Below are 461,373 nucleotides of genomic sequence, written 5' to 3'. Positions count from 1 at the left end.
GTTAGAAGAAGTAGAAGTGATCGCAGAAACAAAAGCGCCTGTAGTAGAGACATTTGTAGCACTTGAGGAAATTCAGCAAGAAGATGAAGTAATTGAACAAAACAGTGAATTCATACATGTAGCTGAGGCTGATGAACAGACAAAGAACGATGTTCAAAGCTTTGCGAATGTTTTAATTGCAGAAACAGAAGAAAATAAACAAGTTGTAGAAGAAGCACCGGTCGTAGAAGAGCAATCAGTTGAAGAAGAAGTGCCGGTCGCAGAAGAACAACCCGTTGTAAAAAAAGAAGAACCAAAACGTGAGAAAAAGCGTCATGTACCATTTAATGTTGTTATGTTGAAACAAGATAGAACACGATTAATGGAAAGACATGCAGCTAGAGCAAATGCAATGCAGCCTTCTGCTAATGTACGAGTAGAGAATAAGCCAGTACAACAAGAGGTAGTAGAACCACAAGTGGAAGAGCAACCAATGCAGCAGGTGGTAGTAGAATCACAAGTGGAAGAAAGCCCAGTGCAGCAAGTAGTAGCAGAACCACAAGTGGAAGAAAGCCCAGTGCAGCAAGTAGTAGCAGAACCACAAGTGGAAGAACAACCAATGCAGCAAGTAGTAGCAGAACCACAAGTGGAAGAGCAACCAATGCAGCAGGTGGTAGTAGAATCACAAGTGGAAGAAAGCCCAGTGCAGCAAGTAGTAGCAGAACCACAAGTGGAAGAACAACCAATGCAACAAGTAGTGGTAGAGCAAGTACAAAAGTCAATTTCAAGTACAGAACCAAAAGAGAAAGCATATGTTGTAAATCAAAGAGAGAACGATATGCGAAATGTATTGCACACCCCACCGACATATACTGTTCCGCCATTAGCGTTGTTGTCAATTCCACAGCAATCAGCGCTAGATAATACAGAATGGTTAGATGAGCAAAAAGAATTATTAGATACAACGTTTAATAATTTTCATGTTGGAGCACATGTTATTAATGTATCGCAAGGGCCAGCAGTAACTCGTTTTGAAGTGCAACCAGACCCAGGCGTGAAAGTAAATAAAATTACAAATTTAAGTGATGATATTAAGTTAAGTTTAGCTGCGAAAGATATTCGTATTGAAGCGCCGATTCCAGGGAAGAGTGCAATTGGAATTGAAGTTCCAAATAAAGAAAGTAAGCCAGTATTTCTTCGCGAGATTTTAAGAAGTCCTGTATTCACAAAGAGTGAATCACCGCTTACTGTTGCGCTTGGACTTGATATTTCAGGGGATCCAATTGTAACGGATATTCGAAAAATGCCGCACGGACTCATTGCGGGTGCAACGGGTTCAGGTAAAAGTGTGTGTATTAACGCGATTTTAACGAGTATTTTATATAAAGCGAAACCACATGAAGTGAAGTTAATGTTAATTGATCCGAAGATGGTTGAGCTTGCACCATACAATTCTGTTCCGCATCTTGTAGCACCTGTTATTACGGATGTAAAAGCAGCGACAGCTGCGTTAAAGTGGGCAGTTGATGAGATGGAGCGTCGTTATGAATTGTTTGCGCATGCTGGTGCTCGTGATTTAACTCGCTATAATACAATTGTAAGTGAGCGAGATATTCCAGGTGAGACATTACCTTATATCGTTATCGTTATTGATGAGTTAGCCGATTTAATGATGGTAGCACCAGGTGATGTTGAGGAAGCAATTTGTCGTATTGCGCAAAAAGCACGTGCTTGTGGTATTCATTTATTAGTTGCGACGCAGCGTCCATCTGTAGATGTTATTACAGGGTTAATTAAATCAAATATTCCAACGCGTATTGCGTTTACTGTATCATCTCAAGTTGATTCACGTACGATTATCGATATTGGGGGCGCGGAAAAATTACTTGGCCGTGGTGATATGTTATTTTTAGGGAACGGTACATCTAAGCCAGTTCGTGTACAAGGTGTATATGTATCGGATGATGAGATTGAAAAAACAGTTGATCATGTGAGAAAGCAAATGAAGCCGAATTACTTATTTAAGCAAGAGGATTTATTAGCGAAAACAGAACAGGCTGAGTCGGAAGATGAGCTGTTCTTTGATGCATGTCAATTTGTTGTAGAACAAGGGGGAGCGTCCACATCTTCTGTACAGCGAAAATTCCGTATTGGTTATAATCGCGCAGCACGTCTCATTGAAGAGATGGAATCGCAAGGGATTATTTCTGAAGCGAGAGGAACTAAGCCGAGAGATGTCCTTATTTCTGAGGATGAATTTGCTGCTATGCAGGAAACGAATGTATAGTCCACGGTTTTGCTGTATACTAATAGAAAATGTTGGATAGTAAAGTAGGGAGTAAAGCGACATGAAAGAAATTGAATTAAAATTAAAAGGTGAAATAAATCGACTAACAAATAAAACATTTAAATTTGACGAACGCGTTGGGGAAGGTTGGTTCTCCGCCGTTTACTTTTTAAAAACTAGAGAAATTATTGAAGAATTTCGCCCAAAAAGTGTTGTAACGATGCAATTTTTCCAAAAAGAAAATGCAGTTCTTTGCGGAACAGATGAAGTGATTGCATTGCTGCAAACATTCGCTAAAAATCCTGAGGAACTTGAAATTAACTCTTTAAAAGATGGCGATAAAATTAGTCCATTTGAAACAGTGTTAACAATTCATGGTCCTTATGAGAATTTCGGATTTTTAGAAGGTGTTATTGATGGGATTTTAGCTCGTCGTACATCGGTTGCAACAAACGTATATAATGTTGTCCAAGCTGCACGTAGTGTAGATAAAGAAAAACCAGTTATTTTCATGGGAGATCGTGACGATCATTATACACAACAAGCTGGTGACGGTTATGCAGCATACATCGGAGGTATGAGCGCACAAGCGACGCATGCGATGAATGAATGGTGGGGCAGAAGTGGTATGGGAACAATGCCTCACGCATTAATTCAAATGTTTAATGGTGATGTTGTAGAAGCGGCAAAAGCATATCATAAGAAATTCCCAGAAGATGAATTAGTTGTACTAATTGATTACAATAATGATGTTATTACAGATGCACTTCGTGTAGCGCGTGAGTTTGGATCAACATTAAAAGGTGTGCGTGTAGATACGTCTCGAACAATGATTGATCAATACTTTATTCGCCACCCAGAAGTACTTGGAACATTCGATCCACGTGGTGTAAACCCATCGCTCGTATTTGCACTTCGCAAGGCGCTTGATGAAGAAGGATTCCAGCATGTAGACATCGTTGTAACTGGTGGATTTGATGAAAAACGTATTCGTGAATTTGAAGCTCAAAAGGTACCTGTTGACATATACGGGGTAGGAAGTAGCTTGTTAAAAATGAATATTGGCTTTACTGGTGATAATGTAGAATTAAATGGGAAACCAGAAGCAAAAGCTGGTCGTAAATATCGTCCAAATCCACGCTTAGAGCGTGTTCAATTAGAAAAAAGAGAAGATATGTAAAAGAGAGAAAAACTGATAGGTGATTGACCCTATCAGTTTTTCTGTTATCATAGTATAGCGGCTTCTTTTTTGCTATAATGGACTTGTTATGGACATATAAAGAAGTACGTACGAGTTTATCCTGATAAGTGAAGGGAAAGAATAACTTCACTACATCAAAAATGTATGATGATTACCAAAATAAGAAAAGATTCATATACTGTCTTATAGATAGGCCGTTGTATTAGTTCGAAATGTTGGAGGTTCTTTAAGATGACAGTTTACCATTTTGTAGGAATTAAAGGAACAGGAATGAGTTCATTAGCGCAAATTCTTCATGATATGAAGCATACTGTTCAAGGGTCTGATTATGAAAAGCGTTTCTTTACACAAACAGCGTTGGAAAAGCGTAGTATCTCGATCCTTCCTTTTGATAAGAATAATGTAGAAGAAGGACAAGTGATTATTGCAGGAAATGCATTTCCTGATACGCATGAAGAAATCGTAGCAGCAAAAGAATTAAACATCCCAGTCCATCGTTACCATCACTTCTTAGGTGACCTGATGAGCCAATACACAAGTGTTGCTGTAACTGGTGCACACGGAAAAACATCAACAACAGGTTTGTTAGCCCATGTAATGCAAGGTGCACACCCGACATCTTACCTTATTGGAGATGGAACAGGGCATGGGGTAGAAAATAGTAAGTATTTTGTATTTGAAGCTTGTGAGTATCGTCGTCATTTCTTGTCTTACAATCCAGACTATGCAATTATGACGAATATTGATTTTGATCATCCAGATTATTTTGCAGACATCAATGATGTATTCAGTGCATTCCAAGAGATGGCATTGCAAGTGAAAAAAGGCATTATTGCATGTGGAGATGATGAAGAACTTCAAAAAATTCAAGCGAAAGTACCTGTTATTTTCTATGGATTTGGAGAAGATAATGATTTCCAAGCACGTAACATTCAAAAGAGAACAGATGGCACGATATTCGATGTATTCGTTCGTAATACGTACTATGACACGTTCAAAATTACAGGATACGGCAACCATAGCGTATTAAATGCATTAGCAGTAATCGCGCTTTGTCATTATGAAAACGTTGATGTAGAAGCAGTAAAACATCAATTAACAACTTTTGAAGGCGTAAAACGTCGCTTTAATGAAAAGCCGATGGGAGAGCAAGTAATCATCGATGACTACGCACACCATCCGACAGAAATTAATGCAACGATTGAAGCAGCTCGTCAAAAACATCCAGAGCGTGAAGTTGTCGCTGTATTCCAGCCACATACATTCTCACGTACAGAAAAGTTCTTAGATGAGTTCGCAGAAAGCTTAAGCAAAGCTGACCAAGTATACTTATGTGATATTTTCGGATCAGCACGTGAAAACAAAGGTGAATTAACAATCGAAGATCTGCAAAAGCGTATTGACGGTGCAGAATTAATTACAGATACAACAACGGATGTATTAAAGAAACATAAAAACGGCGTTCTAATTTTCATGGGCGCAGGTGACATCCAAAAATTCGAAGCAGCTTACGTAAAAGAAGTTCAAGTTGCAGAGAAATAATAGAAAAGACGCATAGCTTGGCTGTGCGTCTTTTTTATGTTGTCGTGGTTGTGCTTTAATGTTGAAACGTCGATATATATGGAGTTGTGTTCGATATATTTCAAAAATCGTTGATATATTGGTACGCGTTTTGAAATATAAATGTTAGAATAATAAGAAAACTAAAAAGGGGACTAAAAAACATGTTCACACTCCGAGTAGATGACGAAATCGAACTACAATTACTAGAAAAACATCATAAAGAGGAATTATATCAATTATTAGATCAAAACCGTAATCATTTACGGAAATGGCTCCCTTGGGTAGATGGGACAAAATCTGCTGATGCTTATGATGAAATTTTTCCGATGTGGTTAAAGAAGTTTGCAGAGGGAGACGGTTTTGAAAGTGGTATACGTTACAAAGGAAAGCTCGTTGGGATGGTAGGCATTCATCCAGTGAGCTGGGGGAAGAAAGCCGCGAGTCTTGGGTATTACCTTGCAGAAGATGCTGGAGGAAAAGGCGTTATGACGCGTAGCGTGAAGGCTGTGCTTCAATATGCATTTGAGAATTTAAAATTAAATAAAATGGAAATCCGATGCGGTGTTGAAAATGTGAAAAGTCGCGCTATTCCAGAGCGTTTAGGGTTTAAGTTAGATGGTATTTTACGAGATGAAGAATGGCTATATGATCATTTTCATGATATCGCTGTATATAGTTTACTAGCTTCAGAATGGAAAGAGATTCGATGAACGAGAAGATTCGTATTGTTCCGTATGAAAGTACGTTTCAAGAGGAAGTAGTAGATCTTATCGTTCATATTCAGCAAAAAGAGTATAATGTTCCCATTACGAAAGAAGAGCAACCTGATTTACTTGAAATAGAAACATTCTATCAAAAGGATCACGGAAACTTTTGGGTAGCAATTTATGATGGTAAAGTAGTTGGAACAGTAGCTTTATTAGATATTGAGAATCATCAAGTAGCGCTAAGAAAAATGTTCGTACAAAAAGAGTTTCGCGGAAAAGAATGGGGCGCATCACATATGTTGCTTCAAACAGCAATTTCATGGGCTGAGGATAAAAAATTGAAAGATATTTACTTAGGAACAACAGTAAAATTTTTAGCGGCACATCGTTTTTATGAAAAGAATGGTTTTCAAAGTGTGAGTATAGACGAGTTGCCGAAAAACTTTCCGGTGCTACAGGTAGATAAGAAATTTTATAGGTACATTGTGTAAAAGGTCATTTAGAAATGGCCTTTTTCTATGAACCAAAATGGAAATAGTGGTATAATTTGGATTAGGGGGTGTAGGTATGAACTTTCCAATTCAAAGAAGTAAGTCAGTAGTCATTTTCGTTTGCCTTACGTTAGTTTTTATGTTTATATATCCAATTGTCATGCTTTTCACTAATAAAGCGCATTGGATGTCAGCGTTGATTGGGATGGGTTTATGCTTCATTGTAAATGTACCACTCGTTTGGGAAGTATTTATTAAAAAACATAAAGTAGAAAATGGCGTATTAAAGTACGGTATTTTAAATGATGATATTGTATTAAAAGATGTGAGAATTATACGTCAGGTCGGAAAGTCTCTTGAAATTACGACGAATGCATATAAAGTACATATGGTTGCGATGCCGCAAAATATGGATGAATTCTTGGCGCTTATAGAGAAAGAAAATCCACATGTGAAAATAGAAATGGTAGGAAAGAAATGAAATATGTAAAACCTTTGTTTAGAAATATTATTTGTGCTTGTTGGTTGCACTAGAGTATATATGAAATGGGATCTTCCTTTATATGTTCCGATATCAATCGGTACTATCGCAGTGGCACTTTTATATTATTTTCATTTTCAGCAAACAAAAAGTAAGAACAGTAGCTCGATATAGAGTGAGGATAATAAAAAAACGCTCGGATATAATTCCGAGCATTTTTTATTATTTTAAGTTCTCGGGGTTTAAAGCTTCTAATTCAGGTACAACGAAGCGTCCGTCTTTACGGATTAGTACGTCGTCGAAGTAAATTTCACCGCCGCCGTATTCAGGGCGTTGGATGCATACTAAGTCCCAATGGATGTTTGAATTGTTACCATTCCATGCATCGTCGTAAGCTTGTCCAGGAGTGAAGTGGAAGCTGCCATCGATTTTTTCATCGAATAGGATGTCTCCCATTGGATGTAAGATGTATGGGTTTACGCCGATTGCGAATTCACCAACGTAGCGTGCGCCTTCGTCTGTATCGAAGATTTTATTAATGCGTTCTGAATCGTTTGCAGTTGCTTCAACGATTTGGCCGTTCTCGAACTTAAGTTGTACATTTTCAAATGTATAACCGTTGTAAGGAGATGGTGTGTTGTAAGAAACTGTACCGTTAACAGAGTCACGAACTGGTGCAGAGTATACTTCACCATCTGGAATGTTTAAATGACCTGAGCATTTAATTGCTGGAATGTCTTTAATAGAGAATGTTAAGTCAGTTCCAGGACCAGTTAAACGAACTTTATCTGTTTTATTCATTAATGTAACAAGGCTATCCATCGCCTTATCCATTTTACCGTAGTCTAAGTTACATACTTCAAAGTAGAAGTCTTCGAAAGCTTCTGTACTCATTTTAGCAAGCTGTGCCATAGAAGCATTTGGGTAGCGAAGAACAACCCAGCGTGTTTTTGGAACGCGAATGTCTCTATGAACTTTTTTGCCAACTGTTTGGCCATGAACTTTCATACGCTCACTTGGAACGTCAGCTTGTTCATTAATATTATCGCCAGAGCGAAGACCGATATAAGCGTCCATGTCTTTCATTACGCTTGCTTCATATGCAGCGATTTGTTCGAAATGTTCTTCAGTAGCACCCATTAATAAAGAGCGATCTACTTGATGATCTTTTAAAGAGACGAATGGGAAACCACCAGCTGCATATGCTTCTTTTACAAGTGCAGTTACAAGTTCTTTTTGTAAGCCAAAGTTTTCAATTAATACTTTTTCACCTTTTTGTAAGCGGATAGAGTAGTTAATTAAATTGTATGCTAACTTTTCAATACGTGGATCTTTCATATGTAAAGCCTCCCTACTAATTATGTATCCTCTCCTATTGTAACCTACTTAGTGGAATTTGTTGAATGATTTATGTTACAGTTAACGAATAAGTATGAAAATTCTAATGATGAGATAGGGATTAGAATGAAACGGAAAATGATTGTATAATAGGGGAAAGTATGAAAAAGATAAAGGAAGTGATGAAATGCAAGTTCTTTTATATGTAAGTGCGGCTATTATCGCGGTTGCTTTCGCAGTATTAGTAGTGTATGTATGCAGAACGTTGTTATCGGTTCAGAAGACGTTAGAAAACGTTGCAAGCACGTTAGAAGGTTTAGAAAAACAAATGCAAGGAATTAGCGTAGAGACAGAGCAATTATTACATAAAACGAATGCGTTAGCTGATGATATTCAACAGAAGTCACAGTCATTAAATAAAGTGGTAGCGGGTGTAGATGGGATTGGAACGACAATCCAATCTTTAAATACGAAGCTTCGTAATGTATCAGACTCTGTAACGGACGAAATTGAAAATAACGCTGATAAAGTAGCGCAAGTTGTACAGTGGAGCAGTGCGGCGATTGAAGTATACAATCATTACCGTGCGTCGAGACAAGAGAAGAAGGTTGAAAAAGAAGAGCGTAAATTAGAAAGAATTGAGAAAAACGCTGAAAAGAAAGAGAAGCGCTCTAGATTTCGTATGAGAGGTGAATCGTGATGAATATGACAAAGCTTGAAACAATTGAAGAGCTTGAAGTCTTAGTAGAAAAGAATGAGCCGTATGTTCTTTTTAAACATAGTACGACATGCCCGATTAGTCACGGTGCATACACAGAATTTCAAGCGTATTGCAGTGAAGAAAGAGAAGTGCCAGCGTATTACTTATACGTACAAGATGCAAGAGATGTGTCAAATCGTGTTGCAGAACAATACAGTATTAGACATGAATCACCGCAAGTGCTATACATAAAAGATGGGATGGTAGTATGGAATACATCTCATTGGAATATTAAAAAAGATGCTTTAGAAGAGAATATAAAGTAAAAAGAAGCAAGCTAAAGGTGCTTGCTTCTTTTTTTTGTTTTTGTTGAAATATATTTAATGGTACACTATTAATAGTTCAAACTAAATAACTAGATTGTTGAAAGTAGGTTTTAAGTAATGAAGAAAATGGCATTATCCTTCGCGGTCGTAAGTTTATTACTGGGAGCTTGTAGTAACAATAGTAATACGATTAGTAAGAAGGATGAAGTTATACAAAAAGATACAAAAGAAAAAAGTATGATTCCGAGAACTGCTGTTTCTAAAGATTATTATAGAACTGTTATTCCTTTAAAAGAACAAAAGGTTATTAATACAGCTAATATAAAAACAAATTCTAAATTAGATTTAGCAGAGTATGAAAATGGTTTAATAAATATTGCAACGCAGCAATTTGATACAGAGAGCCACGTACTGCAATTAAATCAGTATATTCCAGAGAAACTAGTTGATGAACTAGTTGCGAAAGTAGAAGCGCCAGTTTTGACGAATATTATAGAACAAGACTATTTCGGAAAACAGAATTCAAATGAATTAAGTTTATCTGGTGTTATGATTGGCTTAGCTATGTCTTCAAGTGTATCGAATGAAGAAGCTATGTCTAAAGGGTCTGAAGTTGCTAAACAACTTATTGAAGCTATTAACAAAAATGATAAATATAACAAATCTCCAATTACGTTTGCTATCTTTAAGCAAGAAAGTACAAGTTCTTTAAAAAATGGTACGTATATTGCTAGTGCTACTGTTCAAAAGAATGATACGAACCTTGGAAATTGGAGTACAATTGATGAAAAGTCGTATTCATATCCTTCTGATGAATTTACACAAGCACATGGAGAAGATAATACAAAAATAACTAACTTTGCTAAGGAAATAAAAGGTTTTTCTACTGGAGATTTTATTCCAGTCAACGCAAAAGTTTCTTATAAGAAAGATCAAATGGATACATTAAATATGAATATTGTTATTAAATATAACGGTAAAACAGAATTAATGGCTCTTACCCAATTGGCTGCGCAAGGTATGTTGGACAAATTGCCTAAAGATGCGAAAGTACAATTACAGATCAAGTCCGAGAGTAAAATTGAGGCCGTTATTATAAAAGAGAAAAACAGTGATAAACCGTTTGTTTCCTTCTTGTAAAAAAGACAGTATGTAAACTGTCTTTTTTTTATTTTAAATGAAAATATACAATGTTTTTTGATGATAATTCATTGCTGTATATCGTGTGACAATCGTATATGTATCAACTATAATAAGTTATCTTAAAAAAGTAATATATAGGAATTTGAAAGATGTGGCTTTTTTATGGCATCACAACAATTAGGTCGTTTACGTTCTGAAATTGATCAACTTAATTTACAAATATTAGAGTTATTAAACGAAAGAGGTCGTCTCGTACAAGAAGTTGGTACTTTAAAAGAAGTATAAGGTGTGAAACGTTTTGATCCTGTACGTGAAAGAAATATGCTGGATTTAATTGTAGAGAATAATAATGGTCCATTTGAAACTTCGACTTTACAACATATTTTCAAACAAATTTTTCAAGTTGGTTTAGAGTTACAAGAAGAGGATCATCGTAAAGCACTACTTGTGTCTTGTAAGAAAAAATAGAAGATACGATTGTTGAAATTAATGCGTGGTGGTGCTTTCAAGCCACATACTTCACCGTATGATTTTCAAGGTCTTGGATTAGCAGGATTACAAATTTTACGCCAAGTAGCAGATAAATATGATTTGGCTGTTATTAGTGAAATTTTAAATCCAAATGATATTGAGATGTCATTAGATTACGTTGATGTTATTCAAATTGGCACTCACAATATGCAAAACTTTGATTTGCTAAGGGCAGCTGGTGCTGTAAATAAACCAGTATTATTAAAACGTGGTCTATCAGCAACGATTGAAGAATTCATTAATGCGGCAGAATATATTATGGCAAAGGGAAATGGGAACATTATTTTATGTGAACGAGGTATTCGCACGTATGAAAGAGTGACGCGTAAGACGCTTGATATTTCCGCTGTACCGATTTTAAAGAAAGGAACACATTTACCTGTTGTTGTCGATGTAACGCATTCTACAGGGCGACGTGACCTTCTCTTATCAACTGCAAAAGCAGCGATGGCAATTGGTGCAGACGCAATTATGGCTGAAGTACATCCAAATCCCGCTGTAGCTTTTTCAGATGAGGCGCAGCAAATGAATATTCCGCAGTTCAATGATTTTATGAATGAATTAAAATCATTTGGAAGTAAATTATAAAAACTTTTAATGAGCTGTTCCAATAAGACGTTTTGGGGCATCTGTATAGAGACTGTCATTGTCGATTTTTGTTGGTAAGTTGATATATTTAAAAAATCGCTGATATAATTAGAGTTGTGGTAGATATATTTGGAAAATCGCTGATATATTTCGAGTTACGGTTCATATATTCGAAAAATCGTCGATATAAATTTCATTTACTATCGTACTGCTTAAAATAAGATTTCTACTTAGGAAACATCTATTTTTTTACAAAAAATGCTCTTTTTTCATAAAAAATACGAAAATACGAGAAAAGAAGCGAATTTTTTCGAAACTTTTGCGGGAAAATATTGTATGAGCCTGCGTTTTTATCGTATCATTAGTAAAAGGAAGAACTCGGGACGATTGGTGGCATCTGCAAATAGAGTTGATGTCTTTTTTTCATTCAAGTAACCGATACATAAAAATAGATAACAAAAATAGAAGGAGTGTGCGATGAGATGAACGTAACAATCTATGATGTAGCGCGCGAAGCGAACGTTTCAATGGCTACCGTATCACGCGTTGTGAACGGTAACCCAAATGTAAAGCCTACAACAAGAAAGAAAGTATTAGAAGCAATTGATCGTTTAGGGTACCGCCCAAATGCGGTAGCACGTGGACTAGCAAGTAAGAAGACAACTACAGTAGGTGTTATTATTCCTGATATCTCAAATACGTTTTATGCAGAACTTGCACGTGGAATTGAAGATATCGCAACAATGTACAAATATAACATCATTTTAAGTAACTCTGACCAAAACAAAGAGAAAGAGTTCCATTTATTAAATACGATGCTTGGAAAGCAAGTGGACGGAATTGTTTTCATGGGTGAAGATATTACAGACATTCACATTGAAGAATTTAAAAAATCTCCAGTACCAATTGTATTAGCAGCGTCATTCGATGAGCAAAATGAAACGCCATCAGTAAATATTGATTATACACAAGCAGCTTACGATGCAATGAAGCACTTTATTGAGCAAGGACATAAGCGTATCGGTTTCGTCTCTGGTCCATTCATTGATAAAGCGGGAAGCGCGAAGAAGTTACAAGGTTATAAAAAAGCTTTAGAAGAAGAAGGTATTTCATATGATGAAAATCTTGTAATCGATGGAGATTACACATATGACTCAGGTATCGAAGCATTCGAAAAGCTTTGGAGCAATGATGAAAAGCCAACAGCAATCTTCGTATCGTCTGATGAAATGGCACTAGGTGTAATCCATGCAGCACAAGACGCTGGATTAAACGTACCAACTGACGTAGAAGTACTTGGTTTTGATAATACACGCCTTGCATTAATGGTTCGTCCGCAACTTTCAACAGTTGTACAACCGATGTATGATATCGGTGCAGTAGCAATGCGTCTATTAACAAAGTATATGAACAAAGAAAAAGTGGAAGATCACACTGTTATCTTACCTCACCGTATCCAATTTAGAGATTCAACGAAGTAAGTATAAAAAAGCTCACAGCGATTGCTGTGAGCTTTTATTCATATTCAGGATAATATTTTTCAATTACTGTATCTACAGTTTCATTTTTCTTAACGTGTAAAAATCTTGCGTACAATTCTTTTCCAGTTTCAAATGGCGTATCGTCTAATTCAAACACATGTAACACTTTTCGGAACGTCCATGTGATTTGCTCATCATACATATTATCGTATGTGTGCTCCGATTGTATAGCTATATTTTCACCTAGTTCATGAGCTTCTTCTAAACTGTTTGCTTTAACAAGAATAATACTTTCTTCAAAAAGTGTATCGTGATTCTCTTCATAATGCTCATCAATTTTCGTAGGATCAGGCTCACCAGCATGAACAGACTCAAACAATAATTTTACAGCGTACACATTATGCTGCATGTTTCACTTTATAAATAATACTTGCGACAAGCGAAGCAGGTATTGTAAATAAGTTACTTTGATAATGGTAATGCACTTGGGATTCTTCATAAGACATGTTGTCATATAGTTCGTTTTGTGAGACATTCATTTTTTTCTGTTTTTCTTTGAGCATTTTAATGTAGTTGTACTGTATTGGGACGAGAATGATGAAATAAGCTAATACGATTAGTGAAATCCAAATCATTATGAACACTCCCTTACAAAGAATATTTGTATATGGTAATTATATTGATTTATATGAAAAATATCCATATTTTCCTAGTGGTCAATTTCTTTTCCAAAATGCAAAAAGTTCTTCAGCGCTTCGTAAATTATGTTCAAGGCATGTTTGGGCAGTGCGTTTTAAAACTTTGTATTAACTGTTCTAATCTAGAAGGATCATATTGTTTCACATGGCCAGTAATAATGGTTTCATCTTTGTCTAAGTCAATTGTAATTTAATCGAATCGCTCTACTTGTTTAAAATATCCTACAATATCATCTTCCAATTGAAATTCTCCATAGTTTATAGCTTATTTAGAAGATTTCTCTATAAATTGTATGATTCCTTGTTATATGTCACATAAGTGCAAATTTACCTATTATAGGGCAATGTCATGTATAATAGAAAGAAAAGGCTTGTGAGGGGGGAGAAGAGATGATCGTTCTTTGGATAATTACGCTTTGTATGACTGCTATTTTTGCATATATGACGTTAAAACAAAATGGCTTAAAGCGATTTGTTCCAGGAAGTATTCTTGCAGGAATTGCCCTTATCACGTATGTAATTTCTATTTTTATTGAAAGTGTATCAGTAGATATGAGCACAAGTTTAATGTTTATTGGTATTACACTATTTGCAGGTAGCATTATGGTACTTATGGTTGCTGGTATTATTTTATTTATTCATATGAATTCGGAAACGTTATAGCATATAGAAAAGGCATGTCCCGAGGGACATGCCTTTTTATCCGTTCAATTATGCTCTATCTTTAGAAGAGTTTTGCTGTTTTAGTAAGTCGCGAATTTCGCCAAGAAGTTCTTCTTCTTTTGTTGGTTCTGGAAGTTCTTCCTCTTTTTCTTCTTCTCTTTTAGATGTTAGTTTGTTGAAAACTTTAACAAACATAAAGATAGCAGCTGCAATAATTAAGAAATCAAAAATAGTTTGGATGAAGTTACCATACATAATAGATGATTTACCGAATGTAATTTTTAAATCTGTAAAGTCAACGCCACCTAATACCATACCAAGTAATGGTGTGATGATATCTTTTACTAAAGAACTAACGATTTTACCGAATGCAGCACCGATTACAACCCCGACAGCTAAATCGATTACATTACCTTTGAATGCGAATTTTTTAAACTCGTTCCACATGTGTTAATCCCATCCTTTCCACGATTCATTATGAAATTTATAATTCCTATCAACATATTCTATAGAAATTTACGAGAGAAATAAAGAGGAAATGGGAATGAAAGTAAATTCTGAAAAATGTATCCGTTTTACATTTTGTTTACATCATCTAGTAAAGATTGTAGCATTTGCTGCGTTTTTAATCCTTCTAATCCATCTACAACAGGCTTTGTATCTCCGTGTACACATTCAATAAAATGATGAACAGCATCTTCAAAACCACGTTGTTTTAACGTTGTATCCCATGATGGGGAACCGCTTTGTGAAACTGAGTTTTCCTGTTCAATTTCAAATGTGTTCATATTTTTTACGCGAATGATTTTCCCTGGCGTTACAAGTTCAATTTGTTCTAAATTTGTACCGGCATGGCGATGCATTGCAGTAGAAAGTAACAGTCCACTTGGAGTTGTATATGTATGATGTCCGTAAAGAAGTTCATTCTTTTCATTGATTTGCATCATATTGTGAACGACGTTAAGGTCATTATTAGCTAACCAGCGAGCTGTATCTACAATGTGTAAATAATCATCTAACATAGTAAAATCGTACGTATATGGCCCGACTTTATTTGTGCGATGCTTTTCAATTCGAATCCATGAAATATCATTAGCCTGTTCTTTGGCAGCGACATACATAGGAACGAATCTGCGATTAAATCCGACCATTAATTTTCGGTTATATTTCTCGCTCAACTCGACTAGTTGCTCAGCTTGTTCCACTGTAGCTGCTAGCGGCTTATCAACATAAACGTCGATCCCTTTTTTCAGAAGTTCAGAAACGATTTCATAATGTGATGCAGTTGAACTATGCACGAAGATTGCATCGCATTCCGAAGCTAACATTTCAATAGAATGAAAGTCTTGAATCCGGTATTGCTGGCAAACTTGTTTTCTTTTTTCTGCGTTAGGTGTAAACGCCCCTACAAAATTCCAATCAGTTTCTTTTGTAAGTGTTGGAAGATAGGCCTTTTGCGCAATACTTCCAAGTCCAATCATCCCAATTTTAGGTTTGTTCATTTTTATTCCCACCCTATTAATATTAATGTAACGGCTTAAATGTAGCATAGGGTGGGGGAGGAAGGCAAAAATTAGCTTTTTACTTACGTCCTTCTAACAAAATCTTCTCTATCTCTTCAAAGTGATGAGCGCGAGCATGCTCTAACGGGGTAACACCATCATGGTCTGGAATATTTACATCTGCACCGTGCTCAATAAGAAGGCGAATGACTTGTTGCTGTGTTTCGTTTCCGTTACTTAGTACGATGGCTTCCATTAAAGCTGTCCATCCGAGGTTATTTACATGATTTACATCAATAGTTGTTCGAGTGAGGAGTTCTTTTATAGCGTCAATATAGCCATGTTCTGAGGCTGGGATAAGAGCTGTTCCGCCGTAACGATTTGTAATCGTAGGATCTGCACCAGCATCAATTGTTAGCTTTAAAATGTCTAAGTAACCTTCCGCACCGGCGTATAGAAAGGGATTGTTTTTCATGTCATCTTGGATGTTTACGTCAGCACCAGCTTCGATAAGCATTTTTGCGGTTTTTACATCATTTTTGTATGTTGCAATCATAAGCGGAGTGCGTCCTTGATTATCCGTCGCATTTATATTTGCGCCTTGTTTTAGTAAAGATATAATAGTATTCGTTTCATTTTTTTCAGTAGCTGCTAGTAGTGCAGTCTCCATGTTTGTCATCTCCTTTTTTACTTCTTGTTCTTGCGAGCATCCTTGTAAAAAAATTACGCAACATATCATACTGAATGTTTTTTTGAACATGGAATTTCAACCTCCTAATTTCAACTGTAAAATAGGAACATTAAATTTTTATAAACTGACGCTAAAATTACTATAAAATCGCTTGAGTATTTGAACATATATTTTTATGCTTATGAATATGAAGGATGGGTAAAGTGAGGATGTAAATGATGTCTATTAAAACAAGGTTTTTATTTTCTTATATTGCTGTAATTCTCGTTTCTATTACGCTCATATTAGTCGCGGGATTTTTAATTGTTTTTTCGATAACAGGTGACTTGGAAGCAGTGAAAAATTTCTATAAAAGTTCTTACATTCAAAAGCCGCTTACACCAGAAGAAGAGAATGCCTATCTTGAATTAAAATTAGCGGCAAAGCAACATCAATCTCAATTATTAGATGAATCGTTCGTTTCATCAATTGAAAAAGAAGGCGTGAAAATAATTGTAAGAAAGGGAGAAAACATTTCTTATGCTACAAAGGGTTTTGAAAGTTCGACTTTAACAGAAGCCCTTCCGAGATTTGAAGCAGCAAATATTAATAGTCGTGGTACAACGGAACTAGGTGATACATTTTATCGATATGTAAAATTTGATTTTTATTTTGCAGAGAAAGAAGAAGGGAGTATATTTGTACTAAAAAAGCAAAGTTCATTTGTAGATCTTACACAAAAATTATTTCCAATCTTATTCGTATCGCTTTTACTATTAGCTATTTTACTTATTGGGTTATTAAGTTATCTCGTTTCAAGAAGTGTAATAAAACCAATTTTTGTATTGAAAGGCGCAACAGAGAAAATTAAAGAAGGAAATTTAGATTTTCAAATGCCAGTTACATCGCACGATGAAATAGGTCAATTAAATCAAGGATTTGAGGAAATGAGGAAGAAGTTAAAAGAATCGATTGAAGTACAAACGCAGTATGAAGAAAATCGAAAAGAACTTATTTCAAACATATCGCATGATTTAAAAACACCGATTACATCTATTATCGGATATGTAGAGGGAATAAAGGACGGGGTAGCAAATACGCCAGAAAAAATGGATAAGTATTTAACGACAATTCACACGAAGGCAAAACATATGGACACACTCATTGATGAACTCTTTTTGTTTTCGAAGCTCGATTTGAATCGAGTTCCATTCCAATTTGAGACAGTTGAATTAAATACGTTTATGCAAGAATTAATAGAAGAGATGCAGATGGATTTAAGTGAAGAAGGTATAGAAGTTAACTTACAATTACATTCATCGCCATTATATGTAACGGCTGATTGCGAAAAGATAAATAGAGTTATATCAAATTTAATTCATAATAGTGTGAAGTACATGGATAAAGAAGAGAAGAAAATTACTGTAACAGTATCGAGTGATAACAATAAAGTTATTGTGAAAGTGATGGACAATGGATCAGGTATAGAATCTGATACGCTACCGTATATCTTTGAACGTTTTTATCGTGCAGAACAATCGCGAAATTCTAGCACAGGTGGAAGTGGACTTGGTTTAGCAATAGCGAAGCAAATTGTTGAAGAACATGGCGGGGAAATTTGGGTGGAAAGCGAGCTTGGTAAAGGCACAAGCATTTTCTTCTCATTGGAAAAAGTAGAGGAATGTGGTGAGTAAATTGAAAAGAATTTTACTAATAGAAGATGAAGTAAGTATTGCAGAATTACAGCGAGATTATTTAGAAATTAATGATTTCCAAGTTGATGTAGAGCATTCAGGAGAAACAGGTTTACAAATAGCCCTGCAAGAAGAATATGATTTAATTATTTTAGATATTATGCTCCCGAAAATGAACGGATTCGAAATTTGTAAACAAATACGTGCTGTAAAAGATATTCCGATTCTACTTGTTTCAGCAAAAAAAGAAGATATAGATAAAATTCGCGGACTCGGATTAGGAGCGGATGATTATATAACGAAACCGTTTAGTCCAAGCGAATTAGTTGCAAGAGTAAAAGCACATATTGCCCGTTATGAAAGATTATCAGGAAATGTAAGTAAGCAACGTGATACGTTATATATTCACGGAATTTCTATCGATCAACGAGCGAGGAAAGTTTTTATAAACAATGAAGAAGTGGCATTTACAACGAAGGAATTTGATTTATTAACATTCTTTGTAACACATCCAAACCAAGTATTAAATAAAGAACAGTTATTTGAACGCATTTGGGGATTAGATTCCGCTGGTGATTTAGCCACTGTTGTCGTCCACATTAGAAAGCTACGTGAAAAAATTGAAAGAGATCCTGCCCACCCGCAATATATTGAAACAGTATGGGGAGCTGGTTATCGTTTTAATGTGTAGGGAACCTGCCGAGTAATTGGCAGGTTTTTTGTATGTTATTCGAATGAAAAGGAAGGAATAGGTAATTTATGTTAAAATGTAAAGAGAAACAAAACAGAGGAGAGCATGGGGAGCGTGCTATATGTTGGGGGATATATTAAAAGATAATAAATCAAACAAGGCTTTAAAGATTGGAACTAATATCGTACTTATCTTATTGATTATTGGTGCAATACAAATGTTTTATGATGAAGATTCTACGAATAATCATTTTGGTTGGTTCTTTTTTGCGATCTTTTGGGTAATTAAAAGCATTTCTAGCTCTAAGGTAAGTTTAAAAGATAGAGATAAAAAGTCGGTATTACTTGATGTGGGTTTAGTTGTTATTTCTTGTATTTTTTTAGTTGTTTTTAGTGTGAAATATTTCTTTTGAAAAAAGCTCATAGTCTTATAGAGGCTGTGAGCTTTTTGTCAGTGTTTAGGTTTTCTTAATAATAACGGTACTAACGATTTATAAAATGTTTGAGTAGTAGAAGTAAACTGAGTAGCCTCTTCTAAAAAAGGATAATGGTTGCTGTTTTCAAATGGAATGAAGATAGAATTACGTATCCCATCATGCATCTTGATAGAATACTGAATTGGGCACTGTACATCATATCTTCCGCATATAATAAGTGTCTTTGTTTGGATGGAAGGTAAATACTTTCTTAAATCAAATGAAGGATATTCATTGACGAAAGCATTCATCCGGCTAACGGACATTGTTTTTTTTGATTGGTTTACAAAAATAAGAGTTGTAGTTTTCTGGTTTATACAATGATAATTTTGTTCTCTCAGTAGATAGTTCTTTTCGTTCTTCACTTGTAAGGTGAGGGCTTTTTAAGTTTTCGATGAGCTCTTGCATATAATGAAATTGTGAATGTTCGGGATGATAAATGCAAAATGGTGTTTCGGTATAGTTACTTGCTGCAGCTCCTGCTACGACTAATGATTGTAAGGAATTTGTATATGTAATTGCATATAAAAGTCCAAGCATACCACCTGTTGAATGACCAGCGAAATGCCATGTTGGAAGTTGTAATGCTTCTCGTATTGCTTCTAAGTCGTGGATTGTTTCAATCATGCTTAATTCGTTTTCTGAATGGGCGGTTACAGAGCGACCAGTATCTCGTAAATTAATGAGAAATACACGATGCGTAGCAGTAAAAACATCCGCAAAGTAATCACCAGTTTCATTAAATTGTGAATAGTTATGTGTAATACAAAGCGATTCGCCATCTCCTTTTGTAAAGAGTTCAAATGTACCACGTTTCGTGTGGATCATTTGTCGTTTCCACATAATATCACTACCTTTTCTCATAAAAGTTGGGCCAGGCTGTTATGAAATGAAAATATATCGGCGATTATCAAAATATATCAGCGATTATTAAAATATATCGACTTACCGACAGAAACCGACAATAAATAAAAGGAGGCTATTCAAAAACGAGCCTCCTTTTCGTTTAGTATAAAGATTTTGTCATATTATTCCGAATAATTTCAAGGGATTTTGCTACAGTTAATGCATTTTTTTCTTCAATTTCTGGTTTACGGGGGATAGGTTTATACATGTTGTCTGGATCTTCCCATGTGAGGGGAAGTTCTGTTTCTGCTTGTCCTTTCCAAGCTTCAATCCATTCTGGAGGGAGATAACCTGAGATGTTTTGGATGTTGTTCATTTCGAGCCAAATGAGCGCCCATGCTCTTGGTACGACGCGCCAATGGTCATAGCCGCCACCACCGACAGCGATCCAGCGACCGTCGCAATATTCATTAGCAATTTCACGAGCGAGTTTCGGTATTTCGCGGTAAATATTCATGGTCGCACAAAGGTGTGTAAGTGGGTCGTAGTAATGTGCATCAGCACCATTTTGCGTTAAAATAATATCCGGTTTAAAGTATGCTGCAACTTCTTTTACAACAGTTCGATATGATTCTAAGAACGATTCATCTTCTGTAAAAGCATCGAGTGGAACGTTAAAAGAATAACTATAACCATTACCTTGTCCGCGTTCGTTTACAGCGCCAGTTCCAGGGAATAAATAGCGACCAGTTTCATGTAATGAAATGGTGCATACGTTAGGGTCATCATAAAATGACCACTGTACACCATCACCGTGATGAGCGTCTGTATCAATATATAGGACGCGTAAACCGTATTTCTTCTGAATATACTTCATTGCGATAGAACTGTCGTTATAAATACAAAAGCCAGATGCTTTACCACGGAAGCCATGATGTAAGCCGCCTCCTAAGTTAAGCGCGTGTTTTACTTTTCCGGAAAGAACAGCATCGACAGCTGTTAACGTACCGCCAACGAGCAATGCGCTTGCTTCGTGCATATTTGGGAACATCGGTGTATCTTCTGTTCCGAGTCCATATGTCATCGCAATTGATTTTTCTAAATTTCCTTCTCCAGCACGTTTTACCGCATTTATGTACTCCTCTGTATGAACGTAGGCAATCTCTTCATCTGTAGCCATCCGTGGTGAGATGATTTGAGAGGGAGAGATGAAACCGCCCTTTTGTAATAAATCATACGTAAGTGTGACGCGCAGTTGGTTAAAAGGATGATCAGGGCTAAATGAATAGCCCCGAAAGTCATCCGAATAAATAAACGCGCTACTCATGCTTGCATCCCCATGATGTTCGGCCATAATACGCGGTAGCCTTCTGCTTCAAGTGCATCAATCACTTTTAGAGGATTCATCGTTTGAATGCGGAAAACGAGTACTTTATCATTCTCGTCTTTTGCTGGGTAGACGAGAACGCTCACGATATTTATTTGTAAATCACTAAAAATAGCAACGACTTTTCCAAGAATACCAGGTTCGTTTTTTACTTGAATTTCAATTTGCGAACTTGGTTGATGTGCTCCTGTTAATTTTACTAATGTGTGCAGTACTGTAGATTCAGAAATGATTCCAACTAACTTCCCGGCCTTTGTAACAGGAAGGCAGCCAATTTTATTTTCAAAAAATAAAGTAGCAATTTCCTCAACGAAATCGAGAGGATGGCAAGTCATAACAGGATGTTTCATAATAAGTTCGAGCGGTTGCTGTAGCATATCGAGTGAAACTTGTTCATCTAGAATAGACGGACTTGCATCTCTTACATCCCGATCAGAAATAATGCCTACGACGTGATTATTTTGATCGACAATTGGAATGTGCCGAATTCCTTTCGTGCGAATCGTTCGGATTGCTGTTTCGATTGTATCGTTTGGATGTAGTGTAACTACATTTTGATTCATAATTTCTTCTACAATCATTCCAGTTGCCCCCTTTATTAATACATAAAACGATTGTGAAAACGTAGACGATCAAAAGCTTGAATAGAATCCGTATCAACGCGTTTACCGATGCGGACCATTAAACAGTTGGCGGGATGTGAACAAATTTCAGGATCGTCTGTAGCCATCCATTGTAACCCGCCGGCATTCATCATCTTTTCCATTACTTTTCGGTATTCCCACACATTCAATCCTGTTTGTTTCAAATCCCAGTGCCAATAATATTCAGTCGTCAATATAATGTAATCTTCCATATAATCGTCCATCATAGAAACCTCTAGTAAGTTCTTTCCGACAGAACTCCCGCGGAAGGCTGGGACTACTTCTATTGCCCCAAGCTCAATTAAGTTTTCCATTTTTCCTTCTGACCATCGTTCAAGTGGATCAGGATATAAATATGTAACATATCCAACAATCATTTGGTCATGTCTAGCAATAATGAGTCGAGCTTCTGGTAATTTAGAAATTTCGACAATTGCTTTATATTGCTGTTCAGCAGGACGAAATGCAACTAAATCTGGATGAAATTCATACATTTCAAGATTATGTGTAGAGACAGGACCTTCAATAATTAAAGTGCCTTTCGCTGTTTTTAAGTTTCTAGCATTGTATATTTTTTTATGAATCAATGTATTGCTCACCACCTTGAGGGTTTGTGAATCTATTAATATCGTACTTTATAATATATGCGATGTGAATCGAATTTTGTCATTAAAAATTTGTCTAAAAATCAACAAATATACTGAAAATTTTAAATAATATCATTATAATAGATAATAGAATACATAGGAGGGGGATGTAAAGTATGAAAGTAGAAACGCTTCCTGTCATTAAAGGAGAAAATAATTTGCCGAATTATGATGAGGCATACGCGAATTTTAACTGGGAAGAGGTTAATAAAAACTTTACTTGGAATGAAACAGGCCGAGTAAATATGGCGTATGAGGCAATTGATAAGCATGCGAAATCCGATCGAAAGAATAAAGTAGCTCTTTATTATCAAGATGGATCGCGAAAAGAGAAATATACATTTAAGGAAATGAAGGATTTTTCTAATAAAGCAGGGAATGTCCTGAAAAATTATGGCGATGTAGAAAAAGGCGATCGCGTTTTTATTTTTATGCCACGTTCTCCAGAGTTATATTTCGCACTTTTAGGTGCAGTGAAATTAGGAGCAATTGTTGGACCGTTATTTGAAGCATTTATGGAAGGTGCGGTTCGCGATCGTTTAGAAGATAGTGAAGCGAAGGTGTTAATTACAACGCCTGAGTTATTAGAGCGTGTACCATTAAATGATTTACCTGCTTTAAAAACAGTTTTCCTTGTTGGAGATAATGTAGAAGAAGGCGGTAAAACGGTAGCATTCAATCCTTTATTTGAACAAGCTTCAAAAGAATTACATATTGAATGGTTAGGCCGTGAAGATGGTTTAATTCTTCACTATACGTCTGGTTCTACTGGTAAGCCAAAGGGTGTGCTTCATGCGCAAAATGCAATGGTTCAGCATTATCAAACGGCGAAATGGGTATTAGATTTAAAAGAAGATGACGTATATTGGTGCACAGCTGACCCGGGCTGGGTAACGGGAACTGCTTACGGTATTTTCGCACCGTGGTTAGTTGGAGCGTCAAATGTTATTTTAGGTGGACGCTTTAGTCCAGAAGCTTGGTATGAAGCACTGCAAGATTACGGTGTGACGGTTTGGTACAGCGCACCAACAGCGTTCCGTATGTTAATGGGAGCTGGACAAGACGCAATTAAAAAATACGACTTATCACAAGTTCGTCACGTATTAAGCGTTGGTGAGCCGTTAAATCCAGAAGTAATTCGCTGGGGTATGAATGCATTTGGACTTCGTATTCATGATACGTGGTGGATGACAGAAACAGGTGGACAAGTTATTTGTAACTACCCTTGTATGGAAATTCGCCCAGGCTCAATGGGTAAACCAATTCCAGGTGTGAAAGCAGCGATTGTTGATAATGAAGGAAATGAAGTTCCTCCATACACAATGGGTAACTTAGCAATTGCGAAAGGTTGGCCATCTATGATGCGTGCAATCTGGAATAACCAGCAAAAGTATGAATCTTATTTCATGCCGGGAGATTGGTACGTATCAGGTGACTCTGCCTATATGGATGAAGATGGATACTTCTGGTTCCAAGGACGTATTGACGATGTAATTATGACGTCAGGTGAGCGCGTTGGTCCGTTTGAAGTAGAAAGTAAATTAATCGAGCATGCTGCTGTTGCAGAAGCAGGTGTAATTGGTATTCCTGATCCAGTGCGCGGCGAAATTATTAAAGCATTTATCGCACTTCGAGCAGGATACGAACCATCTGATGAATTAAAAGAAGAAATTCGTCAATTTGTAAAGAAAGGCCTAGCAGCTCATGCAGCGCCAAGGCAAATTGAATTTAGAGATAAATTACCGAAAACGAGAAGTGGTAAAATTATGCGCCGCGTATTAAAAGCGTGGGAGTTAAACTTACCAACAGGTGACTTATCAACGATGGAAGATTAAGAGAGGAAGGTCTGAACGAAAATGTTCAGACCTTTTTTTATGTTATTATTAACTTATATATATAAGTTAAAGGGGGGAGTATGATGAAAACAGAAAAAGAAAAGATGATATTAGGAGAAATGTACATACCGGCTGATCCAGTTTTAGTACAAGAAAGAGAGCAAGCACGTATATTAACGAGAAAATTAAATGATACGCCAGAAGAGCAATTAAAAGAGCGTAGCGAAATCGTAAAAGAATTATTTGGAACGACAGGAGATAATATTCATCTTGAATCTTCTTTTAGATGTGATTACGGTTATAACATTCACGTTGGCGAAAATTTTTACGCGAACTTTGACTGTACAATTTTAGACGTATGCCCGGTAACAATCGGAGTGAACTGTATGTTAGCTCCAGGTGTTCACATTTATACAGCAACACACCCGCTTGATCCAGTAGAGCGCATAAGCGGATCAGAATACGGAAAACCAGTTACAATTGGCGATAACGTATGGGTTGGCGGAAGAGCAATTATTAATCCAGGTGTAACAATTGGAGACAATGCGGTGATCGCATCTGGTGCTGTCGTAACGAGAGATGTACCTAATAATGTAGTAGTTGGCGGGAATCCCGCAAAGATTATAAAAAAACTAAAATAATATTTGAACGAAGTGTCTTCCTCGTCTGTATACATTTGTGAAAGAATAGATGAGGGAGGCTTTTTTATGTCTAATAAATTACTTCTTGCTTTTGCTTTAATTGGAATTATAGTTGTATTTTCTTGTGGTCTTTTCTTACCGATACCAATTGGATATAGAGTATCAATGCTTACAGCTGGAGCTATAATGGGTGTTCTGTTTTCAATAATTATTCCATTTGATAGAAAACATATAGTGCGGAAAAATGGATATAAAATTGATTTTACAAAAACAAAAGTGTATTTTCGCTGGAATGTATTTGATACTATTTCTGTCTGCCTTGCGTTGTATGCATGCATATGTGTGCAAGCGTTAAATATTTTAGTTGCAATGGGATTTACGATTCAAAACCCATATGTGCAATTTTTTACAAATCAATCACAATTGTGGATTTTTATTGCGATTGCATATTTAATTTCCCGTATTTCATTAACGTTAAAAGGAATAAAGGAGATCAAAAATCATGGCGCAGATTGGGATTGAGGAGGAGCTCATGCTTGCGTATCAAAGTGAAGATAAACAAGCGGGAGAAAGACTATATATTTTAATCAAACCAGCGCTATACACATTTTTATATCGATTTAACCGAGATGAACAATTAAGTATCGATCTTGTGCAAGATACGTTTTTGACGCTAGAGCGTAAGAAACATATGTATGAAATTGAAAAAGGTAAAATAAAAACGTATTTATTTCAAATTGGTTATCGTCTTATGATTAATAAATTAAATAGGAGAAAAAGGTGGCGTACGCTTTTGCCATTTTTAGTGCCGATTCCGGAAAAAGAATTTTCTCACGAAGATCGGCTCACAGTAAGAGAAGCAATTTTGAAAGTTCCAGAAGAGCAAAGAGCGGTCCTAATCCTTTCTTATTATCATGATATGCAGCAAAAAGAAATTGCAGAAATATTAAACATTCCGATTGGAACAGTGAAATCGAGACTTCATAATGGAATAAAGAAATTGAAACAATTGCTGGAGGTGGATGAAATTGAGCGAAAATCCCTTTAAGAGTGAATATAAGTTAAAGCAACATTTAGATAGTGATCATGTAGAAATACCAGACTTTCCAAAAACGGTAAGTCGATTCGATCGATTAATCGGGTTTCTTGGTTCCCCGGCGAAAGATCCTGTGGAGGCGACCATTGGAAATGATTTATCGGTTGTGTTTCATGTATCGTTGTTAGTTGGGGTTCCAATGCTTTCTCTTATTACGATACTCTTTATGGCGTTGTAAAGGATTGGAAAGAAGAGAAATTCCACCTCTATTTGACACGCCTATATAAATGATGGTATAAAGAAAAGTATATGAATAATTGAGCGTGGAAAGGGAGAAGTAGTGATCATTTCCCTGTTTTAGAGAGCTGATGGTCGGTGGAAATCAGCACATAGATGATCGCGAATTACGCCCCTAGAGCATCTTTTTTCGATTGAATTGTATTCAAAAGGGAAAAGACGGTGCTAAGCCGTTATGTAAATAAGGTGGTAGGCTTTTTTGCCTGCAACTAGGGTGGTAACGCGATAATCAAAATCGTCCCTTATTTGAAGGGGCGATTTTTTTATGTTTTCAACTTTCACGCCAGTAATGAACTTAAAGGAGAGTATGTAGGATATGGGTATTTTACAAGATCTTGAATTTCGCGGTCTAATTAATCAGCAAACAGATGCTGAGGGCCTTGAGCAATTATTAGAAAAAGAAAGCGTTAAATTATACTGTGGTTTCGATCCGACAGCAGATAGCTTACACATCGGTCATATGTTACCAGTATTAATGTTACGTCGTTTCCAATTAGCTGGTCACCAACCAATCGCACTTGTTGGTGGTGGTACTGGTATGATCGGTGACCCAAGTGGTAAAAAAGCAGAGCGTACATTAAATACGAAAGATACAGTTGCTTACTACACAGAAAGCATTAAAAACCAACTTTCAAACTTCTTAGAGTTCGAAAACGTGGACAACCCAGCAACGATGGCTAATAACTATGATTGGCTTGGTAACTTAGATGTTATTTCATTCTTACGTGATATCGGTAAAAACTTCGGTTTAAACTATATGTTAGCAAAAGATACAGTAGCATCTCGTTTAGATACTGGTATTTCATTCACTGAGTTTAGTTACATGATTTTACAATCATACGACTTCTTAAACTTATACCAAAACCATAATTGCCGCTTGCAAATCGGTGGTAGTGACCAATGGGGTAACATTACAGCTGGTCTGGAATTAATCCGTAAATCAGAAGAAGATGCGAAAGCATTCGGTTTAACAATTCCACTAGTTACGAAATCTGACGGTACGAAGTTTGGTAAAACAGAAGGCGGCGCAATTTGGTTAGACCCAGAGAAAACAACTCCTTACGAGTTCTACCAATTCTGGATTAACACAGATGACCGCGACGTTGTTAAATACTTAAAATACTTCACATTCTTATCTCATGAAGAAATTCTTGAGCTTGAAAAGCAAGTAGCTGAAGCTCCAGAAAAACGTGCAGCACAAAAAGCATTAGGTTCTGAAATGACAAAACTTGTTCACGGCGAAGAAGCATTAGAGCAAGCGATTAAAATTTCAGCTGCATTATTTAGCGGTTCTGTAGCAGAACTAACTGCAAGCGAAATCGAGCAAGGATTCAAAGACGTACCATCTGTAGAACGTACTGCAGAAGATACAGTATTAATCGACTTACTTGTAGAAAGCAAAATCTCTCCATCAAAACGTCAAGCACGTGAAGATGTAACGAACGGCGCAATCTACGTAAACGGTGAGCGTACACAAGCATTAGACTACGTTGTAACAGAAAACGACCGCATCGAAGGTAAATTCACAATCATTCGCCGCGGTAAGAAGAAATATTTCTTAATTCGTTACTAATTAGAAACGAATATAAAACAAATAGTACCTCGGATTGTAGGCTGAAAAGTCTATGATTCGGGGTTTTTATGTAAAAATTTAAATTGCTGGACCTTTTCTTTTAAATAGAATATGAAGAATTAATACGAGCATATAAAGTAAGCTAATGAGCATAACGATAAATGCTGTTGGATAAAATTTTGCTGCATATATAAAGAAATCGATTTGATAAATATCTTGGTAATTTGAAACGGTACCTTTGAAGTAATTCGTAAACTTAGCGCTATATTTCCATTCATCAGGATTATCTATTAAATTACTCCCCTGATACCAACTCATCAGTGCTGAAGTAATAAACAACATAAATGAACTTCCGAGTTGAACCATTTGGTTTATTGTCAAAAAGAATCCACCTCCTATTTTATGGTTATTATAGCGTGCATTCATATGCTTGTAACCATTTTGTTGTAATCTCCTTTTCGAGTTCATACGGAAATCACATGTAAGCGGTATGATAAACGTATAACAAATAGAAAGGAGTGGTAAAACAAAATGTCACTAGAAGCGCTCATTATTTTTTCTTTGCTAAATGCGGGTCAGCTTGCAGAGAATTCGAAGGTGGATGTACATAAAGAGCAGAAAGATGCTTATGTATATGTTCAAAAAGAGGAAAATAAATAATTTTATTTTATATATAAACGAAAAAGCCAATCCATTGGATTGGCTTTTTGTCAGGTTGTTGGAAAAAGAACGTACATTTTTCTCTTTTAAACATTAGCTAAAATTTGATCATAGCACGAAGTAATAAGTGCTTCCAGATCTTTTAAGTCATTAACGTTATCGATAAAAATTCTACTCACTCCCTGTGATTTTGGGGCTTGTTCAACCACAAAATTAGGGCATAGCTGTTTAGTAGCTTCTAAATCGAGTCTTACAACTAAGGATTTTGCATCGCCATCAAGGAAGAGACGTATAAACCATTTTGTGATTACACGATTCATGATACAAAAATAACTAATGGTATCTTTATATTTGAGGTTACTGATATCTCTTTGATGCTCAGTTAAAATCTCTTTAACAATGTTAAATGCGGTTAGTTCATTTTCTGTAGTGAAAACTCTATCTGTTTTGTCTTCTTTGTTAATGTCTTCAATTATTTCGGTAGAAGCAGCTGCAACTAGGCTTGTTTCTATGTTCTCCGATGTTTTTGTTTCTTTTGGTGTTAAACCATCACTGATTATTTCTAATAGTGTTCGATTAATTGCTTTTTTAACGATTGGTCGGAATCGCTCTAAAACGTTATTTGTAATTCTAGTTGAGCTAAAGTCTCTAATTAGAAAACGAAGGAAGTCATCTGAAGGATTTTTAAATAGCTCTTTAATTGTAGAGTTTAAATTGGTCATATAAATAAGCTCTTCAGCATATTTTACGATTTCTTCAGCTTCAAAATTTTCTTTTGTAAAAGTTTCAATCGTTTCAATATCTAAATTAGTTAAATTATCCATGCTGAATGTGAAGAAAGGTTTTTCATCCATCACATTGTCATTTGTTAAATCAGTATAAAACTTGTATTCTACACCATTAGTTAGTACCCCTACTTTGACATCAGGTAAGGCATTGAAATATCTAGATAGTTGCGCATCGTGTTTAAGGAGATTTTCTGTTACAGATTTTGCCTCGATTAAAATAATTGGAACCCCATTTTTAAAAACCGCATAATCGACTTTTTCTCCCTTTTTAGTTCCGAAGTCTGCAACATACTCAGGTCTAACTTCTAAAGGATTAAAAACGTCATAACCTAGTTTTTGAAGAAAAGGAATAATTAATGATTGCTTGGTCATTTCTTCATTAGTTATGTACTCTGTTCGTTCTAAAATTTGGTTAGCTATTTTGTTTATGTCATTTCTGAATTCCATATCAATGTCTCCTCGTTATAAAGTTTAAAAATCTTTAATATTATTGTTATTCCGTGAAAATTCATAATATAACAGAGTTCTTTATGGAAACAGGGAGGTTATTCTTTTTGTTTTAGATGGGAGTATAGGGTATTGGGATTTTTATGTTATGTAGGATATAAAAATAATGGGGGAATTGAAAAAAGCCAATCCACAGGATTGGCTTTTTGTCATTAACGAGAGTAGAACTCTACGATTAATGCTTCGTTGATTTCAGCTGGTAACTCAGCACGCTCAGCGTGACGAGTGTAAGTAGCTTCTAATTTGTCAGCATCGAAAGTTAAGTATTCTGGTACGAAGTTGTTAACTTCGATCGCTTCTTTAACAACAACAAGGCTGTTAGATTTTTCGCGAACGCTGATAGTTTGACCAGGTTTTACACGGTAAGATGGGATATCTACGCGAGCGCCATCAACCATGATGTGACCGTGGTTTACTAATTGGCGAGCTGCACGACGAGTGCGAGCTAAGCCCATACGGTAAACTAAGTTGTCAAGACGAGCTTCAAGAAGGATCATGAAGTTTTCGCCGTGCTTACCAGGCATTTTACCTGCTTGGTCAAATGTGCGACGGAATTGACGCTCAGTCATGCCGTACATGTGACGAAGTTTTTGTTTCTCTTGTAATTGTAAACCGTATTCTGAAAGTTTCTTACGTTGGTTAGGACCGTGAGGACCTGGTGCGTAAGGGCGTTTTTCTAATTCTTTTCCTGTGCCGCTTAGAGAGATTCCAAGACGACGAGACAGTTTCCAAGCTGGACCTGTATAACGAGCCATAGTTGACTCCTCCTTTAAAAATGTTTTTATTTACGTAAAATAAAAACAGACGTAATCGATATTTACGGGCATTTTGTTTTCATGTACCTTCGCTCCAGCAGCAGGGAGTTACGAGATACACCTCCGTAGAGGAACAAAATACAAACGATAAACTCACATTACAAGGCTGCCTTTTTATTTTACACAAACGCTATTATATCTTTTACCCAGAGTTTCGTCAAGCGAGTACGTTTTTGTTTTATGCATATAAATTTTGGAAATTAATATAAGAAGGAATTTAAAACAATATAAAAGAAGAGATAGAAACACAAATAAAACGCTTACATAAAATGTAGTAAAAACGTTCATCAGTTTTTTACTGGTGAATATGCGGTAATAAAAACATAAAGGGGATGTTTTTATGAAAAAGAAGCATATGGAGACAGCGTTAATTCATCACGGTTATACACCTGAGGAACATAAAGGAAGTTTAACACCACCTTTATTTCAAACCTCTACGTTTACATTTGAGACTGCGCAGCAAGGAGAGGCGAGTTTTGCGGGAGTGGATCCATCTTATATTTACTCAAGACTTGGAAATCCGACTGTGAAATTATTTGAAGAACGTATGGCGGTGTTAGAAGGAGGAGAAGAAGCACTTGCCTTCGGATCTGGTATGGCAGCTATTTCAGCAACTTTAATCGGTTTTTTAAAGGCTGGAGATCATATTATTTGTTCAAATGGATTATATGGGTGTACGTACGGTTTTTTAGAAGTGTTAGAAGAAAAATTTATGATTACGCATTCGTTTTGTGAGATGGAGACAGAGGTTGATATTGAAAATAAAATTCGTCCAAATACAAAGCTTATTTTCGTTGAAACACCGATTAATCCAACAATGAAATTAATCGATTTAAAACAAGTTATTCAGGTTGCGAAGCAAAATGGTTTACTTGTCATTGTTGATAATACGTTTTGTTCACCTTATTTACAAAGACCGCTTGAGCTTGGCTGTGACGCTGTTGTGCATAGTGCGACAAAATATATTGGTGGCCATGGTGACGTTGTAGCGGGTGTAACAATTTGTAAAACGAAAGCGTTAGCTGAAAAGATTCGCCCGATGCGAAAAGATATCGGCGGCATTATGGCGCCGTTTGATGCGTGGTTATTATTACGCGGGTTAAAGACGTTAGCGGTAAGAATGGATCGTCATTGTGATAATGCAGAAAAAATTGTATCGTTCTTAAGAAAACATGATGCGGTAGAAGGTGTTTGGTATCCAGAAGGGGAATTAGCATCTCGTCAAATGAAGCGCGGGGGCGGTGTTATTTCTTTTTCAGTAAAAGGCGGAAAAGAAGAGACGCAAGCATTTATTAATGACCTCCACTTTATTACAATTGCGGTGAGTTTAGGAGATACAGAAACGTTAATTCAGCATCCAGCAACGATGACGCACGCTGCGATTCCAGCTGAACTAAGAAAAGAAATGGGCATTTTCGATAATTTAATACGCTTATCGGTTGGTTTAGAATCTTGGGAGGATATCGTTTCTGATTTAGAGCAAGCATTAAAGAAAATATCTACTGTTAATCAATAAAAAAAGAGTGAGCTATCGGTTTTGTACAGGACGTACTAAATCGATAACTCGCTCTTTTCTTTTTACATATGTTTTAGGAGTGTTTCCACAAACTTTTCTAAATAGCGCTGATCTAATTCATCAAAACGATTCTTTTCAGGACTATCAATGTCAAGTACACCAATGACAGCTCCTTCTTTCACAATCGGTACAACGATTTCTGAATTAGAAGCACTATCGCAAGCGATGTGACCTGGGAATTGGTGAACGTCCGCTACAAGCTGCGTTGTTTTCGTTTCAGCTGCTACGCCGCAAACGCCTCGTCCAAATGGAATGCGTACGCAAGCAGGCATTCCTTGGAACGGTCCAAGGACAAGCTGATTTCCTTCTGTTACGTAAAAGCCAACCCAATTAACGCGATCTAAAAATTGGTTTAATAATGCGGACGCATTTGATAAGTTTGCGACTACGTTTGATTCGCCAGTTAATAACGCATCCAGTTGTTTAATTACTGTCTCATATTGCTGCACACGAGATCCTGCATAACTTTCTTTAGTAAACATGGAAACAGCTCCTTTTTTATCGAGATGTGTAAAATATTAGCAAAATACGATGTATTTCACATGACTTTGTCGATAGAAAATTAAAGGAATTTGTCTTAAAAGTCAAGAAATTTAAACTATAGCTGTTCATTGAGAGGAAGTGAGCGCATGAAGCAGACGAAACAAAAAGTAATTGATGCGGCAATATCGTTGTTTAATACGAAAGGTTATGATGGAACGTCGGTGCGAGACATTGCAAAGCGAGCGGATGTGAATGTAGCGAATATTTCATATTATTTTGCTGGGAAGCAAGGTTTATTAGAACAGCTTATTACTGATTTTTTAGAAGGGTATATTCATGTGATTGAAATTTCGTTTGAACAGAGAGAGTATTTGTCGGCTAAAGATGTGATGGTGCAAATGGTGCGTGGGATGTTACGATATCAATTTGAAAATAGAGAACTAACACGTTTCTTCTACCGAGAGCTTTCGCTTGATACGACATTAATTCGTGAAGTAATGACCGTTTATTTTTCTAAAGAAAGATATTATATAGAGCAAATTATTAGACAAGGACAAATGAAACAAGAATTTCAGAAAGTATCATTTACAATGTTTATGACGCAATTAAAAGGTATGATAAATATGCCGTTTTTATATCCACAATATATATCAGAAGTACTGCATTCTTTCCCGTCTGAGACATTTTTCATAGAAATGTATACGAAAGAGATTGAGCAATGGATGGAACAAGCATTATGTAAAGCAAATATGTACCATGAATGGCCAAGAGCTGTTCATATGTGAAGAATCCCCACCTAACGAACTGAGGTGGGGATTTTTATGTTTACTTTTCTTTGCCATAAATTGTTACATAATAGAGCGATAATTGTTAATGCAGCTCCAGCGATTTCAATTTTATCGACTGTATAACCTCGAAAGATAGAACCGATCAGGGCAAGGATAGGAACTAAATTCATAAATAATATGCCGTTAATAGATGAAATATAGCGATTTCCCATATTCCAGCAAAATACAGCGATAACTCCTGCGATAATCGACATATAAAAGAGCTCAAAACGAACGCTCACAACTGTACGCAGTGACGGCATAGTAACTATATTTGTATACGTTAAGAAAGTAACAATAACGATGAGTGAAATGGAGCCAAATAAACAAGTTAATGTCGTATATCGAAGTGGTGACCAAGATTGAAAACGAGCACCCCCGTTTGTATAAATGACCCAGCAAGTAACGCCGCATAGCATCAATATATTTGTCGATAAGTGGCTTGCAGCTCCAAATAATAAGTGAATATTTCCTTTTGAAATGACAAGCATAACACCGAGTAATGCAACGAACATACAAAGGAATGTGTAGTTTTGTGGGCGCTTGTTTTTTGTTATCCATTGTAATGATAAGGCAATTAGTGGCATGAGAGACTGAATCATCGCTGCATGGATTGCTCCAGAAGGCCCGGCAAGTTGTTGTCCGTAGAAAACGAGAAAACCATATCCTGCGAAACCGACTGTCCCGTAAAAGAACAGAGAAAGTGTTCTTTTTTCTAAGTGGAGTGAAGTCTTCCCTTCAGTAATTAATAGCAAAATAAGAAAAATAATAGCTGCTGATCCATAGCGAATCGTTGTGAAGAAGAACGGATCGATAAATTGCAGGGCATTTGCCATTACAGGAAACATAAATCCCCAGGCAGTGACGGCGAGTAAGCATAGAAAGGATCCGAGTAGCATTTGTTTTTTGTTCAAGAGTATCTTTCCCCTTTACATTTCGTTATAGTAAGTTGATGAAATAAGTATAAAGAGTAATTGTTTATAGGAGGAAATATCGATTTCTTATAACGGTTATAACTTTTTGTTAGAGGTGTGTACGATGGATTTGGAGGCAGTACGATCGTTTATCGAAGTGAAGCATACGCGAAGTTTATCAAAGGCAAGTAAGATTTTACATATATCTCAACCAGCGCTTAGTAAGCAAATTCAAAAGTTAGAAGCGGATTTAGAGGTTACTTTACTTAAGCGTTCTGCGCAAGGAGTGGAGTTAACGGAGGCAGGAGAGTTATTTATAAAAAGAATGCTACCGATTTTGGAACAAATAAATGAAGCAAAAACAGAAATGAGGGGGTATCAAGAGAACCGAAAGTTTTCAATTGGTATACTACCGAGTTTAGCAGAACATTATATATTAGAATGTAAAGATGTATTAGGTGATGAGTTCGAAGTAGAGTGGCAAATCGGACATACGGAAGTATTAAGAGATTTATTTAAAGCGCGGGAGATTGACGCGATGTTCATCGATTCAGTAGTAGAAGGTGCTACGTATATAAAAGAAGTGCAACAAGAGAAAATTGTTTGTGTCATTTCAAATAATCATCCGTATAAAGAGAAGAAAGTCATTCAAATAGAAGAGCTGCAAAATGAAAAATTAATTGTATATCCAGAAATATGCGATGTAAGGAAAATGATTATGAACATGTTTCATGAGATAGGTGTAAAACCAACTATAGCTGTGGAAACATCTTACGCAGAACCGATGCTTGCAATGGTAAAAGCTGGCCTTGGCATCACTTTACTTCCAGAAAGGGCAGTAGAGCAGTCTGTAAGGCAGGGAAATGTACATGGAATTTCTGTTGAACCACCACTCATGCGGAAAATTTATTTCGTATCTCATACGAAAGATTGTTTGTTATTACAATCATTTGAGGATAGGTAGTGAGGTAGGCGGAATATTGAGAAAGATTACAATCGCATTGAAAGAAACATGAAATTTTAAAAAAAACTAGGTCAAAAACAAGCCATTACATGGTATGATTAGTACATTGTTAGTTGTTAAATATAGGGGAATTCCCTTTTTATACATAATGCCTTCCATTTCATAAACGGAACGGACAAAAAAAGAGATATAACTAGGAGGCTTTTTTGCATGGATTCTATCCTGACGATCGTTATCATTGTAGTAAGCTCTATTCTAGTGCTGCTCATGATAGAGCTTGTGATAAGAAATCGTTCATATAAAGATATTGAAGCACTGGAGCAGTGGAAACAAGAGATAAAAGATAAACCTGTGGCAGATGAACTAAAACGGGTAAAAGATTTAAACATGACGGGTCAAACAGAAGAACTGTTTGGTAAATGGCGTGAAGAATGGGATGAAATTGTATCAACAACCCTTCCGAAAGCTGACAAAGATTTAGCGCAAGCGCGAAAATTCGCCTCGCAATTCTCCTTCCGAAAAGCAAAGCATGCGATGAACGAATCCATAAGTGGTTTAGATGACGCTGATAATCGTATTACAGGTGTTTTAAATGAATTACAGCAATTGTTAGAAAGCCATGAGAAAAATAGCTCGGAAATTGAAGGGTTACGTGATACATATCGTAGTATGAAAAAGAGTGTTCTTGCTCATAGACATATGTATGGAGCAGCAGAGCAGAAAATCGAAGAGATGCTAGACGCTGAATCTAATAAATTTAAAAGCTTTGAAGAAGCAACAGATAATGGTGACTACTTAAAAGCGAGAGAAATTGTTATTAGTTTAGAAGAAGGTTTAGCAAGTTTAGAAATCATTATTCACCAAATTCCAGATTTATTAGTAGAGTGTCAAGCGACGCTACCAGTTCAACTGGAAGATTTATTACAGGGTCATAATGATATGGTAAGACAAGGTTATGTATTAGAGTATTTGGAAATCCCTAAAGAAGTTCGTGATATGACGACACAACTAAACACATGTTTAATGGATATACAGGAGCTTCATATAACAGAAGCGGCTGAAAAAGTGGAAGACTTAAAAACTCGTTTAGATGGTTTCTATGATCAACTTGAGCAAGAGGTGCATGCGAGACATTATGTGGAGCAAAAAACACTTTCTGTTTATGAAGACTTAGAAGAAATACGTATCGAAACGATTGAAACGAAAACAGAAACACAACTTGTGAAACAAAGCTATCAATTGCAAGATAAGGATATTGAATCTCAAAAAGTAATTGAAAAGCAAATGCACATTTTAACGAAACGTTTTGAAATGCTACAATTACGCGTTGCTGAACAAGATATTGCCTTCTCTATTATTCGTGAGGAACTAGAAGAGGTTTATGAGCAATGTGAAACGTTAAAAGTACTTCATGCAGAATATAAAGAAATGCTGCAAACGATGCGTAAAGAAGAATTTGAAGCGCGTGAGAAGTTACAAGAAATGCGAAATACTATTTTCGAAACGAAACGCTTTATGCAAAAGTCGAATTTACCAGGTCTTCCAGAGAGTATTATGGAAGATTTAAAAAGAGGGCAAATGGCAATGCAAGCTGTATATGAACAATTAGAAGTGAAGCCGTTAAATATGAACGCTGTAAATAGCAGTTTAGAAGAAGCATACACAACTGTGAACGGTGTAGCTGAAATGACAGAAGAATTAATTGGACAAGCGTATTTAGTTGAAAAATTAATTCAATACGGTAACCGTTACCGCAGTCATGATGAAAGCCTTGCAGAAAGCTTAAATTATGCGGAGAAATTATTCCGTGAATATCAATACGATGCAGCTTTAGAACAAGCCGCTTCTGTACTAGAGCAACTTGAACCTGGTGTTGTTCAAAAAATAGCTGAATATGTAGACAATGAACAAACCCTTTCATAAAAGGGTTTGTTTTTTTGTGTAATTTTGCAGGCGATGTTGCTATAATGAATAGCGGAATACAGTAAGGTTATTCGTTTCAAAATAAAGTGAAACTGTAATCAGTGGGGGTATCTCACTAATTATTATTATTCACTAATCGGGATAAAACGGAACCTTTGCGTAGTCTTAGCGTAATGACACGTATTTATGATATGATTATATGATGTGATAGCGCTGAAAGGGGAAGAACGATGATCTATTTTGATAATAGTGCGACGACGAAGCCATATCCAGAAGCTCTTCAATCGTACGTGACGGTTGCTGGGAAATATTTTGGTAATCCTTCTTCTATTCATTCGCTTGGAGGAGAGGCAGAGCGTCTATTAACACAATCAAGAACGATTGCAGCGCAGCTTCTTCACGTTAAACCTTCTGAAATTATTTTCACATCAGGTGGAACGGAAGGGAACAACCTTGCGATTAAAGGGATAGCGATGAGGAATCGTTCGCGCGGCAAACATATCATTACAACAAATATTGAACACGCGTCTGTGTTTGAGGCATATAAGCAATTAGAAGAACTCGGATTTGATGTAACATATTTACCGGTTAACGAGCATGGTGTTGTATCGGTAGAGGATGTAAAACGAGCACTTCGTGAAGATACGATTCTTGTATCAATTATTCATGTGAACAACGAAACTGGAGCAATTCAGCCCGTTGCTGAAATTGGAACGTTATTATCGAATCATCCGAAAATAAGATTCCATGTAGATCATGTACAAGGGATAGGAAAAGTACCGCTTGATTTATATGCTTCTCATATTGATCTTTGCTCAATATCTGGACATAAATTCCACAGTGTAAAAGGAACGGGTCTTCTTTATATACGTGATGGTGTAAGATTAGATCCGATTTTATCAGGTGGTCAACAAGAGCTTAAGTATCGCTCTGGTACAGAGAATTTACCTGGCATTGTAGCGATGGTGAAAGCTCTTCGCATGACAATGGAACAAGTGAAAGAAAAGGTAGCTCATTTGCAAAGTTTACAAGCAGAGCTTGTCAGCTTCTTTAAAGAGATGGAAGATGTGACAATTAATACATCGCTTGCATATGCAGCACCGCACATTTTAAATGTATCATTTGTTGGTTTAAAACCAGAAGTAGTCGTTCATGCTTTAGAAGAGCACGGTGTATATGTATCGACGAAGTCTGCTTGTTCTTCAAAAGCAAATGAAGTGAGCAGAGTGTTAGTGTCAATGGGAGTGCCGCATGCAGCAGCTGCAAGTGCTATTCGTATTAGTTTGGCACCAGACAACACGATGGAAGAAGTAAAACAATTTGAAGGTATTGTAAAAGAGACGATGCCAAAATTATATGAAGTGATGAGGTAAAGAAATATGATGACATATGAATATATTTTAGTGCGTTACGGAGAAATGACGACAAAAGGTAAAAACCGTTCTAAATTTGTAAGCACATTAAAAGATAACGTGAAGTTCAAACTGAAAAAGTTCCCAAATATTAAAATTGATGCAACGCATGACCGTATGTACATCCAGTTAAATGGTGAAGATCATGAAGCAATCTCTGAAAGATTGAAAGACGTATTTGGTATTCATAAGTTTAACTTAGCGATGAAAGTACCATCAGAATTAGAAGACATTAAAAAAGGTGCATTAGCAGCGTTCTTACAAGTAAAAGATGATGTGAAAACATTTAAAATTACAGTGCACCGTTCTGATAAGCGCTTCCCAATGAAGACGATGGAGTTACTTCCAGAAATCGGTGGGCACATTTTAGAAAATACAGAGGATATCACAGTAGACGTCCATAATCCAGATGTGAATGTACGTGTAGAAATTCGCAGTGGTTACAGCTATATTATGTGTGGTGAGCACATGGGAGCTGGCGGTTTACCAGTTGGCGTTGGCGGAAAAGTAATGGTACTTCTTTCTGGTGGTATTGATAGCCCAGTAGCAGCGTACTTAACGATGAAACGCGGCGTATCTGTGGAAGCAGTTCACTTCCATAGCCCACCTTTCACAAGTGAGCGTGCAAAACAAAAAGTAATCGATTTAGCACAAGAGTTAACGAAATACTGTAAACGTGTAACGCTTCACCTTATTCCGTTTACAGAAGTGCAAAAAACGATTAATAAAGAAATCCCATCTAGCTATTCAATGACGGTTATGCGCCGTATGATGATGCGTATTACAGAGCAGATTGCTGAGGAGCGTAATGCACTTGCAATCACAACTGGTGAAAGTCTTGGACAAGTAGCAAGCCAAACATTAGATAGTATGCATACGATTAACGAAGTAACAAACTACCCAGTTATTCGTCCGCTTATTACGATGGATAAATTAGAAATTATTAAAATTGCTGAAGAAATCGGCACGTATGATATTTCAATTCGTCCATACGAAGATTGCTGTACAGTATTCACACCAGCTAGCCCGGCGACGAAGCCGAAGCGTGAAAAAGCAAATCGATTTGAAGCGAAATACGATTTCACACCGTTAATCGAACAAGCTGTAGCGAACAAAGAAACAATGGTATTACAAACAGTTGAAGTAGTGGCGGAAGAAGAAAAATTCGAAGAACTTTTCTAAAACCATAAATTACCATATCTAAAATGTGTATGAAGTCATGTTATTTATCACACTCTATACTCACAAGGAGGTGATATAACATGGCACGTAGCACAAATAAATTAGCGGTTCCTGGTGCTGAATCAGCATTAGACCAAATGAAATACGAAATCGCTCAAGAGTTTGGTGTTCAACTTGGAGCGGATGCAACATCTCGCGCTAACGGTTCTGTTGGTGGCGAAATTACAAAACGTCTAGTTTCACTAGCTGAGCAACAATTAGGCGGTTTCCAAAAATAATCCCATATACGATGGCTTAGAAAGAGCGGGTTTTCCCGCTCTTTCTTTTTGTTGTTCAAATTAGTATAAATTCATTTCGACAAAAGCATAAAAAAATTGTCAAAAGAAGAGGGTTCAAAATTTACTGAAAATTCTTTATTATATAAGGGAGGCATAAAGAAAAAGGAGGATGTTTATGAAGAGAGAGGAATTGTTGGCACCACCATCTTATAATTTAGTTTCAGAAATAGAGAAATATACAGACGATAAAGAGAAGCTTGCTTTAATTTGGCAAGATGATAAAGGGAATAGACGAGAAGTTACATATTTTGAATTAATGCAAGGTGCAAATAAAATTGGAAACGCTTTTATAAAAAGTGGCTTACAAAAAGGGGACAAGCTCCTTATTATGATGCCGCGCTTAATTGAAGCTTACATGACGTATATTGCTGCGATTAAAGCAGGATTTGTCGTAATTCCGAGTTCGGAAATGTTGCGTAAAAAAGATATCGAATATCGAATTGGACATGGCGAAGTAAAAGCGATAGTAAGCTATGAGCCGTACATTGGACAGTTTGATGATATAGAAGCAATGGAATCTCTTCAAAAATTCGTCCTGAGCGAGCAGTCAGTAGACGGATGGATCAACTTAAAAACAGCATTAGAAACAGAAAGTGACATGTTAGAAATGGCGAAAACAGATAAAGAAGATATGGTCTTTTTATCTTACACGTCAGGGACGACAGGAAACCCGAAAGGTGTCGTTCATACGCACGCGTGGGCATACGCTCATTTACGTACAAGCGCCCCAAATTGGCTCGGAATTGAAGAGAATGATGTTGTATGGGCAACGGCTAGTCCAGGGTGGCAAAAGTGGATTTGGAGCCCGTTTTTAGCAACTCTCGGTTCAGGGGCAACAGGATTTGTATACAACGGTAAGTTTGAACCGAAAACGTATTTAAATTTATTAGGCGATAATAAGGTGAATGTGCTTTGTTGTACACCGACTGAGTATAGATTAATGGCAAAGGTAGAAGATTTAAGCGAGTACAATTTAGAGGCGTTACATAGCGCTGTATCCGCAGGTGAGCCGTTAAATAGAGAAGTCATTGGAACATTCCAAAAGCACTTTGATATTACAGTAAGAGACGGCTATGGGCAAACGGAAAATACACTACTTGTTGGTGTAATGAAAGGGATGGATATTAGACCAGGATCAATGGGGAAACCAACGCCAGGTAACCACGTCGATATCGTAAATGAGGAAGGTATTCCAGTTAAAGTAGGCGAGGTTGGTGATATTGCAGTTCACATTGAAACGCCGGCACTCTTTAAACAATATTATAAAGACGATGAGCGTACAGCGATGCAATTCCGCGGTGATTATTATATTACAGGTGATAAAGCGAAGAAAGATGAAGACGGCTACTTCTGGTTTGAAGGGCGCGGTGATGATATCATTATTAGCTCTGGTTATACAATCGGGCCGTTTGAAGTAGAGGATGCGCTTGTAAAACATCCTTACGTAAGAGAATGTGCGGTTGTCGCAAGTCCTGATGAAATTCGCGGAAGTGTCGTGAAGGCATTTATCGTATTAAGAGAGAATATAGAAAAGAACGAAGAAATATTAATTCCAACACTCCAACAACACGTCAAAGAACTCACTGCACCATATAAATACCCTCGCAAAATTGAATTTGTAGATGAACTACCAAAAACGATTTCTGGAAAAATTCGCCGTATTGAACTTAGAAAAAAAGAGATGGAGATTCCGTCAAAATAATTTTGAAAACAGTGAAGTAAATAGTTGAATGAAATGCAAAACAATGATAATATAAAAACGAACACAAGTTCGATTTTATAAATTTAAAAAAGAGGTGTCCGTATGATTTTAGGTATTAATCCGTACTTAGTTTTAGATGGTAGTGGGCAAGAAGCTGTACAGTTTTATAAAGAGGCTTTAGATGCAAAAGTAGAAGTCATGCAAACTTTTGGTGACATGCCTGAAAATCCAGAATACCCGATTCCAGCTGAAGCGAAAGAGCGCGTTTTACACGCTACTTTAAAAGTTGGTAATACGGATCTTATGATTTCTGATACATTCCCAGGTCAAGGGCATGCAATCGGATCTCAAGTAACAATCGCAATTCAAATTAGTAATGCAGAAAAAGCAAAAGAAGTATTCGATAAGTTACAAGAAGGTGGAGAAGTTATCATGCCACTTCAAGAAACATTCTGGAGCCCAGCATACGGACAAGTAAAAGATAAATTTAATATTGAATGGCAAGTTACAACGTCTACTACTGAACAAAAGTAATTTTTAGAAAAGCACCATGTTTTGAAATGGTGCTTTTTTTTATACAATAAAAAATAAAGGAGATGGGATATATGGGAGAAATTTGGTATGGCGGTACCATTTACACAATGAGAGAAGAAAATGAAAAAGTGGACGCTGTTTACATTGAAAACGGTACGATCGTTGATTTTGGAAGTAAAGAAGAGTTAGAAAACCAATATGCCGCGGTTACATTGCACGATTTAAAAGGCAAAACAATGATCCCAGGTCTCGTTGATAGCCATATGCATCTTATTGGGCATGGAGAGAGATTACTCCGTCTAGATTTATCAAATTGTACATCTTATGGTGAAGTGCTTACTCTTGTTCAGAAGCGAGTTAAAGAAGCTCCAAAGGGCTCTTGGATTATTGGAGAAGGATGGAATGAAAATAACTTTACAGATACGAAAGATGTTCACGCGCGTGATTTAGATGAAATTTCGAAAGAACACCCCATTTTATTAAAGCGAGTTTGTCGTCACGTTACATGGGTGAATTCATACATATTGCAAGAAGCGAACATAACAGAAGCGACGCAAAATCCAAAAGGCGGGAAAATCGGTAGGGATTCATCAAATAAGTTAACAGGACTTTTATATGAACAAGGACAAGAATTAATTAAACATGTTCAGCCTGAAATTGATGAAGCGTATTTACAAAGAGCTTTGCAAATAGCGATTAAAGATTGCTGGAAATACGGACTTGTTGGCGGGCATACGGAAGATTTAAATTACTATGGTGGTTTTAGAAAAACGCATAATGCGTTTTCTCACGTTATAAAAAAAATGCCATTTAAAGCACATTTGCTCGTTCACCATGAAGTAGCACATGAACGAAAAGAATATGAAAATGAACATTATATTGAATTTGGTGCAATGAAAATTTTTTCTGACGGCTCTTTTGGAGGAAGAACAGCATTATTAAGTGAACCGTATGAAGATGCAAAGGAAACGGATGGGGTTGCAATTTTCTCGCGTGAAGAACTTGCAGAATTAGTGAAGAAAGCACGAGACTTACATATGCCAGTTGCGATTCATACTATCGGTGACTTGTCGCTTGAATATGTTATTGATGCACTCGAATTATATCCACCAGCAGAAGGGTTACGTGACCGTATTATTCATTGTCAGCTTGCTCGTGAAGAGTTGATAGAAAGAATGAAAAACTTGCAAGCCATTATCGATATACAGCCAGTCTTTCTTTCATCAGATTTTCCATCAGTCATTGAAAAACTGGGAGAACACCGTCTTCGTTATGCGTATGCTTGGAAGACATTACTGGAAGCAGGACTACATTGTAATGGTGGCTCAGATGCTCCTATTGAACAAGTAAATCCGTTTCTAGGCATATATAGCGCTGTTACACGTAGAAGTTTTATTGACGGTGTATGCTATATGCCTGAGGAAAGATTAACGGTATATGAGGCTGTTTCTTTATTTACAACAGGGAGTGCCTATGCAATCGGAAAAGAAGCGAAACGAGGGCAAATTACAAAAGGATATGAAGCAGACTTTACAATATTAGACCACAATATTTTTGAAATTGAGGCAGAAGAAATAAAAGAAGTACAAGCAGAAATGACCGTAATAGATGGCCGAGTTGTCTATAGAAAAGATGTGTAAAAATATATCAGCGATTTTCGGAATATATCGACCGTAACTCGAAATATATCAGCGATTATTAAAATATATCGACTTACCGACAAAAACTGACAAGAATAACGGCCGGATAGTAAGAGATTATTGTTCGCGTCAATCGGGGTAAATAAATAACCGCAGAATTATGGAATTCCATAATTCTGCGGTTATTTTAATCCTATAAAAACGTTCTCTGTACTTTTTCCCAGAACGAATTATTTTTTAATTTAACTGTTTTAATTTGTTTATCGCTTAAGCGTACAACAGCTTTTTCCACTTGTTTAATGCTAAGCGCTTCGTTATCCATGCCGATAACAGGATAATCGTTACCGTCTGGTCTTAGTTTTAAAGTTAATGTACGTTCGTGATTTAAAATGAACGGTGAACCGAGCGTACGGTAAGTGTTGTTGTTTAAAGATGCTAGTTCGCTTACTTGGAAACATGGAATAAGTGGGTCAACAACTGCACCATGCAATGATTTATTGTAAGCTGTACTTCCTGTTGGGGTAGAAACTACTAAACCGTCCCCTCTAAATGTTTCGAAATATAAATCATCAACGTGAACATCTACAACGAATGTTTTAATAATGCTAGAACGTAATGAGAACTCATTTAAACAATAGAAAGATGTACCATGATCTACATCTACCTGAATTGTTGGATATTTTCGCACTTCAATTTCATTTTTTGTAATTTCTTGAAGGGCTGTATCAATGTGATCAATGTGAAAATCGCAGTAGAACGAAGTTTCATCTTTCGTAGAAATCCCTGCGTATAAGCAATCTTCTCTAAAACCAGTTTTACGAACGGCTTGTAAGAAGGTTGCATCATCTCCAACACTGACGATAGCGTTTGCATTTTTTGGATGATCTAATATGGTAAATCCATTCTCTTCTAAAATACGATAGATTGGTTTCATTTTTTCAACGAGCGTTGCTTTGTCATCACCATAAAAGAAAAATAAATTGCGACGATCTGCCATTATGTATCCCTCCACTGCAGTTAAATTTTCTGTTTTTCGTGCTACATATCATTAGAGTCCGTTCCCTGATGATATGTTCAAATAATATATTTCGATACAAATTGTCAAAATACCTTTTTATTTTTAGAAAAATTTTTATATTCAATCTTATGGAACTCTGTTTAATGATGAATAAAGTTGTCGATAATGGGTACGGAGTGAAAGGATGATACGTATGAAGTGGCTCGTAATTGGAATAATAATTCTTCTCCTTTTTATTTTGCTTATACTATTGTCGAAAATATCGCTTAAGGTGACATTTTTATATTCAGAAATGGAAAAGCAATGTTTATTTCAAGTGAAAATATGGATGATTCGATATACATTTGATGTATTGGAAAGAATTGAAAAACAGCAGAAAAAAACAGGACAGAAAATCGAAAAAGCTGAAGAGGACGGCGGACTAGATAATAAAATTATGGCGCAACTTGACAGTATTGGGGAACTGATAAAAAGGCTTCAAAAAGTTCATACTATCGTTAAAGATTTTCTCAAACGAGTGAAAATCAATGGTTGGAAATGGCATACGCAAATTGGAGCAGGCGACGCAGCTAGTACTGGAATTGTCACTGGATATGCATGGGGGACAAAAGGAATGACTGCTGGAGTTGTCGGACAATATATGCATATTGTCGATGTACCAGAATTTGAAATTACTCCTGTTTTTCAAGGGAAAGGATTTGCATCGAGATGCGAGTTAACAGCATCTTTTCGTATATTTCGTACTATAAAAACAGCGGTGAAATTGCTCATATTTATGAGGCAGCAAAAATCTGGTATGACAGAAAAATCTGTTCAAGCATAGGGGGGATATAGAATGGACCATCCAATTCAAGGTTTAATGACAACCGCAATGCAGCATTTAAAACAAATGACTGATGTAAATACAATTGTTGGTGACCCAATTAAAGCGGCAGATGGAAGTGTAATTCTTACTGTTTCGAAAGTAAGTTTCGGATTTGCTGCTGGTGGAAGTGAATTTGGTAGGGTAGAACATTCAGGCCGTCATCCATTTGGCGGAGGAAGTGGAGGAGGAGTTTCTATTAATCCTGTTGCCTTTCTTGTTATAAATGGAGATGGTGTGAAAGTATTACATTTAGATAAGCAAACGCATGTCATCGATAAAATAATTGAATTAGCGCCACAAGCTGTTGATAAAGTGAAAGAAATGATGGATAAACGAAAAGAAGATGATCCTGAATTTCAAATTTAACGAATAAAGAAGCTAATCAATAGGTTAGCTTCTTTTATTTTTTTGTAAATAAAGCGATTTTATTTGCATTATCGATAGGGACAAACTATCATTTACATTGTACATATTTTGTTTAAATAAGGGAGGATTTTCAAGTGGCAAACGTAACTTTTAAAGGTAATCCAATGACTTTAGTTGGAACAGAAGTTAAAGTTGGCGATCAAGCGCCAAACTTCCAAGTATTAGCAAACGACTTATCTCCAGTAAGTTTAGAAACATACAAAGGCGAAGTAAAATTAATTAGTGTTGTACCTTCAATCGACACAGGTGTGTGTGATGCACAAACACGTCGTTTTAACCAAGATGCAGCAGGTATTGAAAACGCAAAAGTATTAACAATTAGCGCTGATTTACCATTCGCTCAAAAACGCTGGTGTGCAGCAAACGGTTTAGAAAATGTTGTAACACTTTCTGACCACCGTGACCTTTCATTCGGTGAAGCTTACGGCTTAGTAATGAAAGAACTTCGTTTACTTGCTCGTGCAGTATTCGTAGTAGATAGCAACGACAAAGTAGTTTACGTAGAATACGTAGGCGAAGGTACAAGCCATCCAAACTATGAAGCAGCATTAGAAGCAGCTAAATCTGCAAAGTAATGTGAAGGAAATGACCTCTTATAAAGAGGTCGTTTTTTCTCATATATCGCTGCGTAACGGTGCCGATATATGAGAAAAAACGTTATATCATATATAACTTGAGAGGGAGCTCTTTACAGGAGGTCGCTTTTTCTTTTTGGAAAAAATCACTTTGTGGTATGATATAAGTTATGTGTAAAAGAGAGAAGGAGGAATGTACGTGAGTCAGACAGTGGAAACATTATTTTCTATTTTTGATTCTTCTGCGGTAGTTTTACGTAAAGAATTAGATGTGACATATTTAGAGGCGCTTGTAGAAACAGGTGATAACTTGTTTGAGGGAGCGATTTTACAAGAGGAATTATCCGAATCAGCAATTGAAAGGCTGAATCGTGAATATAGTACGTTTAATGAAGAAACATATAAAGGTGAAGAAATTCGTAAAGCATTTCAGTTAGCCATCTTAAAAGGAATGAAAGAAGGCGTACAAGCGAATCATGAAATGACGCCTGATGCAGTTGGGATGTTCATGAGTTACTTATTCCATAAATTTATGCAAGGTCAAAACGAAATTACAGTTTTAGATCCTGCAATTGGAACAGGAAATTTAATGACTACAGTGTTTAATAGCGCCAAAGAAGGACTAACAATGAGTGGATTTGGTGTAGAAGTGGATGAAGTGCTAATTAAACTTGCTTTAGTAAATGCAAATTTACAGAAGCATGCAATCGAATTCTTCCATCAAGATGGACTAGCACCACTTTATATCGATCCAGTTGATGCAGTCATTTCAGACTTACCGATTGGTTACTATCCAAACGAAATCGGTGCCAGTGAATATAAATTAAAAGCAGATGAAGGAATGTCGTATGCTCATCACTTATTTATTGAACAAAGTGTGAAACATACGAAAGAGGGCGGGTACTTATTCTTCTTAGTACCAAACTTCATTTTTGAAAGTGACCAGGCACCAAAATTACATGCATTTATTAAAGAAACATGCTTTATTCAAGGGTTATTACAGCTACCTGTTTCCATGTTTAAAAACGAGAAAAATGCAAAAAGTATATTTGTTCTCCAAAAGAAAGGCTCTAATGTAACAATGCCAAAACAGGCGTTATTAGTGGAGTTGCCTAAATTCTCTAACATGAAGGCGATGGAGAACATTATGGATCAATTAAATACTTGGTTTGCAACACATAAATAAAGCTGGGTATATGTAACAGAGTTAGTGATTTATGTAGTACAGTTTTATATAATATGTCATATTTTTAAATATATACTAGATTTAACTGAATTTTTTTGAAATCTGTAATATATATTTTTTCTTGGTGTTACAATTTTTTCACTTGAAATATATGTCGGACGATGTTTAAATTAAAATCGTGAGTATAAAATTTGCTAATGATGAAACGTTTTCATATTTAGTAAATTTGATTAGATAAAATCGAGCGGTTTGTGGAAACATCCACACAACTACCAAGAGAAAAAGGGGCGAAAGACTAGATGTCAAAAATCATCGCGATTAACGCAGGAAGCTCTTCCTTAAAATTCCAATTATTTGAAATGCCAAGTGAAACAGTATTAACAAAAGGTTTAGTAGAACGTATCGGTTTAGAAGATAGTATCTTCACTATTACTGTAGATGGCGAAAAACAAAAAGAAATTACAAACATTCCAGATCACGCAGTAGCAGTTAATATGCTTCTTAAAAAATTAACTGAAAACGGAATCGTTAAATCTCTAGATGAGATTGGCGGTATCGGTCACCGTGTTGTTCACGGCGGCGAAAAATTTGCTGACTCTGTTTTAATTACTGATGAAGTATTAGCTGATATCGAAGAATTAAGCGATTTAGCACCACTTCATAACCCAGCAAACGTTGTTGGTATTAAAGCATTCCAAGAAGTATTACCAAACGTACCAGCAGTAGCAGTATTCGATACAGCATTCCACCAAACAATGCCAGAATCTGCATTCCTATACAGCTTACCATATGAGTACTATGAAAAATTCGGCATCCGTAAATACGGTTTCCACGGAACTTCTCATAAATATGTAACTGAGCGTGCGGCTGAATTATTAGGTCGTCCAATTGAAAGCTTAAGCTTACTTTCTTGTCACTTAGGTAACGGTGCAAGTATCGCAGCAGTAGAAGGCGGTAAATCTATCGATACTTCTATGGGCTTCACTCCACTTGCTGGTGTAACAATGGGTACACGTTCTGGTAACCTTGACCCTGCGTTAATTCCATACATCATGGAAAAAACAGGCCAAACAGTAGAAGAAGTAGTTAACGTATTAAACAAGAAGAGTGGTATGTTAGGTCTTACTGGTTACTCTAGTGACCTACGTGACATCATTGCGAAAGAAGAAGAAGGCGACCACCGTGCGAAAGTAGCACTTGATGTATTCGTAAGCCGTATCCACAAATACATCGGTTCTTACACAGCTCGTATGAAAGGTGTAGACGCAATCATCTTTACAGCTGGTGTAGGTGAGAACAGTGCGATTATTCGTGAGCGCGTATTAGAAGGCCTTGAGTACATGGGCGTATACTTCGATGTAAAACGTAATAACGTATTCGGTGAAGAAGCATTCATTAGCTTCCCACACTCTCCAGTAAAAATTATCGTAATTCCAACTGACGAAGAAGTTATGATTGCTCGTGACGTACTACGTCTTGGAGATATTGGTTAATATATGAAAAGAAAGACGAGATCCTACAGGATTTCGTCTTTTTTCTTTTGGATGTATTTTAAAACACCATCCGGATATAATATTTTTTCTTTCTGAATGAATGCCGTAATAGGAATCCATTTCGCATACGCTACTGTTTGCTCATCTTGTATATTTAATATTTTCATTTCATATAGTGATGTGTCTAATAAACGCAAAGAATATAGTTGAATGATTTCATGACCAATGCCCCCATCTAGATGAAAGACATTTTCTAAACAACCTAAATAATTGATGATTTCTATCTCCGTATGAAGCTCTTCTGTAAACTCCCGAATAACAGTATGTGCTAATTTTTCACCAAGTTCAATGGAACCGCCAAGAGGACGATAATATGTTTCGCCTTCTGTATGATATTCTTGTACGAGAAGGCGATCTTGATGTACAGCAAGACCGAAAGCTTTTGCACGTGGATACATATAGAATCACTCCTTATTTGTTTCGTATAAGGACGATTATAATGTATGGTGTGATAAAAGTATCGTGTATTTAAGTGTGTGGTCTAACTGTAATTCCATCAAATAAGTCTTTCCAAAATGCTTCATTGTATTGGTATACATCCATAATAGGACATTTCATAACGCAAGTACGTTGTAATCCCCAATCTTCTTGGGTGATAGTTGGTATATCGGCAGGAATTAGTAATAGGACAGAGAATGTATGTGTAACGATTTGAGATAAAATTTGTTCTAGGGAACATGCTTCTTCATATGTTCCTCCAGTTCGAATAAACAATATGGATTCTGCCATTTCAATTGTAGTTAGAAAACGATTAATTCGATGTTCATAGTTTAACTTAATTTCTGTATAAGAAGGCCAATAATTTGGTGTGTTTACATCTGTTTTAAAGTCATGACAGGTGTCAATTTCATAAAGGTTGTCCCTTAATCTTAATTTGGCATCATCATCCCAAAATGATATGAAGGATAGATTTTCGAAATTTAAAAAACGGTCAAATCGATTTTGTAATAATAAATTTACTTTCGTTAATGAAGGACTTAGCATAAAATCAATAACACCAAAAAATGGTGATAATTCTAATTGATATAATGCCCAAGCAGGCCAACAGTTTTGTCCTAAGCTGAATACTGCGTTATAGTTTTGTTTTAGATTGGATAGATTCATGTGAAGTATCTCATCCTTTTTGCTATTATTTTATGTCACTCATAAAGGGTATGTGAAAAGAGATATACAAGCATATTTGTAAAGAATAAGCAGAAATATGTTACAATAGAAAAAAATCGAACGAGGTGGTTGTTACGATGCGATCGAAGCGAGAACAAGCCATTTTAGACAATATAAAAGAATGGGAAGCGCAATTAGTTGAGCAAGAAGCGACCGATTTTCAAAAAGTGTTTGATAAATGGTTACATACTACAGTTGCGAAATTACCTGAGAAAAAGCGAAAAGAATTCTTCACGAAAGCAGATGGATGGCTCTTTCATTTGCATGCATTTATTCAAAGTTCACAAGCACAGTTAGACGCACGTAATCGGATTTTAGGAACATCGAGATTATTTGATGAATCGATTGAACAGCTTGAAGATTTGAAAGCATTATCTATTGATCAGTTAACATACATAGCAGAGCAGCAAACAGCACGTCATCGTCTATATTCATTTGTGCAAGGCGGGGCGACAGGTGCTGGAGGTTTATTATTATTAACGGCGGATTTTCCGGTTATGATCGCGTTAAATGTGAAGGCGGTCCAACTTATTGCAACATCATTTGGACATGATGTGAACAAGCCATATGAAATGATGCTTGCGTTAAAGGTGTTTCACGCTTCATTACTACCAGGAAGACTTCAGCAATACGCATGGTACAATTTATTGCAAGAGCTGGAACAAGAAGATTCGTTCTTTTATGAAGGAGACGAAGCAGTGTTACAAACAGCTTCTACTGAAGTTGTGTTAAAACAAATTTTGAAGACATTTTCGATTTATGCTCTTCGTCGTAAATTATTCCAAGGTATTCCGGTAATTGGAATGGCAATTGGATCTACAGTGAATTATCGTTTAACAAGAAACGTTACTGAATTTGCAAATAGATTTTATCAAGTGCGCCATATAGTCGAGAAAGAAAAAAGAGCATAAAAAAAAGCGAGAGGCCGAAGCCTTTCGCTTTTTTAATTTGTTGCATGTTTTTTGGACATTGGAACAGATACTGGCTGTTTTTCTGCTGTTTTTTCTGTTTTTGGATAATAAATTAAATCCAATGTTTTTGCCTGTACGGCAATCGAAAGAATAGTAAAAGCAATTTCTGTCCAATTTAAATAATATAATGAAAGCGCAAGAACAATCGCGTCAAAGACGAAGAAAATTTGCCCAATTGTAAAACGAGTTCGTTTACTTAATACAATTGTTAAAATATCGTCTCCACCGGTTGCACCGCCAAATCGCAATATAAAACCGAGTCCAATACCAGCTAACGCACCGCCAACTACTGCAGCTATAAATAAGTTATTTGATAAATCTACCGTAAATGGAGAATAATTTTCCATAAAGGAATAAAATACTCCGAATGAAATTGAACCTAAGAATGAGTAGCCAACCATTTTTCTACCTAAAAATGAAGCACACAGTAAAATAATTGGGATATCCATTAATACAGTTGAAATAGATGGTGAAATATCATAAAAGTTTTGAATGAATAGTGCAATTCCTACAAAGCCACCTTCTGTTAAGTGGTTTTGGAAGTGAATGTGATATAGCGCTGCTGCTAAAATAAATGAACCGATTAAAACCATAAAAATTTCTTTAATAATTTGCCGACTTTGGATGTTCCTCATCGTTATTCCTTCTTTCCGTAGTTAGTAGTCCTTTTTGTGTTGTAAACTAACTACGAGCTCACATGTAGCTTTCAGTTAGTTTACGAAAAAACTAACTACGCTATATGTCGCTGAAGAAATAACGAATAATCCTCTCGTCCATCAATTCTCCCTACCTTCGTTTTAGTTTAAGTCTTAAAACGACTAAACAAAACGTGGAGTAGGATTCGTCATTTAGCAATCCTGCTCTTCTTTGTTTTGTTTAGTTAGTAACAATTAAGTCCTAAACAAAACGCTATGTGTAAGAAGAGTCTTTTTTTTGCCAAATTATCCTTCGGGCAATCATAATTTCCCCACTCTCGTATTTTTTTCGCTAGACTAAAGTATCTGAGCTGAAAAATACGCTACGTGTATGATTCGTCAATACGATGCCACATGCTCCTTCGAGCGATCATGATATCAAAATCCCTTCCTTCAAGATTTATACTATTATATCATACTTTTAAAAAATGTATGCGGATGGAAACCGACAATAAACGGAGGGAATCTACAAAAAATGTTATGTTTAAATATTTTTGTAGAAAAGCCTAAGTTATTTCGGAGGATTGGACAGTTTGTAACGGTTTGTCCAATAAGTAAGAAAAAAAGGGTTTTATTCAGTTGTATTCTTTTCATCACTTTTATCTTTAAAAAACGCATCCCAACTAATCACACTTAAAAAAGTTAAAGCGATAATAACGAAAGCACGCATAAGCTTTAGACCTCCTTTTGTACATAGTATATGAATCATTCGATTCGGAATGTGTCATTTTTTTACAAGTCTTAACTATTATGAGGTTATATTAATATAGATAGATGAAGGGGAGAGTGAAGATATGTTAAAAGATATGTTCAAAAGAAAAGAATTAATATGCGTTTCATGTCAGAAAAAAATTCAATATGAAGAAGAGCTTGTTGCTTTTGTAAAGTTGCCGAAAGAAAGAAGTATATTAGTTGGTCCATTCGATGTATGTTTGGCGAAAACAGCACAAGAAATATATTGTAAATCTTGTTACGACAAAAAAGCATGACCCAAAGTAATTGAGGGGCATGCTTTTTTCATTGGTGTGCTTTTCCCTCAGATACATTTTGAGTGAGTCGATACCAAAGCCAAAGGTCATTAATGATGGAAGCAAGATCGGCAATTTCTGAATTTAGTTTACAGGAAACTTCGAAGTCTTCTTCGTTATTTAAATAATGTTGTTTTGTATTAATATAGTGCTCAAGTTCTTTTATACGATCAGGAATTTTCCCGCGAACTTGTTCCCATTTTAGTAAAATAGCATGTTGCATTTTTTCGGGGATTTCTTCCCAGTCTTCTTGTAAATGCGGAATTTCAATTCCTAGATGTTCGTCGTATAAGAAATACTTTTCCATAAGTTCACCCCCGTTTTCCTGCTTATATTGTACAGAAAAACAGAAAGAAGTTCGACGAAATTGTTTGAAAAAATTTAAAAATGACTCTTGATACATTTTGTGAAAGGTGGTAAAGTTTGAATTATTATAAAAGAAAATGAATATTTATTCTTTAGGGGGATGCAAAATGGAGAAGAAAAAAGTTGTATTAGCATATTCCGGAGGTCTTGATACTTCCGTTGCAATTAAATGGTTACAAGAGAAGAATTATGATATTATCGCGCTTTGTTTAGACTTAGGGGAAGGAAAAGACTTAGGGTTTGTGAAAGAAAAGGCACTTTCAGTAGGTGCAATTAAATCATATATGGTGGATGTCCAAGAAGAATTTGCGAATGAATATGCATTGATGGCGATGCAAGCACACACATTATACGAAGGGAAATACCCTCTTGTCTCTGCATTATCTCGTCCGCTTATTGCGAAGAAATTAGTAGAAATCGCAGAACAAGAAGGTGCAACTGCAGTTGCACACGGATGTACAGGGAAAGGAAATGACCAAGTTCGTTTTGAAGTTTCTATCCAAGCATTAAATCCTTACTTAGAAGTGATTGCGCCTGTACGTGAATGGAAATGGTCACGTGAAGAAGAAATTGCATATGCAAAAGAAAACGATGTACCAATTCCGATTAATTTAGATAGCCCGTTTTCAATCGATCAAAACTTATGGGGACGCAGCAACGAATGTGGAATTTTAGAAGATCCATGGGCAGCGCCGCCAGAAGATGCATATGAGATGACATTGGCATTAGAAGATACACCGAATAAACCAGAGTTTGTAGAAATCGGATTTGAAGCAGGAGTACCGACTACTTTAAATGGCACTGCATATTCACTTGCAGAATTAATTAAAACGTTAAATGCGCTTGCTGGAAAACACGGCGTTGGACGTATTGATCACGTAGAAAATCGTCTTGTCGGTATTAAATCTCGTGAAGTATACGAATGCCCAGCAGCAATGACGTTAATCACTGCGCATAAAGAGTTGGAAGATTTAACACACGTAAAAGAAGTAGCACATTTTAAACCAGTGATTGAACAGAAAATAACAGAACTTATTTATAATGGTTTATGGTTCTCGCCTTTAAAACAAGCGCTTCATGCATTTTTACAAGAAACGCAAAAGAATGTAACAGGTACAGTGCGTGTGAAATTATTTAAAGGTCATGCGATTGTAGAAGGACGTAAATCTGAATACTCTTTATACGATGAAAAATTAGCAACATATACTGCTCAAGATGAATTTAATCATGATGCAGCAGTTGGATTCATTTCATTATTCGGTTTACCGACGAAAGTATACAGCCAAGTGAATCAAAAGAAGGTGGAAGCGTGAGCAAACTTTGGGGCGGACGTTTTACAGAAGAAGCGGAAGCATGGGTTGAAGAGTTCGGAGCATCCATCTCCTTCGATCAACAATTAGTAAATCAAGATATAAAAGGAAGTATTGCGCACGTCACGATGCTAGCAAAGCAAGGCATCGTTACGAAAGAAGAGGCAGAGAAAATAAAGATAGGTCTTCAATATTTATTAGAAGAAGCGAAACAAAATAAATTGCATTTTTCGGTTGAAGCTGAAGATATTCATTTAAATATTGAAAAGATGTTAATTGAAAAAATCGGTGAAGTAGGAGGGAAACTTCATACAGGCCGAAGTCGTAACGATCAAGTGGCGACAGATATGCATTTGTATTTAAAAGAAAAGGTAGAACATATTATAAAAGCTACAAAACAATTGCAAACTGTTCTTGTACATCAAGCAGAAAATAACATTGAGACAATTATGCCTGGCTATACGCATTTACAGCGTGCCCAGCCGATTTCATTTGCTCATCATATTCTTGCTTACTTTTGGATGTTAGAGCGTGATGTGAATCGTTATGAAGATTCATTAAAGCGTATTAATATCTCCCCATTAGGAGCAGGAGCGCTAGCTGGGACGACATTCCCGATCGACCGAGAATATAGTGCGGAACTTCTTAGGTTTAATGGAATCTATGAAAATAGTTTAGATGCAGTAAGTGATCGTGATTTCATACTGGAGTTTTTAAGTAACTCATCTATGCTTATGATGCACTTATCACGCTTTTGTGAAGAACTTATTTTATGGAGTAGCCAAGAGTTTCAATTTATTGAAATGAGCGATCAATACGCGACAGGAAGCAGCATTATGCCGCAAAAGAAAAATCCGGATATGGCGGAACTAATCCGTGGTAAAACAGGCAGAGTATACGGTAATTTATTCAGTTTACTTACAGTAATGAAAGGATTACCACTCGCTTACAATAAAGACTTACAAGAAGATAAAGAAGGAATGTTTGATACAGTCAAAACAGTAGAAGGATGTCTTCATATTATGGCGGGCATGCTTGAAACGATGACTGTAAACAAAGAAAAAATGGGGCAAGCTGTGACGCAAGATTTCTCCAACGCAACAGAAATTGCCGACTACTTAGCAAACAAAGGACTACCATTCCGCCAAGCTCATGAAATTGTTGGGAAGTTAGTGCTACATTGCACACAAAAAGGAATTTATTTATTAGATGTCCCGCTTGAAACATATCAAGAAATGAGCTCTTTATTTGAAGAAGATTTGTATGAAGTTCTTTCACCATATGCGGCTGTAAAGCGTCGTAATAGTGCTGGTGGGACAGGGTTTGAACAAATCAAAAACGCTTTGGAGAAGGCGAAGGGGTTAACGAAAGAAGTTATTAGGAATTGAGTTGGAAAGTACGCTAGTCTGTTAAAGTCTAGCGTACTTTCTTTTTATCGGCATTAAAGTTATGATATAGTCAAAGATTACAATTAAAGGTCAGGGGAATCTATGAAAAAAATAATATTTATAGTCGTACTATTAATCAGCTTACTTGCAAATGCTAAAGTATTTCTCTTGGACAAATATTTGTCTGTTGGTGAAAAAGAGAAGCAAGAGGAAGCGATTATCGCAACGATGTGGCATTTGCAAGAGAAAGGATATAAAGAAAGTGATATTTTATATATAAAACCGGCCTTTTATAGCAAAATGGATTCGTATGGAATGAATGTGCAGTTTAAAGATGAACCAAATGAATCATATACATATAGAGTTTTAAAAGATGCGAAAACAAATAAACTAACTGTACACCAAGATAGCAATGAGCCAGGTGGTATGGGCGGGAAGCATCAAGAGCTTAAATAAAGAAAGAAAACGACTGATGGCATTCGCCTGCAGTCGTTTTTCTTTTAATCATACTTATGTCGATCTTCCGTAATTCGAATATACTCAATATCCATCAAATCACGAAGCAATGCACCATTACTTAGTTCAACGCCATGTTTCTCTTTAAAATGAGTGCGAATCGTATCTAGCATTTCAATTTCTTTTCCGTTCACGTCTAAAATAATGCGTTCAGAATCATCCATATAGCATCCTCCTTTTTTACACATATATATTTTGTCCGTCTATTTCTAAAAAATGTATGTTAACGTAATGTTAGGAAATAAGAAAGGGATGAAAAATGAGACGTATTTATTTTATAGGGCTAATTTTGTACACGCTAATTGTATTGCATGTTGCATTCCCAAACGTATTTTCATTTGGAAATGTAGAAACAGTACATGTTGCGATATTTATCTTTTCTCTATTTGTAGTAGATTGCTTTATTTCTATATGGCTTTCGAAAAGAAAAGATATACAAGGTAAAAAAGAAATGGAACGGAAAAAGAGAAAACGTTCATTTTGGATGATGACGTACTGTTTGTCTTTAGTGCTTACTGCTGCTTTTTTTAGTGAGCATATTCCATTAGAAAGATTAAATATTGGATTTGGAGCGTTCGTATTCGCATACTATTTTTTTATGCACTTTCTTCCTTATATGAAAGAAAAGCGAGGAGAAGAGGAAGACCCACTTGTAGAAGAAGCGAGAGAACAAGAGCATAAGAGAATAGAAGGGGATATAAAGAAACTTGGAGAACAAAAATGGTATTTAAAATCAAAAATCATAGATGTTCTTTGTTTCATTACGCCGCCAATTGGCTATTTGTACGTCTTCTTACTTCGTAAAAAAATGACAGAAGATGCAAAGCAAACGTATTTAACAGTTGCGACAATCATGATGGCATTATGGTCTTTGAAGTTTCTGCCGCCTTATGTATTGGCAATTACCGTTGTTGTCGTAGCATGTCTTGTGTTTATAGTGAAGTTGATAAAATGAAAAACACCAAGCCTATGTGGACTTGGTGTTTTATCTGTAAATTAAAGATCACCTTGCTCCTCATCACCACGAACAACAAGGACATCGCATTTCGCATAGCGAATAATATGTTCAGAGACGCTACCGATTAGGAAGCGTTCAACAGCATTTAAACCAGTCGCACCACACATAATTAAATCTACTTTATGGTTTGGAGCGATTTCTTTTGAAATTTTAGATTTAGGATTACCAAATTCTAATACAGTTTCAATTTTTTCAAGACCAGCTTCAAGCGCAGTTTTTTTGTAGTCTTCTAATAAGTCTTCTGCAAATAGATTTGCACGTTCAGCAATTGCACGGCTATAAGCCTCTACTGCTGAGTACGCTTTTACATCAACGATATGAGCGATTGTTAATGTTGCATTGTTGCGCTTTGCGACTTGAATTGCTTTTTTAAAGGCTTTTTCTGCTTCTTTAGAACCATCCACCGCGATTAAAATATTTGTATATGTATTATTCATAGTAAATTCCTCCCAATCTGTTTTATAACTGTTTACAACTTAATTATAAAACAAATTTTGGTAACGTGCTTGCCAGAAACGTTACAGAATTTTGAAAACTCTGTTTCAATTCATTTTAGTTGTAATTGGAGCGAGAACTTGTTACATATGAAGTATAGCAATTTAAAAGGGGGCAGTTTTGTGAGACATGCGCTCATTACAGCCGGTACGAAAGGTTTAGGAAAGCAAGTAACAGAAAAGTTATTGGCTAAAGGCTATTCAGTAACAGTAACGTACCATAGCGATATCACCGCTATGGAAACGATGAAAGAAACATATAAAGATGTGGAAGAGCGTCTACAATTCGTGCAAGCAGATGTCACGAAGAAGGAAGATTTACATAAAATAGTAGAAGAAGCGATGAGCCGTTTTGGCAAAATTGACTTTTTAATTAATAATGCTGGTCCATATGTATTTGAACGAAAAAAGTTAGTTGATTATGAAGAAGATGAATGGAATGAAATGATTCAGGGAAATTTAACAGCGGTATTTCATTTATTAAAACTTGTCGTTCCGGTCATGAGAAAACAGAACTTTGGCCGTATTATTAATTACGGATTTCAAGGGGCGGATAGTGCACCGGGATGGATTTATCGTTCAGCTTTTGCAGCGGCGAAAGTAGGACTTGTTTCATTAACGAAAACAGTTGCTTATGAAGAAGCGGAGTATGGTATTACTGCGAACATGGTATGTCCTGGTGATATTATTGGCGATATGAAAGAGGCGACTATTCAAGAAGCACGTCAGCTAAAAGAGCATAACACACCGATTGGTAGATCTGGAACAGGTGAAGATATTGCAAGAACCATTTCGTTTTTATGTGAGGAAGATTCCGATATGATTACCGGTACAATTATTGAAGTGACTGGTGCAGTGGATGTTATTCATAGACATCGATAGAATAAAATAAGATGAAGTTTCAAATAATTGGACAGTTTATCCATTGTGCTGAGAGGTGCGGATAATACTGTCTTTTAATATAAAATTAAATCTATCGGAAAACTTGTATTATTTTTTGTCAAATATTGAGATATTATGTTAAAATATAAGAGCGTAGAAAGCGCTTTAAAAAATGATTCAGGGGTCATTTCATAACTCAAGGGGGAACTAATCATGCGTATCGGTATTCCAACAGAAATTAAAAACAATGAAAACCGTGTGGCAATGACGCCAGCGGGAGCAGTACATTTAGTACAAAATGGTCATGAAGTTTTTGTTCAAAAAGGAGCAGGTTTAGGATCTGGTTTTACGGATGAAGAATACGTACAAGCTGGTGCGAAACTTGTAGAAACTGCTGAAGAAGCATGGAATCAAGATATGGTTATGAAGGTAAAAGAGCCAGTAGCAAGTGAATACGGCTATTTCCGTGAAGGTTTAATTTTATTCACATACTTACACTTAGCTCCAGAACCAGAATTAACGAAAGCATTAATCGATAACAAAGTTGCATCAATTGCATACGAAACAGTACAATTAGACAATCGTTCTTTACCATTACTTGCACCTATGAGTGAAGTAGCTGGTCGTATGTCTGCACAAATCGGTGCACAATTCCTTGAGAAAAACAAAGGCGGTAAAGGTATTTTACTTGCAGGCGTTCCAGGGGTAAAACGCGGCAAAGTAACAATCATCGGCGGTGGTCAAGCTGGTACAAATGCAGCTAAGATTGCAGTAGGTTTAGGTGCAGATGTAACAATCATTGACTTAAGTGCAGAACGTCTTCGTCAATTAGATGATATTTTCGGTAACCAAGTAAAAACATTAATGTCTAATCCATACAACATTGCAGAAGCTGTTAAAGAATCTGACCTTGTTATTGGAGCAGTATTAATTCCAGGTGCAAAAGCGCCAAAACTTGTAACTGAAGAAATGATTCAATCAATGGAACCAGGTTCTGTCGTTGTAGATATTGCGATTGACCAAGGTGGTATTTTCGAAACAACTGATCGTATTACAACTCATGACAACCCAACTTACGAAAAACATGGCGTTGTTCATTATGCAGTTGCTAATATGCCAGGTGCGGTTCCACGTACGTCAACTCTTGCATTAACAAACGTAACAGTACCATATGCAGTACAAATTGCTAACAAAGGCTATAAAGATGCTTGCCTAGGCAACTCTGCATTATTAAAAGGTATTAACACATTAGATGGATATGTAACATTCGAAGCAGTTGCAGAAGCTCACGGCTTACAATACGCTGATGCGAAAGAGTTACTTGAAAAAGCTCCTGCTTTATCATAATAGAAATACATTTGAGACCTTCCTTTTCATAAGGAGGGTCTTTTTTATATGGGGAAATAACATGTGAATAATTGTTATTTATTGGTGTAAATCGATTTTTATTATGATAATTTAGAATTATATAATAAAAGAGGGGATTCAATGGGGAGTAAAAAAAGGAAGCAAAAGCAAGCTAAAAGACAAAAGTACATAAAGAAAAAACAGGAACAGAACATACCTTTTTCACAAAAAGTAGTCATTATGATAGAAAAAACATTCCGGTATATTTGTATGGCTCTGTATGTAATTTTGTGTATGTATTCATTTGGAGTGTTTTACAGTTTTGGGATAACTCCCAATATTATTGAGAGCATTCTAGAATTTATACTTGTTGTAATAGAATTAGCCTTATTCGTTATACTCTTTGCTACAGTATGGCCTAGTCATGAAAGTAAAAAAGATAGAAAAAGAAGCAAAAGATCTTCATACACTTCAAGCTCATCAAGTGGATTCGGTCACTACAGTAGTAGTGATTGTAGTAGCTCAAGTGATGGTGGAGATTAAGTTAATTTTTCAGAAGAACGACTAACGAAAGGATGGGATGAAATATGGAAACTGTGAACTTAATAGAATTAACAAAAGACATTCAAGATCAACATAAAAACTTCGTCGTTTCAAATATAAACAGTCATTGTTTACGAATCGCTGTATTTACTGGTGAATATGATTGGCACTATCATTCTAATTCGGATGAATTATTTATTGTGCTAGAGGGAGAATTACTTATTGATTTTGAAGATGGAGAAACAGCGGTTTTAAAGCCAAATGATTCTATTTTAATTCCAGCATGTACGATTCATAGAATGAGAGCAGTAAAGAGAACGGTAAATCTTTGTTTTGAACATATAGAGGCTGATACGATTAAAGTGGAGCAATTATGAAAAAATTATCTGTAGCCGATTATAGAAAAGTTCTTCCGGTTTTAGAAGGTAATACAAGAACGACGACGTTTGCTTATGCAGTATGTGATCAAATGATAGATGGTGAGGTTTTTATAAACGGGCAATTAACAGCAGGATTAATTATTACAGCTAATGGTATCTATTATTTATTTGGTGATATGGATGATCAAAATTATAACGAAGAGTTATTTTCATATTTAAAAACGGCTATTGAAAAAACAGAGAAGAGATTTACACTGTTCACTTCGAGTGAAGAGTGGGAAATGATGATAGAAGAGCGTTTTAGTAATGTACTTCGGAACATCCCGCGAATGAAATTTCAAAGCGTAACCTTTGAAGAGAGTCAACGAGATTTTAACAAAAATACATATGAAGTGAAGCGTATTGATAGAAGAGATATAGAGCGCAGCAGTGAATTTAAAGAGGAGTACTACAAAGAGTATTGGGGATCAAAAGAAACGTTTTTGAACAGTGGTTTTGGATTTTGTATAGAACAAGATGGGATAATTGTAGCTGAATGTGTCTCAATATTTAGCGGGAATGGTTTTGCTGAAATAGATATTGCAACACATGAAGCACATCAAGGGAAAGGATTAGCTCAAGCTGTTGCAACAAGGTTCATTGAACATTGCATGCAAAATGACATTATACCGAGCTGGGATTGTTATGTAGACAATATTCCTTCGCGAAAATTAGCTAGTAAATTAAGTTTTTATCATCCAATAGAATATAGTTTGTTTGTACGTAAGAAAACGGGGGAATAAAAATGAATGTAGAATTAACAAGATTTAAAGTTAAGCCTGGTAAGAGTCATCGAGTAGATGAATGGATGCAGCTTCTTAATGACAATTTGAAAGAAGTGCTTTTGACATTAAACGACGAAAAAATGTACGTTGAGACAATTTTCCGGGAAATAAGAGATGGAGAAGAGTACTTATATTGGTATTCTGTGCAAGGAGAAGGTGGTATTTTTGTCGAAAATTCGCATCATGAAATTGATAAAAAGCACTTAGCATTTTGGTATGAATGTATCGATGAAGAAGCACCGTCTATTGATATGAAAACAGAAGTTGTTATGATTCAAGATGTTGTGAAGGAAGCGATGAAATAATAGAATAGTATTTCAGAGAAGCGCATCAAAATGGATGTGCTTTTTATTATGAAACAATTTATAAAAGCTGCATTTGGATGTCTTTAAGTGAAAATAAAGAGGGATACTGAGAAGATTTTAGGATAAACTATAAAGTGAAACTTTAATCAGTGTGGGGTTCATCCCCCATCTAACTTCTTGCTTCCGCTGAATTTTGATGTGGGGTCTTACTGCCCGTTAATGCGGGATAAAGAAATAAAAAACACAAAACCAAAAGACTTACCAATATACGGTATAGTCGTAACAGGAAAAACAGAGGATTTACAAAGTTTACAAGGGTCACCGTATATTAAGGCTGCTGTAAGAGGTGTAACAGTTGAGAAATATTGATTACAAGTAATTAATGTGAATAATCAGAAAAATTGTGTTATAATATGGGAAAAGGAGGTTTATATGAGGCAAATACATGGAGCAATTTATATTTACATAACAATGTTTTTCGTGGCGATATCCTATGGGTTGGGGCACGTGTATTCGCATCCTATACTAACTTTTTTAAGTGGAGCATGTATGGCGTTTGCGCTTCTTGTCCACCTTTTCTCAGTTTGGATCGTGAAATTTCAATTAAATATTAGTGAAATAGAAGAAGGCACTTTTTGAGTGGCCTTCTTTTTTAATAATATTTTGGAAGCTCTTGTAGCAATTTTTCAATTTCGAATTCGGTTTCTTCACATATAGAAAGTGTGCGTAGTCTGAAAAATAAGCTACGTAAGAAAGATTTTGTATTTCCATATAAAAACTCGTACGATTCAATAGGTAGTGCTTGTTTTTGGACCAGTAATTGAGCTACTAAGTCACGAAGGGCTAATATGAGTATTTCTTCTTTTAGGCCATTTTGCAGCATTGCGACAATCGGATAAACGAGACGCTCGTCTTCTTCATATTTGTAGTAAATAGAATGGACACAAACTTTGTTTAACAAAGTTTTTAATATCTCTTCGTAATGTAAAGTTTCTAGTTTAGGACTATGAACAAGCGCCTCAAATGTATCGGAAGCATGTGCGATACTATGTGCCCAGCCGTGGTCTTGCACATATCCGCGGAAATCATGTTCATTGTTCATATATAGAATTAATTGATCTTTTACAGTTAAAATATCATTCTGTGATAAGAAATTATGAGTTGTATCTGCATCTATAATGAGCGCAATTAATAAGGTCGTAAATGCACGAGTAAATACAGCATCTTCATCATCTGAATGAATCTTATACAATAAATATTTTTCACCGATGCTTTCTAATAATAGTTTCTGTAATTGTGTGTGTGAAAGGTAGCGATTTTTGATGAGATGATAAAAAGTAGAGTAGATGAGTTTGTCCCTTAAGTAGCTATCAGTAACACCGATATGTTCAAGCATACTGGAACTTAAAGAATCAATATGAAGTGTGTTATCTATGATGTAATTATTATTACGAATTTCTTCTAACTGTTGTTGTAACATATAAACCTCCTATTTTAGAAAATTCTGTATTTTTATAATATAATAAGAGGAAGAAATAGACAATAAATAAGTGCATTTGAATGGAGGGGGCATTATGAAGAGAGCATTATTCTTTTTTATTAGTATTTTCTTTTTAGGAAGCTGTTCCATTTCGTATGTTAATTTTTCTAGCGAGAGCAAAAGTTGGACTGGACAATATAAAGGGCATATTAAGGATGACAGTGAAGATGGAATGTTTACGTTTCAATATAAGGGTGGGGATGGAAAGACAGAATTTAAAAACTTAGAGATTGCTATTAATGGAGCCTTTAGTACAATGACACAAACGTCAGAAGTTCATAAAGGAGCAAGGGTTGAAATAAAATCTTCTTGTGTAAGTTGTGCACCTCTATCTAAAGATGAACCGATAGAAGTTGTAATTAAATGGGATGATAAGTATGAGGAGAAGATGGTGTTAAATTTGAAATAGCCTAAAGTAAGGAGTTAAAAATGAATAGGCATGTGAAAATTGTTATGTTTTTAAGTGTATTTCTAGTCATATTATCAGCTTGTACTACAAAACAAGTAGAGCAGGTAACGGTAAAAGAAGTCCCTAAAGAAGGGTATATCATATTAAGAAATGACACGGTATTTTTTGCCGATGATAAAACGTTTGAAACAAAAGTAGAGTTGCAAAATTATATAGAACAACAAATGAATAAAGAGCATCCATCACATATAGTCTTGAGCTTTAAGGACAAAGACGCATATAAACAGTTAAAAACAGGGGATAAAATAAAAGTATGGTTTTCTCAAATACTTGAAAGCTATCCAGCAAGAATGATTGTAGAGAAATTTGAAATAGTAGAGGAATAAAAAAAGGCAGCATTCACGCTGCCTTTTTATTATTTTACAAATTGTAATTCTTTCGGGAATTTCGTTAAAATTTCTGATCCGTCTTTTGTAATGTAAATATCATCTTCAATACGAACGCCACCTACGTTTGGTACGTAAATACCAGGTTCGATTGTGAAGACCATACCTTCTTTTAATGGAGACTCGTTACCAGCTTTTACATCTGGATATTCGTGTACGCTAATTCCAAGTCCATGACCAAGTCGGTGCGGGAAGAAGTCTCCGTAACCTGCATCTGCGATAACAGAACGAGCAGCGTTATCGATTGCGCCAAGTGTAACACCTGGTTTACATGCTTCAACTGCTTGTAGTTGTCCAGCAAGTACAGTGTTGTAAATGCGAGTTTGCTCTTCAGAAATCTCACCGAATGCTACTGTACGTGTAATATCAGAGCAATAACCTTCAATGATTACACCTAAATCAAATAGTACGAAATCACCGCGCTTCATTTTGTTTGCGCCAGGAATACCGTGTGGAAGAGCAGAGTTTGCACCCGCTAATACCATCGTATCAAATGACATCTTATGTATGCCTTTTGTTTTTAATTCGTGTTCAATAATTGCTAATACTTCTAGCTCGCTACGGTTTTCTTTAATTGCATTTACACCAACTTCAACAGCGTAGTCCGCCATTTTAGCTGCTTCGCGTAAAATAGAAAGTTCTTTTTCATCTTTAATTAAACGAAGTTCGCGAACTTTCTCCTCAGCTGATTTGAAAGCTGCATTTGGGAATAATTTCGTTAATTCTTCGTAGCGCTCTACGTTTAAATGTTCTTTTTCAATTGCAACTGCATTTGCATTGATGCCGCGGTCTTTAATTGCTTTTGCAATCATATCCCATGGTCTGTCAGTATCAGTAAATCCGATAATTTCATGTGCCCAGCCAGCGTTACGTGCTTGACCTTCTTCCATTTTAGGACAAATTAAAATAGGTTCTTTTTCTTGGAATACAAACATACCAAGTAATCTTTCATGCGGTTCACAGTGGAAGTTCGTCATGTAGAAGACGTTCGGTGTAGAAGTTAAGAACGCAGCTTCTACGTTTTTTTCTTTTAGCCATTGCATTAAATTTTCTAATCTAGCATTCATCGATTGGCACCCCCGAGATATTTAATTACAAATATAACTTTAACTCGGAAGAAAGCGTTATGACAAGTAAATAGATGTTAGAAAAGACAGGGAATTGAAAAATCATGTAGAATAAAAAGTGAGAATGTGAATAGGGGAGGAATGTAATAATGAAAGTATCTTATCATGGGCATTCAGTTGTGAAAATTGAGGCGAATGGAAAAGTTATTTTAATTGACCCGTTTTTAACAGGTAATCCGAAAACAGATTTAAAAGCTGAAGATGTAAAAGTGGATGCAATCCTTTTATCGCATGGACACGGTGATCATGTTGGAGATACAGTAGAACTTGCGAAGAAAAATAATGCAGTTGTTGTAGCGCCATTTGAACTAGCAACATTTTTAAGTTGGCAAGGTGTAAATACACATCCGATGCATATTGGTGGTTCACATGAATTTGACTTCGGAAAAGTGAAGTTTACACAAGCATTCCACGGCTCTAGTTATATTGATGAAGCAAATAAGACGATTACATATACAGGTATGCCAGCAGGTATTTTATTTACAGCAGAAGAGAAAACAGTGTACCACGCAGGAGATACTGCACTATTCTCTGATATGAAGTTAATTGGGGAATTAAATAAAGTTGATCTAGCATTTTTACCAATTGGTGATAATTTCACAATGGGACCAGAAGATGCTGTACTAGCGGCAAAATGGATTAATGCGAAAACTGTTGTACCGATGCATTACAATACGTTCCCAGTTATTGAACAAGATCCATATCAATTTGTAGAAAAGCTACAAAATTGTACAGGGAAAGTATTAGAAGTTGGAGAAAGTATTACACTATAGAAAAGAAACCCTTCATTTGAAAAGAAAAGTGAAGGGTTTTTACGTGTGTAGAACAGCTTTTAATGCTTGTATTTGTTTTGGTGATTCTTTTCTTTTGGTACGTGGTTGTTCAGGTGTTTCATTCAATTCCATTGCAACTTTTTTCGCATCTACGAAAGCTAAAAATACAGCACCTACAACCTCTAAAAATTTTTTCATCATGTGTACGCTCCTTTGTTTTATTTCTTGTCTTCATTGTATAGGGAATCAAGTGGGCGAACTATCGAATGAGATGACAATAGCATTACATTGTTGTAATAGAATGACTGGTGGAATGTAAGAGTCATTTTGTTATAAAAAAAATAGTACAGGTATGCAAAGAGAGAGTGTAACAGTTTTGAAAATATAGTATACTGAAAGTACAACACATGAAGAATTTAGGGAAAAGAAAGTATGGTGAAACCATTTGGCTACCAAGCATAACCAAATTTTAGAACATATTAATAGCCTGCCAGTAGGCCATAAAATTTCTGTAAGACAAATTGCGAAAGATTTGAGTGTAAGTGAAGGGACAGCTTACCGTGCAATTAAAGATGCAGAAAATAAAGGGTATGTTAGTACAATTGAACGTGTCGGAACAATTCGAATTGAACAAAAGAAGAAAGAAAATATCGAAAAACTGACATATGCAGAAGTCGTTAACATTGTCGACGGTCAAGTACTTGGGGGCAGAGAAGGACTACATAAAACATTAAATAAATTCGTAATCGGAGCTATGAAATTAGAAGCGATGATGCGCTATACAGAAGCTGGGAATTTACTCATTATTGGTAACCGTACGAATGCACATCAATTAGCGCTAGAAACTGGAGCCGCTGTATTAATTACGGGTGGATTTGATACGGAAGATCATGTGAAGAAATTAGCAGACGAATTAAAGTTGCCGATTATTTCAAGTAGCTACGATACATTTACGGTCGCAACGTTAATTAATCGTGCAATTTATGATCAACTGATTAAGAAAGAAATTGTACTTGTTGAGGATATTTTAACACCAATTGAAGAAACGTTATATTTAAAGCCACATGATACAGTACAGCAATGGCATGCATATAATGAAGAGACAATGCACGGAAGATATCCAATTGTCGATGAAAATAAAAAAGTGCTAGGAATCGTAACTTCAAAAGACATGATCGGTGTAGCGAAAGAAACACCAATTGATAAAGTAATGACAAAACACCCAATTACAGTGAATGGTAAAATGTCTGTCGCAGCTGCGGCACGTATGATGGTGTGGGAAGGAATTGAATTACTTCCTGTCGTTGAGGAAGGAAATAAACTGCAAGGTATTATTAGCCGTCAAGATGTACTTCAGGCACTGCAAATGATTCAACGTCAGCCACAAGTTGGAGAAACAATTGATGATATTGTAACGAATCAATTTATGACGCCAAAAGAAGCGAAGAATGAGCATCTATATCAATTTTCGGTGACGCCGCAAATGACGAACTCAATCGGAACGTTATCGTACGGTGTATTTGCAACAATTGTGACAGAAGCGACAAATCGCGTTATTCGTGCGCAAAAGAAAAGCGATTTAATTGTTGAAAACTTAACAATTTATTTCGTAAAGCCGGTTCAAATTGATAATGTTGTATCCGTTCATCCGAAAGTATTAGAAATTGGGCGTAAATTTGGTAAGGTTGATGTAGAGGTGCATCATGAAGGTAATGTCGTTGGAAAAGCATTACTTATGGTTCAGTTAATTGATAAATAAAAAGATGGAACAAATCGTTTTGATTTGTTCCATTTTTTTTTGTTGTTTTAAATTTGAAAGGCATGATTTTAGATGAGAGTTTTAGTGAAATATGTATGGGGTGGAGTGGAAAAGTAACGCAAGAAAAGACAGAATAGTAATTCAATTTGGTTGTATATTGTGTTATGATTATATTGTAAGAAAATGGATTTATGGAAGGTGGTATACATTATGTCGTCAGCCGTACTCTTTTTTGGTAGTATCGCACTATTTTACTTTCTTGTAATGATACCGATCCAATATTTATATTTACAAGGTTTACATGAAAAAAAGGAAAAGACAGGATTATCTCAGCGAGAGCTATATGAAAAAATGTCTTTTGGAGAAGAACAATTACATTTTCACGTACAAGGTAACCCATTTAATATACCATCTGCGTTTGTCGCATATATGATTTTAAAAGTTAGAGGACGTAAAAAAGCATCACAATTTTGATGCTTTTTTACGTTGTTTCATAGACTTCTGCTTCTTTAACTGCTAATGGTAAGAAATGTTTGTATTGGCGAAATCCATTAAATACACTTGCACTACCAAATAGAACGAATAAGATACCAACGATAATACGAGCGGTTGAAAGTTCTAAAAAGAATTGGTTTATCCCGAAGAATAAGACGAATGAACCGAGTGCCATTGCGGATTTTCCAGAGAGCCAACCTTTCTCCATTGGGCGGTTTGTACGAAAGTATTTTGTTTTGTAGAAGAGATACAACATAAATGAGACGATAATACAGAAGACTAATACTGGCATAATGAACACTCCCATCGTTTTATGAAAAAAATAGTGGAGAAAAAAGAAATATCTAAACTTTCTAACTTTTATTATAAAGCAATTGTTCGCATGTATGAAATACTTTCCGTTATAATGAGAGATAAAGTGAAGAAGTTGATTAAAAAGGAGATTATACATATGCATGAGCAAATTTTAGGAGCAATTAAAGAGTTTGATACAATTATTATTCATCGCCACGTGCGTCCGGATCCAGATGCATTAGGTTCACAGGGTGGCCTTGGTACAATTCTAAAAGAATCGTTTCCAGAGAAAAATATTTATACGGTTGGGTACAATGAACCGTCGTTAGCATACTTACGAGTAATGGATGATATTGAAGATAGTATATACGAAAATGCGCTTGTTATTGTTTGTGATACTGCGAATCAAGAACGTGTTGACGATCAACGCTATACAAAAGGGAAGATGTTAATTAAAATTGATCATCACCCAAATGAAGATCCATATGGAGATATTACGTGGGTAGATACGACAGCGAGTTCGACAAGTGAAATGATTTATGAGTTTTATAACTATGGAAAAGATAAAGGATTAAAAATAACAAAAGAAGCAGCCCGCCTTATTTTAGCAGGAATTGTTGGAGATACAGGTCGTTTCTTATTCCCAAATACGACAGCAAAAACACTTCGTTACGTAAGTGAGCTTGTTGACATGGGTGTGAAATTCACAGATTTATACAATGAAATGTATAAGACAAAAGAAAAAATTGCTCGTTTAAACGGTTATATTTTACAAAACTTTACGGTGGTAGAAGAAGGAGCAGCTTACATTAAATTAACGAAAGAAGTATTAGAAGAATTTGATGTACTTCCTTCTGAAGCATCTGGTGTTGTTGGAGCGCTTGGCAATATTGATGGATTAAAGGCGTGGGTTCTATTTTTAGAGGAAGACGACGTAATTCGTGTTCGTCTTCGTTCAAAAGGACCAGTTATAAACAAATTGGCAATGCAATATAACGGCGGAGGACATCCGATGGCTTCTGGTGCCAAGGCATCTTCTTGGGAAGAAGCGGATCGTCTTTTTGCTGATTTACGTGAGATTTGTAAATAAGGGACTATATGTTAGAACGAAAAGAAGGAGCGGCGCTAAAGCCCTCCTTCTTTATTTTTCCTTTTCTATAGTAATGCTAATTTCAAGCACTGTATCAAAAGATATTGTATCGACTTTAAAACGGTATAGTCGATCGTAATGTTTGTACGTTTTGTTTTCGATTACCTTTTTGAGTAGGTCTTTATTTTTTGCGATACTTTGAATGTTTTTCGTTAAAAGATGCTGGAGATCATTATGGATAGATGTAGTCATATTTTCGAGTGTAAGATTGTCTAAATCGTATTTTTCTCGATTGATAAGTTTTATTTTAATCTCTTGAATGGTTAAGAGCCGTTTATTTTCAGTGTTCAATTTTTCTTGATCTTCGAGAAGGACGTGGAGCTTTGCTTCTTGTTTTTCTATAATTTCTCTTTGTTCTGCTATTTTACTAGCTTGTTCTTCTTGAAAAACACCGTATATGTACAAAAAAATAAACCAGCTCAACACGCCTCCAACAGCAGCACCAGCTAATACTAAGTACCATCTTTTTGCTGTATTGGCACTTGGTACTCTCATACATGTTCCTGCGTTAGCCATTTAATAATAATGAGACCTGTTTGCATACCACCAGTTGCGAAAAAAATAAGGAGAATTTGTTTTACGATATCTTTCATATCTCCGCCAAAGAAACTTCTTTCAAAGCTATAAAAGGTATCGAATGTTCCACCAATTGCTGCAACGAGTGCCCAAATTCTTAAATTTTGGGCGAATTGATTAATGTAAGTTAGAGCTGGTTTTCCGATAAGAAACGCACCAAATCCACCAATTAATGAACCGCCAAGTATAACCCCAAAGGCAATAAAATAACTAATAATAAGCAGAGAGAAAAAAGTATGTTCTCTTACATCCATCGTCATTCCCCTTTCTTCTTCATATATATGGACAAAGTATAAGAAGTATGTTTTGATTTCCGCTTTCCTCATCACCTATAATAAAAGTAGTCAAATAGGTAAAGAGAGGGTACAACAGTGAAGTTTGTGCATTTACAATGTCAAACCGTTTTTAGTTTATTAAAAAGTGCTTGTAAAATTGATGAGCTTGTAGTCAGGGCGAAAGAACTTGGTTTTTCATCGCTGGCTATTACGGATGAAAATGTTATGTATGGCGTTATTCCGTTTTATAAAGCATGTAAGAAACATGGTATACAGCCTGTTATTGGATTAACCGCTTCTATTTTTAGTGAAGAAGAAGAAAGGTCTTATCCACTTGTATTACTTGCTGAGAATGAAATAGGCTACCAAAATTTATTAAAGATTTCTAGCAGTATTATGACAAAATCCAAAGAAGGTATTCCTAAGAAGTGGCTTGCGCATTATGCGAAAGGATTAATTGCTATTTCACCAGGTAAAGATGGCGAAATTGAGCAATTATTACTAGAAGACAATGTGAGTCAGGCTGAAGAAGTAGCTCGCACATATCAAAATATGTTCGGCCATTTTTATATGAGTTTGCAGCATCATGCGATTCAAGATGAGTTGCTTTTACAAGAGAAACTACCTGAATTTATTAGTAGGGTTAATATTCCAGTCGTTGCAACAAACGATGTGCGCTATATCAATCAAAGTGACGCACTTGTTCACGAATGTTTACTATCTGTTGAAAGTGGAACGAAAATGACTGATCCAGATAGGCCGAGGCTGAAAACAGATCAATATTATTTAAAGTCATCGGATGAAATGGAAGCACTATTTTCCCATGCGCCGGAAGCAATCCAAAATACAATGAAAATTGCAGAGCGTTGCCAAGTAGAAATACCGTTCCATGTAAATCAACTTCCGAAGTTTCCTGTTTCGTCTAATGAAACGAGTGATATATACTTGCGTCGTGTTTGTGAAGAAGGTTTGCGGAAACGATATGGTGCGCCGAAAGAAGTGCATATAAAGCGTTTAAATCATGAATTAAATGTTATTTCTCGTATGGGATTTAGTGATTATTTCCTCATCGTATGGGATTTTATGAAGTATGCACATGAAAATCATATTTTAACAGGACCAGGTCGTGGATCGGCAGCTGGTTCACTCGTCTCATACGTATTAGAAATTACAGATATTGATCCGATTGAATACGATCTATTATTTGAAAGGTTTTTAAATCCTGAACGTGTGACGCTTCCCGATATTGATATTGATTTTCCAGACGTAAGACGTGATGAGATGATTCGCTATGTGAAAGAGAAATACGGTCAGCTCCGTGTTGCGCAAATTGTAACGTTTGGTACGCTTGCAGCAAAAGCGGCAATTAGAGACATTGCCCGCGTAATGGGGCTTCCGCCGCGAGATATTGATATATTTTCAAAACTTATCCCATCAAAGCTTGGTATAACGTTAAAAGATGCATATGAAGAATCACAATCACTTCGTGAGTTTATACAAGGGAATCTTCTGCATGAGCGTGTGTTTGAAATCGCAAAACGTGTAGAAGGTTTACCACGTCATACGTCTATTCATGCGGCTGGCGTTATTATGAGTCAAGAACCGCTAACAGGCAGTGTAGCAATTCAAGAAGGACATAACGATGTTTATGTTACGCAATATCCAGCCGATGCGCTAGAAGAACTTGGGTTGCTTAAGATGGACTTTTTAGGATTACGTAATTTAACGTTACTTGAAAATATTGTAAAATTTATCGCGAACAAAACAGGGAAAGAAATCGATATAAGAAACTTACCTCTTCAAGATGAAAAGACGTTCCAATTATTAGGGAGAGGGGATACAACAGGTGTATTCCAGCTTGAGTCAGGTGGTATGCGAAATGTACTTCGCGGGTTAAAACCGAATGAGTTTGAAGATATCGTAGCTGTTAACTCATTATACAGACCGGGACCGATGGAACAGATACCGACTTTTATTGAATCGAAACATGGAAAAAGAAAAATTGAATATTTACATCCGGATTTAAAGCCAATTTTAGAAAGAACATACGGCGTCATTGTATACCAAGAACAAATTATGCAAATTGCATCGAAGTTAGCAGGGTTTTCGCTTGGTGAAGCAGATTTACTGCGCCGTGCAGTGAGTAAAAAGAATCGTGATATTTTAGATCAGGAACGTAAGCATTTTGTCCAAGGTTGTTTGCAAAATGGTTACGATGAGACGTCTGCTGAGAAAATTTACGATTTAATTGTAAGATTTGCGAATTACGGTTTTAACCGAAGTCACGCTGTAGCTTACAGTATGATCGGATATCAACTTGCCTACTTAAAAGCGAACTATACGCTGGAATTTATGACGGCACTATTATCAAGTGCAATTGGAAATGAAGATAAAATTGTACAGTATATACGAGAAACGAAGCGGAAAGGTTTTCACGTTTTGCCGCCGTCTCTTCAAAAAAGTGGTTACAACTTCCAAATAGAGGGGAATGCGATACGTTACAGTTTACTTTCGATTCGAAATATTGGAATGGCTACAGTGACGGCATTATTAGAAGAACGAGAGAAAAAAATGTTCGAAGATTTGTTTGAATTTTGTCTCCGTTTGCCGTCAAAGTTTGTAACGGAGCGCAATTTAGAAGCTTTCGTCTGGTCGGGATGTTTTGATGATTTTGGTGTTTCGAGAACGAATTTATGGAAAAGTATTAAAGGGGCATTAGAGTACGCGAATCTCGCACGTGATTTAGGAGATGCTGTTCCAAAATCAAAATACGTACAAGGAGAAGAGCTATCTTTTATTGAACAACTAAATAAAGAGAAAGAAGCACTTGGCTTTTATTTATCAAGTTATCCGACAGCGCAGTATGTAAAGTTAGCAAAAGAATTAGAAATTCCATCTCTCGCTCAGGCGATGCGACACAAGAAAAAAGTACAAAGAGCTATTGTGTATATAACAAGTGTGAGAGTGATTCGTACGAAAAAGTTTCAAAAGATGGCATTTATTACATTCTGTGATCAAAATGATGAAATGGAAGCAGTCCTCTTCCCGGAAACGTATATACATTTCTCGGACAAGTTACAAGAAGGAGCAATTGTTTTAGTTGACGGTACGATTGAGCTAAGAAATCATAAGCTGCAATGGATTGTAAATGGGCTATATCCGCTAGAGGAAATGGATGTTTATGAAGAAAAGAAAGACGCATCTGTTTACGTGAAATTGCCGTCTCAGTATGAGAAAAAGCTTTTAAATCAGGTTACGAAAATATTGTTCGACTATTCAGGTTTTGCGAAAGTACTAATTTATTATGAAAAGGAACATAAAATGGTACAATTATCTCGGAGTTTATCGATTCATCCAAGTGAAGAATGTTTAGGAGCACTTCGTGAAATTGTCGGGGAAGAAAATGTAGTTGTGAAAATATAATGGACAATTTCCCTACACTTCGATTATTATAGTAGTAGTGTTCGTGGTCAGACCACTTGGAGAAATTGATATCAGCAAGAATAATTTGAGGAGAGTGGATAGTTTGTCAACACTTCGTGAAGAAGCACTTCACATGCATAAAGTGCATCAAGGAAAATTAGAAACTGTATCAAAAGTAAAAGTAGAAAATGCAAAAGATTTAAGTCTTGCATATTCTCCAGGGGTTGCAGAACCTTGTAAAGAAATTTATGACGATAAAAGTAAGGTATATGAATATACGATGAAGGGAAATATGGTAGCAGTTGTGACAGACGGAACGGCTGTACTTGGTCTTGGTAACATTGGACCTGAAGCATCTCTTCCAGTAATGGAAGGTAAAGCTGTATTATTCAAGAGCTTTGCTGGTGTAGATGCATTCCCGATTGCCTTAAATACAAACGATGTAGATAAAATTGTTGAAACTGTAAAATTAATGGAGCCAACTTTTGGCGGCGTTAACTTAGAAGATATCGCAGCACCAAACTGCTTCATTATTGAAGAGCGTTTGAAAAAAGAAACAAATATTCCTATCTTCCATGATGATCAACACGGAACAGCTATCGTAACAGTAGCAGGTCTTGTAAATGCACTGAAATTAGTTGGAAAGAAAATGTCTGACATTAAAGTTGTCGCAAATGGCGCAGGTGCAGCAGGTATTGCAATTATTAAACTTTTATATCGCTATGGTGTACGCGACATTATTATGTGTGACCGTAAAGGGGCAATCTATGATGGTCGTCCTACAGGTATGAATCCGGTGAAGGATGAAGTTGCAAAATATACAAATAAGAATCGTATAGAAGGTTCTTTAGCTGATGTTGTACAAGGTGCGGACGTATTTATTGGTGTATCTGCAGAAGGTGCATTAACAGAAGAGATGGTTCGTACAATGAATGACAATGCGATTATTTTTGCAATGGCAAATCCAGTTCCAGAAATTATGCCAGAATTGGCAAAAGCAGCGGGCGCAGCTGTTGTTGGAACAGGTCGTTCTGACTTCCCGAACCAAGTAAATAATGTACTGGCGTTCCCTGGTATTTTCCGCGGTGCACTTGACGTACATGCGACACAAATTAACGAAGAAATGAAGATGGCAGCTGTACAGGCTATTGCTGAGCTTGTAGCAGAAGATGAGTTGAATGCAGACTATATCATTCCAGCGCCATTTGACGCGCGTGTAGCGCCTCAGGTAGCGGCTTACGTTGCAAAAGCAGCAATGGAGACAGGAGTAGCTCGCCGTCAAGTAGATCCAAATGAGATCGCTGAAAAAACAAAACAATTAGCGCTGATTGGTAAAGAATAAGCGAGGAATTTCCATTGACATCATCAAATACAAAAGTATATCTCGAAATTGTAAAAAAAATCCGTTCCATTATGGAAGAGGATGGATTGGTAGCGGGGGATCGTTTGCCGTCTGAGCGCGAGTTAAGTTCACGTTTAAACGTAGGACGTTCCTCTGTAAGAGAAGCATTGCGTGCTTTAGAACTGGTAGGATTGATTGAAACGAGACGTGGTGAAGGGACGTTTATTCGAAACTTTTATGATAACGGTCTTGTACAATTAATTGCTCCGTTCTTACTGCAAGATGAGAAAACAATTCGTGATTTATTACAAACAAAACGATTGCTTGAGAAAGATATGATTCGAATTGTATGTAATTTACCGAAAGAAACGTTTTCTAAAGTACTAAGTAGATTACACCAAGTACTTGAAGAAAATGAAAGCTCAATCCCAACGCTTCATCAAACGTTCTTTAAAACACTTATTGAACAAGTCGATAATTATTTACTATATCGCATTTGGATGATCGTAAATGATTACGTAGCAACTCTTTCTTGTAAAGTTTCAAGAGATTCTATCGATATGTATAGAAAGCTTTATGCTACTTTGGAAGAAAAACAAGAAAATGATGCACTAAAAATTTACGATGAATTAGTAGAGAATATACAGTTTCACTCGTAATGTATAAAATTTGTCGAAATGACCATGACACGTTATGACAAACATTCTACCGCGTAGCGGTTAAAGTTAAACGTAAAGAGTGAGGTTATTAGACAGATTGAGAAGATAAGGCTAACATCAAACTTTGGTGTTAGCCCCATTTTCTTCTTACGCTAACCTTAGCTCTCAACGAAGGGGGTCAAATTGTGCTAAGAGATTTATTCGTGAAAAAGAAAAAGTACGCTGCAATACCTTCAGAACAAGTACGAAAAGATGTGCCAGATGGCGTTATGACAAAATGTCCGGAATGTAAAAAAATCATGTATACGAAAGAACTTCTAAAAAATTTAAAAGTATGTGTGAATTGTGGATATCATCATCCTATGAATGCATGGGAACGTCTTGATAGTATATTGGACGAAGGGTCATTCCGTGAGTATGACAAAGAAATGGTTTCATTAAATCCACTCGAGTTTCCAGGTTATGAAGAGAAACTAGAGAGCGATCGTAAGAAGACTGAATTGAACGAAGCGGTTGTAACTGGTGAAGGAACAATTGATGACATGCTTATTGTTGTTGCAGTAATGGATTCTCGTTTTCGAATGGGGAGCATGGGCTCTGTAGTAGGAGAAAAAATCGCCCGTGCGGTTGAAAAGGCGTACGACTTACAAGTTCCATTTATTATCTTTACTGCTTCGGGTGGTGCCCGTATGCAAGAAGGGATATTAAGTTTAATGCAAATGGCAAAAACAAGCGTAGCTTTGAAAAAGCATAGTAATGCAGGAGGGTTATTTATTTCTGTTATGACTCACCCAACGACGGGCGGGGTTTCAGCGAGTTTCGCTTCACTTGGTGATTATAATCTTGCAGAACCAGGTGCACTTATCGGATTTGCTGGTAGACGTGTAATTGAACAAACGGTGCGTGAGAAACTACCGGAAGATTTCCAAACGGCAGAATTCTTACTAGATCATGGTCAATTAGATGCGGTGGTGCATCGTGATGATATGAGAGAATCGCTTCGCAAGATTTTAGAAGTTCATCAAGGAGGGGAATTGGCTGTATGGCAGAGCTAGAATTTGAAAAACCAGTTGTTGAGCTAAGAAATAAGATTCGTGAACTGAAAGACTATACGAAAAACAGCCAGATGGACTTCAGTGAGGAGATTCATATTTTGGAAGAAAAGCTAGAAAATTTAGAGGAAGATATATACGGCAATCTAAAAGTATGGGACCGTGTTCAAATTGCTCGTCATGCAGAACGACCGACAACGCTCGATTATATTGAGCACTTATTTACTGATTTTTTCGAATGTCATGGAGATCGTCTATTTGGCGATGATGCAGCGATTGTCGGCGGCATTGCGAAATATAAAGGGATGCCTGTAACTGTAATTGGGCATCAGCGCGGAAAAGATACGAAAGAAAATATTCGCCGTAACTTTGGAATGCCTCATCCAGAAGGATATCGAAAAGCACTGCGTCTCATGAAACAAGCGGAAAAGTTTAATCGTCCTATTATTTGTTTCATCGATACGAAGGGAGCTTATCCTGGTAAAGCAGCTGAAGAACGTGGACAAAGTGAAGCTATTGCCCGCAACCTATTTGAGATGGCAGGTTTAACGGTACCAGTTATTTGTATCGTTATCGGTGAAGGCGGTAGTGGTGGTGCGCTAGGTCTTGGAGTAGGAGATTACATTCATATGCTAGAAAATTCCACTTATTCTGTTATTACACCAGAGGGTGCAGCGGCAATTCTTTGGAAAGATGCAGGAAAAGCAAAGGAAGCTGCAGAAGCAATGAAAATTACAGCAGCAGATTTGAAAGAATTAGGTGTAATTGATGAAATTATTCCAGAGGCAAAAGGTGGAGCTCACCGTAATCTTTTAAAACAGTCAGAAAATATAGACTTAATGATTAGAAAAACTTTTGAACAATTAAACGGAATTTCGAAAGATGAATTAATCGAAAAACGTTATGAAAAATATATGAAAATTGGGCAAGTTTCGTTTTCAAACGCTTCCATTGGGATAAAATAAGAAAAGCGTGCGTTCCTCTTCGCGAATGCACGTTTTTATTATGAAAAGACACATCTTCTCCATTGTGTTTTTATATTTTTTCGTGTTATTTTATTATAAGGCAAATAATCTTTATGAGGTGAGTACAAATGAAACGTATTGGTGTATTAACAAGTGGTGGAGATTCACCTGGTATGAATGCTGCCATTCGTGCAGTTGTTCGTAAAGCGATTTTCCATGATATTGAAGTATATGGTATTTACCATGGATACGCTGGATTAATTTCTGGTCACATTGAAAAATTAGAACTTGGTTCTGTTGGCGATATTATCCACCGCGGTGGTACGAAATTATATACAGCAAGATGTCCTGAGTTTAAAGACCCAGAAGTACGACTAAAAGGTATCGAGCAATTAAAGAAACATGGTATCGAAGGACTTGTTGTTATTGGTGGAGATGGTTCTTACCAAGGCGCTAAAAAATTAACTGAACAAGGATTCCCATGTGTTGGTGTACCAGGTACAATCGACAATGATATCCCTGGAACAGACTTCACAATTGGTTTCGATACAGCTTTAAACACTGTTATTGATGCAATTGATAAAATCCGTGACACAGCTACATCTCATGAACGTACATATGTTATCGAAGTAATGGGACGTCACGCTGGTGATATCGCATTATGGGCTGGTTTAGCTGATGGTGCAGAAACAATCTTAATTCCAGAAGAAGAGTATGACATGGATGATGTTATCGCTCGTCTGAAGCGCGGTAGTGAACGTGGTAAAAAACACAGTATTATCGTTGTAGCTGAAGGTGTTGGAAGTGCAATTGACATCGGTAAGCACATTGAAGAAGCAACAAACTTTGATACTCGTGTAACTGTATTAGGTCACGTACAACGTGGCGGATCACCAAGTGCACAAGACCGTGTATTAGCAAGTCGTCTTGGCGCAAGAGCAGTTGAATTATTAATTGCTGGTAGAGGTGGACGTTGTGTAGGTATTCAAGATAACAAACTTGTTGATCATGATATTATCGAAGCGTTAGCTCAAAAGCATACAATCGATAAAGATATGTATCAATTATCTAAAGAATTATCCATCTAATCGGCGTAATGTCAGATATTTGGGAACGGTTTCATAATTTTCGGAGGTGCAATATGCGTAAAACTAAAATTGTATGTACTATAGGTCCTGCTAGTGAAAGTATTGAAAAATTAGAGCAATTAATCGCAGCAGGTATGAACGTTGCTCGTTTAAACTTCTCTCATGGTAGCCATGAAGAGCACGGAGCTCGTATTAAAAACATTCGTGAAGCTTCAAAGAAAACTGGTAAAACAGTTGGTATCTTACTTGATACAAAAGGTCCAGAAATCCGTACTCACGACTTCGTAGACGGACAAGCTGAGCTTGTAACAGGTGCAGAAGTAGTTCTTTCTACTGAGCAAGTATTAGGTACTGCAGAGAAGTTCTCTGTATCTTATGCTGGTCTTTATGACGATGTAGACCCAGGTTCTCGCATTCTAATCGATGACGGTCTTATCGAACTAGAAGTAATCGAAAAAGCTGATGGAAACATCCGTACAAAAGTTCTTAACAGCGGAACTGTAAAAAATAAAAAAGGTGTTAACGTACCAAACGTAAGCATTAAGCTTCCTGGTATCACTGAAAAAGACGTAAAAGATATCATCTTCGGTATCGAGCAAAAAGTTGATTTCATCGCAGCTTCATTCGTACGTAAAGCGTCTGACGTATTAGAAATCCGTGAATTATTAGAAGAGCATGGCGCTCAATACATCCAAATCGTACCGAAAATCGAAAACCAAGAAGGTATCGACAACATCGATTCAATCTTAGAAGTTTCTGACGGTTTAATGGTAGCTCGTGGTGATATGGGTGTAGAAATTCCGCCAGAAGAAGTACCATTAGTACAAAAACGTCTAATCAAAAAATGTAACGTGTTAGGTAAACCAGTTATTACTGCGACACAAATGTTAGACTCTATGCAACGTAACCCACGTCCAACTCGTGCGGAAGCAAGTGACGTAGCTAACGCAATCTTCGATGGTACAGATGCAATCATGCTTTCAGGTGAAACAGCTGCTGGTCAATATCCGGTAGAAGCAGTAACAATGATGGCTAACATTGCAGTACGTGTTGAAAAATCATTACAATACGAAGATATGTTCAAAAAACGTATTAAAGAGTTCACTCCAACAATTACAGATGCAATTAGCCAATCTGTTGCGCATACAGCACTTGCTCTTGATGTAGCTGCAATCGTAGCTCCAACAGAAAGTGGACATACTGCGAAAATGATCTCTAAATACCGTCCAAAATCTCCAATCGTAGCTGTAACATCTGACGAGCAAGTAGGACGTCGTCTTGCACTTGTTTGGGGTGTACAAGCATTTATGGCTGAGAAGCGCGCAGCTTCAACTGACGAAATGTTAGATACAGCAATTCAAACAGGTATGGATGCAGGTCTAATCGGCCTTGGAGATACTGTAGTAATTACTGCTGGTGTTCCAGTTGCTGAAACTGGTACAACAAACTTAATGAAAATCCACGTTGTTGGTGAAGAAGTTGCTAAAGGACAAGGAATCGGTCGTAAAGCTGCAAAAGGTAAAGTAGTTGTAGCAAAAACAGCTGCTGAAGCTGTAGCGAACGTAAACGAAGGTGATATCCTTGTTACAACAAGCACTGATAAAGATATGATTCCTGCAATCGAAAAAGCTGCTGCTTTAGTTGTAGAAGAAGGTGGCTTAACAAGCCATGCTGCTGTTGTAGGCGTATCAATCGGTATTCCTGTTATCGTTGGTGTAAACGGCGTAACAGCAACTTTAAAAAATGGCCAAGAAGTAACAGTTGATGCAGCACGCGGAATTGTTTATAATGGACATGCGGAAGTGCTATAAGTAATACGGAGAGAAGGATCGGAGTCCTTCTCTTTTTTTTACACAAAAACGAGATAGGGTTAGCTTAAAACGCCTAGAATTGCTTTTAAAAGCTGTTTGTTATGGGTTTTAATATGAAAGGGTATTATATTTCATATGATGTATATAGGCGTTGTGAGGGCGTTAAAAGTGAGTTGTGGGAGAGGTGTAGAACTATGAAGTGGTTACTATTCTTGTTTATTTTAATACCGGCGATTGAGATTACGGTCTTAATCGGATCAAGTCATGTAATAGGTTTATGGTCTACGTTCGCTATGATTGTATTTACAGGTGTAGTAGGTGTGTATTTGGCGAAAAGACAAGGATTTAAAGTGCTTGGAGAGATTCAATCTAAGTTGAATAGAGGGGAAATGCCAGGTGAGGCAGTACTAGATGGTATTTTTGTATTTGTAGGAGGTATTCTCTTAGTGCTTCCTGGTTATGTGACAGATGTGCTAGGGTTTATCTGCGTGATCCCTATTACGAGAGCTTTATTGAAGCCGCTTGTTATGAAGTGGATGGAATGGAAGTTTAGAAAGAACTCTACTATTATCATTCAGAAGTAGCGCTTAGATTATAACGATCTAAGTGCTATTTTTTTGTCTTGTAAGAGGGGAGGAACTTTCTGATTGAAGCTTTGCTTTACCGCGTTATTTGTGGGGTGTGGAATTTCTATCTCAAAGCTGGGATGCTCGTAAGTGTTTGATGTGGGGGGGATGAACAAAACGTCCGCTTATTATATTTGCTATATAATTTTCGTTTGAACTCTTGTTGTGCTTCGATTAAACGTGTGATTTTTTAGTGCTATTAATTTGGATGAATAAGATGGTGCGAAATGCAGCCAAATTAAAGTTTTGCTTTTGTATATAAAGGAGCGATTGGTGTAAAGAATTCATATAAAAGGTGGTGATTGTTAGTTGAAGCCTTATTTTATGCCATTTTGTATATTTATTCATTTACATAAAAAGTAATAAATGTAAGTAATAATTATAGATAAAATAGAATAAAAATGTATTTTTAGCTAGAATATGTGTTTTTTTATGCAAAAAAACAAGAGGATTATCCTGTTTCTGGGTAATGCTCTTGTTGCGTGTGAGTAGTGTGAAAAATAGGTAAAAGGAATAATCAGTGGGAATTTCCCACTGATTATAGCTTGATTTTTTGTATGAATTAGAAACTGTTATTTTGAAGGTGAACCTTTAATATATTTCCACAAGTCATGGAAGACATTAGCTTTGTGTAATGTATTAAGTAGTACTAAGGTGACTGGACCGATGATTAATCCTAAAAAGCCAAAAAGTTTAAAGCCGACAAATAGAGCGACGAGTGTTGCTAATGGATCGAGACCGATGTTAGATGAAAGTACTTTCGGTTCCATAATTTGTCTTTGGACAATCACGACGATGTATAAAATGAGAAGACCAATGGCGAATGCGGTATCGCCAGTGAAAAATACGTATATAACCCATGGAACGAAGACTGCGCCTGTTCCTAAATATGGTAGTAAATCTACAACTCCTGTAATAATCGCAATAGTAATGGCGTATGGTACGCGTAATATTAAAAGTCCGATCAGTACAATAACGGTTGTCATAGATACGAGTGTAAGTTGTGCTTTCACAAAACCGAATAAAGCTTTTTTTAAGTCGACAAAAATAGTTTTTCCGTAGCCATGTACACGATTTGGTAGTAATTTTCTTGCTTTTTGAGCAAGACGGTGCCAATCGTAACTAATGAAGAAAGTGGCTAATAAAATGAATACAAGGACAGTTAAAGTTGTTGGCAGTGCACTAATGAAATTCGTTAACCCGCTTATAATGGCGGTTAAAAGTTCTTTCATTTGTGTTGTTGCCTCTGTTCCTAAGTTTTGAATGTTTTGTGTAATTGTATAGCGCTGTGGTTCTCCAAGATGATTAAATTTAGAGATTAAATCATCGTAGAGAGGCATAATATGATTAAGTGCAAATTGCTGAGCGAATGTAACGATATCTGGAAACTTTACTGTAACAAGTTGTAGTAAGTATGTTGTGGCAGATATTGCTTCAGTCACAAGATATGTAACAAGTCCAACGATAGCTCCAAATACGAGAATTAAGCTAACGAGTACTGCTAGTGCGCGAGGAAATTGTAGTTTTTGATTAAGGAAATTGACGACAGGATTAATCAAATAAGCAAATGCAAAAGCGATAATAAAAGGATAGATAAGCCCTGACATGTATAGTAATACATAGAACCCAGCTACCGTTGCTACAATGACAAATATGAGTCGCAATATCATATATAGTAAGTTTCGGTTCAAAGATGTATACCTCCCATTCCAATTTGGATTATCCTAATTCGTTCAACTTATAACGAGTGTGCCCCACTGATTAAAGTTTCACTTTATGTTATAGTGGAATGATGGATTTTTCCTGCTTTTTCAGTATGTGAGTGACTGTGAAAGCTTGGTGTTGATGCTTCTACTATATGGTAAAAACTTCATTTTCTCTTCTTTTTATTTTACCTGTTTCTAATTAGAAAAGAAAGAAGAGACGCCTGTTTTTTAAAATGTATACATGCTTAAATTTTTATGGTGAAAGTCTCAATTTATCATTTTAAAATACATAAAAAATGAAGTGATTCATGTTGAATAGGCATCGATATATCATGTATAACGATAGGTTTAAAGGTATTTTTGTTTGGAAATGAGTTCATTATTTTCAGAAAGGAAGTGCAAACATGATTAGTCAGTCAACGTTATTTTTATTCATACTACTTATTATAGGACTTATTGCTAAAAACCAATCGCTTACTGTAGCAATTGGTGTGTTATTTTTATTGAAGTTTACGTTTTTAGGAGATAAGGTCTTTCCTTATTTACAAACGAAAGGAATTAACCTAGGTGTAACGGTCATTACAATAGCGGTGCTCGTACCGATTGCGACGGGGGAAATAGGTTTTAAACAACTTGGAGAAGCGGCAAAATCTTATTATGCGTGGATTGCTTTAGCTTCAGGTGTAGCGGTCGCTTTGTTAGCGAAAGGCGGCGTACAATTGTTGACAACGGATCCTCACATTACAACTGCGCTTGTTTTTGGGACAATTATAGCGGTTGCGCTATTTAATGGGGTTGCTGTTGGTCCGTTAATTGGGGCTGGAATTGCCTATGCGGTTATGAGTATTATACAAATGTTTAAATAAGGAATTTTATAGTAATATAAAATTTTTGAATTCTTTCTGTTCACAAAAGTCAGATAATTGTTTATAATAGGATTAGAAACTTTGAAAAGTTACATAACAGCAGAGACTTTACACCAGATAAAATAAAAACAACATAAAACAATTTTATAATGATATTGTTTTATGTTGTTTTTATCATAAAACTCTTCGGAATGTATTTTCCTCACTAACTTGTTGTTTTGAGCGTGAGGATTCGGGGAGACATTCACGCTCATGCTTTCCATGTAAACAATGGACAATAAGAGGGGAACATCGCAACAAATTTGCATGATCGTGCATTTTGCTTGCCTAAAGAGTGAACGGGCGTTCATAATTCATAAGGGGAGCAAATAGATATAAGGAGCAAGGTTGGGAGAATTTTCAGGAAAAGGAGAGAATGTCATGACTGTTATTCGAGGTTTAGAAGGGGTAGTAGCAACAACATCATCTGTGAGCTCTATTATTGATGATACATTAACTTATGTTGGGTATAATATTGATGATTTAGCTGAGAATGCTACGTTTGAAGAAGTAGTGTACTTATTATGGCACCGCAAGCTTCCTAATGAAAAAGAACTAGCGGAATTTAATGAAATTGTATCTGAATACTATAAAGTTCCAGGTGAGATTTTAACATATTTGAAACAAGTAGATTTAAAAATTGCACATCCGATGTCTGTTTTACGAACTGCAATTTCCATGCTATCATTATACGATGAGAGCGCTGAAATTATGGATGAAAAGTCTAATTATTTGAAAGCGGTTAAATTACAGGCTCAAGTGGGAACTTTAGTTGCTGCTTACGCGAGAATCCGTAAAGGTTTAGATATTGTTGAGCCAAGAAAAGATTTATCATTAGCTGCAAACTTCTTGTACATGTTAAATGATCGCGAGCCAAATGAAGTTGAAATTGAAGCTTTTGATAAGGCACTTGTACTTCATGCAGATCATGAGTTAAACGCTTCTACATTTACTGCACGTGTTTGCGTAGCTACACTGTCAGATGTATATTCTGGTATTACAGCAGCAATCGGTGCATTAAAAGGTCCTCTTCACGGTGGGGCAAATGAAAATGTAATGAAGATGTTAACTGAAATTGGCGAAGAAGAAAATGTAGAGTCATATATTCATAATGCTCTTCAAAATAAAGTGAAAATCATGGGCTTTGGCCACCGTGTGTATGAGCAAGGTGATCCACGTGCAAAACACTTACGTGAAATGTCTAAGAGATTATGCGTGCTTTTAGGAGAAGACAAATGGTATAATATGTCTATCAAAATTGAAGACATTGTAACAAAAGAAAAAGGTCTTCCACCAAATGTCGATTTCTATTCAGCTTCTGTATACCATTGTTTAGGAATTGACCATGACTTATTTACACCTATTTTTGCAATTAGCCGTATGTCAGGCTGGTTAGCTCATATTCTAGAACAATATGAAAATAACCGTTTAATCCGTCCGCGTGCTGATTATAATGGACCAACGCATCAAGTGTATGTTCCAATCGCACAACGATAAGCGAAAAACACTATTTCGATAGTGAAAATACGCTTTCAAAAGTCTGATTTTTTCGGAAAGATGTAATGATTAGAATATTTTAATTTGACTAACGGTTTGAACTGAGGGGTTATTCCCTCAGTTTCATACATATGAAATTTCAAACATGGGGGTTATCACATTGACGACAGGTGAAAAAATTACTGTAACTAATGGTGTTATGAATGTACCAAACAATCCGATTATTCCATTTATTGAAGGAGATGGAATTGGTCCTGATATTTGGGCAGCTGCATCTCGCGTAATAGAAGCAGCAGTTGAAAAAGCTTATGATGGTGAGAAGAAAATCGTTTGGAAAGAAGTGCTTGCAGGGGAAAAAGCATTCAACCAAACAGGCGAGTGGTTACCAGAAGAAACTTTAAATTTAATTCGCGAATATTTAATCGCAATTAAAGGTCCACTTACAACTCCAGTTGGCGGTGGTATTCGTTCTCTAAACGTAGCACTTCGTCAAGAATTAGATCTATATGTATGTCTACGTCCAGTTCGTTATTTTGAAGGTGTTCCTTCACCTGTAAAACGTCCGGAAGATACTGATATGGTTATTTTCCGTGAAAATACAGAAGACATTTATGCTGGAATTGAATATGCACAAGGATCTCCAGAAGCAGAAAAAGTTCTTACTTTCTTAAAAGAAGCAATGGGTGTTAATAAAATCCGCTTCCCAGAAACATCTGGTATTGGTATTAAACCAATCTCAGAAGAAGGGACAAAGCGTCTTGTTCGTGCTGCAATTCAATATGCAATTAATGAAAAACGCTCTTCTGTTACATTAGTTCATAAAGGAAACATTATGAAATTTACAGAAGGTGCTTTCAAAAACTGGGGTTACGAAGTAGCGGAACAAGAATTCGGCGACAAAGTATTTACTTGGGCTGAATATGATCGCATTGTTGAAAAAGATGGTAAAGATGCAGCAAATAAAGCGATGGCAGACGCTGAAGTGGCTGGAAAAATCATCGTAAAAGATTCTATTGCAGACATCTTCTTACAACAAATTTTAACTCGTCCACGTGAGTTCGATGTTGTTGCAACAATGAACTTAAATGGTGACTATATCTCTGATGCACTTGCTGCACAAGTAGGTGGAATTGGTATTGCACCTGGTGCAAACATTAACTATGTGACTGGACATGCTATCTTTGAAGCTACACACGGTACAGCTCCAAAATATGCAGGTTTAGATAAAGTAAACCCATCTTCAGTTCTTCTTTCAGGTGTATTATTATTAGAACACTTAGGATGGAATGAAGCAGCGAAATTAGTAACAGATTCAGTTGAGAAAACAATTGCATCAAAAGTAGTAACATATGACTTCGCTCGCCTAATGGAAGGCGCAACAGAAGTGAAGTGTTCTGAGTTTGCTAATGAGCTTATTAAAAACATGGATGTAGCGATAATCAAAAACGCATAATTAAAGCGGGGGGTAAATTATGACAATCAAACGCAAGAAAGTTTCAGTCATCGGTGCAGGATTTACAGGAGCAACAACGGCATTCTTATTAGCACAAAAAGAACTTGCAGATGTTGTATTAGTGGACATTCCACAACTGGAAAATCCAACAAAAGGGAAAGCGTTAGATATGTTAGAAGCGAGCCCAGTACAAGGTTTTGATGCTAACATTATTGGAACATCTGATTACGCAGATACTGCTGATTCTGACGTTGTCGTTATTACAGCAGGTATTGCACGTAAGCCTGGTATGAGCCGTGATGACTTAGTAGCAACGAACTCTAAAATTATGAAAAGTATTACGCGCGACATTGCAAAACATTCACCAAATGCAATTATTGTTGTGTTAACAAATCCAGTTGATGCAATGACATATTCTGTATTTAAAGAAGCAGGATTCCCGAAAGAGCGTGTAATTGGCCAATCGGGCGTATTAGATACAGCTCGTTTCCGTACATTCATCGCACAAGAATTAAATCTTTCTGTGAAAGACATTACAGGATTTGTTCTTGGTGGACACGGTGACGACATGGTACCTCTTGTGCGTTATTCTTATGCAGGCGGTATTCCGTTAGAAACGTTAATTCCGAAAGAGCGTTTAGAAGCAATCGTAGAACGTACACGTAAAGGTGGCGGTGAGATTGTAGGCTTATTAGGAAACGGTAGTGCATATTACGCACCAGCAGCTTCTTTAGTTGAAATGACAGAAGCAATCTTAAAAGATCAACGCCGTGTATTACCAGCTATTGCGTACCTTGAAGGTGAGTATGGTTATAGTGACCTTTACTTAGGGGTACCAGTAATTCTAGGTGGTAACGGAATTGAAAAAATTATTGAATTAGAACTTCTTGCAGATGAAAAAGAAGCGTTAGATCGCTCTGTAGAATCTGTACGTAACGTAATGAAAGTTCTTGTTTAATAATTGAATAGTAGTGAAAAAGATTCGGGATTCCGAATCTTTTTCTACTATTTACCGAATTGTTTTTTTGAAATAATATGAAAACGCTATCATTTGTAGTATCCTATAATGAAACTATAGATTTATACTATACATTGCCCTCATCATAGTAAATTTCGGATAAGGTATCGCTTTTAGTAGGATAATAAGGTGAAAAAATCGGAGGGGGTTGTAACATGTTAAAGAAAAAAGTTCAAATTGGTCGTAAAATGGATGAAATTACAGTAGGAGAGAAATTATCTATCACTGAAAAAATTGAGGATAAAGATTTGTTATTGTACTTAGGGTTAACGAATGATGCCAATCCATTATATATTCAGCATGATTACGCATCCCAAACTCCGTATGAAAAGCCGATTGTACCAAGCATTATGCTAACGGGAATGATTACAACGGCAGTTACGAAATATTTACCGGGTCCAGGAAGTCATATTACTAGGAAGGACCTTACGTTCGTGAAGCATGTTCACCATTATGAAACGTTACAAATCCACTTTGAAGTTGTGGCTGTTTCTGAGGAGGAACATACAATTGATATGCTTGTATCTGCTCATGATGAAAAAGGAGAAACTGTTGTAAAAGGTTCATTAACAGTCACGCCGCCTTTTAAATCTGTTTCCATTATGGAAAAAGCATTAGATAATTTTTAAAAGATGAAAATATGAATAGCGCTAGCATACCTTGAATAAGGATGCTAGCGCTATTTTTAGTTGAAAAATCCTTCTTTGAACCCTTCAGCAAATTCTGAGCACCCCGTTTTAATCGTATCCCAGCTCGGTACGTTAAAAGTAAGGAAACATGTTACTACTAAAGTTAAAATAGGTAGTAATAGTCGCATAATAGACCCCTTTTTATATTCGGATTATCGGATTAACAATATTTACTATATTATAATTTGATAATTTAAGTCAATGGAAGGAGTGATTCTTTAAGATGAGGTGGAAAGGAGAAAACGTTATCTTTGAAACGGTAAGAGAAGCTGAAGTGTGGGCAGACGGGGTTGCGAATGAAATGTACGGGAGAGTATTTGATGGATATGAAACACCGGATTATAAAATAGCGTATGCTCTTTCGTTTTTCTTAGCACAAAATCAAGATTTTATAGTTCATACGGAAGTGAGCTTTAAAGAAGAGAGAGTAATCTATAAAGTTTGGCAAAATCCTGTGTAGTTGCAGGTGAATCGTAATTACTTCTATTTTCTCAATTCTACACAAACGATCTCCATGAATAGACAATTATATTGAGAGGGACCTTGTTTTCTAGTATGATGAGAATAACGGGGAAAATACTAGGATGAAGAAGGTTTCAAGTCTATAACTTGGAGGAAAAGAATGAACAATCGTATTTTAGTAGTTGATGATGAGGAATTTATCTTAACTTTAATCGAATTTAATTTACAACAAGCTGGGTTTGAAGTTATAACAGCGATGGATGGAGAAATGGCGCTTCAAAAAGCGACAACAGAACGCCCAGATTTAATTATATTAGATTTAATGCTTCCGAAAATGGATGGTATGGAAGTGTGTAAAGAATTACGATTGCAGCGCGTTATGACGCCGATTTTAATGTTAACGGCAAAAGATGATGAGTTTGATAAGGTGCTAGGCCTTGAACTTGGGGCAGATGATTATATGACGAAGCCATTTAGTCCAAGGGAAGTTGTTGCTCGTGTGAAGGCGATTTTGCGCCGCACGAAATTACAACAAGAAGAACAAGTTGCAGAAGCGCCAGATGAAGATAGCATCACAATTGCAGAACTTAAAATTTTACCGGAGTTTTATGAGGCTTATTTCCAAGGAAGAAAGCTTGAATTAACACCAAAAGAATTTGAACTACTTGTGTATCTTGCGAAAAATAAAAGTCGCGTGTTGACGCGTGATCAATTATTAAGTGCTGTATGGAATTACGATTTTGCTGGTGATACACGAATTGTTGATGTTCATATTAGCCATTTGCGCGATAAAATTGAACAAAATACGAAAAAACCGACGTACATTAAAACGATACGTGGTTTAGGATATAAATTAGAGGAGCCAAAAGGGAATGAATAAATTTCGTTCCAGGCTTCTTTTTACATTTGTTTCTCTTATTGTATTTATTTTAGTTGGACTAGGTTTATTGCTAGAAACTGTGTTTGAAAACTACTATATAGATCATGCTAAAGAGAGAATGGTAAAAGAGACGGAGTATGTTGCGGCGTTAGCAGAAGAGCAAGGTTTTGATAATGTCTTAAAAAATCCATACGTATTTGAAAAGTTAGAAGAAAAAATACCAGCTTCTATCGTATTTGTGGATGAAAAAAAGAAAGTTCAATATAGAAAAGGACAAGAATTGGCATTTAGTCCAGAGACGATTAAAGAACTTACTTCGGAATTGGCAAAACAACGGAGTAAAGTGATTACGAAAGAGACAGATCGAAAGAATGAATTTTATCATGCGGTGTTCGTTCAAGATGTAGAAGGAAAACAAGGATACGTTTTGGTGAAAAGTACAATCGATCCTTTAAAAGACGTACATCAAAAAACGTGGGGATTATTAATTATCGGATTTGTTATTGCTTGTCTCGTAGTTGTATTTTTAGGTATGAAAATTACAGGGCAATATATTAGGCCGATTGAATCGGTTACAAAAGTTGCAATTGAATTGGCAAAGGGTAATTATAAAGCACGTGCATACGAAAGTCATTCGGATGAAACAGGAATGCTGAGTAAAGCGATTAATATTTTAGCTCGTAACTTACAAGAGATGACACTTGAACAAGAAATGCAGCAAGATCGTCTGCATACGTTAATTGAAAATATGGGAAGCGGAATGATTTTAATTGATAGCCGCGGGTATATAAACCTTGTAAACCGCTCTTATAAGGAAACTTTCCACGTAACAGATGAAGAATATTTAGATCGCTTATATTATGAATCGTTTCATCATACAGAAATTATTGAGCTTGTAGAAGAAATCTTTATGACAGAAGTGAAAGTGCGTAAACAAATGTTATTGCCGCTTGGAATTGAGCGGAAGCATTTCGAAGTATATGGAGCGCCGATTATCGGGACAAACCATGAATGGAAAGGGATTGTTCTCGTATTCCATGACATAACAGAGTTAAAGAAATTAGAACAAATGAGAAAAGACTTTTTAGCGAATGTTTCTCATGAATTAAAGACACCGATTACTTCTATTAAAGGTTTTTCAGAAACACTCTTAGACGGAGCGATGGATAATAAAAAATTCTGCGAACATTTCTTGCACATTATTTTAAAAGAAAGTGAGCGCATGCAAGGATTAATTGAAGATTTATTAGATTTGTCAAAGATCGAACAACAAGGATTTAAATTAAATATGGGAACCGTTGACATGAAGGGGCTGCTTGAAGATATTCATATGGTGCTTGATAATAAAGCAGGAGAAAAAGAAATCTCTTTACAAGTGAATGTATTAAAACGTGCTTCTGTTATTGGAGATCCAAGTCGTTTGAAACAAATCTTTATTAATTTAATGAATAACGCGATCGTATATACACCGGCTGGAGGCGTTGTTTCAGTAGAGTTAGCGGAAGATAAGTATAATGCTTATATAAAAGTATCGGATACTGGAATTGGTATTAGTAAAGAGGAAATTCCACGTATTTTTGAACGCTTTTACCGAGTGGATAAAGCGAGAAGTAGAAATACTGGTGGTACAGGCCTTGGATTATCAATTGTAAAGCATTTAGTAGAGGCGCATCACGGTACAATTACAGTGGATAGTGAAGTTGGGGAAGGGACAACATTTACAGTTGTTTTACCAAAATCAGCAACTGAAAAATAGGATGAAGGATGTTTACAATATATTAACAATGGCTTAATTAAATATTAATAAAGCTCTGTTAATATAATACATGAAAACCCCTTCATCCAAGGAGTAATTTTGGACGAGAATAGTTAAGCTGTTCTCGTCACTTCCCTTTATGCCAATATAAGTCTGTTTTATATATGAAAGAAAATAACCGTTATTTTTCTTCTCTCTATTAGTCATGTTAATATAGAGAGAGGAAAGGAACGGTTTTTTTCTGTGAAAAAAATCATTTCAAATTTGTATGGGGAGGTTTCAATTTTGGAAAAAAAGGTCGTATTAGTAGATGGTAATAATATCGCGTATCGTGCTTTCTTTGCACTACCGCTTTTAAATAACGACAAAGGTATACATACGAACGCAATTTACGGTTTTACAATGATGTTAATGAGAATATTAGAGGAAGAAAAGCCAACTCATATGTTAGTGGCGTTTGATGCAGGCAAAACAACCTTCCGTCATAAAACGTATAGTGAGTATAAAGGAGGACGTCAAAAGACTCCACCTGAATTATCAGAGCAGTTCCCGTTTATTCGTGAGATGCTGGATGCGTTCAATGTACCGCGTTATGAATTAGAAAATTATGAAGCGGATGATATTATGGGAACGCTAGCAAAAGAAGCGAGTGAACAAGGAGCAAGTGTAAAAGTTATTTCAGGAGATAAAGATTTACTTCAACTTGTTTCTGATAACACGCTTGTATGTATTCCGCGAAAAGGGATTACGGAAGTAGATGAATATACGAAAGAATCTTTATTTGAAAAATATAGCTTATCACCAAAGCAAATTATCGATATGAAAGGTTTAATGGGAGACCAATCAGATAATATTCCGGGTGTACCAGGAGTTGGTGAAAAAACGGCGATTAAATTGTTAACACAGTTTGGAACGGTTGAAGAAGTGTATGAAAATCTAGATCAAGTAAGCGGGAAGAAATTAAAAGAAAAACTGGAAGAAAATAAAGAACAAGCTCTTATGAGTAAAGATCTTGCGACTATTATTACAGATGCGCCGATTACAGTTCATGTGGATGATATGGCGTATAAAGGATATGAAGCAAGTGATGTGATTCCAATGTTCGAGAGTTTAGGATTTACATCTCTTTTAAATAAATTAGGCGTTACGCCAGAAGAAACAGCTCCAGCTGAATTAGATGATATTACATTTGATATTGTGGAAGAAGTTACAGAAGAAATGCTTCAGCAAGATAGTGCGCTTATCGTAGAAGTGCAAGAAGATAATTATCATAAGGCGGACATTCAAGGCTTTGGTATTCAAAATGAAAATGGTTGCTACTTTATTCAGAAGGATATTGCTCTTGCGTCGGATGCATTTAAAGCATGGCTTGCAAATGGAGAAATGAGAAAGCATACATTTGATGCGAAGCGAGCAATCGTTGCACTGAAATGGAATGGGATAGATATGCAAGGGATTGACTTTGATCTATTAATCGCTGCTTATTTACTTGACCCGGCTGATACAGATAAAGATTTCCGTACTGTAGCGAAAATGAAAGAAACGCATGCTGTGAAATCAGATGAAGAAGTTTACGGAAAAGGTGCGAAGCGTGCTGTTCCAGAGTTAGAAGTAGTAGCGGAGCATGTGGCTCGTAAAGTGCATGTATTATATGATGTAAAGCAAACATTCGTTGAAGAGTTAAAGAAGAATGAGCAATATGAACTGTTTACAGAGTTAGAATTGCCACTTGCGCGTGTATTAGCTGATATGGAAGTAAAAGGTGTAAAAGTTGATACGGAGCGTCTTCGTAATATGGGAGAAGAACTCGCAGGTAGATTAAAGGAAATGGAACAGGAAATTTATAAGCTTGCGGGAACAGAATTTAATATTAATTCACCGAAGCAGCTTGGTGTAATTCTGTTTGAGAACTTAAACTTACCGGTTATTAAAAAGACGAAAACAGGTTATTCTACGTCAGCTGATGTATTAGACAAGCTTATGGATCGCCATGAAATTATTCCAAACATTTTACATTATCGTCAATTAGGGAAGCTAAATTCAACTTATATTGAAGGTTTACTGAAAGTTGTACATGAAGATTCATCTAAAATTCATACTCGCTTTAATCAAGTGTTAACGCAAACAGGTCGATTAAGTTCAACGGATCCGAACTTGCAAAATATCCCGATTCGATTAGAAGAAGGAAGAAAGATTCGTCAGGCATTTGTTCCATCAGAAGAAGGTTGGATTATGTATGCGGCTGATTATTCACAAATCGAACTGCGTGTATTAGCTCATATTGCAAATGATAAAGGGCTAGTTGAAGCATTCCAGCATGACATGGATATTCATACGAAAACAGCTATGGATGTATTTGGCGTTGAAAAAGATGAAGTAACTTCAAATATGAGACGACAAGCGAAAGCTGTTAACTTCGGAATTGTGTATGGTATTAGTGATTATGGTCTTTCACAAAACTTAGGAATTACAAGAAAAGCAGCAGCGGAATTTATTGAAAAGTATTTAGAAAGTTTCCCTGGTGTACAAGAATACATGGAGGACATCGTAAAAGATGCGAAACAAAAAGGATATGTGGCTACATTATTAAATCGTCGTCGTTATATTCCAGAAATTACGAGTCGTAATTTCAATTTACGTAGCTTCGCTGAGCGTACAGCGATGAATACACCAATTCAAGGTACTGCAGCAGATATTATTAAAAAAGCGATGATTATTATGGCAGATCGTTTAGAAGAAGAAGGATTACAAGCGCGTCTTCTTCTGCAAGTACACGATGAATTAATATTTGAAGCACCAAAAGAAGAAATTGAAAAATTAGAGCAGCTTGTACCTGAAGTAATGGAGCATGCGATTGAACTCGCAGTTCCGCTGAAAGTTGATTATTCTTACGGTCCAACTTGGTACGACGCAAAATAAGGAAGTGATGAAATGCCTGAATTACCAGAGGTTGAAAACGTCAGACGGACACTTGAAAATCTTGTAACAGGAAAAACGATTGAAGATGTTATTGTTACTTATCCAAAAATAGTGAAACGACCAGATGATGCAGAAATCTTTAAAGAAATGCTAAAAGGCGAGAAGATTGAAAATATAAAGCGAAGAGGAAAGTTTTTGCTTCTATATGTAACAAATTATGTTATTGTTTCACATTTGCGTATGGAAGGTAAGTTTTTACTACATCAAGAGGATGAGCCAATTGATAAACATACGCACGTCCGTTTCTTATTTACAGATGGAACTGAATTACATTATAAAGATGTGAGAAAGTTTGGTACGATGCATCTCTTTAAGAAAGGTGAAGAGATGAACCAAATGCCTCTTGCTGACTTAGGGCCGGAGCCGTTTGATGCTGAATTGACACCACAGTATTTACAAGAAAGATTGCAAAAGACAAATCGTAAAATAAAAGTTGTGCTATTGGATCAGCGTCTTTTAGTAGGGCTTGGAAATATATATGTGGATGAAGTTTTATTCCGTTCTCAAATTCATCCGGAACGAGAAGCGTCGTCTTTGACAAAAGAAGAAATTGAGCGAATTTATGAGGCTACGGTTACAACGCTAGGAGAAGCAGTGAAGCGTGGCGGAAGTACAATTCGAACGTATATCAACTCACAAGGGCAAATTGGTTCGTTCCAAGAACTCCTAAATGTATACGGAAAAAAAGGAGAACCGTGTGTAACTTGCGGTACGATATTAGAAAAAACAGTTGTTGGCGGAAGAGGAACGCATTACTGCCCAATTTGTCAGCCAAGAATATAGAAAAGAGATAACATCGGATAGGCATTTGTCATATACATACAGCAGAGCTATGTATAAGGGAGGAGCTTACCGATGTACCTTTATTTATCTCTTATTTTATTAGCTTTTACATTAAGCTTAGATAGCTGTAGTGTAGGGCTAACATATGGTTTAAGAAGCGTAAGAATTCCACTAAGATCAATTATAATTATCGGAATGTGTTCAGCGGCTGTTATGCTTGTTTCAATGGGAATTGGACATATGATCGCGAAAGTATTTTCACCTGTTATCGCAACGCGTATCGGTGGGCTTGTTCTTATTGGAATAGGGATTTGGGTATTGTATCAATTTTTTCGAAGTGAAAAAAAAGAAGAACCGAAGCAAGAGGAGAAGGTCTGGAAATTAGAGATTGCCTCGCTAGGGCTAGTGATTCAAATTTTACGGAAACCGACTGTAGCAGATTTTGATAAATCAGGCACCATTTCTGCAGGAGAGGCATTGCTTCTTGGTATCGCTCTTTCTGTAGACTCATTTGGTGCCGGAATTGGTGCATCTTTATTAGGGTATGCACCCGCTATGATGGCGATATTAGTTGCGATTATGAGTTCTTTGTTTTTATTTATTGGAATGAAACTTGGAACGGTTTTATCGAATATGAAGTGGTTACAAAAATTTACATTCCTGCCTGGGGTATTACTCATTATAATTGGAATTTGGAAAATGTAAGTATGGGCGTGGAACATTAGTTTCGCGCCTTTTATTATGAGGAGGCTTATTATGACAGTAGTAATTGGATTAACAGGAGGCATTGCAAGTGGAAAAAGTACAGTATCTCAAATGTTTCGTGAACTGAGCATACCGGTTATTGATGCAGATATTATTGCACGAGAAGTTGTAGAGCAAGGAAAACCAGCATATAACAAAATAGTAGAAGTATTTGGAACGGAAGTGTTACAAGAAGATGGAGAACTAGATCGTCCAAAACTGGGAAGTGTCGTTTTCTATAATGAAGAAAAACGATTGCAGTTAAATAAAATTGTTCATCCTGCAGTGCGTGAGGAAATGAATAGGCAAAAGGAGATGTACATAAAAGAAGATATGCAAGCGGTTGTGTTAGATATTCCTCTCTTATTTGAAAGCAAATTAACAAGTCTTGTTGACCGCGTTTTAGTTGTAGCAGTTAAGCCGCATACGCAATTAGAGCGTTTAATGAAACGAAATAACTTTTCAGAAGAAGAAGCAACAGCTCGTATTCAATCTCAAATGCCGTTAGAAGAAAAAGTGAAAAATGCAGATGAAGTGATAAATAATGATGGCACAATTATGGGAACGAAAACACAATTGCAGGTAATTTTAAAGAAGTGGAACATTATTGACTAAAAAATTGTGAAATTAATGAAAATGCTTAGTGACATATCTCCTTTTTGTGTTATACTATTATTGGGATTGGAGATAAATAGTATAACGCATTCAAGGGGGATAACATATTATGACTCGTGTGGCAATTAATGGATTTGGACGTATTGGGAGAATGGTATTTCGTCAAGCAATAAAAGAAAGCGCATTCGAAATTGTAGCAATCAATGCAAGCTATCCATCTGAAACGTTAGCACACTTAATTAAATATGATACAGTTCATGGCAAGTTTGACGGAACAGTAGAAGCATTTGAAGATCACTTATTAGTTGATGGAAAAATGATTCGCCTTTTAAACAACCGCGATCCAAAGGAATTGCCTTGGACAGATTTAGGTGTTGAAGTTGTAATTGAAGCAACTGGTAAATTTAATTCGAAAGAAAAAGCAATTCTTCACGTTGAAGCTGGAGCGAAAAAAGTTATTTTAACAGCGCCTGGTAAAAATGAAGATGTAACAATTGTAGTTGGTGTGAATGAAGACCAATTAGATATTACAAAACATACTGTTATTTCAAATGCATCTTGTACAACAAACTGTTTAGCGCCTGTTGTGAAGGTGTTAGATGAGCAGTTTGGAATTGAAAACGGTTTAATGACGACAGTTCACGCTTATACAAATGACCAAAAAAATATTGATAACCCACATAAAGATTTAAGAAGAGCACGTGCTTGCGGACAATCAATCATTCCGACAACGACAGGTGCTGCGAAAGCGCTAGCAAAAGTTCTTCCGCACTTAAACGGAAAACTTCATGGTATGGCACTTCGTGTACCAACACCAAACGTGTCTCTTGTTGACTTAGTAGTAGATGTAAAACGCGATGTGACAGTTGAAGCTATTAATGATGCATTCAAAACTGTTGCAAACGGTGCGTTAAAAGGTATTGTAGAATTCAGCGAAGAGCCTTTAGTATCTATCGACTTTAATACAAATACACATTCAGCTATTATCGATGGTTTATCTACAATGGTAATGGGTGATCGTAAAGTGAAAGTACTTGCTTGGTATGATAACGAGTGGGGCTACTCTCGTCGTGTTGTAGATCTTGTAACGTTAGTTGTTGAAGAGTTAGCGAAACAAGAAAATGTGCAACACATTTAAGTGAATAAGGGAGGAGAGGGCAAGGCAATATTTGCCCTCTTTTTTTATTTTTTTCTGAAAAGGAAAAAAATTATATAAGTATATTTTAAAAAGTGGACATACCACGAAACGTTGTGATTACTGCATTTGTGAATCGTTTATTTTTTTTAGGGAAAAGTAAAGAGGAAAATATGACAGAAAATCGAAAAAACTGTTGTTGCAAAATGAAAATAAACAAAGTATACTAACACTCGTAAACTTAAGAGCTGAGGTACGTAGTCACTACTTAAAGGGTTAGGACCTCTCTGGACTAACTTTCCCCCGTGGTAGTGGAGCAAGCCAAATTGCAAATTAGTTTTCAATTCGAACAGTTAGAATAAATTTACAAGGGGGAACTGTAGAATGGATACTATGGATACGATGGGTCGTCACGTGATTGCTGAACTTTGGGATTGCGATTTCGACAAGCTTAATGACATGCCGTATATTGAACAATTATTTGTGGATGCAGCACTAAGAGCTGGTGCTGAAGTGCGTGAGGTTGCTTTCCATAAATTTGCACCACAAGGTGTAAGTGGAGTAGTAATTATCTCAGAATCACATTTAACAATTCATAGCTTTCCGGAGCACGGTTACGCAAGTATTGATGTTTATACTTGTGGGGATCGTATTGATCCAAATGTTGCTGCAGAATATATTGCAGAAGGTTTAAACGCGAAAACGCGTGAGAGCATCGAGCTTCCTCGAGGCACTGGTAGCTTCGAAATTAAGCAGAGAGAAACAAAAGCTCTTTAAAAAAGAACATAATTGATTTAAAATGTAAAGAGGTGTATAATGCACCTCTTTTTTAGTTTATAAAAAAGGAAAAATATAACGTACTCGTTAGTTGAATACATTGGACTCTTGCAAATGAGGTAGTGCCTTATATACCATCTTATTTTTAAGTATGAGATGATAAAGTGATGCGCTGAAACTTAAAGTGGTAAGAGAGTTAGAATGAGTTATATAATATTGTATATATATTTTAGGTGAATTGAGTAGAGAAAAATAAAGAGTATAGTGTAAAGGAGTGAATGAATTGCGTTGTCCATCCTGTTCTCATAATGGTACAAGAGTGTTAGATTCGCGTCCGGTAGACGAGGGGCGCTCTATTCGAAGAAGAAGAGAGTGTGAAAGTTGTTTAAGTCGCTTTACGACCTTTGAAAGGGTAGAAGAGTCACCTCTTATCGTTGTTAAAAAAGAAGGCACACGAGAAGAGTTTAATAAAGAAAAGATTTTACGCGGTTTAATTAAAGCGTGTGAAAAAAGACCAGTATCTTTAAGACAATTAGAAGAAGTAACACAAAGCGTGGAACGTGAACTGCGTAATTTAGGTATATCAGAAGTGAAAAGTGATATGATTGGTGAAATTGTTATGGAAGAACTTCGCGATATTGATGATGTTGCTTATGTACGTTTTGCTTCTGTATATCGTCAATTTAAAGATTTAAATGTATTTATTGAAGAATTAAAAGATATACTGCAAAAAGAAAGAGAGTAGAAGTTGTATTTTATTCTCTTTACATACCGTAAGTAATAGGATAAGAGAGCTAGAAGCGAAAGCTAATAGCTCTTTTTCACTAAGAATTTATATAATGAAGATAGAAGGAATGAAGTAGAGGATAGATTGGATGAGAGAAAGGAAAAGCAAGAATGGAAAAACAGTCATGGATGGAGCTATTGCCGATTGATCGTTATAAAGTAAGTGCGAAAGGGCTACTGCATAATTACGACCGAAAAGTATTGACGATGTTGTATCAGCCGTTAATAGGTAGTAGAGCTTTTAGCTTATACATGACACTATGGGGGGAGCTAGAGCAAGATCGTGTATTTGGAAAAGAGAATACACATCATTCCCTTATGGTGACTATGCAAATGCAACTTCCTGAAATATATGAGGAACGAGTAAAGTTAGAGGCAATTGGGCTTTTGAAGGTATATATTAAGAAAGAAAAAGATATTCGAATGTTCATATATGAGTTGCAACCACCTTTATCTCCGAAGCAGTTTTTTGATGATATTGTTTTAAGTATCTTTTTATACAATCGATTGAGTCGGACAAAATATAATCAAGTAAAGCAATATTTCTTAGAAGAAGAATTTGATTTTGCTTCTTATGAAAATGTTACGCGCTCTTTCAATGATGTGTTTGGTTCGTTTAATCCAGGACAGCTTGAGCATGCGCAAGAAGACCTTCGTATTCCAAAAACGACAACTATGCCAAGTAACGAGAAGGGAGACGCTCCGAAAGTTTGGAATGATTTCTTTGATTTCTCTTTATTTGTAGATGGATTGTCCGCTCTTGTTCCTAAAAAGGCGATTACAGATCAAGTAAGAGACTGCGTTATAACACTTGCTTACGTGTATGGTGTAGATGTGTTATCGATGCAAAATATCGTTCTTGGTGCGGTGACAGAGATGCAAACAATTGATATGGAAAGGCTTAGAAAAGGAGCGCGCGATTGGTATCAATTTGAAAATGGTCAAGCATTACCGGTACTAAGTGAAAGAGTACAGCCTCATGCTGCACGTACGATGAAAGAGAAAGAGCCTTCATCACAAGAGGAGATGTTAATAAAGCAGCTAGAGGAAATCTCGCCAAAACAACTATTGAAAGAGATTTCTGGTGGTGCAGAGGCAACGAAAGCGGACTTGCAAATCGTTGAAGATGTCATGATTAATCAAAAATTGACACCAGGAGTTGTGAATGTACTTATTTATTACGTTATGCTACGCTCAGATATGAAACTTGCGAAAACGTATGTCGAGAAGATTGCTGGGCATTGGGCACGTAAAAAGGTCGGTACAGTAGCGGACGCGATGGCGTTAGCGAAAGAAGAGAACCGTCAATATCAAGAGTGGGCTGAGACGAAGAAAAAAGGCCGTACGGCGAAGAAAACGGTACGAAAAGAAATGGTGCCAGATTGGCTTAAGGAAGAAGAGCCGAAAGAACAAGAGAAAGAAACGGCGAAGAAAGATGTAAGTGTAGAAAAAGATGCAAGTACGCTAGAAGATGAACGAAAACGATTAGAAGAAGTGTTAAAAAAATATAAGCGTGATTAATAGAAGAGAATGAACGCTCTTTGAGGTGAGAAAATGGAGCATATTCAAAATTCATTTACAAAATTAATGGAAAATGAAAACTTTAAAAATAGATATGAAGTATTAAAGGCAGAAGTAATGGCGCATCCGCGTGTGAAAGAATTTATAGACGAACATAAAGGTGAAGTAACGACTTCTATGATTGAGCGCAGTCTTGTGAAGTTATATGAATATATTGGACAAAGTGTAGGTTGCGTAGATTGCCCGGATTTAGGTGCATGTAAAAATATGCTGCAAGGGTATGAGCCAAAGCTTGTTATTCAAGGGAAAATGATTGATATTCAATACGATCGCTGCGTTAGAAAAGTAGCATATGACGAGAGAAAGAAATATGAAAAACTCGTTCAAAGTGTATATATGCCAACGGATATTTTACAGGCAACTATGGAAAACTTAGACCCTTCTGATTTAAATGCACGTATCGATGCAATTGGCGCAGCGAATGAATTTTTAAGTACATATGAACCAGGTAAAAAAGCACAAGGTTTATATTTGTACGGTAAATTTGGTGTAGGAAAAACGTACCTTTTAGGAGCAATTGCGAACGAGCTTGCTCGAAAGAAAATAAGTTCGATGCTCGTATACTTCCCGGAATTTTTACGTGAAATTAAAAGTTCGATTCAAGATAATTCGATTGGCGAAAAGATTGATGCGGTTAAACGCGTACAAGTTTTAATGTTAGATGATATCGGGGCAGAAGCGATGTCGAGCTTTGTGCGTGACGATGTGCTTGGTGCAATCTTGCAATTCCGTATGTTAGAAAACTTACCGACGTTCTTTACGTCTAATTTTGATTTTAAACAATTGGAACATCATTTAACGTATACACAACGTGGTGAGGCTGAAGAAATGAAGGCAGCACGTATTATGGAACGAATTAAATATTTAGCCAAACCAATTCCAATTGGTGGGAAAAACCGTCGTCATAAGTAAAAGAGCAAGCTGAGAAGCTTGCTCTTTTGTATTATAGTGATATTTTCTTTTCAAATATGAGATCGAAATATTCAGGTTGTCCAGAACTGCCAATCGTAGGGGCAACAATCTGTACGAACCTCCAGTCATCTCTAGCATGTTCTTGAATAATTTCTTGGTAGTCTTCAGCTAGTTTGAGCGAGTGAGCCCCCAATGAAATTCGACTCTTACGAATTTATATTCAAACATTCAGATACCTCCCTTTAGTAATAAGTAAAGTATACAATAAAAAAATTCATAGTAGCTTGTATCATTTTTTTCTTCCTCCCTTAATATATATAAAATTAGCAAGCCATATTGAGTGGATTTTCTAACGATAGGAAATGTAATTCTACTAAGAGTGAACTTCACGCGGGACGGACTCTTATAGGATTTGTAACGTATAGATACAGTCCTTTAGAGCAGGGATAAAAGGGGGGACAAAAGTGATTGAAATTTGCTTCGAAGAAAAAAATGATGCTATGCACGTATATAGACAATTGCTGAAAAGAGCGGAAGTATTATATAAGGAAACGAGTGTGTATTTACAGGAACAAAAAGTGGTGATTCACATACCAGTACGTGAATCAAATTATATTGAAAAGATCTTATTGCCGGTAATGGTGTATTTTATTGTGAATGTGAAACAAAATGAGTGGATTTATACGATCTTAAAAGAAAAGTTTTTTTATGAAGAACAAGAAGAGTGTCATCAAATATTGCACATGGCACATGAGATTTTAAAGGGAAGAAGAAAAGGGGTAGCTCAGGATTTAACGCGTAACGCATTTGAGTCATATATTAAGTCTTCTTTAAATAATTGGCTTTGTGATCCGCTCTCATTCTCGTTTTCATCATATATCCGTTTTCGTCTTCGTACATATAGGGAAATGGTGGCTAAACTTGCGGAAGTGGCAATTGATGAATATAAGATGGAGCAAGAATACCAAATGTTCATTGAGACGCTTCGGCAACAAGTAAGTAGCCGTAAATCACGCTTGTCCTGCGTGCATCTTATTTTTGATGAAAGCTTTATCTTTTATGATGATAAAGGAAGACGTTTAAAACAGGAGAAGTTGGTCCAATATATAGATGAGGAATTATTAAAGCAAAATGATGTATATATTGATACGAAAGTAATTGCGCCGCTTCTTTCTATTTCGCCCAAAAAGATTTATTTATATACGAAAGAACAAGACCATAATATGATTATTACTTTGCGAAATGTGTTTCAAGAACGGGTCCAATTACATGGATTACATGATTTTGAGCGCAATGTGAAAAATTTAAAAAATAAAGGTAACGCCCTTGATTTTCTAAGTTTTTGAGCATATAATTACCTACATAAATGAAATATATCGAAATGTCATGATGAGGACATGAGTAGTTTTCTACGATTTTCAGAGAGGGAAGCCTTAGGGTGTGAGCTTCCTAGTACGGGATTATTACTTACCACCTCTAAACTTTAGCAGTGAACGGTTTTTCTAGTAATTGCTAACGGACAACACCGTTATGTTGAACTTGAGCAATTAACAATTATGTTAATTGGAACAAGGGTGGAACCACGAATTCAACACTCGTCCCTTTTTACGGGATGAGTGTTTTTTATTTTGAGAAAAAGAGGAGTGACCAGTGATGGCAGATGTAGTTAAAATTACTTTCCCTGATGGAGCTGTGAAGGAGTTTCCAAAAGGCGTAACAACTGAAGAAATCGCAGCTTCTATTAGCCCAGGCTTAAAGAAAAAAGCTGTAGCTGGAAAATTAAACGATGAGATGATCGATCTTGTTACACCAATCGAAGAAGATGGTGCAGTTTCTATTATTACATTAGATTCTGAAGATGGCTTATATATTTTACGCCATTCAACAGCCCACCTTTTAGCACAAGCGTTAAAACGTTTATATAAAGATGTTAAGCTTGAGCTTGGCATTGGTCCAGTAATTGAAAATGGCTTCTATTACGATATCGATATGGAAGAAGCAATTACAGTTGAAGACTTCAAGAAAATCGAAAAAGAAATGCAAAAAATCGTGAACGAAAACTTAGAAATCGTTCGTCATGAAGTACCACGTGCAGAAGCACTTCGTCGCTTTGAAGAAATTGGTGATGAGTTAAAATTAGATTTAATTAACGATCTTCCAGAGGATGCAGTTATTTCAATCTATGAGCAAGGCGAATTCTTCGACCTTTGCCGTGGTGTTCACCTTCCATCTACAGGGAAAATTAAAGTGTTTAAATTATTAAGCGTTGCAGGTGCTTACTGGCGCGGCGATAGCAATAATAAAATGTTACAACGTATTTACGGTACTGCATTCGTTAAGAAAGCAGAATTAGATGAGCACTTACGTATGCTTGAAGAAGCGAAAGAGCGCGATCACCGTAAATTAGGTAAAGAATTAAAACTATTTACTAATAGCCAAAAAGTAGGACAAGGTTTACCACTTTGGTTACCAAAGGGTGCAACAATTCGTCGTATTATCGAGCGTTACATCGTTGATAAAGAAGCAAGCTTAGGCTATGATCACGTATACACTCCAGTATTAGGAAGTAGAGAGTTATATGAAACTTCTGGTCACTGGAATCACTACCGTGATGGCATGTTCCCATCAATGGAAATGGATAATGAAGAATTAGTTCTTCGTCCAATGAACTGTCCTCACCATATGATGGTTTATAAAAATGATATTCACAGCTACCGTGAATTACCAATCCGTATTGCGGAACTTGGAACAATGCACCGTTATGAAATGTCAGGTGCGTTATCTGGGTTACAACGTGTACGCGGAATGACTTTAAACGATGCGCACATTTTCGTTCGTCCAGATCAAATTAAAGAAGAGTTAAAACGTGTTGTAAACTTAACTCTAGAAGTGTACAAAGATTTCGGTTTAGAGAACTACTCATTCCGTCTATCTTATCGTGATCCAGCAGATACTAAAAAGTATTATGCGGATGATGAGATGTGGGAAAAAGCACAAGGTATGTTAAAAGAAGCTATGGATGAAATGGGTCTTGATTACTATGAAGCTGAAGGTGAAGCAGCATTCTACGGTCCAAAACTTGATGTTCAAGTTCGTACTGCTCTTGGAAAAGACGAAACACTTTCAACTGTACAATTAGACTTCTTACTTCCAGAACGCTTTGAATTAACTTATGTTGGCGAAGACGGTAAGCAACATCGTCCAGTTGTAATTCACCGTGGTGTCGTATCAACTATGGAACGCTTCGTAGCCTTCTTAATTGAAGAATACAAAGGTGCATTCCCAACTTGGTTAGCTCCAGTTCAAGTACAAGTAATTCCAGTTTCTCCGCAAGTACATTTAGACTATGCGAAGAAAGTACAAGACGAATTGCGTCGTGCTGGTATCCGTGTTGAATTAGACACTCGTGAAGAGAAGATCGGTTACAAAATCCGTGAAGCACAAATGCAAAAAATTCCGTACATGCTTGTAGTAGGTGATAATGAAGTAACTGAAAACGGCGTAAACGTACGTAAATATGGTGAACAAAAATCAGAAACAATCGCATTAGATGCTTTTGTTGATATGATTAAAGTAGAAGGAAAACGATAAGAAAAAGCCGCGGTATACCGCGGCTTTTCTTTGTAATATAAAAGAGAAAAACTAGAAAAAATAACCATGTAACACTTATCATAAAAAAGTATTGCAAGTATGTTAGTTGTTTGTTACAATATTTCTTGTTGTTAGTAAAACACATCGCGTCTTCTTGACAGACGTCATGTCCTATGATAAACTCATCAAGGATAATAGAATATTGTTTTGTGGAACAAGTAGAAGCACCCGCTTCTCACCTGATGGACGCATTCGCAGTTAGCAGGTAAATGTATTTCTTACTTAAGATTTTACAAGTGTGGGTGTCGTATGCCCGCACTTTTTTTGTCGGGTTCTATGACTACAAAATATGTTCTGAGAAAACCTTGGAGGTGGCTTACTATTAGCAAGGATATGATGATTAACGAGCAAATTCGTGCACGTGAAGTACGTTTAGTTGGCGCAAATGGCGATCAACTTGGAATCAAGTCTCGTAATGACGCTTTAGACTTAGCTGCAAATCTTAATCTTGATTTAGTATTAGTTGCTCCAAATGCGAAACCGCCAGTATGCCGCATTATGGACTACGGTAAATTCCGCTTTGAGCAACAGAAGAAAGAAAAAGAGCAGCGCAAAAATCAAAAAGTAATTAGCATGAAAGAAGTTCGTTTAAGTCCAACAATTGATGAACACGACTTTAACACAAAACTTCGTAATGCTATCAAGTTTTTAGAGAAAGGCGACAAGGTTAAAGCGTCAATTCGCTTTAAAGGACGTGCCATTACTCATAAAGAAATCGGTCAACGTGTTTTAGATCGCTTCTCAGAAGCTTGTGCTGAAGTTAGTACAGTTGAATCTAAGCCTAAAATGGAAGGACGCAGTATGTTCTTAGTTTTAGCACCGAAAAACGATAAGTAATAGATAGAGGAGGAAATACCTATGCCTAAACAAAAAACTCATCGCGGCGCTGCAAAGCGTTTCAAAAAGACTGGATCAGGTAAACTGAAACGTTCTCACGCTTACACAAGCCATTTATTCGCTAACAAATCTACAAAAGCTAAACGTAAACTACGTAAAGCTGGTGTAGTAAGCGCTGGTGACTTCAAACGCATTCGTCAAATGCTTGACAACTTAAAATAAGTTCGGCTGATATATAGAACAATTAGGAGGTAATATTATGCCAAGAGTAAAAGGTGGTACAGTTACTCGTCAACGTCGTAAAAAAGTAATTAAATTAGCAAAAGGTTACTACGGTTCAAAAAATACATTATTCAAGGTTGCTAACCAACAGGTTATGAAATCTCTAATGTATGCATTCCGTGACCGCCGTCAAAAGAAACGTGACTTCCGTAAATTATGGATTACACGTATCAACGCAGCAGCTCGTATGAATGGTCTTTCTTACAGCCGCTTAATGCACGGTCTTAAAAATGCTGGCATCGAAGTTAACCGCAAGATGCTTGCTGACTTAGCTGTTCATGACGAAAAAGCTTTCGCTGAATTAGCAACAGTTGCAAAAAACAACATTAACTAATTAATTAGTTGAAACCTTAGAAGAATTTTCTTCTAAGGTTTTTTTGTTTGTGTTCAGAGAGAAGTTTGAAGTTCTAAAGATTAACGGATGTGTTGTTATCGATATGACAAAATCAACATAAAAACTATAGTGATATAGAAGAATATACATATGAAGTCAGGAGAATCCTCCTGGCTTTTTTTAATTATGCACGTTTGGAAAGAAGAGTATCTTTCCTAGCCGAAACGACACTGCTATAATGGAAAGATGATATGGAACTTTCATCAGATGAACAATTTAAGAGTGATGACTGAAACGTATTTGCAAATTAAGGACAAGCTATTTTATAAAGAGGTAGATAGCTGACTTATTCATAAGAACTGAAACATAATAATGAACTTTGAGATGAAACAACATTGTTGCGTAAAATGCGATGTTGGAGGAGGACAATAGAATGGACTTACTACAACTATTTAAATTACAAAAAGAATTAGATGACCGTATTGCAAAAGAACATGACTTACAACCGAAAAAATTGTTAAAAGAAAAAATGTTAGCTCTTCTTGTAGAAATTGGTGAACTTGCAAATGAAACACGTTGTTTTAAATATTGGAGCAACAAACCAGCTTCGGAACGTGAAGTAATATTAGAAGAATACGTAGATGGTTTGCATTTTATTTTATCAATCGGAATTGATTTAGGTATTGATAAAAACTTCTTATTCTATAAATGTGCACAAACGAATAAAACACAAGTGGAAATTTTCTTAGACACATATGCGAAAGTAATTCGTTTTACAGATCAACCATCTATTACAAACTATATTGAATTATTTACGAGCTATCTTCGACTTGGACAAGCACTTGAATTTGAGCAAGAAGAGATTGAAAAAGCATATTTAGATAAAAATGAGGTAAATCATCAGCGTCAAACACAAGGATACTAATTTAATTTTTGAATATTTCAATTTAATTATTGTATAATGAATTGACTGAAGAAAAAGGAGGGTGTTGGCAATGACAAAATTAGACGCGACATTGACAATGCTAAAAGAATTAACGGATGCACGTGGTATTGCTGGTAACGAACGTGAACCACGTGAAGTAATGAAGAAATATATCGAGCCGTTTGCGGACGAACTTTCTACTGATAATTTAGGGAGTTTAGTTGCGAAAAAAGTAGGGGAAGAAAACGGTCCGAAAATTATGGTTGCAGGTCATTTAGATGAAGTTGGATTTATGATTACACAAATCGATGACAAAGGTTTCCTTCGCTTCCAAACGGTTGGTGGCTGGTGGTCACAAGTTATGCTTGCACAGCGCGTGACGATTGTAACGCGTAAAGGAGATGTAACAGGTGTAATTGGTTCAAAACCACCGCACATTTTACCTCCAGAAGCTCGTAAAAAGCCAGTTGAAATTAAAGACATGTTCATCGATATCGGTGCTTCTAGCCAAGAAGAAGCGATGGAGTGGGGCGTACGACCAGGAGATCAAGTTGTACCGTACTTTGAATTCCAAGTGATGAAGAATGAAAAAATGTTACTTGCAAAAGCGTGGGATAACCGAATCGGTTGTGCAATTGCAATTGACGTATTAAAACAACTAAAAGATGAAAAGCATCCAAACGTTGTATACGGCGTTGGAACTGTACAAGAAGAAGTTGGTCTTCGTGGTGCAAAAACATCTGCGAATTATATTAAACCAGATATCGCGTTCGCAGTAGATGTTGGTATCGCTGGAGATACACCGGGTGTAACGTCAAAAGAAGCGCAAAGTAAAATGGGCGATGGACCACAAATCATTTTATATGATGCTTCTGTTATTGGACATACAGGTTTACGTGATTTCGTAGTTGATGTTGCTGATGAATTACAAATCCCGTATCAATATGATTCAGTAGCGGGCGGAGGAACGGATGCGGGTGCGATTCACATTGCTGTAAATGGTATTCCTTCTATGGCAATTACAATTGCAACGCGCTATATCCATTCTCATGCGGCAATGTTACATCGTGATGATTATGAAAATGCAGTGAAGTTAATTGTAGAAGTTATTAAACGTCTTGATAAAGAGGCTGTACATAACATTACATTTAATTAATAGAAAAAGCGAAGGAGATTCTCCTTCGCTTTTTTATGTTTTAAAAAGGCCGTTCTAATCCCGCTGCAGTATGAGCGCCTAAAATAATTAAACGAGTTAATTGCATCGCCATAAAATGCGGGGTATATATCATTCCTCTTTTTAACCATGACATAATCATCCCTAGATGGGCACCAGTAACATAACTAATGAGAATATCGCGTGGAACCATTAGTTTTTCATCGTTAGGTTGTGAAATAGAGAGGCTTAATGTTAAATGCGTTTGAATTGCTTTCATCATCTTATACGTATAGTTTCCGGCAGCTTTATCACCAAGCATGACGTTATAGAAGTTAGTGTTTTCTGCAATATGTTCGAACAAGGCTAAAAAACTTGGATGTGGCGAATCAAATGTTAGTTGGAAATCTTCTTTATTTCTATTTCTCGGTTTAATTACTTCAGTTAGCTTTTCTAACATTTCTTCAATGCTTTTGTCTAGTAAGTCATATTTATCGTGGTAATGGCTATAAAATGTAGCGCGGTTTACAGGAGCGCGTTCTGCAATATGTTGAACAGTAACATTTTCAAAACCTTTTTCGCCTACTAAAGCGACAAAAGCATCCTGTATGAGTTGTCTCGTCCGTTTTACACGTGGATCATTTGTATTTTTAATAGACATTTTTATTTCCCCTCGTTTAATTTTCTGTACTTAAACAACATATTGGTATTATATTGTTGTTTAAACGACATTTCATACGTAAATTGTCGGTTGTAGATTCAAAATAATTATTTATAATTATAAACGATAGTCCTTCAGAAATCAGCACCGCTCGCAGGTAGATAAATTTCGATTTACGCTGCAGATGGTGTGATTTTTTTGTTAAAAGGTTAATATAATTAACAATTAAACAATCTAAACAATAAGGACATAAATAGTTTAGAAAAAAATTATATGCGATATAAGGAGAGGAATGCAATGAATCAGTTTCGAAGAATGGTAATTATCAACATTATCACATTAATTGTACTAGTTGGCGGCGGTATTGGCGGTTATTACTATTACAATCAAACGGAAAATTACTTAAAAACAGACAATGCAAAGATTGATGGAAAGGTAATTCCGGTTGCTTCACCAGTAGCAGGTAAACTAACTGACTGGAAAGCTGAAGTAGGAAAAAATTATAATGAGAACGATAAATTAGGTACTGTTACTGTAGCGGCAGCTAATGGAGAACAAACAGTAGATGTAACAATTCCACAAAATGCAACAGTTGTACAATCAAACGCAACAACAAATGCTTTCGTTGGAGCAGGTAGCCCGATTGCTTATGCATTTGATATGAACAATTTATGGGTAACAGCAAACATTGAAGAAACAGATGTTGATGATGTTCAAAAAGGTCAAGATGTAGATGTGTATGTAGATGCATACCCAGATACAACGTTAACAGGAAAAGTAGAACAAGTTGGCTTAACAACAGCGAATACATTCTCTATGTTGCCATCAAGCAACGCAACAGCGAACTATACGAAAGTAACACAAGTAGTACCAGTTAAAATTTCTTTAGATCATAGCAAATCAGTAAATATTGTTCCTGGCATGAATGTGACAGTTCGTATTCATAAGTAAGGGGGAGATGAGATGTCCTCAATTGTAATTGCAGGATATGCACTATTTTGTATAATCGTCTTCTTCCTTGTAAATCGTCTTTTACGAAAGAAAAAAACGAAAATGGGAGAAGAACAAGTCCCAGCCGTAAGTAAAATAGAAGTAAGTAAAGTTGAAACAGAAGAGAAAGAAATTGAACGAAAGCAAGAATCGGAAATTTCTAATGTAGTTGAGTTAGAAACAGGAAAGCAAGAAGAAGTAAAACAAGAAAAAGAAGTGCCGAAAAAACAAATGTCTATGCCTGTAGAGAATGTGAACGTAAAAGCAGTTGTAGCTGTATTAATTCTCGGCATGTTCGTTTCTATTTTAAACCAAACAATCATTAACGTTGCATTACCTCCGTTAATGAATGAATTTAATGTATCAACTTCAACAGCACAATGGTTAATTACAGGCTTCATGCTTGTAAATGGTATTTTAGTACCGATTAGTGCCTTTTTAGTTTCACGATTTACGTATCGTAAATTATTCGTAGCAGCAATGTTATTCTTCACGGTAGGATCTATCATTTGTGCTACTTCAGGAAACTTTACAATGATGATGACAGGTCGCGTAATTCAAGCAGTTGGTGCGGGTATTTTAATGCCGGTTGGTATGAATATCTTTATGACGTTATTCCCGCCTCATAAACGCGGAGCGGCGATGGGATTACTAGGTGTAGCGATGATTTTAGCGCCAGCTATCGGACCAACTGTAACAGGTTGGGTGATTGAAAACTATAGCTGGAACTTAATGTTCTATGCGATGTTTATTATTGGTTTAATTATTACGTTCCTATCTTTAAAATTCTTTACACTAGCTCAGCCAGTGTCTAAAACGAAATTAGATATATTCGGTGTGGTTAGTTCAAGTATTGGACTAGGAAGCTTATTGTACGGATTTAGTGAAGCTGGAAATAATAGTTGGACTAGTGCAGAAGTCATTATTTCACTTGTTATCGGTGTAATTGGTTTAGCGTTATTTATTTGGAGAGAGTTAACAACGGACAATAAAATGCTTGATTTACAAGTATTTAAATATCCAGTATTTACTTTTACTTTAGTAATTAACGCAATCGTTACGATGGCATTATTCGGAGGTATGTTATTGCTTCCAGTATATCTGCAAAACATTCGTGGCTTTACGCCAATTGAATCTGGTTTACTACTTCTTCCAGGATCATTAATTATGGGGATCATGGGACCAGTAGCGGGTAAATTATTCGATAAATATGGCATTCGTCCATTAGCGATAATTGGATTGGCAATTACGACGTATGCGACATATGAATTTACAAAATTATCGATGGATACACCGTATAGCGTTATTATGACGGATTATATTATACGTTCAATTGGTATGTCATTCATTATGATGCCAATTATGACAGCTGGTATGAACGCGCTACCGATGAAATTAATTTCTCACGGTACAGCAACGCAAAATACGTCAAGACAAGTAGCTGGTTCAATCGGAACAGCGATTTTAATCACACTTATGACGCAACAAACAACTGCTCACGTAGCAGATTACGGCAACATGTTAACAACATCAAACCCAATTTTAGTTGATAAATTACACGGCATGGGTCAAAGCTTAGTGGCCTTAGCTGGATCAGCTCAAGCAGGAGACGCGATGAGCACACAACTATTATATGGACAAATTTCAAAGCTATCTGCAATTAACGGTATTAACGATGCCTTCTTAATTGCAACGATACTTGCAGGGATTGCTTGGGTGTTATCGTTCTTCTTACCATCAGGCAATAAACCAAATAGAAAAGCAGGGAATTAATTTCCCTGCTTTTTTGTCTTTTTAAAGAGTGAGATATAAAAAATGATAACCAGTTACGGAGCACAGCCCTGCTAGAAACAAAATTATCCCCATAGAACGAATACTTGACATGTGTCTGCCGCTTATAATAGCTAATAGTCCAGCTAAAGAGAAGAAGTACCAATATAAAGTTCCAGAAATTGGAACGATCCCCTCTAAATCTATTCCAGAACCTATACAAACGATAGGAACAACGATAAGTAATATGCTAATTAAACCAGCTATAATGGTAAGTAATTTACGATGTTTCATGCCAGCAATAATTAAAAAAATGCCGACGATGAATTCGCATAACATTAAAGTAAGAGCTAAAATCATCCAAGTTAATATTCCAAACACTTCTGTATTACCTCCGATTTGTAGGTTGCTAAAAAATATTATATATAGAATGAATCACCTACAGACATGAGCTCCCAGAAGATAACACCTAATATTCCAATGGTAAAAATAATGAATCCCATATTACGTATACTTTTAATTTTGGCTTGTACTCCACTTACCCCTGCTAATAATCCAGTTAAAGAAAATAGGGTCCAGTAAAGAGCAGTTGGAATCGGGAAAATTGTATCGATATGAATCCCTACACTTAAAAGAACAAAAGGTAGTGTGACAAAGGATAGGCTAAGTAGCCCCATTAAACCAACGAGTAATTTCCGATATTTAATCCCCGTTACTATTAAAAAAATACCACCAGCAATCCCGCATAGTAAGAGAAGTGGCGTGAAAAGCATCCAAATAATACTGAACATATGTAAACTCCTTTATGTGAATTAAGTTATATTTTACTACATGAGGTTTATTTTGGATATTATTAATGAGTATATATAAATTGAAGGAAATGGGTAATAACGATACGGATTATCAAAAACGCTAACCGCAGAAGAGTTTGAAGTTATGATAAAAGAGTAAAGAGAGGTATCGCGATGATACCTCTTTTTAACTCAAGAATGCCAACATGTTATTCATAATATGAAATAACATAGCTGGAATAATGGACTTTGTTTTTTTACATAAAATGGCCATTAATAATCCCATAAAGAAAGTAATTACCATTACCCCAAGTGAGTATGTATGAGCGATACCGAAGAAGAAACTTGTTACGATGGCTGCAATCCAAAATGGAAAGCGTTCTGAGAAGAAGCGAAGTATAAAACCACGGAAAATAAGTTCTTCAAAAATGGGTGTGAGTATTGCAAAGCTGAGAAGTAATAATATTTGATATTGCTTAAAGACGTCTAAGCTTAGTGCGGAAGATTGCTGCTTTGTTGCGTCTTGGAACACATAATTTAACAAGATGTAATTGAGTATGATGTTGATAACGAAGAAAAGAAGTAAGTATACGTATGTGCGCCATTCTTTCAGTGTTTTAAAGTTAAAAGATTTTAGTAGTAATTTTTTTGCGGGTTCGAATTTAAAAATGAAGAATAACAATACAGCTAGTTGTAATACGGTACTTGCAGTATTTGCAATAGATTCATACAGGGCAACTTGTTTTTTATCTGTAAGACCTGCTGTATAAATTGTTAATGGCATTGCGAGGAACACAGTAATAAGTCCAGTCCCAAAAAAGGCGAATAAAACAGAGCTAATAAATTGTCCCCATGACATCGAGTGTTTTTGTTCATTAGAAAGCTGTGTAGCGGGTTGCATTTGTAAAATCACCTCTTTTATATTTGTATATTTAATTATAAAGTAAAATGTTTTTGAATGTAATATTTAAATATTACATATAAAGTGAAACTTTAATCATTGGGGAGGTTCATCCCCCACTGATTATCAGCCCTCACCAATCGGGCTTTTACGGGCAGTTGATTCCCCACCTAACTTCCTCGTCTTTGCTGAATTTCGAGGTGGGGGTCTTACTGCCCGTTAATGCGGGATAAAGGTTTATTTTCCATAAAATAATAAAAGAGGTATCACCCTGTAGTGATGCCTCTTTCTCATTGATAACTATGTTCTGTCTTGTTATTCAATTTGGCTTGCTCTATTTGCAATTCACGCTCTACCAATCGATCTAATTGCTGAATAGCTTTAAGTGCTTTTTCATAAGAAATCGTTCTATAATGATGAGCTCCGCCTGGTTCTTCATCTGCTTCGTCTGCCCATTTAATAATGTTTTGAAGAGATGTTCTTTCAATTTCTTGTTCCACTAAGAAAGAATCTGTATGCAGAAGAATTGCGATAGAAATTTCTTTTGCTAGTTTTGGATGTTCTCCTAATCTAATAAGCAATTTATGTGCTCTTTCAGCACCTTTAATTGCATGGATATCATTCTTTTTATATAAGTCATAGTCCCATTCGCCGCCTGTGTACCACGTATGATGTCCGATATCATGAAGGAAACCGGCTTTTGTCGCAGCATCGACTGAGGCGTGATGCTTTTTGGCTAGGTGAAACGCATGGTAAGCGACAGCGATCGCGTGGACCATTCCAGAACGGTTTACGTATTTTTGTGTAATGTGATGTTTAAAAACTTGTTCAAGCGTAATACGGTGCATAAAACATTCACTCCTTTTATCTAATGATGTATACGAAGAAAAATCGATCGGTTTAAATGTATTTTGAACATTGTACTCCATCATAGTTCGTTAGTAAAGTAGAAATGTTTAGGAGAAGAAAAATTTTTTTCGTAAAAAAATCACCTTAGCTTATGCGAAGGTGATTTTCAAATTGCTTATTTTTTTAATCCTTGCTCTAGTGTTTCTAACATTTCGTGCTTTTCATTTTCATCAGCGTTTTTCCAAATGACTTCAAATAAAACGCCAAGACCTGGAAGCATTTTTTCTTCACCGCTTTGAATTGCATCGACAATTGTTTCTTGTAATTGATCTTGTGAATTACCAGATACATTCGCTAATACGGCACCGCGTAAATTAAAACTCATTGCTTTCACCTCTTCTTCAGAATTGAAACTGACGTTAGTTTTTGTTCTTTTTTATGTAAATATGTATGAAAAATAGGCTATAATGATAAGACAAGAAGAGAGGGAAATACATATTATGAAAAACATTGATTCAGTACAAAATCCGCGTGTAAAGCAGTGGAAAAAGCTGCAAACGAAAAAAGAACGCGATAAAAAAGGTTTATTTTTTGTAGAAGGATTTCACTTAGTCGAGGAAGCTCTGAAGGCAGGAATTGTAACAGAACTTATCGTTTCAGATCAGACAGACCTTCCGAAAGATTGGACAGTTAATGATGTGGAAATGTATATCGTGCCTGAGGCGATTGTAAAAATACTTCGTGAAACAGAAACGACGCAAGGTGTATTTGCTGTTTGTGAGAAGCATGAGAAAGAAGTAGCTCTTACTGATGGGAAATTCCTTTTATTAGATGGCCTGCAAGACCCAGGTAATTTAGGAACAATTATTCGTACAGCTGATGCAGCTGGTATTCACGCCGTTGTGCTTGGAGAAGGTTGTGTTGATGTTTACAATAGTAAAGTACTCCGCTCTACACAAGGTTCTATTTTCCACTTGCCAATTGTAAAAGGGAACTTAGAAGAATGGGTAGACAAGTTAAAAGAAAATAACGTTCCTGTATATGGAACAGCTCTTGAAAATGGAGTTCCGTATGGTGAAGTAACTCCGGCCGGAAGTTTTGCATTAATTGTTGGAAATGAAGGAAATGGCGTACGCCAAGAAATTCTTGCAAAAACGGATCAAAACTTGTATATTCCGATTTACGGCGGGGCAGAATCATTAAATGTTGCGGTTGCAGCAGGGATTTTAACGTATTATTTGCAAAGCCCGGTTGCGAACAAATAAAAAACTTCTTATAATAAGTTGAAGTACATTATATTAAAAGTTAAATAACGAAAAACGTTGATAGAGAAGAGTAGCTTACAAAATCGCCATATAGGGAGAGAGTGCCGTAGACTGAAAGCATTCTTATGGTAGACGGAAGTGAATTCACCTCTGGAGTTGACGCCAGGACCATGTATATGTAAAGGCGTTCCGGTCAGAATTGATCGTTATAACTAATGAGTGGGCAGACTTGTTCTGTCAATTTAGGGTGGTACCGCGAATTTACCTCGTCCCTTTTTGGGAGCGAGGTTTTTTTATTTTTAAAATTAGGAGGGTTCCAAAATGGAAGCACGTTTAAAAGAGCTAAAGCAAAAAGCGTTAGAGCTTATTGAAGAAGCGAAAGAGTTAAAGGGCTTAAACGACGTACGCGTAGCGTATTTAGGAAAAAAAGGTCCAATTACAGAAGTATTACGCGGCATGGGAAAATTATCAGCAGAAGAGCGTCCGCGTATGGGAGCATTAGTAAATGAAGTACGTGAAGCGATTCAAACGCGTCTAGAAGACAAAATTGGTAACTTAGAAAAAGCAGTAATTGAAGCGAAATTAGCTACGGAAACAATTGATGTTACATTACCAGGTCGTCCTGTTGAAACAGGTTGTCACCATCCGTTAACAGCTGTTGTTGAACAAATTGAAGATGTATTCATCGGTATGGGTTATGAAGTAGCTGAAGGAACAGAAGTAGAAAAAGACTACTACAACTTCGAAGCACTAAACTTACCGAAAGATCACCCAGCACGTGACATGCAAGATACATTCTACATTACAGAAGAAACGTTACTACGTACACATACATCTTCTGTGCAAGCACGTACGATGGAAAATAATAAAGAAAAAGGCCCAATCAAAATTATCTGTCCTGGTAAAGTGTATCGCCGCGATGATGATGATGCGACGCATTCACATCAGTTCATGCAAATTGAAGGTCTTGTAATTGATAAAAACATTCGTATGAGTGACTTAAAAGGTACACTGCAAGTATTCGTGAAAAAGATGTTCGGTGAAGATCGTGAAATCCGTCTTCGTCCAAGTTTCTTCCCATTCACAGAGCCATCTGTAGAGATGGATATTTCTTGTATGATGTGTCATGGCAAAGGTTGCGGCACTTGTAAAGGAACTGGCTGGATTGAAATTTTAGGCGCAGGTATGGTTCACCCGAACGTACTTGAAATGGCTGGTTATGATTCAAAAGAATATCAAGGTTTCGCATTCGGTATGGGCGCAGAGCGTATCGCAATGTTGAAATACGGCGTAGATGACATTCGTCATTTCTATACAAATGATGTACGTTTCTTACAACAATTCAAACGAGCGTAAGGGAAGGAGAGGATAAATATGTTCGTATCATATCGTTGGTTACAAGAGTATGTAGATATTAAAGATGTAACAGCACAAGAACTAGCAGACAAAATCACGAAAAGTGGTATTGAAGTAGAAGGCGTTGAAGTATTAAATAAAGGTGTAAAAGGTGTTGTAGTTGGTCACGTATTAGAATGTGAAAAACACCCAGAAGCTGATAAATTAAGCAAATGCTTAATCGATATCGGTGAAGAAGAGCCAGTTCAAATTATTTGTGGAGCTGCTAACATTGCAAAAGGTTTAAAAGTACCAGTTGCAAAAGTTGGTGCTGTACTTCCTGGTAACTTCAAAATTAAAAAAGCAAAACTACGTGGTGAAGCTTCACACGGTATGGTTTGTGCTCTTCAAGAGCTTGGCATTGATGGAAAGTTAGTTTCAAAAGAATATGCAGATGGTATCTTCATCTTCCCAAGTGACGCTGAAGTTGGTGCAGATGCACTTGAAATTTTAAACTTACACGATGAAGTACTTGAGCTTGGTTTAACACCAAACCGTGCAGATTGCTTAAACATGTTAGGTGTTGCATATGAAGTGGCTGCTATTTACGGGCGAGAAGTAAAACTTCCAGCTATCGAATTACAAGAAATAGCAGAAAAAACTTCTGATTATATTTCTGTAAGTGTAGAAGCGAAAGAAGAAAACCCATTATACATTGCAAAAATGGTTAAAAACGTAAAGATTGGTCCATCACCAATGTGGATGCAAACTCGCCTTATGGCAGCTGGCATTCGTCCAATTAGCAACGTAGTTGATATTACAAACTACATTTTAATGGAATACGGTCAACCGTTACATGCATTCGATTACGATAAATTAGGTTCAAAAGAAATCGTTGTTCGTCTTGCAAAAGAAGGCGAAAAAATTGAAACGTTAGATGATCAAGAGCGTACATTACAAAGCCACCACCTTGTAATTACAAACGGAACAAAAGCTTTAGCTGTTGCTGGTGTAATGGGCGGAGCGGATTCTGAAGTTACAAATGAGACAGTAAACGTTCTAATTGAGTCTGCATACTTTGCAGGTCAAACAGTGCGTCGTACATCAAAAGACTTAGGTCTTCGTAGTGAATCAAGTGCACGTTTCGAAAAAGGAATCGACCCAACACGTACATTTGAAGCAATTCAACACGCAGCTGCTTTAATGGCGAAATATGCTGGCGGTGAAGCGCTTGAAGGTGTAGTAGAAGCTGACAACTTACAAGTACAAGAGCGTACAGTATCTGTTACTGCTGAAAAAGTAAACCGTGTATTAGGTACAAATATTTCTGCGAGTGAAATGGGTACAATGTTTACAAACTTGAAATTCCCATTCACAGAAGTAGAAGGAACATTCCATGTAAATGTACCAGCACGTCGTCCTGATATTACAATTTCAGAAGACTTAGTAGAAGAAGTGGGCCGTCTATACGGTTATGACCACATTCCAGTTACATTACCTTCTGGAACGATGACTCGTGGTAAATTAACATCAGCACAAACGAAACGTCGTAAAGTACGTCGCTTCTTAGAGGGTGCTGGTTTATATGAAGCAATCACGTATTCATTAACAAGCGCTGACAAAGCGAAACAATACATGGTTGAGCCAAACGAAAAAGCACCTGTAAACCTTGCGCTTCCAATGAGCGAAGAGCGTAGCCAACTTCGTTTAAGCTTAGTGCCACAATTGCTAGAAGCAGTTTCATACAATGTTGCTCGTAAAAACGACAGCGTTGCTTTATACGAAGTAGGTTCTATCTTCTTACCAACAGAAGCAGGAGAACTTCCGAAAGAAGAACAACACCTTGCAGGTGTTATGACAGGTCTTGCCCTTCACCATGCATGGCAAGGTGAGAAGAAAGTAGTAGACTTCTTCGTTATGAAAGGTGTACTAGAAGGACTATTTGACGTACTTGGCGTTTCAAACCAAATCACATATGCACCAGCAAAACGTGAAGGTATGCACCCAGGCCGTACAGCTGACATCGTATTAGATGGCGAAGTAATTGGTTTCATCGGTCAATTGCACCCAGAAGCAGAAAAACAATTAGATGTGAAAAATACATTCGTATTTGAACTATCTCTTGTAAAAGTATTCGGTGCAGACGCTGAAGAAACTTACTACTCAGCAATTCCGCGTTTCCCATCTATGACACGTGACATGGCTGTTGTAGTAACAAAAGAAACAAAAGCTGGTGAAATGAAGCAAGTCATTGCTGAAGCTGGCGGAGAACTTCTGAAAGACGTAACACTATTCGACTTATACGAAGGTGAAAAAATGGAAGAAGGCAAGAAATCACTTGCATTCTCTATGACTTACTTCGATGCAGAACGTACGTTAACAGACGAAGAAGTAACAGAAGCACATAACCGTGTATTAACAACGGTAGAAGAGAAATTTGGTGCGGAGTTACGTAAGTAATTAGAAAATTGCCGGATTCATTCCGGCAATTTTTTTATTGCACAATCGTCGAAAGATGTCGGTAAGTCGATATATTACAAAAATCGCTTATATATTTTCTGGCATCTTGCATCTTTCTCTCGAATGTAGTACATTAATTTTAGTTTAACAAAATGAAAGACGATGATAAGGAAAAGTAGTATATACTATAATCCAAAGCGAGTCAGGGGCGGTGAGAGCCTGATGAGGCGGTATATGTGAAGAACACCTTGGAGTTGCTAACCGAAATTGAATCTTGTATTCAAGAGTAGACTTAGACGGGAATCCGGCCTGTTACAAACCGGGAAGTATGTATTACATACGAGTTAAAGTTGGTCTTTATGACAAATTGGGTGGTACCGCGAAGTTTAACCTTTCGTCCCTTTATGGATGAAAGGTTTTTTTGTATTTAAATATATCAGCAAAGGAGAATTTCACTATGGAAAACACATTAGTAAAAAGTCTGTATAGAGATACAGAAAAGTATGCAGGTCAAACAGTACAAGTATCAGGGTGGATTCGTAACTTACGTGATTCAAAAGCATTTGGTTTCATCGAATTAAACGACGGTAGCTTCTTCAAAAGCGTTCAAATCGTTTTCGATACAGAATTAGAGAACTTTAAAGAAATTGCAAAGCTTCCACTTAGCTCTTCAGTGAAAGTAGAAGGTAAAGTAATTGCAACGCCTGGGGCGAAGCAACCATTTGAAATTAAAGCAGAAAAAATTGATATCGAGGGCTTATCAGATTCTGATTACCCACTTCAAAAGAAGCGTCATACGTTTGAATACTTACGTACAATCGCTCACTTACGTCCAAGAACAAATGCATTCTCTGCAACGTTCCGCGTACGTTCTATCGCAGCATTTGCGATTCATCAGTTCTTCCAAGAGCGTGGATTTGTACATGTTCACACACCAATCATCACTGGTAGTGATACAGAAGGTGCTGGCGAAATGTTCCGCGTAACAACACAAGATTTAAACAACGTACCAAAAGGTGAAGACGGACAAGTTGATGAATCAAAAGACTTCTTCGGTAAAGAAACAAACTTAACAGTAAGTGGACAGCTGAACGCTGAAGCGTATGCATTAGCATTCCGTGATGTATATACATTCGGACCTACATTCCGTGCGGAAAACTCAAACACAACTCGCCACGCTGCTGAGTTCTGGATGGTTGAGCCTGAGATTGCATTCGCTGAGTTAGGCGATGTAATGGATCTTACAGAAGATATGCTGAAATATGCAATGAAATATGTATTAGAGCATGCACCAGAAGAAATGGACTTCTTCAACAGTTTCGTTGATAAAACAGTTCTAGAGCGTATGAACAACGTGATTAACTCTGACTTCGGTCGCATCACATATACAGAAGCAATTAAAGTACTTCAAGAATCAGGTGCTGACTTCAAATACCCAGTAGAATGGGGTATTGACTTACAAACAGAGCATGAAAGATACTTATCAGAAGAGATCTTCAAACGCCCTGTATTCGTAACTGACTACCCGAAAGACATTAAAGCGTTCTACATGCGTATGAATGAAGATGGAAAAACAGTAGCTGCTACTGACCTTCTAGTTCCTGGCATCGGCGAATTAATCGGCGGAAGTCAACGTGAAGAAAGAATGGACGTTTTAGTAGACAGAATTAAAGAATTAGGTATGAACGAAGAGGACTACTGGTGGTACTTAGAACTTAGAAAATACGGCGGTACAAAACACGCTGGATTCGGTCTAGGTTTCGAGCGCTTCCTAATGTACATCACTGGTATGGCTAACATCCGTGACGTAATTCCATTCCCAAGAACTCCAGGTTCTTCTGAGTTCTAAAATGTGAAAAAAGCGAGAGGATTTCCTCTCGCTTTTTATTTTGCATAGTTTATTACCCTGTAGCAAAAAGTAACGCGAAGGGGTGAATATAAATGAGTAAAAAAGTAAAAAAAGATCATTCAAGATCGGGCCTAGGTTCTCCAGAAGTAGAAGGACAAGGAACGACGACACATGAAACAGGTTCTCATAAAGTACCTTCATCTAATAAGAAGCAGAAACGAAGCTAATATAACAAAGGAGAGTCTTAAGGGCTCTCCTTTGTTATGTGTTACATCATATTATCGTTAATTTCTTTTGTAATCTTATTTATGTCTTTGTCTAATCGATCGAAATAGAAAAACCACAGTAAACTTATGAACACGTAATAGATGGCCATAACGCTAAGGCTATCAGATATGTTTTCGAATGTGGATTTAGTAGTGAAGAAAGTGCCCCAAACAGTAGAAATAATGAAGTAAGAAAGTGGAACTACGAGGTGTATGAAAACATATAATAATTTTTTAACTTTCACAGCGTCCATATGAATTCCCTCCTTATGTAAACAATCCTTTTCTTCTAATCATGAATTCAAATTCCTCACAGAAGTGTTGTAGCTTGTTGTGCATCGTGTTTCACGATAAATTTTCGAATCCGAAAATTTAATAGGAATGATCTACCATATCTTTCGATTAAATTTTGGAACTCCTGTTGCTCACTTAATAGTTGGATATTCTCCCTAATTTTGAATTGTCTTTCATGGGATTACCTAGTAAGATGTTTAGAATCATTTATAGAAATAGTAATAGGAATTATCTTCTTTAATTTTAATAATATGTATATTTATGTTGTGACATAATTACAAGGACAATAGTAGGGTGAAACAAAAAACAGGAGTTTGTAGGCTCCTGTTTTTGTCGATACTATTTTAATAAGCGAAACGCCTTCTCTGTATTAGCAAAATGCAGTTTCACAAACTCAGGTAATCGTTCTTTACCAAGCTTTTGAATTAATTTAGCAGCGGCGATATCAACTTGTTTACCAGCACCTTTTGGAAGTGGCATACCAGCTTTTTTACTTAGTTCGTCAAACTGTTTTACGAATGAGTAGCGAGCTAAAATAGAAGCAGCGGCTACTGCTAAATGGACGCTTTCACCTTTCGTAGCGAAATAAACATTTTCACGCTGTACCTGTTTTTGTTTTGCTAAATATTTATAGTATGTATCAGGTTGTGTGAATTGATCGATTAAGACGCCTTCAGGTTTTGTAGGTGCCATTTTAGCTAATAAGTTTGTAATAGCTTTATTGTGTAGTAAAGCTTTTAACTTACCTTGATTGTTTCCTTTATCAAATAGCTCGTTATATTTTTCATTATGAAGGACAAGAGAGCTGTAAGGAACAACGTGTAGAAGTTGTTTCGCAATGGCAGTAATTTGATCGTCATTTAAGTTTTTAGAGTCTTTTACACCAAGTTCTTTTAGCAGTGGGATTTGCTCTGCATCCACATATACAGCAACGACTGTCATCGGTCCAAAGAAATCTCCCGTACCAACTTCATCAGACCCTACAATAGACATTGTACCGATGGAAGCGGGCGGCGCATAACGATGGGAATCGACAGATTTTTTTACAGCTGTTTTCGGTGTTTGAGAGACAGTTTGCCAACGAGAAGCTTCTGCTTCAGCGCGGCCTCCTTGGAACATTACTTTTCCAGATTTATACGCTGTAATTGTGCAAGATGGTACCTTTGCCATGAAGATTCCGCCTTGTGGAATTTTTGGGCTAAGCGAATGTTTATATTGTTGTTTCATGTCTTCAATTACTGTAGAATTTGTTTGAATTACGATAGAATTTGACATAATGGTCGCCCCTTTTTTTATATTGTTATTTTTATCATATCGGATTGTTCTTTCTGTTTCCATATTATGAAGGTTCATGGTATGATAAACTTTAGGATTCTGTACGTGATTGGAGGCCGGTGAGTTGTCACAACAAAAGGGAAAGAAAAGTCGAATTAATGTAGAAATCTATGGTCAGCAATATTCAGTTGTTGGCGATGAAAGTACAAGTCATATCCGCATGGTAGCAGCGATTGTGGATGATAAAATGCGCGAACTCAATGCCAAGAATCCTTCGCTTGACACGAGTAGACTAGCGGTATTGACGGCGGTAAACGTCATACACGATTACATAAAATTAAAAGAAGAACATGAGAAATTGAAAGAAAGTATGACAAAAAAAGGAATGGAATAACATGATTGATATTATTATCATTTTACTGCTTGTTATGGGATTTTTCCTCGGCTTACGCAGAGGGTTTATTCTGCAACTTGTAAAGTTAACAAGCTTTATTATCGCATACCTTGTTGCATACTGGTACTGTAAAGATTTAGCGCCAGCACTTGCGAAATTTATTCCGTATCCATTTGATAAAAACGTATCTGTTCCAGAATGGATTGATGCAAATAATATTGAGACAGTATTTTATCAAGCGCTTGCGTTTATCATATTGTTTATTATCACTAAAATTGCACTTTCATTACTTGGTAATTTGTTAAATATGTTTGCAGAAATACCGGTTTTAAAGCAAGTAAATGCGTTTGCGGGGGCAATCCTCGGATTTTTAGAAGTATATATTATTTTGTTTGTCTTAATTATCATTGGAAATATTCTTCCGATTGAACAAGTACAAACACCATTACAAAAATCATCAATTAGCAAAATAATTGTAGACGATACACCGATTCTATCTGAAAAGGTGAAGGAACTATGGCAGACAGGTAGCAGAGTATAACTTCTCTTTTTTCGGAAAGAGAAGTTTTTTTCTATGAAAGAAAGGCGGGGCAATGATGAAAGTAAATAAAAAACAAGTTATCAAATTATTAGAGACAATCGGGCTTTTTATGGAACTAAAGGGTGCGAATCCATTTAAAATATCTGCATTTCGTAAAGCGGCAGCAGCATTAGAAAGTGACGATCGTAGTCTTTCTGAAATTGAAGATTTCACAAAGATTCCAGGGATCGGAAAAGGAACAGCAGCCGTTATTCAAGAATATATAGAATCGGGAACATCTGAAGTATTGCAAGAACTTGAGAAAGAAGTACCTAGTAGCTTATTGCCGTTATTAAAACTACCAGGACTTGGTGGTAAAAAGGTGGCTAAGTTATATAAAGAACTTGGTGTTGTTGATATGGAATCGCTAAAAGCTGTTTGTGAGGAAAATAAAGTACAGGCTTTAGCAGGTTTCGGTAAGAAGACAGAAGAGAAAATATTAGAAGCAATCGATCAAGTAGGCTCTCGTCCAGAGCGTTTACCAATTGCGATGGTATTGCCTATTGCCGGGGAAATAGAGGAGAAATTGTCGAATGTTGCTGAAGTCATTCGTTTCTCTCGCGCTGGTAGCTTACGCCGTGTTCGTGAGACAGTGAAAGATTTAGATTTTATCATTGCAACGACAGAACCAGCAGCGGTACGTGAGCATTTACTACAATTCGATAATATGATTGAAGTAATCGCGAGTGGAGATACGAAAGTTTCTGTCCGTCTTCAATATGAATATGATATTTCAATTGATTTTCGTTTAGTAAAACCAGAAGAGTTTATTACAACTCTTCACCATTTCACAGGATCAAAGGACCATAACGTAAAAATGCGTCAAATCGCAAAAGATAAAGGCGAGAAAATTAGTGAGTACGGTGTAGAGAACTTGGAAACAGGTGAAGTGAAAACATTTGAGACTGAAGAAGACTTCTTCGCTCATTTCGGTCTGCCATTTATTCCGCCAGAAGTGCGTGAAGATGGAAAAGAAATTGAATTAATTAAAGAGTATCCAAACTTAATTCAGTTTTCCGATATACAAGGTGATTTACATATGCATACAACTTGGAGTGACGGTGCTTTTTCTATTGAAGAAATGGTACAAGCGTGCCGTGCTCGTGGATACAAGTTTATGGCGATTACTGATCACTCGCAATACTTGAAAGTAGCGAATGGTTTAACGAAAGAGCGTCTTCGTGAGCAAGCGAAAGAAATTGAACGTATGAATGAAAAGTATCCAGACATTACAATTTTACGCGGAATTGAAATGGACATTTTACCAGATGCCTCGCTTGATTTTGATGATGAAGTATTAGAAGAATTAGACTATGTCATTGGAGCGATTCACTCTAGCTTCTCACAAGACCGTGAAACGATTATGAAACGTCTGCGTACTGCACTTGAGAATAAACATGTCACAATGATTGCCCATCCGACAGGACGTCTTCTCGGGCGCCGTGAGGGTTATGATGTAGATACAGATTTATTAATTAAACTCGCAAAAGAGACAAATACAGTTTTAGAATTAAATGCGAATCCGAACCGTCTAGATTTAAGCGCGAAATTATTAAAACAAGCACAAGATGCTGGTGTAAAAGTAGCGATTAATACGGATGCTCATACACTTGAAATGTTAGAAGATATGGAAACAGGTGTAGCTGCAGCACGTAAAGGTTGGATTCAAAAAGATAACGTGATTAACACATGGGATATTGAACGTTTATTAGACTATATTAAACGTAATAAGTAACACAAGGGGGACCTGCAACATGTTAGAAAGAACGTTGCGTGTATTAGAATACAATAAAGTAAAAGAACAATTACTTGAACATACAGCCTCTTCACTTGGCCGTGATAAAGTGAAGAATTTAGTGCCGAGCACTGATTTTGAAGAAATTGTGGAAATGCAAGATACAACGGATGAAGCAGCGAAAGTCATTCGTTTAAAAGGTAGTGCACCATTAGGTGGCATTACGGATATTCGCTCAAATGTGAAGCGTGCAAAGATTGGAAGTATGTTAAGCCCCAATGAACTACTTGATATTGCGAATACGATGTATGGTAGTCGTAATATGAAACGTTTTATTGAAGATATGGCTGATAACGGTGTCGAGCTTCCGATTTTAGAAACTCATGTCGCTCAAATTGTATCTTTATATGAGTTAGAAAAGAAAATTACAAATTGCATCGGTGATGGCGGTGAAGTAGTCGATAGCGCGAGTGATAAACTGCGTGGTATTCGTACTCAAATTCGTACTGCAGAAAGCCGTATTCGTGAAAAGTTAGAAAATATGACACGTTCTTCAAACGCGCAAAAGATGCTGTCTGACTCGATTGTAACAATTCGTAATGAACGTTACGTAATCCCAGTAAAACAAGAATACCGCGGCGTATATGGCGGTATTGTTCACGACCAATCTGCTTCTGGACAAACATTATTTATTGAACCACAAGTAATTGTAGAATTAAATAATGCACTACAAGAAGCACGTGTGAAAGAAAAACAAGAAATTGAACGCATCTTATTAATGTTAACAGAAGAAGTGGCAGTAGAAGCCGATATCGTTTTATCAAACGTAGAAGTAGTTGCAAATCTTGATTTCATCTTTGCGAAAGCTTTTTATGCGAAGCGAATTAAAGCAACGAAACCAATCGTAAATAACGAGCGTTATATGGATTTAAGACAAGCTCGTCACCCGCTAATCGATCCAGAAATTATTGTGCCAAATAACATTATGCTAGGTAAAGATTTCACAACAATTGTTATTACAGGACCGAATACAGGTGGTAAAACAGTTACGCTGAAAACGGTTGGTATTTGTGTATTAATGGCGCAATCTGGCCTTCACATTCCAGTAATGGATGAGTCAGAGATTTGTGTATTTAAAAATATCTTTGCTGATATTGGTGATGAGCAGTCGATTGAACAAAGCTTAAGTACGTTCTCCTCACATATGGTGAACATTGTAGATATTTTAGAAAAAGCTGATTTTGAAAGCTTAGTTTTATTTGATGAATTAGGTGCTGGAACAGACCCGCAAGAAGGTGCTGCACTAGCCATTTCGATTTTAGATGAAGTATGTAACCGCGGTGCTCGCGTTGTTGCTACGACGCATTACCCAGAATTAAAAGCGTACGGATATAACCGTGAGCAAGTTATTAATGCGAGTGTTGAGTTCGATGTGAACACATTAAGCCCAACGTATAAATTATTAATCGGTGTACCAGGTCGCAGTAACGCCTTTGAAATTTCGAAGCGCCTTGGATTATCTGATCGCGTTATTGACCAAGCACGTAACCACATTAGTACAGATACAAACAAAATTGAGAATATGATTGCGAAGTTAGAAGAAAGTCAAAAGAATGCAGAGCGTGACTGGAACGAAGCAGAGGCACTTCGCAAACAATCTGAGAAACTTCATCGTGAGTTGCAACGTCAAATTATTGAGTTTAACGATGAGCGTGATGAAAAACTATTAAAAGCGCAAAAAGAAGGGGAAGAAAAAGTCGAAGCTGCGAAGAAAGAAGCAGAAGGGATTATTCAAGAACTTCGTCAATTGCGTAAAGCACAGCTTGTAAATGTGAAAGACCATGAGCTTATTGAAGCGAAGAGCCGTCTAGAAGGAACAGCGCCAGAGCTTGTGAAGAAACAAAAAGTAAACGTGAAAAACACTGCGCCGAAACAACAGTTACGCGCAGGTGATGAAGTAAAAGTATTAACGTTCGGTCAAAAGGGTCAATTACTTGAAAAAGTAAGTGATACAGAGTGGAGCGTACAAATCGGTATTCTGAAGATGAAAGTAAAAGAATCTAACATGGAATACATTAACACACCGAAGCAAACAGAGAAAAAAGCAGTCGCAAGTGTGAAGGGTAGAGATTACCACGTTTCATTGGAACTTGATCTTCGCGGTGAACGTTATGAAGATGCAATGATGCGCGTTGAAAAATATTTAGACGATGCCCAGCTTGCAAGTTATCCTCGTGTATCAATCATTCACGGTAAAGGAACAGGAGCGCTTCGCCAAGGTGTACAAGATTACTTGAAGAAGCATCGCGGCGTGAAGAATTACCGTTACGGTGACATGGGCGAGGGAGGCCTAGGCGTAACAGTTGTCGAATTAAAATAGCAAACAACGAAACAAAGGGGAAACCATTATATGTTTATGGACAAACTTGCAAAAGTATTGTTAGCTTGTTGTGGAATATTTTTGGTGATTGGGGTTATTTATTTAGTTGTTTTTGCGAAGTGAAAAAGCGTCAATCGTGGCATAATGATATTGCCATAGATTGACGTTTTTATTATATATGAAAAGGAATAAAACATGAAAATCAACCAATACATAAGCGAAGCAAAATCATGCTCAAGACGTGAAACAGACCGCCTTATTAAAGCTGGACGCGTGGCTATTAATGGCGAAATATGTACGCACGGTGCACTTGTGAGCGATGGTGATGTTGTAACGATTGATGGACAGGTTATTGCGAAAGAAGAGAAAGAAAAGGTGTATATCGCATTCCATAAACCAGTCGGAATTACTTGTACAGCAGCTGATCATATTGAAGATAATATTATTGATTATATCAATTACCCAGAGCGAATCTTTCCAGTTGGGCGATTAGATAAAGCATCAGAAGGACTTATTTTATTAACGAATGATGGCGCGATTGCCAATCAAATTTTACACGGTGATCACGAACACGAGAAAGAATATGTTGTCACAGTCGATAAACCTTTTACGGACTGGTTTATTGATGAGATGTCCAGCGGTGTAAAGATTAAAGATGGTATGACGAAGCCGTGCAAAGTGACGAGAGTCGATCAATCAACATTTCGTATCGTTTTAACGCAAGGAATGAACAGGCAAATTCGTAGAATGAGTCGTGCTTTCGGATTTACTGTAATAAAGCTAAAGCGAGTGCGCATTATGAATATAGAGCTAAATGAGCTTGGAGTAGGAAAATGGCGGAACATTGCAACTGAGGAATTAGAGATATTAAAAGGGCAGTTATAGGGAGGAAAAATTTTCTCCCTATATTTTTTTGTCAGAAAAAATAAAACTATTGATTTTTTAAAAAATAGCCCATATAATAAAAAACAACAAGTTTCGACAAGATATTTTATAAAAGTAATGATGAGGACATGAGTTGTATTTTACGATTCTCAGAGAGGGGAGCCTTAGGCTGTGAGCTTCCTAATACGAAAAGACAAGCTTACCACCTCTAAACTTCAAGAGTGAACTGCATACATGATGCATTGTAATTCTTGACGGATAAAACCGTTATCAATTTACACGAGCTATAAAATGAGCTTATTTTGCTATAAATTCATTTTATTAGAATAAGGGTGGAACCACGATTTCAACACTCGTCCCTTTGTTAGGGACGGGTGTTTTTTGCGTTCTTTTACGGGGAAGTATGCTTGAAAGAGGATATGTGACGGATTTAAAATCAGAATATTTTGTCAATTAATTATTTTAGGAGGTTAGTAGAAATGAAATCATCTTTAAAGTTTTCAGAGATGTTTGCAATAAGTTTAATGTTATTTGCACTGTTTTTTGGTGCAGGCAATATGATTTTTCCACCAGCGTTAGGGCAAGGTGCTGGAACGGACGTATGGATCGCGCTGTTTGGTTTTATCGTAACAGGGGTTGGACTACCTTTATTAGGAGTAATTGTTATAGCTTTAAAGGGAGATATTAATGAGCTAGCAGGACGTGTACATCCTATATTCGCACTTGTTTTTATCACTGCAATTTATTTATGTTTAGGCGTATTCGTAAGTGTGCCGCGTACAGGAACAGTAGCTTATGAGATGAGTGTTGCACCGTTTTTACCAAGTGAGATAGCTGGTCAGTCATATCCACTTGTTATCTTTACACTTATTTTCTTTGCAGTCACTTTCTATTTAGCTTTAAATCCTTCGAAATTAGTGGGGCGTATTGGTAAAGTACTAACTCCAATATTATTAGCAGTTATTGCAATTATCGTAGGTAAAGCACTTATTACACCAATTGGAGAATTTGGTGCACCGACAGAAGCGTATAGTGCTCCTCTCTTCAAAGGATTTATTGATGGATATTTAACTTTAGATGGACTTGCAGCACTTGTTTTCGGAAATGTTGTAATTCATGCGTTAAAAGAAAAAGGCATTACAAATAAAAATAGTATTGCAAAAGTAACAATCTTTGCAGGATTTATTGCAGCACTTGGTTTACTACTTGTATATTTAGCGCTTGCGTATCTTGGAGCTTCTAGTGTATCGCTTGGAATGGGCGCAAACGGAGGAATTATTTTAACAAATGTCGTGAATCATTTATTTGGTAGCTACGGAACTTTATTACTAGGGATCGCAATTACAGCAGCATGTTTAACAACTTCTGTAGGTATTGTTGCAGCTTGTGGTGATTACTTCTCTTCCTTATTACCAAAGCTTTCTTATCAAAAAGTCGTTTTCATTTTCTGTGTATTAGCATTTATGGTAGCAAACCTTGGGTTAACTCAGTTAAATGCATTAGCATTACCAATCTTAATCGCCATTTATCCAATTGGAATCGTACTTATCGTATTATCACTTGTTGAAAACTACGTTCGTCTTCCATTAGCGATGTATGTGGGCGGGATTGTAGGAGCATTTGCAATAAGTTTCTTTGATGGGTTACACAATGCAAACCTTCAAATTGCAGCGCTAGCACCTATTTTAGATAAGATTCCATTATATAGTGTAGGAATTGGTTGGTTAGTTCCAGGCATAATCGGTATAGGATTTGGTTATATAGTTTCTAAGTTTCAAAAGCAGGAAATTGCTGTAGAAAAATAGGGAAAAGAGGCTTTCTATAATAGAAAGTCTCTTTTTTTGTAGAAAAAGCCACATATAGAGAAATTCAGATATTAAAAATTTTATACGTAATATAGTTGACAAAAAAATTATGAGTAGGCTAAGATTGACTTAGTTGTGGAAATATTGGAAGGGAAGTGAGGGAAAAGGGTTTTCTATAACTAAAGTGTTGTTAGGGGGAAGAGGTGAAAGAAGAGGAGAAGAGATAGTTTATTTTTTTTGATTTATATTGAGAATGATAATCAATAAATAAGTTTTGAAATTTTTTCTCAGTTTCTATGCCTTCATATAAGGAATAGGGTGAGATATTATTTTTAACATTCAATGAGAATGATAATCAATAATACTTATATTACATAAAAGAATGCTAATTAAATAATAGGTAGAAGAGATTATTTTTTTTCTTGTAAATTGAGAATAATTATCATTTTCAAAAAGTGAAGTGAAAGATAACAAAGGAGGAAACAAGAAAAATGAAAAAGGTTTCTGTATTACCCGCTTTTATTATAACGTTCGTATGTATGCTAGCTTTTCTTGTAATGCCATACGGGAATGCTTCAGCAAAACTAGCTGATGGTACTTACGATATTAATTACGTAATTCAAAAAGCGGAAAATGATTCAGCTTCAATGGCAAATGACTATTTTGAAAAGCCAGCAAAATTAATAGTGAAAAACGGTGAGATGAGAGTACAAGTTCCGATGAATCATAGTGCTTGGATTACAGAATTTAAAGCACCAGAGAACGGGAATTTTGTTGATGCGAAAGTTGTTAGTAAAGATGAATCGGCAGATAAAAGAACAGTAGAGTTTAAAGTAGATGATTTATCCAAACCAGCAGCTGTAAAAATTCATGTTGTTGTACCAAATGCAAACTATGACCACCACTACACAATTCGTTTTGCTTTTGATGCAAATGTAAAAGCTGTAGGTGGCGATAACGGCGTAGCTGCTACAACAAAAAATAATGATCAAGCGAAAACAGATACACAAGTAAAAGAAGAGAAAACAAAAGTAGAGAGTAAGGAAACAGCTAAAGAAGCGAACAAAGAAACAAAAAATGAAAATGGAAAAGCTGAAAAAACAGATAACCCAAAAACAGGCGATGAAGCACGTATTGGATTGTTTGCAGCGTTAATTCTTATTTCAGGTGCTTTCTTAATTCGTAAAGTGAAATTGAGTAAATAAATCTTTTGAAGGGTGATGAATATATGTTTAAACAATTTAAAATGATTATTGCCGTATTTGCTGTTTTATTTACATTTATCGCAACACTAGGTTTACAAGATGCAAAGGCTGCTACAAAACTAGCTGATGGAAAATATAATATTGCTTTTACTGTATGGAAAGGCGATAAAGACGAATCGTCTAGAATGAATAGTTATTTTGAAAGCCCAGCAACATTAACAGTTAAAAATGGAAAACAATATGTTTCATTTAAAGTGAAAGATAGTGCTTCTATTAAAAGTTTCCAAGTAGAAAAAGATGGTCAATTTGTAGAAACAACCGTGTTAAGTGAAAACAAAAAAGAGAATACTAGAGTTGTAGAATTTGAAGTTGCTGACTTGTCAAAAAAACTAAATGGCAAGGTGAAAATTAATATTCCAATTATTAATTATAATGCTTCGTATGATATTCGCTTTGTATTTGATGGGAACAGTATTAAATAATTTTCAAAAGGGAGAGTCGTTCCATTGAACAGGTATACAAAAATTATTGTTGCTATGTTTTTAATGATATTTACATTCGTATCAACATTACAACCACTTGCAGTTCAAGCAGCTACCAAGTTGGCTGACGGTGAATATTCAATTGGCTTCAAAGTTTTAAAAGATACATCAGATGAAGAATCGATGATGAATCAATATTCAGTAAGCCCGGGAACTTTAAAAGTGAAGGATGGGAAAAAGAAAGTATCCTTTACATTAACGAATAGTTCATGGATTACGAAGTTTGAAACAGAAAAAGCAGGTAAGCTAGTTGCGACAAATGTAATTAGTGAAGATAAAGAAAAAGACACAAGAGTAGTAGAATTTGATGTAGAAGATGTAGAGAAGGTATTAAATGCAAAAGTAAAAGTAGATATTGATTTTTTAAATTATCATCATGAGTACGACGTTCGTATTGCATTTGATCAAAATAGCATTACACCAATTCATGTAGAAAAACCAAATGAAAAAGAGGACCCAGCTAATAAGCCAGATCCAAATGAAACTACCGATCCAGGTCAGAAGCCCGACCAAAAGCCTGACCCAGATCAACAACCAAATTCTAACACAATTACAGATGGTGCGTACAGCATTCCATTTAAAGTATTAAAAGATCAAACAGATGAAGAATCTAAGATGAATACTTACATGGTAAATCCAGGAGTATTAAAAGTAGAAAACGGTAAGAAAAAAGCAATTGTAACACTAAAAAGTAGCTCATTAATTAAAAATTTCCAAACGGAAAAAGATGGCGCATTTGTTGATGCAAAAGTAGTGAGTGAGGATAAGGAAAAAGATACAAGAGTAGTAGAGTTTGAAGTAAACGATTTATCTAAAAAACTAAATACAAAAGTATTTATCGAAATGGCATCAAGAAATTATAAGCAAACGCATGATGTACAACTTTTATTTGAACAAGATAAACTTGAACAAATTAAAAATGAAGAGAAACAACCAGAAGTAGAAAAACCGGAAGCAGAAAAACCAGAAGTAGAAAAACCAGAAGTAGAAAAACCAGAAGTAGAAAAACCAGAAGTAGAAAAACCAGAAGTAGAAAAACCAGAAGTAGAAAAACCGGAAGCAGAAAAACCAGATGAAAATAAAAAACCAGATGCTGAAACAATTAAAGATGGTGAATACAGCATCAATTTTAAAGCATTAAAAGATCAAACAGACGAAATTTCAATGATGAACACATATACAAAAAGTCCAGGTGTGCTAAAAGTAAAAGATGGTAAGAAGTATGTATCATTTACGTTAACGAACAGTTCTTGGATTACAAAATTTGAATTTGAGAAAAATGGTTCGTTTGTTGATGCGAAAGTAATAAGTGAAGATAAAAAAGCTGATACACGCGTAGTGGAAGTAGAAGTACCAGATTTATCGAAAAAGTTAAATGCAAAAGTAAAAGTAGATATCGATTCAATGAATTATCACCATTTTTACGATATTCAATTTGCATTTGATAAAGGTAGCATTAAGCCGTTAGACAACCAAGGTGGAAATAACAACCAAGGTGGAAACGACAACCAAGGCGGAAACGACAACCAAGGTGGAAATAACAACCAAGGTGGAAACGACAACCAAGGAGGAAACGACAACCAAGGCGGAAATAACAACCAAGGTGGAAACAACAACCAAGATAATAACACAACAATTGATCCAAAAGCTCTTAAAGATGGTGAATACAGCATTGGCTTTAAAGTGTTAAAAGATCAAACAGATGAAATCTCAATGATGAACACATACACAAAAAGCCCAGGTGTATTAAAAGTAAAAGATGGTAAGAAATACGTATCGTTTACATTAACAAATAGTACATGGATTACGAAATTTGAATTTGAGAAGAATGGTTCTTTCGTTAATGCAAAAGTGTTAAGTGAAAATAAAGAACAAAATACAAGAGTAGTAGAAGTAGAAGTAAACGATTTGTCTAAAAAATTAAATGCAAAAGTAAAAGTAGATATTGATTCAATGAATTATCACCATTTCTACGATGTTCAATTTGTATTTGATCAAGACAGTATTAAAGCTTTAGGGAACCAAGGAGGAAACGACAACCAAGGCGGGAATGACAACCAAGGAGGAAACGACAACCAAGGCGGGAATGACAACCAAGGTGGAAACAACAACCAAGGTGGAAATAATAACCCGAAAGTAATAGTTGATCCGACAAATTTAGTAGATGGCCAATATGATATTACATTTAAAGTATTAAAAGATAAAACAGATGAGATTTCAAAGATGAATGACTATGTTGTAAATCCAGCGAAATTAATCGTAAAAGATGGTAAAAAATACATTGAGATGACGCTGAAAAATAGTGCGTGGATTACGAAATTCCAAACGGAAAACAAGGAACTATTCGCTGATGCGAAAGTAGTAAGCGAAGATAAAAATGCAAATACGCGAGTAGTACAGTTTGAAGTAGAAGATCTATTTAAAAAATTAAACGCAAAAGTAAAGGTAGACATCGATGAGATGAACTACCATCATTTCTACGATGTACAAATTCAATTTGATACAAATAATATCGGCGCGTTAGGAACTATTAAAGAGGAACCGAAAAATGAACCGAAAAATCCAGTGACTACACCGAAAGTAGATAATGTAAAAACAGTAGGTACTCCTGATTTTAACCGAAATGCAGATGGTCAGAAGAAAAAAGAAGATACAAAAAATGATTCGAAAAAAGAGAAAAACTCAAAAACTGCAGATACAGCACAACTTGGTTTATACATGGTGTTACTGCTAGGTTCACTTGCTTTACTAGTTCGTAAATATAGAGCAGGTAGATTGTAATTTTTGGAGTCTTGATGCATGTTCGCGTGCATCAAGACTTGTTTCATATTGTATGGAAGGGAGTGGTGATTGAGAGTGAAGAAAATCGTAAGTGTACTAATGGCTATCATTTTGTTAATGAGTATAGCCGGGTGCTCATCACCAAAAAAAGAAACAGCAAAGCAGGTAAAGAGTGAGAGTAAGGAGCGCGTTGTTGCAACAACAGTGGCTGTTACTGAAATTATGGATGCGTTAGAAGTAGATTTAGTCGGCGTTCCAACAAGTTCTAAAACTTTACCGAAGCGATATAAAGGTTTACCTGAAGTTGGGAATCCAATGAGTCCAGATATGGAAAAGGTAAAGTCATTAAAGCCTTCAGAAGTGTTATCTGTGACAACACTTGAATATGAATTAAAGCCAGTTATTGATGGTGTGGGTATGAAAGCAAATTTTTTAGATTTAACGAGTTTAAAAAATATGCAAAGTTCTATTAGCGATTTAGGTAAGAAATATGGACGTGAAAAGCAGGCTGAAGCAGTAGTAACTAAGTTAGATAAAAAGGTTGCTAGCATTCAAAAGGAAGTAAAAGGAAAGAAAGAACCGACAGTGCTTATATTATTAGGTGTGCCGGGCAGTTATTTAGTAGCAACAGAGCATTCTTATATTGGAGATTTAGTGAAACAACTAGGTGGTAAAAATATTGTGCAAGGTGAACAAGTAGAATATTTAGCTTCTAATACAGAGTATTTAAAGAAAGCTGATCCAGATATTATTTTACGAGCAGCTCATGGTATGCCTGATGAAGTTGTAAAAATGTTTGATAAAGAATTTAAAACAAATGACATTTGGAAACACTTTGCTGCGGTTAAAAATAACCGTGTATACGATTTAGAAGAGCGTTTATTTGGAACGACAGGCAATTTAGCAGCAATTGAAGCGTTAGATGAATTGAAAAAAATGATGTATCCGTGATGCATTTTAATATAAAGGAAGAGCAGAATGAATAAAAAAACTTGGAGTTTCCTCATTGTTACTGCATTGCTCATTGTTATGACATCATTGTCAGCGATGAAAGGGAGTTTAGAAGTAGGTATTGTTGAACTTGTGCAAGGGATATTTACAGGTGGGAATGAAGATGTTGAAGTCATTAAAGATTTACGTTTCCCGCGTATTATTATTGCGCTGTTCACTGGAGCGGCTCTTGCTGTTTCAGGGGTGCTTTTTCAAGCTGTTATGAAGAATCCACTCGCTGATGCTGGGGTAATCGGTATATCTTCAGGAGCTAGTTTTATGACACTCGTTATTATTACGTTGTTCCCGCAATTCTTTTTCTGGACACCCGTATTCGCCTTTTTAGGTGGTGCGTTTGCGTGTTATCTCGTTTATTCGTTTTCATGGAAGTCAGGGTTAAGCCCGCTTCGCATTATTTTAATTGGTATTGCCATTAATGCGATGTTTACTGGATTAAATGAATCATTCGTTACGATTTGTGGGTATTTTATTAAGAGTATTAAGCAAACGACGACTTCTAACATAACAATGAAGACGTGGGGCGATGTAGAAATAATGGTGACTTATGGAACGATTGGTCTTATTCTTGCTCTGTTCGTAGGAGCTTGGTGTAACTTATTATCGCTACAAGATAAGACTGCGAAAAACTTAGGCTTGCACGTGACGAGAGTTCGTCTTATTATTTCTGCCATTGCAGTACTCTTAGCGGCAGTATCAACAGCGATTGCAGGTGTTATTGCTTTTGTAGGATTACTAGTTCCGCATATTTCAAGACAATTAGTCGGTTCAGACCATAAAGTATTAATTCCATTTTCTGCTCTTGCAGGCGCGTTATTAATTTTGACGGCGGATACGATTGGAAGGTTAATTGTGCCACCTAACGAAATTCCAGCAGCAACAATTATGGCGGTTATTGGTGGTCCATTCTTAATATTCTTGCTTAGAAAGAGTGATAAAGTTCATGGAAATTAAAAATGTAACCTTTTCATACGATAACGTAACAAATCGTTTAAAGTCTGTTAGTAGTGAAATAGAAATTGGGAAAATTACAACAATCATTGGCCCGAATGGATGCGGGAAATCAACATTACTTAGTGTCATGTCTAGAAATCACGTTCCTAGCAGTGGAGAAGTAATACTTGATGGGAAAGCGATTAGTGAATATAAACCGAAAGAGTTTGCTAGAAAGCTAGCAGTTGTCCATCAACAAAATGAGGCTCCAGCAGATATTACAGTGGAAAAGCTAATAAGCTTTGGGCGTATGCCATATAAAAATATTTTCTCTCCGCAAACAGATGAAGATAGAGAAGCGATAGAGCGCGCACTAGTATGTACGAATTTACAAAGTAAGCGTGATAAGCCAATCTATGCTTTATCTGGTGGAGAGAGGCAGCGAGTTTGGATTGCAATGACATTAGCTCAAAATACACCAATGCTTTTCTTAGATGAACCGACAACATATTTAGATATTTACTATCAGCTAGAAATATTAGAGTTAGTGAAAGAGTTAAATGAAGTGTATGGGCTAACGATTGTAATGGTATTACATGATATTAATCAAGCCATTCGTTATAGCGACCATATTATCGTTATGAAAGATGGAAAGATCATTACGAAAGGTAATCCTAATGATGTAATAACAGAAGAAATGGTTAAAGCAATATATGGTGTAGATGTCATTGTAAAGCAGGATGAAGATACCGGATTGTACATGGTACCTATGGGAATCTAAAGGCTGAGCATAATCCGTTTTGAGGTGATAATTTGAATAGTAAGAAAGGACGGAAAAAGAATTCTTTTTTTCAACGTATACTTACAATTGTGTTTTTAGGAATCTTTTTCTATTCAATGTATGAGTTGGGCGGGATTTTCATGGATTATTATGAAAATCGTAAAGTAATGGCTGAGGCACAACATATTTATAAAAGAAGTCCAATGGAAGAAAAATCAGAAGATGGAGAGGTACGTAAACAGTTTCAGGATCTCCAGAAAATTAATCCAGAGATAGTCGGATGGATTACGATGGATGATACACAAATTAATTATCCAATCGTTCAAGCAAAAGATAATGATTACTATTTATTTCGTAATTATAAAGGTGAAGATATGAGAGCGGGCAGCATTTTTATGGACCATCGTAATGATGTGAAATCTCGAAATCGCAATACGATTTTATATGGTCATCGTATGAAAGACGGTTCTATGTTTGGTAGTTTAAAAAAGATGTTGGACGAAGACTTTTTCATGTCCCATCGTAAATTATATTACGATACATTATTTGAAGGATACGACGTTGAAGTTTTTTCAGTATACACGACAACAACGGACTTTTATTACATTGAAACGGATTTTGAAAATGATGCAGCATATACATCGTTCTTAAAGGAAATTCAAGAAAAATCACTGTACAAAACGGATACGGAATTGACGGCTAATGATGAAATTGTAACACTTTCTACTTGTGACTATGCGCTTGATCCAGAGGCTGGAAGGCTAGTTGTACACGCAAAATTAGTAAAAAGAAATTAAAGAAAAAAGTATAGAATATGAGAAGTGATAGATAACGCTTCTCATATTCTATACTAAAAAAAGAACTGTTTTTACTGTGCTGCAGCCATTGGCATACGTACAACTTTTACATCATAGTAAGCAATTTTATTATCAAGAATATATTCTGGCATCCCGCCTTGATGTGAGTGAGCATCTTTAAATGCGGCGCTCTTTGTCCAACCTTGGAAATCTTCTTTTGCATTCCAGCGAGTGCTAATTGTTACTTCATCATAATCAACTGTATTTTGCGTTAAAAGAACTTCTAGACCTAAAAAGCCTGGCATCGTTTCAACTTTACCTACTTTATTAAAACGCTCAATTAATTTATGTCCATTTCCCTTTGTAATTTTAGCTGTATTTGTAACAATAATCATGTTTATTCCTCCTATAAATGTAGCTATATTTTCAAGAACTCATATACATTAAATGATAATGAAAATCATTATCAATGTCAATGGTAAATGTGAAATATATAATTTTTTCTATTATTTTGGACAGTGAGAGTTCCATTTCAAAACGTAGTAAATATGTGGCGGTTAAGTGTGAGAATGAGCGAGTTGTACTAGCAAAGCAATAATATGGTATAGTGAAACGAGGCTGTTTTTTCAGGCTCGTTTTTTAAATGCTTCCTATAGAGAAAGCATGCAAATGGAAAGGAAGTTATTATATGCGATCAGAAGTAACTATAAAAATAAAACCGAAATTTATAAAAGAAATTAAAAGTGGATATCCACTTATTTTAAAAGATGCAATTCAAAATTTAAACGATGTTCGTGAAGAAGGGACAATCATCAAAGTAGTAGATGAGAAGAACAACTTTGTCGGAAAAGGTTATTATGGAAAACAAAATAAAGGATACGGCTGGATTTTAACGAGAAAAGAGAGTGAACAAATTAATCAATCTTTCTTTGAAAGTAAAATCAAATCTGCCTTACATAAACGAAAACAATTTTATAAATCAAGTGATACGACAGCATTCCGTGTGGTGAATGGTGAAGGTGATGGTCTTGGTGGATTAATTATCGATTACTATGACGGCTACTACGTAGTAAGTTGGTATAGTGAAGGGATTTACACTTTCAGAGATGAGATTATAGCAGCTCTTCAAAAAGTAGCAAACTTTAAAGGCATTTATGAGAAAAAGCGTTTTGATACGAAAGGGAAATACATTGAAGGTGATGATTTCGTAGCAGGAGAGCGCGGTGAGTTCCCGCTTATCGTAAAAGAGAATGGTGTGAACTTCGCTGTATATTTAAATGACGGAGCGATGGTTGGTGTATTTTTAGATCAGCGTAACGTGCGAAAACAAATTCGTGATAAATATGCAAAGGGAAGAACCGTGTTGAATATGTTCTCTTATACAGGTGCTTTCTCTGTATTTGCAGCGCTTGGCGGAGCGAGCAAAACGACGAGTGTGGATCTTGCAAATCGTAGTTTAAGTAAAACGATTGAGCAGTTTAGTGTAAATGAAGTTGATTATGAAGCACAAGATATTATTGTAGAAGATGTCTTTCTGTACTTCAAATATGCAGCGAAGAAAAAGATGAAATTTGATATGGTCGTACTTGATCCTCCAAGCTTTGCACGCTCAAAGAAATATACATTTAGTGCAGCGAAAGATTATAAAAATTTATTAAAAGAAACAATTGCTATTACAGAAAATAACGGGATTATCGTTGCTTCTACAAATTGTAGTGCGTTCGATATGAAAAAGTTTAAAGGCTTTATCGATACGGCATTTAAAGAAATGAATGGCAAATATAAAATATTAGAAGAACATTCTTTACCAGAAGATTTCCGTACCATTGATCAATTTAAAGAAGGAGACTATTTAAAAGTAGTTTTCATCGAGAAAATTAAAGGGTAATAAAGAAAAGGAGCTCGAGTTTACTTGAGCTCCTTTTCTTATTGAACGATATTTTGTACTCTACCGACTTGCCCGTCTTGCAATCGTACTTTAATGCCATGCGGATGGGAAGGGGAGTTTGTTAAAATATCTTTTACAATTCCACGTGTTAATTTGCCGGTGCGTTGATCTTGTTTTAATACAATATCAACTTCAAGGCCGGGTGCGATATTAGAACGTTTTTGTCCGTTCATTTATACACCTGTACGTCTACGTTGGTTGTTTGTTTTCTTCGTTTGTTGGTTTTGTAATTTTTTTGTTTCTTGGCTTTGGTTTTTGGCATTCTGACCATTACCGTTACCTTGCTTTTTCTTTGCAAGTTGTTCGCGCATTAAATCAGCTAAGCTTACTTTTTTGTTTTCTGACATGATAAGTCTCCTTTATATAAAGTTAATTATGAACTATCGTAGTAAATTTCATCATATCATTGTTATGGAAGGAAGGGAAGTTGGTTTGAAAATTCATATTATTCTTCACAGTGTTCATTCGTTACGATACAATTAGCATGTTAATGTTTGTAAAAAGGGGATAGACATATGTCACATCATATTTTATTAGTGGAAGATGATATTTCAATTCAAGAGATGGTGGAAAAGTATTTAATAAAAGAGGGCTTTCAAGTTACAATCGCGTCTGATGGAGAGGAAGGCGTGAACACATATTTAAAAGGTTCATTTGATTTGATTATCCTCGACATTATGATGCCGAAGCTAGATGGATTAGAGGTTGTACGTATTATTCGTGAAAAAAGTGCAGTTCCGATTTTAATGATGTCGGCAAAAGATACAGATGTTGATAAAGCTGTTGGATTAGGACTTGGAGCAGATGATTACATTTGTAAGCCGTTTTCTATGATTGAATTGGCTGCACGTGTAAAAGCAGGTATTCGGAGGTCTACGAAATACTCGGCTACAGAAACAATAGAAAAAATGATTCAAATTGGTGATTTAACAATTGATCCAATTAATTTTACAGTTGAAAAAAACGGGAAGCCTCTCAAACTCACTTTAAAAGAATTTGAGATTTTAAAGCTATTCGTAAAGAACCAAAATCGTGTATTTACAAAAGCGCAAATATATACGTTAGTTTGGAATGAAGAGTATTACGGTGACGATAACGTTATTAATGTTCATATGAGAAGATTGCGTGAGAAAATCGAAAGTGATCCATCTAATCCAGAATATATTAAAACGTTATGGGGCATCGGCTATAAGTTGGAAGTGATGTAATATGGTCAATTTGTTAATAGGTATTATTTTTATATTGTTATGTGTTATTTATATGCAATATAGAATGAGAAAAAATAGTAGTAAAAATTTACGATACACATATGAAAAGTTAGAAAGTATTGTAAATGACAAAACAGGCGAGACGTTACTCGTTATGACAGATGATCTAGAATTGCAAAAATTATTAGTGGCAATTAATCAATTATTAGATGCAAAACAGAAAACGAATGCAGATCATGCAAAAGTAGAAATTTCGATGAGAAAAATGCTTTCAAATATTTCGCATGACTTGAAAACACCACTAACAGTTATTCTTGGATATACAGAAATGTTAAATAAGGATAAAACGATAAGTAAAGAAGAACAGCAAATATTACTTGAAAAAGTGCATACGAAAACACTAGAAGTGATGGAGTTAATTCATAAGTTTTTTGACTTGGCAAAATTAGAATCTGGTGACAAAGCAATTGAAATGACAAAAGTAAATATGAATGAAGTTTGCCGCGAGAAGATTTTATCTTTTTATGATTTAGTGACGACGAAAGGTTTTCAGGTTCATATTGATATACCAGAAAGAAATATATACGCACTTGGAAATGTAGAAGTATTAGGTAGGGTATTGAATAATTTAATATCAAATGCGATTACATATGGAGACGATGGAAAGGCACTTGGTATGACGTTAAGAGATGATGAAACGAGTGTGTATATAGACGTATGGGATAAAGGAAAAGGGATTGATGAATCTCATATTGATAAAGTATTTGAGCGTATGTACACACTTGAAGATTCAAGAAATAGATTGTACCAAGGAAGCGGTCTAGGATTAACGATTACGAAACGGCTTGTGGAAGCGATGGACGGAAAAATTCACCTCTCTAGTAAACCGTATGAAAAAACAATTTTTACAATTGTATTAACAAAGATGCAATTTTAGCTTGTAGAGCAGTAGATTCTACAAGCTTTTTTTCAGCGTAAGGAATTTGTAAGAAACGGGTAAGAAAAAAGAGATTTCCGTTGTCTATTATAGAAATATAGAGTATTGCGAAAGGGGAAAGTAACATGACATATATATTAAAAACAAACCAGTTAACGAAAGTGTTTAAAGGGAAAGAAGTTATTTCCGGTGTTAACATGCATGTGAAAAAAGGAGAAATTTACGGTTTTTTAGGACCAAACGGTGCTGGTAAAACAACGATTATGAAAATGATTACAAATTTAATAAAACCGACGAGTGGTGATATTGAAATCTTCGGTGAGAAATTAACAGATACATCTTATGAAGTACTAAAAAGAATGGGGACAATTATTGAATACCCAATCTTTTATGATAAATTAACGGCGAAAGAAAACTTAGACCTGCATTGTGAATATATGGGCTACTACGATAAAAATGCAATTGACCATGCTTTACATTTAGTGAAACTAAAAGGGATAGATAATAAAAAAGTAAAAGATTTTTCATTAGGAATGAAACAACGACTCGGTATTGCAAGGGCAATCGTGACAAAGCCAGAATTGCTCATTTTAGATGAACCAATTAACGGTTTAGATCCAATTGGTATTAAAGAGTTACGAGAGTTATTTAAAATGCTCTGCAAAGAATATGGCATTACATTATTAGTTTCTAGTCATATTTTAGGTGAGATGGAACTAATGGCGGATACAATTGGTGTTATTCAAAATGGAAAACTAATAAAAGAAGTTTCAATGAAGAGTATTAACGGAAAACAAACAGAGTACATTGAAATCACTGTTCCTGATGTGAAACGTGCAGTTTATATTTTAGAAGATAAACTTGGTATAAAAAACTACAAAATAATGAGTGGAACCATGATTCGTGTGTATGATACGTCAGCGTCTCAGCAGGCCATTTCAAAAGCACTTATTATGAACGATGTGGAAATTGAAAGTATTAATAAGAAACATAGTTCCTTAGAAGAATATTTCTTAAATGTAATGGATGGAGAAGGGATTCATGCTTAATGGACTGTGGCTGAATCTGGTAAGTGGATTTATCGTAATGCTAATAAGTGGAATTTTATATTATAGAAAACCAGAGCGGAAATGGTTGTTGATTCTACTAGTGATAGGAATGTTAAGCTTCGTTACTGCTGGAATTAGAATGTTAGCAGCGTAGAGACAGGTATATAAAGAATGGAGGCGTAATTTATATGTTTAAATTAATGAAGCTCGAATGGAAGAAACATAAATTATCTAGTTACTTTAAAGGGGTAGCAATTTGTATTATAGCAATTTTTGCGGCGGTAAGTCTTATGGCATGGGGATCTAAGGTAGAGGATGATTTGATGTTCTCTAGCTATATGGAATACATGTCTTTAGCAAATATTCTTATTAGAATTACATTTATTATTTTTGCATCGGTTATTTTATCACGTTTAGTGATTGATGAATACAAGAACAAAACAATACAGCTACTATTTATGTATCCACTGCAAAGGAAAATGCTAATGAGTGCGAAATTAACAATTGTTTTTTGTTTTTGTTTTGTGAGCACGATTATCGCTACTTTCATTATTAGTTTGCTCATATTCTGTATGAATCCAATAATGGGACTACTTGAAACGCCTGTTACGATGGGGGAAATAATAGCTATCGTTCCAGCTACTATTATAAGTGCATTTATGATATCTGGTATTAGTTTAATTCCTTTATTTTTTGGAATGAGAAAGAAATCAACACCGACAACGATTACTTCTGCAGTAATAATTGGGATGATGATGAACAGTAACGTTGGTCCTGGAAATGGTCAAGTAAGTATGTTTGATTTTATAGCTATCCCAATAGTGCTCTGTTTATTAGGAATTTTCATTAGCTATCTATCGTTTCGTAAAATTGACAAGATAGATGTGGCGTGAAGTAAGCCTAAAACAACAACGAACTGGGGTATAAATGGTGAAAAAAATAATAGTAATTGCAATATTATTCATTACAATTGCTAGTGCGGTTTTTGGTTTCAAGGTATTTCAGGGGAAAGATTTTAAGAAAGAAAAGTCTTTTGATATAAATAATATAAAAGCAATAGAAGTAGACAATGAAAATTGGAATCTTGAGTTTAAAAGTACAGACGCTAATAAAATAGTAATTTCTGCTCAAGGTGAACAAGCAGATAAAGAGATAGATCCTGTCAAAATAGAAAATGACGAAAATAAAATTGTGATTAAGCAAAAACAAAAGATGAACAGATTTTTTTATGGTTTTACGTTTAGAAAGAAAAATAGTATATGTATAGCTATTCCGAAGAAAGAGATAGATAAAATTGTATTAAATAATAAATCGGGTGATGTGAAAATAAACGATATAGTAGTAAAAAGCATCGTGACAAAAGGCAAATCTGGAGATGGAATGATTACAGGACTATCGGCAGAGAAGGGTGAATTTACATCCGAAAGCGGAGATTTAATGTTAAAAGATAGTTCATTACAAGAAGTAAATATAACTTCCACTACTGGTGATAATTACGTGAAAAATGTAAAAAACGAAAATATGAACATCACTTCAACATCTGGGGAAGTATTACTGAAAGGTATGACAGAAGGAAAATCATTATTTGTAGAAACAAAATCAGGGGATATTGGCGTACGGTATAAAGTTGTCCCGGCATCATTGAAGCTTATGGCTAAAAGTAATTTGACTGACGTAATAGTGGATTTAAAAGGACTTAAGAAAGATAAAAATACAGAAAAGATAAAAGAAGGAACTATTGGTGATGCAAAAAACGAAGTGAAGATTTTAAGTAAAACAGGGGTAATTTATATTGATTAAAGTTTAAATGAAAGGAGGACTATCATGCTACGTCTTATGAATCTAGAATTGAAGAAGTTTAAGTTTGGATGGTATGTGAGGGGAGCAGTTATTGCAAATATCATTATACTGGCATTATTAATCTTTGTTAGTTTCATTGCACAAATAGAAGGAGATCCAGAAATAAGAGATCCGCAGATGATTTTGCTAATGGCTAGCACAATAGTAAGAGCAACATTTATTATTTTTGGTAGTGTATTAATAGCAAGGTTAATAATTGGCGAATATAAAAATAAAACAATACTACTCATGTTTTCTTATCCCATTAACCGAAAGAAAATGATGGCTAGTAAGTTGGCTATTACAGCGATAGTAACATTTATAACAGTTATTGTATCTAACATTTTAGTAGTAGGAATTTTCTTTGGGATAGATAGTTATTTTTCAATTCTTCCTAATTCATTCACAGTAGATCAATTGGTGCAAGAAGGAATAAAACTAGTTCCTTTAGCCATTGCAACTGCGGGGATGAGTTTAATCCCATTATATTTCGGAATGCGTAAACGTTCAGTGCCAACTACAATTGTTTCATCTCTTATCGTTGTCTCAATTGCAATGAATACCAACCCAGAGTTTCCTACAGCAACTTTACTTCCCCTTCAACTAGCACTCGCAGCAATTGGAGTTGTGATTGCATATTACGGCATTAAAAATATAGAGAAGGAAGATATAACTGTATGATAAGAATATACAAAAAAGAGTTGGCGTTACACCAACTCTTTTTTGTATATGTACGCTTCGTTACTACTCTGTAAATTTAGAGTGTGTGCTTAAATACTTTTGCACTTCTGGAGAAATGTTAAAGTTATTAGGACTTTTATATTCGATAGTAAACTCGCCATCGGTACTTGTTTCAAAGGAGATTGCATAGCTATTCATTTTAGCATCGTAAGAAGTATTTTTGACTTCTGCATCTAGATTAAAATATTTTGTAATATACTCTTTTGAGTCCGTAATTGCTACTTGTTTTCCCCAAGGGGTACCATAATAGGTGAAATAAAGAGATACACTAATAACTCCAATAAGAGAAGTTAGTAAAATAGTTCCCATAGCTATTTTTTTATTTTTTGTATTCAATTTGGTTACTCCTCTTCGTAATATGTATTCATTTTAACCTATCTTTTCCATAAAACAACCATTAAGAAAAAATAGTTTCACATGAAACAAGTTACAGAAAAAGACAAGATATGTAAACATCTTGTCTTTTTTGTCGTTACATTTTAGGAGCTTCCATTCCAGCCGCAGCCCATTCTTCTTTTGCGGGGCCATATACGCCAGGAACTGTTAAGCCAGCTTGTCGCATTAAAACCGTCATTTGTCCGCGGTGGTGATTTTGATGATTAATGAGTGTCATTAAAAATATAGAATTCGGCATAGGGCGACCAAAGAAGTCATTAATAGTAGCTAAGTCTTTATCAGTCCATTTACTTTGAAGTGTTTCAACAAAAGCCGCGTTTACTTTACGGTATTCATCTGCAATTGTTTTTGCAGAAGTTGGAACAGGATAATCTTTCGATTCTCCTTCAAACTTTAGCCCTGTGCCAGATAGTATAACAGGAATTGCCGTCACGATGTGCCAAGCAACTCTACTTAACGTCCAATGTTCAGGTGCAATTTCCTGTGATAAAGATGCATCGGTTAATGAATCAAGCATTTTCTGAGTAGACTCTGCTTCGTATGTCCATGATTGCAAGAAGCCTTCAATTGTTTGGTACATTATTGTTATCCCCCTCTACTTATGTTCATAGATTAAGTTCGAGAAGAAATGACAAGTTCCCTTTATGTTTTAATGATGGTATCATAAAATTTTATATATAAATTTTATGATACCATTGAGTGTATATAGAATTATATTAATTTAGGGGGATATTATGAAAAGATTGATTTTAGGAATCATAATTTTATTTTTAATGGTAGGATGTAGCAATGAAACCTATAAAAAAGCAATGGATCAAGGGAAATTGGCGTTAGCGAGTAAAGAATATGACACGGCAGTAGCATCATTTGAGCTAGCATTAGAAGAGAAAAAGGATGATAAAGAAGCAAAGGTATTAAAAGACCAAACTACTAAGATGATAAGTTCGATAAAAGAGAAATCGAGTGGAAATATAGAACAAGCAATAGGTTTGTTTCAAGAAGTAGAAAAGATGAAAGATGGTTCCGCAATCCTTCAAAGTCAAGCGAAAGAACAAAAAGATTCGCTCATAGAGCATAAAGAGTTAAAAGGTCAATATATAGGTCAATTGGAAAAGGCAGAGAAGTTAAAGAATGATAAAAAGTATGAAGAGGCTAAAGGGATAGTAAATAAAATTGTTAACGATACTGGCCAAAATCAACAATTTATTTCGGAAAATCAACGGGCTGAAGAGCTGAATAAGCAAATAGATGGCTTACTAACTCAACAAGCAGAAGTTAAGAGAAAAGAGGAAGAGTTAAAAAATGAAAAGAAAAAAGAGGCTGATATTGGAAAGTTAAAGGGGTCTTGGATGTCATCAGAAAGTACAGACAGGCCAGTTGGGTTGGAAATAGAATCTATTAATAGTGAGAAAACAGGCGGAGAATTTATGGAACATAATATTTTTGGGAAAGGGACTACTATAGGAGACTTTCGAATATTAAGTGTGGACCAAGGGATTATTTCCATAGAGCTTGTATTTTTAATGGGAGAAAGAAAACAGAAGGTTGATTTGAAACTTGAGGAGAACACATTAACTGTACATCATGAGTTTATGGGAGGGACTAAATCTGTGAAATTAGTGAGATCAGAGTAATTTATCCCGCTATTCACCTGCAGTAAAATTCCCACCTCAAGATTCGGCTGGAGCAAAGAAGTTGGGTGGGAGATCCACTGCTCATAAAAGCCCAATTGGTTTGGGTTAATAATTAGTGGGGATGAAGAACCCCCCCACTAATTAAAGTTTCACTTTATTTAGTATATAAAAAGGAGGCTTCTAAAACGAAGCCGTCTTTTAATTAACCTTCTTCCCACTCTTCCTCATCAACCATAAGAAATAAGGCGCTCCAAGTACAGCGACGACAAGGCCAGAAGGGATTTCTTTCGGATATGCGATTGTACGTCCAAGTAAGTCAGCAACAGAAAGAAGGATTGCTCCAAATAGTGCTGAACAAACGAATAGTCTTTGATGGTTCATACCAACAACAATTCTTGCTAAGTGAGGTGCGACAAGGCCTAAAAAGGCAATTGTACCGACAGCAGCGATATTTACTGATGCAAGTAGTGTCGCTAGCACAATTAGAGCAAGACGTGTTTTATTTACTGGTTGCCCAAGTCCAGTTGCTAGATCGTCTCCCAGTACGAGAACGTCAAGTTGTTTTATTAAGAAAAAGATAATGAATACAAGAATTAGAGATGGATATAGAATGATATTTTCTAAGTGATTCCACCCTCTTGCATACGTACTGCCAGATAACCATGTTAAAGCAGCGGCAACATTCAAATTGGCTCTAACGATAAAGATTTGAATAATTGCTGAGCCAAGTGCAGAAATACCAATCCCTATTAAAGCAAGAGCTGTGGGGCTAAACCCTGATTTCCATGAGAAGAAGAGGACAATTCCTACTGCAAGTAGTCCACCAATAAATGCACCAATTGGTAGGAAGAAACCAGGAAGTGTAGGAAAGACATACATAACAGTTAAAGCACCGACACCAGCTCCCGATGAAATACCAATAATAGAAGGATCGGCAAGTGGGTTTCGTAATATACCTTGGAAAACAAGCCCACTTATTGCAAGGCATGCACCAGCAATAGCGGCAACGAGCATTCTTGGTAATCGAAGATTCATCATCATGTTTTTGTCAAATTGTGTTAATTGACCTGATATAACATTTGTAATGCTTTCGATATAAGCGTTACTACCGATTGTAATACCAAGAGCAATCGTCACAATACAAAGTGTGATAGATATAATGATTACCTTTTTATAAGAGTAATAGCGGGAACTAGCTCCAGCTGCATTCGCACCGTTATCATTCATATATTGTTTCGACTTCATCATTCGATACACTAAGTAAATAAGCCAAGGAGATCCAATCATTGCTGTGACTGCCCCAACAGGAAGTTCTGCACCGGTTGGATCTATTAATCTACCGACAACATCTGCTCCAAGCAATAATACTGCCCCCCATAAGAAAGAAGAGAGAAGAAGAGTAAAGTGTTGACGGTATCCGATAAGGCGCATTAAATGAGGTGCAACTAAGCCGACAAATCCAATTGGTCCAACAACAGTAACAATTACTGCTGTTAAAAAGATTGCAGCAATGAAGGCGATAAGACGTGTTACTGCTATTTTTTCACCAAGAGAAACAGCAACATCATCACCAAGTAAGAGAATGTTGAGTTTACGAGATATAAATAGTAAAACTAGGAAAGAAATAATGATAAATGGAAAAGCAAATTGAACGCCATCCCAGTTATTTTGAATAAGAGATCCAGCTCCCCATAAAAATAAACCAGCTGTTTCATTTTCATAGAAAAGCTGCATCGTTCCGGTAAAGGCAGAGAGCATTAATGTAACGACCATACCAGCTAATGCCATTCTGAGTGGGGTTCCCTTTTTTCCACCAGAAATACGGTATACAAATAAAGCAGTAATAGCACCGCCGATAAATGTGAACAGAAGAGAATTAATTTGTAAACCTTTCGGTAAGAAAATTGTAGCCGCTACTAGAAAGAAATATGCGCCAGAGTGAATACCCATTGTACTGGATTCAGCAAGTGGATTTTTCGTTAACGTTTGTAAAATAACCCCTGATGCAGCAAGAGCGCCTCCAGCTAAAATGGCAATTACGGCTCTAGGTAATCGAAGCATGATTAAAGTTTGATGTTCTAGCGATTGGTTCGGTGAGATAAGAGCATCAATAATCATACTATAGGAAATATTTGCTTGACCTTGTCCGATATGAATAAAGAAAAGGAGGAGCAAGAGAGCTGCTCCTCCTCCGAATACAAGACTTGCTCGAAGTGTATGTTGTAAGCTATTCATTGTGTAATCACTTCTTCGCTGTCATTACATCTGCTACTTGTGTTGCTAAAGATGTTGCAGACTCAGGACCACCGAAAATCCAAGTGTCGCCTTTTAATTTATACATTTTGTTTTCTTTTTTGAACTTTAATTCTTCCCAAGCAGGGTTGCCTTTTAGTTGCGTGTCAAAAATGTTATCTTCATCCGCTACAATGTAAATGAAGTTTGAATCTTGTACACTTTGTAATGATTCTACAGTTGTTTGTTTGAAACCATCTGGCTCAGATTTTCCTGCTTCAAAAGTATTTGTTAAACCTAATTTTTTTGTAACTTGTAAAGCTAAAGAATTGTCAGTTAAGATACGGAATGTTGGTACGTTTTTAGCAGTAAATGCTTGTGCCATTGCGATGTTTTTATCTTTTAAGTCTGCTTTCTCAATTTTTGCTTTTGCATCAGCGAATGCTTTATCCATATCAGCTAATACTTTTTTACCTTCTTCTTCTTTTCCAACTGCTTTTGCAATTTGTTTAAATGTTTCTGTCATTTCAGCAAAGTGATCGTTATTGCTTGTTGATGGATCAAACATAACTGTTGGTGCAATTTGCTCTAATTCATTTTTAATTGCTTTACCACGGAATGAAGCTGTGATAATTAAGTCTGGTTTTAAACGGCTAATTTCTTCTAAGTTTGGTTGTTGACGTGTCCCTACATCTACAACATCTTTACTTGGTTTTGTTTTTGTATTTACCCATTTATTATAATTCTTAATGTCTGCCATCCCTACTGGCTGAACACCAAGTGCTAATAAGTCTTCTGAATATACCCACTCAAGTACAACTACTTTTTTTGCTGGTTTATCTAACTTCGTTTCCCCTTCAGCGTGTTTAATTGTTATAGCTTGATTTTTATTGTCCGCTTTTGTTTCTTTTTTCTCCTCTTTTTGCTGTCCGCATCCAACAGCGAATAGAAGAACTACTATGAAAATACTGAGAATTCTCTTCATCTTCTGCCCCCAAATTAAGTGTTTTTTGTAACTAGTACCATAAGTGAAAATGGTTATCAATTACAACACCCAAATCATACTATGAGGGTATTTTAAGTGTCAATATATTTTTAAAATTTTGACGAAAAATAACGAATTATACGGATTTTTATAGATTATAGTCGCTATTTATGAAGAATAAGCCTCTTTACTAAAAATATTGGCGAATGTGGAAAGTTTAAATGGGAAAGTGGCTGTGTACGATAGTGTAATGTGTATTGTTAATAGTCTGTGGAGATAAGGCGAAAGTACAAGCAAAAGGAGAGTGAATTGCATGTAATAATTACTAGAATGTATGGAGGAAATCTGTGTTTTATCCCCGACTAGGCAAAGTATTTCTTTGTTATTTAGATAGGTGTTTTTTAAGTCGGTGATTGCGCTAAAAAGATCGAATGTAAAGGAAGTGATCAACATGTCTTCATGGAGCAATAACGTAAATGGATATTGTGGGTGTAATAATCAAAATGGTGTACATGTTGATTCATGCTGTTTTAGTTGCGATGGGACAGTTCCTAAGGTTGGTCCAACCGGTCCGACGGGGGCAACAGGAGTAACAGGCGACACAGGTCCAACGGGAGCGACAGGAATAACAGGAGCAACAGGCCCAACGGGGGCGACAGGAATAACAGGGGCAACGGGTCCAACAGGAGCGACAGGAATAACAGGGGCAACAGGCCCAACGGGAGTAACAGGTCAAACAGGAGCAACAGGCCCAACGGGGGCGACGGGAGTAACAGGTTCAACAGGAGCAACAGGTTCAACAGGAGCAACAGGTCCAACGGGAGCGACAGGTTCAACAGGTCCAACGGGAGCGACAGGTTCAACGGGGGCGACGGGAGTAACAGGTTCAACAGGAGCAACAGGCCCAACAGGAGCGACAGGTTCAACAGGTCCAACGGGAGCGACAGGTTCAACAGGTCCAACGGGAGCGACAGGTTCAACAGGAGCAACAGGTCCAACGGGAGCGACAGGTTCAACAGGTCCAACGGGAGCGACAGGAGCAACGGGAGCGACAGGCTCAACAGGCTCAACCGGAGCTACAGGTACAAGTATCACGGCGACATATGCATTTGCAAATAATACGTCGGGAACAGCGATATCGGTAGTTCTAGGTGGAACGAATGTCCCGCTTCCGAATAATCAAAATATCGGTCCAGGTATTACGGTTTCCGGGGGAAATACAGTATTTACGGTTGCAAATGCTGGTAATTATTATATTTCATATACAATTAATATAACGGCTTCATTATTAGTCAGTTCACGGATTACAATTAATGGAGGGGCACTTGCTGGGACGATAAATTCTCCTGCGGTAGCAACCACATCATTTAGTGCAACAATTATTACAACTCTTGCAGCAGGAGATGCTATTAGCTTACAATTATTTGGTTTGTTAGCTGTTGCGACATTATCAACAACTACCCCAGGAGCGGTATTAACAATTATAAGATTAAGTTAATGACAAACTCTCTTACTCTTTTAAGATTAAGAGAGTTTCTACATATAATAAGAAGTTAATGAAGTAAAGCATAGTTATATAAAAGTCAGAATATTATGATTGTAACGTTATGGTGACTATAATATAATGAAAATAACCATCATGAATGAACATTCATTTATTTTTTATGTATTTGAAGGGGGAATGAAGGTGGAAAAACCATGGTTGAAAAGTTATCCAGAGGAAATTCCGAGTACGATTTCTTATGATATTCAGCCGCTTCATAGATATGTAGAACAGATGGCTTCTCGCTACCCAGAAAAGAAAGCGCTTCACTTTTTAGGGAAGGATATTACGTTTTCGGACTTCCATGATAAGGTGAAGCGGTTTGCAAATTATCTTCAAAAGCTCGGTGTGGAAAAGGGTGATCGAGTTGCTATTATGTTGCCGAATTGTCCGCAAGCTGTAATTGGTTATTACGGTACATTACTTGCGGGAGGTATCGTAGTACAAACCAATCCACTGTATACAGAAAGGGAATTAGAATATCAGCTTCATGACTCGGGAGCAAAAGTAATTCTTTGTCTCGATTTAGTGTTTCCAAGAGTAACGAATGTTCAATCTACTACAAAAATTGAGCATATTATCGTAACTCGTATTGCAGACTTTTTACCATTCCCTAAAAATCTATTGTATCCATTTGTGCAGAAAAAACAGTCGAATTTAGTTGTGAAAGTATCAGAGAGTGAAACGATTCATCTTTGGAATTCAGTAGAAAAAGAAGTGAATACGAATGTTGAGGTGCCTTGTGATCCTGAAAATGATCTAGCTCTTTTACAGTACACAGGAGGAACAACCGGATTTCCGAAAGGAGTTATGTTAACGCATAAAAACCTCGTCTCTAACACGTTAATGGGAGTTCAATGGTTATATAATTGCAAAGAAGGAGAAGAAGTCGTTCTTGGGGTTCTTCCATTTTTCCATGTTTATGGTATGACAGCTGTTATGAATTTAAGTATTATGCAAGGATACAAAATGGTCCTTATTCCAAAGTTTGATATGAAAATGGTTTTTGAAGCGATTAAGAAGCATAAAGTGACATTGTTTCCAGGGGCACCAACTATTTATATAGCTCTTTTAAATAGTCCGCTTTTAAAAGAATACGATATTTCTTCTATTCGTGCTTGTATTAGTGGATCAGCACCACTGCCAGTAGAAGTACAGGAAAAGTTCGAAAAAGTTACAGGTGGTAAACTAGTAGAGGGATATGGTTTAACAGAATCCTCTCCGGTTACACATAGTAATTTTTTATGGGAAAAGCGAGTGCCAGGTAGCATCGGAGTTCCGTGGCCAGATACAGAAGCAATCATTATGTCGCTTGAAACTGGTGAGGCATTACCGCCAGGAGAAATAGGTGAAATTGTAGTGAAAGGCCCTCAAATTATGAAAGGATATTGGAATAAGCCAGAGGAAACAGCGGCTGTATTGCAAGATGGCTGGCTCCATACAGGTGATGTTGGCTACATGGATGAAGATGGATTCTTCTATGTAAAAGATCGCAAGAAAGATATGATTGTCGCAAGTGGATTTAATGTGTATCCTCGTGAAGTTGAAGAAGTATTATATGAGCATGAAAAAGTGAAAGAAGTAGTGACAATTGGAGTTCCAGATCCGTACCGAGGAGAGACAGTTAAAGCATTTGTTGTGTTAAAAGAAGGTACGGAATGCTCTGAGGAAGAATTAAATCAGTTTGCACGTAAATATTTAGCGGCTTATAAAGTGCCGAAAGTATATGAGTTTAGAGATGAATTGCCGAAAACGACAGTAGGGAAAATTTTGCGCCGTGTTCTAATAGATGAAGAGAAGAGAAAGAATGAGGATGAGCAAACGGGCTAAGGCCCTTTCTTTTTGAAAAAATAGGATTGACACTTTTCTAAATAGTCAGTATTATAAGAATATGAATGACTATTCATTCAGTCATCTTCTTGAAGGGGACAGTAAAGTGAAGAAAAATAGACCGAAATACAATCAAATTATTGATGCGGCAGTCATTGTGATTGCGGAGAATGGGTACCACCAAGCGCAAGTTTCTAAAATCGCAAAGCAAGCTGGGGTAGCTGATGGCACGATTTATTTATATTTTAAAAATAAAGAAGATATATTAATATCCTTATTCCAAGAGAAGATGGGAGAATTTGTCGAAACAATTCGTCAAAAAACAGCAGGAATTGAAAGCGCTGTATCGAAGTTATTCATGTTGGTAGAAACGCACTTCTTGCTGTTGTCGCAAAATGATCCGCTTGCTATCGTTACGCAATTAGAGCTAAGGCAGTCCAATCAAGACTTGCGCCTTAAAATAAATGAAGTATTAAAAGGCTACTTACAAGTTATGGATGAGATTTTAGAGACTGGTATAAAACAAGGTGAATTTCAAGCAGATTTAAATGTTCGCGTGGCAAGACAAATGATCTTTGGAACAGTAGATGAAGTTGTGACCAATTGGGTAATGAGCGATCATAAGTATGATCTGGTCGCACTTTCAAAAACGGTACACGGGCTACTTATTGCAGCTTGTGGTTATCGTCAATAATGGGAGGGATCATGTTGAAATTCCTATCTGTAAGAGTTGAAGATCATATCGCGGTGGCGACGTTAAATCACGCACCAGCGAATGCGATGTCTTCACAAGTTATGCATGACGTTACTGAATTAATTGATCAAGTGGAAAAGGATGATAACATTCGTGTTGTTGTTATTCACGGTGAAGGACGTTTCTTCTCAGCAGGAGCAGATATTAAAGAATTTACATCTGTTACTGAAGCGAAGCAAGCAACAGAATTAGCACAGCTTGGACAAGTTACGTTTGAGCGTGTTGAAAAATGTTCAAAACCAGTTATTGCGGCAATTCATGGAGCGGCACTGGGCGGCGGCCTTGAGTTTGCTATGTCTTGCCACATGCGCTTTGCAACTGAAAGTGCAAAACTTGGTTTACCTGAATTAACACTTGGATTAATTCCTGGCTTTGCAGGTACACAGCGCTTACCACGTTATGTTGGGAAAGCGAAAGCTTGTGAAATGATGTTAACAAGTACACCAATTACTGGTGCAGAAGCATTAAAGTGGGGACTTGTTAACGGATTGTTCTCTGAAGAATCATTTTTAGATGATACGCTTAAAGTTGCAAAACAAATTGCTGGAAAAAGTCCAGCAACAACTCGTGCTGTACTAGAGTTATTGCAAACGACAAAATCGTCTCATTACTATGAAGGTGTACAACGTGAATCACAAATTTTTGGTGAAGTATTTACGAGTGAAGATGGAAGAGAAGGTGTAGCCGCATTTTTAGAAAAGCGTAAACCTTCATTTAGTGGCAGGTAGTTCAATTATTTTTTTAATATAAATTAACAGAAAATTAAAATTGATAGAATCTTTCTGAAAAACAAGGGGGTAAATGGAATGAACATCTACGTACTCATGAAACGAACATTTGATACAGAAGAAAAAATCGTAATTAAAAACGGTGCAATTTACGATGGCGAAGCGGAATTCATCATCAACCCTTACGATGAATATGCAATTGAAGAAGCAATTCAAGTAAGAGACGCACAAGGTGGAGAAGTTACAGTTGTAACAGTCGGTGGCGAAGATAGTGAGAAAGAACTTCGTACTGCATTAGCAATGGGCTGTGATAAAGCGGTATTAATTAATATTGAAGATGATGTAGAAAATGGTGACCAGTTCACGACAGCAAAAGTACTTGCTGAGTATTTAAAAGATAAAGATGCAGATTTAATTTTAGGCGGAAACGTTGCAATTGATGGTGCATCTGGACAAGTAGGGCCACGCGTAGCTGAAGCGTTAAATATTCCATATGTAACGACAATTACAAAACTTGAAATTGACGGTACAAATGTGAAGATTGAGCGTGATGTTGAAGGTGATACAGAAGTGATTGCAACTTCATTACCAGTTTTAGTAACAGCACAGCAAGGTTTAAATGAACCTCGTTACCCATCGCTTCCAGGTATTATGAAAGCGAAGAAAAAGCCACTAGAAGAATTAGAATTAGATGATTTAGATTTAGAAGAAGATGATGTGGAAGCAAAGACAAAAACAATTGAAATCTATTTGCCTCCTAAGAAAGATGCAGGAAAAGTGTTACAAGGCGAGCTGCAAGATCAAGTAAAAGAACTTGTATCGTTGCTCCATACAGAAGCGAAAGTAATCTAATAAAATACGAAATTATATATGCAGGAGGGAAAATCTATGGCTCGTAAAGTATTAGTAATGGGTGAAGTTCGTGATGGATCGCTACGTAACGTTTCGTTTGAAGCGGTAGCAGCAGCAAAAACAATTGCAGAAGGCGGTGAAGTAGTAGGTCTTCTAATTGGAGACAGCGTTGCCTCTTTTGCAAATGAATTGATTCATTACGGTGCAGATCGCGTTGTGACAGTTGAAAATGATAAATTAAAATCATATACATCTGATGGTTATGCACAAGCGTTTTTAGCTGTACATGCTGAAGAAAATCCAGAAGGTATTGTCTTTGGACATACGGCACTTGGTAAAGATTTATCACCAAAATTAGCAGCGAAGCTTGAAGCTGGTTTAGTTTCTGACGTAACTGCTTTAGAGGTTGAAGGTGGAAATGTTATCTTCACTCGTCCAATTTACTCTGGTAAAGCATTCGAGAAGAAGATTGTAACAGACGGCATCTTATTTGCGACAGTGCGTCCAAATAACATTGCAACTCTGGAAAAAGATGAGTCTCGCAGCGGTGACGTATCTTCTATTACAGTTGATGTGAAAGATTTACGTACAATTATTCAAGATGTTGTCCGTAAAACAGCAGAAGGTGTGGATCTTTCTGAAGCGAAAGTTATTATCGCTGGCGGACGCGGTGTGAAGAGTGAAGAAGGATTTAAACCATTAAAAGAGTTAGCTGACGTACTAGGCGGCGCTGTTGGGGCATCTCGTGGTGCTTGTGACGCTGAATACTGTGAGTACTCATTACAAATTGGTCAAACTGGTAAAGTTGTTACGCCAGACTTATACATTGCATGTGGTATTTCTGGTGCGATTCAGCATTTAGCAGGTATGTCTAACTCAAAAATAATCGTTGCGATTAATAAAGATCCAGAAGCAAGTATCTTCAAAGTAGCTGACTACGGTATTGTTGGTGACTTGTTCGAAGTTGTACCTCTTTTAACAGAAGAGTTTAAAAAGTTAAAAGTACATTCATGATTTAAGTACCCTTGAGTTCCAAGTGAAGTACCCCTATATATAGAAAAAGGTGAGAGATCCCCTGTCTCTCATCTTTTTAGTATTTAATCCATATTTTTATATAGTATAAAGGAACATTTTTTTGTTACAATACATAACGATACATATTATTCGCCACGTATATAAGTTAATGATATACTCTTGGTAGAATATACTTGAAGGAGGAAATAAAATGGCAATTGTAAACGCAAATGACCAAAGCTTCGCAGCTGAAACTAGCGAAGGTGTTGTATTATTAGATTTCTGGGCACCTTGGTGTGGACCTTGTAAAATGATCGCTCCTGTATTAGAGGAGATCGATGCAGAACTAGGCGAAAAAGTAAAAGTAGTAAAAGTAGATGTTGATGAGAACCAAGAAACTGCTCGTCAATTCGAAGTAATGAGCATTCCAGCTCTTTTCGTATTAAAAGACGGTAAAGTAGTTGATCAAACGTTAGGTTACAAACCGAAAGAAGCGTTAGTAGAATTAGTTTCTAAACATTTCTAAAATAAAAAAGCTACCAGTTGGTAGCTTTTTTTATTTTCTTTTTTACAGTCTTTCCGTTACAATAAAAGAACGTATGTTGGGTGTTTGAGCATAGTATGTTTTCAAGGGAAAATAAAAATGCTAAGTATGTAGAAATGGAGGGAGACGAGTGCACGAACATTTGAAAGAGAAGTTGGCTATTTTACCAGATCAACCTGGTTGTTATTTGATGAAAGATAAGCAAGGAACGGTTATATATGTTGGAAAGGCAAAAGTGCTTAAAAATCGTGTGCGCTCGTACTTTACTGGTTCACATGATGGGAAAACACTGCGGCTTGTAGGAGAAATTGTTGATTTTGAATATATTGTAACCTCTTCGAATTTAGAAGCACTTATTTTAGAGTTAAATCTCATTAAAAAATATGATCCGAAATATAATATTCAATTAAAAGATGATAAAACATATCCTTTTATTAAAATTACGGCGGAGAAGCAACCGCGCTTACTCATTACTCGAAATGTAAAAAAGGATAAAGGAAAGTATTTTGGTCCTTATCCAAATGCACAATCTGCTCATGAAACGAAAAAACTGCTAGATCGTATGTATCCACTTCGGAAATGTACGAATATGCCAGATAAAGTTTGTTTGTATTATCATATGGGTCAATGCTTAGCGCCGTGTGTGAAAGAAGTGACGGAAGAACAAAATAAAGAAATTGTAGATGAAATTATTAAGTTTTTAAATGGTGGACATAAAGAAGTTCGTTCAGAATTAGAAGTAAAAATGTATGAGGCCTCAGAGAAACTAGAGTTTGAACGTGCAAAAGAGTTGCGTGATCAAATTGCTCATATTGATGCGATTATGGAAAAACAAAAGATGATTATGAGTGACTTAGTGGATCGTGATGTGTTTGGATATGCAGTGGATAAAGGATGGATGTGTGTTCAAGTTTTCTTCGTTCGAAAAGGAAAGCTAATTGAACGTGATGTTTCTATGTTTCCAATTTACGATGAACCAGAAGAGGGCTTTTTAACGTTTATCGGCCAATTTTATGAAAACAGTAGTCATTTTAAGCCGAAGGAAATTGTCGTTCCAGGAAGTATAGACTCGGAATTAGTAGAGCGCTTTTTAGAAGTAGAAGCGACACAGCCGAAACGTGGTAAGAAAAAAGACCTTGTAGAATTAGCAAATAAAAACGCGAAAATTGCTCTTGAAGAGAAGTTTTACTTAATTGAACGTGATGAAGAACGAACGATTAAAGCAGTAGATCATTTAGGGAAGCAGCTTGGGATTGAAACGCCGTATCGTATTGAAGCGTTTGATAACTCAAATATTCAAGGAACAAATCCTGTTTCTGCAATGATTGCTTTTATCGATGGGAAACCGGCGAAGAAAGAGTATCGAAAATATAAAATTAAAACGGTTCAAGGGCCAGACGATTATGAGTCTATGAGAGAAGTTGTGAGGCGCCGTTATACAAGGGCCCTTAAAGAAAATTCACCTTTACCTGATTTGATTATTATTGATGGAGGAAAAGGCCATCTAGCGGCTGCAAGTGATATTCTAGAGAATGAGCTCGGATTATATATTCCGATGGCAGGTCTTGTGAAAGATGATAAACATAAAACCTCCCATTTAATTATTGGGGACCCACCGGAACCTGTGATGCTTGAGAGAAATAGCCAAGAATTTTATTTATTGCAGCGTATTCAAGATGAGGTGCATCGATTTGCGATTACATTCCATCGTCAATTACATGGGAAATCTGTCATTCAATCAGCATTGGATGACATTCCAGGAATAGGTGATAAACGGAAAAAGGTATTGTTAAAACATTTTGGTTCATTAAAGAAGATGAAAGAAGCTTCTATAGAGGAATTTGTCGAAGCGGGTATGCCGAAAAATGTCGCGGAGACGATTTATACGTATTTAACAGATAAGAAGACGTTGTAGTTTACAACGTCTTCTGTTTTTTGGTATAATTTCTGAAGATTTAAAATAAATGCATCTGAATGAAAATACAAAAAAGTCAACTAAACTGATATGTCTAGTTGACTGTAGGTAATGCTTACACTTCAATGAGATCTTTTATATCCCATTTTACAAGAAATGTAATAGAGTCAGAACGTTTTTTCTTTTCTTCGTATGACTCTGCAACGACGTTCCGTTGCTTTTGAATTTGTTCAGCGATGAATCCAGCTTCTAGTTGATAAGAAGAATGTCGTTTTTGTTTTTGACGTTCTGCAATGAGTGTGCCTTTAAGTTGGAACTGCATTTCACGACGCTTATGTTCAATAATGCTTAAAGTGCCCCAGCCAGCTTTTTCAAAGAACTGAATGACTTCTTCAATTGTTTCTAGCGGATATTTTCTTGCAAGGTTTCTACCAGACCAGTATAAAATACCATCTAAATCGTTGCCGATTAAATCAGGTAGTAATTCTTCACGTAGCAATTCATAAGCGAAGGCGTTCAATGAAACATCTTCTAAAGATGTTATATCGATTGTATTTTTACTCACAATATTCCCCTCTTTCTATAGGGATTATTATATAACATTTTTCATTTATAAAAACAGATTTTTCTTTAGGGAAATCTGAATATCTAAGAAGAAAAAAAGAATTGCCAAATTATATGCAAATTATGTATACGTTTTCTTGACGCTTCGACAAAAATAGGGGTAAAATGAACTTGTTATCAAATTATGCTGAAATATTTCGAATAATTTTTTCAGTTTTTCTTATGCCAATAGTGAAAAAACATTATTGTTATAAATTAATCTGAAAACAGCAGTCAAACATTCAAGGGGGTAATGGGGACATGAAAGGCCGCGAGTATACGTTTCGTAAGTGGCACTCATTAATGGGGGTCATCCCGGTTGGTGTCTTTTTGACGCAACATCTAATTGTAAACAACTTTGCAACAAGAGGAGCAGAGGCTTTTAACAAAGCTGCAGGCTTTATGGAGCTCCTTCCATTCCGGTATGCGCTAGAAATTTTCATCATCTTTTTACCGATACTGTACCATGCTATATATGGCTTATATATTGCATTTACAGCTAAGAACAATGCGGTTTCTTACGGTTATTTCCGTAACTGGATGTTCGTTTTCCAAAGAATTTCAGGTATCGTTACGCTGATTTTCATTTCTTGGCACGTCTGGGAAACTCGTATTCAAGCAATGTTAGGTAAAGAGGTAAACTATGATATGATGGCAGATATTTTAAACAATCCAGCTATGTTTGCATTCTACTTAGTTGGTGTTGTTTCAACAATTTTCCACTTTGCAAATGGACTATGGACATTCTGCATCAGCTGGGGAATTACAGTATCTCCACGTTCACAAAGAATCTCTACTTATGTAACATTAGCTATTTTCTTAGGTCTATCTTATGTAGGTGTGAGTGCATTATTAGCGTTCATCGATCCACAGCTAGCAAATCAGTAAGGAGTGGGAGAGCATGAAAGGGAAACTTATAGTAGTCGGCGGTGGCTTGGCTGGCTTAATGGCAACGATTAAAGCGGCAGAAGCAGGAGTAAATGTTGAACTGTTTTCTTTAGTACCAGTAAAACGTTCACATTCTGTATGTGCTCAGGGCGGAATTAACGGTGCCGTAAATACGAAAGGTGAAGGGGATTCTCCATGGATCCACTTTGACGATACAATTTATGGTGGGGACTTCTTAGCGAACCAACCACCAGTTAAAGCAATGTGTGAAGCAGCACCTGGTATCATTCATTTAATGGACCGTATGGGTGTTATGTTCAACCGTACGGAAGAAGGACTTCTTGATTTCCGTCGATTTGGTGGAACGCAACATCACCGTACAGCATTTGCTGGTGCAACAACTGGACAGCAATTACTTTACGCATTAGATGAGCAAGTACGTCGTCACGAAGTAGCAGGACTTGTAACGAAATATGAAGGCTGGGATTTCTTACGAGCTGTTGTTGATGATGAAGGTGTGTGCCGAGGAATCGTTGCACAAGACTTACAAACTATGGAGATTAAAAGTTTCGGAGCTGATGCCGTGATTATGGCAACAGGGGGCCCTGGTATCATTTTCGGAAAATCAACAAACTCCATTATTAATACAGGTACAGCAGCTTCTGCTGTATATCAACAAGGTGCATATTATGCAAATGGTGAGTTCATTCAAATTCACCCAACGGCAATTCCTGGAGACGATAAATTACGTCTTATGAGTGAATCTGCACGTGGTGAAGGTGGACGTGTTTGGACATATAAAGATGGTAAACCATGGTACTTCTTAGAAGAAAAATATCCGGCTTACGGAAACCTTGTACCTCGTGATATCGCAACGCGTGAAATCTTTGATGTTTGCGTAGAGCAAAAACTAGGTATTAACGGTGAAAACATGGTGTACTTAGATCTTTCTCATAAAGATCCGAAAGAACTAGATATTAAACTTGGTGGAATTATTGAAATCTATGAGAAATTTACAGGGGATGATCCTCGTAAACTACCAATGAAAATCTTCCCAGCTGTTCACTATTCAATGGGTGGACTATGGGTTGACTATAAGCAAATGACGAGTATTCCAGGTTTATTTGCAGCAGGTGAGTGTGATTATTCTATGCACGGTGGTAACCGCCTTGGTGCAAACTCACTATTATCAGCAATTTACGGTGGTATGGTAGCAGGACCAAACGCAATTGAATATATGAAAGGTCTTTCTAAATCATCAGATGCTGTTTCATCTACTGTATATGAGCAAAATGAATTAATCGAAACAGAGAAATTTAACAATATTTTAACGATGGATGGTAATGAAAATGCATATGTTCTTCATAAAGAGCTTGGAGAATGGATGACAGATAACGTTACAGTAGTTCGTGAAAATAAAAAGTTATTAGAAACAGATGCGAAAATTGAAGAGTTAATGGATCGTTACAAACGTATTAACATTAACGATACAGCGAGATGGAGTAACCAAGGTGCTTCATTTACACGTCAACTTGCAAATATGTTTGAGTTAGCACGTGTTATTACAATTGGCGCATATAACCGTAATGAGAGCCGCGGGGCGCATTACAAACCTGAATTCCCAAATCGTGATGATGCAAACTTCTTAAAAACTACTATGGCAAAATTTGAAGGAGAAGGAAATGCACCAGCATTCCATTACGAAGACGTTGATGTTTCATTAATTAAACCGCGTAAACGTGATTATTCTTCAAAACATGATGTAGCTGCTAAGGGTGAAGAGAAGGGGGATAAACAACATGTCTGAGAAAACAATCCGCCTCATCATTACGAGACAAGATGGACCAGATGCACAAGAGTTTGACCAAGAGTTTGAAATTCCATATCGTCCTAATATGAATATTATTTCGGCGCTTATGGAAATTCGTCGTAATCCTGTTGATTCAAAAGGAAACCAAACAACTCCGATCGCATGGGATATGAACTGCTTAGAGGAAGTATGCGGTGCATGTTCGATGGTTATTAACGGAAAGCCACGTCAATCATGTACGGCTCTTATTGACCAATTAGAACAGCCAATTCGCTTAAAGCCGATGAAGACATTCCCAGTTGTACGTGATTTACAAGTTGACCGCAGTCGCATGTTTAATGCTCTAAAACGCGTTAAAGCTTGGATTCCAATTGATGGTACGTATGACTTAGGTCCAGGACCAAGAATGCCTGAGAAAAAGCGTCAATGGGCTTATGAGCTTTCAAAATGTATGACATGTGGTGTTTGCTTAGAATCATGTCCAAACGTAAACAGTAAGTCTGACTTTATTGGACCAGCGCCGTTATCACAAGCTCGTTTATTCAACTCACATCCAACGGGTGAAATGCATAAAGCAGATCGCTTACGTGCAATTATGGGAGATGGAGGGCTAGCAAACTGTGGTAACTCTCAAAACTGTGTGCAATCATGTCCGAAGGGTATTCCTTTAACAACTTCAATTGCGGCATTAAACCGCGATACAACAATTCAATCGTTCAAAGATTTCTTTGGTAGCGATAATAACTATTAATAAATATTGCCTCTTCATTTTGAAGGGGCAATATTTATAACTGTATTTTTCAGTTTATTCTGTTTTTTTTGGGTAGGAAGGGGAGATAGCGTTGAAGAGAATTTCTTATATTGAAGACTTCGAGAAATGGGAAAGTGGTTTTTCATTTTACAATCCTGTAAAGGTTCGTTTTGGTGAAGTAGATATGTTTGGACATGTAAATAATGTCGTTGCTTTTACTTATTTTGAAGAAGCTCGTATCGCGTTGTTTAAAGAACTTGGATTTATGCAAGAGTGGACACATGCATCATCAGAAACGATGATCGTTGTTGCGGATTTACAATGTAATTTTATTAAGCAAATATATTTTGATGAACAGTTGAAGGTGTATGTAAAGGCAGGATCGGTTGGGAACTCTTCTTTAGATCTACATTATATGGTGAAGAATGCAGAAGGAGAGGTTTGTTTAGTAGGTCGTGGAATGATGGTTCAAGCGTCGAAAAAAACAGGAAGAGGCGAACCATGGCCTGAAGAATGGAAGAAGAAATTACTACAATGATAGAGTGAAAGAAAAATAAGAGAGCAATTTGCTCTCTTATTTTTTGTCTTCCATCGCTTCTTCTAATGTTAAGTGATGTTTATATAGGTATGTAGCGTATGGATTACCAACGTAGCGTAAGTGCCATGGTTCATATGCATATTCTGTTGTATCTGTTTTATCTTCTAAGTAACGAATGACAAAGCCGAATTCATGAGCGTGTTCCGCGACCCATTTTCCTTCTGCTGTCTCCCCGAAAATAGGCTCTAATTGAAATTTAGCTGTTTTTGAACTAATATCCATTGCTAAACCCGTTTGGTGTTCACTCGTACCAGGAATTGCGCTTACTGAATTAGCCTCAGCTTTTCCTTGACGCCTAACGTATGTATCATGCAACGATTTTTGGCGTTTGTATGAACGATAACCAGATACAGCTGTAAGATCAAGCCCTTCTTTTTTCGCAGCTTTGAACATGTTTTCAAGTGCCTCTGCAGCATCTTTGCGTAGCAATGTTTTTTCTTTATCTTTTGGACTAGCAAATGGTACGTTTGGTCTCGTTAAGTCTTCAGGAATGTATCCATCTGGTAGTTTTCGATGTTTATTAATTAAGACAAGATTAGATTTTGGATTTGTTACAACTGAAAAGTCATTGTCTATTTTCTTTGCATTATGATCAGCTTTTGGAAAAGCAGGAATCTCTTCTTTTGGGTGGTTAGTATGTTTTTGACTTTCGACAGCTTTCGCTTCATTATGTAGTGGTGATTTAGAACCAAAGTAAGTGAAAGATGTGATACCGATTACAATAGTAGTGGCAGAAATAATTATTATCTTTTTCATAATGCCTTGTAATCACAGTCCCTTCTTAATAAAATGTGTATCGTTTTTTTTATTATAAGTCTAGTTTGTTGGAAAAGGAATATAAGAGTCATAACGTAATAGAAATGCAAAGAAAATGTCAGAAAATGTGTGAATTTGTAGTATTTTTTTATATAATTCATTTCTTATCTTTCATGAATTGCATTTTTTATGTAATATATATACATAAGAAGATGTAGCGATTATCGAGAATAAAGAACTTCTTGTATAGACTAGGAGTGAATGGGAATGGATTTTGCAACAATTATTGGACTTGTTTTAGGATTTTTAGCAGTGGTAGTAGGGATGGTCGTCAAGGGCGCTGACGTAACAGCCTTATTAAATCCTGCCGCAGCATTAATTATTTTTATCGGTACATTTGCTGCAGTATGTATTGCATTTCCGATGAATCAACTAAAAAGGGTTCCAAAACTATTTAAAGTTCTTTTTGGTTCAAATAAAAAGGATTTAAGTTATGAACAGTTGCTAGAATTATTTGTTCATTGGACATCTGAAAGTAGAAAATACGGTATTTTGTCTTTAGAGCAACAATTAGACAAAATTCAAGATGAATTTCTTTTGCGCGGTATGAAATTTGTGATTGATGGCGTATCCGCAGAAGATTTAGAGCAGATTTTGGAATCTGAATTAGAGGCAATTGAAGAAAGACATGCAAAGGGAGCTGCTATTTTTTCACAAGCTGGTACGTATGCACCGACATTAGGAGTTTTAGGTGCTGTTATCGGTCTTGTAGCTGCGCTTGGTAACTTAACTGATATTGAAAAGTTAGGTCATGCTATTTCGGGTGCGTTTATTGCAACGATTTTTGGTATTTTTTCAGGTTATGTATTATGGCATCCATTTGCAAATAAGTTAAAGCAAAAATCTTCAGCTGAAATTGAGAAAAAACGTTTAATCATTGATTGTTTATTAATGTTACAAGAAGGTACATATCCGTTTATTATGAAGAACCGCATTTTAGGTGCACTTTCTGCAACTGAGCGTAAAAAGCTAGAAAAAGGAGCAGAAAAAAATGCGGAGTAAGAAAAATAGAAGAGGCAAAAAGAAAAAACATGATGAGCATATCGATGAAACGTGGTTAATTCCATATTCTGATATGTTAACGTTGTTATTTGCATTGTTTATCGTTTTATTCGCAATGAGTAGTATAGATGCTGCGAAGTTTAAACAGATGGCAGTTGCTTTTCGAAGTGAATTAGCTGGGGGAACAGGTAACAAAGAATTTTTAAGTGATCAAAAGCCAAATGAGGAAAAAGAATTATCAGCAAGTAGCCTTGAGGCAGAACAAGCAAAAAAACAAGAAGAAGCTAGAGCTAAAGAAAAAAAAGAGATGGATGAATTGAAAGCATTACAAAAAAAGATTGATCAATATATAAATGAAAAACAATTATCCTCTTCTTTTCAAACTAAATTAACTGAAAAGGGATTAATGGTGACAATATTAGAAAATATACTGTTTGATTCGGGGAAAGCAGATGTGAAATTAGAATCTTTAGGGATTGCGAAAGAGATGTCTAGCTTACTTGTTTCAGCGTCACCTCGTGAAATTACAGTATCGGGTCATACGGATAATGTCCCTATTGCCAATGCGCAGTTTGCGTCGAATTGGGAATTAAGTACGCAGCGGGCAGTTAATTTTATGCAAGTATTACTGCAAAATAAAGAATTACAACCAGAAAAATTTAGTGCGATTGGATACGGAGAATACCGTTCAATTGCTCCAAACGATACACAAGAAGGAAAGGCAAAGAATAGACGTGTGGAAGTGTTTATCTTGCCTTTAACAGAGAAAGTAAAATAAAGAGGATGGCGAATGCCATCCTCTTTATTTTACTTCAAATGATTTTAAGTTGTCGCGACGGATTTTATCTTTTTCTGCATCTGATTTTTTGAAATCATAATCATATAAAGCGCCTTCCCAATCGCCATACATTGGATTCGGGAAAATAATGAATTTCTCACCAAATTGTGCTTTTGAATCTTCTACTGTTTGGTTACGATCTTTTACAGATTTTCCATCAAAACCTGTGAAATCAGATAAGTTATCACCGAAGAATAAGACAATATCATGGGTTTGAGAAACGAGTTCACGGCGTTTTTCTTTTCCTTTTTCTTTCGGATCTTGTAGTAATATATGTTCTTTCGTTGCTTGAGGAGCACCTACACGCTCAAGATTTTTAATTGTTGCATCTAGTTGGTTCGTTTTACGATTTGAGATGTAGTAAATATCTACACCTTTAGACTCTGTATATTTTAAGAAATCAATTGCGCCTGGAAGGGCTTCAGCCTCAGCTTTATTAATCCAATCATCCCATTTGTAAGGATAGCCTTTGCCTGTTTTTACGCTCATTGCTTGATGAGGACTGTTATCTAAAACAGTTTCGTCTAAATCAAGTACGATAGCAGGTTTTTTCTCTGTCCCTTTTGCAAGAACTGCATCAAGCTTTAATTGACCGATATTGTACCCTTGGTAGTAAAGTGCTTTCGTTTCGCCAGCTGTTTGATACCATAAATCAGCCATTAATTGCTGTTCTGTTAATTTTACTTTCTCTTCTTTCGCCACTGTTTTCTCTGGTGTTCCTGAACATGCTACAAGTGATGTAGATAGAACCGCTACAGATAATAGAGTGGTAATGCCCCTCTTCATCTTCATATGTACCCTCCTTGATGTTAGAAAATCATTTTATATTATATATTAAAATATAATATTTTTATATGAACATTTGCATATTGTCTTTTGTATATATAGTAGTATGTCCTATATTAGAAAGATGAGCAAAATAATAATAGTTATTTTGACAAGTTTTATTGTCGTAATGACAATTATAATTGACAAAAAGAGGTTTGTTATTTACAATTTTAACTAAATAGAACAAATGATGGATTAATGACGGTGTTTACATATAAGAGGATGAAGTGTAGTGCTATATTTTTTCTTGAATAAACATAGTCTTTGAAAGAGAGTACGAATGATACTAAAGGGGAGGCTTTATACTTTGAGTTTACAAATTCAAAACTTAACGAAACAATTTGGGGAATCAAAAGCAGTTAACGGTTTGCAAATTTCGTTACCAAAAGGTGAAGTACTAGGATTACTTGGACGAAATGGTGCAGGGAAAACAACAACAATCAAGATGCTTCTCGGATTATTAACGCCTAATGAAGGTACGATTACGTGGGATGGAAAAGCATTTGGGGATAGTGGCGTAACAATTGGGTATTTACCAGAAGAAAGAGGTTTATATACAAAAAGTAGAGTAATAGATCAGTTGCGATATTTTGGTAGATTAGAAGGAATGTCGAAGAAAGAAGTAGATCACGCTATTGATCATTGGTTAGAGCGTTTAGCGATACCAGAATATAAATTTAAAACGGCTGGAGAGCTTTCAAAAGGGAATCAGCAAAAAATCCAATTAATTGCTGCTCTTCTTCATAATCCGGAACTTCTCATTTTAGATGAACCATTCAGCGGCCTTGATCCAGTTAATGCCGGGATGTTAGCTAGTATTATTGAAGAACAAGTACAGAGCGGAAAGACGATTATTTTATCAAGTCATCGTATGGAACAAGTAGAGGCTTTTTGCCAACATGTATGTATTTTGAAAAAAGGTGAAGCAGTCGTAAAAGGACAGCTAAGTGATATTAAGAAAGAATACGGTTTCCGTAATTTAACGATTGAAGATACAGTAGAGAATGAAAAGGGATTAGAAGCTATACATGTATCGTATGAAAAACAACAAGGCCTTCTTTATGTGAAAGTACAAGACGATGCGGAAGCTCTCAAGATTTTGCAACAGTTGCAAGAGCAAGGTGTTAGCTTACGGCAATTCAAAATGTTAGAGCCGACGTTAAATGAAATCTTTGTAGAGAGGGCGAAATAACGATGCGTAAATTTTCTCACGTATTTTCATTTTATTTTAGGGAAGCATTTTTATCTAAAAAATCATTAATTACGAGTGCGATCTTATTTTTAGTTGTGTTTGGGATTTTTGCATTTAATCATTTTACTTCAGGCGATGATAAAAATAAGGATAAAGATAAAATTGCAGTTGTAGTAGAGAGTTCCACATATAAAGTACAAAAAGATGAGCTAAATAAGCTATTGCCATCAGCAAAAATAACACTTGGTTCAAAGGATGATTTTGATAAACTGCATAAGCAAGTAGAAGAAGGCGATTTAGATGGTCTATTCCATGTGACGGAAAAGGGTGGGGCTCCATCGATTACATATATGTATAATGGATTTCCAAGCCAAGCAACTTCTGCAATTATGGCAGGATATTTAAAGCAACAATATACGATGGTGACAATTGCCAAAAATAATGTTTCACCAGAAATTGCACAGCAATTACAAACAGAAATTCAAGTAAAGCAAGAAGCGATAAAAGATCGTACATCTTCTTTCGGAATTGCCTATTTCTTTACATTTGCTTTATATATGTTTATTGTAGCGTTCGGAAATACAATCGCAATGAATATTGCATCTGAGAAGGCGTCACGTGTAATGGAAGTAATGCTTCCGAAAGTGAAACCTCTTACGATGATGTATGCGAAAATTTTAGCGGTTGTTTCAACGGCTTTATTGCAACTTGTCATATTGGCGTGTGGTTATCTTATTCCATATTTGTTAGGTTGGGTCGATTTAGAAAGTGCCTCACTATTTGGTATTCCAATTGACTTTACGAAATTAGATGCAAAGGTTGTAAGCATGTTTCTTGTTTATTTCATTACGGGATATTTACTTTATGCAATGATGTATGCTGCTGCTGGAGCTGTCGTGTCTAAGACGGAGGATTTACAAGCTGTATCTTTCCCGGTAATGATTTTAATTATGGCTGCATTCTTCATTAGTATTAAATCATTAAGTGATCCGAATAGTACTATCGTTGTTGTAAGTTCTTACGTTCCATTTTTTACACCGATGGTTACCTTCTCACGTATTGTAGCTGGTGAAGCAGGTATGCTAGAAATTACGATAACATTAGCAGTCTTATTGGCGACAATTGCGATATTAAATGCTGTTACAAGCCGCATTTACGTAAATGGCGTAATGAATTACTCAGATAAAGTGAAATTTAAAGATTTAGCGAAATTTATAAAGCGTCAATAATGAGAGAAAAGCATGATTTCCTATTGAAATCATGCTTTTTCTTTATGTATAAATTAAAAATAGTATATAATAATAAGAGTCGTCTTTTAATAGAATGAATAAAAAGGAGGGTGTGCAGATGGGGATTAGTAGTCGTTTTACAGTAGGTGTTCATATGCTGACATTACTTGCGATAGATCGAAACTCTCGCTGTACCTCTGAATGGATTGCCGGTAGTGTGAATACAAATCCAGTTGTGATTCGTCGCATTACAGGAATGTTGAAGAGAGCAGGACTTGTTGATGTACAAGCTGGTAAAGGTGGTACGACACTTGCTCGAGATTTAGAAGAAATTACATTACTTGATGTATATAAAGCAGTGGAAGTTGTAGAAGAAGGACAGCTATTTTCCTTCCATGAAAATCCCAACATTGAATGTCCAGTAGGAGCTAATATTCAATCAGTATTAGAAATTATTTTAATGCAAGCGCAAGAAGCGATGGAAAACGTGCTTGCAAATGTAACGGTAGATCAATTAGTTACAAATTTAAAGTCTAAAATGAAAGAATAAAAAAGCGAGCTTCCTCATAATGAGGGCTCGCTTTTTTTATTCAGAAATATTGAAAATTCTATTTTTCAGTATTTAAAATGAATTTACCTACGATAGCTGCGAAGATACCACCAAGAATTGGTGCTACGATGAATACCCATAGTTGAGAAAGTGCTTCTCCACCAACAAATAAAGCTGGTGCGATACTACGAGCTGGGTTAACAGATGTTCCAGTTAACGGAATTCCTAATAAGTGGATTAAAACTAATGTGAAACCAATTACTAGTCCAGCTAAAGAAGAACTTCCTTTTTTACCTGTTACAGCGACGATAACTAAAATAAATACGAAAGTTAAAATGAACTCAACTAAAAATGCTCCAGATAAACCAAGAGTTCCGAAACCATTTTGTCCTAAATTATCTAAAGGTGTTTTAGCAGATTTTAAAATTGTTACTAACGTTGCAGTTCCTAATAAACCACCTAAAATTTGAGCTAATACATAATAACAAAGTTCCATAGCGTTCATTCGTTTGTTGATGAACATAGCTACTGATACTGCTGGGTTAATGTGACATCCAGAAATTGTTCCGATGCTATATGCCATAGCTACAATAGATAAGCCGAAAGCCATAGCGATTCCTAATGTTCCAATTCCTTCGATTCCGCCGCCAGTGACAGCTACTCCAGTTCCGAATAATACAAGTACAAAGGTACCAATAAATTCAGCGATTGCTTTTTTTAACATAATTTACCTCCTATTAATGCGCATGAAACGTATTATAACATACGTTTTAGTATAAACAGCCAATGAAATACTATTCTGATAAGGCAAAATAGGGGGACAATAAAAAAGAGTATGGTTCATCTCTATAGAACCATACTCTTTTTTTATGCTGATTTTTTCTGTTTAACGGCTGGAATAGATCGGTTTAAAATACTATTTGCAACCATTCCTAACATAATAATAATCATTCCAAGTAGGGAAAGCCCGCCAGGAAACGAACCATTCAAGAAAACAATTTCTCCAAGTACGGTAAAGACCATCGTTCCAGCTTGTGTTGCTTCAACAGCTCCAAGTAAAGCCAGGTTATCTTTTGCTAAGTCAGTAGCAAAGAAAAATGTCATCGTTGCAATAACGCCGGAACATAATGCTAACAAAAATCCTTGAAGCATTTGGCTAGATGTTGGAATACCCGTAGTAGAAAATCCGTATACACCAAGCGAAATTGTTATAGGAAGACTTCCAATTGCCATTCCTAATACACGTTGGAACGTATCAAGGCGTCCGCCAACAAGCTCCATCATTTTTCGGTTACCGAACGGATATAAGAAAGCGGCTAATACGACAGGTAAAAAACCTGAAATGAACTGAGTCATTGTAATATGGCCTGCGGCAGTTGCTTGCATACAAATTACACCAAGTAAAATAAATAAAGCAACATATAAGCTACGAAGTGGAATTTTTCCACGTACAAGTTTCGTACCTGATTTTGTTTCTATTTTCACAAAAAATAGTGGTGATAGTAGTAAACCAGCTAAAATCGTAACTTGCCAAGTTCCAGCAACGAGCCAAGCTGGAGAAAAGACAGCTGCGAAACTTAATAAAGAATAAAAACCAATACCGGCAACAGAACCCCATCCGATCCACGCCAATGGATGTTTTTTTAACTCTTCCCATAATCCCCTAAAGTTTTTGCGAAATAAAACGATAAGGAATAAAATAGGGAGAGCAAATAAAAAACGGAAGGAAGCTGTCCAAGCCCAGCTCGTTCCAGATACATTCATTGCTCTATTAATAATAAAGGTTGCAGAAAAAAAGGCCGATGATAAAAGACCTAATAAAATTGCGCGCATGAAGTATAGCACTCCTTTCGGAAAAATAATTATGTATAGTATAATATACTTTAATTAATTAAAAGTAAACTATTTTATACTTTAAGGTGGTTTTATATATGAAAGAAAATGAAGATATGCAAACGAAAGAAGTCATTCAACAAGTTGGACAGTTATTGAGACAAATTCGAAATGAGCAGAAATTAAGTTTAGAAGAATTAGCTCATAAAACAGGAGTTAGTAAATTAACATTAGGAAAGATCGAAAGAGGGGAAACAAATCCGACGCTAGCTGTCATTTGGAAAATAACGAAAGGGTTATCAATTCCTTTATCCAGATTAATGGTTGTTGGAGAACCTGTAGCCGTTGCGCGCTGTGGAGAAGGATTTGCAGTAGATGTAGGACAAGCATGGCATTTAGAAACGATGTTCCGTTATACGAAAGAAACAGGGATGGAAATGCACCGTGCTTGTTTACGATCAAATAGTATATATGAACCAGAAGCTCATCATGAAGGTGCGATTGAGCTTGTAACGGTAATGAAAGGGAAAGTGTCTATTCAAGTGGAGAATGATGTATACGAATTAAATGAGTTTGATTCCATTCAATTTGAAGCGAATAAGAAGCATATTTATAAAAATGAAGAAGAAGAAGTGGCGGTATTACATTTAACGATGAAATATTCTTCATGAAAAAATCCCCTATAGAAAAATCTATAGGGGATTTTGTATACACTATGCTCAAATATATGAAAGAATGTTATTAGTAAGAGCGTGGCATAAGTAATAAACAAATAAAATAAACTAAAAAACCCGTCCCAAAACATAAAACTGCAATGACCCAAAGTATGCGAATGAGAGTAGAGCTAATATCAAAATATTCTCCTAAACCACCGCATATACCAAATAGCATTTTATCAGTTTCGGATTTACATAATCTTTTTGACATCTTCCAATACACTCCTTTTTATAGCAAACTCTATACTTCTATTCTATATGGAAATCTATGAGGAGACTATGAGGTTGTATGACATTTTTTTAGGGAACAGTCATATTAATTGTCTTAATTTTCAGTTGATATTAAAATTATAGTAAGAGGTAACTTTTAATAAAGGGTGGGGAAATAGAGATGACGGTATATTGGTTGACTAATGTAACGCTTGAATCGGGGTATACATATGAAGAGGGGAGAATTTCAAAAACAGAAACAGAGTTATGTAGTTTACTTATTGAAGAGGGACGAATTAAAAAAATTATAGCAGGGACTGTTCAAGAGGAAGGGGTACTCATTCTTGATGCTAATCGTTTATTAATTTTGCCCGCTTTCGAAGAGATGCATATTCACATTGATAAGACATATTATAGTGGTCCTTGGAAAGCTTGTATGCCAGCAGAAAGTATTTTTACACGTTTTAATGAAGAAGAAAAAATTTTACCAAAGCAATTAGCGACTGCCCAAAATAGAGCGGAAAATATGCTAGAGTTACTACTGCAAAATGGTGCAACGAATATTAGAACGCATTGTAATGTTGATCCAATTATTGGGCTTGGTAATTTGGAGGCGACGTTAGCGGCATTAGAAACATATAAAAATCGAGTGTCTAGTAGAATTGTTGCGTTTCCGCAACATGGATTATTGCGCAGTAATTCTGTGCAACTCGTGAAAGATGCGATGCGTATGGGTGCTCATCTAGTCGGAGGCGTAGATCCAGCTACAGTGGATAATGACATTGAAAAATCATTACATACAATTATGGATATCGCAGTAGAATTTAATGCGGATGTTGATATTCATTTGCATGATGCGAATAATCTTGGAACATTTACGATGAAGAGATTGGCAAGTTTAACAGAAGAAGCAGGATGGCAAGGTCGTGTAACAATTAGTCATGCACTTGGACTTGGTGGTGTTACTGATAAAGAGGCTGAAGAAGTGGCAGAAAGACTCGCAAATGTAAATATTGATATTACTTCAACGGTACCAATTGGTAAACAAGTAATCCCAATTCCGTTATTAGATAAAAAAGGTGTTAAGGTTTCATTAGGAAATGATAGTATTACAGATCATTGGTCACCGTTTGGAACAGGTGATATGCTTCAAAAGGCGAATCGATTAGCAGAGCGTTTTGGGTGGAGTGACGAAAGGTCTTTAGGAAAAGCACTTCGCTTTATTACAGGAGGAAAAGAAACGTTAAATAATGAAGGGAAGCGAGTATGGCCGAATGTAGGGGATGAAGCGAGTTTTGTTTTGACAAATGCGACATGCGCTGCTGAAGCAGTAGCGCGTCAAACAGAAAAACGTTTAGTCGTGTATAAAGGAAATATTGTTGTTGGAAGTTTAAATGAGGTGGAATTAAATAATCTTGTGTAGAAGAATCGTTTAAATATTTTGAGGGGGGTTCTAATGGTAAGTCTAGAACTCTTCTTTTTTATTCTTACAGTATATTTTTTATAGGAAAGCTAGAAGGGATGAAAATTTTGGACAATCAACATAACCAAAATCATATTATGGGAACTTTGCAATGGTTTATATTTTTATTAGCAAATTCAATCGCACTACCAATTGTCGTTGGCGGATTATTTCATCTTACGACGGAAGAAATATTTTATTTAATGCAGCGTACGTTTTTTGTAGTTGGTATATCTTCTTTTTTACAAGGCTGGCTTGGGCATAGACTGCCAATTGCGGATGGGCCGGCTGGATCTTGGGTTGGTGTATTTACCGTGCTTGCTTATGCAACGGCCGGACAGGATCAATTACATAGTACACTGCAAATTTTAGAATTAGGAATGATAATCTCCGGTGTTATTTTAATAGGATTAGGAGTAACTGGTTTTATAGGACGTATTTTATTTTTATTTACGCCGCTTGTGACAGGGACGTTTTTACTTTTATTATGTTTACAATTAAGTGGTGTATTTTTAAAAGGAATGTTAGGGATTACAGCTACTATTTCTCAAATTGACGGATTTACAGCAATGATCGCGTTTAGTATATTTTTGTTCGTTATTATACTATCTAATTTCGGAAAAGGCTTTGTCAAAAGTTATGCAGTTTTAATAGGATTAATTAGTGGGTGGATTATTTTTCTTATTGCAGGAAAAGTGACAATCCCATCTCAAGTAACTCATTTTGTACAACTTCCACATATATTTGCTTGGGGACTTCCAAAATGGAATACAGGTATGGCTGTGTCAAGTTTCGTTATGGTATGTATTTTAGTTTCGAATACGGTGGCAGCTATTATAGCAATTAATCAAGCAACTATTCATAAAGCGACTATTGAACAAAAACAGTTGAAAGATGGAACATGGGTTGGGGGGATTTCACATATCATCTCTTCTGTATTTTCAACTGTAGGTGTCGTTCCGTTACCAGCAACGGCAGGATTTATACGTTTAACAAAACAAAAGTATATACGATCGTTCTTAATGGCATGTGCGTTACTAGTCGTAATGTCTCTTTTTCCAAGTATTATTCGTTACTTAGCATCTTTACCATCTGCTGTCGCATCGGCTGTTTTAATGGCTTCGTTCGTACAGTTAATTGGAATTGGATTTAATAATATAAAACAAGTGCCGATGAGTGAAAGGAATGTAACGATTTTAGGCGTTGCAGTATTATTTGGCAGCGGCGTTATGTTTTTACCGTCTGGAGCACTCCAATCCTTGCCGTCTGTTATGCAATATATATTCGGTAATGGTTTATTTGTAGGTACGGTTGTAAGTATATTGCTAGAACAAATATGGCGCGTTGGAAAGTAAGTGGATAAAAAGAGTGTACGCACTGTATAAAAGTCTAAAATAACATAGGAAATAAAGCCCATTTTCATTCACCACCTGCACATTTCGTTCATACAATATCTTGACTAAATAAACACCCAACTTACACATACACAGCTCTGGCTTAAGCAAGGAGGGTTATACCAGTTGAAGGAAAAAGCGTATCAATCTAAACCTTTACTCACAAAGAGAGAAAGAGAAGTATTTGAATTACTGGTTCAAGATAAAACAACGAAGGAAATTGCAGGTGAACTTTTTATAAGTGAAAAGACAGTTCGCAACCACATCTCAAACGCAATGCAAAAGCTAGGGGTTAAAGGACGTTCACAAGCAGTTGTGGAGCTTCTTCGTATGGGAGAGCTCGAACTATAAGAAAGCAGCCGACTTTTATACAAAGAGTCGGCTATTTTTTTGTTTGCTTCACTTGCTATATGAATGATAAGAACACTCCATACATAAATAGGTAATAAGGAGGGGATATGTTGAAAAGGATACTGTTAGTTTCAACAAGTGCTCATGATATGAATGGACACCCGACGGGTTTGTGGCTTGAAGAGCTCGCAGCTCCTTATCATTTATTTAAAAAGGCTAAGTTTGATGTTGATATTGTGTCAATAAAAGGCGGGAGAGTACCTATAGATAGAGTGTCTATTCCGAATGGTATACCTCGCGAATTCAAGCATGTAGCTTCTTTATTACAAAATACGAGGCCGATTTCGAATGTTCATTTCTCGGATTATGATGCGGTTTTATTTGGTGGTGGGCACGGGGCGATTGTAGATTTTCCAGGCAATCCATATGTAGCAAATTTGATTGAGAATATGTATAACAATAACCGGATTGTAGCGGCTGTTTGTCACGGAGTAAGCTCCTTAGTCGGTGTGAAAAATAAGGATAGCTCGTTTTTTGTTGCCGGTAAGCGTATAACAGGTTATACAAACGATGAAGAAAAAGCTGTACATTTAGAAAAGCGCGTTCCGTTTTTGTTAGAAAGTAAGTTGAAAGAAGAAGGAGCTTTGTTTTATGTAGCGCCTAATTTTACGCCGCATGTGGTAGTAGATGGGCATTTAATTACAGGGCAAAATCCACAGTCTAGCGTGGAAATAGGTAAGGCTATAAAAAGGGCTGTAAATAAATTATAGAAAAAGTACCCGCTACTAACAAAGGTAGTGGGTATTTTTATCCTAAAATTCCCCCCTCAAAATTGGTTTGTAACTGTCCAGTTGGTGATAATGGATTCTAGTTCTTTATGTATAGTATATGAAAATGTAATAAACTAAAAAAGCATAATGAGTATAATAACTTCATTTATAATCATTCGTGAATTTGCTATACTATTTTGTATGGACAAAAGGGGAGGCTCTTTTAAATGAGAAAAGTCGCATGTGCAAATACTTATATTAATAAAATAAAGCCCGTTATTAGAAAGACGAGTTTTAGCCAATTGAAAATAGATGAAATTGCGAAATATATGGATATTAGTAAAGCTACTTTATATAAACGTTTTTCTTCGAAAGATGAAATTATTGAGGCGGTAGTAGAGGATTTTATGAATTATCTACTCGAAGGTGATGCGGACAATCAAGATGAAAGCATGTCTTTTGCAGAACGTTTCCAAAAGACGTTTATCCACTCTTTAAAATGTGTGACATATATTTCGGATGTTTTTTTGCAAGATTTGAAAGAAGCATATCCGCATTTGTCAGATCAATTAGTCGCTGCACAACAAAATCGTAATCATAATTTGCAAATGTTTTTTGAAGCGGGTATGGAACAAGGTTATTTTAATAAAATGAATGCACAATTATTTATGGTACAAGATGATGTGATGTTACGACGTATTATAGATCATTCTTTTTGTATTCAGTACGATATTACTTTAAAGAAAGCGATACTTGATTTTTATCAATTAAAGAAGTATCAACTTTTTAAACCAGAGTATATAGAAGCAATTGATGATTCTGAAATTGAAAAAGAAGTTATTGCTATTTTGCAAATGATTTCGTAAAAAAGCAGATCTCCCTTAGTAGAGGGAGATCTGCTTTTTTAGTACATATTATTTTTGCAACTGTTTTAATACTAATTCGGCTACTGAACCACCTGAAGCTGGGTTTTGACCAGTGATAACACGATTATCTTCTAGAGCAAAAGCTTCCCAAGGCTGTGCAGCTTTTTCGTAAAGTCCTCCATTTTTAATGAGTTCATCTTCTGTTAAAAATGGAACGAATTGATCTAATTCAGCTAATTTTTCTTCTTCATTTGAAAAGCCTGTTACCTTCTTACCGCTAATTAAACGATCCCCATTACTTAATGTAATATGAAATAAACCAGCTGCTCCATGACAAACGGAAGAAACAATACCGCCGTTTTCATAAATATTGCGGCTAATATTTTGAAGTTCTTTATTTTCTGGGAAGTCCCAAATAACCCCGTGACCACCTGCGTAATAAATAACAGCGTAGTCTTCTGGATTCACTTCACTTGGTTTCATTGTAGAACCGAGGCGATTCATAAACTCTTTCTTTTGGTACCATTCCCAATCGATGCTCTCCGCCATTGCTAAACTATGTGGATCAATTGGTGTATAACCGCCTTGTGGACTGACGTAATCAACTTCGTAACCCGCTTCTTCTACTTTTTTTACGAAATGTACAGCTTCACCGAGCCAAAGTCCGGTAGCCCTATTTAAATTTGGGTATTTTTCTACGCTTGTTAATACAACTAACATTTTTTTCTTCATCATAATCCTCCTATAATGTCTCTTCTATATAAAAGTTCTGTATTCGTTTCATTTTATTAAGTTAAAAAATGCAAATTTGAATAATCATGCCAGTCCTCCTTATATCAGCTTCGAAATTAGTGTATAATAACTTTTGAACAAAGTAAACTAAAAAGACTAAATTAGTTTACTTTGTATGTTTTTCGTTGACAAACTGTAATGTTGAAACTATGATAGTTCCATGAATATCGAACAACATACGTGTTTCGTTTCGAATTCAATTTATCGCGCGATAAATTAGCACCATTTATACATTTAATGAAGTTGTTTAGTGGTGATACAACATTTAAATAACTTCATTTTTTTATCTATAGTTTGACAGTTTTAAAATTGCAATCAGGAGAGTGTTACACATGGGGAAAGATATAAGTAACCATTCGAAATGGTTTGTTTTTACATTATGTTTTATTGTTTTGTTAGGACCGATGAACGCTGTGTTATTTAATGTAGCGCTAGAGGATATTGCTAATGATTTATCAATTAGTCAATTGAAAGTAAGTTGGGTTGTAGTAGGGTATTCTTTAGTCGTCGGTATCGGTTCGATGATATATGGAAAACTGGCTGATCGTTACAGTGTAAAAAGGCTATTAATTATTTCTATTATCATATTTGTAGCTGGTTCTATTGTTGGGTTTGTGAATCAATCTTATGAGATTATCATTTTCGCAAGGTTAGTGCAGGCGAGCGGAGGAGCAGCGTTTATTGCGCTTAGTATGATTGCGGTGGCGAAATTAGTTGCTCCAGCTAAAAAACCGGGTGCGTTAGCAATGATTAGTTCTTCTATTGCATTAGCGGTTGGTATTGGACCTTTAGTTGGTGGGGCAATTACAAATACGTTAGGGTGGCCGTATTTATTTTTATTTATGGTTATTTCAATGGTTGGTATTTTCTTGCTCGTAAAATTTATGCCAGAAGAGGTGCAACATACCGATGAAGTGTTCCACTTTGATTTCATTGGAGCATTTTTATTATTTGTATTGATTACGACCGTTTTATTAGGAGTGAATATTAATAGTTGGCTTTTTGTGTTATCTGTTGCTTTCCTATTTTTATTCAAGGCTCATATGAAGAGAGCAGAGTCGCCGTTTATTGATATTGAGTTGTTTACAAATAAACCATTCCTGCGTTTAATAGCGGTCGGATTTATCATTAATGTGGCGTTATGTGCTAGTTTATTATTATTACCATTACTGTTAGGAAGAGGGCACGGATTGTCTCCGTTCGTTATTGGAATTGTATTGTTTCTTGCATCTCTCTTTGGTATTGTATCTAGTTTTATTACCGGAAAGATTATTCCTGCGTTTGGGAATGTGAGGATGATGTATGTAGCGTCTGTAGTTATGATCATTGGCTTTTTAATTTTAGGGATTATTCCAGACGGGAACTTACTCTTTATTTTATTTGCGGTTATTTTAACATTTATGAGTTATTCGGCAATTCAAGTATCATTAAACACATTTATTCCGAAAACATTAAATCCAGCTAAAGTTGGAGTCGGCCTTGGTTTATATAATTTAATTAACTTTTTCGGTATGGCATTCGGACCAGCTGTAGCGAGCAAAATTATGGAATCTACAAATAGTTATCGATTGAATTTTATTTTGATCGTCATTTTAATTTCTGTTCATTTCGTCTTATTAATGGGAATGTCTTCTTTTCAAAAAAAGATGGATCAATGAATATGCACTTTATATAGAAGAAACCGACTTTCTTATAGAAGGTCGGTTATTTTTCTATCTTGCAAATTATGAAAAAAAGGAGCAAAATAAAAAAGGTCCTAGTCTATACATGGGCAAATGAAAATTTTCATACAGAAGCATTTGAAGTGAGCGAACTTAAAGTGTGTAAAATATAATGATAAACATAAAAGATGATGAATGAGAAAACGGGTGATGAAGTTGAATAGAGCAATCGGTGTTATCGATTCAGGAGTTGGCGGTTTAACAGTAGCGAAGGAATTAATTCGTCAGTTGCCGAAAGAGCGTATCATATATTTAGGAGATACAGCACGTTGTCCTTATGGTCCACGTTCTCGAGAAGAAGTACGTCAATTTACGTGGGAAATGACGGAGCATTTACTAGATTTAAATATTAAAATGTTAGTTATTGCGTGTAATACAGCAACTGCAGTTGTATTAGAAGAGATGCAAAAACAATTACCAATTCCAGTAGTAGGAGTTATTCACCCAGGATCACGTACAGCTTTAAAAGTGACAAACACGTATCACGTTGGGATTATTGGAACGATTGGAACGGTGAAAAGTGGTGCATACGAAGAGGCGTTAAAGTCTATTAATAACCGTGTTATGGTAGAAAGTTTAGCTTGTCCACCTTTCGTTGAACTTGTAGAGAGTGGGAATTTCGAAAGTGAAATGGCGTATGAAGTTGTAAGAGAAACGCTGCAACCACTGAAAAGTACCGATATTGATACACTTATATTAGGGTGTACACACTATCCAATTTTAGGACCTGTTATTAAAAAAGTAATGGGAAATAAAGTACAACTAATTAGTTCTGGTGATGAAACAGCACGTGAAGTAAGTACAATCTTATATCATAGTAAAATGTTGAATGAAGGAGAAGAACAAAGCGATCATCTCTTCTTAACAACAGGAAAAATAGGCTTGTTTAAAGAAATTGCATCAAAATGGTTCGGTCAACCGATTGAAAATGTGAAGCATATTCATTTAGAAAAAGAATAATAGTAGAATTCATATAAGTGAGCTCCTGAGAAATCAGGAGTTTTTTGTTTTATCTTGCTATTTGCTGGGCAGTTAGACCCTCCACTGATTAAAGTTTCACTTTATAAGAGGCACAGCTTGTTCTAAAATGTGAAACGGCTCGTATACATAATAGTACAAACTTAGATTTTAGGGGGGAATGGCATGCCTAAATCCACTTTTAAATGGGTTGTTGGTGCTACTGTGAGCGCTGTTTTACTAACAGGGTGTGGCTTTATAAATCAGGAGAAAGCAACTGAACAAATTGATCCGCCAAAACAAGTTACGTATACAGAGGGTGGGAAGAAAGAAGTAGCTAAAAAAGATAAGCAAGGGCAAATGGTAAATAGAGAACTATACCTTGTTGATAAAAATGGTTATGTTGTACCACAAACGTTAGCTATACCTACTCCGAAAGCAAATGAGACTGTGAAGCAAACGTTAGAATACCTTGTGAAAGATGGACCGGTAACGAATTTATTACCGAATGGGTTTCGTGCAGTCATTCCGGCGAATACAACGATGACTTTAGATTTGAAAAAGGACGGGACGGCAGTTATTGATTTCTCTAAAGAAATGAAAAACTATGCGAAAGAAGAAGAGCGTCAAATCATTGAATCTATAGCGTGGACGTTGACGCAATTTACAGAGATAAAACAAGTGCAGTTCCAAATAAATGGTGAGAAATTGGCGAAGATGCCGGTTGCTGGTACACCGCTTGGTGAAGGAGTGAGCCGTGCAAATGGTATTAACTTCGATGATGAACAAGTAGCAGATGTAACGAATACAAAACCAGTCACACTATATTTCATGGCGCAAAATAATAATAAACAGCAATACTACGTACCAGTCACACGCCGCGTTGCGGAAGGAAAAGAAAATGATTATGCAGCAATTATAGATGAACTTGTAAAAGGTCCGATTCATCAATCGCTCCTGAATGATTTTAATCCAGGCGTTAAGCTTATTACGAATCCGAAATTACAAGACGGAAATCTTACATTAAACTTTAATGAAAATATATTTGTAAACCCAGATAAAAATATGATCTCAAATTACGTATTGAAGTCGTTAGTTTTATCTTTAACAGAAAAGAAAGGTGTGAAAAATATTTCTATTGAAGTGAATGGAAAAGCAAATCTTATAGATGAAAAGGGCGGAAAGTTAATAAAACCTGTAGATCGTCCAGAAAACGTGAATACAGGTAGTTTTTAATCTTGAATAATTTGATATACTTAAGTAAGAAAGGAGAATTGCTTTTTGGGTTCTCCTTCTTTTATTGTATACATATCATACATTTAAATTTGGCTATACTAACGAGTAGTAATTAAGAGGAGGTTATTTTTATGCGAGTAGATGGTAGAGAGAAAACAGAATTACGCCATATACATATTCACACGAATTATTTAAAACATCCAGAGGGATCTGTATTAATTGAAGTTGGGGATACAAAGGTGATTTGCTCAGCGACAATTGAAGAGCGTGTCCCGCCATTTATGCGTGGAGAAGGAAAGGGCTGGGTAACAGCTGAATATGCGATGATTCCACGTGCGACAGAACAACGTACAATTAGGGAGTCAAGTAAAGGGAAAGTAACAGGACGTACAATGGAAATTCAACGTCTAATTGGACGAGCATTACGTGCGGTAGTTGATTTAGAAGCGCTTGGCGAGAGAACAGTTTGGATTGACTGTGATGTTATCCAAGCAGATGGTGGAACGAGAACAGCGTCTATTACAGGTGCATATGTAGCGATGGTATTAGCTTTCGAGAAATTATTACAAGCAGAAAAAGTATCTAAAATTCCAGTAAAAGATTATTTAGCAGCAACGTCAGTAGGAATTGTTGAAGAGCAAGGTGTTGTTTTAGATTTAAACTATGCAGAAGATTCTAAAGCAGACGTTGATATGAACGTAATTATGACTGGAAAAGGCCAATTTGTTGAAGTGCAAGGAACTGGAGAAGAAGCGACGTTTAGTAGAGCGCAGTTAAATGAACTACTTGATGCTGCGGAAAAAGGCATTTTCCAACTGATTGATATACAAAAAGAAGCTTTAGGTGACATCGTATCTCATATAGAGTAGAGGTGGAAAGTATGAAACAAGTTGTTGTAGCGACAAAAAATATGGGGAAAGTACGTGAGTTTGCTGAGTTATTTGAGCGATTTGATTTAGAAGTGAAATCATTACACGATTTTCCTCATATTGAAGAAGTCGAAGAAACTGGTGAAACATTTGAAGAAAATGCAATCTTAAAAGCGGATAGTTTGAGTAGACAGTTGAATTCTATCGTAATTGCGGATGATTCGGGTCTTATTGTAGATGCTTTAAATGGAAAACCAGGAGTGTATTCAGCGCGTTTTGCTGGTGAACCGAAAAATGACCAAGCAAATATCGATAAAGTGTTACAAGAATTAAATGGCGTTGACTTTGAAAAGCGTAAAGCTCGTTTCTATTGTGCATTAGCAGTTGCTTTCCCTGAAGGTGATAAAAAGCCTGTCATTGTAAATGGGACATGTGAAGGGTTTATCTTAGAACAACGCCGCGGAGAAAATGGCTTTGGATACGATCCGATTTTTTATGTGGAAGAATACAAAAAAGCAATGGCGGAATTAAGTTCAGATGAAAAAAATGCTATTAGCCATCGTGGCCGTGCTCTTCGTAAGTTAGAAGAAAAAATCCCGGAATGGTTTTTAGGAGAATAAGGGAGAGAGAATGATGAAAGCTTTAATCGTAAGCGATAGTCATAGCTCTGTGAAGGAATTACAGCAGTTGAAAGAGAAATATGAAGGGAAAGTAGATATCATGATTCATTGCGGTGATTCAGAGCTAACGCCTGCTCATGAAGAACTGCAAGGTTTCCATGTTGTAAAAGGAAACTGTGATTATGCTAACTTTCAAGATGAAATTGTAACTGATGTAGATGGAATTCGCTTCTTAGTAGTGCATGGACATCGCCATAATGTGAAAATGACATTACAAACGCTAGCGTACCATGCTGAAGAAGTGGGAGCGCAAGTTGCATGCTTCGGACATTCTCACGTATTAGGTGCGGAATTAATCGAGGGCGTTTTATTTATTAATCCAGGCAGTATTTTATTACCACGTCAGCGTGTAGAAAAGACATTTGCTTTATTAGAAATGGATGAAAATCAAATGGAAGTTCGTTTTGAAACGTTAGACGGACAACTAGTTGAACAAGCAGTTTTTAAAAGAGGATAAGAAAATTTATCCTCTTTTAAAAAAGGTGTTGACTTTATGTGTGGTTATACATATAATAAATATTGTCGATAGGGCAACGGCGCTAACGAAGAAAAGAAAATAACATATGCGGGTGTAGTTTAGTGGTAAAACAAGAGCCTTCCAAGCTCTGGTCGAGAGTTCGATTCTCTTCACCCGCTCCATGTCCCAGTAGCTCAGCCGGATAGAGCATACGCCTTCTAAGCGTACGGTCGGGAGTTCGAATCTCTCCTGGGACGCTAAAAAAACCTTGTTATCTTTTGATAACAAGGTTTTTTGTTTGTCTATAAATTGATGTATGTGCAAGAGGTTTAAAAATATTATAACGGGATATATGATAATGAGTATATGCAACAGATTAAAGTGCATTAAAAAGAGCGCTTAAAAACGCTCTTTGCTAGTCAGTTATATTATTTGTTTGTTCAGGCTCATCAAATGGTTTATGCACGTATTGAAAACCATATCCAGATTCTCTTAATTGTTTATTTACAATATTATCAAACTCTTTACCATTCTAGTACGATTGAGCAGCAGTTATCGGAACTTATCCCCGGCAGTGTGTTACAATTAATAGAAGCGGAAAACGAGAATCTCCAATTGACTGGACCTGTGATTGGTTAGAGGGTTTAAGAAGGTCGTATAAAAAAGGGAGATGGCGCAAAGATGGCGAGATCAAATGAGAATGATTTAACGGAAAAATTGGCAGAAGGTCACCGGAAATATGGTGATGGCAATTTTACAGTACAGAATATCGGTGATGAAACTAACCCGAATTGGACTGTCGTAAAAAATGTGAGGAAGGGATCGGCAGGCATTCGCGAGGGCGAAGATATATTAAGACTGCGATCAAAATATATAAAATAGTACGGAAATGGCCGGAGCGGGAGTTCTCATCTCTCCTAGGACGCTAAAAAAACCTTGTTATCTTTTGATAACAAGGTTTTTTGTTTAATTATTAATAAACTTCTCAAATACAAAACCATAATCTTTCACATTATATTGTTTCTTCGTATCAACAAGCCAGTTAAAGGCAATCTCGTTCATTTCTTTAAATTGCTCTGCTAGATTTACTTGTGCGTTTGAAATACGGCTAAATGCATTAGATGCCATATCTAAACTTTTATGTGCATATTGTAATGTAATATCGTTGTCGTATGAAATTTCTTCGATTTTAAGTAAAGCCTTATATAAATCTTTTAATTCTTCAATATGTTTTTTATGAACATCAATTGAGTAATGTTCATCGCCCATTTGAAACTTAATTTCTACATCTAAATCAATCGTTCCTGCAGTTTCAAGTGCTACGTTTTTAATTTGATATTTGCTATAACTAAAGCGGCGTAGTGTACGTTTTTTACTTGTTGCGCTTGTACCGTCTAAGTGAATTAACCCTTTGTTTGTGAAGCAATATTCATCTGATTTGGATTTAATTAGAAAGTAAATTTTCTCCCCATCTTCATGCATCACATAATCATCAGCATCAACCTTATCATAGTCTTTCGGCGTAATGACAGAACCTACATCGCTTAGTCCTAATACATCTGCGGCCATTTTTTTAAACATATATAATCCCCCTTGTAAATTAAATTCTTAATTGTACAAAAATATATTAACACGATTTTCACCCGTTGTTTTCTTGTAATACGAAAATATCTGAAGGTAAGTTAAGAAAAGTAACGAATAATTATTTTGATTCTAAATTATTTAGTAAATCTATTAGTTTAAGAGTCGATTCACCGAAAAATAACTAAGAGAAAAAGTTAATTTTGCAAGTGATTATAGAGAAATTCCGTGAAAGCACCTCAAGCGATATGAGGTGTTTTTCAATCTCTTTTTGGAATCTTACAATTCTGTAAGGTAACTGTAAGGTAGTTCGATGGTAAGAAATTGCTAATCTTTTATAATGAAGATAACAACGATAAAACGAGGAGGCAGAAATGATGAAAGGATTAGTTGTAACGGGCTTAACGGTTGCTTTTGGATTTGTAGCGTATGAGAAATTAACGTATGTAGTTGATGTTGTGAAACATTTGATCGCTTAGAGAAAACAGCCATGAGAGGGAAAGGGAATGAGTGAATGAATGGAATGGTTATTTGGAATTATAGGTACTTGTAGTGTAGTGTTATTGTTCTTTGTCCCAAGTGGTATACTTAGTTCGACAACAAGTTTGTTCTTCTTAAGTTTGTTTGCTTGTACGATGCTTATTATTATGTTTTTAATGAAGCGAAGTAAACCAATCTTCTATTTTAGCATGATTGTTATGGCAATTATTGTTCTCCAAATTATTACCCTTGTAATATACCCCACAATTATAAAAGCTTTCCATTAATGATGAATCCTCTGCGCTTGTTGCTGGGGATTTTTATTTGTACAATTTTAATTTTTAGTAGAAATTTATTCGTATTGGAATTTAAAAATTAAATATTTTCATATTTCAAACAAATAGTTTAGGGATGTTGTGTTCTCATTACGCATTTGATATATTTACTTTGAACATAATTAAAATCAAGAAAAAGAGGCGGACGTATGGATAAAAAAGAAAATACGGTCGTATTGTTTCCACAACTATCAGAGCGCTATATTGATGAAGGTTTTTTAGCGCTGAAAGAGCGGGAATTCGAAGATGCATTGCGTTGCTTTGAAATATTACGTCAGTATAATGCGGAAACGGAACAAACGGAATTAGCTTCAGTTATTTGTTTACTCGAATTAAAACGTATGGAAGAAGCGAAAGACAAATGTGAACAGTTGCTTAAAACAGGAGTTGTCTTATTTGGTGATATTCTTGAAACGTACGTAACTATTTTAGTTCAAACAAATGATTATGAAGGTGTTATTGAAACTGTTGAAAAGGTTTTACAAACGAAAGATATAATGCCTGATCAAAAGGAAAAATTAGCGCAGCTTGCTTTATTTGCAGAAGGTATGCTAAATGAGGGAGATGCATCGCTAGTGGATTCAAATTTTGAATTGGATGAGTTTACTAATGAAATTTTTGGAGAAAACTTTGGACAGAAGCTAAGAGCGATTCAGCGACTTTCGTTAAAAGACTTAGATCTTGCATTACCTGTTTTAAAGAAATTTTTAATAGACGAAGAGCAGCACCCCTATTTGAAAACTTCTATTTTGTATAAAATGATAGAAAGTCAGGTAGAAGAAGAAATAGAGGTAGAAAAGTTTGGAAATACGATTAAGGTGATTCCAGCATTTACAGGTCATAATGAGGAGCAATCCAATAACATTATACATAAATTATCAAGCCGATTAGAGCAAAATTATCCCGATATATTTGAAGCAATGGTTACATATTGGAAAGAGTTGCAAATTAGCGTTTTCCCATTCGCTCTATTAATGGATAAAGAAGAGATTTGGTCAGCTGTTTTAGAGAGAATTGGAAGAAAGCGTTTCGGATTGGCTATAGATGAAGAAGAGCTTATGGCAGCATATAATATCGAATTGGAAGAGTTTCATATTGCCTATCAATGGTTATTACGTGTTGAAAGAGAAGGATATTTGCCCGTATAATTATGAAAAAGAATCGTTCAGTTCTTGAAACGAGCATATTCTATGTTATAATGTAAGGGTTGCAAAAGGCAGAAATCTGCCTGTTTGTAAGAGAAGAGAAGTGTAATTCTCTTACTTAATATGTTTCATATTATTCTCGAACAAAATATACCGTAGTTGTCTTCTGGGCAATTAGTAGATTGGAACATTATATCTGAAAGCTTTTGCTAGAGGATTATTTGTGTATTTGTTATTTCAAAAAAGAGATAATGAAGATCTTAATCTATAGAGGTATGTGCATACATTATTATAGTTGGAGGGAAAGAATAAATGTCTACAAAATGGGAAAAATTAGAAGGTAACGTTGGCGTTTTAACAATCGAAGTTGATGCTAAAGAAGTAAACAACTCTATCGACGCTGCGTTCAAAAAAGTAGTAAAAACAATTAACGTACCAGGTTTCCGTAAAGGAAAAATGCCTCGTCCATTATTCGAACAACGCTTTGGTATTGAATCTTTATACCAAGATGCTTTAGATATCATTTTACCAAAAGCATACGGTGAAGCGATCGAAGAAGCTGGTATCTTCCCAGTTGATCATCCTGAAATCGACATCGAGAAGTTCGAAAAAAATGCTAACCTTATCTTCACTGCAAAAGTTACAGTGAAACCTGAAGTTAAATTAGGTGAGTACAAAGGTTTAGCAGTAGAAAAAGTTGAAACAACTGTAACTGACGAAGATGTAGAGAACGAATTAAAATCTTTACAAGAGCGTCAAGCTGAACTAGTTGTTAAAGAAGAAGGAACTGTTGAAAACGGTGATACAGCTGTAATCGACTTCGAAGGTTTCGTTGATGGCGAAGCATTTGAAGGCGGAAAAGGCGAAAACTACTCTCTAGCAATCGGTTCTGGTACATTCATCCCAGGTTTCGAAGAGCAAGTAATCGGTCTTAAATCTGGTGAGTCTAAAGACGTTGAAGTATCATTCCCAGAAGAGTACCATGCTGCTGAATTAGCTGGCAAACCAGCAACATTCAAAGTAACAATTCACGAAATCAAAACAAAAGAACTTCCTGAGTTAAACGACGAGTTCGCTAAAGAAGCAGACGAAGCGGTTGCAACTCTTGATGAATTAAAAGCAAAACTTCGCACAAACTTAGAAGAAGGCAAAAAGCACGAAGCTGAGCACAAAGTACGTGACGAAGTAGTAGAATTAGCTGCTACTAACGCTGAAATCGAAATTCCAGAAGCTATGATCAACACTGAGTTAGATCGTATGGTTCGTGAATTCGAGCAACGTTTAAGCCAACAAGGTATGAACCTTGAGCTTTACTACCAATTCACAGGTACTGACGCTGACAAATTAAAAGAGCAAATGAAAGAAGATGCACAAAAACGTGTAAGAATCAATCTTGTTCTTGAAGCTATCATTGAAGCTGAAAACATCGAAGTTACTGAAGAAGAAGTAACTGCAGAAGTTGAAAAAATGGCTGAAATGTACGGTATGCCAGTAGACGCTATCAAGCAAGCTCTTGGAAGCGTAGACGCTTTAGCTGAAGATCTTAAAGTGCGTAAAGCTGTAGACTTCTTAGTAGAAAACGCTGCATAATAAAATAACAAGGCACGATTTTAATCGTGCCTTGTTTTATAAATATAGAAATATATTTATAAAACTTTTCGATGGAGAAGGAAAAGTTCCTTTACAAGTCGAATATACATATTTCAAAAGTTTTAAAATTTTTTTATTTGTACATAACTAGTCATATTATTTGTATTTCTCGCCACGTAGTGACATAATATGTATTTACATACGATACATTTATCGTGTACATACGAAGGCAAGAGGTTAGCACTTTGTAAGGGGTGTGAAAATATGTTTAAATTTAATGATGAAAAAGGGCAATTAAAATGTTCTTTCTGTGGTAAAACACAAACGCAAGTTCGAAAGTTAGTGGCAGGTCCAGGTGTTTACATTTGTGACGAGTGTATCGAACTTTGTACTGAAATTGTACAAGAGGAGCTTGCGAAGGACGAAGAAGTAGAATTCAAAGATGTACCGAAACCGGTAGAAATTCGTGAAATCTTAGATGAGTATGTCATCGGGCAAGATAGCGCGAAAAAAGCACTAGCGGTAGCGGTATATAACCATTACAAACGCATTAATTCTAACAGCAAAATTGATGATGTAGAATTAGCGAAGAGTAATATCGCACTTATCGGGCCAACAGGTAGTGGTAAAACATTACTTGCACAAACGTTAGCGCGTATTCTAAATGTTCCATTTGCAATCGCGGACGCAACATCTTTAACAGAAGCTGGATATGTTGGGGAAGATGTAGAAAATATCTTACTAAAATTAATTCAAGCAGCTGATTATGATGTAGAGAAAGCGGAAAAAGGAATCATTTATATTGATGAGATTGATAAAGTGGCACGTAAGTCCGAAAATCCATCAATTACACGTGATGTATCTGGTGAAGGTGTGCAGCAGGCACTTCTGAAAATTTTAGAAGGTACTGTAGCAAGCGTTCCACCTCAAGGTGGTCGTAAGCATCCGCACCAAGAGTTTATTCAAATTGATACAACGAACATCTTATTCATTTGTGGTGGAGCGTTTGATGGCATTGAGCCGATTATTAAACGTCGCCTTGGTGAGAAAGTAATTGGATTTGGTTCTGAGAAGAAAAATGCTGATGTAAATGAGAAGCATGTTTTATCTCACGTATTACCAGAGGATCTTTTAAGATTTGGTTTAATTCCAGAGTTTATCGGTCGTCTTCCAGTTATTGCGAACCTAGAGCCACTTGATGAAGATGCTCTTGTTGATATTTTAACGAAACCGAAAAATGCACTTGTTAAGCAATTCCAAAAACTATTGGAGCTTGACGATGTTGAGTTAGAGTTTGAAGAAGGTGCACTAATCGAAATTGCGAAAAAAGCAATTGAACGTAAAACGGGTGCTCGTGGACTTCGTTCTATTATTGAAGGCTTAATGCTTGATGTAATGTTCGAACTTCCATCTCGTAAAGATATCGAGAAGTGTATTCTTACAAAAGAAACAGTAGCTGATAATGAACCGCCAAAATTGGTGTTACAAGACGGTACTGTACTTGATACAAAAACATCTGCATAATGCGAAAGGGAAACAGCAATTTTTATAATTGCTGTTTTTCTTTATGTTTAGCTACGTTCCTCCGCGGAAATACTAAGAGATAAAATATTGCGGGAGGAAATAAATAATGAGCTGGACAAATATATTTTTAGTTGTTCAACTTGTTTTTGGTGTAATTGTCGGATTATATTTCTGGCATTTACTTCGAAATCAACGAACACAAAAAGTTTCAATTGATCGAGAATCGAAAAAAGAATTAGAACAGCTTCGTAAAATGCGTGAGATTTCTTTAACAGAGCCGCTAGCAGAAAAGGTGCGTCCTACAACCTTTTTAGATATTGTAGGGCAAGAGGACGGGATTAAGTCCTTAAAAGCGGCTCTTTGTGGTCCGAATCCGCAACATGTAATCATATATGGCCCGCCAGGTGTTGGGAAAACAGCGGCAGCACGTCTTGTATTAGAAGAAGCGAAACGAAATCCTAAATCTCCATTTCGTACGAATGCAACATTTATTGAACTTGATGCGACGACAGCTCGGTTTGATGAACGTGGTATCGCAGACCCTTTAATTGGTTCGGTGCATGATCCGATTTATCAAGGTGCTGGGGCGATGGGGCAAGCAGGTATTCCGCAACCGAAAAAAGGTGCTGTAACAGATGCGCATGGTGGTATTTTGTTTATTGATGAGATTGGCGAACTCCATCCGATTCAAATGAACAAAATGTTAAAGGTGTTAGAAGATCGAAAAGTATTTTTAGAAAGTGCGTACTATAGTGAAGAAAATACGATGATCCCAACATATATACATGATATTTTCCAAAAAGGCTTACCGGCAGATTTTCGCTTAGTTGGAGCAACGACACGTTCGCCAGAGGAAATTCCTCCTGCTATTCGGTCACGTTGCTTAGAAGTATTTTTCCGTGAATTAGATACGGAAGAGATTCAAAAAGTAGCGAAAAACGCCGCGGAAAAAGTGGAAATGCAAATAGGTGAAAATGGTATTGAAATGATTGGGATGTATGCAAGAAATGGACGAGAGGCGATTAATCTCGTACAAATTTCTGCTGGTATGGCGATAAATGAAGAACGTTCTTTCATTAAAGATGAAGATATAGAGTGGGTTGTTCACTCAAGTCAGCTTACGCCGAAATACGAAAAGCACATTTATCCGATTCCAAGGATTGGTCTTGTAAATGGTCTTGCTGTATACGGACCAAATACAGGTGCGTTATTAGAAATTGAAGTAACAGCAATTCCGGCGAAAGATAAAGGATCGGTAAATGTTACCGGAATTGTAGAAGAAGAAAGTATTGGTAGTCAAACGAAATCGATTCGCCGTAAAAGTATGGCAAAAGGCTCTGTTGATAATGTATTAACAGTACTTCGTTCTTTAGATGTGTTGCCAGAAGGATACGATATACATATTAATTTTCCAGGTGGTATCCCAATTGATGGACCTTCTGCAGGAATCGCTATGGCAACAGGTGTATATTCTGCGGTGCATCGCACATATGTAAATAATGAAGTAGCGATGACAGGTGAAATAAGTATACACGGAGAAGTAAAGCCTATTGGTGGCGTGTACGCAAAAATAAAAGCTGCGAAAAAAGCGGGAGCTAAGAAAGTCATTATTCCTGCTGAAAATATGCAACCATTTTTGTATACGATAAAGGGAATCGAAATTATTCCTGTCCGTAAATTAAAAGAAGTATTTGAGTTAACGTTTATGCAAGAAAATATGCATAGAGAGCTAGATGTACATACTAACGTAGACGAAACAGATGCACAATCTATGTAAAAATAAACAATAATAAAATTTGCCAGACTTCGTTTAAGTTTGTATGCTTAATCGGAGTCTTTTTTCTTTTCGTGAGGTAGAAAAACAAGCTATTTACAATTGCGAGGAATCTCAGCAATTGCATCTAGGTGTATTGTAATATAAAATAGTTGAACAGGAGTTTAATTTATTATGGAGGTGCTATGTCTAGTATGAATACGAACGAAAGAATCGTGCCCCTCCTACCATTAAGAGGCGTTCTCGTATATCCAACGATGGTTTTGCATCTTGATGTAGGACGTGATAAATCGATACAAGCACTAGAGCAGGCGGCAATGGATGAAAATATCATCTTTTTAGCAATGCAAAAAGAAATGAATATCGATGATCCGAAAGAAGATGACATATATAGTGTAGGTACAGTGGCGAAAGTAAAGCAAATGCTAAAATTGCCGAACGGTACGCTTCGTGTCCTTGTGGAAGGTTTACATAGAGCAGAAGTAATAGAGTTTATCGAAGAAGAAAATGTAGTACAAGTGTCTATTAAAACGGTAACTGAAGAAGTAGAAGATGATTTAGAAGAGAAAGCTCTTATGCGTACGTTACTGGAGCATTTCGAACAATATATTAAAGTTTCGAAAAAAGTTTCAAATGAAACATTTGCAACGGTAGCTGATGTAGAGGAACCAGGGAGATTAGCTGATTTAATTGCTTCTCACTTGCCGATTAAAACGAAGCAGAAACAAGAGATTCTAGAGATTGTATCTGTAAAAGAACGATTACATACACTTATTTCAATTATTCAAGATGAACAAGAGTTACTTAGCCTAGAAAAGAAAATTGGGCAACAAGTGAAACGTTCAATGGAGCGCACGCAAAAAGAATATTTCTTACGTGAGCAAATGAAGGCGATTCAAACTGAACTTGGCGACAAAGAAGGTAAGGGCGGAGAAGTAGAAGAACTTCGTGAAAAAATTGAACAGTCAGGAATGCCTGAAGAAACAATGAAGGCTGCGCTGAAAGAATTAGATCGTTATGAAAAGTTACCAGCAAGTTCTGCGGAGAGTGGTGTTATTCGCAATTATATTGATTGGTTATTAGCGCTTCCGTGGACAGAGGCAACAGAAGATATAATTGATCTTGCTCATTCGGAAGAGATTTTAAATAACGATCATTACGGTCTTGAAAAAGTGAAAGAGCGTGTACTTGAATATTTAGCTGTACAGAAGTTAACGAATTCATTAAAAGGACCTATCCTTTGTTTAGTAGGCCCTCCTGGGGTCGGAAAAACTTCGTTAGCGCGTTCAATTGCAACATCATTGAATCGTAACTTTGTCCGTGTATCTCTTGGTGGTGTGCGTGATGAATCTGAAATTCGTGGTCACCGCCGTACATATGTTGGAGCAATGCCAGGACGCATTATTCAAGGTATGAAAAAGGCGAAAACAGTTAATCCAGTCTTCTTATTAGATGAGATTGATAAAATGTCTAACGATTTCCGTGGAGATCCATCAGCAGCATTACTTGAAGTATTAGATCCAGAACAAAACCATAACTTCAGTGATCATTACATTGAAGAACCATATGATCTATCGAAAGTTATGTTTGTAGCAACTGCTAATACACTTTCAAGTATTCCAGGTCCGTTACTTGACCGTATGGAAATCATTTCGATTGCTGGCTATACAGAACTTGAAAAAGTACACATTGCTCGTGAGCATTTATTGCCGAAACAATTAAAAGAGCATGGCTTACGAAAAGGTAATTTACAAGTACGTGATGAAGCGCTTCTTGAAATTATTCGTTATTATACACGTGAGGCTGGTGTTCGTACGCTAGAACGCCAAATTGCAAAAGTTTGCCGTAAAGTAGCGAAAATTATCGTTACAGCAGAACGTAAACGTATCGTTGTGACAGAGAAAAAGATTGTTGATTTACTTGGTAAACACATATTCCGTTATGGGCAAGCTGAAAAAACAGACCAAGTTGGTATGGCAACAGGTCTAGCTTACACAGCAGCAGGCGGCGATACACTTGCAATTGAAGTTTCTGTAGCGCCAGGAAAAGGGAAACTAATTTTAACAGGGAAACTTGGGGATGTTATGAAAGAATCCGCACAAGCTGCGTTTAGTTATATACGTTCTCGTGCAGAAGAGCTTCAGATTGATCCGAATTTCCATGAGAAAAATGATATTCATATTCATGTTCCAGAAGGAGCAGTTCCGAAAGATGGACCGTCAGCAGGTATTACGATGGCAACGGCACTTATTTCTGCACTAACAGGTATTCCTGTAAGTAAAGAAGTAGGTATGACAGGTGAAATTACACTTCGTGGTCGTGTATTACCAATTGGTGGCTTAAAAGAAAAAACATTAAGTGCTCACCGCGCAGGCTTAACAAAAATTATTTTGCCAGCAGAAAACGAGAAAGATTTAGATGATATTCCAGAGAGCGTAAAAGAAAACCTTACGTTTGTGCTTGCATCTCATTTAGATGAAGTATTGGAGCACGCATTAGTAGGAGTGAAACAATGAAAGTAACAAAAGCAGATATTGTAATTAGTGCTGTTAAACCAGAACAATATCCAGACAGTGATTTACCAGAAATTGCATTAGCAGGTCGTTCAAATGTCGGGAAGTCTTCCTTTATTAATAAAATTTTAAATCGTAAAAAGTTAGTGCGTATTTCTTCTAAACCAGGAAAAACGCAAACGCTGAACTTTTTCTTGATCAATGAGATGATGCATTTTGTTGACGTTCCAGGTTATGGATATGCGAAAGTGTCTAAATCGGAGCGCGCGGCATGGGGGAAAATGATTGAAACATACTTTACAACGCGTAAGCAATTAGACGCAGCTGTATTAGTAGTTGATTTACGTCACCAACCGACAAGTGATGACGTGATGATGTATGATTTCTTAAAGCATTATGAAATCCCAACAATTATTATTGCGACGAAAGCTGATAAAATCCCGAAAGGGAAATGGCAAAAGCATTTAAAAGTTGTAAAAGAAACGCTTGCTGTTGAAATTGGCGATGAAATCGTTCTATTCTCTTCTGAAACAGGACTTGGAAAAGAAGAAGCGTGGAAGGCAATTCATAAAATGACAAAAACAAAAAACGCGTGACGAATGTCGCGCGTTTTTTTCTTTATATAAGCTGTTAACGTACGTTTAATGTAACTTCAATATTACCTCGTGTTGCTTTAGAGTAAGGACATACACCGTGAGCCGCTTCTACAAGTTCTTGTGCTTCGCTATGTGAAACGCCAGCGACATGTACATCAAGCACGGCAGATAGGCCAAAACCACCATCTGTATCTTTTCCGATAGAAACGTGAGCGGTTACTTCTGTACTTTCTACTTTCATACGTTTTGTACGAATGACAAGTTGTAATGCACTATCGAAACAAGCTGCATAACCAGCTGCAAATAGTTGTTCTGGATTTGTTGCTTCTCCACCTGCACCACCTAGTGCTTTCGGCATTTTCACATCAAGATTTAATATGCCATCATCTGAAACTACTTTCCCATTTCTTCCACCTGTTGCTGTTACTGAAGCAGTATATAATTTATCCATATTTATTCCCCTTTTCCATCATTAATTGTTTTCATTGTTTCAATTAGTTTATTTAGTTGAATTAATAAAGAGCGATATTCTTGCTCTGTAATTCCTAAGTTTGTAGCCATTGTTGTCGGTAATGAACAAGCCTTTTCCTTTAAATTTTTACCTTGTTCTGTTAATTCAATACAAACTTTTCGCTCGTCTTCTTTGGAACGAACACGTTTTACAAGTGTTAATGATTCCATTCGTTTTAACATAGGTGTTAACGTACCGGAATCTAAAAATAGACGTTCTCCAATTTCTTTTACTGTTAGTCCATCTTGCTCCCATAGTACGAGTAAAGTAATGTACTGGGGATACGTAATACCCATCTCTTCTAAATAAGGTCGATAAAAACGAGTAACCTCTCTAGAACAGGCATAAATAGAAAAACAAAGTTGGTTATCTAGATGCAAAGAGTCCTCTGTCATACATAACTCCCTTCTTATTAAGTTGTGCACAATTTAATTTTGTAAAATCAATATAACGAAAAAGAAATAAAATGTCAAATACATTGTATTGAGAAAGTGTTTGCTACATTTTGGAACAATCATACATATTTTCCTTCATGATGAAAGAAGATAGGAAAGATGATGTTATAATTTATATGGAATAGTTTCCATCACTTGATTATGAGGACTTTTTTTGGTAACGTACAAATAGAGTTATTAATTTATAATCATTATAAAGTAGAAGTTTTTTTATTAGTTTGCTGAATCTCCTTTATTACATACGGAGAATAATTAAAAAATAATCGGTTGTTCACACGATTGTCAGATTCATAAGAGGAAAGTTGTATTATGATAGTAGATAAAGTGATAAAACGGGTGAAGGGGGACATGCTGCGTGCATATTCTTGTTGTTAGTGTAAATTATCGAACAGCCCCTGTAGAATTTCGTGAGAAACTCACATTTCAGGCAGCAGAGCTAGAGCGAGCGATGACTACATTACAAAATCAAAAGAGCGTGTTAGAGAATGTCATTGTATCAACTTGTAATCGCACTGAGATTTATGCTGTTGTAGATCAATTACACACGGGACGGTATTATATTAAGAAATTTTTAGCTGATTGGTTTCAGCTTGAAATAGAAGAAGTCGCACCATATTTAACTATTTTTGAACAAGATGGTGCAATAGACCATTTATTCCGCGTAACGTGCGGTTTAGATTCTATGGTAGTGGGAGAAACACAGATTTTAGGCCAAATAAAAGATAGCTTTTTAGAAGCACAACAAGTTAAAGCAACAGGCACAATTTTTAATGAATTGTTTAAGCAAGTCATTACATTAGCAAAACGTGCCCACTCAGAAACAACAATTGGTGAAAGTGCGATGTCTGTTAGTTATGCTGCTGTTGAGCTTGGAAAGAAAATATTTGGCGAGTTAACAGATTGTCATGTGCTTATTCTTGGTGCTGGTAAAATGGGCGAACTTGCATTGCAAAACTTATATGGAAGTGGTGCTCGTAAAGTAACAGTTATGAATAGGACGCTTTCGAAAGCAGAAGTAATGGCTGAGAAATATATGGGACATGCAAAATCGTTAAGCGAATTACAATGTGCATTATTAGAAGCAGATATTTTAATTAGTTCAACTGGTGCATCAGAGTATGTCATTACGAAAGAGATGATGACAAAGGTAGAGAAAATGCGCTCTGGTCGTCCTTTATTTATGGTTGATATTGCAGTACCACGTGATATTGATCCAGCGATTGATGAGTTAGAAGGTTCTTTCTTATATGACATTGATGATCTGCAAGGAGTAGTGGAAGCAAATCGTGCTGAGCGTTTGAAAGAAGCGGAGAAAATTCAATTTATGATTGAAGAGGAAATGGTTCTATTTAAAACGTGGTTAAGTACACTTGGTGTTGTTCCGTTAATAGCAGCTCTTCGTGATAAGGCACTTGCAATCCAAAGTGAAACGATGGTAAGCCTAGAGCGAAAAATACCAAACCTTAGTGATCGTGAGAAAAAAGTTATTAGTAAGCATACGAAAAGTATTATTAATCAATTATTAAAAGACCCAATTTTAGTAGCAAAAGAAATAGCTGCTGAAGAGGGAGCGAGCGAAAAACTAGCGTTATTTGCAAAGATTTTTGATTTAGAAACGGAAGAAGTAGAGAGTCGTGCGGAAGAAGTAGAACATAAAAGAGTGTGGACACCATCCGTTCCATCTTTATAATTTGGAAGGATGATCGGATGAGTTTTTTAAATAACAGTATTATTTATCATATTGCAATTATTTTATATGCTTGTAGCATTAGTTTATATTTTATAGATTATTTCCAAAGTAACCGAAAGGCGAACCGATTTGCTTTTTGGTTACTTTCGATTGTATGGGTATTGCAGTCTATTTTTATGTTGCTTAGGGCGACAGATTCAGAAACGAATCCCATTTTAACTTTATTATCAGGGATTTATTTTTATGTTTGGTTATTGATTACGATGTCGTTAGTCATAAATCGATTTATGCGCGTTGACTTTTTAGTCTTCTTTACAAATGTTGTTGCATTTGGCGTAAGCGCTTTTTCTATTTTTACACCGCTCGGAAAGATGTCGCCAGTACTTGCAGAGCAATTAGTTTCAGAACTTGTATACGTGCATGTTGGAATGGCGATTATTTCTTATGCAACGTTTACGGTATCGTTTATTTTTTCTATTATGTATTTACTGCAATATCGCCTATTAAAAAAGAAAAAGTGGAATGCGAGATTAAGAAGGTTAGGGAATTTACCGAAGCTTGAATCTACGTCTTACGGATTAAATTTATTTTCTGTTCCATTTTTCTTACTAGCAATTTTATTGGGGTGTATATGGGGATATACAAAATTGGACAATTTCCATTGGTATGATACGAAAGTAATCGGATCTTTTGTCGTTCTATTTGTGTATTGCACAGGTTTATATTTACGAGCGGCAGATGTGTTGCAAGGTAAGAAAATTGTACAGTGGAATATCGGATCGTTTCTCGTAATGCTAGTAAACATTTTTCTATTAAGCAGTTTATCCAATTTCCACTTTTGGTATTTATAATGAGGAGAGAGAATTATGCGCAAAATTATTGTAGGGTCACGAAAGAGTAAACTAGCATTAACGCAAACAAACTGGTTTATTGATCAGTTAAAAGCGCTAGGTCTACCATATGAATTTGAAGTGAAAGAAATTGTCACAAAAGGTGATGTTATTTTAGATGTTACTCTTTCAAAAGTAGGCGGAAAAGGCTTGTTCGTTAAAGAAATTGAGCATGCGTTACTTACGAAAGAAATCGATATGGCTGTACATAGTATGAAAGATATGCCGGCCGTACTTCCAGAAGGTTTAATGATTGGCTGTACACCAAAGCGTGTTGACCCTCGGGATGCTTTTATCTCAAAAAATGGAGCATCGTTTAAAGAGTTAGCGGAAGGTGCTATTTTAGGTACGAGTAGTTTAAGACGTAGTGCACAGCTACTCGCTGCGAGACCAGATTTACAAGTGAAGTGGATTCGCGGGAATATCGATACACGTTTACGTAAATTAAAAGAAGAAGATTACGATGCGATTATTTTAGCGACAGCTGGATTACAAAGAATGGGCTGGGATGATGAAGTTATTACAGAACATTTAGATGAAACGTTATGTGTACCTGCTGTAGGACAAGGTGCATTAGCGATTGAATGTCGTGAGGATGATAAGGATTTATTGCAATTGTTAGCGCATATTAATGATGCGATAACAGAAAGAACAGTGGCAGCGGAGCGAGTATTTCTTCATAAACTTGAAGGTGGATGCCAAGTTCCAATCGCTGGATATGCAACCCTTACAGAAAACGATGCAATCGAATTAACAGCTCTTGTCGGCTCTATGGATGGCTCTGTTTTATTAAAAGAGACAGTAGTGGGTACTAATCCTGAAGAAGTAGGATTAGAGGCCGCGGACCGTTTAATTAAACAAGGCGCCAAAGAACTCATTCTTGCTGCAAATAAGGAGCAACAATAAATATGAACGCTCTCGCTGGAAAAACGGTATTGATTACACGTGCCCAGCATCAAGCGAAACAAATGAGTGTAGCAGTGAAAGAAAAGAGCGGAATTCCATTGGAAATTCCGCTTTTGCGTATGGAAGGTATGTCTCATAGGCAAATTCAACATATTGAAGAGCAGCTACATTCATACGACTGGGTTATTTTTACGAGCAGAAATGGTGTAGCTTTTTTTCTAGATAGTTTAAAAAAGAAACTACCACTAACCATTAAAATCGCTGCGGTAGGTGTGAAAACAAAATTAGAGTTAGAAAAAAGGGGCTATCAAGTTCATTTTGTCCCGAATTCATTTGTTGCAGAAGCATTTGCCGAAGAGTTTCTAAAAGAATTAAATGGAAACGAACGTATTTTATTTCCAAAAGGCAATTTAGCAAGAGATGTAATACCAGTTAAACTGCGTGAAATTGGTGTTTCTCTAGATGAGTTGATCGTATACGGTACGAAAGTGAATGTAGAAAAAAAGCAAGAGCTTATAGCAGCGTTGAAGTTAGGAGAAGTAGACATTATTACATTTACGAGTCCTTCAACTGTTACTAGTTTTGTTCGTTTACTTGAGGGTGCAAACTGGAGAGAATGGACAAAAAAATGTACAATTGCTTGTATAGGACCTATTACGGAAAAAGAGGCAAGTCGTTATTTTCCGTCTGTTATTGTGCCGAAAGAGTACACTGTAGAAGCATTACTACAATGTGTTTGTGAATCTATAAAATGAAAGAATGGGGATAGAAATCTATGAACTCTTTACAATTTAATCGTCATCGTCGTTTAAGACAAAGCGGGGGCATGCGTGCGCTTGTGCGTGAAACGTTTTTACATACGGAAGATTTTATTTACCCTATTTTTGTATTAGAAGGTGAAAATGTTCGTAATGAAGTTCCTTCTATGCCAGGCGTATATCAAATTTCTTTAGATTTATTGCAAGCTGAAATGCAAGAAGTTGTTGATTTAGGTATTCGTTCTGTTATTGTATTTGGTTTACCTGCTGAAAAGGATGAAGTTGGATCATCAGCATATTGTGATCATGGAATTGTACAACGTGCTATTCAGCAAATTAAAGGTGATTTCCCTGAGCTAGTAGTAGTCGCAGACACATGTTTATGTCAATTTACAAGCCATGGTCATTGCGGTGTAATTGAAGATGGTATTATTTTAAATGACGAGTCTCTTGCAGTTCTTGCGAAAACGGCTGTAAGTCAAGCGAAAGCAGGAGCGGACATTATTGCGCCATCAAACATGATGGACGGCTTCGTAACAGCAATTCGCCATGCATTAGACGAAAATGGTTTTGGACACGTGCCAGTTATGTCGTACGCTGTGAAATATTCATCAGCATTTTATGGACCATTCCGTGATGCTGCGCACGGTGCACCGCAATTTGGTGACCGTAAAACATATCAAATGGATCCGGCAAACCGTATGGAAGCATTCCGTGAAGCAGAATCAGATGTAATGGAAGGTGCAGATTTCTTAATCGTAAAACCAGCTCTTTCTTACTTAGATATCGTTCGTGATGTGAAAAATAACTTTAATTTACCAGTTGTCGCTTATAATGTAAGTGGTGAATATTCGATGATTAAAGCGGCAGCGCAAAATGGCTGGATTAATGAAAAAGAAGTTGTTCTTGAAAAATTAATTAGTATGAAACGTGCAGGAGCAGACTTAATTATTACGTATCATGCGAAAGATGCAGCAAAATGGTTACAAGAAGGAGGCGCTAAATAATGAAAAAGTTTGATAAATCGATTGCGGCGTTTGAAGAGGCACAAGACTTAATGCCTGGTGGCGTAAATAGCCCGGTTCGTGCTTTTAAATCTGTTGGGATGAATCCGTTGTTTATGGAGCGTGGAAAAGGCTCTAAAGTATATGATATTGATGGGAATGAATACATCGACTACGTATTATCATGGGGGCCTTTAATTCATGGTCATGCAAATGATCGTGTTGTAGAAGCGTTAAAATCTGTTGCTGAAAGAGGTACAAGCTTCGGTGCACCAACAGAAATTGAAAATAAATTAGCAAAACTTGTTATTGAGCGCGTGCCATCAATTGAGATTGTGCGTATGGTTAACTCTGGAACGGAAGCAACAATGAGTGCACTACGTTTAGCTCGTGGTTATACAGGTCGTAATAAAATCTTGAAATTTATTGGTTGTTACCACGGTCATGGTGATTCGCTATTAATTAAAGCTGGTTCTGGTGTGGCGACTTTAGGTTTACCAGATAGTCCTGGTGTACCAGAAGGTGTAGCGAAAAATACGATTACAGTAGCTTATAACGATTTAGAAAGCGTAAAATACGCGTTTGAACAATTCGGTGATGATATTGCTTGTGTAATTGTAGAACCAGTAGCAGGAAATATGGGGGTTGTTCCTCCGCAGCCTGGATTTTTAGAAGGTCTTCGTGAAGTAACAGAACAAAACGGTGCATTGCTTATTTTTGATGAAGTAATGACAGGGTTCCGAGTAGCTTATAATTGTGGCCAAGGTTATTATGGCGTAACACCTGATTTAACATGCTTAGGTAAAGTAATCGGTGGTGGTTTACCAGTAGGAGCATACGGTGGTAAAGCAGAAATTATGCGCCAAGTTGCACCAAGCGGACCGATTTACCAAGCTGGTACTTTATCAGGTAATCCACTTGCAATGGCAGCAGGTTATGAAACGTTAGTACAGTTAACGCCAGAATCATATGTAGAATTTGAGCGTAAAGCTGAAATGTTGGAAGCTGGATTACGTAAAGCAGCTGAAAAACATGGCATTCCACATCATATTAACCGTGCAGGTTCTATGATTGGTATTTTCTTTACAGATGAGCCCGTTATTAATTACGATGCAGCAAAATCTTCAAACTTAGAATTCTTTGCGGCTTACTATCGTGAAATGGTAGAACAAGGTGTATTCTTACCGCCATCTCAATTCGAAGGTTTATTCTTATCGACAGCACATAGTGACGCAGATATTGAGGCGACGATTGCAGCAGCTGAAATTGCAATGTCAAAATTAAAATAATGTATTAGAGAAAAATCGCTCTCCATAAGGGGGGCGATTTTTTTTATTCATAAAGTAAGCTTTCTCTACATAAATCTGTAATGACATATAGTTTGGGAGGGGGAAAAGAAGTGGCTGCAGATCATTCGTTACGATTTTCATTAAAAGAATCTGTTTGGTTCCAAAAGGGACAGGAAGTCGATGAACTTTTGTCAATTTCGTTAGATCCAGACGTTGAGATAGAAGAGCTTGATCATGAAGTAATCGTGAGAGGGCAATTAGATTTAACGGGAGAGTATGTTGCACGAAAAGATGATTCGGCGTATTCATTAAGAGAACTATCGCCAGCAAAGTCAATTGATTATGTAGAAACAAGGGAAGATGGGGTTAATGAACTTGTTCATTCCTTTCCGCTTGAAATATCAATTCCGAGAAATCGAGTGAAAGTAATTGAAGAGCTATATGTATCAATTGAGGAATTTGATTATGAATTAAAGGAAAATGGTTGCTTACAATTATTAGCGGATATATCTATTAGCGGTTTGTGTGATGAAGAGAGAAACGAGGATGAAGCTGAAGAGGAAGAAACGGTGTATGCCGAGTTAGAAGAAGATTCAGCGCAAGAGGATGAAAATAGACCGGCGCCGCATGTAGAAGAACCAGCATATAAGGAATCAGATGAGTGGGAAGATTACGCATTTGAACCGTTCCAATTAGAGGAAAGAAAAGAGCAGGAATTAGAAGAAGAGAAGATAGAGGAACATGAATTTGTGGAGCGTGAAGAGGAGCAAGAAACAACGCCGCAATTTGAATTGTTTGGGCGAAAAGATTTCAAGAAAGAAAAAGCGAAAAAGCAGGAAGAACAAGAAGAAGAGTACTCACAGCGAGATGAAAATGCGCTTTATTTAACAAAACTATTTACGAAAGAACCGGAAGAAGAATTTACAAAGTTAAGAATGTATTTCGTGCAAGAAGGGGATACAATTGAATCTATTGCAGAACGTTATGAAACGTCTGTGCAAAATGTGTGCCGTGTCAATCAAACAGAAGATATATTTTTAAATACGGGGCAAATTATTTATATTCCGGTTTCAAGGGTAAAGGCGAAATAAGGAAGTGAGTGTTTTCACTCGCTTCTTTTCTTAGAGGCTATGTTTTGAATAGAAAGGGTTATTCGTATGGATATTGAATTACGAAATCACTATGAACCTATCGTGAGGCAATATAGATTGGATACGCAGCATATGGAAGAGCACGGAAGCGTAATGAAAATTTATACGAATCAAGGTCCATATGCACTCAAGAAAATAGAAGGCAGAAAGTTAGAGCGGAATAATTTTCTGCATCATATTCAATATTTGAAGGAGAAAGGTTTTTCAAATTATGTACCTATATACCACGCGACGGATGGAAATTATATTTTAAGTGACGGGACGTATAATTATTATTTAATGCCTTGGTTAGAACGTGCAGAAGGAAACGGCGAGGATAATGATCAATACCATAAAATGTTTCAGACACTTGGAACGTTGCATCAAAAAACTGTGAAGGAAGAAACATATACGGAAGAAGATTTAGAAAAACATTATACAACTATATCCGATCGCTGGGAAAATGATGGTGAGATGTTAGAAGAGTTTCTCGTAGAATCTGAATCAAAATGGTATATGTCCCCGTTTGAATTACAATATTGTACGTACTATCATCATGTAATGAGAGCGCGTGAATTTGCAACGAAGCAATTAAATGAGTGGAACGATGCGATGAAAGAAAAAGAGAAAACACGTATTACTTTTGTGCATGGTAATGTGTCACTTAATCATTTTTTATTTGACTATGAGCGAAATGGCTATTTTATTAGTTTGGAAAAATCGAAGTTTGCAACGCCTGTGCAAGATATAGTAGGTTTTTATTCACGGTCTTTAAACACATATCCAATCGCAAGAAGTGATCGGTTTGAATGGTTTCAAATGTATCAAAAAAATTTCCCTTTTACGAAAGAAGAGCAACTACTTATGTTTGCGTATATGACGTATCCATCGCAATTTATTCGGCAAATCCAGTCTTATAAGAAAAGAAGAGATAATCGCAACGAGGAAAATGAACTGCGCGGAGTAAAGAGTTTGCAACAATCGCATTGGCTTGTTAGCAATATAGAATATTTCCTGTCACAATTACAAGCTGCCCAGCAAGGGAACGGGTAAAGTAAAACTTTAATCAGCGGGTGGCTCCAACCTAACTTCTTTGCTTCAGCTGAATTTTGAGGTGGGGTCTTATTGCCCGCAAATAGCGGGATAAAGAAGATAAGTAGAGAATGCTACTTATCTTCTTTATATTCACCCGAAAAGTCATAGTTTTAAATTTATCTTGACGAATAAGGTTTCGTTTTTTACACTATTGTATATAATAATTAACAATCATATAAATGCCTTGAAGGGGAAGAGTATAACATGAAACGTCTTCAGAGAGGAGAATCAGTAGCTGGGAGATTCTCTAGATAGTTATGTTAGAAGGTAGCCCTGGAGCATCTTTTCTGAACAGAATAGTTCTCATTAGGAAAAGACGGATTTGTCCGTTATCAAATTAAGAGTATAAGCAAATTATGAATTTGTTTGTAAATAAAGGTGGTACCGCGATGTCCCTCGTCCTTTTTGGATGAGGGACATTTTTTATTTTAAGGAGGGAAAATAATGTCAAACACGGAAAAGAATTTACCAACTAAATATGATCATATGTCCGTTGAAGAAGGCCTTTATCAATGGTGGCTTGAAGGCAAATATTTTGAAGCAACAGGAGACGAGAAGAAACAACCGTATACAATTGTAATTCCACCTCCGAACGTAACTGGTAAGTTACACTTAGGTCATGCTTGGGATACAACTCTTCAAGATATTTTAACTCGTACGAAGCGTATGCAAGGTTACGATGTGCTATGGCTTCCAGGAATGGACCATGCTGGTATCGCAACACAAGCGAAAGTAGAAGGAAAACTTCGTGAAGAAGGTATTTCACGTTACGATCTTGGCCGTGAGAAATTCCTTGAAAAAGCTTGGGAGTGGAAAGAAGAGTACGCTTCTCACATTCGTCAACAATGGGGGAAAGTTGGTTTAGGACTAGACTATTCTCGCGAACGTTTCACATTAGACGAAGGTTTATCTGATGCGGTTAATAAAGTATTCGTTCAATTATACGAAAAAGGCTTAATTTACCGCGGTGAATATATTATCAACTGGGATCCAGCAACACGCACAGCTCTTTCTGATATTGAAGTAATTCATAAAGAAGTTCAAGGTGCATTCTACCATATGAACTATCCGTTAACAGACGGTTCAGGTCACATTCGCCTTGCTACTACTCGTCCAGAAACGATGCTTGGTGATACAGCGGTAGCAGTTCATCCAGAAGATGATCGTTACAAACATTTGATCGGAAAAACAGTTACACTTCCAATCGTAGGCCGTGAGATTCCGATTATTGCTGATGAGTACGTAGAAAAAGACTTCGGAACAGGCGTTGTAAAAATTACACCAGCTCATGACCCGAACGACTTTGAAGTAGGTAACCGTCATGACTTACCACGCATCTTAGTAATGAACGAAGATGGATCGATGAACGAAAAAGCTGGTAAATATAACGGTATGGATCGTTTCGAATGCCGTAAAGAATTAGTGAAAGACTTACAAGAAGCTGGCGTATTAGTAGAAATCGAGCCACATATGCATTCAGTAGGTCATAGTGAGCGTAGCGGTGCAGTTGTTGAGCCTTACTTATCAACACAATGGTTCGTAAAAATGGCTCCACTTGCTGAAAAAGCAGTAGCGCTTCAACAAAAAGAAGAAGAAAAAGTAACGTTCGTACCAGAGCGTTTTGAAAACACATATTTACGATGGATGGAAAATATTCATGACTGGTGTATTTCTCGTCAATTATGGTGGGGACACCGTATTCCAGCTTGGTACCATAAAGAAACTGGTGAAGTATACGTAGGTACAGAAGCACCAGCAGATATTGAAAACTGGAATCAAGATAACGACGTACTTGATACATGGTTCAGTTCAGCGCTATGGCCATTCTCAACACTTGGTTGGCCAAATGAAGATTCAGCAGACTTCAAACGTTACTATTCAACAGATGCACTAGTAACGGGTTATGACATCATCTTCTTCTGGGTATCTCGTATGATTTTCCAAGGTTTAGAGTTTACAGGCGAGCGTCCATTTAAAGATGTATTAATTCACGGTTTAGTTCGTGATGAGCAAGGTCGTAAGATGAGTAAATCTCTTGGTAACGGTATTGACCCAATGGATGTTATCGAGAAGTACGGTGCAGATGCAATGCGCTATTTCTTATCAACAGGAAGTGCACCAGGTCAAGATTTACGTTTCAGCATGGAAAAAGTAGAATCTACTTGGAACTTCATTAATAAAATTTGGAACGCATCACGTTTCGTATTAATGAACATGGATGATATGAAGTATGAAGAAATCGATTTAACTGGTGAAAAATCAGTTGCAGATAAGTGGATCTTAACTCGCTTAAACGAAACAATCGAGAGTGTAACACGTAACATGGATAAATATGAGTTCGGTGAAGCTGGTCGTTCATTATACAACTTCATTTGGGATGATTTCTGTGACTGGTACATTGAAATGGCGAAACTTCCACTATACGGTGAAGATGAAGCAGCTAAGAAAACGACTCGTTCTATTTTAGCTTACGTATTAGATCAAACAATGCGTCTATTACACCCATTCATGCCATTCGTAACAGAGAAAATTTGGCAACATTTACCGCATGAAGGCGAATCTATTACAGTAGCTGCGTGGCCAACAGTTCGCGAAGATTTACAAGATACGGAAGCTGCGGCAGAAATGCACCTTCTAGTTGATATCATTCGCTCTGTTCGTAACATTCGTGCAGAAGTAAATACGCCAATGAGCAAAAAAGTTCAAATGCAAATTAAAGCAAAAGATGAGGCTGTACTTGCTCAACTTACGAAGAATAGCTCTTACATTGAGCGTTTCTGTAACCCAAGCGAATTAACAATTCAAACGGACTTACAAGCGCCAGAAAAAGCAATGACTGCAATCGTATCAGGTGCAGAGTTATTCTTACCGTTAGCTGATCTTATCAATCTTGATGAAGAGAGAGCTCGTCTTGAGAAAGAACTTGAGAAGTTCGATAAAGAAGTAGAACGTGTACAGAAGAAACTTTCTAACCAAGGTTTCGTAGCGAAAGCTCCTGCAGCGGTTATTGAAGGAGAGCGTGCGAAAGAGCAAGATTACCTAGAAAAACGTGAAGCAGTTCGTCAACGTCTAGCAGATCTTGAAAAGTAAAAATATTTTTAGAGACTCACTATATTGGTGAGTCTCTTTTCTTTGCGTATAATAGAACTATGAAAGTTGTCTTTTGAAAGGGGAAAAGCATACGTGATACATACATACGAAGAAGCGATAGGGTGGATTCATAGCCGATTGAAATTTGGTATTAAACCAGGATTAGAAAGAATGAATTGGATGCTAGAAGAGCTCGGAAATCCAGAGCGTCATATAAAATGTGTTCATCTTGCTGGTACAAATGGAAAAGGTTCAACGTTAACATATATGCGTTACATGTTAGAAGGCGCGAAATATAAGGTAGGAACGTTTACCTCCCCTTACATCGAAACATTTAATGAACGCATTAGTGTGAATGGAACACCAATTGCAGATGAAGAGATTACTGAACTCGTAAAGATGGTAAAACCAGTCGTGGAAAAACTAGATGAAACGGATTTAGGGGAAGCGACTGAGTTTGAAATTATTACTGTTATGGCAATTTGCTATTTCGGTAAAGTCAATTTCTGTGATGTTGTTTTATTTGAAACAGGGCTCGGTGGACGTTTTGATTCTACCAATGTTATACACCCTGTTCTCACGATTATTACGAATATCGGTCACGATCATATGCATATTTTAGGGAATACACTAGGAGAAATTGCATATGAAAAGGCGGGGATTATTAAGTCTGGTGTGCCGGTAATTACTGGTGTAAAAGATGAAGAAGCTTTGCAAGTCATTCAAAATGTTGCAAAGGAAAACCATGCAAACTTATACGAACTTGGCAAGCATTTTACAGCGTTACACAAACAGTCTAACGAAGATGGGGAACAGTTTGATTTTACTTGTCCTTTTACCGCATTTGAAGATTTGCAAATCTCAATGAAAGGTATTCATCAAGTAGGAAATGCAGCGCTAGCACTTATGGCAGTAATGTATGTAAAAACATATTTATCATTTTTAATTGAGGAAGAGGGAATAAGAACGGGATTACGGGAAGCGTATTGGATTGGGCGCTTTGAAAAGCTACAAAGTAACCCGGATATTATTATAGATGGTGCTCATAATCCAGAAGGTATCGAAAGCCTTGTGAAAACAGTAGAAGCGCATTACAAAGATAAAAATGTAATAGTTTTATTTACTGCCCTTGGTGATAAACAATTGCATAACATGGTAGGCCGATTAGAAACCATTGCAGATGAAATGATTTTTACAACATTCGCCTTTGATCGTGCTATTTCTGCAGACAAGCTTGCATCATATTCACAAAAAGAATCAAAATTAGTTTTTGAAAATTGGAAAGAGGCAATTGATACAAAAGTTGAAATGATAGGGGAAAATGATGTTTTTATCATAACAGGTTCTCTTTATTTCATTTCTGAAGTTCGAAAATATATTCGAGAGAAAAACTAGATAGTCTTTGCTATCTAGTTTTTTGTTCTACAAATGAAGTCAAATGCATACATATAAGATAAATATATAGGGTTATTTGGCGAATTCCTCTGACAAATATCTCGTTTTTTTGTGAAATGAATATGATATGATGCGGACAACGATAAGAGGTGAGGTGTGAGTGTATGGACAAGCAATCACGAACGATCTCAGTGAAAGTAAATGGAACAGAAGCGAAGTATGAGGAAAAGAAGAAAGATGAATTTGAATGGATGGTAGTAGAAAGTGAACGACCTAAAAATGTTGTTCCGTTTCAAAAAGCGAAATCAGTGTCTGTGGAAAAATACCGAAAGAAGTGGAGTAATACATTAATTGTAATCGTTGCAACCGCAATTATTATCGGTACGACGTTTGGAATGGGGATGCTTCATTTACTTACTGGACAAGGAACAACAGGAGGAAGTGAAGTAACTGCTTCAAGGCCGACTGGAAATGGAGAATCAAAGGTGGGTGGAACGGCAGAACAAACACCAGCACCGAAAGAAGAAAAACAAAAGGCGCAGACAGGAACGTCATTGGATCCAATGAAATTATTCTTTGTTCAAGGGGGGCTTTATTCTTCTGAAGAAAAGGGACAGGCAGCTCTTGAAGAATGGAAAGGCAATGGGGGCATTGGTGCTTTGAGACCGAGCGGGGATAAGTATGCAATAGTTGTTGGTATTGCTAGCGATGAACAGGCTATAAATCAATTAATGACTAAGTATAAAAATGATGGTGTCTCCGTTTTAAAAAAGAACTGGGATATAACAGATAAAGCATTGCTGAAAGATGATAAAGAAGTAGGAACATTTTTAACAAAAGTGCAGCCATTATATACTCATTTAGCAAAATATGCTTCTAGCGTACAAGTTGGTGGAAAAAGCAGCGCAAAAGATATAGAAGTGATTGAAAAAGAATGGAAAGCGATTGAAAAAGAAGGGAAAAGTATGAAGCGAGAAGAAGCAAAGAAACTGTATATGTATACGTCGGTAGCTGTACAAACAGTAAAAGATGGGAAAATGGATAAGGAATCTTTGGCGAAATTAAATCAAGTTATTATTGATGGCTTACTCTCGTATGAAAAAATTGTTTCGTAGAAAGTGAAATGATAGGATAATAAAATGAGTAAGAAAGAAGTACATGTACTTCTTTCTTTTCTTTTGAATTTAGAGCAAAGTGCTTTCTCTATGACAGGAATATAATCGTATGCAATAAAGAAGTGTTATTTTTAGTTAGAGAAATTAATATTTCTTTCATTTGTGGGCAAACTATTCCTTTGATACGATTGATATAAATTGTTCTGCTTCATGTGAGAAAGGAAGGAGAAAATATGAAAAAAATAATTTTAGCTTCAGGGTCACCTCGGAGGAAGGAATTGCTTGAGTTAGCTAGCGTACCATTTGAAATCGTTGTAAGTGAAGTAGAGGAAACAATTGGTGCATATTCATCGCCTTCTGATATTGTAATGTCGCTTGCCTTGCAAAAAGCATCAGCGGTTGCAGAAAATAATAGTGATCACATTGTGTTAGGTGCAGATACAATTGTTACATATGAGTCGCGTATCCTTGGTAAGCCTTCTAATGAGGATGAGGCGAAAGAGATGTTACAATTACTATCTGGGAAAACACATGAAGTGTATACAGGTGTTGCGATTATATCAAAAGAAAAAACGGTTACTTTTTATGAGCGTACAGAAGTTACGTTTTGGGAATTAACAGAAGAGGAAATTGATACATACGTCGCGTCGAAAGAACCTCTTGATAAAGCAGGTAGTTATGGGATTCAAGGTAAAGGGTCTATTTTCGTTCAACATATTCAAGGGGACTACTATAGTGTAGTTGGCTTACCAATTGCACGTCTCGTTCGAGAATTAAAACAATTTGATATTGATGTAACCCATGCGTAAAATTGCATGGGGTTTTCTTTGAGAGAACAAATAAAGGGGTGGAGAGATGAACGGTATTCGTGATGTTGTAAGAGAAGAACAACCACGGGAGCGTTTATTGTCACAAGGTGCTGGAAGTTTATCAAATCGAGAGCTCCTCGCAGTGTTACTCAGAACAGGTTCTAAAGAAGAAACAGTTTTAAAGTTGTCAGATAAAATTTTACACCAATTTGATGGCTTACGTATGTTGAAAGATGCAACATTAGAAGAGCTAATTAGTATACATGGTATTGGGATTTCAAAGGCATCGCAACTTATGGCAGCCTTTGAGCTAGGCAGAAGAATGGTACGTTTAGAATATCAAAATAGATATAGTATTCGAAGTCCAGAAGATTGTGCGAAATACATGATGGAAGAAATGCGCTTTTTACAACAAGAGCATTTTGTTTGTTTATATTTAAATACAAAAAATCAAGTTATACATAGGCAAACGATCTTTATTGGAAGTTTAAACACGTCAATTGTACACCCAAGGGAAGTTTTTAAAGAAGCCTTCCGTCGTGCAGCAGCCTCTATCATATGTCTTCATAACCATCCCTCAGGAGATCCCACGCCGAGCCGTGAAGATATTGAAGTAACAAAACGCTTAGTAGAATGCGGTCAGATTATCGGAATTGAAGTGCTTGATCATATTATAATAGGTGACCATAAATTCGTGAGTTTAAAGGAAAAAGGTCATATTTAAGACTATGCTTTTTACTTATTTTGTTTTATAATGTGATTTATGAGTTTTTTGTAGAAATTTATCTACAAAAAGGATAAAGATATAAAAAACGTACTGTTTTTATAATATAAAGTAAGAAAAAATGAGTCCGTGAAAACAAGAAAGGAAGATAAATAATATGTTTGGATTTGGTGGATTTACTCGCGATCTTGGAATAGACTTAGGAACTGCGAACACGCTTGTATATGTAAAAGGAAAAGGTGTAGTTTTACGTGAACCTTCAGTAGTTGCGTTACAAACTGATACGAAACAAATCGTTGCTGTAGGTAGCGATGCAAAACAAATGATTGGTCGTACACCAGGGAACGTTGTGGCACTTCGCCCGATGAAAGACGGTGTAATTGCTGATTATGAAACAACTGCAACAATGATGAAATATTACATTCAACAAGCTCAAAAATCAAACGGTTTCTTCTCACGTAAGCCGTATGTAATGGTATGTGTACCATCTGGTATTACAGCTGTAGAAAGACGTGCAGTAATCGATGCGACTCGTCAAGCGGGTGCTCGTGATGCTTATCCTATCGAAGAGCCATTTGCAGCAGCAATTGGTGCAAACTTACCTGTTTGGGAACCAACTGGTAGTATGGTTGTTGATATCGGTGGTGGTACAACAGAAGTTGCAATTATTTCTTTAGGTGGTATTGTAACAAGCCAGTCAGTTCGTGTTGCTGGTGATGATATGGATGATTCAATCATTCAGTACATTAAGAAAAGCTATAACTTAATGATTGGTGAAAGAACAGCTGAAGCATTAAAATTAGAAATTGGTTCTGCAGGCGAGCCAGAAGGTATCGAGCCTATGGAAATTCGCGGTCGTGATTTAGTAAGTGGTTTACCAAAAACAGTACTAATTCAGCCAGAAGAAATTGCAGATGCATTAAAAGATACAGTAGATGCGATTGTAGAATCAGTTAAAAATACGTTAGAAAAAACGCCACCTGAATTAGCGGCTGATATTATGGACCGCGGTATCGTATTAACAGGCGGCGGGGCATTACTACGTAATTTAGATAAAGTAATTAGTGAAGAAACGAAAATGCCAGTTCTTGTTGCAGAAGATCCATTAGATTGCGTAGCAATTGGAACAGGTAAAGCATTAGACAATATCGATCTTTTCAAAACTGCTGCTCGATAATATTGCAAAATAAAAATCAGTGAAATTAAGAGGGTGTGAACGTGCCACAGTTTTTCTTAAACAAAAGATTAATTGTTTTGTTGGTTAGTATTATTCTTCTCGTGGCATTGATTGGAATCTCATTGAAAGAACGGAACAGTTTAACATGGCCAGAGCAGTTTGTTAAAGACACTGTCGGTGTTGTAGAACGTGTATTCCAAAAGCCAGCGAAATACGTAGCTGGATTCTTCGAAAATGTAGAAGATGTAAAGCGCACGTATGAAGAGAATAAAGAATTAAAAGCAAAATTAGATAATTATGCAGGTCTATCAGGGAAAGTAAAACAACTAGAAGATGATAACAAGAAGCTACAAGAGCTAACTGGTAAAAAAGAGTTAAATAGCGGGTATACTGAAATTCCAGCTACTGTTGTTTCTCGTAATCCAGATAAATGGTACGATTTAATTGGAATTGATAAAGGGGCACAGCAAGGAATTAAAAAAGATATGGCTGTAGTAACTTCACAAGGGTTAGTTGGAAGAGTGAAAAGTGTATCTCAGTTTACATCATCAGTAGAATTACTAAGTTCTATGAGCCGAACAAATCGCGTTTCTGCTATTGTACAAGGGCAAGAGAAAATCTTTGGTTTGATTGAAGGTTATGACAAAGAAAAACAATTACTTCTTTTCACAAAGATTGGCTCTGATGCACCGGTAGAAAAAGATCAACTAGTTGTAACATCTGGACTTGGTGATATTTTCCCGAAAGGTCTTGTAATTGGAAAAATCGTTGATGTTCAGCCGGATGCATATGGCTTAACAAAAACAGCTTATGTAAAACCTGCCGCTGATTTAAATGACGTAGAGCATATTACGGTTGCTAAACGTGCAACACCTTCAGCGCCATTAGAATAGGAGGAGAAGAAGAGATGATGAAGATATTAAAAAGAGCAGCTCTTCCTCTTTTGCTCCTTTTTGTGTTTCTATTTGAAAATATGTTTGCTACTGTTGTTCCAACAGATGTGTTTTGGAAAGACAGTATAGCAGCACCGCATTTCTTTATAATCGTCTTATGTTTTATTACAGTGTATTATAGTCCGGTCCAAGGGATTTATTACGGACTATTATTTGGCTTCTTATTTGATACCGTATACACAGAACTTGTCGGGATATATATTTTTGCTTATCCGATTTTAGCTTATTTAGTTTATAGTGTGATGAAAGTATTACAATTGAATTTATTTATTGTTGTTTCTATCATATTAGCTAGCATTGTAGCACTAGAGTATTATGTGTATGGATTCTTAACTTTGTTAGGACGTACTCATATGCCAGCGCATGTCTTTTTCACAGATCGTCTCCTTTCTACTTTATTGTTAAATGCTATTTTCTTATTGATAGTTTGTTTCCCACTGAGACGATATATAGTGCGTCTTTCAAAAGCGATGGAAGAAAAAGAAAAAAGGATTTTCTAATTTTATGTCGAATTGAATCGGTGGGGTGAACTTTAGTGGAAGAAAAAAAGCAACAAAATGTAACGATAAAAGGGACAAAAGATGGGATAACGCTTCATTTAGATGATTGTTGTTCATTCTCAGAATTATTGATGGAATTAGACGAAAAACTTTCTACACATTACTACGATGGTGATGGGCGCTCTTTAATTGAAGTGCATGTGAAAGTAGGAAATCGTTATTTAACAGAAGTCCAACAAGAAGAGATTCGTACGTTAATTCGTAATAAAAAGAATCTTGTTGTGGATTCAATTGAAAGTGATGTTATCACTAAAGCAGAAGCAATAGCTTGGAAAGAAGAAACAGAAATTGTCCCTATTTCCAAAATTGTTCGCTCTGGACAAGTTTTACATGTAAAAGGAAATTTGTTGTTAATTGGAGATGTTAATCCAGGCGGAACGGTTATCGCTGGGGGGAATATTTTTGTCGTAGGATCATTAAGAGGAATTGCACATGCTGGGTATTATGGGGATTCAGATGCTGTAATCGCTGCATCTGTTATGAACCCGATGCAACTTCGAATTAGTGATGTGGCAATGCGGGCTCCGGAAGAGAAAGAAGACGGAGCGGAGGCGGCAGAATGTGCGTATATTAATGAGAACAATCACATTGTTGTCGATCGCCTGCAACTTCTCACTCATCTTAGACCTAATTTAACAAAGTTAGAAAGGGGAATTGTATAGCTGTGGGAGAGGCAATAGTAATTACATCTGGAAAAGGCGGAGTAGGTAAAACTACTACATCTGCGAACATTGGTACGGCCCTAGCGTTATCTGGAAAGAAAGTGTGCTTAATTGACACAGATATCGGTCTTCGAAATTTAGACGTAGTAATGGGGCTGGAAAATCGTATTGTATTTGATCTTGTTGATGTCGTTGAAGGGCGTTGCCGTTTACCTCAGGCTCTTATTAAAGACAAACGTTTTGATGATCTTTATTTATTACCTGCAGCACAAACGAGTGATAAATCAGCGGTAACACCTGAACAAATGGATGAATTAATACAAGTATTACGTCAAGATTATGATTACATATTAATCGATTGTCCTGCGGGGATTGAGCAGGGATTTAAAAATGCGGTAGCTGGTGCGGATAAAGCAATCGTTGTTACGACTCCAGAAGTATCCTCAATGCGCGATGCGGATCGTATTATTGGGCTTTTAGAAAAAGAGGATATTGAACCACCGAAACTTGTTATTAACCGTGTACGTAGTCATATGCTTCATGAACAGGATATGTTAGATGTTGATGAAATTGTACGTACATTGTCAATTGAGCTTCTTGGTGTTGTCGAAGATGACGATGAAGTTATTCGAGCTACAAATACAGGTGAACCTGTGGCGTTGCAACCAAGCGGAAAAGCAGCGTTGGCTTATCGTAATATTGCAAGACGCTTGTTAGGTGAGAATGTACCATTACAAGCATTTGAACAAGAAAAGGTATCGGTATTTGCAAAGGTGAAAAACTTCTTTGGAATCCGTTAAGAGCACTTCGCACATATGCGAGGTGCTTTCTTTTTTCTTCACACGAATATCTTTCTTTCTTAGCTCATACATATGTACAAACTGTATACAACTGTTTCTATTGAAATTAGCTTAACGAAAGAAAGGAGACAGTATGAAGAATAGACGCGTAGAAGAAATTAAAAAGCGGATTGCAAAAAGGAAGGCCGAGCAAGAAAGGATAGAGGAAGAACAGTATTTTACCGGAGGGAATTTTGATAGCGAAACAGTAGTTATTGAAGATGGAGAAAAGGAAATACATCCTTTATTTCGAAAGGAAGTCTTTTTCTTCAAAGTTTTATTATCGGCAATATTAGTTCTTTCGGTTGCTATTTTATATAAGAATGCTCCTTCTTCATTCAATGGAGCTAAAGCTGTTACAGAAAAAGTGATGAAAGAGGAATTTCAGTTTGCTACTGTAGCGAAATGGTACGAAAAGCAATTTGGAAAACCGCTCGTATTCTATTCGCCAAACGAGAAAAAAGAAGGAAGTATTCAGCAAAAAGATTATGCAATTCCCGCTTCTGGAAAGGTAATGCAAGGGTTTCAAAAAAATGGCCAAGGTGTATTTGTCCAAACAGCTAGCAATGCAACGGTTGAGTCAGTGAATGAAGGATTAGTTGTTTTTGCGGGTAAGAAAGAGGAACTTGGAAATACAGTTCAAATTCAACATGCAGATGGTACGGAGTCATGGTATGCAAACTTAAACGATATGTCAGTGAAATTATATGATTACGTTTCAAAGAAACAAAAAATTGGAACGGTGAGTAATGATACAAATGATAAAAATGGAAAGTTTTATTTCGCGATAAAAAAGAATGAAAAATTTATTGATCCGATCCAGGTGATATCATTTGATTAAATATAGAGACGTTTTGACGAAAATTTCCGTGCATCCATTATTTTGGGTTATTATTGTCATTGGTATTTTTACTGCACGTTTTAAAGAGTTACTACTGTTATTTTGTATCGTTCTTATTCATGAACTTGGGCATGCTATTGCAGCAGCACACTATAATTGGCGTATAAAAAGAATTCAGCTTTTGCCGTTTGGTGGCGTGGCCGAGCTTGAGGAACATGGTAATAAGTCATTGAAAGAGGAACTTGTTGTCGTAATTGCAGGGCCGATTCAACATGTTTGGATGATGCTGGTAGGTTATATGTTGTTTGAAGCCGGTTGGTTGAATGCAGATTTATATTATTTCTTTATGTGGAATAATATAATTATTTTAGCGTTTAATTTACTCCCTATTTGGCCGTTAGATGGCGGGAAAGTATTGTTTAATATACTATCATATCGTTTTCCTTATTTACAAGCACATGAAAAGATGATGAAATTGTCATGTGTTTTTTTTGGTGTAATATTAGGATGGCAGTTGCTCTGGAATAGTAACAATATTATGATGTGGGTACTACTCATATTTTTGGCAGTGTCGTTATATCAAGAGTGGAAACAAAGACGGTATGCATTTATGCGTTTTTTATTAGAACGTTATTATGGAAATAAAAGAGGGATTGAAAAGATTGCACCTATTGAAGTGCAATCAGAAGATCATTTATATAAGATATTCACAAAATTTCGTAGAGGATATAAGCATTCTATTATCGTCCGTGGAAAATATAAAGAGCATTACACATTGGATGAAAATGAATTGCTCTATGCATATTTTACTGAAAAACGAACAACCTCATCAGTTGAAGAATTAATCGGTTAGTGTTGACGATAGCACTAACCTTTTATTATTGTAAAAGCAAAGAAGATTATAAAGTGAGGAAATAATTTTGAAAACGTTATATGTGAATTACGCTGGTTCGGAAAAGCGCGTTGCAATTGAAGAGAAGAAAAAGATTGTTGAGTTTTTATGGAAACGTAATGAAGAGCAAGAGATTGTTGGGCATATTTATGTTGGACGTATCGTAAGAACAATTGCTGGAATGAACGCAGCTTTTGTAAATATAGGTTTAGAAAAACATGCGTATCTTTCATACGATGATGTACCACCTTCTTATCGTATACATGAAGGGCAAGCGATACTCGTACAGGTTGTGAAAGAGGCAATTGATACGAAAGGGCCTAAATTGACAGCGAATATAGAATTTACCGGGAAATATGTCGTTTATATGCCGTTTGATGAGATGCGAGCTGTTTCTCGGAAAATAAAAAATAATAAAAGAAGACAACAGTTACTTGAAATTGAAGTAGAAGGAACGGGAGGTTACATTTTCCGCTCTGCTTCTGAAAAAGGGGAAATTGAAGAAATACAAGCTGAAATGCAAGGGTTACAACAGTTGTATGAAGAGTTAAAAAGAAAAGAGGATCAAGGAAAGGCGCCGTTATTACTTCATCGACCGGCGACCTTTTTAGATCGTGTATTTCAAGAGAATCCAATTGAAACAATTGAAAAAGTAGTTGTAGATACAAGAAGTATAGTAAAAGAGTTAGAAGACAAAGTTGGAAAAGAAAAAGTATCTTTTTATAATGAAAAGTCTTCGATGTTTAACCATTTTGGAATAGAGCGTGAAATTGAGAAAGCACTCCCAAAAATTGTGTGGCTTCCAAATGGTGCTTATTTAATTGTAGAGCAAATGGAGACGATGACTGTAATTGATGTGAATACGGGCAAGTTTACTGGAAAACAAAATTTACAAGATACAGTACTTCGCACAAATGAGATGGCAGCTGAAGAAATTGCACGCCAATTAAGACTTCGTGATATTGGTGGTATGATATTAATTGATTTTATTAATATGAAAAAAAGAGAAGATAAAGAAAAGGTAAGAGAATGTCTCATAGCTGCTATGAAAGATGATCGTACTTATACAAGAGTACTTGGATTTACTGAGTTAGGAATTTTGGAGATGACACGAAAACGTAAAAAACATTCTTTACGTGACGTATTACTAGAAGAGTGTGTATCTTGCAAAGCGACGGGTTATGTAATGTCGTATGAAACAATTGCGTATGAGCTAGAGAGAGAATTAATCACATATGGCAACATAGAGGATGAGGCAGTATTAATCGCTGCGCCTAAAGAACTGCAAAAACAATTTTTGCAAAAAGAATTACAAAAAAATATTCCATTTGAAATTTATTTCAAAGATGATATTATCGAAAAGTACGCTATTATCCGTTTTGGAAGTAAAAAAGAAATTGTAGAACGGAAAAAATAGTTAGTAGAAGATTCATTGACAATACTCAATGAATTATGGTAACATCTTTATGTTATAGTTTATAGCACCTAAACGGCTATATGCTACAACCGCACAAGACAGGTTCCCTAAAGGCATTTATGTCTACCTCGTTTTTGGCGAGTCTTAGTAATTAAGAGGAGGTGCAAGTATGTACGCAATTATCGAAACAGGTGGAAAACAAATTAAAGTTGAAGCTGGTCAAGCAATCTACATTGAAAAATTAGATGTTGAAGCTGGTGAAACTGTTACTTTTGACAAAGTTCTTTTCGTTGGTGGCGAAAACGTTAAAGTTGGTAGCCCAGTTGTAGAAGGTGCAACAGTTACTGCGAAAGTTGAAAAACAAGGTCGCGCTAAGAAAATCATCGTTTTCAAATACAAAGCGAAAAAGAACAATCGTAAGAAACAAGGTCATCGTCAACCTTACACTAAGCTAGTTGTTGAAGCTATCAACGCTTAATTCTGGTTAACATGATTAAAATTACGATAAGTCGCACGAAATTAGGAAGTATCCAATCATTTAAAATGACTGGACATGCCGATTATGCGCCACATGGACAAGACCTTGTCTGTGCTGGAACTACAGCGGTTGTGTTTGGTTCTATAAATGCAGTGGAAGAACTTTGTAATGTGCAGGCAACTATTGAACTCGGAAGTGATGGCGGATTCTTAACGTATGAATTGCCTAATGATTTAGACGTTCATGCAGCAGAAAAAGCACAGATACTTTTAGAAGGATTGGTTGTTTCGCTTAAGACGATCGAACTTGATTACGGAAAGTATATCCGTTTAATAGAAAAAGTGCAGGAGGTGTAACGTATGTTAAGATTAGATCTTCAGTTTTTCGCATCTAAGAAAGGTGTAGGTAGTACAAAGAACGGTCGTGACTCTCAGTCAAAACGTCTTGGTGCTAAACGCGCAGATGGTCAAACGGTTTCAGGTGGTTCAATTCTTTACCGTCAACGCGGTACAAAAATTTATCCAGGTGTTAACGTTGGTCGTGGTGGCGATGACACTTTATACGCGAAAGTTGACGGCGTAGTACGCTTTGAGCGTCTTGGCCGTGACCGCAAACAAGTGAGCGTATATCCTGTTGCTCAAGAAGCATAAGAACTCACGGAAAACTCTAACCTGAGTGCAGGTTAGAGTTTTTCTATATTAAGGGGTATCTAAATGAATGAAAAATGGACAATTATAGATGCATTGCGCCATTCAAGACATGATTGGCTCAATCGTATGCAGATGGTGAAAGGAAACCTTTCACTTGGAAAAGTGGAAGAAATTCATAGTCTCATCGATCGTTTTGTCCAAGAAGCGAGACAAGAATCCAATCTGATGGGGCTATCAATGCCTTTATTTTCAGAGTGGATTTTAACATATAATTGGAAACAGCAGCCGTGCTTATTGGAGTACGAAGTATTAGGGAAATTACATAACTTATCTCACTTGGATGAGACTGTATGTACATGGACGAATCAATTTTTCTCAATGCTTCAGCATAGTTTAGACGTATATGTTGAAAATTATGTTTGTATCACAATTGAATGTGACGCGGAGAATGCTCGTTTCTTTTTTGATTTTCGTGGTAAGCTAACGAGTGTAGAAGAACTACAGAATTGGCTTGCGACCCAAAACAATAAATGGTATTCCATTTCTTATACAGTGCGAGACGAAGAAGTCTCAGTTATATTACAACCAATTGAAAAAAGTGTGGTGAAATAATGTTTGTAGATCAGGTCAAGATATATGTAAAAGGCGGCGACGGTGGTAACGGTATGGTTGCGTATCGTCGTGAGAAGTATGTTCCTAAAGGTGGCCCAGCAGGTGGCGACGGCGGTAAAGGTGCAGATGTTGTTTTCGTAGTCGAGGAAGGCTTACGTACATTAATGGACTTCCGCTACCAACGTCATTTCAAAGCTGATCGCGGTCAGCACGGAATGAGTAAAGGTCAGCACGGACGTAAATCTGAAGATTTACTTGTAAAGGTTCCGCCAGGAACAGTAGTAAAAGATGAAAAAACTGGTCAAATTCTTGCCGATTTAGTAACGCATGGACAAACTGCTGTAATTGCAAAAGGTGGCCGTGGTGGCCGTGGTAACTCACGTTTCGCAACAGCTACGAACCCAGCGCCAGAAATCGCTGAGAACGGGGAACCAGGTCAAGAGCGTGATGTCATTCTAGAACTTAAAGTACTAGCAGACGTTGGACTTGTTGGATTCCCAAGTGTAGGTAAATCTACATTATTATCTGTTGTATCATCAGCGCGTCCGAAAATTGCAGAGTATCACTTCACAACAATCGTTCCGAATCTTGGTGTTGTTGAAACTGGTGATAACCGCAGCTTCGTTATGGCTGACCTTCCAGGACTAATTGAAGGCGCACATGCTGGCGTTGGACTTGGACACCAATTCTTACGTCATATTGAGCGTACACGTGTAATCGTGCATGTTATTGATATGTCTGGTTTAGAAGGCCGTGATCCATATGAAGATTACGTAACGATTAATAATGAATTGAAAGAATACAATCTTCGCTTAACTGAGCGTCCACAAGTTGTTGTTGCAAACAAAATGGATATGCCAGATGCAGAAGAAAACTTACAAGCATTTAAAGAGAAAGTGGGAGACGAAGTAAAAATCTTCCCAATCTCAGCTGTAACAAGACAAGGTGTTCGTGACTTACTGTTTGAAGTAGCAAACTTAATAGAAACAACACCAGAATTCCCAATACATGAAGTTGCGGATGAGTCTGATACAAGTGTAATGTACAAATTTGATACTGAAGGTGTTAAATTTGAAATTACACGTGAAAGTGATGGCACGTTTGTTATCTCTGGTTACGATATCGAGAAAACATTCAAGATGACAGACTTCTCACGTGATGAATCTATACGTCGTTTCGCTCGTCAAATGCGCGGAATGGGTATTGATGAAGCGCTTCGTGCACGTGGTGCAAAAGACGGAGATATTGTAAAAATTCTTGAATATGAATTTGAATTTATCGATTAAGACTGCCGAAATACGGCAGTCTTTTTTTATATCGTAAAAATCGGATTTATATAGGAAAAAATCCCCACTAATTAAATTTTCAATTTATAATGGAAAAAGGAGTAAATGTAGAAGAATTCTTTTATGGGGAGAAAAAGAACATGTATAAAATATTAATTGTAGAAGACGATGAGAAAATTGCGGGAATATTAGAGGAGCATTTAGAAAGGTATGGCTATCAATCATTTAGAGCAAGTGATTTACGTCATATAAAAGATGAGTTTGTAAAAATAAATCCTCATCTTGTGTTACTTGATATTAATTTACCGTACTTTGACGGTTTTTATTGGTGTCGTCAAATTCGTACTGTATCGAATGCGCCGATTATTTTTGTTTCTGCAAGAACAGGGGAAATGGATCAAGTAATGGCGATTGAAAATGGCGGCGATGATTATATTACGAAGCCATTCCATTTAGATATCGTAATGGCAAAGGTGAAGAGTGCGCTTCGCCGTGGCTATGGAGAGTATGCCTCTGCTGCTGAGAGTGATTGTTTAGGTGTAAATGGACTGTTGTTATTCCCGTCCCAGCATATCGTTGAGTGGCAGGGACAACAAACTGAACTGACAAAAAATGAGTTTTACTTATTAGAGTGTTTAATGAAACAGGTGAATCAATATGTAACGCGTGAAGAACTGTTAGAAGCTCTATGGGATGAAGTAGCATTTGTGGATGATAATACATTAACCGTAAATGTAAAACGTGTAAGGAAGAAACTAGAAGAGCTAGGCATTAAAAATGCAATTGTAACGAAACGTGGATATGGTTATGCGCTTCTTACAGAGTGGGGCGAAGGGCATGAAGGTTAAAAATTACCTCATGGACCGCTTTTCTTTAATTCTTTCTTATATTGTTAGCCTTTGTTTATTTGGGCTTGTTTTGCAGTTGCAAAGTTTTTTAGAAAAGAAATCCATTGATTGGAGTACGTGGTTATATGGACTTTTATTAGGAACAGTTGTGTTTACTGTATACCTCATTTACGATTACCGAAAACGGAGTGTGTTTTTAAAGAGTATCAAAAAGTATGTTACTGGCGGAAATACATTACATGACTCTTTACTTATTGATGAATCTTATACATTAGAGCAAGAAATGGTCGTTGAATCTTTTACGTTATTAAGACAGCAATATATGAATGAAGTTCATAAACAGCATGCGAAAGAGCAACAGCAAATGATATTTATGAACCAATGGATTCACCAAATGAAAACACCAGTATCTGTTATTGAATTATTGTTGCAGAAGTTTGGCAAGGAGCATCGTGAGGCAAGAGCAACAGTTGAAAGTATTCGTGAAGAAAATAACCGTATACTAAATGGTTTAGATTTAGCGTTACATATGGCAAGGCTAGAGCAGTTTGCGAAGGATTATAAAGTAGAAGTAGTAAATGTTATAGATGTCGTGCGAGGTATTATTAATGAAAATCGAAAATCCTTCATTCAATCGTCTGTATTTCCGAAAGTGATGTTTGAAGAAGATACTTGTATGGTTGCATCTGATAGAAAATGGCTGAGTATTGCTATAGGTCAAATTGTTGTAAACGCAATCAAGTATACAAAAATTTCAGCGGCAGAGAAAAAAGAAATTCAATTTCAAATTGAAGAGAAAAATCAAAAGGTGTTATTACATATTAAGGACAATGGAATTGGTATTCCAGAGCAAGACGTAAAGCGCATATTTGATCCATTCTTTACGGGAATAAATGGACGTAAAACGAGAGAAGCGACTGGGATGGGCTTATATATTACGAAGGAAATTTGCGATAATTTACATCATGGAATATATGTTCAATCGGCTGAAGGAGAAGGAACAACATTCACGTTCCAATTTGCAAAAGATGAAGAGTATCATACATTAATGAGAAAAATGACAAAACTGTAAGATAACAAAATGTTTTGTAAGGGAAATCACTCGTTTCTTTTTCTTATTTTTCTTATAGTAAATGTAAGAAGAAAACACATAGGGGGATTAGAAATGAGTGTTCTTGAAGTAAAAGGATTAACGAAGGTGTACCAATCAAAAGGTTCAGTAGCGACGACTGCTTTAAACGATATAAATTTTAAAATAGAAGAAGGCGAATTTGTAGGGATTATGGGTCCTTCAGGAAGCGGAAAAACGACGCTTTTAAATTTATTAGCAACAATTGATAAGCAAACTTCAGGTCATGTGCTTGTAAATGGTGAAGAAATTAATCAAATGCGTGCTGCAAAATTAGCGGAGTTTCGCCGTACACATTTAGGGTTCATTTTCCAAGATTTTAACTTACTTGATACGTTATCGATTAAAGAAAATATTATTTTACCGCTTGTAATGGCGAAGAAATCTGTAAATGAAATCGATGCGAAAGTGCTTGAGATTGCAAAGTTTTTAACTATTGAAGAAATATTAAATAAAAAAGTATACGAAGTATCAGGCGGACAACAACAACGTGCAGCAGCAGCGAGAGCAATCATTCATGAACCGACGTTAATTTTAGCAGATGAGCCAACTGGAAACTTAGACTCGAAGTCAGCGAAATCGCTAATGGGCGCTCTGCAAGATTTACACGAGCAAAAGAAAGTAACGATTGCAATGGTTACGCACGATCCAGTAGCGGCTAGTTATTGTGAACGTATCCTTTTCATACGCGATGGGGAAATTTTCTCGGAAATACATAAAGGAAGAACGAAACAAGCCTTTTTCCAAGAAATTCTGGACGTACTTGCGATGCTAGGAGGAGAATATCATGAACTTTCGCCAGCTCGCGCTTAATAACGTAAAAGGAAATTGGCGTAACTATAAAGCGTTTCTTATAAGTAGTTGTTTATCGATTGTCGTATTTTTCATGTATGCTTCTTTTATTTATCATCCAGATGTCGTAAGCGGTAATATTAGTATGAGAAAGATGATCACAAAAGGATTAGAATCGATGAATTATATTGTGGTCATCTTCTCGGCACTCTTTATTTTATATGCAAATTCAACGTTTTTACGAGCAAGAAAAAAAGAGTTTGGTCTACTAACATTAATAGGCGGAACGAAATCGCAGCTCGGCCGAATGATTATATTAGAGCAACTGATGTTAGGTAGTATTGCAATTGTAATTGGTACTGGGGTTGGAATGCTTTGTTCAAAATTATTTTTCCAAGCGTTAAGCGTATTATTGAAAATAGATAAGACACTTCCACTCGTTTGGAATAGTAAAGCAGTTCTTATTACAGCTGGCGTATACTTTATCCTATTTTTAATCCTATCATTGTTTAGCGTTTGGACGGTAGGACGCTTACAAATTATTGATTTATTAAGAGAAGCTAGAAAGCAAAAAGTAGAGCCGTTTGCATTTACATGGTTATGTGTAGTTGGTATAGGATGTATTATTGCTGCATATGTACTTAGCTTCCAAGTAACGTTTCTGAATTTCCTCATCCTCTTTTTACCGGTGGTAGGACTGACAATTGGCGGAACGTATTTACTATTTACACAAGGTAGTACAGTCGTATTAAAAGCATTGCAAAAACGAAAACAATCTTTTTATACGTACCCAAATATGTTCGTCCTTAGCAATCTTATTTATAAAATGAAAGATAATGCTCGTTTTCTATTTGTAATTTCTATTATTACGGCCGTTGTATCTTCAGCAGTTGGTACGCTGTACGTATATTTTGAAAATATGAGTGCGAAAACGGTAGAACTTACACCACATGCTATTTCATATGAGGAAAAGGGGTTAAATACGCATAATCTTATTAATGAAGAAAAGGTACAGGAGCTTGTGAAGAGACACGGGTTTGAAGATGCGCGAAAAGTAACCTACGTTAAACTACCGGCAACACAGAAAATAACGTTGTTTAATAGTGAACATGAAGTACCGATGACGATTATTTCAGAAAAAGAATATAATGCAGAAGTGCGCAAACAAAAGAGAGAGCAACCTACAGAAGTTCATAATGCACCAGGTAGTGCAACGATGGTTATGGTTGATATGTCAAATGAACTGATGAAGATAGATCGTACGAAACCGTATGAATTTACAATTAACGGGCAAAAGCAGTCTGTTCAATTAAATAATCCAACGCAGTATTCTGTTTTTAATGATAGTGAATATCTTATTGTAAATGATCAAGATTTTGAGAAATATGCAAAACTCGTACCAGATGAAGAAAAGACGAAATATTACGGTTATTATATCGAGGATTGGAAAAATACAGAAAATCTTGTATTAGATTTGAAAAATGAAATTGCACCAGAAAAGCAAGGAGAATTGAGAAATTCAGTGTTTGCGTATAAGGATATAAGAGAAGGTGGAGCAATTACAATGTTCATCGGTTTCTTCGTAGCGGTACTGTTCTTCTTCTTCGCTTGTAGTATGACATACTTTAAATGGTTTAACGATAAAGAACAAGATCGTATTCAATTTAAATCGTTAAAGAGAATCGGTATGACAGATAAAGAAATTCGCAAAATTGCGATTCGACAAATGGGAGTTATCTTCTTTGTCCCAATTTTAATCGGTTCCATTCATAGTGGAGTTGCTCTTCATACGTTAGGGAAAATGCTTTATATTGATTTATGGAAATCAGGTGCGCTTGTAATTGGAGCATACATTTTAGCTTCTGCCATTTACTTTATGATTGCGCAAAGAGGATATTTAAAACACGTAAAAAGCTAGGGGAACCTCTAGCTTTTTGCCTATGTAGTAAGTTACAGGAGGACGATAGATGAACATTTGGCAACTAGCGCTGCAAAATATAAAAGGGAATTGGCGTAATTATAAAGTGTTTTTCTTAAGTAGTTGTTTTGCAATATTTGCTTCTTACGCATATATGTCTGTCATTGTGCATCCGTATATGCAAGAGACGATGTGGTATCAAAACGTACGTTGGGGACTTATCATATGTAATGTTATAATCATTTCTTTTTTCGTCATATTTATTTTGTACTCTACTTCTATTTTCATAGAAGCACGTAAGAAAGAATTAGGGTTATATATGTTAATGGGAGCAACGAAGTCTAACGTAATAGGAGTAATTATGACCGAGCAAATATTAATTGGAATTTTTGCTAATATTTTCGGTATAGGGCTGGGCTTGATCTTTTTAAAGCTCTTCTTCATGGTGTTTAGTATGTTACTGGGGCTTCCGAAAGAACTCCCTGTTATATTTGACGTAAGTGCGATTGGTGTAACATTTATTACATATATGGTCGTTTTTATTTTGTTATCTTTTATAAGTGCTTTACGTATATGGAATATAAAAATCATTCGGTTATTGAAAGAATTTCGAACAGATAAAAAAGAGAAGAAAACATCAAAGTGGCTTTGTATATTCGGCTTTATTTGTTTAGGGATAGGATATGCGTTAGCGCTACAAGTGACGATGGCTACGATAGCAATATACTTTTTCCCTGTGTCTATACTTGTCTTTTTGGGAACGTATTTTTCTTTCGCGCATGGTGCTACCCAAGTGTTAGAAATGATAAAGCGAAATAAAAAGATTATGTATACATATCCATATTTGTTTATAGTGAATCAATTGTCACATCGAATGAAGGAAAATGGTCGCTTTTTCTTTCTGATGTCTATGGCAACGACGTTTGTAGTTACGGCAACAGGTACGGTGTTCTTGTATTTTTCTAGCATGCAAGATATGTGGCGAACTGGAGGGATACACTCGTTTTCGTACATAGAAAAAGGTATTTCTACTTATGAAGTCTTTGAAGAAGGTGCGGTTGAAAAATTACTGAATCAATATGGGTATGATGATTTTCAATATATGAGTTTTGTTGGAGTGTATGCATCCTTTCAGTCTAATAAAGGAGAAACAACAATAGCACCGCTTATAAAAGAAAGTGATTATAACCAAGAAGCGAGGAAACAAAAACAGAAAACATATCATCCTAAAAAAGATACAGTGACACTCGTTTATTATAATAAATACAATAATTCGAATGTATATAATCAAAAAGAGATTCAATTGCAAGTAATGAATCAACCATATCAATTCGTATTTAACGGTCAGAAAGAAGGGGTTCAATTTAACTATCACCCTTCGTACATTAATGGTCTGTTCTTCGTTATGAATGATGAAGACTTTGACAATATAGCAAATAAGGTTCCTGATTCTGAAAAGATGATATATAGAGGCTACACATTATCAAATATCGAAAAGACGAAGAAATTGAACGAAGATTTACGGAAACATATGAAACAAGATAATAATAATGCATTTCGAAGTAATATGGAGTTATATGTAAGTATGAAAGAAGGCGGCGATATTACTCTATTTGTGGGCTCGTTTATTAGTATATTATTCTTTCTTACTTCATGTAGTATCGTGTATTTTAAATGGTTCCATAATATTGCATCGGACCGAAAGCAGTATGGTGCACTCTCTAAACTTGGAATGACGAAGGAAGAAGTATGGAAAATTTCTCGTTGGCAATTATGTATGCTATTTTTTGCGCCAATTATAGTAGGGAGTATGCATAGTGCAGTTGCGTTATATACGTTTCATAATACTTTTTTTATGGATGGATCATTAAAAAAAGTAGGTTTGTTCATTCTGTTTTATATCGTAGCATGTATCATTTATTTCTTCTTCGCTCAAAGAGAATATAAGAAACATTTAGACTAGCAAATGCTAGTCTTTTTTTAATATTCGAAATTTACATAGAAGAATATAAAAAAGTATGGTATAACAGTAAGAAAACGAAAAAGAGGGGAAAAGACGATGATTCGAGTAGGATATTTAGGACCAGAAGCAACATTTACAAATATGGCGGTGAGTCGTTTTTTTCCGGAAGCAGATCATGTACCGTATCGAACGATTCCAGATTGTATAGATGCAGCTGCAAATGAAAATGTAGACTTCGCAGTCGTACCGTTAGAAAATGCAATAGAAGGTTCAGTGAATATAACGGTTGATTATCTTGTACATGAGCAGCCGCTTGCTATTGTAGGAGAAATTACAGTACCAATTCAGCAGCATTTACTTGTACATCCGCAGTATGCAGAAGTGTGGGATGAAGTATATGCGGTGCATTCTCATCCGCATGCCATTGCACAGTGCCATAAGTTTTTAAATGAAGAATTAAAAGGAGTAACTGTTCGAGATATGACATCCACAAGTGCCGCTGCGCAATATGTGAAAGAACATCCTGAAGAAAAAATTGCCGCTATTGCAAATGAAGCAGCTGCAGAAAAATACGGATTAACAATTGTAAGACGTAGTATTCATACGCATAAAAATAATCACACACGTTTCCTAGTACTTCATAAGAAAAAGAAAGCAATACTCCCGAATAACGGAGAAAACCGCGGAGAGAAAACGACGCTTATGATAACGTTACCTGCAGATTATGCAGGTGCCCTATATCAAGTGCTATCAGCTTTCGCATGGAGAAAATTAAACTTATCAAAAATCGAATCGCGTCCGATGAAAACAGGTCTTGGAAATTACTTTTTCTTAATCGATGTCGATAAAGCATACGATGACGTATTATTGCCAGGCGTAACGATGGAACTTGAAGCACTCGGTTTTTCTGTTACTGTGCTGGGGAGTTATTCTTCTTATTGGTTGTAAGATGTAGATGGAATATTTGTATTTGCCTAATCGTCCATATCATTTCATTGCCTAGTATATTTTTTGATAGATTAATAAAATCCCACCTGCAAAAGGTGGGATTCTTTATCCCGCTATTTGCCGGGCAGCCCGATTGGTGAGGGCTGATTAAAGTTTCACTTTATTTTAACTTCGCAAGACGATCTTCTAACTGACCACGCCAAATATCAGCTAGTTCTGGAACAGCAAGAATTTTTTCAATGCCATCTTTATCTTTTCTATTATGAAAATAAATTTCGTTAGAGAACAAAACAGAAACATTGCTCGGCTGACGTTCTAGTAATGTAATTTTTGAATCTTTACGTACAGTACCTTCTTGAAGAACGCGGCATAGGTAACCAGTAAATCCAGTTGCTACAATACGCGGCAGTATGCCAGGGATGCCAAGACGTTTTGAAATTGTGCTACAAGGTACGCGAGCTTGCGTTACTTGAATGATTGCTTCGCCTAGTTGATATGTATCTCCGATGCATACGTCATGCTCTAACATATTTGTTACGGTAATGTTTTCACCAAATGTGGAAGCGGGAAGCGTAGTTTGAAATTCCTCTTCCCATAGTGCGTAATGCTCGTGTGGGTACACACAAACAGCACGATCAGGTCCCCCGTGATGTTTTAAATCCGCTACGTCATCACCACGAAATCCGTCTTTTGAGAGAAAGGCCTCTTCTGTAGGAGCTTTACATATACCTGTTATCATTTCTTTATCTTCGCCATATTTCATTTGTTTCGGTTTGCCAATGCTAAAGTGAACGAGTTCAATTCCCATATTTGATCTCCTTTACGATTGATTACAATATTATAGCATTAAAAAAGCACAGAGAATGATAAAAACTCTGTGCTTTACATTAATAAACGAGAAATCCTGCTTTATCTAACGCCTCACAAGCAGCATCTAATTTTTCTTTAGAATCTGCCTCGATTGTATGTAAGTGAATACCATCTGTTAGTTGTGAAAGATAGGAAGCATTTGTGTTTTCGATTTTTTGTAAATATTGCTCTACATCAAAGCGATTGCTTACCATAATGGATGCTGTTAAGTCGCCGTATACAGGATGCTCAACTTTTACGTCTTTAATCGTAACACCATGGTCAACAAGCGTTGTGAGTTCCTGACGTACTTCTGCTGGTTTATGTTGGCATACAATTACGCGTTCGAAAGTTTGTTGCTTCTCTTGTGGCTTTAAATATAAATAACCTTGAGCAGTCGCAATAATTGGTTCGTTTCGTGCTTTAAGCAAGGAAATATCTTGCACGATAACTTGTCTACTTACGTTCGTCTTTTTCGATAGTTCATTCCCCGATAACGGTTCATTTGCAGCAAGAAGCCACTGGAGGATAAGCTGTCGTCTTTCTTCACCTAAAATCTTTTTTTGTTCATTTTGTTTCATTATGATTTAACACCTCTATAAAATTGATTTCCAATTGTGTGTAGTGCATGAATAGTAGTATCAATTTGATCTTTCGTTGTTTGTTGTCCGAAAGAGAAGCGGACATATTGTTTGGCCTCTTCATACGTTTTTCCAATTGCAAGCATAGTTTTCGAAGGTTCTTGTTTACCGACTTGGCAAGCACTTCCGGTGGAAATGGCAATACCATGACGATTACATTCTAGCATAGTATATTGACCTTCTATTCCTTTTATTGTAACCCCAACAATATGTGGTAAACAAGAAGTAGAATGACCTTCTACTTCAATTTCTAGCGGAAGTGTTTGTATTTGCTCTAAAAAGTAGGATCGTAACTCTTTAAAACGTAAACTTTCTTCCCATTGAGTTTTTAATATATTTTCAGCAGCTGTTAAAAAAGATGCGATGCCGGGAACGTTCACTGTACCTGGGCGAAATCCTTTTTCGTGAGAAGTTCCTGGAAATACTTGTTCCCAGCGAGATTGCGGATTTATGTAGCAAGCGCCGACACCTTTTGGGCCGTATATTTTATGTGCTGAAACAGAAAGACTATCAATCCCCATCTCAAAAACATGGATAGGCAGTTTACCAAATGTTTGTACACAATCCGTATGAAATAAAACATTATATGTTTTTAAAAGTGCACCGATTTCTGTAATGTTTTGAACGGTTCCGATTTCAGAGTTTCCATGCTGTATACTTGCTAGCACAGTATCCTCTGTAATAGCTGCCTCTAAATCTACTAAACAAATGAGTCCGCTTTTATCAACAGGAATTTCAGTGATCGTATAGCCTTTTGATTTTAGAGATTGAAAATAACTTCGAATGGATGCATGTTCCATAGGTGTCGTAATAATATGCTTCTTATTTCGGGCATTTAGAAGTGATTGAATCGCAAGATAGTTCGATTCCGATCCACCGCTTGTGAAAAATACTCCTTGTTCTTTGCCTCCAATCATTTCCGCAAATGTTTTTCGGCAAACTTGTAATAAAGAAGAAGCTGTTCCTCCAATATCATGTAAACTTTGTTCATTTCCGAAGTGTTGCGAAGCTGCTTTCATATATGTTTGTAACGCTTCCTCGCTCATAGGTGTAGTAGCTGCATAGTCAAGATATATCATCATGTAAGTTCCTCTCTCTAGTAAGAGTTACATTTCTTTTACTTTTTAAATGGTAGTGAAAATAAGAATTATAAAAAAACTCTTGTCATTATTTTAAAACTATGTAAATATAGGTGTCAAGACAGTTGAAAAGTGTAAAGTAGGAGGCAACAATTATGCCAAGTGCAGATGTCTTAATTATTGGAAGTGGCGTTGCGGCACTTCGTGTTGCAAAAGAGATTTGTCACGAAAAGAATGTGATTATTATCACAAAGGAGACGAAACGTAATAATAATACACATTTAGCTCAAGGTGGAATTGCCGCAGCGGTAGCTACATATGACAATCCTAATGATCATTTTGAAGATACGTTAGTAGCAGGGTGTCGTTATAACAATGAAGAAGTGGTCCGTTATTTAGTCGAGGAAGGACCGAAAGAAATTAATAACCTTATTGAAAGAGGAATGAAATTTGATGGAGATGAAACAGGTCCTCATCTTGGAAAAGAAGGAGCGCATCGAAAACGTCGTATTTTACATGCAGGTGGCGATGCAACAGGAAAGAATTTATTAGAGCATCTTATTCAAGAAGTAGCTCCATACGTTACGGTAGTGGAACAGGAAATGGTGCTTGATTTTATTATAGAAAAAGATAAATGTGTTGGGGCTTTAACTCGCAACAATAAAGGAGAACTGAAACGTTACAATGCAGATTATACGGTGTTAGCTTCAGGCGGTATTGGCGGTTTATACGCCTTTACTTCTAATGATGAGACAATTACAGGCGATGGACTTGCAATGGTGTACCGTGCAGGCGGAGAGCTTGTAGATTTAGAGTTTATACAATTTCATCCGACGATGTTATACGCGGGTGGGCGTTGTTCCGGCCTCGTGTCCGAAGCCGTTCGCGGAGAAGGAGCTGTCCTTATAAATGGCAAAGGGCAGCGTTTTATGATGGATATACATTCCGAACAGGATTTAGCGCCTCGTGATGTAGTCGCAAGGGCTATTCACGAACAGCTACTTGCGGGTGAAAAAGTGTACTTAAACATTGAAATGATTCAAAACTTTGAACAACGCTTTCCGACCGTGTCATCGATATGTAAAACAAATGGAGTCGATATAAATAAAAACCTTATTCCAGTCGTGCCCGGTACTCATTTTCACATGGGTGGCGTGAAAACGAACTGTGATGGAGAGACGTCTATTCCGAACCTATACGCAGTCGGAGAAGTAGCTTGTAATGGGGTTCATGGTGCAAATAGATTAGCGAGTAATTCATTATTAGAAGGTCTTGTGTTTGGAGGAAGAATCGGAAGGCACATTTTATCTAGAGAGACAAAAGAAAAGGTGAACATGCTAGCCGACAAAGAAGCAAAGTTTATCGTTCTGAATCATTTACCGACGAAAGAAGAAATACAAAAATGTATGATGAAATATGTTGGGATTGTGCGAACAGAGCAAAGCTTATTTTATGCGAAGAGATGGCTTAGTAAGTACGGTGTTCGAAATATGATATTACAACATGATGTTCTTACGAATGAAGAGATAACGCTTATTAATATGTTAACAGTTTGTGAGCTTATAGTTGTTTCAGCCCTGCAAAGAGAAGAAAGTATTGGCGGGCATTACCGAAGTGATTATCCAGATAGAAATATAGGAAAGAAAGAGATTGTTCGAGTAAAGAGAAAACTACAACTTGTGTGATGAGGGGAAGAGGGGCTTTATGAACACGATAAAAGTTAAAGAAGCATTAAATCGATTTTTTTTAGAAGATATAGGAGAAAGAGATGTAACATCTCAGCTTATTTTTCCAGATAACTTACTTTCGAAAGGAACGTTTCTTGCGAAGGATACAGGGGTCTTTGCAGGACGTTTAGTAATTGAATCAGGATTTAAATTAATTGATGAGAGAATTGAAGTAGAGCTTCATAAAAAAGATGGGGATCTTGTAGAAAAAGGCGAAATCATTGCAACTGTGCAAGGGCCAATTGCATCGTTATTAACAGCAGAGCGCGTTATATTAAACGTTATTCAGCGTATGAGCGGAATAGCGACGATGACGCGTAAAGCGGTTCTTGCTTTAGATAGTAGCCATACTCGCATTTGTGATACGCGAAAAACGATGCCAGGACTACGTATGTTTGATAAGTATGCAGTCGTGTGTGGTGGTGGATTTAATCATCGCTTCGGTTTATATGATGGTGTCATGATTAAAGACAATCATATTGTGTTTGCTGGTTCTATTACAAAAGCTGTTACATCAGTGAAAGAAAAGTTAGGACATATGGTGAAAGTAGAAGTAGAAACAGAAACTGAGGAACAGGTGAGAGAGGCTGTTGCTGCTGGTGCGGATATTATTATGTTCGATAATCGTACGCCAGATGAAATCCGGGAGTTTTCGAAAATTGTACCAAGCGCTATCGTTACAGAAGCTTCAGGGGGCATCACAATTGAAGATTTATCGAAATACGGAAAAACAGGGGTAGATTATATTTCACTTGGAGCGTTAACACATTCAGTGAAAGCACTTGATATTAGTTTCAATATTGAAGGGTAAGGAAAGTGGCTTAGAGGGGGAGAAACGTATATGAGTATTTTAGAACAAGTACAGCCAATTGAAACGATGTTACCAGAGCGTTATTACACGATGTCAACGGAAGATATGGAAAAGCGTGTTCGTGAAATTAAAGAGAAGATGGGGAAAATGTTATTCATTCCAGGGCATCATTATCAAAAAGATGAAGTGGTACAATTTTCAGATGCAGCAGGGGATTCACTTCAGCTTGCGCAAGTTGCAGCGAGCAATAAAGACGCAAAATATATTGTGTTTTGCGGGGTGCACTTTATGGCGGAAACAGCAGATATGTTAACGACAGATGATCAAGTTGTCATCTTACCAGATATGCGTGCAGGTTGTTCGATGGCGGATATGGCAGATATTGAACAAACAGAAAGAGCGTGGAAAGAGTTAAAGAAATTATTTGGAGATACGATGATTCCGTTAACATATGTGAACTCTACAGCTGCAATTAAAGCGTTTTGTGGTCGTAACGGAGGAGCAACAGTAACTTCTTCTAATGCAAAGCAAATGGTATCTTGGGCGTTTACTCAAAAAGAGCGTCTCGTCTTTTTACCAGACCAACATTTAGGGAGAAATACAGCGTACGATTTAGGTATCCCGTTAGATAAAATGGCAGTATGGGACCCACACACAGATTCATTAGAGTACGATGGGGATATAGAAGAAATTCAAGTGATTTTATGGAAAGGGCATTGTTCTGTTCATCAAAATTTTACAGTGAAGAACATTGAGAGCGTACGAAAAAATCATCCTGATATGAATATTATTGTACATCCAGAATGTTGCTATGAAGTTGTAGCTGCTTCAGATTATGCAGGCTCAACGAAATATATTATTGATATGATTGAATCGGCGCCATCTGGTAGCAAATGGGCGATTGGTACAGAAATGAATTTAGTGAACCGAATTATTCAGCAACATCCAGATAAAGAAATTGTTTCACTTAATCCATTTATGTGCCCGTGCTTAACGATGAACCGAATTGATCTGCCTCACTTATTATGGGTACTTGAAACGATAGAAAGAGGAGAAGAAATTAACGTTATTAGCGTAGATAAACAAGTAACGGCAGAAGCGGTTCTTGCATTAAATCGTATGTTAGAGCGTGTGTAAAGCAACGGCATTCCCGTTGCTTTTTTTCATACATATAATCATAACGAGAACGAAATGGGCATACATTGTTTTGAAGAAATCATTGTGGTTCTTTATGCTTATTCCACTTCGAATGATATTGAAAATCGAAGAAGTGCTAAAAGTGAAAAGAAGTTAATGTTATTTAGAAAGAGTTACTTCATGAGATTTGTTACTTATAGATAAGTTATACAGGAGGGGGAAAATTTGAAAATTCATATCGTGCAAAAAGGGGATACCCTTTGGAAAATTGCGAAAAAGTACGGAGTGGATTTTGATACGTTGAAAAAAACAAATACACAACTTAGTAATCCAGATTTAATTATGCCAGGTATGAAAATTAAAGTGCCATCCAAGAGTGTTCACATGAAACAACAGGCTGGAGCAGGTTCAGCGCCTCCAAAGCAATACGTAAAAGAAGTGCAACAAAAAGAATTTGCAGCAACACCAACTCCACTTGGAATAGAAGATGAAGAAGAAGTTACGTATCAATCAGCACCAATTACACAGCAGCCAGCTATGCAACAAACACAAAAAGAAGTGCAAGTAAAACCGCAGAAGGAGATGCAGGTAAAGCCGCAAAAAGAAGTACAGGTGAAACCGCAAAAAGAGGTGCAAAAAGAACAGCCAATTCAAAAAGAGAAACCAATTGAAAAACCGTCTGTTATTCAAAAACCACCTGTGATAGAAAAACAAAAACCGGCGGAAAAAGAAAACACGAAGTTTTCGGTAAATGTATTGCCACAGCCGCCACAACCACCAATAAAACCGAAAAAAGAATATAAAATTTCAGATGTAATAAAAAAAGGAAGCGAGTTAATTGCTCCTCAAATTAGTAAAATGAAACCTAACAATATCATTTCTCCGCAAACGAAAAAAAATAATATAGTATCGCCGCAAGTGAAGAAAGAGAATGTAGGTAATATAATAACGCCGCAAGTGAAGAAAGAAAATGTAGGGAATATAGTGTCACCGCAAGTCAAGAAAGAAAATGTAGGAAATATAGTGTCACCACAAGTGAAGAAAGAAAATGTAGGGAATATAGTGTCACCACAAGTGAAGAAAGAAAATGTAGGGAATATAGTGTCACCACAAGTGAAGAAAGAGAATATAGGGAATATAATATCGCCACAAGTGAAGAAAGAAAACATAGGGAATATAGTGTCACCACAAGTAAAGAAAGAAAACGTAGGGAATATAGTATCACCAAATGTATCGAAAGAAAATGTAGTTATTCCACAAGTCATACCGCCAAATATTCAAATGCCAAATATAATGCCAATTATGGATAACAACCAACCACCGAATATAATGCCAATCATGGATAACAACCAACCACCGAATATAATGCCAATCATGGATAACAACCAACCACCGAATATAATGCCAATCATGGATAACAACCAACCACCGAATATAATGCCAATTATGGATAACAATCAAATGCCGAATATGATGCCAATTATGGATAACAATCAAATGCCGAATATGATGCCGATAATGGATAACAATCAAATGCCGAATATGATGCCGATAATGGATAACAATCAAATGCCGAATATGATGCCAATTATGGATAACAATCAAATGCCGATAATGGATAACAATCAAATGCCGAATATGATGCCGATAATGGATAACAATCAAATGCCGAATATAATGCCGATAATGGATAACAATCAACCACCGAATATGATGCCATATCAAATGCCGTATCAACAGCCCATGATGCCGCCGAATACGTATTATCAACAACCAAATCCATATCAAATGCCATATCAGCAAGGAGCGCCGTTTGGACCACAATATACGTCTATGCCAAATCCGAATATGATGCCAATGGATAATAATATGCCGCCGCTTGTGCCGGGAGAGGAAGATTGTGGATGCGGAGGAGAAAGTAGACTATATAGTCCACAACCAGGTGGTCCGCAATATGCGAATCCTTTATATTATCAACCAACTCAGTCTGCATATGCACCACAGCCAGGAACGATGTATTATCAACCAGATCCACCAAATGTATTTGGAGAGCCCGTTTCAGAAGAAGAGGACGAAGAAGTTTAAAAAGGCGGGAGTATTCCCGCCTTTTTTGCATTCGTGTTAATTAAGAAAATGCAGTTTTTTTATGAAGTGCTAGAAAATTCCCAGTGAAATATTAACAGTGTAAAAACCTTCTCTGTTACTCATCATAAGAGGGAGCTTTTCAGTAGAGAAGCTCATTCTAACAGAGGGGGTTTTTGTATTGAATACGAAAGTAAAAGTGATTGCTGCTTCTTTGTTAGTTACCAGTGCATTAGCTGCATGTGGTACACCGAAAGATAACAATGCAATGGATGGACGTAACTACAATTACGAACGTACATCTTATAATGATACACACCAGTATCGTGATAATGTGACACGTAATGATCGTTATACAGATTATGTAACATATAGAAATGGTCGTAACGATACAGGATACAATTATTATCGAGATGTAAATTACAATGGACAAATTGCTAATCCGCATCCAACTCGTAATATTACAATGAACAATTCATACATTAACAATGATGGTAAAACAGCTGAAAGAATAACAAATCGTGTGAAACGTATGAATAACGTAGACCGTGTGTCTACAGTTGTATATGGAAACGATGTAGCGATTGCGGTAAAACCACGTAACACAGTGACAAATGAAACGGCGATGGCGAACGAAATTCGTCAAGCGGTTTCAAATGAAGTTGGAAACAGAAACGTATATGTTTCTGTAAGAAATGATATGTTTACTCGTGTCGATGCAATGAGTACGCGTCTACGTAACGGTACAGTTACAAACGATTTTAATCGTGACATAGTGAATATGTTCCGAGACATTCGTTACGGTTTAACTGGTACAGTGCGATAACAAAACAAAAGAGGAAGGGTGAGCCCTTCCTCTTTATTCATCGTTGTCTTGTAAACGACGTTTTTTAATAAAATAACTAACGGAGTAAGAAACTAAAAAGCATATGAAAAGAATACTACCTGTTAAAATAGCTTCAAACAGTGGTCTTTCTGGACTGAAAATAATATAAATAATAGCCATAACGATTCCTACAATAAGGGAGCGGAAGACAAGTTTATAATAAGGAGTTAACTTTATTTCCTTTTCACTTTCTTCTACATCGATTGAAACACTTAACTGTAAATAACTAAGGACGATACTTGTAAGAATAAATAATAGCCATAATGGAGATTTCGTAATTTGATCCATTCCTTCAGTGAATCCGATATAGCCTAAAATGCCAATTATACCAAGCGATTGAAAAAGAAAGGCAATACGTATGTTTTTTAATGTTTTCAGAATGAGACGTTCATCCTTTATTTTTTTCACAATATCCATCTCCGGTTTATTATGATTTCGCTGTTATATTAATTGTAACATATATATTACTTTTATCAATTTATAATTTACATATTATTCAGTTGGATAAAAGAGGGAATAAAATATTTTTATAAACATGTTGCACTTATAATTTATTAATGTTATATTAACAAAGCGATGAGCTAATTTACGTAAGACGAGAGATATGCTTAAGTGCTAAACACGCGAATGTGGTCGCCTGGTCTCTCGCCGTAAACGCATCAAGACGCCTGCTTTGCAGGCGTCTTTCATTTTATATAAAAGTAAATGATACATGCAGATGAGGTAAACCCTTATCTGCATTTTTTATTTTTCGAAAGAAATGTAATATGGATAAAACCACCATTTCCGGAAAAACTACTAATGAAAGTATGATCTTGCCTAAAAGAGGTGAACGGAAATGAAATGGATACTGATTGCGATGCAAGCTTTCGTTATGATGTTTTGTTTCGTTTATGAAACGAATGTGAAGGCGGAAGGGCCAGTACCAGAAGTAACGGAAAAAGAACCTGAGGTTACAATTTTATTAGAGCGTATGTATGTTGATGGAGAAGTAAGTGAGGAAATACTTACAGAAAAAGTAGCGGATTTAGAAAAGTTTTTACAGCAATATAAAGAATGGCAACTTGTTGATCGTGATGATGTACAAATCGTATTACAAAAGAAAGTTGATGATATTTCTCCGTTATTGAAAACGAGCGGATATTTTGGTGTTTCAGAGGAAGGGATATTACAAATTTTCAAAGGTGTGCCAAAAAGTGATAATGCGATCCATTCTTTCTTTCAAATTGATATGAAAAAGCTTGAGAGTTATGAGCGTGCGAAATTGAAGCGTGGTATTCGGATTAAATCAAAAGAAGGTTTTGTAAAGACGATTGAAAAAATGAAACAATACGCAGTGCAAAATAAGAAAAAAAGCAGCTCATGGTGAGCTGCTTTTTCTTACTTATTTTTAGCTAAAATTTCTTTTGCGATTTCATCAATTAGCATATCTTTTCCAATTGGATTGAATGCTTTCGTATTGAAGACTTCATTTGATACTTCATATACGTGATTATTTTTAACTGCTTTATTGTCTTTCCAAACGGCACTGTTTTTGTAGTCTTCGTACACTTTATCAGCTTCGCCGCCGAAGTTTACAATAAACATTTGATCAGGCTGGAATGCAACTAGACCTTCTAGTGATACTTGCGCCATCGTTTGTTTTAAATCTGTACCTTTTGTTGCAGGAAGTTTTAAGTCGTTAAAGATGATGTCACCGTATCCGAAGCTGCCGTATACACGGAAGTTTTGAGGTGTAACTGCAACGAACATAAAGTTCTCATCTTTTGTTTTCTCTTTAATTTTTTTAGATAAAGAGTCTGCTTTCTTATCGTAGTCTGCAATCCATTTGTCTGCTTTCTTCTCTTCGTCAAATAGCTTACCTACTTCTTTAAACTTACCACGCCAGTCTTCTAAGTTTGTTTCTAGAACAACTGTAGGTGCAACCTTTTCTAGTTGATCATAAATTTTTAATTGACGGTTGTTTAAAATAATTAAGTCTGGTTTTAAAGCAGTAACAGCTTCTAAATCAACTTTAGGTGCCCAGTACCAACCCACTGCTTTTACTCCATCTAACTTGTCTGTTAAGTGATTTTGGATTTTATCTTTATATGTATTTGCTGTACCAACAGGTTTGTGTCCAAGAAGTAATAGTTCTTCTGTTGATCCAGATAAGTCAACAATTCTCTTTGGATTTACTGGAATTGTAGCTTCACCTTTAGCATGTTTTACAACTTTTGTTTTCGGTTGTTCTTTTGCTTTTGATTCTTCTTTTTGAGAAGAACAGCCAACGATAGAAAGAACAACAAGCATAATAGTAAATAAAATAAATAGCTTACGTTTCATCCTGATGTAACCCCTTTAATTAGTATTGATAATCATTATCGACCTCTGTATATTAAGGTGCTTTAATCTTTCTGTCAATGGAAAATAACAGAAGTTTCAAGTGGAGAACATTTGTTGGGGCAGTCTCGCTTTTCTATCATTAAATATGTTAAAATGGAATACATGATTTAAGAGGGAGAGATCGTATTTTGTTTGAATATGTTACAGGTTACGTGGAGTATGTAGGGCCGGAATATGTCGTAATTGACCATAATGGAATTGGTTATCAAATTTTCACACCAAATCCGTATGTATTTCAAAGAAGTAAGCAAGAAATCCGTGTCTATACATATCATTATGTGAGAGAAGATATTATGGCACTTTACGGGTTTAAAACACGTGAAGAGCGTTTATTATTTACAAAGTTGTTAGGCGTGTCTGGCATTGGGCCAAAAGGCGCTCTTGCAATTTTAGCTTCTGGTCAAACAGGACAGGTCGTTCAAGCGATTGAGCATGAAGATGAGAAGTTTTTAGTGAAATTCCCAGGCGTCGGAAAGAAAACAGCACGCCAAATGATTTTAGATTTAAAAGGAAAACTAGCAGATGTCGTACCAGATGCATTTGTGGATTTATTCTCAGACACAGAACGTTTTGATGAGAAGAAAGGTTCATCAGCTGAGCTTGATGAGGCACTGGAAGCTCTGCGCGCACTTGGATACGCAGAACGCGAAGTTTCTCGCGTTGTACCAGAGTTATTAAAAGAATCATTAACGACGGATCAGTATATTAAAAAGGCACTTAGTCTTTTACTAAATGGTAAGAGGTGAGTATAATGGACGAACGTCTCCTTTCAGGGGAATCTGCATATGAAGATGCGGATTTAGAATATTCATTACGGCCACAGACGCTCCGTCAGTATATTGGCCAAGATAAAGCGAAACATAATTTAGAAGTATTTATTGAAGCAGCGAAAATGCGTGAAGAAACGTTAGATCACGTGCTTTTATATGGACCACCAGGTCTTGGTAAAACGACGCTTGCGAATATTATTGCAAATGAGATGGGCGTTAATGTTAGAACAACTTCAGGTCCCGCGATTGAAAGACCAGGAGATTTAGCTGCTGTATTAACAGCGCTTCAGCCAGGGGATGTATTATTTATTGATGAAATTCATCGTTTGCATAGATCAATTGAAGAAGTATTGTATCCTGCGATGGAAGACTTTTGCCTTGATATCGTAATTGGAAAAGGGCCTTCAGCACGTTCTGTACGCCTAGATTTACCGCCATTTACATTAGTTGGAGCAACGACACGCGCCGGAGCATTATCGGCACCGCTTCGTGACCGCTTCGGTGTACTTTCAAGGTTAGAGTACTACACAGTAGATCAGCTTTCTGCGATTGTTGAACGTACAGCAGAAGTGTTTGAAGTTGAAATCGATTCGTTAGCTGCATTAGAAATTGCAAGACGTGCTCGTGGTACACCTCGTATTGCGAATCGTCTTTTAAGACGTGTACGTGATTTCGCGCAAGTTCGTGGTAACGGAACGGTTACGATGGAAATTACGCAAATGGCATTAGAGCTACTGCAAGTAGATAAATTAGGTCTAGATCATATTGATCATAAATTACTGCTTGGTATTATTGAGAAATTCCGTGGTGGTCCAGTTGGATTAGAAACGGTTTCAGCAACAATTGGAGAAGAATCTCATACGATTGAAGATGTGTATGAGCCGTATTTATTACAAATTGGCTTTTTACAACGAACGCCAAGGGGCCGAATTGTAACGCCGCTTGCGTATGAACATTTCGGAATGGAGATGCCAAAAGTATGATGGAGATGCCCAAAATGCTTATTACAGCGGGAATCTTACTCATCGTTGTTGGATTAGCTTGGAAGTTCATTGGCAGGCTTCCAGGCGATATTTTTGTGAAAAAAGGAAACGTTACCTTTTATTTTCCTATCATTACATGTATTGTGTTAAGTATTGTACTATCTTTTATTATGTATATAATAAATCGATTTAAATAAGAAATAGGTGGATATAGCTATGGATATAAATCTGTTTGATTTTCATTTACCAGAAGAACTTATTGCACAAGTCCCGTTAGAAGATCGTGAAACATCAAGATTAATGGTGTTAGACCGTGAAACAGGTGATATTGAGCATAAACATTTTACGGACATTCTTTCTTACTTACATGAGGGGGATTGCTTAGTTTTAAATGAAACGAAAGTTATGCCTGCTCGTTTGCACGGTGTGAAAGAAGATACAGGCGCGCACATTGAAGTACTTCTTTTAAAACAAGAAGAAGGCGATAAGTGGGAAACGCTTGTAAAGCCAGCGAAACGTGTAAAAGAAGGAACTGTTATCTCTTTTGGCGAAGGGAAATTAAAAGCAATTTGCACAGGAACTGCAGATCAAGGTGGACGTCAGCTTGAATTTTCATATGACGGCATCTTCTATGAAATTTTAGATGAACTTGGGGAAATGCCACTTCCTCCATATATTAAAGAGACGCTAGAAGATCGCGATCGCTATCAAACAGTATATGCGAAAGAAATCGGTTCAGCAGCAGCGCCGACTGCGGGACTTCACTTTACAGAAGAGTTACTTGAGAAGTTAAAGCAAAAAGGCGTTCAGTTGGCATTCATTACACTTCACGTAGGGCTTGGAACATTTAGACCAGTTTCTGCAGACACGATTGAAGAACACCATATGCACGCAGAATATTACCATATGTCTGAAGAGACAGCGGCATTATTAAATCGTGTAAAAGAGAATGGTGGACGTATTATTACTGTAGGTACGACATCAACTCGTACGTTAGAAACAATTGCAACAGATCATGACGGTAAGCTTTGCGCCGCTTCTGGATGGACAGATATTTTCATGTATCCGGGATATGAATTTAAAGCAATTGATGGTTTAATTACAAACTTCCACTTGCCGAAATCAACATTAATCATGCTTGTAAGTGCATTTGCAAATAGAGATAATGTACTTCATGCTTATAATGAAGCAGTAAAAGAAAAATATCGTTTCTTTAGCTTCGGTGATGCAATGTTCGTTGCATCTCACGCTAAAATGAGAAACAAATAAAAGGAGTAAGTTATGACAGCAATTCGTTATGAATTTATTAAGACATGTAAACAAACGGGTGCCCGTTTAGGTCGTGTGCATACACCGCACGGTTCATTTGATACACCAACATTTATGCCAGTTGGTACACTTGCGACAGTTAAGACAATGTCACCGGAAGAATTAAAAGCAATGGATTCTGGCATTATTTTAAGTAATACGTATCATTTATGGCTACGTCCAGGTCATGAAATTATTCGTGAAGCAGGCGGCTTGCATAAATTTATGAACTGGGATCGTGCAATCTTAACAGACTCTGGTGGTTTCCAAGTATTCAGTTTAAGTGACTTCCGTCGTATTGAAGAGGAAGGCGTTCACTTCCGTAATCACTTAAATGGAGATAAATTATTCTTATCACCAGAAAAAGCGATGGAAATCCAAAATGCATTAGGTTCGGATATTATGATGGCATTTGATGAGTGTCCGCCATTCCCGGCTACTTTTGAATATATGAAGAAATCTGTAGAGCGTACGAGCCGCTGGGCAGAACGTTGCTTAAAAGCGCATGAACGTCCGCAAGATCAAGGTTTATTCGGTATTGTACAGGGCGGGGAGTACGAAGAGCTTCGTCGTCAAAGTGCGAAAGACCTTGTTTCAATGGACTTCCCTGGTTACGCTGTAGGTGGTTTATCTGTTGGTGAACCGAAAGATATTATGAACCGTGTACTTGAGTTTACAACACCACTTCTTCCAGATAATAAGCCTCGTTACTTAATGGGTGTAGGTTCTCCTGACTCATTAATCGATGGTGCAATTCGTGGTATTGATATGTTTGACTGTGTACTTCCAACTCGTATCGCTCGAAATGGTACATGTATGACAAGTGAAGGTCGACTCGTTGTAAAAAATGCGAAATTCGCAAGAGACTTCGGTCCGCTTGATCCAAACTGTGATTGCTACACATGTAAAAACTACTCACGTGCGTATATTCGTCATTTAATGAAATGTGATGAAACGTTCGGAATTCGTTTAACGTCTTATCACAACCTTCATTTTCTGTTAAACTTAATGGAGCAGGTGAGACAAGCTATTCGTGAAGACCGTCTTGGCGATTTCCGCGAAGAGTTCTTTGAACAGTATGGCTTTAATAAACCGAATGCTAAAAACTTCTAATACATAATTTAAAAGGAGGAACAAAAGATGAATGCAGGTATGATGAATATCGTTATGATCGTTGCGATGTTTGCGATTTTCTATTTCTTATTAATTCGCCCGCAACAAAAACGTCAAAAAGCAGTTGCTCAAATGCAAAGTGAGTTAGCAAAAGGTGATGCTATCGTAACAATCGGTGGTTTACACGGTACAATCGAATCAGTAGATGAGACGAAAATCGTTATTAAATCTGGTGGTTCACACTTAACTTTCGATCGCAATGCGATTCGTGAAGTTGTGAAAAACTAATGTGGAAGGCCCTGCATGAAATGTGCAGGGCCTTTTTTAGTTACTTTGCTTTGACATATTTACACCGAAAATACCACCGAGTGTACTCGCCCCCATTAATGCTAATTGATAAAGTAATTGTGAGTTCGATAAGGTTTGAGAAAAGCCTAAATAGTTAACTAGAAAGACGAGTATAGTGAATGTGAGCCCTGTTGTGAAACCTACTAGCCAACCTTTTCCTTGAGCCTTTTTGCCGGCAGTAAATCCAGACATAAGCATAGATAAAAGAGCGAGTATAAAAATAGTAACGGTTAATGTCCCTTCATTTATATTTGTAAACTTTAATAAAAGAGCCATAATCATACTAGTAATAGATGCGAGAATTAGTAGTGTAACAATACCGAAGCCAATTGCAGTTGATAATTTTTTCGTTCCATCCATTTATGCATTCCCCCTTTTTAATACAAGCATATTTTCCTTTTGCCCAAGTTAGACTAGTTTCTTTTTTATAGGGGAGTCTATACGTAAAAAAGGAGATGTAGAAATGGAATGGATATCAATAATTGGACGGACAATGCTTTTGTATATCATCATCTTAATTATTTTTCGTCTTATGGGTAAACGTGAGATAGGAGAGCTAAGTGTATTAGATTTAGTCGTATTTATTATGCTTGGAGAAATGGCCGTAGTGGCAATTGAAAATACCGATAAATCACTTTGGCATCAATTAGTTCCGATGACTTTTCTTATGTGCATCCAAATTATTTTGTCAGTCATTTCCCTAAAGTATCAACGCTTTCGGCATTTAATAGAAGGTGAGCCAGCTATTCTTGTAAACGCGGGGAAGATTGATGAAAAGAAGATGAGAAAGCAACGGTATAATATAGATGATTTAATGATGCAATTAAGGGAACAAGGAGTTGGAGATATTCGGGATGTAGAATATGCTATTTTGGAACCGTCTGGGAAGTTATCTGTCTTTCAAAAACAAAAAAATAAACAAGATACATTACAGTTTACGCTTCCACTTATTATTGATGGAGAAATTCAATCTAGTCATTTACAAATGATTGAGCATACAGATGAATGGCTTATTGAGAAATTAAAAAACTTAGGTTATAACGATGTAACACAAATTTTATACTGTAGTTTTCAAAACGGACAATTTTTTGTTGATGTAAAAGAAAATTAGAGATTTATCCTTTGAAAGAGTAAGAATGATTGGTTTAACTAATAATCAGTGGAGATTACCCCACTGATTAAAGTTTCATCTTATTTCAAAAATGAAAGTTTACGAATGATAGGGAGACGACTTAACTCTTCTTTTCGAATGAGTTTGAAAGTGAAGAGAAGTACGATATAAACAATTGTTGTTAAAGTGATTTCCCATAATGTTTGTATGCCAAGGGAATGAGAGAAAATAATATATTTATGGAGATAAAAACCGAAGGCGCCTGCGATACCGATGGCAAGTCCGCCGAAAATATAGTCTTTTGCGTAAATGGTAAATGTAATCTTTTTTAAAACAGTAGCGTAGTGAAGAAATGTTACTGTTACAATATTTGCAGCGATAGCAAGTGCAACCCCCATCATTTGAAATTCTGGCCTTGATGCTAGTACAAAAATAACGATTAATTTCACGATGGCACCAATAAATGTATTCATCATTGCAGCCCTTGCTAAGTTTAAAGCTTGCAAAACAGAGGTAAGTGGACTTTGGAAATAATGAAATAAAAAGCAAGGCGCAAGAAGTTGAATGAATGCTGTTGCGCTGTCTGATCCATACATAAGAGTTAAAACAGGAGAAGCGAATACGTATAATATAACGACAGACCATCCGCCGGTAATTAATGAAATTCGAAGTGCTTGTTGTAAACGGTGCTCCACTAATTTATGTTGTCTTTTTGCCATTGCTTCACTAATAGAAGGGACGAGCGCTGTAGAAAGAGCGTATGTAATAAAGGCGGGTAGTGATAGAAGCGGGAATGCATAACCGTTTAATATACCGTATTGCTGGGTTGCAACAGAAGCAGCGACACCAGCGATTGCTAAGCTTTGCATAACGACAATAGGTTCAAAAAAATATGAAACGGAGCCGATTAAACGACTTCCTGTAGTTGGAAGGGCAATATCCATCAGAGAATAAAATGTCCCTTTGCTTTCCTTTACAGTAGTGAAAAATCCAGAGCGTATTGATAAATGTTTTTCTCGCTGAAATAACGTGAGTAAAAATAATAAGGATGCAACTTCACCGAGAACAGCTGATAACATAGCGCCGGCTGCAGCGTATTCTATGCCGTAAGGTAAAAATAACTGGATGCATATAGCGATAATGGTAATGCGGACGACTTGTTCTAGAACTTGCGCATAAGCGCTAGGTTTCATGTTTTGTTTCCCTTGAAAGTAACCACGCAAAACAGAAGAAACAGCAATAACCGGGACAACGGGCAAAATGGCCATTAATGGATAGTATGTTCTTTCGTCGGTTAATAATGTTTTTGCTAAAATAGGCGTGAGGAACATAATTCCGATTGTTAAAATGATACTAATAACGGATGTAACAGCTAGTGATACGGTTAATATTTTTTTAACTCTTTGTTTATCGTTTACAGCTTCCGCTTCTGCTACAAACTTTGCGATTGCGACAGGAAGACCAATTTGTGTCAATGTAATTGCTAAAATGAATGTAGGAACGGCCATCATATAAAGACCAACGCCTTCTTCTCCTAAAATACGTGCCATTACTATGCGGTTGATAAAGCCAAGTATTTTTGTAATAAAGCCGGCTATCATTAAAATAAATGCGCCTTTTAAAAAGCTTTGTCTCGTCATGTTCTTCTCCTACCTTCTCAAAATCAATGGAATGATTTACAATAATTTATATGCACGTACGAGACAAGAATGACAAGCATTTAAGAGAGTGAAGTATGATAGTGCTCTTGAAAGTAGTTATTGCTGTCCATTAGAGCGGGATTAAAGCGACTTTTTCGTGCTGAAATAAGAAGGAGATGTTATAAATGTTAGATAGAGAGGCTTTGGTAGAATCATACCGCGGACAGTTACAAGTCGTTTTAGAAAGTAAAGTAGAAGAGTTTCAAATGTTCGGTTACGACCGAGTAACAGATGATGACATTTGGAAGTTTCTCAAAGTGAAAAAGTGGAAGAAGATAGACAGCGATGTTAGATTGTATGAATTAGTTAATGACGTATTAACAGTAAGTACTAATGAATATATGACATATTTAACTGTTGAAGCTTACCAAGCACCGCTTTGGTCATTTGATGAGTACGAAAATAAATAACCGACTGCAATTGGTTTGTTCTTCCTTTTGCAGTATAATGATATGTATTGATAAAGAGGAAATAATTGTGTCTAAGATTATATATAAAGGAGGTAGTGAAGAGGAAAATAAATGATGAAAGTGTAGGGAGTGTAAAAGCTTACCTATACAGCTAGTGATGAGCTAGCAAAAATTATAGAAAGGAAGTCTACTAACTAGGCGTATGCACACGTATAGCAGTGAATCGTAAAAGATTTATTGAAAGTGTTAGTAGCAGAAAGAGGGTACATATGGCAAAGCGTGGTACGAGAATTGCCGCCTTTTTCCTCATCGTCTTATTAATCGGTGGAGTAATTGGTGCGGCAGGAAAAGACATAGCAAAAGGAATTAGTCTAGGACTAGACCTTCGCGGTGGTTTTGAAATTCTGTATGAAGTAAAACCAGCCAAAAAAGGTGATAAAATCGATCGAGACGTACTTGTAAGTACAGTAGGTGCTCTTGAAAATCGTGTCAATGTTCTCGGTGTAAGTGAGCCGAACATTCAAATCGAAGGGCAAGATCGAATTCGTGTACAGCTTGCTGGTGTACAAGATCAGCAAAAAGCACGTGAAATGTTATCAACACAAGCGAAATTAACATTCCGTGATGTGGATGATAACCTTCTTATGGATGGAACGGATTTAAAAGGCGGCGGAGCGAAGCAAACATTTGATGAGCAAGGCCGTGCGAGCGTAGGTCTTACACTAAAAAGCGCTGAAAAATTCCGTGAAGTAACTGAAAAAATTTCTAAAATGCCACCACCAACGAATTTAATGGTAATTTGGCTTGATTTTGAAGAAGGAAAAGATTCGTATAAAGCAGAATCTGCAAAACCGAATCCAAAGTTCTTATCAGCAGCAACAGTAAACCAAGTATTTAACCAAGCTGAAGTATCTATCGTAGGTGGAAACTTCACAGTTGAAAGTGCGAAACAACTTTCATCTTTATTAAATGCAGGTGCACTTCCTGTTGATTTAAAAGAAATGTATTCAACATCTGTTGGAGCGAAATTTGGTCAACAAGCGTTAGAGCAAACGATTTTCGCTAGTGCGATTGGTATCGCTCTTATTTTCTTATTTATGCTTGTATTCTACCGTTTACCAGGACTTGTAGCGGTTATTATGTTAGGTTTATACATTTTCGTTACATTACTTGTCTTTAACTGGATGCATGCAGTTCTTACGTTGCCAGGTATTGCGGCGTTAGTGCTCGGAGTAGGTATCGCAGTTGATGCGAATATTATTACGTACGAGAGACTGAAAGAAGAGCTGAAAATTGGTAAGTCCATGATGTCGGCATTCCGAGCTGGTAACCATCGTTCATTAGCAACAATTTTAGATGCAAACGTTACGACTCTTGCAGCAGCTGGTGTGTTATTCGTTTATGGTAATAGCTCTGTAAAAGGATTCGCAACAAGTTTAATCGTAAGTATTTTAGTTGGTTTTATTACGAACGTATTCGGTACTCGTTTCTTACTAGGTTTACTTGTAAAGAGCCGTTACTTCGATAAAAAACCAGGATATTTTGGTGTGAAACAAAAGGATATTATTCCATTAACAAAAGGTGTAGTGCATCCGCCAACGAGATTTGATCGTATTAACTTCGTGAATATCGGTCATAAATTCCTTATCTTCTCAATTGTAGTTGTAATTGCGGGTGCAATTATCTTACCAATTTTCAAATTGAATCTTGGGATTGACTTTGCAAGTGGTACACGTATTGACTTGCAATCAAAACAAGCCGTTACGGTATCTGATGTTCATAAAGATTTTAAAGAATTGAACATTGATGTGAAGGAAGAAAATATTGTACCGACTGGAGATGACAATAAAGGTTTCGCAGTTCGTACATTAGGTGTTTTATCAAAAGATGAAATTGCCAAAACAAAAACATTCTTCCACGATAAATATGGTACAGATCCAAACATAAGTACAGTTTCACCGACAATCGGTAAAGAAATTGCACGAAATGCATTTATCGCTGTACTGATTGCTTCTGCAGTTATCGTTTTATACGTAAGTATTCGATTCCGATTTACGTATGCGTTATCTGCAGTGCTTGCGTTACTACATGATGCATTCGTTATGGTTGTTATGTTTAGTATTTTCCAACTAGAGGTAGACTTAACGTTTATCGCTGCAGTACTAACAATCATCGGTTATTCTATTAATGACTCAATTGTTACATTTGATAGAAACCGTGAATTATACAAACAGAAAAAACGAGTGCGCGATATAAAAGACCTAGAAGAGATTGTAAATGCAAGTATCCGCCAAACGCTTGGTCGTTCGATTAACACCGTATTAACAGTGTTATTCCCAGTAATTGCACTGCTTATCTTCGGTAGTGAGTCACTACGTAACTTCTCGTTTGCGTTACTTGTTGGATTAATTGTAGGTACGTACTCTTCTGTTTTCGTTGCCTCTCAAATTTGGTTAATGCTTGAAAACCGTCGTTTGAAAAAGGGGAAAAACAAGAAGAAGGTTGAGAAAGTAGAATCTGAACCGCAAGTATAGAAAAGATGATGCCTTATTATGAGGCATCTCTTTTTTCGTTTGTGGATACAATAAGATAGCAACTTTTTGATGGGAAGAAGATGGAAGAAAGTGGTGGTGTTATCGCTGTTTTTGTTAAAATAAAAAGATAGGTTAAGAAAAGAAGGGATTTTAATTATGGAAAAAGATGAACGTTTTAAACAGGCCGAGTTTGGTGCTATTGTCGGGATCGTTGGTAATATTATATTAGCAATTGTAAAGGCGGTAATTGGTTATATTGGGAACAGTAAAGCACTGCTAGCAGATGCGGTGCATTCTGCATCAGATGTAATTGGTTCGCTAGCTGTACTTTTTGGATTGCGAGCGGCAAAGCAGCCACCTGATGAAGATCATCCGTATGGTCATGGTAAAGCGGAATCGATTTCAGCGATTATTGTTGCGGTATTATTATTTATTGTGGGACTTGAAATCGCGATTTCATCTATAAAAGCTTTTTCGCAAGAACTAGAACCGCCGAAAGGAATTACGATTTTTGCTGTTGTTCTTTCAATCGTCGTGAAAGAAGGAATGTTTCAATATAAATTCCGATTAGGGAAAAGGGTAAATAGTGATGCAATTATTGCAAATGCATATGAGCACCGTTCGGATGTATTTTCTTCAATTGCAGCTTTAATCGGTATTTGTGCAGCTATACTCGGTGGTAAGCTTGGTATAGACTGGCTTGTATATGCTGATCCGATTGCAGGATTAGTTGTTTCGCTTCTTGTTGTAAAAATGGCATGGAGCATTGGAGCGGAAGCAATTCATGCAACGCTTGACCATGTTCTTCATGAGGAGGATGTTATTCCGCTTAGAGAAGCAGTTCTTCAAGTAGATGGTGTGAAAAAAATTGGTTCTTTATATGCACGGGAGCATGGTCATTATGTTATTGTCGATATTAAAGTGTCTGTAGATCCATACATTACTGTAGAAGAAGGACACCGTATTGGAAAACATGTGAAAGAAATACTTATGAAACAAGATAATGTACAAAATGTATTCGTGCATATAAATCCGTATTCTCCAAATTAAACATCATTAACATTTTAGTATATAGATATTGCATCGTAGTTTGCATTATATTGTCACCCCTTAATCTGTCTTGTATAATGAACAGGTTAAGGGGTGATTTCGTGTTACAACCGAAGACGCGTTGGAAAGAAAAAGAATATAATGACGAACGAGTGAGTGAATTAGCAAGTAAATTACAGTTATCGCCACTTGTCGTTTCATTATTCCTCGGTAGAGGACTAGATACAGAAGATAAGATTTTAGATTTTTTAAATACAGAAAATCAAGAATTTCATGATCCATTTTTATTAGAAGGAATGGATAGAACGGTAGAACGTGTAAATAAGGCGATTCAAAATGGAGAACAAATATTAATATTTGGTGATTACGATGCAGACGGAGTAAGTAGTACAACTGTGTTATATCTTGCTCTTCAAGAATTAGGTGCAGAAGTAGAATTTTATATTCCAAATCGTTTTACAGAAGGGTATGGGCCGAACGAAGAAGCGTTTCGTTGGGCGCATAGCGCAGGGTTCTCACTGATTATTACTGTCGACACTGGCATCGCAGCAGTACATGAAGCGAATGTAGCGAAAGAGCTTGGAATAGATCTAATTATTACAGATCACCATGAGCCACCGCCAGAATTGCCAGAAGCACTTGCGATTATACATCCGAAATTAGATGGCGGTGTATATCCGTTTCACTATTTAGCTGGTGTAGGTGTTGCGTTTAAAGTTGCGCATGCACTATTAGGCCGTGTACCAGAACATTTATTAGAGATTGCAGTAATCGGTACAGTAGCCGATTTAGTGTCACTTCATGGTGAAAATAGGTTGCTAGTGAAACGCGGTTTAAAACATATGCGTATGACGAAAAATATTGGTTTAAAGGCATTGTTTAAAGTTGCTAACGTTTCGCAAAGTGAAATTACAGAAGAGAGTATTGGCTTCTCAATTGCACCGCGTATTAATGCGGTCGGGCGTTTAGAAGATGCAACGCCGGCTGTACACCTTTTATTATCAGATGATCCTGAGGAAGCGAAAGAGTTGGCCGAAGAAATTGATGAGCTGAACAAACTGCGAAAAGATATTGTAAAGCAAATTACAGAAGAGGCTATCGCTGAAGTTGAAAATAACTTCCCACCAGAAGAAAACAAAGTGTTAGTACTTGCAAAAGAAGGTTGGAATCCAGGTGTAATTGGGATTGTCGCTTCTAAATTAGTTGAACGTTTTTATCGTCCGACTATTGTATTATGTATTGATCCTATAAAAGAAACAGCAAAAGGCTCAGCGCGTAGTATTGCAGGATTTGATTTGTTTGCAAATTTATCAGATTGTAGAGAGTTATTGCCACACTTCGGAGGGCATCCAATGGCAGCGGGAATGACGCTACATATGAATGATGTAGATGAATTACGTCGCCGCTTAAATGAACAAGCAGATGCAATTTTAACAGAAGAAGATTTTATTCCAATTACAGCAGTTGATGTTTTTTGCAAAGTAGAGGATGTAACACTAGCGGCAATTGAAGATATGCAGAAGTTAGCACCATTTGGTGTTGGAAATCCGAAACCACGTATTGCAGTGAAAGATGCAGAGTTAGAAAGTATTCGCGCAATCGGATCAGATGGCTCTCATTTAAAAATGGCTCTTCGTGATGGACAAGCAACACTGGATACAATTGGATTTGGTTTTGGTGCATATGCGAAAGAAATCTCTCCAGTTGCAAAAGTATCTGTAATAGGAGAAGCATCCATCAATGAATGGAACAATTTTAAGAAGCCACAATTAATGGTACAAGATATTGCTATAGAGGCGTGGCAATTATTTGATTGGCGTAGTATGCGTAATGCAGAAGCAAATTTAGCAGAACTGCCGAAAGAAAAAATAACAATGGTGTATTTTTCTGAAGAGGTATTGAATAAATTTTCTTTAGAGGACTATAAAGAAAAGCTTATGCATGCGTCAGAAGTAACGCATTTGGATGATCAATACATCGTGTTACTCGATTTGCCAAGCGGAACAGATGAATTACGTGAGTTATTTAAAGTAGGATTCCCAGCGCGAATTTATACGCTGTTTTATCAAGAAAATAACCATCTATTTAGTACAGTTCCTACGAGAGAACACTTTAAATGGTACTATTCTTTCTTAAGCCAAAAAACACCATTTTCTTTAAGACAATATGGAGAACAACTATGTCGCCATAAAGGCTGGTCAAAAGATACAGTAAATTTCATGACACAGGTGTTTTTTGAGTTAGAATTTGTTACAATAAAAGATGGCGTCATTTTTATGGCAGACAAAAAACAAAAGCGTGATTTAATTGAATCGAACACATATCGTGAGAAAATGAACCACTTACAATTAGAAAAAGAATTGGTTTATAGCACATATCAGCAACTATATACATGGTTTGAAACGATTCGTAATCATAAAGAAGTAGAACAGTTAGGGTAAAGGATTTGTATTTACAAACCTTTTAGATCTGAGGAGGATTCAGAAATATGGATTTCAAGCAACATATCGCAATTGTACCGGATTATCCGAAAGAAGGTATTGTGTTTAAAGACATTACACCTTTAATGAATGACGGTAAAGCATACAAAGCAGCAACAGATGCAATCGTTGAATACGCAAAAGAAAGAGATATCGATGTTGTAGTAGGACCAGAAGCTCGTGGTTTCATTATCGGTTGCCCAGTATCTTATGCGTTAGAAGTAGGATTTGCGCCAGTTCGTAAATTAGGAAAATTACCACGTGAAGTAATTACAGTTGACTACGGTAAAGAATATGGAACGGATGTTTTAACAATCCATAAAGATGCAATTAAGCCAGGTCAACGCGTATTAATTACAGATGATCTATTAGCTACAGGTGGAACAATCGAAGCGACAATTAAGTTAGTTGAAGAGCTAGGCGGAGTTGTAGCAGGGATTGCATTCTTAGTAGAGCTTACTTACTTAGATGGTCGTAAAATGTTAGATGGTTACGATGTATTAGTATTAGAAAAATACTAATCACTATATAGGTAAAACTACGGTGATAAAAAGTACCCGTGAATCTCTTGGAGAGGAGCGGGTACTTTTGTATAATTGAACAAAAAATCATGGTGAAATGTCAGTAAAATCTTTTCCTTTTCACAATTCACAATCATTGGGTTATAATGATAGAATATAATTTATTCTATTAAATAAAGATAAAGTCAATTTTCAATAAAAGGTGATTCGATGGCAAATGAGCAGGTACTAACAGCTGAACAGGTACTCGAGAAAGCAAGTCAATATTTAGCGGATGAAGATATTGAGCTAGTGGCACGTGCCTATGAATATGCACGTGATGCGCATAGCGAACAATATAGAAAATCGGGTGAACCGTATATTATTCATCCGATTCAAGTTGCAGGTATTTTAGTTGATTTACACATGGATCCAGCTACGGTATCAGCAGGTTTCTTACATGATGTAGTGGAAGATACAGAGATTACGTTAGAAGATATTGAACGGGAATTTAACAAAGAAATTGCTATGCTTGTTGATGGTGTTACAAAGCTTGGGAAGATTAAATATAAATCTCACGAACAACAACAAGCAGAAAACCATCGCAAAATGTTTATTGCAATGGCTCAAGACATTCGAGTTATTTTAATTAAACTAGCTGATCGTCTTCATAACATGCGTACATTGAAACATTTGCCTCAAGAGAAGCAGCGTCGCATAGCGAATGAAACGTTAGAAATCTTTGCACCTTTAGCACATAGACTCGGAATTAGTACTATTAAATGGGAGCTAGAGGATACGTCACTTCGCTATTTAAATCCACAGCAATATTATCGTATTGTAAATTTAATGAAGCGTAAACGTGCAGAACGTGAAGAATACTTAGACGAAGTAATGACTGGTATTCGTGAGAAATTAAAAGAAGTTGCAATTCAACCTGAGATTTCTGGAAGACCGAAACATATTTACAGTATTTATCGTAAAATGGCACTGCAAAATAAGCAGTTCAATGAAATTTACGATTTATTAGCTGTACGTGTCGTTGTAAATAGTATTAAAGATTGTTATGCGGTGCTTGGAATTATTCATACGTGCTGGAAGCCGATGCCAGGTCGTTTTAAAGATTATATTGCAATGCCAAAAGCAAATCTATATCAATCTCTTCATACGACTGTAATTGGACCAAAAGGTGATCCACTTGAAGTGCAAATTCGTACGAAAGAAATGCACGAAATTGCAGAATTCGGGATCGCGGCACACTGGGCGTACAAAGAAGGAAAAACAGCAGAAACAACAGGTACATTAGAGAAGAAACTCACATGGTTCCGTCAAATACTAGAATGGCAAAATGAAGCTTCTAATGCAGAAGAATTTATGGAGTCATTAAAAATTGATTTATTTTCTGACATGGTATTCGTCTTTACACCGAAAGGCGATGTAATGGAATTACCACTTGGATCGGTTCCGATTGATTTCGCGTATCGTGTCCATTCGGAAATTGGGAATAAAACAATTGGTGCAAAAGTAAACGGTAAAATGGTGACGTTGGATTATAAATTAAAAACAGGCGACATCATTGAAATTTTAACGTCGAAACATTCATATGGCCCAAGTCAAGATTGGGTAAAACTTGCTCAAACATCTCATGCGAAAAATAAAATTCGTCAATTCTTTAAGAAACAACGTAGAGACGAAAATATTGAAAAAGGCCGTGAACTTGTTGAAAAGGAAGTACGTGGTCTAGAGTATGAGATGAAAGAAGTATTAGCGCCTGATAACTTAAAACGCGTCGCTGAGAAATTTAACTTTGCAAATGAAGAAGATATGTTTGCAGCAGTTGGATATAGCGGAATTACAGCTTCGCAAATTGTTACGCGACTAACGGACAAGTTCCGCAAACAACGCGAAGAAGAAGAAATTGTTGAAGTTAAAGAAGTTCGTAAACCGATGAAAATTCGAAAATGGGATTCTGGTGTAAAGGTAAGCGGTGCTGATAATTTATTAATCCGTTTATCGAAATGCTGTAACCCAGTTCCAGGCGATGATATCGTTGGATATATTACGAAAGGCCGAGGTGTATCGATTCACCGCCGTGATTGTGTAAACGTTCATACAGAAGAAGCTGTAGAACGTTTATTAGAAGTAGAGTGGGAAGGTAGCCCTGAAAAAGAAATTGAGTATAACGTTGATATTGAAATTTCGGGTTACGATCGCCGTGGTTTATTAAATGAAGTACTGCAAGCTGTTACAGAGACGAAAACGTACATTTCAGCTGTTTCTGGTAGAAGTGACCGTAATAAAATGGCAACAATTAATATGTCAATCTCGATTCGTAACTTACAACACTTGAAAAAAGTAGTAGAACGCATTAAACGCGTTCCAGAAATTTATGCAGTACGACGCATGATGCATTAATAGGGAGTGTAGAAAGATGAGAGTTGTTTTACAACGATCAAAGAAAGCGTCTGTCACAGTAGACGGTGAGATCGTAGGACAAATTCCGTTCGGTTTAACATTACTAGTTGGCATTACGCATGAAGATACAGAAAAAGATGCAACTTATATTGCGGAAAAAATTGCAAACTTACGTATTTTTGAAGATGAGAGCGGAAAGATGAATCATTCTGTACTTGATGTAGAAGGACAAGTTCTATCTATTTCGCAATTTACATTATACGGAGATTGTCGCAAGGGAAGACGTCCAAACTTTATGGATGCTGCGAAACCTGACTACGCAGAGCGTTTATACGATTTCTTTAATGAAGAAGTTCGAAAACAAGGATTGCATGTGGAAACAGGGAAGTTCGGAGCAATGATGGACGTTTCTTTAATCAATGATGGTCCGGTGACCTTAATTGTAGAAAGTAAATAGTGTTGATAAAAAAGAGAGGGTTATATAATCCTCTCTTTTTTATACATTGTTGTATGTTTTGTTCATTTATTTGGAATCAATAGCAGTTTCGGTTATGTATAACTCTCTCATCAATATGGAACAATAAAAAGTAAAACATCCATATTGAATGTGAGGGATATACGTATGCGTATGAATGAAAAAGGGCATTCTGTTACAAATGGTGCAAATCAACTGTTTAACGTGAATTTTCATGATTTTATTTCAAAAGAGCAAAATAATACTTCAATGGAGCTTGCTTCCGAGTTTGGGATTTCTCTTCAAGATGTAAAGCGTTTAAAGAAGCAGATTGAACGTTCTTAGAGCACTTGACAATCCTACTTAACAAACGTATAGTAATTTTATATTTACATATGAATATAACCGTTGATAGAGAAGAGTAAATGAGATACACATGGAAAGAGAAGGAATGTCTTAGGCTGAAAACATTTCTGCATGATGACTGATTGAATGACACTCTAGAGGTTTCAACTTGAACGGCATATATGCTTAGTAGGGATGAACGCATATTTAAGCGTTATTAAAAAAGTGGAAGCATACGTGCTTCAATTAGGGTGGCACCACGGGTATAATACTCTCGTCCCTACTGTTTAAACAGTAGAGGCGGGAGTTTTTTTATTTTTATTAAGATTAAAACAATTTGAGGAGGAACTGAATATGTCTATTCAAATCCCACGCGGAACGCAAGATATTCTTCCAGGCACTGTTGAGTTATGGCAGTATATCGAAGGGCAAGCACGCGAAATTTGCCGTCGTTACAATTATAAAGAAATTCGTACACCAATTTTTGAGCACACTGAGCTATTTTTACGCGGTGTTGGTGATACGACAGATATCGTACAAAAAGAAATGTACTCATTCCAAGATCGTGGAGAGCGTAGCTTAACATTACGTCCAGAAGGTACTGCACCTGTTGTACGTTCTTACGTTGAAAATAAAATGTTTGGTGATGCAACACAACCAACGAAATTATACTATATCGGTCAAATGTTCCGTTATGAAAGACCACAAGCAGGTCGCTATCGTCAATTCGTACAATTCGGTATCGAAGCAATCGGCAGTAATGACCCTGCAATTGATGCAGAAGTAATTGCACTTGCTGTTGAATTTTACCGCGGCATGGGCTTGAAAAATATTAAAGTTGTATTAAACAGTTTAGGTGACGCAGCGAGCCGTCAAGCACACCGTGATGCATTAATCGCACACTTTGAGCCACGTATCGGCGAATTCTGTTCTGACTGTCAATCTCGCTTAGAAAAGAACCCACTTCGAATTTTAGACTGTAAGAAGGACCGTAACCATGAATTAATGGCAACAGCACCATCTATTACAGAATACTTAAACGAAGATTCAGCAGTATACTACGACAAAGTTCAAGAACTATTAACGATGATGGATGTTCCATTTGAAAAAGATCCGAACTTAGTGCGTGGTTTAGACTACTACCAACACACTGTTTTTGAAATTATGAGTGAGGCAGAAGGTTTCGGTGCGATCACTACATTAAGCGGTGGTGGCCGTTATAACGGACTTGTACAAGAAATCGGTGGACCAGAAATGCCAGGTATCGGTTTTGCAATGAGTATTGAACGTTTAATTATGGCGCTAAAAGCTGAAAACATTGAATTACCACTTGAACATAGCATTGATTGTTACGTTGTAGCGCTTGGTGAAAAAGCGAAAGACCATGCTGCAAAAGTGGCATTCGATCTTCGTAAAGCTGGATTGTCGGTTGAAAAAGATTATTTAGATCGCAAAATGAAAGCACAATTTAAATCAGCAGATCGTCTAAAGGCGAAATTTGTAGCTGTATTAGGAGAAGATGAGCTAGATAAAGGCATCATTAACTTAAAAGATATGGCAACAGGTGAACAAGAAGAAGTAGCTTTAGATGTATTGGCTTCATACGTAGCAGAGAAATTAATATAGGGGGAACTTACAGTGGCTGAAAGAACACATGCATGTGGAAAAGTAACAGTAGAAGCTGTTGGACAAACAGTTCAATTAAAAGGTTGGGTACAAAAACGCCGTGACTTAGGTGGATTAATCTTTATCGATTTACGTGACCGTACAGGTATCGTACAAGTTGTATTTAACCCAGAAACATCAAAAGAAGCGTTAGAAGTAGCAGAAACAATTCGTAGCGAATACGTATTACACATAGAAGGTACAGTTGTTGAACGTGGTGAAGGCGCAATTAATGACAATATGGCAACTGGTCGTATTGAAGTACAAGCAACAAAAGTAAATGTACTAAATGCAGCGAAAACAACACCAATTATCATTGCTGATGATACAGATGCATCAGAAGATGTGCGTTTAAAATATCGTTATTTAGACTTACGTCGTCCTGTAATGTTCAACACATTCAAAATGCGTCACGACGTAACAAAAACAATTCGTAACTTCTTAGATACAGAAGAGTTCTTAGAAGTAGAAACACCAATTTTAACGAAAAGTACGCCAGAAGGAGCTCGTGACTATTTAGTACCAAGTCGTGTACATGACGGTGAATTCTATGCATTACCACAGTCACCACAGTTATTTAAACAGCTTCTTATGGTCGGCGGATTTGAGCGTTACTATCAAGTAGCACGTTGTTTCCGTGACGAAGATTTACGTGCAGATCGTCAACCAGAATTCACGCAAATCGATATTGAAGCTTCATTCTTAACACAAGATGAGATTTTAGAAATGATGGAGCGTATGATGACGAAAGTTATGAAGGATGCAAAAGGTGTAGAAGTTAGTGCACCATTCCCTCGTATGAAATATGCTGATGCAATGGCTCGCTACGGTTCTGATAAGCCAGATACACGCTTTGAAATGGAACTAACAGACTTATCTGAGTTTGCAGCAGGTTGTGGCTTTAAAGTGTTTACAAGTGCTGTAGAAAGCGGCGGACAAGTAAAAGCAATTAATGCAAAAGGTGCTGCAAGTAAATATTCTCGTAAAGACATCGATGCATTAACTGAATTCGTGAAAGTATACGGTGCAAAAGGTCTAGCTTGGCTTAAAGTTGAAGAAGACGGCCTAAAAGGACCGATTGCGAAATTCTTCGGTGAAGAAGATGCAAATGTGTTAATGAGCACATTAGAAGCTACTGCTGGCGACTTATTACTATTCGTAGCAGATAAGAAGAGCGTTGTTGCAGATAGCTTAGGCGCACTTCGTTTACGTCTAGGTAAAGAGCTTGAGTTAATTGACGAAAGTAAATTTAACTTCCTATGGGTAACTGATTGGCCACTTCTTGAGTACGATGAAGATGCAGATCGTTATTTCGCAGCTCACCATCCATTCACAATGCCATTCCGTGAAGACGTTGAGCTACTAGAAACAGCACCAGAAAAAGCACGTGCACAAGCATATGACCTTGTATTAAACGGTTATGAGCTTGGTGGTGGATCACTTCGTATTTATGAGCGTGACGTACAAGAAAAAATGTTCAAAGCACTTGGATTCTCACAAGAAGAAGCGCAAGAGCAATTCGGATTCTTATTAGAAGCATTCGAATACGGTACACCACCACACGGCGGAATCGCATTAGGTTTAGATCGTCTTGTTATGTTACTTGCAGGCCGTACGAACCTTCGTGATACAATTGCATTCCCAAAAACAGCAAGCGCAAGCTGCTTATTAACAGAAGCTCCAAGCCCAGTTGCAGAAGCACAGCTTGAAGAGTTAAACTTAAAATTAAGCTTAAAAGAAGAGAAGTAAGAATAGGGTCTAGATGGTTATACTATAACCATCTAGACTTTTTTAATGGATAATTAAAAGAAGAAACAAAATCCCGGTTTACACTATGTTTTCATTATCGAAATATGTATTTTTAGGAATTCTATAACTTTTTCTATACAAATAGTCGGAAAAACGCTAGAATACATGGTAGACCATTTTTGTAATAGGAGTGTAGAGCTGAATGTTACATCAATTTTCACGTAATGAATTAGCCTTCGGTAAAGAAGGACTTGAAATATTAAAAAATAGTACAGTCGGTATTTTAGGAATTGGCGGCGTAGGTTCATTTTCAGCTGAAGCGTTAGCGCGTTCTGGAGTAGGACGTCTCGTATTAGTTGATAAAGACGTTGTAGATATTACAAACGTAAACCGTCAAATTCACGCTTTAGTATCTACTGTAGGACGTTCAAAAGTAGAATTAATGAAAGAGCGTATTGCAGACATTAATCCGGAATGTGAAGTAATTGGATTAGAAATGTTTTATACAGATGAAACATATGAAGAGTTCTTTAAACACGGTTTAGATTTCGTAGTGGATGCATCTGATACGATTACGTTCAAAATCCATTTAATTAAACAATGTTTACGTCGTAAAATTAAAATTATCTCATGTATGGGTGCAGCAAATAAAATGGACCCAACTCGTTTCCGTATTGCGGACATTTCTAAAACACATACAGATCCAATTGCGAAAGTAATTCGTACGAAGCTTCGTAAAGAGGGTATTAAAAAAGGTGTAAAAGTTGTCTTCTCTGACGAAAACCCAATCGTAATTCGTGAAGAAGTACGTAAAGAAATCGTACCAGACGAGAATGCAAAAATTCGTAAAGCGAAATTACCGCCTTCATCAAATGCATTCGTACCATCTGTGGCAGGCTTAATTATGGCAAGTCACGTTGTACGTGAACGTATTAAAAATGTAGAAGTGAAACGTGTAGGGCAAGAATAAAAGAAAAGCATATATCCATTTTGGATATATGCTTTTTTATATGTATTAAAGAAATATGGATATTTGCATCACTACTAGTTCAAATGTAAGTAAGGTTAGTAAGTAATAATCATATTTATCTGATTTATAGGCGGATGTCTTTTTTAGACTGTTAATGGTGAAAAGAGCTAAAGTCAGGACGAGAAGGCCAAGAGTTATTTTGAAGATTATTAATGAAATAGCAAGCATCTCCCTTTAAAGGTATATGGTTATAATAATATTTTAGTGAAAATTATCCAATATGTTTTAGGAGTTTTCTTGTATGACAGGGAGTAATGTTATTGTAAATCTTTGTCATTAAATCGATCTCCTTTATTGAATCGTTGATATATTGTAAGTTGTGATAGATATATTTGAAAAATCGTTGATATATTGTAAGTTGTGATAGATATATTTGAAAAATCGTTGATATATTGCAAGTTGTGATAGATATATTCGAAAAACCGTTGATATATTGCAAGTTGTGATAGATATATTTGAAAAACCGTTAATATAATTTCATTTACCGACATGTATATATATGGTTTACCGAAAACAAACAAGGATGTCACTTAGTCAAAAAAAGTGACATCCTTGTTTTTAATTCTCTGCAGAATATATAATATCTAAATTTCCATTTTGATCTGTTTTGAAAATGGGAGCAATATGTTCTTCTTGTTCTTCAACCGAAACAAGTTTTCGAGCGCGATCCATAATTCGAACAAGCATCGCGTAATCTTCTTCGATTGCTTGTTGTTTTTTTGTGAGTACCGCTAATTTCGTTTCAAGTTCATGATTCGTTTTTTGCAGAGAAGTGAGCTGAGCTTGTAATACATCATTTTCAGTTTGCAACTTTGCAAGTGAAGGATTGTTATGTTCTAAATTTTGTAAAAATGAGATGACATTTTGCATTGTAAGATCTTGTTTACTTGGCGTAATATCTTCTGAAAAATCGGCGTCAATTACGAGTTGTTTCGTTTTCGTGAACCGATCTTTTTCTATATTAGCTTCAGAACGTTTTAATTCTTTACGGTGTTTTTTTGCAAGCTGTACCGCATCTTCGTAATTCGGTCTTACTTCAGCATTCCATCTAAAACCACAAGCTGCGGAAGTGCGGTTTAAAGCGTCGCCAACTTCATCAAACGCTTTTATTTGTGTACTTCCGCTGCGAATATGTCGCAAAACAGTTTCTGCTAAAAGGAGATCATCTTCTTTTGTCCATGCATCTTGACGTGTTTTCATAAGCGAAGCCTCCATAATGGTGACGTTTTCGTTTATGTTACCCTTTATTTTTCGTTTTATTCGAAGTTTGTAATCTTTCATAAACAGTAGAAAGTGCTTGCTCAAATTTCCCTGTCGTTTTCGGTTTATAATATTGCTTGTTTTTTATTTTATCAGGTAAGTATTGTTGCCTTACCCAGCCATTTGGATGGTCGTGTGGATATAAATATCCAATGCCTCTTCCGAGTGATTCTGCGCCTTTGTAATGACTATCTTTTAAATGGCTTGGAATGTCACCTGTTTGACCGTTGCGTAAATCGTGTAATGCAGCATCAAGTGCTTTATAAGCTGAATTTGATTTTGGTGATAAGCATAGCTCTATAACGGCATTTGCAAGTGGGATGCGTGCTTCTGGGAATCCAACTCGTTCAGCTGATTCAATTGCAGCTAGTGTACGCGGTCCAGCTTGTGGGCTAGCAAGTCCAATATCTTCATAAGCCATAATAAGAAGGCGTCTGCCAATACTTTGTAAATCACCTGCTTCAATAAGGCGTGCTAAATAATGGAGCGCTGCATTTACATCACTTCCGCGTACTGATTTTTGAAATGCTGATAATACGTCATAATGAGCATCGCCGCCTTTGTCGTGAACGAAGCTCTTCTTTTGTAAGCATTCTTCTGCAATCTCGAGTGTGATTTCAGCCGCTTGATTGTCTGTAGTAAAGCTAGATAATACAGCAAGTTCAAGTGCGTTATAAGCGGAACGCATATCACCACCAGAGGCATTTGCAAAATGATGTAGTGCTTCATCTGTTACCGTTACAGCATATTCTCCAAGGCCTTTTTCTTTATCTTCTAAAGCTCTTTTTAACCCAATTAAAATATCATCTTCTGTTAGTGCGTGTAATTCGAAAATTTGACACCTGCTTCGAATAGCGGAGTTTATTGCATGGAATGGATTACTTGTCGTTGCACCAATTAAAGTAAGAAGTCCGCTTTCTAAGTGAGGTAATAGAAAGTCTTGCTTTGCTTTATCTAGACGGTGAACTTCATCTAAAATTAAAACGAGGTGTCGATGCATCTTTGCTTCTTGTACGACAACTTCCATATCTTTTTTATTGTGAGTAACAGCGTTTAATAGACGAAACGGGGTACCGGTACTTCCTGCAATTGCACTGGCAATGGATGTTTTTCCTGTACCTGGAGGACCGTATAAAATCATAGATTGAAAATGATTTGCTTGGACCATTCGCCATAAAATCTTTCCTTCACCAACTAAATGCTGTTGCCCAATAATTTCTTGAATATTTGTAGGGCGCATTCGATGTGCGAGTGGTTGTTTCATTTAGACCGTCTCCCTTAATATATAATCTCGTTCTATCGTATCATTTTTTTCTACGAAATTTGAAATAGGATGCTGTTTTATGGGAAAAATGAAGAAGAATATTTTCATTTTTCTTTCAATTGTAATAATTTCCGAGTTTTTCAATGTGATTTTATGTTATCATTTTGATACACAAGTTGAAATTTCTTATAATACTATATTATGCTATAATTTCATAGGATTTTAAATTGTGTTCTTTTTATAAATAAGATATAACCAATAGAAGTGAAAATTTGAAAAGAGGTGCAAAATAGATGAAGATTTCAACAAAAGGCCGCTATGGCTTAACAATTATGATTGATCTTGCAAAAAAGTTTGGTGAAGGTCCGATTTCATTAAAATCAATTGCGCAGGCGCATGACTTATCCGAGCATTACTTAGAGCAATTAATTTCACCACTTCGTAACGCTCGTCTTGTAAAGAGTACGCGCGGGGCATATGGCGGATATGTATTATCTGATCAACCGGCTAACATTACAGCTGGGGATGTAATCCGTGTATTAGAGGGACCGATTAGTGTTGTAGAAATGATAGAAGAAGAAGAGCCAGCACAGCGCCAGTTATGGATGCGTGTTCGTGATGCGGTGCAAGAAGTGTTAGATAGTACAACGTTAGAAGATTTAGTACGTTATGAGGAAGAAAATCACGGGGGCTATATGTTTTACATTTAATTCCTTGTGAAACGATTTGGAAAGAAGGAGATTTAATGGAACGCATTTACTTAGATCATGCTGCGACATCTCCGACTCACCCAGAAGTGGTCGAAAAGATGATTCCATATATGACAGAAATATTCGGGAACCCGTCTAGTATTCACTTTTATGGACGTCAAACTCGTCACACAGTAGATGGGGCGAGACGAGTGTGTGCACGCAGCATTCATGCGAATCCGAATGAAATTATATTTACGAGTGGTGGTACAGAAGCTGATAATTTAGCGCTTATAGGTGTAGCACGTGCGAACCGTCATAAAGGTAACCACATAATAACGACGCAAATTGAACATCATGCGATTTTGCATACGTGCGAATTGTTAGAGCGTGAAGGGTTTGAAGTGACATATTTACCTGTCGATGAAACAGGACGCATTCAAGTTTCTGACATACAAAAGGCATTAACAGAAGAGACGATTCTTGTATCTATTATGTTTGGGAATAATGAAGTAGGGACAATGCAACCAATTGTGGAAATAGGAAAGCTGCTAAAAGAGCATCAAGCTTATTTCCATACAGATGCGGTACAAGCTTACGGTTTAGTAGAAATTGACGTGAAAGAGTTTGGTATTGATTTATTATCAATTTCAGCTCATAAAATTAATGGGCCAAAAGGTGTAGGGTTCTTATTCGCTGGTGCAAATGTGAAATTTGAGCCGTTATTAATAGGCGGAGAGCAAGAAAGAAAACGCCGTGCTGGTACGGAAAATGTGCCTAGTATTGCTGGGCTTCAGCATGCAATTCTTATAGCTGAAAAAACTCGTGAGCAAAAAAATGCCCAATATGAAGAGTTTAAAGATATAATGGTATCTGTCTTCAAAAATGAAGGCATTACTTTCGAGGTAAACGGAAACTTAGAACATCGCTTACCGCATGTACTTAATGTAAGTTTTACAGGAATGAACATTGAACCGTTTCTTGTGAACTTAGACCTAGCTGGCATTGCAGTATCAAGTGGTTCTGCTTGTACAGCTGGTTCGATTGATCCATCACATGTATTAGTAGCGATGTTTGGAAAAGACTCCGATCAAATACGTTCATCCGTACGCTTTAGTTTTGGACTTGGAAATACGAAAGAGCAAATTGAAAAAGCGGCGTACGAAACAGTGAAAATCGTGAAGCGATTAACACAAAATTAGCATGGGAGGTGACATGATGAACAAACTACCTCACGAAACACGCGTTGTCATCGGAATGTCCGGTGGCGTCGATTCATCTGTAGCAGCACTTTTATTAAAAGAGCAAGGTTATGATGTAATCGGAATTTTTATGAAAAACTGGGATGATACAGATGAGAATGGTGTCTGCACAGCAACAGAAGATTACAATGATGTAATTGAAGTGTGTAACCAAATTGGTATTCCGTATTATGCAGTAAACTTTGAAAAACAATACTGGGATAAAGTATTTACGTACTTCTTAGATGAGTACCGAGCTGGTCGTACACCAAACCCAGATGTAATGTGTAATAAAGAAATTAAATTTAAAGCATTTTTAGAGCATGCAATTGCGCTTGGTGCCGATTATGTAGCAACAGGTCATTATGCACGCGTTGCTTATATGGACGGCGAATATAAAATGCTTCGCGGCGTTGATGACAATAAAGATCAAACATACTTCTTAAATCAATTAAGCCAAGAGCAATTATCAAAAACAATGTTCCCGTTAGGTGAACTGAAGAAACCACAAATTCGTGAAATGGCGAAAGAAGCTGGCTTAGCGACAGCGGCGAAAAAAGATAGTACAGGTATTTGCTTCATTGGTGAGCGTAACTTTAAAGATTTCTTAAGTAACTACTTACCAGCACAACCAGGTGTAATGCAAACATTATCTGGTGAAGTGAAAGGGAAGCATGACGGTTTAATGTATTATACAATTGGACAACGTCATGGTCTTGGAATTGGTGGTAATGGTGATCCATGGTTTGCTGTTGGAAAAAATCTAAAAGAAAACATTTTATATGTTGATCAAGGATTCCATAACGAACTTCTATATGGTGATGAAGTTATTGCTACGAATGTAGGATGGGTAAGTAACAAAGAAAAAGAAACAGAATTTAAGTGCACGGCGAAATTCCGTTATCGTCAAGAAGACAATAAAGTAACGGTTCAAATCGTTGATGAAAATACAGTTCGTATTCTTTGTGATGAGCCAATTCGTGCAATTACACCAGGACAAGCAGTCGTTTTCTATGATGGAGATGAGTGCTTAGGCGGTGCTACAATTGATGAAGTATACCGTAGTGGTAAGAAATTGGATTATTTAGGATAAATGAGAAGCCTCTGCCGATTAGCGGTTAGAGGTTTCTTTTACATAAAGCGAATTTTCGTTCGCTTGGAAAATACATTCTTTGTTATAATTTGTTGTAGAGGTGAAGGACATGTCAAACAAACTTGAAACAGGTATTCAATATATGCAAGAAGGAAATTGGGAAGAAGCAGCTAAAAATTTTACAGAAGCAATTGAAGAAAATCCGAAAGATGCGCTTGGATACATTAATTTTGCAAATTTATTAGACGTATTAGGAGATAGTGAGCGAGCGATTTTATTTTATAAACGTGCATTAGAGTTAGATGATAAATCTGCAGCTGCTTATTATGGCTTAGGAAACGTATATTATGGCCAAGAGCAATTTACTGAGGCGAAAGTTGTATTCGAACAAGCAATGCAAGCTGGATTACAATCAGCTGATGTAACATTTATGTTAGGTATTACACATGTACAGCTTGGAAATGATCGTCTTGCACTACCATTCTTACAAAGAGCAACAGAATTAGATGAAAACGATGTAGAAGCTGTATTCCAGTGCGGACTTTGCTTTGCGCGACTAGAACATATTCAAGAGGCGAAACCTTATTTTGAAAAGGTATTAGAAATGGATGAAGAGCATGCAGATGCGTATTACAATTTAGGTGTTGCTTACGTATTTGAAGAAAATAACGAGAAAGCTCTCGCTTTATTTAAGAAAGCAACTGAAATTCAGCCAGATCACTTTTTAGCTGGTAATGGCGTTCGTTTATTAGAGCAAGAAGCTGAATAAGATAAAAATATAGTTTAATGGGTAGTTATCCCTCATCTAAAAAGGTGGGGGATGTACTGCTCATTAAAGTGAAAATATCGGAAAGGAGAGGAAAGATGGGAAATCAACATGCAATGGATTTGTTTGAGGAAGAGAAAAAATTTATAAAAGCGCAAGTTCTTCATACCATTTTCCACAACGAAGAAAACCTCTATTCCGTTGTCAGTATGAAAGTCATTGAAACGAATGAAACGTATGACGAAAAGAAAGTAATGATAAACGGTCATTTTCCCCGCATGCATGAAGATGAAGTGTTTACATTGACAGGTCACTTTAAGGACCATCCAAAGTATGGAAAACAATATATGGTTGAAACATTTAAAAAAGAATTGCCGCAAACAAAAGCAGGTATGGTGCAATATTTAGCGAGTGATTTATTTAAAGGGATAGGAAAGCGTACAGCGGAAAAAATTGTGGATCATCTCGGGGAACATGCTATTTCTAAAATTATGGATGACCCTGAGGCGTTAAATGGTGTTGTTAACAAACAAAAGGCTCAGGAAATATATGAGACAATTGTTGAACATCAAGGATTAGAGAAAGTAATGAGCTTTTTAAATGGTTACGGTTTTGGAACGAAACTTTCTATTAAGATTTACCAGCAATATAAAGAGATGACATTAGAAGTGATTCGTAATAATCCGTATCAACTTATTGAAGAAGTGGACGGGATTGGTTTTGGACGAGCGGATGATATAGGGCGTGCGTTAGGGATATCGGGTAATCACGACGACCGTGTACGAGCGGGATGTTTTTACACATTAGAGAATGTCTCATTGCAACTTGGTCACGTTTATATGAGGAAAGATCAACTTGTAAGAGAAACGATGTCACTTTTAAACAATCAAGAAGGAAGAGTGACTGAAGAAGATATTATAGGTTGTATTGAAACGATGCAAAGTGAAGGGAAAGTCATCATAGAAGAAGAACGAGTGTATTTAGCAACTTTATTCTACTCTGAAAAAGGTGTTGTAAAGTCTATTCGTCGATTGATGAATCAAGAGGAAACACCTTCATTTCCTGAAGCAGAAGTGTTAAAAACATTAGGTGAAATTGAAGAACAGTTGAATGTACAATATGCACCATTTCAGCAAGAAGCGATTCAAACGGCACTTCATAAACCGATGATGTTATTAACAGGTGGACCAGGAACAGGAAAAACAACCGTTATTAAAGGGATTGTTGAAATGTATGCGTCACTTCACGGATTATCGTTAAATCCGAATGAATACAGTGATGATAATCCATTTCCAATACTATTAACAGCTCCAACAGGAAGAGCAGCGAAGCGGATGAGTGAATCGACAGGACTTCCAGCTTGCACAATTCACCGTTTGCTTGGCTGGACGCCAGAAGGATCTTTCCAGCGTAATGAAACGGATCCTGTCCAAGGTAAGCTCCTTATTATCGATGAATTTTCAATGGTTGATATTTGGCTCGCAAATCAGCTATTTAAGTCGCTACCAACGAATATTCAAGTTATCGTTGTAGGTGATGAAGATCAGTTGCCATCTGTAGGACCTGGACAAGTATTAAAAGATTTATTAAATGCAGGTGCAGTTCCGACAGTGAAGCTTACTGAAATTTATCGTCAAGCAGAAGGCTCATCTGTTATTCAACTTGCCCATGCGATCAAAGACGGCACACTCCCGCCAGATTTAGCGCAAAATAAAAAAGATCGTTCGTTTATCAGCTGTACAGGGGCTCAAATTGTTGAGGTTGTGAAAAAAGTTTGCGAAAACGCTAAAACAAAAGGCTTTAGTGCAAGGGATGTTCAAGTATTAGCACCGATGTACCGCGGGCCTGCTGGTATTAATGTATTAAACGAAGCGCTGCAACAAGTATTTAACCCGAAAAGGGAAAAGAGTAAAGAAATCCAGTACGGTGATGTTGTATACCGAAGAGGCGATAAAGTACTGCAACTCGTTAATCAGCCGGAGAGCCAAGTGTTTAATGGGGATATCGGAGAAATTGTTTCGGTGTTTTATGCGAAAGAAAACGTTGAGCAACAAGATATGATTATCGTTTCATTTGATGGAATTGAGGTAACGTATACAAAGCCGGATTTAAATCAAATTACACATGCATATTGTTGTTCGATTCATAAATCACAAGGTAGTGAATTTCCGATTGTTATTATGCCGATTGTGAAAAGTTACAACCGTATGTTACGCCGTAATTTAATTTACACGGGCATTACAAGAAGTAAGAAGTTCCTTATTATTTGCGGGGAGGAAGTAGCTTTCCAATCTGGTGTAAATCGCCTTGATGATGCAATGCGTCAAACAACTTTAGCTAGTCGCTTGCAGGAATCACAAGGAGAAGTACAGATGGTCACAGTTAATGGCGAGGAAATGGACGTGGAAAACATTTCACCGTATGATTTCATGTAACAAGGTGAAATTATATAGTGAAACTTTCAAACGCATAGCGTTGAAAGGCTCCAGCAATGTATAAATGAATGCGGTTTGGACATAATGGCGAATAGAATCTGGGAGACTGTAAGGAGATGAAAGCCATATGTTCATTTGTCCAAATTGCAAAGGGAAAGACATTGGGAAAATAGGTGTCAACCAATTTTATTGCTGGAATTGTTATATCGAATTATCGGTTTCAAAGGGGAAAATCCATACGCATCAAGTTGAGGAAGATGGTTCATTAAGCTCTCTTGATGATTTATTTGATGAGAATGAAAGAACGATCGGATAACGAAAAGGGGGATTTACTTTGAATCTACGCAATTCATTAATCGCATTAGGTGTTGGAGCTGCAGCATATCAATATGCTCGTAAGCAAGATGTATTTTCAAAACGCAATATGAAAAAAGCACGTAAGATGATTAAGTCTTACTTATAATCATTTCGATAAAGTGAAAACTCCCTTATAGACAAGGGAGTTTTTTTATGCACTCATATGCAAATAAAAAAGTCCAATTTCTGAGAAAAGATAAGATAGACCGTAACAGCCGACGCCAAGTATTCCATACTGCCATAATTGCTTCGCTTTTTCTTTACGTGAGGAACGAATAAAGAACCCCTTCCAAATACCAAAGCCGATACAAATCCATTCAAGAATCATAAAAAGTGCTGATAATCCAAGCATAAACAAAACCATAATTAGCCCTCCTGATTACATTATTTCATGCTGTATTCTCAGGGGTGGTTGTCCTTGTTATGTTATTTATATGTACGTCTTTAAAAAACAGTATGGTCCGTATGAAAAGATTTTAAAAGTTTCACACATAACCTAACCCATTTATTTTCAAAATAAAGGTGGAGGAGGTTTTTCATGTGAAGAATCTTAAAATCATTTGGATATATCGTTTAGGATTATTGTTACTTGTTTTTCTTTGTTTGCTCGTCTTTTTAAAAATTAAGCCACTATGGGCACCGATTATTTTTGTATTTAAAGTAGCGATTACGCCGTTTCTTATCGCCTGTTTTATTGCGTATTTATTGCACCCTTTAATTGAAAAAATTCATAAGGAAGGGATGCCCCGTACACTTGCCATTTTGCTCATTTATATCCTTTTCTTTGGCGGAATTGGTTATGGGATTTATAAAGGAACACCAGTCGTTATTAAACAGTTACAAGAGATTAATGAACAATTTCCGCAGTTTACAAAGATGTACGATTCGTGGATGGATGGCGTTACAGAACAAACAGCGAATTTCCCTTCGTTCATTCATGAAAAGGTGAAACAACTTTTTGTGGGTGTGGAAACGAAGATTCAAGCGCTTTTAAATAAAGTGATGAGTACAGCTCGTGGTGTACTCGATTCATTGCTCATTATTTTCTTAATACCGTTCATTGTATTTTACATATTAAAAGATTATGGTGAGTTTTATCATATCTTTTGGAAACTAGTCCCAAGTAAATGGCGAGGTACGGGGCAAATGCTTGCGAAAGAAATTGATAAGTCACTTGGAAGTTATATTCGAGGACAGTTATTTGTTTGTTTAGTATTAGGGGGAGTATCAGCTCTTTCTTTTTGGTTTATCGGTATGAAATATCCATTATTGCTTGGCATTATTATTGGGGTAACGGATATAATCCCGTACTTTGGTCCTATTTTAGGAGCGATCCCGACGTTAATGATTGCAGCAACAGTATCAACGAGTTTACTTATTAAGGCGGGGATTACGATTGCTATTTTGCAATTTGTGGAAAGTAACATTTTATCGCCTTACATTGTTGGTAAGTCACTTCGTATGCATCCTGTTATTATTATGCTTGCATTACTAGTTGGGGGGGAAGTAGCTGGTATTGTAGGATTACTAATATCGGTTCCGATTTTAGCAGTTATTCGTACTGTCATTGTTCATGTGAGACCTCTCTTGAAAAAAGAAAATGTGTAAGTATAGAAGCCCTCTATGTAAGAAATAGAGGGCTAATCATATATTTATTTAGAAAGCTGCTCGTGTATCTTTTGAACGAGGGAGCTCACATCATTTGTTTGAATATGTTTTATTTTTTTCCATTCATTATCATACATAAATACAATTTGATTGTTGAAAAGACGCTTTTGTTCTTTTAGATTAGAAATTTTTGCAAAAGAGTACTCTTCAAATATTGGATTCTTACTTACATCTGGCCCGTAAAAGAATAGCCTTTTGTTCGTTAAAATTAGCAATCCTGGCCTTGCGACGGAACGATAAATAAATATGTCTAATGAACATGCTGCGTAAAATAATATCGTTTCGTCAGTTGCTAATATGTTTTTAGCTTTGTTAAGTAAGGTTGTCATTGTGATCGCTCCTTTATTTTATTAACAATAATTTAATTATAGCAAAAAAAGTAATATTTAGAAATTTTTATAAATTATTATTGTAAGGAGATTCCAATTTATTAATAAACGCATAATATATGAAAAGGCTGTTAAGAATGAATAGTAGAATACCTATGATTAATAAGCGATTAATACAATATAAATGATTATCTACATTGACAAACTTAAGAGAATTCTATTATATTTAGTCATATAATACATTAAATCAATGACGGAACAAGTACGTTACAGTCCATTTATAGAGAGAAGCTTCCATATGGCTGAAAGAAGCTTTAAATGAAGGGTAACAGAAAGCTAATCCTGAGAGCAGCTAATCACTGCCGTCTTGCCACGTTACGGCACCATGAGGTGATGAATTGATTGTTATTGTAATCAATTCATAATTAGGGTGGTATCGCGAGTTAACTCTCGTCCCTTTTATAGGGACGGGAGTTTTTTATATTTAAGGAGGAAAATACAATGAAACAACTAACAGGCGCACAAATTCGTCAAATGTTTTTAGACTTTTTCCAAGAAAAAGGACATGCAGTAGAACCTAGTGCATCACTAGTTCCACATGAAGATCCATCTCTTCTATGGATTAATAGTGGTGTAGCAACATTAAAAAAATATTTTGATGGACGTGTAATCCCACAAAATCCACGTATTACAAATGCTCAAAAATCAATTCGTACAAACGATATTGAAAACGTAGGGAAAACAGCTCGTCACCATACATTCTTTGAAATGTTAGGAAACTTCTCAATCGGTGATTACTTCAAAGAAGAAGCAATTACATGGGCTTGGGAATTCTTAACGAGCGACAAATGGATCGGATTCGATAAAGAATTACTATCAGTTACAATCCATCCAGAAGATGAAGAAGCATTCACAATTTGGAATGAGAAAATGGGCGTTCCAAAAGAGCGTATTATCCGCTTAGAAGAAAACTTCTGGGATATCGGTGAAGGACCAAGTGGACCGAATACAGAGATTTTCTATGACCGCGGAGAAGCTTACGGTAATGACTTTAGTGACCCAGAATTATATCCAGGCGGAGAAAACGAGCGTTACTTAGAAGTATGGAACCTTGTATTCTCTCAATTTAATCATAATCCAGATGGTTCATATACACCACTTCCTAAGAAAAACATTGATACAGGGATGGGTCTAGAACGTATGACATCTATCGTTCAAGATGTGCCTACGAACTTTGATACAGATCTATTCATGCCGATGATTGGTGCAACAGAATCAATTTCTGGTGAGAAATATCGTAATGGCGATTTAGAAAAAGATATGGCGTTTAAAGTAATTGCTGACCATATCCGTACAGTAACATTTGCTGTTGGTGACGGTGCTCTTCCTTCTAACGAAGGCCGTGGTTATGTATTACGTCGTTTATTACGCCGCGCTGTTCGTTATTCGAAGAAATTAAACATTAACCGTCCATTCATGTTTGAATTAGTACCGGTTGTTGGAGAAGTAATGAAAGACTTCTATCCAGAAGTACTTGAAAAGAAAGATTTCATTGCGAAAGTTGTGAAAAACGAAGAAGAGCGTTTCCATGAAACACTTCATGATGGTGAAGCAATTTTAGCTGAAGTTATTACAAAAGCAAAAGAAGAAAAAACAACTGTTATTTCTGGAGTAGATGCGTTCCGTCTATATGACACATACGGTTTCCCAATTGAATTAACAGAAGAATATGCAGAAGAAGCTGGCATGACAGTTGATCATGAAGGTTTTGAAAATGAAATGGAAAAACAACGTGAGCGTGCACGTGCTGCTCGTCAAGACGTTGACTCAATGCAAGTTCAAGGCGGTGTACTTGGAGAAGTTAAAGTAGCGAGTGAGTTCGTTGGTTACGGTACAGTTGCAACAGAAAGTAACGTTGTTGCACTTGTGAAAAACGGCGAATACACAGACAGCTTACAAGCTGGTGAAGAAGGACAATTAATGCTTGATGTAACACCATTCTATGCTGAGAGCGGTGGACAAATTGCAGACCGTGGTTACCTTCTTGCTGATGGCGTGAAAGTTCTTGTAAAAGACGTGCAAAAAGCACCAAATGGTCAAAACTTACACAAAGTTGTTGTTGAAGAAGGTACATTAACGAAAGATGCGGCTGTGAAAGCTATTATCGATACGAAAAACCGTAGTAGCGTTGTGAAAAATCATACAGCAACTCACTTACTACACCAAGCATTAAAAGATGTACTTGGAACACACGTTAACCAAGCAGGTTCTCTTGTAACTTCTGAACGTTTACGCTTTGACTTCTCTCACTTCGGTCAAGTACAAGCTGACGAATTAGAAAAAATTGAGCGTATGGTAAACGAGAAAATTTGGGAAAGTATTGATGTTGAGATTTCTCAAAAAGCAATCGAAGAAGCGAAAGAAATGGGCGCAATGGCATTATTCGGTGAAAAATACGGTGATGTTGTACGCGTTGTACAAGTTGGCGATTACAGCTTAGAGCTTTGTGGTGGTTGTCACGTTGATAATACAGCTTCTATCGGTATTTTCAAAATCGTTGCTGAGTCTGGTATCGGTGCAGGAACTCGTCGTATTGAAGCAGTAACTGGTAAGTCTGCATACGAATTAATGAACGATCAAGTAGGTTTATTAAAAGAAGCAGCAGGAAAAATGAAAACAAATCCGAAAGATATTTTAACAAGAGTTGATGGTCTATTTGCCGAAGTAAAACAACTGCAAAAAGAAAATGAATCTCTTGCTGCGAAATTAAGCAATATCGAAGCTGGAAACTTAACTGATTCTGTAATGACAGTTGATGGTGTGAATGTATTAGCAGCGAAAGTAAATGTCGCAGATATGAACAACTTACGTACGATGATGGATGATCTAAAAAATAAATTAGAGTCGGCAGTTGTTGTATTAGCGTCTGTTAATGACGATAAAGTAAACATCCTAGCAGGTGTAACGAAAGACTTAATTGGCCAAGGTTACCATGCTGGTAAGCTTGTGAAAGAAGTAGCTTCTCGTTGCGGCGGTGGCGGTGGTGGCCGTCCTGATATGGCACAAGCAGGCGGTAAAAACCCAGCTCAAGTCGAAGAAGCTTTAGCATTTGTACAAGAGTACGTTAAATCTGTTTCAAAATAAAGAGATAGTAGTGTACAATGGTAGGGAGAGGAGAAGTTCTTCTCCCTATACTTACTATATAAGTGAGGTGCTTGAAATGGACGGTTTTGATAAAACAATGAAGTTTAGCATTCAAGATGAAAAACAGAGTGTCCATGTAAATGATGTACTTTTAACTGTGTATGATGCACTTCAAGAAAAAGGCTATAATCCGATTAACCAAATCGTCGGTTATTTATTAAGTGGAGACCCAGCATACATACCTCGCCATAAAGATGCACGTAGCATCGTTCGCAAGCTTGAACGTGATGAGATTATTGAAGAGCTTGTGAAGTCTTACTTGAAACATCATCGTGAGGAGTAGTTTATGCGGATATTAGGTTTAGATGTAGGTACAAAAACAGTCGGAGTTGCAATTAGCGACGAAATGGGCTGGACAGCACAAGGATTAGAAACAATTAAGATTAACGAAGAACGAGGTCACTTTGGTTTTGATCGTATTTCTGAGTTAGTAAAGCAGTACAATGTGGATAAAATAGTAGTAGGTTTACCTAAAAATATGAATGGTACAATTGGCCCACGTGGTGAAGCGTGCCAACAATTTGCAGAAAACCTACGAGAGCTGTTACAATTAGACGTTGTAATGTGGGACGAGCGTTTGTCAACGATGGCAGCGGAACGTCTACTCATTTCAGCTGATGTAAGTCGTAAGAAGCGAAAACAAGTAATCGATAAGATGGCTGCAGTCGTAATCTTACAAGGATTTTTAGATAGTAAATAAGAGGTGACCAAAATGGAAGAAAATCAAATTACAATTGTAGACGAAAAAGGTAACGAACATTTATGTGAAATTATTTTCACTTTTGATGCTGAAAAATTTGGTAAAAAATCATATGTAGTCTTCTCTCCAATCGGTGAAGTAGACGAAGATGGAGACCCAATTTATGATGCAATGGCTTATGAGCAAAATGAAGAAGAGGGCGGAAGCTTACTTCCAATCGAATCTGAAGAAGAGTGGGAAATGGTACAAGAAATGTTCAACACTCTTGCTGATGAGCAAGAAGCTGAATAATAGGTACTGAAAAGATGGACGACATACAGTCCATCTTTTTTTGTATTTATATGTAAAATGAAAGATTTTTTGTCGAAACTGTGTAAGTCTTTGTAGTATAATGAGACGGATTGTAGAAAAATAAAGTGTCTATTAAAAAAAGATAAGTGAATTTGTTGCGTTTTTACATCGTGCTGTATAGAAAGGTGTACATACGGTCTACAATTAAGTAAGGAGGAAATGTTTTGATAGAGAATCAAGTGAAAAAGAAGCGTAGACGCATCTTTTTATTTTCGATTATTGCACTGCTTTTAGTTTGTGGTTCAGTCTATGCGTATATTTCATCCGCATTAGGACCAGTTGATACCGGGAATAAAAAAGAGATTGAAGTAGAAATTCCGAAAGGATCATCTACAAGTAAAATTGGAGAAATTTTAGAAGAAAAAGGCGCTGTAAAAAACGGTACAGTTTTTAGTTTTTATACAAAGGCTAAATCGAAAAGTTTACAAGCAGGTACATATTTATTAAACCCTTCAATGAATGCTGAAGATGTGATCGAACAAATGTCATCTGGCAACGTGCATCGTCCAGCTCTTTATAAAGTGACGATTAAAGAAGGGGCGCAAGTAACTGAAATTGCAGAAACGATTGCGACAGAACTAAAGTGGAATAAAGATGATGTTACGCGTCAATTAAACGATAAAGCATTTATTCAAAAAATGCAGCAAAAGTATCCGAAGTTATTAACGGATAAAATCTTTGATAGTAATATTAAATACCCATTAGAAGGTTATTTATATCCTGCAACGTATTCGTTTTATAAGAAAGATACAACGTTAGAAGAAATTGTAATTCCGATGCTTGAGAAAACAAATGCAATCATTGTTCAAAATGAGGCGAAAATGAAAGCGAAGAACTGGGATGTTCATCAGCTTTTAACATTATCTTCACTTATTGAAGAAGAGGCAACTGGTTTTACAGATCGTCAAAAGATCGCTAGTGTCTTTTATAATCGTTTAGCAAAAGGTATGCCGCTTCAAACGGATCCAACGGTATTATATGCACTTGGAAAGCATAAACAACGTGTATTATACGAAGACTTAAAGGTCAACTCACCGTACAATACGTATGTTGTAAAGGGATTGCCGGTAGGGCCGATCGCAAACTCTGGTAAACATTCAGTGGAAGCTGCGTTAGAACCTGCGCAAACAGATTATTATTATTTCTTAGCTGCACCAAGTGGTGAAGTGTACTATGCGAAAACATTAGAAGAGCATAATGCATTAAAGCAAAAATACATTACGAAAAAACAGTGAAATGGGGAGGGATAGCGAAAAAAGTCGCACATCCCTCTTTTTTGTGGTAAAATATATCGGGTTAAAAACTGGCAGAAGAATCGTTTTTAATATCAAAACGGGACGTACAAGCTAAGGGTAAAGCTGGCTTGTATTTTTATTGCATTCTATGTGGGAAAAGACGTCATAGAGGCACTTCTCCATGTAAATAAGGAGGACCATTTATGGAGGATGCAGTTAACGAGTACCTATTATCATTTATTGATCCGAAAGATAAATTAATTCTTGAAATGGAAGAATATGCAACAGAAAATCATGTGCCGATTATGGATCGACTTGGAATGGAATTTATGCTGCAATTTTTACGTTTAATTGGACCGAAAAGCATTTTAGAACTTGGAACAGCAATCGGTTATTCTAGTATTCGTATGATGCAAGCTATTCCAAATTCACGTATTGTGACAGTTGAGCGCAATCGTGAGCGATATGAAAAAGCACTTGAATATATAGAACGTTCCCCAGTAACAGATCGTATTTCAGTTATTTACGGTGATGCGTTAGAAACAGGTGAACAAGTAAAAGAACACGGGACATTTGACGTTATTTTTATTGATGCAGCAAAAGGACAGTATCGTCGCTTTTTTGACTTATATGAACCGTTATTAAATCCTGGTGGCGTAATTATTTCAGATAATGTTATGTACCATGGTCTTGTAACGACAAAAGAGAAGATTGAAAACAGACGTACACGTGGTTTAATCCGTCGTATTAAGACGTATAATGAGTGGCTTATGAACCATGAAGGATATGATACAACAATTTTCCCAATTGGTGATGGAGTAGCTGTTAGTAAAAAGAGAGGGTGACCAAGGTATGAAGAAACCTGAATTGTTAGTAACGCCAAGAGCGGTGGCGGATATCGAACTTCTTGCGAAAGCAGGAGCAGATGCGGTAATGATCGGTGAGCAAAAGTTTGGTTTACGTTTAGCAGGGGAGTTTTCACGTGAAGATGTAAAACAAACTGTGAAGATTGCGCATGAAAATGGTGTGAAAGTATACGTAGCAATGAACGCTATGTTCCACAACGATAAAGTAGAAGAATTAACAGATTACGTTTCATTTTTAAATGAAGTAAATGTAGATGCAATTGTTTTCGGAGATCCAGCAGTATTAATGGCTGTTCGCGAAGTAGCGCCAAATATGCAGTTGCACTGGAATACAGAAACGACAGCAACCAATTGGTTCACTTGTAATTACTGGGGCCAAAGAGGAGCGAAGCGTGCTGTATTAGCTCGTGAGCTGAGCTTAGATGAAATTGTTGATTTAAAAGAAAATGCTGAAGTGGAACTAGAAGTACAAATTCACGGTATGACTTGTATGTTCCAATCGAAGCGTTCATTAGTAGGAAACTACTTTGAGTATCAAGGACGTAATCTTGACATTGAAAAGAAAAAATATGAAGAGAATATGTTCTTATATGACCCAGAGCGTAATAATAAATATCCAATCTATGAAGATGAAAATGGTACTCATATTATGAGTCCGAACGATATTTGTTTCATCGATGAATTAGAGGAACTAATCGAAGCTGAAGTTGACAGCTTAAAAATCGATGGTGTACTAAAAAGTTCTGAATACATTATTGAAGTAACGAAGAAATATCGTCAAGCGATTGATTTATGCGTAGAAGATCGTGATGCGTATTATGACGTGAAAGATGCTCTATATAAAGAAATAGAAGAAATGCAACCAGTAAATCGTCCGTTAGACACAGGATTCTTCTTTAAAGAAACGGTTTACTAAACGAGGAGGGTGTAGGAAATGACTGTACAAGAAATTTCACGAGTGATCGATGGCAAGCGCGTTATTGTGAAGAAACCTGAACTGTTAATCCCTGCGGGTAACTTAGAAAAATTAAAAGTAGCTATCCATTATGGGGCAGATGCTGTATATTTAGGTGGACAAGAATTTGGTCTTCGTTCGAATGCAGGTAACTTTACGCTGGAAGATATGGCAGAAGGCGTTGAATTTGCAAAGAAATATGGAGCGAAAATATATGTAACAACAAATATTTTCGCACATAATGAAAATATGGACGGGCTAGAGGAATATTTAAAAGGGATTGAAAAAGCTGGCGTAACGGGAATTATCGTTGCTGATCCGCTTATCATTGAGACGTGTAAACGTGTAGCGCCTTCTGTTGAGGTGCATTTAAGCACACAGCAATCACTATCCAACTGGAAAGCAGCACAGTATTGGAAAGAAGAAGGTTTACATCGTCTTGTATTAGCTCGTGAAGCAAGCTATGAAGAAATGAAAGAAATTAAAGACAAAGTGGATATTGAAATTGAAGCATTCGTCCATGGTGCAATGTGTATCGCATATTCAGGAAGATGTACACTAAGTAACCATATGACAGCGCGTGACTCTAATCGTGGCGGTTGTTGCCAATCTTGCCGCTGGGATTATGATTTAGTTCAAACAGTATCACAACATAAAGATGCAAAAGAGCTTCCTCTATTCCAAGAAGAAGATGCTCACTTTGCGATGAGTCCAAAAGATTTAAATTTAATTTTATCAATTCCGAAAATGATTGAAATTGGAATCGATAGTTTAAAGGTAGAAGGACGTATGAAATCAATCCATTATGTAGCGACTGTAGCAACTGTATATCGTAAAGTAATTGATGCTTATTGTGCGGATCCGGATAACTTTGAGTTTAAACAAGAATGGTTAGATGAGCTTGATAAATGTGCAAATCGTGATACAGCTCCTGCATTCTTTGAAGGGGTTCCAGGACATCAAGAGCAAATGTTTGGAAATCATAGTAAGAAAACAACGTATGATTTTGCTGGTTTAGTGTTAGATTATAATGAAGAAACGGGCATCGTAACGCTTGAGCAACGTAATCATTTCAAACCAGGACATGAAGTGGAGTTCTTTGGACCAGAAATAGAAAACTTTACGCAGACGGTGGAGAAAATTTGGGATGAGGATGGAAACGAATTAGATGCAGCGAGACATCCGTTGCAAATCGTGAAATTCAAAGTGGATCAACCAGTGTATGTGAATAATATGATGCGCAAAAGCATACTTCAATAAGAAAGAGTGGTAGTCGAATGGGGACGAATAAGCCTGTTGTAATTGGAATCGCTGGTGGTTCAGGATCAGGAAAAACAAGTGTAACGAAAGCGATTTTTGACCATTTTAAAGGTCATTCCATTTTAATCTTGGAGCAAGATTATTATTACAAAGATCAAAGCCATTTACCAATGGAAGAGCGTTTAAAAACAAATTATGATCATCCGCTTGCGTTTGATAATGATCTGTTAATTGAACATTTGCAGCAGTTGCTTGCATATGAGCAAATTGATAAGCCTGTATATGACTATACATTGCATACGCGTTCAGAAGAAATTATTCCAGTTGAGCCGAAAGATGTAATTATTTTAGAAGGAATTCTTATTTTAGAAGACCCACGTCTTTGTGAGTTGATGGACATTAAGTTATTCGTTGATACAGATGCTGACCTTCGTATTCTGCGCCGCATGCAGCGTGATATTAAAGAGCGCGGTCGTACGATGGATTCAGTTATTGATCAGTACGTAACTGTTGTACGTCCAATGCACAATCAATTTATTGAGCCTTCTAAGAAGTTTGCGGATATTATTATCCCTGAAGGTGGACAAAACCATGTTGCAATTGATATTATGGTGACAAAAATTGCAACAATTCTTGAACAAAAAGTAAATTTGTAATAGCATAGTAAAAGATATACGGTAGGAAGGGATTTTTTCCCTTCCCATCGAATACAATGAAACATGCAACCTCATCTATATATAGGTGAGGGCATATTTATATCAACTTTCCATACATATCTTCTTTATATAAAGAAGAATTGGAAATACGGGGTTGTATGTGACAACTCCGCTAGTGCAAGGGTACTAGAAACCTCCGCTAACAATGGAAGCGGAGGAGTTTTCATATGGAACTCCTCTTTTTTTCGGGGGATTGGTATATAAAAGGAGTGGAAAATATGTCAACAGAAAAAACATACCCTATGACGCAAGAGGGTAAGCAAAAACTAGAGAACGAACTTGAGCAATTAAAAACAGTAAGACGTAAAGAAGTAGTAGAACGTATTAAAATCGCACGTAGCTTCGGGGACCTTTCTGAGAACTCTGAGTACGATGCAGCGAAAGATGAGCAAGCATTCGTAGAAGGACGTATTACACAATTAGAAAATATGATTCGTAACGCAGTTATCATTAAAGATAATGGCGAAGTATCTACTGTTGTTACATTAGGTAAAACAGTAACATTTAAAGAATTACCAAATGGAGATGAAGAAGCGTACACAATCGTAGGTAGTGCGGAAGCTGATCCATTTGAAGGAAGAATTTCTAACGATTCTCCAATCGCAAAAAGCTTATTAGGTAAGCAAATTGGTGAGAAAGTAACAATCCAAACACCAGGCGGAGAAATGCAAGTAGAGATTGTCTCTGTAAAATAATAAAAAAATCACTCGTGTAAAAACGAGTGATTTTTTTATTTGTATAAAAGATGAAACACTCCGTCCAAACTATAACAGACGAGGTGTTTTTTTATGAAAATAAAACGGAGAATTACAATTGTTTTAATTTGTTTTATGGGCATTATGTTTTTATTGCTTTGTCGTTTAATTCAAATTCAAATTATAGATACAGAATCATTTACTGATCGCAAAATAAATTTAATTGAAAAAAGTGTTACGCAACGTACGCAATCCATTGCAGTAGACGATGGACGTGGGCAGTTTATAGATCGTAGTGGTAAAGAAATAGGTGAGGAAAAGTATCCTGTTTTAATTGTTTTTCCATTTTTACAAATAAAAAATGACATGTTAGAGAAAATCGCGCATATCATTGGTGTGTCGAGACAAGAGATCAGAAGACAAATGAAAAATAAAAAAAATGCATTTATACTGCAAGGGGAAACTGCTCCATTTCGAGTGACAAGAGAGCAGATGGAGAAGGTGAATCAATTACATGTATTAGGTATTGTAGCAGCTGAAGTGCGATTAAAACAAACTGGGGAGATAAATCATTTAATTGGTGATGTAGGGGAGAACGAAAGAGAATTTCAAAAGCGATATGGAGAAGTGAAAAAAATTTCAAAACAAACGCCGATAGGTATTTCAGGATTACAGCAATCATTTGATGAATTTTTATTGACTGATGGAGAGGCAAAAGTATTGTATCAAGTAGATCGGCAAGGAGAACCGATTTTCGGAAAGCAAGCGAAATATACTTCACCAGGAAATCCATTTTACCCCGTTAGGATTCAAACTACTTTACATAAAGGGTTGCAGCAAAAAGCAGAAGAAGTGATTGAAGCAAATGAAATAAAGAAGGGGGGATTAGTATTACTTGATGTAAAGACAAATGAAATATTAGCGATGGTCAGTAAGCCGTCTTTACAAGTAAGAGATAAGAATTTATATAAGACTACACTTGAAAATCAAATGTTAACGCCGCATTTTCCAGGCTCTGTTTTTAAAACAGTAGTTGCAGCTGCAGTCATTGATCAAAAAGTAAATTTGTTTAATCGGACATTTAATTGTAATAAAGATTTATATGGTGAAAATGACCCACAAGTTATGATGGGTACACTTAACTTCAAAGAGAGCTTTGCTAGGAGCTGTAACAGGACATTTTCTGAGTTAGGTAACGAGCTATTACAAAAGGATAGGACGGTGCTAGAAACATACGTAGCAGCTTTAGGAGCAAATGAAAAGGTCGGATGGAAAGGTTCTGTATTTCATACACCTCATTTCGAGCAAATGCCAGAAGAAAAAGGCTCTACTATTTGGGGGAATGAAGAAAATAAAAATAGTAAAAAAGCGGTAGAGCAAACAGCGATTGGACAGAAAGATGTACGTATATCACCTCTAGCAATTGCTAATATGATGGCGACGATTGCGAGGAATGGAGAAAAAATGGAAGTGAAAGCTGTTGAAAAAATAGTATATAAAAATGGAGCGGATTTTTTTACATTTGAGAACCATACGTTACATGGAAAACAGCTTTCGTATGAAACAGTGAAAACATTACAAGAGTTATTAAGAGGCGTTGTAACAAGGGAGAAAGGAACAGGAACGGCATTCCGCTCGTTACCGCTCAGTGTCGCTGGAAAATCCGGGACAGCGCAAACAGGGAAAGGGACGAGGGTGAATCGCTGGTTTGCAGGTTATTTTCCGTATGAGAATCCAAGATATGCTTTAGTTGTTGTTGATCTAGAGACTGATAACAAAGTGAATAAAGTCACACCTATTTTTAAAGATATGGTAGGAGCAATCTATCAATTGGAGAATGAAAAGTAATCTTGCAATTTATAGTGAATTGTTTTCATTTCATGAAAATATCAGTGTAAATGTTCAACCTTTCTAGATTTAATGTTACAATAGCAATTAGGAAAAACTGCATGGAGGTTTGGAGAATGGCAGGAGGATCAAGATTCCAACAGAAACAACAAAAACGTCGTCAAAACGGTGTTTTAAATATTGCAATCGCTATTGTATTACTATTAGTAGCTATTGTAGCATATCAATTGTTCGTTCCTAGTACGAAAGAGCAAGCATCTTCTACTGATAAGAAAGTCTCTCAACAAACAACAAAGAATGAGAAAGCTGGAAAATCAGAAGATAAAGAATCTGCTAAGAAAAAAGAAAAAGAGCAAGCAGAAGCTAAGCAAAAAGCTGAAGAAGAGAAGTTAAAGGCTGAGGAAGAAAAGAAAAAAGCTGAAGAAGAAGCGAAAGCTAACGAGAAAGTATCAGCTGAAAAAACTGTATCCAAGGCAAAAGAGGCTTATACAAAACCTTCTTGGAAAGCTGTAGGAACAGAGCAAGGTTCATCACCAGCGATGACGTTTAAACAGGGGTCATCAGATTGGAATGAGATGCAAAGTGCAATTGCTGCAGGTATTGAAGTACCGAAGGAGCAATTAGTATTCCATTTTGTTGGAAGAGACAAAACTGGAAAGAGTAAAGCTTATGGTGACGTTCAAGATAAGCAAAGTGGAAAAAGATATTACGTAAATATTGATTGGGTAGACAATGAGGGCTGGAAACCAGTACTTGTTCAAACTCTAAACTAAAAAAGAGAAGCTCCTTAGGAGCTTCTCTTTTTTAGTTAACGCAATTTCTTTAATTTAAAATGAACAACCGCGCTATAATACGGTCTTTTGCTTTCAGGATCCATAACCATTTGATGTGAGATGTGATGAACTTCAAGCATAAGTGCTTTATTATTATCGATTTGTTCACTAATTTTTCGTTCTAAAGAAGCTAAGTCTCCCGCTTCAAAAAATTCTACTTTATCTTCTAACATTTCAAAGGTAAATGACATGAAGACGGCCCCTCTCCTATGTAATCAACTATAGTGTAACAAAGAAAAGAAGGAAATACCATGTACATTTCAATTGACATTTTTAGAAAGAGGGAATATCATACTGATAAAACCGATAAGAAAAAGGGGAATTTTTATGGGCACAGAATTTAATGGTTTATTTGATGAGTGGGCTCATACGTACGACTCATTCGTACAAGGCGAAGATATACAATATAAAGAAGTTTTCGCCCATTATGAGGATATTCTAGAGGATGTAGTTAACAAGTCATTTGGTAATGTATTAGAATTTGGTGTCGGTACAGGTAATTTAACAAATAAATTATTACTTGCTGGCCGCACAGTTTACGGTATAGAACCGTCGCGTGAAATGCGTATGATTGCAAAAGAGAAATTGCCAAAAGAATTTTCGATTACAGAAGGTGATTTTCTTTCGTTTGAAGTCCCAAATTCAATTGATACCATTGTAAGCACCTATGCATTTCATCATTTAACAGATGATGAAAAAAATGTAGCGGTTGCGAAGTATAGTCAATTGCTAAACAAAGGTGGTAAAATAGTGTTTGCTGATACGATATTTGCAGATCAAGATGCATATGATAAAACTGTTGAAACAGCAAAACAAAGAGGTTTTCACCAGTTAGCAAACGATTTGCAAACGGAATACTATACACGCATTCCAGTTATGCAGACTATTTTTGAAAACAATGGCTTCCATGTAACGTTTACGAGATTAAATCATTTCGTTTGGGTAATGGAGGCAACTAAGCAATAGAAAGAGGGATTAGATTGAGAATTGCTGTAATTGGAGCAATGGAAGAAGAAGTACGTATTTTACGTGACAAATTAGAACAAGCAGAGACAGAAACGGTTGCAGGTTGTGAATTTACGAAAGGACTATTAGCAGGACATGAAGTAATCTTGTTAAAGTCTGGTATTGGTAAAGTAAACGCAGCGATGTCAACGACAATTTTATTAGAAAAATATAAGCCTGAAAAAGTAATTAATACTGGTTCAGCTGGTGGATTCCATCATTCTCTAAACGTTGGTGATGTAGTTATTTCCACTGAAGTTCGTCACCATGACGTAGATGTAACAGCATTTAACTATGAATATGGTCAAGTACCAGGAATGCCGCCTGGATTTAAAGCTGATGAGGCGTTAGTTGCATTAGCTGAGAAATGTATGCAAACTGAAGAAAATATTCAAGTTGTAAAAGGCATGATTGCAACAGGCGATTCATTTATGAGTGATCCGAACCGCGTTGCAGCCATCCGTGATAAATTTGAAAATCTTTATGCGGTAGAAATGGAAGCAGCAGCTGTCGCACAAGTATGCCACCAATATGAAGTTCCGTTTGTTATCATTCGCGCACTTTCTGATATTGCTGGTAAAGAATCAAATGTTTCATTTGATCAGTTTTTAGATCAAGCAGCTCTTCATTCTACAAACTTTATCGTAAAAGTGTTAGAAGAGTTAAAGTAATGTAACAAAAAGGCAACTGTCTCATATAAAGAAAATACATACAGTTGCCTTTTCTTTATTGGCAAACAAGGGGGAGAACACGATGAATGTATATCGTGGAGTTCATGAGTTAATTGGTCATACACCAATTGTAGAAATTACTCGTTTTTCACTTCCGAAAGGGGTCCGCTTATTTGCAAAGCTTGAATTTTATAACCCAGGCGGAAGCGTTAAGGATCGTTTAGGAAGAGAATTAATCGAAGATGCGCTAGAAAAAGGGCTTGTTACCCAAGGTGGAACAATTATTGAACCGACTGCTGGGAATACTGGTATTGGACTGGCACTTGCAGCATTAGAACATGATTTACGTGTTATCGTTTGTGTACCAGAGAAATTTAGTATTGAAAAACAAGAATTAATGAAAGCACTAGGTGCAACGGTTGTGCATACACCGACTGAGCAAGGAATGACCGGTGCAATTGCAAAAGCAAAAGAATTAGTAAATGAAATACCGAATTCATACTCTCCAAGTCAGTTTGCGAATGAAGCAAACCCGCGTGCTTATTTCAAAACACTAGGTCCTGAACTTTGGGATGCACTGAATGGAGAGATTAACATATTTGTTGCTGGAGCAGGAACTGGCGGTACGTTTATGGGGACTGCATCTTATTTGAAAGAAAAAAATATAGATATTAAAACAGTTATCGTAGAGCCAGAAGGATCTATTTTAAATGGTGGTAAGGCTGGTTCACATGAGACCGAAGGAATTGGACTGGAATTTATCCCGCCATTTTTGAAGACATCTTATTTTGATGAAATTCATACGATTTCTGATCGGAATGCATTTTTACGAGTGAAAGAATTAGCGCAAAAAGAAGGACTTCTCGTTGGGAGCTCTTCAGGAGCAGCATTTCATGCGAGCTTACTTGAGGCAGAGAAGGCAGCACCAGGTACAAATATTGTAACCATTTTTCCTGATAGCAGTGAGCGCTATTTAAGTAAAGACATATACAAAGGATGGGAATAAAAAATGAGAGCAAAGACAAAGTTAATTCATGGTATTCGCATAGGAGAACCTTCAACTGGATCTGTAAACGTACCGATCTATCAAACAAGTACGTACAAACAAGAAGCGGTTGGTAAGCATCAAGGATATGAATATTCACGTACAGGCAACCCAACACGTGCAGCTTTAGAAGAAATGATTGCCGTATTAGAAAATGGTCATGCTGGATTTGCATTCGGTTCTGGAATGGCTGCTATTACAGCGACAATTATGTTGTTCTCAAAAGGTGACCACGTTATTTTAACAGATGATGTTTATGGTGGAACGTATCGTGTTATTACGAAAGTATTAAACCGCTTCGGTATTGAACATACATTTGTAGACACAACAAACTTAGAGGAAGTTGTAGAAGCAATTCGTCCAAATACGAAAGCGATCTATGTGGAAACACCAACGAACCCATTACTAAAAATTACTGATATTAAGAAAATATCTACTCTTGCTAAAGAGAAAGATTTATTAACAATTATTGATAATACATTCATGACGCCATATTGGCAGTCGCCGATTTCTTTAGGAGCAGACATTGTACTTCATAGTGCAACGAAATATTTAGGAGGTCATAGTGACGTAGTTGCAGGTCTAGTAGTGGTAAATAGCCCACAACTAGCAGAAGACCTTCACTTTGTACAAAACTCAACAGGAGGTATTCTTGGACCACAAGATAGCTTCTTACTACTTCGCGGTTTAAAAACATTAGGAATTCGTATGGAAGAACATGAAACGAATTCACGCGCTATTGCTGAATTCTTAAATAATCATCCAAAAGTAAATAAAGTATATTTCCCAGGTCTTGAATCACATCAAAACCACGAATTAGCAACAGAACAAGCAAATGGATTTGGTGCTATTATTTCGTTTGATGTAGATAGTGAGGAAACATTAAATAAAGTACTTGAGAAACTGCAATACTTTACACTTGCTGAAAGCTTAGGAGCAGTAGAAAGTTTAATTTCTATCCCATCTCAAATGACACATGCATCAATCCCAGCAGATCGCCGTAAAGAATTAGGAATTACAGATACATTAATTCGTATTTCTGTCGGTATTGAAGATGGTGAAGATTTAATTGAAGATTTAGCACAAGCGCTAGCGTAATAAAAAATGCACTGCTAATGTGGAGCAGTGCATTTGTGTATGTCTAATTTGTGAAACATTTCACAAATTAGACATACACAAATGAAATGATTTCATGTATATTGAATTCATGAAATGTTATTCACGAGTAAATTTGTGAAATTTTTCACAAACAATGGGATTCATGTAGGACGGTAACTCTATTTTTTTTCGCTAATCGGGACTTATTATGACCTATAGGGACTTATAAAGACCGTGATAACAGAATAGGAGGAAATTTACATGGTAGTCAAAGAGAAAGTTGTCAATGAAATGCAAGAGGTAAAAGAGATGATTGATACGTTAGTAAATAACGGTCAACAAGCTTTACAAGCATTAGAAAGTTTTACACAAGAGCAGATTGACAACATTGTTCATGAAATGGCATTAGCAGGTGTTGATCAACATATGCCACTTGCAAAATTGGCTGTTGAAGAAACAGGCCGTGGTGTCTATGAAGACAAATGCATTAAAAATATTTTTGCCACTGAATATATTTGGCATAGTATAAAGCAAGATAAAACGGTAGGAATTATTCACGAAGATCCTCATGAAGAAATAATAGAAATTGCAGAACCTGTCGGTGTAGTAGCTGGGGTAACACCAGTAACGAATCCAACGTCGACAACAATGTTTAAAGCTTTGATTGCGATAAAAACGAGAAATCCAATTATTTTCGCATTTCATCCTTCTGCACAAAATTGTTCGGTGGCAGCAGCGAAAACCGTATATGATGCAGCAATGAAAGCTGGTGCACCAAAACATTGTATTCAATGGATTGAAAGACCGTCTGTCGAAGCGACGAAACAATTAATGAACCATGAGGGTGTGGCACTCGTTCTAGCAACTGGAGGCGCTGGTATGGTGAAATCAGCTTACTCTACTGGAAAACCAGCGCTAGGTGTAGGTCCTGGTAATGTACCGTGTTATATAGAAAAATCAGCACATGTAAAACGAGCTGTTAATGATTTAATTTTATCGAAAACATTTGATAACGGTATGATTTGTGCATCGGAACAAGCAATCATTGTCGATAAAGAAATCTATGATGATGTTAAAACAGAAATGATCGAAAACAATTGTTACTTTGTAACAGAAGAAGAAAGAAAAAAATTAGAAAAGCTCGTTATAAATGAAAATACATGTGCAGTAAATAGTGATATTGTAGGAAAATCAGCACAGTATATTGCCGAATTAGTTGGGATTACTGTTCCTGAACATACAAAAATGCTTGTAGCTGAAATTCAAGGTATCGGAGCAGCATACCCGTTATCTCGTGAGAAACTGAGCCCAGTATTAGCCTGTGTGAAGGCGAATTCATTAGAAAAAGGATTTACATATTGCGAAGAAATGTTGAACCTCGGTGGTTTAGGACATTCAGCAGTTATTCATTCTACAAATAAAGAAGTGCAAAAGCAATTTGGATTACGTATGAAAGCTTGCCGTCTCATTGTAAATGTACCTTCATCACAAGGTGGAATAGGGGATATATATAACGGATTTATTCCATCACTTACACTTGGTTGTGGTTCTTACGGAAAAAATTCAGTTTCCCAAAATGTAACAGCGACTCATTTATTAAATATAAAAAGGCTGGCAAATAGAAAAAAGAATATGCAGTGGTTCAAATTGCCACCAAAAATTTATTTTGAAAAACATGCTACAGCGTATTTAGCAAATATGCCTAACATTTCACGTGCATTTATTGTAACGGATCCTGGAATGGTTGAACATGGCTATGTGGATACAGTCACGCACTATTTAAACAAGCATGCAAATGATGTGAAAATTGAAGTTTTCTTTGAGGTCGAACCAGATCCATCAGATGAAACTGTCTTTAAAGGTGCGGAAATGATGAGAAGCTTTAAGCCAGATGTAATTATCGCACTTGGTGGTGGTTCAGCTATGGATGCAGCAAAAGGAATGTGGTTATTCTATGAGCATCCAGAAACGACATTCTATGGCATTAAACAGAAGTTTTTAGATATAAGAAAACGTACATGTAAATATCCGGAATTAGGAAATAAGGCGCAGTTTGTTGCGATTCCAACAACATCAGGAACAGGATCAGAAGTGACACCATTTGCGGTTATTACAAATAAGAAAAATAATATAAAGTATCCGCTCGCAGATTATGAATTAACACCAGATGTAGCAATTGTTGATCCGCAATTTGTAATGACAGTACCACCACATGTAACAGCAGATACTGGTATGGATGTTTTAACACATGCAATTGAGGCGTATGTGTCTGTTATGGCAAATGACTATACAGATGGATTAGCATTAAAAGCTATTGATCTCGTATTCAAATATTTACCGAGAGCATATAAAGATGGAAATGATGAAGAAGCACGGGAAAAAATGCATAACGCTTCTGCAATTGCAGGGATGGCATTTGCAAATGCTTTTCTAGGTATTAATCACAGCTTAGCACATAAAATTGGTCCAGAATTCCATATTCCGCACGGACGTGCAAATGCAATTCTTATGCCGCATGTAGTCCGCTATAATGCTATTAAGCCAAGAAAACACGCATTGTTCCCAAAATATGAGCACTTTGTAGCAGATGAACGCTATGCACATATTGCGAGAATGCTCGGGCTTCCAGCAAGCTCAGTAGCAGAAGGTGTGGAATCACTCGTCAAAGCAATTATTGAGCTTGGAAAAAGCTTAAATATTAATATGAGTATTGCCGGACAAGGGGTAGATAAAGAGCAATTTGAAGAGGTTGTTGGAGTATTAGCAGAAAGAGCTTTTGAAGATCAATGTACAACTGCTAATCCAAAGTTACCGCTTATTTCAGAGCTGAAAGAAATTTATATGGAAGCATATAAAGGTGAATAATGATTAAAAAAGAGCCGCAGTAAAGCGGCTCTTTTTTTGTTGGAAAACATCTCCCAGAATGGCTGTATTTACTGGTCTTTCAGTTTCATAGAATATGATAAAGTGAAATGGAGGAGTGAGAATATAATGAAAGAATTACAAGGGAAAATAGAAGATTATACTAGGTTCGGACAAATTCTTCTCGCTGTAAGTACATTGTTAATGGTTGGCTTGTTGATTCCGGATGGAGCAAAAGAGACAATCCAATTTTTTGTTATGATGGGGAGCATCGTTATATTTTTAAGTTTATCGTTCTTTTTCTTTCAGCGTGTGAAAGTGATGCGTGACCAGTTAGAGGAAAATGAATGTGAATAATATTGTTAACTAGAGCGCGGCGAAAAGAAAGAATCTTTTTGTCGCGCTTTTTGTTTTTTGTAGAAAAATGTATGCGTTTCATGTTGACAATGATAATCCTTATCAATTAAAGTAGAATAGTAGTTAATGATTATCATTATCAATTAGAGGTGAAGGAATGAAAAAATCTATTACGCTATTTACAGCGATTTTATCTATTTTTTTCTTGTTAATAGGTTGCAGTGCCAAAGGGGACGAAAAAGCGTCTGCAACCAAAATAGAAAAAGGAAAAGAAAAAATCGAAATTACCGACCTGTCAGGGAGAAAGGTAACATTCGATAAAGTACCAGAAAGTTTTGCAACATTAAGTATGGGAGACATGGATATTATTCATGCTTTAGGTGGAAAAGTAGTAGGTCGTCCGGATACGAAATTAACTCTTCCAGAGGAGTTAAAGAAAGCAAAAGTAATCGGGAATGCACATCAACCGAACTTTGAGCAAATTGCTAGTTTAAAGCCCGATGTACTTGTTGCTAACAATGGATTCCAAAAGAATGTGCCAACGGTTGAAGGACAGGGAACGAAAGTAATCATTTCTTCTGCGAATTCTGTACAAGATATTCAAAAGAATATTGAATTATATGGAACGGTAATGAAGAAAGAAGATAAAGAAAAAGAACTTAATCAAAAAATCAATGATCAAATGAAGAAATATGAGAAAAAGAGCGATGTGAAAGCATTGCTAGTGTATGGCGCACCAGGTACTTATTTAGCGGCATTACCAACATCTTTATCAGGTGATGTTTTAGAAAAAACAGGCGGGAAAAATATTGCTTCTGATTTTCCAGAAACGAAAGAATATCCGCAATATGCACAGCTAAGTGTAGAACGTATTATTGAGGCGAATCCAGATGTCATTTATTTAATTACACACGGAGATCCAAAAAGTGTGAAAAAAGCATTCGAAGGCGAAATGATGAAAAATGAAGCGTGGAAAAATTTAGATGCAGTAAAACAAAACCGCGTAGTTATTTTGCCACCTGATTTATTTGGATCTAATCCTGGGACAAAAGTTACAGAAGCAATGGACTTTATGTATAAAAGTATACAAGATGTAAGGAAATGATACGTATGGAAAGTAGTGAAGTAGTAAGAGAAAAGGAACATCCTTTTGCGAAAAAAAGATGGATAATAGCAGTTACTTTAGTTGTATTAACAATTCTAGGCCTCTTTTACGGACTTTTCGCAGGAAGTTTATCTTTTTCTGTACGAGACATTCTAACAGGTATACAAGATGAAGGTTCGACAGTTCATCGAATTGTATGGGATCTTCGCATACCGAGAGTTCTCGTTGGGTTTATAGTAGGAACATGTTTAGCTGCATCTGGTACACTGCTGCAAGGGGTTATGAGAAACCCTCTTGCAGATCCTGGTATTATCGGGGTTTCATCTGGAGCAGGCCTTGTAGCAATTGTCATCATGATTTTATTCCCACAGCATCTAGCTTTTTTACCACTAGGGGCGTTTTTAGGAGCTTTCATAACAGCGATGGTTATTTATGCTTTATCATGGCAAAAAGGGGCACCACCTTCAAGAATCGTCTTAGTAGGAGTGTCAATCAATGCATTAATTGGTGCAGCAACGTCAGCTTTAATGTTATTACATAGTGACAAAGTACAATCCGTGTTACCGTGGCTAGCGGGCGGCATTGGTGGTGTAAGTTGGGCACATTTAAACATGATTATTTATTATGCAATATTCGCCATTATATTAGCTTTCTTTGGTATTAAGCATATTCGAGTGTTAATGCTTGGAGATGAAATGGCAAAACTATTAGGACATAATGTGGAAAAAAGTCGGTTTTATTTAATCGTAGTAAGTACATTATTAGCTGGAATTGCGGTAAGTGTGTCTGGTCTTATTGGATTTGTCGGTCTTGTCGTACCACATATGCTACGTTTATTAGTTGGAAATGATTATAGATATTTGCTACCTTTATCATGCCTTGGCGGCGGGGTATTACTTGTTTTTGCAGATGCAATAGCTCGAAGTTGGTTTGACCCAATCGAATTGCCTGTTGGTATTTTACTGTCCTTCTTAGGTGGTCCTTTCTTCTTATATTTAATTCATAGAGGAGGAAAACAACGTGATTTCCGTTAACAAAGTGTTTTATGCACACTCTGAAAGATTTCAAATGCAAAATATGAATGTACATATTAAGGCTGGAGAAATCGTTAGTTTAATTGGTCCGAATGGATCGGGAAAATCTACTTTGCTTCGTTTAATAGCAAGGCTACTGAAACAAAGCGAAGGGGACATCATTTTAGATGGGAAAAATATTCATATAATGAAGAGTGCTGATGTAGCGAAGCAATTAGCGATGTTACCACAAATGCATGATCATCAATTAGATTTGACAGTGAAAGAACTAATTGAGTTCGGAAGAGGTCCACATAAATCATGGAGTAGCCGCTTAAATAAAGAAGATGAAGAAATTGTTGATTGGGCATTGTCTGTTACAAATCTTGAAGGGTATGAATATCGTCTTTTACATTCTTTATCAGGAGGGGAACGGCAACGTGCTTGGATTGCGATGACGCTAGCGCAACGTACAAATGTCTTATTATTGGATGAACCAACAACCTTTTTAGATATCGTTCACCAGTTGGAAGTAATGGAACTTGTGAAACGATTAAATGAGGAGTTTGGAATGACAATTATAATGGTTTTACATGACATTAACCAAGCTGCTCAATATAGCGATCGTTTACTCGTATTAAAGCGAGGAAAGATTCAGTATGATGGTATACCAGAAGAAGTACTATGCCATGAAATGTTTCAACATGTATTTGGCATAGATGTAGATATTTTTCAAGGAAATGACAAACCGTTTTTTACACCGAAACGAATTTCTAGAAGGGGAGAAGAGCGATGCAAACAGAAGAGCGTATTACCACTGAATTAGTAAGAGAATTTGTTATGGCAGCTCACGGGGATTTAGAGAAAGTACAAGAGCTATTAGCTGAATCGCCAAGCTTACTTCACGCCTCTTATAATTGGGGTGGATCAGATTGGGAAAGTGCGTTAGGCGCATCGGCACATGTAGGTCGTAAAGATATTGCTCTTTATTTACTAGAAAAGGGTGCTCGGATGGATATTTTTGCAGCAGCTATGCTTGGTGAATTAGAAGTTGTACAAGCTATTTTAGTAGCTCAACCAGAAGCATTGCGTGCATCTGGCCCTCATGGTATTTCTCTTCTTCAACATGCACGAATGGGTGGAGAGAAATCTAAGCGTGTATATGATTATTTAGCAATACTATCTTAATGAACGAAGGAAGTTCTTATGTGCGGTAAACTTTTCACTTGAAACAATTGGAAAGTTTACCGCCCGTTAGAACGGGATAAGTATCTAGTATATTTGAAAATCCTACACCCCCTCAATTGTAGTTTTCTTTATGCTAGTTATGATATGGATGCAGTGGACAATATTTGTCTACTGCTTTTTTTAGTTATTAAGAATGAATATTCTGTATTTTATTGTTGGTTCATTTATCCCGCTATTTTCCAGGCAGTAAGACTCCCGCCTAAAAATTCGGCTAAAGCAAAGAAGTTAGACGGGAGATACACTGCCCGTAAACGCCTGGTTGGTGAAGACTAATAATCAGTGGGGATGAACAAAATTTCCCACTGATTAAAGTTTCACTTTATAATAAATAGTAACATTTCGTATACACACAAAACGTGATCGTGAAATGAAGAAAAAATTAGTGGAAAGGAGTGCCAGCATGTTTCATACAGAACGTTTACAAATTCGCAAATATACAATGGATGATTTACAGTTCTACGCTTCACTGTGGGGGAACGAGAAGGTAATGCGTTATATTGGAAATGGGACGTTAAAAACATATATGCAGTGTAAAAAAAGTCTGGAGGAATGGGTGATTCCTAGCTATAAAAACGGTCTCGGTTTATTTGTATTGATTGAAAAGGAAACGGGAACAAGAATTGGTCATGCAGGGCTGGTAAAGCAGAAGATAGATGGAAAAGAGGAAATTGAAATTGGTTATTGGTTACTTCCTCAGTATTGGGGAAAAGGGTATGCAAAAGAAGCGGCGGCAGCATTTCGTGACTATGGTTTCCAAGCATTACGAATGAATAAATTAATTTCTCTTATTAATCCGAATCATCCCGCCTCAATATTTGTTGCTAGAAAAACCGGGCTCAGCTATGAGAAAACAACGTCATTTCATGGAATCGATGTTCTAGTTTATTCTATTAAGCGTGTTGGATGAAAAAATTACTTTTTTAAAGGTAAATTGCATTTTTTGAAGAATGGTATATGAAAATAAAGGGAGGGGTTACATGTACATTTATCATAATGGACTTATTATTCGTGAGGGAACGAGTAGCGTACCAGCATATGCAATTAAAGCTTTGTTTGAAGATGCTGGTTGGAGTAATGATAATATCCCTTCTTGGCAAATTGAAAAATTTACGATAGCATTCGAAAATTCAACATGGGCTTTCACAATTTGGGATGAGGAAGAGATGGTTGCGATGGTTAGAGTCATTTCTGATGGAATTATGATTGCGAACATAGTAAATTTAGTTGTGAAGTGTGAATATAGAGGGAAGGGATTAGGTAAGAAGCTTGTAGCTCTTTGCCTGCAAAAACTTCCCCACGGTGATTGGTTTGCGCATACATCAGCGAACAATTTTGATTTTTATAGAAGTTGTGGGTTTGAAGTTAGAGAGCTATCGAGAAATGGAACATGTGCGTATTATGGATACCAAGTCGCGAAAAGAGATGGTCACCGATAAATGAATGGAAAGTAAAAAAGTATAGCGAGGTAATTTTGAGACTTTTGATAATAGAGAATGGATTGAGGCTCGTTTTATGATAAAATAAAAGAAAATTCTGTTTATTATTAGGGGGATAAAAATGAGTGTAAAAGCTGGGGATGTATTTAAATATGAAAGAAGATTTACTGAGGAAGAAGTTTTTGAATTTGCAAATATTACCGGTGATAAAGGTAGACACCATGTGGAATACGATGAAAATGGAAGATTAATGGTTCATGGTTTATTGACTGCTAGCATTGGGACGAAAGTGGGAGAAGAGTTACATTACATAGCAAGAGAATTAGTAAGTGAGTTTATTAGACCAGTTTTCACAGGAGATACGATCACTTGTGAACTAACTTTAACAAATGTTGAGCAAATGGAAGGCTATAAAAAAGTTTCAATCGAGTCAGTTTATCGCAATCAGCATGAAAAGACTGTACTAGTTGGGACAAGTTATGGAATTATAAGGGGATAAAAAAGAAGCCTGTTTAACAGGCTTCTTTTTTTTATTATTTAATAAACACGTTTTCGATTTTCCGCATAACTAGAGATGAGTAATAATGCAGTTTCTTCTCCTATATTACGAACAATATGAGGAACGCATGCATTCCATGAGAAAGAATCACCTTCTTCTACAATTGCAATATCTTCACCGTGCTGAACTTCTAGTTTTCCGCGTAATACAAGGTGACATTCTTCCCCTTCATGGGCATTTGGTGAGTTTTCTTTCGGGAATCCAGTTGGGATTTCTACTAAAGATAGGCGAAGGCCCCCTTGCTCCGCAACATGTTCAATTCTTTGCTCATCTTTGCCGTATACACTGTATTTCCGTTCTTCTTTTTTGACAATTTTTAATCGATCTTTTTGCTCTAACAATAAATAGGGAAGGGGAACGTTTAAAAAATTGGAGATCGTTTCTAAAGTTGAGATAGATGGTGATGTTTTATTATTTTCAACCTGACTCATAAATCCTTTAGAAAGACCTGTTCCCTCGCAAATTTGTGCAATTGTTATGCCTCTACGTTGACGAATTTCACGTATTGCAGAACCAATATTCATAAAATCAAGCTCCTTTTTGTAAACAACTATTTGTATCATAGCAAAAAAAATATATTTTTTCCCAGTGAAAATGAATTGACGAATAAAAAAAATTAGTGTATGTTTTGTAATGTGAATAAAAGTTTTGTATAAGAAAACTATAAAGGAGAGAATGAAATGAATCAACATATTGGTAACTTAATTATTCGTATCGTGTTAGGGGTAACATTCTTCATGCACGGTTTAACAAAATTCCAATCAGGAATTGACAATATTGCAGGATGGTTTACAAGTATTGGTTTACCAGGAGGACTTGCATACGGTGTAGCAACGTTTGAATTAGTTGGAGGTCTATTATTAATTCTAGGTTTAGGTGTAAGATATATTGGATTATTATTTGCACTTGTTATGGTTGGAGCAATCGTAAAAGTGAAATGGTCAGCTGGTTTATTGGGAGATGGAAAAAATCCTGGTTTCGAATTAGAACTTGCATTATTAGCAATGGGTGCATACTTATTTGTTGCAAAAGCTGATGGTTTTGTAGATAATTTCTTAAAAGAAAAAATGTCAAAAAAGAACTAATTTAAATGGGGGGGCTAACAAGATGAGTTTTCAACTTCATCCCGATACAACACTTGATATTGTTCATTTATACGTATCTAATGTAAAGAAATCACTAGAGTTTTATACGGAAGTACTAAGTATGAAGGTGCTAAGAGAAGAAGAAGCAGTCGTTACATTTGGGAATGAAAATGATGAACCACTTCTTATCATTGAAGAAAAGAAAGAAGCTTTTCCGAAGCAAAGAGGAAGAACAGGGTTATATCATTATGCAATTTTATTACCAAGTAGACAGGATTTAGCGAATGTTCTTCGTCATCTTGTAGAGATGGTATATCCACTACATGGCGGAGCCGATCATTACTTTAGTGAAGCTCTTTATTTAGCTGATCCAGATGGAAACGGGATTGAAATTTATCATGATCGACAAAAAGAAGTTTGGCGTGATGAGAATGGAGAACTCCCATTTGTTAGTAACCCGTTAGCTGGTGAAGAATTATTACAGCAAAGAAGTACATGGAATGGCTTTCCAGCTGGTACTGTGATGGGGCATATTCATTTTCATGTAGCTGATTTAGAGGAAGCGAAACGTTTCTATGTTGATGGTCTTGGTTTTGAAGTAACGATTCCAGCTCGTAATGGAGCATTGTTCGTATCTGCAGGTGGTTATCATCATCATATCGGTTTAAATACATGGCAAGGTGAAGGGGTACCACCGCAAATGCCAGGTTCTGTTGGTTTGAAATATTTCACAGTTGTACTAGCGAATGAAAAACAAAAAGAGCAAGTATGTGAAAGCTTAAAAAATATTGGCAAGATTGCTACGTACAAAGATGGAATATTACAAGTCGAGGATCCATTTGGACATTGTATCCATTTCAAAATAAAAGGAGAAGCCTAAAAAGGCTTCTCCTTTTATTTTCTTATAATTGCTTTTTCGTTTTGTAAAAATAGTTCATCAAATTGTTTTGCAAGCTCAAAATCTAGTTTCGTTAAACCTTTTGCATTCCAAGATGACAAAGTAATAATAACTGCTTTATACTGGATAAGGATAAATGGATGGTGATTATGTTCTTCTGATAGTTTGGCGGCTTCAGAGACAAATTCGACTCCTTTTAAGTAGTCGGAAAACATATATTTTCGTTCAATCCATTTCTCATCTTTTACCATCCATTTATCTACCTTCAATAATTCTTCGTGAACTTCTTCTTCAGTTAATCTTAGCATCATTTTTCACATCCTTTACTGGAAGTAACGCAAGACCATTGTTAATAAGGCGTGTTACAGCTTCGTCAGTTGTGAAAGTAGAAAGTTGATGTAGTAATGCTGCCGATGTTTCATGCCCTTTGTTATGCTCTAAAAGTAACTCTAATACTTCAAGGCGCAGCAACCATTCTTTCGCATAAAATTTATTTAATACTTCTTGAATTGCTACTAATTGATCGATATGCGCGTCGTGTAAAATCCCCTCACTTCGAATATCTCGAACCGTTTGATACATACGTTCAAGTTCATTCAGTACAAGTGGAGCAGGAATTTCGTGAACTTCTTCATCCATTGGGAAAAATGCTGCGGCATCTGCGGCACCTGGGAATACTGAAGTGATTTGTGAGCCAACAGCCATATCAAATGCGCCCCATGAAGCATCAAATAAAACGCGGGCGTTATAAGTAACTGTGCAATCGATAAAGGAAATAAGAGCAATTTTCTTATCGTTTTTTACAATATCTGTTACTGTTCCTTTTACATGAATACCACTTGCAAAAGTAAACTCAGCGATAGTTCCAATTGTAATTCCTAATGATTGTAGTTGTTCGTCTGTACAATTTTCTAATGCAATATTTTCAGTGAGTAATCCAATCGGTGTTCCAAATCCGTCACTGTGTACAGAAGTAGAATGATTTGCTAACTGTTTATTATGAAGCGCTAATGCCGTGGGCGAATTTGTTCGCATGTAAATTAATTCACCTGCATCGTTTTCAATTGTCTCGCTAAATGTACCTGTAATTTGTAATCCACTATTTAGCTCAGCTGTTGCATAGTTCTCAGAGCGAATTGCTTTTTCTAAACCTTCTTTTCCACCTGTTTTAAAGGCCATTGTTTTAGAAAATGTTTCAAGCGCATCTGTTAATTCTTCAAAGGATTCACAAACAAATAGTTGTGGTTGCATTTTTGTTACGTCATAAGTTGTCCCTATACATGCTTCGATAGAAAATGGAACCTTTTCTACAGCGTCTGTTAAGCAATGTTTGCTTTCGCCAACAGAAGAAAGGAGACCAGCACCATATATCTTTGGATCATCTATATTTCCGATCAATCCATATTCTACTGTCCACCAGAAAAGACGTGAAATTTGTTCAGCTTCTGATAAACCAGAAACTAAGTTTTGTTTTTCAATTACAGCATTTTCAGCAGCCTTAACTTCATCAGGAGTAGAAGTAGGGCTTTCTTTTACTATCGTTAATGTACGAACAGCTTCAAATGCATCATGTTCTTCTTTTGTAGAGAAAGCTTTTGCACCAATTTGCCCAAAACGTTTCACATATTTTGCATATGTAGGATCAAGTAAAATCGGTGCGTGTCCTGCGGCTTCGTGTACGATATCTGGAGCTGGTGTGTACTCGATATTTTCTACTTTCCGAATATCTGTTGCGATCGGTAGTAATCCGTGTCCTTGAAAATCGAAGAATGCTACGCCGGGAATAAGTCCGTCAATCGTTACAGCGCCCCAGCCACTTGGTGCCAAACACTCATTCATTTCTTCTACTTTTGGAATTGCATCTATATTAATACCAGATGATTGTAGTCCGTTCACATAGGCTGGATGAGCAACGTCTTTTAAGAAGCTATGATTTTGTCTCATAATGTAACGCCACACAGCGTGATTCACCGGTGTGTATTGATCATAATGTTGTGTGGATACGAATGGTTTTAAATGCGATGGAATTTCTGTTTTCTTTGTCATTTAGACATCCTCCTTTTTTTCTATAAAATTGAATATCGATTTCGTATAGCTTGTATCACCTCCCTTCATTATTTGTAAGCGCTTATAAAATTTTATCATAAGATTCGGAATTATTTAACATCTGTTTCTGTGAGAAATAGAAAAAGCCCCTATCGGAAAATCCGATAGGGGCGAAAGAATCGCGGTACCACCCTATTTGTAAGTGAAAATATACTTACATCTCAATTAATGATAACGGAAAAATTCCGTCTTTTCCTTCATGCATAAAAGCACTACGAAAAAGAAGCTCCAGAATTGTAATTCATACTTATATATGTGCTAATTTCCACCGACCATTAGCTCTCTGTAACAGGGATATAAGATACTACTGCGATTCTTTCAACGCGTATATATGAAATTGTGTAAGAGGATGGACGCAAAAAAGTCCCTATCGGAAAATCCGATAGGGACGATAAAAATCGCGGTACCACCCTATTTGTAAACAACTAATTGTTTACCACTCACTTTACGATAACGGAAAGATCCGTCTTTCTCTTCATGCATAAAAAGCATTACGGGAAAGAAGCTCCAGAATTGTAATTCACGCTTGTATATGTACTGATTCGCACCAACCATCAGTTCTCTGAGACAGTGATATAAGTCGCTACTAGTATTCCTTCAAAGCCGATATATAATTCGTTCAACTAAACTATGTTTTGTATTATAAAACTATATTAAAAAAATTGTCAACAAAAATTTTTTATCCCGTGTTAATGAGCAGTAAAATTCCTACCTCAAAATTCGGTTGGAGCAAAGAAGTGAGATGGGAGATTAACTGCCCGTAACTCCCGATTGGTGAAGGGTAATAATCAGTGGGGATGAACGAAATCTCTACTGATTAAAGTTTCACTTTATTTCACTTCTAAATTAACAGTTAAATTAGAGGTATTGCCAGCTGCATCAGTTGCTACAATGTGAATAGTATTTTTTCCTTCTTGTAATTGAGTACGATCGAAATAAATGTCATAGCTTTTCTCCCAAGGGTTCAGGAATGCCTGGTCCCATACACCATTTCCGTTAATTTCATATTGCATTCTCACTGGAATACCAGGTGCTATCCAACCAGATTCTGACATCCAATCTAGTAGAATATCATCAACTTTTCCTCTAATTACGAGATTTTCTTGGTCAACTTCGTATGTTAACTTAGGTGCAGTTCGATCAAGAAATACAGCAGCTGTTTGTTTTGTTTCTCCGCCAGAATTAGAAGCAACTGCTTCGATTTGATATAGCCCGTCAGCTAAAGGAGTTCCATCGGTTTTTGTACCATTCCATTTGAAAGGTTTGTATCCAGGAGTTGCATTTTTAGCTTGATGGATAATCCCTTGATACGTTACACGTTCTTTCGTAACTAAATTTGCATGCAATGTTACATCATCCACAGGCGCAACTAAATAGTAGTTGATGAGATTATCATCTAGTACGTGGTCGCCATTTGGGCTAAAAGTAGAATTAATAATTTCAAGTCCATCGATACGTTTATAATCTTTAGGATCGATACTAAATGTGAATGGAATTCGAATTTCTTCTTTTGCCCCTTGTTCTTTTACATATACATTTCCAGTATACACACCTTGTGGTAGTGAGCTATCTACAGTGATAGTAAATGGTTTTTCGGTACTACTATTCGGTTGAATGCTAATCGATGAAGGGACAGAAGGTTTTACTTTTGTGTTTGTGTTTGCATCTAGTAACTCCACACGAGTTGAAAAACTTTTCTTTTTACTAGAAAGGTTTTGTAATGTAACATTTTGCGTCAGTTTTACTTTTCCGCTATTTGGCTTAATAAGACCAAAGCTGACATTGTTAGGTTTTACTAATACATTTGTTTGAGCTGCTTTCGGAATGTTAATTAAACCTGATCCTTGTGCCATAACAGGGTATGTATTTTCATTGACATCATGTAATGTTTTTGCATTGTTAGCAAGAGCCGCTTTCAATTGTTCTGTCGTCCAATCAGGATGCATTTGACGCAAGAGGGCAACCGCTCCAGCTACTTGCGGAGCAGCCATACTTGTTCCGTTATGCGATTCATAGCCGCCTCGCGGTACTGTACTAGTAATTTGTACTCCAGGTGCAACAACATCAGGCTTTATTAGCCAACTTCCTTGTGATGGTCCTCTTGAACTAAAGTTACCGATAAGTTCTGTTTGCTTTGGTTGTCCAATTTTTATATTTTTCTTTCGTTTTGTAATTAAAGTTTTTAATTCTTCCCCATTTGTATTTGATAATTGCATTACTGGGACAGCTAGATGTTCACGTGAAAAATATTCCGGCATCATATTAATTTCTTTTTCGCTAGAGATTAATAACACACCAAGTGCCCCAGCTTGCTTCGCTTGTTCTGCTTTTACTAATGTACTAGAAGTACCTTGTAAAATAAGTGCGAATTTCCCTTTCACATCTTGTTTTGCATAATCACTTGGATTGCCATAACCAACGTATACAAGAGGGGAATCATTTCCTATTGGAAAATCGGATTTTGATAACGGTAACCCTTGATATGTTTTGCTGGAACCAGCTACTTGGAATGTTGGAAATGGGATAGAAACCGTAGATGCTCCAACAGAAATGACACTACTTGCGTTACCGGGAGCATCAACAGACCAAGGTTTTGGTCCGTCATTTCCATTTGAAACGACAGTAGTAACACCAAGTTTCGCTGCTCGTTCTAACGTTAATGTTACAGGCTGATCAGGTACATTTAAATCCTGCCCAAGGGAGAGGTTTAACACATCCGCACCATCTTGAATCGCTCGCTCAATCCCTTGGATAATATCATCTGTTGTACCAGTTCCACCGTCATTCATTACACGATAGGCTAGAATAGAAGCGTTTGGAGCAACGCCTTTAATTTTTCCATTACCCGCAATAATTCCAGCTACATGAGTACCATGTACGTTACCATCCATTGGATCGCTATCTTCATCAACCGTGTCATATCCACCGATATAATTTGCCTTTAAGTCAGGGTGTGTATAGTCTACGCCAGAGTCGATAATGGCTACTTTCATGCCTTTTCCATCAAGCGGTTTGCCAGATGGATCTTTTAAATTCCACGCTTCAGGTGCACCAATTGTCGGTCCACCGATATTTGGTGCTTCTTCGTTAGTAGTACTTTTTGATGTTTCATGCAATTTATATGTTAAGTTCGGATAGACTGCTTTTACTTCAGGTAAAGAGGCAAGAGAGGTAATTTGATCTCCAGGAACTGAAATAGAGAATCCGGAAAATAACGTATTATACACTTCTTTAATTTTTGCACCAGGTGCTTTTTCTTTTATTTTCTTAGTCGTATCTTCTTGTGCTTTTTTTAGCTCAGCATGATAAGACTGCGCATTACTATTTTGTAAATCTGGAGCATGCTGAATATTACTTTGAGCAGCGAGAGGTGCATGTTGCAATTCTACAATTACTGATATTTCTTTTGTTGTTTTCGTTTCAACATTTTGAGCAATTTTATGTTCTCCCCACTGTTCAATCGTTGTTTTTAATTGTGGACTAAATTGCTTCTCCTTTTGTAGTGATTCAGCATGAGCGCTTAAAGCTCCAAAACTAGAAAAGACAAGCGCCATGCTTAATAGTGTAGATGTAGTTTTTTTCATTGATACTCCCTCTGATAAAAAGTGCCAATATTCAGAAATGTAATCTTACATTTTAGTTAGAACTTATAAATATAAATGTTGGCTAAACTATACTTTCGACATAATTCATACCAATCCTCTATGAATTGAAAATTTCTTGGGGAATTTTTTCTGATTATGTCGAATCGATATTTTTCACATATTGTAGGAAGAAAGTGAGGAATGCTATGAGGGAAATGGAGTGATGGTATGAAAAGGCTAATAGTAAGTGGTAGTGTAGTGTTGTTTATGTTTTTATGTTCTATCGCTATTACTAGCGCAGAAAATAATAGTGTGAAAGTTGCTTTTATTCGTCATCATAACCTTTGGATTAAAGTTGATGGGAAAGAAAAACAACTTACAAAAGGAGAGAACATAACAGGGCCAAAGTGGTCACATGATGGAGAATGGCTGGCATATGTAAAAGGGGAGAAACAAAATATTCTTGAGTTATATCGGCTGAAAGATGGAAAGAAAGTTACGCCGTTTCACTCAGAAGCATCGAATTATCAATGGTCACCAACAGAAAATATAATTGCATTTATATTTACAGGTACATTGAATACATTTGATGTAGAAAAAAAGAATGCAGATTTTGAAAATGTATCGGCTGGTGTGGGTGATTATGCATGGTATCCTGATGGAAAGAACTTTCTTGTATCCTCTGAAGCGCACTTACTTCCAACAGGATGGACAGGGGCTCAGCTATATGAAGTGCAAAAAGATGCACATATGAATCCTCACAAAATGAAGCATTTGTATGCATTGCCAAATGAACATGATGATTTTCTAGCGCTAGTAGCAAGTGGCTTTAAGTGGTCACCAGATCAAAAGTGGATTTCATTTTTAGCGGTACCGACAGCTTCATGGTCAGCTGATAGTAATACGCTTTGCTTAGTTCGAGCAGAGGGTAGTCGGTTTGAAATAGTAGATCAAATGTTATTAAATACAGAATGGTTCAAATGGGCGCCATCAAAAAACATATTGGCTTATATTGAAGGAAGCGGGAGAGTTGCATTAGAGAATAAACATTTAAAAATAAAAGAACTGCCAGCACTCCAGCAGCAAACATTTACGCCGAAAGGATATGTGGATTGGGATTTTACATGGAAGAACGATAATGTAATTATCGTTTCACGAGCAAAAGAGGGAGGGTTTGAAACTCTGCCAGAAAAAAGGCCATTCCCATCTTTATATGAGATAAATAGCACAAGCGATAAACAATATCAAATTACAAAGTCATCTAATAAGCAAGGCGATTATCATCCAATTTTCATGAAGAAGAGCAATCAATTAATATGGATACGTTCAGATCGTAAGAAAGCTAATATATGGATAGCTCATAGTGATGGAAAACATGAAAAAAAGTGGATTGAAAATGTAGATATACCAGAGTGGTATTATGAGAAATGGAATTGGGAAAATGTTATCTCGGTGAAAGAAGAATAAAAAACTGCCTAAAAGATTGTTTTAGGCAGTTTTTTACTGTTATTTATGTGTTTTATTTGGCTTTTTTTTCGCTGGGTTTCCGTTCCCTTGGCGCTTTCTATTTTGTTCATCTTTTGCTTGTTTTTCATGTAGTGTATCTAAAAATTCATTCGAGTTACTCATGTTTATATCTCTCCTTTCATTTTGTCATGATTACTATAACCATTTAGGAGGATAATCATGAGTTAGAAGTTAGGCACTTAATTTTCTTCGATAATGTAAGTAAAATATTCCAAACATAACAAATAGCATGAGTAAAACTTGTAACTCTACATTTGCCTTTAAAATAGCTGCGATAGGGTCTGGTAAGTACGGTGAGTTATCATTTGTGCTTAAACCTAACCATTTATTTAAGAGGCTAATGGTACAAAACATAAAAACACCGGACCAGCTTGCCGTAATTGCTTTTTGTTTAATTTTTGTTTCACGTTCATCATCTGTAATCCAAGGATTAGCAGTTTTATCACTACTAAAGAAGCCGTTTATATATCCCCATACAATCATTCCAATAAAGACAATTATCCATTTCATATATGTAATTCTCCTCCCGGTGTAAAAAGTATTTTACATGTAATGTTGTAATATTTTACAAACCTTCGTGTCAAACCTTTTTTACATATCGGTTTTTATACAGCAGGAATAAAGAATGCAATAGGGAAGAAATATGTGTGAGGATTTTATAGTAAGAGGAGACTGAATATGAAAATCGTTTTTGTTCGGCATGGTGAAGGTAAACATACAACGGATTTACCAGAAAGTTTACAAGTGTTTGACCCACCATTGACGAGAGTAGGAAAGGCTCAAGCTAAATTACTTCAACGTGATGTATCATTACAAGAAGCGGATATATTAATTGTTAGTCCTACACTTAGAACTTTACAAACGGCGACAATATGGAGTGCGAAAGTAGCTTGTCAAAAAATAGTCCATCCATATGTATCTCCACGTATTTTTCCTTATCGAGAAGGAGCGAAAACATTACCGTGCGATTATATAGTAGATCAGGGAATGATAACAAAGTTATTTCCGCATTTTTCGATAGAGAAAAGCTCAAATAATCAGTTATGGAAGGAAGGTATAAACACTATTTCAGAGAATAGTTTTCAGCAAATAGTAGATGAATTTCTTCTTTGGTGTTATGAACTGGGTGCGGAAAGAATTTGCATTGTATCTCACGATGGAACAATTACAGCATATAGGCAATATTTACATAAAGTCGTTTTAACTAGATCAGATTTTTTGAAAGAAACAGGTATATATGAAATGGATTTATCCCATAAAAGTCTGATTGATAAGGGCTGATTATAGGATGGAGGTTGTTTGTTGAATATTGCATTAGTAGTTGGTTTTAATTCGGATTTAGAGGCGCAATCAATACGAGCATCTCTTGAGTATTTTGGTGCAAGAGTTGTGACATATTGGATTGGTAGACCGAAAGATTTTGTGGAAGTTCTTTCTGGAAAGAACTTATTTAACGATATTAATTATATTATTTTTTGCTTTCATGGTGAAGAAGGGAAGTTTGTCATGGAAGAGTTAGGCGAAGAAGTATATGAACAAGATGAACCGAGAGGGTATTTTGGTAAAGCAGAAATTTATAAATATGCAAAATTGCATAATACACATATTGTAAATAGCGGGTGCACATTAGGGGAGCAAAAACTTGCAAAATCTTTTTTACATAGTGGTGCAAAATCATATATTGGATCGATTGATTATGTAGATGGAAATGCAGCACTTATGTTTACTATACGCTTATTTTATGGGGTTATTAACCATGGGAAAACGTTAGAAGAAGCGTTTCAAGAAGCGAGTTTAATTGATGAGGAGACACATACATTTCGATTCTATAATTAGTGTGAAACACGTTTATTCTATATTCGAATAAACGTGTTTCACATTTAACTCACAATTTTTTTACATTTTTTTCAATGAAAATGATTATCACCTGTGGTATGATATGTTCAAGTTTTTACAGGTAATAAAAGTTACTATATAAACGTTAGTTTTTAATGTTTCATACACATTTCATGAATTATTCATAATTAACGTTTGAAAAATAAGTAACTAATGTTATTATATTAACTGTAACTAACTTAATTACAACTTTAGGAGGAAGATATGGTTATTCAATTTTTAAGAGAAAACAAAGCAGTTTCTTTTGTATTAGCAGTAATTCGAGTATATCTTGGTTACACATGGTTAATGGCTGGAATCGGTAAACTACAAGGAAAAGGATTCGATGCAACAGGTTATTTGCAAGGCGCAATTGAAAAATCTAAAGGTGCACAACCGGCTGTTCAATCTTGGTGGGCATCATTCTTACAAGAATTTGCAATTCCAAATGTAGATTTGTTTAATACGCTTGTAACATGGGGAGAAATTTTAGTCGGAATTGGTTTAATTGTAGGCTGTTTAACAAAAACAGCGGTCTTTTTTGGTCTTGTAATGAACTTTTCCTATATGTTTAGTGGGTCAATTGGTGTGAACCCTGAGATGGTTATCTTATCTATGTTTGTTCTTGTTGCCGGTATGAACGCTGGGAAATTTGGAATGGATGGCTTTGTTATCCCGAAAGTATTAGGATCAAAAACTCAAAAACGCCAAAAGCAAGCTGCTTAATATATGAAAACGGGTATCTCAAAATGAGATACCCGTTTATGTTATTTTTCAACTTTGATCGGATTGTTCTTAAAGAAGTCTTGTACATACCCGACAAATTCTTGTGGTTCTTGGCGAAATGGTGCATGATAACCTTTTTCAATAATATGTAAAGTGCTATTTTTTAAGAATTGATGATACGTTTCTCCTTCTTTCCAAGAAACGCTACTATCATTTCTGCCCCATATAATTAAAGTCGGCTGTTTCATTTCATTCGCATTAATTTTAAGACGTCTAGGCCATAGTTTCATTTTGTTATAATGCTCTTCATCGTTACGTTTGAATTTCACTTTGCTCTCATCATAATCAGTAATAGAAGAAACGGCATTTAAATCAGTCGGCAATTGTGGTTTTGGTGAGCCTTGTTTAGTAACGAATGTATGAGGACCACCTGTAGCATCAGTTAAAATAAGGTGAGTAACTGCTTCAGGATATAAATATGTTAAATTTAGAGAAATTTCTCCCCCCATGGAATGCCCCAGTATTGCGAATGAATCATACCCTAGTTTTTTCATTAATTTATAATACAAATTTGCATGAGTTGGAAAAGAATAATAAAAATCCATTGGCTTAGATGAGCGCCCGAATCCTAAAGCATCTACAGAAATAATTGTATGATCTTTTGCTAAATCGGAGTAAATCTTTTGAAAACCATCTGATGACCCTCCAAAGCCATGAATCATAAGTAAAGGTGGTTTTTCATTACCAATCTTTTTAAAGTAAATGGTTTGACCATCTATTTCTACCATTTTTTCCTCGGTAGCTAGTTTAGCTGTAATTGTATTTTTCACTTGCTTTACTTGTTCTACTGGCTTTTCTGCTGCACTACATCCTACTAATAGTGTAAGAGTAAGACAACCTACCATAAAATAGCTAAATCGCTTCAATTAGGTGTCTCCTTTCTAACATAACGCTGTATCTATCATAGCAAATAGCATATTACGATTTCCAGGAAGTTGGATACCATTTTTTATCATAAGAGGTGAAAGGAGCGTTTCTTGGAAATTTTCTGTTTGAAGAAATTTACGAAATGTAAATTGTGAGTGTGGGACATCAATTCGTACTATACCATTCCAACATTCACATATCTTTTTTAATAATTGAATAGCATCTTCTTCTTGCTTGGCGATAAGTGGATTGATACATAATATATTGCCCTTTCGTATGCATAATGAAAAAGCTTCTATACGGTTATTTCTTTCAATTTTAAAAGCGTGTATGGCCCTTGGTAATAGCAAAGAGTAAAGTAGAGAACGATTCACACCAGTTGCAATTTGATCAAGAGAAGTAAGAGATATAAGGTCTTCTTCTCGTACTTGTTGTAAGTGAGAAGGATACGTCTTAGTAGTTTGCTTTTCAAAACGATGAATTGTTGTTGCTGTTTGAAATCCACATGATGTGTATAGAGGTTCGCCAGCTTTTGTCGCAATAAGTGCAATTGGTTGTTTTGGATGAATTTGTTCCAAGCAATGATTTAGCAACATGCGCCCTATTCCTCGTCCTTGAAAATTAGGGTGAACGATTAACATACCAATGGAAGTGAAGTTACTTGTAAAGGGAAATACTCCTCCAGTCGCAATGAGTTTGTTTTCATGAATATAACCTACAAGTGTGCCGATAGAAAGATACATTTCGAATTGCTTTTTCATAAAAATTTCATCGTGTAACCATCCAACAGATTTGCAAAGATTAAGTAATTCAAAAATAAAAGACTCATTTAGCTTTACTATTTTCATAAAGGCTCACCGCATTTCTATTTAATTTCATAAAAATAGAGTCAAAATGTAAAAAAAAGAGATTTACGTTAAATGAAATCCAACCTGTTTATATTTAAATTGTAAAGGGCAGGATGGCTGATACGAAGAGACAAAGTTATACAAATTATAACTGATATTTACATAAGTTAACAAAAAATTTACATACAGCTAATTTTCTCTTAATAGTCTTCCATTAAATTTGATAGTGGGAAATGAATAACCTAATTAGGGGGACAAGACAGTGAAAAAGTTTGTGAAAAAAGCATGGCCATTTGCAGTTGTGGCATCATTAGCAGTTACTTCGGTAGCAACATGGAATTTTACTCGTTCTAGTGAGGTTAATGCAGATGAGAACGGAAGCAATGCAAAGATTAAAAATGTTATCGTATTAATTGGGGATGGTATGGGCCCTTCATATATGACGGCTCACCGTTATATGAAAGATAATCCAAAAACCTTTGAAATGGAATCTACAGAATTTGATAAGCATCTTGTAGGAACACAAAAAACATACCCAGAAGATGAGCATGAAAATATTACAGACTCTGCATCAGCAGCAACAGCTATGTCAGCAGGGATTAAAACATATAATGCTGCAATTGCAGTTGATAATGATAAAGCGGAAGTGAAAACGGTTCTTGAGCAAGCGAAAGAAAAAGGGAAATCAACGGGACTTGTTGCAACTTCTGAAATTACACATGCAACACCAGCTGCTTTCGGTGCGCATGACATTAGCCGTAAAAATATGGACGCAATTGCAAATGATTATTTTGATGAGAAAATTAAAGGGAAGCATAAAGTAGATGTTATGCTTGGCGGCGGCGTAAAGAACTTTGTTAGAAAAGATCGTAATCTTACAGAAGAGTTTAAGAAATCTGGTTATAGCTATGTAACGGATCGAGATCAATTGTTAAATGATAAAAATGATCAAATTCTTGGTTTATTTGCACCAGGTGGATTAGATAAAATGATTGACCGTAATGATAAAACACCTTCATTAGAAGAAATGACTAATGCAGCAATTGAGCGTTTGAACAAAAATAAAAATGGTTTCTTCTTAATGGTGGAAGGAAGTCAAATCGACTGGGCTGGACATGATAATGATATCGTTGGTGCAATGAGTGAAATGGAAGACTTCGAAAAAGCTTTCAAAGCAGCGATTGAGTTTGCGAAAAAAGATAAAAATACGTTAGTTGTTGCAACGGCAGACCACGCTACAGGTGGATTATCTTTAGGTGCCAATGGCGAGTATAACTTTAAAGTAGATCCAATTAAAGCTGCAAAACGCACACCAGACTTTATGGCAAATGAGATTGCAAAAGGTGCAAATGTAGAAGAAACATTGAAAAAGTATATTGATTTACAATTAACTCCAGAAGAAATTCAAGCTGTAAATGATATAGCTCCGTCAAAAGATGTAACAAAGATTGATAATGCAATTGAAGATATTTTCAATAAGCGCTCGGTTACAGGCTGGACAACTGGTGGACATACAGGGGAAGATGTGAACGTGTATGCATTTGGTCCAGGTAAATACTTATTCTCAGGCGTTCAGGAGAATACAAATATAGCGAAACGTGTCTTTGATATTGTTGGCGGCGGCGATCCGAATAAAGGAAGACGTTAATTAAGAGCGAAAGTGAGGCGAAATGCCTCACTTTTCTTTTTAGGAGTTGGGAATATGGAAAAAATATTTAGGAAATTAAGATTCCTTCTAGTATTTGTAGTATTACTAGTTGGATGTCAACAAGAAGAGAATAACGTAGAACAAAAATCTACTACTAAAAAAACTGAGGAAAAGGTACAAATAACAAAAGAAGAAGAGAAATCTATTCAAGATGTTATTACTACATTTGTGCGAACGACGAATGAAAAAAATCTTGCAGAACATATGGAGTTATTTTCAAAGAAGATGCCTAGTGCTGAAGACTTAAAAACACAAAAAGAAGCCGCATTTCAAAAGGGAAATAAGAAGATTGAATTGGAACATATAGATATGAAAGCTAGTAAAGTAGGGTATGTTATTGTTGAAACGAAAGAAAAGGAAGTAGACGATAGTGTCACTCTTCAAAAGAAAGTACAGTACGCTCTTGGAAAAGAAGATGAGAAATGGAAGATTGAAGAGGTTCGCACGATAGAGAAAAAATAACGTGAAACTTTAATAAGTGTGGGAGTCGCACTTTCCAAAAATGGTATAAAAAAAGGTTCTCATTGGCGAGAACCTTTTTTTATAGTGGTAGCATAATTTGATTTGAGCATGCCTCAATATCATCAATATCTTGACGAATTGTGGCCATTTTATTATCAAGATCTTCAGCTTTCATTGCTGCATCATGTAGTTCATCTTTTAAATACTCCGGTATTTTCCCTTCATATTTATAATAAAGTTTGTGTTCTAAACTTGCCCAAAAGTCCATTGCCAGTGTACGTAACTGAATTTCTGCAAATACATCTTTTGTACCAGAATTCAGTGATAAAGGATATTTAATAATCATGTGTAAACTTTTATAACCGTTTCCCTTTGGATTAGCGATATAATCTTTTACCTCTATGATTTCCATATCTTCACGCTTTTGAATGACTTCTTTTAAATGATAAATATCTTCTACGAAGCAACATGTAATACGAATACCAATAATATCTTGTAAATGCGTTTGAGCATTTTCAACTGTCGGTAATAAATTTTTACGTTCCAGCTTTTTAATAATACTTTCAGGTTGTTTTAGTCTTGTTTTTATATGTTCAAACGGGTTGTAATCCTCTAAAAATTGAGCTTCCCGGTTCATAATTTCAAATTTAGTTTTTAACTCTTCTAAAGCAAATGTATATGGTAATACAAAAGCTTTCCAGTAGTTAACTGTTGATTGATTATATTCCATTTTATATACACACCTTTTCCTATTTACAAGTGAGGTTGTTATTATACTAAATACCAAATCATATAAGCACAAGCGGCAAATGATGAGATCATAAAGCGATATTTAGTTTTCATACTTTCAACTCCTTTCGAGTAAGATTCTATATAAATAAACGTGATTGTTAATAAGTTCACTATGTACAATTTCTATAGTAATAGATTCGTGTGAATTTCGTATGAACTAATTGTTTCAGCTTTTTGTCTTTTTTGCTGTTAATCATAATTATTATTCGGATTTAAAGTGTTTTTATTTGATTTATCCATTTGTATAAATTAATGTATATTTAAATTTATAGTTATTAAGGAGGATATACGGTGAACTTTGAAGAATTAGCAATTGCTAGACGTTCTGCAATGAAATTTATACAAGGTATAGAAATCCCTGATGAGGATTTTAAAAAAATATTTGAGTTAACTAAGCTTTCTCCATCTTGCTATAATTTGCAGCACACACATTATGTTGTAATTCGTGATCAAGAGCGAAAAGAAAGATTAAAAGAATTAGCGTTCGGTCAATATAAAGTATCGAGTGCATCAGCGGTAGTGCTCGTTTGTGGTGATAAAAGAGCATACCAAAATGTTGAAAATATTTACTTCGGTATGAAAGTTTTAAAAATGATTGATGAATGCGAATATGAAGATACCATTAGGCAAACGAAAGGTTTATATGAAGGAAAGGGAGAGCGTTTCATGGAGGATGAAGCGATTAGAAATGCTTCGTTAAGTGCGATGACTTTTATGTACGCAGCTAAATATTATGGATATGATACATGTCCAATGATTGGTTTCGATGAAAAAGCAGTACAAAGTGAATTAAATATGCCAGAGCATGTAATACCTGTTTTAATGATTACGATAGGGAAAAGTGATACGACTAAAGTTCGTCCAAGAGGATATCGAAAGCCAATTAGTGAGTTTGTTACATACGAATCGTTTTAATAAAATTTATTTAACTATAAAAACAAGGGGATTCTAAATAGAATCTTCTTGTTTTTGCAATTGACAAATAGAATGAAGTTTTATAATATATAAATCGTAATCATTACGTTTTAGTTTGCGATCTTTGAAAGAAAGGAGAATTACCTATGCGTGTAAATATTACATTAGCTTGTACGGAGTGTGGTGATCGTAATTATATTTCTAAAAAAAATAAACGAAACAATCCAGAACGCATCGAACTAAAAAAATATTGTCCACGATTAAAGCGAGTAACGTTACATCGTGAGACGAAGTAGAAGACTAGAGATATCTCTAGTCTTTTTTTGTTAATAAGTTTTGGTTTTCTTTGCTATAATTACCTTAAATTGTAACGAAGGAGAGGGTATGGTGAATCAAAAAGATAAAGAAAGAAAAGAGCACGTAGCTCATATTATTGAAATTCCAGATGAATATAGGCTTGTTGTAGATGATCAAGAAGGGGTTGATGACCCGTATCATCTATTATGGTGGGGACATAAAGATGATGAGGAGAAACAGATACAAATTACATTAAATAGACATACTGGTAATTTAATTGAATTTAGGATAGATGATGGAAATTCTTTTTCGAGTGATAAGGGAGCGATAGAGGAGAATAAAGCAAGAGAGGTTGCAAATACATTCTTAAAAAAATATACAAAAGAAGAATATGAATTCTATACATATGTAACGGTTAAGGACGACAGGCGCGGTTGGAAAGAAGTAAATTATATGCAAGAAGTGAATAGCTATCCATTGCCGAATACTGGGTGTGTTGTGCAAGTGCACCCTTCAGGTAATGTTGTGCATTTTCATTACAATGGACAAAAAGCCATAGAGAAAAAACCGTTATGGCCAAGTGAAATTGTTGGGGAGAATATCGTTTTAGAAAATTTGAAAGCTAGACAAGATATGAGACTTGTATTTGTAGATTTAACATACTCTTCATGTGAGTATGAAAACGGGGAAGAAGTAAAAGGGTACCATCTTGTATATGAACCAGAGCCTAGTCATGCGTTTATTGATGCAAGTACAGGTAAAGATTTATATGGGCTAGAACACTATAAATTACCTTCTACAGTACTTGTTGATAAACCGCTAAAGAGTAGTCAAAAAAAAGATGTGTTTGATTTATTTGATTGGGACAAGGGGAAGTTTGTCAAAATAGATGAAAAAGTAGATGAGGATGAAGTCCGGATAAAATTTGTATTAAAAGAAGAATTACAAAAAGAAATAGAAGAGAAGGATTCATATTCAATGGATGAGTTTTATAAAAAACATTTTCCGATGTTGAAACATGATGAATTCGTTGTAATTACTCTAGATAAAGAAACAAATCAATTGCTTTCTTTTTTTATGTGGAAGGATGAGAAAAAAAGGAAAACAATCTTATCAAGAGAGCAATGTTTAAGCAAGGCACTTCAATTTTTAGAGCATATTATCCCAGATGCGACAAAGTATGTTCAACTTTGGGATAATTATGAGGAGGAAGAGGGGATAGAGAGGTTTTCCTTTTCAATCTATGTAAATGACATTCATGTAGAGCGGAAATATATTATGATCAACATCAATGCAGAAAATGGTGCTGTGATGCACTACTCTGGAGAGTCTGGCAACTTTATAAAAGAATTACTTACATATGAAACAACACCAAAAGTAACAAAAGAAAAAGCGTTAGAAATATACAGAGAGGCTATCCGAGTTAAATTAGAATGGTTTGTGGATCATGATGCAGAGGAAACGAAATACAAACTACTGTACAAACAAACGACAGATGAAAAACATAAAGAACCTTTTGATTGTAGTCGGGAAATTCGTTATATTGATGCCCAAACTGGGAGAAAGATTTGGAGTAAGTAAAATAAAAAGAGTTATTTTTCAAAGAAAATAACTCTTTTTATTTTTATAATTTGTCTGTTCGTTTTTCAAAATTAAATGTGATAGGAAGATTGGAAGAAGAATTATCACTTTTAAATGTTACTTTCCATTCTTTAGTATGGGCTTTAATTTCAAAATTAAGAAGATTCATCGCTCTACGTTTATCTATTTCTAAAAACATATTATGAATTTCTGGTTCTTGCTGTAAATTAAGAGCCTTTAGTGTGACTGTTAATGTGAAAAAATTTTGCCCTTCATATACTATTTTTGATATTTTTGTTTTTTGTGTATTTAACAGTATATAAAAACGGTCTGATGGAGTTAATTGTACAGAGTCATCAGTAATTTCATTCTCGCTATTATAAAGTTCAACTAAGAAAGATGTACTATGGGAAGAATGTTTTTTGCTTGTAATCTGTAATTCAGTAGGAATCATCGGTATTTCATAAAAATCATTCCTTATTATGTTATTGTAATCCTCTGAAAATTTACGGACTTCTTTTGGAAAAGAGTCTTCTTGTGTACTTAAAAAAGTTTTATGTTGCTTTGGAGTTTTTTTACTAAAATTTAATGTTTCTTTAAAGTAATAATTGGATCCAGTTAAAAATAAAAAACTACAAATTAATAAAAAAATTCGATACGGATTTTGAAAGTTAAAGAACAGTAGTATACATGTAATAAATCCAATTACATAGAAAATAAAGATAAGTAGTTCTAGTTTTGAGTGAAAGGAGAAACCATAATTATGAAAAAATTTCATTCCAATTATAATTTGAGCTCCAAAAAACAAAGAAATTCCAAATTGAAAAAATAATAAATCAGGCCCTCTCTTAATAACAAAAGTAATGAACGAAATGAAAAGTAAAAATACCCCTAAATAAATTGTTACATTTAATAATCGATCTAATGTAAGCATGAATAGTTTCCCCTTTAATAGCATATTCATATATAAATAACAATTTTATATAATTATAATATAACAATAAAATATTTTAAATGTTGGAAGTGTTGAGTTTTATAAATAAACTGTACAGACACAAACAACCTCAAGCCCACATACACATAATAAAGACCACTATTTTGGCGGAGGTGAAAGGTTTGAGTCTATTCGCCGCAATTGGATATATGGTTCGAGAAGTGTTTGTCTTTGTTTCTTATGTGAAAAATAATGCGTTTCCGCAGCCGTTATCATCAGATGATGAGAGAAAGTACTTAGAGTTAATGGAGCAAGGTGATGCTCAAGCGAGAAATCTTTTAATTGAACATAATTTACGGCTTGTAGCTCATATCGTTAAAAAATTTGAGAACACAGGAGAAGATGCAGAAGATTTAATTTCAATTGGTACAATCGGACTCATTAAAGCGATCGAGAGCTATTCTGCAGGAAAGGGAACGAAGCTTGCGACGTATGCAGCACGCTGTATTGAAAATGAAATTTTGATGCATTTACGTGTACTAAAGAAAACGAAAAAAGATGTTTCACTTCATGATCCGATCGGGCAAGATAAAGAGGGCAATGAAATATCGCTTATTGATATATTAAAATCAGAGTCTGAAGATGTAATTGATATGATTCAGCTTAGTATGGAGTTAGAAAAAATTAAAGAGTATATCGATATTTTAGACGAAAGAGAAAAAGAAGTGATTGTGAAACGTTTTGGACTTGGGCTAGATAAGGAGAAAACACAGCGGGAAATAGCTAAGGCGCTTGGCATTTCTAGAAGTTACGTATCACGGATCGAAAAGCGTGCTTTAATGAAAATGTTCCACGAGTTTGTAAGGGCAGAGAAAGAGAAAAAAGCGAAAGAGTAAAGTGTATTAGAAGCAGCCATATTTTAAAATGGGCTGCTTTTCTTATTGTAAATAAGAAAAGAAAACGCGTTATGCTAAGAAGAAATACATGTTCACTGTTGAAAATGACGGATTCTATCTGTAATATTAGAAGGTGCTAAATAATTTAAGAATAATACCATACTTAGTTTTCTGTATGTATAATAAGGCTGCTTTATATGATATGTGGGAATAAGAACCAATTTTACGTATGATATAGAAAGAAAATAAGGGAAAACTAAAGTTATAGACTGATTAGGGGGTTTCGCAATTTGCGACGTACATTATATCGACTTATGATAGAACTTACAAATGGTCGCTTTACTTCTTATATATTACGTAAATTTGCACAATCTCGTTTGAGCTCTATCATTATTCCATCGTATGCGAAAGTTTTTCAAATTAATCAAGATGAGATGGAAAAGGGTTTGAAGGAATATAGAACATTGCATGAATTATTTACGCGTAAGCTAAAAGAAGGAAAGCGTAGTATTGATACAGATGCATCGAGTATCGTTAGTCCTGTTGATGGTGTTTTTGCAGATCATGGTCCTATTGAGGATACAAAAACATTTGATATTAAAGGAAAGCGCTATTCAATTGTGGATATGCTAGGTAATGAAGAACGTGCAACGCGATATGCAGGCGGTACATATATGGTAATTTATTTGAGTCCAAGTCACTATCATCGCATTCATAGTCCGCTTTCTGGTTCTGTGACTGAAAGATTTGTACTCGGTAGAAAATCGTATCCGGTAAATGCAGCTGGTATGGAATACGGGAAAGAACCGCTGTCAAAAAATTATCGTTCTGTTACAGAAGTAAGCAGTGATGGCGAACATATGGCTCTTGTAAAAGTAGGGGCCATGTTTGTTAATAGTATTGAGCTTTTGCATGAGAGAGACACTGTTCAAAAAGGTGAAGAAATGGCATACTTTACATTTGGTTCAACAGTTGTGTTATTGTTTGAAAAAGATATGATAGAAGTAGTGCAGGAATTAAAGAGTGGACAAGAGCTGCGTCTTGGTGAAAAAATAGCTACTCGATTAGCTCATAAATAAAGAAAAGCTTTTATAACCGTAAGTAAGAGTTATGGGCAAAGATACTTAATGATGAAATCCCCTAGATGGGAGTACTTGTTTATTCGAGAGCCATCGTAGGATGGCTCTTTTTACAGGGCATTCAATAATGTATCCTGTAACTGTTTGATTGGTACGGGCTGATTAAACTTTCACTTTATATGTAATCAAGAAGATTTGACAAGCTTGTCCTCTAATGAGCGTCTAATGATTTCTTGTTTTATAAGTAAAATGAAGTCGGGATTTAATTTTAGTTCTTTTGCTTTATAATAAGACTCAGTGAGTAACTCAGTGGATAACTGTTCCATATGTTTTGTTTTCAAGGTGAGTCACCTCCTAATAATATAAGGATTGATTCGTTGATGCATTTAATGTACCAAAAAAGTATGACAGTCACAAACGAGTGGTTATCCACATACCTAGGTGGATAAAGTGTGTATAGTTTGTTAGTAAATTCCAAATTAACTGAAAGATTAATGTGGAAAATGTGTACAATTTTATCCACAGGTTATATATCGAAAAATGTTGTCGAAAAATTTTATGAAAAATCCTCAAAGAGGTGAAAGAAATTGAAGCTATTTTTACCAAATGAATACGTGAAAAATGTATATCATGTTCAACCAGAAGATTTAAAAAAACGTGGGATTAAAGGTGTTATTACTGATTTAGATAACACTTTAATTGAATGGGATCGTCCAAATGCAACCCCGCAACTTGAAGAATGGTTCTTAAAAATGAAAGAGCAAGGCATCCAAGTAACGGTTGTTTCAAATAATAATGAGCAACGTGTAAAAGATTTTGCTGACCCATTAGGTATTCCATTTATTCATAGTGCACGTAAACCATTTGTTCGAGCGTTTAAGCGTGCGATACAAGAGATGCATCTGCAGGCAGAGGAAGTTGTAGTAATTGGAGATCAGTTACTGACTGATGTGCTTGGTGGAAACCGAGTAGGGCTTCATACAATTTTAGTTGTACCGGTAGCACAAACGGACGGATTAGTGACGCGCTTTAATCGGAAAATTGAACGAAGAATCATGAAAAATATGAAGAAAAAAGGTTTAATTAACTGGGAGGAATAAAGTTTGACTGAAACAATTAAATGTATTGGTTGCGGTGTAGAAATTCAAACAGAAAATAAAAACGAAGTGGGGTATGCTCCTACCTCATCTTTAGAGAAAGAACAAGTCATTTGTCAACGTTGTTTTCGCTTGAAGCATTACAATGAAATTCAAGATGTATCGTTAACAGATGATGACTTCCTACGCATTTTAAATGGAATTGGAAAATCAGATGCATTAGTAGTCAAAATTGTAGATATTTTTGATTTTAATGGTAGCTGGTTACCTGGCTTACATCGTTTCGTAGGAAATAATAAAGTATTACTTGTTGGAAATAAAGCTGATTTAATTCCAAAGTCAGTAAAACATGATAAAGTAAAGCATTGGATGCGCTATAGTGCAAAGCAGCTAGGATTAAAACCAGAAGATGTCTTTTTAATTAGTGCAGCGAAGGGACAAGGAATTGCTGAACTAGCAGATGCTATTGAGTATTATCGCGGCGGCAAAGATGTTTATGTTGTTGGATGTACGAATGTAGGGAAATCGACATTTATTAATCGTATGATTAAAGAATTTAGTGATGAGACTGAAAATGTAATTACAACATCTCATTTCCCAGGAACAACACTGGATTTAATTGATATTCCATTAGACGAAGAATCTTCTTTATATGATACGCCAGGTATTATTAACCACCACCAAATGGCTCATTATGTTGGGAAGCAAAGCTTAAAGCTTATTACACCAACAAAAGAAATTAAGCCGATGGTATTCCAATTAAATGAAGAACAAACGTTATTCTTTAGTGGATTGGCACGTTTTGATTATGTAAGTGGTGGTCGTCGTGCGTTTACTTGTCACTTCTCGAATCGTTTAACAATCCATCGTACAAAGCTTGAGAAAGCAGATGAATTATATAAAAATCATGCTGGAGATTTACTAAGCCCGCCAACACCAGAAGAATTAGCAAATATGCCTGAGTTAGTGAAATACGAATTTAATATTCGTGAACCAAAGACGGATGTTGTATTCTCTGGATTAGGATGGGTTACTGTGAACGAACCAGGCGCGAAAATTGTTGCACACGTACCAAAAGGAGTAAGTGTTTCACTACGTAAATCTTTAATTTAATATGGAGAGGGATTTATGAAACAATTATATGGTGTAATCGGAAATCCAATTGGACATTCATTATCACCCGTTATGCATAACGATGCATTTGAACACTTGAATATGGATGCCCATTATCATGCATTCCTTGTTGAAGAGGAAGCGCTAGGGGAAGCAGTAAGAGGTTTAAAAGCATTAGGTATTTCAGGATTTAATGTAACAACTCCGCACAAGGTTGCTATCATGGAGTATTTGGATGAGATTGATCCATTGGCAAGGAAAATCGGTGCAGTAAATACAGTGGTTCATAAGAATGGAAGGTTAATTGGCTACAACACAGATGGAATTGGTTTTGTTCGAGCGCTGCAGTCAATTAGTAATGAACCACTTCAAGGGAAACGTATTTTGTTACTTGGTGCAGGTGGTGCTAGCCGAGCTATTTATTTTTCTCTTGCTGATGTAGGTGTAAAAGAGATTGATGTAGCCAATCGTACAGTAGATAAGGCGAAAGAACTTATTGCTGCACGTACGGCCGATGTTAATTCTGTTGCTTTGTCGTTAGAAAAAGCGACAGAAGAACAAGGAAATTATGATATTATCATTCAGACGACAACGATAGGTATGCATCCACACGTCGAACATACGCCATTACAAATGTGTTCGTTAAAAAAAGGAACGATTGTATCAGATATAATTTATAATCCATTTGAAACGAAAATTTTATGTGAGGCAAAAGAGCAGGGTGCAATCATTCAAAATGGTATTGATATGTTTGTTTATCAAGGAGCACTTGCATTTGAAATGTGGACAGGACGTGTACCAAATATTGATCGAATGAAACAATTAGTTATAGAAAAGCTTGGAGGCTAACATATATGTTAACAGGAAAACAAAAAAGATTTTTACGTGCACAAGCACATCATTTAACACCAATTTTTCAAGTAGGAAAAGGCGGAGTAAATGAAAATATGGTAAAACAAATTGGAGAAGCGTTAGAAGTTCGTGAACTATTTAAAGTGAGTGTATTACAAAACTGTGAATTTGATCGCCGTGAGGTTGCGGAAGAACTTGCAAAAGGTGCACGTGCTGAAATCGTTCAAGTAATTGGAAGTACAATCGTTTTATACAAAGAATCAAGAGAAAATAAACAAATTAAGCTTCCTCGATAAAAAGATTAGCATGCGCTATTTTTTATCGCTGATGCGTAATGATGTAGAGAGCGAAACCAATTGAACTTTTATTAATAGCAACTCTCTTCGTTCCTAACCAAGGAGAGTTGCTGTATGTAAAAGGAAGGGGCGTTTCTTTTGAGGAAAATTGGCATCATTGGCGGTACATTTGATCCGCCTCACTATGGACATTTGCTAATTGCAAATGAAGTATATCACGCTTTGGAATTGGAAGAAGTATGGTTCTTGCCAAACCAGATTCCGCCACATAAACAAGGACGTAATATTACAAGTATAGAAAGTCGTTTACATATGTTAGAGCTTGCGACTGAGGCAGAAGAACACTTTTCTATTTGTTTAGAAGAGCTAAGCAGGAAGGGCCCATCTTATACGTATGACACTATGTTACAATTGACGAAGAAGTATCCGGATGTGCAGTTTCACTTTATTATCGGTGGGGATATGGTTGAGTATTTACCGAAGTGGTATAACATTGAAGCTTTACTTAATCTTGTAACATTTGTTGGAGTTGCAAGACCTGGGTATACATTGCATACACCATATAAGATTACTACAGTGGAAATTCCGGAATTTGCAGTTTCTTCATCCTTATTACGTGAGAGATATAAGGAGAAGAAAACGTGTAAATATTTACTTCCTGAAAAAGTACAGGTATATATCGAGAGGAATGGGTTGTATGAATCGTGAGAATGCACTTCATATTGTCAAACAACAAATGCATGAAAAACGTTATATACACACAATTGGTGTAATGGAGACAGCGATTGAGCTTGCTAAGTTATACGGTGTGGACGAGAAAAAAGCAGAGATGGCAGCTATATTCCATGATTATGCGAAATGTAGAGCAATTTCAGAGATGGAAGAGATTATTAAACGTGAAGATTTGCCGAAAGATTTACTTTGCTATAATAAAGAGTTGTGGCATGCGCCTGTTGGGGCATACTTAGTAGAAAAAGAGGTAGGCATTACGGATTCTGAAATATTGCAAGCTATTACATATCATACAAGTGGTCATGAGAACATGACGATGTTAGATAAAGTGATTTATGTAGCTGATTACATTGAGCCAGGGCGAAAGTTTCCAGGTGTGGAAGAGGCTCGTAAACTCGCATATACGGATATAAATCAAGCTTTATTATTTGCCTTAAAGAGAACAATTCAATTTTTAATGGAAAAAAATCAGACGATTTATCCATTAACATTCCAAACATACAATGCAGTTATCAAGGAGGAAATGAGTAAATGAACGATAAAGATTTATTAGTGTTAGCGGCAAAAGCAGCTGATGATAAAAGAGCAGAAGATATGGTTGTCCTAAATATGCAAGGTATTTCACCAATTGCAGATTATTTCATTATTTGTCACGGTAATTCAGATAAACAAGTGCAAGCAATTGCACGTGAAATTAAATCAAAAGCACATGAGTTCCAAATCGACGTACAACGTATGGAAGGTTTTGACGAAGCACGTTGGGTATTAGTTGATCTTGGAGATGTAGTTGCCCATGTATTCCATAAAGATGAGCGTAATCACTATAATTTAGAGCGTCTATGGGGCGATGTGCCACGTGAAGATATAACAGAAGAGCTAGGCCAATGAAATACGAACAATTTGCATTGTTGTACGACGAACTGATGAATGATGTCCCTTATGATAAATGGGTAGAATTCACAGAGGAAAGCCTGCAGCAGGCAGATATGAAAGAGGCAAAAATTCTTGATGTAGCATGCGGTACGGGTAATGTAACCCTTCCGCTTGTGCAAAAGGGTTACGATTTAATAGGTGTCGATCTTTCAGAAGAAATGTTAACAGTCGCTCAGCAAAAACTAGGAGGAGAGGGATACTTTATTCCTTTTTACCAACAAGACATGCGAGAGCTTGATGTTCCAGGTGAGTTTGACTGTGTCACTATCTTTTGTGATTCATTAAATTATGTATTGCAAGAAGATGGAGTACAAGAAACATTTAGAAGAGTGTTTCACCATTTGCGTCAAGATGGTTTGTTTTTATTTGATGTACATTCTTTATATAAAATACATCATGTATTTCAAAATGAAACGTATACAGTGAATGGAGAAGAAATATCTCTTATTTGGAATTGCTTCCCTGGTGAAGAATCAAATAGTGTAGAGCATGATTTGACATTCTTTGTTCAAGATCCGGAAGAAGATGTGTACCATCGGTTTGACGAATGTCACGTGCAACGTGCATATCAAGTGGAAGAGTTAACGAAATGGCTTGAAGAAGCAGGTTTTACAGTTCTTCGTGTAACAGGTGATTTTGAGCGACTTGAAGTTACAGAACAAACAGAGCGTATTTTCTTCATGGCGAAGAAAAACGGATAAAACAAATAAAACAAATAAAATAAATAAAACAAAAGCAACCGAGAAGGTTGCTTTTGTTTTATAAAGAAGATGTATTTTTAGTTCTAGCATAATCTGAAGATCGTATGCGTAAAGTGTGGGAATAGTAGTTGGAGTGAAAATGTATTGTAAAAAAATAAGTATTTATAAAAAGGATTTGGAATGAAAATGACGTATTTATTATGTGTGTTTATTGAATTGCTGATCAACGCATTCTAAATCTTCATCAAATTTTTCATGTGTTCGCTCGATTAACTTATGGAACATATCTCCAACGTGTTCTTCTAAAACCCGAATGCCTTCCCCGGTAACGCCGCCTTTCACGCAAACCTTTTCTTGTAAGGTAGGTAATGTGAAGATTTCTTTTTCAAGTAATTTCCCCATCCCCACGACCATTTCACTTACTAAAGTAGTAGCCTCTTCGTGTGTAATATTTGTTTTATCTACAGCAGCGTTAATGAAGCATTGTAGTAAATAACTAAAGAAAGCAGGACCGCAACTTGCTATATCAGATGAAACACGTGTTATATCTTCTTCTATTACAAGAGGTGTAGAAATATTTTTGAATAGACGAAGTAGTTTTTGTTGCCATTCTTCAGAGCAATTATTTCCAAATGTAAATAGTGAGGCGCCAGAGAGGGCGCGATTTGTGATACTTGGAATGATACGTGCGACGTGGCACGGTACGAGAGTCTCTAATTGTGATGGAGATATTGGACTTGTAATAGAAACTAAGCACGTTTCATCAGAAAAATGTTCAGCGTATTTTTTTAGGATAGGGTATATATCTATCGGCTTAACGCAAATAAAAATAAGTTGTGATTGTTCGATTACTTCCGGGATTGTTTTTGCTATATGAACAGAAGGGTATTTTTCTTTTATATGATATGCTTTGGCAGGCGTCCGATTAATGATTGTAAGGCACGAAGGTTTGACAGCACGGGTTTCTAAAAATGCATCGATTAGTATATTCCCCATGTTTCCTGTCCCTATAATTCCTATGTTCAAAGTTTCATCCCTCCTTCGTAACAGCTTTCTCCTAAACAATATGAATGATGTTATAAATTTATGATTAGAGGTGTAAAATGATGTGGGATTTTCCGAAAAAGTGGTTAGGTTTAGTAGCTATTATTGGAACTTTACTTTTTCTTGTTTTTTGGAAAACGAATCAGAGTGTAGAACGAACGCCTATTACAATGAATGTGCAAGAGAAGGAGATAGAAAAAAAGGGTAAACCGAAAATATCGGATACAAAGGAACAGAAAAGAACAATTATAATTGATGTGAAAGGAGCGGTTAATAAAGAAGGGGTATATGAAATGAAGGAAGGAGATCGCGTAAAGGATGCGGTTCAAAAGGCTGGTGGTTTTTTATCAGAAGTAGATATGAAAAAAGTGAATTTAGCACAAATTGTACAAGATCAAATGCTTCTTTATATACCGAGTAAAAATGAGCCAGAACAAGGGATGTTTACTTCTTCTAAGGAAGATGGCAAGATTCGAATAAATACAGCAGCGAAAGAGCAATTGGAAAAAATTACAGGGATTGGCTCTCGAAAGGCAGAAAGTATTTTGAAATATCGAGAAGAGCATGGTCCGTTTCAGAAAATAGAAGATTTATTAGAGATTGATGGGATTGGTGCGAAGTCTCTTGAAAAGATAAAAGATCAAATTATTATTCCGTAAAAGATTGACGAAGTTTTTCTTCTTTCGCTACACTACAAGTAGACAAAAAAGTAGGTGAAAAATATGGAACGAATTTCATGGGATCAATATTTTATGACGCAAAGCCATCTACTATCGTTACGTAGTACATGTACAAGGCTTGCGGTAGGAGCGACAATCGTTCGCGATAAACGAATTATTGCTGGTGGATATAATGGTTCGATTAAAGGTGGCGTACATTGTATAGATGATGGTTGTTACGTAATCGATAATCATTGTGTTCGGACAATTCATGCCGAAATGAATGCTTTATTACAATGTGCCAAGTTTGGTGCGAAAACAGAGGAAGCAGAAATTTACGTTACGCATTTCCCTTGTTTACAATGTTGTAAGGCAATTATTCAAAGTGGTATTACAGCGGTTTATTATGCGCAGGATTATAAAAATCATCCATACGCCATAGAGTTATTTGAACAAGCGAATGTAACAGTGAAGCACGTTCCGCTAGAATATGATATCGCTGCATTAGAGGAGCAAAAACGTTATACGGAGTTAAAAGAATTATTTGCGTCTTTAGAAAAAGATAATTTATCAATGGAAGAATTACAGCATGTATTCACGAAAGCAAAAATGATGCTATAAGGAGTGAGTATAAGTTGCAGGAACAATGGGGGTATGTTGCAATCTCGTTTATAATAGGGATTGCAATTGCCTTTTCCTCGTCACTTTTATTGATAGTTTTTTGCCTCTTTTTAAATGTTTTCTTCTGTTTATATCGCACTTCGCGTAAAACCTTCTTTTTTTGCATTGTAGCGTGCTTTAGTGGCGCTATATACACTTCCTATGTTCAAGGGTGGAATAAGTCTCTAGGAGAGTCCTATGGAGTTACAAGAGGAGTTATACAAAATACACCGCTTGTTAATGGAGATCGCCTATCTTTTCAGTTTGAAGATCACAATAAAAATATAGTGCAGTTAAGTTATAGAATAAAATCAGCCTTGGAAAAGGAAAAAATGCAACAATTATACGCAGGGATATCATGTGTATTCGAGGGTGAGAGGAAAGAACCGCAAACAGCTCGGAATTTTCATGGTTTTAATTACCGTGATTATTTATACAAGCAACATATTCATTTCACATTTGAGGCTACATATATTTCTGAATGCTATAAAACATCACTGTCGCTCATGCAACGGATTCTCCTTTTGAGGCAACAAGTAATCTCGAAAGTTACAGAGATGTTTCCAGAGCAATCAGGTGCTTTTATGAATGCGTTACTATTTGGTGATAGACAACAAATGACGTTTGAAGTGGAAGAGCAATATCAACAGTTTGGTCTTGTACATTTGTTAGCAATTTCAGGTTCGCACATTGTATTGTTAATGGTGATAGTATATTTTATTTTGCTAAGAAGTGGTGCGACGAGGGAGGTAGCAACAATTTGCCTTATCATTTGTATTCCTTTGTATATGGTTTTAGCAGGGGCGTCACCCTCTGTTATAAGGGCTTCTATAACAGGAGTTTTGACGTTGATTGCTTTTATGTGCTCGATTCGTTTATCTAGTTTAGATGCTTTAAGTGTAACAGCTATATGTATGCTTATATATGACCCTTATCTTGTTTTTAATATTGGATTTCAGTTTTCTTTTGTAGGTAGCTTCGCTTTACTTTTGTCTGCTCCGTTATTGTTAGTGAGTAGCAACGGAGTAATCCGAAATTCTATTTATATTTCTATCATTTCACAGCTCGTTAGTACTCCGATTTTGTTATATCACTTTGGTTATTTTTCTCCATATAGCATTTTCCTCAATCTTTTATACGTTCCGTTTTTATCTATCATTGTATTACCATGTAGCATTATTATTTTACTGTGTATGCCAATTGTCCCGTTTCTCGCAAAAGGATTTGCGGATGTGTTATCAATAGGCTTGAGTATGTCTAATGTTTTTCTAAGTTATTGTGAAAGTTTACCATTTAACCAGCTTATTTTCGGGAAAACGTCCTTCAATCTTGTAGCTGTATATTGCGCGAGTATTGTCAGTATATTGATGGTTTGGGAAAGGAGAGCGCCGAAAAAAATGGTTTGTATAGTTGTGAGTATATTTCTTTTTATTAGCACGTGTCATTATGTATATCCATATTTTAGAGGAAGTGGAAGTGTAACATTTATTGATGTTGGACAAGGTGATGCAATATTAATTCGCCTTCCGTATGATAAAGGGGTTTATCTTATTGATACAGGTGGAACGCTTCGTGTCAATAAGGAAGAGTGGCAACAAAAAAAGCATGAATTTTCTGTTGGAAATGATGTTTTAATACCCTATTTACAAAAAGAAGGTATTAAAACAATTGATAAATTAATCGTAACGCATGGAGATGCAGATCATATAGGTGCTGCGCAAGAATTATTATCATATATACCTGTAAAAGAAGTTGTGTTTGGCCGGAAGGGAAAAGATGCAGTATTAGAAAAAGTAGTAAAGAAACAGGCATTAGAAAAGGAAATGAAAATAACTGAAGTGGGGGAAGGGGAAAGTTGGAGTGTAAATGAAGCTGAATTTTTCGTTTTAGCTCCAAAAGGAAAAGAAAAAAGTGAAAATAATGCTTCAATTGTAATATGGGCAAAATTTGGAGGATTGACGTGGCTATTTACAGGCGATTTAGAAGAAGAAGGAGAGCAGTTTTTAGTATCTGCGTATCCAGATTTGCGAGTAGATGTTTTAAAAGTTGCTCATCATGGAAGTAACACGTCATCTATAGAGTCTTTTTTGAACGTTATACAGCCCCGTGTAGCGATTATATCTGTTGGTAAGCAGAATAGATATGGACACCCGCATAAAGAAGTGATAGAGCGTTTGGAGAAGATGGGGAGTGCGATATGGCGCACGGACAAGCAAGGTGCTATTTCCTATGTTTTTAAAGGGGAAAATGGAACCTTTCAAAGTAAAATCACATACGATAAGACATATGATAGGTGAAAAAGAGAAGACTGCCATGAAGTGGCAGCCTTTAAGAACCGATAAATTTAATAACAGTTGCAATGATGAAAAGTGTTGCGAAAAAACCAAATGAGACGATAAATCCTACCCCTGAATCAATAGCGTCATTGCGTTTACTTTGAACGTTTTGTTCAAAATCATTCATTTAGAATCCCTCCCCAACATTCCACTTTAGTATAAAATATTGTCAGAAAAAAATCTACAATTTCCATATGAAGAGAAAATGAGCTTTTTTGCTACTTTTAGATCATGAAGTAACGTGGTTTTTTTGTTTCCAAGCATGTTAACAGTTGGCACTTATACTCGAATTTTTATTGTGAATAATAAAGGGAAGGTGATTACCGCACACCAATAAGAAACCCGGGGCTTATTGCGTGGCGTTTAATATAAATAAAGGGACGGGTTATAAAGCCTGTTCCTTTGTACTTGTAAAACAAAAGCTAGGGCATTAGTATAAATATATATTGCCAAGTTAGGGAGTAGGAAAAAGTATGAGTGATATACATAAAAAAATTAAAAAGAAACAGTTTGCTTCGTTATATTTACTATATGGAACGGAAGCTTTTTTTATAAATGAAACGATAAAGCTTATTACGACAGAAGCACTTGAAGAAGAAGATCGAGAGTTTAATGTTGTGACATACGATTTGGAAGAAGCATATTTAGAAGATGTGGTTGAGGATGCGCGTACGCTTCCTTTCTTTGGAGAACGGAAAGTACTGTTAATAAAATCACCGCTATTTCTGACTTCGCAAAAAGAAAAGTTAGAGCAAAATATAAAAATTTTAGAAGAATACATTGGTGAACCTTCTCCATTTTCTATTCTTGTTTTTGTTGCGCCTTACGAAAAACTTGATGAGCGAAAAAAAATTACAAAACTATTAAAGAAAACAGCAGATGTAGTAGAAGCGAATGCGATGCAAGTGCAGGATGTTCAGAAGTGGATTATTGCTCGGGCAGATGAAGTGCATGTGCACATTGATAACGTGGCTGTTAGTTTGTTGCTAGAGCTTGTGGGAAGTAATGTAACGATGTTGGCGAAGGAAATGGACAAGTTAACGTTATACGTTGGTATGGGCGGAGAGATTACGACGAAACTTGTTGCAGAGCTTGTGCCAAAATCAGTTGAGCAAAATGTATTTGCTTTGACAGAAAAAGTGGTGAAAAAAGATATTGCAGGTGCAATGCAAATTTTGGATGGATTATTTACGCAGCAGGAAGAACCGATTAAATTGCTTGCGTTATTAGTGAGTCAATTCCGTTTGTTGTATCAAGTGAAAGAGTTACAGCAACGTGGTTATGGGCAAAATCAAATTGCATCTCATATTGGTGTACATCCGTATCGTGTAAAATTAGCGATGAATCAAACGAAATTTTTCTCTTTTGAAGAATTAAAAAAAGTGATTATAGAATTAGCAGAAGCTGATTATAGTATGAAGACGGGAAAGATGGATAAGAAACTTGTGCTCGAGTTTTTCTTAATGCGATTAAATCATATGTGATGACACAAAAAAGTTCATGTACCTAGTGCATGAACTTTTTTTGTATATAAAAAAACGATCCAAATGGATCGTTTTTTAAACGCCTTACGCGTTTACTTGTTTCGCTAAGCGAGATTTTTGACGAGATGCAGCGTTTTGGTGGATAAGACCTTTACGAGCTGCTTTGTCAAGTTTTTTAGAAGCAGTTTTGAAAGCTTCTTTAGCATTTTCAAGATCGTTATTAGTAACTAAAGCTTCTACAGTTTTAACAGCAGAACGCATGTCAGACTTGATAGAAGCGTTATGTGCACGACGCTCTTCGCTAAGTTTAGCGCGTTTGATAGCAGATTTGATGTTTGCCATACTTTTCACCTCCCTGGTGCAATCGAATGACTCGATTCTTACATAGAACAAGTGATATTCTATCAAACGGTGAAGAGAATTGCAATAGTATATCCATGAAATTTCACGTAAAGGAAAGAATGACCTTATATAACTTTGGGAAATCTAACGATATTTACTATGAATTACGGAGGAGATACGATGAAAGAACCATTGGATTTAAGTAAATATAGCGTTAGAACTGACCTTGCTGTAGAAGCTCATCAAATGTTGCAAGAAAGCCAAGAAGAACAAAAAGGGATACAGGGGGTAATTGTAAAAGAGAGGGAAGAAGAAGGTACTATAATTACAAAAGTAACAATTGATGAAGCTGCCTCTGAAGCGATGGGTAAAAAACCTGGAAATTATTTAACGCTTGAAGTACAAGGTATACGTCAGCAAGATACAGAACTTCAACAAAAAGTGGAGCGTATTTTTGCAAAAGAATTTTCTTATTTCTTAGAAGAGGTTGGTGTTACAAAAGAAGCGAGCTGTTTAATTGTAGGCCTTGGGAATTGGAATGTAACACCGGATGCTCTTGGGCCAATAGTTGTAGAAAATGTATTAGTAACGAGACATTTGTTTCAATTGCAGCCTGAAAGTGTAGAAGAAGGATTCAGGCCTGTTAGTGCAATTCGGCCGGGGGTAATGGGGATTACAGGCATCGAAACGAGCGATGTTATTTATGGGATTATTGAGAAGACAAATCCAGACTTTGTAATTGCGATTGACGCATTAGCTGCCCGTTCTATTGAACGAGTAAATAGCACGATACAAATTTCTGATACTGGAATCCATCCTGGATCAGGGGTTGGGAATAAACGTAAGGAACTAAGTAAAGAGACATTAGGTATCCCTGTTATCGCAATTGGTGTTCCGACTGTGGTCGATGCCGTTTCGATTACAAGTGATACGATTGATTTTATTTTGAAACATTTTGGTCGAGAGATGAAAGAAGGAAACAAACCTTCAAGATCTTTGTTACCAGCGGGATTTTCATTTGGAGAAAAGAAAAAATTAACAGAAGAAGATATGCCAGATGAAAAGAGCCGAAATATGTTTTTAGGTGCTGTTGGTACGTTAGAAGAAGAAGAAAAAAGAAGGTTGATTTATGAAGTGCTATCGCCTCTTGGTCATAACTTAATGGTGACCCCAAAAGAAGTAGATACTTTTATTGAGGATATGGCGAATGTAATAGCGAGTGGTTTAAATGCAGCGCTGCATCATCAAATTGATCAAGATAATACGGGAGCGTATACACATTGAGGGAGAAAGATGATAATAGTTTGAGTCGTTTTGCGCTTTTGTGTATATGTAGTGTAGCTTTATGTTTACTTATGATGATAGCAGGAGTGTCACTTGCTAATCATGGTTTGAAAAGTATGAAAGGTTATCGGCAATTGTCGTATGAACAAATAGCTCATATGACAGGGACAGAGAGTACAGGTGCTGAATCAGAAATTTTGGGTAGTTCGTTTTCAGCTTCAGAAAAACAACAACAATTAGAACGTTTAAGAAGTTTTAATGTTGTAGAAGGAATTGGGATGGCGGTAGCAAGTGTAGCTTATGAAATGACGAAGTTCGGAACGGATATAGTTGTTGGGAAAATAAAGGGGATTTTTAGCTAAGAGTAGCATGGGAGATGGTTGTTTTACTGATTTGTAAGACAACCGTTTTAAAATTTGAAAAGGGTTTGTCTCTTATGGTTTATTCGCATAAGATATAGATAGAATGATTTGTATCGTAAGCAGCACGAGTTTTCATTGAATCTTTGTTGCTCTATTGATATAATCAGTGCTAGTGTATATTGGCGAGACTATTAGGAGTTGAGAACATAGATGAACAAAGAAGAAAGAGCAAAAAGACAGTCCAAAATTCGTAATTTCTCTATTATTGCTCATATTGACCACGGAAAATCAACGTTAGCAGACCGTATTTTAGAGAAAACAAATGCGTTAACACAACGCGAAATGAAAGCTCAGTTGCTTGACTCTATGGATTTAGAGCGTGAGCGTGGTATTACAATCAAATTAAACGCAGTACAATTAAACTATAAAGCAAAAGATGGTGAAGAGTATATTCTTCATTTAATTGATACACCAGGACACGTCGACTTTACGTACGAAGTATCTCGTAGTTTAGCGGCTTGTGAAGGTGCGATTCTTGTAGTAGATGCAGCGCAAGGTATTGAAGCGCAAACGTTAGCGAACGTATACTTAGCGCTCGATAACAACTTAGAAATTTTACCAGTTATCAATAAAATCGACTTACCAAGTGCGGATCCAGAACGTGTACGTCAAGAGGTAGAAGATGTAATTGGTTTAGATGCATCAGAAGCGGTACTTGCTTCTGCGAAAGCTGGAATTGGTATTGAAGAAATTTTAGAACAAATTGTTGAAAAAGTACCAGCTCCGGCAGGTGATTCAGAAGAGCCGTTACAATGTATGATTTTCGACTCTTTATATGATCCGTACCGTGGTGTAATTGCTTATATCCGTGTTGTAAATGGAACGGTAAAAGTTGGCGATAAAGTACGTATGATGGCAACGGGTAAAGAATTTGAAGTAACAGAAGTAGGTGTATTTACACCGAAAACTACGCAACGTGACGAGTTAACAGTAGGTGATGTAGGTTTCTTAGCAGCATCTATTAAAAACGTAGGTGATACACGTGTTGGTGATACGATTACACATGCGAAACGTCCAGCTGCAGAGGCGTTACCAGGTTACCGTAAATTAAACCCGATGGTATTCTGTGGGCTGTATCCAATTGATTCTGCTCGTTATAACGATTTACGTGATGCGTTGGAAAAATTAGAGTTAAACGATTCTGCTCTTGAGTTTGAACCAGAAACATCTCAAGCGTTAGGATTTGGTTTCCGTTGTGGATTCTTAGGACTTCTTCACATGGAAATCATTCAAGAACGTATTGAACGTGAATTTAAGATTGACTTAATTACAACAGCGCCAAGCGTTATTTATAAAGTTTATTTAACAAACGGTGAAGATGTTATTGTTGATAATCCATCTAATATGCCAGATCCACAGTCTATCGATCGTGTAGAAGAGCCGTTTGTGAAGGCTTCAATTATGGTTCCGAATGACTATGTTGGAGCTGTAATGGAAATTTGCCAAGGTAAACGTGGAACGTTTATTGATATGCAATATTTAGATGAAACGCGTGTTACATTAACATATGAAATCCCGTTATCAGAAATCGTATATGACTTCTTCGATCAATTGAAATCAAATACGAAAGGGTATGCATCATTTGACTACGAGTTAATTGGTTATAAACCATCTAAACTTGTGAAAATGGATATTCTTTTAAATAATGAACAAGTGGATGCTTTATCATTTATCGTACACCGTGATTCAGCGTATGACCGTGGTAAAGTAATTGTAGAGAAATTAAAAGAATTAATTCCGAGACAACAGTTCGAAGTACCAATTCAGGCGACTATCGGAAATAAAGTTGTAGCACGTTCTACAATTAAGGCGATGCGTAAAAACGTACTTGCAAAATGTTACGGCGGTGACATTTCTCGTAAGCGTAAACTTCTTGATAAGCAAAAAGAAGGTAAAAAACGTATGAAGTCTGTTGGTTCTGTAGAAGTGCCACAAGAGGCATTCATGGCTGTACTGAAAATGGATGACAACTAATATTTGAAATAAAAAAGAAGTCGTTTGTGCGGCTTCTTTTTTCTGTATAATTACTTTTTAGACATCTGAGCAGCTCTCATTTACAATAATGAGAGAGCTTTTTAGTTCATATAGAGTTAGGAGATTGTTAATGTCCGAAAATATTCGAAAAGATATTCAAGATAAAATACAAAATGGCAATTTTAATTGTGAAAAGGAATTGACGCTTTCTATTATTAGTGGAAAGTGGAAAGTTGTGATACTGTGGCATCTTGGTGTGGAAGGGCCTCATCGTTTTAGTGAATTACAACGGTTATTCCCAAGCATTTCTCATAAAGTTTTGTCGAACCAATTAAAAGAGTTAATGGAAGATGGGATTGTTGATCGAACAGTATATCCCGAAATTCCTCCTCGTGTTGAGTATTATATGACGGAACTAGGCATGTCACTTTTACCGATCGTTGAAATGATGTATGATTGGGGAAAAATGCGAATGGAACAAATTCGTAATACGTTAGAGAAGTAGAGAATCCTCCGGAGTGCGGAGGTTTTCTTTTTAGAAAGGTAGGAGTTATATTTGGTACAAGCTGCATATATTCATATTCCGTTTTGTCAGCACATTTGTCACTATTGTGATTTTAATAAAGTGTTTATTGAACGCCAACCGGTTGATCAATATTTAGATTATTTAGAGAAGGAAATAATAAATACGGTTCAAAAAGTTCCGTTTGATAGTATGAAAACGATTTTTGTGGGCGGTGGAACTCCGACAGCTTTAAATATGGAACAGACAAAAAAATTACTCGAGATTATTAATCGTCATTTGCGTCCGTTTGCTCCGAATTGTGAATTGACATTTGAAGCGAATCCAGGAGATCTACCGAAAGAGAAGTTGAATGTACTACTAGAAGGTGGAGTGAATCGAATTAGTTTTGGTGTGCAAACGTTCCGTGATGAACTGCTTGAGAAAATCGGGCGCAAGCATACGAGGGAAGATGCATTCCTAGCGATTCGAGAAGCTCAGGAAGTAGGCTTTAAAAATATTAATGTAGACATTATTTATGCTTTGCCAGGACAAACGATAGAAGATGTGAAGGAAACATTAGACATTGCTTTTACGCTTGGTGTACAACATTTCTCGGCATATTCATTAATTGTGGAACCTAAAACAGTGTTTTATAACTTAATGAATAAAGGGAAATTGCGTCTTCCGGGTGAAGACCATGAAGCTAAAATGTATGAAATGGTAATGGATGAAATGGAGAAACACGGTTATAACCAGTATGAAATTAGTAATTTCTCAAAAGGTGACAATAAAAGTAGACATAATCTCACATACTGGAATAATGAAGAGTATTATGGCTTTGGAGCTGGAGCTCATAGTTATGTGAATGGGGAACGTATTCAAAATGTAGGTCCGCTGAAGCAATATTTTAATAAAATTGATGAAACAGGATTTCCGTATTTAGATGTTCATAAGGTGACGGAGAAAGAAAGAATGGAAGAAGAACTATTCTTAGGACTTCGAAAAACAAAAGGTGTTTCTAAAACGGCATTCCGCAATAAATTTAATGTGGAGATGGATCAAGTTTTCGCGAAGCAGTTACAAAGCAATCAAGAACAAGGATTACTTGAAGAGGAAAATGGACATGTGCGTTTAACGCGAAAAGGAAAATTATTAGGGAATGAAGTATTCCAATCATTTTTGATTGACTAATTAAATGTTCCATAGGCGTGAAAAAGTTTCATTATTTCGTGACGTTTCCGTTGACAATTGAATGTCAATTTTGGTAAGTTATTAATAGATTTAGCACTCAAAGACAAAGAGTGCTAACAGAGGTGATGATGAGATGCTTACGGAACGTCAGCTCTTAATTTTACAAACAATTATTGATGACTTTATTGGATCAGCGCAGCCTGTTGGGTCTAGAACGTTGGCTAAAAAAGATGAAATTACATTTAGTTCAGCTACTATTCGAAATGAAATGGCGGACTTAGAAGAATTAGGTTTTATTGAAAAAACGCACAGTTCTTCTGGACGTGTTCCTTCTGAGAAAGGCTACCGATTTTATGTAGACCATCTTTTAGCGCCGCAAAACTTACCGAACGCTGAAATTGTACAAATTAAAGATTTATTTGCTGAAAGAATTTTTGAAGCGGAAAAAATTGCACAGCAATCTGCTCAAATTTTATCAGAACTTACGAATTATACGGCCATTGTTCTTGGACCGAAGTTAAGTACAAATAAACTTAAAAATGTACAAATTGTGCCGCTTGATCGTCAAACTGCAGTCGCTATTATTGTAACTGATACAGGGCATGTACAAAGTAAAACGATTACCGTTCCGGAATCTGTTGATTTATCAGATTTAGAAAAAATGGTTAATGTTTTAAATGAAAAGCTATCTGGCGTACCGATGGAAGAACTTCATAATAAAATCTTTAAGGAAATTGTTACAGTTTTACGTGGGTATGTTCATAATTACGATAGTGCAATAAAAATGTTAGATGGTACATTTCAAGTTCCGTTATCGGAAAAGATATACTTTGGAGGAAAAGCAAATATGCTTTCGCAGCCAGAGTTCCATGACATTCAAAAGGTTAGATCTTTGCTTACCATGATTGATAATGAAGCCGAATTTTATGACATTTTGCGTCATAAACAAGTCGGGATTCAAGTGAAAATTGGTAGGGAAAACACTTCGACGGCTATGGAGGATTGCAGTTTAATTTCTGCAACATATTCGATCGGCGAAGAGCAACTTGGAACAATTGCTATTTTAGGTCCTACGAGAATGCAATATTCTCGTGTAATTAGTTTGTTACAGTTATTTACGAGACAATTTACTGATGGACTTAAAAAGTAAATGAGAGTAATACATTCGCTCAAGTGATGAAATTTTCATTGCTGTGTGTAATATATAATGCTTAGGTAATCATGCTATGCATGATACCTAATACCTTTTAAGGAGGTGAATATTGTGGAAGAGCGTAACGAAGAAGTAAAAGAAGCGCAAGTTGAAGAAGCTGTCACGCCAGAAAACAGTGAAGAAACTGTAGAAGAAAAAAGTGAGGCTGCTCTTTTACAAGAAAAAGTAGATGAGTTACAAGCGAAACTAACGGAAACGGAAGGTCGCACATTACGTCTACAAGCTGATTTTGAAAATTATAAGCGCCGTGTCCAAATGGATAAACAGGCTGCTGAAAAATATAGAGCACAAAGTCTAGTTTCAGACATCTTGCCAGCTCTTGATAATTTTGAAAGAGCAATGCAAGTGGAAGCGACTGATGAGCAAACGAAATCCTTGTTACAAGGTATGGAAATGGTGCATCGTCAATTGTTAGAAGCGCTGACTAAAGAAGGTGTGGAAGTGATTGAAGCTGTTGGTAAACAGTTTGATCCTAATGAACACCAAGCTATTATGCAAGTGGAAGATAGTGAATTTGAATCAAACGCGGTTGTGGAAGAATTCCAAAAAGGTTATAAATTAAAAGACCGTGTGATTCGCCCATCAATGGTAAAAGTAAATCAATAATTTACATAAAACTAGGAGGATTCGCCATGAGTAAAATTATCGGTATTGACTTAGGTACAACAAACTCTTGTGTAGCTGTTATGGAAGGTGGAGAACCAAAGGTTATCCCAAATCCAGAAGGAAACCGTACAACACCTTCTGTTGTAGCTTTCAAAAATGAAGAACGTCAAGTTGGGGAAGTTGCAAAGCGCCAAGCAATTACAAACCCAAATACAATCATGTCTGTTAAACGTCATATGGGTACAGACTACAAAGTAGAAGTTGAAGGTAAAGATTATACACCTCAAGAAATTTCTGCAATCATTTTACAAAACTTAAAAGCTTCTGCTGAAGCATACTTAGGTGAAACAGTAACGAAAGCTGTTATTACAGTACCTGCATACTTCAACGATGCAGAGCGTCAAGCAACGAAAGATGCTGGTCGTATCGCTGGTTTAGAAGTTGAGCGTATCATTAACGAGCCAACAGCAGCAGCACTTGCTTACGGTTTAGAAAAACAAGACGAAGAACAAAAAATCTTAGTATATGACTTAGGTGGCGGTACATTTGACGTATCTATCCTTGAGTTAGCAGACGGCACATTCGAAGTTATTTCAACTGCTGGTGACAACCGTCTTGGTGGCGATGACTTTGACCAAGTTATCATCGATCACTTAGTAGCTGAGTTCAAAAAAGAAAATAACATTGATTTAAGCCAAGATAAAATGGCGCTTCAACGCTTGAAAGATGCAGCTGAAAAAGCGAAAAAAGATCTTTCTGGTGTAACACAAACTCAAATTTCATTACCATTCATTAGTGCTGGAGCTGCTGGTCCATTACACTTAGAATTAACGTTAACAAGAGCGAAATTCGAAGAGCTTTCAGCAGGTCTTGTTGAAAGAACATTAGAGCCAACTCGTCGTGCATTAAAAGACGCTGGTTTTGCTCCAAGCGAATTAGATAAAGTTATTCTTGTTGGTGGATCTACTCGTATCCCAGCTGTACAAGAAGCTATTAAACGTGAAACTGGTAAAGAGCCATATAAAGGTGTAAACCCTGATGAAGTTGTAGCATTAGGTGCTGCAGTTCAAGGTGGCGTACTTACTGGTGATGTAGAAGGCGTTCTATTATTAGACGTAACTCCACTTTCTTTAGGTATTGAAACTATGGGTGGCGTGTTCACGAAATTAATCGAGCGTAACACTACAATTCCAACAAGTAAGTCACAAGTATTCTCGACAGCTGCTGATAATCAACCAGCAGTAGACATTCACGTATTACAAGGTGAGCGTCCAATGTCAGCTGACAACAAAACGTTAGGTCGTTTCCAATTAACTGACCTTCCACCAGCACCACGTGGTATTCCACAAATCGAAGTAACATTCGATATTGATGCGAACGGTATCGTTAACGTACGTGCGAAAGACTTAGGAACAAGCAAAGAGCAAGCTATTACAATCCAATCTTCTTCAGGTCTTTCTGATGAAGAAGTAGAACGTATGGTACAAGAAGCGGAAGCAAATGCTGACGCTGACCAAAAACGTAAGGAAGAAGTTGAACTTCGTAACGAAGCTGACCAACTTGTATTCCAAACAGACAAAGTTGTAAAAGATTTAGAAGGTAAAGTAGATGCAGCTGAAGTTGCAAAAGCAACAGAAGCGAAAGAAGCATTACAAGCTGCAATTGAGAAAAACGAGCTTGAAGAAATTCGTGCGAAAAAAGATGCTTTACAAGAAATCGTACAACAATTAACTGTTAAATTATACGAGCAAGCTCAAGCAGCTGCTGGTCAAGCAGAAGGTGCGCAAGGTGCACAAGACGCTGGCACGAAGAAAGACAATGTAGTTGACGCTGAGTTTGAAGAAGTAAAAGAAGACAAGTAATTCAACTGTAAACATAATAAGTAAGATGACAAAAAGTCAAAGTCAAGCGTGCCTTGACTTTGGCTTTTTTCACGAATGAGAAGCGATGTGCGAGGATCTTAAGTTTTTCGCTTTGCATACTGTAAGTGAGGAAACTTTGTTGCAAAGCACTTTCTTTCGGTGTTAAAATTACGTTTATGTGAAAGATTCGGGGGTTGTAAATTTATGAGTAAACGAGACTATTATGAGGTCCTTGGACTTAGCAAGGGCGCTTCAACAGATGAAATAAAAAAAGCGTATCGTCGTTTGGCTAAAAAATACCATCCAGACGTAAGCAAAGAAGAAAATGCAATTGAAAAGTTTAAAGAAGTACAAGAAGCATACGAAGTGTTAAGTGATGATCAAAAGCGTGCGCAGTACGATCAATTTGGTCATGCTGGTGCAAATCAAGGATTCGGTGGATTTGGCGGCGGAGGAGACTTCGGCGGTGGCTTCGGTTTTGAAGATATATTTAGTTCTTTCTTTGGCGGTGGCGGCGGCAGACGTCGTGATCCAAATGCTCCGCGCCAAGGTGCTGACTTACAATATCAAGTCACTTTAGATTTTGAAGAAGCTATTTTTGGTAAGGAATTAAATGTGGAAATTCCAGTAGAAGATCCATGTGATACTTGTAAAGGTAGTGGAGCAAAACCAGGAACTTCAAAAGAAACATGTAAACATTGTTCAGGCTCTGGTCAAGTGAGTGTCGAACAAAACACACCGTTTGGTCGTATCGTAAACCGTCAAGCTTGTGGTCATTGTTCAGGAACTGGACAAATTATTAAAGAAAAATGTACGACATGTCACGGTTCAGGTAAAGTTCGTAAGCGTAAAAAAATCAATGTTAAAATTCCAGCGGGTATCGATAATGGTCAACAAATTCGTGTGTCTGGAAAAGGTGAAGCCGGCGTAAATGGCGGACCAGCAGGAGACTTATATGTTGTCGTTCATGTAAGAAATCATGAATTCTTCGAGCGTGAAGGAGATCACATTATTTGCGAAATGCCATTAACATTTGCGCAAATGGCGCTTGGTGATGAAGTGGAAGTTCCTACTGTTCATGGTAAAGTGAAGCTGAAAATTCCAGCAGGAACACAAACTGGAACAGAATTCCGCTTAAAAGGAAAAGGTGCTCCGAACGTACGTGGATACGGCCAAGGAGATCAATATGTAGTCGTTCGTGTTGTTGTACCGACGAAATTGACTTCACAGCAAAAAGATTTATTACGTGAATTTGCAGGACAAGAAGAGCAGGATGATAGTTTATTCGGAAAGCTTAAACGTGCTTTCAAAGGGGAATAATGGAAATAAAAAATGGAGTTGGTAAATTGTGAAATGGTCAGAAATTAGTATTCATACAACAGAAGAAGCAGTAGAAGCTGTCTCTCATATTTTACATGAAGCTGGTGCTAGCGGAGTTGCGATTGAGGATCCAGCGGAGTTAACGAAAGAGCGCGAGCAACAATATGGTGAAATTTATGCATTGAATCCAGATGAATATCCGGCGGAAGGTGTATTAATAAAAGCATATTTCCCGCAAACGGATTCTTTACATGAAACGATTGCAGGTGTAAAATCATCTATTGATGTGCTTCCATCTTACGACATTGAAATTGGTACTGGAAATATTACCGTTAACGAAGTCAATGAAGAAGATTGGGCTACTGCTTGGAAAAAATATTACCATCCAGTACAAATTTCTGATACATTCACAATCGTACCGACGTGGGAAGAATATACACCATCTTCTCCTGATGAAAAAATCATTGAATTAGACCCAGGTATGGCGTTTGGTACAGGAACTCATCCAACAACAACGATGTGTATTCGTGCTTTAGAAAAAACAGTACAGCCAGGTGACACTATCATTGATGTAGGAACAGGTTCTGGTGTGCTTAGTATTGCAGCGGCAAAATTAGATGCGTCTTCTGTTCAAGCATATGATTTAGATCCGGTTGCAGTTGAAAGTGCAGAAATGAATGTGCGTTTAAATAAAACAGATGATATCGTGTCTGTTGGGCAAAATAGTCTTTTAGAAGGTATTGAAGGTCCTGTTGATTTAATTGTAGCTAACTTATTAGCAGAAATTATTCTTTTATTCCCTGAAGATGCAGCGAGAGTTGTGAAGTCAGGTGGATTATTTATTACATCGGGCATTATTGCTGCGAAGGAAAAAGTAATTTCTGAGGCGTTAGAACAAGCTGGATTTACAATTGAAGAAGTGTTACGAATGGAAGATTGGGTAGCAATTATTGCACGAAATGCGTAATATAGATTTTAGTCTATAATGAAAAGGGGAGTCTCTCACTATAAGGTGAGGGACTTGCCGTTTGTTATATGAAAAATGATAATGTTTCGTTCTTTTCGTAAGTGTTGACTTACGAAAGGAACGAAACTCTACTAAGGTGATTATATGCAACGTTATTTTGTAGAAGAAAAACATGTAAGTGAAGCAAAAATTCGCATTGTAGGTGATGATGTACATCACATTGCGAGAGTAATGCGTATGACAGCTGGCGATCAAATTTATTGCTGTGTAAACGGAAAAACGGCAGTATGTTCAATTGATGAAATTACCAGTGAATTTATTAATACGGCTATTGTAGAATGGGTAGAGGCGTCAAGTGAACTTCCTGTTTTCGTGACGATTGCAAGTGGACTGCCAAAAGGAGACAAGCTAGAGTTGATTTTTCAAAAAGGAACTGAGCTTGGGGCAGCTGCATTCTTACCATTTCAAGCATCTCGCTCTATCGTAAAATGGGATGCGAAAAAAGCTGATAAAAAAGTTGAGCGTTTAAGAAAAATTGTGAAAGAAGCTGCGGAACAATCACATAGAAGTGAAATTCCGGAAGTACATGCTCCGGCATCATTTAAGCAACTGCTTACAATGAGTGGTGAGTATGATGTTTGTCTTGTTGCTTACGAAGAGGAAGCGAAACAAGGCGAGAAATCTAATTTTGCGAAAGCTTTAACGACAATGAAACCAGGTCAAAAGCTATTGATTGTATTTGGCCCAGAAGGCGGTTTAGCTGAGGAAGAGATTACAGCGCTTCGTGAACATAAATTTGTACCATGTAGTTTAGGACCAAGAATTTTAAGAACAGAAACGGCGCCGTTATACGCGTTAAGTGCTGCTTCGTATCATTTTGAATTGATGGGGTGATGATCAATGTCAACTGTTGCGTTCCATACGTTAGGTTGTAAAGTAAACCACTATGAAACAGAAGCCATTTGGCAATTGTTTAAACAAGGTGGTTATGAAAGAACAGAATATGAAAAGAAAGCTGATGTATATGTTATTAACACATGTACAGTAACGAATACTGGGGACAAAAAAAGCCGTCAAGTAATCAGACGTGCTGTGCGTCAAAATCCAGATGCAGTTATTTGCGTAACGGGATGTTATGCACAAACATCTCCAGCTGAAATTATGGCGATTCCAGGTGTAGATATTGTAGTTGGTACACAGGATCGTGAAAAGATGTTAGGTTACATCGAAGAATTCCGTAAAGAGCGTCAACCAATTAATGCTGTCCGCAATATTATGAAAACACGTGTGTACGAAGAACTTGATGTACCTTATTTCACGGATCGTACACGTGCGTCTTTAAAAATACAAGAGGGTTGCAATAACTTCTGTACATTCTGTATCATTCCTTGGGCGCGTGGTTTAATGCGTTCTCGTGATGGAAAAGAGGTTATTAAACAAGCACAACAATTAGTGGATGCAGGCTATAAAGAAATCGTATTAACGGGTATTCATACAGGTGGATACGGCGAAGATATAAAAGATTATAACTTAGCTGGATTACTTCGTGATATGGAAGCGGAAGTAGGCGGATTAAAACGTCTTCGTATTTCTTCTATTGAAGCGAGTCAAATTTCAGATGAAGTAATTGAAGTGTTAGATAAATCTGAAGTAGTTGTACGTCACTTGCATATTCCGTTGCAATCTGGTTCTAATACTGTATTAAAACGTATGCGTCGCAAATATACGATGGAATTCTTCCAAGAGCGTTTAGATCGTTTGAAAGAAGCGTTACCAGGCCTTGCGATTACATCTGACGTAATCGTTGGTTTCCCAGGTGAAACAGAAGAAGAATTCATGGAAACATACAATTTCATTAAAGAGAACCGCTTCTCTGAGTTACACGTGTTCCCTTATTCAAAACGTACAGGAACACCTGCAGCACGCATGGAAGATCAAGTTCCTGAAGATGTGAAGAACGATCGTGTTCATCGTTTAATTGAGCTATCTAATCAATTAGCGAAAGAATATGCATCAGCGTTTGAAGGTGAAGTGCTTGAAATCATTCCAGAAGAGCAATTTAAAGACGGCGACCGTGAAGGGTTATATGTAGGGTATACAGATAACTACTTGAAAATTGTATTTGAAGGATCAGAAGAATTAATTGGTAAGCTAGTGAAAGTGAAAATTACGAAAGCTGGCTATCCATATAACGAAGCGCAATTTGTTCGTGTTCTTGAAGATGATGTGAAAAAAGAATCAGCAAGCGCATAAAAAAGAGCGTGCAACCGGAAACGGTTTGCATGCTTTCTTTATTTGAAGCGGTTAAGTACTAGAAGGTGGAGAGGCGTTTCGTGCATCCCTGTATGAAAAAAGTTGAAATGATAAAAATATAGTTGTCTTCATGAAAGAAGGATACTAGCTATTTGTATAACTTTTGAAAAGGAAATGCTTCTATTCTTCTTTTATTCTGCCAAATAGTTGACCTGAAGTGATAAAATGTATTATAATCGTAAAAGACATGCTGAAGAAGTGTTTCTTTTTGCATGCTGAAGTTAGTATGTAAGTGTGATGTTTCGGAGGGAGGGAAAGAGAATGTCAAAAACAGTCGTTCGTAAAAACGAGTCTTTGGAGGATGCACTTCGCCGTTTTAAAAGATCGGTTTCTAAAACTGGTACACTTGCTGAAGCAAGAAAGCGCGAGTTTTATGAAAAACCAAGTGTAAAACGTAAGAAGAAATCTGAAGCGGCAAGAAAGCGTAAATTCTAAGAGAGGGTGTAAGTTATGAGTCTTCTCGGTCGTTTAAACGATGATATGAAACAAGCGATGAAGAATAAACAAAAAGAAAAATTAACCGTTATTCGTATGGTTAAGGCTGCTTTACAAAATGAAGGTATTAAACTGCAACATACTCTTACTGAAGAAGAGGAAGTAACAGTTTTAGCTCGTGAAGTAAAACAGTATAAGGACTCCCTCCTTGAATTTAAAAAAGCTGGTCGTGAAGACCTTGTTAATAAACTGCAAAGTGAAATTCAGATTTTAAGCGCATATTTGCCAGAGCAATTAACTGAAGAAGAACTAGTTGATGTAATCAAGCAAGTTATTTCTGAAGTTGGTGCGACTTCTAAAGCAGATATGGGTAAGGTGATGACTGTTGTTATGCCGAAAGTAAAAGGTAAAACAGACGGATCACTTGTGAATAAGTTGGTTATCCAGCTATTAGCATAAAAAAACGTCTCATTTCGTATGAGACGTTTTTTTATTGTTCTTATTAAGGAAAAACGCTATATTGCTTAAAAAGCGTTTCTGTAAGTGATAGAAACGCCTCTGGTATGTAAAAAAAGGTAACGGCCTTAGTTATGATTAATCCCACCATAAAAAAGCTTTTTCGTTTTCTTAATTTCTTCGACTAACTCCTCAATGCTTTCTGTTCCTTGTTCCACTATATCTGGACAAAATTCATACATTTCTTGCGCGAAAGATTGCATTTCTTCGTCTGTAGGTAACGCGCTAAAAATGGCATCAACCCAGTCATGATCTGCACCGATTATGATAAAAGGATAGCGATCATTCCATTTTCTTAGTTTAAAAATAACATCTATATTGCTAACTTCGTAATTAACGCCATTTGTTTGTTGGATTGTAAGGATATCAAATTGGTCATTTCCTTGTGTAATTGCAATTCTACACTCACTCTTACTTCCTTGACTAAAACTTCTTTCGCAAATAAAAGCTAAGTATCCAAGTTTCTGAACCTCAGATTGAAGTTTTATAACTTGCTGTTCAGCAGAATCCTCAAAGGTAACGAAAGAGACTCCGGCTATTTTAGATTTTGAATCAGTTGCATAAAAGGGCTGGATGCTGCTGTTAGTAACTTGTTTTATAACATTCAAAATTTCTTGACTAAATCCAATTTCCTTTCGTATTTCCTCGCTTATTAATTCATTTTTTTGTTTTTTAATGAATCCTAATATTTTTTTGAAATTCATATAACAACCAGCTATAAAATATTCTTACTTACACCGCAAAATTCAGAGTGGAGCAATTTCCTTTTTCGGATTTTATCTCATTTGTCTAATGAATGACAACTACTTATTCTATGGTCAGTATGTCACGTCCAGAACGAATTGTAACAGGTTTTTTCAAGTTTCCAACTTCTTGCTAGGCTCAATTTCTTAATTTAACTTGTACTGATATCCCCTGAGGGCGCATATTCTTGTATTAATACTTCTATTATTATGGGTAACATTCTCTGATCCATCATTGTCCTGATAAATATGATTTCATATAGCGACTGTTTTAATTAACATGAGATGAACTCTTACAGAATATAGTTATGTTAGTGAAGTCGTTATAACACGATAGGCACTTGTGAAGAAATACATATATATGGGATGAGGAGGGGGTCTTTCGAGATGAAGAAATTAGAACAAATGAAAAATTGGTTAACAAAACAAGTAGACCTACCAGTGGATGTATTAATGGATCTGCCTCGGATTACTCTTGTTGGGCAAATACATATTTATATAGAAAATCATCGGGGGCTATTAGTGTTTTCAGATAAAGAAGTGCGATTGCTTTTAAAACATGGTCAATTACTAATTAAAGGACAATCCTTTGTTATTAAAACGATTCTTCCAGAAGAGCTTTTGCTCGAAGGGATAATTGAGCAAGTAACATTTTTAGAAAATGAAAAAAAAGGTGATTGAAGTGAAACTTCCATTTGTGAAGTTTTTCTTCTTTATCCTGTAAAAGTTTCGTTGATAGAGACCGATTACAGTTTTAATTTGTTTCATTTTAGTACGAGCTATTTTAATGCTTCAAATAAAAAGTAGTATATCTACTTTTAGAAAGGCAGTGAAGGTGGTAAATGAAAAATAAATGGTTTATAAAGTGGCTTGGATATGTAAAAGTGCGGATTGAAGGTAGAGGAGCGGAACGGTTTGTTAATGAATGTGTACGGAGGAATTTGTTAGTTTGGGATGTTAAGAAAATAGCTGATGAAACGTTAGTTTTTTGTATGTTGTTACGCGATGTGAAAAAAATAAAACCAATTTATAGAAAAAATGAATGTAAATTATATTTTATTGGACGTTATGGTTTTCCTTTTTGGAATAAGCGTTTAATTAAAAATAGTGGATTTTTAATTGGGTTTTTAATTTTCTTTTTTGGCGTGATTGCAATGTCAAATATGGTTTGGAAAATTGAAATTACAGGAGCAAAACCCGAAACAGAATATATATTGATGAAAGAATTGGATAAAATGGGTATTAAAAAAGGAAAACTACAATTTCAAATGCCGAATGTAGAAGATGTACAACGCCATTTGACAGATAATATTAATGCCATTACTTGGGCGGGACTAGAAGTAAGAGGAACGACGTATCATTTTAAAATTGTTGAAAAAAACGAACCAAAAAAAGAAAAGGAACAAAGGCCGCAAAATTTAGTAGCAAAAAAAGAAGCGATTATTACAAAAACGTTTGTAGAAGTTGGAAAGCCGGTTGTACTGAAGAATGATCATGTAGAAAAAGGGCAGATTCTCGTATCGGGAATATATGGTAATGAGGAAAGTCCGACGATTGTTTCAGCGAAAGGTATTGTGTATGGCGAAACGTGGTATACATCTAAGGTAGATGTTCCGCTAAAGACGCAATTCCAAGTGTATACTGGTAATGTATACAATGAACATTTTCTTAAATTCGGGGATGCGAAAATAAAAATATGGGGATTTCAGCATGATAAGTATAAACGCTCTCGTACTGAAAGTGTAAAGCATGATGTGAAATTATTTGGTTTTACACTGCCGATTGCATATGAAAAAGATGTTGTGAGAGAAGAGGAAGAAGCGAATCGAGAATATACAGAAAAGCAAGCGCTGAAAGTAGCGAAGGAGATGGCCGAAAAAGAACTAAAGAAAAAATTGGATGAACATGCTATGATTGTAAGTGATAAGATTTTGAGTAAAGAGGTTGAGGCGGATCAACTAAAAGTCACATTGCATTATACTGTGGTTGAAAATATTGCAGAGCCACAACCAATATCCGAATCCGATATTCAAGGAGACTGAGTAATGGCAGAACAATTAGTAGAAATGAACCAACAATTGGAAAATACTAACGAAGCAATCGCTCTTTTTGGAGTCAATGATGCACATTTAAAAGTAATTGAACGAGAACTGAATGTATCGATCGTAACTAGAGGAGAAACTGTTCATGTATCTGGAGCAGTTGAAACGGTGACACTCGTAGAAAAAATCTTACAGCAATTACTTGTTGTAATTCGTAAAAGTATATCAATTTCAGAGAGAGATGTTGCGTATGCAATTCAGCTCGCGCAACAAGGGAAAATTGCTCAATTTGAAGAGTTATATGAAGAAGAAATTTTCAAGACTGCAAAAGGTAAATCCATTCGTGTAAAAACAATGGGGCAAAGAAGATATATTCATGCGATGAAGAAGAATGATATTGTCTTTGGGATAGGGCCTGCAGGAACTGGAAAAACATACTTAGCTGTAGTAATGGCTGTGAGAGCTTTAAAACAAGGATATGTAAAGAAAATTATTTTAACAAGACCTGCTGTAGAAGCTGGAGAAAATTTAGGTTTTTTACCAGGGGATTTGAAAGAGAAGGTAGATCCATACTTACGTCCATTATATGATGCCTTACATGATATTCTTGGACAAGAATATACGCAGCGTATGATGGAGCGAGGAGTAATTGAAATAGCTCCGCTTGCTTATATGAGGGGGCGTACGCTTGATGATTCATTTGTTATTTTAGATGAGGCTCAAAATACAACGGGTGCTCAAATAAAAATGTTTTTAACAAGATTAGGTTTTAGCTCTAAAATGGTTATTACAGGGGACCCTTCACAAGTAGACTTGCCAAAAGGGGTAAAATCAGGGCTATCTATAGCTGCTAATATTTTATCTGGTGTATCAGGTCTGTCATTTATTACATTAGAACAAACAGACGTTGTGAGACATCCATTGGTGCAACGTATTATTGAGGCATATGATAAAATGGAATGATCCTATTTGTCAGGATCATTTCTTTTTGTATGATAAGGTTGGCGAATGTCATATTTTTTACTATCATGAAAGATAAGGAAAATAAACTATAGGTACTGGTGTGTAAAATGTTGCCTCAAAGTATCGTTGGGTAGAAGAAATGAAAGCTATAAATAGTTTCACTTTATTTCTGGAGAGGAGAAGGTATTAAAATCATGTCAAGATCTCAAGAAATTTCTAAGTGGTTTCGTAATTTACAACATTCGAAAAAACTAAGTTGGATTTCTTACGTTGTGTTAGGAGCAGTGCTGTTTTTTGCGCTTATGAATAATGTAAAACCAGAACAATTAGATGTTAATATGTATTCTATTGCGAAAAAGACAATCCATTCTCCTATAAAAATTGAAGATAAAGTTACAACGGATAAAAAGAAAAAAGAAGCCGCTACAAAAGTTGAAGATCAATATACATATAAAAGTGAGTATAAACAAAACAAAGTTGATATTGTGAATGACGTCTTTGCTAAAGTGGATGAAGTGGTGCAAGAGATTAAAGCTGTTGGACCGGATGATCAAAAAAAGATGACTGATGCTGAGAAAGTGGATAAGTTAAAAAAGAAACTACCCGCTGACTTAACGAAAGAATTATCTGATTCAAACTTACTAAATTTGATTAATGCAGATTCGAGCCAATTAGTATTAGCGAAAGATGCTGCGGTCACAGCGATTAATAGTATCATGACTGAGCATATTAAAATGGACGAATTGAAAGATGCGAAAGAACGATATGTAAGTGAGATGAATAGTGTTAATGTTGATAATGGTTTAAAAGAGTCAATTAAGGCGCTAGGAAGATATGCAATTTCAGCGAACTATTTTTATGACCCGATCTTAACGAAAGAGAAGAGAAAAGCAGAGGAAGATTTAGTTCCACCTGTTTATATTCTTCAAGGACAAGTTCTTGTTAGAGAAGGTGAAACGATTTCAAGTGATGTGTATAATCAGTTGAAATTAGTTGGTTTGTTAGAAAAAGGGAACGGCTTTCAACCTTATGTTGGATTAGCGGTACTCATTGGTGTATTACTATACTTTATGCATAAACAATTTGAATTATTTTTAAAGAGAAAAAGAGAAGATAGACCGTATGTTTTAGCGTATATTACAATTTTGTCTATCACAATCGTCTTAATGAAAATCATTAGTTTGTTTCAAAAACTTGAATACGCAGGGATTGCATATGTTGTCCCAGTTGCGATGGGAACAATACTTGTAAAACTAATGATTGGTGATCGATTTGTCTTTTTAACGAGTATGATTTTTTCTGTATGCGGAAGTATTATGTTTAATGAAGGAGTAACGAGTACATTAAATTATAGTGTAGGGATTTACGTATTGTTAAGTTCATTATCGGTTAGTATTTTCTTGCGAGAAAAAAATCGTCGTACAATGATTTTACAAGCTGGTATACTCGTTTCTGTATTAAATGTAGTCGTATTAGCGGCGCTCTTATTATTACGTAATGGGAATTTTTCGCCTCTTGAAATTGGTACGCAATTATTAATGGCTTCACTTTCAGGGATTATATCATCCGTTTTGGCTATGGGGATTTTACCATATTTAGAAAGTGGACTTGGAATCGTATCAAGTATGAAGCTTATGGAACTATCAAGTCCAAATCATCCGCTTTTACGCAGAATTTTGTTAGAAGCGCCAGGGACATATCATCATAGTGTAATGGTAGCGAATCTTTCTGAGGCTGCTTGTGAAGCAGTTGGGGCAAATGGTGTATTAGCGCGTGTAGGGGCATATTATCATGATGTAGGAAAAACAGTACAACCGCAATTCTTTATTGAAAACCAAATGGGAATTAAAAACCCGCATGATAAATTAGATCCTGTAACGAGTAAAGATATTATAATTGCTCACGTAACGGATGGAGTAAGAATGCTCGAAGAATATCATATTCCACAAGAAATTATTGATATCGCTGGGCAACATCACGGTACAACGTTACTGAAATATTTTTATTATAAAGCTATTAAAGAAGATAAAGAAAAATATACAGAAGAGATGTTCCGTTATCCAGGTTCAAAAGCAACTTCGAAAGAATCGGCAATTGTTGGTATTGCTGATAGTGTAGAAGCTGCGGTACGTTCTATGAATCACCCAACGCCAGAACAAATTAATAATTTGGTGCAAAGTATTATTAAAGATCGACTGCAAGACGGTCAATTTAGTGAATGTGATTTGACGTTTAAGGAACTACAAATCGTTGGAAAAACGTTGTGTGAAACGTTAAATGGTATTTTCCATTCGCGTATTACATATCCGGAACCTCCGGAAGAAAAGGAGAAAGAATGAGTTTGTTAATTGATTTTATTGATGAAACAGAAGAAGTAAAAGAAGAGTATATGAGTTTAATTCGTGAAGTGTTAGAAAAAGCAGCTCAAATGGAAAATATCGAGGATGGTGCGGAGGTATCGGTGACATTTGTAGATAATGAGCGCATTAGAGAAATTAATCGTGATTACCGAGATAAAGATCAACCTACAGATGTAATATCCTTTGCCATGGAAGAGATGGGAGAAGGAGAAATGGAGATTGTTGGTGCAGAGATGCCGCGCATGTTAGGGGATCTTATTATCTCTATTCCAAGGGCGAAAGAGCAAGCTGAAGAGTACGGACATTCTTTCGATCGTGAACTTGGATTTTTGGCGTTACATGGCTTTTTACATTTACTTGGTTATGATCACATGACAGAAGAAGATGAAAAAGAAATGTTCGGAAGACAAAAAGAAATTTTAGAAGCTTTTGGATTAGGACGATGAAAAAAGGAAAACTTATAGATAGTTTTGGATATGCTATAGCTGGTATATTCTTTTGTTTTCGTCATGAACGAAATATGAAAATCCATTATTTAGCCGCAGTCATTGTTATATGCTGCGGCTTTTATTTCCATATTACGAAAATAGAGTGGATGATATTACTTATTGTAATAGGGAGTGTAATGAGTTTAGAGATGGTAAATACGGCTGTGGAAAAAACGGTAGATTTAGCGACTGCCGATATTCATCCGTTTGCAAAAATTGCAAAGGATGTTGCGGCAGGAGCGGTTTTATTGTTTGCAATTATAGCTGTTATAATTGGTGCTATTATCTTTTTACCGTATATGGTATAGTTGCATTCCGAAGCTTTTATTAAGCTTTGGAAGTGCTGTAAGGGCCTTTAATGAGAGAGTGTATCTCTTCATAGCTGTGAACAGGAAGGATGCGGGAATATGAATAGTAAACAATTAATTCTAGAAGCAATCGAAGCGCGTAAACAAGCGTACGTACCATATTCTAAATTTCAAGTAGGTGCAGCATTATTAACGCGCGGTGGAAAAGTATATCGTGGATGTAATGTTGAGAATGCATCATATGGCTTATGTAATTGTGCTGAAAGAACAGCTTTATTTAAGGCGGTTTCTGAAGGAGATAAAGAATTTGTAGCCATTGCGGTTGTAGCAGATACAAAGCGCCCAGTACCTCCTTGTGGAGCATGTCGACAAGTTATGGTAGAATTATGTAAACAGGATACGAAAGTATACTTATCAAACTTACATGGTGACGTTCAAGAGACGACAGTCGGAGAATTGTTACCAGGAGCATTTTTAGCGGAGGATTTACATGAATAGAAAAGGTTATAAATCAGGTTTTGTCTCTATTATTGGCAGACCGAATGTTGGAAAATCTACATTTTTAAACCGTATTATCGGCCAGAAAATTGCTATTATGAGTGATAAGCCACAAACGACTCGTAATAAAATTCAAGGTGTATATACAGAAAATGATGCACAAGTTATTTTCATTGATACACCAGGAATACATAAACCTAAACATAAATTAGGCGACTTCATGGTAAAGATGGCGCAAACGACATTAAAAGAAGTTGATATTGTTCTGTTTATGGTTAATGCAGTTGAAGGATTTGGTCGTGGTGAGGAATTCATCATTGAGAAATTAAAAGAAACGAAACAACCAGTATTTTTAGTCATTAATAAAATTGACCAACTTCATCCAGAGCAATTACTAGAGTTAATTGATCAATATCGTAAACTACATGAATTTGCAGAGATTGTACCAATTTCTGCGTTAGACGGTAATAATGTGGACGCTTTAATTGGAACAATTAAAAAGTATTTACCAGAAGGACCACAATACTATCCAGAGAATCAAGTAACGGATCATCCGGAGAGATTTATTATTGCAGAGCTTATTCGTGAGAAAGTACTACATTTAACACGTGAAGAAGTGCCGCATTCTGTGGCTGTTGTTATCGATGCGATTCAAAAGCGTGAGGGCGGGGCAGTTTATATAAATGCAACGATTGTTGTTGAACGTGCATCACAAAAAGGAATCATCATCGGAAAACAAGGGAAAATGTTAAAAGAAGTTGGTAAGCGAGCTCGTTTTGATATTGAAGCGCTACTTGGTTCTAAAGTATTTTTAGAAGTATGGGTAAAAGTGCAAAAAGATTGGCGTAATAAAATGTCTCAGCTTCGTGACCTAGGTTTCCGCGAGGATGAGTACTAAAATAGAGTAAAGTTGTAATCAGTGGATGGTTGGTTCATCCACTGATTATTGGTTTTTATGAACTTTGATAAATTAGGAAAAATTTTTCTCACATGAAAATGGACAAAATGGGTCAATTTAATAACAACAAAGGAAATTGGTTTATAGGCTACGCTTATTGAGAAAGGTGGATTCTTATGCTAGATTTTACCTGGAAGTTTTTCTCCAAAACAGGAAGCATTGAAACGTACTTGCTTTTGAAAGAAATGGAAAAAGACGTAAACGATGAGATGGATCAACATGAAGAGGAGCTAGCGCATCTAGACTCTCCAATTTCTTGACCCGTTTTGTTCAAACCTTGGATGGTGACGAACATGTTTCAAAAAGTTGAGGGCATCGTTATCCGTACGACAGATTACGGAGAAACGAACAAGATTGTTACAATATTCTCAAGAGAACTTGGTAAGGTAAGTGCAATGGCAAGAGGGGCAAAAAAACCGAAAAGCCGATTAGCATCTGTGTCGCAATTAATGACACATGGCCATTTTCTTATTCAAATGGGATCTGGGCTTGGAACATTGCAACAAGGCGAGATTATTTCAACTATGAAAGAAATTCGCGAGGATATATTTTTAACTGCTTATGCATCATTTATTGTTGAGTTAACTGATAAAGCAACAGAAGATAAAAAACATAATCCGTATTTATTTGAAATGTTATATCAAACGTTGCATTATATGTGTGAGGGTGTTGATCCAGAAGTATTATCATTAATTTATCAAACGAAAATGCTTCCGGTATTAGGGATGCGCCCGTACTTTGATACATGTGCGATTTGTCATCAAGAAACAGACTTTGTCGCCTTCTCCGTAAGGGAAGGCGGTTTTCTGTGCTCACGTCATGCAGAGCAAGACCCATATCGTATACCGGTAGGAGAAGCTGTTCATAAATTATTACGTCTTTTCTTCCATTTCGATTTACATAGGCTCGGAAATGTATCGGTAAAGGATAGCACAAAAAAACAAATGCGTTTAGTATTGAATACATATTATGATGAATATTGCGGAATTTATTTGAAATCAAGACGTTTTTTAGAACAACTTGATAAGTTTCAAATATAATTTTGGGCCGTATACGGTCCTTTTTACATACTTTCTTTTTCGAATAGCATATTTAGTATATAATATTTAGGAGATAGTATAACTTTTTTCGTTGTGCATTAAAGGTGGTGATTATCATAGAGCTGAATAAACGGCAAGAACATATCATTCAGATTGTAAAAGATCACGGTCCTATTACAGGGGAATCAATTGCAGCGCAATTGGGTCTAACACGTGCGACGCTAAGACCAGACTTAGCAATTTTAACGATGGCTGGTTATTTAGAAGCACGTCCACGCGTAGGTTATTTTTATACGGGTAAAACTGGGGGGCAGCTATTATCTGAAGCTGTTAAGAAAATTAAAGTACAAGATTATCAATCTAGACCGGTTGTAATTGATAAAAATGTTTCCGTATACGATGCAATTTGTACGATGTTTTTAGAGGACGTTGGTACATTGTTCGTTGTAGATCAGATGACTCTATTAGTTGGTGTTGTGTCTCGTAAAGATTTATTAAGAGCGAGCTTAGGAAAGCAGGATTTAACCTCTCTTCCGGTTAATATTATCATGACAAGGATGCCAAACATTGCGATGTGTCGTAGAGAGGATTCTTTATATGATATTGCGATGGAATTAATAGAAAGACAGATTGATGCAATGCCAGTTGTAAAAGATACGAAACAAGGTTTAGAAGTGATTGGGCGAATTACAAAAACAAATATTACACGTGCGTTTGTAAATTTAGTAAATAACGAATAAGTGTAATTTGTTTAAAGTGAGGTAATGTAATGGATAATAAAATCGTATATGTCGTATCTGACTCTGTAGGGGAAACGGCTGATTTGGTTGTTCGAGCAGCAATGGGGCAATTCCCGTTTGCTCCTGATATTAGACGTGTACCGTATGTAGAAGATACAGGGACATTAAAAGAAGTGATTTCGATTGCTAAGAGTAATCAAGCACTTATATGTTTTACGTTAGTTAAGCCTGATATGCGCCAGTATTTAGTAACAGAGGCTGCAAAAGAAGGGGTAGAGGCATACGATATTATCGGCCCTCTTATTGATCAAATTGAAGAAATTACGGGGCAAGTGCCGAGATATGAGCCAGGTGTTGTCCGTAGGTTAGATGAAGAATACTTTAAAAAGATTGAAGCGATTGAGTTTGCTGTGAAGTATGATGACGGCAGAGATGCACGAGGTATTTTAAAAGCAGATATCGTGTTGATTGGTGTTTCGCGTACATCAAAAACACCACTTTCCCAATATTTAGCTCATAACAAACGCTTGAAAGTTGCGAATGTACCACTCGTGCCAGAAGTTGACCCACCTGAAGAACTATATCAAGTGGCAAAAGAAAAATGTTTCGGTTTGAAAATTACGCCAGATAAGTTAAATCATATTCGAAAAGAACGATTAAAATCACTTGGATTAAGTGATGGAGCAACATATGCAAATATTAATCGTATTCAAGAAGAAATTGATCACTTTGAGGAAGTAATTAGTAAAATAAATTGCCAAGTAATCGATGTATCGAATAAAGCGATTGAAGAAACAGCAAATATTATTGTGAATGCAGTGCAAAACCAAAAAATGTTTTAGCACATTTACCAAAGGTGAATGTGCTTTTTTCGCTCGTGTGAAATATGATATCTATGGATTTTGTAATAGATTGTAGTGTAATGGTTATACTTATACTCCTTTGTCTTTTAGTATATTCAAGGTGTGAGTTTGTCATCCTGAAATGTAAGCTGAAAAAATAAAGGGATATGTAGCGTAGTTGAAGAAAATATATTATAATAAAAAATTGTGATAAAAACCTATATTTTACGTTTAGACTTTAATTTTTCAGAATAAACTAGGGATAGGATTTACGAAAAAGACATGTAATTACGTTAAATCGACAAAATCTATACAAGAAAACGCACATTATGGAAGGATTCACAGAAGGGATGTAGAATACAGAAATATGCAAAACATCAACAACATATTAGTTGGTGTAGATGTATATCCCGTGAAGGCTGAAATTGTGCAAGTTGGAGCGGAATTTCATGTCGGAATTTTGTTTGTCGCATCATATGCTCATCCTTTAAGGAAATAGCAAGGCAATTGGATCATTGTAGATACTGAACAAAATGGAGTTGATTGTTATATGGATCAACATGAAAAAGTTACAGATCTCAAGATCAAACAGTATATGTGGCTTGCTACTCTTCTTGTAAAAAGGTGTATATGTATTGTTTCTAAGAGATACATTTGTAACAGATGAGCAAATGTATACAATTTTATATAGCAAGTATGTATATGCGATTTATGCAGATAAAGGACCTATAGGAAAGGTTCAAAATCGTTTATACAATGTAATCGGCAACACTTTCTAACAAGTTTAGAAAAATATTGTCGAATTATAAAGGAATTTTTTAATTTATATCGAATACAAAATACGACACGGAGATGGAGTTATGGGGAACAGAATTCCCGAAGAAGTTGTTGAACAGATTCGGACATCATCCGATATTGTAGAAGTGATTGGTGAATACGTTCAACTTAGAAAACAGGGGCGTAACTATTTCGGCCTTTGTCCATTTCATGGTGAGAATTCTCCTTCATTCTCTGTTTCATCTGATAAGCAAATTTTTCATTGCTTCGGATGTGGAGAAGGTGGAAATGTATTTTCCTTTCTAATGAAAATGGAAGGACTGGCTTTTACCGAGGCTGTTCAAAAGCTAGGCGAAAGAAATGGAATTGCGGTTGCAGAGTACACATCAGGACAAGGACAACAAGAAGACATATCTGATGACACTGTCATCATGCAACAAGCTCATGAATTATTGAAAAAGTATTATCATCATTTATTAGTAAATACGGAAGAGGGAAATGAAGCACTTTCATATTTATTAAACCGTGGTATTACGAAAGAGATGATTGAGAAGTTTGAAATTGGTTATGCATCACCTGCTTGGGATGCAGCGACGAAAATTTTACAAAAAAGAGGTTTATCGCTGTCTAGTATGGAACAAGCTGGCCTTCTAATAAGAAGTGAGAAGGATGGTAGTCATTACGATCGCTTCCGTGGAAGAGTTATGTTCCCGATCTATACGTTACAAGGTAAGGTGATAGCGTTTAGTGGAAGGGCGTTAGGGGATGACACTCCGAAATATTTAAATAGCCCTGAAACACCGATTTTTCACAAAAGTAAATTGTTGTATAACTTCCACCAAGCAAGACCGTTTATTAGAAAGCGTGGGCAAGTGGTTCTTTTTGAAGGATATGCCGATGTACTAGCTGCGGTAAAAAGTGGTGTGGAAGAAGCTGTTGCGACAATGGGAACAGCTTTAACTGAAGAACAAGCAAAACTTCTGCGACGTAACGTTGAAACTGTTGTTCTTTGCTATGATGGTGATAAAGCAGGGCGAGAAGCGACGATGAAAGCAGGGCAATTATTGCTAAAAGTTGGTTGCCAAGTGAAAGTCACATCCTTGCCAGATAAGCTTGATCCTGATGAATATGTGCAACAATATGGGACTACCGCTTTTGAAAATCTTGTGAAATCAAGTGTGAGTTTTGTTGGTTTTAAAATAAATTATTTGCGTTTAGGGAAAAATTTGCAAGATGAGTCTGGCAAAGAAGAATATGTGAAAAGTGTTTTAAAAGAGTTATCGTTGTTACAAGATGCGATGCAGGCAGAGTCATATTTGAAGTCATTATCGCAAGAATTTTCGTATTCAATGGAAACACTTTTGAATCAATTGCACCAATATCGCAAAGAACAAAAGGTACAGCAAAAACAAATAAAGCAGGTTGCTAAACCGTCTCAAGTCGTTCAAACAAAACCGAAGTTAACAGGTTTTGAAAGAGCGGAAAGAGAAATTATTTACCATATGTTGCAAAGTGCAGAAGTAGCTGTTCGTATGGAATCCCATATAGAAGATTTTCATACAGAAGAACATAAAGGGATTTTATATGAACTATACGCATATTATGAAAAGGGAAATGAACCTTCAGTCGGAACATTTTTAAGTTGGCTCTCTGATGAAAAGTTGAAAAATATTATCACTGATATTTCGACGGATGAATTTATTAATCCAGAATACACAGAAGAAGTGTTGCAAGGCCATTTGGAGACGCTTAGACGGCATCAGGAAAAACTTGAAAAGATGGAGATCATCTTTAAAGTGAAACAAATGGAAAAAACAGATCCTGTAGAGGCTGCTAAATATTATGTAGCATATTTACAAAATCAAAAAGCGAGAAAATAGCTTTTTTGATAAAGTTTTAGTATAATGAATGTTTGTATCTCGCGTAAGGAGGGGAACAGATGGCTGACAAACCAGCTCGTTCTAAACAAATTGAAACTGAAATGACCCTTGAGCAAGTGAAAGAACAACTCACTGAGCTCGGAAAAAAACGTGGCGTTCTTACATATGAAGAGATTGCAGAACGCATGAATGGATTTGAAATTGAATCCGATCAAATGGATGAATACTATGAATATTTAGGTGAACAAGGCATTGACTTAGTTGGTGATAATGACAACGAAGAAGGCCCTAATAATCGCCAAATTACAAAAACAGAAGAAGAGTTTGACCTCAATGATTTAAGTGTACCACCTGGGGTTAAAATCAACGATCCTGTTCGTATGTATTTAAAAGAAATTGGTCGTGTAGACTTACTATCTGCAGAAGAAGAAATTCGACTTGCAACGCGTATTGAAGAAGGCGATGAAGAAGCGAAACGTCGTCTTGCAGAAGCAAACTTACGTCTTGTAGTAAGTATTGCAAAGCGCTACGTAGGCCGTGGTATGCTTTTCTTAGACTTAATTCAAGAAGGTAATATGGGTCTAATTAAAGCTGTTGAAAAGTTCGATTATCGTAAAGGTTTCAAATTTAGTACGTATGCAACTTGGTGGATTCGCCAAGCTATTACACGTGCGATTGCGGACCAAGCGCGAACAATTCGTATTCCAGTTCATATGGTTGAAACGATTAATAAGTTAATTCGTGTACAACGTCAATTATTACAAGATTTAGGTCGCGAACCGTCTCCTGAAGAGATTGGTGAAGAAATGGATCTTGCTCCAGAAAAAGTACGTGAAATCTTAAAAATTGCACAGGAGCCAGTTTCTCTTGAAACACCAATTGGTGAAGAAGATGACTCCCATTTAGGTGACTTTATTGAAGACCAAGAAGCAACATCGCCTGCGGACCATGCGGCCTATGAATTGCTAAAAGAACAATTAGAAGATGTGTTAGATACACTAACAGATCGTGAAGAAAATGTTCTGCGTCTTCGTTTCGGTTTAGATGATGGACGAACTCGTACGCTTGAAGAAGTTGGGAAAGTATTCGGCGTAACGAGAGAGCGTATCCGTCAAATTGAAGCAAAAGCACTTCGCAAATTAAGACATCCAAGTCGTAGTAAGCGTCTTAAGGATTTCTTAGAATAGGTTATTTTTTAAGTTTACTTCACCTTTGTGAAGTAAACTTTTTTATTTTGTTAATTTTTGTTAAAATTTAGCTATCGGCAACGATTACAATTTCTTGTAATTTATTTTACAGAATTGTCTTTTGATTTGCAAATGCTCATTTTTCGATTTTTCGATTAATTTTGTTTATTCTATACAAAAATATATGTAGAAAAGCGAAAAATATGATGAGAAACGTTAATAATTATCGAAATAATAAGCTATATGACAATAAAAAACAATAAACTGAATTTATGGAATATTTTTAACAAGTAGTAGTTTTCTCTTTTCTGATAGAGCGTTTTCAAGTACAATGGAAATGACTGAATCATCTAACTATTTAGGGGTATAGAGGGGGGAGAAGAGATATGAAACGTAATCCGCTGATTCCGTTCGCTCTTATTGCAGCATTGGGTATTATCGTTATGTTTGTATTTTCATTTCAGGGGCTAAATAAATCTAAAGAGTTAGCTGATGCAAAAAATGGCGGGAAGCCAGCACAAACAGCATCAAAACCAGAGGATATTGTGAAGCAAAGCTGTACGAGCTGCCACGGTGATCAGTTACAAGGGGCAGTAGGACCTAACTTACAAAAAATTGGTGGGAAACTTTCAAAGGATGAAATTAAAGAAATTCTTTCGAAAGGAAAGGGCAATATGCCTGCTAATATAGTTCCAGCTGATCAAGCCACTAAAGTAGCTGATTGGTTATCGAAGAAAAAATAAAGTTCCGTATGACAAGTCTTTTGCTTATGCAAAGGGCTTGTTTTTCTATATTTTCTAAAATACGATGAATGATAGAGGAGTGAATTGTTGTTATAGGCTTGCAACAACTACTATAAATTCATTATCATGGAGACAGACTGACAAGAGAAGGAGTAATGGAAATACATGAATGAAGTAAAGCTTTCAAAACGATTAGAAGAAGTTGTGCGTGAAATACCGGTAGGATCTACAGTTGCTGATATTGGATCGGATCATGCGTATTTACCGTGTTATACAATTATAAATAATATTGCTACAAAAGCAGTTGCTGGAGAGGTTGTAGATGGACCGTTTCGCTCTGCACAAGCAACTGTAGCTGAAAGTGGCTTGCAAGATAAAGTAGATGTGCGTAAAGGGAATGGATTAGCTGTTATAGCGCCAGGAGAAGTAGATGTAATTACGGTTGCTGGAATGGGCGGAGCGTTAATTCGTGACATTTTAGAAAGTGGTAAAGAAAAATTAGAAGGTGTAACACGTTTAATTTTACAGCCGAATATTGCAGCACATCATATTCGTGAATGGTTTGTTGAAAATGGTTGGGAGCTTATCCATGAAAAAATCGTAAAAGAAGATGGGAAAATTTACGAGATTTTAGTAGGAGAGCGAGGAAATGTCGAAGCACCTTACTCGGAAAATAAACAAGCGGGATTGTTTATGGGGCCATTTTTAATAAAAGAAAAAAGTGAAGCTTTCGTTGAAAAATGGGAAGGGGAATTGAAAAACTTCCAAAATATTTTAAAACAGTTAGAACGTGCGGCTAATTCTGAAGAAACAAAAGCGAAACGTGCAGAAGTAGAAGCGAAAATGAAAATGATAGGGGAGATTTTATCATGAGTAAAATTCCAAACGGCCATGAAATTATTTCTTTATTTGAAAGTATGTATCCGAAGCATCTGGCGATGGAAGGAGATAAAATTGGTCTGCAGATTGGAGCGCTTAATAAATCTGTACAACACGTATTAATTGCATTAGATGTAACGGAGGAAGTTGTGGAGGAAGCGATTCAATTAGGAGCGAATGTCATTATCGCGCATCATCCTTTAATTTTTAATCCGTTAAAAGCGATTCATACAGATAAAGCGTACGGAAGAATTATTGAAACGTGTATTAAAAATGATATTGCCATTTATGCAGCGCATACAAATGTGGATGTTGCCAAGGGCGGGGTAAATGATTTACTTGCTGAGGCGTTAGGGTTGCAAAATACAGAAGTTTTGGCACCGACATATGCAGAAGAAATGAAAAAAGTTGTTGTGTTTGTGCCAGTAACTCATGCAGAGGAAGTACGAAAAGCATTAGGAGACGCAGGTGCTGGTCATATAGGCAATTATAGCCACTGTACGTTTAGTAGCGAGGGTACAGGTACGTTTGTACCTCAAGAGGGGACAAATCCTTATGTAGGGGAAACTGGACAGTTAGAGCGCGTAGAAGAAGTGCGGATCGAAACGATTATTCCAGTTTCACTACAACGAAAAGTGATTAAAGCAATGGTAACGGCACATCCATATGAAGAAGTAGCGTATGATGTGTATCCACTTGATAACAAAGGCGAAACATTAGGGCTTGGGAAAATAGGATACTTAAAAGAAGAAATGACACTTGGACAGTTTGCAGAACATGTAAAGCAATCATTAGATGTAAAGGGTGCACGAGTTGTTGGGAAATTAGATGATAAAGTGCGCAAAGTAGCTGTACTTGGTGGTGATGGTAACAAATACATCAATCAAGCTAAATTTAAAGGAGCAGATGTATATGTAACAGGTGACATGTATTATCATGTTGCTCATGATGCGATGATGCTCGGTTTAAATATAGTTGACCCAGGACATAACGTTGAAAAAGTAATGAAGCAAGGTGTACAAAAGCAATTGCAAGAAAAAGTGGATGCAAAGAAACTCAATGTACACATTCATGCCTCGCAATTACATACAGATCCATTTACATTTGTATAAGAAAAATAAAAACCGTTGCTCATATAGGCAACGGTTTTTATTATTGTTCTTTTTTCACTTTTACACGAGGTAATATTTTTTGTAACGGTACTTTTCGAACTCTCTCCCATGTAGCGGGATTCATTGGGTCATATTGATCTAAGAAAGCGATAACTTCTTTTGTAATTGGAGTTGGAGTAGAAGCACCTGCTGTAACAGCTACGTTTTCTACACCTTGTAGCCACTCTAATTTAATCTCACTTACGTCTGCAACGCGGTATGCTTTCGTACCAGCAATTTCTTGTGACACTTGTGCTAAACGGTTTGAGTTGTTACTTTTCGGATCACCGACAACAATTGTTAAGTCTGCAACATCAGCTTGTTTAGCGACAGCTTCTTGGCGAACTTGAGTTGCTAAACAAATTTCTTTATGGAATTCTGCTGTTGGGAATTTTTTTTGAATGTCCTCCATTAAATGTTGAACATCCCATTGACTCATCGTTGTTTGATTCGTTACTAAAATTTTATCTGTTGGGATTTCTAATGTTTTTAAATCATCGGCTTTTTCGATAAGGTGAACGATGTCAGGTGCAATACCAACTGCGCCTTCTGGCTCTGGATGATTTTTTTTACCGATATAAATGACATGATACCCTTCCGCTTTCTTAGCTTCGATAAGGTCATGTGTCTTGGTAACATCTGGACAAGTGGCATCGATTGTTGTTAAACCTTTTTCTTTTGCGCGTTGTTTAACTTCTGGAGAAACACCGTGTGCAGTGAAAATAACAGTACCAGAATCAATTTTATCTAAAATTTCTAAGCGACTTGGACCGTCTAATGTGATGATTCCATCTTCTTCAAAAGCGTCTGTAACATGTTTATTGTGAACAATCATACCTAAAATATAAATGGGTCTCGGCAATGATTTATCTAATGCGGCGTTACGTGCAATTACCATTGCATCGACAACACCGTAGCAATAACCACGAGGGGAAATTTTAACAATTTTCATATGAGTAATCCTCTCCTTCTAAACAAGGGATACTTTTGTGCATAGTCTTTTACATTATAAAGGAGGAGTGGATAGAAAACAAAGGATTGTTACACATATAGTTTTGGTTTTGTTGCTGTTTTTTGAACAGGCTCCTCTCGTAATTCTTTTTCTATGACTGGCTCAATCACTATTTTTTTTCTTTTTCTTTTTTTTTGTGGAGGAGGTGGAGTTGCTACCTCAACCTTTTCTGTTATGTCTTCAGCCTGATTTTTAGTTGAATCTTCTTCCGTACTTTTTCCAGAGGTGAGGATTTTAACAATGCTTGGTAGGTTACGCATAATAGGGCCGTACTGTTCGACGACAGGGCTTACAGATTGAACGACTTGGGATACTTTTTCTATATTGTTTATCATATTAGTTGGATTCGAAATTAAATTCGCAAAAAAACTGCCGATGCCGCTACTGGATGCTGCTGTAGTTGTTGCGCCGCCGCGCGTTTCGTTTGATTCGTACATTTGAGGGGGAATCATTTGCTCTGGATGCTGCTGCATGTATGGTTGATATTGCTGTGAGTACTGCTGTGGGTATTGCTGTTGATATTGGGGTTGATATTGTTGCCGATATTGAGGTGGCGGTTGCTGGTGCTGGTGCATCATTGGTGGCGGTCCTTCCATTTGTCGATAAGGCGGAACCATTTGCATGTAAGGTTCGGTTGGATCGTGTTTTTTAAAGAGTTTAGCAAGGAACCCTTTCTTTTTTTGTGCCATCGGTGGTAGTTGTGGAATTGGATATGGTGTATAAGGTTGCTGCCCTTGATTTGGATACATTTGTCTTGTGGGGGATTTTGGAAACATGTGAGAAATCCTCCTTTCTTCAGTTAGGTATATACACATACAATATGCAATAAGGGGGAAGAAGGTTAGTTTTTGAAGGGAAAACCTAAACTAAAGATGGATTTTACTTGTAGATTTCGATATAATGTAGACTTGACTGATTTGTGCGCGCAGTAGAAATTTAGAAAGAAGGTGTAACTTATGACACAACAAACTTTTACACAGTATGATTTTAAACCATTTTTAATAGATGCAGTTCGTGAACTACGCTTTACAGAGCCGACAGGAATTCAGCAGAAAATTTTCCCGGTCGTGAAAAAAGGTGTAAGTGTAATTGGACAATCCCAAACAGGTTCTGGGAAAACACATGCATACTTACTTCCTACATTGAACAGAATTAATGCAAGCCGTGAAGAAGTACAACTTGTTATTACAGCACCTACTCGTGAGTTAGCACAACAAATTTACGAAGAGATTGTGAAATTAACAAAATTCTGTGCGGAAGATCAAATGATTACAGCGCGTTGTTTAATTGGTGGAACTGATAAACAACGTTCAATTGAAAAGTTGAAAAAACAACCTCATATCGTAGTCGGGACACCAGGACGTATTAAAGACTTAGTAGAAGAACAAGCATTATTTGTTCATAAAGCAAATACGATTATTGTCGATGAAGCTGACTTAATGCTTGATATGGGATTCATTCACGATGTAGATAAAATTGCAGCACGCATGCCTAAAAACTTGCAAATGCTAGTTTTCTCTGCAACAATTCCTCAAAAACTAAAACCGTTTCTGAAGAAATATATGGAGAATCCAGAGCATATTCATATCAATCCAAAACAAGTTGCAGCTGGAAACATTGAACACTATTTAGTGCCTTCTAAACATCGTAATAAAATTGATTTAGTGAATAAAATGCTACTTCAATTTAAACCGTATTTAGCAGTTGTTTTCACGAATACGAAAAAAATGGCAGATCAAGTTGCTGATGGATTAATGGAACGCGGCTTAAAAGTTGGACGAATTCACGGGGATTTATCACCACGTGATCGTAAAAAAATGATGAAACAAATTCGTGACCTTGAATTCCAATATATTGTTGCGACTGATTTAGCAGCACGTGGTATTGATATTGAAGGAATTAGCCATGTTATTAACTATGAGCTACCATCAGATTTAGATTTCTTCGTTCACCGCGTTGGAAGAACAGCACGTGCGGGGCATTCTGGTATTGCAGTGACGATTTATGATCCAGCAAACGAAGAAGCATTAGATAGCTTAGAAAAACAACGTCATATCGAGTTTAAACATGTAGATTTACGCGGAGATGAGTGGGCGGATTTAGGTGAGCGTCGTCGTCGTAAGAGCCGTAAAAAACCAAATGACGAACTTGATGTTATGGCAACGAAAGTTATTAAAAAACCGAAAAAAGTAAAACCAAACTATAAACGTAAACTTGCAACAGAACGTGACAAAGTGAAGAGAAAATATAGCAATAAAAAAAGATAAGGGGTTTCCCTTATCTTTTTTTAATCCCGCTAATTTAAATGAAGAGTATAGTCTATTTAAATACTCATATAAATTTGTGTAGTGCGTCTTTTGTAAACAAACAATTCACTACATATTTCTACAAATTATGCTATCATTATATCTATTGTATATTGAAGAGGTGATTGTATGTTAAAGATTGGATCTCATGTTTCCATGAGTGGTAAGAACATGTTATTAGCAGCAAGTGAAGAGGCTGTTTCATACGGTGCAACAACGTTTATGATTTATACAGGTGCACCGCAAAATACACGAAGAAAACCAATTGAAGAATTGAACATAGAAGCAGGAAGAAAACATATGGAGCTGAATGGTATTGAGGAAATTATCGTCCATGCGCCGTATATTATTAATGTTGGGAATACGACGAAGCCAGAAACATTCCAATTAGGTGTAGACTTCCTTCGTATGGAAATTGAAAGAACATCGGCATTAGGTGTAGCGAAACAAATTGTTCTTCACCCAGGAGCGCACGTTGGTGCTGGAGCAGATGCTGGTATTCAACAAATTATTAAAGGGCTTAATGAAGTACTAACGCCAGAACAGACGGTTAACATTGCGTTAGAGACGATGGCAGGAAAAGGAACAGAATGTGGTCGTAGCTTTGAAGAAATTGCAAAGATCATTGATGGCGTAAAATATAATGAAAAGCTATCTGTATGCTTTGATACGTGTCATACGCACGATGCAGGATATGATATTGTAAATGACTTTGACGGTGTATTAAACGAATTTGATAAGATCGTTGGTATAGATCGTTTACAAGTACTTCATATTAATGATAGTAAAAATGTACGCGGAGCAGGAAAAGACCGTCATGAAAACATCGGATTTGGTCACATTGGGTATAAAGCGTTGCATCACATTGTACATCATCCACAGTTAATGCATGTACCAAAAATTCTTGAAACACCGTATGTAGGGGAAGATAAAAAAGATAAGAAGCCACCATACAAATTGGAAATCGAAATGCTGAAAAACGGTACTTTTGATGAAGGGCTTCTTGAAAAAATTAAAGCGCAATAAGGAGGGGATTTCCCCTCCTTATTTTAGTAATTGCTGAAATAATGTATTTACTTGTTGGGCAGTGGCAGGGGAAGTTACTTTTGCAATCTGTTTTAAGAGCTCTAGTCGCTCGTTGTTATCGTAAATATTAATATTTTTACCTTTCATAAGTAAAACGATTTGGTCAGCTTGTGCAGTCGTAATAGAAACTTCATATTCTTTGCTATATTTTAATAACTCTTTTGTAGAAATATGATTTAATTTTTTATTAACAATTTGTTTAATGAGGTTCATCTTGTTATCCTCCTTCACGCGTTCTTCTATCGAAATATATGAGCATATAGCTTGTACATATTCGTATAGAGTTTCTTTTTTCATGAGGAAAAGAAGCGTATGTTATAATATAAGGACAAAACTACAGAAAAAGAGTAAAGGGAGGACCTATGGAGCAAAAGCAACATCGAAAAGAAAGTGTTATTCATCTCATTTATCGTTTAGTTATGATTATTTTTGGGGCAGCATGCGCAGCGGTAGCGATTGAACTATTTTTAATGCCAAATAAAATTATTGATGGTGGAATTATTGGTATTTCTCTTATATTAGATTACCTTACTCCTAATATTTGGTGGTTAAGTTTTTCTACTTTAGTCGTTGTTCTCAATATCCCATTTATGTATTCGGGTTATAAGCAAATTGGAAAAACATTCATGTTATCTTCGGCATTTGGTATTGTAGCGTTAGCATTCATTGAGTCAACGTTACATGCGGTGCCACCGTTTACAACAGAGCCTATTTTAGCGACTGTGTTTGGTGGTCTTATTTTAGGTCTTGGTGTAGGACTTGTAATTCGTCATGGTGGATCGTTAGATGGAACTGAAATTATGGGGATTTTATTAACGAAGAAATTACCGTTCTCTGTTGGTGAATTCGTAATGTTTGTGAACTTATTTATTTTTGCATGGGCAGCATTTGTGTTTGGTGTGGAACAAGCGATGTATTCTGTTATGACGTACTATATTGCATTTAAAACGATCGATACAGTAATTCAAGGGCTAGATGAAACGAAAGCAGTTTTAATTGTATCTGATCAATATGAGGAAGTATCAAATGCGATTTTACATCGACTCGGCCGTGGAACTACAAAGCTTGTAGCAAAAGGTGGTTATACAGATAAAGAAAAAGAAGTTATTTATGCAGTTGTAACGCGTCTAGAAGTGACGAAGTTAAAGTCAATTGTGCATGAAATTGATGAAAATGCGTTTGTTACGATTATGAGCACGCAAGAGACAAATGGTGGTAAGTTTAAATCGGCTATTCACTAAACGTATATAGGAATATTTTTCGAAAGCAGAGAATTTTTCTCTGCTTTTTGTTATAATAGTAAGGTTTCTTGAAAAAATAGATATATTTTAGGCAGATTGGTTTACAACTATAATAAGCTGTACTATAATTCAAATAGATATAAATCGGAATCATTCTGAATTAAAATAGGTGAGATGCTATGAATAATATATTAGAGATTGAAGGTTTAACATTCCGATACGAAGATCGGAATGTGTTAGAAAATATTAATTTGCAAGTTCCGAAGGGAGCTTTTTTAGGTTTAGTGGGACCGAATGGTTCAGGTAAATCAACTTTACTTAAGTGTTTATTAGGCGTTTTAAAGCCAAAAGAAGGAAGCATTCGTGTGTTTGGCGTTGATAGTAAGAAGTTTAAGGAATGGAATAAAGTTGGTTATGTATCCCAAAAAGCAAATAGTTTCAATTCTGGTTTTCCAGCAACTGTTTCTGAAGTTGTGTCAATGGGACTTGTTTCGAAAAAAGGGCTTTTTCGCTTTTTCACAAAAGAGGATAAGAAAAAGGTAGAAAAAGCAATTGCTGATGTAGGGATGAGTGAGTTTCAAGGTCGTAATATTGGAGAGCTTTCTGGTGGACAGCAACAGCGTGTATTTATTGCTCGTGCGCTCGTTAGTGATCCTGAATTGCTTATTTTAGACGAGCCTACTGTTGGAATCGATGTAAAAAATGTGGAAAGTTTTTACGAAATATTAGAGGATTTAAACAAAAGGCTCGGGATCACATTAATTCTTGTTACTCATGATATGGGAGCTGTTACCGAAAAAGTAACACATGTTGCATGCCTAAACCAACATCTACATTTCCATGGAAATGTAGAGAAGTTCCGAGAGTTAGAAGATGCAGAAATGTCCGTCTTATATGGACATCATGTTCATCGTTTAGAACACGAACATGAGCATCACGGGAGGATATAATGATACAAGATTTTTTACAATATGACTTTTTACGTAATTCTTTATACGCAGGTATTTTAATTGGACTTGTTGCACCGCTAATAGGTGTGTTTGTTGTTATTCGTCGTTTATCTCTTATTGCGGATGCATTAAGTCACGTGACGTTATCAGGTATTGCAGCAAGTTTATTACTTGAAAAAACCATTTTTACAGGTGGATTTTTAAACCCCTTATATATGGGGATGGTTTTTTCAATTGGTGGAGCGCTATTAATCGAAAAGTTAAGAACTGTATATAAGCACTATCAAGAATTAGCAATTCCGATTATCCTTTCGGCAGGGATGGGAGTTGGAGTTATTTTCATTTCACTTGCAAATGGATTTAACACAGACTTATTTAGTTATTTATTTGGTAGTGTCAGTGCTGTAACAAGTACGGATTTAATTATTATTGGGATTGTAGCAATTGTTGTTGTTGCGACAATTATTTTATTATATAAAGAGCTGTTTCTACTATCATTTGATGAGGAATACGCAGTATCAACTGGTTTAAGAGCGAAATGGATTCACTTTATTTTCATTATATTAGTTGCTCTTGTCATTGCAGTATCAATGCGTGTAGTAGGGGTTCTTCTCGTATCATCATTAATGACGTTACCAGTTGCAGCAAGTATTCGTATTGCTAAAGGATTTAAACAAACAATTTTCTTTTCCATTTTATTTGGTGAAATTGCAGTAATTGGTGGAATGTTTGCTTCGTATCAACTTGATCTAGCACCAGGTGGTACAATTGTTATGATAGCAGTTCTTATTTTAATCGGTGCGATTTTATGGAAGAAGAAAAAAACTGCATAAAGTAGGGATAGGTATGAATCTAACAGAAGCTTTACGCCTAATGAAGGAAAAAGGATACAAACATACTGGAAAAAGAGAAGAGATGCTCAGATTATTTGCAGCACATAATCGTTATTTAACTGCGAAAGACGTTTTAGAGCATATGAAAGACGATTATCCAGGGCTTAGTTTTGATACGATTTATCGTAACTTAACAGTTTTTGCTGAGATTGGTGTTTTAGAACAAACGGAATTAAATGGTGAAAAACATTTTCGTTTCACTTGTTCTATTATGGAACATCATCATCATTTTATTTGTTTGGATTGTGGGGGGACGAAAGAGATTACTTCCTGCCCAATGGATTTTATGAATAAAGATTTTACTGGTTATGAAGTAACGGGTCATAAGTTTGAAATATATGGTCGTTGTCCAAAATGTGCAAAGTAAAAGCTCGTCGGTTATATAACTGACGAGCTTTTTTACGTAAAAAAGAAGGTTGCTCACAAATATTGTGGCAACCTTCTTTTTATTGTTCTTGTGTCTCTTTTTCTTTTTCTCGTTCAGCAGCCATTTCAGCAGCAATTACGTCGATTTCTTTTTTCAGTTCTTCTACCATTGTTTCTTCTGGTACTTTACGAACGACTTGCCCTTTACGGAATAATAATCCCTCTCCACGTGCACCAGCAATACCGATATCAGCTTCACGAGCTTCACCAGGACCATTTACAGCGCAACCAAGTACTGCAACTTTAATTGGTACTTGAAGTGTAGAGATGTATTCTTCCACTTCGTTAGCGATGCTAATTAAATCGATTTCAATACGACCACAAGTTGGACAAGAGATAAGTGTCGCTGCGTTAGAAGCAAGACCGAATGATTTTAATAATTCACGAGCAACTTTTACTTCTTCAACTGGATCAGCACTTAATGAAATACGTAGTGTATTTCCGATGCCTTTACTTAAGATTGCTCCAAGACCAGCGGCACTTTTTACAGTTCCAGCAAACAATGTTCCAGATTCTGTAATACCTAAATGTAATGGGTAATCAAAAGCGCGAGCAGCTTTCTCGTATGCTTCGATTGCTAAGTTAACATCAGAGGCTTTCATAGATACGATAATATCGTGGAAATCTAAGTCCTCTAAAATTTTAATATGATGTAGCGCGCTCTCAACCATACCATCAGCAGTTGGGTATCCGTACTTTTCTAAAATGTGGCGCTCTAATGAACCAGCGTTTACACCAATACGGATTGGAATACCGCGCTCTTTTGCTGCATTTACAACAGCTTCTACTTTATGGCGACGACCAATATTACCTGGATTGATACGTACTTTATCAATGCCACCTTCAATTGCTTTTAAAGCAAGGCGATAATCAAAATGAATATCAGCAACAAGTGGAATGTTGATTTGTTTTTTTATATCAGCAATAGCATTAGCTGCGCGTTCATCTGGAACGGCAACACGGACGACTTGACAGCCAGCTTCTTCTAAACGCTTGATTTCGGCAACTGTTGCTTCAACATCATGTGTTTTTGTTGTTGTCATACTTTGTATAATTAATTCATTATTACCGCCAATTGTTAAATTACCGACTTTAACTGGACGTGTTTTTGTACGATGAGTCATTTCATTCACGAATAGATCGCTCTCCTTATAAAAGAAGTTTCTTATTTAGTCCCTCATATCAATGATAGTATACGTGATATAGGGCTATAGAAACCGAAGTGCTCGGTTTCACTTTTACTATTGTATCAGCGCCTTTATGTAATTGACAAGGATTAAGTGATGGCTTATTGATATAACGGGAATTTATAAGACTTTCCAATTTGTATTTTTGTAGCAGATGTACTTTTGTTTAATTGTTTAAAGTCGTCAATGACTTTTTCTATGGAAGGAATTTTTTTCTTGTTAATTTGTTCTGTAATAGAAAGAACTGTCTCGCCAGTTTTTACTTCAATTGTTTTATAAGATGTATCCGTTTCTTTTTCTGTTTTATTCTCTTTATTTTGTTGGCTGTCTGTGTTTTCTTTTTTAATCGTTTGGGCAGCAGTTGTTTTTTTATATGAACTTAACATCGGTAAAGTACCGATTTTTATATCGTAATAAAATATATAACCGAGAACAAGCACGAATAGGAATATACCTAACCTCTTCATATTCTTCACTCCTTTGCTAGGAATATATGCTTGTCCAAAAAAAAAATGCCTATTTAGGCATTTTTTTATTTTTCTTTTGGTTGGGGTACCTCTTTAATCGTTAAGTATAGAACGATTAAAACAACAGCGATATAAATGAATGTTGCCCCAGGTACGACGATTTTGAATAAATCCATAATCATGAAGAAAATGGTTGGGATTGTGTAGCTGTATGCAGTTAGTGTCCAAACTTGTTTATAGGATAGTTTACGTTGACCGCTCATAGCAGAACCGATGAACGCAAGTAAAGTCACGCCTACAAAAGTGATGAATAATTGGAATAGGTACACTAAGAATCCAATAACAAATAATAAAATTGGATAAATATTATCGAATAAAGAAATAAATTCTTGTAGATCTTTTTTCTCAAGAGATGCACCTAACAAATCGTTATAAGAATACGTTTGTGTTTGACCATTTCCCATAGAGACTACTTTATCTTTTAAAACAAATAAACCTGTTTTATTTTGATATTTTTCTAGGTCTGTTAAATTTGGATCAAATACGAAAAGTGCATTTCCTTCTTCTTTTTCAATAGGCTGATCAATATCGGCTTTTAGTTCGCCATTTTCAATTTTAAAATCAGGTAAATCTTTATCGATGACTTGATTTACCATGCCTACACCATCTTGGATCAAACTACCGTACAAAAAAGTTCTTGGAATAGTAGTAATTAAGCAAAGTAGCATAATATACAAAATGGTTTTACCGATTTTTTGAAAACGGAATAGCGCCATATCTTTAGGCGAGTATATGCTTTTTACGAATTGGGTAAATATGGACATAGATTCACTTCCTTTATGTATGTATAAAATCATTGTAACGTAGGAATCTAGAGAATCTCAAGATATATTATATTTACATATAGTGGAGATAACTAAATTTCTTTTTATTAACTTTCTTCTTTTAAATAAGAAAAATACAATTGACACTTTTCTTTTCTATATGGTAAATTTATCTTACATTTCTTAAAGGGCATATCCGATAGGAATTCCTTTATTTGATATGTTGTTACATACATAATTGTGGACCCTTAGCTCAGCTGGTTAGAGCAGACGGCTCATAACCGTCCGGTCGTAGGTTCGAGTCCTACAGGGTCCATATCCATTTCGCATGTTTATTATGTTAGCAGGAAGCTTCCTTGTAGAAGGAAGCTTTTTTTACGGAATATATGAGCATTTTAATTGAAAAGAAGTGGGAATTTTGCTACTTTAATGATAGCAAGACAATGTGATTTATTTGTTTGCACCCTATGGCAATTAGGGTAGAATGAAGTTGTATGTCACTTAAGTGGCAATACATAAACTGGGAGGAATATAACAATGGCAAAACACGAATTACCAAATTTACCTTATGCGTATGATGCTTTAGAGCCTCACTTTGACAAAGAAACAATGAACATCCATCATACAAAACATCACAACACGTACATTACAAACTTAAACGCTGCTTTAGAAGGTCATGCAGAATTAGCTGACAAAAGCGTAGAAGAATTAGTTGCAAACTTAAACGAAGTACCAGAAGCAATCCGTACAGCAGTACGTAACAATGGTGGCGGACATGCTAACCATACATTCTTCTGGACAATCCTATCTCCAAACGGCGGAGGACAACCTGTAGGTGAACTTGCAACTGCAATTGAAGCAAAATTCGGTAGCTTCGATGCATTCAAAGAAGAATTCGCAAAAGCTGGCGCAACTCGCTTCGGTTCTGGTTGGGCTTGGTTAGTAGTAAACAATGGTGAGCTAGAAGTAACAAGCACTCCAAACCAAGATTCTCCTTTAACTGAAGGTAAAACGCCAGTTATCGGTTTAGATGTTTGGGAGCATGCTTACTACTTAAACTACCAAAACCGTCGTCCAGACTACATCGGTGCATTCTGGAACGTTGTAGATTGGAACGCTGCTGAAAAACGTTACCAAGAAGCAAAATAATTGTAATAAATATAGAAAAAAGCTAGGGGAGAACCCCTAGCTTTTTTTCTATGCTTTCCTTTTACATAATTGGGCTTGTCTTTGGAAGACTAGAACATGAAGTAAAGGAGAGTTGTGTATGAAGTGGAAACATATAATTGGTGACGTTGAAGTGAATCGGGATTTAGTGTTATTGCTCCTTATAGGAGGTTTATACACGCTCGCAATTTCTTTATCGAATACGTTTGTAAATATTTATTTATGGAAACAAACACAAAATTATGTGAATCTTGGCTTGTATAATTTGGCCAGCGTTATATTACAGCCTCTCACATTTCTTGTAGGGGGAAAATTAGCGAAACGTATCGATCGCTCGATTTTATTACGAATAGGAGTAGGAACGCTCGCAATTTTTTTTATTGTTGTCTTAGTAGCGGGGAAAAGTGCTTCTCAGTATATTTTATTAATGGGGGCTCTTTTAGGAGTAGGATACGGTTTTTACTGGTTGGCTTTTAACTTATTGACATTTGAAATTACAGAACCAGAAACAAGAGATTTCTTTAATGGGTTTCTTGGACTTCTTACATCCTTCTCTGGGATGATCGGACCAATAGCAGCAGGATACACAATTTCACGTATGGAGAAATGGAGTGGTTATACTGTTATATTCTTTCTTTCATTAGTTCTATTTGCAATTGCTGTCGTCTTAAGCTTCTTTTTATCTAAAAGAGAATGTGAAGGGCGTTATGAAATCGTGCAAGTATTGAAAGAACGACGGATTGATAAAAACTGGGGAAAGATTACACGAGCTCATTTTTTCCAAGGATTGAGAGAAGGAACGTTTATTTTTGTCATTTCAGTATATGTTTATTTAGCAACTAATAGTGAGTTCGCATTAGGGAAATATAGTTTAGTGAACTCTGCTGTATCCTTTGTATGTTATTACTTAGTTGCTCGTATGTTAAAGAAGGAGTGGCGAAAAAAAGCAATTTTACTTGGAGGCATTATTTTATATGCTGTCGTCTTTTTAGTTATTTTCAATGTTACATACACGAAATTACTTATTTATGCGGCATGTATTGCGATTGCATATCCTATTTTACTTGTTCCGTATGGATCAATGACATATGACGTAATTGGTAGAGCGAAAAATGCGAGAGAATGGCGTGTGGAATATGTCGTTGTTCGGGAGCTGTGGTTAAACGCCGGAAGAATCTGTTCCATTTTAAGTTTTTTATGTGCTGTACTATTCTTTCCACCTGAAAAAAGTTTACCTTACTTATTATGTATTTTAGGTGCTGGACATTTTCTTATTTATTTTGCAGTTAAAAATGTCAAATATGATGAGGGAAATGCGAGTAAAACAAGTGTTGTAACGCAAGGAAACGCGCAAAACCAAACTGAACCAGAAGGTTAACTTCTCGTTTGTTTTATGCTAGAATAGAAAAAGATGTAAGACAGCAGTGAGGACACCTGTATGAAGGTGTCCCTTTCACATTACATAGCTGTTGGTAGAGGGGGTTTGTATGAGCAAGAAGCAGAAGCAAAATAAGAAAAAGACCCACGTTCCTTTTCGGTTAAACGTGCTGTTTTTCTGCGTGTTTTTAATGTTCTCCGCGGTTATTGTAAGGCTCGGATATGTACAAATTGTTCGCGGTGAAGAATATAAGAATGAAGTGGAGAAGAAAGAAAACTCAACGATAAGTAATCCTGTACCGCGTGGGAAAATATTTGACCGTTATGGGCGATCTGTAGTAGATAATGCAGCCATTCGTACTATTACATTTACAAAAATGAAAGGATCAACTGCAGAGGATCGCTTAGAAACAGCGAAAAAGCTAGCAGATTTGATTGAAGTACCGACAGATAAATTAACAGATCGCGATAAAAAAGATTATTGGCTTGCTATGCATAAAGAGGAAGCTAAAGAAAAAATTACGAATAAAGATCGTCAAGAGTTTAAAGATAAAAAAATTGATGATAAAGAATTAGACGAGCGTCAGCGCAGTCGTGTAACAGAAGAAGAGATTAATCAATTATCCGCAAAAGATCTAGAAATACTAGCGATTAAGAGTAAGATGGATGGCGGATATGCAATGACACCTCAAGTTCTTAAGAAAAATGCAACAGATGAAGAATATGCGATTATTAGTGAAAATTTAGCGCAATTGCCGGGAGTAGATACAAGTGTTGATTGGGAACGAAAATATGCATATGATGGTGATTTGTTCCGAAGTGTACTTGGTGGTGTAACAACTTCTGACGAAGGTTTACCAAGAGAAAGACTAGATTACTATCTTGTTCGTGATTATAATCGAAATGACCGAGTAGGAAAAAGTTATCTTGAACAACAGTATGAAGATAGTCTGCACGGTACGAAAGCAGAAGTTAGAAATGTTACAGATAAAAACGGTAATATTTTAGAAACGATTAATGTATCAAAAGGACAAAGTGGTAATGACCTGAATTTAACGATTGATATGGAATTACAAAAGCGCGTGGAGGATATTCTTACGAAGAATTTAATGAGATTTAAAGGAAGCGAACCTCTTTTAGATCGCGCATTCGTTGTAATGATGAACCCAAAAAATGGTGAAGTTTTATCTATGGCTGGGAAACAATTAGTTAACGAAGATGGTCAAACGAAAGTAAATGACTTTGCATTAGGTACCATGACAAGTTCTTATCCGATGGGGTCAACTGTAAAAGGTGCAACAGTACTTACTGGATATCAAACTGGTGCGATTCAACCAGGTTCAGTACAATTGGATGAACCAATTAAATTAAAAGGTACACCTACGAAGTCATCTTGGAAAACGATGGGATATATTAATGATCTTACAGCTTTAAAAATGTCTTCTAACGTTTATATGTTTAAAACAGCGATGAATATCGCTGGTGTTCCATATGTGAGAGGTGGTACGTTAGATATACCTCAAAAAGCATTTGATACGATGCGTTATTATTTCGGACAGTTTGGACTTGGTGTAAAAACAGGAATTGATTTACCGAATGAATCTGCTGGTCAGATGGGGAGAGGTAGTCAACCAGGTTTCTTACTAGATTTATCAATTGGACAGTATGATACGTATACACCGCTTCAATTAGCGCAATATATTTCGACGATTGCCAATGGTGGATATCGTATGCAACCACAAGTTGTAAAAGAAATTCGTCAACCGGCAGTGAAACCAGATGAAGTTGGGAAAGTTGTTCAATCTATGGAACCGAAAGTATTAAATCGTGTTGATATGCCAGAATCGCAAATTAAACGTGTTCAAGAAGGATTTAGACAAGTGTATAATGATTCAGGTGGTACAGCTACCAAATACTTTACAGGTGCAAAATATAAAGCGGCAGGGAAGACAGGTACCGCGCAAACTGTGTATGGCGGAGATAAAGAGATTGGTAGAAAGGCAAATGGTGAACGTGTGGAAACATATAACTTAACATTAGTAGGTTATGCGCCACTTGAAGATCCAGAAGTAGCATTCTCTGTTGTTGTTCCATGGGTACATGATGATAAGACTGGTATTAATGGATATATTGGTCGTGAAATTATGGACGCCTACTTTGATTTAAAAAACCAAGAAGTAAATGGTGAAGCTCCAAAAGATGATAAAAACAATAAAAATAAAGATCAAGATGATGAATAAAAAAATTTTAAAAAAGCACACTATCTGAAAAGATAGTGTGCTTTTTTTTATGGTTTATGCATATCGTGTAATAAATGTGGACAAGTATACAACATTGAAAAAAAACGCGGCCGTATAAATGATACTTGTATATGGTGGGATAGGGGATAAATATTTTATAGGGAAATCATCAGAGGAAATGAATAGCTACTACTGAATTAAAATTGTACCGTATGTTGATTTATGTGGAACTTTACAAAACTTTTACAAACAATTAAAACCGAATTAATAGTTTAGCAGTATTCTTATATCTGTAATCCTGTTATTTCCGGTTACTTCTAGGAGGAAGAACACGTGAAATGGATGCGTACACCGATTATAATTTTCGTACTATCGATATGGTTCCTCTGTTTTGAAATGTCTACTGCATTTGCTTTAAATGATATGGGAGAAGTGAGAGTTGATGGATCCTCAACGGTTTTTCCTATTATAGAAGCAGTAGCGGAGGAATATACAAAGGTGCATCCAGACGTGAAAATTTCCATCAGTGTTTCTGGAACTGGAGGAGGATTTAATCGTTTCAGTAAAGGAGAAGTAGATATAAATAATGCTTCGAGAGTAATGAAACAAGTCGAGAAAAATGAGATGAAGAAAAACTCTATTCAGTTCACACCTTTTGAGGTCGCTAACGATGGTCTTACAATCGTTGTGAATCGGCACAATACATGGGTAGACGATATGTCAGTAGACGAGTTACGTTTACTGTGGAGTGAAGATGGAAGAGAGAAGCGATGGTCACAAATTCATTCAACATGGCCACGTGAACAAGTGAAGTTTTATGCACCAGGCGTAGACTCTGGTACTTATGATTATTTTCAAAATGTCATCTTACAAAATCATCGCATTGTAAAAAAAGTCTCTTTGTCTGAAGATGATCAAGTTATTATGCAAGGGGTAATGAATGATAAACATGCCATTGCTTTTGTAGGATATGCTTATTATATGGCTAATCGAGATAAGGTGAAAGCAATAAAAGTGAATGGTGTATTTCCGACGAAAGAGACCATTCAGTCAGGTAAGTATAAGCCGTTATCTAGGCCGCTACTTACTTATGTGAATAATGCATCTATCCGAAATAAAATGAATGTAGCAAACTATGTTGAGTTTATGATTCAGCATGTTGGTAACCTCGCTGAAGAGGTCGGGTATGTAAAATTAAGAAAAGAAAAATACAATGAACAGCTGCGTATGTTAACAGAAATAAAAAGGTAATGTCAGGGTGGAAAGGGGTTTTCATCTTTGGCTCATAATGACAAAAGTCAAATTACATTTTCTGTACAACATTTGATTGAAAGAAATACAAAACAAAGAAAAAAAACGCAGCGAATCAATCGAATAATGCCTTTGTTACTAAAAATAATTGCTAGCGTTTCTATTGTTACGACACTTGGAATTGTTTTTACGCTCTCTAATGAAACAATCATGTTTTTTCAAAAAATATCATTGTACTCCTTTTTGACGGAGAAAGAATGGTTACCGTTTTTTGAAAATCCTAAATTCGGTATATTACCACTTATATGTGGAACGTTCCTTGTAACAGCAATCGCTATGTTTGTAGCAATTCCTATCGGTTTAGCGTGTGCCGTATTTTTAAGCGAATATGCTTCAAATAGTGCACGGAAAATATTAAAGCCGATGTTAGAGCTATTAGCAGGTATCCCGACAATTGTATATGGTTTTTTTGCATTAACAATTGTTACGCCGATTTTACAAAGGATTATACCAGATTTACAGTTTTTTAATGCGATTAGCCCAGGAATCGTTATCGGATTTATGATGATGCCTACAGTTGCATCTCTATCTGAAGACGCGATGAGAGCTGTGGCGAAAGGGACGAAAGAAGCTTCATTAGCACTCGGAGCGACGCGGTTTGAAATGGTAAAACAAGTGGTGTTTCCGTCCGCTTTTACAGGGATTATGGCAGCAATTATATTAGCGGCTTCGCGTGCAATTGGTGAAACGATGATTGTTGTAATTGCGGCAGGATCCACACCAAATGTATCGCTTGATCCGACACATTCTATTCAAACGTTAACAGCCTATATTGTGCAAGTAAGTTTAGGTGATGCTCCGCATGGAACGATTACGTATTACAGCATGTATGCTGTAGGTGCAACATTATTTTTGTTTACTTTTATTATGAACATCATTTCGCAGTCAATTATGCGCCGTTTTAGGAGGATGACATAATATGCGGATGTTGAATCATAAAAAAATACAAAAAAACATGGCATCACGCTTTTTAAAAGATCGAATTTACAAATTGTTATTTTATATAGCGATTTTATTTTCAATCTTAATTTTGTTTGTGTTACTGTTTCAAATTGTTGAAAAAGGTATAAGCTATCTTTCAATAGATTTCTTTACAAATTTCGCTTCACGTAATCCGAAAGAAGCTGGTATTGCTGCAGCTTTGTCAGGGACAATATTATTTATGAGTATTGTTATACCTGTTTCTTTTATATTTGGAGTTGGAACAGCCCTTTATTTAGAGCAATATGCGAAGGAATCTCTATTTAAAAAAATAGTAGAGATTAATAATCAAACATTAGCAGGAGTACCATCCGTTGTATTTGGATTGCTTGGTTTAACTATTTTTGTATATGCTCTTCATTTAGGAGAGAGTATAGTTGCAGCAGCACTGACGATGAGTTTACTCGTCTTACCAACAGTTGTTGTGGCGAGTCAAGAAGCAATCCGATCAGTACCAAGTGCATTATTAGAGGGTTCTTACGGATTAGGTGCTACGAAGTGGCAAACGATGTATCAAATTGTATTGCCATATGCTTTCCCGGGGATTATAACGGGCTGTACGTTAGCGATATCAAGAGCAATTGGAGAAGCAGCACCACTATTAGTTATTGGGGCACTTGCGTTTGCAAATTATGTTCCATTTAGTATGTTTGATAGATTTACAGTTTTACCAATTCAAATTTTTAATTGGATGAGTAGGCCACAAGAAGAATTTCAGTATGTAGCAGCAGCTGGGATGATTGTTTTGTTAGGTTTGTTGCTATTTATCAATATATTTGTTTTATGGTTACGAAATCGAAAATAAGTTGGAAGTGGATGAAAGGGGAATTCAAATGGTAGCAACAGTAGTAAATGTACAGGTGAAAAACGAAGAGAAAATCGAGACTGCGCCAAAGAAAGTAGTATTTGATACGAAAAACTTAAATTTATGGTATGGGGAAGACCATGCTTTAAAAGATATTAATTTAAGTATTCATGAGAATGAAGTTACAGCAATTATCGGTCCAAGTGGCTGTGGTAAATCAACGTACTTAAAAACGTTAAATCGCATGGTAGAGTTAGTACCGATCGTTCGAACTACAGGTGTAATTGAGTATAGAGAACGCAATATATTTGATAAATCATATCCAGTTGAAGAATTAAGAACGCACGTAGGAATGGTGTTCCAAAAGCCAAATCCATTTCCAAAATCTATTTATGAGAATGTAGCATACGGTCCAAAAATCCATGGTATTCGTGACAAAAAGACATTAGATGAAATTGTTGAGAAAAGTTTACGCGGAGCAGCGATTTGGGATGAGTTAAAAGATCGTTTGCACGATAATGCATACGGTTTATCTGGTGGACAGCAACAGCGTCTATGCATCGCACGTTGCTTAGCTATTGAGCCAGACGTTATTTTAATGGATGAGCCAACATCGGCACTAGATCCAATTTCAACATTAAAAGTAGAAGAATTAATTCAAGAGTTAAAGAAAGACTTTAGTATTGTTATCGTAACGCATAATATGCAACAAGCAGCACGTATTTCAGACAAAACCGCTTTCTTCTTAAGCGGGGAAGTTGTGGAGTATACAGATACAAACAAATTATTTACGACGCCTTCAGATAAGCGTACAGAAGATTATATTACAGGTCGCTTTGGTTGATATCGTTGCAAAGCTAAGAGAAAATGCCCTCTTAACAGAGGGCATTTCTTATTTTTATCTCACTTTAATAGGGAAGTAATACCTTCTCTTTATCTTAAGGTTTATTACAAGCGTAAGAGGTTATGTAGGAGATTTATCCCGCTATTTGCGGGCAGTAAGACCCCACCTCAAAATTCAGCAAAAGCAAAGAAGTTAGGTGGGCGGGCGGCCTGTAAAAGCCCGATTGATGAGGGGGGATTAAAGTTTCACTTTGTATATAATGGCACATAATATTGAGGGGGAAGAAAAAATGGTAAGAGAACAGTTTCAAGGTGATTTAAAAGTGTTACAGCAAAAGGTGATTGAGCTTGGCGAATTAGCAAATGCGGCTTTATTGATTGCTATGGAAGGTCTGCATACAAGGGATGTAGAGAAAGCGTTAGAGGTCATTGATGGTGATTACCGTATGGATAATTTAGAAGAGGAAATAAACGATCTTGCGCTTATGCTCATTACGAAGCAGCAACCTGTAGCAAGTGACTTAAGAAGGATCTTTATTTCAATTAAAACAGCGACAGATTTAGAGCGTATTGCAGATCATGCTGTTAATATTGCAAAGGCTACAATTCGTCTTGGGGAAAAAGAAGTGGCTGTTAGTTTGCACAACCTGGATGAAATGTTTGCGGTTGCAAATAAGATGTTGCATTTAGCGTTAGAAGCATATGAACAAGAAAATTTAACTTTCGCGAAACAAATTGCTGAAATGGATGATTCCGTTGATGAAATATATGGAAAAGCAATTCGTGAGTTTATATCTTCAGTTCCGGAACAACCAGAAGCAATTACGCAAATTACACAATTATCATTTGTGGCGAGATATATTGAGCGTGTAGCAGACCATATTACAAATATTGCTGAAAATGTATTTTATTTAGTAAAAGGAAAGCATTATTTATTGAATGAGTAGGAATAAAAGTAGGTGATGAGAAATCACCTGCTTTTTTTAGTCAAAACATGACAAAAAAAGCTCGTTGTTTCCTTTAGTTTATGATGATAAGATGTATCATAATGTAATGGGAAAATTAGTATATATGTTGTTCGTTAATAAGTATTATTTATCAATTAATAGTAAGCGCTTTCTTGTCGTTTGAAACGTACGTTTTTATAGGTGGGAAATTTAATTATAGGGTCTTTTAAATGAGGATTCGTTTAACTAATCAAGTTTATGCTGCTAGTTCATGTGGGATAGAGAATATACATATGGTATATGGAGCTACTGAACATTATATAAGTGGAGGCTGAAGTATATGAAGGGGGTTATTTTAGCTGGAGGAAAAGGAAGACGCCTTAGACCATTAACATGTAATACTCCAAAGCCGATGTTACCATTATTAGAAAAACCAGTTTTAGAATACAATATTGAGTTATTACGCCAGCATGGTATTCGTGAAATTGCAATTACTGTTCAATATATGAGTACTACGATTAAGCGATATTTTGGTGATGGTAGTAAATGGGGAGTTAACTTGTATTATTTTGAAGACTCTCCTCCGCTTGGTACAGCAGGGAGTATTAAACAAGCAGAACAATTTTTAGATGAAACATTTGTTGTAATAAGCGGGGATGCATTAACTGACTTTCAATTATCAGAAGGAATTAGGTTTCATGAACAAAAGAAAAGAATGGTAACAATGTTTGTGAAAGAAGTAGAAAATCCACTCTCATTTGGATTGGTTGTAATGAATAAAGACCAGGAGGTTACACGATATATAGAAAAGCCGGGTTGGAATGAGGTAGTATCTAATGTTGTGAATACAGGCATATATATTATGGAGCCAGAAATCTTTTCTTACATACCGCCTAGACAATTTTTTGATTTCAGTCATGATGTGTTTCCGTTATTGGCAAACAAAAATGTGTTATTCGCATATTTGTCAGAAGGTTATTGGTTAGATATCGGCACATTTAATCAATATCGACAAGCACAATTTGATTTGTTAACGAAAAAGTTACAAGTACCTATTCCTTATACGGAAGTATTACCGATGGTATGGATGGGAGAAGGGGTGACGATTGGGAAAGGGACAAAAATTCATGGCCCCTCTTTCATTGGAGAAGGAGCAAAGATTGGTACAGGAGCTGTAATTGAGCCATATTCTATTATTGGAAAAAATAGTATCGTTTCAAATTATTCTCATCTTCAAAAAAGTATTGTTTTTGCAAATGCCCATATTGGAAAGTATTGTGAACTATTAGAAACGACAATAGGAGAGCGTACAATAGTTGAAGATGACGTTACACTGTTTCAAAAAAGCATTGTAGCGGATCACTGTCATATCGGGAGAAGTACGATAATTAAGCAAAAAGGAAAACTATGGCCTTATAAGGCGATTGATAGTCATTCGATAGTAGGAGCGGCTGGTATTCAAGAGAGTGAAATGAGTGCAGGGTGGTTACAAAAAAGCCGCATTGTAGGAAGAGGGAATGTTGAAATTACTCCCCAGTTTATCGTGAAGATTGCGATGGCGTATGGCTCTCTTTTTACAAAAGGAGAAAGTATATTAATTGGAAGTCAAGAAAATATAGAAACAACCTCTTATAAAAATTTATTTTTACATGCTATTCATGGTATAGGGATTCATACGATGGAATGCAAAGAAATGAACGAGTCACTTTTTCAATATAGTGTTCATCATTTGCAATGTGCAGGTGGGGTTTTCATTCAAGTGGAGAATGAGAATGAGATTGTTATAAAGTTGTATGGTCAAGCTGGCATGCCGTTAACGTATAAGCAGCAAAAAGAGATAGAACAAGTATATATGTCCGAATTATTTTATTACGTGCATGAGAAAGAGATGGGGCGAAATAAGCTGGTTCATGTTTCTATGAATGAGTATATAGAAGTTATATTGGGGCATATTGATATCGAGAAAATACAGATGCAGAAGTTTCATCTTCTTATTAATAAGAGAAATGATACGTTGCAACATTTACTTATGCTCTTTCTACAAAGACTTGGTTGTACAGTTACATGGATTTATGCAAGCGAACAAAAAGATCATGTGAAAGCTTTGATGAAATCAAGTAAAGCGAATATGGCTCTTATGTTTTCTGAGCAAGGAAATCATTTCGAGTTATACGATAAACATAGTAATATTTACCAGGGTACAGATTTGGAAGAGGTAGCTATTCCAGATTTCTTACTCGAATCTACAGGAAATATTTACCCAATGTCTTTGAAATTAGGAGAATGTTATCTTCTGTTTTATACGCAGGATGAAAGGAAGTCGTTTCAAGTAAGGTGGAAGCGAGATATTTTATATCGAATTGGAAAATTATTTGAGCTAATAGCATTGCAAGGAAAAACGTTTCTCAGCATAGTAGAGCAATCACCTCCGCTCTATTTACTTTATGATGAAGTGGTATGTTCATGGAATGAAAAAGGGAAAATTATGAGGAAATTATTGGATGATATTGAAAGGAAGGGAGAAGGTATATTTGAAGGAGTACAGTTCAAATATACTGAAAAAGAGTGGTCTTATATCGTTTCTGACACAAAACAACCAAAATTTTTAGTGTATTCACATGCTAGAAACCCAGTAATAGCAAGGGAAAACATGAAAAATCTTATAGAAAAAATTAGACAATATCAAAAGGTGTAGAATTTTTATTTTAAAAGTGGTATTATAGTATAGTCTGATTTAAGTTATTAGTACTGGAGGGAAATAAGAATGCGTGTGAATATTACTCTAGCATGTACAGAATGCGGAGATCGTAACTATATCTCAAAGAAAAATAAACGTAACAACGCTGAGCGTATCGAGCTTAAAAAGTATTGCAAGCGTGACAAGAAGTCTACGTTACACCGTGAAACAAAGTAAGCAGTAGGAATATTTTCCTACTGTTTCTTTTTTTATTCGATTCCTATGTTAAAAGTGATACACTATCATCATAGAGTAAAGTGTCACTGTAAGGAGGAGAATGTGTGAAAGAAGAGAAAGTGCGTTTGCGTAAACAAATAATAGAACACATGAATTCTTTATCAGAAGAACAATATACAACTTTATCAGAACAGATTGCATTTTCGTTGTATGCGCAAAAAGAGTGGGTTGAAGCTAAAACAATTGGAATTACTCTCTCAATGGAAAATGAAGTGAATACATATCCTATTATCGAAAAAGCTTGGGAAGAAGGAAAGAAAGTTGTAGTTCCTAAGTGTAATAAAGGAACAAGAACGATGTCCTTCCGGAAAATTAGTGATTTTGATCAATTAGAAACGGTGTATATGAATTTACGTGAACCGATTCCGGGACTTACGGAAGAAGTGAGTGCGGATGACATTGATCTTCAAATTGTGCCAGGCGTAGCTTATACAGAGCGAGGAGAACGGATTGGATACGGCGGGGGCTATTATGATCGTTATCTCGTGCATTATAAAGGGAAAACGCTATCATTAGCATATGATTTTCAAATGGTAAAACACATTCCGGTAGAGCCATTTGATAAAAATATAGAAAAAATTATTACAGAAAAAGGAACAATGCTTATAAATGAGCTTGTATAGACAAATAAAAATTGACGAGACTTTTTCTTCTTGATTATAATAAAATATGTGAACGTTTTCTTATTATAATTTTTATAGTAAGTGAGCATAGAGGGTGATGAAATGGTATCTATTTATGATATTCAGCAATTGCTAAAGAAATTTGGTACGATTATTTATACGGGAGATCGAATTGCAGATTTACAATTAATGCAAGATGAATTGCGTGAATTAAATCAATCACAGCTAATCGATCCACAAGACTATCAAACAGCTTTATTTTTATTGAAGCAAGAAATTCAAAAAGAGCTAAATAAGAATTAGATAAAGGTAGGTAAGCAACATGGAAGAGAAATGGTTAGTTGGTGTTGACCTTGGTGGTACAACGATTAAATTAGCATTTATTAATGTATACGGCGAAATTTTACATAAGTGGGAAATCCCTACAAATACAGGTGAGCAAGGAAAACATATTACACTTGATGTTGCGAAAGCAATTGATAAAAAGCTAGAAGAATTAGGCGAATTGAAGAGCAAGTTAATTGGTATTGGTATGGGAGCTCCTGGCCCTGTACATGTGGCATCTGGAATGATTTATGAAGCGGTTAATTTAGGGTGGAAAAACTATCCGCTAAAAGATTTATTAGAAGTAGAAACAGGATTACCTGTTGTTATTGATAATGATGCAAACTTAGCAGCGCTTGGTGAAATGTGGAAAGGTGCTGGTGAAGGTGCAAAAGATTTAATCTGCATGACACTTGGTACGGGCGTTGGTGGTGGTGTAATCGCCAATGGTGAGATTGTACACGGCGTGAGTGGTGCTGCTGGTGAGATTGGACATATTACAGTAGTTACAGAAAATGCTTTCCCATGTAATTGCGGGAAGTCTGGTTGCTTAGAAACAGTAGCATCTGCGACAGGTATTGTACGTGTTGCTATGCAAAAAATACAAGAGACTAATAAAGAAAGCATGTTGCGTTCTATGTTAGCTGAAGAAGGACGTATTACATCAAAAGATGTCTTTGAAGCACTTGGAAAAGGTGATGAATTAGCAGGCGAAGTAGTAGAAAAGGTAGCTTCTTATTTAGGGTTAGCTGTAGCGAACCTATCTAGTACGTTGAACCCAGAGAAAATTGTTATTGGTGGAGGCGTGTCTAAAGCTGGAGATGCGCTATTAGAACCAATTCAACGCTATTTCGAGCAATACGCTTTCTCACGTGCTGTAAAGAGCACGAAGTTAGCTATTGCAACACTTGGTAATGATGCAGGTGTTATCGGAGGAGCTTGGCTTGTAAAAAAGCACAAATACGAAGCGAAGATGATATAAGTTTTGAAATATGAAAAGAGGAAGGGGGAACCCTTCCTCTTTTTGTGTGAAATCTCGATGAAGAATAAAGTGTAAACGAATTAAGCTGCTGGTGGATACCCGTTATATAGAACAGTCATGATCGTAAACCATCCGAAAACGAGTACAGTTGCAATTGCAAAGCCGCTCGCGAAAAAGTTTTTTTCACGAAGTGTTCTAAGCGTAGCAAATACAGCTAACAGAGTGACAAGTGTAAAAATAATAACAAGGCCCATGCAATATCCTCCTCTGTCTACCCATTTCTTATTATGAGTTTTTGGAATATTTACTCTTTTATATTGTACATGTTTTAAAAATGATTGTCGAGATAGCATCCTTTCTTTTCCTAAGAGAAAGAAATGTTGTATCATTAAAAGTAAGTTTAATAACTGGAGGAGATTTTCATATGAAATGGATACAAATGCCGTTAGGCCCATTACAAACAAATGCTTATATTTTAATGAACGATCAAAAAGAGTGCATTATCTTTGACCCTGGGCACGAAGGTGAAAAGCTCGTTACATATTTACAAGAAGAACAATTAAAACCATTGGCTGTTTTATTAACGCATGCTCACTTTGATCATATCGGTGCTGTTGATGCGGTAAGAGACGCTTTTCATATTCCTGTATACGTACATAAAGAAGAAGCAGATTGGTTAGGAGATGCAACTGTAAACGGCTCTCAAATTTTTATGATGAACCGCAGTATTACAGCAAAACCAGCGGATCATATTATTGATGCAGAAGGTACATTAACAATTGGATCATTTAATTTTGAAATTTTTGAGACGCCAGGACATTCTCCAGGAAGTATTTCTTATTATAGTAAAGAGGCAAATGCTGTATTCTCAGGAGATGTATTGTTCCAAATGAGCATTGGAAGAACAGATTTGCCTGGTGGAAGTTTTGCTGAATTAATTGGAAGTATTGAAGAGAAATTATTTGTATTACCAGATGAGACAGCGGTGTTATGTGGACATGGTCCAGAAACAAGCATTGGTTTTGAAAAAGAAAATAATCCGTTTTTACAATAAGGAGTCATTATGGGAATGGAGCTCATTTTAAGAGAATGGATGGGGAAAGAAAAGGATTATTCAATTTCATATAGTACGTATATGAACCTTGTATTGTATACAGAAGGTCATGGATATTATATGAAAGAACGTGAAAAGATTGGAAGACAAGGGGATTTTTTTACAAGTAGCAATGTATCCTCTGTTTTTGCAAAAACTTTTGCTAAACTTTTTATTCGTCTTGTTGAAAATGGTGAAGTTGCTTCGAATATTTGTGAGGTTGGTGGGGGAACTGGAAAGTTTGCCTATGATGTTTTACAAGAATGGAAGCAATTATCTCCAAAAACCTTTATTGATTTAAACTATTCAATGATTGAAGTGAGCCCTTTTCATAGGAAATTACAGCAGGAGCACCTTGGCTCATTTTCTAATGTATCGTACTATACCTCTTATAGTGAAATGGGAGATTCTTTCGAGGGAATTCTTTTTTCGAATGAGTTGTTTGATGCATTTCCTGTTGAAATAATTGAGAAAAGAAATGGTATGTTGTATGAAGTGCGTATTACATATACAGAGGAAGGAAGCCTTTCAGAAATATGTAGGCCGTTAGATAAAAGAATTGGTCGATATTTATTGAAATATAATATTCATATTGCTGAAGGGCAACGTTTTGAAGTACCACTTGTGATGGAGGAGTATGTAAAAGAAATTGCGAAATGGTTTCAAAAAGGTATATGTATTACAGTTGATTACGGATACACAAAAGAAGAATGGACGCATCCAGCACACCGTGAAGGAAGTTTGCGAGGTTATTATCAGCATAAGCTAATACGTAACCCACTAGCGCATCCAGGTGAAATGGATCTTACTACTCATATTCATTGGGACGAGCTAAAGGAGATGTTTAGTATGCAAGGAATGAGTGCAGTATGGCATAAGAAACAACCTGAGTTCTTGTTAGCTGCAGGGATATTAGAACAGCTTACGAGCCATCAAGATATGAATCCTTTTTCTGAAACGCAAAAACAAAATCGAGCAGTTCGTTCTATGATTTTGAATGGAGGAGTAGGGAGTGCGTTTGATGTTGTTATACATACAAAAGATATGCAACATTTACATTTGGAGCGGTATGTAACAATATAAAAAACAAGACACAGTATATACTGTGTCTTGTTTTTTAATACGACTTATGTAGTATTATATATTTCCTCTCATGATATATATTTATATTAAAGATATGAGATAAAAAATATAGAATACGTTCTTTTTCTTCGATTATTAGTCCCTAACCTAATAATACGCGAACGAGTTGAATTATTGTTTCGTTCTCTACTTTGTAATAAATTTCCAATCCTTTTCTTTCACTAGAAACGATTTTAGCGCTTTTTAATTTTGCTAAATGCTGTGAAATTGTAGATTGTGGCATGTTTAAGCCAGTGTACATTGTAGAAACGTTGCTTGGACCGCGCTCAATTAATCCTTTTACGATACATAAACGAACAGGATGAGCCAGCACTTTTAATAATTCTGCATTACTTTCATATAGTTCTAATTCTTTTTGAAAGGTTTCTAACATGTTCTTTTCCACCTCCGTGTGAGCTATTATACCATACTATACATACCAAAAATTTAAAGAAAAGAAAATAGTTGTTGCAGAAAAAAAGTCCTAAAGTAAAGAAATTGTAAGAAAAGAGACCATGATGTAAATAAAATAGGTAAATTAGCACGTTTTTGTAAAATGACATTTTTGGGTGAAAATTTCGATGCGTTTTAAAAATTGAAAGATATAGATATATTTGTAACACAATTTTATCATGATTTTCTTATTCTTTCAAATGAATATACGAAATTTTTAAAATAATATGACAAAGGAATTATAATGATATATATAGAATATAAAACAGGTTAAAAGAAAAGAAGCTGAATGTAATTCGCTTCTTTATGGTGATAATGAAATATTTGATTACGGCTGATAAATCTTAGGATAATCAAGTCATTAGTCATTTATTCTAAAATTCATCTTTTAGCAACGTTAAAAATCTGTGATTCCATATGTTCTCGTAAAAATCAATTGTCTCTTTTGCGGACATAAAAGGATTATTCAACGTAGAGGTTGTTTTCTGTACCATAAAGTTTTCGTATCCCAGTCCGTGGGCAAACTTAATCGTAGCATCCATACAGTACTCTGTTTGGGCACCGCAAAATTCAATGCGATTTACAGATAATTGATCTAAAATTTCTTTTAAGTTTGTTTTATAAAATGAATTTGCATGTGTTTTTCTTACAAAAAAATCTTGTTCTTGAACATCAAGATCGGTATGAATAGCCCAAAGTTCTTTCTCGGGTACTAAATCATCATCACAATGTTGAACAAAAAGGATTGGTTTATTTAATTTTCTGTATGAAGAAATTCTTTTATTTACTTTTGTTAGTAAGTTCTGTAAATCAAATAAATGCTCTCCGCCATAACATACGCCATTTTGTAAATCGATAACGATTAAAATATCTGCACAAGTATCCATTATTTTTACCCCTTTTTTATTTCTTAATATATCAATTAATCCATTATTTAGAAATAGATGATATACTTTTATTTTTTATGGACTATAAGAAAAATTTCAAATGACTATAACTAAATCGCATAAAAAGAAGATATGAAAACCTATTCTCATATCTTCTTTTTTCTCTATGCATTTACAGGTTCTTCTACATAAGAAAGGGCATTTTCAAAATCGGATATTAAATCGTTAACATTTTCAAGACCGACTGATAACCGAAGTAATGAATTAGAGATTCCTCTTTCATCACGAGCTTCTTGCGACAGTGCTGCATGTGACATTTTTGCTGGATAAGAAAGAATTGACTCTACAGCTCCTAAACTAACTGCAAAAACAGGTAATTTTACTTTTGATAAAAATTGGCGGAGTGCATCTTCTGACTGCAAAGTAAATGATAAGACTGCTCCAGCTGATGTTGCTTGAGATTGTTGAATATCAAATCCGAGATGTGTTTGTAATCCCGGATAATAGACATTTTGTACTTTAGCGTGCTCTTGTAAATAATGTGCAATTTTATTGGCATTTTTAGCTGAATGCTCGAGGCGTACATGTAATGTTTTTAGACCGCGAAGTACGAGAGAACAATCTTGAGGTCCTAAAATAGCACCGAATGCATTTTGTAAAAATCCAAGCTTTTGAGCGAGTTCTGCATCTTTTACTACTGCTAATCCGGCAGTAACATCACTATGCCCAGCAATAAATTTTGTGGCACTATGAAGAACAACATCAGCTCCAAGTTCAAGTGGTTTTTGGAATAGTGGTGTCAAAAATGTATTATCAACAAAAGTAAGAGCCCCAATAGATTTTGCAAGTTTAGAAACCTCGCGAATATCTGTCACCTTTAAAAGTGGATTAGAAGGTGTTTCTACATAAAAGAGCTTTGTATTTGGTTTAATGCTTTGTTTTATTTCTTCTAAATTGGTCATATCAACAAATGTATGTGAAACACCGTAACGGGAGAGTACCTCAGTTATCACTCGGTAAGTGCCTCCGTATACATCTTCTGAAATGAGTACGTGATCACCTTGTGAAAGAAGGAGGAATGCAGTGGAAATCGCTGCAATGCCTGATGCAAAGGCGAATCCCTTTGTTCCACCTTCTAATAAAGCAATGATATCTTCAAGAGCTTCACGAGTTGGATTTCCTGACCTGCTATAGTCATATTTTCCGAACGTATCTACATCAAACTGGTGAAAAGTTGATGTGTTATAGATAGGAACGTTCACAGCTCCTGTTTGCGAGTCATGTTTATATTGGTTGTGTAGTAAGAGTGTATCTATAGAATAACTCATATTCTTACACCTTCTTTTACAAGTTTAATGGCTTGCTTTAAGTCTTGAATTAAATCGTTACTATTTTCAATGCCAACGGAGAATCGAAGAAGACGATTACATACACCGTTTGCTGTTCTAATTTCTTCAGGAATATCAGCATGTGTTTGCGTTGCTGGATAAGTCATTAAACTTTCTACACCACCAAGACTTTCGGCAAATGTAATTAAGGATAAAGATTGTAAGAATGGATTAATCCAAGCTTCATCTTTAAGGCGAAATGAAATCATGCCGCCTCTTCCAGGATAAAATACATCTGTCACCCCGTCTTCATCATTTAAATATGCAACAACTGCTTTCGCATTTTCTTCATGCTGTCTCATGCGAAGCGCTAACGTTTTCATACCGCGAATTAATAACCATGAGTCAAATGGGCTTAAAACTGCACCTGATGCATTATGATAATGAGCGATTTCTTCACAAAGTTCCTTTCCTTTTGCAACGACAAGTCCGCTTAGTACATCGTTATGTCCCCCTAAATATTTCGTTGCGCTGTGAAGTACAATGTCAGCACCTTCTGTTAATGGTTGCTGTATATAAGGTGTGTAGAATGTGTTGTCTACAATAAGAAGTAGTCCGTGCCTTTTCGCTACAGTTGCGACAGCAGCAATATCAGTAACTTGCATTAATGGATTAGTTGGAGTTTCTATGAAAATAGCCTTCGTTTCAGTTGTGATAGCTTGCTCAATTTGTTTAATAGACTGTGTATTTACGTATCTACATCGAACATTCCACTTTTTTTCATGTTCAGAAAATAATCGATACGTTCCACCGTATAAATCTTCAGATACAATAAGTTCGTCTCCAGAGCGGAATAGAGAAAGGACGAGGAGAACAGCCGCCATCCCTGAACTACAGGCATAACCTTGTTCGCCATATTCTAAGTCTGCGATTGCCTGTTCTAAAAGACCTCGAGTTGGATTGCCAGTTCGTGAATAGTCAAAGCCAGTAGATTTACCAATTCCTTCATGACGATAAGCGGTTGAGAAATAAACTGGTGGATTAACCGTTCCAGTTGTAGTTTCACTGCGATTGCCGATTTGTGCTAGTTTTGTTTCGATTGTTGACATGTGAAAATTCCTCCTTTTTAAATTGAAACATTAAGTGAATATAAAATAAAAAAAGCCTTCTAAGAAGAAGGCTTTCGGTTTGAATAGAGTCTTCTTCTCATCTGTCAAATCTTTCACAATTTGCTGGAATTAGCACCTTATTAACAAAATGTTAATGGTTGCTGAGGTGTCACAGGGCCAGTCCCTCTACCTCTCTAGATAAGAATGTTCGTATGAAATTTTTATTATGTTTTTAACTTTACAACAAAAGATAATTGAATTGCAACTTTATTTTGAAAAATTTTTATTTTTCCGCAAGTGTCATTGACTTTTACTTTTGTGCATGCTAAATTTATTAAAAAATTAACAAACATTGTTAAAAGGGGAACGCATTTCCTTTTAGCTACATAAATAAAATAATAAAGACAACTCTTATTGAGAGCGGTGGAGGGAAAGGCCCTGTGAAACCCGGCAACCTTCAAACGAAATGTTTGAAACGGTGCTAATACCTGCAAAACGAATGTTTTGCATAATAAGAGGAGGAACGATTATGTCCCCCTCTTCAAAGTGAAGAGGGGGTTTTTATATTGATAGAAATGAGGGAGATTCGTGAAATTACTAGATTTATTATCAAAAGGAATTGTAATAGGTGATGGTGCGGTTGGGACGTTATTGCATTCACATGGCTTGCAAAGTAGCTTTGAAGAATTGAATGTATCTGATCCAGACTTAATTATATCGATTCATAAACAATATGTAGCTGCTGGAGCAGATGTAATTCAAACGAATACGTATGGAGCAAATGAGGCGAAATTACGTATGTACGGCTTAGAAAATCAAGTTACAGAAATTAATAGAGCGGCAGTAAAACTGGCGAAAGCATCTGTGACAGATAAAAATGCAATTTTAGGAACAATTGGTGGTATGAAACATATCGGAGCCGTTACAACGACTGATATGGAAAGGGAGTTTATGCTACTTGAACAGGCAGGGGCTTTACTAGAAGAACAGGTTGATGGATTACTATTAGAAACTTTTTACGATGAATTTGAATTACTTCATGCTGTTAAAGTATTGCGTAAGCAAACGAACATTCCAATTGTTGCTCAATTAGCGTTACATGAAGCAGGTACGACTCAAAATGGAAATGATGTCAATGAAATATTAAAGCAACTTATAGATTACGGTGCAAATGTTGTTGGATTAAATTGTCAACTAGGGCCGCTTCATATGACGGAGGCTTTCAAAATGATATCGATTCCGCAAAATGGCTATTTATCAGCATACCCAAATGCAGGTCTCCCGAATTATGTGGAGGGACGTTACGTATATGAGGGAAGCCCAGCTTATTTTGAGGCGATGACGCCGAGATTTATTGAGCAAGGTATTCGGTTATTAGGTGGTTGTTGTGGTACGACTCCAGAACATATTCAAAGTATGAAGCACGCTGTTGCGAATGTTACACCTGTAATAGAAAAAGACACCATTCAAAGGCCGAAAGTTGTTCATACGCATGAGAAACGTTTGAAGGCTCACGTCACTCTAGCAGAGAAAGCGAAAAAACAAACGACAGTTGTAGTGGAATTAGATCCACCGAAAACGTTAGATACACAGCGGTTTTTTGAAGGAGCAAGAGCTTTAAAAAGAGCGGGAGCAGATGCTATTACTCTAGCAGATAATTCATTAGCATCGCCTCGTATTTCTAATATGGCAATGGGTGCGTTATTAACGAAGCATGATATCCCGGTATTGACACATTTAACGTGTAGGGATCATAACGTCATTGGACTACAATCTCATTTGTTAGGTTTATCGGCGTTAGGGATGGAAGAAGTGTTAGCTTTAACTGGTGATCCAGCGCGCGTTGGTGATTTTCCTGGTGCAACTTCTGTATACGATTTGTCCTCTATTGAGCTCATTAAAATGATTAAAGAAATGAACGATGGACGTTCAATTTTAGGGAAATCAATTGGACCGGCGACAAGGTTTTCTGTAGGCGGCGCATTTAATCCTCACGTGAGGCACTTAAAAGCAGCGGTTAAGCGAATGGAACGAAAAATAGATGCTGGAGCGGAATATTTTTTAACTCAGCCAATTTACGATATCGCGTTAATTGAAGAAGTGTATGAAGCGACAAAGCATTTGGAACAACCTATTTTTATTGGAATTATGCCGTTAGTAAGTAAGCGGAATGCAGATTTTCTTCATTTTGAGGTACCGGGTATTACTCTTCCAGAAGAAATAAGAGAGAGAATGGATGGACACGAAACGAAAGAGGCGGCAATTGAGGAAGGGATTCGCATTTCGCAAGAATTGATCGACGCAGCGATGAAATATTTTAATGGTATTTATCTTATTACACCATTTTTAAAATATGAAATTACAGAACATCTTGTTAAATATGTAAGAGAAAAGCAAGAAGTGAAAGAAGGTATTAATTGATGAAGTGTATAGAAGAAAAATTACAAAATAGCATTTTAATATTAGATGGTGCAATGGGAACAATGATTCAGCAAGAGGATTTAACTGCTGAAGATTTCGGAGGAGAAGAGTACGAGGGCTGTAATGAATATTTAGTAGAAACAAGACCAGACGTTATTTTAAAGATTCATAAAGCTTATATTGAAGCTGGAGCGGATATTATTGAAACAAATACATTTGGGGCAACGGATATTGTACTAAGTGATTATGAGCTGTCTCATTTAGATGAAGAACTAAATGAAAAGGCAGCACTTTTGGCGAAGCAAGCTGTTAAAGAAAGCGGTAAGGAAGTATATGTTGCGGGAGCGATGGGACCAACAACGAAAGCAATTAGTGTTACTGGTGGTGTGACTTTTGAAGAATTGATTGAGGCTTATACAAGGCAGGCACGAGGATTATTAAAAGGAGAAGTTGATGTATTACTCGTTGAGACGAGTCAAGATATGCGTAACGTGAAAGCAGCTTATATTGGAATTGAAGCTGCTTTTGAAGAACTGAAAAAAACGGTTCCTATTATGATTTCAGGAACGATTGAGCCAATGGGAACGACTCTGGCTGGGCAAACAATTGAAGCTTTTTATTTATCAGTAGAACATATGAAACCATTATCTGTTGGGTTAAATTGTGCGACTGGTCCGGAGTTTATGAGGGACCATATTCGTTCACTATCTGATTTATCGGAGTGTTATATTTCTTGTTATCCAAATGCAGGTCTTCCTGATGAAGATGGACATTACCATGAGTCTCCATCTTCTCTCGCTGAAAAGGTGAAGCGATTTGCTGAAGAAGGATGGGTTAATATTATCGGTGGTTGTTGTGGCACGACACCAGAACATATAAAAGCAATGAAAGAAGCACTAGCATCTCTTAAGCCTCGTGACCATCATGAGAGAGAAGGACATGGAATTAGTGGATTAGAGGCACTGCAATATGATGAGTCTATGAGACCGTTATTTGTAGGTGAAAGAACGAATGTTATTGGATCACGTAAATTTAAACGATTAGTAGCAGAAGGGAAATTTGAAGAGGCTGCTGAAGTGGCAAGAGCGCAAGTGAAGAAAAATGCTCATATTATTGATATTTGTATGGCAGATCCTGATCGTGATGAAATAGAAGATATGGAGAAATTTTTGACAGAAGTTACGAAAGTGTTAAAAGTACCGATTATGATTGATTCAACGGATGAAAATGTTATGGCAAGAGCACTTACTTATATTCAAGGAAAAGCTGTTATCAACTCTATTAATTTAGAAGATGGAGAAGAGCGTTTTGAAAAGGTAACACCGCTTCTTCGTAAGTATGGTGCTGCAATTGTAGTTGGTACAATCGATGAAGATGGTATGGCAGTAAGTGCTGAAAGAAAATTAGAAATTGCAAAAAGAAGTTACGAATTATTAACGACGAAATATGGGATACGCCCGTCAGATATTATTTTTGATGCACTTGTGTTTCCAGTAGGGACAGGTGATGAAGAATATATTGGTTCAGCGGCAGCGACTATAGAGGGCATTCGCCTTATTAAAGAAGCGTTACCAGAGTGTTTAACGATTTTAGGTGTAAGTAACATATCATTTGGTTTACCACCGGCTGGACGTGAAGTATTGAATTCCGTCTTTTTATATCATGCTACGAAGGCTGGATTAGATTACGCGATTGTTAATACGGAAAAATTAGAACGCTATGCGTCGATTCCAGAGGAAGAAAAACACCTTGCAGATGCATTACTGTTTGAAACGACGAAAGAGACGTTAGAAGAATTTACAAACTTTTACCGAGTCGCTAAAAAGAAAGATGTCGTTGTGCAAGAAACGTTAACGCTAGATGAACGACTAGCAAATTATATTGTAGAAGGTACGAAACAAGGATTACACGAGGATTTAAGTCTTGCACTTGAAGAAGGAAGAAAACCTCTTGATATTATTAACGGTCCGCTTATGACAGGGATGGATGAGGTAGGACGACTATTTAATAATAATGAACTTATTGTTGCTGAAGTATTGCAAAGTGCCGAAAGTATGAAAGCTGCTGTAAGTTATTTAGAGCCACATATGGAATCTAGCGATAGTGCAAAAAAAGGGAAAGTATTATTAGCAACTGTAAAAGGTGATGTGCATGATATTGGGAAAAATCTCGTTGAAATTATTTTAGCGAATAACGGATATGAGATTATTAATTTAGGAATTAATGTACGTTCGGATCGAATTGTTCAAGAAGTACAAGAAAAGAAGCCGGACATTATAGGCCTTTCAGGTTTATTAGTAAAATCAGCGCAACAAATGGTAACGACTGCTGAAGATTTAAAAGCAGCAAATATTGATGTGCCCATTGTTGTAGGTGGTGCAGCGTTAACGAGAAAGTTTACAGATAATCGGATTTCACCATCATATAAAGGGCTCGTTTGTTATGCGAGTGATGCGATGACGGGGCTCGATATTATTAATAAGCTTCAAAAAGAAGAAGAGCGTGAGAAGATGAAACAGGATAAAAAAGAACGTCATCTTCATATCGTAAAAAAAGAGGAGAAGAAAGTAGAAATTCCAGCAGTAATTGAGCCATTACCGAAGGCTGAGGTTATGGTGCCTGATTCAACAAAACGAATTGTATTACGTGATATTCCGGCTCTTCATCTCGCTCCATTTTTAAATAGACAAATGCTACTTGGGCATCACCTTGGATTAAAAGGAAATGTGAAGAAGCTTTTGAAAGAGGGAGATAAGAGAGCACATGAATTAAATGATTTAATAGATGAATTATTGCAGGAAGGACAATCTTGGTTAAAGCCGAAAGCAGTGTATCAATTTTTCCCAGCGCAAAGCGACGGACAAAACATTGTAATATATGATCCAGAAGATCATACGCGTGTTATAGAGCGTTTCACATTCCCTAGACAAGGAAAGGCTCCCTATCGTACTTTAGGCGATTATTTGCGTCCAATTGGAGATGAGATGGACTATGTTGCTTTCTTATCTGTTACGGTTGGGGAAGGAGTTCGGGACATTGCTGAAGAGTGGAAGGCGAAAGGTGATTACTTACGTAGTCATGCCATTCAATCGTTAGCGCTTGAATTAGCAGAAGGACTTGCTGAAAAAACACATATGCTCATTCGTGACCGCTGGGGCATTCCAGACTCACCTGAACTGACGATGGAAGAACGTTTCCGTACGAAATATAGAGGAATACGCGTGTCATTTGGTTATCCGGCGTGTCCAGAACTTGCAGATCAAGAAAAGCTATTTCGCTTAATTCATCCAGAGGAAATAGGTATTTCATTAACAGAAGGATTCATGATGGAGCCAGAAGCGTCCGTAACGGCTATGGTATTTTCTCACCCTGAGGCAAGATATTTTAGTGTATTATAGTCTAGAAGGGGGAGACGTATGAAGAAAATAGTCTTTACAGGTGGCGGTTCGGCAGGACATGTAACACCTAATTTAGCCATTATCCCATATTTACAAGAAGACAACTGGGATATCTCTTACATTGGTTCTCATCAAGGTATTGAGAAAACGATTATAGAAAAGGAAGGCATTCCCTACTATAGTATTTCGAGTGGAAAGCTACGTCGTTATTTTGATTTGAAAAATATAAAAGATCCTTTTCTTGTAATGAAGGGTGTTATGGATGCGTATGTAAGGATTCGAAAACTAAAACCAGATGTGATTTTTTCAAAAGGCGGTTTCGTATCTGTACCAGTCGTAATTGGAGGATGGCTAAATAGAGTACCAGTTTTATTACATGAATCTGATATGACGCCAGGACTAGCAAATAAAATTGCGCTTCGTTTTGCTTCGAAAATATTTGTTACATTTGAAGAAGCAGCGAAACATTTACCGAAAGAAAAAGTAATATATACGGGATCTCCTGTACGTGAAGAAGTGCTGAAGGGAAATCGAGAAACAGGTTTAGCATTTTTAGGTTTTTCACGTAAAAAGCCAGTTATTACGATTATGGGAGGTAGCTTGGGCGCGAAAAAAATTAATGATACGGCTCGAGAAGCATTACCAGAACTTCTTAAAAAGTATCAAATTGTTCACCTTTGCGGAAAAGGTAACCTTGATGAAAGTTTACAAAATAAAGAAGGATATAGACAATTTGAATATGTACATGGAGAACTGCCAGATATATTAGCGGTAACAGATTTTGTTATTTCACGCGCGGGCTCCAACGCAATTTTTGAATTTTTAACATTACAAAAGCCGATGGTTTTAATTCCATTATCGAAATTTGCAAGCCGTGGAGATCAAATATTAAATGCAGAGTCCTTTGAAAGGCAAGGGTATGCCTCCGTATTATATGAAGAAGATGTAACTGTAAAATCTCTTATAAAGTATGTCGAAGAATTGAATCAAAATAATGAGAAGTATAAAACAGCACTAAAAAAATATAATGGAAAAGAAGCAATTAAAACAATCATTCAAAATATTTCAGAGGCATGATGAAACAATCATGCCTCTTTTAGTAGGGTGAAAGATTCCAAGAATTGATATTTTTATGTTACAATAAAGTGAAACTTTAATCAGTTGGGGGGCATCCTCCATCTAACTTCTTTGCTTTCACTGGAATTTGAGGAGGGGGTTTTACTGCCCTCAAATAGCGGGATAACAAATGGGTTAATAGGGAAATTCCAATTAATGAAGCGTGAAAATACGAATGGATTAGGAGTGACTGTGTTGGAGCTAAGTCTCTATGAAAATACTGCACTTATTATATGCTTTGTGTTGTACGTTGGTAGTGTTATTGTTTATATTTCAAGGAAATTTTCGCAAGAAAGAGAGCTTGAAAAATCAGAGATAACAGCTGAACTAGAAATGTTAGCTGATGAAAGTTATAAAAAACAAAAAATAAAAGAAGACCATGAAGCATCCCATCATTTAAACGCAAATAAGTTTTAAAGATGGGGATTTTTTTTGAAGTTGTTATTTATTATAGCTATAACAAATAACGCTAAAAAGGAGTTTCCCGATACATAATGAAGGAGTGTATATAAATGAATTTTTATATCGCCTCAGGTTTCCAAAATAAACATCTTGTATGTTCCGTAGCAAATGAACTGAAACATGCAGGATGGCACCATACATATGATTGGACCAAAAACGAAAGAGCAGTGAATCAAGAACAATTAAGAGAAATTGGTCAGGCAGAAAAAAATGCTGTAAAAGAAGCGGATGTGTTTTTACTTATATTAGATGGCGGAAACGGGAGCCATACAGAGTTTGGAATGGCGATTGCACTAGAGAAAACGATATATGTATATCATGCAGGAAACCCGCTCCAAACAACGTTCTATCACTTGCCAGAAATAAATATTTTTGAAGGAGATGTAGCTGAGTTTGCATCTTATGTTATGAATCATGTGAAATAATAGTAACTACCTAAAAGGTTATAAAAGTGATCTTTTGGGTACAGTGATGATAAGAAACGTATATAAAGGAGTACATAATATGAAATTAGAAAATGGATGGGAAACGAGCTTTTTAGAAGTCGTACAAAATAGTGAATTTAAGAAAGAGGCACTTCTTAGTCAATTGCTTTGTCAGGATAGTGAAGAAGTAGAAGAGCTTGTGGATGATTACGGCTACGAAGAACTTGTTGAACGTGAACATGATGATGAGTTAGCTGAAATCTTAGGAGAAGAACTTTTTAGTGAGATGGAACGCCAAGTATTCTTATCTTCAAACCCAGAAGAAAAACTTATTGCATTCGTCAATGGATTAGGTTTTCATGTGTTAGATTGGATCGTTCTTCTTGAAACAGAATTTGGCATTGATAGTGCAAACTTTACATCAGATGCTGTAAAGGTGTTAGAAAAGCGTTTCAGACAGTTTCCGTACATAGAGGACAATACAATTTTTGATATGACATTTGGAGAATCGATGGATGTATTAGAATCTGTTACAGGATTACAACTAAAGGAAAAGATGAACATATAATGAAAAAAGAACGTGATTCAATCACGTTCTTTTTTTACATAATAATAATTTTATCATCTAGTTTTGTCTGCCCGGTAAGAAGTGCGTTTAAATATTCCACTTTTCTTATACAAGCTTGTATATGTCTTTCAACCTCTTGTAACTCTGCTTGGTGATGTGTTTCAATTGGATGAATTTGTACGTTGAATTTTTCAAATTGACTACTATATGTTATTTCTGCATAGCCGCTCATAATATCGGTTTCGTTATGAAATAAAAATTGCCTCGTTTTGTCACAGAATGATACATCCTGAAAGCCATATACTTTTAATGCTTCAATTACTTTTTTAATCATTTTTGTATTCATTTTTTTAACCCTCTTTACGAAGTTCTACTTTTATATTATAACATAAAAAATTACATAGAAAGCGCTTCCAAGTGTATTTTATTATAAACTTTACGTTTCAATCACAAAAATGAAACAAAGAAAAAATAATTGTAAAGAAGGAAGGACTCTTTTATTGTTTCGTCATATATATAGAGAAATAGTGCAATGAAAGGAAATTTTCCGAGGTGGAGATCGTATTTCCAATTTGAGCGCAGTAAAAGAGGTGAGAATCTTGAACTTTGATATTGTAGGACAAAAAGCATATATAAAAGATGGACCGCATCGGAACCGAATTGGAATTGTAAAGAAAAACGAGACAAAATTAGCATCGCAGTTTGCTATTGTAATTGGAGAACAAATTATTGATGTAGAGCTAAAGGATATCGTGTTAGTTGGAGTAGACGTAGGACAATTTCATAAATGGTGCGAACAAAATGGTTATTTGTGAAAAGGACGGGCTGTGAGATAATGAAATATATTTGAGGAAAGAGAATATATTATTGTATTCTCTTTTTCTATGTTTAAGGAGGCGAAAATGAAATATAAAGAACAGGAGTTTACGTTGGAGTTAAAAGAGAACATTCAATGTATGGAGAAGGAAATAGAGCGAATGTCACTTAAATTGTATAAAGAGTATTCGCATTTATACATAGAAAAAAACATGGAATTAGATATGGGATTTGCAAGAGAAAAAGAGAATCCCTTTGAGGTGGGTTATTATTCAACAGTTGCTATAGCTATATTAGATGAAGAAAAAGGGATGATTAAATTTTATAATATTCAAATTTAGTAATGTGAAAGAATCTTTTTAGGAATGCCAATTCAATCAAACATTTTGGGTAGTAAGAAAGTAGGAGAACTCGCTGATGAATCTTGTTATGAGATTGAGGAAGAGTTAAAAGAGCAATTAGAAGAATACTTGGAGTGATAATTCTCAAGATAAGATCTATAAAGAGGGAACGGAATAAAAAAGACGCTAACAATTGTATGTTAGCGTCTTTTTTTCATTATGAAGCAATTTCACCAGTTTTTGTATCATCTTGATTGTACGTATCTTGATCTAATTCACCAAGCCATTTACTTGAAATAAGACCTGCTGTCATAGAACCACTTACGTTAAGAGCTGTACGACCCATATCGATTAATGGCTCAACCGAGATAACTAGAGCAACAATACCGATTGGTAAGTTCATTGTAGATAGTACGATTAAAGCTGCGAATGTTGCACCGCCACCAACTCCGGCAACACCGAATGAGCTAATAGCAACAACAGCGATTAAAGTTAAAATAAATTGTGGTTGTAATGGATCAATTCCTACAGTTGGAGCGACCATCATTGCAAGCATTGCTGGATAAATACCTGCGCAACCGTTTTGTCCGATAGATACCCCAAATGAAGCTGCGAAGTTTGCAATTCCTTCGGAGATACCAAGCTTTTCTTTTTGAGCTTCAATATTTAATGGCATCGCACCAGCACTAGAGCGAGATGTGAATGCAAAAGTTAGTACAGGGAACACTTTTTTCAAATATTGAATTGGATTTAAACCAGACAATGCAATTAATAATAAGTGAATGATAAACATTACGATAAGTGCTACATAAGAGGCTAACACGAAGTTACCAAGCTTTAAAATAGCATTTATATCGCTACCAGCAACTGTTTTTGCCATAAGAGCTAATACGCCGTATGGAGTAAGGCGTAAAATTAATGTTACCATACGCATTACGATTGCATATACAGCATCAAGCATTTTCTTAAATAGCTCTGCTTGTTCTGGATATTTTCGTTTTACACCTATAAAGGCAATGCCGATAAAGGCTGCAAATATTACGACAGAAATTGTTGATGTTGGACGAGCGCCTGTTAAATCAAGAAACGGATTTGTAGGCAATAGCTCTAATAATTTATCTGGAATTGTTGTCTTTTCAATAGAAGTAAATCTTTCTTCAACTAGTTTCAGACGAGCAGATTCTGCATCACCTTGTTGCAAGCCTGTTGCAGATACATCAAATCCTGCACTTGCAGCGATACCGACAGCTGCAGCGATACCTGTAGTAAGAATTAAAATTCCTATAATAAGACCACTAATTTTACCAAGGTTTTTCGTTAACTGTAATTTTGTAAATGCTGAAATAATAGATACTAAAATAAGTGGCATAACGATCATTTGAAGTAATTTCACATAACCGTTACCAATTAAGCCAAACCAAGTATTTGATTCAATAATTACTTTAGAAGTTGGCTCATAAATGAATTGTAATATAAGACCGAATAAAATTCCGACTCCTAAAGCGGTAAATACACGTTTATTAAAAGATACATGCTTACGTTGCATATAATATAATACGCCAACTAAGATGAGCATGACTGCAACGTTAATTCCGACAAGCAGTGTATTCATGTTGATTCCCCCTAATTCCAATCTGTTATATAGAATATAAGGTAATAAAACCTATAAGTCAACTAGGAAATTCCGGGATTAAAAAAAAGATGGCAAAATGCCATCTTTTAATGTCCAGCCCCAGGGACAAGTAAAAATGTCGTGTAGTATGTAAATCCTATGAAGAAAACAGTTAAATATGCCCCGAATACGTATATATACATACGCTCTGTTAATTTTAAATAGCTTAAAAGTACGAAGAAACCTGTTTGTCCTAAAAATAGTAGTGCAGCCTGTTGCATATCTCCTACGTAAAACATAACCGAGAAAATTCCAGTCCAAAAGCCGAGAACGCGAAACATGCGATCCATGCTATTTCCCTCCTTTTCTAGAAAAAGTAAAACCTCTTTTCATTATAGTTTATTTTTCTTGCTATTGTAAATATTCGTTCATATAAAAAGAAGCCAATTATTATTGGCTTCTTTTTATATGATAAATTAAATTGTTAGTTTATAATTACAAGATTTACATCCATCTAATAGACTATCATGTCGAGTTAATTCCATGTTAGGGAATAGGATTTCAAAAATGCCTTTCATCATATCTCCGTGCATGTTACAAATTTCAGTTGGATGATGAACAGCAACTTCTTTAAATGGACAATTGTGTACATCATAGAAAATTTTTGTTCCATCTGCACTTAATTCAAATGCAGGTGATAAGCCGGCTGTTGAGAAAGCTTCTTTTGCAATTTGAACTTTTTGCTCTACTGTTAAAGCATCTTCACTCACATTTAAACGTTGCATATGTTGTTGCATTAATTCGGCCCCGAATTGTTTTCCTGTTTCGTATAGCGCTTTTTCACCAGCAGCGCCAAGGCTAAGTAAAGAATTAAATGCGATTCTTGCTAACAATTGATAATCACGGAATGGAAATTGTAATTGGATAACATCTTCAGATAAGACATACAATCTGCTCGGTCGTCCGCCTTTTCCAGTTTTCTTCGTTTCCGATTTTAGCATATGAACATCTTCTAGTTTAGATAAATGTAAACGCGCTACGTTTGGATGAATGTCAAACTCATCTGCAATTTCTTGTACCGTTACGTAACTATGTTTTTGCGAAATATATTTATAAATGTAATAACGAGTTGGGTCAGATAATACACCTGTAATTTTTAAAGCTTGTTCCATGAGGATCTCCACCTTTATCACTTTATCCAAGATAATAACATTATAATACAGATAAACATGAGTATAGGTAATTTCAGACAATAATTCGGAAATTGTTCATAATTTCACAAACATATTTTTCCTTTTTGTTCTAGTCAAAATACAAAATTCCAAATTTTTATTGTGCATGTTTTCATGCTATATACATAGTGAGGAGGGAAAAGTGATGAATGGGATTGAAATTTTTGCGAATACAATTTTAAAAGAAGCGTGTAGGGTACAAGCGTCAGATTTACATATTGTGCCCCGGCAGAAGGATGTAGCGGTGCAACTACGTATAGGAAAAGATTTAATGACGAGACATTGTATTAAAAAGGAGTTTGGAGAAAAACTTGTCTCACATTTTAAATTTTTAGCATCTATGGACATAGGAGAGAAACGGAAGCCACAGAATGGTTCGTTGTATTTGCAAATTGATGGACAAGAAGTGTATTTACGCCTTTCAACACTTCCAACAGTATATCAAGAAAGTCTCGTTATTCGCCTTCATTTACAAGCATCTGTGCAGCCCTTATCACATCTTTCGTTATTTCCAAGTACGGCAGCAAAACTACTCTCGTTTTTACGCTATTCACAGGGGCTACTCGTGTTTACTGGACCGACTGGTTCTGGGAAGACAACGACAATGTATGCATTATTAGAGGTAATTAGAAAAAAGAAAACACGTCGCATCATTACACTTGAAGATCCGGTTGAAAAAAGAAGTGACGATGTATTACAAATTCAAATAAATGAAAAAGCGGGTCTCACATATGAAACAGGATTAAAGGCTATTTTACGTCATGATCCAGATATTATTTTAGTCGGTGAAATCCGTGATGAAGAAACAGCAAAAATAGCTATAAGAGCAAGTTTGACAGGACATTTAGTCATGACAACGCTGCATACGAATGATGCGAAAGGAGCAATCATTCGTTTCATGGATTATGGTATAACGAGGCAAGAGATTGAACAGTCTTTATTGGCTGTAGCTGCACAGCGACTTGTCGAATTGAAGTGTCCGTTTTGCAGAGGAAAGTGCTCAACTTTATGTAAATCAATGAGGCAAGTAAGGCAAGCAAGCATTTATGAGCTGCTATATGGATATGAGTTAAAACAAGCGCTTAAAGAAGCAGATGGAGAATGTGTTACTTACAAACATGAGACTTTAGAATCGTCAATAAGAAAAGGATATGCTTTAGGTTTTTTAGAAGATGATGTTTATGTTTAAGAAAACTTGGAGTTTAAGTGATCAAGTAGTATTGTTGAAACGTTTAGGAGAATTACTAGAAAAAGGCTACTCTCTTTTACAAGCATTAGAATTTTTACAGTTTCAATTACCTGTAGAAAAGAAAGTACAATTGCAGCACATGATTGAGGGGTTAAAAGATGGGAAAAGTCTACACGATTCTTTTCATCAGTTAAAGTTTCATCAGGACATGTTAAGTTATTTATTTTATGCCGAGCAACATGGTGATATTTCTTTTGCTTTGCAACAAGGAAGTGCACTTCTTTATAAGAAAGATAAGTATAGGAGAGACATGATGAAAATCATGCAGTATCCTATGTTTTTAATGTTTTTTCTACTAATCATGCTTTTTATTTTCAACCTCATTTTATTACCTCAGGTTGAAATGGTTTATAGTTCGTTCGGTTCTAATACACCACTACTTACAGAACAAATTTTAAGTGCAATAAAACTGCTACCTTACATTATTTTAACCGTTATTTTAACTGTTATTATTGGATGTAGTTTGTATATGTTGTATTTTAGGAAACTTCCACATATTAGCCAGGTAAAAATCATGCTTCGTATGCCCCTCATCAAAACATTTCTTATTTTAAAGCATTCACATTATTTTGCTACTCAGTTGAGTGGTTTATTAAATGGTGGACTATCAGTATGCGAAGCTTTAACAATAATGATGGAGCAAAGATATCATCCGTTCTTTCAATATGAAGCGAGCCGGATTGAAAGACAATTAATTGGAGGAGAACGGTTACAATCTATCATTGCTAAAAGTGGGTATTACGAGAAAGAACTTTCTTATGTTATTACGCATGGACAAGCAAACGGCAATTTAGCGATTGAATTAGGTGACTATAGCGATCTTATTATGGAAAAGATGGAACGGAAAATTAAACATATGTTAGTTATCATTCAGCCTATTTTATTTACATGTATTGGAGGAATCGTTGTCCTTATGTATTTAGCGATGATTATGCCAATGTTTCAAATGATGAATTCTATTTAGGGGGCATTTGTATGCAGAATGAGGAAGGATTTACTCTGTTAGAGATGCTATTAGTAATGGTTGTCATAACTATATTATTACTATTAATTATTCCAAATGTAGTTACACAGCGTTCATCGGTCCAAGGAAAAGGGTGTGCAGCTTACGTGAAATCTATAGAAGCACAAATACAAGTATATCAATTACAACATAATAAAATTCCATCGTTAAAAGAACTGACAGATGAAAAGTATATTACAACTGATAAGTGCCCGAATGGCGAATCTATTCATATTTCAGATGATGGCGCAGTATCAATTAGGGCATTGTGAAACAACAGGGGTTTACTTTTTTAGAAATGTTACTCGTTTTATTTGCTATTTCTGTATTAAGTGTAGTTACGTATTTTAGTGTTCATTCCTTATACGAGCGACAAAAAGTTGAACAATTTTTGAGACAGTTTTCAAATGATATTTTGTATATGCAGCAATTAGCGATAAATCGTCAAAAGCACTATACATTACGTTGGCATAAAGATAGAAATATGTATGCTATAAAAGAGTCAGGTACAAAGTATTATATCGTCAAGCGGGAGTATGAAGAAGATATACAAATTGATTTGCATACGTTTCCAAATCCGATGACATATAATCCAAGTGGAAATATTAATAGAGGTGGTACGATTATAATTTCATATCGAAATTATAAATATGAAATTGTATTTCAGCTTGGAAGAGGGAGATTTACGTATCGTGAAATGTCAAAAAGGATCCATAATGGCTGAAATGATTGTATCGTTAAGTATTTTAATGATGGCTGTATCGTTACTACTACCGCAAACAGTATTAGTTATGCAAGAAAGAAAAAATATACAAATTCGTTATAAGGCATCTGGATTATTAAAAAAGGAAGCAATTATATATATGTATGGAAATGAAGAAAAGCGAATAATAGAAAAGAATATAAATGGAATTGTGTATTACACATATTGGGGAGGCAATGAAGTTTGTACCATGTGGAGAGATGTGAAAGACAGAGTGATGGAACAATGCTTTTATGTAGGAGAAAAAATAAATTAGAATTTGGTTTTTCATTAATAGAAATGATTGTATGTCTGTTTCTATTATCAATATTTTTTTTGCTCTTTCCCCGCCTACATTTCATTGAAATGGAAAATAAACAGTCAAAAGGATTAAATGATTGGGAGTGGGATGTATTTTTAGGTCAAATGCAATTGGAGTTTCGTGAAGTATCATCTGGAGAACAGCTAGCATTTGAAAATGGAGAAAGTATTTTACGATTTCGATCGCGTAATGGGAGTGAAGTATCGTATGAAAAAGAGAATAGTCGTCTTATAAGAAAGGTAAATAGGCGCGGGAGGGAAGTTGTTTTACAAAATATTGGAACGGTTTCTTACAAACTAACACCTCATGTACTCATTATAAATGTGAAAGATACTAGCGGAAAAATATATGAAGGTGTAGTTATGCGATATAGTGAAATGGAAATGAATGTATGAGAGGGCAAAATGGGTTTACAATGCCTGGAACACTCATCTTTCTTATTTTATTAACTTCTTTTTTTATATACGAAACAAATATGTTGTTTACAGATAAAAATTTTTATATAGAAATAGAACAAAAGTTTTTACTGGATGAACTACTTAACCGATCTATTACAGATATAAAAAAAGACTTACAGCAAAAAGAAAAAGAAGGTGCATTTTTCTTTCAGTATGAAAAGGGAGAAGTGAGTGGAAATTATATCTTTGAAAATGATTTAATTCTCGTTGCGTTGCAGTGTACACTCAAACAGGAAGCTTTCTATACGGTGAGCTTTCGGTATAGAAAAAAGGATGGAAAAATAGTCGATTGGATAGAAGGATAATATGTAAAAAATACGAAGAAAAACCAGGGATTTCTATTGTAAATTGAATTGATTTTTTAGAAGAAATGGATAAATATAATGATTAAAAGTTTAAATTTTCTCAAAAAAGAGAAAGGTAGAAAGAATGTGATATATTCATGCTATCCAATCATTATTTTTAGGGAGAATAGGGAAATGACAAACAACAATCAAATAGGTGAAAATAAGGAACAAACTATTTTTGATCATAAAGGAAATACGATTATGACAGAAGATAGAGAAATACACATTATTTCAAAATTCGAAGAACCTCTTATTGTCGTATTAGCAAATGTACTAAGTGATGAAGAGTGTGATGAATTGATTGAAATGTCTAAAAATAAAATGAAGCGTTCTAAAGTTGGTTCATCACGTGATGTAAATGATATTCGAACAAGTAGCGGTGCATTTTTGGAAGACAATGAACTTACTTCAAAGATTGAAAAACGAATTTCATCTATCATGAATGTTCCTGCGTCGCATGGTGAAGGATTGCACATTTTAAATTATGAAGTGGATCAACAATATAAAGCACACTATGATTATTTTGCGGAACATAGTAGATCAGCTGCTAACAATCGTATTAGTACGCTTGTAATGTACTTAAATGATGTAGAAGAAGGCGGGGAAACGTACTTCCCGAAATTAAATCTTTCTGTACACCCTAGAAAGGGAATGGCAGTGTACTTTGAGTATTTTTATCAAGATCAATCACTAAATGAGCTTACGTTACACGGAGGGGCACCTGTAACGAAAGGCGAGAAATGGATTGCAACGCAGTGGGTGAGAAGAGGTACTTATAAGTAAAAGCGAGTGTTACGTTTTGTTCTTCATAGTATAAGAACAAAACGTTTTTTTATTAAACAAAGTAGCATCTTTCGTTATAATAACAATTAATAAATGACGATTGAGAGGACAGAAAATGAAATCTATATACATAACCGGCTATATGGGAGCAGGGAAAACAACAATTGGAAAAGCATTAAGTCAAGAACTTCAAATGGATGTTGTAGATACTGATCAAAAAATCGAAGAGAAGCAAGAGAAGGCAATTCGTGATATTTTTGCCGAAGAAGGCGAAACGGCTTTTCGGGAATATGAAAGCGAAATGTTACGTTCGCTACCAGTCCATAATGTCATTATTACAACTGGTGGGGGAATTATTGAACGAGCGGAAAATCGCAAGTGGATGAAAGAGAACGGAACTGTCGTGTATTTATATTGTGATCCGCATGTAATTGCAGAAAGGCTTCGTGAAGATACGACACGTCCACTATTTCAAAAGAAAGATATAGATGCATTTGTAACGAAATTTGAATTACGCCGAGCTTATTATGAAGAGGCTCATATTCATATCGATACGACAAATAAGTCTGTAAAGCAAATTATGAATGAATTAAAGGAAAAGATTAATGTATAAAAAAGTGGACATACTAATCAAGTAGAGGTGATGATAATATGTCTACTAATGATTATGTTCGCTTTGTGACGCAGCAGTTTGTGTCGTATATGGATGCTCCAAAAGAAGATCGAAAACAAAAGAAAGAACAACGCCGTGCTGAAAAAGAGCCATTTATGAATAAGTGGTTTGGTGTTATGCCGCTGAGTGCTGCTTTGTTTTATCGAAATGTAAAAAATAAAAGAAAAAAATCAAGTTAAATTTTAGTCATATGTCTAGCAAAATAAAGATCCCCTAGTGTCGTAATACACTAGGGGATCTTTGTTTACTGCACGGATTCTTGTTCTTCCGTAACGGCATGTATTTTATTGTTCACCCATACGAACCCTATTCCGATACAAATAGAAATGCCCCAGCCGACAGCGGTCATAATCGCTCTCATTTCACCGTAGCCATCTACACCAAAAACAGAGATGAAATAAATTTTTAAAAAGCTTTTTAATATAAATTGTAGCCCGAAAAATAACGTTAAATATTGCAGTGCTGGATATATACGACTATCACGATAAAGCTCACGACTTTTATCACGGTCATGACCTTGAAGTGCGGCAATATCTGCTGCGAAATATAACATAAGTGGTTTTTTTATAAAAATTGTACATATGACGATAATACCGAGTACGATGTGATAATATGCATCATTCCATAACATTCGTTCAGCTGACCCAGATAATAGATCTACCGTTGTATTAGAAATGAGTGTAATTAAAATAAAGAACCCTGTCACGTTAAACTGTTTTTCTTTTTTAAAGGTATACAGTGTATAAATAATCCCCGGAACAGAGGAAAGTAACATCGCGTAATAAGGATCGATATAAGGTTTTGCAAATTTCCAAATGAGGAATGGGATTACGAGATAAAAGACAAGATCTAATATAGCTTTTTTATTTTGATTCATACAAAGCCTCCTTAAGTCATACATATATTTTATAATATAATTTCTGAAAATTGTATAAGGTTTAATGGGAAAAGAAAAAATATATCAATTTTTGAGGGATTAGTAGATTGAAAAAAATTGCCCCTAGCGTAGTAAGTTTTTTTAGTATATAATAAAGGAAACGCTTTCATTTTTAGTTTGTTCACAAAATGGACGGAAAATCACATATTTACTATCGATATGTTGCTTTATAATGAAACTAATTAAATATACATGCATACAATATTGTGAAATAAATAACATAAATAATCTATATAAATGTAAACGTTATCAAAAGAGAGAGGTGGAGACAATGAGTAAATTTTTCTTCAATCATAATCCAGCAACAGTAGAGGATGGAAGGCTTGTTAAATATGCTGAAATTATTTATGGAGAAGGTGGCCGTTCTGTATTAGAAAATTTAATGGTGAAGGCATCTATCAGATTGCGTGATCGTTATCCGAATAAATCTGACGAGCAGATCTCGAACCTAGTAAATAAAGGCATCCATGATATGTTTCAAAAATATGTGAGCGAGTAAGAGTAGCCAATGGCTGCTCTTATTTTTTTGTATAAGGATTGTAACTCTAGCTGAAAATAAACATGTATTTTGAAAAACGCAAAAAGGAGTGGGAAAGATGAGCAATGGAATTGGACGTTCGAAAGAAAATCTTCCAACTGATGCAAATCATGTGAGTGCAAAGGATCGTGCACAGCAGAAACGTATGGCACAGAAAAAACAGCAAGAGCGTAGTGGCGATAGCGAGTAGGGTAGAAAATAGCTCAAAAGAGGCTCCTTCTAAAGCAGAAGGAGCTTCTTCAAGATAGAAAATGATTCGCGGTAACATAAAAAAGGCCACCGTTAATAATTTGCACTGTAATATGTGGTTCATACTGTTCTTGCAGAGCTTGTTTTTCAATTTCATAGCTCTCAGGAAGTTCGTCACTTTCTTCATAAAAACGGTTTAAAAGGTCTAGATCATGATTCCAACGCACTCTTGCTTCTTTTGCCCACGTATGGTCATCTTCTGCAATTATATTTTTTAAAGCGTCTTCTATGCGTTGTAAACCACTTTGAGGTTTAATGATGGGCGAGAGCGTAAAACAAAAATCAGGTATTTTTGGTGTAAGTTTAATGTTTGTTAATGTTTCATGAAAGTTTGCCATCATTGTTCCAGAAATGAGATGAATGCCAATCGAGTGAAGGATGTCTTTTTTTCGATCACATTGATAGGAAACTTTTATATTAATACCGAGCCAAGGGTGGAGCGGTGTATGTGTTGCCCCATTATGTCTTACATCCTCATATAAACGTATGTAAGAGCCTAATTCTTTTGTCGTTTGGAAAATTTGATGTAGACGTGGTGAACCGTAGTGAATAAGCTCACCATCATTTTCTTCATTTTCTGGATTTGTAATAAGAGTAAGGCGCATCGGATTCGGTACGCCTCCTGTTTTCTCAAGATAGTGCCAATAAAAAGGGCGATTCATTAATAATTTATCCATCTCAATTGTTAACTGTACATCTAATAAATGAGGAGAACGTTCTAAAATTTCACAGTTATTCGCCTCAAAGAAATTGTATAAGTAATTATGAATTTCATGTTGCTGCATAGCCTTGCACCTCAGCTTCATTTCGTTTCGCAAAGTCGATAATAGATGTTAAGTTTTCCATCTTAATTCTAATTTCACCTTCGCTTTTTGATTGCGCGAAAATTTCTTGAATGTGCGCGTCGATGTTTTTCATATTAATTCTCGTTAAAATTTCATCGAGTTCACCGATAACACGCTCGAATAAGTTGATTTTTTCATATAACAGTTTCAGAATATGTTCTTCAACAGTATGCTTTGTAGCTAAGTTATAAATATGAACATCATTCTTTTGACCGAGACGGTGAATACGTCCGATTCTTTGCTCAAGACGCATTGGATTCCATGGCAAATCATAATTGATCATATGGCTACAAAACTGTAAGTTAATGCCTTCTCCGCCAGCTTCCGTTGCAATTAACACTTGGGCACGATTTTGGAAAAGTTCCTTCATCCAATCTTTCTTCCCGCGTTTAAATCCGCCGCGGAATGGGACAGAAGAAATACCGTGTTGTTGTAAAAACCATTGTAAGTACATCTGTGATGCTCGGTATTCCGTGAAAATGACGACTTTATCGTCAATTTCTTTTATAAGCTCTAGAGCTTTAGTTGCTTTCGAGTTGAAAGGAATATGATTAATTTTGTCCATTAGCACATCGATATGTGGATCTTTTATATAATGTTCATTTTCTTTCTGTCTTTTTTCTACATGCTTTTTCAATGAATAGTAAACAGCCTCACGACTACTGCACGCTTCCCGTTTTAAAGTTAACGATGAGAAAGCAGATGTGAAGGCGTCTTGTCCTCGCCAATTTTCGATATCATTATATAGAGCTTGTTCTTGTTCATTAAACTCAATAAAAATTGTACGTACATGTCTCTTCGGCCAATCGATACCGGTATTATGTCGTCTATTTCGCACCATTACTTTGTTAATGAGAGCTTTTAAGTCTTCATCTGATTCGGCTGAACGATTTTTGGAAGCGTAATATTCTTCAAAGTTGGATTGATTGCCTAGATGTCCTGGCTTTAATAAAGAAACAAGGTTAAAAATTTCATCAATCTTATTTTGAACAGGAGTAGCGGTTAGTAATAAACAAAACTTCTTTTTTAATCGTTGTGCAAATTCATAGTTTTTTGTTTTATTATTTTTCAGTTTATGTGCTTCATCGATAATAATAAGGTCATATTCTAAGTTCAACACGATATCGCGATGTGGTGAACGTTTCGCAGTATCAATTGATGATACGATTACGTCAGCTTGTTCCCACGAGTAGCTTTTCTTTTGTGCTACAGCGGGAATGAAAAACTTTGTATTCAGCTCGTATGCCCATTGTGATACGAGAGAAGCTGGGACAAGTATAAGTACCTTTTTCACAAGCCCGCGGACCATGTATTCTTTCAAAATAAGTCCAGCTTCGATTGTTTTTCCAAGACCTACTTCATCTGCTAGAATCGCTTTACCATTCATTTGTTCAATTACATTTTGAGCGACTTCTAATTGATGCGGAAGCGGTGTGAAATGGGATAAATGTTTCGGTGCTTGTAGTCCATCAAAAGTAGGAACAAGTAACGATTTTTCTGTTTCATAAGCTAAGTGATATAAATCCCAGTTTGTCCAAGGACCATCTTCATCAATTCTATTTAAAAAATTGTTTTGCCACGTCCGATCTACGGAAATATCGACATTCATTACGACTCTCCCACCTTTTATAAACTAAAGTAATTATTTTTTAATGTATGATGATTTGCCTTAAAAGAAGGCATAATTATCGTTATTAAAGGCTATATGATAGACAATAATAAAGTATTAAATCTCAAAAGCTGTATTTATTGTGTTTTAACATAAAAAATTCTAAATTATTTTTTATGCTAGAATATTGATGAAATATAGCGAATGATGTTAGGATAATGGTGTGAAATGTGTGGAATCTTTCGTATTTTATCCAAGAAAGTGATTTTTTATTTACGCTTTCATAAAAAAATATAATGAGATTCCGTATATCCTATCTTTTCAGAATGAAAATGTTTAGAAAAGGGAAGCAACTTTTATTGATTTGTCAAAGCATAAGGGGGAGAGAGCATGATTACATTACAACGTACACCGTTATTTGATGTATACGCGAAGTATGGTGGGAAAACAATCGACTTCGGTGGTTGGGAATTACCAGTTCAATTTTCAAGCATTAAAGAAGAACACGAAGCTGTACGTACAGCTGCAGGTTTGTTCGATGTGTCTCATATGGGAGAAGTTGAAGTAAAAGGTGTAGATAGTTTAGCATTTTTACAACGTGTTGTTACAAATGACGTATCTACCTTAAAGGTAGGGGGCGCACAATATACAGCTATGTGCTACGAAAATGGTGGTACAGTAGATGATTTATTAATCTACAAACGTGGTGAAGAAGACTATTTATTAGTAATCAATGCATCAAATATCGAGAAAGATTACGAATGGTTAGCAAGTCATGTAATTGGCGATGCGACAGTAGTCAATGTTTCTAGTGAAGTTGCACAGCTTGCAATTCAAGGACCAAAAGCAGAAGGCATTTTACAAAAAGTTGTGTCAGAAGATTTGAAAGAAATTAAGTTCTTTAAATTTAAAAACGATATTCTTGTAGATGGAATTCCAGCACTTGTATCTCGTACAGGTTATACAGGTGAAGATGGATTCGAAATTTACTGTAAGAGTGAAGATGCTGCAAAACTTTGGGAGAAACTTCTTGAAGTTGGAGCAGAAGAGGGCTTAAAAGCATGTGGTTTAGGTGCTCGTGATACACTTCGATTCGAAGCAACATTACCACTTTATGGACAAGAATTATCAAAAGATATTACACCGATTGAGGCTGGAATTGGCTTTGCGGTAAAAACAAATAAAGAAGCAGACTTCTTTGGAAAAGCAACGTTAAAAGAGCAAAAAGAAAACGGTGCGCCTCGTAAATTAGTCGGCATCGAAGTAATCGAACGTGGAATTCCTCGTACGCATTACCCTGTATTTATTGGTGAAGAAAAAATTGGGGAAGTAACGAGTGGTACACAATCTCCAACGTTAAAGAAAAGCATTGGTTTAGCACTAATTGATGTAAAATACGCAGCAGTTGATACAGAAGTAGAAATTGAAATTCGTAATAAACGCGTCAAAGCAGTAGTTGTTCCAACACCATTTTACAAACGTTCAAAGTAACGGGGAGAGGGGTAGATTTCATGTTGCATCGTTATCTTCCAATGACAGAAGAAGACAAAAAAGAAATGTTACAAACGATCGGCGTTCAAACGATCGATGAATTATTCTCTGATATTCCAGAGAGTGTTCGTTTTAAAGGGGATTTAAAAATTAAAGAAGCAAAATCAGAGCCAGAGCTTTTAAAAGAGCTATCTCAAATGGCTAGTAAAAATGCTAACTTAAAAGAATACGCTTCTTTCTTAGGAGCAGGCGTATACGATCATTATGCTCCAGTAATTGTAGATCATGTTATTTCTCGCTCAGAATTTTATACAGCTTACACACCATACCAACCGGAAATTTCACAAGGGGAATTACAAGCAATCTTTGAATTCCAAACAATGATTTGTGAATTAACAGGAATGGATGTAGCAAACTCTTCTATGTATGACGGGGGTACAGCTTTAGCTGAAGCGGCAATGTTAGCAGCTGGCCATACTCGCAAAAAGAAAATTCTTGTATCTAGCGCGGTTCATCCAGAATCAAGAGCAGTACTTGAAACGTATGCAAAAGGTCAAAATCTTGAAGTTGTTGAAATTAATCATAAAGATGGTGTAACAGATTTAGACGTATTACAAAGTGAAGTAGATGATACAGTTGCTTGTGTAATCGTTCAATATCCAAACTTCTTCGGACAAGTTGAAAAATTAGCTGATATTGAAAAAATCGTTCATCAACAAAAATCATTATTTATCGTTTCTTCAAATCCATTATCATTAGGCGCATTAACACCACCAGGGAAATTTGGTGCTGATATTGTAATCGGTGATGCACAACCATTCGGTATTCCAACGCAGTTTGGTGGACCGCACTGTGGTTACTTTGCAACAACGAAAGCATTTATGCGTAAAATTCCAGGACGTCTTGTTGGACAAACTGTAGATTCAGATGGTAAACGTGGATTTGTATTAACGTTACAAGCACGTGAACAGCATATTCGCCGTGATAAAGCGACGTCTAATATTTGTTCAAACCAAGCGTTAAATGCATTAGCAGCTTCTGTTGCAATGACGGCACTTGGCAAACAAGGTGTGAAAGAAATGGCACGTCAAAACATTTCTAAAGCACAGTATGCAAAACGTCAATTTGAGGCGAAAGGCTTCACAGTAACATTTGCTGGACCATTCTTCAATGAGTTTGTTGTAGATTGCAAACGTCCAGTGAAAGAAGTAAACGATGCATTATTACAAAAGAATATTATCGGTGGTTACGATCTAGGCCGTGATTATAAAGAGCATGAAAACCATATGCTAGTAGCAGTAACTGAGCTTCGTACAAAAGAGGAAATTGACACACTTGTAAACGAAATGGGGGCTATCCAATGAAGAACCAAGACCAAGCACTTATCTTTGAAGTGAGTAAAGAAGGACGCATAGGATATAGCTTACCCAAATTAGATGTAGAAGAAGTGAAACTAGAAGATGTGTTTGAGAGCGATTATATTCGAGTAGAAGATGCAGAGCTACCAGAAGTATCTGAACTTGATATTATGCGCCACTATACAGCACTTTCAAACCGTAACCACGGTGTTGATTCTGGATTCTATCCACTTGGATCTTGTACGATGAAATATAATCCGAAAATTAATGAGAGTGTAGCTCGTTTCGCAGGATTTGCAAATATTCATCCACTGCAAGATGAAAAGACAGTACAAGGTGCAATGGAATTAATGTATGACTTACAAGAGCATTTAATTGAAATTACAGGTATGGATACTGTTACTTTACAACCAGCAGCTGGTGCACACGGAGAATGGACAGGTTTAATGTTAATTCGTGCATACCATGAAGCGAATGGTGACTTTAACCGTACGAAAGTAATTGTACCTGACTCTGCTCACGGAACGAACCCGGCATCTGCAACTGTAGCTGGTTTTGAAACAATTACAGTAAAATCAAATGAAAATGGCCTTGTTGACTTAGAAGACTTAAAACGTGTTGTAAACGAAGAAACAGCAGCACTTATGTTAACAAATCCTAATACATTAGGTCTATTCGAAGAAAATATTTTAGAAATGGCAGAAATCGTCCATAATGCAGGCGGTAAGTTATACTATGATGGTGCAAACTTAAATGCGGTATTAAGCCAAGCACGCCCAGGAGATATGGGATTTGACGTTGTGCATTTAAACCTTCATAAAACATTTACAGGTCCTCACGGCGGTGGTGGCCCAGGTTCTGGTCCAGTAGGTGTGAAAGCTGATTTAATTCCGTACTTACCAAAACCGATTTTAGAAAAAACGGAAAATGGTTATCACTTCAACTACGACCGTCCAGAAGCAATTGGTCGTGTGAAGCCATTCTATGGTAACTTTGGAATTAACGTTCGTGCATACACGTATATTCGCTCTATGGGTCCAGATGGCTTGCGTGCAGTAACTGAGTATGCTGTATTAAATGCGAACTATATGATGAGAAGATTAGCGCCATTCTACGATCTTCCATTCGATAGACATTGTAAGCATGAATTTGTATTATCAGGTCGTCGTCAAAAGAAACTTGGCGTACGTACATTAGATATTGCAAAACGTCTGCTTGATTTCGGTTACCATCCACCAACAATTTACTTCCCATTAAATGTGGAAGAATGTATTATGATTGAGCCGACAGAAACAGAATCAAAAGAAACATTAGATGGTTTCATTGATAAGATGATTCAAATCGCTAAAGAAGTAGAAGAAAATCCAGAAGTTGTACAAGAAGCACCGCATACGACAGTCATTAAACGTTTAGACGAAACGATGGCTGCACGTAAACCAGTTTTACGTTATGCAAAGCCAGCTCCTGTACAAGTTTGATTAGAATAACAAAAGGAGAACTCGCTGCGGCGGGTTCTTTTTTTGTATGGAGAATTTGTGCAGAAATAGTGAAGAAAATGTTAAAAAATTATATTTTTTGTTTCCTAATGGTGTAAAGGTGTAGTTTTATAGGTAGTTTTGTTGAAAAAGTCGGTTTGATAAAAGTATTTATTTTTGTTAGAATTTTATTGAAATTAAGAAGATGTGATGAGGCAAAAATTACTCATTTTTATGTATATGTGAAAAAACGAGCAAGACGGGGGTGAAAGTGTGGGATATCGATGTTATAGAATGGTATACCATTTAGAAAATGGAGAAACAATTAAAGATGTAAAAGAATTTTGCTATCGAGACCAAGGGAAAGTGTTAGAAAGAGTAGCAAATCGTGTAATGGATAATAGAGAAGTGACGGCGATTGATAAACAAGGAACAATCATTTCAATAGCATGTGAGGACATTGTAAAGGTGGAACTTGATTACATAACAGAAAGTTAACCTTGAGTCATATCGAATTATTCGATAAAATAAACTGTTGAATGGTGAAGTGAGAAGAGAGGAGTTTATCATGGGTAGTACAAGACACTTTTATATGTTTATCTTAGCGTTTGTTCTTGTTGTGGCATTAACGATTTACTTAATCGTTGACAGCAGCTGGTACAACACGGTTCATCCGGCATTCCTTCTGTTTATGTATATAGGAATTGCAGTAGTAAGTTTCGGAATGAGAGACGAGATGTTAGATCGCTTTGAAAAGTGATACATATACGAAAGACCAACAGGAAAATGTTGGTCTTTTTTTCTTGCCAAAAATAGGATGCTGTGTATATACTGTATATATAAGGTATATACAGTATATACACACACTGGAGGAAAACATGAATATTATTATTTCGAATTCTTCCCAAGACCCTATTTATGTGCAAATAAGAAAACAATTAAGCCAGCTTATTTTAAATGGTGGTTTAAAGGGTGGAGACCAATTACCGTCTATTCGTAGCTTAGCGAAGGAATTGCAAATTAGTGTAATTACAACGAAGCGTGCGTACGAGGAGCTTGAAAAAGAAGGATATATAGAAACTGTTGCTGGGAAGGGGACTTATGTTTCACGTAAAAATAATGAACTATTAAAAGAACAGCGGCTACGTCTATTGGAAAGTAAGGCTGAAGAAATCGTAAAAGAAAGTAAAGTGTTGCAGCTTTCACTTGAAGAATTGCAGCAGATGATTGCGTTTTTATATAAGGGGGAATGAGAGAGATGTTAGAGTTAAAAAACGTTTGTAAAAGTTATGAAGATTTTGCAGTGAAAAATATAAGTTTTTCATTACCACGAGGATATATTATGGGGTTTGTCGGACCAAATGGTGCTGGGAAAAGTACAACGATCAAAATGATTATGAATTTAATTAGAAAAGATAGCGGCGATATAAAAATTTTTGGCAAAGACAATAAGAAAGCTGAAAAGGACATAAAACAAAATATTGGTTTTGTATATGATGAAAATCATTATTACGAAGATTTAACGTGTGAACAAATGAAACGTATTATTGCACCGTTATATAAAAAGTGGGACGAAAATCAATACCAATCGTATATGCACAGATTGCAAGTTCCAAAGTATAAAAAAATTAAAGAGCTATCTAAAGGGATGAAAATGAAGTTTGCGATTGCCATCGCACTTTCACATCATGCAGAGTTTATCATTATGGATGAGCCGACAGCAGGATTAGATCCAGTTGTCCGAAGTGAATTACTTGATATGTTGCAAGAAATTGTAATGGAAGATGAAGTATCTGTATTATTCTCAACCCACATTACAACGGATTTAGAACGTATTGCAGATTATATTACGTTTATCAACGATGGAGAAATTATATTTACTGGTGAAAAAGATGAATTAATGGAGAACTACGTAATCGTTAAGGGAAGCAATGATTTATTAGATCGAGAAGGAAAAGAACTATTTGTTGGATTACGAAAAAATAAATTCGGTTTCGAAGGTTTAGCGAAGGATAAACAAGGAATTATCGATTGGTTTGGAAATGAGGTTGTACTAGAAAAGCCTACATTAGATGACATTATCGTTTACACTGCGAAAGGGAGAGGTGCCTATGCGTCAGCTAATCTATAAAGATTTGTTCTTTTTTCGGGTAATTTGGTTAGTGAATCTTGTTATGCCCCTTTTGTTCTTTATGTTAGATGCAAGTGGTGAATTGTTATTTCCAATGAGTTGTCTATTTATAACCTTTTCATCGGTTATGACGTTAACCGTTATGGATGAAAGAAATAAAAGTGACATTGTTATAAATAGTTTACCGGTAAGTCGAAAGGATATCATAATTGCTAGATATATTTCCTGTGCAATATTCATTGTTGGTGCCATTCTCTCTACGATGTTAGTTGTTTTTCTTATAAGGGGTATTGTGGTTATTAGTGATATCGGTGTATATCATCCTAATCTATACATTGAAATTCCATGGTATGAAGTCATAAATGGAGCTGTTTATGCCACATTTTTTGTTGTCACGTTTTTCCCTAGTTATTATGGTACAAAATCGAAGGTAGTAAGAAGTATAGGATCAGCAGCATCAATAGGAGTGGGTGTAATTCTTTGGATATTTATTAGTGATGGGCTGAATGAAACAACATCTTCATTCAGTGAGTGGATTATGAATCCAGTACATATTGGTGTATTTATAGTTGGAGGAATGATATTAGCTAGTGTCTATATCGTTTCTATGTTTCTTACAATTAAAATTTATGAAACGCGTGATTTATAGAGAGGAGAATTTATATGCAACAATTGATTTTGAAGGAGTTTTTCTTACAGAAGAAGATGTTTCCTTTCTATTTTTTAATACCTATTTTATCTATTTTTAAGCATTCCGTCGAACCAATGGGGATTGCAATAGGATTATTTATAACATGTAGTACGATTATATATATTTCTTTTTATTATGAAGAGAAAAGTAAAGCGGAAAAAGTATTAGTGAGCTTGCCTATAACGAGAACAGAGATAGTTATAGCTAAATATATTGCAAGTTCATTATTTATTATGGCTGGTTTGAGTGTAACTTTTATAGTCTTAATATTAGGGAATATTTTATTGGGCAGGGATATAGTCATGCCTGGATATGCAGTATTTTCAGCAATAGTAGCAACTTTAATCTATTGTGTTGTAACGATACCCGCTAATTACATTGGAGGATATAAAGCGACTTCTGTTTTGAATGTTATTATGATTTTGCCTTTAACAGGTATGATTGGCCTTATGTGTAATATTTTTGGTGATAAAACAATTATGCTAAAAGTACTCCACTCTCAAGAGGCTACACTAGCAATGGGTGTTCTTAGTATTGGAGTGTTAGTAAGTATAGTCATATCAATGTTTCTCTCAATGAAAATGTTTCAGGAGGCAGAGTTATAGAAGGAGCATTTTCATATTAGGAGGGGTAATACATGATCAAGCAACTAATTTTAAAAGATTTCATTATTCAATGGAAATTTTTAATTTGGTACATACTGTATCCTGTTTTCTTTTATATGGCCTTAACAGATACGGAAAATCTGTTCATAATTATGTCAGTAATTATTACAATTGGGGCAACGGTAAAAACATTTGAAGCAGATAGTAAAAATGAGAGTGAAGTTATAGTAAATAGTTTACCAATATTGAGAAAACAAATTGTGTATGCGAAATATATAGTAGCAATTATTATTCTTTTTATAAGTGTAACGATCGGTTGTTTCACGATGAGAATGAAGAGTGGGGTTAACTTATTTGAATTTATTGAAACGACAATGGTTGCTAGTAGTAGTTTTATTTTAGTGTATTTAAGTTTGGTTTTACCGCTATCCTTTTGGCTAGGGTATAAGAAAACTATTTTTATTGCGATTTTTATACTAATAGCACCTATGGCTGTTTCTTCTATTTTCTTTGGAATCAACCTAGAACAAATTCAGCTATATAACAGCTTGTTATTCATTGGTTCAATATGCATGTTCATAGCATCTATCTTCGTTTCAGTAAAAATATATGAAAAAAGAGAATTTTAAAAGGTGCCTTAAAAAAGGCACCTTCTTCAATAACGACAATACGAGAGCAGTAGTTTATAAAAAGAAACGCTATTTGGTACATCTTTCGGAGTATGTAATATAAAGCTGAAAACGATGATGAGAATAAGAAATAGGAAAAATAAAAATAGAATTTGCTTATGTATAGAATTTTGCATATTATCCACTCCTTTTTTAGGTAGTATGTCCAAAAGAAAGGAGTGTATGAAAAATTTTAGGAGGGGAGAATGATGAACAAAAGAAAATGGTTATATAGAATAGGAATATTTTTATTTTCAATCGGCCTCATATTAGCAAATGTTTACTCGGATATACCACTGTTATTTCCAAGTTTACATAAAGGGGTTGGTATAAGTATTGCCATAATTGGTCTGTTTTGTCTTATCACATGTAACTTCTACAGAAAGTCTGAATGAATATAAAAAAGGACAGTTATTCTTTTTCAGAAGTACTGTCCTTTTTAAATAACTTATTCCATAGTTTGGCGATACTCCATATAATGACGATTGCAATGGAGGCGATAATGGACCAAACAATCGATATAATTTCAAGTGTCATGTTAGGAAGGAATGTGAGAATGGATAATACTTTATGAAACAATGATTCTATTATATGAAAACTTATTTGTAATAGAATGAGGATACTAAGTGTGATCCATGCTAATATTTTCTTTCCTTTTTCTTTCCACATGACATTCACCTCACGTTAGCTTAATAGTTTTAAGCCAACAGCGCCGCATAGAATACAGCTTAAGAAAGCAAGACGACGCCAATCCGCTGATTCTCGGAAAATGAGAATGCCTAGAAGTGCACTTCCAGCAGTTCCGATTCCAGTCCAAATTGCGTAAGCAGTTCCCATCGGTAATGTGTTCATCGCAAGAGATAAGAAGAAGAAGCTTACGCCGAAGTTAGCGATTAAAATAACTTTTGGTGCCCAGCCTTTCTTTTCAGTGGCTACTTTCATAAAGAGTACACCAATAATTTCACAAATACCAGCTAGAATTAAAAATACCCAAGCCATTTTATGCGGCCTCCTTCGCTTCTTTTTCTTCTGTTACTCGTTTTAAACCAATTACTCCAAAGAAGATTAAACCGATTAATAAAACTTTTACGATAGAGAAAGGTTCTCCGAAGATGAAAATCTCTGTAAGAACGATTCCACCAGCTCCGATTCCTGTAAAGACTGCGTATACAGTGCCGACAGGTAAATCTTTATAAGCTCTAAATAATAAGACGAAACTAATTGTAATTAATAGAGCAACACCAGCCCATTCAAGTGGTGCCTCTGCTTTTTTTAGTCCAATCACCCAAAAGATTTCAATAATACCAGCGATTATTACATAAATCCATGCCATATGTCATTTCTCCTTCCTACCAGTCGTTAGGTAAAGGGCTTAAAAACGACGCATTGCAAAGGAGCAATCCGTCAGTTTGAAAGTCCACGCCAAAATACTTTCCAAGAAGCGTCTAAACGTGTCTCAAAACGATTTAAACCTGCGTATAATAGTTCAACCATAAGACCGTCGAGTAAGCATAGAAAAGCCTCTAAGGCGTCTTTTACTTCAATGTTATGCAGCTCATCTTGTTCGCTTGCTCTTTTAAATACAGGGAATAAAAGTTTTCCGACGTTTTCAATGTGTACATTTGCTTTATTAATAATTTGTTCGCGAAATGCATCAGGCGGAAAATAAGAAGTTCGTAACCAAAACATTGATTCTTCACTTTCACCAAAGCGTTTTGCATAGCCTTTTAATAATTTTAAAAGCAATTCTTCAGTGGACGAATTGGAAAAGCTTTCGATATCGCCTGTAAAGCTCTGCAAATCTTTTTGAAGAGCAGATTCTAAGCATATGAAATATAGCTCTTCTTTTCCTTTAAAGTGTGCGTAAATCGATGGTTTTTTAATCCCAACTTCTTGAGCAATATTTGCCAATGAAGTTCCTTCATAGCCGTAGCGTGCGAAATGAGAAAGTGCTACAGCTTTAATGCGGTTTGCTGTCATTTTCATCCCCTACCTACCGTTCGTTAGGTTCATTATATGAGATGAAAAATATAATGTCAATAGGTGAAGAGCTGAAAAAGAGCGTTATAGGTAACGCTCTTTTTAGACAGTCTCTCGCTCAATTAAATGGAATGAAAGTTCTTTTGCACTGCCGACAATTTGCTCGCTTTGGATCTGCTTATGGAATAAAGAAAAAGCATGTGAGCCCATTGCGAGACCGGGATGTTCAATTGTGGAAATTTCTAATGCCTTTGAAATTTCATGATTATCAAATCCAAGGATAGCAAGGTCTTCAGGTACTCGAATACCATGTTTTCGAGCCTCTGTTAATAAACCAGCTGCAACTTGATCGTTCGCTGTAAAAATAGCAGTTGGACGATTTTTCATATTTAAAATACGATGGAGTATTTGTGCTCCGTCCTGCATTGTATAGCATTGGTGGAAAATCCATTCAGGATGCAACGTTTTCCCTTCGTTACGAAGGGTATCGGCGAACGCTTTTTCGCGCTCCATGGAATTTACACTTGTTTTTCTTGCTAAACAAATTCCGATTTTTTCATGGCCTTTACTTAGTAAATAGGCAGTACCGAGACGGAAACCTTCATAATGATCTACGTAGATGGATGAAATGAGGGGGTGCTTCATTTTTTCACATGAAATAATAGGGGCAAATTTTGCGAAAGGTTCGATTTGTTCCCAAGAGCTCGTTCGGGAGCAAATAATCATCCCATCAAATTGTTTCATTTTCATCATTTCAAGAACACGAATTTCTTCAAGGCTATCGTAATTTGTTTGGCATAAATTAATGTGATATCCAGCTAATAATGCTTCGTTACCGATTCCTTCAATAATGGTACTGAAGTAGGGGAGGTTAATGAAAGGAAGCATAACGCCAATTGTATATGTTTTCCCTCTTATTAAATGGACAGCATTTATATTTTTTGCGTAGTTTAATTCTTCAACAGCGTCTAGAACACGCTTACGCTTTTCTTCTTTTACGTAAGGGTGATTATTCAGAACACGAGAAACAGTTGATATCGATACACCAGCAGTTTTAGCAATTTGTTTTATATTGGCCATATGTATCACCTCTTTCCCTTATTATAAAGGGAAAATAATAAGAAAGAAAAAATCTTGACCTGAAAAGCTTTTCACAAACTATGGTATTAATAAGACTTCTTTTTATTCGCGTAACCTTTTCACTTGGGCGTAAGGATGATAGGGGTCTTTTTTGTTTGCAAAAAGTGTTGTCAAAATGTGTGAGAATAACGTGGAAAGTTTTCAAAGGTGGAGTTTGATGACAAAGCGAATATGAAGAGCATATCAACGCTTCGTTCGTTAAGAGAGTGGTATGAAAGGGCGGAAACAAATTGAAAAAAAGAATCATTTGTTTCGTGTTTTCTAGTTTTGTACTTAGTTCGTGTTCGTTTCAGCAAACGATGCAAGAAGGAAAACACTTTGTGGGAACAACAGGAGGAGCTATGGATCGTGTTACGGATCCTATTCCGCTAAAGGAACTTCCAAAATATTTTCCGGTGAAGTTTAAAGTTCCAACGTTTTTACCGTACGACATTACAAGTGATGTGAAGGGTGAAGTAAGAACGCTTGGGAAAAAGAACGCTGTCTTAACGATTAAATATAAACAGAAGGAGCCAGGTAGAAATGAGTATATTGAGTTAAATGTCGCGAACTTTCCTTATAGTTTTCCGGATCTTATGGAAGAGAAGCGATTTCAAGAACAAATGAAACTGAATAATGGAACGTCTGCTTATTTTAAAAATAAAGATGATTATGAACGTGGTGACGAATTTGCTACGCTTATATGGAAAGAGAAAGGAATTGAATATCAGCTGCTGTATCGGAATGTAGAAGAGAACGATGAAAAGGTAATCAAGCAGAATTTATTATACATTGCGAATAAGATGAAATGAAAAAACTAGCTGATTTATTCAGCTAGTTTTTTGTATGTTATTATTTCTTTTTAATTTTGCCTGTCCAAGATTTAAATCCACCTTGTAATTGGTAGAAATCTTTGTAGCCTTGTTTTTTTAAGTATTGCGCTGCACGACCTGTACGGAATCCGCTTTGGCAATATAAGTAAACAGGTTGATCTTGACGAAGTTCTTTATGGCGAAGGCGAATTTGTGATAACGGAATGTTACGTGCACCTAAAATATGCCCTGCGTTATATTCGTCTGCTTCACGAATATCGATAAGCTGTGCTTTACGGTAGCCAGCGCGAAATTCTTCTTCTGTAAGAGTTTTAATTAATTTTTTCTGATAGAAGTACATCCATACAGTGTAGCCGATAAATGCTACGATTACGGCTAATAAAATAATCCAAGTTGTTGACACGATTCTATCGCTCCCTTTTTTCTTATCCTACTTTCAATATTATAATGCCCATATGTATTTATGCAACAGATTCATTTGCATATAAGAAGAAATTTCGTATTCTTTCACAAATTTTGTCGAATTTGGTAGACTAGAGAATGTGAAAAATAATTGGTTATATGAGGTGCAGGATGGGAAAAGAAAAATGGTGTTATATTAACTCTGGTCAATGTTCACCGGCATTTAATATGGCGTTAGATGAATGTTTGTTAAATTGGCAAAGTGAAAAGAAAATGCCACCAACAATTCGTTTTTATGAATGGGAAGTACCAACATTAACAGTTGGATATTTTCAACGTGTTGAGAAAGATATTAATATGGATGTAGTTAACGAAAAAAAATATGGATTCGTTCGTCGTCAAACAGGCGGCAGGGGTGTACTACATGACAAAGAGTTAACGTATAGTGTTATTGTGTCTGAAGATCATCCGAATATGCCGAAAACAGTTACAGAAGCATATCGTGTTATTTCGCAAGGCTTATTAGATGGTTTTAAGGCATTAGGGTTAGAAGCATATTATGCAGTTCCAAAAACAGAAGCAGATCGTGAAAATTTGAAAAATCCACGTTCAGGTGTATGTTTTGATGCACCATCTTGGTATGAAATTGTAGTGGAAGGAAGAAAAATTGCTGGTAGTGCTCAAACACGTCAAAAAGGTGTTATTTTACAGCACGGATCGATTCCATTAGAAATTGATTTAGATGAACTATATGATCTATTTTTATTCCCAAATGAACGTGTGAAGGAACGTATGAAGAGTATGTTCTCTTCTAAAGCAGTAGCAATTAATGAATTAACAGACCGTACATTTACGATAGAACAGTTAATTAAAGCGTTTGAAGTTGGCTTTGAAAAAGGATTGGATGTAGAACTTGTTCCATATGAATTAACAGAAGAACAGTTACATGAAGTTCAAACGTTAGCGAAAGAAAAGTATGAAAGTAATGAGTGGAATTATAAAAAATAAGAGATGGCAATTGCCACCTCTTATTTTTTTATAGTAAATTAAGTACTTTTTCTACTTTGATTCCTTTATCTTGTAAAGAACGAAGGCGACTTACAACGTCCATAATTTCTTTGTCAAATGTAACGCTAATACCTTGGCTTTGTAGTTCTTCTTTTAAGCTTTCAATAGAATCATCTATGTCGATGCCAAGCTCGTAATCTTGACAAACTTCAATTGTCTTTTTCACGAGTTTCACATAATTTTCTTGTAGTTTTGTATTTGTTTCAGTCAAAGCAGATTGCTTCGGTGTTGCAGGCGCAACCGGTGCAGACTCTTGCTTTGTAACTGGAGTTGGTACTGCTTTTTTCACAGGTGCTGGAGTAGATAATTCCATAGCAGCTTCTACACTTACTGGCTTCGGTGTTGGTACCGGAGTAGGTTTAGGTGCTGCAGGTGTTTCTACTCGCGTAACAGGTTTTGGAGCAGGTGTAACTGCTTTTGGCGCTTCTACAACTACTTCTTTTTTCGGAGTAGCTTCTACAACAGTTTCTTCTTGCTCAGCAGCTTCTTTATTCTCTTTGCTCCACATAACGCGTTCAATTTCTAGAGAAACATTGTTTTTGTTCATCGCTGTTAATGTAACTTTACCAACTTCAGCGTTCCCAGTGAAATCAACAATTTTATAAATAACACTCTTGTTCCAATCCACGTTTCCGCTCAAAAATAATTCTTCGTTACATTTCGGCGTTAAGCCCTCGATTTTAATTTCTGCGTTTACACCGTTTTCACTATATACCATAATTAGCGAAGCATTTACATCTTCGTCTGCTAACATTAGTTCACGTACCATTTTGCCGGTGCGTACTTGCGTTTTCTTCTTAACTGACATCTAATTTCTCCTCTCAAAAATTCAGTAATAATAAAAAAATCGTATAACGAAAAATAATTGCTCACGAAGATTTATGATACCGATAATAAAAGCATCACGTCAACAATTAACTTTAATTATTTTGCATTTTTCTTATTTTCTTTATGAAATTTTTCAATTTGTAAAATTAGACAGAAGAAAAAACAGCCTTTTGAAGGGCTGTTAAAAATTTGATTTTTTATATAGTAATTTATATAAAATAAAAAATAAGATAGCGATTAAGGCATTTTGCCAAAAGGTTAGATGATAAATGAGATAAGGTTGTTTTTTAAAATAAATATTTAAGAATATAGCGGAACAAAACGGGATAGCAAATGCGAATCCAAATAGAATTCTTCTTTTCCAATTCACTTTCTGATCAAAGGAGTACCGCTTTAATAAATATAAAATAAATAGTATACCTAGTATAATTATTGAAACAGACGAAGTAGTTCCAAGGATACTAAAAGGTGGACTTATTATTTCGGTGTTCTTTTCAAAAAAGAAAATGAAAAGAGAAGCAATGGTGTCCATTCCAAACTGTATAGCGAGAAGTAAGCTAATAACAAAGCCGATTAAAGAAGTTTTTTCTAACATTGTTTGAACCGGCAAAGCCGATATGAGTTCATCACAATAAGATTGTAAGTCATCACCAAAAATGTCATAAGCATTTTTATTTTCTGTTTGTGCTTCGATGAGATGGTCTAATATTTCTAGTAATAGTTCTTCTACTTGTTGCTCTGGCACGTTAGATAAACGAAGATAAACTAACATATCGCTATAAGCAACTTCATTTTCAGGTGTTAGAAGCTCACGTTTTTTATTATTCAATTCAATCATGTCTTGTGCATTCATCCCTATCACTCCCCCTGTAATAAGTTATTTACCGTAGTTGAAACCATTCCCCAGCTTTGTTTAAATTCTTCAAGCTGCTCTAATCCTTTATCGGTTACGTGATAATATTTTCGTTTTGGACCGAGTGAGGAGGCTTTTAATGTTCCTTCAATCAATTTTTCTTTTTGCATACGTAACAATAACGGATATATGCTTCCTTCGCTTACGAATGTAAATCCGTGTTTATTTAATTTTGTGCTCAGTTCATATCCGTACACTTCTTCTTGTGAAATGATGTATAGGATGCAACCTTCTAGTACACCTTTTAACATTTGGCTGTGCATGATTTCACCACCTTTTACTCAGGTAACTTGCGTTGCAAGGTAGCTGTTATCCAAATTATAACATTCAGTAACTTGCAACGCAAGTTACTGAAGTGGAAAACTTTAATGCGTGTTAATTTTTTAACGTTTCCCATACTAACGAGAGGGAGGGAAGCACATGAAACCATTTATGCCAAAACTCGTTTACTTTGAACCAAAGGCACTTGAATATCCGCTTGGAAAAGAGCTTTATGAGAAGTTTACGAAGATGGGATTAGAAATTCGTGAAACGACATCACATAATCAAATTAGAAATTTGCCAGGAGAAAATGATTTGCAAAAGTATCGTAATGCAAAGGCTACACTTGTCGTTGGAGTAAGGAAGACGCTAAAGTTTGATACGTCAAAACCGTCAGCTGAATATGCAATTCCGCTCGCAACAGGGTGTATGGGACATTGTCATTATTGCTATTTGCAAACAACACTTGGGAGTAAGCCTTACGTTCGTGTGTATGTGAATCTTGATGAAATATTTGAGAAGGCAAAGCAATATATGGATGAAAGGGCACCTGAAATAACAAGATTTGAAGCAGCGTGTACATCAGACATTGTTGGGATTGATCATTTAACACATGCATTAAAGCGGGCGATTGAATTCATTGGAGAAAGTGAATATGGGCGCTTACGTTTCGTCACGAAATATTCGCACGTTGATCATTTATTAGATGCAAAGCATAATGGGAAAACTCGTTTCAGGTTTAGTATAAATTCACGATATGTAATTAAAAATTTTGAACCAGGGACATCGCCATTTGAGGAGCGAATTGAGGCGGCACGTAAAGTAGCAGGTGCAGGTTATCCACTTGGTTTTATAGTCGCGCCACTTTATATGCATGAAGGATGGGAAGAAGGATATCGTGAACTATTTGAGCGACTGTACAATGCGCTGAAAGATATGACGATACCAAATTTAACGTTTGAATTAATTCAGCATCGTTTTACGAAACCAGCGAAAAAGGTTATTCAAGAGCGTTATCCAAATACGAAGCTTGAAATGGATGAAGAGAAGCGAAAGTATAAATGGGGACGATATGGAATTGGGAAATATGTATATAAAAAAGATGATGCAGAAGTATTGGAGGAAACGATTCGAGGATATATTCATCACTTTTTTCCTGACGCAGAAATTCAATATTTTACATGAAAGGAACTTGTATTTGAATACAGGTTCTTTTCACTTTTGCAGATTTAGGCTCGTTTCCACCTTGTCACGTTATTCTTTCTGGTGTATCATTTTATTGATTGCTTCGTACGGAATAAGCAAAATGAAATTGGATGGAGGAAACCGATGCCTACCCCTAGTATGGAAGATTATATTGAACAAATTTATTTGTTGATTGATGAAAAGGGTTATGCCCGTGTATCTGATATTGCTGAAGCGCTTAGTGTACATCCATCCTCTGTAACAAAAATGGTACAAAAATTAGACAAAGACGAATATCTAATTTATGAAAAATATAGAGGGCTTGTATTAACATCAAAAGGTAAAAAAATCGGGGAACGTCTCGTATATCGACATGAATTGTTAGAACAGTTTATGCGCATTATCGGTGTGGATGAAAGTAAAATTTATAATGATGTAGAAGGAATTGAACATCATTTAAGTTGGGAATCAATTGACCGTATCGGTGATTTAGTACAATACTTTGAACAAGATGAGGTTCGAGTGGAAACACTTCGTGGTGTTCAAAAAGCAAATGAAGAGAAAAGTAATTAAGGGGAACGGATGGCGTTTCCTTTTTTATTTCAATTCGAAAAGGATGGGAGAATTATGAAAGCAATTATTTTTGATTTTGATGGATTAATTGTGGACACAGAAACGATATGGTTTCACTCTTTCAGAGATGCTGTTCGTGAATACGGCGGGGAACTACCTTTAGAGGAATTTGCGAAATGCATTGGAACAACAGATGAGGTACTTTATGCATATTTAAATGATCAATTAAAAGAGAAGTTTAACAAAAGTGTATTAAAAGAAAAAGTGGCAACTTTACATAAAGAGAAAATGAAAATACCAGAAGCTCGTGACGGGGTAAAAGAATATTTAGAAGAAGCGAAAGAAATGGGATTAAAAATCGCACTAGCTTCTAGTTCGTCTAGAGAATGGGTTATTCATTTTTTAGAAGAGCTACAGATTCGAGAATATTTTGAAGTAATTAAAACGAGAGAAGATGTTGAGAAGGTAAAACCAGATCCAGCTCTTTATCGAGTTGCAATAGAAGAATTAGGAATTAAGCCATCTGAAGCTGTTGTATTTGAAGATTCATTAAATGGATTGAGAGCAGCAGTTGCAGCGGGATTAACGTGCGTTGTTGTACCTAATGATGTGACACGGAATTTACCATTTAAAAATCATCATCTTCGAATTGAAAGTATGAGAGAGAAAAGTTTAAAAGAAGTGCTTCAAAGTATAAAAAAAGACCGTATTTCCTAAAAGGAAGCACGGTCTTTCTTTTTACTTTTTTTTCCTTCAATGACAGTTAAATGAGACTGTTTTCTTTTTCGTTTCAAAGTGGAAGAATTCCCTTTTTTACTTTTGTCATTAGAAGTATTTGACTTAAAGAAAGAATTGCCTAGGGGTGCTACATTTTGTTTCCCATGTTTGCGGTTCGATTGTTTTGCCGCACGCTTATATGAGCTTTGCGAATTTGCGGAACCACTGGAATTTGTAAACATCTTGTATAGTAAGTAAAAGATACCGACAACAAGTAACATGTACCCGATATTTCTTAATACACCCATGGGATTTGTAATAACAGATGAAACAAGGCCGAATATTGCCAATCCAATAATAAGCACAAATATAGCGAAAGTAAACGAACGACCGTTCATAAGGGACACCTCCTAAAAACGTATATTAAAATTAGTATATTAACGATGAGGAAAGGAGTTGAACACCATTTTTAAATAATTATTGTTTGTTCTCTAAACGTAATAATTCTTCAAACGATGCAATTGCTACTTCCACTTGGTCATCTGTTGGTTCTTTCGTTGTTAATAGTTGTAGCCATAACCCAGGATATCCAAGTACGCGTAATACGGGAATATCTCTTAATCGATTTGTAAATTGCAATACTTCAAAAGAAATACCAAGTACAACTGGAATTAATAAAATTCGGTTTATAACTCGTGCCCAAAGAGGATCTGTAGGGACTAGGAAATAAACGAACATTCCAATAATGACTGTAAATATAATAAAGCTACTGCCGCATCTATAATGGAGGCGAGTTTGCTTTTGAACGTTTTCTACAGTCAGAGGAAGGTTATTCTCATAAGCATTGATTACCTTATGCTCTGCACCGTGATACTGAAATACCCGCTTAATAAGTGGGGTTAAAGAAATAAAGTATATATAGCTCAATAATAGCATGAGCTTAATGACACTTTCGACAATGATTTGCCCAGTATGAGATGGGAAAATCGGTCTCGTTAATTCAGCTAATAGTGCAGGAACTGCTGTGAAGATGACTTTACCGAATATGAAAGATAAAACGCCAACAGCTGCAACTCCTAATACCATCGTTAATTTTGATTGTTCTTCTTTTTTATTTGCAATTTGTTCATCATCTTCTGGGTGGACGTCAAATCGTTCTGAAGCGAAGTTTAAATGCTTTGCTCCATTCGCACTTGCATCCACAATAGCGGCAATACCTCGTAAAAATGGAATTTTTTTTAGGATAGATAATACTTTATTACGAACGCGTGGTAATCGATAAAATTCAATCGATTTATCTTTACGACGAACCGCTGTAACAGTATATTCTCTACCGCCAAACATAACTCCTTCTATGACCGCTTGCCCGCCATATATTTGTTTTGACTCTTCTGCCATGTTAACACCAACCTGTATTTGTTTCTCTCTTATGTAGAAAAAGAGGCAATTGTCATACTGGGTTCTGTCGTTTTGAAATAAGACAATCACCGAGTTTCCTTTATTTTATCGGCAAATACAAGTAGATGACAAGGGAAAATGTTATGAGAGTCGGACATTTCTTATTCTTTTTATAGACAAATTTCGCAGGATTTAAACATGCTTCAAAATAGTTTCGGGCATACTATTGAGCGGAGGTGTCGATGTGAGTCAAGAACAATTAGGAACAAGGAATTTTGTACAAATCGGTTTGTTTGGTGGAATCTTTTGGGGCGGGATATGGTATTTCCTTCATATATTTTCATTCACGGAGGCGGGACCGAATTATTTCCTTTTACCATTTGCGTTTGGAAGTTGGAAGGAAGGTGTATGGGGGAATGTGTCAGGAATAGTTTGTATGGGACTTCTTTCAATTTTGATTGCCTTTTTGTATAAAGCATTTTTTGCGAAGTTTGAAGGGATTATTGCGGGAATTATTTATGGATTATTTTGGTGGGCATTACTGTTTTTGGGGATGGGTTTAATGGCTCCTGTTATTAAAAGTGCGCTCCATTTACCAAAAGAGACAATTGTAACGACAATATGTATTTTTATATTGTATGGTGTGTTTATAGCATATTCTGTTTCTTACGCAGTAAATAGCAATAAAGTAGAGCAAGAAGGGCAAGAGAAGACGAACTATTCAAATAAGTAACTCCTATGTTAAAATATTGTATAGATATTTAATATTAAGGAGTTTTAAGAATATGAAAAAGTTACTCCTCGTAAACGGTCCTAACCTAAATCGCCTCGGTGTTCGTGAGGTAAATGTATATGGAAAGGGCACGCTAGCGACACTTGAAGCAGATATGAAGCAAGAAGCGGAAACAATGGGAGTGGAGTTAGAATGTTTCCAATCGAATCATGAAGGTGCCATTATCGACATTATTCATGAAGCGGAAGATATATATGAAGGGATCATTTTAAATCCGGGAGCATTTACGCATTATAGCTATGCGATTCGTGATGCCATTGCGAGCATTTCGATTCCTGTTATTGAAGTACATATTTCTAACATTCATCAGCGTGAATCGTTCCGTCACGAATCTGTGACGGCAGCTGTTTGTGCAGGACAAATTGTTGGATTTGGTTTTTATGGCTATAAGTTAGCGTTATTTGCATTAATGGAGAAATTGAGGGAGGCATAAAGTAATGGAGAAAATTGAAAGATTACGAAGTGCATTTGGTGAGGCTGGCATTGACGGTATTTTGTTAACAAATGAACATAGTCGTAGATATATGGCTAACTTCACAGGAACAGCAGGTGTAGTTCTTATTTCAAAAGATCGTGCGCAATTTATTACAGATTTCCGTTACGTCGAGCAGGCAAGTAAACAAGCGGTTGGATATGAGATTGTACAGCACGCAGGATTAATCATTGATGAAGTGGCAAAGCAAGTGAAAGAGCTTGGAATTCAAAAGCTTGGTTTTGAGCAAGATACTCTTACATATAGTTCTTATTCAGCGCATAAGGAAGCGATTGATGCTGAATTTATCCCAACTTCTGGACTTGTAGAAAAGTTACGCTTGATAAAGACTGATTCAGAGATTAAGATATTAAAGGAAGCTGCACAGATTGCAGATGCTGCCTTTGAGCATATTCTATCATTCATTCGCCCGGGAGTATCTGAAATTGAAGTGTCAAATGAACTTGAATTTTTCATGAGAAAACAAGGAGCAACATCTTCTTCGTTTGATATTATCGTTGCTTCAGGTCTTCGTTCGGCATTACCGCACGGCGTGGCATCTGAAAAAGTGATAGAAACAGGAGATTTCGTTACATTAGACTTCGGCGCTTATTACAAAGGATATTGCTCTGATATTACTCGTACGATTGCAGTCGGTGAACCATCTGATAAATTAAAAGAAATTTATAATATCGTTTTAGAAGCACAACTACGTGGTGTGAACGGTATTAAAGCTGGTTTAACAGGTCGCGAGGCTGATGCGCTAACGCGTGATTACATAACGGAAAAAGGATATGGTGAATACTTTGGACACTCTACTGGTCATGGAATAGGTCTTGAAATCCATGAAGCACCAGGTTTAGCGTTCCGTTCTGATACAGTACTTGAACCCGGTATGGCTGTAACAGTAGAACCAGGTATTTATATTCCAGGTATTGGCGGCGTACGTATTGAAGATGATATCATTGTGACAAGTGAAGGTAATGAAGTAATTACGAAATCACCAAAAGAACTTATTATTTTGTAATACACAGGAGGATTTTTTTACATGATTTCAGTAAACGATTTTCGTACAGGTTTAACAATTTCAGTGGACAATGCCCTTTGGCAAGTACTTGATTTCCAACACGTAAAGCCAGGTAAAGGTGCTGCATTCGTTCGTTCTAAACTACGTAACATTCGCACAGGATCTGTTCAGGAGAAAACATTCCGTGCAGGTGAGAAAGTAGAAAAAGCACACATCGAAAACCGTCGTATGCAATACTTATACGCAAGTGGTGAGGCTCACGTATTTATGGATAACGGAACTTATGAGCAAATCGAGCTTGGTGAAAACCAAATCGAGCGCGAGCTTAAATTCCTAAAAGAAAACATGGAAGTAGCAATCATGACTTACCAAGGCGAAGTACTTGGTGTTGAACTTCCGAATACAGTTGAATTAAAAGTGTCAGAAACAGAGCCTGGTATTAAAGGTGATACTGCTTCTAACGTAACAAAACCAGCTACATTAGAAACTGGTCTTGTTGTACAAGTACCAATCTTCATTAACGAAGGCGAAATGCTTATCATCAACACTGGTGAAGGTAAATACGTTTCTCGTGCATAGTAGAAAAGCACTCGTGATAATTCACGAGTGCTTTTTTTATAGGAAATAGGGTAGATAGTAAATAGCTGTTATAATAAAACTGACTAAAACAAGTGAAAGAGTACCCATAATAGATGGAGTCAAAATAATTTGAAATGGTTTTATTTCGCCAGTCTCAACACCAGTTAATGTTTTACTTATTGCGTGATCTGTAATGTTATTTCTATGGTTACTCATAATAATTAACCACATAATTGCAAATATTGCTAAACTACCAAGGAAAAATGTCTCTATAAATGACCAACCGACCAATAAGGAAAAAAGATAAATAAGAGCTAATTCTACTACAACGGTTAAACTAATTTTCAATGTCTTCATATTTTTCCCCCTCATTCTGTAATCTCAACCAGTTTAAAAAATTTTCACGTGACACGACATGCAAAGAGCAAGTTGACTTTACTTCTTTCTCTAGTGCAGCGTATTCGTCTGGAAACTTGTTTTCCATATGCAATGAAATATAAGGTAGTTTTTCTTGTGCTTTTAACGAGCGGGTATTATTCGTTTAGCACCAGCAAATACGTAGGAAAGTTGTAAGTCTAAAAAGGCGATTTTAAAGATTTCTTTTTTAGCAGCCTCGTTATAGCCTTTTCCCCAGTACGGATAGCCGAGCCAACTACCAATGTGAGATTGCTTCTTCTCATCATTAATATGTTTAAGTGTGGTGAGGCCAATTATTTCATTCTCTTCATTCACAATCATTCTCGATAAGGATTTCTTTTGATGTTCTTCTTCTATTGCGAAAAGAAGAAATGCTTTTGTGTCTTCGATGTTTTCTACCGTTATCCCTAATGCATTTTTTATATGTGGATCACTTGATAGCTCGAAAATCACATTTGTATAGCGTAAATCGAGTGGTAATAAAGTAACGTGCTGCATGGTTTATACCCCTTTTAAACTAAATGTACCATAATATACCATAAAATAATATGAATATTCAGATTCTAATTCGGGCTTTAGAGAAAAATTATGTTTTTACTTCTGAAATAGACAACCTCTGCATATGGTTGTACAAATATATTCTTTTTAAGAATACGAAGTTAGTAACTGTTACGGGAGAAGGTGGAAGAATGAAACAGTGGCTAGCGGCAATGGAAACATCCGTGCTTGTTATGGGAGCACTTCGATTATTTTCAGGTAGTGCGGAGATATTTGCTGCTTTGCTTATGCTTTATGTGAATGATGCGAAGAAAGCGTTGTTTATAAATGGTATGTTAGCGTTTGTTGGACCTACCGTATTAATTTTAACAATGACAATTGGGATAGCGAGTGTAGCAAGTGAAATTTCTTTCTTGAAGCTCTTTTTTCTAGCGCTTGGAATTTGCTGTATTTTTATCGCATTACTGAAATAGTAAGTCGAGTATAGTGGGGAGAAGCCGATGAAAGAGGTATTAGAAGTTTTACCAAAAACGATGAAGTATTTAATTGAAGAATGTAAGCAATACGATGCTTTAGAGGAAATTCGTGTTCGAATTGGAAGACCGCTAGAGTGTATTGCACACGGAAAGGTGTTTTTTTATGACTATATCACTACTGCAGAGGATGCTATTTACTTACTGAATAAGTTAAGTCAATTCTCAATTTATACGATGGAAGAGGAATTAAAACGTGGGTATGTGACACTTCGCGGGGGGCATAGAATCGGATTAGCGGGAAAAGTCATTACAGAAAAAAGCGCAGTGAAAATGATTCGTGATGTCTCTTCCTTTAATATTCGTATTGCTCGTCAAAAAATAGGGATTGCTGAACCTCTTTTGCCATATTTGTATGAAAAAAGATGGTTAAACACGATGGTAATTGGCCCTCCGCAAACGGGAAAAACGACACTTTTAAGAGATGTAGCTCGTTGCATGAGTCAAGGAGTAAGTGCTTCGGAAATTCCTTCTTGTAAAGTGGGGATCGTTGATGAACGGTCAGAAATTGCTGGCTGTGTGAAAGGGATCCCGCAATATGATTTTGGTACCCGAGTCGATGTGTTAGACGCGTGTCCAAAGGCAGAAGGAATGATGATGATGATTCGTTCTATGAGTCCTGATATTTTGATCGTAGATGAAATTGGCCGTAAAGAAGATAGTGAAGCAATTATGGAGGCAGTGCATGCAGGTGTTCAGCTTTTTATAAGTGCACACGGATTTTCCTATGAGGATGTTGTGAGACGTCCATCGCTAAAGGCAGTGCTAGAGCTTGGTATATTTGATAGGTTTGTGGAGTTGTCAAAAGCGAGGGGTCCAGGAACGGTTATGCAGGTGAAAGATAAATATGGAAAACCAGTGCTATCAAGTAGAAAGGCTGAGGGCGTATGGTGAAAATATTCGGTGCAGTGTTAATCGTTGCGGTCAGCACCTTTTTCGGGTTTTCATACGCTAAAAGATATAGTGAGAGGCCGAGGCAACTTAGATTATTAAAATCAGCACTTCAATCATTAGAAGCAGAAATTATGTATGGACACACACCTTTATCTGAGGCTGCCGAGCGATTAGTTAAACAAATGCCAAAGCCATTAAATTGGATATTTCAAAGTTTCGCCAGAAGACTACAAAGCGGGGAACAAACAGTAAGAGAAGCGTGGATAGATAGTTTGAAAGAGAACTGGAAGTTAACCGCATTTCAACAAACTGAGTATGAAATACTGCAGCAATTTGGTGAAACGCTCGGGCAACATGATCGTGAATCACAACAAAAACATATTCGCTTATGTATTACACATTTGGAGAGAGAAGAAGGAGAAGCGAAAGCGCTACAACTGCAATACGAAAAAATGATTAAGAGCTTAGGGGTACTAGCAGGGCTACTTATTGTAATTTTACTGCTATAGGGGGGAGAAAGGCGATGTCCATTGATGTTGGATTAATATTTCAAATCGCCGGAATCGGCATTGTTTTAGCTTTCATTCATACTGTACTAAAAGAATTAAAGCGGGAGGATATTGCAAATTGGGTTATCCTTGTCGGTTTTGTCGTCATTTTATTTCATGTTGCATTTTTAATTAACACGCTATTTGACAAGATTAAAAGTGTCTTTCTCTTCCAGTAAAGGAGGCGGTTCGAATCGAAATTATACAAATTGTCGGATTAGGCCTCGTTGCTACGTTTTTAGCTGCTGTTTTGAATCAGCATAAATCTAGTATTACATCTTTATTTATTGTGTTCGTAGGTAGCGTGATGTTTCTTATTTTAATCGATCAAATTCATTCTATTTTACAAATGATTGAGAGAGTAGCAAGTGAAGCGAAGGTTAGTAACGTCTACGTGGAAACGTTACTAAAGATTATTGGAATTGCTTATATTGCTGAGTTTGGAGCCCAAATTACAAAAGATGCTGGTCAAGGTGCCATCGCTTCGAAAATTGAACTTGCTGGGAAAATCTTAATTCTCGTTATGGCGATTCCTATTTTGACGGTTGTAATTGAAACTATTCTCGGATTTTTACCGACGGGATAAGGGGGAGTGAATGTTGAGGAGGTTTGGAGCTAAGCTGCTATTTGCTTGCTTCCTTTTCTTTTCTTTACCGGTTGTTGTACAAGCTTCTCCTGTAGAAACAAACGTCGTTGATCAACAATTGGATAAGCTCGGAATTGAAGATGTGAAGCAATTTTGGGACGGGCTTGTTACAAAATATGGAGGCTATTTGCCAGAGAGTCAAAAAGGGAGCTTTATGGAGTTTGTAAAGGGAGAAAAAGAATTCTCTCTAAAAGAGTGGATGATAGGGTTATTAAAATATTTATTTCATGAGCTTGCTGCTAATGGAAAACTGCTTGGCACACTTATTATGCTCACAATCTTTAGTGCATTGTTGCAATCACTGCAATCCGCTTTTTCAAAAAGTAGCGTAAGTAAAATTGCTGATGCTGTTGTGTATATGGTACTTATTATTTTTGCTTTAAATAGTTTTTATGTCGTTATGACATATGCAAGAGAAACGATACAAACAATGGTAGATTTCATATTAGCGTTATTGCCAATTTTGCTGGCGCTTATAGCAACTGGGGGCGGGGTTGTATCTGTATCATTTTTTCATCCGGTTATCATTTTCTTAATGAATACGAGTGGGCTTCTTATGAATTATATCGTTCTACCACTTTTATTACTGGCAACGATATTAAGTATTGTAAGTACAATGAGTGATCAATATAAAGTGACGAAATTATCCAAGCTTCTGCAAAACGTTAGCGTAGGGATTATCGGTGTCTTTTTAACAATTTTTTTAGGAGTATTATCTGTACAAGGGACAGCAACAGCTGTTGCTGATGGAATAGCTGTGAAAACTGCTAAATTTGTAACAGGAAACTTCATTCCAGTAGTTGGAAGGATGTTTACAGAAGCGGCAGATACTGTTATTAGCGCATCAGGATTATTGAAAAACACAGTCGGAATTATTGGGCTCGTCATTTTATGCTTAATTGTTGCTTTTCCAGCGATTCAAATTTTCTGTATTGCATTTATTTATAAATTCGCAGCAGCAGTATTGCAACCGGTTGGCGGCGGAGCAATTATTCAATGTTTAGACATTATTGGACGAAGCATCATTTACGTATTTGCTTGCTTAGCTATCGTATCATTTATGTTCTTTTTAAGTATTACAATTATTATTGCTGCGGGGAATATTACACTTATGATGCGGTAGGAGGTGAAGAGTATGCAATTTGTTACAGAGTGGATCAGAAATATTATCGTTTTTTTGCTCTTAGCAACAATGCTTCATCTTATTCTTCCAAATTCGAATTTGCAAAAATACGTTAAATTCGTTGTAAGTCTTTTGTTAGTCGTATTAATTTTAACGCCCCTTTTTAAACTATTGCAGACAGATGTAAATGAAGTAATTGCAAATTTTAATGAAGAAAAGTACGTAGCAGAAGGATCTGTAAAAAATTCAATAGATTCGAAGAAAAAAGAAATACAAGCTCTAACACGTGCATATAGTTTAGAAGAGATGGCTACCAAAATGAAAAAAGAAGTAGGAAAAGAGTTTGAGAAAAAGTATGGTATGACTGTCTCTGAAATACAAATAGTCGCAGCAGAAAATACAGAAGAAGTAAAGTCAGCGAAAGATATTCAATCTGTTGTTGTGACGTTGAAAGAAAAAGAACGTAGTAAAAATGATGCAATCGAAACAGTAAAGCCAATTGAAATTAACACGAAAGAGCCGCCAAAAAAAGTGGAAGAAACGAATGTAGAAATGAAAGATTTCTTTTCAAGCAGGTGGCAACTAGAGGGTAAACAAATCCAAGTTCAAATGGAAGGGAGGACAGGTAGAGTAAATGGACAATAAAGATAAAAATTCGAAGTTCTCATTTTTTCGAAACTTATTGAATGGGGATCAAAAAGAAAGCAACGAGAAGGGTAAAAAGGTAACACCTAAGTTTTTACTTGTCCTACTCATACTTGGAATTTTGCTTATGTTTTCTAGTAGTCTCTTTTCAAGTAAAAAAGAAGAAGTACCTGTATTTAAAGAACAAAAAACTCAAAATCAAGAAAAAGACGTACCAACTTTCGGACAAAAAAGTAATGATAGTATGTCAAATGTAGAAAAATATGAAAAAGCGTATGAACAAGAATTAAAAACTGCTTTAGAAGAAATAGCAGGAGTAAAAGACGTAACGATTAAAGTGAATTTAGATTCATCTGAAGAAAAAATTTTAGAAAAAAATACAGTGAAACGCTCACAAACAACAGGTGAAACAGATAAAACAGGCGGTAAGAGAGAAGTAGAGGACGAGTCTCTTGATGAAAAGACTGTCATTATACGTGAAGGGGATAAGGAAACTCCTGTTGTTTTACGAACAGAGAAGCCGAAAGTACGTGGTGTTCTTGTCGTAGCAAAGGGAGTGGATAATATACAAGTTAAAGCAATGGTAAAAGAAGCTGTGATAAGGCTGCTAGATGTACCGGCCCATCGCGTTTCAGTTTCACCGAAAAATTGATAGGGAGGAAATAAAGTGTTAAAAAAACAAACAGTTTGGTTATTAACGATGTTAAGTTTAGTTGTTGTACTATCTGTGTATTACGTGACAACTCCTGACAAAATGAATACAGCATCGCCGGCAACAGGTGAAAAGATTGGACAAGAAAAACAAGGTACTGATAAAGCAGTAACAAACGAAGCGCCTAAAGAAACTCCGAAAAAAGAAAATACAAGTAAGGAAACAACAAATAAAGAAACAGACAAAAAAGAAAATGCAAAAAAAGAAACAAGTAAAAAAGAGGGCAATGTATCAGTTCAATCAAGTGATGAGAATTTCACAGCTTTACGTATGCAAATGGAAGATCAGCGTAGTGAAGCGAAAGCAAAATTACAAGAAGTGATGAGTTCAACAAAAGCTTCAGCAACAGAAAAGAATAAAGCAAAAGAAAATTTTGATGCCATTACGACAATGGAAACGAAGCAAGAATTACTTGAGACAGTAATTAAATCTCAAGGAGGATATCCAGATGCTCTTGTAAGAGCTGATGGTACTGACATTAGAGTAACGGTTAAAGCGGCAAAACATTCACAGAAAGAAGCAAATAAAATTATTCAACTTGTAAGAAGTGAAGGCGGATCAAAAGATGTAGGTGTGAAATTTGATCCACCAGCGAAATAAGTGAAACTTTAATCCGCAGGGATTTCCCTGCGGATTATTATCTTTTACTAAGCCAAGGGTATGCAAATAGTAAAATAGAGTATGTAAGTAAACGTGTGAATAGAAAAAAGCTATCATTTTCGATAGCTTTTTTCTATTTCGTCTTTGTAGTTATTTTTACTATGTTCAACTCGGAATGGAGAAACACGTTGCGAGTAAAAGATTAATGGTTCATGGTACTGATGATTACTTTTTCCGGATTTGACGTGGATGCAAAGAACACATGCCCAAACGATTACAGCAGGTAAAAAGAGAATGAGCCATATCATATTTCCACACCTCGACACAATATATTTTCTACACTTTGAACATACTATTCTTATATGAAGGAATGATGAACGGCGTGTAAACAAAAAAATAATATTTGGTAAAAATATGTTATTGACTATAGGTGTAGTGAAGAGTGGAGAGGGAATGGCATGTTTGCTGTGTAACGTTTTGCTAAAGTAGTGAATGTTTTTTAAGAAGTGGTCTTGCCAATTTCATGTGAAACTTGGTATTATTACTAGGTATTAAATTTTTATTGGAATAATATTTTTACAGGAGTTTCGATTTATTATAAAGAAATATAAATTGGAATGTTTAAAAAATTTATCGTAAGATGGAAATAGTAAATATTTCTATTAGTTAATGAAATATATTTTCTAATAGAATACATCGTATTTTTACAGTCAATCTAGTTTTCGTGACGAGAATCTGTAAAAACGGGACAAACAAGAGTATGGGAGTGGATTTTACATGTTTAAAATTCAAGAAGTTCGTGAATTAATTAAATTAATTGATAGCTCTAATATTGATGAATTTGAATACAAAAAAGACGGTACAACAATCAAAATGAAAAAGCGTGGTAATGAAGTTGTTGCTGTGCAAGCACCTGCAGCAAAACAAGCTATGCAACCAGTAGCGCCTGTTGAAGTTGAAACGACAGTAGCAGCAGCACAAGCAGAAGCGCCAAAACAAGAAGAAAATAAAACTGTTCAAGATGAAAACCTACATAAAATCACATCACCGATGGTAGGTACATTCTATTCTTCTTCTTCACCTGATACACCTCCATATGTAAGTGTTGGGGATAGAGTATCGAAAGATTCTATCGTATGTATTGTCGAGGCTATGAAGTTATTTAACGAAATTGATGCTGATGTAGAGGGTGAAATTGTTGAAATTCTTGTTAATAACGGACAGCTTGTTGAGTATGGACAACCGCTATTTCTTGTAAAAGCGTAATAAGGGAGTCTTTGTGATGATAAAAAAAGTATTAATAGCCAATCGTGGGGAAATTGCTGTACGAATTATTCGTGCTTGTAAAGAAATGGATATTGAAACAGTTGCAATTTATTCAGAAGCAGATAAAGAGTCACTTCACGTACAGATTGCAGACGAGGCGTATTGTGTAGGACCAACGATTTCGAAAGAAAGCTATTTAAATTTGACGAATATTATTAGCGTTGCGAAGTTAACAGGCTGCGATGCTATTCATCCGGGATACGGATTTTTAGCAGAGAATGCAGATTTCGCAGAGTTATGCCGTGAATGTAACTTGATTTTTATTGGTCCAAGTCCAGAAGCTATTTCAAAGATGGGCACAAAAGACGTTGCTCGTGATACAATGAAAGAAGCAGGGGTTCCGATTGTACCAGGTTCACAAGGAATTATTAAAAATACCGAAGAAGCGATCGAGCTTGCTAATCAAATTGGATATCCAGTTATTATTAAAGCGACTGCAGGTGGCGGCGGAAAAGGTATTCGTGTTGCACGCCATGAAGAAGAGCTTATAAAAGGAATTCAAATTACACAGCAAGAAGCTAGTACCGCTTTTGGGAACCCTGGTGTATACTTAGAAAAGTACGTTGAAGATTTCCGCCATGTTGAGATTCAAATAATGGCAGATACACACGGAAATGCCATTCATTTAGGAGAGCGTGATTGTACAATTCAGCGCCGTTTGCAAAAACTATTAGAAGAAAGTCCATCACCTGCACTTGATGAAGATATTCGCAAGCAGATGGGTGAAGCGGCAGTTAAAGCGGCGGTAGCGGTTGATTATACAGGTGCTGGTACGGTTGAGTTTATTTATGAATATAAAACGAAAACCTTTTATTTCATGGAGATGAATACGAGAATTCAGGTTGAGCATCCGGTTACTGAAATGGTAACGGGAATGGACTTAATTAAAGAACAAATTCTTGTTGCTTCAGGAGAAAAGTTATCGTTACAGCAAGAAGAAGTACAATTTAATGGTTGGGCAATTGAATGTCGAATTAATGCGGAAAACCCTGCCAAAAAATTTATGCCATCTCCAGGTAAAGTAGAAATGTACTTACCACCAGGAGGATTTGGTATTCGCGTCGATTCAGCTGTATATCCGGGATATTCAATCCCACCTTTCTATGATTCGATGGTTGCTAAATTAATTGTTCACGGAAAAACACGTGAAGAGGCAATTGCAAAAATGAAGCGCGCACTTAGTGAATTTGTCATTGAAGGCGTACATACAACAATCCCGTTCCATTTGCAATTGCTAGATCATCCTGATTTTGTAAAAGGTGAGTTTAATACGAAATTTTTGGAAGAGCATGAACTTGTGACGCAGTGATACATTAAAGGAGGTTTTTTTCATGGCTGAACATATGTTAGATATGGGTCAAGATACAACTCTTGGTAAAGTAGAAATTGCACCAGAAGTAATTGAAGTAATTGCAGGTATTGCAGCTGCTGAAGTAGAAGGTGTAGCGGCAATGCGCGGTAATTTTGCTACAGATGTTGTTGAGAAGTTAGGTAAGAAAAATCATGGTAAAGGTGTAAAGGTTGAATTAGCAAACGAAGATATTATCGTTGACCTTTATGTTGTAATGTATTTTGGTGTAGCAATTCCAGTTGTTGCACAAAAGATTCAAGACAATATTCGCCAAGCACTCTTTACGATGACAGGACTTGAGCCAAAAGAAGTGAATGTTCACATCGTTGGCGTAACATTCGAAACACAAAAAACAGAAATCGAACCAGTGTAAGAATGAAAAGGTGCCTAGTAACATAGGCATCTTTTTTATCGTTTCATTTCTTCACAAATTACAAACCTCTAATTATTATACTATTTCAAAAAATAAGAAATAAACAAGAAAATGTGTCGTTTTTCCAAAAAACGTACATTGTGATAAGATATGGAACTTGAAGTTAATCTTTTTATTATTTTTCAGCCTTGTAACCCGTGTGTGAAACGATAAATTGTGTTATTATCATTGTATTATAAGGTTGGAAAATCAATGAAAACTGTAAGAGTAAGTGAATTGACGGCTTATAAATTATAATAATATAACAAAGTATAAGGAAAGACTTGAAGCATAAAGGAGAGTTACAATGAAACGTAGGACGGCTAGAGAAAGAGCAATGCAAGCATTATACCAAATGGATATTACAGGTGAATTAGAACCGAAAGTAGCAGTGGAAAACACGCTAGATGAAGGCGAAGAAACAAATGAGTTTCTAGAGTCACTTGTAGTAGGTTTTGTAGAAAATAAAGAAGCAATCGATGAAGCGATTCGTCAAAACTTAAAAAAGTGGAAGCTTGAGCGTATTAGCATTGTTGATCGCAGTATTTTACGTGTAGCTGTGTATGAAATGAAATACATGGAAGAAATTCCACACAACGTAACAATTAACGAAGCAATTGAAATTGCCAAAACATTTGGGGATGAGGAATCTCGTCGTTTTATTAACGGCGTTTTATCTAATATAAAAGATACACTGTAAATTCTTTAAGGGGGAATCTTAAAATGGTAGCAGTAATCATCAAAGGAAATGAAGTTGCGGAGAAAAAACGAGCACAATTAACAGAAGAAGTTGTGAAGTTGAAAGAGCAAGGTATTGTACCAGGATTAGCAGTTATTTTAGTTGGAGAAGATCCAGCATCTCGTTCTTATGTGAAAGGAAAAGAAAAAGGCTGTGAACAAGTAGGGATTTACTCAGAGCTAATTGAACTTCCTGAAACAATTACTGAGGAACGTTTGCTTGCTGAAATCGATCGCTTAAATGGCGATGACCGTATTAATGGCATATTAGTGCAATTACCTTTACCAAAACATATTGAAGAAAAAGCTATCATTGAAAGAATTTCACCAGAAAAGGATGTAGACGGATTTCACCCAATCAGCGTGGGACGTATGATGACGGGACAAGATACATTCCTTCCATGTACACCGCATGGTATTGTAGAATTAGTAAAAGAAACAAATCTTGATATTTCTGGAAAACATGTAGTAGTAATTGGAAGAAGTAATATTGTCGGTAAACCAGTGGGGCAATTGTTTTTAAATGAAAATGCAACTGTCACATATTGTCATTCTAAGACGCAAAATATGAAAGAGTTATCGAAGTTAGCTGATATTTTAATCGTAGCTGTTGGACGACCTAAAATGATAACAGCGGATTATATTAAAGAAGGAGCGGTTGTAATTGACGTTGGTGTTAACCGTTTAGAAACAGGAAAACTTTGTGGTGATGTTGACTTTGACAACGTGTTAGATGTTGCGGGTTACATTACACCTGTGCCAAAGGGTGTTGGTCCAATGACAATCACAATGCTTCTTCATAATACTGTTGAATCTGCCAAACGTGCAGGTGTCGTTTGTAAATAATTTGAGTCGGCTATGAGGAGAGAGAAATGGAGAAGCAATATTTAACCGTTACAGCGTTAACACGCTATATAAAAACAAAAATAGAATATGATCCGCATTTGCAGTCTGTTTGGTTAAAAGGTGAAATTTCCAACTTTAAAAATCATAGCCGTGGCCACATGTATTTTACATTGAAAGATGAAAATGCAAGAATCGCAGCGGTTATGTTTGCGGGTCATAATCGTAATATTAAATTCAAACCTGAAAATGGGATGAAGGTACTCGTGAAAGGGAAAATCTCTGTTTACGAGGCGAGTGGTTCTTATCAAATTTATATTCAAGACATGCAGCCTGACGGAGTCGGAAATTTACATTTAGCGTACGAACAGTTAAAAGTTCGCTTAGAAGAAGAAGGACTTTTTTCTCAAGTTTATAAAAAAGCAATTCCTCCTTACGCTAAAACAATAGGTGTGATTACGTCGCCAACAGGAGCAGCGATTCGTGATATTATAACAACGATTAAACGTCGTTATCCAATTGGGAATGTTATTGTATTTCCGGTACTTGTACAAGGGGAGTCAGCGGCTCCCTCGATTGTACAAGCGATTCGTACAGCGAATGAAATGGGAGAGATAGATGTACTAATCGTTGGTCGTGGTGGAGGTTCTATTGAGGAATTATGGGCTTTCAATGAGGAAATGGTTGCAAGAGCAATCTTTAAGAGTGAAATTCCTATTATTTCGGCAGTAGGCCATGAAACGGATTTTACAATCGCAGATTTTGTTGCAGATTTACGCGCGCCAACACCGACTGCAGCAGCTGAGCTAGCAGCACCTAATATTATAGAGTTACAAGAAAAGGTATTACAAAGAACTCTGAGATTGCAAAGAGCAATGAAAGAGTTAGTACATAAAAAAGAAGAAAAACTACAAGTGTTGCAAAAATCGTATGCGTTCCGTTATCCAAGACAAGTATATGAGCAAAAGGAAGAGCAATTAGATAGAGCGCTAGAACAGCTTGTTTTAGCGAAAGAGCGCTATATTGATAAAAAGGTGAATCAGTTAAAGCAACTTTCATTTTATTTAGAGAAGCACCACCCATCTCAAAAAATTATTCAAACGAAGGTAGCTGTTGAAACGTTGCAAAAGCAATTACAACGTGAAATGCAAACGTTACTTCAAACGAAAGAATTTGCCTTTGTAAGAGCTGCTCAAAAACTTGAAGCGTTAAGTCCGCTTAAAGTAATGATGAGAGGGTACGGGCTTGTATATGATGAAGAGAAGCAAGTGTTAAAAAGTGTGAAAGATGTAAGCCTTGGAGATGCTGTTTCAGTTCAATTACAAGATGGAATACTAGATTGTAGCGTATCAGGCATAGAGGAGCGTGAATTGAATAATGGAAAATAAATTAAGCTTTGAAGAGGCAATTTCGCAACTTGAGCATCTTGTTTCTAAGCTAGAACAAGGTGACGTACCTTTAGAAGAAGCGATTTCTTATTTTAAAGAGGGTATGGAATTATCTAAGCTTTGTGATGAGAAGTTGAAGAATGTACAAGAACAAATGGCAGTTATTCTTGGGGAAGATGGAGAGCTTGAACCGTTTACTGCTTTAGGAGATGAAGCATAGTGACGATTGCTTTTGATACTTTTTTGAAGGAAAGTAAAACTTTCGTAGAAGAGAAACTTGTAAGCTATGCAAATGAATTACAATGTCCAAATGTACTTCGTGAAGCGATGGCATATTCTTTAGAAGCGGGTGGAAAACGTCTCCGCCCGTTACTTTTGTTTGCAACATTACAAGCGTTTGGGAAAGAAAGAAATCTTGGAGTAGGTGCAGCTTGTGCTCTTGAAATGATTCATACATATTCGTTAGTTCATGACGATTTACCTTGTATGGATGATGATGATTTAAGAAGAGGAAAGCCCACAAATCACAAAGTATTTGGTGAAGCGATGGCAGTTTTAGCAGGAGATGGCTTATTGACGTATGCTTTTCAAGTTATTATGGCATATGAGCAAAAAGAAATTTCTGCAGAAAAAAAAGTAAGACTTGTACTTGAACTTGCAAAAGCAGCAGGACCAGAAGGAATGGTTGGCGGACAAGTGGCAGATATGGAAGCTGAAGGGAAACGCCTTACGATTGATGAATTGGAGTACATCCATAAACATAAGACCGGAAAACTGCTTGAATTTGCTGTACTTGCGGGTGCGATACTTTCTGATGCGACAGAAGAGCAAGAAGAAAAGTTGCTTGCGTTTGCTAAATATATCGGTCTAGCTTTCCAAATTCGAGACGATATTTTAGATGTCGAAGGCACCGAAGAAGAGATTGGAAAACCGATTGGTAGCGATCTTTCTAATGAAAAGAGCACATATACGACGTTGTTTACTGTAGATAGAGCAAAGGATATTTTAGAAGAAACAATTGCAGAAGCAAAAGGTGCAATTAGCTCCTTGCAATTACAAGATGAATATTTACTATCTATTTGCGATTTGATTGCAAAACGTAATAACTAATATAACAGCGTTTTCATTTGTTGAGTCATTCATCATTTTATGATATAAATGTAGGAAAAGGTTTTTCTTTTCTTGTTATTGGCAAAAATATATGTAGATTACATTGCCGTTATCACTTCGTGTTAGCG

At 36.2% G+C, this 461,373-nt stretch carries 489 protein-coding genes, 3 tRNA genes, 8 pseudogenes, 2 riboswitches and 12 other annotated features (1 of these 514 running past the window's edge); of the genes and pseudogenes, 383 read left to right on the top strand and 117 right to left on the bottom strand.

Annotated features, from left to right (window positions below; genetic code table 11):
* The 6 genes from QCI81_RS10360 to QCI81_RS10335 form a co-directional block, all read left to right on the top strand.
* On the top strand, nt 1–2,266 hold the 3' portion of the coding sequence (locus QCI81_RS10360) for a DNA translocase FtsK (protein ID WP_353810705.1). Its footprint begins 1,451 nt before the window's first position; 2,266 of the gene's 3,717 nt are visible here — the last part of the coding sequence; its start codon lies off the left edge, out of view; it ends in the stop codon at nt 2,264–2,266.
* A 61-nt stretch (nt 2,267–2,327) separates the two neighbouring features.
* Complete coding sequence (locus QCI81_RS10355) at nt 2,328–3,446, top strand: nicotinate phosphoribosyltransferase (protein ID WP_000658372.1); 1,119 nt, start codon at nt 2,328–2,330, stop codon at nt 3,444–3,446.
* A gap of 252 nt (nt 3,447–3,698) precedes the next feature.
* Nucleotides 3,699–5,009: a UDP-N-acetylmuramate--L-alanine ligase gene (murC, locus tag QCI81_RS10350; protein ID WP_000219469.1), complete on the top strand. Its 1,311-nt coding sequence runs from the start codon at nt 3,699–3,701 to the stop codon at nt 5,007–5,009.
* Nucleotides 5,010–5,191: 182 nt separating this feature from the next.
* On the top strand, nt 5,192–5,740 hold the full coding sequence (locus tag QCI81_RS10345) for a GNAT family N-acetyltransferase (protein ID WP_078400681.1): 549 nt from the start codon (nt 5,192–5,194) through the stop codon (nt 5,738–5,740).
* Nucleotides 5,737–6,228 (top strand): GNAT family N-acetyltransferase, encoded by a 492-nt coding sequence (locus QCI81_RS10340; RefSeq protein WP_078400680.1) that lies wholly within the window; start codon nt 5,737–5,739, stop codon nt 6,226–6,228. Before QCI81_RS10345 ends, QCI81_RS10340 begins: the two co-directional genes overlap by 4 nt.
* A gap of 76 nt (nt 6,229–6,304) precedes the next feature.
* Complete coding sequence (locus tag QCI81_RS10335; RefSeq protein WP_001010643.1) at nt 6,305–6,709, top strand: PH domain-containing protein; 405 nt, start codon at nt 6,305–6,307, stop codon at nt 6,707–6,709.
* 222 nt (nt 6,710–6,931) lie between these two features.
* Here QCI81_RS10335 and QCI81_RS10330 read toward each other — a convergent pair whose 3' ends face one another.
* Nucleotides 6,932–8,047 (bottom strand): aminopeptidase, encoded by a 1,116-nt coding sequence (locus QCI81_RS10330; RefSeq protein WP_000654729.1) that lies wholly within the window; start codon nt 8,045–8,047, stop codon nt 6,932–6,934.
* 187 nt (nt 8,048–8,234) lie between these two features.
* Here QCI81_RS10330 and QCI81_RS10325 point away from each other — a divergent pair, with 187 nt between their 5' ends.
* The 5 genes and pseudogenes from QCI81_RS10325 (at nt 8,235) to ccpA (ending at nt 12,816) form a co-directional block, all read left to right on the top strand.
* Nucleotides 8,235–8,747 (top strand): DUF948 domain-containing protein, encoded by a 513-nt coding sequence (locus QCI81_RS10325; protein ID WP_001197721.1) that lies wholly within the window; start codon nt 8,235–8,237, stop codon nt 8,745–8,747.
* Nucleotides 8,747–9,073, top strand: coding sequence for a bacillithiol system redox-active protein YtxJ (ytxJ, locus tag QCI81_RS10320; protein ID WP_001057469.1), 327 nt, complete (start codon nt 8,747–8,749; stop codon nt 9,071–9,073). Before QCI81_RS10325 ends, ytxJ begins: the two co-directional genes overlap by 1 nt.
* Before the next feature lie 117 nt (nt 9,074–9,190).
* A complete protein-coding gene (locus tag QCI81_RS10315) occupies nt 9,191–10,213 on the top strand; it encodes a CamS family sex pheromone protein (protein WP_000738029.1) in 1,023 nt (340 codons plus the stop codon).
* A 165-nt stretch (nt 10,214–10,378) separates the two neighbouring features.
* Nucleotides 10,379–11,335, top strand: a pseudogene (locus QCI81_RS10310) (bifunctional 3-deoxy-7-phosphoheptulonate synthase/chorismate mutase).
* Between the two features lie 482 nt (nt 11,336–11,817).
* Nucleotides 11,818–12,816, top strand: a complete 999-nt coding sequence (gene ccpA / locus QCI81_RS10305; protein WP_001103303.1) for a catabolite control protein A — start codon at nt 11,818–11,820, stop codon at nt 12,814–12,816.
* 34 nt (nt 12,817–12,850) lie between these two features.
* Here ccpA and QCI81_RS10300 read toward each other — a convergent pair whose 3' ends face one another.
* Nucleotides 12,851–13,213: a DUF4288 domain-containing protein gene (locus QCI81_RS10300; protein WP_003271799.1), complete on the bottom strand. Its 363-nt coding sequence runs from the start codon at nt 13,211–13,213 to the stop codon at nt 12,851–12,853.
* Nucleotide 13,214: 1 nt separating this feature from the next.
* Nucleotides 13,215–13,451: a DUF3949 domain-containing protein gene (locus QCI81_RS10295; protein ID WP_000637898.1), complete on the bottom strand. Its 237-nt coding sequence runs from the start codon at nt 13,449–13,451 to the stop codon at nt 13,215–13,217.
* Nucleotides 13,452–13,904: 453 nt separating this feature from the next.
* On the opposite strand from QCI81_RS10295, the gene QCI81_RS10290 reads away from it, so the two are divergent.
* Nucleotides 13,905–14,177: a DUF3917 domain-containing protein gene (locus QCI81_RS10290; protein ID WP_000636589.1), complete on the top strand. Its 273-nt coding sequence runs from the start codon at nt 13,905–13,907 to the stop codon at nt 14,175–14,177.
* Between the two features lie 48 nt (nt 14,178–14,225).
* On the opposite strand, the gene mscL is transcribed toward QCI81_RS10290, so the two are convergent.
* From mscL to QCI81_RS10275, 3 genes are all read right to left on the bottom strand, one after another.
* Nucleotides 14,226–14,624 carry a large-conductance mechanosensitive channel protein MscL gene (gene mscL / locus QCI81_RS10285; RefSeq protein WP_000267003.1) on the bottom strand — a complete coding sequence of 133 codons (399 nt, stop codon included), beginning with the start codon at nt 14,622–14,624 and terminating at the stop codon, nt 14,226–14,228.
* 128 nt (nt 14,625–14,752) lie between these two features.
* The gene (locus QCI81_RS10280) at nt 14,753–15,679 is read right to left on the bottom strand and encodes a Gfo/Idh/MocA family protein (RefSeq protein WP_098678551.1); all 927 of its coding nucleotides are present in this window, start codon (nt 15,677–15,679) and stop codon (nt 14,753–14,755) included.
* A 79-nt stretch (nt 15,680–15,758) separates the two neighbouring features.
* Complete coding sequence (locus QCI81_RS10275; protein ID WP_353810704.1) at nt 15,759–16,439, bottom strand: ankyrin repeat domain-containing protein; 681 nt, start codon at nt 16,437–16,439, stop codon at nt 15,759–15,761.
* A gap of 149 nt (nt 16,440–16,588) precedes the next feature.
* Here QCI81_RS10275 and QCI81_RS10270 point away from each other — a divergent pair, with 149 nt between their 5' ends.
* From QCI81_RS10270 to QCI81_RS10260, 3 genes are all read left to right on the top strand, one after another.
* Complete coding sequence (locus tag QCI81_RS10270) at nt 16,589–18,043, top strand: HAMP domain-containing sensor histidine kinase (protein WP_353810703.1); 1,455 nt, start codon at nt 16,589–16,591, stop codon at nt 18,041–18,043.
* Between the two features lies 1 nt (nt 18,044).
* Nucleotides 18,045–18,734 (top strand): response regulator transcription factor, encoded by a 690-nt coding sequence (locus QCI81_RS10265; RefSeq protein WP_003271808.1) that lies wholly within the window; start codon nt 18,045–18,047, stop codon nt 18,732–18,734.
* A 121-nt stretch (nt 18,735–18,855) separates the two neighbouring features.
* Nucleotides 18,856–19,146 (top strand): hypothetical protein, encoded by a 291-nt coding sequence (locus QCI81_RS10260; protein ID WP_098851859.1) that lies wholly within the window; start codon nt 18,856–18,858, stop codon nt 19,144–19,146.
* A 38-nt stretch (nt 19,147–19,184) separates the two neighbouring features.
* On the opposite strand, the pseudogene QCI81_RS10255 reads toward QCI81_RS10260, so the two are convergent.
* From QCI81_RS10255 to acuA, 4 genes and pseudogenes are all read right to left on the bottom strand, one after another.
* Nucleotides 19,185–20,073 (bottom strand): annotated as a pseudogene (locus QCI81_RS10255) (alpha/beta fold hydrolase).
* A gap of 142 nt (nt 20,074–20,215) precedes the next feature.
* Nucleotides 20,216–21,382 (bottom strand): acetoin utilization protein AcuC, encoded by a 1,167-nt coding sequence (gene acuC, locus QCI81_RS10250; RefSeq protein WP_000092829.1) that lies wholly within the window; start codon nt 21,380–21,382, stop codon nt 20,216–20,218.
* Nucleotides 21,379–22,023, bottom strand: coding sequence for an acetoin utilization AcuB family protein (locus QCI81_RS10245; RefSeq protein ID WP_000634583.1), 645 nt, complete (start codon nt 22,021–22,023; stop codon nt 21,379–21,381). The genes acuC and QCI81_RS10245 overlap by 4 nt, the downstream gene beginning before the upstream one ends.
* Nucleotides 22,024–22,040: 17 nt before the next feature.
* Complete coding sequence (gene acuA / locus QCI81_RS10240; RefSeq protein ID WP_000581393.1) at nt 22,041–22,673, bottom strand: acetoin utilization protein acetyltransferase AcuA; 633 nt, start codon at nt 22,671–22,673, stop codon at nt 22,041–22,043.
* 176 nt (nt 22,674–22,849) lie between these two features.
* On the opposite strand from acuA, the gene acsA reads away from it, so the two are divergent.
* From acsA to tyrS, 6 genes are all read left to right on the top strand, one after another.
* Nucleotides 22,850–24,568 carry an acetate--CoA ligase gene (gene acsA, locus QCI81_RS10235; RefSeq protein WP_000862047.1) on the top strand — a complete coding sequence of 573 codons (1,719 nt, stop codon included), beginning with the start codon at nt 22,850–22,852 and terminating at the stop codon, nt 24,566–24,568.
* 80 nt (nt 24,569–24,648) lie between these two features.
* Nucleotides 24,649–25,209 (top strand): maltose acetyltransferase domain-containing protein, encoded by a 561-nt coding sequence (locus QCI81_RS10230; protein ID WP_095690132.1) that lies wholly within the window; start codon nt 24,649–24,651, stop codon nt 25,207–25,209.
* A 66-nt stretch (nt 25,210–25,275) separates the two neighbouring features.
* Nucleotides 25,276–25,731, top strand: coding sequence for a hypothetical protein (locus QCI81_RS10225; protein WP_000066427.1), 456 nt, complete (start codon nt 25,276–25,278; stop codon nt 25,729–25,731).
* Nucleotides 25,712–26,257, top strand: coding sequence for an RNA polymerase sigma factor (locus QCI81_RS10220; protein ID WP_353810702.1), 546 nt, complete (start codon nt 25,712–25,714; stop codon nt 26,255–26,257). Before QCI81_RS10225 ends, QCI81_RS10220 begins: the two co-directional genes overlap by 20 nt.
* Complete coding sequence (locus QCI81_RS10215; protein ID WP_001293786.1) at nt 26,238–26,483, top strand: hypothetical protein; 246 nt, start codon at nt 26,238–26,240, stop codon at nt 26,481–26,483. The genes QCI81_RS10220 and QCI81_RS10215 overlap by 20 nt, the downstream gene beginning before the upstream one ends.
* 77 nt (nt 26,484–26,560) lie before the next feature.
* Nucleotides 26,561–26,788 (top strand) — a binding site (T-box leader).
* A gap of 70 nt (nt 26,789–26,858) precedes the next feature.
* Nucleotides 26,859–28,115: a tyrosine--tRNA ligase gene (gene tyrS / locus QCI81_RS10210; protein WP_000512075.1), complete on the top strand. Its 1,257-nt coding sequence runs from the start codon at nt 26,859–26,861 to the stop codon at nt 28,113–28,115.
* A gap of 78 nt (nt 28,116–28,193) precedes the next feature.
* On the opposite strand, the gene QCI81_RS10205 is transcribed toward tyrS, so the two are convergent.
* The gene (locus QCI81_RS10205) at nt 28,194–28,541 is read right to left on the bottom strand and encodes a YjdJ family protein (protein WP_142340403.1); all 348 of its coding nucleotides are present in this window, start codon (nt 28,539–28,541) and stop codon (nt 28,194–28,196) included.
* Nucleotides 28,542–28,646: 105 nt separating this feature from the next.
* Between QCI81_RS10205 and QCI81_RS10200 the strand changes: the two genes are divergently transcribed.
* A complete protein-coding gene (locus tag QCI81_RS10200; protein WP_000050944.1) occupies nt 28,647–28,775 on the top strand; it encodes a hypothetical protein in 129 nt (42 codons plus the stop codon).
* An 86-nt stretch (nt 28,776–28,861) separates the two neighbouring features.
* Here QCI81_RS10200 and QCI81_RS10195 read toward each other — a convergent pair whose 3' ends face one another.
* A complete protein-coding gene (locus QCI81_RS10195) occupies nt 28,862–30,010 on the bottom strand; it encodes a type I restriction endonuclease (RefSeq protein ID WP_071731409.1) in 1,149 nt (382 codons plus the stop codon).
* Between the two features lie 212 nt (nt 30,011–30,222).
* A complete protein-coding gene (rpsD, locus tag QCI81_RS10190) occupies nt 30,223–30,825 on the bottom strand; it encodes a 30S ribosomal protein S4 (RefSeq protein WP_000135315.1) in 603 nt (200 codons plus the stop codon).
* Between the two features lie 400 nt (nt 30,826–31,225).
* Here rpsD and megL point away from each other — a divergent pair, with 400 nt between their 5' ends.
* The gene (megL, locus tag QCI81_RS10185; RefSeq protein WP_000726576.1) at nt 31,226–32,401 is read left to right on the top strand and encodes a methionine gamma-lyase; all 1,176 of its coding nucleotides are present in this window, start codon (nt 31,226–31,228) and stop codon (nt 32,399–32,401) included.
* A 62-nt stretch (nt 32,402–32,463) separates the two neighbouring features.
* Here the strand turns inward: megL and QCI81_RS10180 are convergent, their stop codons facing one another.
* Nucleotides 32,464–32,943 carry a GAF domain-containing protein gene (locus tag QCI81_RS10180; RefSeq protein ID WP_000494337.1) on the bottom strand — a complete coding sequence of 160 codons (480 nt, stop codon included), beginning with the start codon at nt 32,941–32,943 and terminating at the stop codon, nt 32,464–32,466.
* 147 nt (nt 32,944–33,090) lie between these two features.
* Here QCI81_RS10180 and refZ point away from each other — a divergent pair, with 147 nt between their 5' ends.
* Nucleotides 33,091–33,729, top strand: a complete 639-nt coding sequence (gene refZ, locus QCI81_RS10175; protein ID WP_000814914.1) for a forespore capture DNA-binding protein RefZ — start codon at nt 33,091–33,093, stop codon at nt 33,727–33,729.
* Between the two features lie 11 nt (nt 33,730–33,740).
* Here refZ and QCI81_RS10170 read toward each other — a convergent pair whose 3' ends face one another.
* Entirely contained in the window at nt 33,741–34,685 is a 945-nt protein-coding gene (locus QCI81_RS10170) for a DMT family transporter (RefSeq protein ID WP_071731410.1), read from the bottom strand.
* A gap of 124 nt (nt 34,686–34,809) precedes the next feature.
* Here QCI81_RS10170 and QCI81_RS10165 point away from each other — a divergent pair, with 124 nt between their 5' ends.
* From QCI81_RS10165 to QCI81_RS10130, 8 genes are all read left to right on the top strand, one after another.
* A complete protein-coding gene (locus tag QCI81_RS10165; protein ID WP_095690138.1) occupies nt 34,810–35,649 on the top strand; it encodes a LysR family transcriptional regulator in 840 nt (279 codons plus the stop codon).
* Between the two features lie 210 nt (nt 35,650–35,859).
* Nucleotides 35,860–37,572: a septation ring formation regulator EzrA gene (gene ezrA / locus QCI81_RS10160; protein WP_000377317.1), complete on the top strand. Its 1,713-nt coding sequence runs from the start codon at nt 35,860–35,862 to the stop codon at nt 37,570–37,572.
* A gap of 230 nt (nt 37,573–37,802) precedes the next feature.
* Nucleotides 37,803–38,945, top strand: coding sequence for a cysteine desulfurase family protein (locus QCI81_RS10155; protein WP_000638976.1), 1,143 nt, complete (start codon nt 37,803–37,805; stop codon nt 38,943–38,945).
* Between the two features lie 6 nt (nt 38,946–38,951).
* Entirely contained in the window at nt 38,952–40,166 is a 1,215-nt protein-coding gene (gene thiI / locus QCI81_RS10150; protein WP_000989275.1) for a tRNA uracil 4-sulfurtransferase ThiI, read from the top strand.
* A gap of 80 nt (nt 40,167–40,246) precedes the next feature.
* Entirely contained in the window at nt 40,247–40,444 is a 198-nt protein-coding gene (locus QCI81_RS10145) for an alpha/beta-type small acid-soluble spore protein (protein WP_000124490.1), read from the top strand.
* 175 nt (nt 40,445–40,619) lie between these two features.
* Nucleotides 40,620–42,206 carry an acyl-CoA synthetase MbcS gene (gene mbcS, locus QCI81_RS10140; protein WP_182811921.1) on the top strand — a complete coding sequence of 529 codons (1,587 nt, stop codon included), beginning with the start codon at nt 40,620–40,622 and terminating at the stop codon, nt 42,204–42,206.
* Between the two features lie 102 nt (nt 42,207–42,308).
* The gene (locus QCI81_RS10135; protein WP_000600350.1) at nt 42,309–42,740 is read left to right on the top strand and encodes a VOC family protein; all 432 of its coding nucleotides are present in this window, start codon (nt 42,309–42,311) and stop codon (nt 42,738–42,740) included.
* Between the two features lie 71 nt (nt 42,741–42,811).
* Nucleotides 42,812–44,380, top strand: a complete 1,569-nt coding sequence (locus QCI81_RS10130; RefSeq protein ID WP_353810701.1) for an amidohydrolase — start codon at nt 42,812–42,814, stop codon at nt 44,378–44,380.
* A gap of 193 nt (nt 44,381–44,573) precedes the next feature.
* On the opposite strand, the gene QCI81_RS10125 is transcribed toward QCI81_RS10130, so the two are convergent.
* Entirely contained in the window at nt 44,574–45,377 is an 804-nt protein-coding gene (locus QCI81_RS10125; protein WP_000785183.1) for an NAD kinase, read from the bottom strand.
* Between the two features lie 205 nt (nt 45,378–45,582).
* Here QCI81_RS10125 and QCI81_RS10120 point away from each other — a divergent pair, with 205 nt between their 5' ends.
* The 5 genes from QCI81_RS10120 to ackA all read left to right on the top strand — a co-directional run bounded on the left by QCI81_RS10120 (nt 45,583) and on the right by ackA (nt 49,943).
* Nucleotides 45,583–46,221, top strand: a complete 639-nt coding sequence (locus QCI81_RS10120; protein ID WP_071731413.1) for a DUF2953 domain-containing protein — start codon at nt 45,583–45,585, stop codon at nt 46,219–46,221.
* A 12-nt stretch (nt 46,222–46,233) separates the two neighbouring features.
* Entirely contained in the window at nt 46,234–46,629 is a 396-nt protein-coding gene (gene ytfJ, locus QCI81_RS10115) for a GerW family sporulation protein (protein WP_000350007.1), read from the top strand.
* A gap of 134 nt (nt 46,630–46,763) precedes the next feature.
* Entirely contained in the window at nt 46,764–47,264 is a 501-nt protein-coding gene (tpx, locus tag QCI81_RS10110; RefSeq protein ID WP_000024527.1) for a thiol peroxidase, read from the top strand.
* A 199-nt stretch (nt 47,265–47,463) separates the two neighbouring features.
* The gene (locus tag QCI81_RS10105; protein ID WP_071731414.1) at nt 47,464–48,450 is read left to right on the top strand and encodes a class I SAM-dependent methyltransferase; all 987 of its coding nucleotides are present in this window, start codon (nt 47,464–47,466) and stop codon (nt 48,448–48,450) included.
* A gap of 299 nt (nt 48,451–48,749) precedes the next feature.
* Complete coding sequence (gene ackA / locus QCI81_RS10100; protein WP_053563553.1) at nt 48,750–49,943, top strand: acetate kinase; 1,194 nt, start codon at nt 48,750–48,752, stop codon at nt 49,941–49,943.
* Between the two features lie 23 nt (nt 49,944–49,966).
* Here ackA and QCI81_RS10095 read toward each other — a convergent pair whose 3' ends face one another.
* Nucleotides 49,967–50,401 carry an NUDIX hydrolase gene (locus QCI81_RS10095; RefSeq protein ID WP_353810700.1) on the bottom strand — a complete coding sequence of 145 codons (435 nt, stop codon included), beginning with the start codon at nt 50,399–50,401 and terminating at the stop codon, nt 49,967–49,969.
* Nucleotides 50,402–50,471: 70 nt separating this feature from the next.
* The gene (locus QCI81_RS10090) at nt 50,472–51,107 is read right to left on the bottom strand and encodes a DUF1796 family putative cysteine peptidase (RefSeq protein WP_071731415.1); all 636 of its coding nucleotides are present in this window, start codon (nt 51,105–51,107) and stop codon (nt 50,472–50,474) included.
* 137 nt (nt 51,108–51,244) lie between these two features.
* Here QCI81_RS10090 and QCI81_RS10085 point away from each other — a divergent pair, with 137 nt between their 5' ends.
* Entirely contained in the window at nt 51,245–52,078 is an 834-nt protein-coding gene (locus QCI81_RS10085; protein WP_001256853.1) for an EcsC family protein, read from the top strand.
* Nucleotides 52,079–52,110: 32 nt separating this feature from the next.
* On the opposite strand, the gene QCI81_RS10080 is transcribed toward QCI81_RS10085, so the two are convergent.
* Nucleotides 52,111–52,773, bottom strand: a complete 663-nt coding sequence (locus QCI81_RS10080; protein ID WP_001244515.1) for a YitT family protein — start codon at nt 52,771–52,773, stop codon at nt 52,111–52,113.
* 854 nt (nt 52,774–53,627) lie between these two features.
* Between QCI81_RS10080 and QCI81_RS10075 the strand changes: the two genes are divergently transcribed.
* Entirely contained in the window at nt 53,628–53,822 is a 195-nt protein-coding gene (locus QCI81_RS10075) for a hypothetical protein (protein WP_000910278.1), read from the top strand.
* 28 nt (nt 53,823–53,850) lie between these two features.
* On the opposite strand, the gene QCI81_RS10070 is transcribed toward QCI81_RS10075, so the two are convergent.
* Nucleotides 53,851–54,168, bottom strand: coding sequence for a hypothetical protein (locus QCI81_RS10070; protein ID WP_000417218.1), 318 nt, complete (start codon nt 54,166–54,168; stop codon nt 53,851–53,853).
* Between the two features lie 166 nt (nt 54,169–54,334).
* Here QCI81_RS10070 and QCI81_RS10065 point away from each other — a divergent pair, with 166 nt between their 5' ends.
* The 3 genes from QCI81_RS10065 to QCI81_RS10055 all read left to right on the top strand — a co-directional run bounded on the left by QCI81_RS10065 (nt 54,335) and on the right by QCI81_RS10055 (nt 57,381).
* A complete protein-coding gene (locus tag QCI81_RS10065) occupies nt 54,335–55,540 on the top strand; it encodes an argininosuccinate synthase (RefSeq protein WP_071731416.1) in 1,206 nt (401 codons plus the stop codon).
* Nucleotides 55,537–56,925 carry an argininosuccinate lyase gene (argH, locus tag QCI81_RS10060; protein WP_098851848.1) on the top strand — a complete coding sequence of 463 codons (1,389 nt, stop codon included), beginning with the start codon at nt 55,537–55,539 and terminating at the stop codon, nt 56,923–56,925. The genes QCI81_RS10065 and argH overlap by 4 nt, the downstream gene beginning before the upstream one ends.
* A 102-nt stretch (nt 56,926–57,027) precedes the next feature.
* A complete protein-coding gene (locus QCI81_RS10055) occupies nt 57,028–57,381 on the top strand; it encodes a DUF3139 domain-containing protein (protein WP_053563558.1) in 354 nt (117 codons plus the stop codon).
* A 44-nt stretch (nt 57,382–57,425) separates the two neighbouring features.
* Here the strand turns inward: QCI81_RS10055 and QCI81_RS10050 are convergent, their stop codons facing one another.
* Nucleotides 57,426–57,605 carry a hypothetical protein gene (locus tag QCI81_RS10050; RefSeq protein ID WP_000342760.1) on the bottom strand — a complete coding sequence of 60 codons (180 nt, stop codon included), beginning with the start codon at nt 57,603–57,605 and terminating at the stop codon, nt 57,426–57,428.
* A 95-nt stretch (nt 57,606–57,700) separates the two neighbouring features.
* Here QCI81_RS10050 and QCI81_RS10045 point away from each other — a divergent pair, with 95 nt between their 5' ends.
* Entirely contained in the window at nt 57,701–58,396 is a 696-nt protein-coding gene (locus tag QCI81_RS10045) for a hypothetical protein (RefSeq protein WP_353810699.1), read from the top strand.
* Between the two features lie 41 nt (nt 58,397–58,437).
* Here the strand turns inward: QCI81_RS10045 and QCI81_RS10040 are convergent, their stop codons facing one another.
* Nucleotides 58,438–58,896 carry a universal stress protein gene (locus tag QCI81_RS10040; protein ID WP_001066672.1) on the bottom strand — a complete coding sequence of 153 codons (459 nt, stop codon included), beginning with the start codon at nt 58,894–58,896 and terminating at the stop codon, nt 58,438–58,440.
* 147 nt (nt 58,897–59,043) lie between these two features.
* Here QCI81_RS10040 and QCI81_RS10035 point away from each other — a divergent pair, with 147 nt between their 5' ends.
* From QCI81_RS10035 to QCI81_RS10000, 8 genes and pseudogenes are all read left to right on the top strand, one after another.
* Nucleotides 59,044–59,835 (top strand): SDR family oxidoreductase, encoded by a 792-nt coding sequence (locus tag QCI81_RS10035; protein ID WP_095691524.1) that lies wholly within the window; start codon nt 59,044–59,046, stop codon nt 59,833–59,835.
* A 213-nt stretch (nt 59,836–60,048) separates the two neighbouring features.
* The gene (ald, locus tag QCI81_RS10030) at nt 60,049–61,182 is read left to right on the top strand and encodes an alanine dehydrogenase (protein ID WP_001219401.1); all 1,134 of its coding nucleotides are present in this window, start codon (nt 60,049–60,051) and stop codon (nt 61,180–61,182) included.
* A 141-nt stretch (nt 61,183–61,323) separates the two neighbouring features.
* Nucleotides 61,324–61,725, top strand: coding sequence for a hypothetical protein (locus QCI81_RS10025; RefSeq protein ID WP_264648124.1), 402 nt, complete (start codon nt 61,324–61,326; stop codon nt 61,723–61,725).
* A gap of 44 nt (nt 61,726–61,769) precedes the next feature.
* Nucleotides 61,770–62,102, top strand: coding sequence for a cupin domain-containing protein (locus QCI81_RS10020; protein WP_353810698.1), 333 nt, complete (start codon nt 61,770–61,772; stop codon nt 62,100–62,102).
* Nucleotides 62,099–62,887 (top strand): GNAT family N-acetyltransferase, encoded by a 789-nt coding sequence (locus QCI81_RS10015; protein ID WP_353810697.1) that lies wholly within the window; start codon nt 62,099–62,101, stop codon nt 62,885–62,887. The genes QCI81_RS10020 and QCI81_RS10015 overlap by 4 nt, the downstream gene beginning before the upstream one ends.
* A 2-nt stretch (nt 62,888–62,889) precedes the next feature.
* Nucleotides 62,890–63,234, top strand: a complete 345-nt coding sequence (locus QCI81_RS10010; RefSeq protein ID WP_001100204.1) for a DUF6176 family protein — start codon at nt 62,890–62,892, stop codon at nt 63,232–63,234.
* 228 nt (nt 63,235–63,462) lie between these two features.
* Nucleotides 63,463–63,603: pseudogene (locus QCI81_RS10005) on the top strand (anti sigma factor C-terminal domain-containing protein); the annotation flags it as partial.
* A gap of 63 nt (nt 63,604–63,666) precedes the next feature.
* Entirely contained in the window at nt 63,667–63,873 is a 207-nt protein-coding gene (locus QCI81_RS10000; RefSeq protein ID WP_001248905.1) for a hypothetical protein, read from the top strand.
* A gap of 13 nt (nt 63,874–63,886) precedes the next feature.
* On the opposite strand, the gene QCI81_RS09995 is transcribed toward QCI81_RS10000, so the two are convergent.
* Nucleotides 63,887–64,714, bottom strand: coding sequence for a DUF2785 domain-containing protein (locus tag QCI81_RS09995; protein WP_353810696.1), 828 nt, complete (start codon nt 64,712–64,714; stop codon nt 63,887–63,889).
* 94 nt (nt 64,715–64,808) lie between these two features.
* On the opposite strand from QCI81_RS09995, the gene QCI81_RS09990 reads away from it, so the two are divergent.
* Together QCI81_RS09990 and QCI81_RS09985 are read left to right on the top strand one after the other, a co-directional pair.
* Nucleotides 64,809–65,183 (top strand): hypothetical protein, encoded by a 375-nt coding sequence (locus QCI81_RS09990; RefSeq protein ID WP_000816700.1) that lies wholly within the window; start codon nt 64,809–64,811, stop codon nt 65,181–65,183.
* Between the two features lie 20 nt (nt 65,184–65,203).
* Nucleotides 65,204–65,569: a DUF3221 domain-containing protein gene (locus tag QCI81_RS09985; RefSeq protein ID WP_001079430.1), complete on the top strand. Its 366-nt coding sequence runs from the start codon at nt 65,204–65,206 to the stop codon at nt 65,567–65,569.
* Between the two features lie 29 nt (nt 65,570–65,598).
* Here QCI81_RS09985 and pepQ (QCI81_RS09980) read toward each other — a convergent pair whose 3' ends face one another.
* Nucleotides 65,599–66,696 (bottom strand): Xaa-Pro dipeptidase, encoded by a 1,098-nt coding sequence (gene pepQ / locus QCI81_RS09980; RefSeq protein WP_000994037.1) that lies wholly within the window; start codon nt 66,694–66,696, stop codon nt 65,599–65,601.
* Between the two features lie 149 nt (nt 66,697–66,845).
* Here pepQ (QCI81_RS09980) and QCI81_RS09975 point away from each other — a divergent pair, with 149 nt between their 5' ends.
* A complete protein-coding gene (locus QCI81_RS09975; RefSeq protein WP_053563563.1) occupies nt 66,846–67,529 on the top strand; it encodes a metal-dependent hydrolase in 684 nt (227 codons plus the stop codon).
* Nucleotides 67,530–67,568: 39 nt separating this feature from the next.
* On the opposite strand, the gene QCI81_RS09970 is transcribed toward QCI81_RS09975, so the two are convergent.
* A complete protein-coding gene (locus tag QCI81_RS09970; protein ID WP_095690147.1) occupies nt 67,569–67,730 on the bottom strand; it encodes a hypothetical protein in 162 nt (53 codons plus the stop codon).
* Nucleotides 67,731–67,974: 244 nt separating this feature from the next.
* Here QCI81_RS09970 and QCI81_RS09965 point away from each other — a divergent pair, with 244 nt between their 5' ends.
* Nucleotides 67,975–69,288: a CBS domain-containing protein gene (locus tag QCI81_RS09965; protein WP_000201579.1), complete on the top strand. Its 1,314-nt coding sequence runs from the start codon at nt 67,975–67,977 to the stop codon at nt 69,286–69,288.
* A gap of 210 nt (nt 69,289–69,498) precedes the next feature.
* The gene (locus tag QCI81_RS09960; RefSeq protein WP_000093046.1) at nt 69,499–69,762 is read left to right on the top strand and encodes a DUF3949 domain-containing protein; all 264 of its coding nucleotides are present in this window, start codon (nt 69,499–69,501) and stop codon (nt 69,760–69,762) included.
* Nucleotides 69,763–69,769: 7 nt separating this feature from the next.
* Here QCI81_RS09960 and QCI81_RS09955 read toward each other — a convergent pair whose 3' ends face one another.
* Entirely contained in the window at nt 69,770–70,075 is a 306-nt protein-coding gene (locus QCI81_RS09955) for a YtpI family protein (protein ID WP_001144766.1), read from the bottom strand.
* 159 nt (nt 70,076–70,234) lie between these two features.
* Here QCI81_RS09955 and QCI81_RS09950 point away from each other — a divergent pair, with 159 nt between their 5' ends.
* A complete protein-coding gene (locus QCI81_RS09950; RefSeq protein WP_071731425.1) occupies nt 70,235–71,167 on the top strand; it encodes a DHH family phosphoesterase in 933 nt (310 codons plus the stop codon).
* 51 nt (nt 71,168–71,218) lie between these two features.
* On the opposite strand, the gene ytrI is transcribed toward QCI81_RS09950, so the two are convergent.
* Nucleotides 71,219–71,722 carry a sporulation membrane protein YtrI gene (gene ytrI, locus QCI81_RS09945; protein WP_001265736.1) on the bottom strand — a complete coding sequence of 168 codons (504 nt, stop codon included), beginning with the start codon at nt 71,720–71,722 and terminating at the stop codon, nt 71,219–71,221.
* A complete protein-coding gene (locus tag QCI81_RS09940; RefSeq protein ID WP_002005839.1) occupies nt 71,719–72,132 on the bottom strand; it encodes a YtrH family sporulation protein in 414 nt (137 codons plus the stop codon). The genes ytrI and QCI81_RS09940 overlap by 4 nt, the downstream gene beginning before the upstream one ends.
* 42 nt (nt 72,133–72,174) lie before the next feature.
* Here QCI81_RS09940 and dnaE point away from each other — a divergent pair, with 42 nt between their 5' ends.
* The 8 genes from dnaE to QCI81_RS09900 all read left to right on the top strand — a co-directional run bounded on the left by dnaE (nt 72,175) and on the right by QCI81_RS09900 (nt 83,002).
* Complete coding sequence (dnaE, locus tag QCI81_RS09935) at nt 72,175–75,501, top strand: DNA polymerase III subunit alpha (RefSeq protein ID WP_353810695.1); 3,327 nt, start codon at nt 72,175–72,177, stop codon at nt 75,499–75,501.
* 133 nt (nt 75,502–75,634) lie between these two features.
* Nucleotides 75,635–76,843, top strand: a complete 1,209-nt coding sequence (gene ystJ, locus QCI81_RS09930) for an NADP-dependent malic enzyme (protein WP_161114790.1) — start codon at nt 75,635–75,637, stop codon at nt 76,841–76,843.
* A gap of 14 nt (nt 76,844–76,857) precedes the next feature.
* Entirely contained in the window at nt 76,858–77,502 is a 645-nt protein-coding gene (locus tag QCI81_RS09925; protein ID WP_000204444.1) for a FadR/GntR family transcriptional regulator, read from the top strand.
* A 185-nt stretch (nt 77,503–77,687) separates the two neighbouring features.
* Nucleotides 77,688–78,557 carry an acetyl-CoA carboxylase, carboxyltransferase subunit beta gene (accD, locus tag QCI81_RS09920; protein WP_353810694.1) on the top strand — a complete coding sequence of 290 codons (870 nt, stop codon included), beginning with the start codon at nt 77,688–77,690 and terminating at the stop codon, nt 78,555–78,557.
* Entirely contained in the window at nt 78,545–79,519 is a 975-nt protein-coding gene (accA, locus tag QCI81_RS09915) for an acetyl-CoA carboxylase carboxyl transferase subunit alpha (RefSeq protein ID WP_353810693.1), read from the top strand. The genes accD and accA overlap by 13 nt, the downstream gene beginning before the upstream one ends.
* Before the next feature lie 128 nt (nt 79,520–79,647).
* On the top strand, nt 79,648–80,607 hold the full coding sequence (gene pfkA / locus QCI81_RS09910; RefSeq protein WP_000821158.1) for a 6-phosphofructokinase: 960 nt from the start codon (nt 79,648–79,650) through the stop codon (nt 80,605–80,607).
* Between the two features lie 53 nt (nt 80,608–80,660).
* A complete protein-coding gene (pyk, locus tag QCI81_RS09905) occupies nt 80,661–82,418 on the top strand; it encodes a pyruvate kinase (protein WP_353810692.1) in 1,758 nt (585 codons plus the stop codon).
* A gap of 194 nt (nt 82,419–82,612) precedes the next feature.
* Nucleotides 82,613–83,002 carry an FxsA family protein gene (locus QCI81_RS09900; RefSeq protein WP_000871631.1) on the top strand — a complete coding sequence of 130 codons (390 nt, stop codon included), beginning with the start codon at nt 82,613–82,615 and terminating at the stop codon, nt 83,000–83,002.
* Between the two features lie 614 nt (nt 83,003–83,616).
* Here the strand turns inward: QCI81_RS09900 and ytvI are convergent.
* Nucleotides 83,617–84,735 carry a sporulation integral membrane protein YtvI gene (gene ytvI / locus QCI81_RS09895; protein WP_006926492.1) on the bottom strand — a complete coding sequence of 373 codons (1,119 nt, stop codon included), beginning with the start codon at nt 84,733–84,735 and terminating at the stop codon, nt 83,617–83,619.
* A 419-nt stretch (nt 84,736–85,154) separates the two neighbouring features.
* On the opposite strand from ytvI, the gene QCI81_RS09890 reads away from it, so the two are divergent.
* The 5 genes from QCI81_RS09890 to QCI81_RS09870 all read left to right on the top strand — a co-directional run bounded on the left by QCI81_RS09890 (nt 85,155) and on the right by QCI81_RS09870 (nt 90,252).
* Nucleotides 85,155–85,616 (top strand): DUF441 domain-containing protein, encoded by a 462-nt coding sequence (locus QCI81_RS09890; protein WP_000625507.1) that lies wholly within the window; start codon nt 85,155–85,157, stop codon nt 85,614–85,616.
* 387 nt (nt 85,617–86,003) lie between these two features.
* Nucleotides 86,004–87,152 (top strand): citrate synthase, encoded by a 1,149-nt coding sequence (gene citZ, locus QCI81_RS09885; protein ID WP_000503651.1) that lies wholly within the window; start codon nt 86,004–86,006, stop codon nt 87,150–87,152.
* Between the two features lie 160 nt (nt 87,153–87,312).
* Nucleotides 87,313–88,605: an NADP-dependent isocitrate dehydrogenase gene (gene icd, locus QCI81_RS09880; protein WP_071731427.1), complete on the top strand. Its 1,293-nt coding sequence runs from the start codon at nt 87,313–87,315 to the stop codon at nt 88,603–88,605.
* Nucleotides 88,606–88,624: 19 nt separating this feature from the next.
* On the top strand, nt 88,625–89,563 hold the full coding sequence (mdh, locus tag QCI81_RS09875; protein ID WP_000153232.1) for a malate dehydrogenase: 939 nt from the start codon (nt 88,625–88,627) through the stop codon (nt 89,561–89,563).
* A gap of 215 nt (nt 89,564–89,778) precedes the next feature.
* Nucleotides 89,779–90,252 (top strand): MaoC family dehydratase, encoded by a 474-nt coding sequence (locus QCI81_RS09870; protein ID WP_000914180.1) that lies wholly within the window; start codon nt 89,779–89,781, stop codon nt 90,250–90,252.
* 56 nt (nt 90,253–90,308) lie between these two features.
* On the opposite strand, the gene QCI81_RS09865 is transcribed toward QCI81_RS09870, so the two are convergent.
* Nucleotides 90,309–90,440, bottom strand: coding sequence for a hypothetical protein (locus QCI81_RS09865; RefSeq protein WP_001238014.1), 132 nt, complete (start codon nt 90,438–90,440; stop codon nt 90,309–90,311).
* A 95-nt stretch (nt 90,441–90,535) separates the two neighbouring features.
* On the opposite strand from QCI81_RS09865, the gene QCI81_RS09860 reads away from it, so the two are divergent.
* The 12 genes from QCI81_RS09860 (at nt 90,536) to dnaI (ending at nt 103,722) form a co-directional block, all read left to right on the top strand.
* Nucleotides 90,536–90,772: a hypothetical protein gene (locus tag QCI81_RS09860; protein WP_053563568.1), complete on the top strand. Its 237-nt coding sequence runs from the start codon at nt 90,536–90,538 to the stop codon at nt 90,770–90,772.
* Nucleotides 90,773–90,934: 162 nt separating this feature from the next.
* Nucleotides 90,935–91,654, top strand: a complete 720-nt coding sequence (gene phoP / locus QCI81_RS09855; protein WP_001065220.1) for a two-component system response regulator PhoP — start codon at nt 90,935–90,937, stop codon at nt 91,652–91,654.
* Entirely contained in the window at nt 91,647–93,410 is a 1,764-nt protein-coding gene (phoR, locus tag QCI81_RS09850; protein ID WP_053563569.1) for a sensory box histidine kinase PhoR, read from the top strand. Before phoP ends, phoR begins: the two co-directional genes overlap by 8 nt.
* A 285-nt stretch (nt 93,411–93,695) precedes the next feature.
* Nucleotides 93,696–96,329: a DNA polymerase I gene (polA, locus tag QCI81_RS09845; protein WP_063548740.1), complete on the top strand. Its 2,634-nt coding sequence runs from the start codon at nt 93,696–93,698 to the stop codon at nt 96,327–96,329.
* 12 nt (nt 96,330–96,341) lie between these two features.
* Entirely contained in the window at nt 96,342–97,172 is an 831-nt protein-coding gene (gene mutM, locus QCI81_RS09840; protein WP_071731428.1) for a DNA-formamidopyrimidine glycosylase, read from the top strand.
* A gap of 72 nt (nt 97,173–97,244) precedes the next feature.
* The gene (ytaF, locus tag QCI81_RS09835; RefSeq protein ID WP_000281743.1) at nt 97,245–97,877 is read left to right on the top strand and encodes a sporulation membrane protein YtaF; all 633 of its coding nucleotides are present in this window, start codon (nt 97,245–97,247) and stop codon (nt 97,875–97,877) included.
* 51 nt (nt 97,878–97,928) lie between these two features.
* Nucleotides 97,929–98,531, top strand: a complete 603-nt coding sequence (coaE, locus tag QCI81_RS09830) for a dephospho-CoA kinase (protein ID WP_053563572.1) — start codon at nt 97,929–97,931, stop codon at nt 98,529–98,531.
* 109 nt (nt 98,532–98,640) lie between these two features.
* On the top strand, nt 98,641–99,669 hold the full coding sequence (locus QCI81_RS09825) for a glyceraldehyde-3-phosphate dehydrogenase (RefSeq protein ID WP_000198974.1): 1,029 nt from the start codon (nt 98,641–98,643) through the stop codon (nt 99,667–99,669).
* Between the two features lie 390 nt (nt 99,670–100,059).
* Complete coding sequence (gene speD, locus QCI81_RS09820; protein WP_002003660.1) at nt 100,060–100,443, top strand: adenosylmethionine decarboxylase; 384 nt, start codon at nt 100,060–100,062, stop codon at nt 100,441–100,443.
* A gap of 283 nt (nt 100,444–100,726) precedes the next feature.
* On the top strand, nt 100,727–101,188 hold the full coding sequence (nrdR, locus tag QCI81_RS09815; RefSeq protein ID WP_001203687.1) for a transcriptional regulator NrdR: 462 nt from the start codon (nt 100,727–100,729) through the stop codon (nt 101,186–101,188).
* Between the two features lie 152 nt (nt 101,189–101,340).
* Nucleotides 101,341–102,750 (top strand): replication initiation and membrane attachment family protein, encoded by a 1,410-nt coding sequence (locus tag QCI81_RS09810; RefSeq protein ID WP_000415025.1) that lies wholly within the window; start codon nt 101,341–101,343, stop codon nt 102,748–102,750.
* A gap of 33 nt (nt 102,751–102,783) precedes the next feature.
* Nucleotides 102,784–103,722, top strand: coding sequence for a primosomal protein DnaI (dnaI, locus tag QCI81_RS09805; protein ID WP_000400120.1), 939 nt, complete (start codon nt 102,784–102,786; stop codon nt 103,720–103,722).
* A gap of 31 nt (nt 103,723–103,753) precedes the next feature.
* On the opposite strand, the pseudogene QCI81_RS09800 reads toward dnaI, so the two are convergent.
* A pseudogene (locus QCI81_RS09800) lies at nt 103,754–103,950 on the bottom strand (DUF4177 domain-containing protein).
* A 236-nt stretch (nt 103,951–104,186) separates the two neighbouring features.
* Here QCI81_RS09800 and ytxC point away from each other — a divergent pair.
* The 7 genes from ytxC (at nt 104,187) to QCI81_RS09765 (ending at nt 110,907) form a co-directional block, all read left to right on the top strand.
* Nucleotides 104,187–105,068 (top strand): putative sporulation protein YtxC, encoded by an 882-nt coding sequence (gene ytxC / locus QCI81_RS09795; protein ID WP_000569629.1) that lies wholly within the window; start codon nt 104,187–104,189, stop codon nt 105,066–105,068.
* Nucleotides 105,069–105,099: 31 nt separating this feature from the next.
* Nucleotides 105,100–105,328 (top strand) — a binding site (T-box leader).
* A 47-nt stretch (nt 105,329–105,375) separates the two neighbouring features.
* A complete protein-coding gene (gene thrS / locus QCI81_RS09790; protein WP_000786077.1) occupies nt 105,376–107,313 on the top strand; it encodes a threonine--tRNA ligase in 1,938 nt (645 codons plus the stop codon).
* A gap of 210 nt (nt 107,314–107,523) precedes the next feature.
* Nucleotides 107,524–107,644 (top strand) — a sequence feature (ribosomal protein L20 leader region).
* Nucleotides 107,645–107,706: 62 nt separating this feature from the next.
* On the top strand, nt 107,707–108,210 hold the full coding sequence (gene infC / locus QCI81_RS09785) for a translation initiation factor IF-3 (RefSeq protein WP_000973215.1): 504 nt from the start codon (nt 107,707–107,709) through the stop codon (nt 108,208–108,210).
* 21 nt (nt 108,211–108,231) lie between these two features.
* Nucleotides 108,232–108,432, top strand: coding sequence for a 50S ribosomal protein L35 (rpmI, locus tag QCI81_RS09780; protein ID WP_001125945.1), 201 nt, complete (start codon nt 108,232–108,234; stop codon nt 108,430–108,432).
* 37 nt (nt 108,433–108,469) lie between these two features.
* Entirely contained in the window at nt 108,470–108,826 is a 357-nt protein-coding gene (gene rplT, locus QCI81_RS09775; RefSeq protein ID WP_001138362.1) for a 50S ribosomal protein L20, read from the top strand.
* 433 nt (nt 108,827–109,259) lie between these two features.
* Nucleotides 109,260–109,751 carry a dUTP diphosphatase gene (locus tag QCI81_RS09770; RefSeq protein WP_000365050.1) on the top strand — a complete coding sequence of 164 codons (492 nt, stop codon included), beginning with the start codon at nt 109,260–109,262 and terminating at the stop codon, nt 109,749–109,751.
* A gap of 70 nt (nt 109,752–109,821) precedes the next feature.
* Complete coding sequence (locus QCI81_RS09765; protein WP_000163555.1) at nt 109,822–110,907, top strand: M42 family metallopeptidase; 1,086 nt, start codon at nt 109,822–109,824, stop codon at nt 110,905–110,907.
* A 40-nt stretch (nt 110,908–110,947) separates the two neighbouring features.
* Here the strand turns inward: QCI81_RS09765 and QCI81_RS09760 are convergent, their stop codons facing one another.
* Nucleotides 110,948–111,565 carry a TetR/AcrR family transcriptional regulator gene (locus QCI81_RS09760; RefSeq protein WP_000023672.1) on the bottom strand — a complete coding sequence of 206 codons (618 nt, stop codon included), beginning with the start codon at nt 111,563–111,565 and terminating at the stop codon, nt 110,948–110,950.
* Nucleotides 111,566–111,862: 297 nt separating this feature from the next.
* Here QCI81_RS09760 and QCI81_RS09755 point away from each other — a divergent pair, with 297 nt between their 5' ends.
* Both QCI81_RS09755 and QCI81_RS09750 read left to right on the top strand, forming a co-directional pair.
* Complete coding sequence (locus QCI81_RS09755; RefSeq protein WP_001071419.1) at nt 111,863–112,516, top strand: HlyD family secretion protein; 654 nt, start codon at nt 111,863–111,865, stop codon at nt 112,514–112,516.
* Nucleotides 112,517–112,528: 12 nt separating this feature from the next.
* On the top strand, nt 112,529–114,328 hold the full coding sequence (locus QCI81_RS09750) for a DHA2 family efflux MFS transporter permease subunit (RefSeq protein ID WP_353810691.1): 1,800 nt from the start codon (nt 112,529–112,531) through the stop codon (nt 114,326–114,328).
* Nucleotides 114,329–114,349: 21 nt separating this feature from the next.
* On the opposite strand, the gene QCI81_RS09745 is transcribed toward QCI81_RS09750, so the two are convergent.
* From QCI81_RS09745 to sspI, 5 genes are all read right to left on the bottom strand, one after another.
* Nucleotides 114,350–114,706, bottom strand: a complete 357-nt coding sequence (locus tag QCI81_RS09745; RefSeq protein ID WP_098851845.1) for an ammonia permease — start codon at nt 114,704–114,706, stop codon at nt 114,350–114,352.
* A gap of 38 nt (nt 114,707–114,744) precedes the next feature.
* Nucleotides 114,745–115,116, bottom strand: a complete 372-nt coding sequence (locus QCI81_RS09740; RefSeq protein ID WP_000491395.1) for a hypothetical protein — start codon at nt 115,114–115,116, stop codon at nt 114,745–114,747.
* Nucleotides 115,117–115,303: 187 nt separating this feature from the next.
* A complete protein-coding gene (locus QCI81_RS09735) occupies nt 115,304–116,017 on the bottom strand; it encodes a CPBP family intramembrane glutamic endopeptidase (protein WP_001182112.1) in 714 nt (237 codons plus the stop codon).
* A gap of 290 nt (nt 116,018–116,307) precedes the next feature.
* On the bottom strand, nt 116,308–116,865 hold the full coding sequence (locus QCI81_RS09730; protein WP_072940436.1) for an HD domain-containing protein: 558 nt from the start codon (nt 116,863–116,865) through the stop codon (nt 116,308–116,310).
* 176 nt (nt 116,866–117,041) lie between these two features.
* A complete protein-coding gene (gene sspI, locus QCI81_RS09725) occupies nt 117,042–117,251 on the bottom strand; it encodes a small acid-soluble spore protein SspI (RefSeq protein ID WP_000009509.1) in 210 nt (69 codons plus the stop codon).
* An 82-nt stretch (nt 117,252–117,333) separates the two neighbouring features.
* On the opposite strand from sspI, the gene QCI81_RS09720 reads away from it, so the two are divergent.
* The 5 genes from QCI81_RS09720 (at nt 117,334) to QCI81_RS09700 (ending at nt 124,002) form a co-directional block, all read left to right on the top strand.
* Complete coding sequence (locus QCI81_RS09720; protein ID WP_001986644.1) at nt 117,334–118,131, top strand: TrmH family RNA methyltransferase; 798 nt, start codon at nt 117,334–117,336, stop codon at nt 118,129–118,131.
* A gap of 48 nt (nt 118,132–118,179) precedes the next feature.
* Nucleotides 118,180–118,408, top strand: a binding site (T-box leader).
* Nucleotides 118,409–118,452: 44 nt separating this feature from the next.
* Nucleotides 118,453–119,487, top strand: a complete 1,035-nt coding sequence (gene pheS / locus QCI81_RS09715; RefSeq protein WP_000388220.1) for a phenylalanine--tRNA ligase subunit alpha — start codon at nt 118,453–118,455, stop codon at nt 119,485–119,487.
* Between the two features lie 18 nt (nt 119,488–119,505).
* Nucleotides 119,506–121,926, top strand: coding sequence for a phenylalanine--tRNA ligase subunit beta (gene pheT, locus QCI81_RS09710; protein ID WP_098125965.1), 2,421 nt, complete (start codon nt 119,506–119,508; stop codon nt 121,924–121,926).
* A 153-nt stretch (nt 121,927–122,079) separates the two neighbouring features.
* Nucleotides 122,080–122,331, top strand: a binding site (T-box leader).
* A 52-nt stretch (nt 122,332–122,383) separates the two neighbouring features.
* Nucleotides 122,384–123,775, top strand: a complete 1,392-nt coding sequence (asnS, locus tag QCI81_RS09705) for an asparagine--tRNA ligase (RefSeq protein ID WP_000432189.1) — start codon at nt 122,384–122,386, stop codon at nt 123,773–123,775.
* 92 nt (nt 123,776–123,867) lie between these two features.
* Nucleotides 123,868–124,002: a YuzL family protein gene (locus QCI81_RS09700; protein ID WP_000039588.1), complete on the top strand. Its 135-nt coding sequence runs from the start codon at nt 123,868–123,870 to the stop codon at nt 124,000–124,002.
* Between the two features lie 41 nt (nt 124,003–124,043).
* Here QCI81_RS09700 and QCI81_RS09695 read toward each other — a convergent pair whose 3' ends face one another.
* The 3 genes and pseudogenes from QCI81_RS09695 to rnhC form a co-directional block, all read right to left on the bottom strand.
* Nucleotides 124,044–124,295 (bottom strand): hypothetical protein, encoded by a 252-nt coding sequence (locus tag QCI81_RS09695; protein ID WP_353810690.1) that lies wholly within the window; start codon nt 124,293–124,295, stop codon nt 124,044–124,046.
* 13 nt (nt 124,296–124,308) lie between these two features.
* Nucleotides 124,309–124,542, bottom strand: a pseudogene (locus QCI81_RS09690) (hypothetical protein).
* Nucleotides 124,543–124,674: 132 nt separating this feature from the next.
* Nucleotides 124,675–125,610: a ribonuclease HIII gene (rnhC, locus tag QCI81_RS09685; RefSeq protein ID WP_353810689.1), complete on the bottom strand. Its 936-nt coding sequence runs from the start codon at nt 125,608–125,610 to the stop codon at nt 124,675–124,677.
* 124 nt (nt 125,611–125,734) lie between these two features.
* Here rnhC and zapA point away from each other — a divergent pair, with 124 nt between their 5' ends.
* The 13 genes from zapA (at nt 125,735) to srtB (ending at nt 141,436) form a co-directional block, all read left to right on the top strand.
* Nucleotides 125,735–126,004, top strand: coding sequence for a cell division protein ZapA (gene zapA, locus QCI81_RS09680; RefSeq protein ID WP_000082701.1), 270 nt, complete (start codon nt 125,735–125,737; stop codon nt 126,002–126,004).
* Between the two features lies 1 nt (nt 126,005).
* Nucleotides 126,006–126,545, top strand: coding sequence for a CvpA family protein (locus QCI81_RS09675; RefSeq protein WP_000565409.1), 540 nt, complete (start codon nt 126,006–126,008; stop codon nt 126,543–126,545).
* Nucleotides 126,546–126,600: 55 nt separating this feature from the next.
* Nucleotides 126,601–128,319, top strand: coding sequence for a DNA polymerase/3'-5' exonuclease PolX (gene polX / locus QCI81_RS09670; protein ID WP_071731433.1), 1,719 nt, complete (start codon nt 126,601–126,603; stop codon nt 128,317–128,319).
* A 19-nt stretch (nt 128,320–128,338) separates the two neighbouring features.
* The gene (locus QCI81_RS09665; protein WP_000893743.1) at nt 128,339–130,699 is read left to right on the top strand and encodes an endonuclease MutS2; all 2,361 of its coding nucleotides are present in this window, start codon (nt 128,339–128,341) and stop codon (nt 130,697–130,699) included.
* 195 nt (nt 130,700–130,894) lie between these two features.
* The gene (locus QCI81_RS09660; RefSeq protein ID WP_000700737.1) at nt 130,895–131,584 is read left to right on the top strand and encodes a 23S rRNA pseudouridine(2604) synthase RluF; all 690 of its coding nucleotides are present in this window, start codon (nt 130,895–130,897) and stop codon (nt 131,582–131,584) included.
* A gap of 108 nt (nt 131,585–131,692) precedes the next feature.
* Nucleotides 131,693–131,948 (top strand) — a binding site (T-box leader).
* 115 nt (nt 131,949–132,063) lie between these two features.
* The gene (gene brnQ6 / locus QCI81_RS09655; RefSeq protein WP_000842650.1) at nt 132,064–133,389 is read left to right on the top strand and encodes a branched-chain amino acid transport system II carrier protein BrnQ6; all 1,326 of its coding nucleotides are present in this window, start codon (nt 132,064–132,066) and stop codon (nt 133,387–133,389) included.
* 491 nt (nt 133,390–133,880) lie between these two features.
* The gene (gene isdC, locus QCI81_RS09650; protein ID WP_023523143.1) at nt 133,881–134,594 is read left to right on the top strand and encodes a heme uptake protein IsdC; all 714 of its coding nucleotides are present in this window, start codon (nt 133,881–133,883) and stop codon (nt 134,592–134,594) included.
* 23 nt (nt 134,595–134,617) lie between these two features.
* Complete coding sequence (locus QCI81_RS09645) at nt 134,618–135,076, top strand: NEAT domain-containing protein (RefSeq protein ID WP_335696297.1); 459 nt, start codon at nt 134,618–134,620, stop codon at nt 135,074–135,076.
* 24 nt (nt 135,077–135,100) lie between these two features.
* Nucleotides 135,101–137,917 carry an NEAT domain-containing protein gene (locus QCI81_RS09640; protein WP_353810688.1) on the top strand — a complete coding sequence of 939 codons (2,817 nt, stop codon included), beginning with the start codon at nt 135,101–135,103 and terminating at the stop codon, nt 137,915–137,917.
* Nucleotides 137,918–137,986: 69 nt separating this feature from the next.
* Nucleotides 137,987–138,868, top strand: coding sequence for a heme ABC transporter substrate-binding protein IsdE (isdE, locus tag QCI81_RS09635; RefSeq protein ID WP_071731436.1), 882 nt, complete (start codon nt 137,987–137,989; stop codon nt 138,866–138,868).
* A gap of 27 nt (nt 138,869–138,895) precedes the next feature.
* Nucleotides 138,896–139,879 (top strand): FecCD family ABC transporter permease, encoded by a 984-nt coding sequence (locus QCI81_RS09630; protein ID WP_001036841.1) that lies wholly within the window; start codon nt 138,896–138,898, stop codon nt 139,877–139,879.
* Nucleotides 139,869–140,639 (top strand): ABC transporter ATP-binding protein, encoded by a 771-nt coding sequence (locus QCI81_RS09625; protein WP_053563581.1) that lies wholly within the window; start codon nt 139,869–139,871, stop codon nt 140,637–140,639. The genes QCI81_RS09630 and QCI81_RS09625 overlap by 11 nt, the downstream gene beginning before the upstream one ends.
* 32 nt (nt 140,640–140,671) lie before the next feature.
* Nucleotides 140,672–141,436 carry a class B sortase gene (srtB, locus tag QCI81_RS09620; RefSeq protein ID WP_157417504.1) on the top strand — a complete coding sequence of 255 codons (765 nt, stop codon included), beginning with the start codon at nt 140,672–140,674 and terminating at the stop codon, nt 141,434–141,436.
* 71 nt (nt 141,437–141,507) lie between these two features.
* Here srtB and isdG read toward each other — a convergent pair whose 3' ends face one another.
* Nucleotides 141,508–141,831: a heme oxygenase gene (isdG, locus tag QCI81_RS09615; RefSeq protein WP_000587818.1), complete on the bottom strand. Its 324-nt coding sequence runs from the start codon at nt 141,829–141,831 to the stop codon at nt 141,508–141,510.
* 293 nt (nt 141,832–142,124) lie between these two features.
* On the opposite strand from isdG, the gene QCI81_RS09610 reads away from it, so the two are divergent.
* Nucleotides 142,125–143,324 (top strand): class I SAM-dependent rRNA methyltransferase, encoded by a 1,200-nt coding sequence (locus QCI81_RS09610; RefSeq protein ID WP_053563583.1) that lies wholly within the window; start codon nt 142,125–142,127, stop codon nt 143,322–143,324.
* A 38-nt stretch (nt 143,325–143,362) separates the two neighbouring features.
* On the opposite strand, the gene QCI81_RS09605 is transcribed toward QCI81_RS09610, so the two are convergent.
* Entirely contained in the window at nt 143,363–143,557 is a 195-nt protein-coding gene (locus QCI81_RS09605) for a YwbE family protein (RefSeq protein ID WP_001014310.1), read from the bottom strand.
* The gene (locus QCI81_RS09600) at nt 143,558–143,731 is read right to left on the bottom strand and encodes a hypothetical protein (RefSeq protein WP_001293578.1); all 174 of its coding nucleotides are present in this window, start codon (nt 143,729–143,731) and stop codon (nt 143,558–143,560) included.
* Between the two features lie 168 nt (nt 143,732–143,899).
* Here QCI81_RS09600 and QCI81_RS09595 point away from each other — a divergent pair, with 168 nt between their 5' ends.
* The 7 genes from QCI81_RS09595 (at nt 143,900) to QCI81_RS09565 (ending at nt 149,098) form a co-directional block, all read left to right on the top strand.
* Nucleotides 143,900–144,592 carry a response regulator transcription factor gene (locus QCI81_RS09595; protein WP_000018029.1) on the top strand — a complete coding sequence of 231 codons (693 nt, stop codon included), beginning with the start codon at nt 143,900–143,902 and terminating at the stop codon, nt 144,590–144,592.
* Between the two features lies 1 nt (nt 144,593).
* Nucleotides 144,594–145,529 (top strand): HAMP domain-containing histidine kinase, encoded by a 936-nt coding sequence (locus tag QCI81_RS09590; RefSeq protein WP_053563585.1) that lies wholly within the window; start codon nt 144,594–144,596, stop codon nt 145,527–145,529.
* Nucleotides 145,530–145,654: 125 nt separating this feature from the next.
* Nucleotides 145,655–146,578 carry an ABC transporter ATP-binding protein gene (locus QCI81_RS09585; protein WP_353810687.1) on the top strand — a complete coding sequence of 308 codons (924 nt, stop codon included), beginning with the start codon at nt 145,655–145,657 and terminating at the stop codon, nt 146,576–146,578.
* Entirely contained in the window at nt 146,571–146,732 is a 162-nt protein-coding gene (locus QCI81_RS09580; RefSeq protein WP_000931814.1) for a hypothetical protein, read from the top strand. The genes QCI81_RS09585 and QCI81_RS09580 overlap by 8 nt, the downstream gene beginning before the upstream one ends.
* A gap of 34 nt (nt 146,733–146,766) precedes the next feature.
* Nucleotides 146,767–147,471 carry an ABC transporter permease gene (locus QCI81_RS09575; RefSeq protein ID WP_000475536.1) on the top strand — a complete coding sequence of 235 codons (705 nt, stop codon included), beginning with the start codon at nt 146,767–146,769 and terminating at the stop codon, nt 147,469–147,471.
* Between the two features lie 34 nt (nt 147,472–147,505).
* Nucleotides 147,506–148,378: a DUF4097 family beta strand repeat-containing protein gene (locus QCI81_RS09570; RefSeq protein WP_353810686.1), complete on the top strand. Its 873-nt coding sequence runs from the start codon at nt 147,506–147,508 to the stop codon at nt 148,376–148,378.
* A 24-nt stretch (nt 148,379–148,402) separates the two neighbouring features.
* On the top strand, nt 148,403–149,098 hold the full coding sequence (locus QCI81_RS09565) for an ABC transporter permease (RefSeq protein ID WP_053563587.1): 696 nt from the start codon (nt 148,403–148,405) through the stop codon (nt 149,096–149,098).
* Between the two features lie 63 nt (nt 149,099–149,161).
* Here the strand turns inward: QCI81_RS09565 and QCI81_RS09560 are convergent, their stop codons facing one another.
* Both QCI81_RS09560 and QCI81_RS09555 read right to left on the bottom strand, forming a co-directional pair.
* Nucleotides 149,162–149,494, bottom strand: coding sequence for a YfjL-like protein (locus QCI81_RS09560; protein WP_001093302.1), 333 nt, complete (start codon nt 149,492–149,494; stop codon nt 149,162–149,164).
* Between the two features lie 136 nt (nt 149,495–149,630).
* A complete protein-coding gene (locus tag QCI81_RS09555; protein ID WP_157417506.1) occupies nt 149,631–150,134 on the bottom strand; it encodes a DinB family protein in 504 nt (167 codons plus the stop codon).
* 154 nt (nt 150,135–150,288) lie between these two features.
* Here QCI81_RS09555 and QCI81_RS09550 point away from each other — a divergent pair, with 154 nt between their 5' ends.
* Nucleotides 150,289–151,188 (top strand): tetratricopeptide repeat protein, encoded by a 900-nt coding sequence (locus QCI81_RS09550; protein WP_157417508.1) that lies wholly within the window; start codon nt 150,289–150,291, stop codon nt 151,186–151,188.
* A 198-nt stretch (nt 151,189–151,386) separates the two neighbouring features.
* Here QCI81_RS09550 and fhuB read toward each other — a convergent pair whose 3' ends face one another.
* Entirely contained in the window at nt 151,387–153,423 is a 2,037-nt protein-coding gene (gene fhuB, locus QCI81_RS09545; protein ID WP_075719466.1) for a Fe(3+)-hydroxamate ABC transporter permease FhuB, read from the bottom strand.
* A 7-nt stretch (nt 153,424–153,430) separates the two neighbouring features.
* Entirely contained in the window at nt 153,431–154,405 is a 975-nt protein-coding gene (locus QCI81_RS09540; protein WP_075719468.1) for an ABC transporter substrate-binding protein, read from the bottom strand.
* Nucleotides 154,406–154,856: 451 nt separating this feature from the next.
* On the opposite strand from QCI81_RS09540, the gene QCI81_RS09535 reads away from it, so the two are divergent.
* From QCI81_RS09535 to uvrC, 8 genes are all read left to right on the top strand, one after another.
* Nucleotides 154,857–155,903, top strand: coding sequence for a BclA C-terminal domain-containing protein (locus QCI81_RS09535; protein WP_353810685.1), 1,047 nt, complete (start codon nt 154,857–154,859; stop codon nt 155,901–155,903).
* Between the two features lie 189 nt (nt 155,904–156,092).
* Nucleotides 156,093–157,778, top strand: a complete 1,686-nt coding sequence (locus QCI81_RS09530) for a long-chain-fatty-acid--CoA ligase (RefSeq protein WP_353810684.1) — start codon at nt 156,093–156,095, stop codon at nt 157,776–157,778.
* A 106-nt stretch (nt 157,779–157,884) separates the two neighbouring features.
* Entirely contained in the window at nt 157,885–158,472 is a 588-nt protein-coding gene (locus QCI81_RS09525; protein WP_000742223.1) for a fatty acid metabolism transcriptional regulator FadR, read from the top strand.
* Between the two features lie 11 nt (nt 158,473–158,483).
* Complete coding sequence (locus QCI81_RS09520; protein ID WP_000911291.1) at nt 158,484–159,260, top strand: enoyl-CoA hydratase; 777 nt, start codon at nt 158,484–158,486, stop codon at nt 159,258–159,260.
* Nucleotides 159,261–159,338: 78 nt separating this feature from the next.
* Nucleotides 159,339–160,112 carry an electron transfer flavoprotein subunit beta gene (etfB, locus tag QCI81_RS09515; protein WP_001029028.1) on the top strand — a complete coding sequence of 258 codons (774 nt, stop codon included), beginning with the start codon at nt 159,339–159,341 and terminating at the stop codon, nt 160,110–160,112.
* Nucleotides 160,113–160,148: 36 nt separating this feature from the next.
* Nucleotides 160,149–161,126 (top strand): electron transfer flavoprotein subunit alpha, encoded by a 978-nt coding sequence (etfA, locus tag QCI81_RS09510; protein WP_000101946.1) that lies wholly within the window; start codon nt 160,149–160,151, stop codon nt 161,124–161,126.
* A gap of 211 nt (nt 161,127–161,337) precedes the next feature.
* Nucleotides 161,338–161,652: a thioredoxin gene (gene trxA / locus QCI81_RS09505; protein WP_001018944.1), complete on the top strand. Its 315-nt coding sequence runs from the start codon at nt 161,338–161,340 to the stop codon at nt 161,650–161,652.
* A 148-nt stretch (nt 161,653–161,800) separates the two neighbouring features.
* Nucleotides 161,801–163,585 carry an excinuclease ABC subunit C gene (uvrC, locus tag QCI81_RS09500; protein WP_000544300.1) on the top strand — a complete coding sequence of 595 codons (1,785 nt, stop codon included), beginning with the start codon at nt 161,801–161,803 and terminating at the stop codon, nt 163,583–163,585.
* Nucleotides 163,586–163,700: 115 nt separating this feature from the next.
* On the opposite strand, the gene QCI81_RS09495 is transcribed toward uvrC, so the two are convergent.
* The gene (locus QCI81_RS09495; protein ID WP_000042214.1) at nt 163,701–164,150 is read right to left on the bottom strand and encodes a YslB family protein; all 450 of its coding nucleotides are present in this window, start codon (nt 164,148–164,150) and stop codon (nt 163,701–163,703) included.
* A 299-nt stretch (nt 164,151–164,449) separates the two neighbouring features.
* Between QCI81_RS09495 and sdhC the strand changes: the two genes are divergently transcribed.
* From sdhC to QCI81_RS09475, 4 genes are all read left to right on the top strand, one after another.
* A complete protein-coding gene (sdhC, locus tag QCI81_RS09490) occupies nt 164,450–165,076 on the top strand; it encodes a succinate dehydrogenase cytochrome B558 (protein ID WP_000678354.1) in 627 nt (208 codons plus the stop codon).
* Between the two features lie 13 nt (nt 165,077–165,089).
* Entirely contained in the window at nt 165,090–166,883 is a 1,794-nt protein-coding gene (gene sdhA / locus QCI81_RS09485; protein WP_000676743.1) for a succinate dehydrogenase flavoprotein subunit, read from the top strand.
* Nucleotides 166,876–167,637, top strand: a complete 762-nt coding sequence (gene sdhB / locus QCI81_RS09480) for a succinate dehydrogenase iron-sulfur subunit (protein WP_001291830.1) — start codon at nt 166,876–166,878, stop codon at nt 167,635–167,637. The genes sdhA and sdhB overlap by 8 nt, the downstream gene beginning before the upstream one ends.
* A gap of 91 nt (nt 167,638–167,728) precedes the next feature.
* Nucleotides 167,729–168,175 carry an acyl-CoA thioesterase gene (locus tag QCI81_RS09475; protein WP_000822727.1) on the top strand — a complete coding sequence of 149 codons (447 nt, stop codon included), beginning with the start codon at nt 167,729–167,731 and terminating at the stop codon, nt 168,173–168,175.
* Between the two features lie 36 nt (nt 168,176–168,211).
* Here QCI81_RS09475 and QCI81_RS09470 read toward each other — a convergent pair whose 3' ends face one another.
* The gene (locus tag QCI81_RS09470; RefSeq protein WP_071729561.1) at nt 168,212–168,991 is read right to left on the bottom strand and encodes a M15 family metallopeptidase; all 780 of its coding nucleotides are present in this window, start codon (nt 168,989–168,991) and stop codon (nt 168,212–168,214) included.
* Between the two features lie 267 nt (nt 168,992–169,258).
* Between QCI81_RS09470 and motA the strand changes: the two genes are divergently transcribed.
* Together motA and motB are read left to right on the top strand one after the other, a co-directional pair.
* A complete protein-coding gene (gene motA, locus QCI81_RS09465) occupies nt 169,259–170,053 on the top strand; it encodes a flagellar motor stator protein MotA (protein WP_000344862.1) in 795 nt (264 codons plus the stop codon).
* Entirely contained in the window at nt 170,043–170,831 is a 789-nt protein-coding gene (gene motB / locus QCI81_RS09460) for a flagellar motor protein MotB (RefSeq protein WP_001256741.1), read from the top strand. The genes motA and motB overlap by 11 nt, the downstream gene beginning before the upstream one ends.
* A 24-nt stretch (nt 170,832–170,855) precedes the next feature.
* On the opposite strand, the gene QCI81_RS09455 is transcribed toward motB, so the two are convergent.
* Nucleotides 170,856–171,683, bottom strand: a complete 828-nt coding sequence (locus QCI81_RS09455; RefSeq protein WP_000782771.1) for a 5'-nucleotidase, lipoprotein e(P4) family — start codon at nt 171,681–171,683, stop codon at nt 170,856–170,858.
* Nucleotides 171,684–172,026: 343 nt separating this feature from the next.
* Between QCI81_RS09455 and QCI81_RS09450 the strand changes: the two genes are divergently transcribed.
* The 3 genes from QCI81_RS09450 (at nt 172,027) to QCI81_RS09440 (ending at nt 174,690) form a co-directional block, all read left to right on the top strand.
* On the top strand, nt 172,027–172,911 hold the full coding sequence (locus QCI81_RS09450) for an ABC transporter ATP-binding protein (protein WP_065229401.1): 885 nt from the start codon (nt 172,027–172,029) through the stop codon (nt 172,909–172,911).
* A gap of 2 nt (nt 172,912–172,913) precedes the next feature.
* Nucleotides 172,914–174,140, top strand: a complete 1,227-nt coding sequence (locus QCI81_RS09445) for an ABC transporter permease (protein ID WP_001224987.1) — start codon at nt 172,914–172,916, stop codon at nt 174,138–174,140.
* A gap of 118 nt (nt 174,141–174,258) precedes the next feature.
* Nucleotides 174,259–174,690, top strand: a complete 432-nt coding sequence (locus QCI81_RS09440; RefSeq protein ID WP_000512998.1) for an Rrf2 family transcriptional regulator — start codon at nt 174,259–174,261, stop codon at nt 174,688–174,690.
* Nucleotides 174,691–174,748: 58 nt separating this feature from the next.
* Here the strand turns inward: QCI81_RS09440 and QCI81_RS09435 are convergent, their stop codons facing one another.
* Nucleotides 174,749–175,414, bottom strand: coding sequence for an aquaporin (locus QCI81_RS09435; protein WP_000913213.1), 666 nt, complete (start codon nt 175,412–175,414; stop codon nt 174,749–174,751).
* A 143-nt stretch (nt 175,415–175,557) separates the two neighbouring features.
* Entirely contained in the window at nt 175,558–176,523 is a 966-nt protein-coding gene (locus tag QCI81_RS09430) for a DMT family transporter (RefSeq protein ID WP_353810683.1), read from the bottom strand.
* A 98-nt stretch (nt 176,524–176,621) separates the two neighbouring features.
* On the opposite strand from QCI81_RS09430, the gene QCI81_RS09425 reads away from it, so the two are divergent.
* Nucleotides 176,622–177,194, top strand: a complete 573-nt coding sequence (locus QCI81_RS09425) for a helix-turn-helix domain-containing protein (protein WP_016080152.1) — start codon at nt 176,622–176,624, stop codon at nt 177,192–177,194.
* Between the two features lie 70 nt (nt 177,195–177,264).
* Here QCI81_RS09425 and QCI81_RS09420 read toward each other — a convergent pair whose 3' ends face one another.
* Nucleotides 177,265–177,450: a PspC domain-containing protein gene (locus QCI81_RS09420; protein ID WP_000044337.1), complete on the bottom strand. Its 186-nt coding sequence runs from the start codon at nt 177,448–177,450 to the stop codon at nt 177,265–177,267.
* A gap of 180 nt (nt 177,451–177,630) precedes the next feature.
* On the opposite strand from QCI81_RS09420, the gene QCI81_RS09415 reads away from it, so the two are divergent.
* The 5 genes from QCI81_RS09415 to QCI81_RS09395 all read left to right on the top strand — a co-directional run bounded on the left by QCI81_RS09415 (nt 177,631) and on the right by QCI81_RS09395 (nt 182,292).
* Nucleotides 177,631–178,872 carry an amidohydrolase family protein gene (locus QCI81_RS09415; protein WP_000219588.1) on the top strand — a complete coding sequence of 414 codons (1,242 nt, stop codon included), beginning with the start codon at nt 177,631–177,633 and terminating at the stop codon, nt 178,870–178,872.
* Between the two features lie 98 nt (nt 178,873–178,970).
* Nucleotides 178,971–180,266 carry a purine/pyrimidine permease gene (locus QCI81_RS09410; RefSeq protein ID WP_053563595.1) on the top strand — a complete coding sequence of 432 codons (1,296 nt, stop codon included), beginning with the start codon at nt 178,971–178,973 and terminating at the stop codon, nt 180,264–180,266.
* A 165-nt stretch (nt 180,267–180,431) separates the two neighbouring features.
* Nucleotides 180,432–180,656: a spore germination transcription factor GerE gene (gene gerE / locus QCI81_RS09405; RefSeq protein WP_000659484.1), complete on the top strand. Its 225-nt coding sequence runs from the start codon at nt 180,432–180,434 to the stop codon at nt 180,654–180,656.
* Between the two features lie 107 nt (nt 180,657–180,763).
* Nucleotides 180,764–181,426, top strand: coding sequence for a type 1 glutamine amidotransferase domain-containing protein (locus tag QCI81_RS09400; protein ID WP_016512275.1), 663 nt, complete (start codon nt 180,764–180,766; stop codon nt 181,424–181,426).
* A gap of 227 nt (nt 181,427–181,653) precedes the next feature.
* On the top strand, nt 181,654–182,292 hold the full coding sequence (locus tag QCI81_RS09395; protein WP_029443378.1) for a TetR/AcrR family transcriptional regulator: 639 nt from the start codon (nt 181,654–181,656) through the stop codon (nt 182,290–182,292).
* Between the two features lie 48 nt (nt 182,293–182,340).
* On the opposite strand, the gene QCI81_RS09390 is transcribed toward QCI81_RS09395, so the two are convergent.
* Nucleotides 182,341–183,024, bottom strand: a complete 684-nt coding sequence (locus tag QCI81_RS09390) for a type 1 glutamine amidotransferase domain-containing protein (RefSeq protein WP_071729569.1) — start codon at nt 183,022–183,024, stop codon at nt 182,341–182,343.
* 392 nt (nt 183,025–183,416) lie between these two features.
* Between QCI81_RS09390 and QCI81_RS09385 the strand changes: the two genes are divergently transcribed.
* The 9 genes from QCI81_RS09385 (at nt 183,417) to QCI81_RS09345 (ending at nt 189,886) form a co-directional block, all read left to right on the top strand.
* On the top strand, nt 183,417–184,742 hold the full coding sequence (locus tag QCI81_RS09385) for an MFS transporter (RefSeq protein WP_071729571.1): 1,326 nt from the start codon (nt 183,417–183,419) through the stop codon (nt 184,740–184,742).
* Between the two features lie 213 nt (nt 184,743–184,955).
* Complete coding sequence (racE, locus tag QCI81_RS09380) at nt 184,956–185,765, top strand: glutamate racemase (protein ID WP_016512279.1); 810 nt, start codon at nt 184,956–184,958, stop codon at nt 185,763–185,765.
* A gap of 183 nt (nt 185,766–185,948) precedes the next feature.
* Nucleotides 185,949–186,998: a spore germination protein GerM gene (gerM, locus tag QCI81_RS09375; protein ID WP_001126743.1), complete on the top strand. Its 1,050-nt coding sequence runs from the start codon at nt 185,949–185,951 to the stop codon at nt 186,996–186,998.
* A gap of 131 nt (nt 186,999–187,129) precedes the next feature.
* Complete coding sequence (gene rph / locus QCI81_RS09370; protein WP_001261762.1) at nt 187,130–187,867, top strand: ribonuclease PH; 738 nt, start codon at nt 187,130–187,132, stop codon at nt 187,865–187,867.
* An 11-nt stretch (nt 187,868–187,878) separates the two neighbouring features.
* Nucleotides 187,879–188,487: an XTP/dITP diphosphatase gene (locus QCI81_RS09365; RefSeq protein WP_000815949.1), complete on the top strand. Its 609-nt coding sequence runs from the start codon at nt 187,879–187,881 to the stop codon at nt 188,485–188,487.
* Nucleotides 188,488–188,500: 13 nt separating this feature from the next.
* Nucleotides 188,501–189,004 carry a metallophosphoesterase gene (locus QCI81_RS09360; RefSeq protein ID WP_000645488.1) on the top strand — a complete coding sequence of 168 codons (504 nt, stop codon included), beginning with the start codon at nt 188,501–188,503 and terminating at the stop codon, nt 189,002–189,004.
* A gap of 108 nt (nt 189,005–189,112) precedes the next feature.
* Nucleotides 189,113–189,186, top strand: a tRNA-Gly gene (locus tag QCI81_RS09355).
* Between the two features lies 1 nt (nt 189,187).
* Nucleotides 189,188–189,261: transfer RNA gene (locus QCI81_RS09350), tRNA-Arg, on the top strand.
* A gap of 424 nt (nt 189,262–189,685) precedes the next feature.
* Nucleotides 189,686–189,886, top strand: a complete 201-nt coding sequence (locus tag QCI81_RS09345; protein ID WP_000124460.1) for a hypothetical protein — start codon at nt 189,686–189,688, stop codon at nt 189,884–189,886.
* A gap of 84 nt (nt 189,887–189,970) precedes the next feature.
* Here the strand turns inward: QCI81_RS09345 and QCI81_RS09340 are convergent, their stop codons facing one another.
* Nucleotides 189,971–190,585, bottom strand: a complete 615-nt coding sequence (locus QCI81_RS09340; RefSeq protein ID WP_000473869.1) for a PH domain-containing protein — start codon at nt 190,583–190,585, stop codon at nt 189,971–189,973.
* A 518-nt stretch (nt 190,586–191,103) separates the two neighbouring features.
* On the opposite strand from QCI81_RS09340, the gene QCI81_RS09335 reads away from it, so the two are divergent.
* The 7 genes from QCI81_RS09335 (at nt 191,104) to ysxC (ending at nt 200,542) form a co-directional block, all read left to right on the top strand.
* A complete protein-coding gene (locus QCI81_RS09335; protein WP_001983650.1) occupies nt 191,104–191,352 on the top strand; it encodes a hypothetical protein in 249 nt (82 codons plus the stop codon).
* 197 nt (nt 191,353–191,549) lie between these two features.
* Complete coding sequence (locus QCI81_RS09330; RefSeq protein WP_000358255.1) at nt 191,550–192,548, top strand: hypothetical protein; 999 nt, start codon at nt 191,550–191,552, stop codon at nt 192,546–192,548.
* 309 nt (nt 192,549–192,857) lie between these two features.
* Nucleotides 192,858–194,135, top strand: coding sequence for a trigger factor (tig, locus tag QCI81_RS09325; RefSeq protein ID WP_353810681.1), 1,278 nt, complete (start codon nt 192,858–192,860; stop codon nt 194,133–194,135).
* Nucleotides 194,136–194,399: 264 nt separating this feature from the next.
* A complete protein-coding gene (clpX, locus tag QCI81_RS09320; protein ID WP_000472289.1) occupies nt 194,400–195,659 on the top strand; it encodes an ATP-dependent protease ATP-binding subunit ClpX in 1,260 nt (419 codons plus the stop codon).
* A gap of 106 nt (nt 195,660–195,765) precedes the next feature.
* Nucleotides 195,766–197,436, top strand: coding sequence for an ATP-dependent protease LonB (gene lonB / locus QCI81_RS09315; protein WP_000119173.1), 1,671 nt, complete (start codon nt 195,766–195,768; stop codon nt 197,434–197,436).
* A gap of 182 nt (nt 197,437–197,618) precedes the next feature.
* Nucleotides 197,619–199,949: an endopeptidase La gene (gene lon / locus QCI81_RS09310; RefSeq protein WP_000097288.1), complete on the top strand. Its 2,331-nt coding sequence runs from the start codon at nt 197,619–197,621 to the stop codon at nt 199,947–199,949.
* Nucleotides 199,946–200,542 carry a ribosome biogenesis GTP-binding protein YsxC gene (ysxC, locus tag QCI81_RS09305; protein WP_000869118.1) on the top strand — a complete coding sequence of 199 codons (597 nt, stop codon included), beginning with the start codon at nt 199,946–199,948 and terminating at the stop codon, nt 200,540–200,542. Before lon ends, ysxC begins: the two co-directional genes overlap by 4 nt.
* Nucleotides 200,543–200,576: 34 nt before the next feature.
* Here ysxC and QCI81_RS09300 read toward each other — a convergent pair whose 3' ends face one another.
* Both QCI81_RS09300 and QCI81_RS09295 read right to left on the bottom strand, forming a co-directional pair.
* Nucleotides 200,577–200,993 (bottom strand): organic hydroperoxide resistance protein, encoded by a 417-nt coding sequence (locus QCI81_RS09300; protein WP_000359774.1) that lies wholly within the window; start codon nt 200,991–200,993, stop codon nt 200,577–200,579.
* Between the two features lie 2 nt (nt 200,994–200,995).
* The gene (locus QCI81_RS09295) at nt 200,996–201,448 is read right to left on the bottom strand and encodes a MarR family winged helix-turn-helix transcriptional regulator (protein ID WP_016080166.1); all 453 of its coding nucleotides are present in this window, start codon (nt 201,446–201,448) and stop codon (nt 200,996–200,998) included.
* A 415-nt stretch (nt 201,449–201,863) separates the two neighbouring features.
* Here QCI81_RS09295 and hemA point away from each other — a divergent pair, with 415 nt between their 5' ends.
* From hemA to pheA, 32 genes are all read left to right on the top strand, one after another.
* Nucleotides 201,864–203,198 (top strand): glutamyl-tRNA reductase, encoded by a 1,335-nt coding sequence (hemA, locus tag QCI81_RS09290; RefSeq protein ID WP_097821738.1) that lies wholly within the window; start codon nt 201,864–201,866, stop codon nt 203,196–203,198.
* Between the two features lie 17 nt (nt 203,199–203,215).
* Complete coding sequence (locus QCI81_RS09285; RefSeq protein WP_000009005.1) at nt 203,216–204,049, top strand: cytochrome c biogenesis protein; 834 nt, start codon at nt 203,216–203,218, stop codon at nt 204,047–204,049.
* Nucleotides 204,050–204,064: 15 nt separating this feature from the next.
* Nucleotides 204,065–204,994, top strand: a complete 930-nt coding sequence (gene hemC / locus QCI81_RS09280; protein ID WP_016080168.1) for a hydroxymethylbilane synthase — start codon at nt 204,065–204,067, stop codon at nt 204,992–204,994.
* A 2-nt stretch (nt 204,995–204,996) separates the two neighbouring features.
* On the top strand, nt 204,997–205,749 hold the full coding sequence (hemD, locus tag QCI81_RS09275; protein ID WP_053563601.1) for a uroporphyrinogen-III synthase: 753 nt from the start codon (nt 204,997–204,999) through the stop codon (nt 205,747–205,749).
* Between the two features lie 20 nt (nt 205,750–205,769).
* Nucleotides 205,770–206,759, top strand: a complete 990-nt coding sequence (gene hemB / locus QCI81_RS09270; protein WP_001087056.1) for a porphobilinogen synthase — start codon at nt 205,770–205,772, stop codon at nt 206,757–206,759.
* Complete coding sequence (gene hemL / locus QCI81_RS09265) at nt 206,759–208,045, top strand: glutamate-1-semialdehyde 2,1-aminomutase (protein WP_000712942.1); 1,287 nt, start codon at nt 206,759–206,761, stop codon at nt 208,043–208,045. The genes hemB and hemL overlap by 1 nt, the downstream gene beginning before the upstream one ends.
* Before the next feature lie 80 nt (nt 208,046–208,125).
* Nucleotides 208,126–209,136: a stage VI sporulation protein D gene (gene spoVID / locus QCI81_RS09260; protein WP_115609903.1), complete on the top strand. Its 1,011-nt coding sequence runs from the start codon at nt 208,126–208,128 to the stop codon at nt 209,134–209,136.
* A 66-nt stretch (nt 209,137–209,202) separates the two neighbouring features.
* Entirely contained in the window at nt 209,203–210,228 is a 1,026-nt protein-coding gene (gene ysxE, locus QCI81_RS09255; protein WP_000350660.1) for a spore coat protein YsxE, read from the top strand.
* 217 nt (nt 210,229–210,445) lie between these two features.
* Nucleotides 210,446–210,677 (top strand) — a binding site (T-box leader).
* A 37-nt stretch (nt 210,678–210,714) separates the two neighbouring features.
* Entirely contained in the window at nt 210,715–213,360 is a 2,646-nt protein-coding gene (locus QCI81_RS09250; RefSeq protein ID WP_000072222.1) for a valine--tRNA ligase, read from the top strand.
* A 93-nt stretch (nt 213,361–213,453) separates the two neighbouring features.
* Complete coding sequence (locus tag QCI81_RS09245; RefSeq protein ID WP_053563604.1) at nt 213,454–214,755, top strand: bifunctional folylpolyglutamate synthase/dihydrofolate synthase; 1,302 nt, start codon at nt 213,454–213,456, stop codon at nt 214,753–214,755.
* A 164-nt stretch (nt 214,756–214,919) separates the two neighbouring features.
* Nucleotides 214,920–215,870 (top strand): stage II sporulation protein B, encoded by a 951-nt coding sequence (locus QCI81_RS09240; protein WP_353810680.1) that lies wholly within the window; start codon nt 214,920–214,922, stop codon nt 215,868–215,870.
* Between the two features lie 233 nt (nt 215,871–216,103).
* The gene (locus tag QCI81_RS09235; protein WP_029443367.1) at nt 216,104–216,679 is read left to right on the top strand and encodes a Maf family protein; all 576 of its coding nucleotides are present in this window, start codon (nt 216,104–216,106) and stop codon (nt 216,677–216,679) included.
* A gap of 46 nt (nt 216,680–216,725) precedes the next feature.
* Nucleotides 216,726–217,403 (top strand): RadC family protein, encoded by a 678-nt coding sequence (gene radC / locus QCI81_RS09230; RefSeq protein WP_353810679.1) that lies wholly within the window; start codon nt 216,726–216,728, stop codon nt 217,401–217,403.
* Nucleotides 217,404–217,560: 157 nt separating this feature from the next.
* Nucleotides 217,561–218,580, top strand: a complete 1,020-nt coding sequence (mreB, locus tag QCI81_RS09225) for a cell shape-determining protein MreB (RefSeq protein ID WP_000466736.1) — start codon at nt 217,561–217,563, stop codon at nt 218,578–218,580.
* Nucleotides 218,581–218,621: 41 nt separating this feature from the next.
* Nucleotides 218,622–219,473 carry a rod shape-determining protein MreC gene (mreC, locus tag QCI81_RS09220; RefSeq protein WP_001135487.1) on the top strand — a complete coding sequence of 284 codons (852 nt, stop codon included), beginning with the start codon at nt 218,622–218,624 and terminating at the stop codon, nt 219,471–219,473.
* A gap of 14 nt (nt 219,474–219,487) precedes the next feature.
* Complete coding sequence (mreD, locus tag QCI81_RS09215) at nt 219,488–220,033, top strand: rod shape-determining protein MreD (RefSeq protein WP_000975765.1); 546 nt, start codon at nt 219,488–219,490, stop codon at nt 220,031–220,033.
* Nucleotides 220,034–220,068: 35 nt separating this feature from the next.
* Nucleotides 220,069–220,755, top strand: coding sequence for a septum site-determining protein MinC (minC, locus tag QCI81_RS09210; protein WP_000391521.1), 687 nt, complete (start codon nt 220,069–220,071; stop codon nt 220,753–220,755).
* A gap of 2 nt (nt 220,756–220,757) precedes the next feature.
* Complete coding sequence (gene minD / locus QCI81_RS09205; protein WP_000503309.1) at nt 220,758–221,555, top strand: septum site-determining protein MinD; 798 nt, start codon at nt 220,758–220,760, stop codon at nt 221,553–221,555.
* Nucleotides 221,556–221,688: 133 nt separating this feature from the next.
* Complete coding sequence (gene spoIVFA, locus QCI81_RS09200; RefSeq protein ID WP_353810678.1) at nt 221,689–222,435, top strand: stage IV sporulation protein SpoIVFA; 747 nt, start codon at nt 221,689–221,691, stop codon at nt 222,433–222,435.
* Entirely contained in the window at nt 222,428–223,288 is an 861-nt protein-coding gene (gene spoIVFB / locus QCI81_RS09195; RefSeq protein WP_000599064.1) for a stage IV sporulation intramembrane metalloprotease SpoIVFB, read from the top strand. Before spoIVFA ends, spoIVFB begins: the two co-directional genes overlap by 8 nt.
* A gap of 67 nt (nt 223,289–223,355) precedes the next feature.
* On the top strand, nt 223,356–224,744 hold the full coding sequence (locus QCI81_RS09190) for an Rne/Rng family ribonuclease (protein ID WP_353810676.1): 1,389 nt from the start codon (nt 223,356–223,358) through the stop codon (nt 224,742–224,744).
* A 77-nt stretch (nt 224,745–224,821) separates the two neighbouring features.
* Nucleotides 224,822–224,899 (top strand) — a sequence feature (ribosomal protein L21 leader region).
* Between the two features lie 14 nt (nt 224,900–224,913).
* Entirely contained in the window at nt 224,914–225,222 is a 309-nt protein-coding gene (gene rplU / locus QCI81_RS09185; protein WP_000270907.1) for a 50S ribosomal protein L21, read from the top strand.
* 11 nt (nt 225,223–225,233) lie between these two features.
* Nucleotides 225,234–225,578, top strand: coding sequence for a ribosomal-processing cysteine protease Prp (locus tag QCI81_RS09180; protein ID WP_002094147.1), 345 nt, complete (start codon nt 225,234–225,236; stop codon nt 225,576–225,578).
* A gap of 3 nt (nt 225,579–225,581) precedes the next feature.
* Nucleotides 225,582–225,872, top strand: a complete 291-nt coding sequence (gene rpmA / locus QCI81_RS09175) for a 50S ribosomal protein L27 (protein WP_000944957.1) — start codon at nt 225,582–225,584, stop codon at nt 225,870–225,872.
* Nucleotides 225,873–225,935: 63 nt separating this feature from the next.
* A complete protein-coding gene (locus QCI81_RS09170; RefSeq protein WP_001003587.1) occupies nt 225,936–226,484 on the top strand; it encodes a sporulation initiation phosphotransferase B in 549 nt (182 codons plus the stop codon).
* Nucleotides 226,484–227,770: a GTPase ObgE gene (gene obgE, locus QCI81_RS09165; RefSeq protein WP_000497127.1), complete on the top strand. Its 1,287-nt coding sequence runs from the start codon at nt 226,484–226,486 to the stop codon at nt 227,768–227,770. Before QCI81_RS09170 ends, obgE begins: the two co-directional genes overlap by 1 nt.
* Nucleotides 227,771–227,910: 140 nt before the next feature.
* Complete coding sequence (locus tag QCI81_RS09160) at nt 227,911–228,618, top strand: response regulator transcription factor (protein WP_002082113.1); 708 nt, start codon at nt 227,911–227,913, stop codon at nt 228,616–228,618.
* Nucleotides 228,608–229,690 (top strand): HAMP domain-containing histidine kinase, encoded by a 1,083-nt coding sequence (locus QCI81_RS09155; protein WP_353810675.1) that lies wholly within the window; start codon nt 228,608–228,610, stop codon nt 229,688–229,690. Before QCI81_RS09160 ends, QCI81_RS09155 begins: the two co-directional genes overlap by 11 nt.
* 93 nt (nt 229,691–229,783) lie before the next feature.
* Nucleotides 229,784–230,560 (top strand): ABC transporter ATP-binding protein, encoded by a 777-nt coding sequence (locus tag QCI81_RS09150; RefSeq protein ID WP_071729580.1) that lies wholly within the window; start codon nt 229,784–229,786, stop codon nt 230,558–230,560.
* The gene (locus QCI81_RS09145; protein WP_353810674.1) at nt 230,535–232,457 is read left to right on the top strand and encodes an ABC transporter permease; all 1,923 of its coding nucleotides are present in this window, start codon (nt 230,535–230,537) and stop codon (nt 232,455–232,457) included. Before QCI81_RS09150 ends, QCI81_RS09145 begins: the two co-directional genes overlap by 26 nt.
* A 49-nt stretch (nt 232,458–232,506) precedes the next feature.
* Nucleotides 232,507–234,420 (top strand): ABC transporter permease, encoded by a 1,914-nt coding sequence (locus QCI81_RS09140; RefSeq protein ID WP_353810673.1) that lies wholly within the window; start codon nt 232,507–232,509, stop codon nt 234,418–234,420.
* 96 nt (nt 234,421–234,516) lie between these two features.
* Nucleotides 234,517–235,368, top strand: coding sequence for a prephenate dehydratase (pheA, locus tag QCI81_RS09135; protein ID WP_053563608.1), 852 nt, complete (start codon nt 234,517–234,519; stop codon nt 235,366–235,368).
* A gap of 160 nt (nt 235,369–235,528) precedes the next feature.
* Here pheA and QCI81_RS09130 read toward each other — a convergent pair whose 3' ends face one another.
* The 3 genes from QCI81_RS09130 to QCI81_RS09120 form a co-directional block, all read right to left on the bottom strand.
* Entirely contained in the window at nt 235,529–236,176 is a 648-nt protein-coding gene (locus QCI81_RS09130; RefSeq protein ID WP_053563609.1) for an MOSC domain-containing protein, read from the bottom strand.
* Between the two features lie 79 nt (nt 236,177–236,255).
* On the bottom strand, nt 236,256–236,798 hold the full coding sequence (locus tag QCI81_RS09125; RefSeq protein ID WP_053563610.1) for a transcription repressor NadR: 543 nt from the start codon (nt 236,796–236,798) through the stop codon (nt 236,256–236,258).
* Nucleotides 236,798–237,940: an IscS subfamily cysteine desulfurase gene (locus QCI81_RS09120; RefSeq protein WP_353810672.1), complete on the bottom strand. Its 1,143-nt coding sequence runs from the start codon at nt 237,938–237,940 to the stop codon at nt 236,798–236,800. The genes QCI81_RS09125 and QCI81_RS09120 overlap by 1 nt, the downstream gene beginning before the upstream one ends.
* A 152-nt stretch (nt 237,941–238,092) precedes the next feature.
* Between QCI81_RS09120 and nadB the strand changes: the two genes are divergently transcribed.
* The 5 genes and pseudogenes from nadB (at nt 238,093) to QCI81_RS09095 (ending at nt 244,520) form a co-directional block, all read left to right on the top strand.
* On the top strand, nt 238,093–239,622 hold the full coding sequence (gene nadB / locus QCI81_RS09115; protein WP_071729589.1) for an L-aspartate oxidase: 1,530 nt from the start codon (nt 238,093–238,095) through the stop codon (nt 239,620–239,622).
* Nucleotides 239,623–239,641: 19 nt separating this feature from the next.
* Nucleotides 239,642–240,475 (top strand): carboxylating nicotinate-nucleotide diphosphorylase, encoded by an 834-nt coding sequence (gene nadC, locus QCI81_RS09110; protein WP_001092229.1) that lies wholly within the window; start codon nt 239,642–239,644, stop codon nt 240,473–240,475.
* A 30-nt stretch (nt 240,476–240,505) separates the two neighbouring features.
* The gene (gene nadA, locus QCI81_RS09105) at nt 240,506–241,612 is read left to right on the top strand and encodes a quinolinate synthase NadA (protein WP_000025335.1); all 1,107 of its coding nucleotides are present in this window, start codon (nt 240,506–240,508) and stop codon (nt 241,610–241,612) included.
* A gap of 225 nt (nt 241,613–241,837) precedes the next feature.
* Nucleotides 241,838–241,994 (top strand): annotated as a pseudogene (gene safA, locus QCI81_RS27165) (SafA/ExsA family spore coat assembly protein); the annotation flags it as partial.
* Between the two features lie 1,881 nt (nt 241,995–243,875).
* The gene (locus QCI81_RS09095) at nt 243,876–244,520 is read left to right on the top strand and encodes a YhcN/YlaJ family sporulation lipoprotein (protein WP_001093537.1); all 645 of its coding nucleotides are present in this window, start codon (nt 243,876–243,878) and stop codon (nt 244,518–244,520) included.
* Between the two features lie 33 nt (nt 244,521–244,553).
* Here the strand turns inward: QCI81_RS09095 and QCI81_RS09090 are convergent, their stop codons facing one another.
* On the bottom strand, nt 244,554–244,988 hold the full coding sequence (locus tag QCI81_RS09090; RefSeq protein ID WP_023523099.1) for a hypothetical protein: 435 nt from the start codon (nt 244,986–244,988) through the stop codon (nt 244,554–244,556).
* A 430-nt stretch (nt 244,989–245,418) separates the two neighbouring features.
* On the opposite strand from QCI81_RS09090, the gene QCI81_RS09085 reads away from it, so the two are divergent.
* Entirely contained in the window at nt 245,419–245,949 is a 531-nt protein-coding gene (locus tag QCI81_RS09085; RefSeq protein ID WP_000871172.1) for a BofC C-terminal domain-containing protein, read from the top strand.
* Nucleotides 245,950–245,960: 11 nt separating this feature from the next.
* Here QCI81_RS09085 and QCI81_RS09080 read toward each other — a convergent pair whose 3' ends face one another.
* The gene (locus QCI81_RS09080; protein WP_000823606.1) at nt 245,961–246,905 is read right to left on the bottom strand and encodes an iron-hydroxamate ABC transporter substrate-binding protein; all 945 of its coding nucleotides are present in this window, start codon (nt 246,903–246,905) and stop codon (nt 245,961–245,963) included.
* Nucleotides 246,906–247,093: 188 nt separating this feature from the next.
* On the opposite strand from QCI81_RS09080, the gene ruvA reads away from it, so the two are divergent.
* The 6 genes from ruvA to yajC are packed head-to-tail and all read left to right on the top strand — an operon-like array spanning nt 247,094 to nt 251,427.
* The gene (gene ruvA / locus QCI81_RS09075) at nt 247,094–247,711 is read left to right on the top strand and encodes a Holliday junction DNA helicase RuvA (RefSeq protein WP_000464511.1); all 618 of its coding nucleotides are present in this window, start codon (nt 247,094–247,096) and stop codon (nt 247,709–247,711) included.
* Nucleotides 247,712–247,716: 5 nt separating this feature from the next.
* Nucleotides 247,717–248,718, top strand: a complete 1,002-nt coding sequence (gene ruvB, locus QCI81_RS09070) for a Holliday junction branch migration DNA helicase RuvB (RefSeq protein ID WP_000344450.1) — start codon at nt 247,717–247,719, stop codon at nt 248,716–248,718.
* Entirely contained in the window at nt 248,715–248,915 is a 201-nt protein-coding gene (locus QCI81_RS09065; RefSeq protein WP_000970410.1) for a DUF2905 domain-containing protein, read from the top strand. The genes ruvB and QCI81_RS09065 overlap by 4 nt, the downstream gene beginning before the upstream one ends.
* Before the next feature lie 19 nt (nt 248,916–248,934).
* Entirely contained in the window at nt 248,935–249,987 is a 1,053-nt protein-coding gene (gene queA, locus QCI81_RS09060; RefSeq protein ID WP_353810670.1) for a tRNA preQ1(34) S-adenosylmethionine ribosyltransferase-isomerase QueA, read from the top strand.
* Nucleotides 249,988–249,999: 12 nt separating this feature from the next.
* Complete coding sequence (tgt, locus tag QCI81_RS09055) at nt 250,000–251,139, top strand: tRNA guanosine(34) transglycosylase Tgt (RefSeq protein ID WP_000125365.1); 1,140 nt, start codon at nt 250,000–250,002, stop codon at nt 251,137–251,139.
* 27 nt (nt 251,140–251,166) lie between these two features.
* Nucleotides 251,167–251,427 carry a preprotein translocase subunit YajC gene (gene yajC / locus QCI81_RS09050; RefSeq protein WP_000991115.1) on the top strand — a complete coding sequence of 87 codons (261 nt, stop codon included), beginning with the start codon at nt 251,167–251,169 and terminating at the stop codon, nt 251,425–251,427.
* Between the two features lie 36 nt (nt 251,428–251,463).
* Here the strand turns inward: yajC and QCI81_RS09045 are convergent, their stop codons facing one another.
* Nucleotides 251,464–251,847 (bottom strand): TIGR04086 family membrane protein, encoded by a 384-nt coding sequence (locus tag QCI81_RS09045; RefSeq protein ID WP_000349148.1) that lies wholly within the window; start codon nt 251,845–251,847, stop codon nt 251,464–251,466.
* Between the two features lie 103 nt (nt 251,848–251,950).
* Here QCI81_RS09045 and QCI81_RS09040 point away from each other — a divergent pair, with 103 nt between their 5' ends.
* Entirely contained in the window at nt 251,951–252,598 is a 648-nt protein-coding gene (locus QCI81_RS09040; RefSeq protein ID WP_000454821.1) for a DUF421 domain-containing protein, read from the top strand.
* Nucleotides 252,599–252,678: 80 nt separating this feature from the next.
* Here QCI81_RS09040 and spoVB read toward each other — a convergent pair whose 3' ends face one another.
* Nucleotides 252,679–254,238: a stage V sporulation protein B gene (gene spoVB, locus QCI81_RS09035; protein WP_000198301.1), complete on the bottom strand. Its 1,560-nt coding sequence runs from the start codon at nt 254,236–254,238 to the stop codon at nt 252,679–252,681.
* A 185-nt stretch (nt 254,239–254,423) separates the two neighbouring features.
* Here spoVB and QCI81_RS09030 point away from each other — a divergent pair, with 185 nt between their 5' ends.
* The 11 genes from QCI81_RS09030 (at nt 254,424) to QCI81_RS08980 (ending at nt 268,870) form a co-directional block, all read left to right on the top strand.
* A complete protein-coding gene (locus QCI81_RS09030; RefSeq protein ID WP_000886979.1) occupies nt 254,424–254,708 on the top strand; it encodes a post-transcriptional regulator in 285 nt (94 codons plus the stop codon).
* A gap of 269 nt (nt 254,709–254,977) precedes the next feature.
* A complete protein-coding gene (gene secDF, locus QCI81_RS09025) occupies nt 254,978–257,242 on the top strand; it encodes a protein translocase subunit SecDF (protein ID WP_353810669.1) in 2,265 nt (754 codons plus the stop codon).
* 156 nt (nt 257,243–257,398) lie between these two features.
* Nucleotides 257,399–258,292 carry a cation diffusion facilitator family transporter gene (locus tag QCI81_RS09020; protein ID WP_000409746.1) on the top strand — a complete coding sequence of 298 codons (894 nt, stop codon included), beginning with the start codon at nt 257,399–257,401 and terminating at the stop codon, nt 258,290–258,292.
* Nucleotides 258,293–258,393: 101 nt separating this feature from the next.
* Entirely contained in the window at nt 258,394–260,733 is a 2,340-nt protein-coding gene (gene recJ, locus QCI81_RS09015) for a single-stranded-DNA-specific exonuclease RecJ (protein WP_071729597.1), read from the top strand.
* 47 nt (nt 260,734–260,780) lie between these two features.
* Entirely contained in the window at nt 260,781–261,293 is a 513-nt protein-coding gene (locus tag QCI81_RS09010; RefSeq protein WP_000346217.1) for an adenine phosphoribosyltransferase, read from the top strand.
* Between the two features lie 210 nt (nt 261,294–261,503).
* A complete protein-coding gene (relA, locus tag QCI81_RS09005; RefSeq protein ID WP_001262795.1) occupies nt 261,504–263,687 on the top strand; it encodes a GTP diphosphokinase in 2,184 nt (727 codons plus the stop codon).
* A 16-nt stretch (nt 263,688–263,703) separates the two neighbouring features.
* On the top strand, nt 263,704–264,144 hold the full coding sequence (locus QCI81_RS09000; RefSeq protein WP_001266965.1) for a D-tyrosyl-tRNA(Tyr) deacylase: 441 nt from the start codon (nt 263,704–263,706) through the stop codon (nt 264,142–264,144).
* 165 nt (nt 264,145–264,309) lie between these two features.
* Nucleotides 264,310–264,486, top strand: coding sequence for a hypothetical protein (locus QCI81_RS08995; RefSeq protein WP_001242605.1), 177 nt, complete (start codon nt 264,310–264,312; stop codon nt 264,484–264,486).
* A gap of 54 nt (nt 264,487–264,540) precedes the next feature.
* Nucleotides 264,541–264,771: a binding site (T-box leader), on the top strand.
* Between the two features lie 69 nt (nt 264,772–264,840).
* Nucleotides 264,841–266,112 carry a histidine--tRNA ligase gene (hisS, locus tag QCI81_RS08990; protein WP_071729599.1) on the top strand — a complete coding sequence of 424 codons (1,272 nt, stop codon included), beginning with the start codon at nt 264,841–264,843 and terminating at the stop codon, nt 266,110–266,112.
* Nucleotides 266,113–266,124: 12 nt separating this feature from the next.
* A complete protein-coding gene (gene aspS, locus QCI81_RS08985) occupies nt 266,125–267,900 on the top strand; it encodes an aspartate--tRNA ligase (RefSeq protein WP_000840885.1) in 1,776 nt (591 codons plus the stop codon).
* Nucleotides 267,901–268,102: 202 nt separating this feature from the next.
* The gene (locus tag QCI81_RS08980; RefSeq protein ID WP_000903182.1) at nt 268,103–268,870 is read left to right on the top strand and encodes a tRNA threonylcarbamoyladenosine dehydratase; all 768 of its coding nucleotides are present in this window, start codon (nt 268,103–268,105) and stop codon (nt 268,868–268,870) included.
* 618 nt (nt 268,871–269,488) lie between these two features.
* Here the strand turns inward: QCI81_RS08980 and QCI81_RS08975 are convergent.
* Both QCI81_RS08975 and QCI81_RS08970 read right to left on the bottom strand, forming a co-directional pair.
* Complete coding sequence (locus tag QCI81_RS08975) at nt 269,489–270,130, bottom strand: RsfA family transcriptional regulator (RefSeq protein WP_353810668.1); 642 nt, start codon at nt 270,128–270,130, stop codon at nt 269,489–269,491.
* A gap of 37 nt (nt 270,131–270,167) precedes the next feature.
* Complete coding sequence (locus QCI81_RS08970; protein WP_075720250.1) at nt 270,168–271,454, bottom strand: replication-associated recombination protein A; 1,287 nt, start codon at nt 271,452–271,454, stop codon at nt 270,168–270,170.
* A 293-nt stretch (nt 271,455–271,747) separates the two neighbouring features.
* Between QCI81_RS08970 and cymR the strand changes: the two genes are divergently transcribed.
* From cymR to QCI81_RS08935, 7 genes are all read left to right on the top strand, one after another.
* Nucleotides 271,748–272,164: a cysteine metabolism transcriptional regulator CymR gene (cymR, locus tag QCI81_RS08965; protein WP_000704116.1), complete on the top strand. Its 417-nt coding sequence runs from the start codon at nt 271,748–271,750 to the stop codon at nt 272,162–272,164.
* A 35-nt stretch (nt 272,165–272,199) separates the two neighbouring features.
* The gene (locus QCI81_RS08960) at nt 272,200–273,345 is read left to right on the top strand and encodes a cysteine desulfurase family protein (protein ID WP_071729605.1); all 1,146 of its coding nucleotides are present in this window, start codon (nt 272,200–272,202) and stop codon (nt 273,343–273,345) included.
* A 16-nt stretch (nt 273,346–273,361) separates the two neighbouring features.
* Nucleotides 273,362–274,477, top strand: a complete 1,116-nt coding sequence (mnmA, locus tag QCI81_RS08955) for a tRNA 2-thiouridine(34) synthase MnmA (RefSeq protein ID WP_001038010.1) — start codon at nt 273,362–273,364, stop codon at nt 274,475–274,477.
* A gap of 109 nt (nt 274,478–274,586) precedes the next feature.
* Nucleotides 274,587–275,246: a tetratricopeptide repeat protein gene (locus QCI81_RS08950; RefSeq protein ID WP_000066411.1), complete on the top strand. Its 660-nt coding sequence runs from the start codon at nt 274,587–274,589 to the stop codon at nt 275,244–275,246.
* A 95-nt stretch (nt 275,247–275,341) separates the two neighbouring features.
* Nucleotides 275,342–277,678, top strand: a complete 2,337-nt coding sequence (recD2, locus tag QCI81_RS08945; RefSeq protein WP_000528080.1) for an SF1B family DNA helicase RecD2 — start codon at nt 275,342–275,344, stop codon at nt 277,676–277,678.
* A 127-nt stretch (nt 277,679–277,805) separates the two neighbouring features.
* A complete protein-coding gene (locus QCI81_RS08940) occupies nt 277,806–277,994 on the top strand; it encodes a hypothetical protein (RefSeq protein WP_000469281.1) in 189 nt (62 codons plus the stop codon).
* An 18-nt stretch (nt 277,995–278,012) separates the two neighbouring features.
* Nucleotides 278,013–278,141: a YrzQ family protein gene (locus QCI81_RS08935; protein WP_001053553.1), complete on the top strand. Its 129-nt coding sequence runs from the start codon at nt 278,013–278,015 to the stop codon at nt 278,139–278,141.
* 45 nt (nt 278,142–278,186) lie between these two features.
* Here the strand turns inward: QCI81_RS08935 and QCI81_RS08930 are convergent, their stop codons facing one another.
* Nucleotides 278,187–278,399, bottom strand: a complete 213-nt coding sequence (locus QCI81_RS08930) for a hypothetical protein (RefSeq protein WP_000242539.1) — start codon at nt 278,397–278,399, stop codon at nt 278,187–278,189.
* A gap of 176 nt (nt 278,400–278,575) precedes the next feature.
* On the opposite strand from QCI81_RS08930, the gene QCI81_RS08925 reads away from it, so the two are divergent.
* Nucleotides 278,576–279,643, top strand: a complete 1,068-nt coding sequence (locus tag QCI81_RS08925) for an AI-2E family transporter (protein WP_000793129.1) — start codon at nt 278,576–278,578, stop codon at nt 279,641–279,643.
* Between the two features lie 44 nt (nt 279,644–279,687).
* On the opposite strand, the gene QCI81_RS08920 is transcribed toward QCI81_RS08925, so the two are convergent.
* Nucleotides 279,688–280,032 (bottom strand): PH domain-containing protein, encoded by a 345-nt coding sequence (locus tag QCI81_RS08920; RefSeq protein ID WP_000209466.1) that lies wholly within the window; start codon nt 280,030–280,032, stop codon nt 279,688–279,690.
* 241 nt (nt 280,033–280,273) lie between these two features.
* Nucleotides 280,274–280,493 (top strand) — a binding site (T-box leader).
* Between the two features lie 40 nt (nt 280,494–280,533).
* Between QCI81_RS08920 and alaS the strand changes: the two genes are divergently transcribed.
* The 12 genes from alaS (at nt 280,534) to QCI81_RS08860 (ending at nt 292,635) form a co-directional block, all read left to right on the top strand.
* Nucleotides 280,534–283,176 (top strand): alanine--tRNA ligase, encoded by a 2,643-nt coding sequence (gene alaS, locus QCI81_RS08915; protein WP_071729607.1) that lies wholly within the window; start codon nt 280,534–280,536, stop codon nt 283,174–283,176.
* A 76-nt stretch (nt 283,177–283,252) separates the two neighbouring features.
* Nucleotides 283,253–283,519: an IreB family regulatory phosphoprotein gene (locus QCI81_RS08910; RefSeq protein ID WP_000348591.1), complete on the top strand. Its 267-nt coding sequence runs from the start codon at nt 283,253–283,255 to the stop codon at nt 283,517–283,519.
* Between the two features lie 3 nt (nt 283,520–283,522).
* Nucleotides 283,523–283,936 (top strand): Holliday junction resolvase RuvX, encoded by a 414-nt coding sequence (gene ruvX / locus QCI81_RS08905; protein ID WP_001221193.1) that lies wholly within the window; start codon nt 283,523–283,525, stop codon nt 283,934–283,936.
* Between the two features lie 12 nt (nt 283,937–283,948).
* Nucleotides 283,949–284,227, top strand: coding sequence for a DUF1292 domain-containing protein (locus QCI81_RS08900; RefSeq protein ID WP_000392245.1), 279 nt, complete (start codon nt 283,949–283,951; stop codon nt 284,225–284,227).
* 224 nt (nt 284,228–284,451) lie between these two features.
* Nucleotides 284,452–285,522, top strand: a complete 1,071-nt coding sequence (gene mltG, locus QCI81_RS08895; RefSeq protein ID WP_071729609.1) for an endolytic transglycosylase MltG — start codon at nt 284,452–284,454, stop codon at nt 285,520–285,522.
* 203 nt (nt 285,523–285,725) lie between these two features.
* The gene (locus QCI81_RS08890; protein WP_000389102.1) at nt 285,726–286,367 is read left to right on the top strand and encodes an O-methyltransferase; all 642 of its coding nucleotides are present in this window, start codon (nt 285,726–285,728) and stop codon (nt 286,365–286,367) included.
* A gap of 7 nt (nt 286,368–286,374) precedes the next feature.
* Entirely contained in the window at nt 286,375–287,304 is a 930-nt protein-coding gene (locus tag QCI81_RS08885) for a peptidase U32 family protein (protein ID WP_000742793.1), read from the top strand.
* Nucleotides 287,305–287,322: 18 nt separating this feature from the next.
* Nucleotides 287,323–288,603: a peptidase U32 family protein gene (locus QCI81_RS08880; protein ID WP_000217961.1), complete on the top strand. Its 1,281-nt coding sequence runs from the start codon at nt 287,323–287,325 to the stop codon at nt 288,601–288,603.
* A gap of 17 nt (nt 288,604–288,620) precedes the next feature.
* Entirely contained in the window at nt 288,621–289,259 is a 639-nt protein-coding gene (gene udk, locus QCI81_RS08875; RefSeq protein WP_000537080.1) for a uridine kinase, read from the top strand.
* Between the two features lie 278 nt (nt 289,260–289,537).
* Entirely contained in the window at nt 289,538–290,014 is a 477-nt protein-coding gene (gene greA / locus QCI81_RS08870; RefSeq protein WP_014894880.1) for a transcription elongation factor GreA, read from the top strand.
* 93 nt (nt 290,015–290,107) lie between these two features.
* Complete coding sequence (locus tag QCI81_RS08865; protein ID WP_071729611.1) at nt 290,108–291,862, top strand: peptidoglycan D,D-transpeptidase FtsI family protein; 1,755 nt, start codon at nt 290,108–290,110, stop codon at nt 291,860–291,862.
* A gap of 116 nt (nt 291,863–291,978) precedes the next feature.
* Complete coding sequence (locus QCI81_RS08860) at nt 291,979–292,635, top strand: YrrS family protein (protein WP_000897097.1); 657 nt, start codon at nt 291,979–291,981, stop codon at nt 292,633–292,635.
* Between the two features lie 35 nt (nt 292,636–292,670).
* Here QCI81_RS08860 and QCI81_RS08855 read toward each other — a convergent pair whose 3' ends face one another.
* Nucleotides 292,671–292,886 carry a YrzA family protein gene (locus tag QCI81_RS08855; RefSeq protein ID WP_000010984.1) on the bottom strand — a complete coding sequence of 72 codons (216 nt, stop codon included), beginning with the start codon at nt 292,884–292,886 and terminating at the stop codon, nt 292,671–292,673.
* A 136-nt stretch (nt 292,887–293,022) separates the two neighbouring features.
* Here QCI81_RS08855 and QCI81_RS08850 point away from each other — a divergent pair, with 136 nt between their 5' ends.
* The 13 genes from QCI81_RS08850 (at nt 293,023) to QCI81_RS08790 (ending at nt 305,034) form a co-directional block, all read left to right on the top strand.
* A complete protein-coding gene (locus QCI81_RS08850; protein WP_000536323.1) occupies nt 293,023–293,661 on the top strand; it encodes a class I SAM-dependent DNA methyltransferase in 639 nt (212 codons plus the stop codon).
* Between the two features lie 14 nt (nt 293,662–293,675).
* On the top strand, nt 293,676–294,371 hold the full coding sequence (mtnN, locus tag QCI81_RS08845) for a 5'-methylthioadenosine/S-adenosylhomocysteine nucleosidase (protein ID WP_001217027.1): 696 nt from the start codon (nt 293,676–293,678) through the stop codon (nt 294,369–294,371).
* An 82-nt stretch (nt 294,372–294,453) separates the two neighbouring features.
* Complete coding sequence (locus tag QCI81_RS08840; RefSeq protein ID WP_001103877.1) at nt 294,454–295,377, top strand: O-acetylserine dependent cystathionine beta-synthase; 924 nt, start codon at nt 294,454–294,456, stop codon at nt 295,375–295,377.
* A gap of 3 nt (nt 295,378–295,380) precedes the next feature.
* A complete protein-coding gene (locus tag QCI81_RS08835; RefSeq protein WP_071729613.1) occupies nt 295,381–296,514 on the top strand; it encodes a bifunctional cystathionine gamma-lyase/homocysteine desulfhydrase in 1,134 nt (377 codons plus the stop codon).
* Between the two features lie 261 nt (nt 296,515–296,775).
* Nucleotides 296,776–299,379 (top strand): bifunctional acetaldehyde-CoA/alcohol dehydrogenase, encoded by a 2,604-nt coding sequence (gene adhE, locus QCI81_RS08830; protein ID WP_353810667.1) that lies wholly within the window; start codon nt 296,776–296,778, stop codon nt 299,377–299,379.
* Between the two features lie 126 nt (nt 299,380–299,505).
* Nucleotides 299,506–299,733, top strand: coding sequence for a YrhC family protein (locus QCI81_RS08825; protein ID WP_000661454.1), 228 nt, complete (start codon nt 299,506–299,508; stop codon nt 299,731–299,733).
* A gap of 157 nt (nt 299,734–299,890) precedes the next feature.
* Nucleotides 299,891–300,838, top strand: a complete 948-nt coding sequence (locus QCI81_RS08820) for an ABC transporter substrate-binding protein (protein ID WP_071729615.1) — start codon at nt 299,891–299,893, stop codon at nt 300,836–300,838.
* A gap of 5 nt (nt 300,839–300,843) precedes the next feature.
* Nucleotides 300,844–301,872 carry a FecCD family ABC transporter permease gene (locus QCI81_RS08815; RefSeq protein WP_002082127.1) on the top strand — a complete coding sequence of 343 codons (1,029 nt, stop codon included), beginning with the start codon at nt 300,844–300,846 and terminating at the stop codon, nt 301,870–301,872.
* Entirely contained in the window at nt 301,859–302,677 is an 819-nt protein-coding gene (locus QCI81_RS08810; protein ID WP_071729617.1) for an ABC transporter ATP-binding protein, read from the top strand. The genes QCI81_RS08815 and QCI81_RS08810 overlap by 14 nt, the downstream gene beginning before the upstream one ends.
* Nucleotides 302,644–303,039, top strand: a complete 396-nt coding sequence (locus tag QCI81_RS08805) for an ankyrin repeat domain-containing protein (protein ID WP_016080225.1) — start codon at nt 302,644–302,646, stop codon at nt 303,037–303,039. The genes QCI81_RS08810 and QCI81_RS08805 overlap by 34 nt, the downstream gene beginning before the upstream one ends.
* A gap of 427 nt (nt 303,040–303,466) precedes the next feature.
* The gene (locus QCI81_RS08800) at nt 303,467–304,006 is read left to right on the top strand and encodes a GNAT family N-acetyltransferase (RefSeq protein ID WP_002024815.1); all 540 of its coding nucleotides are present in this window, start codon (nt 303,467–303,469) and stop codon (nt 304,004–304,006) included.
* 70 nt (nt 304,007–304,076) lie between these two features.
* Nucleotides 304,077–304,535: a GNAT family N-acetyltransferase gene (locus QCI81_RS08795; RefSeq protein ID WP_000276127.1), complete on the top strand. Its 459-nt coding sequence runs from the start codon at nt 304,077–304,079 to the stop codon at nt 304,533–304,535.
* 121 nt (nt 304,536–304,656) lie between these two features.
* The gene (locus tag QCI81_RS08790) at nt 304,657–305,034 is read left to right on the top strand and encodes a hotdog family protein (RefSeq protein WP_000111564.1); all 378 of its coding nucleotides are present in this window, start codon (nt 304,657–304,659) and stop codon (nt 305,032–305,034) included.
* A gap of 38 nt (nt 305,035–305,072) precedes the next feature.
* Here the strand turns inward: QCI81_RS08790 and QCI81_RS08785 are convergent, their stop codons facing one another.
* Nucleotides 305,073–305,618: a helix-turn-helix domain-containing protein gene (locus tag QCI81_RS08785; protein ID WP_001020693.1), complete on the bottom strand. Its 546-nt coding sequence runs from the start codon at nt 305,616–305,618 to the stop codon at nt 305,073–305,075.
* A gap of 156 nt (nt 305,619–305,774) precedes the next feature.
* Here QCI81_RS08785 and QCI81_RS08780 point away from each other — a divergent pair, with 156 nt between their 5' ends.
* Complete coding sequence (locus QCI81_RS08780; RefSeq protein WP_001071553.1) at nt 305,775–306,179, top strand: DoxX family protein; 405 nt, start codon at nt 305,775–305,777, stop codon at nt 306,177–306,179.
* A 22-nt stretch (nt 306,180–306,201) separates the two neighbouring features.
* Complete coding sequence (locus tag QCI81_RS08775) at nt 306,202–307,059, top strand: VOC family protein (protein WP_353810666.1); 858 nt, start codon at nt 306,202–306,204, stop codon at nt 307,057–307,059.
* Between the two features lie 14 nt (nt 307,060–307,073).
* Here QCI81_RS08775 and QCI81_RS08770 read toward each other — a convergent pair whose 3' ends face one another.
* The 3 genes from QCI81_RS08770 to QCI81_RS08760 form a co-directional block, all read right to left on the bottom strand.
* Nucleotides 307,074–307,388 (bottom strand): 4a-hydroxytetrahydrobiopterin dehydratase, encoded by a 315-nt coding sequence (locus QCI81_RS08770; RefSeq protein WP_000979537.1) that lies wholly within the window; start codon nt 307,386–307,388, stop codon nt 307,074–307,076.
* Complete coding sequence (locus QCI81_RS08765) at nt 307,369–309,123, bottom strand: aromatic amino acid hydroxylase (protein WP_000163188.1); 1,755 nt, start codon at nt 309,121–309,123, stop codon at nt 307,369–307,371. The genes QCI81_RS08770 and QCI81_RS08765 overlap by 20 nt, the downstream gene beginning before the upstream one ends.
* A 163-nt stretch (nt 309,124–309,286) precedes the next feature.
* Nucleotides 309,287–309,514, bottom strand: a binding site (T-box leader).
* Between the two features lie 50 nt (nt 309,515–309,564).
* Nucleotides 309,565–309,793 (bottom strand) — a binding site (T-box leader).
* A gap of 220 nt (nt 309,794–310,013) precedes the next feature.
* Nucleotides 310,014–312,767, bottom strand: coding sequence for a S8 family peptidase (locus QCI81_RS08760; RefSeq protein WP_071729619.1), 2,754 nt, complete (start codon nt 312,765–312,767; stop codon nt 310,014–310,016).
* Between the two features lie 228 nt (nt 312,768–312,995).
* Here QCI81_RS08760 and QCI81_RS08755 point away from each other — a divergent pair, with 228 nt between their 5' ends.
* On the top strand, nt 312,996–314,234 hold the full coding sequence (locus tag QCI81_RS08755; protein ID WP_071729621.1) for a TolB family protein: 1,239 nt from the start codon (nt 312,996–312,998) through the stop codon (nt 314,232–314,234).
* Between the two features lie 39 nt (nt 314,235–314,273).
* Here QCI81_RS08755 and QCI81_RS08750 read toward each other — a convergent pair whose 3' ends face one another.
* Together QCI81_RS08750 and QCI81_RS08745 are read right to left on the bottom strand one after the other, a co-directional pair.
* Nucleotides 314,274–314,396 carry a DUF4023 domain-containing protein gene (locus QCI81_RS08750; RefSeq protein ID WP_000071866.1) on the bottom strand — a complete coding sequence of 41 codons (123 nt, stop codon included), beginning with the start codon at nt 314,394–314,396 and terminating at the stop codon, nt 314,274–314,276.
* A gap of 69 nt (nt 314,397–314,465) precedes the next feature.
* Nucleotides 314,466–314,804: a phosphoglycerate mutase gene (locus QCI81_RS08745; protein ID WP_071729623.1), complete on the bottom strand. Its 339-nt coding sequence runs from the start codon at nt 314,802–314,804 to the stop codon at nt 314,466–314,468.
* 168 nt (nt 314,805–314,972) lie between these two features.
* On the opposite strand from QCI81_RS08745, the gene QCI81_RS08740 reads away from it, so the two are divergent.
* From QCI81_RS08740 to QCI81_RS08730, 3 genes are all read left to right on the top strand, one after another.
* Complete coding sequence (locus QCI81_RS08740) at nt 314,973–315,575, top strand: histidine phosphatase family protein (RefSeq protein ID WP_000706250.1); 603 nt, start codon at nt 314,973–314,975, stop codon at nt 315,573–315,575.
* 18 nt (nt 315,576–315,593) lie between these two features.
* Nucleotides 315,594–316,130 (top strand): hypothetical protein, encoded by a 537-nt coding sequence (locus tag QCI81_RS08735; RefSeq protein WP_025118463.1) that lies wholly within the window; start codon nt 315,594–315,596, stop codon nt 316,128–316,130.
* A 264-nt stretch (nt 316,131–316,394) separates the two neighbouring features.
* Nucleotides 316,395–316,895 (top strand): DoxX family protein, encoded by a 501-nt coding sequence (locus tag QCI81_RS08730; protein ID WP_000236608.1) that lies wholly within the window; start codon nt 316,395–316,397, stop codon nt 316,893–316,895.
* Between the two features lie 41 nt (nt 316,896–316,936).
* On the opposite strand, the gene QCI81_RS08725 is transcribed toward QCI81_RS08730, so the two are convergent.
* Both QCI81_RS08725 and QCI81_RS08720 read right to left on the bottom strand, forming a co-directional pair.
* The gene (locus QCI81_RS08725) at nt 316,937–317,821 is read right to left on the bottom strand and encodes an alpha/beta fold hydrolase (RefSeq protein WP_000819813.1); all 885 of its coding nucleotides are present in this window, start codon (nt 317,819–317,821) and stop codon (nt 316,937–316,939) included.
* Nucleotides 317,822–317,836: 15 nt separating this feature from the next.
* The gene (locus QCI81_RS08720) at nt 317,837–318,670 is read right to left on the bottom strand and encodes a GNAT family N-acetyltransferase (RefSeq protein WP_071729625.1); all 834 of its coding nucleotides are present in this window, start codon (nt 318,668–318,670) and stop codon (nt 317,837–317,839) included.
* A 262-nt stretch (nt 318,671–318,932) separates the two neighbouring features.
* Between QCI81_RS08720 and QCI81_RS08715 the strand changes: the two genes are divergently transcribed.
* Nucleotides 318,933–320,318, top strand: coding sequence for an alkaline phosphatase (locus QCI81_RS08715; protein WP_000714908.1), 1,386 nt, complete (start codon nt 318,933–318,935; stop codon nt 320,316–320,318).
* 54 nt (nt 320,319–320,372) lie between these two features.
* Nucleotides 320,373–320,840 carry a hypothetical protein gene (locus tag QCI81_RS08710; protein ID WP_071729627.1) on the top strand — a complete coding sequence of 156 codons (468 nt, stop codon included), beginning with the start codon at nt 320,373–320,375 and terminating at the stop codon, nt 320,838–320,840.
* A gap of 79 nt (nt 320,841–320,919) precedes the next feature.
* On the opposite strand, the gene QCI81_RS08705 is transcribed toward QCI81_RS08710, so the two are convergent.
* Nucleotides 320,920–321,570 (bottom strand): GTP pyrophosphokinase, encoded by a 651-nt coding sequence (locus QCI81_RS08705; RefSeq protein ID WP_000456213.1) that lies wholly within the window; start codon nt 321,568–321,570, stop codon nt 320,920–320,922.
* Nucleotides 321,571–321,923: 353 nt separating this feature from the next.
* Between QCI81_RS08705 and QCI81_RS08700 the strand changes: the two genes are divergently transcribed.
* From QCI81_RS08700 to QCI81_RS08690, 3 genes are all read left to right on the top strand, one after another.
* On the top strand, nt 321,924–322,547 hold the full coding sequence (locus QCI81_RS08700) for a nitroreductase family protein (protein WP_001008498.1): 624 nt from the start codon (nt 321,924–321,926) through the stop codon (nt 322,545–322,547).
* Nucleotides 322,548–322,693: 146 nt separating this feature from the next.
* Complete coding sequence (rpmG, locus tag QCI81_RS08695; protein ID WP_001265617.1) at nt 322,694–322,843, top strand: 50S ribosomal protein L33; 150 nt, start codon at nt 322,694–322,696, stop codon at nt 322,841–322,843.
* Between the two features lie 88 nt (nt 322,844–322,931).
* The gene (locus QCI81_RS08690; protein WP_071729629.1) at nt 322,932–324,425 is read left to right on the top strand and encodes a YcdB/YcdC domain-containing protein; all 1,494 of its coding nucleotides are present in this window, start codon (nt 322,932–322,934) and stop codon (nt 324,423–324,425) included.
* Between the two features lie 43 nt (nt 324,426–324,468).
* Here the strand turns inward: QCI81_RS08690 and QCI81_RS08685 are convergent, their stop codons facing one another.
* On the bottom strand, nt 324,469–325,389 hold the full coding sequence (locus tag QCI81_RS08685; RefSeq protein WP_003271732.1) for a hypothetical protein: 921 nt from the start codon (nt 325,387–325,389) through the stop codon (nt 324,469–324,471).
* A 152-nt stretch (nt 325,390–325,541) separates the two neighbouring features.
* Between QCI81_RS08685 and sigK the strand changes: the two genes are divergently transcribed.
* Both sigK and QCI81_RS08675 read left to right on the top strand, forming a co-directional pair.
* Nucleotides 325,542–326,255, top strand: coding sequence for an RNA polymerase sporulation sigma factor SigK (gene sigK / locus QCI81_RS08680; protein WP_000051382.1), 714 nt, complete (start codon nt 325,542–325,544; stop codon nt 326,253–326,255).
* A gap of 290 nt (nt 326,256–326,545) precedes the next feature.
* The gene (locus QCI81_RS08675) at nt 326,546–327,334 is read left to right on the top strand and encodes a phosphatidylserine decarboxylase (RefSeq protein WP_001255000.1); all 789 of its coding nucleotides are present in this window, start codon (nt 326,546–326,548) and stop codon (nt 327,332–327,334) included.
* A 185-nt stretch (nt 327,335–327,519) separates the two neighbouring features.
* Here the strand turns inward: QCI81_RS08675 and sda are convergent, their stop codons facing one another.
* A complete protein-coding gene (gene sda, locus QCI81_RS08670) occupies nt 327,520–327,675 on the bottom strand; it encodes a sporulation histidine kinase inhibitor Sda (RefSeq protein ID WP_000850094.1) in 156 nt (51 codons plus the stop codon).
* A 246-nt stretch (nt 327,676–327,921) separates the two neighbouring features.
* On the opposite strand from sda, the gene QCI81_RS08665 reads away from it, so the two are divergent.
* From QCI81_RS08665 to QCI81_RS08630, 8 genes are all read left to right on the top strand, one after another.
* Complete coding sequence (locus tag QCI81_RS08665; RefSeq protein WP_000765307.1) at nt 327,922–328,434, top strand: YqeG family HAD IIIA-type phosphatase; 513 nt, start codon at nt 327,922–327,924, stop codon at nt 328,432–328,434.
* Between the two features lie 3 nt (nt 328,435–328,437).
* Nucleotides 328,438–329,544, top strand: coding sequence for a ribosome biogenesis GTPase YqeH (yqeH, locus tag QCI81_RS08660; RefSeq protein ID WP_000140807.1), 1,107 nt, complete (start codon nt 328,438–328,440; stop codon nt 329,542–329,544).
* A 15-nt stretch (nt 329,545–329,559) separates the two neighbouring features.
* Nucleotides 329,560–330,393, top strand: a complete 834-nt coding sequence (gene aroE / locus QCI81_RS08655; protein WP_000812072.1) for a shikimate dehydrogenase — start codon at nt 329,560–329,562, stop codon at nt 330,391–330,393.
* A 5-nt stretch (nt 330,394–330,398) separates the two neighbouring features.
* Nucleotides 330,399–330,692, top strand: a complete 294-nt coding sequence (gene yhbY, locus QCI81_RS08650) for a ribosome assembly RNA-binding protein YhbY (protein WP_000955227.1) — start codon at nt 330,399–330,401, stop codon at nt 330,690–330,692.
* 138 nt (nt 330,693–330,830) lie between these two features.
* On the top strand, nt 330,831–331,400 hold the full coding sequence (gene nadD / locus QCI81_RS08645; protein WP_001226037.1) for a nicotinate-nucleotide adenylyltransferase: 570 nt from the start codon (nt 330,831–330,833) through the stop codon (nt 331,398–331,400).
* Nucleotides 331,390–331,959 (top strand): bis(5'-nucleosyl)-tetraphosphatase (symmetrical) YqeK, encoded by a 570-nt coding sequence (gene yqeK, locus QCI81_RS08640; RefSeq protein ID WP_001078478.1) that lies wholly within the window; start codon nt 331,390–331,392, stop codon nt 331,957–331,959. The genes nadD and yqeK overlap by 11 nt, the downstream gene beginning before the upstream one ends.
* The gene (rsfS, locus tag QCI81_RS08635; RefSeq protein ID WP_000998173.1) at nt 331,956–332,312 is read left to right on the top strand and encodes a ribosome silencing factor; all 357 of its coding nucleotides are present in this window, start codon (nt 331,956–331,958) and stop codon (nt 332,310–332,312) included. Before yqeK ends, rsfS begins: the two co-directional genes overlap by 4 nt.
* Entirely contained in the window at nt 332,309–333,058 is a 750-nt protein-coding gene (locus QCI81_RS08630) for a class I SAM-dependent methyltransferase (RefSeq protein WP_000873069.1), read from the top strand. The genes rsfS and QCI81_RS08630 overlap by 4 nt, the downstream gene beginning before the upstream one ends.
* Before the next feature lie 198 nt (nt 333,059–333,256).
* On the opposite strand, the gene comER is transcribed toward QCI81_RS08630, so the two are convergent.
* Entirely contained in the window at nt 333,257–334,084 is an 828-nt protein-coding gene (comER, locus tag QCI81_RS08625; protein ID WP_053563635.1) for a late competence protein ComER, read from the bottom strand.
* A 77-nt stretch (nt 334,085–334,161) separates the two neighbouring features.
* On the opposite strand from comER, the gene QCI81_RS08620 reads away from it, so the two are divergent.
* The 3 genes from QCI81_RS08620 (at nt 334,162) to QCI81_RS08610 (ending at nt 337,718) form a co-directional block, all read left to right on the top strand.
* Entirely contained in the window at nt 334,162–334,761 is a 600-nt protein-coding gene (locus tag QCI81_RS08620; RefSeq protein ID WP_053563636.1) for a helix-hairpin-helix domain-containing protein, read from the top strand.
* Nucleotides 334,762–334,824: 63 nt separating this feature from the next.
* Nucleotides 334,825–335,382, top strand: coding sequence for a ComE operon protein 2 (locus tag QCI81_RS08615; RefSeq protein ID WP_000439773.1), 558 nt, complete (start codon nt 334,825–334,827; stop codon nt 335,380–335,382).
* A 14-nt stretch (nt 335,383–335,396) separates the two neighbouring features.
* A complete protein-coding gene (locus QCI81_RS08610) occupies nt 335,397–337,718 on the top strand; it encodes a DNA internalization-related competence protein ComEC/Rec2 (protein WP_071729631.1) in 2,322 nt (773 codons plus the stop codon).
* A gap of 31 nt (nt 337,719–337,749) precedes the next feature.
* Here the strand turns inward: QCI81_RS08610 and QCI81_RS08605 are convergent, their stop codons facing one another.
* Nucleotides 337,750–337,884 (bottom strand): YqzM family protein, encoded by a 135-nt coding sequence (locus QCI81_RS08605; protein ID WP_000997609.1) that lies wholly within the window; start codon nt 337,882–337,884, stop codon nt 337,750–337,752.
* A gap of 346 nt (nt 337,885–338,230) precedes the next feature.
* Here QCI81_RS08605 and holA point away from each other — a divergent pair, with 346 nt between their 5' ends.
* Nucleotides 338,231–339,241 carry a DNA polymerase III subunit delta gene (holA, locus tag QCI81_RS08600; protein ID WP_071729633.1) on the top strand — a complete coding sequence of 337 codons (1,011 nt, stop codon included), beginning with the start codon at nt 338,231–338,233 and terminating at the stop codon, nt 339,239–339,241.
* Between the two features lie 84 nt (nt 339,242–339,325).
* On the opposite strand, the gene rpsT is transcribed toward holA, so the two are convergent.
* Nucleotides 339,326–339,583, bottom strand: coding sequence for a 30S ribosomal protein S20 (gene rpsT / locus QCI81_RS08595; protein ID WP_001274012.1), 258 nt, complete (start codon nt 339,581–339,583; stop codon nt 339,326–339,328).
* A gap of 180 nt (nt 339,584–339,763) precedes the next feature.
* On the opposite strand from rpsT, the gene gpr reads away from it, so the two are divergent.
* The 14 genes from gpr (at nt 339,764) to QCI81_RS08525 (ending at nt 354,134) form a co-directional block, all read left to right on the top strand.
* Nucleotides 339,764–340,867, top strand: coding sequence for a GPR endopeptidase (gene gpr / locus QCI81_RS08590; RefSeq protein WP_000662644.1), 1,104 nt, complete (start codon nt 339,764–339,766; stop codon nt 340,865–340,867).
* Nucleotides 340,864–341,229, top strand: coding sequence for a YqxA family protein (locus QCI81_RS08585; RefSeq protein WP_001207094.1), 366 nt, complete (start codon nt 340,864–340,866; stop codon nt 341,227–341,229). Before gpr ends, QCI81_RS08585 begins: the two co-directional genes overlap by 4 nt.
* A 210-nt stretch (nt 341,230–341,439) precedes the next feature.
* Nucleotides 341,440–343,263, top strand: coding sequence for an elongation factor 4 (lepA, locus tag QCI81_RS08580; RefSeq protein WP_001030948.1), 1,824 nt, complete (start codon nt 341,440–341,442; stop codon nt 343,261–343,263).
* A 130-nt stretch (nt 343,264–343,393) separates the two neighbouring features.
* Nucleotides 343,394–343,768: a winged helix-turn-helix transcriptional regulator gene (locus QCI81_RS08575; RefSeq protein ID WP_001293539.1), complete on the top strand. Its 375-nt coding sequence runs from the start codon at nt 343,394–343,396 to the stop codon at nt 343,766–343,768.
* A 51-nt stretch (nt 343,769–343,819) separates the two neighbouring features.
* Entirely contained in the window at nt 343,820–344,959 is a 1,140-nt protein-coding gene (hemW, locus tag QCI81_RS08570) for a radical SAM family heme chaperone HemW (protein WP_000249436.1), read from the top strand.
* A 133-nt stretch (nt 344,960–345,092) separates the two neighbouring features.
* Nucleotides 345,093–346,109 (top strand): heat-inducible transcriptional repressor HrcA, encoded by a 1,017-nt coding sequence (gene hrcA / locus QCI81_RS08565; protein WP_000954942.1) that lies wholly within the window; start codon nt 345,093–345,095, stop codon nt 346,107–346,109.
* Between the two features lie 114 nt (nt 346,110–346,223).
* Nucleotides 346,224–346,778, top strand: coding sequence for a nucleotide exchange factor GrpE (gene grpE, locus QCI81_RS08560; protein WP_353810665.1), 555 nt, complete (start codon nt 346,224–346,226; stop codon nt 346,776–346,778).
* 26 nt (nt 346,779–346,804) lie between these two features.
* Nucleotides 346,805–348,640 (top strand): chaperone protein DnaK, encoded by a 1,836-nt coding sequence (gene dnaK / locus QCI81_RS08555; RefSeq protein WP_000034701.1) that lies wholly within the window; start codon nt 346,805–346,807, stop codon nt 348,638–348,640.
* 204 nt (nt 348,641–348,844) lie between these two features.
* A complete protein-coding gene (gene dnaJ / locus QCI81_RS08550; RefSeq protein WP_000043947.1) occupies nt 348,845–349,960 on the top strand; it encodes a chaperone protein DnaJ in 1,116 nt (371 codons plus the stop codon).
* A 28-nt stretch (nt 349,961–349,988) separates the two neighbouring features.
* The gene (gene prmA, locus QCI81_RS08545) at nt 349,989–350,927 is read left to right on the top strand and encodes a 50S ribosomal protein L11 methyltransferase (protein ID WP_071729635.1); all 939 of its coding nucleotides are present in this window, start codon (nt 349,989–349,991) and stop codon (nt 350,925–350,927) included.
* A gap of 144 nt (nt 350,928–351,071) precedes the next feature.
* Nucleotides 351,072–351,821, top strand: a complete 750-nt coding sequence (locus tag QCI81_RS08540) for a 16S rRNA (uracil(1498)-N(3))-methyltransferase (protein WP_001190142.1) — start codon at nt 351,072–351,074, stop codon at nt 351,819–351,821.
* A 6-nt stretch (nt 351,822–351,827) separates the two neighbouring features.
* Nucleotides 351,828–353,180 carry a tRNA (N(6)-L-threonylcarbamoyladenosine(37)-C(2))-methylthiotransferase MtaB gene (gene mtaB, locus QCI81_RS08535; RefSeq protein ID WP_000108679.1) on the top strand — a complete coding sequence of 451 codons (1,353 nt, stop codon included), beginning with the start codon at nt 351,828–351,830 and terminating at the stop codon, nt 353,178–353,180.
* Nucleotides 353,181–353,501: 321 nt separating this feature from the next.
* Nucleotides 353,502–353,675, top strand: coding sequence for a 30S ribosomal protein S21 (rpsU, locus tag QCI81_RS08530; RefSeq protein WP_000048061.1), 174 nt, complete (start codon nt 353,502–353,504; stop codon nt 353,673–353,675).
* A gap of 15 nt (nt 353,676–353,690) precedes the next feature.
* Nucleotides 353,691–354,134 carry a GatB/YqeY domain-containing protein gene (locus QCI81_RS08525; RefSeq protein ID WP_071729637.1) on the top strand — a complete coding sequence of 148 codons (444 nt, stop codon included), beginning with the start codon at nt 353,691–353,693 and terminating at the stop codon, nt 354,132–354,134.
* A gap of 125 nt (nt 354,135–354,259) precedes the next feature.
* Here the strand turns inward: QCI81_RS08525 and QCI81_RS08520 are convergent, their stop codons facing one another.
* Nucleotides 354,260–354,895 carry a DUF4253 domain-containing protein gene (locus QCI81_RS08520; protein WP_483298833.1) on the bottom strand — a complete coding sequence of 212 codons (636 nt, stop codon included), beginning with the start codon at nt 354,893–354,895 and terminating at the stop codon, nt 354,260–354,262.
* 426 nt (nt 354,896–355,321) lie between these two features.
* Between QCI81_RS08520 and yqfC the strand changes: the two genes are divergently transcribed.
* The 19 genes from yqfC (at nt 355,322) to QCI81_RS08425 (ending at nt 371,751) form a co-directional block, all read left to right on the top strand.
* Entirely contained in the window at nt 355,322–355,615 is a 294-nt protein-coding gene (gene yqfC / locus QCI81_RS08515) for a sporulation protein YqfC (RefSeq protein WP_000732269.1), read from the top strand.
* A gap of 161 nt (nt 355,616–355,776) precedes the next feature.
* Entirely contained in the window at nt 355,777–356,976 is a 1,200-nt protein-coding gene (gene yqfD, locus QCI81_RS08510) for a sporulation protein YqfD (RefSeq protein WP_071729639.1), read from the top strand.
* 3 nt (nt 356,977–356,979) lie between these two features.
* On the top strand, nt 356,980–357,939 hold the full coding sequence (locus QCI81_RS08505) for a PhoH family protein (RefSeq protein ID WP_000840520.1): 960 nt from the start codon (nt 356,980–356,982) through the stop codon (nt 357,937–357,939).
* A 194-nt stretch (nt 357,940–358,133) separates the two neighbouring features.
* A complete protein-coding gene (locus tag QCI81_RS08500; protein ID WP_000091513.1) occupies nt 358,134–360,278 on the top strand; it encodes an HD family phosphohydrolase in 2,145 nt (714 codons plus the stop codon).
* Nucleotides 360,275–360,745: an rRNA maturation RNase YbeY gene (gene ybeY / locus QCI81_RS08495; RefSeq protein ID WP_000054684.1), complete on the top strand. Its 471-nt coding sequence runs from the start codon at nt 360,275–360,277 to the stop codon at nt 360,743–360,745. The genes QCI81_RS08500 and ybeY overlap by 4 nt, the downstream gene beginning before the upstream one ends.
* Nucleotides 360,742–361,095 carry a diacylglycerol kinase family protein gene (locus QCI81_RS08490; protein WP_000715464.1) on the top strand — a complete coding sequence of 118 codons (354 nt, stop codon included), beginning with the start codon at nt 360,742–360,744 and terminating at the stop codon, nt 361,093–361,095. The genes ybeY and QCI81_RS08490 overlap by 4 nt, the downstream gene beginning before the upstream one ends.
* Nucleotides 361,096–361,194: 99 nt before the next feature.
* On the top strand, nt 361,195–361,593 hold the full coding sequence (locus tag QCI81_RS08485) for a cytidine deaminase (RefSeq protein WP_001086285.1): 399 nt from the start codon (nt 361,195–361,197) through the stop codon (nt 361,591–361,593).
* Complete coding sequence (gene era / locus QCI81_RS08480) at nt 361,586–362,491, top strand: GTPase Era (RefSeq protein WP_001080230.1); 906 nt, start codon at nt 361,586–361,588, stop codon at nt 362,489–362,491. Before QCI81_RS08485 ends, era begins: the two co-directional genes overlap by 8 nt.
* A 176-nt stretch (nt 362,492–362,667) precedes the next feature.
* On the top strand, nt 362,668–362,811 hold the full coding sequence (locus QCI81_RS08475) for a YqzL family protein (protein WP_000883924.1): 144 nt from the start codon (nt 362,668–362,670) through the stop codon (nt 362,809–362,811).
* A 33-nt stretch (nt 362,812–362,844) separates the two neighbouring features.
* Nucleotides 362,845–363,591, top strand: coding sequence for a DNA repair protein RecO (gene recO / locus QCI81_RS08470; protein WP_000487009.1), 747 nt, complete (start codon nt 362,845–362,847; stop codon nt 363,589–363,591).
* Between the two features lie 107 nt (nt 363,592–363,698).
* A complete protein-coding gene (gene ccpN / locus QCI81_RS08465) occupies nt 363,699–364,331 on the top strand; it encodes a transcriptional regulator CcpN (RefSeq protein WP_000583756.1) in 633 nt (210 codons plus the stop codon).
* Nucleotides 364,332–364,360: 29 nt separating this feature from the next.
* Nucleotides 364,361–365,173, top strand: coding sequence for a pyruvate, water dikinase regulatory protein (locus tag QCI81_RS08460; RefSeq protein WP_000368944.1), 813 nt, complete (start codon nt 364,361–364,363; stop codon nt 365,171–365,173).
* 367 nt (nt 365,174–365,540) lie between these two features.
* The gene (locus tag QCI81_RS08455) at nt 365,541–365,672 is read left to right on the top strand and encodes a hypothetical protein (protein WP_002024806.1); all 132 of its coding nucleotides are present in this window, start codon (nt 365,541–365,543) and stop codon (nt 365,670–365,672) included.
* Nucleotides 365,673–365,808: 136 nt separating this feature from the next.
* The gene (locus QCI81_RS08450; protein ID WP_000479733.1) at nt 365,809–365,952 is read left to right on the top strand and encodes a hypothetical protein; all 144 of its coding nucleotides are present in this window, start codon (nt 365,809–365,811) and stop codon (nt 365,950–365,952) included.
* 81 nt (nt 365,953–366,033) lie between these two features.
* On the top strand, nt 366,034–367,830 hold the full coding sequence (gene dnaG / locus QCI81_RS08445) for a DNA primase (protein WP_000528221.1): 1,797 nt from the start codon (nt 366,034–366,036) through the stop codon (nt 367,828–367,830).
* Between the two features lie 59 nt (nt 367,831–367,889).
* The gene (gene rpoD, locus QCI81_RS08440) at nt 367,890–369,017 is read left to right on the top strand and encodes an RNA polymerase sigma factor RpoD (protein ID WP_000764066.1); all 1,128 of its coding nucleotides are present in this window, start codon (nt 367,890–367,892) and stop codon (nt 369,015–369,017) included.
* Between the two features lie 386 nt (nt 369,018–369,403).
* Nucleotides 369,404–369,760 (top strand): cytochrome c550, encoded by a 357-nt coding sequence (cccA, locus tag QCI81_RS08435; protein ID WP_000828142.1) that lies wholly within the window; start codon nt 369,404–369,406, stop codon nt 369,758–369,760.
* A gap of 165 nt (nt 369,761–369,925) precedes the next feature.
* Nucleotides 369,926–370,633 (top strand): tRNA (adenine(22)-N(1))-methyltransferase, encoded by a 708-nt coding sequence (locus QCI81_RS08430; RefSeq protein WP_001006547.1) that lies wholly within the window; start codon nt 369,926–369,928, stop codon nt 370,631–370,633.
* On the top strand, nt 370,630–371,751 hold the full coding sequence (locus QCI81_RS08425) for a Nif3-like dinuclear metal center hexameric protein (protein WP_000036248.1): 1,122 nt from the start codon (nt 370,630–370,632) through the stop codon (nt 371,749–371,751). The genes QCI81_RS08430 and QCI81_RS08425 overlap by 4 nt, the downstream gene beginning before the upstream one ends.
* A gap of 40 nt (nt 371,752–371,791) precedes the next feature.
* Here QCI81_RS08425 and QCI81_RS08420 read toward each other — a convergent pair whose 3' ends face one another.
* Together QCI81_RS08420 and vrrA are read right to left on the bottom strand one after the other, a co-directional pair.
* The gene (locus tag QCI81_RS08420) at nt 371,792–372,742 is read right to left on the bottom strand and encodes a 4-hydroxy-3-methylbut-2-enyl diphosphate reductase (RefSeq protein WP_000706657.1); all 951 of its coding nucleotides are present in this window, start codon (nt 372,740–372,742) and stop codon (nt 371,792–371,794) included.
* A gap of 89 nt (nt 372,743–372,831) precedes the next feature.
* Nucleotides 372,832–373,578, bottom strand: a complete 747-nt coding sequence (gene vrrA / locus QCI81_RS08415; RefSeq protein WP_000484179.1) for a VrrA/YqfQ family protein — start codon at nt 373,576–373,578, stop codon at nt 372,832–372,834.
* A 180-nt stretch (nt 373,579–373,758) separates the two neighbouring features.
* On the opposite strand from vrrA, the gene QCI81_RS08410 reads away from it, so the two are divergent.
* Both QCI81_RS08410 and QCI81_RS08405 read left to right on the top strand, forming a co-directional pair.
* Nucleotides 373,759–375,069 carry a DEAD/DEAH box helicase gene (locus QCI81_RS08410; protein ID WP_000194023.1) on the top strand — a complete coding sequence of 437 codons (1,311 nt, stop codon included), beginning with the start codon at nt 373,759–373,761 and terminating at the stop codon, nt 375,067–375,069.
* A gap of 168 nt (nt 375,070–375,237) precedes the next feature.
* Nucleotides 375,238–376,134, top strand: a complete 897-nt coding sequence (locus tag QCI81_RS08405) for a deoxyribonuclease IV (protein ID WP_000912471.1) — start codon at nt 375,238–375,240, stop codon at nt 376,132–376,134.
* An 18-nt stretch (nt 376,135–376,152) separates the two neighbouring features.
* Here the strand turns inward: QCI81_RS08405 and QCI81_RS08400 are convergent, their stop codons facing one another.
* Nucleotides 376,153–376,407: a DUF2624 domain-containing protein gene (locus QCI81_RS08400; protein ID WP_001048958.1), complete on the bottom strand. Its 255-nt coding sequence runs from the start codon at nt 376,405–376,407 to the stop codon at nt 376,153–376,155.
* A gap of 149 nt (nt 376,408–376,556) precedes the next feature.
* Between QCI81_RS08400 and QCI81_RS08395 the strand changes: the two genes are divergently transcribed.
* From QCI81_RS08395 to QCI81_RS08380, 4 genes are all read left to right on the top strand, one after another.
* Nucleotides 376,557–377,435, top strand: a complete 879-nt coding sequence (locus QCI81_RS08395) for a YitT family protein (protein ID WP_000435960.1) — start codon at nt 376,557–376,559, stop codon at nt 377,433–377,435.
* A gap of 179 nt (nt 377,436–377,614) precedes the next feature.
* Nucleotides 377,615–378,385, top strand: coding sequence for a metal ABC transporter ATP-binding protein (locus QCI81_RS08390; RefSeq protein WP_001059662.1), 771 nt, complete (start codon nt 377,615–377,617; stop codon nt 378,383–378,385).
* Complete coding sequence (locus QCI81_RS08385) at nt 378,385–379,218, top strand: metal ABC transporter permease (RefSeq protein ID WP_000613817.1); 834 nt, start codon at nt 378,385–378,387, stop codon at nt 379,216–379,218. Before QCI81_RS08390 ends, QCI81_RS08385 begins: the two co-directional genes overlap by 1 nt.
* A gap of 13 nt (nt 379,219–379,231) precedes the next feature.
* Nucleotides 379,232–379,645 (top strand): Fur family transcriptional regulator, encoded by a 414-nt coding sequence (locus QCI81_RS08380; protein WP_001054516.1) that lies wholly within the window; start codon nt 379,232–379,234, stop codon nt 379,643–379,645.
* 79 nt (nt 379,646–379,724) lie between these two features.
* Here QCI81_RS08380 and ispG read toward each other — a convergent pair whose 3' ends face one another.
* The 3 genes from ispG to yqgB all read right to left on the bottom strand — a co-directional run bounded on the left by ispG (nt 379,725) and on the right by yqgB (nt 382,182).
* Nucleotides 379,725–380,828 carry a flavodoxin-dependent (E)-4-hydroxy-3-methylbut-2-enyl-diphosphate synthase gene (ispG, locus tag QCI81_RS08375; protein WP_161114734.1) on the bottom strand — a complete coding sequence of 368 codons (1,104 nt, stop codon included), beginning with the start codon at nt 380,826–380,828 and terminating at the stop codon, nt 379,725–379,727.
* A 164-nt stretch (nt 380,829–380,992) separates the two neighbouring features.
* The gene (gene yqfZ / locus QCI81_RS08370; protein WP_000825415.1) at nt 380,993–381,358 is read right to left on the bottom strand and encodes a protein YqfZ; all 366 of its coding nucleotides are present in this window, start codon (nt 381,356–381,358) and stop codon (nt 380,993–380,995) included.
* Between the two features lie 65 nt (nt 381,359–381,423).
* Nucleotides 381,424–382,182 (bottom strand): protein YqgB, encoded by a 759-nt coding sequence (yqgB, locus tag QCI81_RS08365; RefSeq protein WP_071729641.1) that lies wholly within the window; start codon nt 382,180–382,182, stop codon nt 381,424–381,426.
* Between the two features lie 242 nt (nt 382,183–382,424).
* On the opposite strand from yqgB, the gene QCI81_RS08360 reads away from it, so the two are divergent.
* From QCI81_RS08360 to glcK, 14 genes are all read left to right on the top strand, one after another.
* A tRNA-Ile gene (locus QCI81_RS08360) sits at nt 382,425–382,498 on the top strand.
* A gap of 221 nt (nt 382,499–382,719) precedes the next feature.
* A complete protein-coding gene (gene sodA, locus QCI81_RS08355) occupies nt 382,720–383,331 on the top strand; it encodes a superoxide dismutase [Mn] (RefSeq protein WP_001052031.1) in 612 nt (203 codons plus the stop codon).
* Nucleotides 383,332–383,449: 118 nt separating this feature from the next.
* Entirely contained in the window at nt 383,450–384,727 is a 1,278-nt protein-coding gene (locus QCI81_RS08350; protein WP_023523062.1) for an MFS transporter, read from the top strand.
* Between the two features lie 109 nt (nt 384,728–384,836).
* Entirely contained in the window at nt 384,837–386,966 is a 2,130-nt protein-coding gene (locus QCI81_RS08345) for a peptidoglycan D,D-transpeptidase FtsI family protein (RefSeq protein ID WP_071713588.1), read from the top strand.
* A 342-nt stretch (nt 386,967–387,308) separates the two neighbouring features.
* Entirely contained in the window at nt 387,309–388,217 is a 909-nt protein-coding gene (locus QCI81_RS08340; protein ID WP_206702091.1) for a PstS family phosphate ABC transporter substrate-binding protein, read from the top strand.
* 27 nt (nt 388,218–388,244) lie between these two features.
* Nucleotides 388,245–389,195, top strand: a complete 951-nt coding sequence (gene pstC, locus QCI81_RS08335) for a phosphate ABC transporter permease subunit PstC (RefSeq protein ID WP_071729645.1) — start codon at nt 388,245–388,247, stop codon at nt 389,193–389,195.
* A gap of 1 nt (nt 389,196) precedes the next feature.
* Nucleotides 389,197–390,063 (top strand): phosphate ABC transporter permease PstA, encoded by an 867-nt coding sequence (gene pstA, locus QCI81_RS08330; protein WP_071729647.1) that lies wholly within the window; start codon nt 389,197–389,199, stop codon nt 390,061–390,063.
* Nucleotides 390,064–390,091: 28 nt separating this feature from the next.
* Complete coding sequence (gene pstB, locus QCI81_RS08325; protein WP_000226681.1) at nt 390,092–390,907, top strand: phosphate ABC transporter ATP-binding protein; 816 nt, start codon at nt 390,092–390,094, stop codon at nt 390,905–390,907.
* A gap of 289 nt (nt 390,908–391,196) precedes the next feature.
* Nucleotides 391,197–391,853, top strand: coding sequence for a phosphate signaling complex protein PhoU (gene phoU, locus QCI81_RS08320; protein WP_000251246.1), 657 nt, complete (start codon nt 391,197–391,199; stop codon nt 391,851–391,853).
* A 340-nt stretch (nt 391,854–392,193) separates the two neighbouring features.
* Complete coding sequence (locus QCI81_RS08315; protein WP_071729649.1) at nt 392,194–394,548, top strand: sugar phosphate nucleotidyltransferase; 2,355 nt, start codon at nt 392,194–392,196, stop codon at nt 394,546–394,548.
* A 69-nt stretch (nt 394,549–394,617) separates the two neighbouring features.
* Nucleotides 394,618–394,767, top strand: a complete 150-nt coding sequence (gene rpmG / locus QCI81_RS08310; RefSeq protein WP_001265616.1) for a 50S ribosomal protein L33 — start codon at nt 394,618–394,620, stop codon at nt 394,765–394,767.
* Between the two features lie 104 nt (nt 394,768–394,871).
* Nucleotides 394,872–395,450 carry a 5-formyltetrahydrofolate cyclo-ligase gene (locus tag QCI81_RS08305; RefSeq protein WP_000656861.1) on the top strand — a complete coding sequence of 193 codons (579 nt, stop codon included), beginning with the start codon at nt 394,872–394,874 and terminating at the stop codon, nt 395,448–395,450.
* A gap of 102 nt (nt 395,451–395,552) precedes the next feature.
* Nucleotides 395,553–395,753 (top strand): YqgQ family protein, encoded by a 201-nt coding sequence (locus tag QCI81_RS08300; protein WP_000253699.1) that lies wholly within the window; start codon nt 395,553–395,555, stop codon nt 395,751–395,753.
* A 19-nt stretch (nt 395,754–395,772) separates the two neighbouring features.
* Complete coding sequence (glcK, locus tag QCI81_RS08295; protein ID WP_071729651.1) at nt 395,773–396,756, top strand: glucokinase; 984 nt, start codon at nt 395,773–395,775, stop codon at nt 396,754–396,756.
* An 80-nt stretch (nt 396,757–396,836) separates the two neighbouring features.
* Here glcK and QCI81_RS08290 read toward each other — a convergent pair whose 3' ends face one another.
* A complete protein-coding gene (locus QCI81_RS08290) occupies nt 396,837–397,010 on the bottom strand; it encodes a DUF2759 domain-containing protein (protein WP_000524852.1) in 174 nt (57 codons plus the stop codon).
* 170 nt (nt 397,011–397,180) lie between these two features.
* On the opposite strand from QCI81_RS08290, the gene QCI81_RS08285 reads away from it, so the two are divergent.
* Nucleotides 397,181–397,810 (top strand): MBL fold metallo-hydrolase, encoded by a 630-nt coding sequence (locus QCI81_RS08285; RefSeq protein WP_000871225.1) that lies wholly within the window; start codon nt 397,181–397,183, stop codon nt 397,808–397,810.
* A gap of 9 nt (nt 397,811–397,819) precedes the next feature.
* Nucleotides 397,820–398,932 carry a class I SAM-dependent methyltransferase gene (locus QCI81_RS08280; protein WP_071729653.1) on the top strand — a complete coding sequence of 371 codons (1,113 nt, stop codon included), beginning with the start codon at nt 397,820–397,822 and terminating at the stop codon, nt 398,930–398,932.
* 142 nt (nt 398,933–399,074) lie between these two features.
* Here QCI81_RS08280 and QCI81_RS08275 read toward each other — a convergent pair whose 3' ends face one another.
* The 4 genes from QCI81_RS08275 to metI form a co-directional block, all read right to left on the bottom strand.
* Nucleotides 399,075–399,365 carry an ArsR/SmtB family transcription factor gene (locus QCI81_RS08275; protein WP_000894377.1) on the bottom strand — a complete coding sequence of 97 codons (291 nt, stop codon included), beginning with the start codon at nt 399,363–399,365 and terminating at the stop codon, nt 399,075–399,077.
* Nucleotides 399,366–399,798: 433 nt separating this feature from the next.
* The gene (locus tag QCI81_RS08270; RefSeq protein ID WP_000379154.1) at nt 399,799–400,311 is read right to left on the bottom strand and encodes a cysteine hydrolase family protein; all 513 of its coding nucleotides are present in this window, start codon (nt 400,309–400,311) and stop codon (nt 399,799–399,801) included.
* 164 nt (nt 400,312–400,475) lie between these two features.
* On the bottom strand, nt 400,476–401,639 hold the full coding sequence (gene metC, locus QCI81_RS08265; RefSeq protein WP_023523020.1) for a cystathionine beta-lyase: 1,164 nt from the start codon (nt 401,637–401,639) through the stop codon (nt 400,476–400,478).
* Nucleotides 401,636–402,748: a cystathionine gamma-synthase/O-acetylhomoserine thiolyase gene (gene metI, locus QCI81_RS08260; RefSeq protein ID WP_000103889.1), complete on the bottom strand. Its 1,113-nt coding sequence runs from the start codon at nt 402,746–402,748 to the stop codon at nt 401,636–401,638. Before metI ends, metC begins: the two co-directional genes overlap by 4 nt.
* Before the next feature lie 94 nt (nt 402,749–402,842).
* Nucleotides 402,843–402,953: riboswitch (SAM riboswitch) on the bottom strand.
* Between the two features lie 203 nt (nt 402,954–403,156).
* Nucleotides 403,157–403,266, top strand: a riboswitch (SAM riboswitch).
* A gap of 70 nt (nt 403,267–403,336) precedes the next feature.
* On the opposite strand from metI, the gene QCI81_RS08255 reads away from it, so the two are divergent.
* The 6 genes from QCI81_RS08255 (at nt 403,337) to QCI81_RS08230 (ending at nt 411,138) form a co-directional block, all read left to right on the top strand.
* Entirely contained in the window at nt 403,337–405,169 is a 1,833-nt protein-coding gene (locus QCI81_RS08255) for a bifunctional homocysteine S-methyltransferase/methylenetetrahydrofolate reductase (protein ID WP_353810661.1), read from the top strand.
* Nucleotides 405,169–408,567, top strand: coding sequence for a methionine synthase (gene metH / locus QCI81_RS08250; protein WP_353810660.1), 3,399 nt, complete (start codon nt 405,169–405,171; stop codon nt 408,565–408,567). The genes QCI81_RS08255 and metH overlap by 1 nt, the downstream gene beginning before the upstream one ends.
* Before the next feature lie 18 nt (nt 408,568–408,585).
* Nucleotides 408,586–409,644 carry an undecaprenyldiphospho-muramoylpentapeptide beta-N-acetylglucosaminyltransferase gene (murG, locus tag QCI81_RS08245; RefSeq protein WP_000724780.1) on the top strand — a complete coding sequence of 353 codons (1,059 nt, stop codon included), beginning with the start codon at nt 408,586–408,588 and terminating at the stop codon, nt 409,642–409,644.
* A 195-nt stretch (nt 409,645–409,839) separates the two neighbouring features.
* A complete protein-coding gene (locus QCI81_RS08240; protein ID WP_000817964.1) occupies nt 409,840–410,100 on the top strand; it encodes a DUF3966 domain-containing protein in 261 nt (86 codons plus the stop codon).
* A 95-nt stretch (nt 410,101–410,195) separates the two neighbouring features.
* Nucleotides 410,196–410,570 carry a nucleoside 2-deoxyribosyltransferase gene (locus QCI81_RS08235; protein ID WP_001012331.1) on the top strand — a complete coding sequence of 125 codons (375 nt, stop codon included), beginning with the start codon at nt 410,196–410,198 and terminating at the stop codon, nt 410,568–410,570.
* A 79-nt stretch (nt 410,571–410,649) separates the two neighbouring features.
* Nucleotides 410,650–411,138, top strand: a complete 489-nt coding sequence (locus tag QCI81_RS08230; RefSeq protein ID WP_000764263.1) for a hypothetical protein — start codon at nt 410,650–410,652, stop codon at nt 411,136–411,138.
* A 34-nt stretch (nt 411,139–411,172) separates the two neighbouring features.
* Here QCI81_RS08230 and QCI81_RS08225 read toward each other — a convergent pair whose 3' ends face one another.
* Entirely contained in the window at nt 411,173–411,484 is a 312-nt protein-coding gene (locus tag QCI81_RS08225) for a hypothetical protein (protein ID WP_001093240.1), read from the bottom strand.
* 253 nt (nt 411,485–411,737) lie between these two features.
* On the opposite strand from QCI81_RS08225, the gene QCI81_RS08220 reads away from it, so the two are divergent.
* Both QCI81_RS08220 and QCI81_RS08215 read left to right on the top strand, forming a co-directional pair.
* Nucleotides 411,738–411,953, top strand: coding sequence for a DUF3912 family protein (locus QCI81_RS08220; RefSeq protein WP_001008326.1), 216 nt, complete (start codon nt 411,738–411,740; stop codon nt 411,951–411,953).
* An 87-nt stretch (nt 411,954–412,040) separates the two neighbouring features.
* Nucleotides 412,041–412,433, top strand: a pseudogene (locus QCI81_RS08215) (hypothetical protein).
* A 79-nt stretch (nt 412,434–412,512) separates the two neighbouring features.
* Here the strand turns inward: QCI81_RS08215 and QCI81_RS08210 are convergent.
* The 3 genes from QCI81_RS08210 to QCI81_RS08200 form a co-directional block, all read right to left on the bottom strand.
* Nucleotides 412,513–413,907: an L-cystine transporter gene (locus QCI81_RS08210; RefSeq protein WP_001094344.1), complete on the bottom strand. Its 1,395-nt coding sequence runs from the start codon at nt 413,905–413,907 to the stop codon at nt 412,513–412,515.
* 107 nt (nt 413,908–414,014) lie between these two features.
* Entirely contained in the window at nt 414,015–414,257 is a 243-nt protein-coding gene (locus tag QCI81_RS08205; protein ID WP_000375619.1) for a DUF2626 domain-containing protein, read from the bottom strand.
* Between the two features lie 126 nt (nt 414,258–414,383).
* Complete coding sequence (locus QCI81_RS08200) at nt 414,384–415,079, bottom strand: helix-turn-helix transcriptional regulator (RefSeq protein ID WP_000434124.1); 696 nt, start codon at nt 415,077–415,079, stop codon at nt 414,384–414,386.
* 205 nt (nt 415,080–415,284) lie between these two features.
* On the opposite strand from QCI81_RS08200, the gene comGA reads away from it, so the two are divergent.
* The 10 genes from comGA (at nt 415,285) to QCI81_RS08150 (ending at nt 420,895) form a co-directional block, all read left to right on the top strand.
* Nucleotides 415,285–416,328, top strand: coding sequence for a competence type IV pilus ATPase ComGA (comGA, locus tag QCI81_RS08195; RefSeq protein ID WP_001013177.1), 1,044 nt, complete (start codon nt 415,285–415,287; stop codon nt 416,326–416,328).
* A complete protein-coding gene (gene comGB, locus QCI81_RS08190; RefSeq protein ID WP_023523013.1) occupies nt 416,321–417,352 on the top strand; it encodes a competence type IV pilus assembly protein ComGB in 1,032 nt (343 codons plus the stop codon). Before comGA ends, comGB begins: the two co-directional genes overlap by 8 nt.
* Nucleotides 417,353–417,363: 11 nt before the next feature.
* Nucleotides 417,364–417,663 carry a competence type IV pilus major pilin ComGC gene (gene comGC / locus QCI81_RS08185; protein ID WP_001178687.1) on the top strand — a complete coding sequence of 100 codons (300 nt, stop codon included), beginning with the start codon at nt 417,364–417,366 and terminating at the stop codon, nt 417,661–417,663.
* The gene (gene comGD / locus QCI81_RS08180) at nt 417,660–418,115 is read left to right on the top strand and encodes a competence type IV pilus minor pilin ComGD (RefSeq protein ID WP_002094140.1); all 456 of its coding nucleotides are present in this window, start codon (nt 417,660–417,662) and stop codon (nt 418,113–418,115) included. Before comGC ends, comGD begins: the two co-directional genes overlap by 4 nt.
* On the top strand, nt 418,108–418,410 hold the full coding sequence (locus QCI81_RS08175; protein WP_000829462.1) for a hypothetical protein: 303 nt from the start codon (nt 418,108–418,110) through the stop codon (nt 418,408–418,410). Before comGD ends, QCI81_RS08175 begins: the two co-directional genes overlap by 8 nt.
* Nucleotides 418,380–418,850, top strand: a complete 471-nt coding sequence (gene comGF, locus QCI81_RS08170; protein WP_000923097.1) for a competence type IV pilus minor pilin ComGF — start codon at nt 418,380–418,382, stop codon at nt 418,848–418,850. The genes QCI81_RS08175 and comGF overlap by 31 nt, the downstream gene beginning before the upstream one ends.
* Complete coding sequence (comGG, locus tag QCI81_RS08165; protein ID WP_023523011.1) at nt 418,847–419,218, top strand: competence type IV pilus minor pilin ComGG; 372 nt, start codon at nt 418,847–418,849, stop codon at nt 419,216–419,218. Before comGF ends, comGG begins: the two co-directional genes overlap by 4 nt.
* Before the next feature lie 174 nt (nt 419,219–419,392).
* Nucleotides 419,393–420,043, top strand: a complete 651-nt coding sequence (locus QCI81_RS08160) for a 2OG-Fe(II) oxygenase (RefSeq protein ID WP_000183863.1) — start codon at nt 419,393–419,395, stop codon at nt 420,041–420,043.
* Nucleotides 420,044–420,158: 115 nt separating this feature from the next.
* Nucleotides 420,159–420,656 carry a shikimate kinase gene (locus QCI81_RS08155; protein ID WP_000836660.1) on the top strand — a complete coding sequence of 166 codons (498 nt, stop codon included), beginning with the start codon at nt 420,159–420,161 and terminating at the stop codon, nt 420,654–420,656.
* Between the two features lie 38 nt (nt 420,657–420,694).
* A complete protein-coding gene (locus QCI81_RS08150) occupies nt 420,695–420,895 on the top strand; it encodes a YqzE family protein (RefSeq protein ID WP_000106081.1) in 201 nt (66 codons plus the stop codon).
* 65 nt (nt 420,896–420,960) lie between these two features.
* Here the strand turns inward: QCI81_RS08150 and QCI81_RS08145 are convergent, their stop codons facing one another.
* Nucleotides 420,961–421,593 (bottom strand): VC0807 family protein, encoded by a 633-nt coding sequence (locus tag QCI81_RS08145; protein WP_001073111.1) that lies wholly within the window; start codon nt 421,591–421,593, stop codon nt 420,961–420,963.
* Nucleotides 421,594–421,734: 141 nt separating this feature from the next.
* Complete coding sequence (locus QCI81_RS08140; RefSeq protein WP_003279814.1) at nt 421,735–421,851, bottom strand: hypothetical protein; 117 nt, start codon at nt 421,849–421,851, stop codon at nt 421,735–421,737.
* 73 nt (nt 421,852–421,924) lie between these two features.
* Between QCI81_RS08140 and QCI81_RS08135 the strand changes: the two genes are divergently transcribed.
* Nucleotides 421,925–422,152, top strand: coding sequence for a hypothetical protein (locus QCI81_RS08135; RefSeq protein WP_000032702.1), 228 nt, complete (start codon nt 421,925–421,927; stop codon nt 422,150–422,152).
* Nucleotides 422,153–422,249: 97 nt separating this feature from the next.
* Nucleotides 422,250–422,381 carry a hypothetical protein gene (locus tag QCI81_RS08130; protein ID WP_000064665.1) on the top strand — a complete coding sequence of 44 codons (132 nt, stop codon included), beginning with the start codon at nt 422,250–422,252 and terminating at the stop codon, nt 422,379–422,381.
* A 49-nt stretch (nt 422,382–422,430) separates the two neighbouring features.
* Here QCI81_RS08130 and QCI81_RS08125 read toward each other — a convergent pair whose 3' ends face one another.
* Together QCI81_RS08125 and QCI81_RS08120 are read right to left on the bottom strand one after the other, a co-directional pair.
* Nucleotides 422,431–423,225 carry a YqhG family protein gene (locus QCI81_RS08125; protein WP_044784477.1) on the bottom strand — a complete coding sequence of 265 codons (795 nt, stop codon included), beginning with the start codon at nt 423,223–423,225 and terminating at the stop codon, nt 422,431–422,433.
* Nucleotides 423,212–424,894 (bottom strand): DEAD/DEAH box helicase, encoded by a 1,683-nt coding sequence (locus tag QCI81_RS08120; protein WP_071729662.1) that lies wholly within the window; start codon nt 424,892–424,894, stop codon nt 423,212–423,214. Before QCI81_RS08120 ends, QCI81_RS08125 begins: the two co-directional genes overlap by 14 nt.
* Before the next feature lie 390 nt (nt 424,895–425,284).
* On the opposite strand from QCI81_RS08120, the gene gcvT reads away from it, so the two are divergent.
* The 11 genes from gcvT (at nt 425,285) to QCI81_RS08065 (ending at nt 433,708) form a co-directional block, all read left to right on the top strand.
* A complete protein-coding gene (gene gcvT / locus QCI81_RS08115; RefSeq protein ID WP_000631769.1) occupies nt 425,285–426,385 on the top strand; it encodes a glycine cleavage system aminomethyltransferase GcvT in 1,101 nt (366 codons plus the stop codon).
* A gap of 20 nt (nt 426,386–426,405) precedes the next feature.
* A complete protein-coding gene (gcvPA, locus tag QCI81_RS08110) occupies nt 426,406–427,749 on the top strand; it encodes an aminomethyl-transferring glycine dehydrogenase subunit 1 (protein WP_000903240.1) in 1,344 nt (447 codons plus the stop codon).
* On the top strand, nt 427,746–429,221 hold the full coding sequence (gene gcvPB / locus QCI81_RS08105) for an aminomethyl-transferring glycine dehydrogenase subunit 2 (RefSeq protein ID WP_000795702.1): 1,476 nt from the start codon (nt 427,746–427,748) through the stop codon (nt 429,219–429,221). The genes gcvPA and gcvPB overlap by 4 nt, the downstream gene beginning before the upstream one ends.
* A gap of 291 nt (nt 429,222–429,512) precedes the next feature.
* On the top strand, nt 429,513–429,716 hold the full coding sequence (locus QCI81_RS08100; protein WP_000262496.1) for a DUF3929 family protein: 204 nt from the start codon (nt 429,513–429,515) through the stop codon (nt 429,714–429,716).
* Between the two features lie 70 nt (nt 429,717–429,786).
* A complete protein-coding gene (locus QCI81_RS08095) occupies nt 429,787–429,978 on the top strand; it encodes a hypothetical protein (RefSeq protein WP_000535933.1) in 192 nt (63 codons plus the stop codon).
* Between the two features lie 118 nt (nt 429,979–430,096).
* The gene (locus QCI81_RS08090) at nt 430,097–430,471 is read left to right on the top strand and encodes a GntR family transcriptional regulator (RefSeq protein ID WP_001021350.1); all 375 of its coding nucleotides are present in this window, start codon (nt 430,097–430,099) and stop codon (nt 430,469–430,471) included.
* Between the two features lie 5 nt (nt 430,472–430,476).
* Entirely contained in the window at nt 430,477–431,349 is an 873-nt protein-coding gene (locus QCI81_RS08085; protein ID WP_182810939.1) for an ABC transporter ATP-binding protein, read from the top strand.
* Entirely contained in the window at nt 431,330–431,998 is a 669-nt protein-coding gene (locus QCI81_RS08080) for an ABC-2 transporter permease (RefSeq protein ID WP_071729664.1), read from the top strand. The genes QCI81_RS08085 and QCI81_RS08080 overlap by 20 nt, the downstream gene beginning before the upstream one ends.
* A 14-nt stretch (nt 431,999–432,012) precedes the next feature.
* Nucleotides 432,013–432,645 carry an ABC-2 transporter permease gene (locus QCI81_RS08075; RefSeq protein WP_098852221.1) on the top strand — a complete coding sequence of 211 codons (633 nt, stop codon included), beginning with the start codon at nt 432,013–432,015 and terminating at the stop codon, nt 432,643–432,645.
* Nucleotides 432,646–432,677: 32 nt separating this feature from the next.
* On the top strand, nt 432,678–433,274 hold the full coding sequence (locus QCI81_RS08070; RefSeq protein ID WP_071729668.1) for an ABC-2 transporter permease: 597 nt from the start codon (nt 432,678–432,680) through the stop codon (nt 433,272–433,274).
* A gap of 245 nt (nt 433,275–433,519) precedes the next feature.
* A complete protein-coding gene (locus tag QCI81_RS08065) occupies nt 433,520–433,708 on the top strand; it encodes a hypothetical protein (protein ID WP_016123326.1) in 189 nt (62 codons plus the stop codon).
* A gap of 16 nt (nt 433,709–433,724) precedes the next feature.
* Here the strand turns inward: QCI81_RS08065 and QCI81_RS08060 are convergent, their stop codons facing one another.
* The 5 genes from QCI81_RS08060 to QCI81_RS08040 form a co-directional block, all read right to left on the bottom strand.
* On the bottom strand, nt 433,725–433,982 hold the full coding sequence (locus QCI81_RS08060) for a DUF3975 family protein (protein WP_000265372.1): 258 nt from the start codon (nt 433,980–433,982) through the stop codon (nt 433,725–433,727).
* A 15-nt stretch (nt 433,983–433,997) separates the two neighbouring features.
* Complete coding sequence (locus tag QCI81_RS08055; protein ID WP_000312623.1) at nt 433,998–434,312, bottom strand: DMT family transporter; 315 nt, start codon at nt 434,310–434,312, stop codon at nt 433,998–434,000.
* Nucleotide 434,313: 1 nt separating this feature from the next.
* A complete protein-coding gene (locus QCI81_RS08050) occupies nt 434,314–434,646 on the bottom strand; it encodes a DMT family transporter (RefSeq protein WP_000312339.1) in 333 nt (110 codons plus the stop codon).
* Between the two features lie 71 nt (nt 434,647–434,717).
* Nucleotides 434,718–435,299, bottom strand: coding sequence for a TetR/AcrR family transcriptional regulator (locus QCI81_RS08045; protein ID WP_002005730.1), 582 nt, complete (start codon nt 435,297–435,299; stop codon nt 434,718–434,720).
* Nucleotides 435,300–435,395: 96 nt separating this feature from the next.
* Complete coding sequence (locus QCI81_RS08040; RefSeq protein WP_001273986.1) at nt 435,396–436,373, bottom strand: LacI family DNA-binding transcriptional regulator; 978 nt, start codon at nt 436,371–436,373, stop codon at nt 435,396–435,398.
* Between the two features lie 314 nt (nt 436,374–436,687).
* Between QCI81_RS08040 and QCI81_RS08035 the strand changes: the two genes are divergently transcribed.
* Nucleotides 436,688–437,224 carry a DNA polymerase III subunit delta gene (locus QCI81_RS08035; RefSeq protein WP_071729690.1) on the top strand — a complete coding sequence of 179 codons (537 nt, stop codon included), beginning with the start codon at nt 436,688–436,690 and terminating at the stop codon, nt 437,222–437,224.
* Nucleotides 437,225–437,264: 40 nt separating this feature from the next.
* Here QCI81_RS08035 and QCI81_RS08030 read toward each other — a convergent pair whose 3' ends face one another.
* Nucleotides 437,265–437,648 (bottom strand): rhodanese-like domain-containing protein, encoded by a 384-nt coding sequence (locus QCI81_RS08030; protein ID WP_000108653.1) that lies wholly within the window; start codon nt 437,646–437,648, stop codon nt 437,265–437,267.
* 170 nt (nt 437,649–437,818) lie between these two features.
* On the opposite strand from QCI81_RS08030, the gene QCI81_RS08025 reads away from it, so the two are divergent.
* Nucleotides 437,819–438,655 carry a lipoate--protein ligase family protein gene (locus tag QCI81_RS08025; RefSeq protein WP_000514081.1) on the top strand — a complete coding sequence of 279 codons (837 nt, stop codon included), beginning with the start codon at nt 437,819–437,821 and terminating at the stop codon, nt 438,653–438,655.
* A gap of 28 nt (nt 438,656–438,683) precedes the next feature.
* On the opposite strand, the gene QCI81_RS08020 is transcribed toward QCI81_RS08025, so the two are convergent.
* The 3 genes from QCI81_RS08020 to QCI81_RS08010 all read right to left on the bottom strand — a co-directional run bounded on the left by QCI81_RS08020 (nt 438,684) and on the right by QCI81_RS08010 (nt 440,719).
* Nucleotides 438,684–439,523, bottom strand: coding sequence for a hypothetical protein (locus QCI81_RS08020; protein ID WP_353810658.1), 840 nt, complete (start codon nt 439,521–439,523; stop codon nt 438,684–438,686).
* A gap of 201 nt (nt 439,524–439,724) precedes the next feature.
* The gene (locus QCI81_RS08015; protein ID WP_069356190.1) at nt 439,725–440,396 is read right to left on the bottom strand and encodes a DUF1129 domain-containing protein; all 672 of its coding nucleotides are present in this window, start codon (nt 440,394–440,396) and stop codon (nt 439,725–439,727) included.
* 5 nt (nt 440,397–440,401) lie between these two features.
* Nucleotides 440,402–440,719 (bottom strand): PadR family transcriptional regulator, encoded by a 318-nt coding sequence (locus tag QCI81_RS08010; RefSeq protein WP_000556083.1) that lies wholly within the window; start codon nt 440,717–440,719, stop codon nt 440,402–440,404.
* 157 nt (nt 440,720–440,876) lie between these two features.
* Between QCI81_RS08010 and splB the strand changes: the two genes are divergently transcribed.
* The 3 genes from splB (at nt 440,877) to QCI81_RS07995 (ending at nt 443,192) form a co-directional block, all read left to right on the top strand.
* Nucleotides 440,877–441,902, top strand: a complete 1,026-nt coding sequence (splB, locus tag QCI81_RS08005; RefSeq protein WP_065485176.1) for a spore photoproduct lyase — start codon at nt 440,877–440,879, stop codon at nt 441,900–441,902.
* Nucleotides 441,903–442,046: 144 nt separating this feature from the next.
* Nucleotides 442,047–442,475, top strand: a complete 429-nt coding sequence (gene mntR / locus QCI81_RS08000) for a transcriptional regulator MntR (protein WP_001143080.1) — start codon at nt 442,047–442,049, stop codon at nt 442,473–442,475.
* Between the two features lie 54 nt (nt 442,476–442,529).
* Nucleotides 442,530–443,192: an HAD family hydrolase gene (locus tag QCI81_RS07995; protein ID WP_053565474.1), complete on the top strand. Its 663-nt coding sequence runs from the start codon at nt 442,530–442,532 to the stop codon at nt 443,190–443,192.
* Here QCI81_RS07995 and QCI81_RS07990 read toward each other — a convergent pair.
* Together QCI81_RS07990 and QCI81_RS07985 are read right to left on the bottom strand one after the other, a co-directional pair.
* Nucleotides 443,189–443,590 carry an SA1362 family protein gene (locus tag QCI81_RS07990; RefSeq protein WP_001014463.1) on the bottom strand — a complete coding sequence of 134 codons (402 nt, stop codon included), beginning with the start codon at nt 443,588–443,590 and terminating at the stop codon, nt 443,189–443,191. The two genes, QCI81_RS07995 and QCI81_RS07990, sit on opposite strands and share 4 nt — an antisense overlap.
* A gap of 79 nt (nt 443,591–443,669) precedes the next feature.
* Nucleotides 443,670–444,590: a DUF1385 domain-containing protein gene (locus QCI81_RS07985; RefSeq protein WP_000807120.1), complete on the bottom strand. Its 921-nt coding sequence runs from the start codon at nt 444,588–444,590 to the stop codon at nt 443,670–443,672.
* 244 nt (nt 444,591–444,834) lie between these two features.
* Between QCI81_RS07985 and QCI81_RS07980 the strand changes: the two genes are divergently transcribed.
* From QCI81_RS07980 to efp, 4 genes are read left to right on the top strand one after another with little or no spacing between them, the layout of a single operon-like run.
* Nucleotides 444,835–445,323 carry a YqhR family membrane protein gene (locus QCI81_RS07980; protein ID WP_000076885.1) on the top strand — a complete coding sequence of 163 codons (489 nt, stop codon included), beginning with the start codon at nt 444,835–444,837 and terminating at the stop codon, nt 445,321–445,323.
* 52 nt (nt 445,324–445,375) lie between these two features.
* The gene (aroQ, locus tag QCI81_RS07975; protein WP_000735140.1) at nt 445,376–445,816 is read left to right on the top strand and encodes a type II 3-dehydroquinate dehydratase; all 441 of its coding nucleotides are present in this window, start codon (nt 445,376–445,378) and stop codon (nt 445,814–445,816) included.
* A gap of 4 nt (nt 445,817–445,820) precedes the next feature.
* Complete coding sequence (gene pepQ, locus QCI81_RS07970) at nt 445,821–446,882, top strand: Xaa-Pro dipeptidase (protein WP_000411057.1); 1,062 nt, start codon at nt 445,821–445,823, stop codon at nt 446,880–446,882.
* A 21-nt stretch (nt 446,883–446,903) separates the two neighbouring features.
* Nucleotides 446,904–447,461 (top strand): elongation factor P, encoded by a 558-nt coding sequence (gene efp, locus QCI81_RS07965; RefSeq protein WP_016080316.1) that lies wholly within the window; start codon nt 446,904–446,906, stop codon nt 447,459–447,461.
* 36 nt (nt 447,462–447,497) lie between these two features.
* Here the strand turns inward: efp and QCI81_RS07960 are convergent, their stop codons facing one another.
* Together QCI81_RS07960 and QCI81_RS07955 are read right to left on the bottom strand one after the other, a co-directional pair.
* A complete protein-coding gene (locus QCI81_RS07960) occupies nt 447,498–447,818 on the bottom strand; it encodes a hypothetical protein (protein ID WP_071729671.1) in 321 nt (106 codons plus the stop codon).
* Nucleotides 447,799–448,376, bottom strand: a pseudogene (locus tag QCI81_RS07955) (GNAT family N-acetyltransferase). The gene QCI81_RS07960 and the pseudogene QCI81_RS07955 overlap by 20 nt, the downstream one beginning before the upstream one ends.
* Nucleotides 448,377–448,567: 191 nt before the next feature.
* Between QCI81_RS07955 and QCI81_RS07950 the strand changes: the two are divergent.
* Genes QCI81_RS07950 through QCI81_RS07910 form a run of 9 tightly spaced genes read left to right on the top strand, consistent with a single transcriptional unit; the run spans nt 448,568 to nt 454,077 of the window.
* A complete protein-coding gene (locus QCI81_RS07950; RefSeq protein WP_000816050.1) occupies nt 448,568–448,849 on the top strand; it encodes a YqhV family protein in 282 nt (93 codons plus the stop codon).
* A gap of 27 nt (nt 448,850–448,876) precedes the next feature.
* Nucleotides 448,877–449,803, top strand: a complete 927-nt coding sequence (gene spoIIIAA / locus QCI81_RS07945; protein WP_000665907.1) for a stage III sporulation protein AA — start codon at nt 448,877–448,879, stop codon at nt 449,801–449,803.
* Nucleotides 449,797–450,312, top strand: coding sequence for a stage III sporulation protein SpoIIIAB (gene spoIIIAB / locus QCI81_RS07940; RefSeq protein ID WP_000238703.1), 516 nt, complete (start codon nt 449,797–449,799; stop codon nt 450,310–450,312). Before spoIIIAA ends, spoIIIAB begins: the two co-directional genes overlap by 7 nt.
* A 14-nt stretch (nt 450,313–450,326) precedes the next feature.
* Entirely contained in the window at nt 450,327–450,530 is a 204-nt protein-coding gene (spoIIIAC, locus tag QCI81_RS07935) for a stage III sporulation protein AC (protein WP_000020914.1), read from the top strand.
* 23 nt (nt 450,531–450,553) lie between these two features.
* Entirely contained in the window at nt 450,554–450,937 is a 384-nt protein-coding gene (gene spoIIIAD, locus QCI81_RS07930; protein ID WP_077393170.1) for a stage III sporulation protein AD, read from the top strand.
* Nucleotides 450,938–450,947: 10 nt separating this feature from the next.
* Entirely contained in the window at nt 450,948–452,120 is a 1,173-nt protein-coding gene (spoIIIAE, locus tag QCI81_RS07925) for a stage III sporulation protein AE (RefSeq protein ID WP_000946113.1), read from the top strand.
* Between the two features lie 12 nt (nt 452,121–452,132).
* Nucleotides 452,133–452,765 carry a stage III sporulation protein AF gene (spoIIIAF, locus tag QCI81_RS07920; RefSeq protein WP_001161037.1) on the top strand — a complete coding sequence of 211 codons (633 nt, stop codon included), beginning with the start codon at nt 452,133–452,135 and terminating at the stop codon, nt 452,763–452,765.
* Nucleotides 452,755–453,417 (top strand): stage III sporulation protein AG, encoded by a 663-nt coding sequence (gene spoIIIAG, locus QCI81_RS07915; protein WP_000368890.1) that lies wholly within the window; start codon nt 452,755–452,757, stop codon nt 453,415–453,417. The genes spoIIIAF and spoIIIAG overlap by 11 nt, the downstream gene beginning before the upstream one ends.
* Nucleotides 453,418–453,432: 15 nt before the next feature.
* On the top strand, nt 453,433–454,077 hold the full coding sequence (locus QCI81_RS07910; protein ID WP_065485172.1) for a SpoIIIAH-like family protein: 645 nt from the start codon (nt 453,433–453,435) through the stop codon (nt 454,075–454,077).
* A 113-nt stretch (nt 454,078–454,190) separates the two neighbouring features.
* Here the strand turns inward: QCI81_RS07910 and QCI81_RS07905 are convergent, their stop codons facing one another.
* On the bottom strand, nt 454,191–454,385 hold the full coding sequence (locus QCI81_RS07905; RefSeq protein ID WP_002000935.1) for a hypothetical protein: 195 nt from the start codon (nt 454,383–454,385) through the stop codon (nt 454,191–454,193).
* 469 nt (nt 454,386–454,854) lie between these two features.
* On the opposite strand from QCI81_RS07905, the gene accB reads away from it, so the two are divergent.
* The 8 genes from accB to ispA all read left to right on the top strand — a co-directional run bounded on the left by accB (nt 454,855) and on the right by ispA (nt 461,245).
* Nucleotides 454,855–455,343 (top strand): acetyl-CoA carboxylase biotin carboxyl carrier protein, encoded by a 489-nt coding sequence (accB, locus tag QCI81_RS07900; RefSeq protein ID WP_000472864.1) that lies wholly within the window; start codon nt 454,855–454,857, stop codon nt 455,341–455,343.
* A 16-nt stretch (nt 455,344–455,359) separates the two neighbouring features.
* Nucleotides 455,360–456,712, top strand: coding sequence for an acetyl-CoA carboxylase biotin carboxylase subunit (gene accC, locus QCI81_RS07895; protein WP_000592870.1), 1,353 nt, complete (start codon nt 455,360–455,362; stop codon nt 456,710–456,712).
* A 22-nt stretch (nt 456,713–456,734) separates the two neighbouring features.
* Complete coding sequence (locus tag QCI81_RS07890; RefSeq protein ID WP_000807630.1) at nt 456,735–457,127, top strand: Asp23/Gls24 family envelope stress response protein; 393 nt, start codon at nt 456,735–456,737, stop codon at nt 457,125–457,127.
* Nucleotides 457,128–457,473: 346 nt separating this feature from the next.
* Nucleotides 457,474–457,866 (top strand): N utilization substance protein NusB, encoded by a 393-nt coding sequence (nusB, locus tag QCI81_RS07885; RefSeq protein WP_000830247.1) that lies wholly within the window; start codon nt 457,474–457,476, stop codon nt 457,864–457,866.
* Between the two features lie 23 nt (nt 457,867–457,889).
* The gene (folD, locus tag QCI81_RS07880; RefSeq protein ID WP_000226732.1) at nt 457,890–458,750 is read left to right on the top strand and encodes a bifunctional methylenetetrahydrofolate dehydrogenase/methenyltetrahydrofolate cyclohydrolase FolD; all 861 of its coding nucleotides are present in this window, start codon (nt 457,890–457,892) and stop codon (nt 458,748–458,750) included.
* A gap of 26 nt (nt 458,751–458,776) precedes the next feature.
* A complete protein-coding gene (gene xseA, locus QCI81_RS07875) occupies nt 458,777–460,135 on the top strand; it encodes an exodeoxyribonuclease VII large subunit (RefSeq protein WP_000415244.1) in 1,359 nt (452 codons plus the stop codon).
* A complete protein-coding gene (gene xseB / locus QCI81_RS07870; RefSeq protein ID WP_000428423.1) occupies nt 460,125–460,355 on the top strand; it encodes an exodeoxyribonuclease VII small subunit in 231 nt (76 codons plus the stop codon). Before xseA ends, xseB begins: the two co-directional genes overlap by 11 nt.
* Entirely contained in the window at nt 460,355–461,245 is an 891-nt protein-coding gene (gene ispA / locus QCI81_RS07865) for a (2E,6E)-farnesyl diphosphate synthase (RefSeq protein ID WP_071729675.1), read from the top strand. The genes xseB and ispA overlap by 1 nt, the downstream gene beginning before the upstream one ends.
* Nucleotides 461,246–461,373 lie beyond the last annotated feature (128 nt).

It is taken from the genome of Bacillus cereus group sp. MG20, from assembly GCF_040459885.1.
GTDB classification, from domain to species: domain Bacteria; phylum Bacillota; class Bacilli; order Bacillales; family Bacillaceae_G; genus Bacillus_A; species Bacillus_A cereus.
This window is presented reverse-complemented; position numbering and strand designations above follow the sequence as displayed.

Coding starts and splice junctions, on each gene's coding strand:
- QCI81_RS10355 (WP_000658372.1), top strand. CDS start 2,328: ATGAAAGAAATTGAATTAAAATTAAAAGGTGAAATAAATCGACTAACA.
- murC (WP_000219469.1), top strand. CDS start 3,699: ATGACAGTTTACCATTTTGTAGGAATTAAAGGAACAGGAATGAGTTCA.
- QCI81_RS10345 (WP_078400681.1), top strand. CDS start 5,192: ATGTTCACACTCCGAGTAGATGACGAAATCGAACTACAATTACTAGAA.
- QCI81_RS10340 (WP_078400680.1), top strand. CDS start 5,737: ATGAACGAGAAGATTCGTATTGTTCCGTATGAAAGTACGTTTCAAGAG.
- QCI81_RS10335 (WP_001010643.1), top strand. CDS start 6,305: ATGAACTTTCCAATTCAAAGAAGTAAGTCAGTAGTCATTTTCGTTTGC.
- QCI81_RS10330 (WP_000654729.1), bottom strand. CDS start 8,047: ATGAAAGATCCACGTATTGAAAAGTTAGCATACAATTTAATTAACTAC.
- QCI81_RS10325 (WP_001197721.1), top strand. CDS start 8,235: ATGCAAGTTCTTTTATATGTAAGTGCGGCTATTATCGCGGTTGCTTTC.
- ytxJ (WP_001057469.1), top strand. CDS start 8,747: ATGAATATGACAAAGCTTGAAACAATTGAAGAGCTTGAAGTCTTAGTA.
- QCI81_RS10315 (WP_000738029.1), top strand. CDS start 9,191: ATGAAGAAAATGGCATTATCCTTCGCGGTCGTAAGTTTATTACTGGGA.
- ccpA (WP_001103303.1), top strand. CDS start 11,818: ATGAACGTAACAATCTATGATGTAGCGCGCGAAGCGAACGTTTCAATG.
- QCI81_RS10295 (WP_000637898.1), bottom strand. CDS start 13,451: ATGATTTGGATTTCACTAATCGTATTAGCTTATTTCATCATTCTCGTC.
- QCI81_RS10290 (WP_000636589.1), top strand. CDS start 13,905: ATGATCGTTCTTTGGATAATTACGCTTTGTATGACTGCTATTTTTGCA.
- mscL (WP_000267003.1), bottom strand. CDS start 14,624: ATGTGGAACGAGTTTAAAAAATTCGCATTCAAAGGTAATGTAATCGAT.
- QCI81_RS10280 (WP_098678551.1), bottom strand. CDS start 15,679: ATGAACAAACCTAAAATTGGGATGATTGGACTTGGAAGTATTGCGCAA.
- QCI81_RS10275 (WP_353810704.1), bottom strand. CDS start 16,439: ATGTTCAAAAAAACATTCAGTATGATATGTTGCGTAATTTTTTTACAA.
- QCI81_RS10270 (WP_353810703.1), top strand. CDS start 16,589: ATGTCTATTAAAACAAGGTTTTTATTTTCTTATATTGCTGTAATTCTC.
- QCI81_RS10260 (WP_098851859.1), top strand. CDS start 18,856: ATGTTGGGGGATATATTAAAAGATAATAAATCAAACAAGGCTTTAAAG.
- acuC (WP_000092829.1), bottom strand. CDS start 21,382: ATGAGTAGCGCGTTTATTTATTCGGATGACTTTCGGGGCTATTCATTT.
- QCI81_RS10245 (WP_000634583.1), bottom strand. CDS start 22,023: ATGATTGTAGAAGAAATTATGAATCAAAATGTAGTTACACTACATCCA.
- acsA (WP_000862047.1), top strand. CDS start 22,850: ATGAAAGTAGAAACGCTTCCTGTCATTAAAGGAGAAAATAATTTGCCG.
- QCI81_RS10230 (WP_095690132.1), top strand. CDS start 24,649: ATGATGAAAACAGAAAAAGAAAAGATGATATTAGGAGAAATGTACATA.
- QCI81_RS10225 (WP_000066427.1), top strand. CDS start 25,276: ATGTCTAATAAATTACTTCTTGCTTTTGCTTTAATTGGAATTATAGTT.
- QCI81_RS10220 (WP_353810702.1), top strand. CDS start 25,712: ATGGCGCAGATTGGGATTGAGGAGGAGCTCATGCTTGCGTATCAAAGT.
- tyrS (WP_000512075.1), top strand. CDS start 26,859: ATGGGTATTTTACAAGATCTTGAATTTCGCGGTCTAATTAATCAGCAA.
- QCI81_RS10205 (WP_142340403.1), bottom strand. CDS start 28,541: ATGAATGCACGCTATAATAACCATAAAATAGGAGGTGGATTCTTTTTG.
- QCI81_RS10200 (WP_000050944.1), top strand. CDS start 28,647: ATGTCACTAGAAGCGCTCATTATTTTTTCTTTGCTAAATGCGGGTCAG.
- QCI81_RS10195 (WP_071731409.1), bottom strand. CDS start 30,010: ATGGAATTCAGAAATGACATAAACAAAATAGCTAACCAAATTTTAGAA.
- rpsD (WP_000135315.1), bottom strand. CDS start 30,825: ATGGCTCGTTATACAGGTCCAGCTTGGAAACTGTCTCGTCGTCTTGGA.
- megL (WP_000726576.1), top strand. CDS start 31,226: ATGAAAAAGAAGCATATGGAGACAGCGTTAATTCATCACGGTTATACA.
- QCI81_RS10180 (WP_000494337.1), bottom strand. CDS start 32,943: ATGTTTACTAAAGAAAGTTATGCAGGATCTCGTGTGCAGCAATATGAG.
- refZ (WP_000814914.1), top strand. CDS start 33,091: ATGAAGCAGACGAAACAAAAAGTAATTGATGCGGCAATATCGTTGTTT.
- QCI81_RS10165 (WP_095690138.1), top strand. CDS start 34,810: ATGGATTTGGAGGCAGTACGATCGTTTATCGAAGTGAAGCATACGCGA.
- ezrA (WP_000377317.1), top strand. CDS start 35,860: ATGGATTCTATCCTGACGATCGTTATCATTGTAGTAAGCTCTATTCTA.
- QCI81_RS10155 (WP_000638976.1), top strand. CDS start 37,803: ATGATCTATTTTGATAATAGTGCGACGACGAAGCCATATCCAGAAGCT.
- thiI (WP_000989275.1), top strand. CDS start 38,952: ATGATGACATATGAATATATTTTAGTGCGTTACGGAGAAATGACGACA.
- QCI81_RS10145 (WP_000124490.1), top strand. CDS start 40,247: ATGGCACGTAGCACAAATAAATTAGCGGTTCCTGGTGCTGAATCAGCA.
- mbcS (WP_182811921.1), top strand. CDS start 40,620: ATGAAGAGAGAGGAATTGTTGGCACCACCATCTTATAATTTAGTTTCA.
- QCI81_RS10135 (WP_000600350.1), top strand. CDS start 42,309: ATGATTTTAGGTATTAATCCGTACTTAGTTTTAGATGGTAGTGGGCAA.
- QCI81_RS10130 (WP_353810701.1), top strand. CDS start 42,812: ATGGGAGAAATTTGGTATGGCGGTACCATTTACACAATGAGAGAAGAA.
- QCI81_RS10125 (WP_000785183.1), bottom strand. CDS start 45,377: ATGGCAGATCGTCGCAATTTATTTTTCTTTTATGGTGATGACAAAGCA.
- QCI81_RS10120 (WP_071731413.1), top strand. CDS start 45,583: ATGATACGTATGAAGTGGCTCGTAATTGGAATAATAATTCTTCTCCTT.
- ytfJ (WP_000350007.1), top strand. CDS start 46,234: ATGGACCATCCAATTCAAGGTTTAATGACAACCGCAATGCAGCATTTA.
- ackA (WP_053563553.1), top strand. CDS start 48,750: ATGTCAAAAATCATCGCGATTAACGCAGGAAGCTCTTCCTTAAAATTC.
- QCI81_RS10095 (WP_353810700.1), bottom strand. CDS start 50,401: ATGTATCCACGTGCAAAAGCTTTCGGTCTTGCTGTACATCAAGATCGC.
- QCI81_RS10090 (WP_071731415.1), bottom strand. CDS start 51,107: ATGAATCTATCCAATCTAAAACAAAACTATAACGCAGTATTCAGCTTA.
- QCI81_RS10085 (WP_001256853.1), top strand. CDS start 51,245: ATGCGATCGAAGCGAGAACAAGCCATTTTAGACAATATAAAAGAATGG.
- QCI81_RS10080 (WP_001244515.1), bottom strand. CDS start 52,773: ATGAGGAACATCCAAAGTCGGCAAATTATTAAAGAAATTTTTATGGTT.
- QCI81_RS10075 (WP_000910278.1), top strand. CDS start 53,628: ATGTTAAAAGATATGTTCAAAAGAAAAGAATTAATATGCGTTTCATGT.
- QCI81_RS10070 (WP_000417218.1), bottom strand. CDS start 54,168: ATGGAAAAGTATTTCTTATACGACGAACATCTAGGAATTGAAATTCCG.
- QCI81_RS10065 (WP_071731416.1), top strand. CDS start 54,335: ATGGAGAAGAAAAAAGTTGTATTAGCATATTCCGGAGGTCTTGATACT.
- QCI81_RS10055 (WP_053563558.1), top strand. CDS start 57,028: ATGAAAAAAATAATATTTATAGTCGTACTATTAATCAGCTTACTTGCA.
- QCI81_RS10050 (WP_000342760.1), bottom strand. CDS start 57,605: ATGGATGATTCTGAACGCATTATTTTAGACGTGAACGGAAAAGAAATT.
- QCI81_RS10045 (WP_353810699.1), top strand. CDS start 57,701: ATGAGACGTATTTATTTTATAGGGCTAATTTTGTACACGCTAATTGTA.
- QCI81_RS10040 (WP_001066672.1), bottom strand. CDS start 58,896: ATGAATAATACATATACAAATATTTTAATCGCGGTGGATGGTTCTAAA.
- QCI81_RS10035 (WP_095691524.1), top strand. CDS start 59,044: ATGAAGTATAGCAATTTAAAAGGGGGCAGTTTTGTGAGACATGCGCTC.
- ald (WP_001219401.1), top strand. CDS start 60,049: ATGCGTATCGGTATTCCAACAGAAATTAAAAACAATGAAAACCGTGTG.
- QCI81_RS10025 (WP_264648124.1), top strand. CDS start 61,324: ATGGGGAGTAAAAAAAGGAAGCAAAAGCAAGCTAAAAGACAAAAGTAC.
- QCI81_RS10020 (WP_353810698.1), top strand. CDS start 61,770: ATGGAAACTGTGAACTTAATAGAATTAACAAAAGACATTCAAGATCAA.
- QCI81_RS10015 (WP_353810697.1), top strand. CDS start 62,099: ATGAAAAAATTATCTGTAGCCGATTATAGAAAAGTTCTTCCGGTTTTA.
- QCI81_RS10010 (WP_001100204.1), top strand. CDS start 62,890: ATGAATGTAGAATTAACAAGATTTAAAGTTAAGCCTGGTAAGAGTCAT.
- QCI81_RS10000 (WP_001248905.1), top strand. CDS start 63,667: ATGAGGCAAATACATGGAGCAATTTATATTTACATAACAATGTTTTTC.
- QCI81_RS09995 (WP_353810696.1), bottom strand. CDS start 64,714: ATGTTACAACAACAGTTAGAAGAAATTCGTAATAATAATTACATCATA.
- QCI81_RS09990 (WP_000816700.1), top strand. CDS start 64,809: ATGAAGAGAGCATTATTCTTTTTTATTAGTATTTTCTTTTTAGGAAGC.
- QCI81_RS09985 (WP_001079430.1), top strand. CDS start 65,204: ATGAATAGGCATGTGAAAATTGTTATGTTTTTAAGTGTATTTCTAGTC.
- pepQ (WP_000994037.1), bottom strand. CDS start 66,696: ATGAATGCTAGATTAGAAAATTTAATGCAATGGCTAAAAGAAAAAAAC.
- QCI81_RS09975 (WP_053563563.1), top strand. CDS start 66,846: ATGAAAGTATCTTATCATGGGCATTCAGTTGTGAAAATTGAGGCGAAT.
- QCI81_RS09970 (WP_095690147.1), bottom strand. CDS start 67,730: ATGATGAAAAAATTTTTAGAGGTTGTAGGTGCTGTATTTTTAGCTTTC.
- QCI81_RS09960 (WP_000093046.1), top strand. CDS start 69,499: ATGTCGTCAGCCGTACTCTTTTTTGGTAGTATCGCACTATTTTACTTT.
- QCI81_RS09955 (WP_001144766.1), bottom strand. CDS start 70,075: ATGCCAGTATTAGTCTTCTGTATTATCGTCTCATTTATGTTGTATCTC.
- QCI81_RS09950 (WP_071731425.1), top strand. CDS start 70,235: ATGCATGAGCAAATTTTAGGAGCAATTAAAGAGTTTGATACAATTATT.
- ytrI (WP_001265736.1), bottom strand. CDS start 71,722: ATGAGAGTACCAAGTGCCAATACAGCAAAAAGATGGTACTTAGTATTA.
- ystJ (WP_161114790.1), top strand. CDS start 75,635: ATGCATAAAGTGCATCAAGGAAAATTAGAAACTGTATCAAAAGTAAAA.
- accA (WP_353810693.1), top strand. CDS start 78,545: ATGGCAGAGCTAGAATTTGAAAAACCAGTTGTTGAGCTAAGAAATAAG.
- pfkA (WP_000821158.1), top strand. CDS start 79,648: ATGAAACGTATTGGTGTATTAACAAGTGGTGGAGATTCACCTGGTATG.
- pyk (WP_353810692.1), top strand. CDS start 80,661: ATGCGTAAAACTAAAATTGTATGTACTATAGGTCCTGCTAGTGAAAGT.
- QCI81_RS09900 (WP_000871631.1), top strand. CDS start 82,613: ATGAAGTGGTTACTATTCTTGTTTATTTTAATACCGGCGATTGAGATT.
- QCI81_RS09890 (WP_000625507.1), top strand. CDS start 85,155: ATGATTAGTCAGTCAACGTTATTTTTATTCATACTACTTATTATAGGA.
- mdh (WP_000153232.1), top strand. CDS start 88,625: ATGACAATCAAACGCAAGAAAGTTTCAGTCATCGGTGCAGGATTTACA.
- QCI81_RS09870 (WP_000914180.1), top strand. CDS start 89,779: ATGTTAAAGAAAAAAGTTCAAATTGGTCGTAAAATGGATGAAATTACA.
- QCI81_RS09865 (WP_001238014.1), bottom strand. CDS start 90,440: ATGCGACTATTACTACCTATTTTAACTTTAGTAGTAACATGTTTCCTT.
- QCI81_RS09860 (WP_053563568.1), top strand. CDS start 90,536: ATGAGGTGGAAAGGAGAAAACGTTATCTTTGAAACGGTAAGAGAAGCT.
- phoP (WP_001065220.1), top strand. CDS start 90,935: ATGAACAATCGTATTTTAGTAGTTGATGATGAGGAATTTATCTTAACT.
- phoR (WP_053563569.1), top strand. CDS start 91,647: ATGAATAAATTTCGTTCCAGGCTTCTTTTTACATTTGTTTCTCTTATT.
- mutM (WP_071731428.1), top strand. CDS start 96,342: ATGCCTGAATTACCAGAGGTTGAAAACGTCAGACGGACACTTGAAAAT.
- ytaF (WP_000281743.1), top strand. CDS start 97,245: ATGTACCTTTATTTATCTCTTATTTTATTAGCTTTTACATTAAGCTTA.
- coaE (WP_053563572.1), top strand. CDS start 97,929: ATGACAGTAGTAATTGGATTAACAGGAGGCATTGCAAGTGGAAAAAGT.
- QCI81_RS09825 (WP_000198974.1), top strand. CDS start 98,641: ATGACTCGTGTGGCAATTAATGGATTTGGACGTATTGGGAGAATGGTA.
- speD (WP_002003660.1), top strand. CDS start 100,060: ATGGATACGATGGGTCGTCACGTGATTGCTGAACTTTGGGATTGCGAT.
- QCI81_RS09810 (WP_000415025.1), top strand. CDS start 101,341: ATGGAAAAACAGTCATGGATGGAGCTATTGCCGATTGATCGTTATAAA.
- dnaI (WP_000400120.1), top strand. CDS start 102,784: ATGGAGCATATTCAAAATTCATTTACAAAATTAATGGAAAATGAAAAC.
- thrS (WP_000786077.1), top strand. CDS start 105,376: ATGGCAGATGTAGTTAAAATTACTTTCCCTGATGGAGCTGTGAAGGAG.
- infC (WP_000973215.1), top strand. CDS start 107,707: ATGATGATTAACGAGCAAATTCGTGCACGTGAAGTACGTTTAGTTGGC.
- rpmI (WP_001125945.1), top strand. CDS start 108,232: ATGCCTAAACAAAAAACTCATCGCGGCGCTGCAAAGCGTTTCAAAAAG.
- rplT (WP_001138362.1), top strand. CDS start 108,470: ATGCCAAGAGTAAAAGGTGGTACAGTTACTCGTCAACGTCGTAAAAAA.
- QCI81_RS09770 (WP_000365050.1), top strand. CDS start 109,260: ATGGACTTACTACAACTATTTAAATTACAAAAAGAATTAGATGACCGT.
- QCI81_RS09765 (WP_000163555.1), top strand. CDS start 109,822: ATGACAAAATTAGACGCGACATTGACAATGCTAAAAGAATTAACGGAT.
- QCI81_RS09760 (WP_000023672.1), bottom strand. CDS start 111,565: ATGTCTATTAAAAATACAAATGATCCACGTGTAAAACGGACGAGACAA.
- QCI81_RS09755 (WP_001071419.1), top strand. CDS start 111,863: ATGAATCAGTTTCGAAGAATGGTAATTATCAACATTATCACATTAATT.
- QCI81_RS09750 (WP_353810691.1), top strand. CDS start 112,529: ATGTCCTCAATTGTAATTGCAGGATATGCACTATTTTGTATAATCGTC.
- QCI81_RS09740 (WP_000491395.1), bottom strand. CDS start 115,116: ATGTTCAGTATTATTTGGATGCTTTTCACGCCACTTCTCTTACTATGC.
- QCI81_RS09735 (WP_001182112.1), bottom strand. CDS start 116,017: ATGCAACCCGCTACACAGCTTTCTAATGAACAAAAACACTCGATGTCA.
- QCI81_RS09730 (WP_072940436.1), bottom strand. CDS start 116,865: ATGCACCGTATTACGCTTGAACAAGTTTTTAAACATCACATTACACAA.
- sspI (WP_000009509.1), bottom strand. CDS start 117,251: ATGAGTTTTAATTTACGCGGTGCCGTATTAGCGAATGTATCTGGTAAT.
- QCI81_RS09720 (WP_001986644.1), top strand. CDS start 117,334: ATGATAAGACAAGAAGAGAGGGAAATACATATTATGAAAAACATTGAT.
- pheS (WP_000388220.1), top strand. CDS start 118,453: ATGGAAGCACGTTTAAAAGAGCTAAAGCAAAAAGCGTTAGAGCTTATT.
- pheT (WP_098125965.1), top strand. CDS start 119,506: ATGTTCGTATCATATCGTTGGTTACAAGAGTATGTAGATATTAAAGAT.
- asnS (WP_000432189.1), top strand. CDS start 122,384: ATGGAAAACACATTAGTAAAAAGTCTGTATAGAGATACAGAAAAGTAT.
- QCI81_RS09700 (WP_000039588.1), top strand. CDS start 123,868: ATGAGTAAAAAAGTAAAAAAAGATCATTCAAGATCGGGCCTAGGTTCT.
- QCI81_RS09695 (WP_353810690.1), bottom strand. CDS start 124,295: ATGGACGCTGTGAAAGTTAAAAAATTATTATATGTTTTCATACACCTC.
- rnhC (WP_353810689.1), bottom strand. CDS start 125,610: ATGTCAAATTCTATCGTAATTCAAACAAATTCTACAGTAATTGAAGAC.
- QCI81_RS09675 (WP_000565409.1), top strand. CDS start 126,006: ATGATTGATATTATTATCATTTTACTGCTTGTTATGGGATTTTTCCTC.
- polX (WP_071731433.1), top strand. CDS start 126,601: ATGAAAGTAAATAAAAAACAAGTTATCAAATTATTAGAGACAATCGGG.
- QCI81_RS09665 (WP_000893743.1), top strand. CDS start 128,339: ATGTTAGAAAGAACGTTGCGTGTATTAGAATACAATAAAGTAAAAGAA.
- QCI81_RS09660 (WP_000700737.1), top strand. CDS start 130,895: ATGAAAATCAACCAATACATAAGCGAAGCAAAATCATGCTCAAGACGT.
- brnQ6 (WP_000842650.1), top strand. CDS start 132,064: ATGAAATCATCTTTAAAGTTTTCAGAGATGTTTGCAATAAGTTTAATG.
- isdC (WP_023523143.1), top strand. CDS start 133,881: ATGAAAAAGGTTTCTGTATTACCCGCTTTTATTATAACGTTCGTATGT.
- QCI81_RS09645 (WP_335696297.1), top strand. CDS start 134,618: ATGTTTAAACAATTTAAAATGATTATTGCCGTATTTGCTGTTTTATTT.
- QCI81_RS09630 (WP_001036841.1), top strand. CDS start 138,896: ATGAATAAAAAAACTTGGAGTTTCCTCATTGTTACTGCATTGCTCATT.
- QCI81_RS09625 (WP_053563581.1), top strand. CDS start 139,869: ATGGAAATTAAAAATGTAACCTTTTCATACGATAACGTAACAAATCGT.
- isdG (WP_000587818.1), bottom strand. CDS start 141,831: ATGATTATTGTTACAAATACAGCTAAAATTACAAAGGGAAATGGACAT.
- QCI81_RS09610 (WP_053563583.1), top strand. CDS start 142,125: ATGCGATCAGAAGTAACTATAAAAATAAAACCGAAATTTATAAAAGAA.
- QCI81_RS09605 (WP_001014310.1), bottom strand. CDS start 143,557: ATGAACGGACAAAAACGTTCTAATATCGCACCCGGCCTTGAAGTTGAT.
- QCI81_RS09600 (WP_001293578.1), bottom strand. CDS start 143,731: ATGTCAGAAAACAAAAAAGTAAGCTTAGCTGATTTAATGCGCGAACAA.
- QCI81_RS09595 (WP_000018029.1), top strand. CDS start 143,900: ATGTCACATCATATTTTATTAGTGGAAGATGATATTTCAATTCAAGAG.
- QCI81_RS09590 (WP_053563585.1), top strand. CDS start 144,594: ATGGTCAATTTGTTAATAGGTATTATTTTTATATTGTTATGTGTTATT.
- QCI81_RS09585 (WP_353810687.1), top strand. CDS start 145,655: ATGACATATATATTAAAAACAAACCAGTTAACGAAAGTGTTTAAAGGG.
- QCI81_RS09580 (WP_000931814.1), top strand. CDS start 146,571: ATGCTTAATGGACTGTGGCTGAATCTGGTAAGTGGATTTATCGTAATG.
- QCI81_RS09575 (WP_000475536.1), top strand. CDS start 146,767: ATGTTTAAATTAATGAAGCTCGAATGGAAGAAACATAAATTATCTAGT.
- QCI81_RS09570 (WP_353810686.1), top strand. CDS start 147,506: ATGGTGAAAAAAATAATAGTAATTGCAATATTATTCATTACAATTGCT.
- QCI81_RS09565 (WP_053563587.1), top strand. CDS start 148,403: ATGCTACGTCTTATGAATCTAGAATTGAAGAAGTTTAAGTTTGGATGG.
- QCI81_RS09555 (WP_157417506.1), bottom strand. CDS start 150,134: ATGTACCAAACAATTGAAGGCTTCTTGCAATCATGGACATACGAAGCA.
- QCI81_RS09550 (WP_157417508.1), top strand. CDS start 150,289: ATGAAAAGATTGATTTTAGGAATCATAATTTTATTTTTAATGGTAGGA.
- fhuB (WP_075719466.1), bottom strand. CDS start 153,423: ATGAATAGCTTACAACATACACTTCGAGCAAGTCTTGTATTCGGAGGA.
- QCI81_RS09540 (WP_075719468.1), bottom strand. CDS start 154,405: ATGAAGAGAATTCTCAGTATTTTCATAGTAGTTCTTCTATTCGCTGTT.
- QCI81_RS09535 (WP_353810685.1), top strand. CDS start 154,857: ATGTCTTCATGGAGCAATAACGTAAATGGATATTGTGGGTGTAATAAT.
- QCI81_RS09520 (WP_000911291.1), top strand. CDS start 158,484: ATGTTGAAATTCCTATCTGTAAGAGTTGAAGATCATATCGCGGTGGCG.
- etfB (WP_001029028.1), top strand. CDS start 159,339: ATGAACATCTACGTACTCATGAAACGAACATTTGATACAGAAGAAAAA.
- etfA (WP_000101946.1), top strand. CDS start 160,149: ATGGCTCGTAAAGTATTAGTAATGGGTGAAGTTCGTGATGGATCGCTA.
- trxA (WP_001018944.1), top strand. CDS start 161,338: ATGGCAATTGTAAACGCAAATGACCAAAGCTTCGCAGCTGAAACTAGC.
- sdhC (WP_000678354.1), top strand. CDS start 164,450: ATGAAAGGCCGCGAGTATACGTTTCGTAAGTGGCACTCATTAATGGGG.
- sdhA (WP_000676743.1), top strand. CDS start 165,090: ATGAAAGGGAAACTTATAGTAGTCGGCGGTGGCTTGGCTGGCTTAATG.
- sdhB (WP_001291830.1), top strand. CDS start 166,876: ATGTCTGAGAAAACAATCCGCCTCATCATTACGAGACAAGATGGACCA.
- QCI81_RS09470 (WP_071729561.1), bottom strand. CDS start 168,991: ATGAAAAAGATAATAATTATTTCTGCCACTACTATTGTAATCGGTATC.
- motA (WP_000344862.1), top strand. CDS start 169,259: ATGGATTTTGCAACAATTATTGGACTTGTTTTAGGATTTTTAGCAGTG.
- motB (WP_001256741.1), top strand. CDS start 170,043: ATGCGGAGTAAGAAAAATAGAAGAGGCAAAAAGAAAAAACATGATGAG.
- QCI81_RS09455 (WP_000782771.1), bottom strand. CDS start 171,683: ATGAAGATGAAGAGGGGCATTACCACTCTATTATCTGTAGCGGTTCTA.
- QCI81_RS09445 (WP_001224987.1), top strand. CDS start 172,914: ATGCGTAAATTTTCTCACGTATTTTCATTTTATTTTAGGGAAGCATTT.
- QCI81_RS09440 (WP_000512998.1), top strand. CDS start 174,259: ATGGGGATTAGTAGTCGTTTTACAGTAGGTGTTCATATGCTGACATTA.
- QCI81_RS09435 (WP_000913213.1), bottom strand. CDS start 175,414: ATGTTAAAAAAAGCAATCGCTGAATTTATTGGTACCTTTGTACTTGTA.
- QCI81_RS09430 (WP_353810683.1), bottom strand. CDS start 176,523: ATGCGCGCAATTTTATTAGGTCTTTTATCATCGGCCTTTTTTTCTGCA.
- QCI81_RS09425 (WP_016080152.1), top strand. CDS start 176,622: ATGAAAGAAAATGAAGATATGCAAACGAAAGAAGTCATTCAACAAGTT.
- QCI81_RS09420 (WP_000044337.1), bottom strand. CDS start 177,450: ATGTCAAAAAGATTATGTAAATCCGAAACTGATAAAATGCTATTTGGT.
- QCI81_RS09415 (WP_000219588.1), top strand. CDS start 177,631: ATGACGGTATATTGGTTGACTAATGTAACGCTTGAATCGGGGTATACA.
- QCI81_RS09410 (WP_053563595.1), top strand. CDS start 178,971: ATGAAAATTTTGGACAATCAACATAACCAAAATCATATTATGGGAACT.
- QCI81_RS09400 (WP_016512275.1), top strand. CDS start 180,764: ATGTTGAAAAGGATACTGTTAGTTTCAACAAGTGCTCATGATATGAAT.
- QCI81_RS09395 (WP_029443378.1), top strand. CDS start 181,654: ATGAGAAAAGTCGCATGTGCAAATACTTATATTAATAAAATAAAGCCC.
- QCI81_RS09390 (WP_071729569.1), bottom strand. CDS start 183,024: ATGAAGAAAAAAATGTTAGTTGTATTAACAAGCGTAGAAAAATACCCA.
- QCI81_RS09385 (WP_071729571.1), top strand. CDS start 183,417: ATGGGGAAAGATATAAGTAACCATTCGAAATGGTTTGTTTTTACATTA.
- racE (WP_016512279.1), top strand. CDS start 184,956: ATGAAGTTGAATAGAGCAATCGGTGTTATCGATTCAGGAGTTGGCGGT.
- gerM (WP_001126743.1), top strand. CDS start 185,949: ATGCCTAAATCCACTTTTAAATGGGTTGTTGGTGCTACTGTGAGCGCT.
- rph (WP_001261762.1), top strand. CDS start 187,130: ATGCGAGTAGATGGTAGAGAGAAAACAGAATTACGCCATATACATATT.
- QCI81_RS09365 (WP_000815949.1), top strand. CDS start 187,879: ATGAAACAAGTTGTTGTAGCGACAAAAAATATGGGGAAAGTACGTGAG.
- QCI81_RS09360 (WP_000645488.1), top strand. CDS start 188,501: ATGAAAGCTTTAATCGTAAGCGATAGTCATAGCTCTGTGAAGGAATTA.
- QCI81_RS09345 (WP_000124460.1), top strand. CDS start 189,686: ATGGCGAGATCAAATGAGAATGATTTAACGGAAAAATTGGCAGAAGGT.
- QCI81_RS09340 (WP_000473869.1), bottom strand. CDS start 190,585: ATGTTTAAAAAAATGGCCGCAGATGTATTAGGACTAAGCGATGTAGGT.
- QCI81_RS09335 (WP_001983650.1), top strand. CDS start 191,104: ATGGAATGGTTATTTGGAATTATAGGTACTTGTAGTGTAGTGTTATTG.
- QCI81_RS09330 (WP_000358255.1), top strand. CDS start 191,550: ATGGATAAAAAAGAAAATACGGTCGTATTGTTTCCACAACTATCAGAG.
- tig (WP_353810681.1), top strand. CDS start 192,858: ATGTCTACAAAATGGGAAAAATTAGAAGGTAACGTTGGCGTTTTAACA.
- clpX (WP_000472289.1), top strand. CDS start 194,400: ATGTTTAAATTTAATGATGAAAAAGGGCAATTAAAATGTTCTTTCTGT.
- lonB (WP_000119173.1), top strand. CDS start 195,766: ATGAGCTGGACAAATATATTTTTAGTTGTTCAACTTGTTTTTGGTGTA.
- lon (WP_000097288.1), top strand. CDS start 197,619: ATGTCTAGTATGAATACGAACGAAAGAATCGTGCCCCTCCTACCATTA.
- ysxC (WP_000869118.1), top strand. CDS start 199,946: ATGAAAGTAACAAAAGCAGATATTGTAATTAGTGCTGTTAAACCAGAA.
- QCI81_RS09300 (WP_000359774.1), bottom strand. CDS start 200,993: ATGGATAAATTATATACTGCTTCAGTAACAGCAACAGGTGGAAGAAAT.
- QCI81_RS09295 (WP_016080166.1), bottom strand. CDS start 201,448: ATGACAGAGGACTCTTTGCATCTAGATAACCAACTTTGTTTTTCTATT.
- QCI81_RS09285 (WP_000009005.1), top strand. CDS start 203,216: ATGAGTTTTTTAAATAACAGTATTATTTATCATATTGCAATTATTTTA.
- hemC (WP_016080168.1), top strand. CDS start 204,065: ATGCGCAAAATTATTGTAGGGTCACGAAAGAGTAAACTAGCATTAACG.
- hemD (WP_053563601.1), top strand. CDS start 204,997: ATGAACGCTCTCGCTGGAAAAACGGTATTGATTACACGTGCCCAGCAT.
- hemB (WP_001087056.1), top strand. CDS start 205,770: ATGAACTCTTTACAATTTAATCGTCATCGTCGTTTAAGACAAAGCGGG.
- hemL (WP_000712942.1), top strand. CDS start 206,759: ATGAAAAAGTTTGATAAATCGATTGCGGCGTTTGAAGAGGCACAAGAC.
- spoVID (WP_115609903.1), top strand. CDS start 208,126: ATGACATATAGTTTGGGAGGGGGAAAAGAAGTGGCTGCAGATCATTCG.
- ysxE (WP_000350660.1), top strand. CDS start 209,203: ATGGATATTGAATTACGAAATCACTATGAACCTATCGTGAGGCAATAT.
- QCI81_RS09250 (WP_000072222.1), top strand. CDS start 210,715: ATGTCAAACACGGAAAAGAATTTACCAACTAAATATGATCATATGTCC.
- QCI81_RS09240 (WP_353810680.1), top strand. CDS start 214,920: ATGGACAAGCAATCACGAACGATCTCAGTGAAAGTAAATGGAACAGAA.
- QCI81_RS09235 (WP_029443367.1), top strand. CDS start 216,104: ATGAAAAAAATAATTTTAGCTTCAGGGTCACCTCGGAGGAAGGAATTG.
- radC (WP_353810679.1), top strand. CDS start 216,726: ATGAACGGTATTCGTGATGTTGTAAGAGAAGAACAACCACGGGAGCGT.
- mreB (WP_000466736.1), top strand. CDS start 217,561: ATGTTTGGATTTGGTGGATTTACTCGCGATCTTGGAATAGACTTAGGA.
- mreD (WP_000975765.1), top strand. CDS start 219,488: ATGATGAAGATATTAAAAAGAGCAGCTCTTCCTCTTTTGCTCCTTTTT.
- spoIVFA (WP_353810678.1), top strand. CDS start 221,689: ATGAAGAATAGACGCGTAGAAGAAATTAAAAAGCGGATTGCAAAAAGG.
- rplU (WP_000270907.1), top strand. CDS start 224,914: ATGTACGCAATTATCGAAACAGGTGGAAAACAAATTAAAGTTGAAGCT.
- QCI81_RS09180 (WP_002094147.1), top strand. CDS start 225,234: ATGATTAAAATTACGATAAGTCGCACGAAATTAGGAAGTATCCAATCA.
- rpmA (WP_000944957.1), top strand. CDS start 225,582: ATGTTAAGATTAGATCTTCAGTTTTTCGCATCTAAGAAAGGTGTAGGT.
- QCI81_RS09170 (WP_001003587.1), top strand. CDS start 225,936: ATGAATGAAAAATGGACAATTATAGATGCATTGCGCCATTCAAGACAT.
- obgE (WP_000497127.1), top strand. CDS start 226,484: ATGTTTGTAGATCAGGTCAAGATATATGTAAAAGGCGGCGACGGTGGT.
- QCI81_RS09160 (WP_002082113.1), top strand. CDS start 227,911: ATGTATAAAATATTAATTGTAGAAGACGATGAGAAAATTGCGGGAATA.
- QCI81_RS09155 (WP_353810675.1), top strand. CDS start 228,608: ATGAAGGTTAAAAATTACCTCATGGACCGCTTTTCTTTAATTCTTTCT.
- QCI81_RS09150 (WP_071729580.1), top strand. CDS start 229,784: ATGAGTGTTCTTGAAGTAAAAGGATTAACGAAGGTGTACCAATCAAAA.
- QCI81_RS09145 (WP_353810674.1), top strand. CDS start 230,535: ATGAACTTTCGCCAGCTCGCGCTTAATAACGTAAAAGGAAATTGGCGT.
- QCI81_RS09140 (WP_353810673.1), top strand. CDS start 232,507: ATGAACATTTGGCAACTAGCGCTGCAAAATATAAAAGGGAATTGGCGT.
- pheA (WP_053563608.1), top strand. CDS start 234,517: ATGATTCGAGTAGGATATTTAGGACCAGAAGCAACATTTACAAATATG.
- QCI81_RS09130 (WP_053563609.1), bottom strand. CDS start 236,176: ATGGGAATTGAACTCGTTCACTTTAGCATTGGCAAACCGAAACAAATG.
- QCI81_RS09125 (WP_053563610.1), bottom strand. CDS start 236,798: ATGAAACAAAATGAACAAAAAAAGATTTTAGGTGAAGAAAGACGACAG.
- QCI81_RS09120 (WP_353810672.1), bottom strand. CDS start 237,940: ATGATGATATATCTTGACTATGCAGCTACTACACCTATGAGCGAGGAA.
- nadB (WP_071729589.1), top strand. CDS start 238,093: ATGCCAAGTGCAGATGTCTTAATTATTGGAAGTGGCGTTGCGGCACTT.
- nadC (WP_001092229.1), top strand. CDS start 239,642: ATGAACACGATAAAAGTTAAAGAAGCATTAAATCGATTTTTTTTAGAA.
- nadA (WP_000025335.1), top strand. CDS start 240,506: ATGAGTATTTTAGAACAAGTACAGCCAATTGAAACGATGTTACCAGAG.
- QCI81_RS09085 (WP_000871172.1), top strand. CDS start 245,419: ATGAAATGGATACTGATTGCGATGCAAGCTTTCGTTATGATGTTTTGT.
- QCI81_RS09080 (WP_000823606.1), bottom strand. CDS start 246,905: ATGAAACGTAAGCTATTTATTTTATTTACTATTATGCTTGTTGTTCTT.
- ruvB (WP_000344450.1), top strand. CDS start 247,717: ATGGACGAACGTCTCCTTTCAGGGGAATCTGCATATGAAGATGCGGAT.
- QCI81_RS09065 (WP_000970410.1), top strand. CDS start 248,715: ATGATGGAGATGCCCAAAATGCTTATTACAGCGGGAATCTTACTCATC.
- queA (WP_353810670.1), top strand. CDS start 248,935: ATGGATATAAATCTGTTTGATTTTCATTTACCAGAAGAACTTATTGCA.
- tgt (WP_000125365.1), top strand. CDS start 250,000: ATGACAGCAATTCGTTATGAATTTATTAAGACATGTAAACAAACGGGT.
- yajC (WP_000991115.1), top strand. CDS start 251,167: ATGAATGCAGGTATGATGAATATCGTTATGATCGTTGCGATGTTTGCG.
- QCI81_RS09045 (WP_000349148.1), bottom strand. CDS start 251,847: ATGGATGGAACGAAAAAATTATCAACTGCAATTGGCTTCGGTATTGTT.
- QCI81_RS09040 (WP_000454821.1), top strand. CDS start 251,951: ATGGAATGGATATCAATAATTGGACGGACAATGCTTTTGTATATCATC.
- spoVB (WP_000198301.1), bottom strand. CDS start 254,238: ATGACGAGACAAAGCTTTTTAAAAGGCGCATTTATTTTAATGATAGCC.
- QCI81_RS09030 (WP_000886979.1), top strand. CDS start 254,424: ATGTTAGATAGAGAGGCTTTGGTAGAATCATACCGCGGACAGTTACAA.
- secDF (WP_353810669.1), top strand. CDS start 254,978: ATGGCAAAGCGTGGTACGAGAATTGCCGCCTTTTTCCTCATCGTCTTA.
- QCI81_RS09020 (WP_000409746.1), top strand. CDS start 257,399: ATGGAAAAAGATGAACGTTTTAAACAGGCCGAGTTTGGTGCTATTGTC.
- QCI81_RS09010 (WP_000346217.1), top strand. CDS start 260,781: ATGGATTTCAAGCAACATATCGCAATTGTACCGGATTATCCGAAAGAA.
- relA (WP_001262795.1), top strand. CDS start 261,504: ATGGCAAATGAGCAGGTACTAACAGCTGAACAGGTACTCGAGAAAGCA.
- QCI81_RS09000 (WP_001266965.1), top strand. CDS start 263,704: ATGAGAGTTGTTTTACAACGATCAAAGAAAGCGTCTGTCACAGTAGAC.
- QCI81_RS08995 (WP_001242605.1), top strand. CDS start 264,310: ATGCGTATGAATGAAAAAGGGCATTCTGTTACAAATGGTGCAAATCAA.
- hisS (WP_071729599.1), top strand. CDS start 264,841: ATGTCTATTCAAATCCCACGCGGAACGCAAGATATTCTTCCAGGCACT.
- QCI81_RS08980 (WP_000903182.1), top strand. CDS start 268,103: ATGTTACATCAATTTTCACGTAATGAATTAGCCTTCGGTAAAGAAGGA.
- QCI81_RS08975 (WP_353810668.1), bottom strand. CDS start 270,130: ATGAAAACACGTCAAGATGCATGGACAAAAGAAGATGATCTCCTTTTA.
- QCI81_RS08970 (WP_075720250.1), bottom strand. CDS start 271,454: ATGAAACAACCACTCGCACATCGAATGCGCCCTACAAATATTCAAGAA.
- cymR (WP_000704116.1), top strand. CDS start 271,748: ATGAAGATTTCAACAAAAGGCCGCTATGGCTTAACAATTATGATTGAT.
- QCI81_RS08960 (WP_071729605.1), top strand. CDS start 272,200: ATGGAACGCATTTACTTAGATCATGCTGCGACATCTCCGACTCACCCA.
- mnmA (WP_001038010.1), top strand. CDS start 273,362: ATGAACAAACTACCTCACGAAACACGCGTTGTCATCGGAATGTCCGGT.
- QCI81_RS08950 (WP_000066411.1), top strand. CDS start 274,587: ATGTCAAACAAACTTGAAACAGGTATTCAATATATGCAAGAAGGAAAT.
- recD2 (WP_000528080.1), top strand. CDS start 275,342: ATGGGAAATCAACATGCAATGGATTTGTTTGAGGAAGAGAAAAAATTT.
- QCI81_RS08940 (WP_000469281.1), top strand. CDS start 277,806: ATGTTCATTTGTCCAAATTGCAAAGGGAAAGACATTGGGAAAATAGGT.
- QCI81_RS08930 (WP_000242539.1), bottom strand. CDS start 278,399: ATGGTTTTGTTTATGCTTGGATTATCAGCACTTTTTATGATTCTTGAA.
- QCI81_RS08920 (WP_000209466.1), bottom strand. CDS start 280,032: ATGACAACCTTACTTAACAAAGCTAAAAACATATTAGCAACTGACGAA.
- alaS (WP_071729607.1), top strand. CDS start 280,534: ATGAAACAACTAACAGGCGCACAAATTCGTCAAATGTTTTTAGACTTT.
- QCI81_RS08910 (WP_000348591.1), top strand. CDS start 283,253: ATGGACGGTTTTGATAAAACAATGAAGTTTAGCATTCAAGATGAAAAA.
- ruvX (WP_001221193.1), top strand. CDS start 283,523: ATGCGGATATTAGGTTTAGATGTAGGTACAAAAACAGTCGGAGTTGCA.
- QCI81_RS08900 (WP_000392245.1), top strand. CDS start 283,949: ATGGAAGAAAATCAAATTACAATTGTAGACGAAAAAGGTAACGAACAT.
- QCI81_RS08890 (WP_000389102.1), top strand. CDS start 285,726: ATGGAGGATGCAGTTAACGAGTACCTATTATCATTTATTGATCCGAAA.
- QCI81_RS08885 (WP_000742793.1), top strand. CDS start 286,375: ATGAAGAAACCTGAATTGTTAGTAACGCCAAGAGCGGTGGCGGATATC.
- QCI81_RS08880 (WP_000217961.1), top strand. CDS start 287,323: ATGACTGTACAAGAAATTTCACGAGTGATCGATGGCAAGCGCGTTATT.
- udk (WP_000537080.1), top strand. CDS start 288,621: ATGGGGACGAATAAGCCTGTTGTAATTGGAATCGCTGGTGGTTCAGGA.
- greA (WP_014894880.1), top strand. CDS start 289,538: ATGTCAACAGAAAAAACATACCCTATGACGCAAGAGGGTAAGCAAAAA.
- QCI81_RS08865 (WP_071729611.1), top strand. CDS start 290,108: ATGAAAATAAAACGGAGAATTACAATTGTTTTAATTTGTTTTATGGGC.
- QCI81_RS08860 (WP_000897097.1), top strand. CDS start 291,979: ATGGCAGGAGGATCAAGATTCCAACAGAAACAACAAAAACGTCGTCAA.
- QCI81_RS08855 (WP_000010984.1), bottom strand. CDS start 292,886: ATGTCATTTACCTTTGAAATGTTAGAAGATAAAGTAGAATTTTTTGAA.
- QCI81_RS08850 (WP_000536323.1), top strand. CDS start 293,023: ATGGGCACAGAATTTAATGGTTTATTTGATGAGTGGGCTCATACGTAC.
- QCI81_RS08840 (WP_001103877.1), top strand. CDS start 294,454: ATGAATGTATATCGTGGAGTTCATGAGTTAATTGGTCATACACCAATT.
- QCI81_RS08835 (WP_071729613.1), top strand. CDS start 295,381: ATGAGAGCAAAGACAAAGTTAATTCATGGTATTCGCATAGGAGAACCT.
- adhE (WP_353810667.1), top strand. CDS start 296,776: ATGGTAGTCAAAGAGAAAGTTGTCAATGAAATGCAAGAGGTAAAAGAG.
- QCI81_RS08825 (WP_000661454.1), top strand. CDS start 299,506: ATGAAAGAATTACAAGGGAAAATAGAAGATTATACTAGGTTCGGACAA.
- QCI81_RS08820 (WP_071729615.1), top strand. CDS start 299,891: ATGAAAAAATCTATTACGCTATTTACAGCGATTTTATCTATTTTTTTC.
- QCI81_RS08815 (WP_002082127.1), top strand. CDS start 300,844: ATGGAAAGTAGTGAAGTAGTAAGAGAAAAGGAACATCCTTTTGCGAAA.
- QCI81_RS08805 (WP_016080225.1), top strand. CDS start 302,644: ATGCAAACAGAAGAGCGTATTACCACTGAATTAGTAAGAGAATTTGTT.
- QCI81_RS08800 (WP_002024815.1), top strand. CDS start 303,467: ATGAAGAAAAAATTAGTGGAAAGGAGTGCCAGCATGTTTCATACAGAA.
- QCI81_RS08795 (WP_000276127.1), top strand. CDS start 304,077: ATGTACATTTATCATAATGGACTTATTATTCGTGAGGGAACGAGTAGC.
- QCI81_RS08790 (WP_000111564.1), top strand. CDS start 304,657: ATGAGTGTAAAAGCTGGGGATGTATTTAAATATGAAAGAAGATTTACT.
- QCI81_RS08785 (WP_001020693.1), bottom strand. CDS start 305,618: ATGAATATTGGTTCTGCAATACGTGAAATTCGTCAACGTAGAGGCATA.
- QCI81_RS08780 (WP_001071553.1), top strand. CDS start 305,775: ATGAATCAACATATTGGTAACTTAATTATTCGTATCGTGTTAGGGGTA.
- QCI81_RS08775 (WP_353810666.1), top strand. CDS start 306,202: ATGAGTTTTCAACTTCATCCCGATACAACACTTGATATTGTTCATTTA.
- QCI81_RS08770 (WP_000979537.1), bottom strand. CDS start 307,388: ATGATGCTAAGATTAACTGAAGAAGAAGTTCACGAAGAATTATTGAAG.
- QCI81_RS08765 (WP_000163188.1), bottom strand. CDS start 309,123: ATGACAAAGAAAACAGAAATTCCATCGCATTTAAAACCATTCGTATCC.
- QCI81_RS08760 (WP_071729619.1), bottom strand. CDS start 312,767: ATGAAAAAAACTACATCTACACTATTAAGCATGGCGCTTGTCTTTTCT.
- QCI81_RS08755 (WP_071729621.1), top strand. CDS start 312,996: ATGAAAAGGCTAATAGTAAGTGGTAGTGTAGTGTTGTTTATGTTTTTA.
- QCI81_RS08750 (WP_000071866.1), bottom strand. CDS start 314,396: ATGAGTAACTCGAATGAATTTTTAGATACACTACATGAAAAACAAGCA.
- QCI81_RS08745 (WP_071729623.1), bottom strand. CDS start 314,804: ATGAAATGGATAATTGTCTTTATTGGAATGATTGTATGGGGATATATA.
- QCI81_RS08740 (WP_000706250.1), top strand. CDS start 314,973: ATGAAAATCGTTTTTGTTCGGCATGGTGAAGGTAAACATACAACGGAT.
- QCI81_RS08730 (WP_000236608.1), top strand. CDS start 316,395: ATGGTTATTCAATTTTTAAGAGAAAACAAAGCAGTTTCTTTTGTATTA.
- QCI81_RS08720 (WP_071729625.1), bottom strand. CDS start 318,670: ATGAAAATAGTAAAGCTAAATGAGTCTTTTATTTTTGAATTACTTAAT.
- QCI81_RS08710 (WP_071729627.1), top strand. CDS start 320,373: ATGGAAAAAATATTTAGGAAATTAAGATTCCTTCTAGTATTTGTAGTA.
- QCI81_RS08705 (WP_000456213.1), bottom strand. CDS start 321,570: ATGGAATATAATCAATCAACAGTTAACTACTGGAAAGCTTTTGTATTA.
- rpmG (WP_001265617.1), top strand. CDS start 322,694: ATGCGTGTAAATATTACATTAGCTTGTACGGAGTGTGGTGATCGTAAT.
- QCI81_RS08690 (WP_071729629.1), top strand. CDS start 322,932: ATGGTGAATCAAAAAGATAAAGAAAGAAAAGAGCACGTAGCTCATATT.
- QCI81_RS08685 (WP_003271732.1), bottom strand. CDS start 325,389: ATGAATATGCTATTAAAGGGGAAACTATTCATGCTTACATTAGATCGA.
- aroE (WP_000812072.1), top strand. CDS start 329,560: ATGAAACAATTATATGGTGTAATCGGAAATCCAATTGGACATTCATTA.
- yhbY (WP_000955227.1), top strand. CDS start 330,399: ATGTTAACAGGAAAACAAAAAAGATTTTTACGTGCACAAGCACATCAT.
- yqeK (WP_001078478.1), top strand. CDS start 331,390: ATGAATCGTGAGAATGCACTTCATATTGTCAAACAACAAATGCATGAA.
- rsfS (WP_000998173.1), top strand. CDS start 331,956: ATGAACGATAAAGATTTATTAGTGTTAGCGGCAAAAGCAGCTGATGAT.
- QCI81_RS08630 (WP_000873069.1), top strand. CDS start 332,309: ATGAAATACGAACAATTTGCATTGTTGTACGACGAACTGATGAATGAT.
- QCI81_RS08620 (WP_053563636.1), top strand. CDS start 334,162: ATGATGTGGGATTTTCCGAAAAAGTGGTTAGGTTTAGTAGCTATTATT.
- QCI81_RS08615 (WP_000439773.1), top strand. CDS start 334,825: ATGGAACGAATTTCATGGGATCAATATTTTATGACGCAAAGCCATCTA.
- QCI81_RS08605 (WP_000997609.1), bottom strand. CDS start 337,884: ATGAATGATTTTGAACAAAACGTTCAAAGTAAACGCAATGACGCTATT.
- holA (WP_071729633.1), top strand. CDS start 338,231: ATGAGTGATATACATAAAAAAATTAAAAAGAAACAGTTTGCTTCGTTA.
- rpsT (WP_001274012.1), bottom strand. CDS start 339,583: ATGGCAAACATCAAATCTGCTATCAAACGCGCTAAACTTAGCGAAGAG.
- gpr (WP_000662644.1), top strand. CDS start 339,764: ATGAAAGAACCATTGGATTTAAGTAAATATAGCGTTAGAACTGACCTT.
- lepA (WP_001030948.1), top strand. CDS start 341,440: ATGAACAAAGAAGAAAGAGCAAAAAGACAGTCCAAAATTCGTAATTTC.
- QCI81_RS08575 (WP_001293539.1), top strand. CDS start 343,394: ATGTCCGAAAATATTCGAAAAGATATTCAAGATAAAATACAAAATGGC.
- hrcA (WP_000954942.1), top strand. CDS start 345,093: ATGCTTACGGAACGTCAGCTCTTAATTTTACAAACAATTATTGATGAC.
- dnaK (WP_000034701.1), top strand. CDS start 346,805: ATGAGTAAAATTATCGGTATTGACTTAGGTACAACAAACTCTTGTGTA.
- dnaJ (WP_000043947.1), top strand. CDS start 348,845: ATGAGTAAACGAGACTATTATGAGGTCCTTGGACTTAGCAAGGGCGCT.
- QCI81_RS08540 (WP_001190142.1), top strand. CDS start 351,072: ATGCAACGTTATTTTGTAGAAGAAAAACATGTAAGTGAAGCAAAAATT.
- mtaB (WP_000108679.1), top strand. CDS start 351,828: ATGTCAACTGTTGCGTTCCATACGTTAGGTTGTAAAGTAAACCACTAT.
- rpsU (WP_000048061.1), top strand. CDS start 353,502: ATGTCAAAAACAGTCGTTCGTAAAAACGAGTCTTTGGAGGATGCACTT.
- QCI81_RS08525 (WP_071729637.1), top strand. CDS start 353,691: ATGAGTCTTCTCGGTCGTTTAAACGATGATATGAAACAAGCGATGAAG.
- QCI81_RS08520 (WP_483298833.1), bottom strand. CDS start 354,895: ATGAATTTCAAAAAAATATTAGGATTCATTAAAAAACAAAAAAATGAA.
- yqfC (WP_000732269.1), top strand. CDS start 355,322: ATGAAGAAATTAGAACAAATGAAAAATTGGTTAACAAAACAAGTAGAC.
- yqfD (WP_071729639.1), top strand. CDS start 355,777: ATGAAAAATAAATGGTTTATAAAGTGGCTTGGATATGTAAAAGTGCGG.
- QCI81_RS08505 (WP_000840520.1), top strand. CDS start 356,980: ATGGCAGAACAATTAGTAGAAATGAACCAACAATTGGAAAATACTAAC.
- QCI81_RS08500 (WP_000091513.1), top strand. CDS start 358,134: ATGTCAAGATCTCAAGAAATTTCTAAGTGGTTTCGTAATTTACAACAT.
- ybeY (WP_000054684.1), top strand. CDS start 360,275: ATGAGTTTGTTAATTGATTTTATTGATGAAACAGAAGAAGTAAAAGAA.
- QCI81_RS08490 (WP_000715464.1), top strand. CDS start 360,742: ATGAAAAAAGGAAAACTTATAGATAGTTTTGGATATGCTATAGCTGGT.
- QCI81_RS08485 (WP_001086285.1), top strand. CDS start 361,195: ATGAATAGTAAACAATTAATTCTAGAAGCAATCGAAGCGCGTAAACAA.
- era (WP_001080230.1), top strand. CDS start 361,586: ATGAATAGAAAAGGTTATAAATCAGGTTTTGTCTCTATTATTGGCAGA.
- QCI81_RS08475 (WP_000883924.1), top strand. CDS start 362,668: ATGCTAGATTTTACCTGGAAGTTTTTCTCCAAAACAGGAAGCATTGAA.
- recO (WP_000487009.1), top strand. CDS start 362,845: ATGTTTCAAAAAGTTGAGGGCATCGTTATCCGTACGACAGATTACGGA.
- QCI81_RS08460 (WP_000368944.1), top strand. CDS start 364,361: ATGGATAATAAAATCGTATATGTCGTATCTGACTCTGTAGGGGAAACG.
- QCI81_RS08455 (WP_002024806.1), top strand. CDS start 365,541: ATGCAAAACATCAACAACATATTAGTTGGTGTAGATGTATATCCCGTG.
- dnaG (WP_000528221.1), top strand. CDS start 366,034: ATGGGGAACAGAATTCCCGAAGAAGTTGTTGAACAGATTCGGACATCA.
- rpoD (WP_000764066.1), top strand. CDS start 367,890: ATGGCTGACAAACCAGCTCGTTCTAAACAAATTGAAACTGAAATGACC.
- cccA (WP_000828142.1), top strand. CDS start 369,404: ATGAAACGTAATCCGCTGATTCCGTTCGCTCTTATTGCAGCATTGGGT.
- QCI81_RS08430 (WP_001006547.1), top strand. CDS start 369,926: ATGAATGAAGTAAAGCTTTCAAAACGATTAGAAGAAGTTGTGCGTGAA.
- QCI81_RS08425 (WP_000036248.1), top strand. CDS start 370,630: ATGAGTAAAATTCCAAACGGCCATGAAATTATTTCTTTATTTGAAAGT.
- QCI81_RS08420 (WP_000706657.1), bottom strand. CDS start 372,742: ATGAAAATTGTTAAAATTTCCCCTCGTGGTTATTGCTACGGTGTTGTC.
- vrrA (WP_000484179.1), bottom strand. CDS start 373,578: ATGTTTCCAAAATCCCCCACAAGACAAATGTATCCAAATCAAGGGCAG.
- QCI81_RS08410 (WP_000194023.1), top strand. CDS start 373,759: ATGACACAACAAACTTTTACACAGTATGATTTTAAACCATTTTTAATA.
- QCI81_RS08405 (WP_000912471.1), top strand. CDS start 375,238: ATGTTAAAGATTGGATCTCATGTTTCCATGAGTGGTAAGAACATGTTA.
- QCI81_RS08400 (WP_001048958.1), bottom strand. CDS start 376,407: ATGAACCTCATTAAACAAATTGTTAATAAAAAATTAAATCATATTTCT.
- QCI81_RS08395 (WP_000435960.1), top strand. CDS start 376,557: ATGGAGCAAAAGCAACATCGAAAAGAAAGTGTTATTCATCTCATTTAT.
- QCI81_RS08390 (WP_001059662.1), top strand. CDS start 377,615: ATGAATAATATATTAGAGATTGAAGGTTTAACATTCCGATACGAAGAT.
- QCI81_RS08385 (WP_000613817.1), top strand. CDS start 378,385: ATGATACAAGATTTTTTACAATATGACTTTTTACGTAATTCTTTATAC.
- QCI81_RS08380 (WP_001054516.1), top strand. CDS start 379,232: ATGAATCTAACAGAAGCTTTACGCCTAATGAAGGAAAAAGGATACAAA.
- ispG (WP_161114734.1), bottom strand. CDS start 380,828: ATGACTCATCGTACAAAAACACGTCCAGTTAAAGTCGGTAATTTAACA.
- yqfZ (WP_000825415.1), bottom strand. CDS start 381,358: ATGAAGAGGTTAGGTATATTCCTATTCGTGCTTGTTCTCGGTTATATA.
- yqgB (WP_071729641.1), bottom strand. CDS start 382,182: ATGTCCATATTTACCCAATTCGTAAAAAGCATATACTCGCCTAAAGAT.
- sodA (WP_001052031.1), top strand. CDS start 382,720: ATGGCAAAACACGAATTACCAAATTTACCTTATGCGTATGATGCTTTA.
- QCI81_RS08350 (WP_023523062.1), top strand. CDS start 383,450: ATGAAGTGGAAACATATAATTGGTGACGTTGAAGTGAATCGGGATTTA.
- QCI81_RS08345 (WP_071713588.1), top strand. CDS start 384,837: ATGAGCAAGAAGCAGAAGCAAAATAAGAAAAAGACCCACGTTCCTTTT.
- QCI81_RS08340 (WP_206702091.1), top strand. CDS start 387,309: ATGCGTACACCGATTATAATTTTCGTACTATCGATATGGTTCCTCTGT.
- pstA (WP_071729647.1), top strand. CDS start 389,197: ATGCGGATGTTGAATCATAAAAAAATACAAAAAAACATGGCATCACGC.
- pstB (WP_000226681.1), top strand. CDS start 390,092: ATGGTAGCAACAGTAGTAAATGTACAGGTGAAAAACGAAGAGAAAATC.
- phoU (WP_000251246.1), top strand. CDS start 391,197: ATGGTAAGAGAACAGTTTCAAGGTGATTTAAAAGTGTTACAGCAAAAG.
- QCI81_RS08315 (WP_071729649.1), top strand. CDS start 392,194: ATGAAGGGGGTTATTTTAGCTGGAGGAAAAGGAAGACGCCTTAGACCA.
- rpmG (WP_001265616.1), top strand. CDS start 394,618: ATGCGTGTGAATATTACTCTAGCATGTACAGAATGCGGAGATCGTAAC.
- QCI81_RS08300 (WP_000253699.1), top strand. CDS start 395,553: ATGGTATCTATTTATGATATTCAGCAATTGCTAAAGAAATTTGGTACG.
- glcK (WP_071729651.1), top strand. CDS start 395,773: ATGGAAGAGAAATGGTTAGTTGGTGTTGACCTTGGTGGTACAACGATT.
- QCI81_RS08290 (WP_000524852.1), bottom strand. CDS start 397,010: ATGGGCCTTGTTATTATTTTTACACTTGTCACTCTGTTAGCTGTATTT.
- QCI81_RS08285 (WP_000871225.1), top strand. CDS start 397,181: ATGAAATGGATACAAATGCCGTTAGGCCCATTACAAACAAATGCTTAT.
- QCI81_RS08280 (WP_071729653.1), top strand. CDS start 397,820: ATGGGAATGGAGCTCATTTTAAGAGAATGGATGGGGAAAGAAAAGGAT.
- QCI81_RS08275 (WP_000894377.1), bottom strand. CDS start 399,365: ATGTTAGAAACCTTTCAAAAAGAATTAGAACTATATGAAAGTAATGCA.
- QCI81_RS08270 (WP_000379154.1), bottom strand. CDS start 400,311: ATGGATACTTGTGCAGATATTTTAATCGTTATCGATTTACAAAATGGC.
- metC (WP_023523020.1), bottom strand. CDS start 401,639: ATGAGTTATTCTATAGATACACTCTTACTACACAACCAATATAAACAT.
- metI (WP_000103889.1), bottom strand. CDS start 402,748: ATGTCAACAATCGAAACAAAACTAGCACAAATCGGCAATCGCAGTGAA.
- metH (WP_353810660.1), top strand. CDS start 405,169: ATGAAGTGTATAGAAGAAAAATTACAAAATAGCATTTTAATATTAGAT.
- murG (WP_000724780.1), top strand. CDS start 408,586: ATGAAGAAAATAGTCTTTACAGGTGGCGGTTCGGCAGGACATGTAACA.
- QCI81_RS08240 (WP_000817964.1), top strand. CDS start 409,840: ATGAAGCGTGAAAATACGAATGGATTAGGAGTGACTGTGTTGGAGCTA.
- QCI81_RS08235 (WP_001012331.1), top strand. CDS start 410,196: ATGAATTTTTATATCGCCTCAGGTTTCCAAAATAAACATCTTGTATGT.
- QCI81_RS08230 (WP_000764263.1), top strand. CDS start 410,650: ATGAAATTAGAAAATGGATGGGAAACGAGCTTTTTAGAAGTCGTACAA.
- QCI81_RS08225 (WP_001093240.1), bottom strand. CDS start 411,484: ATGAATACAAAAATGATTAAAAAAGTAATTGAAGCATTAAAAGTATAT.
- QCI81_RS08210 (WP_001094344.1), bottom strand. CDS start 413,907: ATGAATACACTGCTTGTCGGAATTAACGTTGCAGTCATGCTCATCTTA.
- QCI81_RS08205 (WP_000375619.1), bottom strand. CDS start 414,257: ATGGATCGCATGTTTCGCGTTCTCGGCTTTTGGACTGGAATTTTCTCG.
- QCI81_RS08200 (WP_000434124.1), bottom strand. CDS start 415,079: ATGGAACAAGCTTTAAAAATTACAGGTGTATTATCTGACCCAACTCGT.
- comGA (WP_001013177.1), top strand. CDS start 415,285: ATGAATGGGATTGAAATTTTTGCGAATACAATTTTAAAAGAAGCGTGT.
- comGB (WP_023523013.1), top strand. CDS start 416,321: ATGTTTAAGAAAACTTGGAGTTTAAGTGATCAAGTAGTATTGTTGAAA.
- comGC (WP_001178687.1), top strand. CDS start 417,364: ATGCAGAATGAGGAAGGATTTACTCTGTTAGAGATGCTATTAGTAATG.
- QCI81_RS08175 (WP_000829462.1), top strand. CDS start 418,108: ATGGCTGAAATGATTGTATCGTTAAGTATTTTAATGATGGCTGTATCG.
- comGF (WP_000923097.1), top strand. CDS start 418,380: ATGCTTTTATGTAGGAGAAAAAATAAATTAGAATTTGGTTTTTCATTA.
- comGG (WP_023523011.1), top strand. CDS start 418,847: ATGAGAGGGCAAAATGGGTTTACAATGCCTGGAACACTCATCTTTCTT.
- QCI81_RS08160 (WP_000183863.1), top strand. CDS start 419,393: ATGACAAACAACAATCAAATAGGTGAAAATAAGGAACAAACTATTTTT.
- QCI81_RS08155 (WP_000836660.1), top strand. CDS start 420,159: ATGAAATCTATATACATAACCGGCTATATGGGAGCAGGGAAAACAACA.
- QCI81_RS08150 (WP_000106081.1), top strand. CDS start 420,695: ATGTCTACTAATGATTATGTTCGCTTTGTGACGCAGCAGTTTGTGTCG.
- QCI81_RS08145 (WP_001073111.1), bottom strand. CDS start 421,593: ATGAATCAAAATAAAAAAGCTATATTAGATCTTGTCTTTTATCTCGTA.
- QCI81_RS08140 (WP_003279814.1), bottom strand. CDS start 421,851: ATGCATGTATATTTAATTAGTTTCATTATAAAGCAACATATCGATAGT.
- QCI81_RS08135 (WP_000032702.1), top strand. CDS start 421,925: ATGAGTAAATTTTTCTTCAATCATAATCCAGCAACAGTAGAGGATGGA.
- QCI81_RS08130 (WP_000064665.1), top strand. CDS start 422,250: ATGAGCAATGGAATTGGACGTTCGAAAGAAAATCTTCCAACTGATGCA.
- QCI81_RS08125 (WP_044784477.1), bottom strand. CDS start 423,225: ATGCAGCAACATGAAATTCATAATTACTTATACAATTTCTTTGAGGCG.
- QCI81_RS08120 (WP_071729662.1), bottom strand. CDS start 424,894: ATGAATGTCGATATTTCCGTAGATCGGACGTGGCAAAACAATTTTTTA.
- gcvT (WP_000631769.1), top strand. CDS start 425,285: ATGATTACATTACAACGTACACCGTTATTTGATGTATACGCGAAGTAT.
- gcvPA (WP_000903240.1), top strand. CDS start 426,406: ATGTTGCATCGTTATCTTCCAATGACAGAAGAAGACAAAAAAGAAATG.
- gcvPB (WP_000795702.1), top strand. CDS start 427,746: ATGAAGAACCAAGACCAAGCACTTATCTTTGAAGTGAGTAAAGAAGGA.
- QCI81_RS08100 (WP_000262496.1), top strand. CDS start 429,513: ATGGTATACCATTTAGAAAATGGAGAAACAATTAAAGATGTAAAAGAA.
- QCI81_RS08095 (WP_000535933.1), top strand. CDS start 429,787: ATGGGTAGTACAAGACACTTTTATATGTTTATCTTAGCGTTTGTTCTT.
- QCI81_RS08090 (WP_001021350.1), top strand. CDS start 430,097: ATGAATATTATTATTTCGAATTCTTCCCAAGACCCTATTTATGTGCAA.
- QCI81_RS08085 (WP_182810939.1), top strand. CDS start 430,477: ATGTTAGAGTTAAAAAACGTTTGTAAAAGTTATGAAGATTTTGCAGTG.
- QCI81_RS08080 (WP_071729664.1), top strand. CDS start 431,330: ATGCGTCAGCTAATCTATAAAGATTTGTTCTTTTTTCGGGTAATTTGG.
- QCI81_RS08075 (WP_098852221.1), top strand. CDS start 432,013: ATGCAACAATTGATTTTGAAGGAGTTTTTCTTACAGAAGAAGATGTTT.
- QCI81_RS08070 (WP_071729668.1), top strand. CDS start 432,678: ATGATCAAGCAACTAATTTTAAAAGATTTCATTATTCAATGGAAATTT.
- QCI81_RS08065 (WP_016123326.1), top strand. CDS start 433,520: ATGATGAACAAAAGAAAATGGTTATATAGAATAGGAATATTTTTATTT.
- QCI81_RS08060 (WP_000265372.1), bottom strand. CDS start 433,982: ATGTGGAAAGAAAAAGGAAAGAAAATATTAGCATGGATCACACTTAGT.
- QCI81_RS08055 (WP_000312623.1), bottom strand. CDS start 434,312: ATGGCTTGGGTATTTTTAATTCTAGCTGGTATTTGTGAAATTATTGGT.
- QCI81_RS08050 (WP_000312339.1), bottom strand. CDS start 434,646: ATGGCATGGATTTATGTAATAATCGCTGGTATTATTGAAATCTTTTGG.
- QCI81_RS08045 (WP_002005730.1), bottom strand. CDS start 435,299: ATGAAAATGACAGCAAACCGCATTAAAGCTGTAGCACTTTCTCATTTC.
- QCI81_RS08040 (WP_001273986.1), bottom strand. CDS start 436,373: ATGGCCAATATAAAACAAATTGCTAAAACTGCTGGTGTATCGATATCA.
- QCI81_RS08025 (WP_000514081.1), top strand. CDS start 437,819: ATGGGAAAAGAAAAATGGTGTTATATTAACTCTGGTCAATGTTCACCG.
- QCI81_RS08020 (WP_353810658.1), bottom strand. CDS start 439,523: ATGTCAGTTAAGAAGAAAACGCAAGTACGCACCGGCAAAATGGTACGT.
- QCI81_RS08015 (WP_069356190.1), bottom strand. CDS start 440,396: ATGAATGCACAAGACATGATTGAATTGAATAATAAAAAACGTGAGCTT.
- QCI81_RS08010 (WP_000556083.1), bottom strand. CDS start 440,719: ATGCACAGCCAAATGTTAAAAGGTGTACTAGAAGGTTGCATCCTATAC.
- splB (WP_065485176.1), top strand. CDS start 440,877: ATGAAACCATTTATGCCAAAACTCGTTTACTTTGAACCAAAGGCACTT.
- mntR (WP_001143080.1), top strand. CDS start 442,047: ATGCCTACCCCTAGTATGGAAGATTATATTGAACAAATTTATTTGTTG.
- QCI81_RS07995 (WP_053565474.1), top strand. CDS start 442,530: ATGAAAGCAATTATTTTTGATTTTGATGGATTAATTGTGGACACAGAA.
- QCI81_RS07990 (WP_001014463.1), bottom strand. CDS start 443,590: ATGAACGGTCGTTCGTTTACTTTCGCTATATTTGTGCTTATTATTGGA.
- QCI81_RS07985 (WP_000807120.1), bottom strand. CDS start 444,590: ATGGCAGAAGAGTCAAAACAAATATATGGCGGGCAAGCGGTCATAGAA.
- aroQ (WP_000735140.1), top strand. CDS start 445,376: ATGAAAAAGTTACTCCTCGTAAACGGTCCTAACCTAAATCGCCTCGGT.
- pepQ (WP_000411057.1), top strand. CDS start 445,821: ATGGAGAAAATTGAAAGATTACGAAGTGCATTTGGTGAGGCTGGCATT.
- efp (WP_016080316.1), top strand. CDS start 446,904: ATGATTTCAGTAAACGATTTTCGTACAGGTTTAACAATTTCAGTGGAC.
- QCI81_RS07960 (WP_071729671.1), bottom strand. CDS start 447,818: ATGAAGACATTGAAAATTAGTTTAACCGTTGTAGTAGAATTAGCTCTT.
- QCI81_RS07950 (WP_000816050.1), top strand. CDS start 448,568: ATGAAACAGTGGCTAGCGGCAATGGAAACATCCGTGCTTGTTATGGGA.
- spoIIIAA (WP_000665907.1), top strand. CDS start 448,877: ATGAAAGAGGTATTAGAAGTTTTACCAAAAACGATGAAGTATTTAATT.
- spoIIIAB (WP_000238703.1), top strand. CDS start 449,797: ATGGTGAAAATATTCGGTGCAGTGTTAATCGTTGCGGTCAGCACCTTT.
- spoIIIAC (WP_000020914.1), top strand. CDS start 450,327: ATGTCCATTGATGTTGGATTAATATTTCAAATCGCCGGAATCGGCATT.
- spoIIIAE (WP_000946113.1), top strand. CDS start 450,948: ATGTTGAGGAGGTTTGGAGCTAAGCTGCTATTTGCTTGCTTCCTTTTC.
- spoIIIAF (WP_001161037.1), top strand. CDS start 452,133: ATGCAATTTGTTACAGAGTGGATCAGAAATATTATCGTTTTTTTGCTC.
- spoIIIAG (WP_000368890.1), top strand. CDS start 452,755: ATGGACAATAAAGATAAAAATTCGAAGTTCTCATTTTTTCGAAACTTA.
- QCI81_RS07905 (WP_002000935.1), bottom strand. CDS start 454,385: ATGATATGGCTCATTCTCTTTTTACCTGCTGTAATCGTTTGGGCATGT.
- accB (WP_000472864.1), top strand. CDS start 454,855: ATGTTTAAAATTCAAGAAGTTCGTGAATTAATTAAATTAATTGATAGC.
- accC (WP_000592870.1), top strand. CDS start 455,360: ATGATAAAAAAAGTATTAATAGCCAATCGTGGGGAAATTGCTGTACGA.
- QCI81_RS07890 (WP_000807630.1), top strand. CDS start 456,735: ATGGCTGAACATATGTTAGATATGGGTCAAGATACAACTCTTGGTAAA.
- nusB (WP_000830247.1), top strand. CDS start 457,474: ATGAAACGTAGGACGGCTAGAGAAAGAGCAATGCAAGCATTATACCAA.
- folD (WP_000226732.1), top strand. CDS start 457,890: ATGGTAGCAGTAATCATCAAAGGAAATGAAGTTGCGGAGAAAAAACGA.
- xseA (WP_000415244.1), top strand. CDS start 458,777: ATGGAGAAGCAATATTTAACCGTTACAGCGTTAACACGCTATATAAAA.
- xseB (WP_000428423.1), top strand. CDS start 460,125: ATGGAAAATAAATTAAGCTTTGAAGAGGCAATTTCGCAACTTGAGCAT.